Annotated in this window: 438 protein-coding genes, 8 tRNA genes and 7 pseudogenes (2 of these 453 running past the window's edge); 205 read left to right on the forward strand and 248 right to left on the reverse strand. The window is 66.5% G+C overall.

From position 1 onward, the window contains the following. Positions 1-1,937: the 5' portion of a restriction endonuclease PLD domain-containing protein gene (locus ACYQ07_RS12095; protein WP_459881943.1), read on the reverse strand. Its footprint begins 208 nt before the window's first position; 1,937 of the gene's 2,145 nt are visible here — the first part of the coding sequence; the start codon lies at positions 1,935-1,937; its stop codon lies off the left edge, out of view. 145 nt (positions 1,938-2,082) lie between these two features. Here ACYQ07_RS12095 and ACYQ07_RS12100 point away from each other — a divergent pair, with 145 nt between their 5' ends. The 10 genes from ACYQ07_RS12100 to ACYQ07_RS12145 all read left to right on the forward strand — a co-directional run bounded on the left by ACYQ07_RS12100 (position 2,083) and on the right by ACYQ07_RS12145 (position 16,094). Beyond that, a complete protein-coding gene (locus ACYQ07_RS12100) occupies positions 2,083-2,628 on the forward strand; it encodes a PD-(D/E)XK nuclease family protein (RefSeq protein ID WP_459881944.1) in 546 nt (181 codons plus the stop codon). 97 nt (positions 2,629-2,725) lie between these two features. Beyond that, a complete protein-coding gene (locus ACYQ07_RS12105; RefSeq protein WP_459881946.1) occupies positions 2,726-3,364 on the forward strand; it encodes a hypothetical protein in 639 nt (212 codons plus the stop codon). 457 nt (positions 3,365-3,821) lie between these two features. Further along, positions 3,822-4,664 carry a BrxA family protein gene (locus ACYQ07_RS12110; protein ID WP_459881948.1) on the forward strand — a complete coding sequence of 281 codons (843 nt, stop codon included), beginning with the start codon at positions 3,822-3,824 and terminating at the stop codon, positions 4,662-4,664. After that, the gene (locus ACYQ07_RS12115) at positions 4,661-8,344 is read left to right on the forward strand and encodes a hypothetical protein (protein WP_459881950.1); all 3,684 of its coding nucleotides are present in this window, start codon (positions 4,661-4,663) and stop codon (positions 8,342-8,344) included. The genes ACYQ07_RS12110 and ACYQ07_RS12115 overlap by 4 nt, the downstream gene beginning before the upstream one ends. Continuing rightward, positions 8,341-8,922 carry a BREX protein BrxB domain-containing protein gene (locus tag ACYQ07_RS12120; RefSeq protein WP_459881951.1) on the forward strand — a complete coding sequence of 194 codons (582 nt, stop codon included), beginning with the start codon at positions 8,341-8,343 and terminating at the stop codon, positions 8,920-8,922. Before ACYQ07_RS12115 ends, ACYQ07_RS12120 begins: the two co-directional genes overlap by 4 nt. Next, positions 8,919-12,761: a hypothetical protein gene (locus ACYQ07_RS12125; protein ID WP_459881953.1), complete on the forward strand. Its 3,843-nt coding sequence runs from the start codon at positions 8,919-8,921 to the stop codon at positions 12,759-12,761. The genes ACYQ07_RS12120 and ACYQ07_RS12125 overlap by 4 nt, the downstream gene beginning before the upstream one ends. A 59-nt stretch (positions 12,762-12,820) precedes the next feature. After that, positions 12,821-13,741: a helix-turn-helix domain-containing protein gene (locus tag ACYQ07_RS12130; protein WP_459881955.1), complete on the forward strand. Its 921-nt coding sequence runs from the start codon at positions 12,821-12,823 to the stop codon at positions 13,739-13,741. After that, on the forward strand, positions 13,738-14,550 hold the full coding sequence (locus ACYQ07_RS12135; RefSeq protein WP_459881957.1) for a DUF6036 family nucleotidyltransferase: 813 nt from the start codon (positions 13,738-13,740) through the stop codon (positions 14,548-14,550). Before ACYQ07_RS12130 ends, ACYQ07_RS12135 begins: the two co-directional genes overlap by 4 nt. Positions 14,551-14,832: 282 nt before the next feature. After that, on the forward strand, positions 14,833-14,955 hold the full coding sequence (locus ACYQ07_RS12140; protein ID WP_459881959.1) for a hypothetical protein: 123 nt from the start codon (positions 14,833-14,835) through the stop codon (positions 14,953-14,955). A 95-nt stretch (positions 14,956-15,050) separates the two neighbouring features. Next, on the forward strand, positions 15,051-16,094 hold the full coding sequence (locus ACYQ07_RS12145) for a hypothetical protein (protein WP_459881961.1): 1,044 nt from the start codon (positions 15,051-15,053) through the stop codon (positions 16,092-16,094). Positions 16,095-16,096: 2 nt separating this feature from the next. On the opposite strand, the gene ACYQ07_RS12150 is transcribed toward ACYQ07_RS12145, so the two are convergent. Both ACYQ07_RS12150 and ACYQ07_RS12155 read right to left on the reverse strand, forming a co-directional pair. After that, positions 16,097-17,107: a Kiwa anti-phage protein KwaB-like domain-containing protein gene (locus tag ACYQ07_RS12150; protein WP_459881963.1), complete on the reverse strand. Its 1,011-nt coding sequence runs from the start codon at positions 17,105-17,107 to the stop codon at positions 16,097-16,099. Next, positions 17,107-17,676, reverse strand: a complete 570-nt coding sequence (locus ACYQ07_RS12155; RefSeq protein WP_459881965.1) for a hypothetical protein — start codon at positions 17,674-17,676, stop codon at positions 17,107-17,109. Before ACYQ07_RS12155 ends, ACYQ07_RS12150 begins: the two co-directional genes overlap by 1 nt. Positions 17,677-17,828: 152 nt before the next feature. Between ACYQ07_RS12155 and pglX the strand changes: the two genes are divergently transcribed. The 6 genes from pglX to ACYQ07_RS12185 all read left to right on the forward strand — a co-directional run bounded on the left by pglX (position 17,829) and on the right by ACYQ07_RS12185 (position 30,504). Then, positions 17,829-22,043, forward strand: coding sequence for a BREX-5 system adenine-specific DNA-methyltransferase PglX (gene pglX, locus ACYQ07_RS12160; RefSeq protein ID WP_459881966.1), 4,215 nt, complete (start codon positions 17,829-17,831; stop codon positions 22,041-22,043). A 102-nt stretch (positions 22,044-22,145) separates the two neighbouring features. Further along, positions 22,146-23,222 carry a hypothetical protein gene (locus ACYQ07_RS12165; protein ID WP_459881968.1) on the forward strand — a complete coding sequence of 359 codons (1,077 nt, stop codon included), beginning with the start codon at positions 22,146-22,148 and terminating at the stop codon, positions 23,220-23,222. Then, positions 23,219-23,791 (forward strand): hypothetical protein, encoded by a 573-nt coding sequence (locus ACYQ07_RS12170; protein WP_459881970.1) that lies wholly within the window; start codon positions 23,219-23,221, stop codon positions 23,789-23,791. Before ACYQ07_RS12165 ends, ACYQ07_RS12170 begins: the two co-directional genes overlap by 4 nt. Before the next feature lie 85 nt (positions 23,792-23,876). Beyond that, positions 23,877-26,069, forward strand: coding sequence for a BREX-5 system phosphatase PglZ (pglZ, locus tag ACYQ07_RS12175; protein WP_459881972.1), 2,193 nt, complete (start codon positions 23,877-23,879; stop codon positions 26,067-26,069). 326 nt (positions 26,070-26,395) lie between these two features. Then, positions 26,396-27,472: an AI-2E family transporter gene (locus tag ACYQ07_RS12180; protein WP_459881974.1), complete on the forward strand. Its 1,077-nt coding sequence runs from the start codon at positions 26,396-26,398 to the stop codon at positions 27,470-27,472. A 113-nt stretch (positions 27,473-27,585) separates the two neighbouring features. Continuing rightward, the gene (locus ACYQ07_RS12185; RefSeq protein ID WP_459881976.1) at positions 27,586-30,504 is read left to right on the forward strand and encodes a helicase-related protein; all 2,919 of its coding nucleotides are present in this window, start codon (positions 27,586-27,588) and stop codon (positions 30,502-30,504) included. Positions 30,505-30,763: 259 nt separating this feature from the next. On the opposite strand, the gene ACYQ07_RS12190 is transcribed toward ACYQ07_RS12185, so the two are convergent. Together ACYQ07_RS12190 and ACYQ07_RS12195 are read right to left on the reverse strand one after the other, a co-directional pair. Further along, positions 30,764-31,495 carry a hypothetical protein gene (locus ACYQ07_RS12190; RefSeq protein WP_459881977.1) on the reverse strand — a complete coding sequence of 244 codons (732 nt, stop codon included), beginning with the start codon at positions 31,493-31,495 and terminating at the stop codon, positions 30,764-30,766. A gap of 87 nt (positions 31,496-31,582) precedes the next feature. Continuing rightward, positions 31,583-32,212, reverse strand: a complete 630-nt coding sequence (locus ACYQ07_RS12195) for a hypothetical protein (RefSeq protein ID WP_459881979.1) — start codon at positions 32,210-32,212, stop codon at positions 31,583-31,585. 76 nt (positions 32,213-32,288) lie between these two features. On the opposite strand from ACYQ07_RS12195, the gene ACYQ07_RS12200 reads away from it, so the two are divergent. Both ACYQ07_RS12200 and ACYQ07_RS12205 read left to right on the forward strand, forming a co-directional pair. Further along, a complete protein-coding gene (locus ACYQ07_RS12200; protein WP_459881981.1) occupies positions 32,289-32,480 on the forward strand; it encodes a hypothetical protein in 192 nt (63 codons plus the stop codon). A gap of 345 nt (positions 32,481-32,825) precedes the next feature. Next, the gene (locus ACYQ07_RS12205) at positions 32,826-34,265 is read left to right on the forward strand and encodes a multicopper oxidase family protein (protein WP_459881983.1); all 1,440 of its coding nucleotides are present in this window, start codon (positions 32,826-32,828) and stop codon (positions 34,263-34,265) included. A gap of 105 nt (positions 34,266-34,370) precedes the next feature. On the opposite strand, the gene ACYQ07_RS12210 is transcribed toward ACYQ07_RS12205, so the two are convergent. From ACYQ07_RS12210 to ACYQ07_RS12220, 3 genes are all read right to left on the reverse strand, one after another. Then, complete coding sequence (locus ACYQ07_RS12210) at positions 34,371-34,859, reverse strand: hypothetical protein (protein WP_459881984.1); 489 nt, start codon at positions 34,857-34,859, stop codon at positions 34,371-34,373. A gap of 161 nt (positions 34,860-35,020) precedes the next feature. Continuing rightward, positions 35,021-37,267, reverse strand: a complete 2,247-nt coding sequence (locus ACYQ07_RS12215; RefSeq protein WP_459881986.1) for a heavy metal translocating P-type ATPase — start codon at positions 37,265-37,267, stop codon at positions 35,021-35,023. Between the two features lie 8 nt (positions 37,268-37,275). Next, positions 37,276-37,626, reverse strand: coding sequence for an SHOCT domain-containing protein (locus ACYQ07_RS12220; RefSeq protein ID WP_459881988.1), 351 nt, complete (start codon positions 37,624-37,626; stop codon positions 37,276-37,278). 121 nt (positions 37,627-37,747) lie between these two features. Between ACYQ07_RS12220 and ACYQ07_RS12225 the strand changes: the two genes are divergently transcribed. Beyond that, entirely contained in the window at positions 37,748-38,200 is a 453-nt protein-coding gene (locus ACYQ07_RS12225) for a universal stress protein (protein WP_459881989.1), read from the forward strand. Positions 38,201-38,226: 26 nt separating this feature from the next. Here the strand turns inward: ACYQ07_RS12225 and ACYQ07_RS12230 are convergent, their stop codons facing one another. From ACYQ07_RS12230 to ACYQ07_RS12240, 3 genes are all read right to left on the reverse strand, one after another. Further along, positions 38,227-39,594 carry a permease gene (locus tag ACYQ07_RS12230; RefSeq protein ID WP_459881991.1) on the reverse strand — a complete coding sequence of 456 codons (1,368 nt, stop codon included), beginning with the start codon at positions 39,592-39,594 and terminating at the stop codon, positions 38,227-38,229. 162 nt (positions 39,595-39,756) lie between these two features. Then, positions 39,757-42,039, reverse strand: a complete 2,283-nt coding sequence (locus ACYQ07_RS12235; protein ID WP_459881992.1) for a heavy metal translocating P-type ATPase — start codon at positions 42,037-42,039, stop codon at positions 39,757-39,759. Positions 42,040-42,143: 104 nt separating this feature from the next. After that, positions 42,144-42,746 (reverse strand): AsnC family transcriptional regulator, encoded by a 603-nt coding sequence (locus ACYQ07_RS12240; protein WP_459881994.1) that lies wholly within the window; start codon positions 42,744-42,746, stop codon positions 42,144-42,146. A gap of 123 nt (positions 42,747-42,869) precedes the next feature. On the opposite strand from ACYQ07_RS12240, the gene ACYQ07_RS12245 reads away from it, so the two are divergent. The 6 genes from ACYQ07_RS12245 to ACYQ07_RS12270 all read left to right on the forward strand — a co-directional run bounded on the left by ACYQ07_RS12245 (position 42,870) and on the right by ACYQ07_RS12270 (position 47,693). Next, a complete protein-coding gene (locus ACYQ07_RS12245; protein ID WP_459881996.1) occupies positions 42,870-43,076 on the forward strand; it encodes a heavy-metal-associated domain-containing protein in 207 nt (68 codons plus the stop codon). An 11-nt stretch (positions 43,077-43,087) separates the two neighbouring features. Beyond that, entirely contained in the window at positions 43,088-43,450 is a 363-nt protein-coding gene (locus ACYQ07_RS12250; protein WP_459881997.1) for an SHOCT domain-containing protein, read from the forward strand. A 216-nt stretch (positions 43,451-43,666) separates the two neighbouring features. Next, positions 43,667-44,053: a hypothetical protein gene (locus ACYQ07_RS12255; protein WP_459881999.1), complete on the forward strand. Its 387-nt coding sequence runs from the start codon at positions 43,667-43,669 to the stop codon at positions 44,051-44,053. A gap of 122 nt (positions 44,054-44,175) precedes the next feature. Then, a complete protein-coding gene (locus ACYQ07_RS12260; protein ID WP_459882001.1) occupies positions 44,176-44,460 on the forward strand; it encodes a DUF7967 family protein in 285 nt (94 codons plus the stop codon). Positions 44,461-44,522: 62 nt separating this feature from the next. Further along, complete coding sequence (locus ACYQ07_RS12265; RefSeq protein WP_459882003.1) at positions 44,523-45,272, forward strand: helix-turn-helix domain-containing protein; 750 nt, start codon at positions 44,523-44,525, stop codon at positions 45,270-45,272. Between the two features lie 81 nt (positions 45,273-45,353). Then, complete coding sequence (locus ACYQ07_RS12270) at positions 45,354-47,693, forward strand: heavy metal translocating P-type ATPase (RefSeq protein WP_459882004.1); 2,340 nt, start codon at positions 45,354-45,356, stop codon at positions 47,691-47,693. Between the two features lie 58 nt (positions 47,694-47,751). Here ACYQ07_RS12270 and ACYQ07_RS12275 read toward each other — a convergent pair whose 3' ends face one another. Together ACYQ07_RS12275 and ACYQ07_RS12280 are read right to left on the reverse strand one after the other, a co-directional pair. Beyond that, on the reverse strand, positions 47,752-48,096 hold the full coding sequence (locus ACYQ07_RS12275; protein ID WP_459882006.1) for a hypothetical protein: 345 nt from the start codon (positions 48,094-48,096) through the stop codon (positions 47,752-47,754). Further along, the gene (locus tag ACYQ07_RS12280; protein ID WP_459882008.1) at positions 48,096-48,446 is read right to left on the reverse strand and encodes a hypothetical protein; all 351 of its coding nucleotides are present in this window, start codon (positions 48,444-48,446) and stop codon (positions 48,096-48,098) included. Before ACYQ07_RS12280 ends, ACYQ07_RS12275 begins: the two co-directional genes overlap by 1 nt. A 506-nt stretch (positions 48,447-48,952) precedes the next feature. On the opposite strand from ACYQ07_RS12280, the gene ACYQ07_RS12285 reads away from it, so the two are divergent. Together ACYQ07_RS12285 and ACYQ07_RS12290 are read left to right on the forward strand one after the other, a co-directional pair. After that, positions 48,953-49,471 (forward strand): DUF7342 family protein, encoded by a 519-nt coding sequence (locus ACYQ07_RS12285; protein WP_459882010.1) that lies wholly within the window; start codon positions 48,953-48,955, stop codon positions 49,469-49,471. A gap of 89 nt (positions 49,472-49,560) precedes the next feature. Next, positions 49,561-49,905, forward strand: a complete 345-nt coding sequence (locus tag ACYQ07_RS12290) for a toxin-antitoxin system TumE family protein (protein ID WP_459883056.1) — start codon at positions 49,561-49,563, stop codon at positions 49,903-49,905. 204 nt (positions 49,906-50,109) lie between these two features. Here the strand turns inward: ACYQ07_RS12290 and ACYQ07_RS12295 are convergent, their stop codons facing one another. Both ACYQ07_RS12295 and ACYQ07_RS12300 read right to left on the reverse strand, forming a co-directional pair. Next, on the reverse strand, positions 50,110-51,225 hold the full coding sequence (locus ACYQ07_RS12295; RefSeq protein WP_459882012.1) for a tyrosine-type recombinase/integrase: 1,116 nt from the start codon (positions 51,223-51,225) through the stop codon (positions 50,110-50,112). A 3-nt stretch (positions 51,226-51,228) separates the two neighbouring features. After that, complete coding sequence (locus ACYQ07_RS12300) at positions 51,229-51,654, reverse strand: hypothetical protein (RefSeq protein ID WP_459882014.1); 426 nt, start codon at positions 51,652-51,654, stop codon at positions 51,229-51,231. 796 nt (positions 51,655-52,450) lie between these two features. Here ACYQ07_RS12300 and ACYQ07_RS12305 point away from each other — a divergent pair. Then, complete coding sequence (locus ACYQ07_RS12305) at positions 52,451-53,062, forward strand: CAP domain-containing protein (RefSeq protein ID WP_459882015.1); 612 nt, start codon at positions 52,451-52,453, stop codon at positions 53,060-53,062. A gap of 176 nt (positions 53,063-53,238) precedes the next feature. After that, entirely contained in the window at positions 53,239-54,147 is a 909-nt protein-coding gene (pdxS, locus tag ACYQ07_RS12310; protein ID WP_459882017.1) for a pyridoxal 5'-phosphate synthase lyase subunit PdxS, read from the forward strand. Positions 54,148-54,275: 128 nt separating this feature from the next. On the opposite strand, the gene ACYQ07_RS12315 is transcribed toward pdxS, so the two are convergent. From ACYQ07_RS12315 to ACYQ07_RS12330, 4 genes are all read right to left on the reverse strand, one after another. Continuing rightward, entirely contained in the window at positions 54,276-55,226 is a 951-nt protein-coding gene (locus tag ACYQ07_RS12315; RefSeq protein WP_459882019.1) for a hypothetical protein, read from the reverse strand. Positions 55,227-55,264: 38 nt separating this feature from the next. After that, positions 55,265-56,146: a homoserine kinase gene (locus ACYQ07_RS12320; RefSeq protein WP_459882021.1), complete on the reverse strand. Its 882-nt coding sequence runs from the start codon at positions 56,144-56,146 to the stop codon at positions 55,265-55,267. 100 nt (positions 56,147-56,246) lie between these two features. After that, positions 56,247-56,498, reverse strand: a complete 252-nt coding sequence (locus ACYQ07_RS12325) for a DUF8006 family protein (protein ID WP_459882023.1) — start codon at positions 56,496-56,498, stop codon at positions 56,247-56,249. A 194-nt stretch (positions 56,499-56,692) separates the two neighbouring features. After that, positions 56,693-56,766 (reverse strand) — tRNA-Ile (locus tag ACYQ07_RS12330). A 222-nt stretch (positions 56,767-56,988) separates the two neighbouring features. Here ACYQ07_RS12330 and ACYQ07_RS12335 point away from each other — a divergent pair. The 3 genes from ACYQ07_RS12335 to ACYQ07_RS12345 all read left to right on the forward strand — a co-directional run bounded on the left by ACYQ07_RS12335 (position 56,989) and on the right by ACYQ07_RS12345 (position 59,551). Beyond that, on the forward strand, positions 56,989-57,672 hold the full coding sequence (locus tag ACYQ07_RS12335) for an FxsA family protein (protein WP_459882025.1): 684 nt from the start codon (positions 56,989-56,991) through the stop codon (positions 57,670-57,672). A 61-nt stretch (positions 57,673-57,733) separates the two neighbouring features. Continuing rightward, positions 57,734-58,429 carry a DUF1405 domain-containing protein gene (locus ACYQ07_RS12340; RefSeq protein WP_459882026.1) on the forward strand — a complete coding sequence of 232 codons (696 nt, stop codon included), beginning with the start codon at positions 57,734-57,736 and terminating at the stop codon, positions 58,427-58,429. A gap of 69 nt (positions 58,430-58,498) precedes the next feature. Then, positions 58,499-59,551 (forward strand): enolase-like domain-containing protein, encoded by a 1,053-nt coding sequence (locus ACYQ07_RS12345; RefSeq protein ID WP_459882028.1) that lies wholly within the window; start codon positions 58,499-58,501, stop codon positions 59,549-59,551. Between the two features lie 639 nt (positions 59,552-60,190). Here ACYQ07_RS12345 and mptA read toward each other — a convergent pair. Then, complete coding sequence (gene mptA / locus ACYQ07_RS12350; RefSeq protein ID WP_459882029.1) at positions 60,191-61,120, reverse strand: GTP cyclohydrolase MptA; 930 nt, start codon at positions 61,118-61,120, stop codon at positions 60,191-60,193. Between the two features lie 213 nt (positions 61,121-61,333). Between mptA and ACYQ07_RS12355 the strand changes: the two genes are divergently transcribed. Then, on the forward strand, positions 61,334-61,621 hold the full coding sequence (locus tag ACYQ07_RS12355; protein WP_459882030.1) for a DUF8072 family protein: 288 nt from the start codon (positions 61,334-61,336) through the stop codon (positions 61,619-61,621). A gap of 1 nt (position 61,622) precedes the next feature. After that, complete coding sequence (locus ACYQ07_RS12360; protein WP_459882032.1) at positions 61,623-62,138, forward strand: cupin; 516 nt, start codon at positions 61,623-61,625, stop codon at positions 62,136-62,138. A 33-nt stretch (positions 62,139-62,171) separates the two neighbouring features. On the opposite strand, the gene ACYQ07_RS12365 is transcribed toward ACYQ07_RS12360, so the two are convergent. Beyond that, a complete protein-coding gene (locus tag ACYQ07_RS12365; RefSeq protein WP_459882034.1) occupies positions 62,172-62,606 on the reverse strand; it encodes a DoxX family protein in 435 nt (144 codons plus the stop codon). A 169-nt stretch (positions 62,607-62,775) separates the two neighbouring features. On the opposite strand from ACYQ07_RS12365, the gene ACYQ07_RS12370 reads away from it, so the two are divergent. Then, on the forward strand, positions 62,776-64,272 hold the full coding sequence (locus ACYQ07_RS12370) for a replication factor C large subunit (RefSeq protein WP_459882036.1): 1,497 nt from the start codon (positions 62,776-62,778) through the stop codon (positions 64,270-64,272). Positions 64,273-64,295: 23 nt separating this feature from the next. On the opposite strand, the gene ACYQ07_RS12375 is transcribed toward ACYQ07_RS12370, so the two are convergent. Then, a complete protein-coding gene (locus ACYQ07_RS12375) occupies positions 64,296-65,348 on the reverse strand; it encodes a sensor histidine kinase (RefSeq protein WP_459882038.1) in 1,053 nt (350 codons plus the stop codon). 152 nt (positions 65,349-65,500) lie between these two features. Here ACYQ07_RS12375 and ACYQ07_RS12380 point away from each other — a divergent pair, with 152 nt between their 5' ends. Next, positions 65,501-66,562 (forward strand): zinc-dependent alcohol dehydrogenase family protein, encoded by a 1,062-nt coding sequence (locus ACYQ07_RS12380; RefSeq protein WP_459882040.1) that lies wholly within the window; start codon positions 65,501-65,503, stop codon positions 66,560-66,562. Between the two features lie 48 nt (positions 66,563-66,610). On the opposite strand, the gene ACYQ07_RS12385 is transcribed toward ACYQ07_RS12380, so the two are convergent. The 5 genes from ACYQ07_RS12385 to ACYQ07_RS12405 form a co-directional block, all read right to left on the reverse strand. Then, a complete protein-coding gene (locus tag ACYQ07_RS12385; RefSeq protein WP_459882042.1) occupies positions 66,611-67,534 on the reverse strand; it encodes an amino acid ABC transporter permease in 924 nt (307 codons plus the stop codon). Then, on the reverse strand, positions 67,534-68,301 hold the full coding sequence (locus ACYQ07_RS12390) for an amino acid ABC transporter ATP-binding protein (protein ID WP_459882044.1): 768 nt from the start codon (positions 68,299-68,301) through the stop codon (positions 67,534-67,536). Before ACYQ07_RS12390 ends, ACYQ07_RS12385 begins: the two co-directional genes overlap by 1 nt. Next, entirely contained in the window at positions 68,298-69,068 is a 771-nt protein-coding gene (locus tag ACYQ07_RS12395; protein ID WP_459882046.1) for an amino acid ABC transporter permease, read from the reverse strand. The genes ACYQ07_RS12390 and ACYQ07_RS12395 overlap by 4 nt, the downstream gene beginning before the upstream one ends. Positions 69,069-69,073: 5 nt before the next feature. Further along, complete coding sequence (locus ACYQ07_RS12400; RefSeq protein WP_459882048.1) at positions 69,074-69,868, reverse strand: basic amino acid ABC transporter substrate-binding protein; 795 nt, start codon at positions 69,866-69,868, stop codon at positions 69,074-69,076. A 90-nt stretch (positions 69,869-69,958) separates the two neighbouring features. Beyond that, complete coding sequence (locus ACYQ07_RS12405; protein WP_459882050.1) at positions 69,959-70,852, reverse strand: COX15/CtaA family protein; 894 nt, start codon at positions 70,850-70,852, stop codon at positions 69,959-69,961. A 447-nt stretch (positions 70,853-71,299) separates the two neighbouring features. Between ACYQ07_RS12405 and ACYQ07_RS12410 the strand changes: the two genes are divergently transcribed. The 3 genes from ACYQ07_RS12410 to ACYQ07_RS12420 all read left to right on the forward strand — a co-directional run bounded on the left by ACYQ07_RS12410 (position 71,300) and on the right by ACYQ07_RS12420 (position 74,188). Continuing rightward, complete coding sequence (locus tag ACYQ07_RS12410) at positions 71,300-71,764, forward strand: hypothetical protein (protein WP_459882052.1); 465 nt, start codon at positions 71,300-71,302, stop codon at positions 71,762-71,764. Positions 71,765-71,972: 208 nt separating this feature from the next. Further along, positions 71,973-72,986, forward strand: coding sequence for a hypothetical protein (locus tag ACYQ07_RS12415; RefSeq protein WP_459882054.1), 1,014 nt, complete (start codon positions 71,973-71,975; stop codon positions 72,984-72,986). A 251-nt stretch (positions 72,987-73,237) separates the two neighbouring features. Beyond that, entirely contained in the window at positions 73,238-74,188 is a 951-nt protein-coding gene (locus ACYQ07_RS12420) for an HFX_2341 family transcriptional regulator (RefSeq protein ID WP_459882055.1), read from the forward strand. 38 nt (positions 74,189-74,226) lie between these two features. On the opposite strand, the gene ACYQ07_RS12425 is transcribed toward ACYQ07_RS12420, so the two are convergent. From ACYQ07_RS12425 to ACYQ07_RS12435, 3 genes are all read right to left on the reverse strand, one after another. Then, the gene (locus tag ACYQ07_RS12425) at positions 74,227-75,033 is read right to left on the reverse strand and encodes a TrmB family transcriptional regulator (RefSeq protein WP_459882057.1); all 807 of its coding nucleotides are present in this window, start codon (positions 75,031-75,033) and stop codon (positions 74,227-74,229) included. 61 nt (positions 75,034-75,094) lie between these two features. Beyond that, positions 75,095-76,759, reverse strand: a complete 1,665-nt coding sequence (locus tag ACYQ07_RS12430; RefSeq protein ID WP_459882059.1) for a DUF255 domain-containing protein — start codon at positions 76,757-76,759, stop codon at positions 75,095-75,097. Positions 76,760-76,890: 131 nt separating this feature from the next. After that, on the reverse strand, positions 76,891-77,118 hold the full coding sequence (locus tag ACYQ07_RS12435) for a DUF8028 family protein (RefSeq protein ID WP_459882061.1): 228 nt from the start codon (positions 77,116-77,118) through the stop codon (positions 76,891-76,893). A 260-nt stretch (positions 77,119-77,378) separates the two neighbouring features. Here ACYQ07_RS12435 and ACYQ07_RS12440 point away from each other — a divergent pair, with 260 nt between their 5' ends. After that, positions 77,379-78,437 carry an asparaginase gene (locus ACYQ07_RS12440; protein ID WP_459882063.1) on the forward strand — a complete coding sequence of 353 codons (1,059 nt, stop codon included), beginning with the start codon at positions 77,379-77,381 and terminating at the stop codon, positions 78,435-78,437. 602 nt (positions 78,438-79,039) lie between these two features. Here ACYQ07_RS12440 and trmB read toward each other — a convergent pair. Beyond that, positions 79,040-80,092 (reverse strand): HTH-type sugar sensing transcriptional regulator TrmB, encoded by a 1,053-nt coding sequence (gene trmB, locus ACYQ07_RS12445; RefSeq protein ID WP_459882065.1) that lies wholly within the window; start codon positions 80,090-80,092, stop codon positions 79,040-79,042. A 94-nt stretch (positions 80,093-80,186) separates the two neighbouring features. Next, complete coding sequence (locus ACYQ07_RS12450) at positions 80,187-80,933, reverse strand: proteasome assembly chaperone family protein (RefSeq protein WP_459882067.1); 747 nt, start codon at positions 80,931-80,933, stop codon at positions 80,187-80,189. 162 nt (positions 80,934-81,095) lie between these two features. Here ACYQ07_RS12450 and ACYQ07_RS12455 point away from each other — a divergent pair, with 162 nt between their 5' ends. Beyond that, positions 81,096-82,178 (forward strand): mechanosensitive ion channel family protein, encoded by a 1,083-nt coding sequence (locus tag ACYQ07_RS12455; RefSeq protein ID WP_459882069.1) that lies wholly within the window; start codon positions 81,096-81,098, stop codon positions 82,176-82,178. Positions 82,179-82,231: 53 nt separating this feature from the next. After that, on the forward strand, positions 82,232-83,851 hold the full coding sequence (locus ACYQ07_RS12460; protein ID WP_459882071.1) for an MATE family efflux transporter: 1,620 nt from the start codon (positions 82,232-82,234) through the stop codon (positions 83,849-83,851). A gap of 33 nt (positions 83,852-83,884) precedes the next feature. On the opposite strand, the gene ACYQ07_RS12465 is transcribed toward ACYQ07_RS12460, so the two are convergent. Together ACYQ07_RS12465 and tbsP are read right to left on the reverse strand one after the other, a co-directional pair. After that, complete coding sequence (locus ACYQ07_RS12465) at positions 83,885-85,579, reverse strand: YcaO-like family protein (RefSeq protein ID WP_459882072.1); 1,695 nt, start codon at positions 85,577-85,579, stop codon at positions 83,885-83,887. Between the two features lie 152 nt (positions 85,580-85,731). Further along, positions 85,732-86,547 (reverse strand): transcriptional regulator TbsP, encoded by an 816-nt coding sequence (tbsP, locus tag ACYQ07_RS12470; RefSeq protein ID WP_459882074.1) that lies wholly within the window; start codon positions 86,545-86,547, stop codon positions 85,732-85,734. Between the two features lie 180 nt (positions 86,548-86,727). Between tbsP and ACYQ07_RS12475 the strand changes: the two genes are divergently transcribed. Then, the gene (locus ACYQ07_RS12475; RefSeq protein WP_459882076.1) at positions 86,728-86,928 is read left to right on the forward strand and encodes a hypothetical protein; all 201 of its coding nucleotides are present in this window, start codon (positions 86,728-86,730) and stop codon (positions 86,926-86,928) included. A gap of 13 nt (positions 86,929-86,941) precedes the next feature. Here ACYQ07_RS12475 and ACYQ07_RS12480 read toward each other — a convergent pair whose 3' ends face one another. Continuing rightward, positions 86,942-89,038, reverse strand: a complete 2,097-nt coding sequence (locus ACYQ07_RS12480) for a hypothetical protein (protein ID WP_459882077.1) — start codon at positions 89,036-89,038, stop codon at positions 86,942-86,944. 173 nt (positions 89,039-89,211) lie between these two features. Between ACYQ07_RS12480 and glyA the strand changes: the two genes are divergently transcribed. Then, entirely contained in the window at positions 89,212-90,459 is a 1,248-nt protein-coding gene (glyA, locus tag ACYQ07_RS12485; RefSeq protein ID WP_459882079.1) for a serine hydroxymethyltransferase, read from the forward strand. Positions 90,460-91,254: 795 nt separating this feature from the next. Here the strand turns inward: glyA and ACYQ07_RS12490 are convergent. Next, positions 91,255-91,623: a SpoIIAA family protein gene (locus tag ACYQ07_RS12490; RefSeq protein ID WP_459882081.1), complete on the reverse strand. Its 369-nt coding sequence runs from the start codon at positions 91,621-91,623 to the stop codon at positions 91,255-91,257. Between the two features lie 143 nt (positions 91,624-91,766). On the opposite strand from ACYQ07_RS12490, the gene ACYQ07_RS12495 reads away from it, so the two are divergent. After that, on the forward strand, positions 91,767-92,660 hold the full coding sequence (locus tag ACYQ07_RS12495) for a bifunctional methylenetetrahydrofolate dehydrogenase/methenyltetrahydrofolate cyclohydrolase (protein ID WP_459882083.1): 894 nt from the start codon (positions 91,767-91,769) through the stop codon (positions 92,658-92,660). A gap of 637 nt (positions 92,661-93,297) precedes the next feature. Here the strand turns inward: ACYQ07_RS12495 and ACYQ07_RS12500 are convergent. The 3 genes from ACYQ07_RS12500 to ACYQ07_RS12510 all read right to left on the reverse strand — a co-directional run bounded on the left by ACYQ07_RS12500 (position 93,298) and on the right by ACYQ07_RS12510 (position 96,688). Beyond that, positions 93,298-94,116 carry a DUF63 family protein gene (locus tag ACYQ07_RS12500; protein WP_459882085.1) on the reverse strand — a complete coding sequence of 273 codons (819 nt, stop codon included), beginning with the start codon at positions 94,114-94,116 and terminating at the stop codon, positions 93,298-93,300. A 72-nt stretch (positions 94,117-94,188) separates the two neighbouring features. Further along, positions 94,189-95,358: an NAD-binding protein gene (locus ACYQ07_RS12505; protein ID WP_459882087.1), complete on the reverse strand. Its 1,170-nt coding sequence runs from the start codon at positions 95,356-95,358 to the stop codon at positions 94,189-94,191. Between the two features lie 37 nt (positions 95,359-95,395). Continuing rightward, the gene (locus tag ACYQ07_RS12510; RefSeq protein ID WP_459882089.1) at positions 95,396-96,688 is read right to left on the reverse strand and encodes an RNA-guided endonuclease InsQ/TnpB family protein; all 1,293 of its coding nucleotides are present in this window, start codon (positions 96,686-96,688) and stop codon (positions 95,396-95,398) included. Between the two features lie 240 nt (positions 96,689-96,928). Between ACYQ07_RS12510 and ACYQ07_RS12515 the strand changes: the two genes are divergently transcribed. The 4 genes from ACYQ07_RS12515 (at position 96,929) to ACYQ07_RS12530 (ending at position 101,104) form a co-directional block, all read left to right on the forward strand. Continuing rightward, the gene (locus ACYQ07_RS12515) at positions 96,929-98,206 is read left to right on the forward strand and encodes a potassium channel family protein (RefSeq protein ID WP_459882091.1); all 1,278 of its coding nucleotides are present in this window, start codon (positions 96,929-96,931) and stop codon (positions 98,204-98,206) included. Then, positions 98,203-99,534 (forward strand): cation:proton antiporter regulatory subunit, encoded by a 1,332-nt coding sequence (locus tag ACYQ07_RS12520; RefSeq protein WP_459882093.1) that lies wholly within the window; start codon positions 98,203-98,205, stop codon positions 99,532-99,534. Before ACYQ07_RS12515 ends, ACYQ07_RS12520 begins: the two co-directional genes overlap by 4 nt. 74 nt (positions 99,535-99,608) lie before the next feature. Next, positions 99,609-99,884, forward strand: coding sequence for a ubiquitin-like small modifier protein 1 (locus ACYQ07_RS12525; RefSeq protein ID WP_459882095.1), 276 nt, complete (start codon positions 99,609-99,611; stop codon positions 99,882-99,884). Positions 99,885-99,979: 95 nt separating this feature from the next. Next, positions 99,980-101,104, forward strand: coding sequence for a deoxyhypusine synthase (locus ACYQ07_RS12530; RefSeq protein WP_459882096.1), 1,125 nt, complete (start codon positions 99,980-99,982; stop codon positions 101,102-101,104). A gap of 50 nt (positions 101,105-101,154) precedes the next feature. Here ACYQ07_RS12530 and ACYQ07_RS12535 read toward each other — a convergent pair whose 3' ends face one another. Beyond that, a complete protein-coding gene (locus tag ACYQ07_RS12535; RefSeq protein WP_459882098.1) occupies positions 101,155-101,760 on the reverse strand; it encodes a hypothetical protein in 606 nt (201 codons plus the stop codon). Positions 101,761-101,826: 66 nt separating this feature from the next. Beyond that, entirely contained in the window at positions 101,827-102,156 is a 330-nt protein-coding gene (locus tag ACYQ07_RS12540) for a 4Fe-4S dicluster domain-containing protein (protein ID WP_459882100.1), read from the reverse strand. A 258-nt stretch (positions 102,157-102,414) separates the two neighbouring features. On the opposite strand from ACYQ07_RS12540, the pseudogene ACYQ07_RS12545 reads away from it, so the two are divergent. Next, positions 102,415-103,413 (forward strand): annotated as a pseudogene (locus ACYQ07_RS12545) (IS630 family transposase). Between the two features lie 681 nt (positions 103,414-104,094). Here the strand turns inward: ACYQ07_RS12545 and ACYQ07_RS12550 are convergent. Then, positions 104,095-105,855, reverse strand: coding sequence for a glutamate--tRNA ligase (locus tag ACYQ07_RS12550; RefSeq protein WP_459882102.1), 1,761 nt, complete (start codon positions 105,853-105,855; stop codon positions 104,095-104,097). Between the two features lie 415 nt (positions 105,856-106,270). On the opposite strand from ACYQ07_RS12550, the gene ACYQ07_RS12555 reads away from it, so the two are divergent. Further along, complete coding sequence (locus tag ACYQ07_RS12555; RefSeq protein WP_459882104.1) at positions 106,271-106,516, forward strand: hypothetical protein; 246 nt, start codon at positions 106,271-106,273, stop codon at positions 106,514-106,516. Between the two features lie 24 nt (positions 106,517-106,540). Here the strand turns inward: ACYQ07_RS12555 and ACYQ07_RS12560 are convergent, their stop codons facing one another. Further along, entirely contained in the window at positions 106,541-106,909 is a 369-nt protein-coding gene (locus ACYQ07_RS12560) for a hypothetical protein (RefSeq protein ID WP_459882106.1), read from the reverse strand. Positions 106,910-107,021: 112 nt separating this feature from the next. On the opposite strand from ACYQ07_RS12560, the gene ACYQ07_RS12565 reads away from it, so the two are divergent. The 3 genes from ACYQ07_RS12565 to ACYQ07_RS12575 all read left to right on the forward strand — a co-directional run bounded on the left by ACYQ07_RS12565 (position 107,022) and on the right by ACYQ07_RS12575 (position 113,412). Beyond that, positions 107,022-109,814, forward strand: a complete 2,793-nt coding sequence (locus tag ACYQ07_RS12565) for an AAA domain-containing protein (protein ID WP_459882108.1) — start codon at positions 107,022-107,024, stop codon at positions 109,812-109,814. Between the two features lie 104 nt (positions 109,815-109,918). Beyond that, positions 109,919-111,673 (forward strand): cation:proton antiporter domain-containing protein, encoded by a 1,755-nt coding sequence (locus tag ACYQ07_RS12570; RefSeq protein WP_459882110.1) that lies wholly within the window; start codon positions 109,919-109,921, stop codon positions 111,671-111,673. Between the two features lie 47 nt (positions 111,674-111,720). Further along, a complete protein-coding gene (locus ACYQ07_RS12575; protein WP_459882112.1) occupies positions 111,721-113,412 on the forward strand; it encodes a cation:proton antiporter domain-containing protein in 1,692 nt (563 codons plus the stop codon). Positions 113,413-113,419: 7 nt separating this feature from the next. Here ACYQ07_RS12575 and ACYQ07_RS12580 read toward each other — a convergent pair whose 3' ends face one another. From ACYQ07_RS12580 to ACYQ07_RS12595, 4 genes are read right to left on the reverse strand one after another with little or no spacing between them, the layout of a single operon-like run. Then, positions 113,420-113,782: a hypothetical protein gene (locus ACYQ07_RS12580; protein ID WP_459882113.1), complete on the reverse strand. Its 363-nt coding sequence runs from the start codon at positions 113,780-113,782 to the stop codon at positions 113,420-113,422. Further along, positions 113,779-114,078 (reverse strand): hypothetical protein, encoded by a 300-nt coding sequence (locus ACYQ07_RS12585; protein ID WP_459882115.1) that lies wholly within the window; start codon positions 114,076-114,078, stop codon positions 113,779-113,781. Before ACYQ07_RS12585 ends, ACYQ07_RS12580 begins: the two co-directional genes overlap by 4 nt. Positions 114,079-114,124: 46 nt before the next feature. Beyond that, a complete protein-coding gene (locus ACYQ07_RS12590) occupies positions 114,125-115,810 on the reverse strand; it encodes a cation:proton antiporter domain-containing protein (RefSeq protein WP_459882117.1) in 1,686 nt (561 codons plus the stop codon). Next, positions 115,803-117,506 (reverse strand): cation:proton antiporter, encoded by a 1,704-nt coding sequence (locus ACYQ07_RS12595; RefSeq protein ID WP_459882118.1) that lies wholly within the window; start codon positions 117,504-117,506, stop codon positions 115,803-115,805. The genes ACYQ07_RS12590 and ACYQ07_RS12595 overlap by 8 nt, the downstream gene beginning before the upstream one ends. A 220-nt stretch (positions 117,507-117,726) precedes the next feature. Here ACYQ07_RS12595 and ACYQ07_RS12600 point away from each other — a divergent pair, with 220 nt between their 5' ends. After that, positions 117,727-118,251: a universal stress protein gene (locus ACYQ07_RS12600; RefSeq protein ID WP_459882120.1), complete on the forward strand. Its 525-nt coding sequence runs from the start codon at positions 117,727-117,729 to the stop codon at positions 118,249-118,251. A 249-nt stretch (positions 118,252-118,500) separates the two neighbouring features. On the opposite strand, the gene thiM is transcribed toward ACYQ07_RS12600, so the two are convergent. From thiM to ACYQ07_RS12635, 7 genes are all read right to left on the reverse strand, one after another. Then, positions 118,501-119,358, reverse strand: coding sequence for a hydroxyethylthiazole kinase (gene thiM / locus ACYQ07_RS12605; protein WP_459882122.1), 858 nt, complete (start codon positions 119,356-119,358; stop codon positions 118,501-118,503). Then, positions 119,348-119,986: a thiamine phosphate synthase gene (thiE, locus tag ACYQ07_RS12610; RefSeq protein WP_459882124.1), complete on the reverse strand. Its 639-nt coding sequence runs from the start codon at positions 119,984-119,986 to the stop codon at positions 119,348-119,350. The genes thiM and thiE overlap by 11 nt, the downstream gene beginning before the upstream one ends. Before the next feature lie 106 nt (positions 119,987-120,092). Then, on the reverse strand, positions 120,093-120,947 hold the full coding sequence (locus ACYQ07_RS12615) for a mechanosensitive ion channel family protein (protein ID WP_459882125.1): 855 nt from the start codon (positions 120,945-120,947) through the stop codon (positions 120,093-120,095). 51 nt (positions 120,948-120,998) lie between these two features. Next, positions 120,999-122,201: a 7,8-didemethyl-8-hydroxy-5-deazariboflavin synthase subunit CofG gene (cofG, locus tag ACYQ07_RS12620; RefSeq protein WP_459882127.1), complete on the reverse strand. Its 1,203-nt coding sequence runs from the start codon at positions 122,199-122,201 to the stop codon at positions 120,999-121,001. Positions 122,202-122,245: 44 nt separating this feature from the next. Continuing rightward, positions 122,246-122,872: a 2-phospho-L-lactate guanylyltransferase gene (cofC, locus tag ACYQ07_RS12625; protein ID WP_459882128.1), complete on the reverse strand. Its 627-nt coding sequence runs from the start codon at positions 122,870-122,872 to the stop codon at positions 122,246-122,248. Between the two features lie 10 nt (positions 122,873-122,882). Then, positions 122,883-124,061, reverse strand: a complete 1,179-nt coding sequence (locus ACYQ07_RS12630; RefSeq protein ID WP_459882130.1) for a tubulin/FtsZ family protein — start codon at positions 124,059-124,061, stop codon at positions 122,883-122,885. A 256-nt stretch (positions 124,062-124,317) separates the two neighbouring features. Next, complete coding sequence (locus tag ACYQ07_RS12635) at positions 124,318-125,214, reverse strand: complex I NDUFA9 subunit family protein (RefSeq protein WP_459882132.1); 897 nt, start codon at positions 125,212-125,214, stop codon at positions 124,318-124,320. A gap of 171 nt (positions 125,215-125,385) precedes the next feature. Here ACYQ07_RS12635 and tmk point away from each other — a divergent pair, with 171 nt between their 5' ends. Beyond that, positions 125,386-125,982 carry a dTMP kinase gene (tmk, locus tag ACYQ07_RS12640; RefSeq protein ID WP_459882134.1) on the forward strand — a complete coding sequence of 199 codons (597 nt, stop codon included), beginning with the start codon at positions 125,386-125,388 and terminating at the stop codon, positions 125,980-125,982. Between the two features lie 37 nt (positions 125,983-126,019). Here tmk and ACYQ07_RS12645 read toward each other — a convergent pair whose 3' ends face one another. Together ACYQ07_RS12645 and ACYQ07_RS12650 are read right to left on the reverse strand one after the other, a co-directional pair. Then, on the reverse strand, positions 126,020-126,370 hold the full coding sequence (locus ACYQ07_RS12645; RefSeq protein ID WP_459882136.1) for a DUF7977 family protein: 351 nt from the start codon (positions 126,368-126,370) through the stop codon (positions 126,020-126,022). Next, a complete protein-coding gene (locus ACYQ07_RS12650) occupies positions 126,360-127,400 on the reverse strand; it encodes a zinc-binding dehydrogenase (protein ID WP_459882138.1) in 1,041 nt (346 codons plus the stop codon). The genes ACYQ07_RS12645 and ACYQ07_RS12650 overlap by 11 nt, the downstream gene beginning before the upstream one ends. A 119-nt stretch (positions 127,401-127,519) precedes the next feature. Between ACYQ07_RS12650 and ACYQ07_RS12655 the strand changes: the two genes are divergently transcribed. Beyond that, the gene (locus ACYQ07_RS12655) at positions 127,520-128,182 is read left to right on the forward strand and encodes a MogA/MoaB family molybdenum cofactor biosynthesis protein (RefSeq protein ID WP_459882140.1); all 663 of its coding nucleotides are present in this window, start codon (positions 127,520-127,522) and stop codon (positions 128,180-128,182) included. A 61-nt stretch (positions 128,183-128,243) separates the two neighbouring features. Continuing rightward, entirely contained in the window at positions 128,244-128,753 is a 510-nt protein-coding gene (locus tag ACYQ07_RS12660) for a hypothetical protein (protein ID WP_459882142.1), read from the forward strand. Between the two features lie 634 nt (positions 128,754-129,387). Here the strand turns inward: ACYQ07_RS12660 and trpG are convergent. The 4 genes from trpG to trpD are packed head-to-tail and all read right to left on the reverse strand — an operon-like array spanning position 129,388 to position 133,323. Next, on the reverse strand, positions 129,388-129,981 hold the full coding sequence (gene trpG, locus ACYQ07_RS12665) for an anthranilate synthase component II (RefSeq protein WP_459882144.1): 594 nt from the start codon (positions 129,979-129,981) through the stop codon (positions 129,388-129,390). Continuing rightward, complete coding sequence (gene trpE / locus ACYQ07_RS12670; RefSeq protein WP_459882146.1) at positions 129,978-131,621, reverse strand: anthranilate synthase component I; 1,644 nt, start codon at positions 131,619-131,621, stop codon at positions 129,978-129,980. The genes trpG and trpE overlap by 4 nt, the downstream gene beginning before the upstream one ends. Continuing rightward, entirely contained in the window at positions 131,618-132,262 is a 645-nt protein-coding gene (locus tag ACYQ07_RS12675) for a phosphoribosylanthranilate isomerase (RefSeq protein WP_459882148.1), read from the reverse strand. The genes trpE and ACYQ07_RS12675 overlap by 4 nt, the downstream gene beginning before the upstream one ends. After that, positions 132,262-133,323, reverse strand: coding sequence for an anthranilate phosphoribosyltransferase (gene trpD, locus ACYQ07_RS12680; RefSeq protein WP_459882150.1), 1,062 nt, complete (start codon positions 133,321-133,323; stop codon positions 132,262-132,264). Before trpD ends, ACYQ07_RS12675 begins: the two co-directional genes overlap by 1 nt. Before the next feature lie 183 nt (positions 133,324-133,506). Between trpD and ACYQ07_RS12685 the strand changes: the two genes are divergently transcribed. The 5 genes from ACYQ07_RS12685 (at position 133,507) to ACYQ07_RS12705 (ending at position 138,178) form a co-directional block, all read left to right on the forward strand. Then, positions 133,507-134,505 (forward strand): beta-ribofuranosylaminobenzene 5'-phosphate synthase family protein, encoded by a 999-nt coding sequence (locus ACYQ07_RS12685; protein WP_459882152.1) that lies wholly within the window; start codon positions 133,507-133,509, stop codon positions 134,503-134,505. Positions 134,506-135,338: 833 nt separating this feature from the next. After that, positions 135,339-136,175: an RAD55 family ATPase gene (locus ACYQ07_RS12690; RefSeq protein ID WP_459882154.1), complete on the forward strand. Its 837-nt coding sequence runs from the start codon at positions 135,339-135,341 to the stop codon at positions 136,173-136,175. Between the two features lie 61 nt (positions 136,176-136,236). Continuing rightward, positions 136,237-137,172, forward strand: a complete 936-nt coding sequence (locus ACYQ07_RS12695; protein WP_459882156.1) for a hypothetical protein — start codon at positions 136,237-136,239, stop codon at positions 137,170-137,172. A gap of 2 nt (positions 137,173-137,174) precedes the next feature. Continuing rightward, on the forward strand, positions 137,175-137,738 hold the full coding sequence (locus ACYQ07_RS12700) for a DUF8135 domain-containing protein (RefSeq protein ID WP_459882158.1): 564 nt from the start codon (positions 137,175-137,177) through the stop codon (positions 137,736-137,738). 110 nt (positions 137,739-137,848) lie between these two features. Next, on the forward strand, positions 137,849-138,178 hold the full coding sequence (locus ACYQ07_RS12705) for a transcription factor S (protein ID WP_459882160.1): 330 nt from the start codon (positions 137,849-137,851) through the stop codon (positions 138,176-138,178). 33 nt (positions 138,179-138,211) lie between these two features. On the opposite strand, the gene ACYQ07_RS12710 is transcribed toward ACYQ07_RS12705, so the two are convergent. From ACYQ07_RS12710 to ACYQ07_RS12730, 5 genes are all read right to left on the reverse strand, one after another. Beyond that, a complete protein-coding gene (locus ACYQ07_RS12710; RefSeq protein ID WP_459882162.1) occupies positions 138,212-138,844 on the reverse strand; it encodes an alpha/beta hydrolase in 633 nt (210 codons plus the stop codon). 61 nt (positions 138,845-138,905) lie between these two features. Then, a complete protein-coding gene (gene mgtE, locus ACYQ07_RS12715; protein ID WP_459882164.1) occupies positions 138,906-139,961 on the reverse strand; it encodes a magnesium transporter in 1,056 nt (351 codons plus the stop codon). Beyond that, positions 139,958-140,113: a hypothetical protein gene (locus ACYQ07_RS12720; protein ID WP_459882166.1), complete on the reverse strand. Its 156-nt coding sequence runs from the start codon at positions 140,111-140,113 to the stop codon at positions 139,958-139,960. The genes mgtE and ACYQ07_RS12720 overlap by 4 nt, the downstream gene beginning before the upstream one ends. A gap of 118 nt (positions 140,114-140,231) precedes the next feature. After that, on the reverse strand, positions 140,232-140,630 hold the full coding sequence (locus ACYQ07_RS12725; protein ID WP_459882168.1) for a DUF5778 family protein: 399 nt from the start codon (positions 140,628-140,630) through the stop codon (positions 140,232-140,234). A gap of 85 nt (positions 140,631-140,715) precedes the next feature. Next, positions 140,716-141,486: an alpha/beta fold hydrolase gene (locus ACYQ07_RS12730; RefSeq protein WP_459882170.1), complete on the reverse strand. Its 771-nt coding sequence runs from the start codon at positions 141,484-141,486 to the stop codon at positions 140,716-140,718. Between the two features lie 202 nt (positions 141,487-141,688). Between ACYQ07_RS12730 and ACYQ07_RS12735 the strand changes: the two genes are divergently transcribed. Both ACYQ07_RS12735 and ACYQ07_RS12740 read left to right on the forward strand, forming a co-directional pair. Beyond that, complete coding sequence (locus ACYQ07_RS12735; protein ID WP_459882172.1) at positions 141,689-141,934, forward strand: DUF7127 family protein; 246 nt, start codon at positions 141,689-141,691, stop codon at positions 141,932-141,934. Further along, complete coding sequence (locus ACYQ07_RS12740; RefSeq protein ID WP_459882174.1) at positions 141,931-144,207, forward strand: CDC48 family AAA ATPase; 2,277 nt, start codon at positions 141,931-141,933, stop codon at positions 144,205-144,207. Before ACYQ07_RS12735 ends, ACYQ07_RS12740 begins: the two co-directional genes overlap by 4 nt. 123 nt (positions 144,208-144,330) lie before the next feature. Here ACYQ07_RS12740 and ACYQ07_RS12745 read toward each other — a convergent pair whose 3' ends face one another. Both ACYQ07_RS12745 and ACYQ07_RS12750 read right to left on the reverse strand, forming a co-directional pair. After that, entirely contained in the window at positions 144,331-145,290 is a 960-nt protein-coding gene (locus tag ACYQ07_RS12745) for a zinc-dependent metalloprotease (RefSeq protein ID WP_459882176.1), read from the reverse strand. A gap of 68 nt (positions 145,291-145,358) precedes the next feature. Further along, entirely contained in the window at positions 145,359-145,721 is a 363-nt protein-coding gene (locus ACYQ07_RS12750; RefSeq protein ID WP_459882178.1) for a hypothetical protein, read from the reverse strand. Positions 145,722-145,854: 133 nt separating this feature from the next. Between ACYQ07_RS12750 and ACYQ07_RS12755 the strand changes: the two genes are divergently transcribed. After that, positions 145,855-146,919, forward strand: a complete 1,065-nt coding sequence (locus tag ACYQ07_RS12755) for a M20/M25/M40 family metallo-hydrolase (protein WP_459882180.1) — start codon at positions 145,855-145,857, stop codon at positions 146,917-146,919. Here ACYQ07_RS12755 and ACYQ07_RS12760 read toward each other — a convergent pair. Next, positions 146,916-147,398, reverse strand: coding sequence for an Lrp/AsnC family transcriptional regulator (locus ACYQ07_RS12760; RefSeq protein ID WP_459882182.1), 483 nt, complete (start codon positions 147,396-147,398; stop codon positions 146,916-146,918). The two genes, ACYQ07_RS12755 and ACYQ07_RS12760, sit on opposite strands and share 4 nt — an antisense overlap. Before the next feature lie 183 nt (positions 147,399-147,581). Here ACYQ07_RS12760 and ACYQ07_RS12765 point away from each other — a divergent pair, with 183 nt between their 5' ends. Then, positions 147,582-148,520: a DMT family transporter gene (locus ACYQ07_RS12765; protein WP_459882184.1), complete on the forward strand. Its 939-nt coding sequence runs from the start codon at positions 147,582-147,584 to the stop codon at positions 148,518-148,520. Between the two features lie 75 nt (positions 148,521-148,595). On the opposite strand, the gene hmgB is transcribed toward ACYQ07_RS12765, so the two are convergent. From hmgB to ACYQ07_RS12780, 3 genes are all read right to left on the reverse strand, one after another. Then, entirely contained in the window at positions 148,596-149,939 is a 1,344-nt protein-coding gene (hmgB, locus tag ACYQ07_RS12770; protein ID WP_459882186.1) for a hydroxymethylglutaryl-CoA synthase, read from the reverse strand. A gap of 69 nt (positions 149,940-150,008) precedes the next feature. Continuing rightward, on the reverse strand, positions 150,009-152,486 hold the full coding sequence (locus tag ACYQ07_RS12775) for a hypothetical protein (RefSeq protein WP_459882188.1): 2,478 nt from the start codon (positions 152,484-152,486) through the stop codon (positions 150,009-150,011). Between the two features lie 373 nt (positions 152,487-152,859). Next, entirely contained in the window at positions 152,860-153,075 is a 216-nt protein-coding gene (locus tag ACYQ07_RS12780) for a hypothetical protein (RefSeq protein ID WP_459882190.1), read from the reverse strand. Positions 153,076-153,216: 141 nt separating this feature from the next. Between ACYQ07_RS12780 and ACYQ07_RS12785 the strand changes: the two genes are divergently transcribed. The 3 genes from ACYQ07_RS12785 (at position 153,217) to ACYQ07_RS12795 (ending at position 156,163) form a co-directional block, all read left to right on the forward strand. Next, positions 153,217-153,942, forward strand: coding sequence for a guanosine phosphorylase (locus ACYQ07_RS12785; RefSeq protein WP_459882192.1), 726 nt, complete (start codon positions 153,217-153,219; stop codon positions 153,940-153,942). A gap of 66 nt (positions 153,943-154,008) precedes the next feature. Further along, positions 154,009-155,280: a type III ribulose-bisphosphate carboxylase gene (rbcL, locus tag ACYQ07_RS12790; RefSeq protein WP_459882193.1), complete on the forward strand. Its 1,272-nt coding sequence runs from the start codon at positions 154,009-154,011 to the stop codon at positions 155,278-155,280. A 79-nt stretch (positions 155,281-155,359) separates the two neighbouring features. Then, a complete protein-coding gene (locus ACYQ07_RS12795; protein WP_459882195.1) occupies positions 155,360-156,163 on the forward strand; it encodes a DUF6517 family protein in 804 nt (267 codons plus the stop codon). 27 nt (positions 156,164-156,190) lie between these two features. On the opposite strand, the gene ACYQ07_RS12800 is transcribed toward ACYQ07_RS12795, so the two are convergent. The 4 genes from ACYQ07_RS12800 to ACYQ07_RS12815 all read right to left on the reverse strand — a co-directional run bounded on the left by ACYQ07_RS12800 (position 156,191) and on the right by ACYQ07_RS12815 (position 159,695). Next, positions 156,191-157,279: an ATP-dependent ribose-1-phosphate kinase gene (locus tag ACYQ07_RS12800; RefSeq protein WP_459882196.1), complete on the reverse strand. Its 1,089-nt coding sequence runs from the start codon at positions 157,277-157,279 to the stop codon at positions 156,191-156,193. Next, on the reverse strand, positions 157,276-158,232 hold the full coding sequence (locus tag ACYQ07_RS12805; RefSeq protein WP_459882197.1) for a ribose 1,5-bisphosphate isomerase: 957 nt from the start codon (positions 158,230-158,232) through the stop codon (positions 157,276-157,278). Before ACYQ07_RS12805 ends, ACYQ07_RS12800 begins: the two co-directional genes overlap by 4 nt. Positions 158,233-158,352: 120 nt before the next feature. Beyond that, positions 158,353-158,997 carry a ribulose-1-phosphate aldolase gene (locus ACYQ07_RS12810; protein WP_459882199.1) on the reverse strand — a complete coding sequence of 215 codons (645 nt, stop codon included), beginning with the start codon at positions 158,995-158,997 and terminating at the stop codon, positions 158,353-158,355. Further along, positions 158,994-159,695 (reverse strand): ribulose-1,5-bisphosphate 5-phosphatase, encoded by a 702-nt coding sequence (locus tag ACYQ07_RS12815; RefSeq protein ID WP_459882201.1) that lies wholly within the window; start codon positions 159,693-159,695, stop codon positions 158,994-158,996. The genes ACYQ07_RS12810 and ACYQ07_RS12815 overlap by 4 nt, the downstream gene beginning before the upstream one ends. A 101-nt stretch (positions 159,696-159,796) precedes the next feature. On the opposite strand from ACYQ07_RS12815, the gene ACYQ07_RS12820 reads away from it, so the two are divergent. Beyond that, positions 159,797-160,198 carry a universal stress protein gene (locus ACYQ07_RS12820; RefSeq protein WP_459882203.1) on the forward strand — a complete coding sequence of 134 codons (402 nt, stop codon included), beginning with the start codon at positions 159,797-159,799 and terminating at the stop codon, positions 160,196-160,198. Positions 160,199-160,274: 76 nt separating this feature from the next. On the opposite strand, the gene ACYQ07_RS12825 is transcribed toward ACYQ07_RS12820, so the two are convergent. Beyond that, positions 160,275-160,748, reverse strand: a complete 474-nt coding sequence (locus ACYQ07_RS12825) for a GNAT family N-acetyltransferase (protein ID WP_459882205.1) — start codon at positions 160,746-160,748, stop codon at positions 160,275-160,277. 142 nt (positions 160,749-160,890) lie between these two features. On the opposite strand from ACYQ07_RS12825, the gene ACYQ07_RS12830 reads away from it, so the two are divergent. From ACYQ07_RS12830 to ACYQ07_RS12850, 5 genes are all read left to right on the forward strand, one after another. Then, on the forward strand, positions 160,891-162,072 hold the full coding sequence (locus ACYQ07_RS12830; protein ID WP_459882207.1) for a DUF502 domain-containing protein: 1,182 nt from the start codon (positions 160,891-160,893) through the stop codon (positions 162,070-162,072). After that, positions 162,069-162,497, forward strand: a complete 429-nt coding sequence (locus ACYQ07_RS12835) for an archease (protein ID WP_459882208.1) — start codon at positions 162,069-162,071, stop codon at positions 162,495-162,497. Before ACYQ07_RS12830 ends, ACYQ07_RS12835 begins: the two co-directional genes overlap by 4 nt. A gap of 102 nt (positions 162,498-162,599) precedes the next feature. Beyond that, positions 162,600-163,718, forward strand: coding sequence for a DoxX family protein (locus ACYQ07_RS12840; RefSeq protein ID WP_459882209.1), 1,119 nt, complete (start codon positions 162,600-162,602; stop codon positions 163,716-163,718). A gap of 32 nt (positions 163,719-163,750) precedes the next feature. Next, entirely contained in the window at positions 163,751-165,259 is a 1,509-nt protein-coding gene (locus ACYQ07_RS12845) for an RtcB family protein (RefSeq protein WP_459882210.1), read from the forward strand. Between the two features lie 69 nt (positions 165,260-165,328). After that, the gene (locus tag ACYQ07_RS12850) at positions 165,329-166,051 is read left to right on the forward strand and encodes a hypothetical protein (RefSeq protein WP_459882211.1); all 723 of its coding nucleotides are present in this window, start codon (positions 165,329-165,331) and stop codon (positions 166,049-166,051) included. Positions 166,052-166,101: 50 nt separating this feature from the next. On the opposite strand, the gene ACYQ07_RS12855 is transcribed toward ACYQ07_RS12850, so the two are convergent. Then, on the reverse strand, positions 166,102-166,524 hold the full coding sequence (locus ACYQ07_RS12855) for a DUF7969 family protein (RefSeq protein ID WP_459882213.1): 423 nt from the start codon (positions 166,522-166,524) through the stop codon (positions 166,102-166,104). Between the two features lie 134 nt (positions 166,525-166,658). Between ACYQ07_RS12855 and ACYQ07_RS12860 the strand changes: the two genes are divergently transcribed. Beyond that, positions 166,659-167,324: a S24/S26 family peptidase gene (locus tag ACYQ07_RS12860; RefSeq protein ID WP_459882215.1), complete on the forward strand. Its 666-nt coding sequence runs from the start codon at positions 166,659-166,661 to the stop codon at positions 167,322-167,324. A gap of 33 nt (positions 167,325-167,357) precedes the next feature. Here ACYQ07_RS12860 and ACYQ07_RS12865 read toward each other — a convergent pair whose 3' ends face one another. Then, the gene (locus ACYQ07_RS12865) at positions 167,358-167,945 is read right to left on the reverse strand and encodes an NYN domain-containing protein (RefSeq protein ID WP_459882216.1); all 588 of its coding nucleotides are present in this window, start codon (positions 167,943-167,945) and stop codon (positions 167,358-167,360) included. A 120-nt stretch (positions 167,946-168,065) separates the two neighbouring features. Between ACYQ07_RS12865 and ACYQ07_RS12870 the strand changes: the two genes are divergently transcribed. The 7 genes from ACYQ07_RS12870 (at position 168,066) to ACYQ07_RS12900 (ending at position 173,942) form a co-directional block, all read left to right on the forward strand. Further along, positions 168,066-168,224: a hypothetical protein gene (locus ACYQ07_RS12870; protein ID WP_459882218.1), complete on the forward strand. Its 159-nt coding sequence runs from the start codon at positions 168,066-168,068 to the stop codon at positions 168,222-168,224. Between the two features lie 111 nt (positions 168,225-168,335). Continuing rightward, the gene (locus ACYQ07_RS12875; protein ID WP_459882220.1) at positions 168,336-168,650 is read left to right on the forward strand and encodes a DUF7999 family protein; all 315 of its coding nucleotides are present in this window, start codon (positions 168,336-168,338) and stop codon (positions 168,648-168,650) included. Between the two features lie 141 nt (positions 168,651-168,791). Beyond that, complete coding sequence (gcvT, locus tag ACYQ07_RS12880) at positions 168,792-169,949, forward strand: glycine cleavage system aminomethyltransferase GcvT (RefSeq protein ID WP_459882222.1); 1,158 nt, start codon at positions 168,792-168,794, stop codon at positions 169,947-169,949. A 204-nt stretch (positions 169,950-170,153) separates the two neighbouring features. Next, positions 170,154-170,537: a glycine cleavage system protein GcvH gene (gene gcvH, locus ACYQ07_RS12885; protein ID WP_459882223.1), complete on the forward strand. Its 384-nt coding sequence runs from the start codon at positions 170,154-170,156 to the stop codon at positions 170,535-170,537. A gap of 25 nt (positions 170,538-170,562) precedes the next feature. Further along, positions 170,563-171,897, forward strand: coding sequence for an aminomethyl-transferring glycine dehydrogenase subunit GcvPA (gene gcvPA / locus ACYQ07_RS12890; protein WP_459882225.1), 1,335 nt, complete (start codon positions 170,563-170,565; stop codon positions 171,895-171,897). Beyond that, entirely contained in the window at positions 171,898-173,331 is a 1,434-nt protein-coding gene (gene gcvPB, locus ACYQ07_RS12895; protein WP_459882227.1) for an aminomethyl-transferring glycine dehydrogenase subunit GcvPB, read from the forward strand. Between the two features lie 71 nt (positions 173,332-173,402). Then, positions 173,403-173,942 (forward strand): DUF1684 domain-containing protein, encoded by a 540-nt coding sequence (locus tag ACYQ07_RS12900; protein WP_459882229.1) that lies wholly within the window; start codon positions 173,403-173,405, stop codon positions 173,940-173,942. A gap of 22 nt (positions 173,943-173,964) precedes the next feature. Here ACYQ07_RS12900 and ACYQ07_RS12905 read toward each other — a convergent pair whose 3' ends face one another. The 10 genes from ACYQ07_RS12905 to cofD all read right to left on the reverse strand — a co-directional run bounded on the left by ACYQ07_RS12905 (position 173,965) and on the right by cofD (position 180,870). Then, positions 173,965-174,804, reverse strand: a complete 840-nt coding sequence (locus tag ACYQ07_RS12905) for an HpcH/HpaI aldolase family protein (protein ID WP_459882231.1) — start codon at positions 174,802-174,804, stop codon at positions 173,965-173,967. 106 nt (positions 174,805-174,910) lie between these two features. Further along, positions 174,911-175,189 carry a hypothetical protein gene (locus ACYQ07_RS12910; RefSeq protein ID WP_459882233.1) on the reverse strand — a complete coding sequence of 93 codons (279 nt, stop codon included), beginning with the start codon at positions 175,187-175,189 and terminating at the stop codon, positions 174,911-174,913. 114 nt (positions 175,190-175,303) lie between these two features. After that, the gene (locus ACYQ07_RS12915; RefSeq protein ID WP_459882235.1) at positions 175,304-175,570 is read right to left on the reverse strand and encodes an elongation factor 1-beta; all 267 of its coding nucleotides are present in this window, start codon (positions 175,568-175,570) and stop codon (positions 175,304-175,306) included. A gap of 2 nt (positions 175,571-175,572) precedes the next feature. After that, the gene (locus ACYQ07_RS12920; RefSeq protein ID WP_459882237.1) at positions 175,573-175,752 is read right to left on the reverse strand and encodes an HVO_2753 family zinc finger protein; all 180 of its coding nucleotides are present in this window, start codon (positions 175,750-175,752) and stop codon (positions 175,573-175,575) included. 97 nt (positions 175,753-175,849) lie between these two features. Continuing rightward, a complete protein-coding gene (locus tag ACYQ07_RS12925) occupies positions 175,850-177,085 on the reverse strand; it encodes a tripartite tricarboxylate transporter permease (RefSeq protein ID WP_459882239.1) in 1,236 nt (411 codons plus the stop codon). A gap of 91 nt (positions 177,086-177,176) precedes the next feature. Further along, the gene (locus tag ACYQ07_RS12930) at positions 177,177-177,371 is read right to left on the reverse strand and encodes a 30S ribosomal protein S17e (protein WP_459882240.1); all 195 of its coding nucleotides are present in this window, start codon (positions 177,369-177,371) and stop codon (positions 177,177-177,179) included. 139 nt (positions 177,372-177,510) lie between these two features. Next, entirely contained in the window at positions 177,511-178,143 is a 633-nt protein-coding gene (locus ACYQ07_RS12935; RefSeq protein ID WP_459882242.1) for a DUF447 domain-containing protein, read from the reverse strand. Next, positions 178,140-179,090, reverse strand: coding sequence for a triphosphoribosyl-dephospho-CoA synthase (locus ACYQ07_RS12940; protein WP_459882243.1), 951 nt, complete (start codon positions 179,088-179,090; stop codon positions 178,140-178,142). Before ACYQ07_RS12940 ends, ACYQ07_RS12935 begins: the two co-directional genes overlap by 4 nt. Continuing rightward, complete coding sequence (locus tag ACYQ07_RS12945) at positions 179,087-179,878, reverse strand: tRNA-dihydrouridine synthase (RefSeq protein ID WP_459882245.1); 792 nt, start codon at positions 179,876-179,878, stop codon at positions 179,087-179,089. The genes ACYQ07_RS12940 and ACYQ07_RS12945 overlap by 4 nt, the downstream gene beginning before the upstream one ends. After that, a complete protein-coding gene (gene cofD / locus ACYQ07_RS12950) occupies positions 179,875-180,870 on the reverse strand; it encodes a 2-phospho-L-lactate transferase (RefSeq protein ID WP_459882247.1) in 996 nt (331 codons plus the stop codon). Before cofD ends, ACYQ07_RS12945 begins: the two co-directional genes overlap by 4 nt. Before the next feature lie 149 nt (positions 180,871-181,019). Here cofD and ACYQ07_RS12955 point away from each other — a divergent pair, with 149 nt between their 5' ends. Then, positions 181,020-181,991 carry a biotin--[acetyl-CoA-carboxylase] ligase gene (locus ACYQ07_RS12955; protein WP_459882248.1) on the forward strand — a complete coding sequence of 324 codons (972 nt, stop codon included), beginning with the start codon at positions 181,020-181,022 and terminating at the stop codon, positions 181,989-181,991. A 659-nt stretch (positions 181,992-182,650) separates the two neighbouring features. Here ACYQ07_RS12955 and ACYQ07_RS12960 read toward each other — a convergent pair. Next, the gene (locus ACYQ07_RS12960; RefSeq protein ID WP_459882250.1) at positions 182,651-183,361 is read right to left on the reverse strand and encodes an SDR family oxidoreductase; all 711 of its coding nucleotides are present in this window, start codon (positions 183,359-183,361) and stop codon (positions 182,651-182,653) included. An 88-nt stretch (positions 183,362-183,449) separates the two neighbouring features. On the opposite strand from ACYQ07_RS12960, the gene ACYQ07_RS12965 reads away from it, so the two are divergent. The 7 genes from ACYQ07_RS12965 to ACYQ07_RS12995 all read left to right on the forward strand — a co-directional run bounded on the left by ACYQ07_RS12965 (position 183,450) and on the right by ACYQ07_RS12995 (position 189,410). Then, positions 183,450-184,976 carry a phytoene desaturase family protein gene (locus ACYQ07_RS12965; RefSeq protein ID WP_459882252.1) on the forward strand — a complete coding sequence of 509 codons (1,527 nt, stop codon included), beginning with the start codon at positions 183,450-183,452 and terminating at the stop codon, positions 184,974-184,976. Between the two features lie 40 nt (positions 184,977-185,016). After that, positions 185,017-185,949: a prenyltransferase gene (locus tag ACYQ07_RS12970; RefSeq protein WP_459883058.1), complete on the forward strand. Its 933-nt coding sequence runs from the start codon at positions 185,017-185,019 to the stop codon at positions 185,947-185,949. Beyond that, entirely contained in the window at positions 185,946-186,830 is an 885-nt protein-coding gene (cruF, locus tag ACYQ07_RS12975) for a bisanhydrobacterioruberin hydratase (protein WP_459882254.1), read from the forward strand. Before ACYQ07_RS12970 ends, cruF begins: the two co-directional genes overlap by 4 nt. 39 nt (positions 186,831-186,869) lie before the next feature. After that, entirely contained in the window at positions 186,870-187,385 is a 516-nt protein-coding gene (locus tag ACYQ07_RS12980) for a hypothetical protein (RefSeq protein ID WP_459882256.1), read from the forward strand. 114 nt (positions 187,386-187,499) lie between these two features. Continuing rightward, positions 187,500-188,063 carry a hypothetical protein gene (locus ACYQ07_RS12985; protein WP_459882258.1) on the forward strand — a complete coding sequence of 188 codons (564 nt, stop codon included), beginning with the start codon at positions 187,500-187,502 and terminating at the stop codon, positions 188,061-188,063. A gap of 23 nt (positions 188,064-188,086) precedes the next feature. Next, a complete protein-coding gene (locus ACYQ07_RS12990; protein WP_459882260.1) occupies positions 188,087-188,242 on the forward strand; it encodes an HVO_2523 family zinc finger protein in 156 nt (51 codons plus the stop codon). A gap of 196 nt (positions 188,243-188,438) precedes the next feature. Continuing rightward, positions 188,439-189,410 carry a phytoene/squalene synthase family protein gene (locus ACYQ07_RS12995; RefSeq protein ID WP_459882262.1) on the forward strand — a complete coding sequence of 324 codons (972 nt, stop codon included), beginning with the start codon at positions 188,439-188,441 and terminating at the stop codon, positions 189,408-189,410. Positions 189,411-189,431: 21 nt separating this feature from the next. Here ACYQ07_RS12995 and ACYQ07_RS13000 read toward each other — a convergent pair whose 3' ends face one another. The 4 genes from ACYQ07_RS13000 to ACYQ07_RS13015 form a co-directional block, all read right to left on the reverse strand. Next, positions 189,432-190,223: a TOBE domain-containing protein gene (locus ACYQ07_RS13000; RefSeq protein WP_459882264.1), complete on the reverse strand. Its 792-nt coding sequence runs from the start codon at positions 190,221-190,223 to the stop codon at positions 189,432-189,434. A 92-nt stretch (positions 190,224-190,315) separates the two neighbouring features. Then, positions 190,316-191,143: an ATP-binding cassette domain-containing protein gene (locus ACYQ07_RS13005; protein ID WP_459882266.1), complete on the reverse strand. Its 828-nt coding sequence runs from the start codon at positions 191,141-191,143 to the stop codon at positions 190,316-190,318. After that, on the reverse strand, positions 191,140-191,886 hold the full coding sequence (locus ACYQ07_RS13010) for an ABC transporter permease (protein ID WP_459882268.1): 747 nt from the start codon (positions 191,884-191,886) through the stop codon (positions 191,140-191,142). The genes ACYQ07_RS13005 and ACYQ07_RS13010 overlap by 4 nt, the downstream gene beginning before the upstream one ends. Before the next feature lie 65 nt (positions 191,887-191,951). After that, positions 191,952-192,863, reverse strand: a complete 912-nt coding sequence (locus ACYQ07_RS13015) for an ABC transporter substrate-binding protein (protein ID WP_459882270.1) — start codon at positions 192,861-192,863, stop codon at positions 191,952-191,954. A gap of 175 nt (positions 192,864-193,038) precedes the next feature. On the opposite strand from ACYQ07_RS13015, the gene ACYQ07_RS13020 reads away from it, so the two are divergent. The 4 genes from ACYQ07_RS13020 (at position 193,039) to speB (ending at position 195,803) form a co-directional block, all read left to right on the forward strand. Further along, positions 193,039-194,190 carry an aminotransferase class I/II-fold pyridoxal phosphate-dependent enzyme gene (locus ACYQ07_RS13020; RefSeq protein WP_459882272.1) on the forward strand — a complete coding sequence of 384 codons (1,152 nt, stop codon included), beginning with the start codon at positions 193,039-193,041 and terminating at the stop codon, positions 194,188-194,190. Beyond that, entirely contained in the window at positions 194,190-194,501 is a 312-nt protein-coding gene (locus tag ACYQ07_RS13025) for a hypothetical protein (protein WP_459882274.1), read from the forward strand. The genes ACYQ07_RS13020 and ACYQ07_RS13025 overlap by 1 nt, the downstream gene beginning before the upstream one ends. A gap of 82 nt (positions 194,502-194,583) precedes the next feature. Next, positions 194,584-194,961: a translation initiation factor IF-5A gene (locus ACYQ07_RS13030; protein ID WP_459882275.1), complete on the forward strand. Its 378-nt coding sequence runs from the start codon at positions 194,584-194,586 to the stop codon at positions 194,959-194,961. 5 nt (positions 194,962-194,966) lie between these two features. Beyond that, on the forward strand, positions 194,967-195,803 hold the full coding sequence (gene speB, locus ACYQ07_RS13035; RefSeq protein ID WP_459882276.1) for an agmatinase: 837 nt from the start codon (positions 194,967-194,969) through the stop codon (positions 195,801-195,803). Between the two features lie 16 nt (positions 195,804-195,819). Here the strand turns inward: speB and ACYQ07_RS13040 are convergent, their stop codons facing one another. From ACYQ07_RS13040 to ilvD, 3 genes are all read right to left on the reverse strand, one after another. Next, the gene (locus tag ACYQ07_RS13040) at positions 195,820-196,071 is read right to left on the reverse strand and encodes a hypothetical protein (RefSeq protein WP_459882278.1); all 252 of its coding nucleotides are present in this window, start codon (positions 196,069-196,071) and stop codon (positions 195,820-195,822) included. An 841-nt stretch (positions 196,072-196,912) separates the two neighbouring features. Continuing rightward, on the reverse strand, positions 196,913-198,508 hold the full coding sequence (locus ACYQ07_RS13045; protein ID WP_459882279.1) for an amidohydrolase: 1,596 nt from the start codon (positions 198,506-198,508) through the stop codon (positions 196,913-196,915). A 51-nt stretch (positions 198,509-198,559) separates the two neighbouring features. Continuing rightward, complete coding sequence (gene ilvD / locus ACYQ07_RS13050) at positions 198,560-200,341, reverse strand: dihydroxy-acid dehydratase (protein WP_459882281.1); 1,782 nt, start codon at positions 200,339-200,341, stop codon at positions 198,560-198,562. A gap of 168 nt (positions 200,342-200,509) precedes the next feature. Between ilvD and ACYQ07_RS13055 the strand changes: the two genes are divergently transcribed. Further along, positions 200,510-200,989 (forward strand): hypothetical protein, encoded by a 480-nt coding sequence (locus ACYQ07_RS13055; protein WP_459882283.1) that lies wholly within the window; start codon positions 200,510-200,512, stop codon positions 200,987-200,989. Continuing rightward, entirely contained in the window at positions 200,986-201,168 is a 183-nt protein-coding gene (locus tag ACYQ07_RS13060) for a hypothetical protein (protein ID WP_459882285.1), read from the forward strand. Before ACYQ07_RS13055 ends, ACYQ07_RS13060 begins: the two co-directional genes overlap by 4 nt. A 600-nt stretch (positions 201,169-201,768) precedes the next feature. Here the strand turns inward: ACYQ07_RS13060 and purQ are convergent. After that, positions 201,769-202,446 carry a phosphoribosylformylglycinamidine synthase I gene (gene purQ / locus ACYQ07_RS13065; RefSeq protein ID WP_459882287.1) on the reverse strand — a complete coding sequence of 226 codons (678 nt, stop codon included), beginning with the start codon at positions 202,444-202,446 and terminating at the stop codon, positions 201,769-201,771. Beyond that, positions 202,443-202,694 carry a phosphoribosylformylglycinamidine synthase subunit PurS gene (gene purS, locus ACYQ07_RS13070; protein ID WP_459882289.1) on the reverse strand — a complete coding sequence of 84 codons (252 nt, stop codon included), beginning with the start codon at positions 202,692-202,694 and terminating at the stop codon, positions 202,443-202,445. The genes purQ and purS overlap by 4 nt, the downstream gene beginning before the upstream one ends. A gap of 182 nt (positions 202,695-202,876) precedes the next feature. Here purS and ACYQ07_RS13075 point away from each other — a divergent pair, with 182 nt between their 5' ends. Continuing rightward, positions 202,877-203,857 carry a formyltetrahydrofolate deformylase gene (locus tag ACYQ07_RS13075; RefSeq protein ID WP_459882291.1) on the forward strand — a complete coding sequence of 327 codons (981 nt, stop codon included), beginning with the start codon at positions 202,877-202,879 and terminating at the stop codon, positions 203,855-203,857. Positions 203,858-203,922: 65 nt separating this feature from the next. Then, positions 203,923-204,159, forward strand: a complete 237-nt coding sequence (locus ACYQ07_RS13080; RefSeq protein ID WP_459882294.1) for a hypothetical protein — start codon at positions 203,923-203,925, stop codon at positions 204,157-204,159. A gap of 46 nt (positions 204,160-204,205) precedes the next feature. Here the strand turns inward: ACYQ07_RS13080 and ACYQ07_RS13085 are convergent, their stop codons facing one another. Then, the gene (locus ACYQ07_RS13085; protein WP_459882297.1) at positions 204,206-205,282 is read right to left on the reverse strand and encodes a phosphoribosylaminoimidazolesuccinocarboxamide synthase; all 1,077 of its coding nucleotides are present in this window, start codon (positions 205,280-205,282) and stop codon (positions 204,206-204,208) included. 804 nt (positions 205,283-206,086) lie between these two features. On the opposite strand from ACYQ07_RS13085, the gene ACYQ07_RS13090 reads away from it, so the two are divergent. The 5 genes from ACYQ07_RS13090 (at position 206,087) to ACYQ07_RS13110 (ending at position 211,835) form a co-directional block, all read left to right on the forward strand. Next, a complete protein-coding gene (locus ACYQ07_RS13090; protein ID WP_459882300.1) occupies positions 206,087-206,290 on the forward strand; it encodes a hypothetical protein in 204 nt (67 codons plus the stop codon). Positions 206,291-206,467: 177 nt separating this feature from the next. Beyond that, positions 206,468-207,613: an ADP-forming succinate--CoA ligase subunit beta gene (gene sucC, locus ACYQ07_RS13095; RefSeq protein WP_459882302.1), complete on the forward strand. Its 1,146-nt coding sequence runs from the start codon at positions 206,468-206,470 to the stop codon at positions 207,611-207,613. Next, the gene (gene sucD / locus ACYQ07_RS13100) at positions 207,610-208,479 is read left to right on the forward strand and encodes a succinate--CoA ligase subunit alpha (RefSeq protein WP_459882304.1); all 870 of its coding nucleotides are present in this window, start codon (positions 207,610-207,612) and stop codon (positions 208,477-208,479) included. Before sucC ends, sucD begins: the two co-directional genes overlap by 4 nt. Positions 208,480-208,596: 117 nt before the next feature. Continuing rightward, positions 208,597-211,404: a receiver/sensor box histidine kinase gene (locus tag ACYQ07_RS13105; RefSeq protein WP_459882307.1), complete on the forward strand. Its 2,808-nt coding sequence runs from the start codon at positions 208,597-208,599 to the stop codon at positions 211,402-211,404. Positions 211,405-211,532: 128 nt separating this feature from the next. Further along, complete coding sequence (locus tag ACYQ07_RS13110; RefSeq protein ID WP_459882310.1) at positions 211,533-211,835, forward strand: ArsR family transcriptional regulator; 303 nt, start codon at positions 211,533-211,535, stop codon at positions 211,833-211,835. On the opposite strand, the gene ACYQ07_RS13115 is transcribed toward ACYQ07_RS13110, so the two are convergent. Genes ACYQ07_RS13115 through ACYQ07_RS13125 form a run of 3 tightly spaced genes read right to left on the reverse strand, consistent with a single transcriptional unit; the run spans position 211,832 to position 214,436 of the window. After that, positions 211,832-212,755, reverse strand: coding sequence for a VOC family protein (locus ACYQ07_RS13115; protein WP_459882313.1), 924 nt, complete (start codon positions 212,753-212,755; stop codon positions 211,832-211,834). The genes ACYQ07_RS13110 and ACYQ07_RS13115 overlap by 4 nt on opposite strands. Next, positions 212,752-213,444: an alpha/beta hydrolase gene (locus ACYQ07_RS13120; RefSeq protein ID WP_459882315.1), complete on the reverse strand. Its 693-nt coding sequence runs from the start codon at positions 213,442-213,444 to the stop codon at positions 212,752-212,754. The genes ACYQ07_RS13115 and ACYQ07_RS13120 overlap by 4 nt, the downstream gene beginning before the upstream one ends. Next, positions 213,441-214,436, reverse strand: coding sequence for a VOC family protein (locus ACYQ07_RS13125; protein ID WP_459882318.1), 996 nt, complete (start codon positions 214,434-214,436; stop codon positions 213,441-213,443). Before ACYQ07_RS13125 ends, ACYQ07_RS13120 begins: the two co-directional genes overlap by 4 nt. Before the next feature lie 238 nt (positions 214,437-214,674). Here ACYQ07_RS13125 and ACYQ07_RS13130 point away from each other — a divergent pair, with 238 nt between their 5' ends. The 3 genes from ACYQ07_RS13130 to ACYQ07_RS13140 all read left to right on the forward strand — a co-directional run bounded on the left by ACYQ07_RS13130 (position 214,675) and on the right by ACYQ07_RS13140 (position 217,122). After that, on the forward strand, positions 214,675-215,631 hold the full coding sequence (locus tag ACYQ07_RS13130) for a DUF7260 family protein (RefSeq protein ID WP_459882320.1): 957 nt from the start codon (positions 214,675-214,677) through the stop codon (positions 215,629-215,631). A 160-nt stretch (positions 215,632-215,791) separates the two neighbouring features. Next, positions 215,792-216,187, forward strand: a complete 396-nt coding sequence (locus ACYQ07_RS13135) for a YccF domain-containing protein (protein WP_459882322.1) — start codon at positions 215,792-215,794, stop codon at positions 216,185-216,187. A 44-nt stretch (positions 216,188-216,231) separates the two neighbouring features. Further along, positions 216,232-217,122, forward strand: a complete 891-nt coding sequence (locus ACYQ07_RS13140) for a CehA/McbA family metallohydrolase (protein WP_459882324.1) — start codon at positions 216,232-216,234, stop codon at positions 217,120-217,122. A 30-nt stretch (positions 217,123-217,152) separates the two neighbouring features. Here the strand turns inward: ACYQ07_RS13140 and ACYQ07_RS13145 are convergent, their stop codons facing one another. Then, positions 217,153-217,602 (reverse strand): UPF0179 family protein, encoded by a 450-nt coding sequence (locus ACYQ07_RS13145; RefSeq protein ID WP_459882326.1) that lies wholly within the window; start codon positions 217,600-217,602, stop codon positions 217,153-217,155. A gap of 108 nt (positions 217,603-217,710) precedes the next feature. Here ACYQ07_RS13145 and tmcA point away from each other — a divergent pair, with 108 nt between their 5' ends. The 3 genes from tmcA (at position 217,711) to ACYQ07_RS13160 (ending at position 221,159) form a co-directional block, all read left to right on the forward strand. Then, complete coding sequence (tmcA, locus tag ACYQ07_RS13150; RefSeq protein WP_459882328.1) at positions 217,711-220,008, forward strand: tRNA(Met) cytidine acetyltransferase TmcA; 2,298 nt, start codon at positions 217,711-217,713, stop codon at positions 220,006-220,008. Between the two features lie 102 nt (positions 220,009-220,110). Next, positions 220,111-220,593 (forward strand): DUF456 domain-containing protein, encoded by a 483-nt coding sequence (locus ACYQ07_RS13155; protein ID WP_459882329.1) that lies wholly within the window; start codon positions 220,111-220,113, stop codon positions 220,591-220,593. Positions 220,594-220,652: 59 nt separating this feature from the next. Then, positions 220,653-221,159: a GNAT family N-acetyltransferase gene (locus ACYQ07_RS13160; RefSeq protein WP_459882331.1), complete on the forward strand. Its 507-nt coding sequence runs from the start codon at positions 220,653-220,655 to the stop codon at positions 221,157-221,159. Between the two features lie 751 nt (positions 221,160-221,910). On the opposite strand, the gene ACYQ07_RS13165 is transcribed toward ACYQ07_RS13160, so the two are convergent. The 5 genes from ACYQ07_RS13165 to ACYQ07_RS13185 all read right to left on the reverse strand — a co-directional run bounded on the left by ACYQ07_RS13165 (position 221,911) and on the right by ACYQ07_RS13185 (position 225,565). Beyond that, positions 221,911-222,483 (reverse strand): DUF7978 family protein, encoded by a 573-nt coding sequence (locus ACYQ07_RS13165; protein WP_459882332.1) that lies wholly within the window; start codon positions 222,481-222,483, stop codon positions 221,911-221,913. Positions 222,484-222,522: 39 nt separating this feature from the next. Next, complete coding sequence (locus ACYQ07_RS13170) at positions 222,523-223,116, reverse strand: GNAT family N-acetyltransferase (protein ID WP_459882333.1); 594 nt, start codon at positions 223,114-223,116, stop codon at positions 222,523-222,525. Between the two features lie 45 nt (positions 223,117-223,161). After that, on the reverse strand, positions 223,162-224,082 hold the full coding sequence (locus tag ACYQ07_RS13175) for a DMT family transporter (protein ID WP_459882335.1): 921 nt from the start codon (positions 224,080-224,082) through the stop codon (positions 223,162-223,164). A 66-nt stretch (positions 224,083-224,148) separates the two neighbouring features. Beyond that, positions 224,149-224,814, reverse strand: a complete 666-nt coding sequence (locus ACYQ07_RS13180) for an ArsR/SmtB family transcription factor (protein WP_459882337.1) — start codon at positions 224,812-224,814, stop codon at positions 224,149-224,151. Positions 224,815-224,851: 37 nt separating this feature from the next. Further along, on the reverse strand, positions 224,852-225,565 hold the full coding sequence (locus ACYQ07_RS13185; RefSeq protein ID WP_459882340.1) for a DUF1405 domain-containing protein: 714 nt from the start codon (positions 225,563-225,565) through the stop codon (positions 224,852-224,854). A 102-nt stretch (positions 225,566-225,667) separates the two neighbouring features. On the opposite strand from ACYQ07_RS13185, the gene gpmI reads away from it, so the two are divergent. Together gpmI and ACYQ07_RS13195 are read left to right on the forward strand one after the other, a co-directional pair. Beyond that, positions 225,668-227,182 (forward strand): 2,3-bisphosphoglycerate-independent phosphoglycerate mutase, encoded by a 1,515-nt coding sequence (gene gpmI, locus ACYQ07_RS13190; RefSeq protein ID WP_459882342.1) that lies wholly within the window; start codon positions 225,668-225,670, stop codon positions 227,180-227,182. A gap of 76 nt (positions 227,183-227,258) precedes the next feature. Beyond that, the gene (locus ACYQ07_RS13195) at positions 227,259-228,620 is read left to right on the forward strand and encodes an NAD(P)/FAD-dependent oxidoreductase (RefSeq protein ID WP_459882345.1); all 1,362 of its coding nucleotides are present in this window, start codon (positions 227,259-227,261) and stop codon (positions 228,618-228,620) included. A 562-nt stretch (positions 228,621-229,182) separates the two neighbouring features. Here ACYQ07_RS13195 and ACYQ07_RS13200 read toward each other — a convergent pair. The 3 genes from ACYQ07_RS13200 to ACYQ07_RS13210 all read right to left on the reverse strand — a co-directional run bounded on the left by ACYQ07_RS13200 (position 229,183) and on the right by ACYQ07_RS13210 (position 231,533). Beyond that, the gene (locus tag ACYQ07_RS13200; protein WP_459882347.1) at positions 229,183-229,791 is read right to left on the reverse strand and encodes a hypothetical protein; all 609 of its coding nucleotides are present in this window, start codon (positions 229,789-229,791) and stop codon (positions 229,183-229,185) included. 25 nt (positions 229,792-229,816) lie between these two features. After that, the gene (locus tag ACYQ07_RS13205) at positions 229,817-230,842 is read right to left on the reverse strand and encodes an AI-2E family transporter (RefSeq protein ID WP_459882349.1); all 1,026 of its coding nucleotides are present in this window, start codon (positions 230,840-230,842) and stop codon (positions 229,817-229,819) included. A 94-nt stretch (positions 230,843-230,936) separates the two neighbouring features. Further along, positions 230,937-231,533 (reverse strand): DUF6149 family protein, encoded by a 597-nt coding sequence (locus tag ACYQ07_RS13210; RefSeq protein WP_459882351.1) that lies wholly within the window; start codon positions 231,531-231,533, stop codon positions 230,937-230,939. 195 nt (positions 231,534-231,728) lie between these two features. Between ACYQ07_RS13210 and ACYQ07_RS13215 the strand changes: the two genes are divergently transcribed. The 3 genes from ACYQ07_RS13215 (at position 231,729) to ACYQ07_RS13225 (ending at position 233,855) form a co-directional block, all read left to right on the forward strand. Next, positions 231,729-232,967: an NAD(P)/FAD-dependent oxidoreductase gene (locus ACYQ07_RS13215; protein WP_459882353.1), complete on the forward strand. Its 1,239-nt coding sequence runs from the start codon at positions 231,729-231,731 to the stop codon at positions 232,965-232,967. A 192-nt stretch (positions 232,968-233,159) separates the two neighbouring features. Continuing rightward, a complete protein-coding gene (locus ACYQ07_RS13220; RefSeq protein WP_459882355.1) occupies positions 233,160-233,369 on the forward strand; it encodes a DUF7979 domain-containing protein in 210 nt (69 codons plus the stop codon). A gap of 69 nt (positions 233,370-233,438) precedes the next feature. Further along, positions 233,439-233,855 (forward strand): DUF7124 domain-containing protein, encoded by a 417-nt coding sequence (locus ACYQ07_RS13225; RefSeq protein ID WP_459882357.1) that lies wholly within the window; start codon positions 233,439-233,441, stop codon positions 233,853-233,855. A 29-nt stretch (positions 233,856-233,884) separates the two neighbouring features. Here the strand turns inward: ACYQ07_RS13225 and ACYQ07_RS13230 are convergent, their stop codons facing one another. The 5 genes and pseudogenes from ACYQ07_RS13230 to ACYQ07_RS13250 form a co-directional block, all read right to left on the reverse strand. Beyond that, positions 233,885-234,463 carry a transcriptional regulator FilR1 domain-containing protein gene (locus ACYQ07_RS13230; RefSeq protein WP_459882359.1) on the reverse strand — a complete coding sequence of 193 codons (579 nt, stop codon included), beginning with the start codon at positions 234,461-234,463 and terminating at the stop codon, positions 233,885-233,887. Then, complete coding sequence (locus ACYQ07_RS13235) at positions 234,460-235,287, reverse strand: BtpA/SgcQ family protein (protein ID WP_459882361.1); 828 nt, start codon at positions 235,285-235,287, stop codon at positions 234,460-234,462. The genes ACYQ07_RS13230 and ACYQ07_RS13235 overlap by 4 nt, the downstream gene beginning before the upstream one ends. A 42-nt stretch (positions 235,288-235,329) precedes the next feature. After that, a complete protein-coding gene (locus ACYQ07_RS13240) occupies positions 235,330-235,617 on the reverse strand; it encodes an MOFRL family protein (RefSeq protein ID WP_459883059.1) in 288 nt (95 codons plus the stop codon). Beyond that, positions 235,524-235,775, reverse strand: a pseudogene (locus ACYQ07_RS13245) (hypothetical protein); the annotation flags it as partial. The gene ACYQ07_RS13240 and the pseudogene ACYQ07_RS13245, both read right to left, overlap by 94 nt. Beyond that, a complete protein-coding gene (locus ACYQ07_RS13250) occupies positions 235,736-235,867 on the reverse strand; it encodes a hypothetical protein (RefSeq protein ID WP_459882363.1) in 132 nt (43 codons plus the stop codon). The pseudogene ACYQ07_RS13245 and the gene ACYQ07_RS13250, both read right to left, overlap by 40 nt. 153 nt (positions 235,868-236,020) lie before the next feature. Between ACYQ07_RS13250 and ACYQ07_RS13255 the strand changes: the two genes are divergently transcribed. Continuing rightward, positions 236,021-236,503 (forward strand): hypothetical protein, encoded by a 483-nt coding sequence (locus tag ACYQ07_RS13255; RefSeq protein ID WP_459882365.1) that lies wholly within the window; start codon positions 236,021-236,023, stop codon positions 236,501-236,503. A 69-nt stretch (positions 236,504-236,572) separates the two neighbouring features. Then, on the forward strand, positions 236,573-237,271 hold the full coding sequence (locus ACYQ07_RS13260) for an amphi-Trp domain-containing protein (protein ID WP_459882367.1): 699 nt from the start codon (positions 236,573-236,575) through the stop codon (positions 237,269-237,271). A 129-nt stretch (positions 237,272-237,400) separates the two neighbouring features. Here ACYQ07_RS13260 and ACYQ07_RS13265 read toward each other — a convergent pair whose 3' ends face one another. Continuing rightward, positions 237,401-237,706, reverse strand: coding sequence for a DUF5827 family protein (locus ACYQ07_RS13265; protein ID WP_459882369.1), 306 nt, complete (start codon positions 237,704-237,706; stop codon positions 237,401-237,403). A gap of 137 nt (positions 237,707-237,843) precedes the next feature. On the opposite strand from ACYQ07_RS13265, the pseudogene ACYQ07_RS13270 reads away from it, so the two are divergent. After that, a pseudogene (locus ACYQ07_RS13270) lies at positions 237,844-238,113 on the forward strand (DUF7522 family protein); the annotation flags it as partial. A 306-nt stretch (positions 238,114-238,419) separates the two neighbouring features. On the opposite strand, the gene sod reads toward ACYQ07_RS13270, so the two are convergent. From sod to ACYQ07_RS13310, 8 genes are all read right to left on the reverse strand, one after another. After that, positions 238,420-239,019 carry a superoxide dismutase [Mn] gene (gene sod / locus ACYQ07_RS13275; protein WP_459882371.1) on the reverse strand — a complete coding sequence of 200 codons (600 nt, stop codon included), beginning with the start codon at positions 239,017-239,019 and terminating at the stop codon, positions 238,420-238,422. 289 nt (positions 239,020-239,308) lie between these two features. After that, positions 239,309-239,392 (reverse strand) — tRNA-Ser (locus ACYQ07_RS13280). A 60-nt stretch (positions 239,393-239,452) separates the two neighbouring features. Then, positions 239,453-240,208, reverse strand: coding sequence for a hypothetical protein (locus tag ACYQ07_RS13285; protein WP_459882373.1), 756 nt, complete (start codon positions 240,206-240,208; stop codon positions 239,453-239,455). A gap of 1,002 nt (positions 240,209-241,210) precedes the next feature. Then, positions 241,211-242,065: a phosphonate ABC transporter, permease protein PhnE gene (gene phnE / locus ACYQ07_RS13290; protein WP_459882375.1), complete on the reverse strand. Its 855-nt coding sequence runs from the start codon at positions 242,063-242,065 to the stop codon at positions 241,211-241,213. Beyond that, complete coding sequence (locus ACYQ07_RS13295) at positions 242,058-242,762, reverse strand: phosphonate ABC transporter ATP-binding protein (RefSeq protein WP_459882377.1); 705 nt, start codon at positions 242,760-242,762, stop codon at positions 242,058-242,060. The genes phnE and ACYQ07_RS13295 overlap by 8 nt, the downstream gene beginning before the upstream one ends. Positions 242,763-242,786: 24 nt before the next feature. After that, the gene (locus ACYQ07_RS13300) at positions 242,787-243,713 is read right to left on the reverse strand and encodes a PhnD/SsuA/transferrin family substrate-binding protein (RefSeq protein WP_459882378.1); all 927 of its coding nucleotides are present in this window, start codon (positions 243,711-243,713) and stop codon (positions 242,787-242,789) included. Positions 243,714-243,853: 140 nt separating this feature from the next. Continuing rightward, positions 243,854-244,138: a translation initiation factor eIF-1A gene (locus tag ACYQ07_RS13305; RefSeq protein ID WP_459882380.1), complete on the reverse strand. Its 285-nt coding sequence runs from the start codon at positions 244,136-244,138 to the stop codon at positions 243,854-243,856. A gap of 182 nt (positions 244,139-244,320) precedes the next feature. Next, positions 244,321-244,878, reverse strand: coding sequence for a P-loop nucleotide/nucleoside kinase family protein (locus tag ACYQ07_RS13310; protein ID WP_459882382.1), 558 nt, complete (start codon positions 244,876-244,878; stop codon positions 244,321-244,323). Positions 244,879-245,153: 275 nt separating this feature from the next. Here ACYQ07_RS13310 and ACYQ07_RS13315 point away from each other — a divergent pair, with 275 nt between their 5' ends. From ACYQ07_RS13315 to ACYQ07_RS13335, 5 genes are all read left to right on the forward strand, one after another. Further along, a complete protein-coding gene (locus tag ACYQ07_RS13315; protein WP_459882384.1) occupies positions 245,154-245,279 on the forward strand; it encodes a hypothetical protein in 126 nt (41 codons plus the stop codon). 105 nt (positions 245,280-245,384) lie between these two features. Continuing rightward, positions 245,385-245,849, forward strand: coding sequence for an Lrp/AsnC family transcriptional regulator (locus ACYQ07_RS13320; RefSeq protein WP_459882386.1), 465 nt, complete (start codon positions 245,385-245,387; stop codon positions 245,847-245,849). Between the two features lie 265 nt (positions 245,850-246,114). Then, the gene (locus ACYQ07_RS13325; protein WP_459882388.1) at positions 246,115-247,611 is read left to right on the forward strand and encodes a proton-conducting transporter transmembrane domain-containing protein; all 1,497 of its coding nucleotides are present in this window, start codon (positions 246,115-246,117) and stop codon (positions 247,609-247,611) included. After that, a complete protein-coding gene (locus ACYQ07_RS13330) occupies positions 247,604-250,102 on the forward strand; it encodes a DUF2309 domain-containing protein (RefSeq protein WP_459882390.1) in 2,499 nt (832 codons plus the stop codon). The genes ACYQ07_RS13325 and ACYQ07_RS13330 overlap by 8 nt, the downstream gene beginning before the upstream one ends. A gap of 92 nt (positions 250,103-250,194) precedes the next feature. Then, positions 250,195-251,442 carry an outer membrane protein assembly factor BamB family protein gene (locus tag ACYQ07_RS13335; RefSeq protein ID WP_459882393.1) on the forward strand — a complete coding sequence of 416 codons (1,248 nt, stop codon included), beginning with the start codon at positions 250,195-250,197 and terminating at the stop codon, positions 251,440-251,442. 205 nt (positions 251,443-251,647) lie between these two features. Here the strand turns inward: ACYQ07_RS13335 and ndk are convergent, their stop codons facing one another. From ndk to rpl7ae, 4 genes are read right to left on the reverse strand one after another with little or no spacing between them, the layout of a single operon-like run. Continuing rightward, the gene (ndk, locus tag ACYQ07_RS13340) at positions 251,648-252,127 is read right to left on the reverse strand and encodes a nucleoside-diphosphate kinase (protein ID WP_459882395.1); all 480 of its coding nucleotides are present in this window, start codon (positions 252,125-252,127) and stop codon (positions 251,648-251,650) included. Next, positions 252,124-252,312 (reverse strand): 50S ribosomal protein L24e, encoded by a 189-nt coding sequence (locus ACYQ07_RS13345; RefSeq protein WP_459882397.1) that lies wholly within the window; start codon positions 252,310-252,312, stop codon positions 252,124-252,126. The genes ndk and ACYQ07_RS13345 overlap by 4 nt, the downstream gene beginning before the upstream one ends. A 2-nt stretch (positions 252,313-252,314) precedes the next feature. Next, positions 252,315-252,539, reverse strand: coding sequence for a 30S ribosomal protein S28e (locus ACYQ07_RS13350; protein ID WP_459882399.1), 225 nt, complete (start codon positions 252,537-252,539; stop codon positions 252,315-252,317). A gap of 6 nt (positions 252,540-252,545) precedes the next feature. Further along, a complete protein-coding gene (gene rpl7ae, locus ACYQ07_RS13355; protein ID WP_459882401.1) occupies positions 252,546-252,908 on the reverse strand; it encodes a 50S ribosomal protein L7Ae in 363 nt (120 codons plus the stop codon). A 251-nt stretch (positions 252,909-253,159) separates the two neighbouring features. Between rpl7ae and ACYQ07_RS13360 the strand changes: the two genes are divergently transcribed. Further along, complete coding sequence (locus ACYQ07_RS13360) at positions 253,160-254,578, forward strand: bifunctional metallophosphatase/5'-nucleotidase (protein ID WP_459882403.1); 1,419 nt, start codon at positions 253,160-253,162, stop codon at positions 254,576-254,578. 562 nt (positions 254,579-255,140) lie between these two features. Here ACYQ07_RS13360 and ACYQ07_RS13365 read toward each other — a convergent pair. The 3 genes from ACYQ07_RS13365 to ACYQ07_RS13375 all read right to left on the reverse strand — a co-directional run bounded on the left by ACYQ07_RS13365 (position 255,141) and on the right by ACYQ07_RS13375 (position 257,381). Further along, positions 255,141-255,800 carry a helix-turn-helix domain-containing protein gene (locus tag ACYQ07_RS13365; protein ID WP_459882405.1) on the reverse strand — a complete coding sequence of 220 codons (660 nt, stop codon included), beginning with the start codon at positions 255,798-255,800 and terminating at the stop codon, positions 255,141-255,143. Positions 255,801-255,920: 120 nt separating this feature from the next. Beyond that, the gene (locus tag ACYQ07_RS13370; protein ID WP_459882407.1) at positions 255,921-256,724 is read right to left on the reverse strand and encodes a M14 family metallopeptidase; all 804 of its coding nucleotides are present in this window, start codon (positions 256,722-256,724) and stop codon (positions 255,921-255,923) included. Between the two features lie 111 nt (positions 256,725-256,835). Continuing rightward, positions 256,836-257,381 (reverse strand): DUF309 domain-containing protein, encoded by a 546-nt coding sequence (locus ACYQ07_RS13375; protein ID WP_459882408.1) that lies wholly within the window; start codon positions 257,379-257,381, stop codon positions 256,836-256,838. 120 nt (positions 257,382-257,501) lie between these two features. Between ACYQ07_RS13375 and ACYQ07_RS13380 the strand changes: the two genes are divergently transcribed. Continuing rightward, positions 257,502-257,585: transfer RNA gene (locus tag ACYQ07_RS13380), tRNA-Leu, on the forward strand. Between the two features lie 242 nt (positions 257,586-257,827). Here ACYQ07_RS13380 and ACYQ07_RS13385 read toward each other — a convergent pair. Continuing rightward, positions 257,828-258,085, reverse strand: a complete 258-nt coding sequence (locus tag ACYQ07_RS13385) for a hypothetical protein (protein ID WP_459882410.1) — start codon at positions 258,083-258,085, stop codon at positions 257,828-257,830. 133 nt (positions 258,086-258,218) lie between these two features. Between ACYQ07_RS13385 and ACYQ07_RS13390 the strand changes: the two genes are divergently transcribed. Then, positions 258,219-259,037 (forward strand): inositol monophosphatase family protein, encoded by an 819-nt coding sequence (locus ACYQ07_RS13390; RefSeq protein ID WP_459882411.1) that lies wholly within the window; start codon positions 258,219-258,221, stop codon positions 259,035-259,037. Positions 259,038-259,049: 12 nt separating this feature from the next. On the opposite strand, the gene ACYQ07_RS13395 is transcribed toward ACYQ07_RS13390, so the two are convergent. From ACYQ07_RS13395 to ACYQ07_RS13405, 3 genes are read right to left on the reverse strand one after another with little or no spacing between them, the layout of a single operon-like run. Then, positions 259,050-259,691, reverse strand: a complete 642-nt coding sequence (locus ACYQ07_RS13395; RefSeq protein WP_459882412.1) for a hypothetical protein — start codon at positions 259,689-259,691, stop codon at positions 259,050-259,052. Positions 259,692-259,742: 51 nt separating this feature from the next. Further along, entirely contained in the window at positions 259,743-260,573 is an 831-nt protein-coding gene (locus tag ACYQ07_RS13400; RefSeq protein WP_459882414.1) for an RNA methyltransferase, read from the reverse strand. Beyond that, positions 260,570-261,157 carry a DUF8114 family protein gene (locus ACYQ07_RS13405; protein ID WP_459882417.1) on the reverse strand — a complete coding sequence of 196 codons (588 nt, stop codon included), beginning with the start codon at positions 261,155-261,157 and terminating at the stop codon, positions 260,570-260,572. The genes ACYQ07_RS13400 and ACYQ07_RS13405 overlap by 4 nt, the downstream gene beginning before the upstream one ends. 178 nt (positions 261,158-261,335) lie before the next feature. Between ACYQ07_RS13405 and folP the strand changes: the two genes are divergently transcribed. The 4 genes from folP (at position 261,336) to ACYQ07_RS13425 (ending at position 265,820) form a co-directional block, all read left to right on the forward strand. Further along, a complete protein-coding gene (folP, locus tag ACYQ07_RS13410) occupies positions 261,336-262,547 on the forward strand; it encodes a dihydropteroate synthase (RefSeq protein ID WP_459882420.1) in 1,212 nt (403 codons plus the stop codon). 162 nt (positions 262,548-262,709) lie between these two features. Beyond that, positions 262,710-263,426 (forward strand): 6-hydroxymethylpterin diphosphokinase MptE-like protein, encoded by a 717-nt coding sequence (locus ACYQ07_RS13415; protein ID WP_459882423.1) that lies wholly within the window; start codon positions 262,710-262,712, stop codon positions 263,424-263,426. Between the two features lie 70 nt (positions 263,427-263,496). After that, positions 263,497-265,032: a cryptochrome/photolyase family protein gene (locus ACYQ07_RS13420; RefSeq protein WP_459882425.1), complete on the forward strand. Its 1,536-nt coding sequence runs from the start codon at positions 263,497-263,499 to the stop codon at positions 265,030-265,032. Positions 265,033-265,124: 92 nt separating this feature from the next. Further along, positions 265,125-265,820: a DJ-1/PfpI family protein gene (locus ACYQ07_RS13425; protein WP_459882428.1), complete on the forward strand. Its 696-nt coding sequence runs from the start codon at positions 265,125-265,127 to the stop codon at positions 265,818-265,820. Between the two features lie 85 nt (positions 265,821-265,905). Here ACYQ07_RS13425 and ACYQ07_RS13430 read toward each other — a convergent pair whose 3' ends face one another. The 3 genes from ACYQ07_RS13430 to ACYQ07_RS13440 all read right to left on the reverse strand — a co-directional run bounded on the left by ACYQ07_RS13430 (position 265,906) and on the right by ACYQ07_RS13440 (position 269,197). After that, positions 265,906-266,382, reverse strand: a complete 477-nt coding sequence (locus tag ACYQ07_RS13430; RefSeq protein ID WP_459882431.1) for a 50S ribosomal protein L11 — start codon at positions 266,380-266,382, stop codon at positions 265,906-265,908. Between the two features lie 160 nt (positions 266,383-266,542). Then, complete coding sequence (locus tag ACYQ07_RS13435) at positions 266,543-267,745, reverse strand: Cdc6/Cdc18 family protein (RefSeq protein ID WP_459882434.1); 1,203 nt, start codon at positions 267,743-267,745, stop codon at positions 266,543-266,545. Between the two features lie 1,377 nt (positions 267,746-269,122). Beyond that, positions 269,123-269,197, reverse strand: a tRNA-Val gene (locus ACYQ07_RS13440). 85 nt (positions 269,198-269,282) lie between these two features. Between ACYQ07_RS13440 and ACYQ07_RS13445 the strand changes: the two genes are divergently transcribed. Beyond that, on the forward strand, positions 269,283-269,819 hold the full coding sequence (locus tag ACYQ07_RS13445) for a hypothetical protein (protein ID WP_459882437.1): 537 nt from the start codon (positions 269,283-269,285) through the stop codon (positions 269,817-269,819). A gap of 138 nt (positions 269,820-269,957) precedes the next feature. Here ACYQ07_RS13445 and ACYQ07_RS13450 read toward each other — a convergent pair whose 3' ends face one another. The 3 genes from ACYQ07_RS13450 to ACYQ07_RS13460 all read right to left on the reverse strand — a co-directional run bounded on the left by ACYQ07_RS13450 (position 269,958) and on the right by ACYQ07_RS13460 (position 271,259). Next, positions 269,958-270,491, reverse strand: a complete 534-nt coding sequence (locus tag ACYQ07_RS13450; protein WP_459882440.1) for a cob(I)yrinic acid a,c-diamide adenosyltransferase — start codon at positions 270,489-270,491, stop codon at positions 269,958-269,960. Between the two features lie 7 nt (positions 270,492-270,498). Next, entirely contained in the window at positions 270,499-270,738 is a 240-nt protein-coding gene (locus ACYQ07_RS13455) for a glutaredoxin family protein (RefSeq protein ID WP_459882443.1), read from the reverse strand. An 83-nt stretch (positions 270,739-270,821) separates the two neighbouring features. Beyond that, on the reverse strand, positions 270,822-271,259 hold the full coding sequence (locus ACYQ07_RS13460) for an acyl-CoA thioesterase (protein ID WP_459882446.1): 438 nt from the start codon (positions 271,257-271,259) through the stop codon (positions 270,822-270,824). A 278-nt stretch (positions 271,260-271,537) separates the two neighbouring features. Here ACYQ07_RS13460 and ACYQ07_RS13465 point away from each other — a divergent pair, with 278 nt between their 5' ends. Beyond that, the gene (locus ACYQ07_RS13465) at positions 271,538-271,702 is read left to right on the forward strand and encodes a DUF7838 family putative zinc beta-ribbon protein (protein WP_459882448.1); all 165 of its coding nucleotides are present in this window, start codon (positions 271,538-271,540) and stop codon (positions 271,700-271,702) included. Between the two features lie 740 nt (positions 271,703-272,442). Here ACYQ07_RS13465 and ACYQ07_RS13470 read toward each other — a convergent pair. The 5 genes from ACYQ07_RS13470 to ACYQ07_RS13490 form a co-directional block, all read right to left on the reverse strand. Further along, a complete protein-coding gene (locus tag ACYQ07_RS13470; protein WP_459882450.1) occupies positions 272,443-273,081 on the reverse strand; it encodes a class I SAM-dependent methyltransferase in 639 nt (212 codons plus the stop codon). Positions 273,082-273,200: 119 nt separating this feature from the next. After that, entirely contained in the window at positions 273,201-274,055 is an 855-nt protein-coding gene (locus tag ACYQ07_RS13475) for a fumarylacetoacetate hydrolase family protein (RefSeq protein WP_459882451.1), read from the reverse strand. After that, the gene (locus ACYQ07_RS13480; protein WP_459882453.1) at positions 274,055-274,402 is read right to left on the reverse strand and encodes a cupin domain-containing protein; all 348 of its coding nucleotides are present in this window, start codon (positions 274,400-274,402) and stop codon (positions 274,055-274,057) included. Before ACYQ07_RS13480 ends, ACYQ07_RS13475 begins: the two co-directional genes overlap by 1 nt. Before the next feature lie 54 nt (positions 274,403-274,456). Beyond that, the gene (locus tag ACYQ07_RS13485) at positions 274,457-275,386 is read right to left on the reverse strand and encodes an AEC family transporter (RefSeq protein ID WP_459882455.1); all 930 of its coding nucleotides are present in this window, start codon (positions 275,384-275,386) and stop codon (positions 274,457-274,459) included. 96 nt (positions 275,387-275,482) lie between these two features. Beyond that, positions 275,483-276,277: an SDR family oxidoreductase gene (locus ACYQ07_RS13490; RefSeq protein ID WP_459882457.1), complete on the reverse strand. Its 795-nt coding sequence runs from the start codon at positions 276,275-276,277 to the stop codon at positions 275,483-275,485. A 137-nt stretch (positions 276,278-276,414) separates the two neighbouring features. Here ACYQ07_RS13490 and ACYQ07_RS13495 point away from each other — a divergent pair, with 137 nt between their 5' ends. The 3 genes from ACYQ07_RS13495 (at position 276,415) to ACYQ07_RS13505 (ending at position 279,421) form a co-directional block, all read left to right on the forward strand. Next, positions 276,415-277,053, forward strand: a complete 639-nt coding sequence (locus tag ACYQ07_RS13495; protein WP_459882459.1) for an IS6 family transposase — start codon at positions 276,415-276,417, stop codon at positions 277,051-277,053. 172 nt (positions 277,054-277,225) lie between these two features. Further along, a complete protein-coding gene (locus ACYQ07_RS13500) occupies positions 277,226-278,515 on the forward strand; it encodes a CaiB/BaiF CoA transferase family protein (RefSeq protein ID WP_459882460.1) in 1,290 nt (429 codons plus the stop codon). 114 nt (positions 278,516-278,629) lie between these two features. Further along, entirely contained in the window at positions 278,630-279,421 is a 792-nt protein-coding gene (locus tag ACYQ07_RS13505) for a DUF8054 domain-containing protein (protein WP_459882462.1), read from the forward strand. Between the two features lie 29 nt (positions 279,422-279,450). On the opposite strand, the gene ACYQ07_RS13510 is transcribed toward ACYQ07_RS13505, so the two are convergent. The 3 genes from ACYQ07_RS13510 to ACYQ07_RS13520 all read right to left on the reverse strand — a co-directional run bounded on the left by ACYQ07_RS13510 (position 279,451) and on the right by ACYQ07_RS13520 (position 283,759). Next, a complete protein-coding gene (locus tag ACYQ07_RS13510; protein ID WP_459882464.1) occupies positions 279,451-280,572 on the reverse strand; it encodes a M24 family metallopeptidase in 1,122 nt (373 codons plus the stop codon). A gap of 89 nt (positions 280,573-280,661) precedes the next feature. Then, positions 280,662-282,143, reverse strand: a complete 1,482-nt coding sequence (gene mmsA, locus ACYQ07_RS13515; RefSeq protein WP_459882466.1) for a CoA-acylating methylmalonate-semialdehyde dehydrogenase — start codon at positions 282,141-282,143, stop codon at positions 280,662-280,664. A 116-nt stretch (positions 282,144-282,259) separates the two neighbouring features. Further along, positions 282,260-283,759: a short-chain fatty acid transporter gene (locus ACYQ07_RS13520; protein ID WP_459882468.1), complete on the reverse strand. Its 1,500-nt coding sequence runs from the start codon at positions 283,757-283,759 to the stop codon at positions 282,260-282,262. A gap of 359 nt (positions 283,760-284,118) precedes the next feature. Here ACYQ07_RS13520 and ACYQ07_RS13525 point away from each other — a divergent pair. Beyond that, positions 284,119-284,193 (forward strand) — tRNA-Val (locus ACYQ07_RS13525). Positions 284,194-284,317: 124 nt separating this feature from the next. Here the strand turns inward: ACYQ07_RS13525 and ACYQ07_RS13530 are convergent. Next, positions 284,318-284,785: a histidine kinase gene (locus tag ACYQ07_RS13530; RefSeq protein WP_459882470.1), complete on the reverse strand. Its 468-nt coding sequence runs from the start codon at positions 284,783-284,785 to the stop codon at positions 284,318-284,320. Positions 284,786-284,904: 119 nt separating this feature from the next. Here ACYQ07_RS13530 and ACYQ07_RS13535 point away from each other — a divergent pair, with 119 nt between their 5' ends. The 3 genes from ACYQ07_RS13535 to ACYQ07_RS13545 all read left to right on the forward strand — a co-directional run bounded on the left by ACYQ07_RS13535 (position 284,905) and on the right by ACYQ07_RS13545 (position 286,130). After that, positions 284,905-285,141: a DUF8001 family protein gene (locus ACYQ07_RS13535; protein ID WP_459882471.1), complete on the forward strand. Its 237-nt coding sequence runs from the start codon at positions 284,905-284,907 to the stop codon at positions 285,139-285,141. A gap of 94 nt (positions 285,142-285,235) precedes the next feature. Next, a complete protein-coding gene (locus ACYQ07_RS13540; protein WP_459882474.1) occupies positions 285,236-285,634 on the forward strand; it encodes a DUF7975 family protein in 399 nt (132 codons plus the stop codon). Between the two features lie 73 nt (positions 285,635-285,707). Then, positions 285,708-286,130, forward strand: a complete 423-nt coding sequence (locus ACYQ07_RS13545; RefSeq protein ID WP_459882475.1) for a universal stress protein — start codon at positions 285,708-285,710, stop codon at positions 286,128-286,130. Between the two features lie 110 nt (positions 286,131-286,240). On the opposite strand, the gene ACYQ07_RS13550 is transcribed toward ACYQ07_RS13545, so the two are convergent. The 3 genes from ACYQ07_RS13550 to gatD form a co-directional block, all read right to left on the reverse strand. Beyond that, positions 286,241-286,525, reverse strand: a complete 285-nt coding sequence (locus ACYQ07_RS13550) for a hypothetical protein (RefSeq protein WP_459882478.1) — start codon at positions 286,523-286,525, stop codon at positions 286,241-286,243. Between the two features lie 76 nt (positions 286,526-286,601). Next, positions 286,602-287,666: a GNAT family N-acetyltransferase gene (locus ACYQ07_RS13555; RefSeq protein ID WP_459882479.1), complete on the reverse strand. Its 1,065-nt coding sequence runs from the start codon at positions 287,664-287,666 to the stop codon at positions 286,602-286,604. After that, entirely contained in the window at positions 287,663-288,967 is a 1,305-nt protein-coding gene (gatD, locus tag ACYQ07_RS13560) for a Glu-tRNA(Gln) amidotransferase subunit GatD (RefSeq protein ID WP_459882482.1), read from the reverse strand. Before gatD ends, ACYQ07_RS13555 begins: the two co-directional genes overlap by 4 nt. Positions 288,968-289,072: 105 nt before the next feature. Between gatD and deoC the strand changes: the two genes are divergently transcribed. Further along, entirely contained in the window at positions 289,073-289,708 is a 636-nt protein-coding gene (gene deoC / locus ACYQ07_RS13565) for a deoxyribose-phosphate aldolase (protein ID WP_459882485.1), read from the forward strand. Positions 289,709-289,749: 41 nt separating this feature from the next. Here deoC and ACYQ07_RS13570 read toward each other — a convergent pair whose 3' ends face one another. The 13 genes from ACYQ07_RS13570 to ACYQ07_RS13630 form a co-directional block, all read right to left on the reverse strand. Next, a complete protein-coding gene (locus tag ACYQ07_RS13570) occupies positions 289,750-290,313 on the reverse strand; it encodes an arsenate-mycothiol transferase ArsC (RefSeq protein ID WP_459883060.1) in 564 nt (187 codons plus the stop codon). Between the two features lie 35 nt (positions 290,314-290,348). Beyond that, positions 290,349-291,398 (reverse strand): PhoU domain-containing protein, encoded by a 1,050-nt coding sequence (locus ACYQ07_RS13575; protein ID WP_459882487.1) that lies wholly within the window; start codon positions 291,396-291,398, stop codon positions 290,349-290,351. 1 nt (position 291,399) lies between these two features. After that, on the reverse strand, positions 291,400-292,080 hold the full coding sequence (phoU, locus tag ACYQ07_RS13580) for a phosphate signaling complex protein PhoU (protein ID WP_459882488.1): 681 nt from the start codon (positions 292,078-292,080) through the stop codon (positions 291,400-291,402). Continuing rightward, positions 292,080-292,934, reverse strand: a complete 855-nt coding sequence (gene pstB, locus ACYQ07_RS13585; RefSeq protein ID WP_459882490.1) for a phosphate ABC transporter ATP-binding protein PstB — start codon at positions 292,932-292,934, stop codon at positions 292,080-292,082. Before pstB (ACYQ07_RS13585) ends, phoU begins: the two co-directional genes overlap by 1 nt. Before the next feature lies 1 nt (position 292,935). After that, a complete protein-coding gene (pstA, locus tag ACYQ07_RS13590; protein WP_459882492.1) occupies positions 292,936-293,883 on the reverse strand; it encodes a phosphate ABC transporter permease PstA in 948 nt (315 codons plus the stop codon). Continuing rightward, positions 293,880-294,878, reverse strand: coding sequence for a phosphate ABC transporter permease subunit PstC (gene pstC / locus ACYQ07_RS13595; RefSeq protein ID WP_459882493.1), 999 nt, complete (start codon positions 294,876-294,878; stop codon positions 293,880-293,882). Before pstC ends, pstA (ACYQ07_RS13590) begins: the two co-directional genes overlap by 4 nt. 70 nt (positions 294,879-294,948) lie before the next feature. Further along, positions 294,949-295,980 (reverse strand): substrate-binding domain-containing protein, encoded by a 1,032-nt coding sequence (locus ACYQ07_RS13600; protein WP_459882496.1) that lies wholly within the window; start codon positions 295,978-295,980, stop codon positions 294,949-294,951. A gap of 258 nt (positions 295,981-296,238) precedes the next feature. Continuing rightward, positions 296,239-297,789 (reverse strand): amidophosphoribosyltransferase, encoded by a 1,551-nt coding sequence (purF, locus tag ACYQ07_RS13605; protein ID WP_459882498.1) that lies wholly within the window; start codon positions 297,787-297,789, stop codon positions 296,239-296,241. Between the two features lie 109 nt (positions 297,790-297,898). After that, positions 297,899-298,276, reverse strand: coding sequence for a DUF5820 family protein (locus ACYQ07_RS13610; protein WP_459882501.1), 378 nt, complete (start codon positions 298,274-298,276; stop codon positions 297,899-297,901). A 715-nt stretch (positions 298,277-298,991) separates the two neighbouring features. Next, the gene (locus ACYQ07_RS13615) at positions 298,992-299,408 is read right to left on the reverse strand and encodes a disulfide bond formation protein B (protein ID WP_459882503.1); all 417 of its coding nucleotides are present in this window, start codon (positions 299,406-299,408) and stop codon (positions 298,992-298,994) included. Between the two features lie 117 nt (positions 299,409-299,525). Beyond that, positions 299,526-299,636, reverse strand: a tRNA-Glu gene (locus ACYQ07_RS13620). Positions 299,637-299,701: 65 nt separating this feature from the next. Further along, the gene (locus ACYQ07_RS13625; protein WP_459882505.1) at positions 299,702-300,385 is read right to left on the reverse strand and encodes an NUMOD3 domain-containing DNA-binding protein; all 684 of its coding nucleotides are present in this window, start codon (positions 300,383-300,385) and stop codon (positions 299,702-299,704) included. Between the two features lie 98 nt (positions 300,386-300,483). Then, positions 300,484-302,451 (reverse strand): 3-hydroxyacyl-CoA dehydrogenase/enoyl-CoA hydratase family protein, encoded by a 1,968-nt coding sequence (locus tag ACYQ07_RS13630; RefSeq protein ID WP_459882508.1) that lies wholly within the window; start codon positions 302,449-302,451, stop codon positions 300,484-300,486. Positions 302,452-302,593: 142 nt separating this feature from the next. Between ACYQ07_RS13630 and ACYQ07_RS13635 the strand changes: the two are divergent. Then, a pseudogene (locus ACYQ07_RS13635) lies at positions 302,594-302,983 on the forward strand (DNA glycosylase family protein); the annotation flags it as partial. A 169-nt stretch (positions 302,984-303,152) separates the two neighbouring features. Here the strand turns inward: ACYQ07_RS13635 and ACYQ07_RS13640 are convergent. Next, complete coding sequence (locus ACYQ07_RS13640; protein ID WP_283401708.1) at positions 303,153-303,347, reverse strand: cold-shock protein; 195 nt, start codon at positions 303,345-303,347, stop codon at positions 303,153-303,155. 247 nt (positions 303,348-303,594) lie between these two features. On the opposite strand from ACYQ07_RS13640, the gene sdhC reads away from it, so the two are divergent. From sdhC to ACYQ07_RS13670, 6 genes are all read left to right on the forward strand, one after another. Then, positions 303,595-304,020: a succinate dehydrogenase, cytochrome b556 subunit gene (gene sdhC / locus ACYQ07_RS13645; RefSeq protein ID WP_459882511.1), complete on the forward strand. Its 426-nt coding sequence runs from the start codon at positions 303,595-303,597 to the stop codon at positions 304,018-304,020. Between the two features lies 1 nt (position 304,021). Beyond that, positions 304,022-304,393, forward strand: a complete 372-nt coding sequence (locus ACYQ07_RS13650; RefSeq protein ID WP_459882513.1) for a succinate dehydrogenase/fumarate reductase transmembrane subunit — start codon at positions 304,022-304,024, stop codon at positions 304,391-304,393. A gap of 1 nt (position 304,394) precedes the next feature. After that, positions 304,395-305,288: a succinate dehydrogenase/fumarate reductase iron-sulfur subunit gene (locus ACYQ07_RS13655; protein WP_459882515.1), complete on the forward strand. Its 894-nt coding sequence runs from the start codon at positions 304,395-304,397 to the stop codon at positions 305,286-305,288. Between the two features lie 42 nt (positions 305,289-305,330). Continuing rightward, positions 305,331-307,160 carry an FAD-binding protein gene (locus tag ACYQ07_RS13660; RefSeq protein ID WP_459882517.1) on the forward strand — a complete coding sequence of 610 codons (1,830 nt, stop codon included), beginning with the start codon at positions 305,331-305,333 and terminating at the stop codon, positions 307,158-307,160. A 289-nt stretch (positions 307,161-307,449) separates the two neighbouring features. Then, positions 307,450-307,680 (forward strand): TrmB family transcriptional regulator, encoded by a 231-nt coding sequence (locus ACYQ07_RS13665; RefSeq protein ID WP_459882520.1) that lies wholly within the window; start codon positions 307,450-307,452, stop codon positions 307,678-307,680. A 354-nt stretch (positions 307,681-308,034) separates the two neighbouring features. Next, a complete protein-coding gene (locus tag ACYQ07_RS13670; protein WP_459882524.1) occupies positions 308,035-308,670 on the forward strand; it encodes a uracil-DNA glycosylase in 636 nt (211 codons plus the stop codon). 30 nt (positions 308,671-308,700) lie between these two features. Here the strand turns inward: ACYQ07_RS13670 and ACYQ07_RS13675 are convergent, their stop codons facing one another. The 4 genes from ACYQ07_RS13675 to ACYQ07_RS13690 all read right to left on the reverse strand — a co-directional run bounded on the left by ACYQ07_RS13675 (position 308,701) and on the right by ACYQ07_RS13690 (position 312,550). Then, positions 308,701-309,678 (reverse strand): HhH-GPD family protein, encoded by a 978-nt coding sequence (locus ACYQ07_RS13675; RefSeq protein ID WP_459882527.1) that lies wholly within the window; start codon positions 309,676-309,678, stop codon positions 308,701-308,703. A gap of 88 nt (positions 309,679-309,766) precedes the next feature. Next, complete coding sequence (locus ACYQ07_RS13680) at positions 309,767-310,006, reverse strand: hypothetical protein (protein WP_459882530.1); 240 nt, start codon at positions 310,004-310,006, stop codon at positions 309,767-309,769. 732 nt (positions 310,007-310,738) lie between these two features. Beyond that, the gene (locus tag ACYQ07_RS13685) at positions 310,739-312,091 is read right to left on the reverse strand and encodes a class-III pyridoxal-phosphate-dependent aminotransferase (protein ID WP_459882533.1); all 1,353 of its coding nucleotides are present in this window, start codon (positions 312,089-312,091) and stop codon (positions 310,739-310,741) included. Between the two features lie 183 nt (positions 312,092-312,274). Further along, on the reverse strand, positions 312,275-312,550 hold the full coding sequence (locus tag ACYQ07_RS13690) for a PadR family transcriptional regulator (protein ID WP_459882536.1): 276 nt from the start codon (positions 312,548-312,550) through the stop codon (positions 312,275-312,277). Between the two features lie 252 nt (positions 312,551-312,802). Here ACYQ07_RS13690 and ACYQ07_RS13695 point away from each other — a divergent pair, with 252 nt between their 5' ends. Beyond that, on the forward strand, positions 312,803-313,078 hold the full coding sequence (locus tag ACYQ07_RS13695; RefSeq protein ID WP_459882538.1) for an amphi-Trp domain-containing protein: 276 nt from the start codon (positions 312,803-312,805) through the stop codon (positions 313,076-313,078). A gap of 363 nt (positions 313,079-313,441) precedes the next feature. Here ACYQ07_RS13695 and ACYQ07_RS13700 read toward each other — a convergent pair whose 3' ends face one another. Further along, positions 313,442-313,588: a hypothetical protein gene (locus ACYQ07_RS13700; protein ID WP_459882539.1), complete on the reverse strand. Its 147-nt coding sequence runs from the start codon at positions 313,586-313,588 to the stop codon at positions 313,442-313,444. Between the two features lie 174 nt (positions 313,589-313,762). On the opposite strand from ACYQ07_RS13700, the gene priS reads away from it, so the two are divergent. The 3 genes from priS to bcp are packed head-to-tail and all read left to right on the forward strand — an operon-like array spanning position 313,763 to position 316,390. Then, positions 313,763-314,926, forward strand: a complete 1,164-nt coding sequence (gene priS, locus ACYQ07_RS13705; protein WP_459882541.1) for a DNA primase small subunit PriS — start codon at positions 313,763-313,765, stop codon at positions 314,924-314,926. Continuing rightward, a complete protein-coding gene (locus ACYQ07_RS13710; protein WP_459882542.1) occupies positions 314,923-315,876 on the forward strand; it encodes a DNA replication complex subunit Gins51 in 954 nt (317 codons plus the stop codon). The genes priS and ACYQ07_RS13710 overlap by 4 nt, the downstream gene beginning before the upstream one ends. A gap of 46 nt (positions 315,877-315,922) precedes the next feature. Further along, positions 315,923-316,390 (forward strand): thioredoxin-dependent thiol peroxidase, encoded by a 468-nt coding sequence (bcp, locus tag ACYQ07_RS13715; protein ID WP_459882543.1) that lies wholly within the window; start codon positions 315,923-315,925, stop codon positions 316,388-316,390. An 83-nt stretch (positions 316,391-316,473) separates the two neighbouring features. On the opposite strand, the gene ACYQ07_RS13720 is transcribed toward bcp, so the two are convergent. From ACYQ07_RS13720 to ACYQ07_RS13730, 3 genes are all read right to left on the reverse strand, one after another. Beyond that, the gene (locus tag ACYQ07_RS13720) at positions 316,474-317,400 is read right to left on the reverse strand and encodes a DMT family transporter (protein ID WP_459882545.1); all 927 of its coding nucleotides are present in this window, start codon (positions 317,398-317,400) and stop codon (positions 316,474-316,476) included. 172 nt (positions 317,401-317,572) lie between these two features. Further along, positions 317,573-318,619, reverse strand: coding sequence for a geranylfarnesyl diphosphate synthase (gene idsA3 / locus ACYQ07_RS13725; RefSeq protein ID WP_459882546.1), 1,047 nt, complete (start codon positions 318,617-318,619; stop codon positions 317,573-317,575). Beyond that, a complete protein-coding gene (locus ACYQ07_RS13730; RefSeq protein ID WP_459882548.1) occupies positions 318,616-319,968 on the reverse strand; it encodes an RNase J family beta-CASP ribonuclease in 1,353 nt (450 codons plus the stop codon). The genes idsA3 and ACYQ07_RS13730 overlap by 4 nt, the downstream gene beginning before the upstream one ends. 292 nt (positions 319,969-320,260) lie before the next feature. Here ACYQ07_RS13730 and ACYQ07_RS13735 point away from each other — a divergent pair, with 292 nt between their 5' ends. Together ACYQ07_RS13735 and ACYQ07_RS13740 are read left to right on the forward strand one after the other, a co-directional pair. Next, entirely contained in the window at positions 320,261-320,503 is a 243-nt protein-coding gene (locus ACYQ07_RS13735; protein ID WP_459882550.1) for an LSM domain-containing protein, read from the forward strand. After that, complete coding sequence (locus ACYQ07_RS13740; RefSeq protein ID WP_459882551.1) at positions 320,500-320,676, forward strand: 50S ribosomal protein L37e; 177 nt, start codon at positions 320,500-320,502, stop codon at positions 320,674-320,676. The genes ACYQ07_RS13735 and ACYQ07_RS13740 overlap by 4 nt, the downstream gene beginning before the upstream one ends. Before the next feature lie 86 nt (positions 320,677-320,762). Here ACYQ07_RS13740 and ACYQ07_RS13745 read toward each other — a convergent pair whose 3' ends face one another. From ACYQ07_RS13745 to ACYQ07_RS13760, 4 genes are all read right to left on the reverse strand, one after another. Beyond that, a complete protein-coding gene (locus ACYQ07_RS13745) occupies positions 320,763-321,464 on the reverse strand; it encodes a DUF2391 family protein (protein WP_459882553.1) in 702 nt (233 codons plus the stop codon). An 84-nt stretch (positions 321,465-321,548) separates the two neighbouring features. Continuing rightward, complete coding sequence (locus ACYQ07_RS13750) at positions 321,549-322,232, reverse strand: DUF2391 domain-containing protein (protein ID WP_459882556.1); 684 nt, start codon at positions 322,230-322,232, stop codon at positions 321,549-321,551. A gap of 76 nt (positions 322,233-322,308) precedes the next feature. After that, positions 322,309-323,631 (reverse strand): YncE family protein, encoded by a 1,323-nt coding sequence (locus ACYQ07_RS13755; RefSeq protein WP_459882558.1) that lies wholly within the window; start codon positions 323,629-323,631, stop codon positions 322,309-322,311. A gap of 496 nt (positions 323,632-324,127) precedes the next feature. Then, the gene (locus ACYQ07_RS13760) at positions 324,128-324,526 is read right to left on the reverse strand and encodes a DUF7964 domain-containing protein (protein WP_459882559.1); all 399 of its coding nucleotides are present in this window, start codon (positions 324,524-324,526) and stop codon (positions 324,128-324,130) included. A 625-nt stretch (positions 324,527-325,151) separates the two neighbouring features. On the opposite strand from ACYQ07_RS13760, the gene ACYQ07_RS13765 reads away from it, so the two are divergent. Then, complete coding sequence (locus ACYQ07_RS13765) at positions 325,152-326,036, forward strand: IS1595 family transposase (protein WP_459882561.1); 885 nt, start codon at positions 325,152-325,154, stop codon at positions 326,034-326,036. Between the two features lie 54 nt (positions 326,037-326,090). On the opposite strand, the gene ACYQ07_RS13770 is transcribed toward ACYQ07_RS13765, so the two are convergent. The 4 genes from ACYQ07_RS13770 to cmk form a co-directional block, all read right to left on the reverse strand. Then, positions 326,091-326,582 carry a type IV pilin domain-containing protein gene (locus ACYQ07_RS13770; protein WP_459882563.1) on the reverse strand — a complete coding sequence of 164 codons (492 nt, stop codon included), beginning with the start codon at positions 326,580-326,582 and terminating at the stop codon, positions 326,091-326,093. An 861-nt stretch (positions 326,583-327,443) separates the two neighbouring features. Beyond that, a tRNA-Pro gene (locus tag ACYQ07_RS13775) sits at positions 327,444-327,514 on the reverse strand. Between the two features lie 269 nt (positions 327,515-327,783). Beyond that, positions 327,784-328,725 carry an RNA-guided pseudouridylation complex pseudouridine synthase subunit Cbf5 gene (locus ACYQ07_RS13780; protein WP_459882565.1) on the reverse strand — a complete coding sequence of 314 codons (942 nt, stop codon included), beginning with the start codon at positions 328,723-328,725 and terminating at the stop codon, positions 327,784-327,786. 27 nt (positions 328,726-328,752) lie between these two features. After that, positions 328,753-329,331 carry a (d)CMP kinase gene (gene cmk / locus ACYQ07_RS13785; RefSeq protein WP_459882567.1) on the reverse strand — a complete coding sequence of 193 codons (579 nt, stop codon included), beginning with the start codon at positions 329,329-329,331 and terminating at the stop codon, positions 328,753-328,755. Positions 329,332-329,489: 158 nt separating this feature from the next. Here cmk and ACYQ07_RS13790 point away from each other — a divergent pair, with 158 nt between their 5' ends. After that, positions 329,490-330,083: a hypothetical protein gene (locus ACYQ07_RS13790; RefSeq protein ID WP_459882569.1), complete on the forward strand. Its 594-nt coding sequence runs from the start codon at positions 329,490-329,492 to the stop codon at positions 330,081-330,083. A 14-nt stretch (positions 330,084-330,097) separates the two neighbouring features. Here the strand turns inward: ACYQ07_RS13790 and ACYQ07_RS13795 are convergent, their stop codons facing one another. The 8 genes from ACYQ07_RS13795 to ACYQ07_RS13830 form a co-directional block, all read right to left on the reverse strand. Then, positions 330,098-330,589, reverse strand: a complete 492-nt coding sequence (locus ACYQ07_RS13795; protein ID WP_459882572.1) for a CBS domain-containing protein — start codon at positions 330,587-330,589, stop codon at positions 330,098-330,100. Positions 330,590-330,695: 106 nt separating this feature from the next. Beyond that, a complete protein-coding gene (locus ACYQ07_RS13800; RefSeq protein WP_459882574.1) occupies positions 330,696-332,036 on the reverse strand; it encodes an ABC transporter ATP-binding protein in 1,341 nt (446 codons plus the stop codon). Then, positions 332,033-333,268, reverse strand: coding sequence for an ABC transporter ATP-binding protein (locus ACYQ07_RS13805; protein ID WP_459882576.1), 1,236 nt, complete (start codon positions 333,266-333,268; stop codon positions 332,033-332,035). The genes ACYQ07_RS13800 and ACYQ07_RS13805 overlap by 4 nt, the downstream gene beginning before the upstream one ends. Beyond that, entirely contained in the window at positions 333,268-334,281 is a 1,014-nt protein-coding gene (locus ACYQ07_RS13810; protein WP_459882578.1) for an ABC transporter permease, read from the reverse strand. The genes ACYQ07_RS13805 and ACYQ07_RS13810 overlap by 1 nt, the downstream gene beginning before the upstream one ends. Continuing rightward, positions 334,278-335,267, reverse strand: a complete 990-nt coding sequence (locus ACYQ07_RS13815; RefSeq protein ID WP_459882579.1) for an ABC transporter permease — start codon at positions 335,265-335,267, stop codon at positions 334,278-334,280. Before ACYQ07_RS13815 ends, ACYQ07_RS13810 begins: the two co-directional genes overlap by 4 nt. Positions 335,268-335,322: 55 nt before the next feature. Then, the gene (locus tag ACYQ07_RS13820) at positions 335,323-336,954 is read right to left on the reverse strand and encodes an ABC transporter substrate-binding protein (protein ID WP_459882581.1); all 1,632 of its coding nucleotides are present in this window, start codon (positions 336,952-336,954) and stop codon (positions 335,323-335,325) included. A gap of 201 nt (positions 336,955-337,155) precedes the next feature. Continuing rightward, the gene (locus ACYQ07_RS13825) at positions 337,156-339,408 is read right to left on the reverse strand and encodes an NADP-dependent malic enzyme (protein ID WP_459882583.1); all 2,253 of its coding nucleotides are present in this window, start codon (positions 339,406-339,408) and stop codon (positions 337,156-337,158) included. 54 nt (positions 339,409-339,462) lie between these two features. Beyond that, complete coding sequence (locus ACYQ07_RS13830) at positions 339,463-340,644, reverse strand: DUF7544 domain-containing protein (RefSeq protein ID WP_459882585.1); 1,182 nt, start codon at positions 340,642-340,644, stop codon at positions 339,463-339,465. 309 nt (positions 340,645-340,953) lie between these two features. Here ACYQ07_RS13830 and ACYQ07_RS13835 point away from each other — a divergent pair, with 309 nt between their 5' ends. After that, entirely contained in the window at positions 340,954-341,745 is a 792-nt protein-coding gene (locus ACYQ07_RS13835; RefSeq protein WP_459882588.1) for a DUF7117 family protein, read from the forward strand. Positions 341,746-341,828: 83 nt separating this feature from the next. Continuing rightward, a complete protein-coding gene (locus tag ACYQ07_RS13840; protein WP_459882590.1) occupies positions 341,829-342,056 on the forward strand; it encodes a DUF7385 family protein in 228 nt (75 codons plus the stop codon). A gap of 1,034 nt (positions 342,057-343,090) precedes the next feature. On the opposite strand, the gene ACYQ07_RS13845 is transcribed toward ACYQ07_RS13840, so the two are convergent. The 7 genes from ACYQ07_RS13845 to ACYQ07_RS13875 form a co-directional block, all read right to left on the reverse strand. Continuing rightward, positions 343,091-344,164, reverse strand: a complete 1,074-nt coding sequence (locus ACYQ07_RS13845; RefSeq protein WP_459882591.1) for a methionine synthase — start codon at positions 344,162-344,164, stop codon at positions 343,091-343,093. After that, positions 344,164-345,165: a 5-methyltetrahydropteroyltriglutamate--homocysteine methyltransferase gene (locus ACYQ07_RS13850; RefSeq protein ID WP_459882593.1), complete on the reverse strand. Its 1,002-nt coding sequence runs from the start codon at positions 345,163-345,165 to the stop codon at positions 344,164-344,166. The genes ACYQ07_RS13845 and ACYQ07_RS13850 overlap by 1 nt, the downstream gene beginning before the upstream one ends. 54 nt (positions 345,166-345,219) lie before the next feature. Then, complete coding sequence (locus ACYQ07_RS13855; RefSeq protein WP_459882596.1) at positions 345,220-345,819, reverse strand: HemK2/MTQ2 family protein methyltransferase; 600 nt, start codon at positions 345,817-345,819, stop codon at positions 345,220-345,222. Then, positions 345,816-346,979 (reverse strand): mechanosensitive ion channel family protein, encoded by a 1,164-nt coding sequence (locus ACYQ07_RS13860; RefSeq protein ID WP_459882598.1) that lies wholly within the window; start codon positions 346,977-346,979, stop codon positions 345,816-345,818. Before ACYQ07_RS13860 ends, ACYQ07_RS13855 begins: the two co-directional genes overlap by 4 nt. Then, the gene (locus tag ACYQ07_RS13865; RefSeq protein WP_459882600.1) at positions 346,976-347,878 is read right to left on the reverse strand and encodes a 16S ribosomal RNA methyltransferase A; all 903 of its coding nucleotides are present in this window, start codon (positions 347,876-347,878) and stop codon (positions 346,976-346,978) included. The genes ACYQ07_RS13860 and ACYQ07_RS13865 overlap by 4 nt, the downstream gene beginning before the upstream one ends. Positions 347,879-347,928: 50 nt before the next feature. After that, the gene (locus ACYQ07_RS13870; protein WP_459882602.1) at positions 347,929-348,900 is read right to left on the reverse strand and encodes a response regulator; all 972 of its coding nucleotides are present in this window, start codon (positions 348,898-348,900) and stop codon (positions 347,929-347,931) included. 104 nt (positions 348,901-349,004) lie between these two features. Next, positions 349,005-349,586 carry a DUF655 domain-containing protein gene (locus ACYQ07_RS13875; protein ID WP_459882605.1) on the reverse strand — a complete coding sequence of 194 codons (582 nt, stop codon included), beginning with the start codon at positions 349,584-349,586 and terminating at the stop codon, positions 349,005-349,007. Between the two features lie 467 nt (positions 349,587-350,053). On the opposite strand from ACYQ07_RS13875, the gene ACYQ07_RS13880 reads away from it, so the two are divergent. Further along, the gene (locus ACYQ07_RS13880) at positions 350,054-351,298 is read left to right on the forward strand and encodes an RNA-guided endonuclease InsQ/TnpB family protein (protein WP_459882607.1); all 1,245 of its coding nucleotides are present in this window, start codon (positions 350,054-350,056) and stop codon (positions 351,296-351,298) included. A gap of 11 nt (positions 351,299-351,309) precedes the next feature. Here the strand turns inward: ACYQ07_RS13880 and ACYQ07_RS13885 are convergent, their stop codons facing one another. Next, positions 351,310-351,666, reverse strand: a complete 357-nt coding sequence (locus ACYQ07_RS13885) for an RNA polymerase Rpb4 family protein (protein ID WP_459882610.1) — start codon at positions 351,664-351,666, stop codon at positions 351,310-351,312. Position 351,667: 1 nt separating this feature from the next. Next, entirely contained in the window at positions 351,668-351,964 is a 297-nt protein-coding gene (locus tag ACYQ07_RS13890) for a 50S ribosomal protein L21e (protein WP_459882612.1), read from the reverse strand. A gap of 807 nt (positions 351,965-352,771) precedes the next feature. On the opposite strand from ACYQ07_RS13890, the gene hmgA reads away from it, so the two are divergent. The 3 genes from hmgA (at position 352,772) to ACYQ07_RS13905 (ending at position 355,626) form a co-directional block, all read left to right on the forward strand. Beyond that, complete coding sequence (hmgA, locus tag ACYQ07_RS13895; RefSeq protein ID WP_459882615.1) at positions 352,772-353,992, forward strand: hydroxymethylglutaryl-CoA reductase (NADPH); 1,221 nt, start codon at positions 352,772-352,774, stop codon at positions 353,990-353,992. Positions 353,993-354,085: 93 nt separating this feature from the next. After that, positions 354,086-354,940, forward strand: coding sequence for a TatD family hydrolase (locus tag ACYQ07_RS13900; RefSeq protein ID WP_459882618.1), 855 nt, complete (start codon positions 354,086-354,088; stop codon positions 354,938-354,940). Positions 354,941-355,044: 104 nt separating this feature from the next. Then, on the forward strand, positions 355,045-355,626 hold the full coding sequence (locus ACYQ07_RS13905) for a DUF2150 family protein (RefSeq protein WP_459882620.1): 582 nt from the start codon (positions 355,045-355,047) through the stop codon (positions 355,624-355,626). Between the two features lie 708 nt (positions 355,627-356,334). On the opposite strand, the gene ACYQ07_RS13910 is transcribed toward ACYQ07_RS13905, so the two are convergent. Together ACYQ07_RS13910 and ACYQ07_RS13915 are read right to left on the reverse strand one after the other, a co-directional pair. Continuing rightward, positions 356,335-356,754 carry a DUF7979 domain-containing protein gene (locus tag ACYQ07_RS13910; RefSeq protein ID WP_459882623.1) on the reverse strand — a complete coding sequence of 140 codons (420 nt, stop codon included), beginning with the start codon at positions 356,752-356,754 and terminating at the stop codon, positions 356,335-356,337. Between the two features lie 568 nt (positions 356,755-357,322). Next, complete coding sequence (locus tag ACYQ07_RS13915) at positions 357,323-360,466, reverse strand: adenosylcobalamin-dependent ribonucleoside-diphosphate reductase (protein WP_459882625.1); 3,144 nt, start codon at positions 360,464-360,466, stop codon at positions 357,323-357,325. 453 nt (positions 360,467-360,919) lie between these two features. On the opposite strand from ACYQ07_RS13915, the gene ACYQ07_RS13920 reads away from it, so the two are divergent. Continuing rightward, positions 360,920-361,147, forward strand: coding sequence for a DUF8029 family protein (locus ACYQ07_RS13920; RefSeq protein ID WP_459882628.1), 228 nt, complete (start codon positions 360,920-360,922; stop codon positions 361,145-361,147). Positions 361,148-361,403: 256 nt separating this feature from the next. Here ACYQ07_RS13920 and ACYQ07_RS13925 read toward each other — a convergent pair whose 3' ends face one another. Next, positions 361,404-362,594 carry an amidohydrolase family protein gene (locus ACYQ07_RS13925; protein WP_459882630.1) on the reverse strand — a complete coding sequence of 397 codons (1,191 nt, stop codon included), beginning with the start codon at positions 362,592-362,594 and terminating at the stop codon, positions 361,404-361,406. A 68-nt stretch (positions 362,595-362,662) separates the two neighbouring features. Further along, complete coding sequence (locus ACYQ07_RS13930) at positions 362,663-363,919, reverse strand: carboxylate--amine ligase (RefSeq protein ID WP_459882632.1); 1,257 nt, start codon at positions 363,917-363,919, stop codon at positions 362,663-362,665. Between the two features lie 373 nt (positions 363,920-364,292). Between ACYQ07_RS13930 and ACYQ07_RS13935 the strand changes: the two genes are divergently transcribed. From ACYQ07_RS13935 to ACYQ07_RS13945, 3 genes are all read left to right on the forward strand, one after another. Continuing rightward, positions 364,293-364,787, forward strand: a complete 495-nt coding sequence (locus tag ACYQ07_RS13935; protein WP_459882634.1) for a DUF5813 family protein — start codon at positions 364,293-364,295, stop codon at positions 364,785-364,787. A gap of 257 nt (positions 364,788-365,044) precedes the next feature. Continuing rightward, entirely contained in the window at positions 365,045-365,368 is a 324-nt protein-coding gene (locus ACYQ07_RS13940; RefSeq protein ID WP_459882636.1) for a DUF7991 family protein, read from the forward strand. A 62-nt stretch (positions 365,369-365,430) separates the two neighbouring features. Next, complete coding sequence (locus ACYQ07_RS13945) at positions 365,431-366,369, forward strand: alpha/beta fold hydrolase (RefSeq protein ID WP_459882638.1); 939 nt, start codon at positions 365,431-365,433, stop codon at positions 366,367-366,369. 16 nt (positions 366,370-366,385) lie between these two features. On the opposite strand, the gene ACYQ07_RS13950 is transcribed toward ACYQ07_RS13945, so the two are convergent. After that, positions 366,386-367,090 (reverse strand): VTT domain-containing protein, encoded by a 705-nt coding sequence (locus ACYQ07_RS13950; protein ID WP_459882640.1) that lies wholly within the window; start codon positions 367,088-367,090, stop codon positions 366,386-366,388. A 133-nt stretch (positions 367,091-367,223) separates the two neighbouring features. Between ACYQ07_RS13950 and ACYQ07_RS13955 the strand changes: the two genes are divergently transcribed. Continuing rightward, complete coding sequence (locus ACYQ07_RS13955; protein ID WP_459882642.1) at positions 367,224-367,598, forward strand: DUF5830 family protein; 375 nt, start codon at positions 367,224-367,226, stop codon at positions 367,596-367,598. Positions 367,599-367,639: 41 nt separating this feature from the next. Here the strand turns inward: ACYQ07_RS13955 and ACYQ07_RS13960 are convergent, their stop codons facing one another. Beyond that, on the reverse strand, positions 367,640-368,767 hold the full coding sequence (locus tag ACYQ07_RS13960; protein ID WP_459882643.1) for a DUF7115 domain-containing protein: 1,128 nt from the start codon (positions 368,765-368,767) through the stop codon (positions 367,640-367,642). A 153-nt stretch (positions 368,768-368,920) separates the two neighbouring features. Between ACYQ07_RS13960 and ACYQ07_RS13965 the strand changes: the two genes are divergently transcribed. Further along, positions 368,921-369,075, forward strand: a tRNA-Met gene (locus tag ACYQ07_RS13965). 137 nt (positions 369,076-369,212) lie between these two features. Here ACYQ07_RS13965 and ACYQ07_RS13970 read toward each other — a convergent pair. Next, positions 369,213-370,613, reverse strand: coding sequence for an NAD(P)/FAD-dependent oxidoreductase (locus ACYQ07_RS13970; protein ID WP_459882645.1), 1,401 nt, complete (start codon positions 370,611-370,613; stop codon positions 369,213-369,215). 232 nt (positions 370,614-370,845) lie between these two features. On the opposite strand from ACYQ07_RS13970, the gene ACYQ07_RS13975 reads away from it, so the two are divergent. Further along, entirely contained in the window at positions 370,846-372,198 is a 1,353-nt protein-coding gene (locus ACYQ07_RS13975) for a sodium-dependent transporter (RefSeq protein ID WP_459882648.1), read from the forward strand. A gap of 132 nt (positions 372,199-372,330) precedes the next feature. Beyond that, a complete protein-coding gene (locus tag ACYQ07_RS13980; protein ID WP_459882651.1) occupies positions 372,331-372,864 on the forward strand; it encodes a hypothetical protein in 534 nt (177 codons plus the stop codon). Between the two features lie 88 nt (positions 372,865-372,952). Here ACYQ07_RS13980 and ACYQ07_RS13985 read toward each other — a convergent pair whose 3' ends face one another. Beyond that, positions 372,953-373,654 (reverse strand): hypothetical protein, encoded by a 702-nt coding sequence (locus ACYQ07_RS13985; protein ID WP_459882654.1) that lies wholly within the window; start codon positions 373,652-373,654, stop codon positions 372,953-372,955. A gap of 226 nt (positions 373,655-373,880) precedes the next feature. Between ACYQ07_RS13985 and ACYQ07_RS13990 the strand changes: the two genes are divergently transcribed. Next, complete coding sequence (locus tag ACYQ07_RS13990) at positions 373,881-375,164, forward strand: ornithine cyclodeaminase, nickel-pincer nucleotide-dependent (RefSeq protein ID WP_459882656.1); 1,284 nt, start codon at positions 373,881-373,883, stop codon at positions 375,162-375,164. Positions 375,165-375,189: 25 nt separating this feature from the next. Here the strand turns inward: ACYQ07_RS13990 and ACYQ07_RS13995 are convergent, their stop codons facing one another. Next, positions 375,190-375,738, reverse strand: a complete 549-nt coding sequence (locus ACYQ07_RS13995) for an HIT family protein (protein ID WP_459882658.1) — start codon at positions 375,736-375,738, stop codon at positions 375,190-375,192. A gap of 216 nt (positions 375,739-375,954) precedes the next feature. Here ACYQ07_RS13995 and ACYQ07_RS14000 point away from each other — a divergent pair, with 216 nt between their 5' ends. Continuing rightward, a complete protein-coding gene (locus ACYQ07_RS14000; protein WP_459882661.1) occupies positions 375,955-376,155 on the forward strand; it encodes a DUF7835 family putative zinc beta-ribbon protein in 201 nt (66 codons plus the stop codon). Between the two features lie 118 nt (positions 376,156-376,273). On the opposite strand, the gene map is transcribed toward ACYQ07_RS14000, so the two are convergent. Further along, positions 376,274-377,179: a type II methionyl aminopeptidase gene (gene map / locus ACYQ07_RS14005; RefSeq protein WP_459882664.1), complete on the reverse strand. Its 906-nt coding sequence runs from the start codon at positions 377,177-377,179 to the stop codon at positions 376,274-376,276. A gap of 103 nt (positions 377,180-377,282) precedes the next feature. Next, positions 377,283-378,212, reverse strand: a complete 930-nt coding sequence (locus ACYQ07_RS14010; protein ID WP_459882666.1) for an isoaspartyl peptidase/L-asparaginase — start codon at positions 378,210-378,212, stop codon at positions 377,283-377,285. 122 nt (positions 378,213-378,334) lie between these two features. On the opposite strand from ACYQ07_RS14010, the gene ACYQ07_RS14015 reads away from it, so the two are divergent. Beyond that, a complete protein-coding gene (locus ACYQ07_RS14015) occupies positions 378,335-379,279 on the forward strand; it encodes a glycosyltransferase (protein ID WP_459882669.1) in 945 nt (314 codons plus the stop codon). A 145-nt stretch (positions 379,280-379,424) separates the two neighbouring features. Further along, positions 379,425-380,687, forward strand: coding sequence for an isocitrate dehydrogenase (NADP(+)) (icd, locus tag ACYQ07_RS14020; protein ID WP_459882671.1), 1,263 nt, complete (start codon positions 379,425-379,427; stop codon positions 380,685-380,687). Positions 380,688-381,679: 992 nt separating this feature from the next. Here icd and ACYQ07_RS14025 read toward each other — a convergent pair. The 7 genes and pseudogenes from ACYQ07_RS14025 to ACYQ07_RS14055 all read right to left on the reverse strand — a co-directional run bounded on the left by ACYQ07_RS14025 (position 381,680) and on the right by ACYQ07_RS14055 (position 389,030). Further along, positions 381,680-381,886: a hypothetical protein gene (locus ACYQ07_RS14025; RefSeq protein ID WP_459882673.1), complete on the reverse strand. Its 207-nt coding sequence runs from the start codon at positions 381,884-381,886 to the stop codon at positions 381,680-381,682. Positions 381,887-382,028: 142 nt separating this feature from the next. After that, positions 382,029-383,378 (reverse strand): OFA family MFS transporter, encoded by a 1,350-nt coding sequence (locus ACYQ07_RS14030; RefSeq protein WP_459882675.1) that lies wholly within the window; start codon positions 383,376-383,378, stop codon positions 382,029-382,031. Positions 383,379-383,525: 147 nt separating this feature from the next. Then, positions 383,526-383,708 (reverse strand): hypothetical protein, encoded by a 183-nt coding sequence (locus tag ACYQ07_RS14035; protein WP_459882677.1) that lies wholly within the window; start codon positions 383,706-383,708, stop codon positions 383,526-383,528. After that, positions 383,709-385,412, reverse strand: coding sequence for an L-lactate permease (locus ACYQ07_RS14040; RefSeq protein ID WP_459882679.1), 1,704 nt, complete (start codon positions 385,410-385,412; stop codon positions 383,709-383,711). A gap of 276 nt (positions 385,413-385,688) precedes the next feature. Continuing rightward, positions 385,689-386,534 carry an eIF2B alpha/beta/delta subunit family protein gene (locus ACYQ07_RS14045; RefSeq protein WP_459882681.1) on the reverse strand — a complete coding sequence of 282 codons (846 nt, stop codon included), beginning with the start codon at positions 386,532-386,534 and terminating at the stop codon, positions 385,689-385,691. Positions 386,535-387,339: 805 nt separating this feature from the next. Beyond that, positions 387,340-387,675 (reverse strand): annotated as a pseudogene (locus ACYQ07_RS14050) (glutaredoxin family protein); the annotation flags it as partial. Between the two features lie 104 nt (positions 387,676-387,779). Further along, positions 387,780-389,030, reverse strand: coding sequence for a tRNA (N(6)-L-threonylcarbamoyladenosine(37)-C(2))-methylthiotransferase (locus ACYQ07_RS14055; protein WP_459882683.1), 1,251 nt, complete (start codon positions 389,028-389,030; stop codon positions 387,780-387,782). Between the two features lie 166 nt (positions 389,031-389,196). On the opposite strand from ACYQ07_RS14055, the gene ACYQ07_RS14060 reads away from it, so the two are divergent. Then, positions 389,197-389,901: a helix-turn-helix domain-containing protein gene (locus tag ACYQ07_RS14060; RefSeq protein ID WP_459882685.1), complete on the forward strand. Its 705-nt coding sequence runs from the start codon at positions 389,197-389,199 to the stop codon at positions 389,899-389,901. Positions 389,902-389,960: 59 nt separating this feature from the next. On the opposite strand, the gene ACYQ07_RS14065 is transcribed toward ACYQ07_RS14060, so the two are convergent. From ACYQ07_RS14065 to ACYQ07_RS14110, 10 genes are all read right to left on the reverse strand, one after another. Then, entirely contained in the window at positions 389,961-390,314 is a 354-nt protein-coding gene (locus ACYQ07_RS14065) for an ArsR/SmtB family transcription factor (RefSeq protein ID WP_459882687.1), read from the reverse strand. Positions 390,315-390,368: 54 nt separating this feature from the next. After that, on the reverse strand, positions 390,369-391,703 hold the full coding sequence (locus tag ACYQ07_RS14070) for an aminotransferase family protein (protein ID WP_459882689.1): 1,335 nt from the start codon (positions 391,701-391,703) through the stop codon (positions 390,369-390,371). A 56-nt stretch (positions 391,704-391,759) separates the two neighbouring features. After that, positions 391,760-392,665 carry a DUF106 domain-containing protein gene (locus ACYQ07_RS14075; RefSeq protein ID WP_459882691.1) on the reverse strand — a complete coding sequence of 302 codons (906 nt, stop codon included), beginning with the start codon at positions 392,663-392,665 and terminating at the stop codon, positions 391,760-391,762. Between the two features lie 97 nt (positions 392,666-392,762). Beyond that, complete coding sequence (locus ACYQ07_RS14080; RefSeq protein ID WP_459882693.1) at positions 392,763-393,386, reverse strand: adenylate kinase; 624 nt, start codon at positions 393,384-393,386, stop codon at positions 392,763-392,765. Positions 393,387-393,490: 104 nt separating this feature from the next. Next, positions 393,491-394,228, reverse strand: coding sequence for a hypothetical protein (locus tag ACYQ07_RS14085; RefSeq protein WP_459882695.1), 738 nt, complete (start codon positions 394,226-394,228; stop codon positions 393,491-393,493). Next, entirely contained in the window at positions 394,225-395,715 is a 1,491-nt protein-coding gene (locus ACYQ07_RS14090) for a DUF7350 domain-containing protein (protein WP_459882697.1), read from the reverse strand. Before ACYQ07_RS14090 ends, ACYQ07_RS14085 begins: the two co-directional genes overlap by 4 nt. Next, on the reverse strand, positions 395,708-397,042 hold the full coding sequence (locus ACYQ07_RS14095; RefSeq protein ID WP_459882699.1) for a DUF7405 family protein: 1,335 nt from the start codon (positions 397,040-397,042) through the stop codon (positions 395,708-395,710). The genes ACYQ07_RS14090 and ACYQ07_RS14095 overlap by 8 nt, the downstream gene beginning before the upstream one ends. 87 nt (positions 397,043-397,129) lie before the next feature. Beyond that, positions 397,130-399,280 (reverse strand): bifunctional metallophosphatase/5'-nucleotidase, encoded by a 2,151-nt coding sequence (locus tag ACYQ07_RS14100; protein WP_459882702.1) that lies wholly within the window; start codon positions 399,278-399,280, stop codon positions 397,130-397,132. Between the two features lie 100 nt (positions 399,281-399,380). Beyond that, positions 399,381-400,145, reverse strand: a complete 765-nt coding sequence (locus tag ACYQ07_RS14105) for an aldo/keto reductase (protein ID WP_459882705.1) — start codon at positions 400,143-400,145, stop codon at positions 399,381-399,383. Between the two features lie 85 nt (positions 400,146-400,230). Continuing rightward, positions 400,231-400,902, reverse strand: coding sequence for an HAD family hydrolase (locus ACYQ07_RS14110; protein ID WP_459882707.1), 672 nt, complete (start codon positions 400,900-400,902; stop codon positions 400,231-400,233). A 120-nt stretch (positions 400,903-401,022) separates the two neighbouring features. On the opposite strand from ACYQ07_RS14110, the pseudogene ACYQ07_RS14115 reads away from it, so the two are divergent. The 3 genes and pseudogenes from ACYQ07_RS14115 to ACYQ07_RS14125 all read left to right on the forward strand — a co-directional run. Next, positions 401,023-401,204: pseudogene (locus ACYQ07_RS14115) on the forward strand (NAD(P)-binding protein); the annotation flags it as partial. Positions 401,205-401,394: 190 nt separating this feature from the next. Continuing rightward, the gene (locus ACYQ07_RS14120) at positions 401,395-401,868 is read left to right on the forward strand and encodes a universal stress protein (protein WP_459882708.1); all 474 of its coding nucleotides are present in this window, start codon (positions 401,395-401,397) and stop codon (positions 401,866-401,868) included. A gap of 150 nt (positions 401,869-402,018) precedes the next feature. After that, positions 402,019-403,161, forward strand: coding sequence for a CBS domain-containing protein (locus ACYQ07_RS14125; RefSeq protein ID WP_459882709.1), 1,143 nt, complete (start codon positions 402,019-402,021; stop codon positions 403,159-403,161). A 113-nt stretch (positions 403,162-403,274) separates the two neighbouring features. Here the strand turns inward: ACYQ07_RS14125 and radB are convergent, their stop codons facing one another. The 3 genes from radB to ACYQ07_RS14140 form a co-directional block, all read right to left on the reverse strand. Beyond that, a complete protein-coding gene (radB, locus tag ACYQ07_RS14130; RefSeq protein WP_459882711.1) occupies positions 403,275-403,970 on the reverse strand; it encodes a DNA repair and recombination protein RadB in 696 nt (231 codons plus the stop codon). 129 nt (positions 403,971-404,099) lie between these two features. Then, entirely contained in the window at positions 404,100-406,442 is a 2,343-nt protein-coding gene (locus tag ACYQ07_RS14135; protein ID WP_459882712.1) for an amino acid permease, read from the reverse strand. 216 nt (positions 406,443-406,658) lie between these two features. After that, complete coding sequence (locus ACYQ07_RS14140) at positions 406,659-407,423, reverse strand: Lrp/AsnC family transcriptional regulator (protein ID WP_459882713.1); 765 nt, start codon at positions 407,421-407,423, stop codon at positions 406,659-406,661. A 216-nt stretch (positions 407,424-407,639) separates the two neighbouring features. Here ACYQ07_RS14140 and ACYQ07_RS14145 point away from each other — a divergent pair, with 216 nt between their 5' ends. Then, positions 407,640-410,012 carry an amino acid permease gene (locus ACYQ07_RS14145; RefSeq protein ID WP_459882714.1) on the forward strand — a complete coding sequence of 791 codons (2,373 nt, stop codon included), beginning with the start codon at positions 407,640-407,642 and terminating at the stop codon, positions 410,010-410,012. Between the two features lie 690 nt (positions 410,013-410,702). Here the strand turns inward: ACYQ07_RS14145 and ACYQ07_RS14150 are convergent. After that, positions 410,703-412,556, reverse strand: a complete 1,854-nt coding sequence (locus tag ACYQ07_RS14150; protein WP_459882715.1) for an acetyl-CoA carboxylase biotin carboxylase subunit — start codon at positions 412,554-412,556, stop codon at positions 410,703-410,705. A gap of 168 nt (positions 412,557-412,724) precedes the next feature. Between ACYQ07_RS14150 and ACYQ07_RS14155 the strand changes: the two genes are divergently transcribed. Next, positions 412,725-413,015, forward strand: coding sequence for a DUF7987 family protein (locus ACYQ07_RS14155; RefSeq protein WP_459882717.1), 291 nt, complete (start codon positions 412,725-412,727; stop codon positions 413,013-413,015). Beyond that, entirely contained in the window at positions 413,015-413,713 is a 699-nt protein-coding gene (locus ACYQ07_RS14160) for a glycerophosphodiester phosphodiesterase (RefSeq protein WP_459882719.1), read from the forward strand. Before ACYQ07_RS14155 ends, ACYQ07_RS14160 begins: the two co-directional genes overlap by 1 nt. Positions 413,714-413,902: 189 nt before the next feature. Here the strand turns inward: ACYQ07_RS14160 and ACYQ07_RS14165 are convergent, their stop codons facing one another. Together ACYQ07_RS14165 and ACYQ07_RS14170 are read right to left on the reverse strand one after the other, a co-directional pair. Next, positions 413,903-414,277: a DUF8022 family protein gene (locus ACYQ07_RS14165; protein ID WP_459882720.1), complete on the reverse strand. Its 375-nt coding sequence runs from the start codon at positions 414,275-414,277 to the stop codon at positions 413,903-413,905. After that, positions 414,277-415,821 carry an acyl-CoA carboxylase subunit beta gene (locus ACYQ07_RS14170; RefSeq protein WP_459883062.1) on the reverse strand — a complete coding sequence of 515 codons (1,545 nt, stop codon included), beginning with the start codon at positions 415,819-415,821 and terminating at the stop codon, positions 414,277-414,279. Before ACYQ07_RS14170 ends, ACYQ07_RS14165 begins: the two co-directional genes overlap by 1 nt. Before the next feature lie 203 nt (positions 415,822-416,024). Here ACYQ07_RS14170 and ACYQ07_RS14175 point away from each other — a divergent pair, with 203 nt between their 5' ends. The 5 genes and pseudogenes from ACYQ07_RS14175 to ACYQ07_RS14195 all read left to right on the forward strand — a co-directional run. Further along, a complete protein-coding gene (locus ACYQ07_RS14175) occupies positions 416,025-416,216 on the forward strand; it encodes a hypothetical protein (RefSeq protein ID WP_459882721.1) in 192 nt (63 codons plus the stop codon). 294 nt (positions 416,217-416,510) lie between these two features. Beyond that, a complete protein-coding gene (locus ACYQ07_RS14180; protein WP_459882722.1) occupies positions 416,511-417,149 on the forward strand; it encodes a 50S ribosomal protein L1 in 639 nt (212 codons plus the stop codon). After that, positions 417,146-418,177 carry a 50S ribosomal protein L10 gene (locus tag ACYQ07_RS14185; protein ID WP_459882724.1) on the forward strand — a complete coding sequence of 344 codons (1,032 nt, stop codon included), beginning with the start codon at positions 417,146-417,148 and terminating at the stop codon, positions 418,175-418,177. Before ACYQ07_RS14180 ends, ACYQ07_RS14185 begins: the two co-directional genes overlap by 4 nt. Before the next feature lie 18 nt (positions 418,178-418,195). Continuing rightward, positions 418,196-418,531 carry a 50S ribosomal protein P1 gene (rpl12p, locus tag ACYQ07_RS14190; RefSeq protein ID WP_459882726.1) on the forward strand — a complete coding sequence of 112 codons (336 nt, stop codon included), beginning with the start codon at positions 418,196-418,198 and terminating at the stop codon, positions 418,529-418,531. 203 nt (positions 418,532-418,734) lie between these two features. Then, positions 418,735-418,917 (forward strand): annotated as a pseudogene (locus ACYQ07_RS14195) (hypothetical protein); the annotation flags it as partial. A gap of 60 nt (positions 418,918-418,977) precedes the next feature. Here the strand turns inward: ACYQ07_RS14195 and panB are convergent. Further along, positions 418,978-419,784 (reverse strand): 3-methyl-2-oxobutanoate hydroxymethyltransferase, encoded by an 807-nt coding sequence (panB, locus tag ACYQ07_RS14200; protein ID WP_459882728.1) that lies wholly within the window; start codon positions 419,782-419,784, stop codon positions 418,978-418,980. Positions 419,785-419,897: 113 nt separating this feature from the next. Between panB and ACYQ07_RS14205 the strand changes: the two genes are divergently transcribed. Beyond that, entirely contained in the window at positions 419,898-420,149 is a 252-nt protein-coding gene (locus tag ACYQ07_RS14205; protein WP_459882729.1) for a DUF5822 domain-containing protein, read from the forward strand. 22 nt (positions 420,150-420,171) lie between these two features. Here ACYQ07_RS14205 and ACYQ07_RS14210 read toward each other — a convergent pair whose 3' ends face one another. Next, complete coding sequence (locus ACYQ07_RS14210) at positions 420,172-420,792, reverse strand: HAD family hydrolase (RefSeq protein ID WP_459882731.1); 621 nt, start codon at positions 420,790-420,792, stop codon at positions 420,172-420,174. Then, positions 420,792-421,949: an acyl-CoA dehydrogenase family protein gene (locus ACYQ07_RS14215; RefSeq protein ID WP_459882732.1), complete on the reverse strand. Its 1,158-nt coding sequence runs from the start codon at positions 421,947-421,949 to the stop codon at positions 420,792-420,794. The genes ACYQ07_RS14210 and ACYQ07_RS14215 overlap by 1 nt, the downstream gene beginning before the upstream one ends. A 119-nt stretch (positions 421,950-422,068) precedes the next feature. Between ACYQ07_RS14215 and gatE the strand changes: the two genes are divergently transcribed. The 13 genes from gatE (at position 422,069) to ACYQ07_RS14280 (ending at position 433,097) form a co-directional block, all read left to right on the forward strand. Then, positions 422,069-423,937, forward strand: coding sequence for a Glu-tRNA(Gln) amidotransferase subunit GatE (gatE, locus tag ACYQ07_RS14220; protein WP_459882733.1), 1,869 nt, complete (start codon positions 422,069-422,071; stop codon positions 423,935-423,937). Positions 423,938-424,009: 72 nt separating this feature from the next. After that, positions 424,010-424,612: an NUDIX hydrolase gene (locus ACYQ07_RS14225; protein ID WP_459882734.1), complete on the forward strand. Its 603-nt coding sequence runs from the start codon at positions 424,010-424,012 to the stop codon at positions 424,610-424,612. Positions 424,613-424,902: 290 nt separating this feature from the next. Next, positions 424,903-425,352 carry an Lrp/AsnC family transcriptional regulator gene (locus ACYQ07_RS14230; protein WP_459882735.1) on the forward strand — a complete coding sequence of 150 codons (450 nt, stop codon included), beginning with the start codon at positions 424,903-424,905 and terminating at the stop codon, positions 425,350-425,352. 59 nt (positions 425,353-425,411) lie between these two features. Beyond that, positions 425,412-426,566, forward strand: coding sequence for a DUF63 family protein (locus ACYQ07_RS14235; RefSeq protein ID WP_459882736.1), 1,155 nt, complete (start codon positions 425,412-425,414; stop codon positions 426,564-426,566). 46 nt (positions 426,567-426,612) lie between these two features. After that, on the forward strand, positions 426,613-426,825 hold the full coding sequence (locus ACYQ07_RS14240; protein ID WP_459882738.1) for a hypothetical protein: 213 nt from the start codon (positions 426,613-426,615) through the stop codon (positions 426,823-426,825). Between the two features lie 59 nt (positions 426,826-426,884). Continuing rightward, positions 426,885-428,174 carry a histidinol dehydrogenase gene (gene hisD / locus ACYQ07_RS14245; RefSeq protein ID WP_459882739.1) on the forward strand — a complete coding sequence of 430 codons (1,290 nt, stop codon included), beginning with the start codon at positions 426,885-426,887 and terminating at the stop codon, positions 428,172-428,174. A gap of 54 nt (positions 428,175-428,228) precedes the next feature. Further along, the gene (locus ACYQ07_RS14250; protein ID WP_459882741.1) at positions 428,229-428,483 is read left to right on the forward strand and encodes a hypothetical protein; all 255 of its coding nucleotides are present in this window, start codon (positions 428,229-428,231) and stop codon (positions 428,481-428,483) included. Positions 428,484-428,603: 120 nt separating this feature from the next. Beyond that, the gene (locus ACYQ07_RS14255) at positions 428,604-428,969 is read left to right on the forward strand and encodes a HesB/IscA family protein (RefSeq protein ID WP_459882742.1); all 366 of its coding nucleotides are present in this window, start codon (positions 428,604-428,606) and stop codon (positions 428,967-428,969) included. 88 nt (positions 428,970-429,057) lie between these two features. Further along, the gene (locus ACYQ07_RS14260) at positions 429,058-429,303 is read left to right on the forward strand and encodes a DUF5816 domain-containing protein (protein ID WP_459882744.1); all 246 of its coding nucleotides are present in this window, start codon (positions 429,058-429,060) and stop codon (positions 429,301-429,303) included. Positions 429,304-429,385: 82 nt separating this feature from the next. After that, positions 429,386-429,727 (forward strand): DUF7116 family protein, encoded by a 342-nt coding sequence (locus tag ACYQ07_RS14265; RefSeq protein WP_459882746.1) that lies wholly within the window; start codon positions 429,386-429,388, stop codon positions 429,725-429,727. 98 nt (positions 429,728-429,825) lie between these two features. Continuing rightward, positions 429,826-430,026 carry a dodecin gene (locus tag ACYQ07_RS14270; RefSeq protein WP_459882748.1) on the forward strand — a complete coding sequence of 67 codons (201 nt, stop codon included), beginning with the start codon at positions 429,826-429,828 and terminating at the stop codon, positions 430,024-430,026. Between the two features lie 819 nt (positions 430,027-430,845). Then, positions 430,846-432,129: an alanyl-tRNA editing protein gene (locus tag ACYQ07_RS14275; RefSeq protein ID WP_459882750.1), complete on the forward strand. Its 1,284-nt coding sequence runs from the start codon at positions 430,846-430,848 to the stop codon at positions 432,127-432,129. Continuing rightward, positions 432,126-433,097 (forward strand): AIR synthase family protein, encoded by a 972-nt coding sequence (locus ACYQ07_RS14280; protein ID WP_459883063.1) that lies wholly within the window; start codon positions 432,126-432,128, stop codon positions 433,095-433,097. Before ACYQ07_RS14275 ends, ACYQ07_RS14280 begins: the two co-directional genes overlap by 4 nt. A 109-nt stretch (positions 433,098-433,206) precedes the next feature. Here ACYQ07_RS14280 and ACYQ07_RS14285 read toward each other — a convergent pair whose 3' ends face one another. Continuing rightward, complete coding sequence (locus ACYQ07_RS14285; protein ID WP_459882752.1) at positions 433,207-434,535, reverse strand: phosphoribosylamine--glycine ligase; 1,329 nt, start codon at positions 434,533-434,535, stop codon at positions 433,207-433,209. Positions 434,536-434,668: 133 nt separating this feature from the next. On the opposite strand from ACYQ07_RS14285, the gene ACYQ07_RS14290 reads away from it, so the two are divergent. Continuing rightward, positions 434,669-435,706, forward strand: coding sequence for a PLP-dependent cysteine synthase family protein (locus ACYQ07_RS14290; protein WP_459882753.1), 1,038 nt, complete (start codon positions 434,669-434,671; stop codon positions 435,704-435,706). A gap of 584 nt (positions 435,707-436,290) precedes the next feature. Here the strand turns inward: ACYQ07_RS14290 and ACYQ07_RS14295 are convergent. The 3 genes from ACYQ07_RS14295 to ACYQ07_RS14305 all read right to left on the reverse strand — a co-directional run bounded on the left by ACYQ07_RS14295 (position 436,291) and on the right by ACYQ07_RS14305 (position 438,694). After that, a complete protein-coding gene (locus ACYQ07_RS14295; protein WP_459882755.1) occupies positions 436,291-437,706 on the reverse strand; it encodes a class II fumarate hydratase in 1,416 nt (471 codons plus the stop codon). 48 nt (positions 437,707-437,754) lie between these two features. After that, complete coding sequence (locus ACYQ07_RS14300) at positions 437,755-438,228, reverse strand: NUDIX domain-containing protein (RefSeq protein WP_459882757.1); 474 nt, start codon at positions 438,226-438,228, stop codon at positions 437,755-437,757. Positions 438,229-438,331: 103 nt separating this feature from the next. Then, a complete protein-coding gene (locus tag ACYQ07_RS14305) occupies positions 438,332-438,694 on the reverse strand; it encodes a BolA family protein (protein ID WP_459882759.1) in 363 nt (120 codons plus the stop codon). A gap of 169 nt (positions 438,695-438,863) precedes the next feature. On the opposite strand from ACYQ07_RS14305, the gene ACYQ07_RS14310 reads away from it, so the two are divergent. Together ACYQ07_RS14310 and ACYQ07_RS14315 are read left to right on the forward strand one after the other, a co-directional pair. After that, positions 438,864-439,373 carry a DedA family protein gene (locus tag ACYQ07_RS14310; RefSeq protein ID WP_459882761.1) on the forward strand — a complete coding sequence of 170 codons (510 nt, stop codon included), beginning with the start codon at positions 438,864-438,866 and terminating at the stop codon, positions 439,371-439,373. 90 nt (positions 439,374-439,463) lie between these two features. Further along, positions 439,464-439,892, forward strand: coding sequence for a DUF7988 family protein (locus tag ACYQ07_RS14315; protein ID WP_459882763.1), 429 nt, complete (start codon positions 439,464-439,466; stop codon positions 439,890-439,892). 29 nt (positions 439,893-439,921) lie between these two features. Here ACYQ07_RS14315 and ACYQ07_RS14320 read toward each other — a convergent pair whose 3' ends face one another. Further along, positions 439,922-440,293, reverse strand: coding sequence for a cupin domain-containing protein (locus tag ACYQ07_RS14320; protein WP_459882765.1), 372 nt, complete (start codon positions 440,291-440,293; stop codon positions 439,922-439,924). Between the two features lie 3 nt (positions 440,294-440,296). Continuing rightward, a complete protein-coding gene (locus ACYQ07_RS14325; RefSeq protein ID WP_459882767.1) occupies positions 440,297-440,509 on the reverse strand; it encodes a hypothetical protein in 213 nt (70 codons plus the stop codon). Positions 440,510-440,518: 9 nt separating this feature from the next. Between ACYQ07_RS14325 and ACYQ07_RS14330 the strand changes: the two genes are divergently transcribed. Together ACYQ07_RS14330 and ACYQ07_RS14335 are read left to right on the forward strand one after the other, a co-directional pair. After that, positions 440,519-441,052, forward strand: a complete 534-nt coding sequence (locus ACYQ07_RS14330; protein ID WP_459882769.1) for a DUF5817 domain-containing protein — start codon at positions 440,519-440,521, stop codon at positions 441,050-441,052. Positions 441,053-441,203: 151 nt separating this feature from the next. Continuing rightward, positions 441,204-441,542, forward strand: coding sequence for a hypothetical protein (locus ACYQ07_RS14335; RefSeq protein ID WP_459882770.1), 339 nt, complete (start codon positions 441,204-441,206; stop codon positions 441,540-441,542). Positions 441,543-441,562: 20 nt separating this feature from the next. Here ACYQ07_RS14335 and ACYQ07_RS14340 read toward each other — a convergent pair whose 3' ends face one another. From ACYQ07_RS14340 to pstA (ACYQ07_RS14355), 4 genes are all read right to left on the reverse strand, one after another. Further along, positions 441,563-441,979, reverse strand: coding sequence for a desampylase (locus ACYQ07_RS14340; protein ID WP_459882771.1), 417 nt, complete (start codon positions 441,977-441,979; stop codon positions 441,563-441,565). Positions 441,980-441,983: 4 nt separating this feature from the next. Beyond that, positions 441,984-442,304 (reverse strand): rhodanese-like domain-containing protein, encoded by a 321-nt coding sequence (locus tag ACYQ07_RS14345; RefSeq protein ID WP_459882772.1) that lies wholly within the window; start codon positions 442,302-442,304, stop codon positions 441,984-441,986. A gap of 125 nt (positions 442,305-442,429) precedes the next feature. Further along, positions 442,430-443,338, reverse strand: a complete 909-nt coding sequence (gene pstB, locus ACYQ07_RS14350; protein WP_459882774.1) for a phosphate ABC transporter ATP-binding protein PstB — start codon at positions 443,336-443,338, stop codon at positions 442,430-442,432. 6 nt (positions 443,339-443,344) lie between these two features. Continuing rightward, positions 443,345-443,908: the 3' portion of a phosphate ABC transporter permease PstA gene (gene pstA, locus ACYQ07_RS14355; RefSeq protein WP_459882775.1), read on the reverse strand. The gene runs 468 nt beyond the window's last position; the window shows 564 of its 1,032 coding nt (coding positions 469-1,032); its start codon lies beyond the right edge, outside the window; the stop codon is at positions 443,345-443,347.

The following is a 443,908-nucleotide window of genomic DNA, read 5'->3' on the forward strand; positions in this document are numbered from 1 at the left end:
TTCTCTCGGCGTTCGAACGTTACGTCCCCGCGATCGTATGCCTGCTTCCACTTGCGCTTCCCGATGTTGTACTGCCGATTCGCCGGCTCCTCAGGGAAGTAACTCGGGTGCGCTCGTCCTGCACGATCGTAGAAGTCGAGGAACACCTGCCGAACATCCTCGACAGTCCCGCCTGCATCGAGATACATTTCGTCTTTCAGGATGCGCCGTGAGACGTACGAGAAGATTGGGTTCCGGGCGTCGAGGATCGCGTTCAGATCCTCCTGCGCTTCGTAGAACCCTTCGTCTTCCGGATTCGAAGGGAAGGCGACGTCGAAATGGAGCATCTTCGCCCGATTCCGGAACCAATCATTCGGTCGGGAATCGTTGCTGGTGAAGATGATCGTCGGATACGCGATCTCGTTCGAAGGGTGCCACGAATCCTGCCAGAAGTTTCTAAGCGTGTCGATGCGCTCGATCGTCTGTTTGGTGATGTCGGAGACGACGTACGGAAACACCGTGTCGACGTTCCGTAGCGCCCGAATCTGGTTTTTCCCGATGTCGTCTCCATCGGCCCCACCTCTGACTAAATCGTCCGAGATGAGCCGCAACACGAACTCCGTGAATTTGTCCTTGCCAGCATCGGATTCGCCGAAGATGTAGAGATACTGTAGCGCGTTATCGAGAGTGACGCTCCCGTAGAACTGCCGGGCGTAGAGGTTCACAAATGGCGCCCATAGCCCGTAGAGAATCCCCTCGTACATGTGCGCCTTCACTGCTCGAGGGTTGTTCGTCTCCCCCCATCGATCGATGGTTTCGACGTAGTTCTCGATGTTTTCGAGGGTTGCGTTGAGGAGTTCTGGGTCGGGATCGTGATCGGCGGTTAGGATCCGGTGGTGCTCTCCGTGCTGGAGGTGAACGCGTTTGTTCTCTTCGTCGATCCACATCTTCGGGACGTCGTAGTGCCTCTGAAGGTAGTTGGTGTATCCTTCGACCGGCGTCGTGATCGCATCCGAACCGACGTCCGCCCCGCGCCGCTTGAGGTCGGTTTTCAACTGATCGAGGTAGCCATCGTTCTCGTATCCCTGCGTCGAGAGCGTAATAGTGTATTCTGGTGTCTTGGCCGCGGTGATGCCCTCGGACTGATCCTCATCCTGTTGCTCTCCAACGCTTCCCTCGTTTGAGGCTGTGTCTCCGTTCTCCGGCTCGATCGTTTCGGGGCTGATGTTGACGACCTCGTCGGCGTCTTCCGGATCGTTGGTGACGCTGACGACACGGTCGACTTCGTCACCCAACACCTGCATTTCCTCCCCGACGTTCGAGTGAACCTCTCCCCGTTCGGACAGCTGTGTGTCCCGGTTATCAATCCACAGCTCGATGCGCCGTTCCTTCTCCTCCTTGTCGTCGATTTGCTCCAATTCCTCGGCCAGATTCTCCATGAAGACGGTGTCCGCGTACTCGTCACGATGGTCGTCGATCCATTGCTGGAACTGTCGGTCGAGCTGGCTGTCGACCTCGGTGTTGAATACGACGACGCTGTTGGTCTGGTTCTTCCAGCTGTTGTACGACAGGTTGGCGCTCCCTGCGATGAGTGTTACTTCGTCATCTTCCTCGACGATCCGGTAGAGCTTGGAGTGGACGACCTTCCGATTCTTGAGGCGAACGATCAGCTTGTCCTCCCGGTAGTACTGTTCGAGCTGTCGGGCGACCGTTGCATCGTCGACGGAGGACTGATACTCCTCGCGATTGCCGACGAGAACGTCCATCGTCTCCAGTTTCGAACCTTGTTGGTTGAACAGCTCGAGAAGTAGTTCGGGCGACTCACAATAGGTGACGGCGTCGATATGTACGGCATCGTCGAAGAATCCGGTAAATGACTTCCAGCTCTTGACCGTCTGCCATTCCATTTCGGCCGAGTTTCCGAATCCACCGAGATTGATTGTTGTCGCCCAGTCCATATGTTAGCACGTTGTAGAGATCGATAATAATGGTTGGTGGAGAATTCGGCCAATCTCTGAGACTTCCCTCATTGGCGAGGATCGCTTGACTGATTACCAAGTTCTCCGCCGTACGTTTATGCTTCCTCGCCAGTATCGTGTGATGATGGCGACTGGAGAGGAGTTAGAGGAACGATTTCGTGAACTCCGCACCTCACTTGAGGCACTGCCGAATATCTCCGAACCACCCAAGTCGACGATTCGGATCCTCGGCTCCGCAAGGTCTGAGGGAACGTGGAATACACTTTTAGCGTACTTTCTCGATCCTGCTCAACCACACGGATTCGGGATCGATCTCCTGAAGAGCTTTCTGGAAACGGTACAACGGGAGGCTGACCACTCTTTCGAGTACCTCCACCGGGATCTTGAGCGCATTAAAGTCGAAACCGAGGTAACGTCACCCGCGAATAACCGGCCCGACATCGTACTTCGCGTGCCCGGTGAGTGGTTCATTTGTGTCGAGTCGAAGGTTGATTCGACTGAAGGTTCTCGACAGACGACTCGATACGTGGAGGACACGCATCTCGGAAACGAAAAAAAAGGAGACATATCCCGAGGATGGACTGCATTACGTATTCCTCTCCAAAGCGTACAGGCCGGATTCGAATGCCGATGCATTCGGAGATCTATACTGGCGACACGTCGTGGATAGCTTCGAAACTGTTCTCGAACGTTCACATGGGCGGTATCCGGAACGGAGCGTGAGTCAACTTCGAGAGTTCATATCGACAATCACACAGGTGGCAAACATGGAAGACGACGATTTTACCGAAATTCAAAAAGAGAAGGTGCGGTTGCTCAGCGAGTATCGGGAAGATATCGACACGCTGCTCGATGCTGCCGAATCCCTTCGAAAGCGTACCATCGAGGACTGGCCGGAGCTGTTCAAAAGCCACGTCGACGATGACTTGTGGACGGACGAGTGGCATACTCGACTCAACCACGGAAAGTATGGCTGCATCTTCAAGCACGGGTGGTACCTCGACGACAACGATCTCGAACCAACTATCGACCGCACGGAAACGCATGGAAAACGTGGTCTTCGTCTCCATTTCGTCCATCTTATCCGCGACGAGGAGTCGTTTAGCCGTGGGAAGCTCACGTTCATCCTTCGCTGTCCAACGCGTGTCGATCTCCGTGATGAGTTCCACCGACTCTACAACTCCGAGAAGTACCAAGACCGTCTCCAGCCCATCCTTGACGACACAGACATCACGAACAAGGGGCAAAAGAAAGATTACACGGAAAAGACGTACGAGGTCGACCAGTCACGTCTCCCGGAGAGTTACTTTGAGACACTCGCTTTGGCGTTCGCCGAACACCAACCACTCGCAAACGTCGTCGACGAGATCGTGGCTGAAGCTCTCGAAAACGTTCGGGAATCGTGATATTGGCCTCGTCCGATTGGTACGACCAGATGTCGTTGTGCTCACTCAGCCCTCCACAGAGCCCCTCGTCAATTGTGCAAACTGAGGCTGGAGATAGAACGGTGGGTCTTCTTTCACTTCGAGAAAATGGTCTCGACGCTTGCCGGAGTACTCCCGTGTCATCCCTTTGCGTTCTTTCATAACCGTCTCAACGGCTTCGGGCTGTTCGAGCAGATCATGCTTTTGAAACCGCTCTTGTAACCCACACTTGGCCGAATTCCTCACTCTTCCATCCTCGTCGATGGAACCGCCTCAGCCAATCGTCTAAGAGGTGGTGATGGCTATCTAATATCTACTTCGTCAAGAACTCAGTTTCTCTTCGAAACTCGGTGACTGTGCGCACCAGTATCCAAATGGCTGATCTCCGTGATTCCTTTTTCCCTATCAACTAAGTGGTATGGATGGTTCGAGATGATATATGACTCTCCGCACCGACGGGAGGGGGACTTCCCTACCGTCGCTCGACTCGACATTTTCTCACGACGAGGTGTCGATGGCGATCACAAGATGCGGGCTTCTCGTCGATAGAGCAGAGACGCTTGCTCGGCTGTACGCCCAATATCGAGACTGGACGGTCGTCGAGGAGAGATGGATCGAAGAACGCTTCGACGAGCGCAGTACACGTGGAAGCTCGAAGGGAATCTACCGCACTCTCAGTTCACGGTTCAAGACCGCTGGTAGCGAGCTTCCGTCTATCGTCCAACTACCCTCTATCCTTGACCAGTGTGAGACGGTGCGTGACAAAGCGCAAATCTTGTACTTCTACTTGCTGGAAGACGACCCTCTCGTGAAGTACGTTGTTCATCGGTACGTCGACCGGCTTCAGGAGTCCGGGGTGGACGGATTGGATTTCGAGCAGGAGACGATCGAGCGTCTCCTAAATGGGTTCCACTACGGCGACGGGAGCGAGTTCGACTATGCGGAATCGACGACGCGTCGATGGGGAGAAGGACTCCGGTCGGTAATGCGGGAAATCGGTGTTCTCGATACACAACAGGCCCTTCAGGGACAAATCCCCAATGTCGGAACAACGCCACTGCTCGTCGCGTCAGGATACTCGTGGGAGACCCACGGCAATGACTGGCTCTCTCAACCGACTGGCTGGCTCTACCTTTTCCAGTCCGAACAGTACTGGGACTCCTTGGCCGAACGTGTGAGCGATGATCCAAATTGGGAAGCAAGCGGAATTCACGGTGAGCTACGACTTCAGCCGGTCGATGACACGTACGACTGGGCTGAACCGTGGGAGGGCGAAGTATGACGCAAGAGGACTGGTTTGCGGCCGATGTCGGAAGCGATTTCGAGGAGTCCGTCCGCATCGACCGCGAAGACAACGGTCGTGATCATCGGCTGGAATCGATTGACACCTACCACGTGACGGAGGAGTCCGAGGACTTCATCTCCGACTTCTTCTCGCGGCTGCTCGGTCGTTCCGAGGATATGCGGTCGGGTGCGAACTACTGGCTCTACGGGTACTACGGGAGCGGAAAGAGTCACCTCCTCAGCGTGCTTCGCGGGCTTCTTGATAGCGAATGGCTTCGACAGCGAGACGATGTCTGGGAACAACTAACTGACGGACGTGAACTGGAGACACTCGAGTCCACGTGGTCATCGATCCACGATGAATACGAGGTCATCCCGATCTCGGTGAACCTCCTGAAGCATCAGGGCCAGAAGAAACTGAGCTTCAGTGAGATCGTCCTCCGAAGCGCTCACACGTCGGAACGCCTCACCGGCGCTGAGGGAGGGCTCTCATCGCAACTCGATGTCGCGTTCTTCGAGGACTGGTACCGGACGACCGACGCGTGGGATGATCGAACTACCAACACCCAAACGGCACTCCGGAATACGGTCGACAGCCCCGAGAAATACGACTGGACGGACGTTCAGCAATACAACGCGCTTGCTGACGCCGTTCTTCCCACACTCTTCGAGCAGGAGACCGGCACAGCGGACGGCTTAGACGACCTGATGCCGTCCGATCTCGACCCCCAAGCGATGGTCGAGCGCCTCGAACAGCTACGAAATGATCGCGAAGAAGAACTCGGCCACCCGGTCAAGCTCGTGCTGTTGCTTGACGAGGTCAGTCTCTTTATCGGGACGGATTTCGACCGACTCACCGAGTTGCAGACGCTCGCAGAAAGCGTCGACGAGACCGGCGACGGCGACATCCAACTGGTGGCAACAGCACAGGCCAAAATTGAGGACGTCCAACCACAGTTCGCCGCTCGTGGGGCCGACTTCAGTATCGTCAAGGATCGATTCCCGCATCGCTTCGGCCTTCCGAGCCGACATGTTGGTGAAATATCGACGCAACGGTTACTCAAAAAGTCCGAAATCGGGAAGGAAGACACGGAACGCGTCCTCGAACGAACCAGCAACGAGCCCGAGACACTGCTCGTGTACTCTGGCATCGAACAGAACACCGAACCACCGCTCGACAACATCGATCGTGAACGGCTCATCGAGTTCTATCCGTTCCTTCCGTATCAGCCACCGCTGTTCCTCGAGATACTCTCGAACCTCCGGCAGGAAGCTCACGACCCGGCGAAATCGATTTTCTCTGGGACTGCACGGGCGATTCTGGCCCTCGTTCACGGGCTCCTCCAAGAGTGGGTAGAGGCCGGCGATGACACTCACGTCATTTCGCTGGTTGACTTCTACGACCTTATCGAGCCGGAGCTGGATGATATTACGCCACAGGACGTGGGAGTCATCGAGGAGATTGCGGAACAACACGAGGCAGGCGAACTGGAGGAGATCGACGTGGATGTTGCAAAGGCCGTGCTGCTTCTCCAACACATCCCGGACACTATTCCGATGTCCGAGCGGAACCTCGCAGTTGCCGTGTTGAGCGACCTCGACGGCCCGACCCAGTTCCAGATGGAGAATCGCGTCGAGGATTCGCTCCAACGGCTTCGAAGATTCATCCGTCCGACGCACGACGAAACCGGGCCGAAGTACGCGTTCACTCATCCCGAAGAGCGCGAGATCATCGAAGCTTCCGAGCAGAACCTTGATAACCCAGACTGGCAGTCCATCGTCGAAGCCGTGGACGGGTATGTTTGGGAGGACATCGTGCGGGATCTCTCACTGCCGACATCAGCCGAGTACAAAGATACCGGCGAGCAGTACCCCGTTCGCTACGAATTCAGTATTGACGGAATTGACCTCGATACAACGGTCGATGCTGAGGACGCGCTCGATGTCGAGATCGCCGTCGAAGGGATTTCTCCCGCTGCAGCAGACATCGACTACGCTGGCGATCCGCTCGAATGGACGATCGGTCAGGACGGACTCGATGATCTCCGAGATAGCCTTGTCGAGTGGTGGTCGCTCAGAGATGCCGTCGGAGACCACACGCTCCCACAGTCCGTGGAGCGTGACCTCTCTGATCGGGCGGCTCGGGTTCAGAGCAAACTTGTCGGAGCTCTCAACAGCGGGACGTTCGACATCAAGGATCGCGGCGATCAGATCGGGGGAATGGTCACGGGAGTCGAGGAATATCTGGATGTCAATTATCCCGACGACTTCCATCCCGTGATGCTGCAGATCGGAGACGAGTACTTACAGGAGCTTCGGGGTCTCTCCGCACAAGATCTGCTCCCCACGTGGGCTCAACAGATCGATGTCGCAACGGAAGACCCGGAAACGCACGGTGGTTCGATCCAGAACAACGTACGCGCCTTCACCGGCCAGCAGTTGAAGCAACGTGGCGGGAACCTCGCGATGGCGACGATCCTCGACGGGATCGTCAAGAAGAAGCCGATATACGAGGATGCTCGCCCCGCGCTGTGTGCGATCATTTGGGGTCTCTGCCGGAAGGGGGATTTCTTGCCCGTCGACGAAACGGGCGACTCCCTCGAACTCGACGCCGTCATCGATCTGAATAAACTGACGACGACGCGTCTCAAGATTGCAGGGAGTGGTGGTGTACGTGAGATTCTCCGTAAGGGAGGATTCATCGATTCGACGGAGACCATTCCGGACGGAATTGTCAGGCTCCAGTCTGCGAACGACACGCTTGCGGGTCGGCTCGGTAGTCTCGTAGAAGACGTCGGGCTGGTCGCCGAGAGTGACATCCAAACGCGAGCCGTTCGCACCCTCCTCGAGTCGTTCGTGGAGACTCTCGAAGCCAAGCAGCAGAGCGCGATCGACCGAAGAGAGGCCGTTAAATCACGCGACACCGACTGGGAGGAAGTTGTCGAAGCAACCAACGACGCGCAAGGGTGGTACGACGATGCCAAGGAAGTGTGGAGCTTGCGTCTTGCCGCCATCACACGAATCGATGCGCAGCTAACTCTCGCCCAGCAGTCGTACGACTGGCTGACCAAAGAGTGCGAAACGGCCAGCCAGACCCTCCGTGAAAGTATCGACGGCTACGAGGGTGAGTGGTGGACACACGATGGGTGGGATCGATTCAACGACGCCCAAACCACCTCGCCGGCGCTCGACGACGCGATAGAGACCGCATGGGACTCGTTCCGAGAGGGAACCGATGTCGATGCGTTCGTCGACGAGTTAGAGGAGCATCCGTGGATCCTGCCCGCAAGCGAGTTTGGTTCGAACGTTCGGCCGGCCTTCGAGAACAAATACATTACACCGCTCCGCCGTGCCGAATCGTGGTACAAGAATGTCTCGAACGCGGTATCGACGGTGACTGGCGGAACGACCAACGCCGAAGCTGACGACTTCATTCGCGCGACGAACACCCTCGTCGACAGCGAACTTCTCGCTGTGGTTGCCGGTAGCGACATCGACGAATTACGTGAGACGTTCGAGGAGCTACAGACACTTGTTGGGGATCAATCTCCCACAGAGACCACGGCAATCGGGGTTCTCCCGTCGGATCGCGAATCGCTGGACTCCGAACTGGAACGGCTCGTTAAACGCCATGACCTCCGTATCGAGCGGACTGGGACGGGGGTGATCATTCGATGACGACCAAGCGTCCCTTCCACGACTTCACGGAGCGACTCGCCCAGTTCGCCGACGGGCGACGCGGCATCCGAAACCCGTTTGTGATCGTTCCCGTCCAGCCGATATACGAGCGACGAGTTGCCGAACGGCTCACCGAGTGGGCATCGAACCCACATCGTACTGAGGACTTCCCGGATGACGGAGCCGCCCAAGTCCTCCGACTGGATGAGCTATTTGTCGAAACCGATGTGTTCAAACTCGCGGTCGATCTCGGGGAGAACAGCCAACCGGCGACCATCACCGAAACGATGCAAGACCGGTTAGCGGAAGAACTTGTCGCGGTTATGGTCGAGAAAATCGAGGCGCCAGCCCAGCAGCGACACGTCGTCCTCCTCACCCATCTCGGAAGCCTCTACCCGTTCACGCGTGCGTCGGAACTTCTCGACGAACTCGACCGTCGAAACGTCCAGTCCACTATCGGCATTCCGTTCCCCGGGGACATCGTCGGTGGGAAACTGAGCTTCTTCGGCGAGGAATCGCGAAACTACTACCCGGCCCACCAGATCGAAGGCCGGGTCGAGGGGGTGCATCTCCAATGAGCGACACACACATTCACGACATCTTCCAGCAGTCACCGACTCGCGAACTCGAGGAAGTTCAAAAAGTCAACTCCAGAGCGCAGGCCGAAAACGACGTCCGCGAGTTTTACGAGACCGATAGCGCTCGCGACGTGCTTACCACGCTCGGAAACCTCGTCGACAAGTATCCACACGAGGAACCGCGCTTCCTCTATATCTCCGCGACGTTCGGGTCGGGGAAGACGCACCTCCTGAAACTCATCGGGTTCGCTGCCGACACCGAATCAGAGTTCGCCGATCTCGGCGAAGAACTAGCGAACAGATGGCCGGGCTTTCAGTCGTTCCGACAGAGCGTTGCTGACTCTCACGTCGACCGTCTGAAACCCGTCTTCCTGAACCTCCTCAATCGAGATGCGTCACAGGAGCCGCCGCTCCCGTATCTCATCTATGAGGCGATCGGCCGCGAACTCGGGTATCCGACCGACCCGAACTGGCTGCTTGAGTGGGCGTGGCAGCTCGATATGAACCACGGTGACTGCTGGGAGCGACTACAGGAAATCGAGCACGACGGACGGACGTTCGACGATGTGTACGACGAGCGGGCGTCGCTGCGGAGCTGGCTCTACGACGCCGTTCCGACACTCAAAGACTCGCCGTTCGCGTCCCGGGAGGAGGTCAAACAGTCCATCGACGACGCCATCGAGGAAGTCGACCCCGACGAGTTCGACCCCGACGAACTCGTCGACCGCGTCGAAGCGGCTCAAGAGTCGTTGAGCACGCCGGAGACCGAGACGGAGTTGCTGATCGGGCTTGACGAGGTGGCGCTGTTCATCGGCGATGGACGCCATCGATACAGAGAGTTCCAAGAGACGATGAAATCGCTGACGGAGCTTGGCGTTGGGCCTAATCCTCCGGTCATCGGGACTGGACAGTATCCGATCGAGCGTATCCACGGTGAGTTCGAAGATACTGAAGTCACGGATCAGCCGTGGTACGGTGCCCAAGAACCGTTGGAGGGTGCCGACACCGAGATCATCGTTCGGAAGCGGTGGCTACAGAAAGATACCGAGGGTGGACAGGCCGTCGAGTCCTCGCTTCGGGGGATGCCCGACCTGACGCTCGATGCGTACTCCGATATTGCCGGCGCCGATCCGGATGCGGTCGAGTCGTATCCGTTCCGCGAGTACGATCTCGGGTTGCTCCGGACGGTGATTCAGCAACTGATGCCGCGGGGACGCGTCACCGAAGAAGAGTACGTGCAGGGCCGGGCATTGCTCATCCTCGTCCGCTCGCTGTTCACGCGGTTCGAGTGGGGGAACAAGCAGGTCGGAGCGCTCGTCACGTGGGACGAGTTGTACGATCTGCTGGTCGAAGAGACGACTTACATCCCGCTATGGGTGCAGGAGATGGTCGAGAACAAACTCGTCCCCTCGGCGGGCGGCGACGAGGATGCGTTCTCCGTCCGCGTTGCGAAGGGACTGTACCTGCTGAATCAGGTTCGTTCCGAGGTGCCGTCGACGCCGGCGAACCTTGCCCGTCTGATGGTCAAGTCGACTGACGAGTCGTTCGAAGCCGTCCGGGACGATGTCGAATCGGCGCTGTCCGACCTCCTCGAGGATCGGAAAGTGCTGACAGAGACGAACGATCGTGGCGACGAGGAGTATCTGCTGGTCTCCGAACAGCAGGAGGATATCCTGACGCGAGCGAAGACTCGCGCACAGCAGATTCCGTCGCATCGACTTTCGGCCAAGTTGGAGAATTCCCTTCGGGAGGGAAGCGACCTCCTGCTCTCAGAGGGCAGTCGACACGAGGTCGATCTCGAGGCTGAGCGGAAAGTCCCGCTCCGCTTCGGCTACTCCGTCCTCGACCCTATCGAGCAAGCGCCAACGCCGGAGTTTGACGCCGTTCGTGTGCGGCTGGTCGCTGGCGGCGGCGATGAGATAAGCGATCAAGTTGATGCATGGCAGTCGACGAATGAGAGTCGAGATGGGGGAGAGCACGTCCTCGTCGCCGTCGATCTACAGGGATCGACGATCGACCGACTGCGGGACGTGATGGGAATGCAGGAAGTCCTCTCAGAGGAGACGGAGACGTATCCGGATTTGGAATCCGACCACCGCGACGAACAGCGGGCCCTCGAGTCAACGATTCGCGAGCAACTCGAGGAAGCGAACGTCTACGTCCGAACGGGTGGGACGAGGGGACGGTACAGAGACGTGTTCGAGCAGGTCGTGGAAAAGCAAGTCAAGTCCGTGTTTACCGGGACGCGTTTCGTCCTGACCAACGGAATAACGGAAGTCAAGGATGCCAAGCAGATGGCGCGGTTCTTCCGCGGCGTCAATGACTGGCCGCTCTCGAGCGAGGACGCTGTCACACTTGGTGTGGATACTGACCGAGCCGAAATCGCCGACGGCTGGTGTCAGGAATTCCTCGACGAGTACGAGAATACCCAATCGCTTCGTGCCGAGGACTTACTCAGCCAGACCGTCCAGCGAGGGGGCACGTATCGCGGGACACCGCAGGAGTCGATCTCGGCACTGCTAATCACGCTCGCAACGGCTAACAAAATCGCGCTACGCCGCGACGACGAGTACATCACCGAACCGGACGCGATCGGGCGAGCGGTCAGAAACAAGACGAATCTGACCGACGTACAGATTCGTTTCGAGTCGATCGGGGACACCGATCCAGAGCAGATTCGGGAAACCGTTGAGACGCTGATCGGCGAGGAGCCGGAGGGAACCGACCCCGACGCGTGGCTCACCGAGTTAGCTGAATGGGTGAATCAGAACAGTGTGCTAGTGAAACGCGTCCTGCGAGGCGTCAGCAGAGAGTTCGGCGAAGGCGCTTCGCTGGATGAACTCGAAACGGCCCTCCAGCCCGCACTCGGCGGCGAGGGTCTCGAAACAGACGATTTCGCGTCCGACGAGATCGAGCGCCAATCCGAGCGCTTTGTGCGGGCGAGAGAGCTGTTCCGGTCGGTCGAGGATGGCGACTCCCTCTGGGGGCAGTTCAGCCAGCGAACGATGGAGATGCAGCGGCTCTACCCCGGTGCGGACATCACGGGAGAGATGCAAGCGATCGTCGGCGGGGACGAAGTGCCTGATGCCGACCGGCTTCGAGCAACGATCGACGAAGCCGACGCTCACAGACGAACCGTCGTCCGTGAGCAGTACGAACGCATCACGGGGGAGTCGCCGCCGGACGAGGAGCCCGAGAGCGTGGTTGCCAGCCTCGCGACGTGGCTCCACGCTCACGACGGGAGCAGCAAGGAAACTGCCGACCGCGTCGCCGTCGAATTTGACGGTGTGACCATCGACGACCTCTACGACCTCTTCGAGACGGCGTGGGATGGTGACTCGTTCTCGGAGGAAGACCTCGTTGACCCAACGGTCGTTCAGCAAGCCAAGCGGTTTGAACGGGCACGGCGACTCCTCGAAGCAACCGGTAGCGAGGCGTCCCTCTGGTCGCAGCTTCGCGACGCGTCGAGACGGCTCAAGGAAGCACACCCGAACCATCCGGTCACGAACGACGTGAGCGAGATGCTCAGTCGATCGCAGCCGCCGGGTGTCGACGATGTAGCGCAACTCCTCGACGAGGCGGAGAACCCCTTCGAGGTCGACGAGCGACTCGAGGAACTCGCCGACAAGCTGCTCTCGGAGTATCCCGACCACGATCTCACCCAAGAGGTCGTCGATGCAGTAGAGGGAACCAGCCCACCGAGTGAGGAACGCGTGGGTGAATTGATCGAAGATGCAGAGCAGTTGCTGGATGGTGTTGACGAGCAGCTGCGGCGGATTCGGGAGACCATGGATGCACTACCGGATGGCTCTGTAATGATGATCGAGCCGCTCGACTGACGGTCTGGTGTTGCAAAACACCGAACTTATTTATATTCGATTCGCAAATACGCAACATAGTGTACACTGAGGCAGAGCTTCGGGCGCTGGAAGCCCTTCAGGGTGAGTCGACGGTTTCGGGACTCGCCGAGGAACTAGACCGGAGTCGGAGTTACGTCTCTGAACTCGTTGATCGGATGGAGTCGAAGGGGTTGGTTCACACCAGCCGCGAGGGGAAGCAGAAGCAGATCAACCGGTCAGATGCCCGCGCAATCGAACTGTTCGACAGTTTCGTCCAACAGTACACCCACATTCCATTTCCCGAATTGCTCGGCGGCGCAACGCTACGTATTCTGTACTACCTGCAGTCGCCGGCGACCGCCACGGAACTCGCGGAGCGAGTCGACGTTCACCGAAGCACGGTACATCGGTCGCTATCCCCGCTCGAGAACCGCGGGATGATCTACAAGTCGGACGGAAAGTACACGCTCAACGACGAATTCGAGGAGCTATCTACGGTGGCCCGTGAGTTTGCGCACTTGCGGCACAGACATCGCGTCGAAGACTACGCGGAGTCGTTCACGCTTCTCTGGGAATCGCTGGACGAGTTTCTCGTCCAGACCCGTGCCGAGATCGAGGCAGACGCGTTCCATCTGACTGGGCCGGAACTGTTCCAAGCGTACGGTCTCCCATTGATGGCTCGCCAGCGCCGATATTACCTGTACTCGGAGTCAGTCGATGACGTGTCGCCGGCGGAGCTGTGTTGCCACATGCTCGCGATCGACGACGGCACGCGCTCGCAGTCCTACTGTCTCCTCTTGCTCAGCGAGACTGCAGTCGACCGCGATGCGTTGCTCGAAGCCGCACAAAAATACGAGGTCGACGAACGGGTGTTGAATCTCCTCGAGTACCTTGATACCGAGGGCGAGAACCGGTCGGGACGCCTCCCGCGATGGGAAGAGTTCCGTGAGCTCGCCGACGAATACGGGGTGGCAGTATGAGGCGGCGGTTCGACAGCGAGTACATCGAGTCCGAGCTGCGGCGTGTCGGCAGGCAGCTCGAAACCGAGCTGACCGTCTATCTGATTGGTGGCGGTGCGATGTCGTTCCGCGGTCTCAAGGAGACGACCAAGGACATCGATCTCATCGTTTCTGACGGCGACGACCTCCGAGTACTACAAGCGGTTTTGCTGGATAACGGATACGACATCGTCAAAGATCCCGGAGAAGAGTATGACGACCTCGGGGCGCAGCGGATTCTCGAAAACGACGATGGATGCCGCATCGACGTCTTCAATCAGCAAGTAATCGACAAGCTCGTTCTCTCAGATGGGATGCGCCGGCGAAGTGAAGCCTATCTCGACGCCGGTGGGCTGTCGGTCGCGCTGGTCAGTGCCGAGGACATCTTCCTGTTCAAGTCTGTTGCCGGGCGGACAGACGACATCGAGGACATGTACTCGCTCGTACAGACCGAACTGGATTTCGACGTTATCGAAGACGAGTTGGAGCAGCAGATCGACCTGCTGGGACAGGAGCTGTTCGTCACGCACGCGAACGAGGCACTACTGGAACTCGAAGCGCAGCACAACATCTCGACGCCGTTGGCCGAGCGGGTCTCCGAAATCACCGAACGCGTGTACCGGGAACTCGAAGTGTTACAGGCCTTCGACGAGTCGATCTCTCGGTCGGAGTTGGAAGCGGCGGTCGATCTCTCTCCCGAGGACGTAGCCGAAGCCATTGAACATCTCGTAGAGAAGGACGTCGTCGCGATTGACGACGACGTTATCGACCGGAAATCGACCAATCTCTAACAGAACCGCGATAGCGACGAACGAGCTGCTGAACGGGTTATCCCAACGATTAATGGCGGCGCCAAGAAAGCTCGAAACAGACGTCCCGCTGATGGAGTTAATCCACTCCAATCGTTGCTGGAGTGTACTTGTTTCAGGCGTACCCGGCGGCAGCCCCGGTTCATTCGGTGGCGGTCTACTGAGGGGTTGAAACAGCTGAAGATCGAGTAGCGGCGCCGTCGCCGCTAGATCCCCAGCTACTCGATCGCCCGATGAGTGACAACGACACCCCAATTCGAACAGATGGATTCGCTCGGACTACCGGACGAGGATCGACTCTGGACACTAATGGAGCGTCTCCGACTGCTCCTTCATATCGCGTGGCTGCTGGTCGTGCTCGCGATGTTCGTGATCGGGCTGTTGTAGGCCCGGTCGCGGCTTTCTAACAGCGAGCAAGTTAGCCGGTTTCGGGTAGATCGTTCCAAAAGACTATCACTCGTCTGTGACTCTATCTCGACATCATGCTTAGAGTCGGGGACGAGGAAGACGTTTCTACGTTAGAAACGGTCTCCCTGAAGAACGAGGGGTTTCGTGAGGACGACCTCCGAGAGTGGATCATCAACAGTCCCGAGAGCATCCTCGGGGAGGACTTTCGGCTCATCGGACGGGAAGTCTCCGTGAAGCAGATCGGCGATGGGATCGACCTTCTTGCTATCGACCGAGACGCCAACGTGGTCGCCATCGAACTCAAACGAGGCGCGTTGAAGCCGAAGGTCGACTTTCAGGGACTCAAGTACGCCGCCTACACCTCGCACTGGGATTACTCCAAGCTCCGCGACCAGTTCGAGAAGTTCAAATCCACGACGTGGGGTCGAACGCTCTACGAAGAGGAAACCACGTTTACCGAAGTACTTGACGAGTTCTGCAACGAGGACTACACACTCAATCAGGATCAGCGGATCGTCTTCGTCGGTGAGTCCGTCCGCGAGCGGCTGGACATCGTACTCCGGTGGCTCAGCGACAGATCGATCGACATCTCCGTCATCGAGTTCCAGCTCCTGAAGGACGGCGACCGGCTGTATCTCGATGCGGAGCAGACGATCCCGACGCCGGAACACACCGTGACGGACGTAAGTCCCGATACCTCTGAGGAACCGTGGAAGGAGGACGGGCAAGGGTGGCATCTCAACGAGCGTTCCAACGAGCAAACGGCTGATCTGCTGGAAGATGTCACAGCTGCGCTGCAGGAACTGGAGTTCCTCAACGGGCCGGAGTGGGGGCAGAAGCACTACGTCGCGTTCAACAAGGGCCGAAAACGCCGCATCGCGATCCGGACGAAGCGGACGCTGTTCCACATCGACTTGTTCGACGTCGATACGGCGTCGCTAGACGCTGCGGATATCGCCGATGAAATCGGGATCGACGCTGAGTCAGTTGCAGTCAATGAGGATATGCGAAGCAGTGGTCGAAGCGGAGTGAGAATCACCTGTAAGCCAGATCAGAAGATCGACTTTGACGCGCTTGAATCACAGGCTCGCGAGATACTTGGCGGGACTACTGAGTGAGTCTATCCAGCATCCTGCTTTGAGAGCGAGATGTACTGCTCATTCGTAAGCGGCGAGTCGAGGTGATCGTCGTTGAAGAAGCGGAGAACGGCCCAAACGTCTCGCTTGTCGTCCATTTTGATGGACATCTCTCCGTCACCGTTTTCCTCGAATTTCACGTCGGTATCGAAGTTGTCGCGGATATACGTTGCGTCGTCTAAATCCATATCTTCGTACACGCCCCGATCGTGTACTTTGTACATCAGTCTCAGCACACGGTTGTTCCCGTACACTGCCTCCTTGAACATCTCAAAGTCGTGGAAGGGAATGTCCGTTTCTTCGATTCGGTCAATGACGTCATCCGCACACCGCTCATACTCCGCGAGATAGTCGAATATTTTCTCGAACCGGGACTGGTCGAAGATGTACATCAGTCCGTCGTAGTAGATGGAATCGACGCGGTCGGGGATCGAGATCAGCGAATCGCCTACTTTCGTATGTTTCTCACTTCCCACCCGCATACGGGCTCGAGACGTTCGACCCATAATCTGGCGCCGACTGTAGTTCAGAAAGGCAATCGCCATCTGACCGTTGTCGGCATCCTGAATACGGATCGCTTGGAACTCGGGTTTCGGCGGCTCCGTATATGTCGTGTGACTAAACCGCTCTCCCTCCAGCAGGCGTTCGAAGTTCTCGAACTGGGGGATGTTCTCCGTGGGTTCGTGCTGAACGAAGGTCTGGTCGCGATCTCGATTTTCGATGCCGTAATCCGAAAATCGGATCTTGTCGTTTTCGAGCGCAGATTGCTTGTGTTTGACCTTCTCGCGAACCAGATTCTCCAAATCCTCGGGGAGCTCTTGATCTAGCGAGATGCGGTCAAAGGTGTAGTCATAGTCTTCGGCGCTCTCCTCGTCCAGACGAGCCAGTAGCAGGTCGATCCCAAGTTCGCTGGTATCGATGTCCTCGATCCGCTGGAGGAATGCGACCAGTTCGTCGAAGTGGTCTCGGGGGTCACCCCGGCTCGCTGAACTCATTATTTTGTAGTGATATAGACATCGCTACTTATTCTTGCGGTATTGAGTGTCATATCATTCTCATCGAGTTGCTGCTTGGTGAGGAGGATCCGTCTGTCGTGCTCAGTTTCGATTTCGTAGACGCGGTAGCGGAAGCCGATCAGAACCGGATTGACGAACAGGCGGTTTGAGCGGATCACGATCGCGGCGACCGTGAGAAATAGCACGAGAAATGCCGCTACATCGTATATGTCCGAGAACTCGAACACGATGAACGGGAAGATGTAGACTAAGAGATATTCCGTGAACATATCTGACCGATTTCGGTAATGCTCGATATCACTCAACTGGCCTTGCCTTGTGCGATTCATCCGTATCATCAGGGCCAAGAAGACGACACTAATCACCGTGAGAATCGAGGAACCGAGCGAAAGGTAGGATAATTCAACAGGCCCGATTCCGACGGGCTCCAGTTGATACCCGAAAACCGAGTGGGTCGAATCGTGGGCGCGGAGGGCGACGATAACGAAGAGCGGGCTATAGGAGCTCAAGAACAGGACGATCTTCGCCCAGCTCGGAATGCGCCCCATTAGGTTCGCTATGTTCTATTCGGAGGTCAAAGTCAGTTTTGTATCCACTTCCCCGAGAACATCACGGATACTGACCCGGCCGCCGTCCGAGAGTACATGGACAATCTTCAAGACATCGTGCTGACTCTGCTTGTAACATCACTGAGTTTCGCATGGACGGACAATCTACCCAACCCCGCAAGGCCCAGCTCGACAAGGAAGAGCGTGAGCATCTCGAGGATGTCGTCATCGAGATGCGCGACCGCGTCGAGGCGAACGTCCGCTACCAGCTCGAGAACGAGTACGAGCTCGACGAGAAACCGGACGACGACGCGTCCCTGAGCGAAGAGCAGGAAGACCTCGTTGAGGCTATCGAACTCGAAGCCGCTGATGGCCACAATTGGGAGGAAGCTCACGAACAGTACATCACGGGTGTCGGCTACACGATCGTCAATCGGCTGGCCGCGCTCCGCTGTATGGAGGTTCGGGACTTCATTGACGACGAGGTCACGGCCTTCCGCGACGCCGGCCTCACGCCGGCGGCCGACCGGCTGGTTACGGAGGAGTTCATGCTTGAGGAGGAGGCCGTTCTCGAAGCCTACCGGAACGCGTGCGACGACCTCGCCGAAGAAATCGAGATTCTCTTCGACCGCTCGACCGTCTACAGTCTAATCGACCCCGACGACGACACGTTCGAAGACCTGTGTGGGATGCTCGACAAAGTTCCCAACGAAGTCTGGCGAGGAGACGACGTACTGGGCTGGGTGTATGAGTACTACAACCGACCCGTCGTCGAAGCGCTCGACGCGAAGAACACGCTCGAACCGGAGGACGTGGGCCCGGCGAACCAGTTCTATACGCCGCACTGGGTCGTCCGAATGCTCACCGACAACTCTCTCGGGAAGCTCTATCTCGAAGCCAAAGGACAGGAGTCGGCAGTACCGGAACCGGAAGCGCTCAGTCCCGAGGAACGCAAGGAGCGGTTAGTCACGCCGGAAGACAGTCCGTCCGTTCCCGAACTCTGTACGTACCTTATCCCGGACGAGGAGGCCGGCGACGCACCGGAGTTCGACCACCCCTCGGAACTGCGCGTCATCGACCCGGCCTGTGGAAGCGGTCACTTCCTGCTGTACGCGTTCGACGTGCTGGAGCGCATCTGGTGGGCCGAGACCGATATCGACCGCGCCGAGATTCCGGCGAAGGTACTCGAACACAACCTCTACGGCGTCGACATCGACCTGCGCTCGTGTCAACTCTCGGCATTCAATCTGTATCTGAAGGCCCGGACGCGTGCCGAGGAGGAAGACGGCCAGTTCGAGATGCCCAACGTCGACATCGTCTGTGCGGACGCCCGCGTAGCTGAGGTCGAAGAAGGCGCAGAAGTGCTGGACGAGATCACCGGCGAAGGGACTGACCTGCGGGAGGCACTCGGCGAGATTATCGATACGTTCCAGCACACGGAGGCACTTGGAAGCCTGCTCGACGTGAGCGGGACGCTTGAGGAGGTGTTCGAGAGCGGGCAGACGGGTCTCTCAGACTGGGGCGACGGGACGCATCAGTCGCTAAACTCGTTCCTGAAGGCTCTCCGTGAGGCAGTCGACGAGCGTTCATCAGATTCGTTCGGCGAACAGAACCTCAGGAGTTTCCTGAATCTATTAGTGGTGTTGACGCAGGAGTATGATGTCTCTTTGATGAACCCACCGTATGGGATGCGAGGCCGAATGCCAGACGATGTGCAGGAATATGTCTCTGAGCACTACAAATACCACCAAGAATATTATGTGAATTTCTTTGAAGTCTGTGAGCGGCTTTCTAAAGGAAACGGTCGCGTTGGAATGCTAATTCCGTGGTCGTTCATGTTCCGGAAAGTCTTCGAAAGCTTCCGAGTTGACTTTGTAGGCGATGATCGGGCATTCGACTTCCTCGCTGAATTCGGATATGACGTTCTGGACAACGCAACGGTTGGAACGGTAGGGACGGTTGTGAGAACCGAACCGGATGAGGCTGATGACGGTCGGTTCGTTCGCCTTCACGATGTGCCCAAAGCAGACAAAGAATCTACTTTCATTTCGTCGGCATTTCTTGACGAGATCGACGGTGGTGTTAAGCGGGTATATACCCGAAGCGCGGAAGAGTTCTCTATTATTCCCGGTGCCCCAATTTCTTATTGGGTTCCGAGAGAACTCCGCGAACTATATGATGCAGACACAGTATTGGACGCGGATAATGCTGGGTTAGATGAAAAAGAAAGTATCGGGCGCGTCAAGGTTGGACTTCAAAGCGGGGATGATGAACGCTTCTTGCCATCCTACTGGGAAGTCCAGAATATGCCTGATGCGTTTCCACCGGTTTCGAATGGGGGATCGAACACTTGGCTTCTCCCGAAGAACACACAAACGATATTGTGGGAGGAGAGTGGCGATGAGGTTCGCCGTTACTCTGGTTCCTACCTTCGTAGTCCCCATCTGTATTTCAAAGAGGGGATCACGTTTAATCGACGTAAGCGAAGTGGCCGACACTTCGGATTTATGCATGCTGATTCGATATTCACAGAGTCGGGAACCGCAATATTCCCGGATGACGCGGATACTTGGGCATTAATTTCATATCTGAATAGTCGATTAGTGACCTATCTTAAGCTAGCTCAGACGTTCGAACGCAAGTGGGAGACTGGGACGGTATCTCGACTTCCTGTGCCGAGGACGTTCTTCGACAATATCGATGAACTCGCTAGTGCTGCTAAGTCACAATTTGGAAAGGTGCTTGGTCAACGGAGTCTTGATTTCACTTCTCCCCACTTCTCTGGGAGTTTGGCCGCACAGATGATTGGGTACGGGAATCCACATCCACCGGATCACCCACACCGAACCTTACTTGAAAAGATAGACTGGGAAGCACCCCCAGAAGCCAGTCCAGATACGAGCATGAAGCAGCTCGTTAAGCAAGGGGAGGAACATCTGAAGCAGCTTGACCAAGGTCTGGAACAGAGTGCCCGCGAGACGGATCAACTACTGTTCGATCGCCTCGAATTAAACGAGAACCTCAAACACGAGATCCTTCAGGAAGTAGAACTGAGAACAATAGATGATCCACTAACAGACCTCAAGCAGCAAGAGAACGATGATGATCAGGGTTCTGATTTATTAGTGAACCCTGCTGATTTTGTGCAGGATCTGCTTCTCCAGTTTAGCATAGATATTGTGAGAGAGGACAGCGATGGCATCGTACCGCTCTCGACAGTTGATGATCACGACGATCTCCTCTCTCGAATCGAAAATCGCTTCGAACGCGTCTGGGGCGACCACGCAACCGCCCGCCTCGCAGAAGTTGATGAAATACTCGGAAATCGGAGCGCGAGCGATGAGGCATACCCAAACCTTCGAGCGTGGCTCGAAGACGACCTGTTTGAGTACCATGTCTCGAAGTTCGACCGAACGCCAATCCTCTGGCGGTTATCGACTGAACGGCTCGTCTCCGACGCCAAGAGCGAGGGCTTCGGCTGCCTCATCGACTACCACCAGTTAGACGCGAGTATCTTCGACCGCCTGCAGAACCAGTACCTCGAACCGCGCCGGACGCACCTCCGCGAACGACGGGCAGCGGCGAACAGCCGCCGTAACGATGAATCGCTCTCCACCTCGGAGCGAGCTGACGCCGCCGAGGAGTACGAACGGTGCGAGAGCGGGCTCGAACAGCTCAGCGTGTTTGAAGAACAGCTGGGCGAACTTGCCGAATCCAACCCCCGCGAGTGGCCCGACGAGAATCAGGAACGCGCCGCCGAGGCAGCCGAACGCGTCGCGGAGTTCCGGGAGCGGACAGCGTCACGGCTGGACACCCTCGAAACGCTCGCCGACCGGGAGGACGTGGATATGGAAGACCTGTTCAGCCCCTCGTTCTATGAGACTGTACGGGAGAACAAGGACGAGTGGATCGACGCGCTCGACGACCTACAGGCTGCCTTCGAGGCCTATGCCGAGGATGGTTCCGAACCCGTCAAAGCACATCTCTACGACCTCTTCGAGTACTACGACGATCTCGTCGGCTCCTCACACTACGCCAGCAACGGGATTCTGTTTATGACGTACTACTTCGACCAGTTCGAGGACGCCGGGCAGGCACAGATCGGGGATGCCGGTGTCTCTGAACGGCAGCGTCTTCTCTCGGAACTCGCCGCCGACGTCGACGAGTACTCGGAACTGGCCGACGAAATCTCTGAAGACTGCGACGAGGTCGCTGCAGACATCCCCAACGATTGGGCAGACCGTGCGCTCTCAGAGGTGACGACTGCGGGCTACCAGCCTGTCCACAAACACGGCGTCGCGATCAACATCACGCCGCTCGCAGAGAAGAAGGTCGTCCCCGAGATCGTCGGCGACAAAGTAATCTAGACACCCACAACGAGAGTTTGATGACACGTTCCTTAGTAAACCAATTCCCGAACCACTTTCACTAGTGTAAGCTTATGAAATCGAACCCCTAACTCTAAGTATATGATCGAGTTGACCGACGCAGACGACTGGTTTGAAATCGACTCTTGGTGGGAGTCGTTCCGAGTTTCACACTCCCTCGGACAACTGGAACAAAGAGAGAGTCGACTCGATAGCAGATGGTGGGACGGTGTCGCCGACGATATCGACCAGTGGGTCGAACAACACCGGAGCGAGTTCGCGTTCAGTCAGCTCGATAGTGACACACTAACAGTAACCCACCGCTGGAACGAGGGGCACTGGGAAACACTCGATCCGTGGTGGGAAAGCTACGACGAGATTCGAACCGAGGTTGCCAGACAGCTCTATGAGGAGCTGGAACGAAGCGACGAGCGCTGGCAGCATTCAAACAGCCGCTTCGATAGCGACCCGCTGTCGGCCGACTGGCGGAGACACCATCCTACCCGTGGCCCGCTTCGACCAAATCAAGAAGAAAACTGGTCACAGTGGCTCGCACACCTACTACGTGGTGCTGATGGGATTCTGCTGGAAGAACTGTTCGGCGAGAGGTGCGATGAATCACCGCAAGCAGTCGAACGGGAGGTATATCTCCCAGCAGAGAACGAATCTGACCGGTATGCGGATATCCTCGTCTTCCTTCGTACTCGGGGCCTTTCGATAGAGGTCAAGAAAGGCGACGAACACTACAAAAAAACTACTCACACAGCGAGTCTCGTAGAGGACGAGTTCCTACACGAGTGGATGCACACGCTGTTACTCCCGAAACATAAGCACGCATCATTACGAGACTCGTTCGAGCGCTCGTTGTGCGAATCAGAATCTGGTCGCCTGACGATCCATTCCGAGGACTCGACCGATGTAAACGTCGTGTTCTGGGAAGAAGTCAGTCACGCTATTCGAGCTATTCTCCTCAACGATGAGACGGTTCCCCCACATTGGGAAGCGAGCGCATATCTCTTTTGTACCCTGATCGAGCAGAAACTGCTCGACTACAATCCGAAACCTGTCGTTTCGAAATTGGTCTCAAGAAGCGACGTAGTACACAGTTCCCAATCGCTCCGGATTGCAACTGGCAGTCCGGAAGAACAAATATCCTACCTTCGGAAAGCAATTCCATGACTGATGAGTTCGTGACACAGGCGCTCCAGCAGGACAGATACCTGAAAGCAATCGAGTTAATCGACAGGTTCGAGACGGAAATCGAGCGTCTGCAAAACCACACGGGAAAACGGATTGTTGAGGAAAATCAGGAGCTGTTTGTTGACGATTTGACTCCGGATTTTAGATCCAGACGTAATCCGAGTACTACATTCGCCTTCGCCCGGACGGATTTCAAGATGTCACGATTCGCTAACGAAGAGCCGGACGCGAATCGACTAAAAATGAGTCTCATGATTCACTGGAACGATGCGACCGTCTTGGGACACGATGAAGGGTATGGAGCACTTGCCGTGGCCAGTCTTAGAATAAAGAACCTGTCCAAAGTAGAGTATCAAGAAATCAAACGCGAGACGTTGGAAGAGGGATGGAACGACATCCAATTCGGAGAGGATCCGTTTAACAACTCTCCGGGGATCATTTATTCTCCGGTTGAGACAATACAGGATATTGACCACGCTCACGAACGATTTGCCGCCCACTTCAGGAAATACGGCCAAGACTATGGAAAATCTCACAGAGGGACGTGAAATGAAATCCTCTGCACACTCTGACCGGTCAAACTCACCAAGCAAACGTTTCACGATGAGTGAGTAACCCAGCCAAATTTACTCTATGCAAGCAACCAAAACCCTCCCCGACGCCGCAAAAGACACCATCCGAAGCCAGTTCGACCGGGCCGAGTCGTCAGATCCGATCGTCCTCTGGTGGGACGACGGGAACTACCTCGAGGACATCATCGAGCAGGCCTGCAACGAACTCGGCGTTCACCTGAAGGTCGCCGAGGAGACGCCGTTGGAACTCCGCGCCGACCCAGTCGACGGCGAACAGGTCTGGTACGTCCCACACGTCAAGGAGCCCGAAGACACCGAGGGCGACTACGACTGGTTCCGCGACGTCGAGCACACGGGCGGCGAGGTGGAGATGAGCATCGAAGACCTCACCGTCCACGCGTTCGAGCGCGGGCAACTCGATGCGTGGGAGCTGAAAAGCGCCACCCAGTCCGACGATCCCACAAAGCGCCGCGAGATCGCTCGGATCCTCCACGACCAGCTCACCGGCGGCCAGCTCCCGACGCTCGAACAGCTCCGCACGCAGATCGTCACCGGCGGCTACACCGACCCGGTCGCGTTCGTACTGGAGAACGGGTGGGGCGACATCGACGACAGCCACGACACCATCGAGCAGATGCAGGACTTGCTGACCAGCGAGGGCGTCGACGCCGTCGCCGCCGAAGACGAGCCCGTAGGCATCGTCGCGGCGACGCGTCGATGGGCCGTCGCCGAGTGGCTGATCCACGCCGGCGCCGACGCCGAACGCTTCCCGAGGGAGTTCCGCGCCGAGACGGCCGGCGATCACGACCTCCCCGAGCTCAAGTCGCTGTTGAACAACACCACCTCGGCCAGCCTTCTCGCCGACCGCTACCTTGGTGAGGCGATCTGGCCCGATGTCGTCGCGGACGTCGACGACCCGTGGGAACTCGCGGACTGTATCGTCGACGGCGCGCTCGAACGCCGCCTCTGGGAGGAGTGGCACGCGTCGTTCGACGCCGGCGACTACGAGGAGTGTCTCGAGCGTGCCGAGGAGCGGTACGACGCCCTGCTCGGGAGCGAGGACTTCCGTGGCACCTACCGCGGCGCCTACGGCCCGGACAGCCCGTGGACGCGGACGTGGGAACAGGCCGCGGAGATCGCTCAGCTCGCCCACCAGCTCGAGACGTGGAACGAGCACGCGACCGACGATGTCGTCTCGCTGTACGCCGACCCGGACGACGGCACGTGGCAGATCGACAATGCGGTGCTCAACCTCGTCGTCGCCGGCGAGCCCGAGTCCGACCTCCCCCGCGATCACCCCGCGACCGCCGCGCTCGACGACCTCCGCACGCAACTCCAGTCCGAGTACGTCGAGTACCTCGAAGATCTCGGCGACCTCGTCACGGAGACCGTCGAGGCGGGCGCTCCCTTCGTCGACGACGATCACGCTTACCAGTTCTTCACCAAGGAGTCGTCGGGGCTGGAGAGCGGACAGACGGTCGCCCTGTTCGTCATCGACGCCCTCCGACTCGATCTCGCCCGGCGACTCGCGGACGAGTTGCGCGACTATGTGGCGCAACTCTCGTCCGATGCTCCCGAGTTCGCCGTCGATGAAGACGTCTGGCTCGGGACGCTCCCCTCGGAGACCGAGTTCGGGAAGGCAGCGCTCACGCCGGGGGAGATCCAGATGTTCGACGTTTCGCTGGTCGATGGCGAGTTACAGCCGCTGCGAAACAACCGTCGAGTGACGACCAACCGGCGCGAGTCGCTGTTGGGCGGCGACGGCTGGACGGTCACTCGCGAGCAGGACGACGGCTGGCAGTCGACGCGTGTCGCCTACTTCAAGAACGACATCGACGACATCGGCGAGAAGGAACTCAGCGACCTCGAGGCGATGCTGGCGCGACGCGTCGACTCGCTCGCGGAGTTCATCGGCACGAAGCTCGAACAGGGCGAGTGGGATCGGGCCTACGTGCTGACTGACCACGGGTTCGTCCTGCTCCCGGATAACGCGTCGCCGGAGAAGATCTCGCGGCCGGCGGAAGCGTCCGACTCCGGGCGCCGGTGGATCGCTGGAGAGAATGTGGACGGGGACTCGCCCGGCGTGCTACTCGACTCCAGTTCACGACTGGGGTATCTCGATGCCAACGTCAGCGTCCTTGCGAGCCCACTCAAGCGGTTCAGAAAGCAGGGGCTCGGTGACGCGCGGTTCTATCACGGCGGACTGCTGCCACAGGAATTCGTGCTTGACTTCATCAGTATCACACAGGGCTAACCCCATTGAAAGCCCTAGATCTGTGGCAGTAGGAATATACGTTCGCTCTTGAGTAGAGGATCGTTGGTGAGGGCCTATCAGTTCAGGCCAGTCCGAAGAAGCCACGGTTTAGCCGGGAGCACGTCAGTTCTCGAAGAGTGGTGCAAGTGAGTTAGACTTTGTAAAACCGCAGGACTGCCCGCCACCAACAATCTACGCCACAAGAGCGAACTGCTAATCTACCGGCTGTTCCACATGGTTTATGTCTTGACAATAGAATTTCAGCAGAGTATATCACCTCTATTTGAACCGGTACAATTGAATATGACTCCGCAGAATTCGCAGACATGGATCTTCGAGTCGGATTTATGGTCGTGCTTGTGGCCCTCCTTGCTGGGGTCGGCGCACTAGTTACCCTTCCGCTTCTGCAGTATCTATTAGCGGCTGCGTTACTTGCATTCGTCTTATTTCCGCTTCACAAAACGCTTGCAAATCGAACAGTAGAGATCAACGGGATCACGTTTACGGTCACACCCCGGATTTCGGGGGTTGTTGTCACTGTGTTTGGAATGACTGCAACAGTGCTTCCATTACTTATCCTCTCACTTGTTGTCTTTCAGACGGTGATCTCGTTCGTAGACCGTCTTAGCGAAATGGGGGTTTCCGAGCTTCTTCACGACGCGCTCCGCGAAATAGGGCTTGATGATACTGCGATCGCTGAGTTAGAAACGTATCTTACGTCTGAAATGGAAAGTCTTCTCGCGCAGAGTGCCGAACGCGTCCTTCAAGAAATACTTGCATTACTGAATACGAGCTTTCAGGTCGGACTTGGTCTACTGGTTCTGGTTTTCTTACTATATTACTTCCTCGTCGACGGGGAACGATTGGTGAATTGGATCGGATCAGTTGCACCGATCGAAGACCACGCTCGAGAAGAGCTGATAGGCCAAATCAAGAACGTTACATGGGCAGTAGTAATGAGCCACGTACTCGTTGCGCTTTTAGAGGGCATCCTTGGAGGGATCGGGCTTTACGTTTTTGGTGTCCCAAATGTTGCGTTCTGGACAATTATGATGATTGTCGTTTCGTTTCTTCCTGCGATCGGAATCTGGCTTATCTGGGCCCCTGCTGTTGGTTACCTCTTCCTAATCGGAGAACCGGTTAGTGCAACGCTACTGTTAGCGTATGGGATTGCTGTTCTGTCCGTCGTAGACAACTATCTCCGTGCCATTCTGGTCGACAGGGGTGCTGGCGTCCATCCGGGAACCGTCCTTGTCGGTGTTATCGGTGGACTCTACCTCTTTGGATTTCTCGGGCTGCTGCTTGGCCCGGTGTTCCTAGCGACGCTGAAAGCTGTTGTAGAAGTGTTTAGTGAAGTGTACGACATCAGTGATGAACCATCCGGGGATGCCCTGCAGAAATAGACCAGACAGCCTTTCGTCAACTAGCCCATGCACGGTAGCATAGTACTTGTCAGGATAATGCATGGACAGGCAATATTGAAGACGGCGCGTGGTCTTGCCATACACATCACTTGATGACGGATTCTACCCAGTTCTCTCCGGGACAGCAGGTAATTCTCAACGGATCTCCGGCTGAAGTTATTAAAACTCAAACTGTCGGCGAGATCGAGTACCTAAGAGCATACATCGACGGCGAGGGCGCCAAGACAGTCTGTCTCGACGATGTTGAGATTCAGCCGCATCGCTCCGGAATCGAGGAACTGTCCAACCAGCGAATCGATGATCTTCACCCGGGCCATGACGCTGTGTCAGCGCAGTGGTTCGACCTCCACACACAGGCGACGAAACTCAAACTCGCCCACGAGCAGGGACAACTCCTGAGCATCTCGAACTCGCTTGTTCGGCTGGAGCCCTACCAACTCGACGCCGTGAACTGGGTGATGCAGAAGCTCCGCCAGCGGGCGCTCATCGGCGACGACGTCGGACTCGGGAAAACGATAGAGGCGGGGCTCATCCTCAAGGAACTTGCTGCCCGGAATCGTGCCGACCGCGTCCTGTTCGTCGTTCCTGCTCACCTCCAGAAGAAGTGGATCCGAGATATGGAGCGCTTCTTCGACATCGATCTCACCGTCGCAGACCGGGCGTGGGTCGAAGGCGAGCGTCGACGGCTCGGTGAGGAGGCCAACATCTGGCATCAAGATCAGCAACAGCTCGTCACCAGCATGGCGTTCCTGCGACAGGACGAGTTCCGGCCCGCACTCCGGGACGCGTTCTGGGACGTCGTCGTGGTCGACGAGGCACACAAGACCGCAAAGCGGGGAGAATCCCCGAGCAAGACGGCAAACATGGTTGATACCGTTACGGGGAACTCCGACTCGCTGCTGCTTCTCAGCGCGACTCCGCACGACGGGAAGGGTGAGGCGTTCCGCTCGCTCGTCGAGTACATCGACCCGTTCCTCGTCGCCGAGAACCGGGAACTCTCACAGGAGACGGTCGACCGCGTAATGATCCGTCGCGGGAAGACCGACATCTACGATGAAGATGGAGAACGAGTTTTCCCAGACCGTGAGGTCAACTCGGTCTCGGTCTCGATGACGCACGACGAGCGGCAGTTCTACCGGGCGGTCACCGACTACGTCAAAAACGTCTACAATCGCTCGGAGAAGCTGAACGAACCTGCGGTCGGGTTCGCGATGGCCCTCATGCAGAAACGGCTGGTGAGCAGCGTCGGTGCCATTCACGCAACGCTCCGTCGACGGCTGGACGACCTCCTCAACGAGGAGGCGGAAACTGACGGCCTGTCCGAGGAAGCGCGAGCCTACCTCGATGGAGAGGATCTAGACGAGGACGATAAGGAACACGCGGAAGACGAGATCGCCGGTCTGACGGTTACCAGCACTGACGAACAGCTCCAAGAGGAGATCGATACGCTCCGCGACCTCGTCTCACTGGCTGAGGACTTACCGGTCGACTCCAAAGCGCAGAAGGTCAGGCGATTCATTTCCCAACTTCTTGAGGAACAACCGGACGAGAAGCTCCTGTTGTTTACGGAGTACCGAGACACGCTTGACTACCTCCTCGAGTACGTACAGGACGAGCCGTGGGCCGACGAGATTCTCGTGATTCACGGCGACGTCGATAAGGACGACCGGGCGCGGATCGAAGACGAGTTCAACCATGGTCAGTCGCGACTCCTGTTCGCGACCGATGCAGCGAGCGAGGGGATCGATCTCCAGCACAGCTGCCACATTATGGCCAATTACGAACTCCCGTGGAACCCGAACCGACTTGAGCAGCGGATTGGACGCATCCATCGCTACGGACAGGAGGAGGAGGTCAAGGTCTGGAACTTCCTCTTCGACGACACCCGCGAGAGCGAAATCTTCGAGATGCTTCAAACCAAGGTCGAAGAGATTCGCTCCGAGCTCGGAAACACGGCGGACGTGCTCGGTATCCTCGACGACATCGACGTGGACTCGCTCATTATGGAGTCTATCGAGAACGACGAACCGCCGAGTGCGACTAAAGGGGAACTCGAGGAGATGATCGAAGAGCGTCAGCGGACGCTCGAGGAGTGGTACGAGCGGAGCCTCGTCGATACGAGCACGTTCGACGCGGAGAGCCGCCGACAGATTCAGGAGGTCGTCGACGAGTCAGAGGACGTCTACGGAAGCGAGGGGGACATTCGCGAGTTCTTCGAGCGAGCAGTCGAAGCCTTCGGAGGCGAATTCGAGAAGCGCGGCACCAACCTCTATCAAGCCGAGTTGCCGGACGGAATCAATTCGTCCGGCCAAGGTGCGACGTTCGGCCCGTTCACGTTCGACCGCAACTTCGCGATGGATCACGAGGATATCACCTACATCGCTCCCGATACGAACGTTCTACAAAGGCTCATGGCACGCGTGTTGGAGGACAAGCGCGGTGAGGTCGGACTCAAATTGCTTCCGTTCGTCGATACGCCGGGAATTACCTACAACTATCGCGTAGCGTTCGAGGACGGTACTGGCGATGTGATTCGCGAGGAAACCATCCCCATCTTCGTGGATGCTGCGCAAGAGGACGCCCAGCAGGCGCTCGGTGAACGTGTCGTAGAGGGCGATTCGGTAGCAGCAAAGCCCGACATCGACGACCTTTGGACGGTTCTCGATGTTCAATCCGACTTACGGACGGCTGCCGATCGATATGTGAGTGTGCGGGTCAGCGAGATCAAGAACCATCTTCAGGAGAAGCGTCACGAGGAGACTGCTAGGGAACTGGAGAATCTTGAGGAATATGCACAGGCAGAACGAGAACGTATTGAGGCCTTCATCGAGGATTACGAACGCAAGGCCGACGCTGGCTCTGATATGGACATCGCGATCCGGGGACAGCAAGAACGTCTCGAACAGCTCGAAGACAGAATCGAGACACGTCGCGAAGAACTGCGGCGTCGGGAGCAAATCATCTCCCTTGCGCCCGAGGTTGAGAACTACTGTCTTACGCTACCCCTCTAGTTCTACAGCAGCCCCCTCGTGTTACTTTTCCCGAGCCGAATCTCGTCGAGAGCACGAGCGGCCTCTTTTTGGTCGCACCGCGAAACTGGATTCTGTCATTCTCCGGCTTGCTCATGTTCGGATTACGCGATCCATCCAAATAGCCGTTAACCAACCGCTCGCAAATACCGTCGCCGAGATCGTTTCTGAGGCTGTCAAAAACGTTTGTGAGTCCTGAATGTTGTCGGAATTGATCCGAATAGAGCGCTCTGTCCGTGTGTCACTCGCTCAGCTCGTCACGGAGCCCCTCGGTCAATTGAGCAAACCGAGGCTGGAGGTGGAAGCGAGCGTCTTCTTTCGCTTCGAGAAGATGGTCACGACGTTTCCCGGAGTATTCCCGAGCTATTTCGTCGAGTTCGTCCATAACTGCCTCGACGGCAGCGGGTTGCTCAAGTGCGTCGTACGTTCGAAACACATCTCGTAACCCACGCTTGGCCGAATTTCTGACTCGCCCGTCCTCGTCAGTCATCGCTTCGAGCATGAAAGCACGGACTGCGTCCGTTTGGTCTGCAACCTGTTCAAGCGCGTCATCTCCTTGTTCGTATAGGTTTACTACCGCCCCGAGTCCGGGTGAGAGGTGTTCGACAACCCGGACGATGGACTGACGAACATATCCGTCGTTGCTGCTCCCGTAGAGATCCCTCAGGTCGTCGAATCTCTCCTCGAACAACTCGATCCGCTCGCGCACGTCTAACGATTTGATCTCCTCGACTGCGGGATTAACCCGATCGGGATCGCCAGAGGTGACCGCATCGACGAACTCCTCCCAATCCGATTCCATGCATATGTATTCGATTGGTGATCTCTTCAATTCACGTGTTTTGACGGAGAGTTCTCGAGGTGCCCGGTCGGTTGCGCCACGCTCTTCCGCTACGACGAGGCCGTCTCTGGCAGTACTGAGCACGTCAATGTCAGTCTCGCCGGGGGTGACGAGTCGTGATCCATCGGGCATGTCACGACCGCAGCGAGACGAACTCCCATGACGTGAGGTAGACGACTTGGAGGACTCTCTAATGAGTTCCGCGAGACGCTCGATAAATCACGAATCTCGCTTGTCGTCGAGAACAGCCTGAATCAACTCCCGCGTGTGCTGGTTGTGTCTCCAGTCGTACGCCACCTCTTTGTCACCCACGTCGTCGGGACTGTCCGCATCGAACTCGTCTCTCCACTCATCGATCTCCGACTCGATACGCTCCAACATTCGTCGCAACTCCTCTTCGGGTTTCTCGGCGAATCGCTTCCGCTGCTGATCCCGCAACACCTCCTCGTCCCATGCCCATACATCGTCACCCGTCGAAACGAGCGCGTCATCCTCGGCGGCGAATTCCTCTACGATGCGCCGTGTTTTGTCTTCTGATAATCCGCACGCCTCAGCGATATCTACGATAGCAACTTCGTCAATTGCCGCCCCGACGTAGCACTCCACCCGTTCTTCGTCGCCCCAATCGGAGGGCCAATTCAACGCTCCTTCGTCGAACTCGAAGTCGGCAGAAAACGACTCCCGCCACTCTTCGTCGGTTATCCTCCGTTCGCGTTGCCCAACCGCAACCGAGATGGAACGGCCAATTCCGTCTACGTCTCCGAATTCTTCCCGGACGCGTTCCGCCGACACCCGCCCCTCCGCCAGAGCATCGAGCGCATCCCGCACGTCGTCGAATTCCTCGGTCATCGAAGGATCCACGCCGAGATGAAAGATAAAAGCCGGCCCAGCTCCGTTCTGCTGGTTCTCGCTATGTGCATCTGGAATGGTCGAGATTGCGCGGCTCGAAGAAGCCGGCGGCGGCACGCGGAACTACTACAAGTCGAACACGCGTGTCTTCTCCTACGACCTTCCGAAAGACAGCGAGGAGATGCTCGCGGCGGTGCAGGCAACCACGACCAACGAACTTTCCGACCTCGTTGAGACGCTGTACGCGGGACATGGCAAGGAGATCTAGACGGTCGCCCGCGAGATGATACCCTGCGAGTCCCGTGAGACGCAACACTACGAGGAGTACCTCCTTAGAGATCTTCTCAATCGTGCCCTTCTCAACCTGAGCGAATCGGAGGAATTGGACGATCTCCGCTGACTGGTGGATTCACCTCTCCGTTTGCTCGGCCATGCGGGCGGCGAGTGAACTGATCATCCTATTCGGGTGACGAACAGCCATCGGAGCGTCTCCTCGGAGAGATCTGAACCGATTGTCGTTCGCTGAGAGCCTCACAGCGAACTCTCGAAGAAGGGTCTTTATTCGCCCACCTTCAATTCAGCAGTACTGTACCGCTCCGTTCGGCAGCCATTCATGACCGACCCATCTGACCCGTCAAATGACGACGACTCCCGCTATACTCGACGAGCAGCACTTGGTGCGGGGATCGTCGCCGCAGCAGGACTCGGAGTTGGCGGTTACGTTGCGACGCAGTCGCTACGAGACGATTCCCCCGTCGAATCGCAGACGTATCCGGAACCGGTCTACGGCGATCCCGATCGAGAGTACCATCTGACTGCCACAGTCGGAGAGATCGACATCGGATCTGGAGAATCCCTCGAAACGTGGCTCTACAACGATCAGTATCCCGGGCCCGAATTACGGGTTGAAGAAGGTGAGCGCGTCCGAATCACCGTCGAAAACGCGCTTCCGGAAGAGACCTCAGTTCACTGGCACGGGATGGCACTGCAGGGAGCAAACGCAATGGATGGTGTTCCGGGGGTGACCCAACCTCCTATCGAACCCGGCGACGAGTTCGTCTACGAATTCGACGCAGCACCAACGGGCACCCACTGGTACCACAGTCACGTTGGGTTGCAGCTCGATCGGGGATTACTCGGGCCGCTCGTTGTCGAAGAGAGCGATCCGCACGTCGAGTACGACCGCGAACACCTGATCGTCCTCGACGAATATCTCACCACCGAACCCGAAGTGGAGACTGACGAGATGGGTATGATGGGCGGCTTTCCGGGTGCGCCAGACTACGCCGGGACGTTGGTCAACGGGAAACTCCCGCGTGAGCCGGACGTACTATCGGTCGAAGCGGGCGAACGCGTTCGTCTGCGATTTCTCAACGCGGGGTCGGCAACGACGTATCGCGTCGCCATCGCGGGGCATTCGATGGAGATAACACACGCGGATGGGCCGGCAGTCGAACCGGTCGAGGTCGATGGGTTCGATATCGGGATGGGGGAACGGTTCGACGCGGTCATCACCGCGAGCGAGCCCGGAACGTGGGAGATTCGATCCGACCCATTAGACGACGGGGCTCCATCCGGACGCGCGCTCATCGAGTACGAGGAATCCGACGACGATGAACCCCGAACCGAATTCACCGGGTCGCGACGTCTCGAGTATAGCGATCTCCATGCGGTGACAGAACTCGACCACCACGACGGATCACCCGATCGCACGGTCGACATTGAGCTGTCACCCGGCGGAATGATGGGTGGAGGGGGTGACGGATGGACGATCAACGGCGAGGCGTATCCGGACGCGGATCCGATTCGAATCGAAGAAGACGAGCATGTTCGCGTTCACGTGAGGAACCGGAGTCCGATGCGGCATCCGATGCATCTTCATGGCCACCACTTCGGAGTTGAGGGCGCACTTCACGACACGGTGACCGTCCCGGGACATATGGGTGAGCAGACGCTGGATTTCGTCGCGGACAATTCCGGAGAGTGGGCCTTCCACTGTCATCACCTCTATCACATGGAGACTGGGATGATGCGTGTATTCGAGTACGACTGAGATTGGCTACCGAATTCACATGGTCGAGTACGAAGAAGCCGTTCGTCTGTCTGAACAGTACCGTGAGAGCGATATAGGTCTCGCACTCTCACCCGTTCCGTGTTGTCAGGCACCTCGTCGATAGAGGGCGGCGAGAAGGACGAGCAACATGCCCTCAGAAAGTTTCGCTGCCCGTGCCCACACGTCCTCCCGCAGATGTGAGATAACGGCTTCGTGCGGCTGAACTCCATGATAATGAGGCGTGCGTCCGGGGAGAAATCCGCCGTGCCCGGAGAGATGCCACGCGAAGTACCCGACGATGTAGGTCACCATCAGAAGCATTCCGAGGACGTAGATGTACCGCCTCACCACGTCGAACACCACTAGATAGATGCCTACGACGATCGCAACTGCCGAGAGGACAAACGCAACCGGGCGTGGATGGGAGAGGAATAATGCAGGGTCTGTTGTGAGCAGGAGCAGAAACCGTTCGAGGCCGTATTGTGGATGGAAGAGATGGAGTCCCGCGACGAGAAGTGCCACCGCTCCAGCAACGTATCGCAACTGCTGATTTGTCGGCTGGTGTGTTCCGAGGTAGCGTTGAATCTTGTTCATTCTCTTTGTCTCTCGTCGAATAGCCGTTCATCGGTTTGCGTGTGCAGAGATATACCGTGATGTGGATCGCTTTCCACATGTGGGTATCGATGTCTCAACGGCCGATTTGCTTCACTAACATCGATGCTGGTCACTGATCGTTTACTGGTGGTCGATTACACTCACTCCGAGAGATCACCTCGTCTGAGTAACTGGGCGTTGATCGCGACGATGACCGTGCTGGCGGACATCAGAACGGCGCCTACCGCCGGCGAGAGCAGGATGCCGATCGGCGCGAGAACGCCTGCCGCTAGCGGGAGCGCGAACACGTTGTACCCGGCCGCCCAGACGAGGTTCTCCTGCATCTTCCGGTAGCTCTTGCGGCTCAATCGGACGAGTTTCACCACGTCCCGAGGATCGTTCTCGACGAGGACGACGTCGGCCGACTCGACGGCGACATCCGTCCCCGAACCGATTGCGATGCCAACGTCAGATCGCGTTAGCGCCGGCGCGTCGTTGACGCCGTCGCCGACCATTGCCACGAGATTCCCCTGTTCCTGTAGTTCGATGATCTTCTTGTCCTTGTCGTCGGGCAACACCTCGGCGAAGTAGGTGTCGATGCCGAGTTCCTCGGAGACGGCGCGAGCGACGTCCTCGCTGTCCCCAGTCAGCATCGCAACCTCGACGCCCATCGCGTGGAGCGCATCGATCGCTTCGTAGCTCTCGTCGCGAACCACGTCCGCGAGAGCGACCGCCCCGATCGCTTCGCCGTCTCGGATCAGGTAGACGACGCCTTGTCCGCGCTCGCCCGCCTCCTCGCTGAATGTCTCGAGGGCACTGCCGGATTCGACATCGAGGTGACGAAGCAGGTTCGGCCCGCCAACGTACACCGTCTCTCCGTCCTGTCCACCGCTCGTCTCAGCGCCGGGCACCGCGGCGGCCTCCAACTCGACGGTCGCGCGAACGCCGCGGCCTTGGAGCGCCTCGAAGCCGTGTGCTTTGGGGACGGCGAGGTCGCGCTCGCGGGCAGCCTCTCGGATCGCTTCGGCGATCATGTGCTCGGAGTCGCTCTCGACGGCCGCCATGAGTGCAAGCACCTCGTCTTCGTTCCAGTCTGGAGTCGTCTCGATGTCCACGACGCCCTGTTCGCCTTTCGTGAGCGTCCCCGTCTTGTCGAAGACGATGGTATCGAGATTGCGTGCCTCTTCCATCGCGATCCGATCCCGAATGAGCATCCCGTTGTTTGCGGCCATCGTCGTGTTGATCGCGACCACCAGCGGCACCGCGAGCCCGAGCGCGTGCGGACAGGCGATGATCAGCACCGTAACCACGCGTTCGACGACGGGCAAGCCGAAGCCGACAGCGATCGTCCACGCGACGGCGGTGAGCGCCGCGACGCCGAGGGCAGCGTAGAACAGCCAGCCGGCAGCTCTATCGGCGAGCACTTGCGTACGCGACTTGCTCTGTTGAGCCTCCTCGACCAGCCGCACAATGCCCGATAAGGTCGTCTCGTCTCCTGTGGCAGTCACGCGAACGCGCAGGCTGCCGTCGCCGTTAGTCGTCCCGCCGATGACCTCGTCGCCCGGATCCTTCTCGACGGGGCGTGATTCGCCCGTGATCATCGCCTCGTTGACGTTGGAATCTCCTTCCTCGACGACGCCATCAGCGGGGACGTTTGCCCCCGGTCGGACGAGTACAAGGTCACCTGCTTCAAGGTTGTCGACGGGCACTTCCTCGGTCTCACCGTCTTCGATGATGCGCTCGGCTTTGTTGGGCATCAGCTCGGCGAGTTCATCCAACGCGCCCGAGGCCCGTCGAACGCTACGCATCTCGATCCAGTGCCCGAGCAGGAAGATGACGATCAGCGTCACCAGTTCCCAGAAGAATGGCTCGCCGATGTCGAACGCGACGGCAGCCGCACTGTAGACGAACGCGACGGTGATCGCCAGCGAGATCAACAGCATCATCCCCGGTTCGCGGTTGCGAGCCTCGACGGCGCCCATCCGAAGGAACGGGATTCCGCCGTAGAGGAACACGATGGTGCCGAGTACCGGCCCGACGAGCACGCTTCCCGGGAGGGTCGGTGCCGCGAACCCGAACCACTCCTGCAACATCGGACTGTACGCCAACACCGGGATCGCGAGAACGAGACAGACGAAGAACCGCTGCTTGAACAGTTCCTCGTGATCGGAATGGTCGACGTGAGCGTCGTGATCGTGGTGATGTTCGTGTGCCTCGTCGTCCGAGGGATCGTCTGAGTGATCGGTGACGTGTTCGTCGTGCTCGAGTTCCGATCGTGCGTCTCCTGTCGTCCCCCTCTCGTCCAGATGGCAGACGCGGCAACAGGGACAATTACGATCGGTTGGTCGCTCACCAGTCGCGGCAGATTCCGCGGGCGGATGCTCGTCGTGGTGGTCGTGTTCAGACATCAGTGGGATCACTCATCTCGCTGTAGCCGTTCTCTCCGCTGTTCATATTCCTCGTCGGAGAGGTCGCCGCGAGCGTATGCAAGGCGGAGTTGTTCGAGCACCTCATCCGAGGCTTCCGTTTCTTGCGAGCGGATCGCGTTCACCACCAGATAGCCACCGCCGAGAACGACTACCAAGAGTACCAACCACATGAGGAGCCACGGCCACCACATCCCTCCGGCACCATTCCATTCCCACATGTGGCCCCAGCCCATCATCCCCATCATCGGCATCGCGAAGAGCATCATCAAGAATGGGATGAGGACGACGAGCGCAACGATGATTAATAGAGTTCGACCGAGCGGATCACTATTGGACATTATACTACTGCTTCACTCCCGGTTGTTATAATACCACTATCGGGCCAGCCGAGACACCCGGCGAGAGCGAAAGCTCTGAAACACAGGTATTAGACCCCACTCGCTGTAATAGGGATACACGATGTACGATCGACTACTGCTGCCGACGGACATGAGTCCCGGCGTTGATCAGGCAATCGAGCACGCAATTGATGCCGCCCAACGGTACGATGCGGAGTTGCACGTCCTCTATGTCGTCGATTCGGAGGCGTACAGTTCATATCCCGGTGACGAATACGTCCACGAATTCGAAGGCTTGGAGAAGGCTCTCGAACAGGCCGGACAGGATGCTGTCGAAGAAATCACTAACCGAGCCGAAAGTGAAGGAGTCGAGACGGAGCCGGTCATCCGTCATGGCGTTCCACACGCGGAAATTCTCCACTATATGAACAAAGCGAATATCGATCTGACCGTCATCGGATCGAAGAACCGATCCGGCGAGTACCGGCGTCTACTCGGAAGCGTCGCCGAGCGGGTCGCCAATATGGCTGAGCGTCCAGTAACTATCGTCAAAACGCCAGTCGACGACGAGTAATTTCTCTCGAAAGTAGAGGAAACTGGTTAGAGATACGACTCTGGGGACTCTCGGAACTGGGCCCGAGAATCTTCACTTTCGAAGTAGTAGATTGACTCGTCGTGTACCGTACAGTAGTCGGCATTCTTGACGGTGATATCGGTTGTAGTGACCGGATCCTCCACGACGCGATCGCCCGGAGCGCCCTTTCGACCCCGCATAAGAAGAGCGATGAATCCGACGCCGATCAGGAGGAACAACACGTTTAGAATCGTCACGGGCTCGAACCCAAGGATCGTCACACCTTCACCCGTTGGTTCTAATGTGGCATCGGGGATGAGACCGACCGCTGTAAAGAGATAGTACACGATGAACCCGGTCGTCGCCATCGACACGAAGAGGATGATCGAGATACGCGTCCCGATCTTTTTCCCCCAGATCTTCCGGTAAATCCGGATCAGCTGTGGGACGATCAGATCAGCATACAGGAACGCGATCACGCCCGCGAAGGCAAATCCAGACCCCCACAGTACCGCAGCAAGCGGGACGTTCCCCATCGAACCGACGAACGTCGCCATCGAGATGAGCGGCCCGAGCACGCTGTTGTAGGCGACCTGCGTCACGCCCGCGCCGCCGCCCTCGAACAGAAGCGTCCAGACAGTTTGGGGAACGGCGGCTGCGATGAGCCCTGCCAACAGGAAGCCGATCGCCAGCTCCTTCCAGAGCATCTTGAGATCCTTTTTCGTCTGATTCGCGGCTCCGACCCATCCGTTCCACGACGTGATCTTCTCCTTCCAAGATGCCGTGTGCGCGTCCGGGTTCTGTTCGAAGAGTCGTTTACACCCCTCCGAACAGAAGTAGACCGTCTCGTTTTTGTGTTCGACTGGAATCCCGTTTTCACGGTTGAGACGCATCTTGCAGACCGGATCCGTAACGACCGGCTGTTCCTCCTTGAGAAGCCGTTCTCTTGCCTGTTGGGTTTCATCGTACGGGATCCAGAGGTGGACGAGAACGATCGCAATCAGAATGAAGATGGGCGCGCCGACCGCCTGTGCAACGGCGAACTCCCAGCCCAGCAGCGCCCAGATGACGAACGTAAGCCCAATAACGAAATTCGTCGATGCGATCTTGAAGGCGACTGCCGGGATGATGTGTGCCCCTTTCTTGAACAGCGTTTTCGTCGCGGCGATGTCGCCAAACGAGCAGGACGTTGAGGCAGTCCCGAAGCCCACCGCATAGAGGACGGATTTCAGATCGGGGTCGCCCATGTAGTTGACCATCCCCTCCTTGGAGACGAATGCCTGAATCGCTCCCGAAATCATAAATCCGAGCAACAGGGCCCACAGCGCCTGCCAGAGGAAATCCCCGGCAAGATAGAGCCCGTCTCCAACTGTTTCCAGTATTGTTCCGATCATCTGTTCGTATTACCGGAATGCAATCTCATCATGGCTATTGGTATCAGTACCGACTCAACGGAACGTGATCTTCCACGAGTTCTTCCTCCGTGCGTATTAACGAGCATATTCCATCGTGTTTGTCGAATATGTGTTCTCACTGTAAGAGATGAGTACGGTCTCCTACAGTTCGATTTTACTGAGTCGTGCAGAGTTCGTGATTACCGAGAGGCTCGACGTGAACATCGCCACGACCGCAATAACTGGGTGCAACAGCCCGAAGAACGCGATCGGAATCGCGAGCGTGTTGTAGATGAACGCCCAGAACAGGTTCTGCTTGATTTTCGAGAAGATGCGCTCCGAGAGGGTGAACGCGTCCACGAGCGCACCGAGCGACCCGCGCACGAGGCTCACGTCACTCGACTGGATGGCGATATCCGTCCCGGTACCGATGGCAACACCGACGTTCGCCTGTTTCAGGGCTGGTGCATCATTGATTCCGTCACCGATCATCGCGACCTCCTTGCCCTCATCTTGCAACTGTCGCACTTTGTCGATCTTGTCCTGTGGAAGCACCCCTGCCATAACCCGATCGGGGTCGATATTTACCTTGTCAGCAATCGCTCGGGCCGTCCGCTCGTTGTCTCCCGTGATCATCCACGTCTCGATACCTCGATCGTGGAGGGCTTCGATCGCCTCGTAGGAATCGTCCTTGATCGTGTCAGCAGTGCTCACAACCCCGACAATCTCGTCTTCGATACCGACCAAAACCGTGGTCTTTCCTTCTCCTTCGAGTTCGTTCACCTTCGACTGGTAGAACTGCGGGATCTCGATCCCGACTTCGTCGAAGAACTTCACGTTCCCCACGTAGACCGTCCGTCCGTCGATGACGGCTTCGATCCCTTTGCCGGGAACGCTATCGAAATCGCTCAACTCTGCGAGTTCGATACCTTGCGTTTCGGCATAGTCGATGATCGCCTGACCGATCGGGTGTTCGCTCCCGCGCTCAGCCGACGCTGCAAGCCGCAGAACCTCACGTTCCGAATCTCGTTGCTCGCCTTCTAACACGCCACCGTCTGCGCGGACGCTGGTATCGTCTCCAACGACGACATCAGTCACCGAGTGATTCCCCTCGGTGATCGTTCCCGTCTTGTCGAGGACGACCGTATCGATGTCTTTCATCGTCTGGATGGCCTCGCCGTCTCGGAACAGGACGCCGTTCTCGGCGGCCTTGCCGGTACCAGCCATCAGTGCCGTCGGCGTCGCGAGTCCGAGCGCACACGGGCAGGCGATAACCAGTACGGCGACCGAGGCGAAAATGGCGAGCGTCAGCGGTTCGAGCGCCAGATCCACCCACGGCAGCCACGCCCCAACGCTCGCCACCGTTTCCATCGCCCCGGGAATCGCGAGCCAGAGAACGAACGACAGCACGGCGATCGTCAGCACCGCCGGCACGAACACGTTGGTAACGCGGTCGGTGAGGGCCTGAATCGGCACTTTCGTTCCCTGTGCTTCCTCGACCAGCTCGACGACCTGTGACAGGAACGTTTCGTCGCCGACTTTCTGTGCTTCGACCTTGAGGAGACCGGCGCCGTTGACCGTCGCACCGATGACCTCATCCCCTTCTTCCTTGCTCACGGGATCGGATTCTCCCGTGACCATCGATTCGTCGACGCTGCTGCGTCCGTCCACGACGACGCCGTCAACCGGGACTTTTTCACCCGGTTTGACAACCATCACGTCGCCGACCTCAACCTCGTCGACGGGCACTTCGACTTCGTCTCCATTACGCTCGACGCGGGCGGTTTCCGCCTGCATCGAAACCAGCCCCTCGATTGCGGCACTTGCGCGACCCTTGGCCTTGTCTTCGAGGTACGTGCCGACGAGGTGGGACGCCATGATCATCGCACCGACGCCCGCGTAGTTCTCGATCGGCGTCACGAACACCATCACGCCAGTTGCCCACGCAACGACGGTGCCCAGCGCGATCAACGAGTCCATGTTGAACGTGCTGTTTCTGATGGCCCTGAGCGCAGACGCGTGGGTCGTCCTGCCGTAGTAGAAGACCACCGGCGTGGCGAAGATGAGCATCAGGATATCGATCTGGAAGCCTGAGAGGAGATCGAGCGGCGTCCACATGAACACCATGAGAAGGACGATCGGTGAGGTGACGATCCACGCCCGGATCGCCATTCGCTTGATCGTCTGGAGTTCCTCTTCGTCCTCCAATTCGTCGTCTAATAGTTCGTCGCGAACGCCGTATCCGACATCCTCGACGGCTTGGATGAGTTGTTCCTGTGAGACACTCGAGTCGTGGCTGACGTCTGCACGTTCGGTTGCGAAATTGACCGAGACATCGTCGACTCCATCGACGCTCTCGAGACTTTCCTCGATTGTTGATGCACAGGTTGCACACGACATCCCCGTTAATGAGAGATCAGTCCGTTCCTGTTGCGTTTCTGGCATTGGGGTTCACCTCATCTGTATATATGGGCTACTTCCCTATGTCTATTTTCAGTAATAAAACAAGGGTTTGATGGGGGGTGAATCTTCGAATCGAAACCGACGAGTCAATCAGAATTGGACTGAAACTCTTCAAACTCTCGTTCGTATGTGCTTTTGCAAGAGGGACAGCAGAATGCGAGGGTTCGTTCGCCGATTGTAGCGGTGATCCCGTCACTTTTCACAGTGTTATCACACACTTGGCACGGTAACGAGAACTCTGCTTTGTCGAGTTGCTGTGTCCACTCGAACTTCTCGATCATTTCGAAGTCGATATCCGCAACGTGTTCTAAGTCTATCTCTTCTCGAAGCCACTCGATTGGATTGCTCTCCGGGGCGTTCCCATAGACGATGATCGTGCCGTCGTATTGTTTGAACGCGTGTTCGACTCCAGCGAGTGAACACAGACGCTGATAGATCTCCTCAGACTCGTCTGGATGTACTTCGAACTCGATCATGATTGGGGTTCGCTGCTGCAGTTTGAGCCGGTCGATGTCGATAGTAAACTGTCGAATGACGCCCTGTTCTTGCAGTCGATCGATTCGATCGGACACGGCAGGTGGAGAGAGATTCACGACCTCCGCAAGCTCGCTATAGGGGCGACGAGCGTCCTCAGCTAGCAATCGAATGAGTTCTAGGTCGGTCTGGTCGAGATCGCGTTTGTCTCTCATATGCTGGTGTAGCTGCTATCGAGTATTCAAATCATAGGCTTATTCTCACAACACTTGGTACCCCTCTCACTGTGGAATTTTAACGAAAATGGAGATAAATAGGCAGCACGTAGAATCACGTGTATGAGCCAACGAATCACGGTGTCCGGGATGAGCTGTGAAGGCTGTGAGGAGAGCGTCGAGGAAGCACTTACCGCCGTTTCCGGTGTGACGACTGTCGACGTTGACCGAACGACGGGGGCGGCGACCGTCGAGGGATCGGCAACTGTCGATGAACTCGTGGCTGCTATTGAAGAGGCTGGCTACGAAGCAGCAGAAGCTGATGCCTGAACTAAATAATCATGACTCAAACGGAACCCCTGACACGGACGATACTGCTGGTACTGATCGGTCTCTTAGCCATTCCGTTGGTGATGATGCTGGTGATGATGCCAGCGATGGGGGCAGTCGGTTGGTCGCACATGGGTAGCTGGATGTGGGACAGTTCTGGCGGATGGTTAGCGATGGTTTTGATGATGGCTATTCCCCTACTCGTCGTGATTGGAATTGGATACCTTATCTATCAGTCACTTGGAACAGAGACTACTGAGCAAACAGACGAGGCGTTAGAGGAGCTTCGGCGAGTATATGCACGGGGTGAAATCTCGGATGAAGAATTCGAGAGGAGGCGTAAGAATCTTCGAAAGGATACCGAGCCAGCGTAGTAGAATCCCATAGTGACATATTTTCTCTCATCGCTTCGAGGGGAAATCACGCCGATCGGCCCCGATCGCGACTTCAAGCCACCACATGATCGCGACAGTTTCCCGACCCAGCAACCGGACGCGCTCACGAAGTGAGAGCGACCTATCCTCGTTGAGTACTCCCATCGGCTAGAAATAGACTGACCAATTAATGCCTCACCGACCGTAGTGGATACTATGATACGTAGATTCGTCGGTGTCCTCGGCGTCCTCACAGCACTGTTTCCGAACAGAATGATAGACATCTTCGAAAGACTTGCCATCGAAAAGCCTGACGAGTGTGCGACGAAATCGTGGATTAGCTCTGGCATACGAGCAGAAGGTGTTGTCGTAGTTGCGGCTAGCCTGATCGGAGGACGGGCGTACGCGTGGATGATGAATCTCACCGGAACGTTCGGTGCCGTGATCCTCCTGTTCCCACAACTGTACCAGAGAGTCGCCACTACTCTCCTCTACGAGCACCCAAATGAGGTTGAGTGGAACGATCAGTTCACGAAGGGGGTGCGGATCATCGGAGTGGTGTATCTCCTCTTGGCGATCAGATCACTCAGACAACGGCTGTAGTTGCGAATACCAACATCTGTGTCTGAGTTTCGCTCGCCCCGCAAGGCAGCCATCGAGGCGAGACCCGCGTACACTGATAGGGCGGGCCCACCTATTTCTCTCCGCATCCGGAACCACGACGTATGACCACCGATTCCGACGACGGAGTTCGCGTGTGGCTCGTTGAGCGGACGTACTCCGACGACGAGCAAAACCTGATCATCCTCACGTACGCCACCACCGACGGCGAGCGGTACTTCCGCAAGGAGCGGGCGCTCACCTCCTTCACCGACGTTCGCGACACGACCGCCGCCGTCGCCGCCGACCCCAACAACCTCGGCACCGTCGACGACACTGACCTGAGAGAGCAGTACGCCGCCGAAGCCCAGCGGATGGCAGATGCCCACGACCCCAACGACATCATCTAGCTAAAACAGAGACGAAGCAGACGAAACGACCTGTTTTATCCCGTTAGTACGTAGCACACAGTATGCGCGAACTCGTCTTCACGCTCGAGTACGAGCCCGGGTGTAATGCGGTGGCGGACACGCTCGCCAGCCACCTAGATGCCCGGATTCACTCGCTCTCGCTACACGCCACCCTAGAGAGCCTCTGGCGCGTCGATCACGCTACTGGCGACGCCGACGCCCTCGACGCTATCGAGGATACCTTTCTCAACAACGACTACTACGCGGATTGCCTCGCCTCAGAAGACTGTGGAGCTACTCAAACCACGGAAGTCCTCGACCATACCGACGACACGCTCATCCTCTACTCCTACTGGGAGCGCACTCCCACCTGCGCGTCCGTCCCGCACATCGCGCTCGACCACCTCGGCGACGGAGCACTTTTCGAAACCCATCACGAGGGCCGCGAATACAAGTGGCGCGTCATCCACTCCGGCGATGGCGATGTCCGCACCTTCTTGAATGCTATCGACGACACAGTCGGCGACTGTGCCGAGATGGAACTCGTGCGGCTAACGGATGCAAAGCCGCCGATCCCCGAGCCGGCGAACGAACACGACGGATTCTCTTCCGAACAGGAGGCTGCGCTCCGAGCAGCAGTCGAACACGGCTACTACGAGACGCCGCGCGAGGTTGACGTCGGAGATCTCGCCGATCGCCTCGACATCCCCCGTTCCACGCTCACCTATCGACTGCGTCGCGCCGAGGAGTTCTTGGCCAAACGCCACGTCGCTCGAAATCCTCCAACGGAAGGCGTCTCCGCGCCGCTCTAATCGGTTAGTTGGAAATTTCCAATACACTATTTGGAATATTCCAATGAAAGTATAACCGAGCCGGGAGGCTACGAAGAACTGATGGAAGACGATGTGACCAACGCCATAACAAGCGGGGATAGTCGACCGGAAGAACTGGCCGTCACCCTCTCCGTCCCGGAGATGGACTGTCCCTCCTGCGCCGGGAAAGTGGATAAGAGCCTCCGACGGGTCGACGGCGTCATCGAGTCCGACCTCCGCCCGACCGAAGGCACGGCCACCGTGACGTATGACCCCGATCACATCGACGAAACTGACGTGATCACGGCCATCGAGGGCGCCGGCTACGAAGTCACGAACCGCCCATCCGACGACGAGACCGATGCCGACGAGATCTCGCCGCCGTCGGAGGTCTGGACGAGCAGCCGCGCCATCAAGACGTGGATTGGCGCCATCTTCTTGACCGGCGGCCTCCTCCTCGAGTTCGTCGTCACGGGGTGGAACCTCACGGTACTCCCGACCCCGATTTTCGACATCACCGCTGCCGACGCGACGTTCATCGTCGCCATCCTGACCAGCGGCGTGCCGGTCGTCCGCAGCGGCTACTACTCCGCTCGCAACCGAAGCCTCGACATCGACCTGTTGATGGGGACGGCCATCGTCGCCGCGACCTCGATCGGGCTGTTCATCGAGGCGGCGACGCTGGCAGTCCTGTTTAGCATCGCCGAGCTGCTCGAACGGTATGCGATGGATCAAACCCGCGACTCGCTGCGGGAATTGATGGAACTCGCGCCGAACGAGGCGACCGTCATCCGGGATGGCGAGGAAGTAACCGTTCCGGTCGACGAGGTGGAAGTCGGGGAGATCGTCGTGGTGCGCCCGGGCGAGAAGATCCCTGTCGACGGCGTCGTCCGCGACGGATCGAGCGCCGTTGACCAGTCGCCGATCACCGGCGAGAGCGTTCCCGTCGACAAGGCCAAAGATGACGAGGTGTACGCGGGCACGCTCAACGAGGAGGGGTACCTCGAAATTGAGGCGACGACAGACGCCGACGAGTCGACGCTGTCGCAGATCATCGATCTCGTCCGCAACGCGCAGGCGAAAAAGACGGAGAAGGAACAGTTCGTCGACCGATTCGCCAGCTACTACACGCCCGCCGTAGTCGTGCTGGCGATCCTGACCGCTGCGCTCCCACCGTTGCTGATCGACGGCTCTGCCACGTTCGGCGTTGCGGGCCTCTCACACACGTTTTCCGGCGATCCGCTGACGTGGTTCGTGAGGGGATTGACGCTGCTCGTCATCGCGTGTCCGTGTGCGTTCGTCATCTCGACGCCGGTCAGCGTCGCGTCGGGCGTCACGTCCGCTGCCCGCAACGGCGTGCTCATCAAGGGCGGCAACTACCTCGAGGCGATGGGCGAGGTCGACGCTATCGCCTTCGACAAGACGGGAACGCTCACCAAGGGCGAACTCACCGTGACCGACATCGTCCCGGTCGGCGATGCCACCGAGTCCGACGTACTCCAGTACGCCGGGGCGCTCGAACGGCGGAGCGAACACCCGATCGCCGACGCCGTCCTCGATCGGGCCGACGAAGGGGACGTGCGACTGCCGGAGGTGGCCGACTTCGAGAGCATCACCGGCAAGGGAGTGAAAGCTCGCATCGACGGCGGGACTCACTACGCGGGCAAGCCGGGCCTGTTCGAGGAGTTGGGATTCAACCTCGACGATCCGGGAGCGGTTCCCGACGGTGGCGTGGTCGATGCCGAGTTTGACGAAGATTCGACCGATCGGAGCGATGCGATCGCGGCATTGCAGCGCGAGGGGAAGACTGTGGTGCTGGTCGGTACCGACGACCAGCTGCTTGGCATTATTGGGATTGCCGACGAGATCCGTCCGGCGGCGAAGCGGGCCGTGGAACACCTCCACGATCTCGGCGTCAGGCCGCTGGTGATGCTCACCGGCGACAACGAGGGCACCGCTCAAGCGGTCGCAGAAGAACTTGGAATGGACGAGTACCGCGCCGAACTGCTGCCCGACGAGAAGGTGGCGGCCATCGAGGAACTGGAGGACGAGCACGGCGACGTGGCGATGGTCGGGGACGGGATTAACGACGCGCCCGCGCTGGCGACCGCCTCTGTCGGCATCGCGATGGGGGCGGCGGGCACGGATACGGCGATCGAGACAGCCGACATCGCGTTGATGGGCGACGACATCGGGAAGTTGCCGTACCTGTACGCGCTGTCTCACAAGGCCAACGGCGTCATTCGGCAGAACATCTGGAGCAGTCTCGGCGTGAAGCTCTTGCTCGCGATCGGCGTGCCGTTCGGCTACGTTAGCGTCGCGATCGCCGTTGTCGTCGGGGACATGGGGATGAGTCTCGGCGTGACGGGCAACGCGATGCGGTTGTCGCGGATGAAACCCGACCGGTTTCTCGACGCCTGAACCATCGGAACAATCTCGTCTTTGTTTTCGCCTTCACCGAGACCATCTCGGACGTCTATCAGTTAAGTTTCACCACTAACGCGACGACGGCTGCCGCGTACAATCCGAGAAGGGGTGTCGCCACTCGGGCGTACGCTTCGTATTCGTCCGGCGTTCCGCCGGGGATCATGAACCCGAGCAGCAGGAATCCGGCGACCAAGCCGCCAACCACGTATGCAACACCGAGTCCGATTTGCGTTGGCCGCCGGCTGGGCTTGAACAAGTGGATTCCGGCCAAGACGGCGACACTCAGCGGCACGACCAGCAGGAGGCTGAGCTCTTGGAGGCCAAGCCAGCTGACCACGAGAACGCCGAACAGAGCGAGCAGCGTTTCGGGCAGTCTGGGAAGCCACGGGTGTGCCATCACTCTACCACCGATCTTGAGGGGGTAGTCCGTCGGTTCTGAAGAAGATAGCCGCCGGCGATGACCGGCAGCGTGTAGCCCAGCAACATGCCGATCATCACGGGATTCAGATCAGTCACGTTCGCGATGATCCCGGCCGGGGTAACGAGTACGACCGCTACTGCCCACGAGAGGATAGACAGGCCGATCCCCATGGCGGCACCCCATACCCCGAATCGCCCCGACCACTTCCCCGAGGTCGCCCACCGCGTCCAACCGAGCACTCCGGCGAGGAGGACGGTGATCGCGAGACACGCAGCAAGGAAAAATAGCAGGACGAACAGCATCCACAAGCCCTCAACGTTCGTCAAACTGTTCTCCCCACATAGATTGCATTGAATAACTAATCCGGTCGTGATAAGCGTTCTTCAGGAGACAATTACTCGGGTGGATGACGAAGTATTGGTCAGGTGTTTCTGAAGATCTACCTCCTAGCGTCGCTTCAGATGGCGACAATAGACACGTAACATGCAGAACGGACTCGGTGCCGATTATGAGAATCTCGCTCTGACGCGAGACGCATCGGGCGGTAATTTGGTTTTACACCCAGACCTTCGAGGAATATCTGCGTGAGAACGGGTGGGAGGGCAGCAAGAACGAACCGGCTCACGTCCCCGGCTGACCAAAGCGATGCAATAGTTGTTGCGACGACCGCACTAGACTGAATACGGGGATTGACATCACGGCGCATCCACGAGGATGTAGACCGATTCTGCCTGCCGTCGTGAAGTCTCCAGAGGAAGATCGGATGATCCGTTATGAACAGTATATTTTGGCTAGAGAAAGAAATATGTGGTCTATCGCCGTTGGTAGATGTATGACAGACGAAGCCCGCCACGACGGCCCACCTCCGTTCGGGAGACCGTTCGAAGACGAGGACACGAAACAACGCGTCTACGGCGCAGTATTGCACGCTCGGGAGCCGATGACGGCCGCCGAGATCGCCGAGCGGGCGGACTGTTCGGCAGAATCGGCGCGGACGCACCTGTCCTTCTACGCCGACCTCGGCATCGTCATCTGCCACGAAGGGCGTCCTGTCAGGTACGAGCGCAACGACGACTACTTCGAGTGGCGGCGGGTGAACGAATTGGCCAGAGAGAACACCCTTGACGAACTGCAGGCCCGCGTCTCGGAGCTAACCGACAGGATCGAACGGTACCGTGACGAATACGGTGCCGACTCGCCCGCGGGCGTCGATGTTCTTGAGTTCGACGCAGAGGTGGTCGACGACGTCTACGTGGATCTCGGGGAGTGGGCTACCGCTATCGAGGAGCGTCGTCTCCACGAGCGCGCCCGGAGGAAGGTTGCGGGTTCGACGGCCTCGTCGCACAGCTAACGATGGTGCCGGTGGACGATGCCGCGAGTCCCGCGCCGATAGACCGGGCGGTGTTGGAGCGGATGCGTTCCCTGTTCGTCGGACGTCGCATGTTCGCGTCGGCGGAGATTGTCGAAGAGGGGAGACTGCACCTGCGCGTCGAGGTGTCCGGCGAGTACTATCCGGGCGAGACCTCGGCTCGACTTGAGATTCGCTGGTACCGCAACGACGATTTCAACATCCACTATCAAGAGGAGCGTCGGGATGGTGTCTGGAAGTGTCGATGGGATCGGCAGCCGAACTCACACAACTCGCGGGATCACTTCCATCCACCGCCGGACGCCAGCCGGCACAATGCAGAGGACGCTCAGTGGCCTAGCGACCATCGAGATGTCTGCCGCCTCGTTCTCGATCGGCTTGAAGAGCGCATCGAGAAGTTGTGGAATCGGCAGTAGCGAGAACTCGTACTGCTTCGTGGGCACTGTGGAGACTCTACTGCTGTCCGGCTCCCTCCGGTCAACACGCTGGTGCTCAGGCGATCACCATTCCAATACAGTTCTCCGTCGTAGTCACTCGTAGCGCGATGAGAACACGAGATCAGAGATCGGTATCAGCGACGGCAGACAGCGCATACGTCTCATAGCAAATCTCGACATCGGTTACTCGACGTTCCACGCTCGCTGGAACGCTCTCTTTCGAGACTGACGATGGTCGTGAACGTACTTCATCGTCGTTTCCAGTTTGCTGTGGCCGAGTTGCTTTTTCAGGAAGTGGATGTCGACGGAGGTCTCGTTTGCGTGCCACGTTGCTGCGGAGTGCCGGAGACAGTGTCCAGTTATTTTCCAGCGTGGATTTCCGTGGACGTCGTATCCAGTCACCTCTTGAATGTCGGCATTGAATCCTGCCTCTTTGACCTGCCGTGAGATGTAACTCGGGCGCATGAACGGCTTCTGATTCGTCACGAATAGCCGATCACTCTCGTAGGCATACGGACTTGCATTACGGTGGCCTTGGTCGAGCCACTGTTGCAGAAGTGGTTCGATGATCTCCTTCGGATAGTACACCCACCGGTAATCCGCTTGGTCGTCGCCTTTTTTCAGGTTCGGAACCTTCAGCCGTCCTTGCTCACGGTTGAGACCGTTGTCAGGATCGTCAGCAGCGATGACTGTCTCGGAGATCGCTCTCGTCCGGCACGTGGTGTACCAGATCAACTTGAAGAGTAGTTCATTGCGAACGCGCGGGGACGGGATGTTCTCGGGTTGCCAGAGTTTGACCGCTTCCTCTCGCTCGATCCACTTGTAGTCGTCAGCCTCGTCGGTCTCACGGCGGCTCTTCTCCAACTCCCCGGGATCGAGATCGTAGTCGTTGATGCTCCGGTTCTTAGTGAGGTTCTCCTCGAGTGGCCCCTCGTCTTTCGCCCAGCGGTAGAACCGTTGGCAGGCTGCGAACCGATTAGATCGCGAGTTCCGTGACCACGGCGTGTTCACGAGCCACTTCAGATAATCGGCGATGTCCGACTCATCGACCTCGACCGGATTTTTGACGTCACGCTCGGTGTCCAGCCACGCCACCAGCGGCTTTACGCCTCGATAGTATCGCTCCGCCGAATCTTCGGACTTCTTCGCCGCGACGTCGACGGCGAACTGACGGAGTGTGTTAGCTGCCGGATGTGGTTCGATCTCCTCCTCACTTTTCGTGGATTCGGCTTCGGTGACGATCTCGTAATCCCGAACTTCGTCTACCGACGGCCCCGGGATGGAAAGGTCAAACTTCATCGGTCACTCCGCTATCCGGTACACCCGCTTGTCCTTCTCTTCTTGCGGGCGTGCATACGTTGCTTCGACCGTCGCCGAGTCGCGGTCGAGTCGCTCGATGGCTTCCTTGATGTTGAGCGGTTTGTAGCCTTCCCCTTGGAGTAATTTCACGAGATGAGACGTACTTCCAGTTTTACGAATTATTTCTTTGAGATCGTCATCCTTGTTCGGTGATGTCGACAGGATTGACTCACGATCGCTTACTTCCGGAATGAGGTCGTGGATCCGCGCCGTGATCTCCGTGTAGTTCGACCCGTCGTCACGCACGAGGAAGTACGTCTCGTCAAGTCTGTCTTCGACGGTATCGAGCTTGTTGGCAAGCGTCTCGAACCGCTCGTGGACGCGGTCGAGTTCGACCTCACCAACGGCTTCGTCGGACTCGTTGTCCATCAGTTGGTGCTCAACACTGGTGACCATCAGGTGGGTCAAGCTCCGCCATTCCGGATCGTCGTCCGCAGCTCGCTTCCACCGTTGCTTCCGTTGTTTGGATACGCGTATCTGGATGTAGCTGCTTTCGGGCATCTCCTCAGCAGGAAGCTGGGCTCCGAGCACTTAGAACTATTGGATATTTGAAACCTCAAGAGTTATATGGGGTTGATAGGGTCAATTAGGGGCTAAATGCCTATTTTTGATATATCAGATAGTATGTGTTTACGGGCGAGTGGGTGCGTGATGGGATGGCTACCGCCCAAGCTGCTACTCAAATTCGGGAGATGGTCGTCGTAGTCCACCGGCTACAACGACGTGCCGTCGCGCTTCTCCAGCAGGAACCATCACGATAACGACACAGGGGTATTAAGTGAAACCGTTCGAGAGTGGATCGCAAGACGGCGTCGGGATGGGTGTGAAAACCGTCCTAATAGTGTCATAACGAGACACCTTGAAGCGCCAGATGTTCGGTAACGAGTAGTCGGCCGCACGGTCGGCGGGACCGTTCCGTCTCCCGCCATCTTCTTTCACACTCCGTAGCCGGTGGCTCGCAGGCGCGCGATGCGCACGCCGGCCACGTGGTGACGCGTAATCGGCGCGAGGCCGGATTCCCCGTCGCAGATACTGTTGTCGTGTCCGCGACGTTTGCCCGCTGGTGCTATCGAGTTCGGTTCCTCGATGGATCACACGCCTAGGCTATTATCGAACAAGATAATTTGAGCCTGGCGTATAACCCCTGTTCTCCGAAACGGCGAGTATGGGAGGTCGACTCGTCCCCGCCGTGCTTGCCTGCTGCTATCTTGTCGCTGTCGCGGTAGCGGCCAGCGTGGGGGCTGTCGGCGGGGGGAACGTCACGGATGCCACGCCCTCCGGACCTGAATCCGTGTCGGCGGCCGATCCCGTCGCATACGAGCGGTTCAACGCTGCCACGGCCGAATCCGAGATCGCCACTCTCGTGAACGACGTGCGAACGAGAGACGGCCTGTCGGCGCTCGACGGCGCGTCGGCACTCGACGGCCTCACTCGATCACACAGCGTGGACATGGCCACACGTGGCTACATGGCCCATGAAACGCCCGATGGACAGGACCTCACCGACCGCGCTCGTAACGCGGGAGTGTCCAGTTCGTGTAACTCCGTCGGCGAAAATGTCGGGCGCGTCTATCTCGACAGGCCGTTCAGGGCGGCGGGCGAGACGTACGACACCGACGACGAGGCCGAGATTGCGGCGGCGCTCGTCGCCGCATGGCTGGAGTCGCCGGACCATCGCGAGAACCTGTTATCCGAAAAGTGGTCGGAGCAGTCTGTCGGCATCTCAGTCGACGCTGAAGGCGCCGTCTACGCCACTCATCATTTCTGTGAACGGTAGCGACGAGAGTGCCCTCGATGGCGTCGGCGGTACGGCCGTGTTCCCCCTCCAACGGCTCGAATCCCGTCGAACGGTCGTCATGCCGGTCCGTGTTTCGCCGGCGTCCGCTTGCTACCGCACCTGTCCGCGGGTCCTGAAAGCAACCCGTTAAGTGGCCGCCGGCCGAACCCGAGCGTATGCCAGAGGCCACGGATCTGGAGGAGCTGAAGCGAGGGACGGAGCTGGTGAAACGCGGCTTCGCCCGGATGCAGAAGGGGGGCGTCATCATGGATGTCGTCACTCGCGAGCAGGCCCGGATCGCCGAGGACGCCGGCGCCGTCGCCGTGATGGCGCTGGAGGCGGTCCCGGCGGACATCCGCAAGCGCGGCGGCGTCGCTCGCATGCCCGACCCCACGAACGTCACGGAGATCATCGACGAGGTCTCCATCCCGGTGATGGGGAAGTCCCGCATCGGCCACACCAAGGAGGCCGAGGTGCTGGAGGCGCTCGGCGTCGACATGATCGACGAGTCGGAGGTGCTGACGCCCGCCGACGACGAGTACCACATCGACAAACGCGGATTCACCTCCCCGTTCGTCTGTGGTGCCCGCAACCTCCCCGAGGCGCTCCGGCGCATCAACGAGGGCGCCGCGATGATCCGCACGAAGGGCGAGGCCGGCACGGGCGACGTGAATCAGGCCGTCGACCACCAGCGGACGATGAAACACCAGATCCGGGAGATCTCCGGGCTCACCCACGAGGAGCGCGAGAAGTGGGCGCGCGAGCACGGCGCCCCCCGCGACCTCGTTCACGAGACCGCGGAGGCCGGCCGCCTTCCGGTGGTAAACTTCGCCGCCGGCGGCATCGCGACGCCGGCGGACGCCGCGCTGATGATGCACCACGGCGTCGACGGCATCTTCGTCGGCTCCGGCATCTTCGGCGCGGAGGACCCCGTCGAGATGGGCGAGGCGATCGTCGAGGCCGTCAACAACTGGGACGACCCCGAGGCGCTCGCCGACATCGCCACGGGCATCGGCAAGGGGATGAAGGGCCAGTCGAAGGACTCGATCCCCGAGGAGGAGCGGCTCGAAGGCCGCGGCGTCTAACGCGGTATCGACCGTTCTCCGCTTGCGACCCCGATTCCTCCGCTCCTGATCTGCGTTTTCTCCGCTCGCCGTGTTCCGGCTTTCATCCTCCGGCTTCCAGCCACCGGCTTTCGTCCTCCGGTCACCACCTACGCGCGAATCGCCGGCGGCTCTCCGCTATTCCCGTCTCCGTCCACGACCGTCTCGACGACTGCACAGTCACCCACGACGGTCGACCCCGACAGCTCACCCTCGCCGCGTGCCACGTGATTCTCGACGGGCGGAAGCGGGACACGCCCCGGCCGGTCGAACGCGTACGCGTGACGGTCGTGGAGCTCCCCATCGGCGAATCGGCGTTCCAGCGCCGCCGCATCCGCCCCGGCGGGACCCTCGCCGTTACCTAGCGGGCGACCGACGACGAACCCTTCCCCGGCTAGCGGTTCGTGGAGGGCAGCGACGGCCTCATCTCCGCCACGTTCACTTTCTGTCGGGGGGTTCTCGGTGCCGCCCTCACCGCCCGTGGCGATGTCGACGGTGTGTCGAATGCCTGATTCCGTGCCGAGCTCGTCGACCGTTACGAGAAGCTCGCCGTCCGTGAACGCGACCGCTCTATCGGCCGCTTCGTCGACGTAGCAGTCGAGGCCGGCGTGCTCACCGACGCCGTCGTAGCTGCCGAACAGCAGTTGGAGCCGGATCGTGACGGCGTCGAACGTTCCCGTCAGCGAGAGGTAGCGGTCGCCGGCGGCGTACGCGAGCACTTCCTCGGCATCGATGCCGAACTCGTCGACCTGCTCGCTGACGGCCGACTCGACCGCCACGAGGATTTCCTCGCGCGCGGCGTCGTTCTCCGGGTCGGCGCCACTGTGGGAATCACCGCTCCCGCGGAGCGCATGGAGGTCGATGAACGCGAACGTCCCGTCGTCGGTCGCCGGGTCGAGCAGGTCCTCGGTCGTGGGGGACTCGGTGGTAGCCGGGCCGGTGGTTGACGCCTCGGTCGTCGCGGGCGACGATCCTGTATCCGCCGCTCCCGTGGTCGCGGACAGCGAGAGAGTAGCGAGTACGGTACCGGTCGTCGTGAGCGCGCGCCGTCGTGTGTGCATGGACGGGCCGGGTTGGCTCCGTCATCCTACTTAAGGAGTCACTCGTCGAGGACGATGGCGCCCTCGCCGATCCGCGTCTGATACGCCCGCGCGTCGATGCCGGCGTCCGCGAAGGCGTCGAGCATCGCACTGGCGACCGGCCGGCGTTCTCCCCCGTGGCAGGCGGCGACCACCGACGGCCCCGCGCCGCTGACGGTGACGCCGGTGGCACCGGCCTCGAACGCGGCGTCGTGGACGGCGTCGTAGCCGGTAATGAGCCGCGCGCGCTCCGGCGTGACGACCGGGTCCGACATCCCCGCTCCCACGAGGTCGGGGTCCGACCGGCACATGCCGACCGACAGCGTGGCGGCGTTGCCGACCGTCGCCACCAGGTCCTCCATCGACGCCGTCTCCGGCACCACCCGCCGGGCGTCCCGCGTCGAGAGCGCCACGTCGGGCAGACAGACGACGAGGGGAATGTCCGCGCTCACTGCGCGCGTCCCGTCCGCAGTCGTCACCGTGAAGCCGCCCAGCAGCGCGGGCGCGACGTTGTCCGAGTGCGCGACCCCCGAGACGACGGCCTCACCCTCCGCCGCGACCGACACTAGCTCCGAGCGAGTGAGCCCCCGGTCGTACAGCCGGTTGAGCGCGACGGCCGCGCCCGCCGCGCTCGCCGCCGAGGAGCCGAGTCCCGAGGAGGGCCGCACTCCCTTGTCGATGTGGATGCGCGCGGGCGCGTCGAGCTCCTCGACGACCGCGCCGACCGTGTTCTTCTCCGGGTCCTCGGGGATGTACTGGGCGCCGGCGCCCGTCACCTCGATCGTCGTCTCCTCGGCCCGCTCGACGGTGATAACGTCAGCCGGGCGGGACAGCGCCACCCCGAACACGTCGAAGCCGCTGCCGAGGTTCGCACTGGTGGCGGGTGCCCGTACCGTGATCATAGCGGTGGGAGGATGCGGGGACGCAAAAAACAGCGGGTTCGGGTGACGACGTCGGCGGCGACCGTGACCGCAGCAGTCGCCGCCGGCGACGACCGCGCGCTTAGCTGTCCGCCGTCGTCCACAGCAGCGGGCCGACGACCGCGAGGCCGACGCCCGCGAGGATGAACGGCGCCGGCATCGTCGTGAACGGCGCCATCAGGAAGATCGCGCCGAAGCCCATGACGACCGTCGCGAGCACCTTTTGGGATTTCAGGGGCAGCACACCGAGTATCGACGCGACGAAGGCGAGCAGCAGGATGTGCCCGAGGTGGTAATCGAGCAGGATGCTGTCGACGAGCTGCAACGGGAGCATTCTTGTTCGGAGTTGGGAGGGATTCGCGCATTAAAGTTCCGTTTCCCGTGACGGAGGCGGACGCCGCGCTCGTCGGGCGCTCGAGGTGCAAAACGACACGAGCCGTCGGCTCGCGAGTTAGAGAATACCGAAATTGGGTGGCTGGGGAGTTCCCGGCCCCAATTTCCCCCGGCCCGGAACGGGCGGGGAGTCAGTGGGCCAACACGGATTTGAACCGTGGACCTCCCGGTTATCAGCCGAGCGCTCAACCTGACTGAGCTATTGGCCCAGGTGAGCGCATTCAGTCGTAGCGTGGGTAAGAGTTTAAGAGTTTCCTTTCGGTCGCGCCGCCGCCGTCGGTCGGTTTTCGATGTGTGAACGTGGGCCTCGGCGTCCACTCGTCGCCGCGCGCGGCGAGCACTGCGGTCGCCTCGGTGTCCGCCGCGCCGCTGTCCCGGTTCCGACGCGCCGCGACGAAAAGGGCTATGGGCGCCCGGCCGGAAAGGCGAGTATGCGCCCGCGAACGCTGCTCGCGTTGCTCCTCGTCGTCCCCTTCCTCGACGCGCTGTTTCTCGTCTACGTCGCGACCCAGCTCGGCGGCCCGGTGACCGTCGCACTCGTCGTGCTCACGGCGATCCTCGGGATGCTGCTGTTGCGCGCCGAGGGCCGGGCGACGCTCGCCCGCGTCCAGCGAAAGCTCGCACGGGGAGAACCGCCGACGGACGAACTGCTCGACGGCGGCTTCCTCATCGCCGCCGGCGCGTTCCTGCTCACGCCCGGGCTGCTCACGGACCTGATCGGGTTCCTGTTCGCGTTCCCGATCACGCGCGTCCCGATCCGGATGGCCGTCAAGAAGTGGATCGTCATCCCCTACATCGAGAAGGAGACGGGCGGCTTCGCGACCGGCAACGTGTACATCGGCGGGTTCCCAAGCGGCGACTTCGAGGACTTCGACGCGGACGACTTCCAGAACGGCGGCTTCGGCCCCGGCGCGAACGCCGGCTTCGGGGACGGCCCGGATCCGGATGACGCCGGCGGTCCCGTCAGCGGGAGCTCGGCGGCGGGCTCGTCGACTACCGCCGGCGGCACGGAGGACGTGGATGACGTGGTCGACGTGGAGTTCTCGGTGGAGGACGACGCCGACGGGGCCGACGCGGACGACGACGGCGGTCGCACGGGAGCCGGCGACCGGTAAGGTCCGCCTCCGACCACCTCCGACCGCCACCGCTTTTTAGCGAGCCGTCTGACAACCGGGTATGAGCCGTCTCACCGCGCTGAGTCGGGAGCCGCCCGAGCGCGAGTCGCTGTCGCGCTGGGTCGCACCGCTCCCGAAGATGCTTGAAGACGTCGCCTACCGGTTCGTCTGGGTGATCGTCGCGGTGAACCTGCTGGGAACCGCGTTCGGCTTCTGGTACTACCGGTTCCAGTTCGGCCGGGTGCCGCCGGAAATGTGGATCTTCGTCCCGGATAGCCCGCTGGCGACGCTGTTTATCGCGCTTGCGCTGGCGTCGTGGGCCGTCGGCCGGTCCAGCGACACCCTCGCCGCGCTCGCCTTCTTCGGCAACATCAAACTCGGGCTGTGGACCCCGTACGTGCTCGTCGCGTTCGCGCCGGGCTTTCTCGAGAACACGGCGACGTGGATGTACGCCTTCCTGTTCGTCAGCCATCTGGGGATGGCGCTGCAGGCGTTCGTGCTCCACCGCATGACCGACTTCCCGCTGAAGGCGGTGGCGATCGCGACCGTCTGGTACACCGTCGACCTGCTGATGGACTACTTCGTCCCGCTCATGGGCGACGTCACCCACACCCCGCTGCCGTACGCCGGCGCGGAGCCGTGGTTCACCACGTCGGTGCTGCAGGTGGCGGCCGCCGGCGCCGTCACGCTCACGATCATCCCGCTGTTTCTCGCGTTAGCGACGCGCGTGGAGACGCTTCGAGCCCGCGCCGAGTGAGGCGGAAAGCCCGCGCCGGAGTGTCCTCTCGTCGTCCGCGTTTAAGACCCCGGAGCACCTCCGGATGGTATGAGCCTCTACGACGCGTTCGCGGACCGGACATTCACCGTCGAGTCGGTGGAGCGGCGTCGCCACCTCGCGGACACGACGAGCGGCTTCGAGCGCGCGACGACGGAGATCCGCCTCGGCGGGGAGGGCGTCGTCGGTCGCGGCGAGGACGTCACCTACGAGACGGACGACCACTACGCGTTCGCGGATCAGGACCTCGACGAGTTCGACCTGGAAGGTGAGTGGACGATCGCGGCGTTCTCCGACCACCTCGACGATCTCGACCTGTTCGCGACCAAGGAGCCCGAGCAGGCCGCCTCGCGCAACTACCGGCAGTGGGCGTTCGAGAGCGCGGCGCTCGACCTCTCGCTGCGACAGGCGGGCGAGTCGCTCGGCGAGGCGCTCGGCGTCGAGCCCTCGCCGCTCCGGTTCGTCGTCTCGACTCGGCTTGGGGACCCGCCGAGCGCCGACCGGGTGAAGTCGCTGTTGGAGACGGAGCCGGACCTGGAGTTCAAACTCGACCCCACACCCGACTGGCCCGACGACCTGTTCGTCACGCTGCGAGAGACGGGTGCGGTGCGTGTGGTCGACCTCAAAGGCTGGTACGAGGGGACGGACGTGGACGTACCGGCCGACGCCGAGCTCTATCGGGACGTGCTCGCGGCGTTCCCGTCGGCGGTCGTCGAGGACGCGGCGTTCACGCCGACCACGCGCCCGCTGCTGGAGCCGCAGGCCGACCGGCTGGCGTTCGACTATCCGATCTCCTCGGTCGAGACCCTCGAAGATCTCCCGGTCGAGCCCGGCTGGTGTAACGTGAAACCCTCGCGGTTCGGCTCGCTGGAGGCGCTGTGTGATACGGTCGACTACTGTCGGGAGCACGGGATCGACATGTACGCCGGCGGCCAGTTCGAGCTCGGCCCGGGTCGACGGCAGGTGCAAGCGCTCGCCGCGCTGTGGTTCCCGGACGCACCCAACGATATCGCGCCCGGCGTGTTCAACGACCCGAAGGAGAGCCCGCCGTATCCGGACAGCCCGCTGCGACCGAGCCGCGAAGTCGTCGGGTTCGACTTCTGATCCGGCGATGCCGCCGATTCCCTCCGAGTAGACAAACCCGAACGCTACTCCGCTCCATACGGAACTCGTGATGAGTGATTTCGGGAGTGGGTATTTCAATCGGCGTCATCGGTGAGTGCTTATAAACGGTGATGGGTGAATTCCGCTGATCCCTTATAAACCCGGACTGCGGTCGGCGCGCGCGAGGAACGCGCGCGAGGGAGGCGGCGGGCCGCCGCGGAGCGGTCCCGCGGCGGCCCGCCCGCCGAGGCTGGGGAGGGCTGAGGTGCGGTTGCGGTGCTGTGCGGGGCGGGGTGGGACTCAAAGGGGCAGCCGGCTCCGGGAAGACGGACGACGCAAGCACCGCAGCGGGCGGTGCCGAGAGCGAGGAGCGCAGCGAGTCCCTCGACCGGAGCCGGCTGGGGCTTTGGAGGTGTCCGTCACCAGCGTAGCACCTGCAACTCACCGACCCTACACTCCTTATAAACCATCCACATCACCACCACCAACCCGCTTATAAACACCACACCCACTCACGTAATAGACGTACTCCCGACATCGCTCAAAAGCAGTCTCCACGGACCGGTTGGTTCGTACCACTTTGTGTCCGCACAAAATCAACTAACGACGGTCCTCCGCTCTTTATAAAAGCTGACCGACTCAGTCGACGTGCAGCTCGTCGCGGAGGTCGCCGAGCGCAACCTCGCGTTCGGCGTGGGCGTTGTGCTGGTGGATCGACTCGTCGTTCGACTGTTTCAGGGTGACGACGGCGTCGTCATCGAGGTGATCGAACTCCTTGACGGCGCCCTCGGCGAGCGCGCGCACGCAGTCCTCGACGAACTTCGCGTCCGCGTGGGCCTGGTAGGTCATGTGGTCCTCGTCGGGCCGTTTCGCCATGTTGTAGATCCGCGCGCTCATCGAGTCGCGCGCAATGTCGATGATGTCGCCGAGGTCGACCGGCGGACGCCCGTCGGTCGTCACGGTGAGCGTGGCGTGGCCGCGCTGGGAGTGGCCGGGCTGGGGGACGGCGTCGAGGAACTCCTCGGTCGTCTCCTCGTCGACGCCGAGCTCGTGGAGCTTGTCGCGGGCGCGGGACTCGGACATCCCCTGCGAGCAGGGGCACACCGTCATGCCCGTCACCTCGGCGCCGATCTCGGCGCGCGTCTTCTCGTCGGTGGCGACCGCGCTCGCGATGATCTCCGCCGTGTTCTGGGTTTCGAGATCGGACGCCGGCGTCCGCTCGCGGGTGACCAGATCGGCGGACATCCGGACCTCGGCGGTGGAGGTGTAGTCGTGTTTCTCCAGCAGGCGCTCGGCGGCGTCGACGCAGACGTCCTCGACGCGGTACGCCTCCTCGCGGGTGATCTCCTCTAAGATCTCGTCGACGGTCGCGAGGTTCCGCGACATGTCGATCCCCTTCCGGCCGCTCGGAAGGTCGACGAACACCTCGAACTCCGCCATCAGGACGATGGGGCGTTTGTCCTCCCGGGCGAGCTTCACGAGTTTCTCCACGCCGGTGACGCCGACCTGCGAGAGCCCGACGGCGACGTCGGGTGCGGACGCCTGCACGTCCGGCAGTTGGTGACTCATTAACCGGTCTAGGGCGACAGCGGGATTAGTGCTTACGATAGGGGGCATGCGACCCGATGGGGACGGGTTATAAACGACGTGCGATGACGGCGTCCCCGGGGGTGCGGTCGAGCACGCCGGCGGGCTCGCCGTTTTTAAACCCCCCGTCACGCCCCAGCCCCACCGCGAACGGGCTCGACGCCTTTTAAATGCCGGCGCGTCTCACGTCCGAACATGGCCGATCTCCATCCCGTCGCCAAGCGGATCCACAACATCCAGCCGCGTCCCGTCCGGCTCGAACTCGACACCGGCGAGACCGGCGTCTACGAGTTCTCCTCGACGGAGTTCTTTCAACAGGAGTTCCAGGGGGAGGGCCGGCGGACCGACGCCGATACGGACGCGGAGTTCCGGCTGATCAGCTCCGAGGATTACGAGCAAATCCTGCTCGGACGCTCCGGCCCCGACGAGTCGGGCTGGACGATGGTCGGTGAGGTCGTCGCCGCCGAGCGCGTGGAGGAGTAGGATGGACCACGCAGCCTTCGACGACGTTCCGAACGACGCGTACGACGACCTGCACGCTGACCGACGGGTGCTGACCGAGACGCTCTCTGCGGACGGCCTCGCGCTGGCGCGCTACGAGCTGGCTCCCGGTGACCGCCTTAGTGGGGCCGTCCACACCCATCTTGAGCAGGAGGAGGTGTTCGTCGTGCTGACGGGCGCGGTGACGTTCGAGGTCGGTCGGGATGCGGACAGTGCGGAGTCGGTGACGGTCACCGCGGACGAAGCCGTCCGATTCGCGCCCGGCGAGTTCCAGTCGGGGTTCGTGTCGGTGGACGCCGACGAGCACGCCGTCGTCCTCGCGCTCGGCGCTCCCCGCGAATCCGGGGAGACGCGCGTCTCACGGATCCCCGTTTTCGACCACGACGTTTCCTGTCCCGACTGCGGGCGCGGGGACCTCCGGTTCGCTCGGGAGGACGACGAGACCGACGACGACCTCGTCTGTCCGGACTGCGGCGGGTCGACGACGCCCGACCAGTAAGCGGGTGTCCGCGGGCCTGTAGGTCCCTCCGCCTCAGTCTCCACCCCACGCCCTCGCGAGAAACGCTACCGCGCCGCCGAGCATCGCGGCGTTGCCGAAGAAGGCGAGCCGCTCGCCGGACCGGTCGTCGGGGTCGGCGTTCCAGAAATCGTGCATCGTCAGCGTCACCACGGTGAGGAAGGTGACGGCAGCGCCGGTGGCGATCCGCGGGAGCTTCCAGAGCGCGATCCCGAGCCCGGAGACGACCATCATCCCGGAAGCGGTCGGCGCCGCGACCTCCGGCGCGGGCACGCCGGCGGATTCGGCGTACTCGACCGTGTCCTCCATGTCGCGGAAGTCCTCGCTGGCCTGCGCGGCGAGGCCGATCCCCAGTAGCACTCGCCCGAGCGTCACACCAAGTGTCATCTCGGAGGGTCCGCCAGTCTCGTCGTCGGCCGATTCCCCATCGTCCGTGAAGATTGTGACCATACAACATGTTCGGCCGGCGGGCACATAATCGTCACCCTGGGAGGAGCCGTGGCTGGGGATGGGGAGGGAACAGGGAGGGAACGGAGAGGGACGGCGGTCACCCCGGAGGCTCGTGACCGCCGGCGTCCCGTCCGCAACCACTAAACGCGACACACGCGAATCCCCGTCAATGGCCGATTGGACGGAGAAGTACCGCCCGAGTACGCTCTCGGAGGTTCGCGGCAACGACAAGGCGCGCGACGCGTTCGAGGAGTGGGCGCGCACCTGGGACCAGCACCACGAGGCGGTGATCCTCCACGGGAGTCCGGGCATCGGGAAGACGAGCGCGGCCCACGCGCTCGCGAGCGACATGGAGTGGGAGACGGTGGAGCTGAACGCCTCCGACCAGCGCACGGCGGACGTGATCGAGCGCTTCGCGGGCCGCGCGGCGAAAAACGCCACGCTCGGCGGCTCCGCGGCGGGCGGCGGCGCGGCCGGCGGCGACACCGCCTCGCGCCAGCTCGTCATCCTCGACGAGGCGGACAACATCCACGGCAACTACGACCGCGGCGGCGCCTCCGCGATCACCAAGCTCGTGAAGGAGTCGGGCCAGCCCATCGTGCTGATCGCCAACCAGTTCTACGACATCTCGCGCGGACTCCGCAAGGCCTGTCAGGACATCGAGTTCCGCGACGTGTCGGCGCGCTCCATCGTCCCCGTCCTCCGGGACATCTGCCGGAAGGAGGACGTGGAGTTCGAGTCCGACGCGCTCCAGGAGATCGCCGAGCGGAATCGCGGCGACCTCCGTGGGGCGATCAACGACCTGCAGGCGGCCGCGGAGGGACGCGACCGGGTCACCGTCGACGACGTGGTCACTGCGGACCGCGACAAGGCGATGGGGATCTTCCCGTTTCTCGACGCCGTGCTCAAAGAGGAGTCCGCCGAGGAGGCGCTCCAGTCGGCGTACGCCGTCGACGAGACGCCGGACGACCTCACGAAGTGGATCGAGGACAACATGCTCGGCGTGCTCGACCCGATGGAGGCCACGCGAGCCTACGACTTCCTCGCGAACGCCGACGTGTGGCTCGGGCGCGTCCGCGCCACACAGAACTACTCCTACTGGCGCTACGCGACGGATAACGCGGCGGCGGGCGTCGCCGCCTCACGCGACGGGACGAAGGGCGGCTGGACCCGATACGGCCGGCCCCAATTCTGGCGCAACACCAGTGACACCGCCGACGAGGTGGTTTTGAAGATCGCGGAACGAAGCGGATGCAGCATGGGGACCGCCCGCCGTGAGGTGTTGCCGTTCCTTCAGGCGATGACCCACCACTGTAAACCGCGGGAGTTGACCGTGGCGATGGCAGCCGCCTACGACCTTGAGGAGGCCGCCGTCTCCTTCGTCACCGGCTCCGGCGAGTCGACGAACAAGGTCGCGTCCATCGTGGAGGACGCCGCCGCGCTCCGCGAGGAGCGGATGGAGGCGCACGCCGAAGGCGCCTTCGCCGGCGGCACCGGGCGGACGCTTGCGGAGGACACTGCGGCAGACAGTACGGCAGACAGCGAGGGCGAGGGAATGACAGCCGCGGCCGCCTCGGCCGATCAGGGCGAGGCCGGCGGCGACCCCGATGACGGGGACTCAGCCGACGAGGATGACGGACAGGCGGGGCTCAGCGATTTCGTCTAACCGGACTCCGCCGGAGGCGCATCTCAATCGCCGCCGTCGGTGGCGCTTCGTTCCGGCGCGGCGTCATCCCCATCGCGGTCGACGGGGACGCTCGGCTCCCGGCCACGGCGGTCGACGCCGGTGAAGTCGAAGCGGGCGCCGCCGTCAGTCTCCGCCAACGTCACCTCCCAGCCATGTGCCTTAGTGATCCGCTCGACGATGGCGAGTCCGAACCCGGTCCCATCGTGGTCAGTTGAGAATCCCGGGTCGAAAACCTCGTCACGGTGCTCCGACGGGACTCCCGGCCCGTCGTCGGCGACGTAGAACCCGTCCGGGAGCGTGCCGATGCTGAGGGTGACATCGTCGCCGGCGTGCTCGATCGCGTTGCGTACCAGATTCTCGAACACCTGCTGGAGTCGGCCGCGGTCACAGTCAACGATCCCGAGATCGCTCTCGACGACGAGATCGGCATTGGCGTCGTCGACGGTTCGCCATGCGCTTTCCGCGACCGACCGGAGCGGCGCCTCGCTGGTCTCCTCGACCGTGCGACCCTCCCGGGCGAGTGCAAGCAGGTCGCTGATCAGCGCGTCCATCCGGTCGAGCGCCCCGCCGACGCGTTCGAGGCGCTCGTCGGCGGCGTCGCCGTCGAGCTCGCGGGCGAGTTCGAGATTCCCGACGGCCACGGAGAGGGGGTTTCGGAGGTCGTGTGAGACGACGCTCGCGAACTCCTCCAGCCGCTCTCGCTGGGTTTCGAGTTCTTCGCGGCGGGCACCGCTGTGAGGGGTGGGCAACAGATAGCCGACGACGTCGCCGTTCTCCCACCGGCCACACTCGTGGACGTACACCGGGTCGGATCGGCTCGGGACAGTGATACGGTAGATCACGTCGACGGCGACGCGATCAGCCCCTGTGTCGTCGTCGAGCGCCTCCACCAAGCGCGGTCTATCATCGGGATGAACTGCGTCGGTGTACGACTCGGAATCGACGGCGGAGGCCGGGATTCTCGTGTCCTTCCCGCCCTCGATCTCGAACCGTTCCGGGGACCCGTTCGGTCTCCGATAGACAACTCCTAGCCGACCGTCGGACACCCCGGTCATTGATCCAACATGGAAAATGCGTGCCAATAAACCTTGCCAAACCAACACTTCCCGACACCAGGTGCCGCAACAGCCACCGTTGGGTGGCAGTTGACGTGCGTGGGCTCGCCGGCATCGACGCGTTGATGTGGCGTCCGGACTCGGAGTTCAGCATGCGAGCCGCCATCCTCCGCGAGTACGGCGAGCCGCTCGTCGTCCGCGAGCTGCCGGATCCGACACCCGACCCGGACGGGGCGGTCGTCCGCGTCGACGCCTGCGGCGTCTGTCGTAGCGACTGGCACGCCTGGAAGGGCCACGGCGAGTGGGCCGACGACCGCGTTCCTCGCGGGCAGGTGCTCGGCCACGAGCCTGCCGGCGAGGTGGTTGCCGTCGGTGACTCCGTCGACCGCTTCGAGCCCGGCGACCCGGTGGTCGTCCCGTTCTCGATGGGTGACGGCGTCTGTCACCACTGCCGAACCGGCCACGGCAACGTCTGTGCCGACGGCCGGGCGCTCGGTTTCCAGCCGGAAGCGCCCGGCGCCTTCGCGGAGGCAGTCGCCGTGCCGGCGGCCGACCACAACCTCGTCGCCCGCCCGGACTGGCTCTCGGCACACGACGCCGCCGCGCTCGGCTGCCGCTACATGACCGCCTATCACGCGCTCGCGGAGCGAGCGGGCCTCGGTGGGGGTGAGACGCTGGCCGTCCACGGCTGTGGCGGCGTCGGCCTCTCGGCGGTCCAGCTCGCGAGCGCGCTCGGCGCGCGGGTCGTCGCCATCGATGTGGACGACGACACGCTCGCCCGCGCGGAGACGCTGGGTGCGGACCGCCTGATAAACGCCCGCGAGGCCGACGACGTCGTCGAGGCGGTTCGGACGTGGAGCGACGGCGGCGTCGACGTCTCGATGGACGCGCTCGGCGTCGCGGAAACCTGCCGCAACTCCGTGCGCTGTGTCCGTCCCCGGGGCAGCCACGTACAGGTCGGGCTCACCACGGATGCCGAGCGCGGCGAGGTGGCGCTACCCACCGACTGGATGACCCGCTGGGAGGTGTCGTTTCTCGGCGCCCGCGGCATGCCGCCGACCTCCTACGACGACCTCTTTGCCGTCGTGGAGGCGACGGGCGTCGACCCCGGCGCGCTCGTCACCCGGGAGCTGTCGCTGGAGGACGTGTCGGAACGACTGGCCGCGATGGACGACTACGACGCCACCGGCGTCGAGGTCGTCACGGAGTTCTGAACGGGGTGGGCGGACGATCCCCGGCCCACCTCACCGCCCCCGTCCACCTCACCGCTCGCGTTCGGCGCCGATTCCGGGAACCGCGACGGCCTCCTCGACGCGCGCCATCAGCTTCGAGGCCGTGAGCACCAACGCGAGGTACGCCAACCCGGTGACGGCGAAGATGACCGTGTAGCGGAAGGTGTTCGAGGCGATCTCGAACGCCCGGTAGTAGAGCTCGGGGACGGTGATGAACGCCGCCAGCGAGGAGTACTTGATCAGGTAGACGAACTCGTTGGTCCACGAGGGGATCGCGTAGCGGAGCCCCTGCGGGAGCACGACGTAGTAGATCGTCTCCACCGTCGAGAGCCCGATTGAGCGACCGGCAAGCAGTTGACCGTCGTCGACGCTCTCGATGGAGCCGCGGATATACTCCGCCTGATAGGCCGCCCCGTTGAGGATGAAGCCGACGATGGCGACCCAGACGACGTTCCGGGGGAACACGCCCGAGAGGAATCCCGGGACGTACTGGCCGAGGTTGAGCCCGAAGTGGAGCACGAACAGCTGTGCGAGCAGCGGCGTGCCTCGAAGTAGCTCCGTATATGCGAGCGAGAGGTAGGCGGTGTAGTGGCCGTACACCCGGGCGACCGCCAGCGGCACGGCGATGAAGAACCCGACGAACAGGCTGACGGCGGTGATCACGACCGTCAGCCACATCCCGCGGGCGATCTCCGGCGAGATCCGCACCGCGAACGCGAGGTCGTTGGCGTGGGCCGCGAGGACGGGGACGCTCGCGAGCGCGGCCTCAACGCCCGCCGGAGAGACGAACGGGTCGCCGACGGGAACGATTGGGCCGCCGAGCCACCGGTTCACCCAGCTGAGCAGGAGCCAGCCCCAGAAGAGCGCGCCGGCGCCGACGACGGCGATCTTCGCTGTTGACGGCAGCTCGGCGTCGAGTCCCGTGCCCGCCGTCGCGTCGGTTCGTCCCACCATCAGTCGTGGGCGATGCGGTCGAGGAAGCGACCCGTTCGCTCGGCGGTCGGGTTCTCGAACAGCTGTTCCGGCGGGCCGACCTCGACGACGCGTCCGTCGTCGAGGAACACGATGCGGTCGGCAACCTCTCGCGCGAAGCTCATCTCGTGGGTGACGACGAGCATCGACATCCCCGCCTCGACCAGATCGAACATCACCTCCAACACCTCGCCGATCAGCTCGGGGTCCAGCGCGCTCGTCGGCTCGTCGAACAGCATCAGCTTCGGCTCCATCGCGAGCGCCCGAGCGATGCCGACACGCTGTTGTTGACCGCCGGAGAGCTCCGCCGGGTAGGAGTCGAGCTGGTCGCCGAGCCCGACGCGCTCCAGTTGGGCTCGTGCGCGCTCGCGAGCTTCCTCCTTCGGAAGTCCGAGCACCCGCTGTGGCCCGAGCGCGACGTTGCCAAGCGCCGGGAGGTGTGCAAACAGGTTGAACCCCTGAAACACCATGCCGACCTCACGGCGGAGCTCGTCGACGTCGACGCCGGGCGCCGTGACCTCCTCGCCGTCGAGGTGAATGGCCCCCTCCTGGATCTCCGCGAGCCGGTTGACACACCGGAGCATCGTCGACTTGCCGGAGCCCGACGGCCCGATGAGGACGGTGACATCGCCGCGCTCCATCTCGAAGGAAACGTCGTGGAGCACCTGCTCGTCACCGTACCACTTCGAGACGTGCTCGACGCTCAGGAAGGGGCGGTCGCCGGCGGTCGCGTCGTTCGGCTCACTCACGCCGACTCACCGCCGGGAATGGCGTAGTAGTCGCCGAGATAGTCGAGCGCGCGGTTCGTCGTGAACGTGAGGACGAAGTAGATGGCACTGATGAACAGGATGACTTCAAGCACCGCGGTCGTTCGCTCCACGAACAGGTTGTGGCTTCGCGTCAGCAGCTCAGCCAGGCCGATCGCGAAGACGATACTCGTGTCCTTCAACACGATGGTGAACTCGTTTTGGAACCCCGGAATCGACCGTCTGAGAGCCTGCGGAACTACCACGTGGCGCACCGAGTCGAACCGGGACATGCCGAGCGCGCGCGCGGCCTCCAGCTGTCCGTCGTCGACGCTGCCGAGCGTCGACCGGAAGATCTGTGACTGGTAGGCGGCGCTGCGCAGCCCCAGTCCGAGGATCCCGGAGGCGACGGCGCCCGAGATGGTGTAAAAGCCCAGGTGTATCGACGGCACGCCGAGGATGAAGTACATGAACACGAGGATCACCACGATGGGCGTCCCGCGGAGCACGACCCCGACGACCTGCACGATCCGCTTGAGCGCCCCGTCGCCGTACACCTCGACGGCGCCCGCCGGGAAGCCGACCGCGAACCCGAGCAGGATGGAGGCGATGGTGAGCGCGATGGTGAGCGCGGCGCCGCCCGCCAGATAGTCGACGTTCCGACAGACGAACAGCCAGTCGGCGGACAGGATCGGCGACGCCGGGTCACAGACTGCGGTCTCGACGAACAGGGGGGCGAGCGAGCCGACGGTCAGCGCGCCGAGGCCCATTCAGCTTACTCCTGGCCGAACCAGCGCTCGGTGATGTCGGCGTAGGTGCCGTCGTCGCGCACGGCGGCGAGCCCGTCGTTGAGCGCGGCCTGCAGCTCCTCGTCCTCCTGACGGATGCCGAAGCCGAACTCCTCGCCGGTTTCCTCGATGAACGCGATCTCCACGTCCCGCTGTGCGGCGAACGTCTCGGCAACGGGGAGGTCGATGACGACGGCGTCGATGTTGTCGTTTTCGAGGTCCTCGACGGCGAAGACGTAGTTCCCGTACGAGGAGTAGTCGTCGTCGTCGATGATGCCGGGGTCGATGAGGTTCTCCTGGACCTGGTCGGAGCCGGTCGTCCCGGACTGTGCGCCCACGCGCCGGCCCTCGAAGTCGTCCCACGAGTCGGGCTGGAAGTCGCCGCCCTCGCGCACGAGCACGGCCTGGTCGGACTCCCAGTAGGGGTCCGAGAAGGAGATCGTCTCCTGACGCTCGGCGGAGATCGTCATCGCCGCCGCGATGGTGTCGATGCGGTCGTTGGTGAGCGCCGGGATGAGCGAGTCGAACTCGAACTCCTCCCACTCGCCGATCTCGTAGTCGGTCTCCGCGACGACGGCCTCCAGCAGGTCGATGTCGAAGCCGACGAGCTCGCCGTCCTCCATCATCTCGAACGGCGGGAAGCCGGGCGCGGTGCCCGGGGTGATAACGTCGTCGTCGCCGCCCAGACAGCCGGCGGTCGCGGCGAGTCCGGCGACGGCGGATCCGCCGGTCATCTGCAGGTAGGTTCTACGGCTCACGTCGGTGTCGAAGCGGCGTGTCATACAGCGTCAGTGGACGACCAGCGGTTTCAAGGTTTCTTCACGCCGCGACGGCGGAGGGCTCCCGAATCGGAAGGTCGACGCCCTGGCCGGTCACCCGCCGCGCGCGGCGGCGACACCCGTGGACTCCGCCGACTCCGCGTCGCGGGCGATCCACGCCGCGGCGCCCGCGAGGACTATGGACCCAACGAGCGCCAGCCGGTTCGCCGTCTCCCAGCCGCTCGTGTACAACACCAGGTCGCGTCCGAGCAACAGCGTGACCACCAGCAGCGCCATCGCGCCGCCGGCGAGCACGCCCGTCGAGCGCGCCTCTCCCGGCGACAGCCCGATCCGGTCTGTCGCCTCCGCGGCGGTGACGACGACGGCGAGGAGTCCCAAGTGGGCGGCAAGCCCCGCAACGTAGAAGCCGGCCTGCGCGCCCGGCGAGTAGTTCACGAACGGGACTGCCCGCGAGAAGACGGCGCTGGCGAGGAGGCCGACGAGCGCGACGGCGAGCCCGATCCGGAGCAGTCGCGGCGATCCCGGTCGGGGGCCGCCCCACATCGTCGCCAGCCCGAGCAGGGTGAAGATGACGAGCGCGACGATGAGGTGGGCGGCGTGGGTCGTCACCGTGTAGCCGCCGGGCACCAGCCCACCGATCGTGACCGTGATCGCGCCGACGGTGATCTGGACGGGGAGCACGACGACCGCAAGCGTCGCGGCGAGCCGCGTCCGACGGTCGAGGCCGCCGAGCCAGCTCCACGCCGCGACGCCGATGATGAGGAAGCCGGTGACCATCGCCCACACGCGGTGGAACCACTCGATGAAGTCCGGGTTGATCGTCAGCGCCGGGATCAGCTGGTCGGAACACAACGGCCACTGTGCCTCACAGGCCAATCCGGAGCCGGTCGCCGCGGTGTAGACGCCGAGGGTGAACAGCGTCAGCGTCATCGCGGTCGTCGCCGCCGCGTACCGCCGGAACGTCAGCCACGCTGGCCGAAGACTCATTGGCGGAACTCGGGCGTCGGCGTACTTAGACCGTTCGCTGCGTCCTGCCGGCTGGGAACGTTGGAGATGCCGGCGCTCGTCCGTCGGCGTTTGCCACTCGGCCGCCGACCGCGCCCGTCGGCTTTTAACCCGCCGGCCGCCACCACTCACCCATGCAGACGCACATCGTGCTGGTCGAGTTTGACTACGACTTTTATTGAAGAGGTAGGTGAACCTCCAAGCTCAAAGTTTGGACTGACACAAGAAAGTTATAGTTTGCTCACAATATAAAAGCAGAACAGCACAAATGGCGGACAAATATTATTCTATCGGGTGGAGTCATACTTGTTTCACTCTTGATTTTTCTTGTTCAAATCTTGCCGATCCTATTGTCCATGTGAATCATTCCCTGTGTGCTAAAACGCCGGTGGGATATCTTGATGCACTTGGCTCAATGTAGCAAATAGCATGAGCAAACCAGAATGGTCAAAAATACTTGATTATTTATATACTAGCCAAGAAACTGTAGACTATCATAGGCATGAGTTGGAAACTATGGGCATATCAAGAGATTTGAGTATTGATGGTAATGATCTTCGAAACGAATTGGATAATATGGTAGAAATGGGAATTATTGACAAGTCAGATCTGTATAAAAATACTGCAAGTTTTGTGTCAGATAACTCAGACATGACTAGGTATACTCTTTCACAGAAAGGATTTGACGTTGCTCATGAGAGACAACAGAAGATTAGAAGTGAGAAAACAAATAAATCAATAAGGAACTTGACAGTTATTCTGGCGATAGCAGCTTTGATTCAAGCCATATCAACCGTGGCTACGGTGGAAATGCCAGAGGTTCTTGTAGTTATTGGTGGTTCAATGGTGTTTCTCATAATAGGTTTGATTGGTTTAGAACGTAGCTGGTTCTAGAATCTGAATATTATAATCCTAGCTAGGGTGCCTCACAGAGTCTAGATGATCTTCTTCAAGAAGAAATTGAGTAAGATCCTCATTCACTATTTGCCGTCGCTAAGCTCTTCACCATTCTATTATTCTCTGAAGCTGCTAATCTACCGTGGTTCTAGGCGATCCACGAAAGCACCCGGTCTTTTAACGTTGTTAGTCTAACCAGTCAACAATGGACCGAAGGGAGTATCTCGCTGTAACAGGAGGTATGATAGCAATAGCTGGTTGTTCAGGATCTTCGGACGAAGAGCAATCATCCAATAATATTTCTGAAAACGAATCATCTAACGATGCAAACGGACTAAGAGGGCCTGAAGAGGCTGTAGAGCATTATAATGATGCTATTGAACTCTTAGAAAAGAATAGTGATGAATTTGAAGAGGTACGTCAGCAACTAATCACAGATCAGGAACCACCCGATTTCAGTGCTACTACGATTGCTTCAAGAACGTCAGAAATCCGTTCGAAACTCGGGAGGGCGAAAGAATATGATGATGGTTCATTGTCTGATGCAATTGAGGCACTACGAAAAATGTCCTCTTATCAGGATAAACTTGCAGAATATAATGAAGAATATTTGAAACTTGTTGGACTAATAAATAATGGGATGAATGAATACCGCGCTGGAGAGCATCAATCTGCGATCGGAGTGTTTGAAAATGCTCAACAACAGATAGAACCCACTAACTCTGTTTTCGATTCTGTTGTTATAGAATTAGAAGCGGTACAAGATACGGCTGAACAAGCCCAAATGAACGATGAATTGATACAAGAAATCACGATGGTAGAAGAAGATCATGATGAGATTCAAACAGAACTCACTATACTTAGTGATTTATTACCTGCACGGATAGATGAGATTCGAGGAGATTCATTATTTATACAGGGAGACGAATCATTTGAGAATGAAAATTATAGCGATGCACGCTCACATTATTCAGATGCTGAAAGTCATTTTATAGCTGCAAAGACTCGCTTAGAAAGCATAAGTGTTGAAGAAGTCACAGTATATATTCAGAGATTAATTAACGATATCGAGGGGTTGATTTGCGACTACGAGTTTAGTGCAGCAGCGAGTGACGATCTGCAAAAAGCTGCAAATGCAATGGAGAACGGCAATTTTGATGAGGCAGAGGAACATTGGGAAAATGCCAATTCCAATCTTTCAAGTATGGATATGTGCTAATGGTAAATAAGTGATAAATATAGAGAATTATAACTAGACGTTCTTACATTACTAGTCTGAGTAGCCTACTTATTCACGATATGGCTTCAGATACTCTTCCTCGACTAGCAACCGAATAAGAGATTCATTCACTATTTGACGGTTGGTAAGGTTCTCTGTGCGTTTTAAATCGTTCAGCAAACAAGTTCGATGTACGGTTGAAGGGTATGGTAACTGGTGCTTTTTATAAGTAGCACCATTACGTACCGCACATGCAGACGCACATCGTGCCGGTCGGCTTCGACTACGACCGGCTGATCGCCCCGCTCATCCGGGACCAGTTCGACGTGGACCGGGTGATCCTACTTGAAGGCGCCGTGGGCAGCGAGGCGAACGTCGAGTACTCCCGGAACATCGCGCGGAAACTGGAGACGGACTTCCAGAACCTGCTCGGCGCCGAGACGGTCCGCGAGCGGCTCCCCGACGTGTACGACTACGACGCCGCCTTCGAGCGCGCGTTCGACCTGATCAACGCCGAGCTCGACGCCGAGGGGGGCGGGGAGGCCGACGCTGAGGACGGCGACGAGCCCCGCGAGGTGTGGGTGAACGTCTGCTCGATGCCCCGGCCCGTCTCCTTCGCGTTCGCCACCGCCGCCCACTCGATCATGGTCGAGCGGCAGGCGGACCGCGACCGCATCCACACCTACTACACCGCCCCCGAGAAGTACCTCGAAACGGAGCTGGCCGAGGAGCTGCGCGAGAGCCGCGACCTCCTGCGGGAGCTTCGCGACTCGGGCGATGTCGACGACGCGCGCGTCGACGAGCGGCTGGAGACGACCACGGACCTGCTCGCGGAGTTCGACGAGCGCGGCACCACCATCGGCGCAAAGCGGATCGGCGACAGCCACATCGTCGAACTCCCGGTCGCCTCCTTCCAGAACGTCAAGCCGTTCGAGGAGCTCGTGCTGTTCACGCTGGGCGAGCACGGCGAGTTCGAGTCCGTCTCCGAGCTGGCCGAGACGCTCGCCGCCGACCTCAACGAGGAGTACACCGACTCGTTCCGATCGAAGGTGATCTACAACGTCGACCGGCTGGGGCCGGGCGGCAAGGGGTACATCGAACAGGAGGAGCACGGGAAGTCCTACCGGACGACCCTCTCGCGGATCGGCGAGCTGTGGGTCCGCGCGCACGCCGGCGGGGAGCGCGACATCGACCGGCGGTAGGCGGTCGTCGGTGGACCCGAGCGGTCACCGAAACCCCCTCACCCGAACGACAGCGGCTCCGCCTCGTTCCACCTCGGCTCGAACTGGTCTTTCACGTCGGCGGTGAACTCCGGATCCTTCAGGTCGATCATCGCGAACGGCTCGCCCGAGGAGAGCGGGTGGGGAACCTCGATACACACCTCGACGCCGTCGAACACGCTGAAGGTGCCGTCGATTCCCTCCGTCGTCCGGACGGAGAACCCCTCGTGGTCGGCGAGCTCGGCGGAGTAGCGTCGGCCGACACTTCGCGGGAGCTCGTCGACCGCGTCCGGCGAGAGCAACACCCGGATCTCGACGCCACGCTCCAGCGCGGCCGCCAGCTCCTCGGTCACCTGCTCGCCGACGGTCGCGAGGTCGAATCCGGTCGTCGGCGCACCTGCCACGACGACCATCCGGTTTTCGGCGGCGGCGACGCGTTCCAGGAGGAGGTCGGTCGACTCCTCGGCACCGACCGCGGCCGTCCAGAAGCCGCCCTCCACGGGCTCGGCGGCGTCGAGCTCCGTCGAGAGGTCGTCGACGACCTCCTCGTACTGCTCGGCCTGTGACTGGAGCTCGCGTTTCCGCTCGTCGAGGAGCCGGTCGAGCGCGGCGTCCGGCTCAACGGCGGCGTACTTCTTCGGCCGGCTGGCCGCCTGGCTCCGCACGAGATTGTGCTGTTCGAGACTGTTGAGCACGTCGTAGATCCGCCCCATCGGCACCTCGCTGGCCCGCGAGAGGTCCTTTGCGGTCGTTGGCCCGGTTCGCAACAGCGCGCGATACGCCCGGGCTTCGTACTCGGAGAGACCGAGGTCACGAAGCGATGACATAGCCGTACAACTACACGGGAGAGCATAAACGCACCGACCGTTTACCCGGCCGCCTCCCTGCTCAGTTCACGGTGTCGGCGACGCGTGCCATCAACTCGTCGGGCGTTGTCGCCGGCTCCGAGACGCGGTCGCCGGCGAGAACGACTGCGGTCCCCTCCGCGACCGTTCGCGGCGCCGGCGCGTCTTCGCGGTGGGCGTTCGGCACGACGACCTTCTCGTGGTCCGCGACGCGCCAGCCCGCCCGGTGAAGGTCGCTTCCCGGCTCGGTTCCGACGACGACCGTGGTGGTGTCACGAAGCAGTCGCCCGACGAGGCTGCCGTAGCCCGCGACCTGCACGCCCAATCGGTCGGTGGCGCCGGCAAACGCCTCGGCGGTCTCGTGGGCCACCTCCCGATACTGGCTCTCGCCGGTGAGCGTCGCCAGGTCGAGTAGCGCGGTCGACAGCTCCACGTTGCCGTCCAGCGGACGGAAGGGGCGGTCGAGCAGCCCGGCGCCCTCGCGCGGACCGTCGACGAACGAACCGTCCACGTGAAGGCGGTCGATCGCGCGGTCGGCGACCGTTCGAGCGATGTCGGCGTATCGGGAGTCCCCAACCACTCCTGCCGCCCGAACGAGCGCACTCACCACGCGCGCGGCGTCCTCCAGCAGGTCCGTCTCTCCCACCTCGTCGCCGGACCGGAATCGGGTGACGGCGCCCGTCTCGGCGTCGATCAGCTCACGTTCGAGATGGTCGAGGATCCGGATCGCGTACTCGCGGGCGCGCTCGTCGTCGGTGTAGGCGTGGACCGCGAGCAGCGCGTCGGCCGCCAGCGCGTTCCCGCCGGCGTAGACGGTGAGGTCACGCCGGGGCGGGTCGAGGTCCTCGCGGTCGTCGGCGGGGGCGGCGTAGTAGGCGCGGCCGAGCCCCGGCCCCAGGCTGCCGCCCACTGCGTAGCCGGTCCAGAGGTCGTCTGTGAGGAAGTCGACCGCCTGCTCGGCCGGCTCCAGATAGGCGGCCTCGCCGGTGTAGAGGTAGGCGTTCGCGAACGCTCGCGTCACGGCGGCGTTGGTGTCGACGGGCTTCTCGTAGGCCACGTCGCTCCAGTCGCGGGTGCCCGCAAAGCGGAAGAAGCCGCCGGCCACGTCGTCCGCGAGGTGGTCGCGCACGGCGTCGAGCGTGCGGAGCGCCTGCTCTCGCTCCCGTTTGAGCGCGAACTCCACGGTGAGCGGCAGGGGGAACTTCGCGTCCGTCCCCCAGCCGGCGTACTCCGTGTCGAACTTGCTGTCGAGCTGTCCGGCGAGGTGGCTCTCGATGGCCGAGGAGAGCTCTCCACTCGGGGGGAGGTCGGCGTCGAGCGCGCGCGGAACGCGTCCCGCCTCACGCCCCTTCTGGGACCACATCGTGCGGACGGACTCCAGCACCTGGCGCATCCCGTCGACGCCGAGGTAGCCGGCGCCGGTGAGCAGCGTTCCGTCCGGCGCGAGAAACGCCGTCGTGGGGAAGCCGCCCATGTTGTAGCGCTCACGCACGCGCGGGTTGCGGTCCACGTCGACCCGGACGGGGACGAACCCCTCGTTGATGTTGGCGGCGATCCGCGGCTCCGCGTAGGTGGTTGCGTCCATCTCGTGACAGCCCTCACACCAGGTGGCGGACAGCGAGAGCAGCACGGGACAGTCCCGCTCGTCGGCCTCGGCGAACGCCTCCGGCCCCCACTCGCGCCACTCGACGTGCGTCCCGTCGGTCATGGACGCAACTCGGCGTGGCCGGCGGGTAAGCGCTTCGAGACGGGACGGAGGGAGGCGTCGAACGGGGGAGAGAAGCGGGCACCGGCAGCGTGCGGCGTGGAGGGGCGCCGGCGCGCGAGCCTCCTCGTTGCTCACCCGTTGTTGTACTCGTGGCCGACGGCGAGCGCCAGCGCGTTACAGAACAGCAGGCTGACGAAGAGGTAGCCGGTGAGGCCGTCGAGTCCGGCGTACAGCAGCGGCGGATACGACATCGGGATCGCGACCGCCGACCAGAAGGCGGCGGCCCGGACGGTCTCGGACATCCGCCCGGCGAAGGGGAGTTCGGAGACGGCGCGATTCAGTGGCGCGGGGGTCGACATGGGACACTCCCTGCTTGGACGCTGTTGCACATATACCCCACCGAGCGTTCGGGGCATTTCACCCCGACTGGTTAGTCGAGCAAGACGTTTTACGAGCGTCACAGAATCGTCGAGACCGTTCATACGGGCCACTCATTCTTTTTCACCGGATCGACGTGTGTCGAATTACTCGCTGCCGACCGGCCCCGATCGAATGCATACCTCGTGCGAGACGTGCCGGTGGGCGAACCGCTTAGGGGCCGCCGGTCCGAGCTCCCTGCATGCCGACTTCCTCATCGTCGTTCGACGACGGAACATCCCCGCACGTGGCGGTCGTCGCGTGCGGCGGCACCATCGCCTCGGAGCCCGACGACGCCGGCGCGGCACCCGAAAAGACCGGTGAGGATCTCGTCGCCGCCGTCCCCGGCGTCTCCGATCACGCACGAGTCACTGCCCACGAGGTGTGTTCCCAGCCGGGATTCGACGTGCGATGGCGCGACGTGTTCGCGACCGCGGCCACCGTGCGCGAGGTCGTCGCTGGCGGTGCGGACGGCGTCGTCGTCACTCACGGCACCGACACCCTCGCGGACACCGCGTTCGCGCTCGACCTGCTCACCGACCTCGACGCGCCGGTCGTCGTCACGGGCGCCCAGCGTCGCCTCGACGAGCCCTCCAGCGACGCGCCGGCGAACCTGACGCTCGCGGTGCGGGCGGCCGCCAATTCGCGGTTCGCTCCCGGCGTGCATGTCGCGTTCGACGACGAGCTCCACGCCGCCCGCGACGTGGTGAAGGGCCACTCGAACGCGCTTTCGACGATGACCGCGCCCGCGAAGGGGCCGGTCGCCTCGTTCACCCGTGCCGCAGTGCAGGTTCACCGCGAACCGCGCCGCGGGACCGAGGTGTCGGCGCTCGCGGACGCGTTCGATCTCGAGAATCGGGCTGCGGCCGCCGAGCGCGTCCCCGAGGTGCCGGTGGTCCACTCCGGGACGGGAGTCGGCGCCGGCCAGCTCGACCGCGCGCTCGGCGCAGAGGCCGTCGGCGGCGTGGTCGTGGAGGGGACCGGCCTCGGCAACGTCACCGCGGCGCTCGGCGACCGGATCGGCGAGGCGCTCGACGGGGACGACTCGCCTCCCGTCGTCGTCGCCGGTCGCCCCTTTTCGGGGCCGACGGAGCCGGTGTACGGCACCCCGGGCGGCGCCGTCACCCTCGCGGACCACGGCGTCCTCTTCGCCGGCGATCTCCCGGCGGCGAAGGCCCGCGTGGCGCTGGCGCTGGGAGTCGCGGCGGGCCTTGAGGGAGACCGACTGGCGGCGCTTTTTGAGGGGCCGGCGCGACGATAGGGGGATCGTCGACGGAAACGGGAAGCGCACTGGCCGGGTTGCGGTTCCGGAGGACAGTACTGAGGACGTCCGCTGTCCCGTGTGGAATTCTCAATGAGCGATATCGGGAGTAGGTGTTGTACGAGGTTGGTGTTGGCGTTTATAAGTAGGGCGTTGGTGGGGTTGGTTGCTCTTTATAAGGCGTGTTTGTTCGGTGAGTTGCTGATGATTCGGTGACGGAGACCGCCTTCAAAAGCCCCAGCCGGCTCCGGTCGAGGGGCTCGCTGCGCGCTCAAAAGGCCTCTCAGCACCGCCCGGCCTTTTGAGTGCTTACGTCGCCCGTCTTCCCGGAGCCGGCTGCCCCTTTGAGTCCCACCCCGCATAGCACCGCAACCGCACCTCACGCCTCCCCAGCCTCGTCGTCGCCGTAGGCGACGACTCCCTCGCGCGCCGACGAGCGCCCGTGGGGCGCTCGTCGGGCGCGCCACCGCACCGCATCCCGTTTATAAGGAGACCACTACTGCCACTCTCGACAGTTTATATACTCTATCGCCGGCAGCGAACTGCAATACTCACTCCCGATATCGCTCAACAAGCATCCTCATCAAAAACCCCGAATCCTCCTACAGCGCCGGCGGCGCGTCCCGGCCGATGACGATCTCTTGGCCCTCCACGTCCTCTAAGGCGGCGACGCGGCCGCCGATCTCGACGCGACCGCCCTCATCGGTCTCGACGACGAGCGACGCCACCTCCTCGCTGTCCTCGAAGGCGACATCGACGACGCGACCGCGGACGGTGACCGGCTCGCCGGTCTCGATGTCGCGTCCCTCGACGGTCGCGTGGAAGGTGCCGTCGAGCTCGCGGAGGTCCTTCACGGCGCGCCGGATCGAGGCGTAGCGCCGGGGAAACGGGCGGTCACCGCGATCATCGGCCAACGTTTCGGCGGTCGTCCAGAGGACGGTGCCGAAGAAGCCGGAGACGAGAAAGCCGAGCGCGGAGCGGTTGAAGATGACGCCGTAGCGCTCCTGGTCGTCCCGCAGCGCGTCCTGGGTGGCGTAGACGGAGTACTCGCCGTCGCCGACCGCGAGCACCGGGGTGGTGATCCCACGTCGTGCGCGAGCGGTGGTGGCCACCTCCAGATAGTCGAACTCGGCCGGACTCGGTGCCCGCGAGGCGGGCGTGACCAGCAGCTCGACGCTGACGCCGGCGGCGACCTTCGCGGCCAGCTCGTCGCGGAACCGGCGGAGCAGGTCGGGCGTGAGCGAGACGGCGAGCTCGTACTCGGCGCCGGCGATCACCTCCTCGATGTACCGGAGGATCGTCGAGCGCGACTTCACCAGCGAGACGGCCTCCGTCTCGCGGGCCGGCGCGGTGTAGCGCGCCTCCAGCTCGTCGACCATCTCGGTGAACGACGAGCGGAGCTCGCCAAACGCCTCGTCGGGGTCGACCGCGACGATCTTCATCGGCCGTGACTCCCGGAGCTCGACGAGTCCGCGGTCCGCGAGGCTCCGCACCGTGTCGTAAACCCGGGGCTGGGGAATGTCCGTTCGGTCGGCGATCTCGCTTGCGGTCAACTCGCCGTGTTCGAGCACCGCGAGATACGCGTCGATCTCGTACTCGCCGAGGTTGAACCGGTCCCCGACGTAATCGAGCGTCGCACGGAGGTCGTCTGCCATATCCGGTCCAACGTGGTCACCCTGTATAGGTGTTTACTATGAGCCGAGTTGCACGTCGTTCCGAAGCCGACTCCCTGCGTTCGGGACGGCCGTGTTACATGTACATCCGGTCGTGCGAGGACTCGACGTCGCGCTCCTCGATGCGCTCGGCGAGGTCGGCGTGGTACTGCTGGACCTCGGCGGCGAACGCCTCCAGCGGCCCCGAGTCGACGCCGAGGTCGTAGAGATCGTTGGCAGTTTCGACCAGCCGGATCGCCGCTTCGATGTCGGTCGCCTGCGCGTGGACCGGCGTGATGAGGACGCCGACGCCGAGCTCGGTGTCCATCCCGCGTTCGAGCAGCGCGGCGTTCGTCCCGTCGAGAAAGCCGGTCTCCATCGGCGGCACTGCGGGGTCGGCGTTGGCGAGCCGGCGCTCGTGGAAGTCTTCGGTCGCCACGTGGAACGTCCGGTGGGCGTCCGGTCCGTGCGGCACCGGAACGCCGGCGAGGACGGCTATCTCCGAACCGTCGTGTTTCCCGGTCCACGACAGCATCTTCGTCGCCAGCGACTCGCCGAGCATCGAGGGGACGAACTGCTCGCCGACCAGCACCGTGATGTCGAGGTCCTCCCGGGAGTAGAGCCGCGTCGGATGGCGGGGCCGACCCTTCTCGAAGGGGGTGATCGAGGGGAGCCCTTCCGCGCGGATGTACCCCGTCTCCTCCAACTCCAGTTGGTCGACGAGGTAGTCGACCGCCGTGAGCCCCGCCAGGCCGTACGCGGAGAACCCGGCGATCAGCACGTCGCTGGGAGGGCGTTCGTGGGTGACGCTGAACGTCGGGTCGCGGCGGAACATGCCGAGCATGTCTCGGGATTCTCCCGACGACGTGTTAGCCGTTGCCCTCGGCTGCTCGCGCCCGGGACGTTCTCGTCGCACGGTCGCCAGCGAGTCCCGCGGTCGAATCCTCGATTCGTCGACTCGCCCGCCGGTGGAAACGCTTTTTCGAGTGGGCGACGCGGGTAGCGCATGGGCGTGTTGCAGAGCGCGGAGCCGCCACTGTACCAGTGGGACGAGTCGCTCGCCAGCGTGCCGGGTGCGCGGCTGCTCGCCGCCGTGCTCATCGTCGTCGCCGGCGTCTACCTCTCGAAGCTCCTCGTCCGTCTGCTCGGGCGACCGATCGCCCGCCGCTTCGCCAGACAGAGCGTCGCACAGACGTTCCTCCGGGGCATTCGTGTGGGAACGGTCATCCTCGCACTCTTCACCGCGCTGTGGATCTCGGGAGTCGACCTCCCTGACGTGCTGCTCGCCGGCGCGGTGTTCTCCGCGGTGGTCGGTGTGATCCTCGCGCCGCTTATCGGGAACTTCATCAACGGCGTGTTCGTGCTCGCCGACCAGCCGTTCGAGATCGGCGACATGATCGAACTGGAGGACGGCACGCAGGGGTTCGTCGACGACATCACGATCCGCTACACCAAGATCTTCACGCTCGACAACACCTTTCTCGTCGTCCCGAACGGCAACATGCGCAACCGCGACGTCACCAACTACTCCGCGGAGGACGAGCGGACCCGCCGGAGCCTGGACCTCCTCGTCACGTACGAGTCGGACATCGACGAGGCTCGCCGGATCATGGAGCGAGCGGCCCGGTCCTCCGACGCGGTCGTCGACGGCGGCCCCGATATCCGGATCGGCGTCGCCCGGTACACCGCCAGTCCGGACTGTCTCGTCCACGAGTTCGCGGACGACGGCGTCCTCCTGCGGCTCCGCTACTGGGTGAAAAAGCCCTACAAGCTCGGCAAGGTGCGGTCGCAGGTGAACGCGCGGGTCCGCGAGCTCGCCGCCGACGCCGACGTGGAGATGGCGTACCCGCACCGCCACATCGTCTTCGACGACACCTCCGGCACCGCGAACGTCGACCTCGGAGAGCGGCGTGAGCCGCGGGGGTCCTCACACGACGCCGACCTGGACGCCGATCCGGACGGCAAGTCGGAGGCCGCGGACGGCGCCGCCGACGGGCCCCACGGTCCGACCGTCGGCGGGTCGACCGCCGATGAGCCGCCCGGAGACGACCCGACTCCCGACGGTCCGGATCCGAACGACTCCTCATAGCCGTTCACACGGGATCGGAAAGCTGATTGGAGAACGCCGTCCCCCTCAAGGCAGTGAGCGATCCCTCCACCGACGCGCCGGACGACGGCGCGCCGCCCTCCCCTGATCCCTCCAGCGATCCGCCCGGTGACCACGGGAGTGACGACCAGCCGGATGGCAGCGACGACGAGGAACACTCCATCACCGAGGGGAGCCTCGTCCGACCGCTGTTTCACCTCGCGTGGCCCATCGTCGTCATCCAGCTGTTGCAGGTTACCTACAACGTCGTCGACACGCTGTACCTCGGTCGTCTCTCCGCCGAGGCGGTCGGCGCCATCAGTCTCGCGTTCCCGCTGATCTTCCTCCTCATCGCGGTCGCCGGCGGGTTCACGACCGCCGGCGCGATCCTCGTTGCACAGTACACGGGGGCTGACGGCGACCGCTCGGCGGGGCTCGTGGCCGGTCAGACCGTGCTCTCGGTCGCCGTCCTCTCCGTGTTCATCGGCGTGGGCGGCTACTTCTACACCCGGCCGGCGCTCGAACTCCTGCCGAGCGACCCCGACACGGCGGCGAGTGTGATTCCGCTCGCGGCCGACTACATGGAGATCATCTTCCTCGGCATCCCGCTGATGTTCGGCTTCTTCGTCTTCTCCGCGCTGATGCGCGGCTACGGCGACACCCGAACGCCCATGGCGGTGATGGCGCTGTCCGTGGTGCTCAACGTGGTGCTCGACCCGTTCCTCATCTTCGGGTTCGCCAACAACCCGCTGTTCGGCTGGCTCGCGGCGGTCCCCGGAATCGCCGCGCTCGACCCGCACGGCGTCGAGGCGACGCTGTTCGCCGCCACCGGCTACACCGGCTGGGGCATCGAGGGCGCCGCCGTCGCCACCATCGCCTCGCGGGGTGTCGCGACCGCCGTCGGCCTCTGGCTCCTGTTCGCGACCGACCTCGGCCCCGCCGTCACGCTCGCGCATCTTCGCCCGGACTTCGGGTTCATCGAGGACATTTTCCGGCTCGGACTCCCCTCCAGCGTCGAGCAGACGACGAGCGCGATGGCGATGATCACCCTGACTGCCATGATCGTCACGTTCTCGCCGCCGGTGGTCGCCGCCTACGGGCTGGGTAACCGGCTCATCTCGCTGGTGTTTCTCCCCGCGATGGGGCTCGGACGCGCCATCGACACGATGGTGGGCCAGAACCTGGGTGCGGACCGCGTCGACCGCGCGTGGCGCTCAGTAAAACTCGCCGCGACGACTGGGGCCGGCGTCATGCTGTGTGTCGCCGTCATCGCGGTCATCTTCACCGAGCCGATCGTCTCGGTGTTCCTCGGTGACGTCCCCGACGCGCCGGCGACGATCGCGCTCGCCGTCGACTACGTCCGGATCCGCTCCGTGGAGTTCGCCTTCATCGGCGTCTCACAGGTCGTTCTGGGCGCGTTCCGCGGTGCCGGCAACACCAAGACCGCGATGGTGATCTCCATTCTCACCCTGTGGGTCGGCCGCGTTGCGAGCGTCGGCATCCTCGTGTTCGTCCTCGACTGGGGCGCCACCGGAATCTGGGTGGGGATGGCACTGGGCAACGTGCTCGGCGCCCTCGTCGGTGTCGTGTGGTTCCTGCGCGGGACGTGGACGCAGGCGTACATCGAAGACGACACGACCGACGTGGGGGCGACGCCGGCGACCGCCGAGGATTGAGAACGACGGGTATGGCGCCGGCGTGTTCGCCGGCTAGGGGAACGGGTGGTACGCCTTCTCCAGTCGCGGCTCGAACCCCATCGACGCCGGCACGTCCCGCGCGCGCTCGCCGAAGAAGGGGTCGCCGGTGAACAGCGGCTGGGCCGCGGGGACGAGCACGCGGGCCGCCTCGAAGCCGAGCGTCTCCAGATCCCGCGTCGTCGTTCGGGCCGCGTACGGCTCCAGTCCGGCCGCACACACCCGGTCGACGACCGTCGCCAGCTCCGTCTCGCCGTCTGCGTCGGGCTTGCCGAGTCCGTCCAGCGGGACCGTGGAGTCCGGATCGAAGAAGGCACGCGTCTCCTCGGGGAACGCCGAATGGTGGCCGATGGCGGCCCCCTGCTCCTCGGCGCCCTCCCGTCCCATCGACCGGAGCTCGGTCCAGTTCTGGAGCGCCTCCGCGAGCGCGGCGCGCGCCGCGCGAGCCGGGTCGAGGTCCGATCCGGAGCCGGCCGCGAAGTTGGGCCACTCGTCGTCGCGATGGACGCCGACGGCGACGACCGGCACGTCCACGTCGGTGGTGACGAGCAGCGGCGTCACGGTCAGCCCTTCCGCGTGAGCGCGCTTGGTCAGCTCCCGAAACGTCCCGTCGTCCACCTCGAGCCCGAGCGGGTCGATCGTGGAGTACCACGTCGTCATCGTCGCATCGCGCTCGACGGTCTCGTAGAGCCCCGACAGCGCGGCCTCAGTGCCGGAGTTCCCCAGCCCGAGTCCGGTCGTGATCGCCGGGCGATACCGCTTGTCCGTCGGCGGCGGGAAGTGGACGAACTCCGCGGGAAGCGACGCCACCTCGCCGGTCGCGAGATTCTCACCTTCCACCCACGGGAGCGGGTCCTCGGAGTCGTACGCCGGCGCATCATCCGGGCGCACGAACCGGTCGGGACCGACAGGGTTCCGGACGTCCGCCGCTGGCGCCTCGACGAACGCGTCGGTGCGGTAGACCCCTGCAGCGTACCGCTCTAACCCCTCGCCGAGTGCCTTCATGAACGCCGCGTCCCAGTCGGCGTCGACGCCGGCGCCGAACTCCGCGGCTCGCGCGTCGGAAAACGCGCGCGTATCCACCGTGGCGGCGACGTAGTACGGCACGGGGAACGACTCCTGTTCGCCGACCTCACGGAGCGCGCCGATCCGGGGGTCGACCGCCTGCTCCGCGCGGTCGATCGACGCCGAGAGCTCACGGTCGACGTGGCCGCGCGGCAGCGTGTGTTCCTGCTCGGGGCTGCACCCACATCCGGGCACGGGCAACAGCGTCCGCTCCGGTCCCGGAATCTCGGAGACGGTGTCGCCGATCTCCTCGCCGGCAAGCAGCTGGATGGTCCGGCGGCCGGCCACCGACCCGGCGAACCGGACCGCTGAGCGGGTTCCGCGGGGGCGGTCGGCCGGCTCGGAGCCGCCGCTCTCGACGCGCGTACGGAGACAGTCGTAACAGGCGTCCTCGAAGATGGTGATCCCCGCGTCAACTTCGAGGAGGGGAACGCCGCCGAGTCCGCCGACCTCCACCGCCACCCAGCGGTCGAGCTCGGCGTCCGCCCGCGCGAACACCTCCGAGCCGGTGGTTGCGACGACGACCGCCAGGTCGAACCCCTCCAACAGCTCCGGCTCGACGGGCAGCACGTTCACGTCCACGTCGCCCAGCGCGGCCGCGACGGCGTCGACCGCCGGTCCGTCCCCTACGAGTCCGATGTCCATGGGAATCAGCACGCGCAGCGGAGAGAAAAACCCCGGGGGAGTGTCACCCCGGGAGCGGGTCGGCGATCACGAACGCACGGCACTCCGTGGGCGAATGCCGTTCGTCCGGGGAGGAAACCACGGCAAACCTCGGGGAGCGGCGAAGTCGTTGCTCAGTTCAGGATGCTGCCGGCGACGCCGGCGAGCTGGTCGGCGTCGGCCTCCTTGAGGCGGTCGTCGCCCAGCTTCAGCCGGAGACGCGGGCGGCCGACGTCGATCGGGACCTTCTCCGTGTCGATGAGCCCGAGGTCCTCGAGTCGGGTCTTCGTCCGGGAGAACGTCGCCTTCGAGGCGATCCCGACGTCCTCGCCCCACTTCGAGATGTCGTAGAGGAGCACGTCGTTTTTGGCGGCGACCAACAGCGAGACGGTGACCTCGTCGAGCCCCTCGCCGTTGCCGCGAGCGGTCTCCATCGACGCGAGCACGCTGTCGAAGTCGGCACGCGGCTCCTCGCCGATCTCCGCTTCCATCGTCTCGCGCACGCGGCTGATCGGGGGCGTGCGGAGTCGGAACTCCTCGGCACCCTCGAACGTCTCGCGGTACGTGTCGAACACTTCCGTGACGAACGCCTCGTCCTCCGAGGAGAGCGCCGCGGCCTTGTCGCCGGCGCTCACCAGCGCCAGCACGCGGTCCTCGGAGACGAACAGCGCGTTGTCCGCGTCCTCGGGGAGCAGCCGCAGCGAGAGCGCGCCGGCGTCGACGAGGTCCGCCGCCTTCGACGCGACGAGGAAGTCGTCCATCACGTCTTTCAGCGTGCGCTCGTCGGCGAGCATCAGCATCTCGGGAAGGTCGTCGCGCTCCGTGCCCGCCTCGACGAGCGAGATGATCGTCTCCGCGGAGGGGTCGATCACGAGCAGTTCGCCGTCGGTCTCCGAGAACGCCGTTTCGAGGATATTCTCGATGTCCGCTTCAAGTAAATTCGACACCATTTCTCGTAACGTATATTGGCTCGAAACCTATTTAATACTAACGGGGTTCGTAGCGGGAGTCAACCACACACAGGGGCTCATGCCCCCGGAGATCGGTGTTTCGAACATTCGCTCGCCAGCCACCGAATATCCGACAGTATCACCGTAAAATATATGTTCCAATCCGATTAATGAAAGTTCATGTCAGGCCGTACACGGTTGCTTGACGACCTGGAGTTCAGCCTCGGAACCGCCGTCGCCACGCACGGCACCCGTCTGCTCGTGGTGGTCGTCGCGCTCGCGCTGTACGCGAGTGGCGCCGCCGCCGAGGGCGCGGAGTTCCTCGTCGAGCCGATGGAAGGTGGTTCGCAGGGCGACGACGGTCCCGTCCCCGACGAGTAGCCGACTCCCGGGACTACAGCCACGCATCGAGTTCGTCGCTCCAGCGGAGGTCGCCATCGAACACGATCGGCGTCGAATCGAGCTTTGCGAATTCGGTCCGCAACCGCTCCTCGGACAGCTCGAACGTTTTTTTCGCCCCGTACAGCTGCAGACCGTCTCGGGTCTGGAACAACGACCGATATGTCCCGCCATGCATCGCCGGCGAGTACGCGTCCTGTACGAGTCGGTACGCGTCGTCGCCGAGCGCCTCCAGCTCGTACACGCTGGCGATCAGCCCGTTGGTCTGGACCACCGAGTGCGTCCCGTCGCCGACGACGGCGTAGTCCTTGCCCGACATGATCTGCCGGCGGGCGACGGTAAGCGCGCGCTCGAAGGTGTAGCCGCGCATGAGGAGGCGGGCGAACGCCGACCCGACGCGGGCGGCGTTGCGGTCGAGCACGCGGTTGAACGTGACGCCGCCGGCGACGCTCCCCGTCTCGATCAGCTCGATCCCCTGCCGGAAGGAGCCGCAGGCGTTGAGGAAGAACGTCTCGACGCCTGCAGCGTCGAGCGCGGCGGCGTCGAAGTGGCCGTCCGAACACACCAGCCCCTCGGGCTCGCAGTGGCCGATGAAGTGGACGAACTCGTGGTCGCCGGCGAACACCTCGGCGAGCGCGTCCACGCCGACCCCCTCGTGGACGGCCACGTCGAGGTCGAGCTCCCCGGCGCGCCGGCGATAGATGGTGGCCGCCTCCGTCCCCTCCGTCGTCATTGCCTCCTCGTTGACGACCGCGACCACGGAGATCCCCTCATCGTCGACGGCGCGGTGCCGACTCCGGTTCTGGTAGGCCGCGAGCCGGGATTTGAACACGTCGATGGGGGTGTCGGGCGCGAGCCAGCCGTGGGTCCGGCTCGGGCCGAGCACGGGGTTGACGAGGTCGACGCTCTCCGACTCGCGGGCGCCCCGGTAGAAGTCGTCGAGCGACCGGGTAAGCCACTCGTCGCCCTCCAGCGGGCGGGCCCGCGGGCTGTACACCTGCGGCACGTTGTAGAGGACGTGCGGCAGCGCGCGAACGCTCCGAAGACCGGGTGCGAGGTACACCGAGAGGTGCCACTCCGGAAACACGTCCGCGACGGCGTCGAAGTCGGCGTCGAGGTACGCGTCCACCCGCTCGGCAACGGGGGCGTCGTACAGCGTCTCGGCGTCGAGAGGGAGCTCGTCGAGCGCCGTGTTCTCGACCAGCTCCGTCCCGTTGGGCCCGGCGTTACGAACGATGCAGTCGAGGTAGAACGTCCGGCGGAGGACGGCGGCGACCCGCGACTCGAAGCCCGGTTCGGCATCGGCGGGGAGATCGCGGACGGCGCTCGACTCGACACAGCAGGGCTCGTCGAGGCGGTGTTCTCGACGCGTGGTGAGCGTGGGACTGGCGCCCTCCACCACCCGGACGCGCGCACCGAGGTAGTACGCCAACGGCGCGACGGTCAACAGCGCGCCGTACGCCGGCGGAACCGTCACCGTCGGCGCGTCCTCGGGGAGGTCGCCGGCGGGGGAGTCACCGGCAGAGGGATCGGCGATGGGGAGGTCGGCCTCCGGCTCAAATCGGACGGTCGGCGGGTGCGTCCGCATCGCGGGAAACGACCGGTCCGGCGTCGTGGTCGAGTGACCGGCGGCGAACCGTGTGAGGAGGGCGGCTACCCCCTCTGGAGTCGGCGTCGTCGTCACCTCCTCACGCGGGCGTTTGATCCGGGAGCGAAATCCGATCGTCACCGCGGTCGGCTCGGCGAACGAGAGCGCGACGGTGTCGTGGTCGGGTGAGGTCACCGTCGCCGGGCCGTCGAATCGGAGGAACGTCGTCACCGGGAGCGCGAGCCGAGCCCGGTGGGATCCGGCTTCCAGCGCGCGCGACACCGTGCCGTGGCCGAACTCGACGCGCTCGCCCGTGTCGAGTCGATCGGCGACCACGTAGGCGTCGTCGAAACGGAGCTCGTCGACGATGAGCGTCACGCGACGGTCCATCGTTCCGTGGAGGGCCGGCCCGTCGTCGGCGCGACGGTACTCGCCGTGAACCGCCGTTGTTTGGTTGGTTACGTCGACGGCCCGGAGCGGATCCCACTCCAGTTCGACCACCATTCAGCGGGAGTACCCAACTCGTCCGTAAATCTCTGTCGGCGCCGTGGTGAAACTGAACGGTTTCGCCGTCGTGATCCACGACCGTGCGCGTTTTGACGTCGGTCGGGTCCCGATACGTCCACGTTTGGCGCCGGACGGACAGGCTTATTGTCCAGTCACACAGCCACACGCGTATGGAGTACGACACCGTTCGGGAGGTCGACCCTGCCGTCGCCGACGCGCTCACGGGCGAGGCGAACCGCCAGGAGGAGACGCTTGCGATGATCGCCAGCGAGAACCACGCCAGCAAAGCCGTGCTGGAGGCGCAGGGCAGCGTGCTCACGAACAAGTACGCCGAGGGCTATCCCGGTGCGCGCTACTACGCCGGGTGCGAGTACGCCGACGAGGTCGAGGAGCTCGCCATCGAGCGCGCACAGGAGCTGTGGGGTGCCGAACACGTCAACGTCCAGCCCCACTCGGGCACGCAGGCGAATCAGGCGGTCTACTACGCGATGTTGGAGCCCGGCGACCGCATCCTCTCGCTGGACCTCAACCACGGCGGCCACCTCTCGCACGGTCACGCGGCCAACTTCACGGGCCAGCTGTACGACGTCGAGCAGTATCAGGTCGACCCCGAGACGGGCTACCTCGACTACGAGGGGCTCCGCGAGATGGCCGAGTCGTTCGATCCCGACATCATCGTCTCCGGCTACTCCGCGTACCCCCGTGACGTTGATTTCGAGCGCATTCAGGAGGCGGCCGACGCCGTCGACGCCTACCACCTCGCGGACATCGCCCACATCACCGGGCTGGTGGCCGCCGGCGTCCACCCGTCGCCGGTCGGCGTCGCGGACTTTGTCACCGGCTCGACGCACAAGACGATCCGCGCCGGGCGCGGCGGCATCGTCATGTGTGACGAGGAGTACGCCGACGATATCGACAAGGCGGTGTTCCCCGGCGGCCAGGGCGGCCCGCTGATGCACAACGTCGCCGGCAAGGCCGTCGGCTTCAAGGAGGCGCTGGAGCCGGCGTTCGAGGCGTACGCCCAGCAAGTGGTCGACAACGCGAAGGCGCTCGGCGAGACGCTGTCGGACCACGGACTCTCGCTCGTCTCGGGCGGCACGGACACCCATCTCGTGCTCGTCGACCTTCGGGAGTCGCACCCGGATCTCACCGGCGGCGAGGCGGAGGACGCGCTCGCGGCCGCGAGCATCGTCCTCAACGCCAACACCGTTCCCGGCGAGACGCGCTCGCCGTTCAACCCCTCGGGGATCCGCGCCGGTACCGCCGGACTCACCACGCGCGGCTTCGACGAGGAGGCCATCCGCGAGGTCGGCGACCTCATCTACCGCGTCGTCGACAACGTCGATAGCGAGGACGTGATCTACGAGGTCGGCGAGCGCGTTCACGAGCTCTGTGCGGAGTACCCGCTGTACGAGTAGTCGGCGACGAAGAGCTTTTTGTGCTCTGTTGGAGTTCTTGGCGAGTGACCTGTTGGCTCCCCCTGCAGTCAGTGCAGACTCCTCGATGAGTGACCTCGGGAGTAGGTGTTGTACGAGGTTGGTGTTGGCGTTTATAAGTAGGGCGTTGGTGGGGGTGGTTTCTCTTTATAAGGAGTGTTTGTTCGGGGAGTTGCTGGTTTTGCGCTGGTGAGGACCGCCTACAAAGCCCCAGCCGGCTCCGGTCGAGGGTTCCGGAAGACGGTCCGGCTCGCGCCCGTTGGGCGCTCGCCGGCTGCGACTTCCGTCGTCCCGCTCGCTGCTCACGGCTTCGCCGTTCGCTATCGAGAGCTCCCTCCGGTCGCTCTCGCCCTGCTCGCGGGACCCTCGCTGCGCGCTCAAAAGGCCTCTCCGCACGGCCCGGCCTTTTGAGTGCTTGCGTCGGCCGTCTTCCCGGAGCCGGCTGCCCCTTTGAGTCCCACCCCGTACCACACAGCACCGCACCTCACGCCTCCCCAGCCTCGTCGTCGCCTGCGGCGACGACTCCCTCGCGCGCCGCCGAGCGCCCAGCGGGCGCTCGCCGGGCGCGCCACCGCACAGCATGACCGTTTATAAGGAAAGCGTCGATGTCACTCTCGTTTGTTTATATACTCTGACGCAACCGACGATCTGCAACACCTACTCCCGTTGTCGATCAACAAGTGGTCTTCACCGACCGAATATCCCACTCAATTTTACACTTGAGGTTTGACATTTCAACAGAGCCTTTTGCTCACCGACCGCGAACGCCCTCCTCAATTATTCCCCGTTCACGACCCAGTTCCAGGCGGCGTCGAGCGACTCCTCGTGGAAGAACTCCACCTCGGTCGACGTCATCGGGTCGCTCACGTCGGTGAGAAACTCCAGCAGCCGGTCGTCGCCGACGACCGCGTACCGTCCCACGTCGTCGCCGTGGCGTAGCCAGAAACCGAGGTCGTCGGTGAATGCCTCCCGCTCCAGGTACGGCGCCGGCGCCTCCGGAACGCTGATAAGGAGATCGACGGTGCCGTGGTCGGCGATGGCGGTCTCCAGGTCGGTGAGGAGCTCGTCGAGCGCGTCCTCGTCGAGCTTCCCCGTGACCTCGTAGGCGATGGCGTCCTCCTCGCTGCGCGGCAGTTTCCGGTACATCCGCTCGACCGTACTCACGAGGACTGAAAAACGGTTGGGGCCGCCCCGGATCGATCCATATTCGCGCGTTCTTCAGGGTTTTCTAGTGTAATGTTGGGCATGGAACCGAATACTTTTGCCCCCTGACGGCCGACACACGGATAATGACCGACGTGATCGACGGCGAGGCCGTCGCGGCCGACGTGCGCGAGGGCGTGGCGGACTGCGTGTCCACGCTCGCGGACGCCGACGTGACGCCCGGGCTGGCGACGGTGCTGATGAGCGACGACCCCGCCAGCGAGACGTACGTCTCGATGAAACAGCGGGACTGCGAGGAGGTCGGCATCGAGAGCATTCACGTGGCGATCGACGCCGACGCGCCGGCGAGCGAGCTGTACGACACCATCGACGAGTTCAACGCCCGCGAGGACGTGCACGGCATTCTCGTCCAGATGCCCGTGCCGGACCACGTCGACACCCGCAAGGTGCTTCGACGGGTGACCCCTGAAAAGGACGTGGACGGCTTCCACCCCGAGAACGTCGGCCGTTTGGTCGCGGGCGACGCCCGGTACAAGCCCTGCACGCCGCACGGCGTCCAGAAGCTGCTCGACGCCTACGACGTGGAGACCGAGGGCGCCGACGCCGTCGTCGTCGGGCGCTCGAACATCGTCGGCAAGCCGATGGCGAACCTCCTGCTTCAAAAGGGGCCGCAGGGCAACGCCACCACCACGGTGTGTCACTCGCGGACCGAGAATCTGGAGGCGAAACTGGGTCGCGCCGACATCGTCGTCGTCGCCACCGGCCTGCCGGAGTTCGTCGACGGCTCGATGCTGAAGGCGGGCGCGACGGTGATCGACGTGGGGATCAACCGCGTCGACGCCGACACCGAAACGGGGTACGAGCTGGTCGGCGACGTGGACTACGAGTCGGCGAAGGCGGTCGCCGGCGCCATCACGCCCGTTCCCGGCGGCGTCGGCCCGATGACCCGCGCGATGCTGCTGTACAACACCGTGAAGGCCGCGAGCCGTCAGCACGACGTGTCGATCGACCTGCCCTGAGCGGCGTTGGTGAACCCCTCTTTTTCCAGAGGCGAAGTCGAACGAAACAGCCGGTCAAGGGGTGCTTATTGTTCGATGTCGGGAGTGAGTATTGCAATTCGCCGCCGGCGATGTGGTATATAAATGGCCGCGAGAGGCTGTGACGTCTACACTTATAAACGGAGTTGTGGTGCGGTGGCGCGCCCGGCGAGCGCCCAGCGGGCGCTCGGCGGCGCGCGAGGGACGCCGCGAGCGGAGCGAGCGGCGAGGCTGGGGAGGTCTGAGGTGCGGTTGCGGCGCTGTGCGGGGCGGGACTCAAAGGGGCAGCTGGCTCCGGGACGACGGAAGTCGCAGCCCGCGAGCGTAGCGAGCCGGAACGTCTTCCGGAACCCTCGACCGGAGCCGGCTGGGGCTTTTGAAGGCGGTCCTCACGTGCGCAGAACGAGCAACTCATCAAACAAACGCTTCTTATAAAGGGAAGACAGAACCATCCACATCCTTCTTATAAATGCCGCATCCGCTCACGTGATACACGTACTCCCGATGTCACTCATCGAGAATTCTGTACTGACCGCAGGGGGAGACAAACATCTCACTCTCTAAGGCTGTCAACGGAGCTGCCTTTTCCGGAACGTCCTCCGTACGGCCACCGCCGCGGTCAGGCGACGGTGAACAACAGCAGGTTGTGCGCCGCGGGCCCGAGCCCGACGGCGGCGACGAAGCCCAAGAGGAGGTACCCCTCCGCCGGCTCCTCGCGGACGTATTCGGCAAACAGGTAGACGACCCCGCTCGCCACGGCGAGTTTGACGAGCAGAAACACCCACCCCTCCCCGAGCAGCGGCACCGGCGGGACGCCGCCGAGCTCCAGGATCCACCGGGAGAGCGGCGTCCGCTCGCCGAACCCGAGCTGCGTGACGCCCACGGCGGTGGAGACGCCGTCGAGCGCGTGGCCGAAGACGGCGAGTACACCGACCCCGCCAGTCACGCCGATTCCCGGGAACAGCCGGATCAGCCCGGTCCAGACGGCGGCGACGAGCGGGAGTGTGGCGACGAGCGAGACCGCCGACCAGAAAGCGCCGTCACCCGAGACGCCGCCGACGAGCGCGACGACAACGACCGGGGCAAGCAGCAGGCCGCCCGCGACCGCGAGCGTTGCCGGCACGCGCTTGCGGGTCGCCTCGGCCTCCGCAGCCACAAGCCACGTCGCGCCCGCGAGGATGGCGACGGTGAGGTAGACGGCCGGGGAGCCGCCGAACGGCGCCAGCGCTGCGGGCACCGCGCCGACGACGTAGAGCACGTGCAGACAGGATCCGAGCGCCATCCAGGGCGCGAGCGCGAGAACGTGTCTCCCGGTGACGCGGGGGGGCCGCCGGCGGAGCGCGTAGCCGACGGCGAGCGCCGATAGAAGCAGCACTGCGAGATGCGGTGCGGGCGGGATGGTCGTTCCCTCCGGAACGAACGGGAGCCGGTCGGGCATTGGCGAATGCCGGCGCGCTCGGCGTAAACCCGTTTCGGGTCGGAGCGGGGAGTGTGGCAGGTGACGAACAGCCTACTCCGCTTCGTCGCCGATGATCTCCTCGGCGACGCCCTCGCTGTCGGCGCCGAACGCGGAGTCGACGAGCAGGTGGCCGCCGAGCGTCGACGGCGAGATGACGTGGTCGGCGCCCGCCCGGCGGAGCTTGTCGACGTTCTCCCGCTGCGTGGCGGCGGCGACGATCCGCACGTCGGGGTTGAGCTGGCGGGCGGTGAGGATCGCCAGCGCGTCGCGCGCGTCGTCGTTGGTGGCGACGAGGACCGCGACGGCGTCCTCCACGTGTGCGCGCTGTAACGGCTCCACGTCCGAGGGGTCGGCACGGAGGACGGGGATCCCCCGTTCGTCGAGTCCGCGGGCGGACGTGTCGTCGTCGACGATGACGGCGTACTGCACGTCGCCGCGTCCGGCGAGTTCTTCGAGTATCGGTTCCGTCAGGTCCCCGTAGCCGAGCACGAGGACGTGGTCGTCGAGGAGGTCGAACTGTTTTTCTGTCATTTTTCCGAGCGCCTTGGAGAGCTGGGCCTCGATGGCGGGCGTGAGCAGCACACCGAGTGCCACCGCGAAGGCGGCGACGTTCATCACGAGCGAGGAGAGCACGAACAGCTGTGCGATGTCCGAATCCGCACCGGTGAGCGGGGTGATGTCGCCGTACCCCACCGTCGAGGCCGTGACGACGGTGAAGTAGAAGGCGTCGACGATCGTCTCGATCCCCGCGAACTCCTCACGGAGCGCGTACGACCCGACGGTCCCGTACGAGAGGGCAGTGACGAGCGCGGCCCCCGCCGCGAGCTGCGTTGGCGACGGGTGGAACTCGCGGCTGAACCGCCCGCGGTTCACGACGAGTGCGGGCACCGAAACGACCGACAGCAGGACGAGGGGGATCGACACGACCGAGGCCTGCATCAGTCCCTGAATCGCCGTCAGCGGCAGCAGGATGGCCGCCGAGTACCAGCCGACGCGATAGCCTTTCTTCAGCAGGAACCCGCTCCCTAACATTGCGAACCCGGTGATGGTGCCGGTGAACCCGACCGTGCGGATCAGGAGGTCGGGGACGTACGGGGTCAGCGGACCGTCGAAGCCGACGCCGCTGATGTGGAGGAGCCCGACGACGATGGACAGCAACGCAACCGCGAACGTCAACGCGATCGACGCCCGAACGGTGACCCACTCGCGACTCCAGTCCATGTCACGGCGGTCGCCGAGCGCGGACTTAAACCTCCCGTCAGCTACCAACCCCTGAAGGGGTTGGTTTGCCGGTGGAATCCCGTTCTGCCGACACAAAGGTGTCGGACGCCACTTCAGTAGCGTTCACAATCAACATCCCCGACTTCAGGGCGTACTGACAGAACGCCCCTCCAGCGGGGGACTTCTGCCCCCGCTGGAGTTGTAACGTCAACTTCCGTGCGACGTTCTTCGCTGCGTTGTAGTCCGCATTTGCTGTGTGCGAACAGTCCTGACAGGCGAAATGCTGCCCTTCACGGTTTTCTTCGAGCGTTGTCCCGCATTTCGAGCACTGCTGGCTCGTGTACGACGGCTCTACCGTCTCAACCACGATGCCAGCCAGCTCCGCTTTGTCTTCCGTCTGTTCCTGTAACATGCGGAACGCCCACTGTTGGAACTTCTTGTCGTCGCTGATTCGATCGCGGATCTGCTCTAAGTCCTCGAACGCGATGTGCGTACAACCCTGCCGTTGCGCTTCTGCGACAAGCGCTTTGGAACACTGGTGAAGGTAGTCTTTGCTCCAGCGACCGAACCGATCACCGATACGCTGAAAGGTCAAGTGAGCACTTCGAGTGCCCGTTTGCTGGAGACTGCCCCGGCGTTTCTCGAACTCACGGCGTTGGTGATTCAGCAAGTCCGCGTTGCCGATGAATCGACCAGTCGAGGTCACAGCGATGTGGTCGTCGACGTTACAATCCACGCCAAGCACTTTCGAATGCTCGGCTTTCTCAGGACGATCAACGTCAAGCTCGCACTCCATCACCGCGTGGAGGTAGAACTCGTCAGTCTCGCTGTCGTAGTGGACCGTGCTCGTTGAGAAGGAGTACGCTTCGTTCAGAAGGTACTCGCCGTGTGGCGTTCCCTCTGGCTGGTCGGGAAGGTCGTATTCACACTCGACACGGCCGTTCACTGTGGCGAGACTCACCTTGTCCCGATAGTAGGTGGCCGCCCGCTTGTCGTAGGCGATACTGAACGTCTCGTACGCGGGCTGACTGGTGTTTTCACCGTCCGCAAGCCGATCTACGCAATTGCTGATGTCGTCTGTCGCGCGTTTGATCGCCTTCTGCACGAGATTGGCATGCAGATAGTTGGTCTCTTCGCGAAGGTCGTCGTAGATGGCGTTTTCAGCTTCGGTTTTGCTGGTGATACAGTCTTCTTCCGGGTATCGCCATGCCCAGTCACTTGTGCGGCTGGCACAATACTGGAACAAGTTATTGGTGTCGTGGAGGTCGTTCTTGCGATCCGCCGGGACGTTAAGGCGAACGCGAACGGTCCGCGTTACCTCCCACGCCATGTTTCATAATACTGTCCATCCTTTATTAATATTATTAAATATGTTTGGGAGTCAATTGTGCTATCGTCGGCGGTTCTTTCACGGGGCGTACGCGCTTTCCCCGCCCCTACAAGGGTAGAATTCCGCGCTGTACAGCAGTGAGGCGGCGGCCACTCCGTCGAACCGGGGTCCGGATGTGTGACCGTTCGGGGCCCGTCCCAGCGTCGGTAACGGTTTAAGCCCTCCGGCGGTTGTGGAGGTATGTCACTACCGCTGGAGATCCTCTTCGGGATCTACCTCGGCATTCTCACGGGGATCATCCCCGCGCTGGTTGCCGGTGTGCTCGGGTTCGTGTTCAAGTACTTCACGGGGGTGACGATACCCGGGCTCGGTGTCGTCGTCCTCGCGCTGGCACTCGCCGGCATCAACGGCGGGCTCCTCGCGCTCAACGACGAGACGATCCGCACCTCCGAGCGGGCACCGGCCGTTATCACGGCGATCATCGTCGTCCTGATGATCTCCCTGTACGCCCACGCACAAGGGGACAAGCTCGGTGCAAACGCGCCCAAGCGGATGTCTCTACGGAAGCTCCGTGAGCGGTCCCTGTCGGCCGACGTCGTCGAGCTCGTCGGCGGTCGCGGACAGGTACGCGTCACCGTCGCGGGCGAAGTGGCCGACATGGAGGGGTATCCGCCCCTCCCGAACGAGACGCGCCGGGCGATCGTCGACGGCGAGTGGACGTTCCCGGCCGACGTACCGCTGGCGGAGCTGGAAACCCGGTTCGCCGACCGGCTCCGAACGGAGCTGGAGCTTGCGGACGTGAGCGTGAGTCTCGACGAGAAGGCGCGCGCGACGGTGTCGGCCGCGCCACCGACCGGCGGGCTCTCCAAGCGCGTTCCGGCCGGCAAGCGTGCGGTCTCCGTGCCGGCGCTCGTCCCCACCGGCCTCGCCAGGGGCGACGTGGTTCGCGTCATCACGCCCGACCTCACCGTCGAGGGGACGCTGCTGGCCGCGAGATCCGGCGGCAAAACGGAGGTGAAAAAGGAGCCGAAACCGGCGGACGGTGCCAGCAAAACGGACGGCGGCACCCGCATCGACGACGACGCCCGCACCGACGGCGGCACGACGGAGACGCCGGCGCCCGCCCCGGCGGCCACGACCCCGACGACGACGGGCGGCGAGGGGCGCATCACCGTCGCCGTGGAGCGCACCGAGGCCGGGCCGCTGCTCCGGGCCGAGCGCGGTCGGGTGCTGGTGCTCTCGCGCGGAACCCGCCGGGAGTTCGAGCTGACCACGCTGCTTCGCCGCGCAGGCAAGCGGTTCCGGAGGGTGGCGGTCGCCGCCGGCGGTCCCCTCGACGGCCACACCATCGGCGAAGCGGAGATCCGCGAGGCGTATGACGTGGCGATCCTCGCGGCCCGTCACGACGGCACGTGGCAGGTCGCTCCGCGGGGGTCCACGTCGCTGGTGGCGGGTGACGAGCTGTACGTGGTCGGCACGCGCGAGGCGCTCGACCGGTTTACGGAGGTGGCGGCGTGACCGCCGTCCCGGCCGCCGTCCCGCTCGCGCTCGATGTGACGTTCGGCCAGCCGCGTGTCGCCGCAGTGACGCTGCTCACGTTCGCGGTGTTGTCGGTGTTCGTTGCCGGCGCAAGCGCGCTCGCGTATCGGTGGTACTTCAAACAGGAGGTTCCGGAGGGCGTCGCGGTTATTCTCGGCGTCGCGGTGGTGGCGCTGTATCTCAACACCACCTCGCTCGGGGAGGTTGTGGGCGGCGACTCCCCGGCGCTACTCACCCCGGAGGGTGTCTTCTTCAACATCGTCGCGCTCGCACTGGCGGCGGTGGTCGCCCCGCTCGGTCGGTACGCCGGCGACCGGCTGGCCGTCGACGTGTTCGCCGTTGCCGGCACGAAGCAGTTCGAGGGGGAGATGAGCAAGTTCGTTCGCACCGTTGGGCGGGTCACGACGGTCACCCTCCCGAAGGCGAGCGACATCGGTGACATGGACACCTACGAGCCGGTGTCCGCCGACAAGAAGGCCGAGATGGCCGAGAAGACGCTGGTCTTCCCCCGCAAGCTCACTGTCGAGGAGCTGCGGGACCGGCTCGTCACCCGGGTGAAGGAGGATTACGGCGTCGGCTACGTCGACGTCGACCTCGGCGACGACGGCACGCTGGAGTTCTTCGCGGTGGGGTCGCGGGCGGCAGGCATCGGCCCGACGCTGGCGCCCGGCGCGGCCGCAATCGCGATCGCCGCCGACCCCCCGAACAACGCCACCGCGGGCGACATGGTCCAGGTGTGGCGCACCGATCCCGAACCGGAGCGGGTCGCGACCGCCGAGCTCCGGGGCGTGTCCGAGGACGTGGCGACCGTCGCGCTCGACGAGTCCGACGCCGCGAAGCTCTCCGGCGAGGGAGGATACCGGCTCGTGACGCTCCCCGCGGAGCCGCAGGCCGACCGGGAGTTCGCCTCCCTTCTGCGGAACGCCGACGAGACGATGGCTGCGGTGACCGTGCGGGAGGGAAGCGATCTCGTCGGCTCCAGCGTCAGCGATGTCGGCGCCGTCGTCGCCGCCGTGCGCCCGCCGGAGGGCTCGGTCCAGCCGATCCCGTCACGAGCCTACACGTTCGGTGCGGGCGACCTGGTGTACCTCGTCGGCCGCCCGGACGCGATCCGACAGTTCGAGGGGCTGGCCGCTGCACCGCCGGCGGCGCCCGACGACACGACGGCCAGCGAACCGCTGGCCGACGAGGAACCGACCGACGAGCCGCCGGCGGATCCGGCGACGGAGGGGACATCCGAGGGCTCCGGGGAACCCGAAACGGACGACTCGGACCCGGACTCGCCGTCCCACCGGGCCACCGAGTAGCCTCGCGGACGCGACGCCGGCAAGTCCCACGCGGGGACGCAACCCTCTTTGTCCCGCCCCGCGGGGATTCGTGTATGCAATGGAAGCTGTTCGCCGACCTCGCGGAGATCGCCGGCGACCGCGTCGTCGAGGTGGACGCCGACTCCGGCGACACCGTGGGTGACGCGTTCGACGCGCTGCTGGCGGCACACCCCGACCTGCGCGAGCGCGTGCTCGACGATGACGGGGAGATCGCCGACCACATCAACGTGCTCCGAAACGGCGAGAGCGTCCACGCCGCCGACGGGCTCGACACCGAGCTGGACGCCGGCGACGAACTCGCGCTGTTCCCGCCCGTCAGCGGCGGATAGGCGGAGACGGGTCGTCTCGCGATCCCGCCCGTCCGCGCCGAACGAAACCGGTCGGAACCGGGCGTTTCAAACGCGCCGGCGGCACAGACACGCGCATGAGCGACGACCACGATCACGGACACGATCACGGACACGATCACGACGACCACGACGGCGGAGACGGCCACGGACACGACCACGAGAAGGGGGACGACGAGACCGAGAACGACCACGGCGGCCACCACCCCTGCCGCGAGGAGTTCTCGGAGGACCCCGTCGGCCACGCGCAGGTCACGGGCGGGATGACCGTCGCGGAGCTCCTTGAGCAGTACGGCGACGCCGGCATCGGCGCGGAGTCCGTCCACGAGGCCGGCGACGTGCTCGCGGAGATGCTCGACAACGACGACTGCACCGTCTTTCTCTCGCTTGCGGGCGCAATGGTGCCCGCCGGCATGCGCCGGATCGTCTCCGACCTGATCCGCGACGGCCACGTCGACGCGCTGGTGACGACGGGCGCGAACCTCACCCACGACGCCATCGAGGCGATCGGCGGCAAACACCACCACGGCCGGGAGGGCGCGCCGGGCAAGACCACTCGCGAGCACGACGAGACGCTCCGCGACGAGGAGGTCGACCGGATCTACAACGTCTACCTCCCACAGGAGCATTTCGCGGAGTTCGAGGGCCACCTCCGCGAGGAGGTGTTTCCGACGCTGGAGGAGCGTGACACCGTCACCATCACCGAGCTGTGTGCCGAACTCGGGCGCGCCAACGCCGAAGTAAACGAGCGCGAGAACGTCGCGGAGGACGCCGGCGTGGCGGCCGCCGCCTACGAGTCGGACGTGCCGATCTACTGCCCCGCGGTGCAGGACTCCGTGCTCGGGCTGCAGGCGTGGATGTACGGCCAGACGGCCGACTTCACGCTCGATGCGCTTGGCGACATGACGCCGCTCACGGATCTCGCGTTCGAGGCCGACGACGCCGGCTGCCTGCTCGTCGGCGGCGGCGTCCCGAAGAACTTCACCCTCCAGACGATGCTCGTCACGCCGCGGGCGTACGACTACGCCGTCCAGATCACGATGGACCCCGAGGCGACCGGCGGGCTCTCGGGCGCCTCACTCGAGGAGGCGCGTTCGTGGGGGAAACTCGAAAAGGACGCGCGCAACGCCTCCGTCCACGGCGATGCCACCGTGATGCTCCCGATGCTGGTCGCCGCCGCGCGCGAGCGGATCGGCGAGTAGCGGAGAGTCCTGGAAAGTAGCGGGAAGTAGCGGGGAGTCGTGGCGGGCGGTCACACCTCGAGGTCGAACGCGACGGCGACCGCCCCGCCGATCAGCCCCCAGAACACGAACCGGTAGCGACCGGAGACGAGGTCGGGACAGACCGTCATCCGGTCGCCGTGGTGGCTCTCCGAGAGGATTCCCGGTTCGGTCAGGGTGAGGTTCCAGGCGAAGCTCCCGCCGACGCCCTCGTCCGTGTAGTCGAGCAGCCTGCGGTCGTCCTCGTCGACGGTTCCGCGCACGTCACGCCAACCGTCGGTCGTGAGCAGTTCGAGGCTCCACTTGTTCCGGTTGCCGGTCATCCCACTGGTCAGCCGGATCTCGGCGGTGTCACCGTAGTCGAACGACGTGTCGTCGACGCGCAGCGCGAACTCCTCCGTGTCTCCCCAGCGAAGCTCCGACTCGTCGTACGGCGCGCCGTGCGGCTCGAAGTCGTCGTCGGGACACTCGAACGTCGGAAGGGGCTCGTCCGGCTCCGATTCGGGTCGAATCTCGCCACGTGCGCCACGAATGCGGTCGAGACAGCCGGCGAGTCCGCCTAACAGGGCGAGCGTGCCGGTAGTGGCCGGCGTCCGGAGGAACGTCCGCCGGTCCGCGTGGAGGGCAGGTCCGTCCATGTCGGGTGGGTCGGGAATGGCGGATATCTGTCTTCTGGCCTCACCAGCGGCGACGGCGCTACCGGCTTAAATCCGGTTCTCGCGTCCGGGGTCGACGTCGATCGCGTCGACCGGACAGACGTCGACACAGAGCATGCAGTCGATGCACTGGTCCTCGTTGGTCGGATTCGCCTTCTCCTCGGATTCGGGGTGACCGGGCGTCTCCACCCACTCGAACACGTCCACCGGGCAGTCCTCCAGACACGCGCCGTCGGCGAGGCAGATGTCGAAGTCGACGGCGACGTGGGTGCCGCGGATCCCCTGTTTCTCGGGCGGGTCGACGGGTCCCCACACCCGGACGCCGTGCTCCTCGCCGACCTCCTCGCGGTTCTTCTCGAAGTTGGGGTCGATGGCCATCTTACCGCAACCTTCGCGGCTCGACGTATAAAGGCGACGACGGGAGGGCGTCGGGCAGTGGCGCGACGCGGCGACGGGAGGGCGTAGTACGGTCGAACGGTGCCGGCGCACTCAAAAGGGCTGAACCTGCGGCTCCGTTAAAACCCCGAGCAGTGAGAAACGCCCACTCGGATGGGAGCAATACGGAATCTCCGATGAGTGAGATCGGGAGTATAGTAGCCGATAGAACTTTTTACTCAGAGATCTGTGTAGTCTGTAATGGATCACCTCAACGAGATCTCCGTCGAAGAACTCCAAGAGGCGCTTGACAACGTTGATAGAAACAAGCCGACTCAACGGTTGTTAGCTGCGATCGCGTACAAAAACGGCGTCACGCAAACCGAACTTGCCGAGTGGTACGATACAGAGCGAAAAACGATCTATAACTGGCTCAACCGACTCGATACAGACGAACCGCTTGAACACGCTGTTACTGATGCTCACCGATCTGGGCGAAAGCGAAAACTCTCAGAAACACAGCAAGAAGAATTTGAGCAAACAGTCCACGAATCACCCCAAGAGATCGGCTTTGACGCGCCGGCGTGGACGCCGGCGCTCGCGCAAGACTATCTTGAAGAAACGTACGACGTCGAGTACTCAATCCAGAGCTGTCGGCGGTTGTTGAAAGAGGCGGGATTGAGTTATCAAAAACCTCGCCGTTCAGCCGCTAGATCCGACGAAGACGAACAGGACGAGTTTTACGACGAGATCAAAAAAAGCGACGGGAGATGGACGCCACAGTAGTGTGTATCGATCAAACCAAGAAATCTGTCCGAGTCGAGCCGCGTGCCGCGTGGTTCCCGCGCGGCACGCGGCCCTCTGTCGAATTATCCGGTCAACGGGAGTGGACGTGTTTGCTGGGCGCGATCACCGAAAACGGTGATCGCTTCTTCTCTCGGTTTACAGAATACATTACCGCCGCTCACGCAAGACATTTCATTTTAGCACTATGTGAAGAATTTGAAGATGATCTGATTATCGTTCTCGATGGAGCACCGTACTTTCAGGCGTCGGCCGTCACGGACCTGGCGGCCCGTGACGACCTCGCCTTCGTGACGCTTCCCTCGTACTCGCCGGAGTTGAACCCAGTCGAAGAATGCTGGAGACAGCTCCAAGCAGCTCTTAGCAACCGCTTCTTCGACTCACTCGACGAACTTACAACAGCGATCGATAGTTCTCTTGATCAACTCTCGATTCCAAAAGTGTAACTATTTCTAACGTCTACTATACGTGTATCAGGTGAGCGGGTTCGGCGTTTATAAGCGGAGCGTGGGTGGTGTTGTGACTCTTTTATAAGAGGTTGCTGCGGTGAGCACGACGGCGAACAGCTCCAACGCCCCAGCCGGCTCCGGTCGAGGGTTCCGGAAGACGGTCCGGCTCGCTGCTCGCGGCTTCGCCGCTCGCGTTTCGAGGTGCTCCCGTCGGTCGCACCTCGCTGCGCTCGCGGGCTGCGACTTCCGTTGTCCCGCTCGCATGCCCCGGGACGCTCGCTGCGCTCCTCGCTCTCAGCAACGCCCGCTGCGGTGCTTGCGTCGCCCGTCTTCCCGGACCACGGGCGAGACGGTCTGAGGGACCGTCTCGCTGTTTCCCGCCTGCGGCGGGAACGGCTGCCCCGTTGAGTCCCACCCACACCGCACAGCACCGCACCTCACCCCTCCCCAGCCTCGGCGGGCAGGCCGCCGCGGGACCGCTCCGCGGCGGCCCGCCGCCTCCCTCGCGCGCGTTTCTCGCACGCGCCGACCGCAGTCTGGTTTTAAAAGAGAGCAGCGGAATCACTCATGGTCGTTTATAAGCGGTCACCGATGATGTCGATTGCAACACCCACTCCCGACATCGATCAACAAGCAGTCTCCCTTAAAAAAGCCGAAACCGCCTCAAAAGGGCGCTGCAACTGCCTGCTCAGGGGTGTGCGTAGTAGGCGACGAGGTCCTCCTCGCCGGTCGGTCCGTACGTCTCGCCGGTGGGGTCGGGGTCGAACGCGTCGAGGCGGGCGAAGCCGTAGCGCTCGAACTGGACGAGCGTGTCGGCGCCGGCGTCGACGACGGCGGGCTCCGCGAAGCCGCGCACGTCGCCCTCGATGGTGCGCACGAGCGTCTTGAGGCTCTCCTCGGCGGGCGCCCAGTGGATCACGTTCACGTCGCCCTCCTTCACCACGGAGAGGTCGGCGTCGAGGTAGGTGAGGTCGGCGCCGTCGTACTCGACGCAGCCGTAGCCCTTCAGCCAGACGCGCCCGCCCTCCTCGGGGAGGTCGGACGACTCGACGAGCACGCGGTCGGCGGGGATGGTGCGGCTGCCGCGCTCCTCGTAGTTGGGGTGCAGCGGCGGGTGGCCGGCCTCGGGACCGCCGGTCACGTCGAGCTCGACGGCGGGGTCGTCCGCGCGGTCGCGCACGAGGAAGTAGCGGTTCGACTCCTCGTCGACGATGTCGCGGTTGTTGGCGTAGACGGACGACATCGCGAGATCCACGTCGGAGGTGGACATGCCGAGTTCGACCATCGACTCGACGATCGCCTCGCCGCGGATGCCGCGCCGGCGGACGGAGCGGATCGTCGGCGCGCGCGGGTCGTCCCAGCCGGTGAGCTCGCCGTCGTCGATCAGCTGCTTGATCGTCGAGGTGGACATCTTCACGTCGTACTCGTCGATCTGGACGTGGCCCCAGTGGAGCACCTCGGGGTACTCCCAGTCGAAGTAGTCGTAGACGAACCGCTGGCGCTTCGCGGAGTCCTGCAGGTCGATGCCGCGGATGATGTGCGTGACGCCCGTGAGGTGGTCGTCGACGCCCGACTGGAAGTCGAGCATGGGCCAGCAGCGGTAGTCGGCGGCCTCCTCGCGCGGGTGGGGCGTGTCGATCATCCGGAAGGCGACCCAGTCGCGCAGCGCGGGATTCTTGTGCTCGATGTCGGTGCGCACCCGGAGAGTCATCTCGCCGGAGTCGTACTCGCCGGCGACCATGTCGTCGAACTCCGCGTGGACCGTCTCCGTGTCTTTGTCGCGGTGGGGGCAGGGCTCGGCGTTGTTCTTCAGCTCGGAGAACGCCTCGCCGGAACACGAGCAGGTGTAGGCGCCGCCGGCGTCGATCAGGTTCCGGGCGTGCTCGTAGTAGGTGTCGAGCCGGTCGGAGGCTTTCAGCACGCGGTCGGCCTCGAAACCGAGGTACTCGATATCCTCCAGGATGGCGTCGTAGGCGTCGAGGTCCGGTCGTTTCGTCTCCGGGTCCGTGTCGTCGAAGCGGCAGATGAACTCGCCGTCGTAGCGCTCCTTGTACGTCCCGATGACGGCGGGCATCCGGGCGTGTCCCATGTGCCACGGGCCGTTGGGGTTCGGCGCCGCGCGCATCACGACCTCGCCCTCCTCGGCGTTCGGGAGGTCGGGGAGCGTGTGCTCGTCGGCCTCCTCCTCGGCTTCGAGCTCCTCAACGAGCTCGGGGGCGAGCTCGGCGAGCCGGTCGCGGCGCGCCTCGGGGTCCATCGTCGCGACCTCGCTGACGACCGGCCCGATCACGCCGGGGATCTCGTCGCCGTGCGGTCGGAAGTCGGGGTTCTCGCCCATCAGTGGGCCCATGATCGCGCCCACGTCGGGGTCGCTACCGTGCTTGAGCGCGTTGTAGAGGGCCGCCTCCTCGGCGGCCGTCTCGACGCGCTGACGGAGTTCGTCGTCCATTATACGCCAGTTTGCGGGGTTTCCTAAAAAAGGGACGCGGAACGCTCCCCGCAGCCGAACGACGGGGAGTGGAACGCTCCCCGCAGTAGGACGAAAAGCTCGCCGGCGGCGGACAGCTTGTTCGCCGGCGACCCGCCGAGCACGGCAAGCGCTCGCCGTGCTCGGGGGAACCGCCCCACGCCGGCGGGGTCCGACGCGGGGCGGGGAGCGGGTAGGGGCACCAGTTTGTGATCTTCTCACACACTTAAACCCTGATGACCGTTCACGCCCGAAACGAGTCGGTTCGGATGGTCTACCGCAGCCTCCTTTTAAGCACTCGCGTGAAACGGCCACCCGACAGACCTATCGAGTGCAGGTCCATCGGGTTCATGTCGTTCCAGCACCTCGTTTCAGGCATGAACGCGGAGGCGACCCGATGGTAGAGCCGATGTCCCGGGAGGAACGCGACTCGGGCAATCGGAAGATCCAGCTCGCGGTGCTCGCGCTCGTGACGATCTCCCCCCCGCTGATCATGCTGCAGGGCGACCCCTCAGCAGAGATGCTCGCCGCGGCGACCGCCGGCGGGTTCCTGTTCGGGCTCGTCGTCGTCTGGTACCTCCGGCGGCTCGGCCAGGAGTTCAATCCGAATGCGGGTCGCGCCGGCGGCCGCCGCGGACGCTAGACGACACGAAAGAGAAGGGGACCGTCAGCGCTCGTAGACCGGTTTCTTCTGCTTTTCGCCGTACTTGTACGCCACTCGCGCAAGCAGCAGCGCACCGCCGATCATCAGCAGGTAGGTGAACGGCGATTCTGAGCCGGCGAGGTAGTCGACGGTTCCCCACAGCATCAAGCCGAGGTACAACAGCGCGCGGAAGCGGTCGGTGTCGAACCCCTCCTTGAAGAAGCCCCAGACGACGAGGCCGGCGATGTAGAGGCTGACGACCGCGTCGCCGGCCGCGACCAGTCCGAACTCGCCTATCCGCAGCGCCGCGGAGAACGCCGACACCAGCGCCAGCGCGAGGATGACGCCGCCGAGCACCTTCCGGAACGTTCCACCCTTTGCAGCTTCGCTCATACGCCACCGTGGGAGGGCCGCCTATAAGGCGGCTACGGGTTCCGTCGGGACCTCGACCGGTCGACCCCCAGCCCACCGACAGCGTTTTTCGCCGCCAACGAGGAGAGAAGGCGTGAACGTTCGGGGGCCGATCCTCTCCGTCGGAGAGACGCGAACGGTGTCGACGTCGTACGGCGAGTCGGAGCTCCGGGAAGTGCGGATCCGCCCGGAGCGCGGCGCCGCCGACGCCGTCGACGTGACGCTGTGGGGCAAGTGGGCGGAGACGGGCGAGCACGCCGAGCCCGGCATGGAGCTGCTCGTCACGGAGGTCGAGGAGGACGACTACGGCGGCGAGACGGGCTACGCCACCACGAAGGAGTCGTGGGTCGTCCTCGAACCCGACTTCCTCGTCGACGTGACCGGGATCCGGTCGTGGGTGCAGTGTCCGCGGATGTACTACCTCAACAAGCTCTCGGGCATCCCGCTGAACTACCCCGTCGTGAAAGGGACGGTCGTCCACGAGGTGTTCGGCGACCTCCTCCGTGGCGTCGACCTTGAGGTCTCCGTCGAGGACCGGGTCGCCGAGGCCGGCCTCGAACTCGGGCTGCTCGGGTACGACGCCGCGGAGGTCGAAGACGAGGTGCGCCGGAACGCGGCCGCCGTCGAGGGGTGGCTCGCGCAGGGCACGCTCACCGACGAGGACTCCTGGCGGTCGGAGTTCACCCTCATCTCGCCCACGTTCGGCTTAAAAGGGCGCGCCGACGCACTCCGCCGCGGGACGCCCGTCGAGCTCAAGACGGGGAAGAACACCAACCGCGAGCCACGGTTTCAGGACAAGATCCAGGCGGCCTGCTACGCGTTGATGCTCGACGAGCGTGGCGTCGACCCCGACATCGGGACCCTCCTCTACACGAAAAACACCGCGCTGGAGCGCAACGAGGAGACCGGCGACCTCGCGCCGGCCAAGGAGTTCCCCGTCGGCGACGGCCTCCTGAAGTTCGTCGTACGGACCCGCAACGAGCTGGCGGCGATGGAGTGGCGCGCGCTCAACGAGGCCGGCGACCGCCCCACCGTCCCCTCGGGCTACGAGGCGGACGCAAACTGCGAGTACTGCTTCGAGCAGGACACCTGCATGGTCGTCTCCGGGCGGCTTGACCAGGAGTCGAAGGCGGGCCAGATCGGCCAGCCGCTTCCGGAGGCCGAACGCGACTACTTCGACCGGTTGTACACCGCCATCGAGCAGGAGCGACGCGAGACCCACGCGGAGTACCGGAAGCTCTGGGAGCAGACGCCCGCCGAGCGCGCCGACGACGACCGCGCGCTGATCGACCTCGACCCGATCTCCCAAGAGGAGATCGCGGACAACCGCTGGGAGCTCCGCGCTCGCAAGCCGGACGACGCCGTCTCCAAGCTCCGCGAGGGCGACGTGGCGCTTGCCAGCGACGGCGACCCCGTGTCGGGTCACGCCGAGCTCGGCCGGATCCGTGTGCTGGGCGAGGAGATCGTCGTCGAGACGGACGAGCCGGTCGAGCTCCGGCGGCTCGACGTTTACCCCTCGGAGATCTCCGTCGATCGGATGCTCACCGCGCTCCACGACGCCGTGTTGAAGGGGAGCGAGGACCGCAAGGACGTGCTGTTCGGCCGGCGGGAGCCCGCGTTCGGCGGCGGAACGGGGGCGGCGATGGAAGCGGCAGGGCAAGCGGAGGGGGAGAGAGAAGGTGACGACGACGCGGACGCCGACCCCGCCGGCGACGACTGGACGACCGACGACCGCCTCGCCACCTACATCGACAACAACGACGCCCAGAACGCCGCGGTGAACCTCGCGGTCGACGCCGAGGACTTCGCGCTCATCCACGGCCCACCCGGCACGGGCAAGACGTACACCATCGCCCGTACCGTCCGGGCGCTCGTCGAGGACGGCAACCGGGTCCTCCTCTCGGCGTTCACCAATCGCGCGGTTGACAACGCGCTCGAAGCGCTCCGCGAGCAGGGACTCGGCGACGACGCGGACGGGACGGTGCTCCGGTACGGCACCGAAAACGGCGTTCGCGTCGACATGACGGACCTCCGGCTCGACACGCGGGGCGACCCGAATGCGACGGCGGCGACCCTCAAAAACGCCGACGTGGTCGCCGCGACGACCGCGGGCTGCGGATCCCGCGTCATGCGCGAGTGCGAGTTCGACGTGGCGCTCGTCGACGAGGCCTCACAGCTCACGGAGCCGGGGACCCACGCCGCGGCGAACCTCGCGGACCGCTTCGTGCTCGTTGGCGACCACGAGCAGCTGCCCCCGGTCGTGCGCGCCGAAAACGACCTCCAAACGTCGCTGTTCCAGCGGCTTATCGAGCGGAATCCCGAGGCGGGCGTGATGCTCGACCGCCAGTACCGGATGAGCCAGCGGATCCAGTCGTTCTCCTCGGCGGAGTTCTACGACGGCGCGCTCCGACCCGCCACCCCCGAGGTCGCGACCCAGACGCTGGCCGACCTCGGCGTGGACACCGACGACCTTCCCGCGGAACTGCGCGCCGGCGTCAGCTTCGTCGACCCGGACGGCACTCGTGACGGCAACCGGAACATCCGGGAAGCCGAACGTGTCGCGGAGATCGTCGACGCCTACGTCGCGGCCGGCGTCGACCTCGACGACATCGGCGTCATTGCCCCGTTCCGCGCACAGGTCGCGGAGATCGGCCGACGGACCGACGCGACCGTCGATACCGTCGACCGCTTCCAGGGCTCCTCGAAGGAGGTGATCGTCGTCTCGTTCGTCGCGACCGGCGACCTCGACTCGCCGATCTTCGAGGACACCCGCCGGGTGAACGTCGCGCTCACGCGAGCGAAGAAGGCGCTGACGCTGGTCGGCGACGCGGACGCGCTCGCCTCCGAGCCGTTCTACGCCCGGCTGCTCGACTGGGCGCGGCGCTGACGAGGGCTGAAGTCGGTGGCGGCCGTCGATACCACGGGTCGGTTCCGCAGTGCGGTCTCATCCCAACCGTTATCAGACGTCTGGGAGAAGATGCACCGGATTAGATGGTTACGGAAGCCGCACTCTCGGCCGACCTCGCGATACTCCTGCTCGGCGCTACGCTCGCCGGGTTCCTCGCGAAGCAGACCGGCCAACCGACGATCATCGCCTACATCCTGGCCGGCGTGGTGCTCGGTCCGGTGGTGCTGGGTGTCGTCGAGGTCACCGAGATCACCGAGACGCTCTCCGAGCTGGGGCTGGCGTTCCTGCTGTTCCTGCTCGGGATCAAGATGCGCATCGACGAGATCAAACACATCCTGTCGCCGATCGTGCTGATATCGCTCCCACAGATGGCCGCCGTGGCGATCGCGGGCACCGGGATCGCGCTGCTGCTCGGGTTCGGGACGATGGAGGCGTTCATCATCGGGCTCGCGGTGATGTACAGCTCCACCGCGGTCGTGATCAAGATGCTCACCGACCTCGACGAGACGACGACGCTCCACGGCAAACTCGACGTGGGGATCCTGCTCATGCAGGACGTGGTCGTCGTGATTCTCCTGGCGGTGCTGGCCGCCGGGCGCCCGGAGAGCGTCACGGAGGTGGCGACCACGCTGGCGGTCGTGCTCGCGCTGGTCGCGGTGGTGACCGTCGCCGCGCTCGCCGCGTCGAAGTACGTGCTTCCGACGGTGTTCCGGCGCGTCGCCGGCAACAGACAGGTGTTCTTCCTGCTGGCGCTCTCGTGGGCGTTCCTGTTCGTCTTCGTCTCCGACGAGATCAACCTCTTTCTGGCACCGCTCGGGATCACGGCGTACCTCTCGATCGAGATGGGCGCGTTCCTCGCCGGCGTCGCCATCGCCCAGCTCCCGTACAGCAAGGAGCTGCAGGACCGGGTGAACCCGCTCACGGACCTGTTCGTGATGGTGTTCTTCGCGTCCGTCGCGTTGAGCCTCGAGGCGTCCGACCTGCTGTTCTACTGGGAGGAAGCAGTGATCGCGGCGCTCCTCCTGATGCCCGCGAAGTTCCTCATCTTCTTCGCGCTCATCAGCTGGCAGCGGTTCGACACGGAGACCTCCTTCCGCGGGAGTCTCTACATGATCCAGGTGAGCGAGTTCGGCATCGTCGTCGCCGTCGCCGCCGAGGCCGGCGGCTTCATCGGCGTCGAGGTGCTCGGCTTCCTCACGCTGCTCGCGATCATCACGATGGCCGTCTCGGTGTACTTCTTCAAGTTCGCCGACCTGCTCCACGAGAAGGTGGCGCCACACCTCGCGCGGTTCGAGGCCAGCGAGACGTTCACGGAGGAGAAACGCGAGTACAAGAACCACGCCGTCGTCGTCGGCTACGACGACGCGACGCGGAACGTGCTCGGCCTCCTCGACGACCACTACGACGACCTCGTCGTGGTCGACCGCCGCGCGGACCACCTCGAGGAGCTGAAGGATGGGGGCTACGACGCCGTCTTCGGCGATATCGGCAGTGCCACGATTCGGAAGGACGTGGCGCTCAAAAAGGCCGATTTCGTTCTTTCCTCGTCGGACCAGCCGGAAATCGGAAAGGCGATTCTCAGGGAGACCGACGACGACACGACCGTCATCGTCGAGGCGACGGATCCGGAGACCGCACACCGGCTGTACGAGCGGGGCGCCGACTACGTGATTCGCTCGGTGAGCCTCTCCTCAAAACGCCTTTCGGACTACGTCGAGGCGTTCCTCGACGACCGTGAGGCGTTCGACGCCGCCCTCGAGCACGACGCCGAACTGCTCAACGATCCGGAGCCGTTTCCGGATGTCCACGACCGAATGGGAGGTGATCTCGATGACTGACCGTCACACGACGTGGTCGGTCGTCGGACGACACGGAGGTGAGCGCCATGTCTGAGCTGCTCACCGCCGTCTCGATCCTGTTTATCGCCGCGGGGCCGTTCCTGCTGTTAGCCAACCGCTACGACCTGCCAGTGGCGCCGCTGTTGATCGTCGCCGGCATCCTTGCCGGGCTGTTCGTCGACCGGAGCGCGGCGATCGAGGTCGCCCAGTTCGGCATCGCGCTGCTGGTATTCACGTTCGGCGTCGGGATCCAGATCTCCGGCGTCGAACCGGTGTTGCGCGACGCGGAGGTCGTCGGGATCCTCCAGATCCTGCTGGTTGGGTCGATCGGGACCGGACTCGGGATCCTCTTCGGACTGGCGCCCGTCGAGGCCGTGTTCCTCGGCGTCGCCGCCGCGCTCTCCTCGACGATGGTGGCGACCGCACTGCTCGACACGGAGATCCGTCGGAACCTCGTCCACGGACGGCTGAGCCGGTCGATCCAGTTCGTCCAGGACCTGTTCGCGGTTGCGTTCATCCTGGTCGTCGGAGCGGGAACCCTCGAACTCGACCCCGTCGTCCTGCAGATCGGCTACGGGCTCCTGTTCGTCGTCGCCGCCGTGCTGGTGAACCGCTACCTCTTCGATGCGGTCGGGACGCTGGCCGGCGACTCCACCGAGCTGCTGATCGTCGGTGTCGTCTCGCTGCTCGTCGTCTTCCTCGGCGCCGCGGCGACCGTCGGCATCCCGATCGTCGTCGGTGCGTTCGCCGCCGGGCTCGCCGTGCGACACGACCCGGCGCAGTATCTCGGGCTGTTCAACGGGCTGGAGTCGATCAAGGACTTCTTCGTGGCGCTGCTGTTCCTCTCGCTGGGGGCGCTCGTCGTGATCCCCTTCTACGAGCTCGGCACCGCGGAGTCGGTCGAGAAACTGCTGCTCGTCGGTGGGCTCGTCCTGCTGACGGTGGTCGTCAAGCCGATCGTGACGACGGCGATCCTCATCTACCGCGGCTACGAGGCCCGCACGTCGACGCTGGTCGGGCTCAGCACGGACCAGACCAGCGAGTTCGCGCTGATCATCGCCATCGAGGCGCTGATCATCGGCATGCTGACCCAGTCGGTGTTCGACGCGATCATTCTGGCGACCGCCGTCACGATGGCCACCTCCGCGGTCACCAGCCGATACGACGAGCGGATCTACCGCGCGGTCGCCGAGCGTGGCCTCGTCTCCGGCCGACACGACAAGATCGACGATCTGAGCACGGTGCCTGAGGACCTCTCGGAGCACGTCGTCGTCGTCGGCTACGGTCGCAAGGGGGCGCGCCTCGTGGAGACGCTGGAGGCCCGCGACCAGCCGTACGTCGTCATCGAGAACGACCCGGCGCTCCGCGACGAGGTTCGCGCCGAGTGTGAGGCGTACGTCTTCGGTGACGCCATGGAGGAGTACACCTGGGAGAAGGCCCGGGCGACGGACGCCCGGCTGATCGTCTCGGTGACCGGCTCCGAATCCGTCTCACGGCGCCTGCTCGACCTCGGGTTCTCCGCGAACGTCGTGCTCCGGGTATCCGACGAGGCGAGCGCCCGCAAGCTGCTCGACGCCGGGGCATCGTACGTCACCGTGCCCAACCTGCTCGCCGGCGAGCAGCTGGTGACGTACGTCCGGGCGATGCTCGACGACGAGCTCACGCCCACGGAGCTCCGCGAGGAGGGACTGGCCGAGCTTCAAAAAGACCTCCCGTCGGAGTTACGGCGGGCGTACTAGCGGTCCCTCACCGGGCCGGCAGTTTCGTTCCACACCGGGGACAGAATCGCGACGATGAGAAGATGGCGTGGAGGTACTTCACCTCGAACGCGCGGTCACAACTCGGACACGTTTGCGGCTTCGGCTCGCGGATCCAGATCGGGGGGCTTCCCTTGATATCCTTCCGATGAACCTCCTCACGCGTCTCCAGTCGGCGCAGATACTCGCGCGCCTTCCGTTTTTGAATCTCCAGATCCGCCGCGAACTGCTCGTCCGTGTACGGCTCGAACGGCACCATCGCCTCGAACGCCACTTCCAGCTCGTCGTCCGGAATCTCCCCGTCAGCGGGTTCGGAACTGTCGCCGACCTCGTCACGGGAGTTGTCGGTCATTTCGCTGAGCCCGTCCTGAGCGGAGAGTTCTCCGGAATGGAGAGCCCCCGATTGTTGGCGACCGCACGCGTCCGGTCGCGCGTCTCCGCCGGCGTCGGCAGGTGGCCGGTCTCGTGGACGCGTTCGACCATCCAGTCGGTTACTTCGTCGATCGCCGGGTCCCCGCCGAGCTCACGGATCGCGGTCAGCACGGCGCGGTACTCCGGCCGGAAGGAGTCGAAGTCCTTCGTTCGGGGCGGAGATTCCTCGCGTCGTGCCTGTCGCACCCGACGGATCGCCTTGGATGGGCTTGCCATAAACTACGGAAGACGGCGGTCGCAAATAGCTGTTTGCCTGCGGTGCCTACACCGGCGCGTCGTCGGTGCGCGAGCGCAGATCGTTCTGCTCGATCTCGGCGATCTCCGCGAGGTGGCGCTCGCGGAGCTCCTCCGGACTGAGGTCGCCGGCGAGCATGTCGGCAACCACCTCATCCAGCCGTTCGGCCGCAAGCAGGTCGGGGACGACGACGAACGCCGCGCCGGCGCCACGCAGGTCGGCCATCTCGTCGGGGTCCTCAGTGCGAACGACGACTTCCGCGTCGGTCTCCGCGGCGAGGACGCGTTCGGAGACCCGAGACTGGCTTACCGTCGAGAGCACGAGACGGGCGTCATCCACGTTCGCTTTCTCCCAGACGTAGTCGTACATCGCGTCGCCGAGGACGTAGTTGTCCACGTCCGATCTGATCGAGGCAAGCAACGCCGGGTCGTTCTCGACGACGACGTAGTCGACGTCCTCCTCCTCACAGACGGTCGCGAGCCGGCGACCGAGCCGACCGTAGCCGACGATCACGACGTGGTCAGTGAGGTCCGGGTCGACCCGGCTCTGGTCGTCGATCTTGCGGGTACTGCGGTCGCCGAGCACCGGGCCGGTGACGTTCGCGAAGATCCACTCGTCGTACCGGCGCGTGAGCGAGGACGTGACCATCGTGACGGCGGCCGCCAGAATGATCGCGTCGAACAGGTCGGGCGTGATCCGGTTGATCAGCAGTGCCTGGATGGCGATGATCAGCGCGAACTCGCTGATCTGGTCGAGACTGGCGCTCGTCAGCGTCGCGGTCCGAACGTCGTACCCCTCCCGGATCAGCGTCAGCATCGTGACGACGGGCTTGACGACAGCGGTGAGCACGGCGAGCACGGCGGCGACGACGAACACCTCCAGCGAGGGGAGGGAAACGAGCGCGCCGAGTGTGACGAAGAAGATCACGACGAAGAAGTCCTTGATCGACCCGATCCCGTTGAGCATTCCGAGGTTCTGCGTGTAGTCCCGTTTGATCGCGAGGCCGGCGGCGAACGCGCCGACGACCGGCGAGATGCCGACCACGTCCGAGAGCGTGAGAAAGACGATCAACAGCGAGATGGCGCCGATCATCATCAGCTCCTGGGACCCCTCAGCGAACTTGGTGAGGTAGTCGAAGAAGTGCCGCTGGATCACGAGCGCCAGCAGGATGACGACGACCCCGTATCCGATCTGTGCGGCGACCGCGTCGGGGGTGAACGTCGCCACACTCAACATCAACACCAGCCCGATGGCGAGGAAGTCGTCGAGCAGGTGGATCGACTTCGCCAGCCGGCCGTGAACCAGATTGTTGCGGATCTCGACTTCGAGGAGTCCGGTGCCGACGAGCGTCGAGCTCAGCGTGGCGGCGACCGAGAAGACGAACGCGCCGAGGAGGTCGAAGCCGAGTAGGAGCCCGACCGCGAAGCTCAGCGGACCGACCACGACGACCTGCGCGCCGGCGACCGATTCGCTGTCGCGGAACACGGTCGCGAGCTTCGGGAGGTCGACGCCGACGCCGAAGACGAAGACGAGGAACGCGATCCCCCACTGTGCCAGGTCGAGCAGGATGTTCACGTCGTCGATGGCGAAGCCGGCGACGAACCCCGCGATGAGGTAGAACGGAATCGTCGGCAGCGAGAACCGGTTGGCGACCAGCAACACTGCGCCGGCGCTGATGAAGATCGCCGACAGCGCCGCGATCAGCTCAGACATCGTCGGTACCCCCGTCAGTTTCCGGGTCGCCATTCGACGGCAGGGTCTCCGGGTCCGCGTCGGCGAACCGACGCTCGCCGCGGAGCACCGCCCGAAGCTGTTCGGCCACGCGGTCGGCGGAGAGGTGCGTGCTCATTATCACGTAGTGGGCGCCGGCGTCGTACAGCTGGCGCGCCATCTCGACGGTGGTTCCCTCGACGACGACGGTGGCGTCGTCGTTCACCTCCTCCAGCAGGCGCTCGTTCACCTCCTGTTGGACGGTGGAGCTCAACACGAAGGCGGCGTCGGAGAGGTTCGACGCCTTCCGTATCTCGGCGTGTCGGAAGTCGCCGTAGATCGTCTCGTAGCGGTCGGCACGGTCGAGCTCCTCGACGTGCTCGACGTTGCGGTCGATCACCACCACGTCGTCGAAGCGATCGGCAAGCAGGGGGAGCGCGCCCTGCGTCACGCCGTCGAAGCCGACAGCGACGGCGTGGCCGTCGAACTCCTTGAGGTCGACGTCCGCTTTCCCCTCGGCCTCCCAGCGGGAGAAGAACGGCTGGACGCGGTTGTAGATGGCGTGATTGTAGTTGATGATGTACGTCGAGAGGCTCATCGTCAACAGCGCCATCAGGCTGAGGTAGCCGAGGATCTCGGTGCCGATGTACCCCTGTGTGACGCCGAGCGCGCCGACGACCAGCGAGAACTCGGACACCTGTATCATGTTGATCGACCCGAGGAAGCTCGTCTCGACGGAGAAGTCCTCCCGGTCGATGAGGTAGAACATGATCCAGAAGTTGCCCACCATCAACACGGCGGAGGCGATGATGGCCTCCGCCCAGTAGGCGGTGAGGTCGTCGGCGGCGATCTGCAGGCCGATGGAGGCGAAGAAGACGAGGATGAAGAAGTCGGTGATCGGAGAGATGCGGTCTTCGAGCTCCTTGCTGTACGGGAGCTGTGCGAGGCTGATCCCCGCGAGGAACGCACCCACCTCCACGGAGAGGTCGAAGTGCTCCGTCACCGCGATAAAGAGGAACGCCCACGCGATGCCGATCACGAAGAACACGTCCTTGTTGTCGGCGATCCGCCGGAACAGCGTCGGGAGGAAGTACCGCGAGGAGAGCAGCGAGAAGATGCCGATGAACGACATCATCACGAGGATCGTCACGAGCGTGGTGCCAACTTCCGAGGCGCTGGTGAGCTCGTCGGCCGAGAACAGTGCGAGGACGATGACGAGGTAGATGTCCTGCACGATCAGCACGCCCACGTCGATCTTCCCCGGGAGGCTGGTGATCTCGTCTTTGTCGGTGAGGATCTTCACGATGATCGGCGTCGCGCCGAACACGGTCGCCAGCGCGATGACGATGGTTTCGGTGAGGTCGAACCCGAGGAACCACGCAACGCCGAACGCCAGCGCCGTCTGCAGGATCGTCTGGAGGACGGCGATGTTGATGATGGGCCGCAGGATATCCTTGATATCCGAAAACCGCATCTTGATCCCGAGCAAAAACAGCAGGAAGCCGAGCCCGAGTTCGGCCATCAGCTCCACGAGTCCCTCCTCCGTTACCACGTCGAGGAACACCGGTCCGAGAATCAGCCCGGTGAGGATGTACGCGATGATCGTCGGCTGACCCGTCTGTTTGGCGAGATAGCCGATGACCGTCGCGGTGACGATGATGATCGCGAAGTCGGTGACGAACGCTTCCTGAAGTACCATCCGGTGTGTAATCGGTAACGGCCGATGGGGTGTTAGGTGTTTGTCTTCGCGCCGATCGTTTCGACTAGTAACCTCCACATCACGGAATCCGACGGCCGGCGATCGCCGTTCGGATCTCGTGTCGTTTCGGGAACTATCCCCGTCACGGAACTGCCGCACCAAGAACCGGCAAAACGTGCAAACGCTTAAGATGCCTCGTTAGCTACTCACATGCAAGTCCATGACACTCTACAACCGACTTCTGGTGCCGACGGACGGGTCACCGGAGGGGGAGCGGGCGGTTGCACACGCTCTCGACTTGGCGGCGGTACACGGTGCCGAGGTCCACGCACTGTACGTGATCAACACCGCGAGCTACGCGGGCATGCCGATGGAGACCTCCTGGGAGGGCGTCGACGACCTGCTCCGTGCGGACGCCGAGACCGCCGTCGATGCGGTTCGAGAGCTCGCCGACGAGCGCGGCGTCGACGTGACGACCGCCGTCGTCGACGGATCTCCGAGCCGCGAGATCATCCGGTACGCCGAGGGCAACGACTGTGATGTCGTCGTAATGGGGACGCACGGGCGTGGCGGTATCGACCGGCTCCTGCTCGGCAGCGTCGCCGAAAAGGTGGTTCGCGGCTCCGCAGTCCCCGTCCTCACCGTCCGCGTCTCGGAGGACGACGAGCCGCCGGCGGAACGAGCCGGCGCCGAGGAGACGGTCGCCGAGCGCGAACTCCCCGGCGAAGCCTCGGGAAGCAGCTAGGAGATCTCCCGACCCGGCCGACGCCGTGTGAGGCTGCTGTCGGCCTCCACGGGATCCGGCACTCCACCCAACGCCTTTTGAACGATACCGCGCCAGTCCCGCCGTGCCTACTCGTCTCGCCGCGCGGGGGAATGCGGATGTGCAGCGTGGTCCCGTGCGGAGCGTCGTCGTTCGCTCCCGACTCGCATCCGGACGGCGGCGACACTCGACGCACGCTGCCTGTTCGCCCCTGCTACCCCGTCGACCGCCCTAGAGGCGGCGTATTCGGTCGGCAACCTCCAACGACGGCCGCTCCGCCGCTATCGCCGCAACCGTGTCCATGAACGCGGTGCGGTAGCTGGCCGGTCCGGCCGGTTCCGTCTCCGCAGCCTGCTCGCCGGCGAGCCCGTATGCCGCCGTGGCGGCCAGTGCCGCTGCGGGTGCGTCCGCCAGCGGTGCATCCGGGCACCGCGTTACGGCCGCGAACGCCGCGAGCGTGCTCCCGAGCATGCAGCCCGAGCCAACAAACGCTCCCATCAGCTCGTGGCCCACCGACAGCTCGTAGGCGGCCACATCGTCAGCGACGACGTCGGTCGGTCCGCTCACGATGACGGTCGCGTCGGTTTCCGCAGCCAGCGCCTGCGCAGCGTCAGCCGCGCCGGTCTCGTCACCGACGGACTCGACGCCACGCACTTCGGCCTCCTCGCCCGCGAGCCCCTTGATCTCCCCGGCGTTTCCCTTGATGAGGTCGAAGGAGACGGCGTCCAGCAGCTTCGCCGTCGATTCGACGCGGTGTGGCGTCGCGCCGTAGCCCACCGGGTCGAGTACCACCGGGACATCCGCATCGTTGGCGGACTCGCCGGCGGCGACCATCGCGTCGACCTCCTCGACGGTCGCCCGCCCGGTGTTGATGAGCACCGCGTCCGCGCCCGCGGCCATGTCGCCGGCCTCCGCCGGCGCGTCCGCCATCACCGGGAGTCCGCCCCAGTGGAGGGTGACGTTCGCCGTCTCGCTCATCGTCACCTCGTTGGTGAGATGCTGGACCAGCGGCGGTGCCTCGGAAAGGGCCGCCAGCGCGGAGCGCACGGTCTCACCGTCGACGGGCGGCTGCTCCGTCTCACTGGGCATCCTCAACCACCTCCGTCAACTCCCGCGCGGCGGCTTCCGGATCGTCGGCCGCCGTGATCGCGGAGATGACGGCGACGCCGCTCGCGCCGGCGGCCACCACGTCGCCGGCGTTGTCCGCGTCGATGCCGCCGATGCCGAACACCGGCAGGTCGACGGCGTCGATGATGGCCCGGATCCGCCCCGGGCCGATCCCGTCCTTCGCCGCGTCCACATTCTTGGAGGATGTCCCGTACACGGCGCCAACGCCGAGATAGTCGGCGCCGGCGGCTGCCGCCACCTCCGCTTCCCGAACCGTCGACACGGAGGCACCGATCACTGCATCCGGCCCGAGCTGGTCGCGAGCGACCTCCACCGGGAGGTCCGACTGACCGAGGTGGACGCCGTCGGCAGCCACCGCCTTCGCGAGGTCGATCCGGTCGTTGACGACCAGCGCCGCGCCCGCCTCGTCGGTGAGCTCGCGCAGACGCACGCCGAGCCGGTAGCGCGTTCGCGCGTCGAGGCCTTTCTCACGAAGCTGCACGGCGTCGACGCCGCCGTCGAGCGCCGACGCGACGACCGACGCGGTATCACGGCCCGCCGATAGCGACTGCTGTGTCACGAGGTACGTTCGCCACTCGTTGGGATTCATCGGTCGTACCACTCGGTCGAGGTGGCTTGTGGCTTCCGCTCTCGGCTCGTCGAATCGCACACGGAGCCGGCTACGGCAAAAAGAATGGCCAAGCCGTAGAACGCTGCTACTCGGCGGCCTTTTCCAGGACCTCGACACTCCCGGTGAGCTCGCGGTGGACGTACGGGATGTCGATGCCAGCCTGGTCGAACGCCTCCTTCACCGACTGGACGTACTCCGAGCGAACCTGCACGAAGTCGCCGCGATCGGGGTCCTCGATCCACCAGCGAGCCTGCAGACCCACGTCGGAGTCGCCGAGCTCGACGAGCCGGACGGACGGCCCGGGGTCGTCGAGGATCGCGTCGTGTTTGGCGGCCTCCTCGAGGATGATGTCGGTCGCGCGGTCGATGTCGTCGTCGTAGCCAATTCCAAAGACGAACTTCTGTCGGAGCGTCTCGTACGCCACCGGGTTCGTGACGGCGTTGTTCGCGAGGTCGCCGTTCGGCACCGTGATCCGCTCGTTGTCGAACGTACGAACCCGCGAAACGCGGAGGTCGATGTCCTCGACGCGGCCCGCATTCCCGTCCCACTCGATCCAGTCGCCCACCTCGAACGGCTTGTCCTTTAGGATGAAGATCCCGGCGACGAAGTTGCCGAGCAGGTCCTGAGCCGCGAAGCCGATGGCGAGCGCGATCGCGCCGCCGAAGACGGCGAACGCCGAGAGGAACGCGCCGTAGCCGGCGACGGTGAACGCGACCGCGATCGCGGCGACCCACACGACCGCTCGCGTGACGCTCGTTGCGAGACTCTTCACCGCCTTCTCGAACTCGCTGGCGGTGAGGGCGCGCTTGACTGCTGGCACGAGCAGAAGTTTTCCCAACAGCAGCACCGCCACGAGGCCGACGACGAACAGCGCCATCGAGACGGCGATCTCGCCGAGATTGACGGCCTCCCGGATCGTGTCGATCTGTAGTGGTACCATCGTCCGTGCCAATGGGGCGGCATTCAAAAAGGGTACTGGCACCGCAGTTTCTTACGACCGGTCAGGGCCGTTCCGGTCGGCCGACGGGGAGGCGGACGGGTCGAGCGACAACGGACCATCACCCCGAGCAACCCCACGAAGCCGACGCCCGTGGGGATCGTCCGCCCGGATCCGGTCGCGGACCGCCTCGGGGAGCCAGCCGCTTCGTTCCCGGGGGTCAGGCGCCGGCGCGATGTCGTCAGGACGAACGTCGTCCGGGAGGTGCCGGCCGTAGGTCGGCAGCCGTTCACGAAGCGGGACGCCGGCGGCGTCCGCGACTTGCTGTAGCTCGTCAAGCGCCGGCCACGCGTAGTCGGGGTTGACGTAGTCGTCGGTGACCGGCGAGACGCCGCCGAGGTCGTCGACGCCGCAGTCGACGAGGTCGGCCGCCGGGGAGAGATTCGGCGGCACCTGCACGGACACCTCGTCGGGGAGCGCCGCGCGGGCCATCGCCACCACCCGGCGCATCGTCGCCGTATCGGGCTGCTCGAAGTCGGAGCGGTTGTTGGGAACGACGTTCTGGACGATCACCTCCTGAACGTGGCCGTGTCGCTCGTGGAGCTCGCGGATCGCCAGCAGGCTCTCGGCACGATCCCGCCAGCCTTCGCCGATGCCGACGAGAATCCCCGTCGTGAAGGGGACGCCCTGCCGACCCGCGGCGCGGATCGTGTTGAGCCGCTGGCCCGGCGTCTTGCGGCGGCCGCCGGCGTGCGCGTCCACGTCGGCGGTCGTCTCCAGCATGACGCCCATCGAGGCGTTCACCTCGCGGAGGTCGGCGAAGTCGCTTTCCGTCAAGTCGCCCGGGTTCGAGTGTGGGAGCAAGCCCTCTTCGAGGGCGATCTCACAGGCACGGTAGAGGTAGTCGAGCACGTCGTCGTACCCCCACTCGTCGAGCTGTGCGTGGATCGCGGTGTAGCGCTCGTCGGGCTCGTCGCCGAAGGTGAACAACGCCTCCGTGCAGCCGGCGTCGGCGCCGATCCGACACTGCTCGCGGATCTCCGCGGGCGACATGAGCGTGGCCTCGCCTGGCACGTCGTAGTAGGTGCAGTAGGTGCAGGTGTAGCGACAGGCGGTCGTCAGCGGGAGAAAAACGTTCCGCGCGAACGTGAGCCGGTCAGGGGCGGCCACGTCGTCCGGGGAGACGGAGAGCAGGCGCTCGACGGCGTCGTCGTCGACGCGCACGTCGACCCCGTACTCCTCGGCAGCGGGAAACACGCCTCGGTGTCGGTGACGGGTGCCGAAAAGCGTCGCGGATCCGGCTACTCGCTCCGGACGGCCGCCACGCGTCCGTCGCTGGTGTCGAGCTCGAAGCCCGCATCGTGGAGCCAGTCTGCGGCCGCGCCGTCGCCGTGGACGAGCAGGTCGGCGAGGTCCGCTGGTTCGTCGATGTCCGTGGCGAGCCGGTGGGAGTCGAACTCCCGGACGCTGGCGCCGACCGCGCCGGCGTTTCGCAGATGGTCGAGAAACGAGGCGCCGTGATAGTCGACGCGGAACTCGGGATGGCGAACGACCAGTGCGTTCGTCCCGCCGCCGCGTCCCGGGGCGACGACGACCTCGCCGTCGGCCGTGAAGAGTCGCGTGAGCGTTCTTGAAGTCGCGAGCGCGAGGTCCGCCATCACCACCGCAACCGGCCGGGGCGCCTCTTCAAGCGCGTCGTTGACGGCCGTTGACAGCCCCCGTTCGTCGACGATGACCGGATGTTCGACCTCGATCTCGTCAGTCACAAGCACGCGAACCTCGCCGTCGGTCGCACCGGCAGCGGTGCTCGCGGCATCGAGTACGTCAGTCAACAGCACCCGTGCGAACGCCGCGCGCTCCCGTCGGTCGAGCACGTCGGAGAGTCGGGACTTCGGGCGGTCGGCCGAAAACGGCACCAAAACGTCCATCCGGTGGACGCTAAAACAGGGACTCCAGCTCGTCCTCGTCGTCGCTGACGAGCTCGTCGAGGTTCTCCTCGCTCTCGTCGCGGATCTCGTCGAGGTTGTCCTGCGCCTCGATGGCGACCTGCTGGAGCTCCTTGATGCGCGGAACGTTCGTCACGCCCGCGAGCAGGATGACCGTGGCGACGAAGCCGGCGCCGCGGTACGGGTAGTCGCCACCGCGGACCTCCATCGACCCGGTCTGCTCTTCGAGCCACTTGCGGCCGCGCTCGATACCCTTCCGGTTGAGGTACTCCGGCGGGCCTGCGAGCACGAGCAGCGCGCGCTCGGCGCCCTCGATCTCACAGGGGAGCGTGAGCCGGCCGAGGGCGGCCTTGCGCACGAGACTGGTGATGCGGTTGGTCGTGTGTGCGCTGTCGAGCTCCTCGCCGTCGTCGTCGTTGCGGAGCCGTGAGAGCAGGCCGCCCGAGGAGCGCTCCTCGACCTCCTCTTCCGCATAGCCGACGGTGGAGACGCCGCCACCCGACAGCGTGTTGATGATCTCCGAGGAGTCGACGACGGACTCGGCGACCTCTTGGCCCTGCTGGATCTCGCCGGCGCCGAAGAGGATGCCGAACCGGCGCACGATCTCCTCGTTGATCTCCTCGTAGCCGCCCTGGACGGACTCGCCCGTCTTCCGCCAGGCGTCGTTGTCGAACACCATCAGGTTGTCCACCTCGCGCACGAACGTCTGGAACGAGCGCGCGGCGTTGAGCGTGTAGATCCCACCCTCGTCGCTGCCCGGAAGGATGCCGAGCCCGTAGACGGGCTCGGTGTAGATCCGCTTGAGGTGTTTCGCGAGCACGGGGGCGCCGCCCGACCCCGTGCCACCGCCGAGCCCGGCGACCACGAGGAACGCGTCGACCTCGTGAACCGGGATCGAGTCGATGGCACCCTGTACTTCGTCGATGTCCTCCTCGGCGATCTCGGCGCCGAGCTCGTTGTCCGCGCCGACGCCGTGGCCCTTCACGCGCGACTGTCCGATGAGCACGCGCTGGCTCTCGGAGATGTGTTCGAGCCCCATGAGGTCCGCCTTGGCCGTGTTCACCGCGGCCGCGGCGCGCACGATCTCGGACCCCGTCCGCTTGTCGTACTCCAGGAACTTGTCGACGACTTTCCCACCCGCCTGTCCGAATCCGATCATTGCAAGTTTCATAGTGTCTCCTGTGTGCCCCGTTGGTCTTTGGAGAAATCACAGTGGGATCTCGGATATAAACCTTCTGATGGGGTTACCAACGTTGAGATTCTCACACGCGCACGGGAGAGCGCGTATTCGGCCGATTTCCGGGCCGTGAGCCGGGTATCGCGGATGTCCGGCTCCTCGAACGAACGGCCACACCACTGTTCACCCACCCGACACGACGCGATCGTCACCGGGCGAGCAGTCGCCCCAGCAGCCGAACACGCCGTCGTCATTCGAGCCCCAGGTACTCCGCGAGCGTCATCAGGTCGGCTTCGTCGACGCCGAACGCCGACACGTCGTTGTCGGCGGTGGTGTTGTCGAACTTCAGCGACCGGTACTGGTCGGGTCCCATCGGGAAGCCCGGCACGACGCCGAGCACGGTCAACCCGATCTTCGCCAGCGGCATCGGGAGCCCGACGATCTTCACGTCGGAGTCCTCGGCCTCGTAGACGAGGTTGGTCACCTCCCGGAGGGTGAGCACCTCCGGGCCGCCGACCTCGTACGTCTCGCCGGCGTGCTCGTCGCCCTCCAGCGCGTCCGCCAGCATCGGGACGAGGTCCTCGACGTGGATCGGCTGGAACCGGGTCTTCCCGCCGCCCGGAAGCGGGTACAGCGGCAGGCCGGGGGCGAACATCCCCTTCAGCCGCTTGGTGAACGAGACGAACTCGCCGCCCTCCCCGAACACCACGGAGGGGCGGAAGATCGTCCAGTCCAGTTCGCTCTCCTTCACGAGCTCCTCGGCCGCCCCCTTCGAGCGGATGTAGGCGGTGTCGCCGTCGGGGTCCGCGCCGAGCGCGCTCATCTGGACGAAGCGCTCGACGCCGCCTGCTTCCGCGGCGTTCACGAGGTTCTCGGTGCCGCCACGGTGGATCCGGTCGTGCATCTCGTTGCCGCCGCTCGGCTCGAACAGCGGCGAGAGCGCGACGAGGTTCACCACCGCGTCCTGGCCCTCGACCGCGGGCGTGATCGAGTCGTACACCGTCACGTCGCCGACGGCTGAGTCGACACCCTCGGGTGTATCCTCCGGTGAGCGCGCCAGCGCGGTCACCTCGTGACCACGGTCGACGAGCTCACGGCAGAGGTACGATCCGATGAAGCCGGTGCCGCCGGCGACCAGGACCTTCATGGAGCCGTCTTCGAGCGGGACGCCCGTAAACCTACCGTGGATGTCAGACGGTGGCATGACGCTCCCGGCGTCATTCCGGGGTCGTCCTATTAGCTGTGAGACACTACCGCCCACTCCGATGACCGCCACCAACACGGGGGCCTTTTAGGCAGTCACGGGCGAACGACGACCATGCTGATCACGCTGGAGGGACTCGACGGAAGCGGTAAAACCACCGTCTGGGAGGCGCTCCACGACGTTTATCCCGACGCGGTGTTCACCCGCGAGCCCACCGATAGCTGGTACGGCGAGGCGGTGTACCGCTCCATCGAGGACGACGACGCCGACCCGCTCGCCGAGCTCTTTCTGTACACCGCCGACCACGCCGACCACCTCTCGCGGACCGTCCGGCCGGCGCTCGACGACGGCAAGCTCGTGGTATCCGACCGCTACTCCGACTCGCGGTTCGCCTACCAGGCGGCCACGCTGGCGGCGAGCGACGCCGACCTCGCCCGACCGCTGGAGTACATTCGAGGGATCCACAGCGCCTTCTCGCGGCCGCCGGACGCCACCATCTACCTCGACGTGGACGCCCGCACCGCCGCCGAGCGCGCCGGCCGAACGAACAAGTTCGAGGAGTCGGGGTATCTCGCGGAGGTCCAGACCAACTACGAGCGGTTGATCGACGCGGAGCCGGAGCGATTCGTGCGAGTTGATGCAACCCGGTCACCCGAGGAGGTCATCGAGCGGGTGGAGACGGTGGTCGCCGACCTGCTCGCCGGAGCGTAGCGGAAAAGCCGTTGCAGAACGGGACGACGGCGTCGGACTACTCGGCGTCGACCGGCTCGTCGGAATCGGGACGCGCGTCCGTCCCGTCGGCCTCCGGCTCGGCGACCGCCTCGGTCATCGACCAGACGGCGATGAGCCCGAGGAGAACGGCCGGGATGAGTGGGAGCACCAGATACGTGGTGAAGAACGGCAACCCGAACGAGCCGGCGGCGTACGGGTACGCGTAGATGATCCCGGGGATCACCAGCGCGCAGACGAAGATGGCCGCGGTGAGCACCCACCCCTTTCGACCGAAGCCGTCGGCCGCCGGCTCGTCGGAGCGGGTCGTCACGCCGTCGTTTCCGGCCGTCCGGGCGTGCCCGCCGTCGGCTTCGGTGTCAGAACTCACTGTCGGGTTTTACCACCACTTTGCCAAAGCCCTCACGGTTCTCCAGGAGCTCGTGGGCGCGTGCCGCCTCGCTCATCGGGAGCGTCTCGCGGACCCGCGGCTCGAAGGTGCCGTCCCAGACGAGTTCGAGCACGTCGTCGACCTCGCCGGGCGTCGCCATCGTGGAGCCGAGGACCGACAGCTGGTTCCAGAAGATGCGGTTGAGCCCGGCGCCCGGGTTCGGCCCGGTCGTGGCCCCGCAGGTGACGAGTCGGCCGCCCTTCGCCATCGACTTCAGCGAATCGGGATAGGTGGCCTCCCCCACGTGGTCGACCACCACGTCGACGCCACGCTTGCCGGTGAGCTCGCCGATCTCCGCGGCGAAGTCGTTCTCCTCGTAGTTGATCGCGTGGTCGGCGCCGCACTCCTCGGCGTACCGGAGCTTCGCCTCCGTGGAGGCAGTGGCAAACACCTCACAGCCGGCATGGTCGGCTATCTGGACGGCAGCGTGGCCGACGCCGCCGGAGGCCCCGAGGACGAGCACCGTCTCGCCGGCCTCGATGTCGGCGCGGGTCTGGAGCATCCGCCACGCGGTCTGGAAGACGAGCGAGGCGGAGCCGGCGACCTCCCAGTCGACGCCGTCCGGGACCGGGACGAGGTTCGCCTCGGGCACCGCAGTCTTCTCGGAGTGAACGCCGGGAACGTGCTCGCCGATGATGTGGTAGGAGGCGCACAGCGAGGCCTCGCCGTCCCGGCAGAACTCGCACTCGCCACAGGAGACGCCCGCCGACACCGCGACCCGGTCGCCGGGCTCGAAGCGCGTGACGTCCTCGCCGACCGCCTCCACGATACCTGCTGCGTCGCTGCCGGGCACGTGTGGCATCTCCAGGTCGATGCCGGGGAGCCCCCGCCGCGTCCACACGTCGAGGTGGTTGAGCGCGCCGGCTTTCACGTCGACGAGCACTTCGTTCCGGTCCGGATCCGGGTCCGGATACTCGCCGTAGTCGATCACGTCTCGGTCGCCGTGCTCGACGAACTGAACGGCCTTCATGTGCGATCCAACCACAGGCTGCAACAAAACTGTACCCCAACCGGATGGATGGACGTGACGAGCGCCACGCCGCGTTCCGGAGCGCCGGGAGTTTTGTGTCCGCCCGGCAATTCGCACGTATGAGCGACCACGACGATCCCGCCGAGCGCGACATGGGTGCGACCGACCACGACCCCACCGAGGATCAGGAGCACGAGGGCGGCTACGGGGAAGCCGACGAACACGGCCACGACCACGGCGAGCACGCCGACCATGACGGAGATCACGGCCACGACCACAGCCACGACCACCACCATCACGACGCGGAGCACGTCGGCTTCGCCGTCGTCACCGTCTCGTCGTCGCGCTCCGTGGACGACGACCCCTCCGGCGACTACCTCGTGGAGACGATCGAGGACGCCGGCCACGAGGTCGTCGTCCGGGAGCTGATCCCCGACGACTTCGACTCCGTCCAGGGAACTGTCGACCGGCTCTCCCGCCGCGAGGACACCGACGCCGTGGTCACGACGGGGGGAACTGGCGTCACTCCGGACGACGTTACGCCCGAGGCAGTCGAGGGTGTTTTGGCCAAACGCCTCCCGGGCTTCGGCGAGCTGTTCCGGCGGCTCTCTTATGAGGAAGTCGGAACGAAAACGGTCGGGTCGCGGGCGACCGCCGGCGTCGCCAGCGAGACGCCCGTCTTCTGTCTCCCCGGCTCCGAGAACGCCGTGCAGCTCGGGATCGAGGAGATCATCCTCCCGGAGATCGGCCACCTCGCTGGGCTTGCGAGTCGCGACGAGTGACCGCCGGTAGATACGCGTCGCGGTCGGACGGTTTAACTCGGGTGCCTGCCAACGGTCGCCAATGCGACGCGTGACGGTCGCCGCGCGGCTCCCGACGACTCGCGAGGCCGTGCTCGATGCGCTGACTCCCGAGCGCCTGCTGGAGCTGGAGGGAACGTTCGAGGTCACCGGCGTCGAGGAGACCGCGGACGGGTGGCGAGTGAGTGGCCGGGCACAGGGCGGCGACAACCGGGGGGTGACGGTTGCGGTCCGCGAGCTCTCGGACGGCTACGCCTACGAGTCGGTCGAGGGCGGGTTCCTCGACGTGTGCCGGACGACCGTGCACGTCGATGTGCCGCCGGCGGACTCCGAGGCGCCGGTGTTCGGGGACCCCGACATCGTTGAGGCCGCCGGCGGTACCGTCCGCGTCCGGTGGGAGTCCGAGTTCACGACCGGCGGCACCTTCGCGTTCATCCTCGACCGGCTGTACGCCTCGAATCGCCGCACGGAACTGGAGCGGGCCGCCCGGCGCCTGGCGGCGGATGTAGGCGTGGTCGGCGGCAACAGCGGCGAGTCGGAGACGGCGGAGTAGCAGCTGACGGTTCTGTTGGAATTCTCAGTCGGTGACACACTCGGATCGGCTGTGGTCGATACAGACTCCTCGATGAGTGACACCGGGAGTACGTGTTTCACGTGGTTGGAGGTGGCGTTTATAAGTAGGTCTTAGATGGTGTCGTAGTTCGTTTATAAGGCTTGAATGATCGGTGGGTCGTCGGGAGTTCGCTGGTGAGGACCGCCTGCAAAGCCCCAGCCGGCTCCGGTCGAGGGCCTCGCTGCGCGCTCAAAAGGCCTCTCGGCACCGCCCGGCCTTTTGAGTGCTTGTGTCGGCCGTCTTCCCGAAGCCGGCTGCCCCTTTGAGTCCCGCCCCGCACCGCTCCGCAACCGCACCTCACACCTCCCCAGCCTCGTCGTCGCCTGCGGCGACGACTCCCTCGCGCGCCGACGAGCGCCCGCTGGGCGCTCGCCGGGCGCGCCACCGCACCGCACCCCGTTTATAAGGATAGCGCAACTACCGCTCTCGACGGTTTATATACTCTATCGCCGGCGACGATCTGCCATACTCACTCCCGATCTCGATCAACAAACAGTTTCGCAGGTTGGCTATTTCAGCCCAAAGTACATCGGAAGAACAAGCCCCCGACGGGTCCCAACCCAGCGGAGGTGACTCAGACGCTCGCGAGGAAGTTCTCGATCACGTCGTGGCCGACCGCCGTGAGCACGCTCTCCGGGTGGAACTGGACCGCCTCGATCGGGTGCTCGTGGTGGCGGATCCCCATCACCAGCTCCTCGCCCTCGTGGTCCGTCGTGGCGGTGACGGCGAACGCGTCGGTCGGCACCTCGGTGGCGACGAGTGAGTGGTAGCGCCCGGCGCGGAACCCCTGGTTGAGCCCCGCAAAGACGCCCTCGCCGTCGTGGTCGACCGGGAACGCCTTACCGTGGATCGGCTCCGGGGCGTGGCCCACCGTGCCGCCGTACTCGTGGACGGCGGCCTCCAGCCCGAGACAGACGCCGAGCGTCGGCACGTCGGGAGAGAGTTCGCGGAGCACGTCCATCGTCACGCCCACGTCGCGCTCGTTTTTCGGGTGGCCCGGACCGGGGCTGAGGATGATGGCGTCGGGGTCCGCGTCGCGTATGTCCGCGAGCGACGCGGTGTTTTTCAGCACGTCGATGGTCACATCGGCGTCCGCGGGCGCCTCGGAGACGTACTCCACGAGGTTGTACGTGAACGAGTCGAAGTTGTCGACGACGACGACCTTCATTCGTCCACCTCCGCGTCGCCGCCGGCGAGTGGCGTCTCCGCAGGAGGGGCGCCATCCTCTTCCGTCCGGATCCGGTCAATGGCGGCGAGCACGCCGTTCATTTTCTGTTCGGTCTCCTCGTACTCCGCCGTCGGGTCGGAGTCCGCGACGAGGCCAGCACCGGCGCGAACCGTCGCCGTCGAACTGCCGTCCGCTTCCCGCTCCAGCGTCGCCGTGCGGATCACGATGGCGAAGTCCGCGTCACCGGTCCACGAGTAGTAGCCGACGCCGCCGCCGTACGCCTCTCGTGGGGTCGCCTCCAGGTCGTTGATGATCTCCATCGCCCGCACTTTCGGCGCGCCCGTCAGGGTGCCGGCAGGGAACGTCGCGCGCGTCGCGTCGAAGGCGTCGGCGTCGGCCGCGAGTCGGCCGGTCACCGTCGACTCGATGTGCTGGACGTGGCTGTATTTGAGCACGTTCATGAACTCCTCGACGCGGACGGAGCCGGCCTCCGACACCCGGCGCACGTCGTTTCGCGCGAGGTCGACGAGCATCGTGTGCTCGGCGCGCTCCTTGTCGTCGGCCAGCATCTCGCCGGCGAGCCGGCGGTCCTCGACCGGGCTCTCGCCGCGCGGGCAGGTGCCCGCAATGGGATTCGAGACGACGCGGTCGCCGGTCACGGACACCAGCGTCTCGGGACTCGCGCCCACGATGGTCCGGTCGCCGTGCCGGAGCACGTACATGTACGGCGAGGGGTTCACCGCCCGAAGCGCGGCGTACAGCCCGAGTGGGTCTAGCTCCCCGCGAAGCTCCCGCGAGCGCGAGATGACGCCCTGGTAGATGTCGCCGTCGAGGACGTGCTGTTTGGCGGTGCGAACTGCCTCCTCGTACTCCCCCTGTGGACCCGCCGACTCCGAATCGACGCGGAAGCCGGCGGGGTCGGGGTCGTCCGCGTCGGCGAGCAGGCTCGCGACGCGCTCGGCCTCCGCGGCGAGGTCGTCGTACACCTCGCCCGGGTTTCGGCCGGTCTCCCCGTCCGCGATGACGGGAGTGAACACGAGGTCGACGGTCCCCTCCGCGTCGTCGAAGACGACGGTGCGGGTCGTCAGCGCAAACTCCGCGTCGGGGAACGTCGTCTCCGGGCGCTCGACACCCACTTCCTCCAGCCAGAGGTCGTAGACGGCCTCGTACGCCAGAAATCCGACAAATCCGCCCGACAGCGTTTGCCGATGGGTCTCGGGGAACCCCCGGAGGCTCACGTCGGGAAACGCGCCCCGAACCCGGTCGATGGCGTCCCCGGCGTTCGGACCCAGCGAGGCAGTGTCGATCAGGTCGCCAGCCGGGCCGAGCCGCCGGACCTCGGTGTGGTCCGGATGGACGGAGACGACCGCCTCGGGATCGTAGCCGACGAACGAGTAGCGCGCGTGGCGGTCAGCGCCGGCGCCCGCTCCCGCGGTGAAGGCGCCGTCCGGGTCGCTGGAGGCCACTTTCTCGCCGGATTCGAGGAGGAACCCGTGCGGGCTATCGCCCACAAGTGCCGCGTACGCCGAGAGCGGTGACGCGTCCGCCTCTATCGGGGCGGCCGTTCGGACGACGACGGGGCCGTCGGCGTCCTCGGCCATCGCGACGAACTCCTCGCGGGAGACGTCCAGTCCGGTCATATGACCTCCACCTCGCGGCCGGCGTTGGCGACGAACCGCGCGACGGCGTTGTGGTCCTTGCGCCCTTCCGAGAGCTCCACGCCGCTTGCCACGTCGACGGCGAACGGGTCGGCGACGCGCACCGCCTCCGCAACGTTCTCCGGCGTGAGCCCGCCGGCGAGCACGACCGGCGACGTGAGTCGCTCCGCGAGCGCGCCGGTGGCGGCCCAGTCGTGGGTCTCGCCCGTGCCCCCCGCGCCCGACTCCGTCGTCGAGTCGACGACGAGCGCGTCGGCGGCCTCATCCAGTTCTTCCGCCCGCCCGAGGTCGTCGGCGTCGACCGCGAGCAGAACCTTCACGCCGGTCTCCGCGCGGATGTACCCCACCTCGTCGGTGGTCCACTCGCCGTGGAGCTGGAGCGCGTCCGGTTCGACGGTGCGGACCAGCTCGACGGCGCGCTCGGCGGACTCCGGCATCGTCACCAGCGTGGCCGCCACGAACGGGGGGACGCTCGCGAGCAGGTCGGCCGCCTCGGCCGGATCCACTTCGCGTGCGGTGTCGACCGGGACCTCCGTGATCACGCCGACGGCGTCTGCACCCGCGTCGACGGCTGCCCGGAGGTCGGCGGGTCGGGTGAGCCCGCACACCTTCGCGCGCGCCATCAGTCGTCGCCCTCCGGGGCGGCGTCGGGTGCGTCCGCGGCTCCGTCCGCAGTCGCCTCTCCCTCCCCGCAGAGCGCCGCGAACTTCGCGGCCGCTCCGCCGTCGTCGATCGCCTGTTCCGCTACCTCGACGCCCTCCGCGAGCGTGTCGGCCAGCCCTGCGACGTACACCGCGGCGCCCGCGTTCGCGAGGATCAGGTCCCGCTTAGGGCCCGTCACCTCACCCTCCACGATCCCGCGGAGGTCGGCGGCGTTCTCCTCGGGAGAGCCGCCGGCGACATCCGCGATGGGGGCGCGTTCGAGGCCGAGGTCCTCGGGGGTGATCGTGTACTCGGTGATCTCGTCGCCGTCGATCTCCGCGACGACCGTCTCATCGTGGAGCGCGATCTCGTCCATGCCGGAGCCGTGAACGACCAGCGCGCGCTCAACGGGCATGTGCGAGAGCGCGTTGGCGATCTGCGGGACCAGATCGGGGTCGTACACGCCGAGCACCTGCGCGTCGGCGCCCGCAGGATTGGTGAGCGGACCGAGAACGTTGAAGATCGTCCGCATCTCCAGCTCCTTGCGCGGGCCGATGACGGCCTTCATCGCCGGGTGGAACACCGGCGCGAGCATGAACCCGATCCCGTCCTCCTCGATGGCGCGCTCGACGGCCGGGGGCTCGGCGTCGATGTCGGCGCCGGCGACCTCCAGCACGTCCGCGCTCCCCGACGAGGAGGAGACGGAGTAGTTGCCGTGCTTGGCGACGGCGACGCCCGCACCCGCCGCGACGATGGCCGCGGTCGTCGAGACGTTGATCGTGTCGTAGTCGTCACCGCCCGTGCCGCAGGTGTCGACGAGCGGCTCGCGGTCGGGGTCGATCGTGCGCGCGGCGTCGCGCATTCCCTGTGCGAAGCCGGCGATCTCCGCTTCCGTCTCGCCTTTCGCCCGCAGCGCCGCGAGCAGGGCCCCGATCTGTGCCTCCGTCGCCTCCTCGAAAACCAGACGGGCCGTCTCGCGGGCCTCGTCGACCGTCAGATCCTCGCCGTCCGTCACGCGCTCGATGGTGTGCTGGATACTCATTGTGGTCACCAATGTATGAAATCGTCTTATAATGTACATGTGTGTACATCGACTTAACGGTGTCGTCGGTCCGTGACCGACTGCCAGAGACAACGGCTCGTTGGGGTGGTCGCCACCAAACCGAGGCAAACCCCGCCACCGCCACGATGCCTTTTTGTCCACGTCCCGAAGCGGGAGTCGAGAATGTCCCGCGTCAGCGCCGGCGCCCGCCTCCACTTCGGGTTCGGCAACCTCAGCCTGTCACACGAGCGCCTCTACGGGGCGCTCGGCGTCGCGCTCGCGGAACCCCGAACGACCGTGTCGGCCACGCCCGCTTCGACGGTGACGGTCGACACCAGCGGTGACCTCCCCGCGGACGATCCCGTGCTTGCGGATGTCCGCCGGTACGCGACGCGCGCGGTCGGCCTCCTCGACGTGACCGGGGCGACGGTCACCCTCTCCGAGCGGCTGCCACGGCACGCCGGACTCGGAAGCGGCACCCAGCTGGCGGCAACCGTGCTCGCCGCGGTCGCCCGAGCGCACGACCGGGCGCCCGCGGTCCGCGAGCGAGCACCCGCGCTCGGTCGGGGTGGGCGGTCCGGCATCGGCGTCGCCGCCTTCGAGCGCGGCGGCTTCGTGCTCGACGCCGGCCACCCGACCGCGCGGTTCACCACGGACCGGCCGGCGGACGGAGAGTGGGAGGTCCCCGCAGTCGCCGCGCGCCACCCGATCCCCGACGAGTGGCGATTCCTGCTGGTCCTGCCGGACGCCGAACCCGGACGGAATGGGGACGCGGAGGACGCGGCAATGCGGACGGCGGTCGAGCGCGCGGACCCCGCGCTCGCCGACCGGATCGCGGGCATCGTCACCCGGCGCGTGCTCCCCGCTATCGCGGAGGGGCGCGCGGAGGCGTTCGGGGCCGCCGTCGCCGAGGTCGGCCGGCTCAACGGCGCCTGGTACGCCGACGAGCAGGGGGGCGTCTACCGCCCGCCCGTGGGCGACGTGGTCGCCGAGCTGGAGGACTCGGCCGCCGTCTTCGGCGCCGGTCAGTCCTCGTGGGGCCCAGCCGTCTACGGCGTCACCGACGCGGCACACGCCGACGCGGCGCAGGCGGCCGGCGAGCGCGCGCTCGACGCGGCGGGCGCCGGCGGAACCGTGCGGGTTGTTCGGGGCGCCAATCGCGGTGCGCGCATCGAGGAGTGAGCTGAAGCGGGTGGGGCTTTCGTCGACTGCTCCGTTGAAACGCTCATTGAGTGACGCTGGGGCATTTCCGAACAGTAGAGCTCTCGATGAGATATCTCGGGAGTGGGTCTATCACGTGAGCTGGTGCGGCGTTTATAAGCGGGGCGTCGGTGGTGTTGTGACTCTTTTATAAGTGGTTGCTGCGGTGAGCACGACGGCGAACAGCTCCAAAGCCCCAGCCGGCTCCGGTCGAGGGTTCCGGAAGACGGTCCGGCTCGCTGCTCGCGGCTTCGCCGCTCGCGTTTCGAGGTGCTCCCGTCGGTCGCACCTCGCTGCGCTCGCGGGCTGCGACTTCCGTTGTCCCGCTCGCATGCTCGCGGGACGCTCGCTGCGCTCCTCGCTCTCAGCACCGTCCGCTGCGGTGCTTGCGTCGCCCGTCGTCCCGGACCACGGGCGAGACGGTCCGAGGGACCGCCTCGCTGTTTCCCGCCTGCGGCGGGAACGGCTGCCCCTTTGAGTTCCACCCCGCACAGCACCGCAACCGCACCTCAGCCCTCCCCAGCCTCGGTCGACGGCGGCCGCGGGACCGCTCCGCGGCCGCCGTCGACCTCCCTCGCGCGCGTTTCTCGCGCGCGCCGACCGCAGTCGGGTTTATAAGCGAGCAGCGGGACCACTCACGGTTATTTATAAGCGATCACCGATGGCGTCGGTTGCAACATCCACTCCCGATATCACTCAACAAGCCTGTTCCATCGACCGGCGGTTCCATCCGAGACCGTCCCTGACTGAGCGCGTTACAACGGAGCCCCACCGACACGACAAACACTAAGCGGCGGGCCCACGGGGTTGGTAGCATGTCGACCATTCCGTTCGGCGTCGCTCGCCTGGACGCCATTTTGGGGGGCGGCGCGCCCGCGGGGAACGTGGTGTTGCTCGCCGGCGAAGCCGGCGCCGGCGCCCGGGAGTTCCTCTACACCAGCGCCGCGATGAACGCGCTCTCGCTGGCCGACGACGACCTCTTCGACCTCTACTACGGCGACGTGGACGCCTCGGCAACGGTGCCGCCGGAGGTCCACTACCTCTCGTTTACCGCCGGCGGCGGGGCGATCACCCGCGAGATGGAGTACACCATGGCCGACGAGATCGTCGACGCCGCCGTCGAGGAGATCACGTTCACCGACTTCTCGCCGGAGTACTTCCAGCTCAGCCCCATTCCGCGCGAGTGGTACGAGGGCGAGACCACCTCGATCACCGACCTCGGAAAGCGCGACCGCCACGAGGACGTGTTGACCGCGCTCGGCGACTACCTCACCGAGCACGCCGCCGGCAACCTCGTCCTCATCGACTCGATCACCGACCTCGTCTCCTCCGTCTCGGAGGACCTGGAGTGGTCGGACATCGCGCTCCTCTTGAAAGGGCTGAAAAAGGCCGCCTATCACTGGGAGGGGCTCATCCTCCTGTTGGTCAACGAGGACTCGCTCACCGACCAGGAGTTCGGCACGCTCATGGACGCCGCCGGCGGCACCTTCCGGTTCACCTGGGAGTCCGGCGGCTCCCAGCGGGCCCGCACGATGGTCGTCCGCGAGTTCCGCGGCGTGCTCTCCCGCCTCGAGGAGGAGAACATCGTCCGCTTCGAGACCGAGATCCACGAGGGCGGCCTCGACATCAGCGACGTTCGCAAGATCCGCTGACCCGTCTCCAGGTTACTTAAGTCTCCCACACCAAGTCAGCATGAATGATGGGTGAGTCGCGGTGACCGACGCCGATTCGGAGAGCGGCGTCCCCGGCGACGCGCCGTCGAACGAGACGTCGCCCGGGAAGAACGGGGGCGAGGACGCCGCCGGCGAGGAGTCGGCTCCACGCGATGACCCCCTCTCGTCGGTCGTGGCAGCAACGGAGGTCCCTGATGAGGCGACGCTCCGACGAGCAGTCGTCGCGCTCGCCGAGGCAGCCGACGTGGACGTGACGGATCGGACGGACGTGGAGGCGGTCGAGCGCGTCGTCAGCGACGTGGGAGCGACCGTCGAAACGCTGGACGCGGACATCGAGGAGCTGGAGGATGACCTCGACACGGTCAACGAAGCCGTCGAGGCGCTGGAGGCCGACCTCGACGAGAAGGTCGGCGACCTCCGCGAGCGCGTGGTCCAGCTCTACCGTGAACTCGAGGCGAAGCCGGACGCCGACCACGACCACCCCGAACTGGCCGCCGCCGCGGCGGATGCCGAGACCGCGGCACGGGAGGCCCACGCACGCGCCGATACGGCTGCGGAGCAGTCCGAATCGGCCATCGAACGGCTTGCGGAACTCGCCGAGCGCGTCGACGACCTGGAGCGCCGGCTCGACGAGGACGTGGACCGGAAGCTGTCCACGGTCGCCGGCGCGCTCGTCCGCGCACAGCGCCGACTCGGGAAACTGGAGAACGCCAGCGCGCGCCGGGAGACGCTGACCACGATCGCGGACGCCGCCAACCGCAACGGCACGGAGAAAGCGACCTGCGGCGACTGTGACCGCCCCGTGCGGATCGCGCTGTTGTGCACGCCAAGCTGTCCCCACTGTGGGGCCGACTTCGGCGGCTTCGAGCCCGCAAGCGGCTTCTTCGGCACCGCGACGCTGACCATCGGGGACCCGCCGGCGCTTGAGGGTGACGTTGCCCCGAAATCGGGTGACGACCTGTTCGAGGACGGCTGACCATGAGCGAGGATGACCGGACCGACGGCGACGAGCCGGACCCGTTCGCGGAGCTCGACGCCGAAGGTGACCAAGTCGACGACGGCGGCGACACGGACCCGTTTGCGGAGCTTGACGCCGGCCGCGAGGGCGACGATGGCGGCGACACGGACGCCGAACCGAGCTCCGCCAAGACGGACTTGGGAACCGCCGAATCCCCGTCGTCCAGCGAGTTTGAGGACCCGTTCGACGAGCTGGACGAGGTCGACGAGGAGCTGGCGGAGGAGGCATTCGAGCGCATGGAGGTCGGAGAGCTGGAGGAGACGGACGTCTGGGAGACGCTCGCCGCGGATGAAGCCGCCGCCGGCGAGCACGCAGTCGGCGCCGGCGCGGGGGAGACGGCGACCGACCACGTCGTCGACAAACGCGAGTACTGCCAGCGGTGCCCCCACTTTACGGAGCCGCCGGAGGTGGCGTGTGAACACGGGGACGGCGAAATCCTCGAAGTGCTCACGGGTGACGAGTTCCGCGTGCGCGGCTGCCCGATGGTGGGCGAGGAGGGCCCTACCGTCGACCACGGGAAGTAGTCGCCGGCGGGCGCGAGGACGGACTCTTTGCAGCCCAAACCGGTGGCGTCCGGCCCGATCGCGGCGCGCAGACACCGAACATAAAAGGGTCCACGACGTAGCCGACGGTCATGCAGTTTTGCGACGAGTGTGGCTCGATGATGGTCTCACGCGACGGCGAGATGGTGTGTCAAAACGACGACTGCGAGGGAACCGCCGAGCGCGACGAGGCGCTCGCCGAGCGCTTCGAGTCCACCGAGGAACAGACCGGCGACGAGGTGATCGAAACCGAGGAGGGCGCGAACTTCGAGGGGAAGCCCACCGCCACTGACGTGGTGTGTGAGGAGTGTGGCCACCAGGAAGCGTGGTACACGATCAAACAGACCGGCGCCGCCGACGAGCCGCCGACGCGCTTCTTCAAGTGCAAGGAGTGCGGTCGGCGGTGGCGAGGGTACAACTGAGCCGCCCGCTTCGCCGCTTCGTCTTCCGTTTCCCTACCCCCCACCTCCGCCCTCCAGCCGCGGTCCCAGAAATCCCACCACCCGAGCCGCGGCGTCGTCCGCACGTCCCACGAAGAAGTGGTCGGCGTCGAGCGCGGCGGTTTCGACGCCGAGCGCCTCGGCGCGCTCGACGACCGGCTTCCACTCCGCCGTCGTGTCGCGAGTCGCGTAGACGACGCAGGCCGGCGGTCCGCGGTCGGCCAATCGGTCGAGCGCGGCGACCGCGTCCGTGTCGGGGTTGAGCCGGGCTGTCGGCGCCAGGGCGCAGACCGCAGCCACCTCCGGCCGGCTCGCGGCCGTGACGAGCGCGACACAGCCGCCGAACGAGAAGCCGAACAGCCCGACGCGGTCGTAGCGTTCCAGCGCCCAGCCGACCGCCGCGTCGGCATCCGTCGTCTCACCGTATCCCTCGTCCCATGCGCCGTAGTCGAACCGGAGACAGTCGACCCCGCGCTCGGCGAGCGCGTCGCTCACGGCGCGGAGGCGCTCGTCCCCGCGGTGGCCCCGCTGCTGGGGGTGCGGCGGACAGGCGACGACGACCGCGTCCGCGCGGGTGCCGTCGCTCGCGGCCGTGTCGAGCGTTGCGCGCACGTCGCGACCGCCGGGCAGGAGGATCGTGTCGCTCACGGGGGCGTGTTCGTCGGACGACTGAAAAAGGGAACCGGTGTGGGTGGTCGGCGGACGGACGCTACAGTAGGTGGGCGAGCAGCACCGTTGCAAGCCCGAAGTAGATGACCAGCGCGGTCACGTCCTTCACCGTCGTGACGAGCGGGTCGGAGACGGCTGCGGGGTCGTAGCCCGCCTTGTTCGCCAGCCACGGGATGACGTAGCCGACGAGACTCGCGATGGTACAGACGGCGACCAGCGAGACGAACAGGACGAACGCGATCGTCCCGGCGTCGCCCGGCTCCCCGCGGAGGAAGACGAGCCAGAGGTAGGCGGCGCCAGCGCCGACCGCACCGATGATCGTCCCGATGGCGAGCCCGACTTTCGTCTCGCGCCAGAAGTGGCTCATCGCGTTCTGGTCGTCGATGTGGCCGAGCGCGAGTCCGCGGACGAAGATCGTCGACGCCTGCGTCCCGACGTTCCCGCCCATGTCCATGATGACGGGGATGAAGAAGCCGAGCACGATGACGGCTTCCAGCGTGTCCTCGAAGCCCTCGATCACCAGCCCGGCCATCAGGCCGCCGGCGAGCGCGACGAGCAGCCACGGCAGCCGGAGCCGGAGGATCTTCGTGATGGAGGATTCGAGGATCGCCTCGGAGCGCGCGGACTCCACGTCGGCAAACGTGAACCCGGCGCTCTTGAAGATGTCCTCGGTGGCCTCCTCCTCGACGATGGAGACCATGTCGTCGGCGCGTGCGATACCCACGAGCGTCCCATCGCTCTTCGTCACGGGAAGCGCTGGGAAGTCGAGCTCGCGGATCTGGCGCGCGGCGGCCTCCACGTCGAGTTCGGCGTTGAGCGCCACCGGGTCTTCGACCATCACGTCGGACACCGGGGTGTCGTTGTCGGCGTTCAGCGCCTCACGGAACGAGAGCACCCCCGTCAGGCGTCCCTGGTCGTCCGTGACGTAGATGTAGTAGATGGTGGTGTCGTCGTCGGTCGGGTCGAACGCCTGGAAGCGGTCGATCGCCGACTCGACGGTCGTCGTCTCCTCGACGGCGACGTACTCCTCGGTCGCGACCTCGCCGACGGTCTGGTGGTGCGCCGCCTCGCCGCCATCCGTGGCGATGTCGCTCATTGTGGTCCTCCGATGGGTTCGCCGGCAACGAGCTCGCCGCCGGCCTCGCCGGCGACGACCCCGTCGACGTCGTGCTCCTCGAACTGTGCGTCAGCGTACGAACGGCCCGACGCCCCGGCATGGCCGGACGTCGGAGCGGACTGATCGTGCATACACTACCGACTGAAGATTAGACACACTTAATAATTTGTTTGACAATCGACTTTGTTACACGGAAACACGATACAGGCACCGGAGCGGCCGCGAGTCTCGAAAGGCGTGGTGGTCCCTTCAGGGAACCTGCGTCACGCCCTCGACGCCGTCGAGCGCGGCGAGCTCGTCGGCGAGCGCTTCTTGGTCGACGCCGGCCTCGTAGTAGAAGACGAGGTCGAACGTCCCCTCCCGGAGGAGCTGCTGGCACTCCCAGACGAACGCCTCGTCGTCGAGCGTGCGCCCCTGAAACTGGTTCGAGGAGAAGTCGGTGTCGTCGTTGCCCGCCTCGATGTACGTCTCGCCGGCGTCGGCGTGTGCCGAGATGGCCTCGTTGATCGCGACGGTGAGCTCGTGCATCTCGAGATCCTCCTGTCCGCTCAGGCTGGTGTGGACGACACAGCCCACCAGCTCGATCTCGCCCGGCTCCAGCAGGGCCTTCGTCCGCTCGTAGAGGTCGGCGTCGAGAACGTCGCTCATGCGACGCGCTTCGCGCTCGCCTGATAAACGGGTGGCGGTTCGCCGGCGACCGCCTCGCCGCGGGGGTGCTGGGCTGAGGTCCCCGTCACAGCCGGTCCAGAAACTCGGTAAGCGCCGCGTTGAACGCGGTCGGCTGTTCCAACATGGCCAGATGGGCGGCGTCCGCGATCATCGCGCGCTCGCAGTCGTCGATCTCCGCGGCGAGGTAGTCGTGGTAGCGTGGTGGCGTGAGCCCGTCGTGTTCGCCCACGACCGCGAGCGCCGGCACGTCGATCTCGTCGAGCCGGTCGCGGACATCGAAGGTGTGACAGCTCCGGAAGTCGCGCTCGACGACCGCGCGCCCACAGTCGTCCATGGCCGCCTTCGAGAGCTCGACGTACTCGTCGGGCGCGTCGTAAAACAGCCGGTCCTCGTCGTGGAGGAACTCGACCGCACGCTCGAAGTCGTCGGCCAGCCAGTCGAGCAGGTCCTGGAGGACGGCGAGCTTCGCGCCCGTGCCCGCGAGAACGAGCCCGTCGAGCTCAAGGTCGCGGTCGAGCGCGACGCGGAGCGCGACGGCACCGCCCAGCGAGTTCCCACACAGCACCGTGGCATCCGTCTCCTCGGCGACCGCCTTGACGTCGGCGGCGTAGGCGGTGAGCGTCTCCGGACCGGGCACGGCGTCCACGTCGTCGCTCTCCCCGTGCCCGGAGAGGTCGAGCGCGACGACCGGGTGTTCGTCGCCGAGGCGTGCCTGGGCCTTCCAGACGTCGCCGGTGCCGCCGCTCCCGTGGACGAAACAGACGGTCGGCGCCGTCCCGCCGCGGTCGAAGCGCCGATACGCGGTCTCGCGCCCGTTGTGGTCGACGCGTTCCATACGCTCTCTCCCGGGCGAGACGACAAAAACCCACGCGCCAGTGGAGGACCGTGACTCCGGGGAGCTCCAGCTTCGAGTCCACCGACCCCGATCACACGACCCGAACCGCAACACAACCGAGATTCGTGACTCCCTACGCCGTCAGCCGATCAGTTGGCGACAGATTCATATACTCACGCACCTAACTTGTAGTTAGCATACGATGAAAATCACCAACGCTACCGGCGGGGAACACCTCCTGCGCCGCTACGACTACGAGGACCGGTGGGTCGTCGCCGCCGACGTGGGCGTCGACGACGAGGCGGTCGCCGTCGACACCGTCGGCGACACCGCGATCGTCGTGATCGACCACGGCGAGGAGGAGGCCGAGGCCGAACTCGATCTCCCGGGGGCGGCCACTAACGTTTCGGTTAACAACGGCGTGTTCACCATCGAGGGATCCAAATGAAGCTCACCGTCAAACCGCTCAAACAGAAGGACGCCGGCCGCCGGCTCGCGGCCGTCGACCGCGTCGCCGCCGAGGAGCTCGGCCTCTCCGGCGGGGACTTCATCCGCGTCGCGGGCAGCGAAGGCGCTGCCATCGCGCGGGTCTGGCCCGGCTACCCCGAGGACGACGGCACGGGCGTGATGCGGATCGACGGCACCCTCCGTCAGGAGGCGAACGTCGGCATCGACGACCGCGTCGAGATCGAGAAGGTCGACGTACAGCCCGCCGAGCGCATCACGATCGCCTTACCACAGCGGCTCGGCATCCGCGGCAACATCGACGCGCTGATCCGCCGCGAGCTCGGCGGCCAGCCCGTCACCGAGGGACAGAACGTGAAGCTCCCGCTCGGCTTCGGCTTCATGGGCGGCCAGTCACAGGCGGTCCCGCTGAAGATCGCCTCGACGGCCCCGTCGGGAACGGTCGTCGTCACCGACTCCACGGAGATCGAGATCTCCGAGAAGCCCGCCGAGGAGATCATGGACGGCGCGGCTGCAGCCGGCGAGGCCGGCGGCGACGGCACGCCGGACGTGGCCTACGAGGACATCGGCGGGCTCGACAACGAGCTCGAACAGGTCCGCGAGATGATCGAGCTGCCGATGCGGCACCCGGAGCTGTTCAAGCGGCTCGGCATCGACCCGCCGAAAGGCGTCCTGCTCCACGGCCCGCCGGGGACGGGGAAGACCCTGATCGCCAAGGCGGTCGCCAACGAGATCGACGCCAGCTTCCACACGATCTCCGGCCCGGAGATCATGTCGAAGTACTACGGCGAGTCCGAAGAGCAGCTCCGTGACGTGTTCGAGGAGGCCTCCGAGGAGGCACCCTCGATCATCTTCATGGACGAGCTCGACTCCATCGCCCCCAAACGCGAGGAGGCCGGCGGCGACGTGGAACGCCGCGTCGTGGCCCAGCTCCTCTCGCTGATGGACGGGCTGGAGGAGCGCGGCGAGGTCGTCGTCATCGGCGCGACCAACCGCGTGGACGCCATCGACCCCGCGCTCCGGCGTGGCGGTCGCTTCGACCGCGAGATCGAGGTCGGCGTCCCCGACCGCGACGGCCGCAAGGAGATCCTGCAGGTCCACACGCGCAACATGCCGCTCGTGGACGGGATCGACCTCGACGAGTACGCCGAGAACACCCACGGCTTCGTCGGTGCCGACCTCGAGAGCCTGGCGAAGGAGTCCGCGATGCACGCGCTTCGGCGGATCCGCCCGCAGCTCGACCTCGAATCGGACGAGATCGACGCGGACGTGCTCAACTCCATCCAGGTGACCGAGAACGACTTCAAGGAGGCGATCAAGGGAATCGAGCCCTCCGCGCTCCGCGAGGTGTTCGTCGAAGTTCCGGACGTTACCTGGGAGGACGTTGGCGGACTCGAAGGGACGAAAGAGCGGCTCCGCGAGACGATCCAGTGGCCGCTGGAGTACCCCGAGGTGTTCGAGGAGCTCGACATGGAGGCCGCCAAGGGCGTCCTCATGTACGGCCCGCCGGGGACGGGGAAGACCCTGCTCGCGAAGGCCGTCGCCAACGAGAGCGACTCGAACTTCATCTCCATCAAGGGGCCCGAGCTGCTCAACAAGTTCGTGGGCGAGTCCGAGAAGGGCGTCCGCGAAGTGTTCAGCAAGGCCCGCGAGAACGCGCCGACGATCGTGTTCTTCGACGAGATCGACTCGATCGCCACCGAGCGCGGCCAGAACTCCGGTGATTCCGGCGTCGGCGAACGCGTCGTCTCCCAGCTGCTGACGGAGCTCGACGGGCTCGAATCGCTGGAGGACGTGGTCGTCATCGCGACGACCAACCGCCCGGACCTCATCGACAGCGCCCTGCTGCGCCCCGGCCGGCTGGACCGGCACGTCCACGTGCCCGTCCCCGACGAGGAGGCGCGCCGCGCCATCCTCGAAGTCCACACGCGGCATAAACCGCTGGCTGACGATGTCGACCTCGACCGGGTCGCCCGGCAGACGGACGGCTACGTCGGCGCCGACCTCGAAGCGGTCGCCCGCGAGGCGTCGATGCAGGCTTCCCGGGAGTTCATCGCCTCCGTCTCGAGAGAGGAGGTTCGCGAGTCGGTGGGCAACGTCCGCGTGACGATGGCCCACTTCGAGGCCGCCCTCGACGAGGTGACGCCGAGCGTCACCGACGAGGTTCGCGAGCGCTACGAGGAGATCGAACAGCAGTTCAAGCGGGCCGACATCGACGACGAGCCCGAGGCGGTCCACGGCGGCGCCTTCCAGTAGGCGTTTTTAACCGGGGGTTCGCGGCTTCGGCTCCGGATTCGGCTCCCACTCCGGCTTCGCCGGACAACACGATTTTTGTGGAAAACTGTCGAGTGAGCATGGCGTCCAGACGGCGAAGTCGAGCTACGGGTCGACCCGGATCAGCCACGTTTCCGGGTGGTCGAGCTCGGCACTCGTCGGGAGGTTTTCGGGTCTCTCCCAGACGACTCCCGCCGCCTCGAGCCCGCGCTCGTCGGCGATCGCCTCGAAGAAGGCGGCGCCGCGCTCGTACTGCTCGCGTTTGAGCCCGAGTCCCAGCATCCGGCGGACGAGCTTCTGAAGGGGATTACCGCCGCTTCGGCGCTCGTCGAGTTTCCGGCGGAGGTCGGCGTACTCGTCGTCGAACGCCCGGTCCATCAGCAGCTCCGCGTATCCCTCGACGGCGGTCATTGCGAGGTGAAGCTCCTCGAATGCGTCGCGGTCGAGCGACCCCGCGGTGAGCGCGCCGACGCCCTCCTCCATCCGGGCTTCGAGATAGTCGGGGAGCCACGGCGCCGCGCCGAACTCCGCGGCGTGGGACACCTCGTGGAAGGCGATCCACCGGCGGAAGCGGGGGTAGTCCACGTCGAGCTCCTCGGCGGCTGCGACGATGTTCGGATGGACGAAGTAGAGGCCGTGGTCGGCGTCGGGCTCGTCGGCGAGCAGGAGCGGGTCGTACTGGCCGAGCACGTTCCGGCCGAGGAAGGCGAGCATGAACGCCATCGACCCGGTGTTGGCGACGCGAGAGAGCTCCGGCAGCGCGGGTGCGGCGGCCCCTTCGATGGGGCGCATCACGTTTCGGAAGGTGTCGAGGTTGGCGTCCATCCAGTGGTGACGGTTCTGGATCTCCACCGTCGCGGGCACGTCGAACTCGACGCCCGCCACGTCACGGAGGCGGTCGCGGGCGTCGCGCACGTCGGCCGCGTACCCCTGGCGCTCGGCGGGCGACAGATCCAGCGAGCCGGGGTCGGTGGACGCCTTGGCGGCCTCCGCCGCCTTCTCCCAGTCGACGACGCCGTCGCCGGACGCCTCGGAGACGGCACGGAGGCTACGAAGCACGTTCATACGGGAGGCACGGACCGGCCACTCAAAGCGTTTGTGTCGGGGACGCCGGGACGAGATCCCGGGTGTCCTCACTCCGCGAGCTCGTCGAGCTCCGCGGCCGCGTCGAGGTCCGTCTCGCCGACGACCTTCCACGCAACCGCCGCCACGCCGGCGAGCACGCCGAGGACGACCACCAGCTTTCCGACCTTGCAGCCGACGCAGTCACAGCCGTCGCCGCAGATCGGACACGGACAGCCGCCGGCGTCCGCGCCGGCGTCGCCGCAGATGCCGCAGTCGCAGGCGGCACAGTCGGGACAGGGGCAGTCGTCGCCGCAGGCGCCACAGCCGCAGCCGGCGGTCGTCTCGTCGGCGCCGCCGATCGCCTTCGGACCGAACTGGATGGGACCGTCGCCCAGGTGAACTTCGAGGAAGGTGAACTGCTTTTCGCTCATGTGAGTCTGTTCCATCGGAGCGGGCTTAACGGTGGTGGCGGGCGCTCGCTTCTGCTAGGCTCGAATTCTCCACGCGACCGAACGATTCGACGTGTAACGCGAGATTCTTCACTCAGGATAGTAAGTCGACACCATGGACCAACCACGACGCACGTTTCTGGACGATTTGCTCGAAACCGCCAGTCCGTCCGGCTTCGAGACGCCCGCCCAGCGAGTGTGGACCGACTACGTCCGCGAGTTCGCCGACGAGGTGTTCACGGACGCGTACGGCAACGCGGTCGCCGTCTACGAGGGCGACCCGGACGCGCCGACGGTCGCGCTAACGGGCCACGCCGACGAGATCGGCTTCATCGTCCGGGACGTGCTCGACGATGGCTTTCTCCGAATCGCCCGCGTCGGCGGCTCCGACCGCACCGTCTCGAAGGGCCAGCACGTCACCGTCCACGCCGACGAGCCGGTGCAGGGCGTGATCGGCCAGACCGCGATCCACCTGCGGGACCCCTCGAAAGACGAGTACGACGACATCAACGGGCAGTTCGTCGACATCGGTGCCGAAACCGCTGAAGAGGCGAGAGAGCACATCGAGATCGGTGATCCAGTCACCTTCTCGACCGAGGTCGAGGAGCTCGTCGGGTCACGGATCGCCGCACGCGGCATCGACAACCGGACCGGCATCTGGGCGGCCGCGGAGGGCCTCCGTCGTGCCGCCGAGAACGGCGTCGACGCCACCGTCTACGCGGTCTCGACGGTTCAGGAGGAGGTTGGCCTTAAGGGTGCACAGATGACCGGCGTTGCGCTGGAGGAGGTCGACGCGTTCGTCGCCGTCGACGTGACCCACGCCACGGACAATCCGGACGTGGACACCGAACACCGCGGTCCCGTCGAGCTCGGCGAGGGACCGGTCGTCACCCGCGGGAGTGCGAACCACCCGGTGCTCGTCGACGCCGCCCGTGAGGCGGCAGACGACGCCGAGATCGACATCCAGCTACAGGCAGCCGGGAGCCGCACCGGGACCGACGCGGACGCGTTCTTCACCTCGCGTGGCGGCGTTCCGTCGCTGAACGTCTCGCTCCCGAACCGCTACATGCACACGCCCGTCGAAGTGGTTGACACGGAGGACTTGGACGCGGTCGCCGACCTGCTCGCCGCGTTCGCCGGCGTGGCCGGCGACTACGACAGCTTCGACGTGACGGTCTAGTCCGTCAGCTCCGCGACCAGCGTGTCGAGGTCGTACGTCGCCGGCGCCCGCGACTCGTCGCGGAGCGTGGCGATGGTGAACGTGGAGTTGGTGCGCTCGACCTCGGGGATCGCCTCGAAGTCGCTGATAAGGCGCTCGACGGTGTCCGACGAGGAGAGTCGCGCGATGACGACGAAATCCGTCTCGCCCATCGTGAAGTACGCCTGCGTGACGCCTTCCACGGCGAGGAGCTCGTCGGCGAACGTCTCGTAGGGGCCGTCGTAGTCGGCCAACACCTCGACGATGACGGTGACGCCGAGTCCCAGCTCCTCGTGGTCGAAGTCGTAGAGGTCGTTGTCGATGACGCCGGCCTCCTTCAGGTTGTTCAGCCGGTAGTGGATGGTCGACACCGGAATATCCGTCTCCTCGTGGAGCGCCTCCGGGCTCCCCGTGCCGAGGTCGGCGATCGCCTTCAACAGTCGCACGTCGCGCTCGTCCATACACCCCCTTCACGTGAGGGATAGTTGTATATTGTGACCGACAGACTTGGAGTGCTCTCTAATTCACGCACTATATTTTGGCGTGTTATCGAATATGGTTCATATGTGTGATTCATCATCCAAGACATCTGGCTAGTTAGAAGAATAGTTTAACTACATCGGGGAAGTTCGAACCAACAGTCAATGAACTCGCAAGATCTCCTCTCTACTCCCGGACTGGTGGCCGGGGCGTTCCTCCTGCTCGCGACGCTGTGGGGCACGTCGTTCGTCGCCATCGAGGCCGGGCTGGATTACTTTCCGCCGCTGTTGTTCGCCGGCGTGCGCTACGCGCTCGCCGGCGCGGTCGTGCTCGGCTACGCCGTGCTCGTGTCCGACCGCTGGGTGCCGAGCGGTCGCGATGAGTGGCTCGGCGTCGGCGTCGCCGGCGCGTTCGTGATCGCCTTATACCACGGACTGTTGTACATCGGCGAGCTCTACATCCCCGGTGCGGTCGCCGCCGTCGTCGTGAGCCTCTCGCCCGTGCTGACGGCGGCGTTCGCCGCCCTACTGCTGCCGAACCAGCGACTCGGTCCCGTCGAGATCGCCGGGTTTGCACTCGGACTCGTCGGTGTCATCGTGATCGCCGACCCCGGCGGCAGCGGCTTCGGTGGCCCGGAGCTGATCGGCGTGACGCTCACGTTCCTCTCGGCGGTCGCGTTCTCGATCGGCGCCGTGCTCCTCCGCCCGATCCGCACCGATTTCCCGATCGCCGCGCTGCAGGGCTGGGCGATGCTGGTCGGTGCAGGGATGCTGTTCGTCGGCGCCGCCGGGCTCGGGGAGTCGCCCGGCGCCATCGTCTGGAACGCCACCTCCATCGTCTCGCTGGCGTACCTCACGGTGCTGTCCGGGGTCGTGGCGTTCCTGATCTACTTCGCGCTGCTCGACGCCGTCGGCCCCACGCAGCTCCACCTCGTCGGCTACGTCGAGCCGGTCGTCGCCGCCGCCGGAAGCTGGGTCCTGCTCGGCCACCTGATCGAGGCCGAGGCGATCGTCGGCTTCCTCGCGATCCTCGCCGGCTTCGCGGCACTGGAACGCCGGGAGATCGCCCACTTCGTGACGACGCGGTACGGGTACGGGGTGTAGCCGGCGGGCTCGGCAGGGGAAAACGAGCCAAAAAGTGGCAACCGTCGGGGAAACGCCGAGCGTCCGACGACCGCGCTACTCGACGTACTCGTACTTCCGCTCGTTCATGCGGCCCCAGCCGGTGAAGACGAACTCCGATTCGGGAGCCGTGAACTCCTCTATCTCCCGGTCGAGGTCCTTGTCGTACTCGTGGACGTCGTGGACGTCCTCGTACTCCTCCCACGAGAGGTCGTAGCGGTTCTCGAGCTGCTCGTCGATATCGAGGCCCTCGATCTCCTCGCGCCAGCCCTCCTGCACCGTCTCGGCGTGGATCTCCGCCTGCGCACCGGAGCCGTACGACCCGACGAGCAGGCTCTCGCCGACGAAGTCGCGATCCTTCTCGAGGGCGTCACGCAGCGCGCTCACGCGGGCGACGTGAACGGAGCCGGTGTACCAGTTGCCGACTTCGCGTGCGAGCCCGAGCGTGGGCTCGACGGTCTCCGCGTACCAGTCGCGGTACGCCTCGGTGTCCTTCAGCTCGTCCATGTGCTCGCGGATCGCCTCCTCGAACGCCTCGCGGTCCTCGTACTCGTCCTCGCGGGGTTGGCGGCCGATCTCGTCGGCGAGCGCGTCCTCGTGTTCCGTGTCGCGGATCACGTGCCGGTACGCCAACAGCGCCGCCTTCCGCACCATCCCCGGGAACGGCGTGTGGAACGGCGCGTACTCGAAGTCCTCCAAGTGGACCTTCCCCGCGACCGACTGGTAGTCCTCCAGGGCCTCGCGCATCCGTGCCAGGTACACCTGCATCGAGCGCTTGCCGTCGACGCTGGGGAACTGCTGGTTCGGCTTCAGGAAGTCCGTCTCGTCCATCGAGCCGTACCCCTGGTGGGTCGAGAGCTCGACGAGCGAGGGGTCCTCCGTCACGAGCATCGCGACGGCGCCGGCGCCCTGCGTCGCCTCGCCGGGATCCCCGCGGGCGTACAGCGCCGTGTCGGTCGCGACGACGAGCGCCGCACGCCCGCGATTCCGCCCCGCGCGGATCCAGTTGTAGGCGTCGTCGACGGCCTGCGTCCCGGCGACGCACGCGAACTTGCGCTCGCCCTTATTCGCGTGCCGGAAATCGCCGTCGTACACCTGTTCGAGACAGCCCGCGATGTACGTCGAGACGGGCTTGGAGTGGTCGAACGCCGACTCCGTCGCCACGTCGATGCGGCCGATGTCGCTGGGCGCGAGCCCCTTGCGGTCCATCAGCGACTTCGCCGCGTTGGCGCCCATCGTGACGATATCCTCGTACACGTCCGGGAACGAGGAGTTGTTGAGGCCCAGCCCCTTCGTGTACTTCTCCGGGTCGTCTCCCTTCTGCGGCGCGAACGTGTTCGGCAGGTCGAGTTTGAGCTTCCCTGACCGGATCTCGATGGCGTCTATCCCCACTGCGGTCATGGGCGGTCGTTCATGAGGGAGGCATATGGACCTGTCGATGAGGGGTTACGACGATTGTGGAATGTCGGATTAGTAGTTCTCGTCGACGTAGTCTTCACAGGACTGTCCATCGATCGTGGAACCCTGTCCACAGACGATATTGCTCGCGCTCGAGACGAACACACCACCCTCGATGACACCCTGATATCCGAGTTCAACGGATCCCTCACTAGTGACGTCTCCGCCGACCCGACCATTCTGTGGCACTGAGACATCGCCTCCAGCCGTTACGTCGCCCTCAACAGTTCCACCGAAGTCATCCTGATATCCGAGTTCAACGGACTCACTAGCAACTACCTCACCTTCGACGGTAGCATCCTGTGCGATCAATACAGTACCACCGGATACAATACTCTCTACAGTCGATCGCGGTTCCATCGTGACAGAACCCTCCCCGTCGATCGCCCCTTCTACTGTAGAGTCCTCATCAAGGGTGATCGTATCTTGACTTGTAACGGATCCTTCGACTGTCGACCGGGGTCCAACTGTGATATCCCTGTCCGCGGAAACTCCTTCGCCGACTGTTGATTCTTGTCCAATTGAGACCGTATCTCGACTTGTTATGCTACCCTCAACTGCTGAATCGTACTCCATCGTAACGGAACCGTCCGCAGAAATCCCCTCTCCGACTGTTGATTCTTGTCCAATTGAGACCGTATCTCGGCTTGTTATGCTACCCTCAACTGCTGAATCATACTCCATCGTAACGGAACCGTCAGCGTCGGCTTTTCCCTCTATTGAATTGCCCTGCTCGACGGTGATCGAGCCGGTCGAGAAGAGATTTCCATCTTGTGTACCACTTACAAAAATGTCCCCAGCAGTCTCCGCAATGCCGAAGGTCGTTGTCTCGTCAAATTCACCACTTGGCCCCTCAAATACGACATCGTATTCTTGTCCGGCAATGTCACCGACCTCGATTCCGTTAACAGTGAGCTCGATTTCAGTACCAGCACTGTCTCCGGACTCGTCAGCGGTGTACGTGAGAGTCGCGTCTTGATCGCGGCCCGGAGACTGTCCTCCATCTAGATCCGCGCTCCCACTACCTCCGAGAATTTCTATTGTGCCATCGTCGCTACTACCTGACGGGTAATCAACGATTAATGGTTGTCCTCCTCCTGCTCCTGAATCTTGCGCGTCCTCGAGATCAATCTCAACTTCGTCGCCGTCAACCAACTCACCGTCGAGAGCGAAAGTGAAGGTTTGGCTCTCATCGTCACTATTTGCAACCATATTCGAGGCGGAGACGGACTCGAACTCGGTGGGCTCCTCCTCATCCTCCTCCTCGTCGTCATCGACGACCTCAACAGTGGTGCTCGACGCATCCTCGGTCGGCGTCCACCGACCACTCGCGTCCTGCCCCCGAACCGTGATCTCGTGTATTCCCTCTTCCCAGTCGTCGGTCGACAGTGGCTCGTCCGGTTCGCCCTCCAGCACACGGGCAGTCGTCTCGTCGTCGTCGGGGTCGTAATCGTCGTAGATCGTCGACTCGGTCGAGCCGTCCGGCGCCTCGCGGACCACCTCGACACGCTGTATCGGCGTGCCGCTCCGGAGTCTCTCGGCGGTCCCGACGGAGTCGATCGTCGCCGAGACGTCCACGTCGGTACCTGCCTCCAGTTCGGAGGGACTGGCGTCCACGTTCCGAACATCCGGTCCAAACATGGGGTCGTCAGGATCCGTCTCCTCGTCCCGAGCCGTGTCGAGCCGCTCCCATCGCTCCCAGTCGTCGGCGTCGGTTCTGGACTCATCCTCGACGTTGATGCGCAGCTCCTCAATGGTGGCGTTCGAGACGGAAATCCGACCGTCTGAATCCGTCGTCTCGGTTAACGATGGTGAGACCACACCCGAATCGTCGTACAGGCCGACCGTGGCTCCCTCCACGGGATTGTTGTACTCGTCCCGAACTTCGGCCACGAACTCGTCATCGCCGCCAACACGGGTGATGTACCCTGCCGACTCGTCTGTCGGGGACGTGCCGTCACCGAGTCCAACCTGTGAGAGTCCGAGCGTGATTGACCTGTCCGTCTCAATCTCCACGTGAATCGCCTCATCCTCGACGCTCGTCTCCACGTCGCCGTCGATCGTGGACTCCCATTCGCCGGCGAGTTCCCCGCGTTTCTCTTCCTCGACCGTCGTAGGGAGCACGAGCGTGACGGTATCCTCGTCCGGTTGAAGGGTGACGGTTCGGCGCTGTTGAGAGAGCGTTTCAGGGTCGAAACTCCGGCGCTCGACGCTCGATTGGGAGAGGTCGCCGTCGATCATCGTCAGCGAAAGCCGCGTGGCGTTCCCGCGAACCGCGGTCTGACCGGTCCTCGCGAGCACGGCGCCGTCGAACTCGGCGGCGACGAGCGAGTGCTCGTACACGAGGTCCGGCCCGTTTCGGAACTCGTTGTAGTTCGGGGAGTAACGGACGGACCGAGTGTCGAACCGGATGTCGCCGTTCTCGGCCCGGTTCGACCAGAACGCCTCGACGTTCCGGGAACCCTCGACGCTCGCTCCCTCGATCCGCACCTCGCCGGGATCGCTCGTCGAGAGCTCGCCGGTCGCCGGCGGCGGGTTGATGAAGAACGTGCGCTGGGGGTAGCGCGTGCCGAGCTGGACCGACGTCGAGCGCCCGTCGCCCGCCGTGCCGGCGCCGGTGATCGCGTTCCGAAGGTCGACGAAGTCGCCCTCGACCGACTGGCTGTGCTCGAACTCCACGTCGGCGTTGTCCTGTGGCACGATCTGTGCCTGATACACCGCCATCGCGAGGATCAGGAACCCGAACAGAATGACGGTCCCGATCACGACCGACTGGCCGCGGCGGTCGCCGACGAATCGCATTGCACGATGTGCGTGTCGCAGGCTTATAAAGTTCTCACGATGGGCCGCCGGGTGAGCGGCGTTACGCGTCGTCGGTGTCCGTCTCCGTCATCCGCCGGCCGCTGATGACGGCGGAGAACGCCGAGATGAGGGCGGCGAACCCGCCGACGAGGACGGCTTGCGTCCAGTTGAGGTCGAGGAGGTAGACGGCGATCGGCGTGATCAGCAGGAACGAGAGCACGGCGGAGGCCACCATGATGCCGGTTCCCGGGCCGGATGGTTGCTCGTCGTCGGTCATTGTGAGGTGGCGGGCGCGCGGACGCTTAAAAGGGGCGGGAGCGGACCGGGAGCGCGCCGGCGGGAGAGTGGCACTGCCAGCGGCGCCGCCGAGCGCGGCGGACCGGTCCGTTTTTGCGCGCGGCCGGTGCAGTGGACGTATATGGCGAAACAGCCGCATCTGCTGGTCGAGGAGGGCGACGTTCACGAAACCGCGATCATCCCGGGGGACCCGGGTCGCGTTGACCGCATCGCGGACCTCTGTGACGACTCGGAGGTCGTCGCCGAGAACCGCGAGTACAAGGTCGTCAACGCCAGCTACGAGGGCGAGGAGCTGACCATCTGCTCGACGGGGATCGGCTGCCCGTCGGCGGCCATCGCCGTCGAGGAGCTTTCGCGCGTCGGCGTCGAGACGTTCATCCGCTGTGGCACCTGTGGCGCACTTCAGGAGGGGATGGAGGTCGGTGACATGGTCGTCGCGACGGGCGCAGCCAAGGAGGAGGGGACGAGCAAGCGCTACGAGGACGCCGTCTACCCGGCCGTGCCGGACTTCGACGTGCTCACGTCGCTGGTGAACGGTGCCGAGGCGAACGGCGAGGAGGTCCACGTCGGCCCTATCGTCTCCGACGACGCCTTCTACAACGAGAGCGACGCGTTCGTGGAGGACTGGGAGGACGCCAACCTGCTCGCCATCGAGATGGAGGCCGCGACGGTCTTCGCGCTCGCGCGCCGGAAGGGCCTCTCGGCGGGCGCCATCTGCACCGTCGACGGCAACCTCGTCGAGGGGAACCAGAAGGGCGAAACCGACGACGAGGAGCTGCCCGAGAAGGCGAAGAACAACGTCGAGCGCGCCATCCGCATCACGCTCGACGCCGTCGTCTCCCTGTAGTGGGCCGACGTTTCCGCATCGTCGCCCGCCGTCCCTTATAAGGCCGAGGCGGGAGAACGCGGGCATATGACCGGCATTGCCTACGAGGACTTTCTCGACCTCGGGTACGACCCGGCCGACGACGAGCTCGTCTGCCGGTTTTACGTTGAACCGGCCGACGGCATCGACGCGGAGGGCGCCGCCGCGCGCGTCGCCAGCGAGTCGTCGAACGGCACCTGGGCGGAGCTTCAGGCGGACGCGTCGATCCGCGACCTCTCGGCGATGGCCTTCGACATCGAGCCGGCGACCGCTGGCTCCCGGAAGGGGTACGAGGTCGCCGTCGCCTACCCGGCCGCGCTGTTCGACCCCGGCAACATGCCGCAGATCCTCTCGTGTATCGCGGGCAACATCCTCGGCATGAAGGCGGTCGACCGGATCCGGCTGCGCGACTGCGACTGGCCGGCGTCGCTGACGGAGGGGTTCGTCGGGCCGCGGTTCGGCAGTTCGGTGCGCGAGGAGTTCTTCGACGCCGGCGACCGCCCGATCACCGCGACGGTGCCCAAGCCGAAGGTGGGGCTCTCGACGGACGACCACGCCGAGATCGGCTACGAGGCGTGGACCGGCGGCATCGACCTGTTAAAAGACGACGAGAATCTCACCGACCAGGCGTTCAACCCGTTTCAGGACCGGCTCGCGGCGAGTTTCGACGCGCGCGACCGCGCGGAGTCCGAGACGGGCGAGCCCAAGTCCTACCTCATCAACGTCACCGCGGACGCGAACACGATGCTCGACCGGGTGGACGCCGTCGCCGCGGCCGGCGGCGAGTACGTGATGGTCGACGTGGTGACCTGCGGCTGGGCGGCCGTCGAGGCGGTCCGCGAGCGCGCGGCCCACCACGACATGGCGATCCACGCCCACCGCGCGATGCACGCCGCCTTCGACCGCCATCCGGACCACGGCGTCTCGATGCGGGTGATCGCGCAGGTCGCGCGCCTCTGCGGGGTCGACCAGATCCACACGGGGACTGCGGGGCTCGGGAAGATGGCCAACGAGGACACGCTCGGGATCAACGACTGGCTCCGGTCCGACCTTCACGGACTGACCGACGTGCTCCCGGTCGCGTCCGGCGGGCTCCACCCCGGGTTGATGCCCGACCTGATCGACGCGCTGGGGACGAACGTCTGCGTGCAGGCGGGCGGCGGCATCCACGGGCATCCCGACGGCACTCACGCCGGCGCGAAGGCGCTCCGTGCGGCGATCGACGCCGCGGTCGCCGGCGAGGACCTCACGGACCGGGCCGAGAATGTGCCCGAACTCCGCACCGCCATCGACGAGTGGGGAACGGAGACGCCGCGGTAGACGCCGGTCACGAGACAACCTCGCACACCTAACCGTTTTGGCGGCATTCCTTTCCGGAACCCGACGCAAGAACGACTCGATGAACCGACGCACCCTGTTGGCCGGTGCGGGCGCCGCCACGCTCGGCGGGCTCGCCGGCTGTCTCGACGACGTGACGGAGCACTCGGCGTCGGCGTACGGCGTCGCGGACGAGCCCCGCCAGGAGGCAGACTACGACCGCGACGCCATCGACGAGGTGGTGATCGAGGAGGACGTGGGCCTCGGTCCGTTGGAAGAGACGGTCGTCGCCACCAACTACGTCGTCGAGTACGAGAAGACGATCGACACGGGGATTCTCGGCGAGCACCGGGGAGCGGTGTTCGTCACCTTCGCCACGCCGCAGGTGTCGGTGGCCGGCCAGGAGTTCAACCCGGTCGCCGACATGGAGAACGACGAGCTCGTCGAGCTGGTCCAGGACAACTACGAGGGGATGAGCGACCTGACCCACGACGAGGACTTCGAGACCGACGTGCTCGGCTCGACGGTGACGCACTCGCGATTCGAGGGTGAAGCCGAGTTCGACGGGACGACCGTCGACGTCGACGTTCACGTGACGAGCGCCGTCGAGGCCGGCGACGATCTCGTGGTGACGATCGGTGTTCACCCCACCGAACTCCGCGACAGCGAGGAGGATGGCGTGACGACGATGCAGGCCGGCGTCGACCCCGACCAGTCGGTCGACGGAGCAGCAGACGGGAGTGACGACGGCGGCGATGATGGGAGTGACGGCGACGACGGCAGCGACGGCGACGACGGCAGCGACGGCGGCGACGGCGGCGATGATGGCGAGGAAGACGGTGACGAGGACGACGAAGACGACGGTGGGATCGGTATCGGCGACTAAGTCGTCGCCCTCGTCACCCGATTCCGATCAGACGCGAACCTCGATCAGCAGGTCCGCCTCCGGCTCCTCGCCCATCGTCTCGCGGACCGCGTCCCACGAGAGGTCGACCCGGGCGGTCACTTCCTGTGCGGCGAGCGCCCCACAGGCGTTGCCGACGAGCAGCGGCACCTGATAGTCGCGCGGATCGTGTGAGAAGCCGACGCCCTCGCCGCCGGTCGCCTCATCGTCGCGGAGCGCGGCGCCGAGAAACCCGGCGGCGAAGGCGTCGCCGGCGCCCGTAGTGTCGACGGGGTCGATCGGGAATCCCGGATGCGACACGTCGCCGTTTGGCGTTCGGACGGTGGCGCCCTCCGAGCCGAGCTTGATCACGACGACGCGGTCCGTCGGCTCCCACGGGTCGAGGTCGGTCGTCTCCGCGACCGCTTCGGCCTCCTGCTCGTTCAGAAAGAGCAGGTCGGTCGCCGCGAGCGCCGCGGCGTAGTCGCGCTCGCCGACCATCCGCCCCGGATCGAAGCTCCGGGTTGCGCCCGTCTCGCCCGCGCCGTCCGCGAGTGCGGCCGCGGTGGCAGGCTCCTGGCTCGTCAGGTGGAGGTGGTCGGCCGCCGACAGCGTGTCGGCGTCGAGCTCCGCCGCCGTGAACGCCTCGTTTGCACCCTCGTTGGCGAGCATCATCAGCTCTCCCTCAGCGTCGACGATGACGTACTTCACGGAGGTGGCCGCGTCCGCATCGATGAGGACGTGGCCCGGGTCGACGCCGGCGTTCGCCAGCTCGCGGAGCGCGAGCGCACCGGATTCGTCGCCGCCGACGGAGCCGTAGACGGCGGCGTTCGCGCCGAGGTCGACGAGCCCGACCGCGACGTTGGCCGCGCTGCCGCCCCCCGATTGTTCGAGCCGTTCGATCCGGGTTTCGCCGTCGGGGTCGGGGAGCGCGCCGACGTGCATCGTCACGTCCCAGTTGATGTGGCCCGCGGAGATCACCCGCGGCGCGCGGCGCCCGGTGTCTCCATTCCCGTCTCCGTCCGTATCCGGCCCCAGATCGGGGTCGGCGTCGACGGTCGGGTCGACCTCGTGAGTGTCCGCGGTCGCGCCCGGCCGCTCCTCTTCTTCCCCACTCATGGCTCCGCCCACGGCTGGTCGGCTCCCTCGCCGAACAGCTCGCGCATCAGGGTGACGATGCTCTCGGGCGGGAACTGCCCGTGTTCGGTGACGATGGCGTCCATGTAGCGCGGCGGGGTCACGTCGAAGGCGGGATTCTCCACTTCGATGCCGCCGATTTCCTCGCGTTTCTCCGGGGAGATCACCTCGTCCTCGGAGCGCATCTCGATCTCGACCGTGTGGCCCGTCAGCGTCTCGGGGTGGAGCTTGATCGTCTGGGCGGCGGTCATGATCGGGACGCCGCGTTCGCGGGCGTTGACCGCCAGCCCGGAGGTTCCCACCTTGTTGATCACGGAGCCGTCCGCGGCGATGGAGTCGGCGCCGACGACCACGTGGTCGACATCGTCGAGGTAGCGTCGGGCGGCGGAGTCGACGATCAGCGTCACCGGCACGCCGGCGTCACGCAGCTGCTCGGCGGTGATGTGGCCCTGATTGCGCGGCCGGGTCTCCTTGACGATCGCCTCGATCTCCTTTCCCTGCTCGACGGCGGCCTCCACGCACGCGAGGGCGTCCGTGGAGTGACAGTGGGTCATCACCGTGTCGCCGTCCGCGAGCCGGTTGGCGCCGATCCGCCCGAGGTCGTCCTGTGCGCGGTCAAGCTGTCGGGTGAACTCGCCTGCGGCGCGCTGGACGCTCTCGCGGAGTGCCGCCACGTCGTGGCCCTCCATCCGCTGCAGGACGTATCGGAGGGCGTTGGGCAGCGACACCGCCGTCGGTCGGGTCTCGTGGAGCCGGCGGGCGCCGGCGCGCATCGAGGCGCGGAACGCGTCCGGAGAGTCGGCGTCGGCCTCGCGGGCCTGTGCGGCAAGCGCCTCGGCGGCGCCCGCCGCGATCGTCGCCGCCCCGCGGATCTCCATCGTCGCGATCGCCTCCGCGGTCTCCTCCAGTGCGGGGGCGTGCTCGTGGTCGCTCATGTCCCGAGAGTTGCCCGCCCCGACGGCATAAAGGCGTCCCCCGAGGGCGCCGGCGTGGTTCGTCCGGGCGGTCCGGTCGCCGGCGTGGGTCGTCCGGGCGGTCCGGGTCGTCGGCGCGGCCTACACGTCGTCGGGCTGCTGGCCGTAGCTCTCGAATTTGGCCTCGACGGCCGCCAACTGGTCGTCCGAGAGCACGTTCGGCTCGCCAACTGCCGACGACTGGAGGTAGAGCCGGCAGATCTCCTCGACGTGGTGCGTGTTCTCGATCGCGGTCTCCAGGTCGGGACCGGTCACGACGAGTCCGTGGTTCGCGAGGATCACCGCGTCGGAGTCGGCCTCGGCCATGGCCCCGACCGCGTTCGCGGCCAGCTCCTCGGTGCCGTAGGGGGCGTAGTCGGCGAGGGGAACCTCGCGCCCGACGGCGACGATCATGTAGTGGATCGGCGGGAGCGGCCGACCGAGCGTCGCCATCGTGGTCGCCCAGGGCGAGTGGGTGTGGACGATGGCACCGGGCTCGTCGTGGCGGTAGATCCCGGTGTGCATCGGCACCTCGCTGGACGGGGCCATCCTGCCGGCGACGCGGTTCCCCTCGAAGTCGACGACCGGCACGTCCGCGGGCGAAAAGGAGTCGTAGGGGACGCCCGTCGGCGTGACGGCGAAGACGTCGCCGTTGCGCACGCTGAGGTTGCCGGTGCGACCGGGGGTGAGGTCCGCGAGCGCCGGCGCGTGCTCCACGACGGCTTCGCGTTCGGATTCGAGCGTCACAGTACCACCTCCGTTAGCTCCCGGAACGCGTCAATCCTGTGGTCCGGTCGCTCGTACCCCTCCAGCTGGCGGTCGGGGTCGGCGTTGAACAGCACCGTCTCCAGCCCGGCGGCGTTGCCGCCCTCCACGTCGGCGACGACGCTGTCGCCGACCATGACGGCCTCGCTCGGCCGGAGATCGAAGGCGGACAGCGGCGTCGTGAACATGATGGCGCTGGGCTTCTCCCGTCCCGTTTCCTCGGAGGTGAGCACGTAGTCGACGTGCTCGTCGACGCCGAGCGCGGCGAGCTTCTCCAGCTGGATCCGGGTGGTGAGGTTGGTGACGATGGCGACCGTGAGCCCGGCGTCGCGAAGCGCCCGGAGCGTCTCCTCGACCCCCTCGAACGGGCTCATCGCCCGGATGTAGCTGTGCCAGTAGGCGTCGCCGAGCGCCAGCGCCTCGTTCGCGTCATGGGTGCCGGCGTGGAGCCGGAGCGCCCGCTTGAAGTAGAGGAACCGCTCGTGGGCCGACGCGGTGCCCCGGAGCTCGCGTTTCGTCTCGCGACGCGCGGCCATGTACAGGTCGTCAAACGCCTCCCGGGAGAGGTCGTAGCCGAGGTCGCCGAACGTCTCGAACGCCGCCCGCTTGCCCGCGGCGTTACAGGGGTCGTAGGGGTACAGCGTGTCGTCGAGGTCGAGAAAGACCGCCTCAGTGGTCATGCGTGGACTGTGACGGCGACCGCTAAATTCCTTGTGTGGAGACACCGGGTCCGCCGGCCGCATCGACAGCGTATTTAGGTCGTGCGCGTGAGGGGGTTGGTATGACGCTGGTTGTGGTCCCCGTCCGCTATCCGCCGTCGGCACACTCGGAGTCGACGCTCCGGGAGGCCGTTCGCATCGCCGAGGAGCGCGACGCCGAGCTCACCGTGCTTCACGTCGACCTCTATCAGGACAGCCACAACGTCACTCGCTCGGAGCTGAAACGTGCGGTCGAGCGCCGGATCGGGTCGATCGACCGGGCACGCTACGTCGTACGCAAGGGGTTCCTCGTCGAGGAGACCATTCTGGAGGAGGTCGCCGCCGAGGGCGCCGACGTGGTCGTGATCGGCACCAAACAGGCCGGCCGCTGGCGTCGGATGTTTCAGAAGCTGCTGGCCGACCCGGACATCGACTCGTTTCTCCGTGAGAAGCTGGACTGCACCGTCATTACGGTCGACGGGTAGCGGGACGGTGGTTGGTGGGGCGGTGGCGGGGTGACGGCGGGGCGGTGGCGGAGGACCGCCGGCAGTGGACGAACCCCTACCGCCGGACGAACTCCGAAAGCCGTTCCCGGAGCGACTCGCCGCCGAGCTTGAGGTAGTAGGCGTCGCCGCCGTCCTCGTAGTAGTTGTCGATGCGCCGGACGATCTCGAAGCCGAGATGCTCGTAGAAGCCGAGCGCGTTCTCGTTGGTCGTCCGCGCGTGACAGGAGACCGACCGGTGGTCCTCGGCGACCTCCGCGACGAGCCGCTCGGCGTAGCCTCGTCCGCGGCACTCGGGGTCGACGGCGAGAAAGAGGATGTAGCCGTCGCGTCGGACGGAGGCGAACGCGACGAGCTCGCCGTCCTCGAACAGCAGGTGCGTCGTCGAGCGACGATAGGCGTCGGTGAAGAACCCGCGGCGCTGGCGGAGCACGCCGTCCTCCCGGCGGATGTGCTCTTTGAGCTCCCACGCGGCGGCGACGTGGTCCGAGCTGCCCGGCGGATCCGTCCGTTTCTCGACGTTGACGCTCACTGGGACGATATAACACTCCTGTGGAATATAACTCCACCGCCATCCGGCGCCGTCGTCCGGAGACGCCGGCGGACGTGCGAAACGCCGGCGAGCGCGGCGTGTGGGCCGAAACGTTTTGTCACCGACGGGCGTCGATACGCCAATGGCAGACGACTCGATGGGGATCGGCGGCCGGCTCCGGCAGGTGTTCTTCACCGGAGTCGCGGTCATCGTTCCGCTGCTCATCTCGCTCATCGTCCTCGCGTTCGCGTTCAACTTCATCTACGACTATCTCGACCTGTTTTCGGACCAGATCCTCCCCTTCTCGCCGGAGGTTACCGCCCCGGTCATCGGCACGATCGAACAGGAGGTTCTGGTGGAGCTCGCCACGCCGCTGGTGCTGCTGACGCTCATCCTCCTCGTCGGGCTCGTCGCCACCTCCTCGCGGTACGGGGAGCTCGCCGTCGACTACTTCGACTACGTCATCGAGCAGATCCCCGGCTTCGGCTCCGTCTACGAGGGGTTCCGACAGATGAGCGACGTGATGCTCGAATCGGACAGCCAGAACTTCCAGGAAGTCGTTCTCGTGGAGTTTCCCACGGAGGGCGTCTACGCCGTGGCGTTCGTGACGAGCGAGACGCCCGACTCCGTCGCCGACCCGGTCGGCAAGGGCGACATGCGGACGCTGTTCATGCCGATGGCCCCGAATCCGGTGATGGGCGGCCACGTCGTGTTCGTCCCCGAAGAGCGGATCGTCGAGGTCGACATGACCGTCGAGGAGGGGATCCGCGCGCTGGTGACCAGCGGGGTCGCCATCGGCAACGCCGACGGTGGCCACGGCGGCCTCACCGCCAGCGACTTGCAGGAGCTCTCGATGGTCGAGCGGATCGAACAACGGTTCGACCCGGCGTCGGCGTCCGGAGACGTCCACCGCGAGGAGCAGGGGGCCAGCGACCGGGCCGAGAAGTACGACGCCCGTGTCGACCCCGAGAAGGCGCGGACGCCGGGCTCCATCGTCAACCGCGAGCGCGATGCGGCCGACGCGTCCGACGCCGACGTGACGAGCGACCCCGACCATCCCGATTCCGGCGTGGATGCGGCGGCGAGAACGACGCCCGCCGAGCGCGCCGGCCGGTACGCGGCCGAACGCGAACACACGGCGGCGCGCCCCTCCGAGCAGGCGGGCGCTGGTCACTCCGAACAGACGGACCGTGACGACCACGACGACACCACCATCCCGCCGGCCGAACGGGCGGGACGTGGAAACCGCGAGGATGCCGACGACCGGGGCGACCGCAACGACCGCAACGACCAAGCCGACGACGACCGGACCGACGAGTCGTGACCTTCCACCTGCGTGACCACACCGCCGATGTGGCGGTCGAGGCGACGGCACCGACGATTTCGGGCGTCTTCGAGGAAGTCGCCGCCGGCCTCACCGCCGCGAGCTGCGAGACGGTTCCCGAAACGGGCGGCGAGCGCTTCGCCGTCGAGGAGGCGGCCGAGAGCCGGGAGGCGCTGCTGTTCGACTACCTCGACCGGCTGGTGTACGAGCGCGACGTGCGGCTCGTCCTGCCGACCGACCACACGTGTGCGGTCGACCACGACCCGTCCGCCCCCGACGACGAGACGTGGCGGGTCACGGCCAGCGCGCGCGGCGTTCCGCTCGCGGACGTGGCCGCCCGGGAGATCAAGGCCGTGACCTACTCGGAGATGGAGCTGTCCGAGCGGGAGGACGGCTGGTACGCCTACGTCGTCTTCGACGTGTGAGCCGGCCGGGCGTCGGCGACCTGCCGTCGACGACTCCGGTACCGGATTCCGCACCCTTGTGCAGTCGGACGGTTTTAAGTGAGGAGCGTCCCCGTGTGAGGTATGAGACGCCACCACACTGCACGGCTCCTCTCGTTCGCGATGACGACGGTCGCCGGCGTCGTCCTCGCGGCCGGCGTCGCCGCCGGCCACGTCAGGTACGTCGCCGACACCGACGATGTCGGTGAGGCGCTCACGTGGATGGCCGGGGCGCTTTCCGACCCCGTCAACCTGATCGTGCTCGGTGGGGGAGGCGTCGCAACGGTGGCCGCGGCGTTCCTGTACCTCCGGATCGACGCCTTCGACGCCGACGTGGCGACGTTTCGCCGCGTGATGGGCGAGTACACCGACCTGCTTCCCTGGCTGCTTCGTCTCGGATTCGGCCTGCCGCTCATCGGCGCCGGGTTCGCGGGCTACTTCTTCAATCCCGTCGTCGACCCCCTGATCGGCGGGGGCATCGACCGGCTGCTGCAGATCCTGCTCGGCTTCATGATCATCTTCGGGCTCGGGACGCGCGTCGCCGCGCTCGTCGGGCTCGCGGTCTTTCTCGTTTCCCTGCCGGCTGCACCCTTGCTGGCGTTCTCGCTGGAGTGGATCCCCGGGTTCATCGCGCTTGCACTGTTGGGTAGCGGGCGACCGAGCGCCGACCACGTGTTCCAGCGGGTCGCCGCCGCGCCGGCGACGACGTACGGGCGGATCGACCCGATACACGGACCTGCCGAGTGGCTCAACCGCCGACTGACGCCGTACGAGCGGTACGTCCCGACCGTGATCCGCGTGGGGATGGGCGTCGCCTTCGTCTTCCTCGGGCTGTTCGAGAAGCTGCTCGCCCCGGAGATGGCGCTCGCGGTCGTCGACCAGTACGGACTCTCCGAGGCGACGCCGATCCCGCCCGACCTGTGGGTGCTCGGCGCCGGCTTCGGCGAAGTTGCGCTCGGCATCGCCATCGCCGTCGGCCTCTTCACGCGGGCGTCGGCGGGGGCGGCGCTGTTCGTGTTCACGCTGACGCTGTTCGGCATCCCCGACGACCCGGTGTTGGCCCACATCGGCCTGTTCAGCCTCGCCTCGGCGCTGCTGATCACGGGCGCCGGCCCCTACGCGCTCGACAACCGGCTGGAGAACGCCGATCGCGAGCCGAGTGCGGCGCCGGAGGCCCCCGCCGGCGAGAGCGACGCGTCGTAACGCCCTTGCCCTTCCCCGGCGACCCCTCACACATGACCAGCCGCGAGTTCGACGGGATCCGACTGGAGAAGGTGCGCGAGCACGTCTGGGAGATCCCGCAGGAGGGCGGGATGAACGTCCCTGCGCGCGTCCTTGCCAGCGAGGCGCTGTTGGAGGCGATCGGCAACGACGACACCCTCCAGCAGTTGAAAAACGCCACCCACCTGCCGGGGATGATGGCGCCGGCGATCTGCATGCCAGACGGCCACCAGGGGTACGGCTTCCCCGTCGGCGGCGTCGGCGCGATCGACGCCCGAAACGGCTGTATTTCGCCCGGAGCGGTCGGCTATGATCTGAATTGTGGCGTCAGATTGGTGAAGACTAACCTGGAATACGACGACGTGCGCGGTCGCGAGGGCGAGCTCGTCGACGCACTGTTCGATCGGGTCCCCTCCGGGCTCGGCGGCGGCGGGGTCGTCGACGGCTCCAAGCACGTCGTCGAGGAGGCGCTGGAGCGCGGCGTCGAGTGGGCCGTCGAGGCCGGCTACGGCATCGAGAGTGACCTCGCCCACTGTGAGGACGAGGGCCGGCGTCCGGACGCTCGTCCGGAGTACGTCTCCAAGAAGGCGAAAGATCGCGGGATGAACCAGCTCGGCTCGCTGGGGTCGGGGAACCACTTCCTGGAGGTCCAGCGCGTGACGGACACCTTCGACGCGGACGCCGCCGAGGCATACGGGCTCTCCGAGGACCAGATCGTGGTGATGATCCACTGCGGGAGCCGCGGACTCGGCCACCAGACGTGCAACGACTATCTTCGGCGGATCGAGAAGGAGCACGGCGACTTACTGGAGACGCTTCCCGACCGCGAGCTGGCGGCGGCGCCCGCGGGCTCCGAGCTGGCCGAGGAGTACTACGGCGCGATGGGGGCGTGCATCAACTACGCGTGGGTGAATCGCCAGCTGATCACCCACCGCACTCGCGAGGTGTTCGGCGACGTGTTCGACGCCGACCCGATCGCGGACCTCGGGATGGAGCTGCTGTACGACGTGGCCCACAACATCGCCAAAAAGGAGACGCACACGATGGGGCTCGACGCCGACGGCAACCCGGTCGTCCCCGAGGAAGCGGTCCGTCAGGAGGAACGCGAGCTGTACGTCCACCGGAAGGGCGCGACGCGTGCGTTCCCCGCCGGGCATCCGGAGATCCCGCCGGCGCACGCCGACGTGGGCCAGCCCGTGATCATCCCCGGAAGCATGGGTGCGGGCTCGTACGTGCTCCGCGGCGGCGAGCGCTCGATGGAGCTCTCGTTCGGCTCGACCGCTCACGGCGCCGGTCGGTTGATGAGCCGCACGCAGGCCAAACAGGAGTTCTGGGGCGGCGACGTACAGCAGGACTTAGAAGAGGGCCAGCAGATCTTCGTGAAAGCGCAATCGGGGGCGACGATCGCCGAGGAGGCGCCCGGCGTGTACAAGGACGTGGACGAGGTCGTCGGCGTCAGCGACGCGCTCGATATTGGCGACAAGGTGGCCCGGACGTTCCCCGTCTGCAACATCAAGGGGTAACCGCCAGTAGTCCCCGCTCGCCGTGGTGTCGCCTGAAGACACTTACCGGGCGAGCGACGATCCGCAGCCATGCACCGCAGACGATTCCTCGCGCGAAGCGCCCTCCCAGCCGCCGCGCTCGCCGTCGGCGTCGCCGGCTGTATCGGGGACGAACCGAACGGGGACGGTGACGCCGACTCCGACCTCGGCCAGCCGGCGGCGGACCCCGTCGAGGAGGATCCGCGAGTGGACGAACCGCCACACGAGATCACGGTCCCGGAGATGGACGACGACGTTGAGCCGGACGAGTACGAGGAGGAGTGGAACGAGTCCTACCTCGGGGACCACATGGAGACGGAGCCCTCGCTCGCGTTCGAGTCGGTCCCGTACTGGCTCAACGACCCGCTCCGTCTCGACACCGAGTACGGCGATCAGGTGTTTCGCGTCGTGCTCGTCGAGGACGGCGAGACGCTCGAAGCGGCCTTCCAGTTTGGGGAGCTCGACGCCGTGGAGCGCGACCGGCTCGACGACATCGACTTCGACGAACGCGTCGTCGTGATCGTCCAGTCCGGGTTCGGCTCCGGGAGCATCTCGCAGGTCTTCGCCCGCGCTGACGCCGTCGACGACGGGCTACACCTTCACGGCTACTTCGAGAAGCCCTACATTCAGACGGACGATCTGACCGCGCGGGCCTCCGTCCTCGTCGTCGACCGACCCGAGGGCGGCCTCGACCTTGCGCGTGTGAGCCTCACCGTCGATGAGGCGACGCGGGTCCACTTCAACTCCACTGAGGGCGTCGTCGAAGTAGAGTGAGTCGAGTGAGTCGAGTGAGTCGTGTGGGTCGTGTGAGCGCGTCGTCGCGCTCACCAAAATCCGCCCGAGCCGCCTGACCGACCAGGTCCGTCCGGTCCTCGTGGTCCGGAGGCTCGGGGGTCCGGGTTGATGGCCACCTGCTCCGCCTCGGGACGCGGCTCCACCTCACGACCGTTCTCGTGGCGCACGAACGAGAGGTAGAAGGGCTCGCCACAGCCGGGATCGGCTTCCGTGGTGTCGCCATCGCCCTCCCTGTCGTCCGCCCGTGGGTCCCACTCGACGCCCTCGCTTTCCCCGCAGACGAAGCGCACGCCGTCGACGTCCGGGTCGTCCTCGAACGGCTCCGTCGGATCGACGTACGTCCAGCCTTCGAGGGGGTACGGCGTCACCGTCTTGTCCGCGAGATAGCCGTCGCGGTCGAGCGCGACCAGCGTCTCACACTGCGGGCAGTAGTACGTGACCGGGTAGGACATAACGAGCCGTTGGGGCCGAACCACTAAACCAGCATCGGGTGGGGAGGGCTGCGTGTGCGCCGAGCCGACATTTCGGAGCGCTGCGAAACCGTCCGGGGCGGTAGCCTCAAGCCGTCGGCTGCCCAAACGCGTCCGTGAATCGCCGACTGGCCGTCGACGTCGCGGTGCCACTGCTCGCGGTCTGTCTGCTCGTGGGGGTGGCGTTCGGTCTCTCCGGCGTGTGGCCCCCGCTCGTCGCCGTCGAGAGCGACAGCATGGCGCCGGGCGTCGAGCGCGGCGACCTCGTCGTCGTCACCGACACCGAGCGGTATCCCGCCGGGGGACTCGTGGGGAGCTACGACTCGGCTGCTGAGAGCGCTCCCGAGCGGCTCGGCGGCCCCGGCGACGTGATCGTCTTCTCGCCGCCCGACAGCGACGACCCCCCGATCCTCCATCGCGTGGCGTTCGCCGTCGAGGCCGGCGAGGACTGGACGGTTCGGGCGGACGACGAGCGACTCTCCGGCGACTGCGGCGACCTTCGCCACTGTCCGGCGCCACACGGCGGCTACGTCACCTACGGCGACGCCAACGGCGAGTACGACCAGAGCGCGGGGATCGCCCCGGTCGTCGCCGATGACTGGGTCCACGCGAAAGCGCAGTTCCACGTTCCGTCGCTTGGCTGGGCGCGGATCGCCGTCGACGCCGTCGTCGCACGCATCGGCACGGCCGGCGTGCTGGTCGCGGGACTCGGCCTCGGTGCGGTCGTCGGCGGGGGATTCGCCGTGTTCGCCGGGCGGGTCGCGGATCGACGGAGGCGGTAGGCCGGCGACGCGAAGCCGGCGTGGACGCCCGGCTCAGCGACCGAGGTCGCGGTGTAGCGCCGGCGGGTCGTCGGGATCGTCACCGCCATCGGCGTCGGATCCCTCCCCACCATCCGTGTCGTCCCCGTCGCCTCCGTCACCGTCGTCGTCCGCGAACGTGAGGTCGCCGTCGAGCGTCAGCGAGTCGGTGGCGGCGTTGCGGAGGGCGTCGGACCGGCCGAACTCGCCGGGCGCGATGGCGATCGTGCGGACGCCGTGCCGATTAGCAGCCTCCACGACCGGCTTGAAATCGGTGTCCCGCGAGGCGATCGCCAGCGCTGTCATCCGGTTTTCCACCACGAACCGGGTGGCGTCGACGGCGAGTTTCACGTCCACGTCGCCGCTCGTGACGACGACCTCGAAGCCGCGAGCCTCCGCCGCCTGTATCAGCCCCGGCGTCGCGTGTTCGTCGAGGTAGAGCCGCACCGTGATCAGCTGCCCGTCGCGCTCGGCGGCCTTCGCCTCGGCGGCGCGACGCACGTCGTCGAGATCGACGTCGAACTCGTCGCGTAACACGTTTGGACCGTCGACAAAGAGGGCGACTCCCTCGGGCGCGTCGGCGTCCGAGCCTGCGTTCTCCATACCCGTCATAACGGGCCGCGGGAAATAGGCGTGCTGGTCGGCGTCGAGCCGGGGTGAGAGCGTGTGGTTCGGCGGGCGTCCGTCGTCCACCCGCGACCGTGTTTCCCTACGTGGATCGAGTTGCATCAGTTCCCACTCGACGTGACGACCGAGGAGCCGATCGGGATCGACCATCCCGCCGACGCCGGCGATCCGGAGCCCCTCGTCGGTTCGTGGGACGGCAGCGGCGAGGACACGCTCCCCGTCTCGGAGGACGCTTGCGCGTCGACGGGCTCGTGACCGGCGTGCGTGCCGCGTCCGCATGACCTTAAATGTGTTTTAGGAACATGGAGGGGAACGAGGTGTCTATACGAAGTCTTGAAATAGGATGTCCAGTTTCATACGAGTAAGATGGCTGCTTCAGACACCTACACGGTCGTAACCGAGTCAAACGATCATGATGCGGTAACTGTACGGGCACATCCACGCAACGCCACGTACCACGTGGTCGACTACGCCGACGAGGATGCCCGGGAGCGCGTCGCCGACCTGTCGCCGGGCGCGGTGGTCCGGATGGAGCTCTCGCGTGCGGGCCGCCGGAGCAACGTCTGGCGCGCCGAGCACGTCTCCGAGGGTCTCAAAACGAGCGAGTCGCTCGGCGCCGGCGACGCTCCCGGCGCCCGCGATACGTCCGCCGGGTTCGGGAATGCCGAACGGCACGACTGACCCCTCGGTGATCGACCCTTTTTACGTGGACGCCCTGTGCGTGTGGCTCGACGCGGGAGACGGCGCGGCGGTCCTCGAAGCGATCGGACTCGGGATTCCGCCATGGTAACACCTTAGGGATCCCCCGGAGACGTGACAGCCATGACCGACCGGACGCCACCCCTCCACGGGGGCCACGAGGAGCGCGGCGCGACCTTCACGGACTTCGGCGGCTGGGCGATGCCCGTCGACTTCGACGGGATTCGCGAGGAGCACGCCGCCGTGCGCGAGGCCGTGGGGATCTTCGACGTCTCACACATGGGCGAGATCGAGGTCGCCGGCCCGGACGCGACGACGCTTTTGAACCGGCTGACGACCAACGACGTGACCGCGCTCGACCCCGGCGACTCCCAGTACGCCGCGGTCACGACCGAGGACGGCGTCATGCTCGACGACACCGTCGTCTACCGGCTCCCCGACGGCACCGAGGCGGGCACCGCTGTGGAGGGCGTTGCCGAGGTCGGTGAGGACCTCGACGCCGCCGAGGGTGAGCCGGCGTACCTCTTCATCCCGAACGCGGGCCACGACGAGGGGATGTACGAGCGGTGGGTCGACTACCGTGACGAACACGGGCTCGACGCCGACGTGGTGAACACGACGACCGACTGGGCGATGTTCGCCGTGCAGGGGCCCGAGTCGCCCGACACGCTCGACGACGCGACGGCGACGGGCGGAGTCGTCGACCTCTCGAAGTTCGAGGCCACCGTCGCGGACGTGGACGGCGTCACGAGCTGGGTCGCCCGCACGGGCTACACCGGCGAGGACGGCTTCGAGGTGCTGTGCCCGGCTGACGAGGCGGAGGCGGCGTGGGCGGCGTTCGACGGCGTCCAGCCCTGCGGGCTCGGCGCGCGCGACACCCTCCGAACGGAGATGGGGTTCCTGCTGTCGGGCCAGGACTTCCACCCCGAAGAGGAGCCGCGCACGCCCTACGAGGCGGGGATCGGGTTCGTCGTCAAACTCGATACGGAGTTCGTCGGGCGTGACGCGCTGGAAGCACAGAAGGAGGAGGGCGTCGACGAGAAGTTCACTGGCGTCAAACTGCTTGAGCGCGGCGTTCCCCGGAACGGGTACGCCGTGACCGACGGCGACCTCACGCGGATCGGCCACCTCACCAGCGGCACGATGAGCCCGACCCTCGACGAGCCGATCGGCCTCGGCTACCTGCGGACCGAGTACATCGAGGACGGCGAGCGCGTCAGCGTCGTCGTGCGTGGCGAGGAGAAGCGCGCCGAGGTCGTCACGCCGCCGTTCCTCGACTGAGCGGGGCTGGAACCGCTCCGCTCGACCCGCCCCAACCCCGCTCCCGTCAGGCGGGCCGTCTCCGGGAACACACCTTTTATCTTCCCGTCCGCGGAAGCTACGCGTACACGTGTCGTGGACCGTCGTCACGCGGACATCCGCCCGGCGCGCGCGGTCGACCGGCCGCCGAGCGCCGCGGCGCGCGACACTCGCTTTCTCCCAACCATGAGCTTCGAAGTACCCGACGAGTTACGGTATCTGGAATCGCACGAGTGGACCACCGTCGACGAGGAGACCGTCCGGTTCGGCATCTCCGATTTCGCCCAGGACGAGCTGGGCGACGTGGTGTTCGTCGAGCTGCCCGAGGCAGGTGACGAGCTGGCCGCCGGCGAGGCGTTCGGCGTCGTCGAGTCGATCAAGGCCGTCTCGGACGTGTACGCACCTGTCGCCGGCGAGGTCGTTGACGTCAACGAGGACCTCTTCGAGCGGCCCGAACTGCTCAACGAGGACCCGTACGGCGACGGCTGGCTCGTCGAGGTGGCGCCCGCCGGCGACGCCGACTTCGACGACCTGCTCGACGCCGGCGCCTACGAGGACCAGATCGCATGAGAACGGACGGAGACGGAGGACGAAAATGAGCGGAAGCGACGGCCGCGGAAGCCCGTACGCGCCGCACACGGACGCCGAGACCGCCGCGATGCTGGACGCGATCGGCGTCGACGACGAGGAGGCGCTGTTCGACATTCCGGACGCCGTGGCGTTCGACGGCGAGTTCGACATTCCGGCCCGCTCGGAGCGGGAGGTCCGCGAGCTGTGTTCCCGCACGCTTGCGAACAACGACGACCTGACGGAGTTCCTCGGTCGGGGCCACTACTCCCACTACGTGCCGAGCGTCGTCGACCACCTCGCCGACCGCGCGGAGTTTCTCACCAGCTACACCCAGTACCAGCCGGAGATCGCCCAGGGATTCCTGCAGGCGCTGTTCGAGTACCAGTCGATGCTGGTCGAGCTCACCGGCCTGCCGGTCGCCAACTGCTCGATGTACGACGCCGCGACGGCGCTCGCGGAGTCCGCGATGCTCGCGGACCGCGTGCGCTCGACCTCGGGCACCGTCGTGCTCGTTCCCGAACAGCTCCGGGAGGGGAAACGCTCCGTCCTGGAGAACTACTGTGATGGCGCGGACCTGACCGTCGAGGCGTACCCGATGGCGGACGGCAACGTCGACCGCGACGCGCTCGCCGACCGCGCCGGCGAGGACACCGTGATGGTGTACGCCGAGAACCCCACCGTCCGGGGCTGCATCGAGGAGGAACTCGCTGAGATCGGCGAGATCGCCGAGGCGAACGACGCGCTGTTCACCCTCGGCTCCGACGTTGTCGCGCTCTCCGTGCTGCAGGAGCCCGCCGCCGTCGGCGCCGACGTGGTCGTCGGCGAAGCCGGCGCGCTCGGCCTGCCGGCCGCCTACGGCATGGGCCTCGGCCTGTTCGCCTGTTCGGAGGAGTACCTCCGGCAGGTTCCCGGCCGACTCGTCGGCGCCAGCGAGGACACGACGGGGACCCGCGCGTACACGCTGACGCTCCAGACGCGCGAACAGCACATCCGCAAGGAGCGGGCGACCTCGAACATCTGCACCAATCAGGCGTGGGTCGCGCTCCGTGCGGCGATGCACGCCGCCACGCTCGGCCCGGACGGGCTCGTCGACCTCGCGAACGACTGCGTGCGCGAGGCGACCACCCTCGCCGAGCGACTCGACGCCCTCTCGGGCGTGCAGGCGCCCGTTCACGACCGCCACCATCTGCGGGAGTTCGTCGTCCGCGTCGACCAGCCCGCCGCCGCGATCGCCGGCGACCTCGAAACGGAGGGGTTCGCCGTCCACGTGGTTGGCGAACATCTGCTGCAGGTGTGTGTGACCGACCTCAACGCCGGGCGAGCCGACGAGCTCGTCGCGGCTTTCGAGGAGGTGGCGTAGATGATCCACGACCAAGCCAGCTACACCCGACCCGACGACGAGGTACACGAGCCGCTGTTGAGCGAGAAGGGCGAGGAGACCGTCGACGTGCGCGACGACTCCCCGCTGCCCGACGAGCTGACCCGCGAGGAGCTGACGCTGCCGAACCCTTCGGAGCCCGAGGTCGCTCGCCACTACACTCGGCTCTCACAGATGAACTGGGCGATCGACTCGGGGCCGTACCCGCTCGGCTCCTGTACGATGAAGTACAACCCCAAGTTCACCGAGGACGTGGCGGCCGACCCCAACGGCGCCGTCCACCCGGACCGCTCGGCGCGCTCCACGCAGGGCACGCTGGAGATCCTCCACGGGCTCCAGGAGTACCTCGCGGAGATCGGCGGCATGGACGCCGTCACGCTCCAGCCGCCGGCGGGCGCCGCCGGCGAGTTCACGGGGATCCTCGTGGCGAAGGCGTACCACGAGCAGCAGGGGAACGACCGCTCGGAGGTCGTGATCCCCGCCTCGGCCCACGGCACCAACTTCGCGACCGCCGCGCTCGCCGGCTACGACGTGGTCGAGCTCCCCTCCGGGGAGGACGGCCGGGTCGACGTGGAGGCGCTGGAAGCCGCAGTTGGCGAGGACACCGCCGCGCTGATGCTCACCAACCCGAACACGGTCGGGCTGTTCGAGCGCGATATCGAGGAGATCGCGGAAATCGTCCACGACGCCGGCGGCCTGCTCTACTACGACGGTGCGAACCTCAACGCCCTGCTCGGCCGCGGCCGACCCGGCGACATGGGGTTCGACATCATGCACTACAACGTCCACAAGACGTTCGCGACGCCCCACGGCGGCGGCGGGCCGGGTGCCGGCCCGGTCGGCGTCGTGGACGAGCTCGCGGAGTTCCTCCCGAGCCCCCGCGTCCGTGAAGTCAACGACGGAAAGGTGGGCTACGAGCCGTTCGAGCCCGAGGAGTCGATCGGGAAGGTCCACGGCTTCACCGGCAACTGGCTCGTCCTCATCAAGGCGTACGCCTACATCGCCCGGCTCGGCAACGAGGGGCTCTCGGACGCCGCCGCGAAGGCGGTGCTCAACGCCAACTACCTCGGGAGCCAGATCGACCTCGACATTCCGTACGGCCCGTACCACCACGAGTTCGCGGCCACCTCCGGCGAGCGCGACGCCGCCGACGTGGCAAAGCGCATGCTGGACTTCGGCGTCCACCCGCCGACGACCAAGTGGCCCGAGATGGTGCCGGAGGCGATGCTGACCGAGCCGACGGAGATCGAGAACCAGTCGTCGCTCGACGACCTCTCGGAGGCGTTCAACATGGCGTACGCCGACACCGACGAGGCGCTCGCCGACGCCCCCAACCGGACGACCGCCGGCCGGATCGACCAGGTGGCCGCCGCCCGCAACCCGCGGCTCTCCTGGCAGGCGCTCGGCGACGACTGAGCCGGCGCCCTCGCGCCCTCCCGCCGCCGCGTGTGAACAGCCTCAAAGCCGTGGCGCCGCTACCTTCGGGTATGACCGACTACGTCGACCGGCTCCGCACCAACCGTCAGGAGAAAGACGAGTTCTTCGCCGACCATCCACAGTCGCCCATTCCCCCCGAGAAGCGCGAGTCGTTCGACGGACTCGACTACTTCCCGCCCGACGAGACGTACCGCGTCGAGGCGAGCGTTCGGGTCCACGACGACCCCGAACCCGTCGAGATGGAGACGACCGCGAGCAACCCGGTGCGCTACCTCCGCGTCGTCACCTTCGAGTTCGAGCTCCGCGACCAGGAGTGTGAGCTGCACGGCTACCAGCAGGAGGGCGACGACGGCGCCATCTTCGTCCCCTTCCGCGACAAGACGACGGGACAGCAGAGCTACCGGCAGGGTCGCTACATGGAGCTGGAGCCCGAGGGCGGCCTGACCGACGGCGACACGGTGACCGTCGACTTCAACCTCGCGTACAGTCCGTTCTGTGCGTACAGCGACACCTTCTCGTGTCCGCTCCCGCCCGAGGAGAACTGGCTGGAGATCGTCGTGCCCGCCGGCGAAAAGGCGCCGGAGCTGTAGTCGGGCTCGTTCGCTCCCCGGCTCAGGACTGCGGTTCCTCGTTTTTCCCGATTTCCCGCTCGTACCGCTCGATGGACGCCGTCGCACCCGCGCGCAGATAGCCGGCGTCGGTGCCGACGATCAGAAAGTCGAAGCCGTCCGCGAGCCACGCGTCGATCCGCTCGTCGCTCGTCGCCAGCGTCCCGACCGGGACGCCGGCCTCGTCCGCGGCCGCGACGGTGCGCTCGATGCAGTCGCGGAACGCCGGGTCCGTGTAGTCGCGGAAACAGCCGAGCGCCGCCGAGAGGTCAGCCGGCCCCACGAACAGCGCGTCGATTCCCGGGACGCCGCCGATCTCCGCGGCCGCGTCAACGGCGCGCGGTGTCTCGACCTGCGCGATGACGGCCATCTCGTCGTTGGCGGACGCCACGTACTCGTCGATGCGGGCGCCGTAATCCGTCGCACGCGATCCGGCCACGCCGCGGCGTCCGCGCACGCCGTCGGCGTCGACGCCTGCACCCGGATCGCCGTCAGCCGCCGCTCCCTGTGGCGGATAGCGAGCGGCCCGCACCAGTTCGCGGGCGTCGTCGACGTCGTTCACCTGCGGCGCCATCACGCCGGCGGCACCCGCATCCAGCGCGTGTTTGACCCGCGTCGCGTCGTTCGCCGCGACGCGAACGAGCGCGTCGGTGTCGCCGGGTGCAGCCTCGACCGCACGAATCAGATTCTCGACGGACTCCGTCGTGGTCGGGGCGTGTTCCGTGTCGATCGTCAGAAAGTCGAACGATTCGCCCGCAAGGGCCTCAGCAACGCCCGGCGACGGGTACGAGCACCAGCCGCCGACCGGTCGGTCGCCGGCGGCGAGTTTGCGTTTCAGCTCCATGCCGTCCTTTCACGGAGTCCGCTTAAAAGAGTCGCCGGGTCGTCGTGCTCCGGGAATCTCCGTCGAAAGTCGTGCGTGTGTGTGTCTTGGCAGGCGCCCTCCCCATTCACTGACGCTTCGGCGGGTCGGGTGCGTTCGTACCCAGCCGCGGCAACACCTCGACTATCACGAGCAAAAAGGTTCCACCGAGTACGACGACGGCGATCAGGTAGTACCGTGTCGCCGACGCCGAAAGCTCGAAGAGCACGCCGTCGAGAAACGCCGGCAGCCACGTCGCATGCGTGAGCAGTCGCTCGTGAAGCGCGTGCCGACTCGGCCACTGCACGTACGCAAGCACGGTGACGGCGGTGATGAGCGCGTAGTCGAGCGCGTCCGGCTGTCGCATCGTTCGGACGGACCCCGTCACCGTATGTAAGCGTTTGCCGCGAGTTCTCAACCGGGAGAATCGAGGCGTGGCTATGGGATGAGAAAAATCGGAACCGCGAAAACGGAGGTGGCCTTACAGGCGGCCGACGTTCTCGACGGTGACGGACTCGACGCCTTCGACGTCCGCGAACGCCTCCTCGACGGCCTCGGTGCCGCCGGCGCTGTCGGGCACGACGACCGCCGTCAGGAGGGCGACGAGGCCGAACGCCACGTCGTCACGCTCGAAGCCGCGGATCTCCGCGCCCTGCGGGAGCGCCTCCTCCAGCAGGTCCTCGAGGTCGTCGAGGTCGACTTCGGGGCTGTTCGGCATGACCTTGATCTTGGCTGCGACGTCTCCCATTGTTAGGGTCCTCGGAAGCCGCACTCGCCACACTCGTAGAGGTTGCTCTGCTTGCGGCACTTGGAACAGCGGTGAATGGTTTCGCCGCAGTCCGGGCACGCGAACTTGGCGGCGTTCATGCCGGCCACCTGGATTCCACAGGAGATGCACTTGCGTGCGCCCTGCGTATCGCTCTTGCTCATACACCAACCCACCGGCGCGCGACTTTTAACCGTTGTTCTTCCGCCGCGACCGTGCGAGTCGGACGCACGGAAGCAGAGGAGTCCGTCGAAAACCCCGTCAGCCGAGCATCAACGGCCCGATGAGCACCCCCATCAGGTGTACCCGGCGCGCGCCGAGTCGCGGCGGGACCAGTCCGAGCACGCCGGCGACGAGGAACGTCACCACGCCGACGACGCCGGCGAACGCCCCGGAGAGGGCGACGAGCAGCAGGAGCACGCAGACACAAACCGTCGTGTAGTCCGCGTTGCCGACGACTCGCAGATAGGCGTCACCGAGGAGGCAGACGACGGCGAACCCGATCGCAGCCGCCATCGCGGCGGCGGTCAGCAGGATCGGGAGCGCCAGCGGCACCTCGCCGCGGTCGAGCGCGACGGTGACGCCGGTTCGCGGCGTACCGAGCGCGGCGAGCGCGAACAGCGCGAAGATGGTGTTGCTCGTATTCGCCCCGCTGGTGGCGACCACGAACCCCCGATCGCTCTCCTCGGGCGGCACGGCGGGCATCGCCGCGACGGCTGCGATGGCCGCGGAGACGCCGGGAATGTAGCCGACGATGGCTCCCGACAGCGAGCCGGCGCTCGCGGTAACACCGAGGTCCCGCACGCTCATCGTGATCCGCGCGTCCGCCTGTGGCGGGACCCCGTCGCCGCCGAGCGCGTCGACGAGCACCGGTGCGCCGAACAGTCCCGCGAACAGCGGCGCGAGCATCCCGCCCGTGGACAGCGGCGCACTGGGGTCCACATCGAGCGTCAGCGCGCCGAGCAGCGCGCTGGCAAGAAACGCCAGTAGACCGCCGATCGCGGCCCGTCGCGAGGACTCCGTGAGGACGAGAAACGCCGCGACGGCGCCGAGAAACAGCGGCAGGTGCGTCCGGAGCGTCGGATAGCCGCGCACCATCAGCCACGTGATCGGCAGCGCGAGCGGGACCGCAAGCCCGACCGCGAGCGCCGACCCGACGGCCGACAGCCGGAGCGTCTCTCGGCCGCGGCCGGCGACGACGAGCCGGTGGCCGGGCAGCGCGGCGACCGCCGTGGCGGCATCGGGCACGCCGAGCGCGAGCGCGGGGACGATATCGAGAAACGAGTGGACGACGCCGGCCGACAGCATCGCGATCCCCACCAGGAGCGGGTCCGCGGGGATCGCCGGCGCGAACCCGGCGAGCAGCAGCGCGAAGTTGTTGGCGTGAAGGCCGGGGACCAACCCGCTACACGCGCCGAGCCCGGCGCCGCCGAGCAGGAAGGCGACGGCGGCGACGGCGAACGCGGGGTCGACAACCGGTCGAACGACGGCGTCCATCCCGCGAGGATGGCCGCGGTTTCGGCCTTAAGGCTACGGGGACGAGAAGGATGCAAAACTGAATCGCGAGAACGATGTCGAAATCCGACGATTACGCGGCCTGGGCCGCCTGCGACTTCTTACGGGTGATGTAGCCGGCGATCCGGTTGCGGACGCCCTTCGACTCAACGGTGGTGAGCGTGGACACGCTGTCTTTGTTCGTCTCGAAGTCCTGATTGAACGCGTTCGGGTAGCGCTCCAGCAGGACGTTCCCGAGCTGTTTGATGTACTTGGGTTTGATAGCCATACGGGTCGATACCGCCGGCCCGAACTAAAAGGGTTCGTTCCGCCCCGGCGGCGTCGTGTCGGCCGCACACGCCCGAGTGTGGCTACTTCTGGACGGCGCCATCCAGGTCCATCACGCTGGGCCAATCACGCCGGGTCCATCACTCCGGCTCCCCGTCGCCGCCGTCCCGCCGGTGGTCGCGCCACCCCGTCGCGTCGTCGATGCGGGCGAACGCCTCGCGCTCGGCGGGGCCGCCGCACTTCGCGACGGTCTCGGCGAAGTAGTCGAGCCGGTCGAGCAGCGCCTCGTCGTCGAATTTGGGGACGCCGAGCCGCGAGGCCGCCACCGTCGCGTCGACGACCGCGCCGAACCCCCGGTTGATCGTCGGCACTCGCTCCTCGCGGACCGCACTCTCGACCGGGTGGAGTTCCCACGTGCGGATCGTCGTGTCGCCCTCGTCGCGCTCGGCGACCTGTCGGACCGCCACTTCCACCCACGCGTCCGCGTTCGGGAGCACCGGCTCGTCCTCCTCGCGGATCGTGAGCGCGGCGTCGACGAACTCCCGCGGGTCCGACGTGAACTGCACGACGCCGTCGCTGCGCTCCGTGAAGTTGCGCCACGTCCGCGTTCGTCCGTATGTCCGGGCGGTGACCGGGCCGACTTCATCCTCGGGTGCGTGCAGGCCGAGTGCGGCCATATTCCACCGATCGTTCGGCCCGAGCGTGGCGACCACCGTCTCGGTGACGCCACGGAGCTCGACCGGCCAGTCGGCGGTATCGGAGTGCCCGCTCATCGACCTACCTCCGCGCCGCGCCGGAGGGCGACGAACAGCGCCGCACACGTCAGGTCGGCGGTCGTACCGGGGTTGATCCCCTCGGCGACGAACGCCTCGGCGAGCTCCTCGGCACCGTCGAGGTCGACCGACGGGGGAGCACCGCCGGCGTCATTGGTGTGGTTGACCTCGCTCGTCTGCCCCACCAACTCGGCAGCCCGCCTGCTCGCGTCGCGAGCGACGGCGGGGCCGTGATTCGTGGCGACGAGCGTGTCCGGCTCGGCGGCGAGCTGCCGGACGAACGTGCGGGCGGCGCGGTCCGTCAACGGTCCCGAATCGCGGCGGATCCGGTCCGCCTCGCGGAACGTCCGCGGGAACCCCTCGACCCACTCCTGGGCGTTCCGGTCGGGGATATCCCCCTCTGAACCTCCATCGTCCGGCGTCGCCGACAGCGCCAGCACGTCACGAAGCGAGAGCCCGCGCTCCCGAAGGGCCGGCTCTGCGTCCCCACCCCGGCGCACGTCGAGGTCCGCGGCCTCCGCCGGCGGGTCACCCACCGCCACGTCGACGTGCTCGAACGCCCGATAGAAGGCGACCGCGTCGTCGACCGTCGAGCTTCGGGTTACTCGGTCGAGACTCTCGGGAGAGAGGTCGTCCTTGCTGGCGGCAGCGATCAGGGGAACGAGCAGAAGCAGACAGCCGAACTGCGTGTTCGTTCCTGCCCGGTCGGCCATTCCGGCCACGGCGCGCTCGAAAGCGGTGCCAAGGGAGTTCCCGGTAGCCGCCATCTCCAGCCCCTTCCGGGCGCCGACGGCGCCGCCGAGGAACGCCTCGAAGTGGAGGTCGTCGAGGTCGCGTGTGCGGTCGACGTTGCCGGGTTTGGGGGTTCCCGACACCTCCAGTAGGAGCGCGAGGACGGCGTCGTCGGTGGGGTCTCGCGCCGGCGGTTGCAATGTGGGGTCCGTCACGGAGACTCACCCACCACGCGCTGATCCGTCTCGCTCCACTCCCGGAGCGCGGCCGCCACACACGAGAGCACCCGCGGGTCGTCGCTGGGGCGTCCGACGCTCACCGCGTCGGCGCCGTACGCGAGATACTCCCGGGCGGTTGCCGCGTCCCGGACGCCGTTGTTGGCGACCACGAGCCCCTCTCCGTCGGCACCCGCGACTGCTTCGGCGACCGCGGCAACCACCGCCTCGCTGTCCATCGCGTCCACGTGCACCCAGTCGGCGCCGGCGTCGACCACTCTTCGGGCGGTTTCGGGCAGGTCCACGCCCGGCACCTCCGTCCGAACTTTGACGCTCGTGGTCGCCCCCGTTTCGCTGGCGGCGGCGACGTACTCGACGAGCCGATCGGGGTCGGCGAGCAGCGATTCCCCGCAGCCGACCGCCCGGAGTTCGGGCTGCCGGCAGTGAGCGTTCACCTCACAGACGGCGTCGTGGTCGGCACACACGGCGGCCGCCTCTCGGACCGGCTCGACCGTCGCGCTCCGGACGTTGAACCCGGGCTGAAGGGGAACATCCGCGAGCCGGGTGAGCTGTTCGTCGAGGAAGACGAGGGGATCGTCCGGGAGGAACTCCGACCGCCCGCGCTCGACGAGGTCGCGGGCGGCGGCGCGGCTGGCCGGATCGAGCGCGAGCCCGCCGAGTATCGTGCAGTCGACGTGCTCGGCGGCCGTCCTCGCCCATTCCGCGTCGGACTCGCCGCTGAGGCTGGCCGCGACGAGGAAGGGTGTGGGTCGGTGTGTTGGGATCACGACACCGCCTCCAGCGCCCGGTCACAGGCCGCCATCACGCGCTCGGCGTCGTCCGCGTCGTCGATCCGGGTGTCGACACGCTCGACGTGCCGGTCCAGGTCGGTGCCGTCGTCGGTGTCGAGGACGAAGGCGTCCGCGAACGGGTAGGCCGCGGCGACGCCCGCGGTGGAGGGCTCGCGGTCGGTGCCGCGCATGAGGTCGGCGACCGGCCCGGAAAAGGCCTGGTCCTCCACGAACGGCGAGACGGCCACGACGGGGGTCTTCTTGAGTGCGGCCTCGAAGCCGGGGAGCGCCAGCATCGGGCCGATGCTGGTGACCGGATTCGAGGGGCCGATCACGACCGGGTCCGTCAGTGCCTCGCGCACCGGGTCGGTGAGCGTGGCCGACTCGGCGCCGCGGAACTCCACGTCGGCCACCCTGGGGGCCGCGCGTCGGTCCACCCAATACTCCTGGAAGTGGAGCGTCTCGCCCTCTTCCGTGTGGACGAGCGTCGCGACGGGGTCGTCGGACATCGGAACGAGGTCGCCGTCGAGCCCGAACGCGTCCGCGAGGATGCGAGTGACTTCGGTGAGGGTGTGGCCCTCGTCGAGCAGACTCGTCCGGGTGACGTGGACTGCGCGGTCGCAGTCGCCGATCTCCATGAACTCCGCGACGCCCGAGAAGCGCCGCCACCGGGCGATCTCCCGGCCCGATGTTTGGGCGTCGTCGTCGAGGTACCGCGGGTCGGATTCGAGGCCGGCGGCGTCCGCGAGTCGCGCGAGTTCGTCGTGGGTGGTGGTGGTGTCGTCGGCGATCCCCCACCATCTGTCGCGGTCGAGCACGCCGCCGCCGGCGAAGAGGACGGTGTCGACATCCGGACAGACGAGGTGGCCGCCGAGCTCCACGTCGTCGCCGGTGTTGCCGACGACCGTCACGTCGGCGGGGTCGTGGCGGCGGGTGGCGCCGTCGAGCAGCTTCGGCGTCCCCGTGCCGCCGGCGAGGAACGTAACCATGGGGGGAAAACGACGCCGGCGGGTTTGTATCCTCGGCATCCGGCCGGGGTCGCCGGGCGCCGGGTCAGCGGGCACTGGGCGCCGGGTCGTCGGTCGCTGGATCGCGACCCACCGGAACGCTTTTCGTCCGCGCTCGACGCTCACGGCGTATGGACACCCGTCGTGCCCTCCTCGATGCGCTCGCCGACGGTCCAGTCTCCGGGCCGGACCTCGCCGGCGATATCGGCGTCTCCCGCGCCGCCGTCTGGAAGGCGGTGGAGTCGCTACGCGACGACGGCTTCGCCGTCGAGTCGACGCCCGAGGGGTACGCTCCCCCCGACGACCCGAGCTACTCCGGACCAGGAATCGCCTTCGGGCTGGACGCGCCCTACACCGTCGAGTATCACGACGCTCTCGAGTCGACCAACGCCCGCGCCCGCGAACTCGCCGGCGAGGGGGAGTCGGACCTCGCAGTCGTCGCCGACGAGCAGACCGGCGGTCGTGGACGGCTCGACCGCGAGTGGGTGGCGCCCTCCGGGGGCATCTGGGCCTCCGTGCTCACGCGTCCCGACGTCCCGCCGGCGCACGCGCCCGTCCACACGCTCGCGGCCGCCGTCGCCACCACCGACGCCTGCCGGGAGGCCGGCGTCGACGCCCACATCAAGTGGCCGAACGACGTGCTCGTCGGCGAGGACGACGGTGCAAATGCGGATGGACAGGGGTCCCGAGGCGGCCGCAAGCTCGCCGGCATCCTCACCGAGATGGAGGGTGAGGCGGACCGGGTTTCGTGGCTGGTCGTCGGCGTCGGGCTCAACGCGAACCTCGACGCCGACGCCCTTCCCGACGGGGCGACCTCCCTGCGCGATGAGCGCGGCGCGGAGGTGGACCGCCGACGGCTCATCCAGCGCCTGCTGGAGCGCTATCACGAGCTGACCGCGGACCTCGACCGCGTGCTCCCGGCGTGGCGCGAACGAACCAGCACGCTCGGCCGGCGCGTCCGGGTCGACACCCCCGGCGGCGTCGTGGAGGGCGAGGCCGTGGACGTGCGCTTCCCGGGCGCGCTCGTGGTCGAGACCGACGACGGCGAGGAACGCGTCATTCACGCCGGCGACTGCGACCACCTCCGGCCCGCGAGGGAGTGAGGACGGTCGGTGGCTGCTGGTTGCTGTCCGATATCGGGAGTAGGTGTTGCAATCGGCGTCATCGGTGAGCCCTTATAAATGGCCGTGAGGTGTTCCGCTGCTCCCTTTTAAACCCCACACTGCGGTTGGCGCGCGCGAGAAACGCGCGCGAGGGAGTTGTCGCCGGAGGCGACGACGAGGCTGGGGAGGCGTGAGGTGCGGTCGCGGTGCTGTGCGGGGTGGGACTCAAAGGGGCAGCCGTTCCCGCCGCAGGCGGGAAACAGCGAGACAGTCCCTCGGACTGTCTCGCCCGTGGTCCGGGAAGACGGGCGACGCAAGCACCGCAGCGGGCGGTGCCGAGAGCGAGGAGCGCAGCGAGCCCCTCGACCGGAGCCGGCTGGGGCTTTGGAGGAGTTCGCCGTCGTGCTCACCTCACAAACCACTTATAAAGGATCCACAACCCAATCCACGTCCCGCTTATAAACGCAAAAACAACTCACGTGAGAGACGTACTCCCGATGTCAGTCATCGAAGATTCCGCAAATCCCGCCACCCGTTGTTAAACCGTGTCGAGCTGCCCTTTTGAGTGCCCGAGTTCGATCGCAATCCTCGGTGGGTTGTCGCATCCACCCCCGCGGCCGCCGGCGGGTTGCCACACCGCCCTCTCCCCACTCGCGCCCTCACCGCGTCGCCGCCTTCCACTCACGAAGCCCGAGGCGCTCGCCGTCGAGCGCCTCGGCGTCGGCCTCCGTAGCGGCCCAGACGAAGAGCGGCGCGACGCTCTCGGGGTCGCGGGCCTTCTCCTTGCCCGTCAGGTCGGTGCTGACGATCCCGGGATCGACGACGCCGACGGTCGCGTCGATATCGGCGGCGAAGCCGCGGGCGACGGCCTCCGCGGCCGCCTTCGAGACGGCGTACGCGCCCATGCCGGAACGCGACTCGTGGGCGACGGCGCCGGAGGGGACGATGACCCGCGCGTCCTCGGCGAGGTGGGGGAGTGCCTCGCTGATGGTCCCGAAGACGCCGCGCGCGTTGGTGCGCATCGTGTCGTCGAACGCGCTGTAGGCCGTCTCGTCGATCGGGTTCTCGCCGGGGGTACCGTGGAACACCGCGGCGTTGGCGAGGACGGCGTCGATGGAGCCGAACTCCCGGGCGGCGTTCTCGAAGAAGCGTTCGAGGTCGAACTCGTCGCGCACGTCGGCACGGGCGCCCCACGCAGCCCCACCTTCGTCGGCGTCGTCCGCGATCTCGGTGAGCGCCTCGACCGTCGCCTCAACGGCGTCGCCGTCCCGGCCGGAAACGGCGACCGACGCGCCCGCCTCGACGAACGCCTCGGCGACCGCCCGTCCGATCCCGCTCGTCGCCCCGGTGATCGCGACCGTCGTGTGCATGTGAAATCCGGTGGACCGCTCGGGACTTAGTCGTACCCACCTCGGTCGACTGGCCGGCCTTTATGGTTCGGCCGCCCTAGGTGGCTGTATGGACGCGGCCCCCGACATCGACGCGGTGGCCGGCGAATCCGTCATCGTGATCGGCGGCGGATTCGGCGGCCTCTCGACGGCCTGTTACCTCGCCGACGCCGGCGCGGACGTCACCCTCCTCGAAAAGAACGAGCAGCTCGGCGGACGGGCCAGTCGGCTGGAGGCGGACGGCTTCCGGTTCGACATGGGCCCGTCGTGGTACCTGATGCCCGACGTGTTCGAGCGCTTCTTCGGCCACTTCGACCGGGAGGTGTCCGACTACTACACCCTCTCGCGGCTCGACCCCCACTACCGGGTGTTCTGGAAGGACGGCGACCAGGTCGACGTAGTGCCGGACTTAGAGCAGAACAAGGAGCTGTTCGAATCGTACGAACCCGGCGCGGGCGACGCGCTCGACGACTACCTCGAAGAATCGAAGCGTACCTACGAGATCGGCATGGAGCACTTCGTCTACGAGGACCGCCCGAATCTCCGCGACTACGTCGACCGCGACGTGATGCGCTACTCGTGGGGACTCTCGCTGTTGGGCAAGATGCAGGGCCACGTCGAGGGCTACTTCGACCATCCGAAGCTCCAGCAGCTGATGCAGTACTCGCTGGTGTTCCTGGGCGGCTCACCCACCAACACGCCGGCGCTGTACAACCTGATGAGCCACGTCGATTTCAACATGGGCGTCTACTACCCCGACGGCGGCATCGGGGCCGTGGTCGACGGCATCGTCGAGCTCGCCGAGGAGCTCGGCGTCGAGTTCGTGACGGACGCCGAGGTCACCGCCATCGAGGGGCGCCGCGGGGCGTTCGCGGTCGACACGGTAGCCTCCGACGACGGGACCGGAGACTCCACCGGCGACCGCTACCTCGCCGACCTCGTCGTCTCGAACGCGGACTATGCCCACACCGAACAGGAGCTCCTCCCCCCACAGAAGCGCCAGTACACCGAGGAGTACTGGGAGTCGCGCACCTTCGCCCCCTCGGCGTTCCTCCTGTATCTCGGCGTCGAGGGCGACCTGCCCGAACTCGCCCACCACACGCTCGTGTTGCCGACGGGGTGGCAACAGCACTTCGACGCCATCTTCGAGGACCCGGAGTGGCCCGAGGACCCCGCCTACTACCTCTGTGTCCCCTCCGAGACGGACGAGACCGTGGCGCCCGAGGGACACAGCAACCTGTTCGCGCTCGTCCCCATCGCCCCCGGACTGGAGGATACGCCGGCGCTGCGTGAGCAGTACCGCGAGCAGGTGCTCGACGACATCGCCGAGAACACGGGCACCGAGCTCCGCGACCGGATCGTGTTCGAGGAGACGTTCTGCGTGGACGACTTCGCGGACCGGTACAACAGCTACGAGGGGTCCGCGCTCGGACTCGCACACACGCTTCGACAGACCTCGCTGTTCCGGCCGCCGCACGCCTCCGAGACGGTCGAGGGGCTCTACTTCACCGGCGCGACGACGACGCCCGGCATCGGCGTCCCGATGTGCCTGATAAGTGGCGGCATCACGGCCGAGCGCATCGGCGAGACGCTCTGAGGTGACTGGTGTGACGGCGACCGATGGTGGGACTGGCGGCATCCCCACGAACGACGATGGGACCCCGGACAATGGCGCGGAGACGAGCGCTGCGTCCGGATCGCAACGGGGTGACCCGCTCGCTGACCGGCTCCGGTACCTCATCACCCTCTCCCGACCACGATTCTGGCTCTACCTCGCCGGCCCAGTCGCGGTGGGCGTCACCTACGCGATTTCGGAGCCGTCGGGACTGTTCACTGCCACGACGCTGACGCTCGCCGCCTACTTTCTGCTGCCGGCGAACGTGCTGTTGTACGGCGTTAACGACGCCTTCGACCGGGAGATCGACGCCCAGAACCCGAAGAAGTCCGGCGAGCGCGAGACGCGGTGGCGCGACGACCGGCTCGTCGCCGGCGCGGTAGTCGGCTCCGGTCTCTTGGGAGTCGTCACCTTCGCCGTCACGCCACCGGTCGCGTGGCCGTACCTCGCCGGGTTCTTCGTCCTTGGCGTGGGGTACAGCGCCCCGCCGCTTCGGTTCAAGACGACGCCGATCGCCGACTCCATCTCGAACGGGCTCTACATCCTCCCCGGAGCTGCCGCGTACGCGGCGGTGGCCGGAGCGCACCCGCCGGCGGCCGCGCTCGTCGGCGCATGGCTGTGGACGATGGCGATGCACACGTTCTCGGCGGTCCCCGACATCGAGCCGGACCGCGCCGCCGGCATCGAGACGACGGCAACCTGGCTCGGGGCATCCCGGACGTACGCCTACTGTTTCGCCTGCTGGACCGCAGCCGCGCTGGCGTTCGCGCTCCTCGACTATCGCCTCGGGCTGCTGCTCGGGGTTTACCCGGTCTTCGTCGCGTGGGTCGCGGCGTCGTCGGTCGCCGTCGACCGCGCCTACTGGTGGTTCCCGGCGCTCAACACCGTCGTCGGCACCCTGTTCGCGATGGGCGGGCTCTGGCGGGTCGTCCCGATTTGGGAGGTGCTCGGATGAGCGAACGTGGAGAGGCGGCTTCGAGGGATGCCGGCGGCTTCGCCGGACTCCGCGAACGGCTCCCCTCCACCCGCGCGGAGACGGAGACGTTCCTCGACCGGATAGTGCGCGAGAACCGCTTTACGATCGCCGTGCTGTTTCCGACGATCGGGGCGATCACCCTGCTCGGGAGCGCGGAGGGATGGGTGCCCGACCCGCTCGCGTTCAATCCCTGGTTCGTGCTGTTCGGCGTGCTCGTGATGCGGTCGCCGCTCGTGGTCGGCGTGTTGCCCCTGCTCGACCGGAAGGCCGTCGGGTGGGTGGGGCTGCTGATCGCGTACACCTACGCCATCGAGCATCTCGGCGTCAGAACCGGCTGGCCGTACGGTACGTTCGAGTACACGATCAGCCTCGGGCCGATGCTCGGCGGCGTGCCGCTGGCGCTCCCCGTCTTCTTCATCCCGCTGGTGCTGAACGCCTACCTGCTCTGTCTGCTGTTGCTCGGCGACCGCGCCGCGAACGGCTGGATCCGCCTGTTGGTGGTGGCGACCGCCGTCGTCACGATGGACGTGGTGTTGGACCCCGGCGCCGTCGCGCTCGGCTTCTGGGACTTCGGCGGCGGCGCCTTCTACGGCGTCCCGCTCTCGAACTACGCCGGCTGGGTGCTGTCGGCGACGGTCGCCGTCGTCGCGCTCGACCGCGCGTTCGACCGCGAGGCGCTCGCCGCGCGCCTGCGCAGCTGCGAGTTCATGCTCGACGACATGGTGAGTTTCGTCATCCTCTGGGGGTCGATAAACGCCTTCTACGGCAACTGGGTGCCGGCGCTCGTTGCGGTCGGCTTCGGCGTCGGGCTCGTCCGCGCCGACCGGTTCGATGCCCGGCTGCTCGACCCGCGCCGGTAGGGAGAAAGGCTTTATTTCCACATCCGGAACACACGGCTGATGCCCTCCAGACGAACCGTATTGGCCGCAGGCACGGCGCTCGTGTCGACCGCGATCACGGGCTGTACCGACGCCGTCGAGTCGACCGTCGGTGACGATCACGATAGTGAAGCGGACGGCTCCGACGCCTCGGATGGTGCCGTCCCGGACGATGCCTCCTTCCACGTCGACCTCGTGGTCGAGGAGACCCGGGAGTTCTTCGGTGCGTCCGAGGTGCGAAGAGCAGGGACGGTGAGCGAAGACCAGCAGGGCCTGGTGTACGTCCCCATCGAGCTGACGGAGCGGGGGAGCGAACTGGCGACGGAGGTCGCCGTCGCCGTCGACCTCCAGCAACGACACGAGCGGGCCGAGTTCGCCGTGGTCGTGGAAGACGAGACGGTGAACCGGCTCGGGATCAACGAGCCATTCGCGGCCAGCATCGTCGACGGATCGTGGGACGGGAGGTTCCGATTCACTTTCGAGGACCGGTCCGAGGCCGAACGCGTTCGTCGGGCACTGGTCGGCGACGCCGAGTGACCCGTTCCGGAGGTACCCACCTCACTGGTCGGGTCGGTCGGTCAGCCATCCGCAATTATCAGCTGCGTCAATCGGCGAGTCACCCTTTTGAACGGGGACGACAACCCCCCGAACATGAACCTGACGCGACGCCGTCTGCTCGGCGCGCTCACGGCGGGGGGCGCCGTCTCCGCCGCCGGCTGCACGGACCTGGCGAACGTTCCCGGTGTCGGCGCCGGCGACGACGGGGATGGCGAATCGGCGGACTCCGAGGTTGTGGGGCCCGAACACCGCTACGTGGAGGCCGATCCGGATGCGCCCTTTTCGGCGACGCTGGAGGGGCCCGACGGAGAGTCGGCGCTGTTCGACGCTGCAGACATCGACCACGTCGAGGGCGTCTACGAGGACGACGAGGAGTTCCTCGTGGTCCTCGAACTCGGCGCCGATGGTCTGACCCGTTTCCGGGACGGGTTCGATGACGCCGGCGTGTCCGACGACCCGGCTGCGTTCGCCATCGTGATGACCCACGACGACGAGGAGGTCCGCCGAGTCGACCTCGACGCGGGAACCGTCGAGGCGCTGACGGACGAGACCTGGGGGGGCGTGCTCACGCTCCCGTTCGACGAGGAGGGGCTCGCCCGTGACGTGTACGAGGGACTCGCCGGCGACGACCCCGAGCCGGTGGACGAAGACGCTTAGCCGCTCCGGGCTCACGATCGCGCATGGGCAACGATGAGGCCGGCGGCAACGACGGCACCACGACGCCACGGGGACGCCCCTGCCCCCTCTGTGGCGCCTCGATGGATCACCGCCACTGCAAGTACGTCTGTCCGGAACACGGCGTGGTGTACGACTGCAGCGACACGTTCTACAGGTGAGCAAGGCGAGTGCCTCGGGGCTTGACCCCGAGGTAGTTCACTGAGCGGTCGCCGGTGCGACACGTTTCTCCCGATCGAAACGGCGGATCGAACGACGCCGGCGCGCCGGCGTGCGAACTGTTATGTTATCGGAAACCAAAGCGTCACTCATGATTGGCGAGCCGTTCGCGATGCTTCCCGTCGAGCCGGCACCGTCATGGTGAACGACGATCAGATCGCCCACGGAAAGCGGATTCAGCGACGGACAGGCAAGACGTTCCACGTCGCGACGCGGCTGCTTCCCGAGCGGATTCGCCATCCCACCTACGTCCTCTACGGCTTCTTCCGCGTCGCCGATGAGGTGGTCGACGCCGCCGAGACGGCGCCGCCCGACGAGCAGCGTGCGGAGCTCGAACGGCTCCGTCGGCGGGCGCTCGGCGAGGAGCCGGCCGACGACCCCGTCCTCGACGCCTTCGCCGACGTGTGTGAGGAGTACGGCATCCCGGACTCGGACGTGAACGAGTTCGTCGACGCGATGGCAAGCGACATCGACACCGACCGATACGAGACGTACGCGGAATTAGAAGCGTACATGAACGGCTCCGCGGCCGCCGTCGGGCGAATGATGACGGCGATCATGGACCTCGATCAGGAGGCGGAGGCCGCCGCGCTCCCGCACGCGACCAAGCTGGGCGAAGCGTTCCAGATGACCAACTTCCTCCGGGACGTGGGCGAGGACGTTCGCGAGCGCAATCGGGTGTACCTCCCGCAGGAGACGCTGGCGCGTCACGGCGTCGACAACGACCATATCCTCTCGCTCCAGTTCGACGACACCGTCGCCGCCGCGATGCACGAGGAGCTGGCGCGCACGGAGGCGCTCTACGAGGAGGGTGTCCGTGGCATCAAGTACCTGCCCGAGGACTGCCAGCTGGCCGTTCTACTCGCGGCCGTGTTGTACGCCGACCATCACCGGCTGATCCGGAATCGTGGCTACGACACGCTCTCGACCACCCCCCAGCTGTCGCTCCCACGGAAGCTCTATCTGCTGGCGAAAACCCGCTGGAAGTGGCAGTGGAATCGTGACCCGGAAACGGTCTTTTATGCCGTGAGCCACGGGTTCGACGCCGGCGACAGTGGACACCACGGACACGGCCCCCACGACTCGTCGTCAGCTGCACGCACGGACTAACCAGTCGGTCGCGTTTCGGCGCTACTCGACGGCGACGAGCCGCGTCGCCGTCGCCTTCCAGGTGACGACGACGGGCTCGTCGGGTGCAAGGTCGAGCCGTCCCGCGCTGTCCGCGGTGACGAGCGCTCGGAAGGTGACATCGGCAGACGCACCGTCGTCGGACGCCAATTCGTCGGTCAGTACGCGGATCTCGATCGTCAGGACCGTCTCGCCGGCGTCGATGGCGTCAACGGTGCCCCGCACGCGATTGCGCGCGCTGGTCGCGCCCGGCTGTGGGGCGTCCGCGGGCGCGTGCAGCGTGGCGGTGTCCGCTCCGACCCGAACCTGCACGCGGCCGCCGACCGCGACGCCGCCGTGGATCGAGCGGACCGTCCCGACCGCGGTATCGACGGTCGCCAGCTCTCCGTCCACGGCCGTCACCGTTCCATCGAGAACCGTCTCGGGAACGCGTGCCGCGGCATCGACTGCGGCCGCGAGCCGGTCGTGCCGGGTCAAAAGCGCCGTGGCCGCCGCAGTGAGTCGGCTGCCGCCGCCGCCACTTCCCCCGCGGGTGCGCTCGACGAGCGGGCCGAACCCGTCCTCCAGCGTCTCTATCCGTCGGAGAGCGCGGGCACGGGAACGACCCTGGTCGTTCGCGGCGGACGCCACGGACCCCGTCCGCTCGACCGCCCGCAGGAGCGCGGCGTCGCGACCGTCGAACTCCACCTCCTCCTCCGACCCCACGAGCGTCGCTCGCGCCCGGCCGGTGCCGGTGTCCGCTCCGCTTTCGGTGATCCCCTCGCTGCCGGCCGCCGTCTCGCTCCCGTCGCTCATGGGTGACGTTCGACGGGAGGGCTGAAAAATCGACAGGTGGCGCCGATAGGCGGTGGCCGGTGACGTCAGCGGAGAGGACGGGTGCCGTCCGTTCAGTACACCAGTTCGCCGTCGATGAACTTCCGGGCGCGCGGGTCCCCCGGGTTCGTGAACACGCGGTCGGCTGGCCCGGACTCGATCACCGTCCCGTCGAGGAGCACGGCGACGCGGTCGGCGATCCGCTCCGCCTGGTGCATGTCGTGGGTGGCGATCATCACGCCGAGCCCGTCCGCGCGAGCGGCGGCGACGGCGTCCTCGATAGCGGCCGTGTTCCGCGGGTCCAGATCGGAGGTGGGCTCGTCCAGCAGCAGGAAGTCGGGATCGTACGAGAGCGCGCGGGCGAACGCGACACGTTGGGCCTCGCCGCCCGAGAGTCCGGCTACGTCGCGATGGATGGCGTCCGCGAGCCCCACCCGTTCGAGCACGCGACGGACGCGCTCCGGGTAGCGGCGCTCGCCGAACGGAACGAGGTCGCGAACGGACGTCTGGATGCGGGTCGACCAGTTTCGTCGGACCCGCAACCCGTACTCGACGTTGCTGCCGACCGTCCCATCGAACAGGTTCGCCTCCTGAAACACCATGCCGAGCCGGCGCCGGGCGGCGAGCCGTTCCTCGCGTGGAAGGGTGCTCGTGTCGCGTCCGTCGAGACGCACGGCTCCGACATCCGGGGTCTCGAAGCCCGCACACAGACGAAGCATGGTCGTCTTGCCGGTGCCCGAGGGGCCGATGAGTGCGAGCGTCTCGCCGCGCTCGACGCCGAGGGTCACGTCGTCGAGGACGGACGTTCCGTCGTAGCCGTGGGAGACGCCCGCCAATGCGAGCCCGGAGGCCGCCGTCTCGGAGGGGTTCGCGGCCGCGAATCGCCCGTCGGTGCCGCTCATGGGCCGCGCCCTCCCTCGCCCAGCCGTAAGACGAGTCCGTTCACTAACAGGACGAGCACGACGAGGATGGTGCCGAGAACCATCGCCGTCTCGAAGCGTCCCTGTCGGGCCTCAAGCTGGATCGCCGTGGTGAGCGTCCGGGTGACGGAGGTGCCATCGGCGCTGGCGATGTTGCCGCCGACGATGAGCACCGATCCCACCTCGCTGATGGCGCGGCCGAGCCCCGCGAGGACGCCGGTGACGATGCCGTAGCGTGCCTGCTTGATCGTGACGAGCGCCACGTCGAGGCGCGTCCCGCCGATGGCGCGCGCGGCGTCGCGGACGCCGTCCTCCACGCTTGTGACCGCGGCGAGGCTCACGCCGGTGATCACGGGTGCCGCGAGCACGATCTGTGAGAGGATCATCGCCTCCGTCGTGAACATCAGGTCGAACGTGCCGAGCGGGCCGCTGTTCGACACCGTAAAGAGGACGACGAGCCCGACGACGACGCTGGGAAAGCCCATTCCCGTGTTGATCAGCGCGACCACGAATCCCTTGCCGGGGAAGTCGCTGAACCCGACCAAAAGCGCGACCGGCAGGCTGATCAGCGTGCTGATCGCGACGGCGGTGAGGCTCACGTACAGCGAGACGCGGATGATGCTCTCGACGTAGTTCCGCTCGAACGGGAACTCCACTAGCAGTGGGAGCGTGTCGGCTGCGTGTGCCGGGGCCGCGGCGAGCGATGCCAGCAGCGTCAGGTCCATCGTGCGTGTCGTGTGTGCATCGGCGGTTTACCGTTTCGCTTCGACCGGGTCGGCGTCGAGTGCACTCACTCGCCGGGCTCCCAGTCGGCCGGCACGTACTGCTCGAAGTTCGGGTTCTCCGCGACCGCTTCGGGGAAGAACAGCTGCTCGCCCTCGACGGTGTACTCCCCGATTAGCTCCTGGCCCTCTTGGGAGGTGATGAAGCCGACGTACGCCATCGCCAGGTCGTAGTTGGTGTCCTCGTGAACGCCGGGGTTGACGGGGATGACGCCGTAGGGGTTCTCCAGCAGCGCCGGCCCGCCCTCGATCGGTCCCTCGACGCGGATGCTGATGTCGAGCTCGCCCATCATCGAGAGGTAGGTGCCGCGGTCGGCGAGCGTGTACGCCGGCGTCCCGTTGGCCTGGTTGAGCACCTCCCCCATTCCGGAGCCGGCCTCGCGGTACCACTCGCCGCCGGGTTCGACGCCGGCGGCCTCCCAGATCTCCCGCTCCTTCGTGTGAGTGCCGGAGTTGTCGCCGCGCGAGACGAAGACGGATTCCGTCTCGGCGATCGTCGCGAACGCCTCAGTGACCTCGTCCATGCCGTCGATGCCGGCCGGGTCGTCCTCGGGACCGACGACGACGAAGTCGTTGAACATCAGGTCTCGGCGGTTGACCCCGTAGCCCTCGCGCATGAACGCGTCCTCCTGCGAGCGCGCGTGGACCATAATCACGTCGGCGTCGCCGCCACGTCCGGTTTCGAGCGCGGCGCCAGTTCCCTGTGCGACGGCGTCGACCGTGACGCCGAACCGCTCCTCGAACGCCAGGTTCACCTCGTCGAGTAGCCCGGTGTCGTACGTGCTCGTCGTGGTCGTGAGCGTGAGCGTCTCGCCGCTGATTCCCGCCGCTTCCCCCTCGTCATCCTCGCCGAGACAGCCCGCGGCGAGCGCCGTCGCGCCGCCGGCGACCGCGCCGAGAAACTCGCGTCGTTGTACCATGTACGATACAACGCTTTGTGGCTACACACTTAGGACTTTCCGAGGTAGTGTAACCTTATGTCGTTTCATGTTGTGGATTCGGTGCTGGATCCGGCCCCGCCACTCCTCGTCGGCGCGGCCGGCACGCTCGTCCCGTACCGTAGCATTAACCGTCGCCGCCCACCCACTACCGGGCATGCACATCGACCCGTTCGGCCTCGAACGCTGGTTCGCGGAGTACGAACACGAGGCCGACATCATGCTGGCGGAAAGCGGCATCCGGTCGCTCGACGCCTCGCGGTTCGACCTCGACCCCGGGAAACTGGGATACGTCATCCCGACGAACGGCGACCCCGAGTTCCGCGCGGACGTCGGCGAGCGCTACGGGCGGAGCGCCGACGAGGTGCTGTTCACCTGCGGCACCCAGGAGGCGAACTTCCTCACGTTCTGTGCGCTGCTCGGCGACGACGACCCGGTCGGGCCGGCGGGCTCCGGCTCACACGCCGTCGTCGTCACCCCCACGTACCAGGCGCTCCACGCCGTCCCCGACGCGTTCGGCGAGGTAACCCGCGTCGAACTGGAGTCGCCGGACTGGAAGCTCGATGCGGAGGCCGTGGCCGACGCCATGCGTGAGGACACCGCGGTCGTCGTCGTCAACAACCCAAACAACCCGACCGGCCAGTATCACAGCGAGGAGGCGATGCGGGCGGTGTACGACGCCGCCGTCGAGCACGACGCCTACCTGCTGTGTGACGAGGTGTACCGGCTGCTCGCGGAGGACCCCCAGCCGCCGGTCGCGAGCTTCGGCGCACACGGCATCTCGACGACGAGCCTCACGAAGGCGTACGGGCTCGCCGGCCTGCGCTTCGGCTGGCTCGCCGGGCCGGAGCCCGTCGTCGACCGCGCCTGGCAGTGGAAGGACTACACCACCATCTCGCCCGGCATCTTCGGCCAGCACGTCGCCAAACAGGCGCTCGGCCGGCGCGAAAAGCGGATCTTGGAGGAGAACCGCGACCTCGCCCGCGATCACCGCAAGCGGGTGGCCGACTGGGTCGACGACCTCGGGCTCGACTGGCACCATCCGGTCGGCGTCAACGGCTTCGTAACGGTGCCGGACGGGTTCGCGGACGCCGAGGAGTTCTGCCGGACCGTCGTCGAGGAGGAGAGCGTCGTGCTCGCGCCCGGCCACCTGTTCGGGTTCCCGGACCGGTTCCGGATCGGGTTCGGGCTCCCCACCGAGGAGCTGCAGGAGGGGCTCGTTCGCGTCCGGAAGGTCGTCCGCGAGCACGGGGCGACCGACGGCGGCACGGCCGACGGAAACGCGATCGACGGCGGAGGTGACGCCTAATGGGAGCCGACCGGACGGAATCGGACGAGGCGAACTCCGACGGGGGGTTCTTCGCCGATCTGAAGGGTGACGTGAAGCAGTTCCTCACGAACCCGACCGACGAGCAGAAGGCGATCGCCGTCGCCGTCGTCGTGATCGCGATCGTCGACCGCTACGCCTGGTGGCACGACATCCCGTTCGTCGTGCGCTCGACGGCGGCGGTCGGCGCCGGCTTCATCGCGCTGTTCGTCGTCAGCTACCTCCTCACCGGCCACCTCGTTCCCCCGGACGAGGAGGAGCCCGAGGAGTACATCGACGAGATGGACCCGTAAGCGGGCGCGCGGAACCGGCGGAGAAGCGACGGTTCGACGGCGTTCCAAACGGTTTATACCCGCGCCCCGGAAATCGTATCGTATGCCGCGAGAGCAGAAGCAGGTTCGCGAACTGCAGGAAGGGAGCTACGTCATGATGGACGACGCGCCCTGCAAGATCAACCACTACAGCACCGCCAAGCCCGGCAAACACGGCAGCGCGAAGGCCCGAATCGAGGGGAAGGGCGTCTTCGACGACAGAAAGCGCTCGCTTTCCCAGCCCGTCGACGCGAAGGTCTGGGTGCCGATCATCCAGCGAAAGCAGGGGCAGGTCGTCTCCACGTCCGGCAACGACGCGCAGATCATGGACCTGGACACCTACGAAACCTTCACCATGCGCATCCCCGAGGACGAGGAATTCGAGTCCGACGACACCATCGAGTACCTCGAATACGAGGGACAGCGCAAGGTCGTCAAGTAATCGGCATGTTCCCGGGCGCGACCGTCGACCGCGAAACTGCTTCGTACGTGGTCGTCGGCGCCCCACTTGACGCCACGACCACGTTTCAGCCGGGTACCCGGTTCGGACCGGACCGGATCCGGCGTTTCTCACGCACCTACGACGACTACGACCACCGCACGGACAGCCACTTCTCCGACCTCGGCGTCCACGACGCCGGCGATGTCCAGCCGTGGGACGACGTGAACGCGTACCTCGACCATCTCGCCGCCGAGCTCCGCAGCGTCGCCCTCGACGGTGCGGTCCCCATCACGCTCGGAGGAGAGCACACCGTCACCTACGCCGGCGTCGAGGCGGTCGACCCCGACACGCTCGTGCTGGCGGACGCGCATCTCGACCTCCGAGACGAGTACGACGGGAACCCCTGGAACCACGCCTGCGTCACTCGTCGGGCACTCTCGGTCGCCGACCGTGCCATCATCGTCGGCGCCCGTACCGGATCGCCGGCGGAGTGGGAGCGTGCCGCCGAGGCCGACGTGGAGGTCGTCGCCCCCGAGGACGCCGGCGACTGGCTCGACGAGGTCGCGACCGACCCCGACGCCTTCGCCGGCGAGTCCGTCTACTGCTCGATCGACATTGACGGTGCGGACCCCGGTTACGCGCCCGGAACCGGGACGATGGAGCCGTTCGGCCTCGACCCCCGTGAGATGCGGGATCTCGTCCGGACGGTCGCCCCTCATGCCGACGGCTTCGACGTCGTCGAGGTGAACGACCGCGACGACGGGCAGGCCGCCGCGCTCGCCGGCAAGCTCGTACGGGAGTTCGTGTACGCGCACGCCGACGCCGGGACCGGCGACGAGTAAGCGCACGCGTCCACTTTTAGGAGAGTCCGGCGAGTTGCCGGCGAACCGCGCTCACGGCGGCCATCGCGTCGATCCAGCCGTCCGTGTCGGCACACCAGATGCGGTCGCCCTCGACGCTGACACAGAAGGCGTCGTCCGACGCAGCCGCCGTCGTCACCCGGTCGACATCGGACCGGTCCCCGAGATGTGCGTCGATCAAGCGCCGTGCGGTCTCCGCCTCCGCGCGGAGTCGCGGCTTGTTTGCGTGTTCGATCGCGATTTCGGCCATGTTCGTGCATCGTGTTTTACATGGTTAATAAACCACGTTTGCGGCAACGATTCTGCCGCGCCCCGACGAGCCCCGGGATCAAACGCGGCGAGTCCCGTCGCTACCGTGGGTGAATATCGAAGTCCGCCGCCGGTACAGAATTCAAATTTGGCCCTATTGTAGATTGATTCTTCAGACACTATGTCGAGTGGAACACACAGTCAACCAAGATGGCCTGGTGATCGATATCGGGAGTGAGTGTTGCAGATCGGCGCCGGCGACGTGGTATATAAACAGTCGAGAGTGACAGTGACGCCTTGCTTATAAACAGTGGCGCGGTGCGGTGGCGCGCCCGGCGAGCGCCCAGCGGGCGCTCGTCGGCGCGCGAGGGAGTCGTCGCCGCAGGCGACGACGAGGTTGGGGAGGTGTGAGGTGCGGTCGCTGTGCGGTGCGGGGCGGGACTCAAAGGGGCAGCCGGATCCGGGAAGACGGGCGACGTAAGCACTCAAAAGGCCGGGCGGTGCGGAGAGGTCTTTTGAGCGCGTGGTTCGAGAGAGCGAAGCTCTCTCGTCATCCCGAAAATCTCCGATTTTCGGACGACAGCGAGCCCCTCGACCGGAGCCGGCTGGGGCTTTTGAAGGCGGTCACCGCAGTGTCGTCGGTCACTTATAAACAGCTGTCAGCAACACCACTTGCTCACTGATAAACAACCCCCCAACCAACCTGAAACACGCACTCCCGGTATCACTCATCGGGGTTCTGACACAGACCGAAGCCGCGTCAAAACCGGGTCCCTGATGAGCGTTTCAACACCGCCACAAATTCCAAAATTTCCAGACTGTTTTACTACTTGATAGAGCCCTCAGCGGTCGTCGTACACCACGTCGCCGTCGACGACCGTCATCGCCACGTCGAGGTCGCGGATCGCGTCGTCGTGCGCCCACGGCGAGTCGTCGAGCACGACGAAATCCGCCTTCTTCCCGAGTTCGACCGTCCCGAGGCGGTCCTCGTCGAAGCCGGCGTAGGCGGCGCCGCAGGTGTACGCCCGAAGCGCCTCGGTGACGGTGAGGCGCTGGGCGTCCGCCGGCGCGGTGACCGCGTGGTGGACGCCGAGGAGGGGGTCCATCGGCATTCCGTCGGAGCCGAACGCGAGGGTGGCGCCGGCGTCGAGCAGGTCGCGGTAGCGGTTCGTCGCCGCCGTTCGCTCGGAGCCGAGCCGGGACTCGTAGAGGCCGCCCTCCCGGGCCCACTTGAGGAAGTTGGGCTGGACGCTGGCGACGACGCCCGTCTCCGCGAACCGCTCGATCGCCTCGTCGTCCGCGAGCTCGACGTGCTCAACCCGGTGGCGAGCGGGACCGGGGTCGCCGGCGGCCGCCGTCTCGTAGGCGCCGAGGACGGCGTCGACCGCCTCGTCGCCGATGGCGTGGGCGGTGAACTGGTAGCCCGCGGCGGTCGCCTCGGCGACGTACTCGCGTAGTTCGTCGGGGTCGACGACCCACTGGCCGGTGGCGGGGTCGCCGCCGTCGTCCTCCCCGCCGCTTTCGGGGGCGTCCGCGTACGGCTCCGAGAGCTTCGCGGTGCGCCCGCCGAAGCTCCCGTCCGTGTACGACTTGATGGCGCCCATCTCGACGAACTCGGAACCGGCGTTCGTCCGGAGCCCCGTTTCCTGAAGCGCGTCGAGGTGGTCGGTCCAGTAGTTGAGCCGGACGCGCGCCGTCAGGGCGTCCTCGGCGTCGAGGTCGCGGTACACCGCCGGCGCGTGGGAGTTCCGGACCATGTCGTGAAAGCCCGTGATCCCCTTGGAGGCACAGTCCGCGAGCGCGGCCTCGACGATGTCGCGCGTCTCGCCCGGACCGGGTTCGACGGCCGCGTACACCGGGTCGATGGCGGCTTCGAGGAGGACGCCGGTGGGCTCGTTGTCGTCCTCAGGTATCGTCCCGTCGGGCGCGTCGGCGAGTTCCTCGGCGAACGCGTCGAGGACGTGGGAGTTGACGCTCGCGACGTGCATGTCCTCACGGAAGGCCGCCACGGGCCGGTCGTCGGCCACCCGGCCGAGATCCTCGCGGGTGAGGTAGCGCTCCTCGGTCCACGACGATTCGTCGTAGCCGTAGCCGAGCACCCAGGCGTCAACGTCGCCCTGCTCGTCAAGGGCGTCGGCGCGTTCTTCGAGGAGGGCGACCGCGTCCGCCGGCGAGTCGGCCGTCGAGAGGTCGGCGTGGACGAGGTAGCGTCCGACGGTCGTCAGGTGGGTGTGGGCGTCGATGAAGCCGGGGAGGAGCACGCGACCGTCGAGGTCGACGACCGCCGTCTCCGCGCCCGCGAGGAACTCCACGTCGTAGCTGGAGCCGAGACGGACAATCTCGCCGTCTCGGACCGCGACTGCCTCGTGCGTCTCGTCCGGCTCCGTTAGGGTGTGGATCTCCCCGTTCAGGAAGACCCGATCCGCGGCGTCGCTCATGGCGGAACGGCCGGCGGGAAGGGGGTTAACGGTTCGGGAAGCGGTGGACGCCTACTTCCGGGTGAGCCGCGGGTTCGTCACGGCGCCGTCAGCCGCGCTCGCGAAGTCGCGCCCGTACTTGGCGAGCACGCCGCCCTCGTACGGCGGCTCCGGCTCCTCGAAGTCGGCCTGTCGCTCCTCAATCTCCTCGTCGGAGAGGTCGACGGAGAGGTCACGAGCCGGGATGTCCACGGTGACGTGGTCGCCGTCCTCAAGAATGCCGATGGGGCCGCCGACGGCGGCCTCGGGCGCGACGTGTCCCACCATCGGGCCACGGGTGCCGCCCGAGAAGCGGCCGTCCGTCAGGAGCGCCACGTCATCCTCGTGGCCCGCGCCGACGACGGCGGCGGTGACGCCGAGCATCTCGCGCATGCCGGGGCCGCCGCGGGGCCCCTCGTTGCGGATGACGATGGTGTCGCCCGAGGAGATCTCCCCGGACTGGACGTACTCCATTGCGTCCTCCTCGTTCTCGAACACGCGGGCGGGACCCTCGTGGTGGAACTCGTCGTCGCCGGTCACCTTGAGCACCGCGCCGTCCGGCGCGAGGTTCCCCTTCAGGATCTTGATCGCGCCCTCCGCCTCCTTCGGGTCGTCGAGCGTGTAGAGGAAGTCGGCCTCGATCCCGTCATCGTCCGGGAGCGCGCCGGCGGCCTCCAGCTCGGCCAGCTCCTCCGCGAGCGTGTTTCCGGTGACGGTCATGGCGTCTCCGTGCAGCAGGTCCGCCTCAAGCAGGCGGCGCATCACGACGGGGACGCCGCCGATCTCGTGGAGGTCGTTCATCACGCGGCTCCCGCCGGGCTGGAGGTTCGCGATCTTCGGCGTGCGCCGGGAGATCTCGTCGAAGTCGTCGATCGTGAGCTCGACGTCCGCCTCGCCCGCGAGCGCGAGCAGGTGGAGCACGGCGTTCGTCGACCCGCCCATCGCGGTCTGGACGGCGATCGCGTTCTCGAACGACTCGCGGGTGAGGATGTTGGAGGGCCGGCGGTCGTTCTCGATGCAGTCTAACACGAGTTCGCCGGCACGCTCGGCCACGTCGTAGCGCTCGGTGCTCTCGGCCGGCGGCGACGCCGAGCCGAGCGGCGCGAGCCCCAGCGCCTCGGAGATGGACGCCATCGTGTTCGCGGTGAACATCCCGCCACACGAACCCGCGCCCGGGCAGGCGTGGCGTTCGAGGTCGTCGAGCTCCTCGCCGCTCATCTCGCCTTGGGCGTACGCGCCCACGCCCTCGAACACCTGGACGATGGTCACGTCACGCCCCTCGTGTTGCCCGGGCATGATCGAGCCGCCGTAGAGGAACACCGAGGGGAGGTCCGTCCGGATGGCCGCCATCATCATTCCGGGAAGGTTCTTGTCACAGCCCGCGACCGTCACGAGCGCGTCCATGCGCTCGCCGAACGAGACGAGTTCGACGGAGTCCGCGATCACCTCACGGGAGATGAGACTCGCCTTCATCCCCTCCGTCCCCATCGAGATGGCGTCCGAGATGGTTACCGTCCCGAACTCGATCGGCATCCCGCCGGCGTCCTCCACGCCGTCGATGGCGGCCGCGGCCACGTCGTCGAGGTGAACGTTACACGGCGTGATGTCCGCCGCCGGATTCGGCACGCCGATGATGGGCGAGGAGAGATCCTCGTCGTCGAACCCCATCGCGCGGAACATCGCGCGGTGCGGGGCCTTATCAGGGCCCTCGGTCACGTCGCGGCTGGGGAGGGAGTCGTCCTTGTCGCCGGCGAACCGGTCTGCGTCGCTGCCGTCGTCCGCGCCCTCGTCGGGTCGCGGGTCCTGCTGGCTCATACGCAGGAGTAGCGCTCGGCGGGCTTAAAAGGCGGCCACGGCACGAGGTTTGCCGGGTGGTGGTGAGTGAGGGGGTGTTGACGAATTGAGCCACCCACTAGTAAACCAGTGTCGGGTGGCCTCTGTCCCGGGCTGAACGTTTTCAACCATCACGCAGAACGTCGGATCGTGGCGGAGATACTACTCGGAACGATCGAAATAACGGCGATTCTCGTGCCGCTTCTCGGGCTCGTCGCCGGAATGCTGCTTCGGAGTGATGAACTCCGGGAAGCAACGCCGAATTGGCTGCTCAAGGGTGCTACCGAGGCACTGTTATTCGGGGGTCTCCTTCTCACAGGGACGGTTTTTCTACTTGCTCGCGCGGTAAGCGGTGCCGAACGGATCTCGGGCGTCGAACAGCTGGCTCTCGCGACGGTGCTGTCCGCACTCGCACTGTTTTCCGTCGCCCTGTCGACGATTCCGTTGTCAATGAGATTCACCATGTTCTCGTTCGACGAGCGGGTGGACGCTTCCGAGTCGGTTGGTGACCCGCCGACGTATCGAGAGCGTATCAGGGCAAGTTTGAAGGCGTGGAGAGACCCATCTTCAATCAAGACGGCGGTCGAAACGGACGACACAACCGAGCACGACGGAGGAACGAACGAATGAATCGACACGAACTCCAACACGCAGTCGGCGTCATCAAGATCGCCGCGATACTGGTCGTCGTCGGGACCTTCGCGGCCGCGATCAACCTCCCCTACGTTGGCACCCCATTGGTCTCGGGGACGCTCGTGGCGCTCGGCGTCGTGCTCGTGCTGTATCTGTGGGTCACGACGAACGCGTAGTGTCGTCACGTACACCACGAGTGTACGCGTCGAGCCCACCCAGTCGATCAAGCAACGCACGATTTGGACACCGCCCGGGATGCTGCCCGACCGTGAGGACACAGGAAGCGAATTCGACTTGAGAGCGACTTTTTCACGTGGCGCGCCCGGCGAGCGCCCAACGGGCGCGAGCCGGCACGCGAGGGAGGTCGACGGCGGCCGCGGCCGTGCGGTCCCGCGGCCGCCGTCGACCGAGGCTGGGGAGGCGTGAGGTGCTGTGCAGTTGCGGTGCGGGTGGGACTCAAAGGGGCAGCCGGCGAGGACGAAGCACGGCGCAGCAAGCACCGCAACGAGCGAAGCGAGTGAGGAGCGCAGCAAGCCGCGCGAGTCGTCGTCGGCTGGGGCTTTGGAGGCCGTGTTCTCCGCGTCTGTCGCTGTCCCCACTCATTCAACCACTTATCTGGAGCCGGCTGGGGCTTTGGAGGTGTTCGCCGGCGGGCTCACCGCATCAACCGCTTAAAAGTCCCCCACCGTCGGCCGTCGTCGTATCGTCGACGCCACCCGATGCCGGCGGATGCCGACAACGACCGGACCTGCGCGCTGCTCGCCGGCGCGCGCCGTTCAGGCGAACGCCTGCAGAATCCCGACGCCGTCCGTGCTGTCGGCCACGTCGGGGAGCGTCGCGCGCTCCGGGTGCGGCATCAGCACGGCCACGCTCTCGCGCTCGCCGAGGATGCCGGCGACGTTGTCGGTGGAGCCGTTGGGGTTCGCGGCGTCCGTCACGTTCCCCTCCGAATCGCAGTACCTGAAGAGGACGCGGTCGTCGGCCTCCAGCTCGTCGAACGCGGCATCGTCGATCTCGAAGCGCCCCTCGCCGTGCGCGATGGGGACCTCGATGGTGTCGCCCTCGTCGTAGGCGGCGGTCCAGGGGGTGTCCGCGCGCTCGACGCGGAGGTGGACGGGCTCACACTGGAAGCGCGCGGAGGCGTTGGTCGTGAACGCGCCGGCGACCATGCCGGACTCCGCGCCGATCTGCGCGCCGTTACAGACGCCGAGGACGGGCGTCCCCTCCTCGGCCGCCGCGCGCACCTCGTCCATCACCGGAGCGCGGGCGGCCATCGCCCCCGCGCGCAGGTAGTCGCCGTAGGAGAACCCGCCGGGGAGGACGATCCCGTCGGTATCCGCCGGGAGGCCGTCCTCGTGCCAGACGCGCTCGGCGTCGACGCCGAGATGTCGGAGGGCGCGGACCGCGTCGCGGTCGCAGTTGGAGCCGCCGAACTGGACGACTGAGACCGTCATCGCTCCGCGACCGACACGTCGTAGTCGTGGATCGTCGGGTTCGCAAGGAGGCGCTCGGCCATCTCGCCGGCGCGTTCGGCGGCAGCGTCGGCGTCGGCGGCCTCCAGGTCGACCTCGAAGCGGTCGGCCGAGCGGAGCCCCTCCAGCTCGAAGCCGAGCCGTTCGAGCGCGCTCTTAGTCGTCTCGGCCTCCGGGTCGAGGACGCCCCGCTTCAGCCGGACCGTCACGGTCGCGGTGTATGCCGTCATTGACGGATAGTGCGGAGTCGTGGGTAAAAACCGTTTTGGAATCACTTTGTTGTACACGTCTGTGGATAAAACACGGACGATCGTGGCGGTCGTCGGGCGCCTGCGGAGCGAAAGGGGCAAAGGCTTTCGACGCTTTTCGGAGCGTACATGCACCCGTTCGACAGCTCGGAGGTGATCCGCGCATGACCCGCGAACTAACCGAGATCACGGTGATCGGCGGAGACGACACGGGAATCATCGCGCGCGTCACCTCGCTGCTGTTCGAGCGGGGGATCAACATCGAGGACCTCGACCAGGCGGTCCGCGACGGCGTCTTCCGGATGACCACCCGCGTGGATGCCGGCGAGATGGACACCTCGCGCGGCGAGCTCCGCCGGGCGCTCGCCGAGCTTGGCCGCGAACTCGACGTGGACATCCAAGTTCGCTTCCCGAGCGACCGCGAGGCCCGACGGGTTGCGCTGCTCGTCACGAAGGAGACCCACGCGCCCGAGGCGATGCTGGAGGCGGAAGCGAACGGCGAGCTGGCCGAGGACGGCGAAGCGGAGATCCCCGTCGTGATCGGCAACCGTGGCGACCTCCGTGACCTCGCCGAGCGCTACGACAAGCCGTTCTACGACGTGGGCGACGGCAAGGGGAACACCGACGAGGACCGGCTGCTCGACCTGCTGGCGGAGTACGACGTGGACGTAATCGTCCTCGCGCGGTACATGCGGATCCTCTCGCCGGAGGTCGTCTTCCGCTACGAGGGCCGGATCATCAACGTTCACCCGTCGCTGCTTCCCGCCTTCCCCGGTGCGGAGGCGTACCGGCAGGCGAAGGACGCCGGCGTGCGCGTCGCGGGCGTCACCGCCCACTACGTGACGACGGACCTCGACCAGGGGCCGATCATCGCCCAGCGGGCGTTCGACGTGCCCGACGGCGCCGAGGTCGCGGAGATCAAGCGTCGAGGGCAGCCGCTCGAAGCCGACGTGCTCTTGGAGGCCGTCCGGCTCCACCTTGCGGACGCGATCGCCGTCCACCGCGGCACCGTCCACGTTCGCGAGAACGCCAACATCGACGCCCAACTCGGCCTCACCGAAACGGCCACCGAGGCGAACCCGAATACACCCGTCGATGGCGAACCGCTCACGCGAGCCGACCCGCCTGCGGCGAACACGGACTGAGCGCGCCGCACACGCCGCCGTCCCTTCTCCGCCCCTTTTAAGCACCGAACCCCTGTATCCCCGGTATGACCGACGACGGCCGAGTTGTGCGGCTCGCCCGACGCCTTCGACGGTCCCGATTCACGCCCCTCGTCCGACTCGCGAGCGATCGGCGGGCGGTGGTCCGGAGCGACGAGCGGGCGTTCCTCCTGTTTCTGCTGTTGTTGTCCATCGTCGCGCTCGTCGTCTTCCTCTACTACACCTTCCTCGTGCTTGGGGGGCTTCCACAGGTCATTCCGGACGACTCTCCGACGCCGCCGTAATCCGGCTCCATCCCCCAAGTCGGTACCGCGATCCGCTTCGTCCCGTTCAGAGGTCGCGAACCGCGTCGACCGCCTCGCCGACGGGCGGAGCGTCGAACCACGATTCGCCCGTGTAGGCGTTCGCGCCGGCGGCGTACATGTCGGCGACGGCGCCGAGCACGTCCGGCGGGAGCGTCGTTGGCTCGTGGTCACACAGCTCGCGCCAATCGGCGAGGTCCGGCTCGTCGGCGACCGCCGTCTTCGCGTCGCTCACAGCCTCGACCCACGCGGGGTCGTTGCGCTTGTACCACTGGCGGACGACCTCCTTGGACACCTGCTGGCCGGCGTACGCAAAGCGGTTCTCGTCGAAGGTCCCCACCACGTCCGCGACCCGAACCTCGCCGTCGTAATAGAGGCACTCGATCTTCCCGTCCTCGTGGACGAACCCAGCCTCCGCGGCCCGCTCCGTGACGACGCGGTTCACCCCGCGTGCGAGCTCGGCGAGCGCATCGATGTCGGCGATACCGGCTATGCGGTCCGCTTCCTCGCGGGTGAGATAGCGGTCCTGCTCCTCGTACTTGGTGGAGAACTCCACCACGGGCTCGGGGAGATCGACTGGGTCAGCGGGCCACTCGTCGAAGTCGAGGTCGAAGTCGGCTGGCTTCCGGCGCGAGCGGAGGCTGGATCCCACGGGCACCGTGTTCCGGAACACCACTTCCAGCGGAACGAGGTAGTTCTCGCCGGCGGCGGCGTGATAGGCGTCGTAGTCGTATCCCTCGCCGGCGCCGTCGTCGTCGGCGCCCTCACCACCCTCGTACGGGAGGTCCGGCACCTGCGTCAGCTCGATCGCCATCTCCGTCGGCGGCGCGCCGGCCTCCGCGAGCGGGACGACGGCGTCCTCCGGCTCCGTGGCGTCACTCGTCGGGTCGACGACGCCCCGGTAGTGCGTGGGGACGCCGGCGGCCTCCAGCAGCTCGAAGTTGTACGCTCCCATCGTACAGAGGCTCGCGCCCTTGTTCGGGATCGGGTCGGGCATCCGCCCCCAGTCGAAGACGGAGTAGGCATCCGTGAACACGAACCGCCCCCGGCCGAGGGCGTCGGCGGTCGCCGGCTCCACGACGCGGAACTCCTTGACGCTCGTCATACCCGAATCGGTGACGGCCTCCCACATCAATGTTTCACTTCTGTGCGTATGGGCGGCGACTATTGGTGCAGATAATGCACGTTCGTGAGGTATCGGTATCCGACGAGCCGCTGTCGGTCGCCGGCGAGCGCCTCCGGTCACGGTGATGTTCCGAGTCCCGTGGAAGATGTCGGGCGCGAGTGTTGCACGGAGAGTTTGCGGAAAATCGTCCGTTCGGATCGACCGATACAGGACCTCGACGAGAAACTCCGGGAGTGGGTATTGCAGCTGACGGCATCGGTAATCACTTATAAAAGGTCGTGAGCGGTTTCGCTGCTATCTTATAAACCAGGTTGCGGTCGGCGCGCGCGAGAAACGCGCGCGAGGGAGGTCGAGGGCGGCCGCGGAGCGGTCCCGCGGCCGCCCTCGACCGAGGCTGGGGAGGGCTGAGGCTGCTGTGCGGTTGCGGTGCGGGGCGGGACTCAAAGGGGCAGCCGGCTCCGGGAAGACGGGCGACGTAAGCACTCAAAAGGCCGGGCCGTGCGGAGAGGCCTTTTGAGCGCGCAGCGAGCCCCTCGACCGGAGCCGGCTGGGGCTTTGGAGCTGTTCATCGCTGGCGTGCTCACTACACAAACCGTTTATAAACCATCCGCAACCCCACCCACGGCCCACTTATAAACGCCGCACCCGTCCACGTACCACACGTACTCCCGAAGTCACGCATCGAGGATTCAGAACGGAGTGCAACCGGACCAAATGTGGCTCCTGCAGCGGGTCTTAATCGTGCTCCCCGACCTTTTTGAGGGCGCGCGACGCGCACCACCCATGCAGCGACGCTGTCCCGACTGCGGGGTGACGATGGAAACGGTGCAACTCCAGTCGAACGGCGGGTACCACGTCGACCGGGCGGCGACCGGCGAGAAGCGCGAGGGGTTGCTTGGTCGGTTTGGCGTCGAGGAAACCGCGGACGTAGCCCATGTCGCCTGTCCCGAGTGTGGCCTGCTCCGTGCGTACCTCGACGTGGAGTGACGCTGCCGGCGTCCGCCGCCGTCCGCCGGCATCCGCCGGCGCACGTTGGCGCCAGCCGGCGCCCGCTGGCGCCTGCCGGCAGCCTCCCCGACAGCCCATGTCCCACGTTGCCGTGTGAACACGTCTCCGACGCGAATGTTCAGGATTTAAGCCGCTCACCGTTCGCGTTCAACGTGGATGAAACTCCACGAACATCAGGCGAAAGGGATCTTCGCCGACGCAGGGATTCCGGTGCCGGACTCCCGTCTCGCGAGCAGCGTCGACGAGGTGCTCGACGCGGTCGACGAGATCGGCTTCCCGGCCGCCATCAAGGCGCAAGTCCACGTGGGTGGGCGCGGGAAGGCTGGCGGGATCAAGATCGCCGGCGACCGCAGGGAGGCCGAGCAGTACGCCGAGGAGATCCTCGGGATGGACCTCAAGGGGTACACCGTCGAGGACGTGCTCGTCGAGGCCGGCGTCGACTTCGTCGACGAACTGTACGTCGGCGTCACCATGGACCGTGGCGAGGGACGGCCCGTGCTCATGGTATCGACCGAGGGCGGCGTCGACATCGAACAGGTCGCCGAGGAGAACCCCGACGCGATCGCCCGCGAGCACGTCGACCCCGCCTTCGGGCTTCACCCGTACCAGGCCCGTAAGGTCGTCTACGAGGCCGGCGTCGACGCCGACGTGGCCGGCGACGTCTCGAAGATCCTCACCACGCTGTACGACCTCTACGAGGACAGCGACGCCTCGGAGATCGAGGTCAACCCGGTGATGATCACGAGCGACCGCGACGTGGTCGCGGCCGACGCCGTGATGAACATCGACGAGGACGCGCTGTTCCGTCAGCCCGAGCTCGCCGAGATGGAGGACAGCGCCTACGAGGACGACCTCGAACGCAAAGCCGGCGAGTACGGCTTCGACTACGTCCGCCTGTCGGGCAACGTCGGCATCATCGGCAACGGCGCCGGCCTCGTGATGACGACGCTCGACCTGGTGGACCACTACGGCGGCAAGCCCGCCAACTTCCTCGACATCGGCGGCGGCGCGAAGGCCGAGCGCGTGACGCAGGCGCTCGACATGGTGTTTTCGGACCCCAACGTCGACAGCGTCGTTTTCAACATCTTCGGCGGGATCACCCGCGGCGACGAGGTCGCCAAGGGGATCAACGAGGCGCTGAAGGACTTCGACGAGATTCCGAAGCCGGTCGTCGTGCGTCTCGCCGGCACCAACGCCGAGGAGGGAATGGAGATCCTGAACACCGACCTGCTGCAGGTCGAGAAGACGCTGGAGGCCGCCGTCCAGCGTGCGGTGAAGAACGCTGAGGAGGTGTCCCAATGAGCATTTTCGTCGACGACGACACGCGCGTCGTGGTACAGGGAATCACCGGTGGGGAAGGCAAGTTCCACGCCGGCCAGATGATCGAGTACGGCACGAACGTCGTCGCCGGCGCCGTGCCCGGCAAGGGCGGTCAGGAGGTCGCCGGCGTCCCCGTCTACGACACCGTCGACCAGGCCGTCGAGGCGGAGAACGCCGACGCGTCCGTCATCTTCGTGCCGCCGGCGTTCGCCGGCGACGCCATCTTCGAGGCGCTCGACACCGACCTCGACCTCGCGGTCGCCATCACCGAGGGGATCCCGACTCAGGACATGGCGAAGGTGAACAAGCGCCTTGACGAGGTCGACACGCGGCTGCTCGGCCCCAACTGTCCCGGGATCATCACGCCCGGCGAGGCGAAACTCGGCATTCTGCCCGGGAACATCTTCTCGGACGGGAACGTCGGGCTCGTCTCCCGCTCGGGGACGCTCACCTACCAGGTCGTCGACAACCTCACCGAGCGCGGCATCGGCCAGACGACCGCCATCGGCATCGGCGGCGACCCGATCATCGGCACGTCGTTCGTCGACGCGCTCGAAGCGTTCGAGGCGGACGACGAGACCGACGCCGTCGTGATGTGCGGTGAGATCGGCGGCGAGGACGAAGAGCAGGCCGCGAAGTTCATCGGCGAGCACATGGACACGCCGGTCGCCGGCTTCATCGCCGGCCGCACGGCGCCGCCGGGCAAGCGGATGGGCCACGCGGGCGCCATCGTCTCCGGCTCCGGCACGGGGACGGCGGAGTCGAAGATCAACGCCCTCAACGAGGCGGGCGTTCCCGTCGGTGACACTCCCGAGGAGGTCGCCGACCACATCGAGGAGTTCCTCTAGCCGCCGTACACGGCGACCGACGGCCACGACCGGCGCCGGTCGCCGTGTGCGCCAACCGTTATCGCGACTGAGTTTTCGGGCGGTAGCTTCACGTACGTCCGTTCGCTGTGAAAGGACATGAGCCCCCGCTCCGGGCCGAACACGCCGTCACGGTCCTCCACAAGCGGCCAGCCCGTGCGGATGGCCGACGGCGACGGCTCCGACCGCGTGCTCCTCGTCGACGACGAGCCGGACGTTGCCGAATTAGCGGCCACGTACCTCGACCGGCTGCTTGACGACGTCGAGACGGTCGTCGAGAGTGACACGTGTGACGCCCTCGACCGCGTGCGCTCGGGGGAGGTCGACTGCGTCGTCAGCGACTACGACATGCCGGGACACAACGGGTTGGAACTGCTCGTCGACGTTCGGGAAGCGGGCCCCGAGGTGCCCTTCATCCTCTTCACCGGCAAGGGAAGCGAGGAGATCGCCAGCGAGGCGATCTCCGCCGGCGTCACCGACTACCTCCAGAAGGGCGTCGGCACCGAGCAGTACGAGATGCTCGCAAAGCGGGTCGACAACGCCCTCCAGCGCCGGCGTGCGGAGGAACGCTCCCGCGTCCGCGGGGAGGCGATCGGCCGGTACGAGACGATCCTCGCCACGCTTCAGGACCCCGTGTTCACGCTCGACGACGAGGGGGAGATCGCGTACAGCAACGGTGCGCTCGCGGAGCTCACCGGTCGTTCGCCCGACGAGCTCCGCGGGTCGGCTCCGGCGAGGCTGTTCGCCGAGGCCCCGCCGGCCACCGTGCGACGATCACCCGACAGCGTCGCGGATCTTGCGACCGACGGCACGACCGAGGTGCTGGTTTCGGGTAGGGACGGCCCCGTTCGGTGTGAGATGCGCGCGAGTCGGGTGCGGGGCGAGGCCGACGCGCTCGCGTTCGTCCTCCGGGACGTGAGCGACCGCACCCGCGCCGAGGCGGAGCTACAGGCGGTAAACCGGAAGGTGACGGCGATCCACGCGTTCGCGACGGACGTGTCGGGCGCAGGCACGGAGGCCGAGGTGTTCGAGCGGGTCATCGAGGCCGCCGAGCGGATCCTCGAGTTCGATCGGTGTATCACCGCACGCCGCGAGGGCGACCGGATCTACCCCGCCGCGCTCTCCGACAACGTGGGCGACGACGAGGTTCGCACGTTCGAGGTGGGGGAGGCGATCGCCGGACGGACCGTCGCGGAGGGGCGGACGTTCGTGATCGACGACCCAATAAATGACGAGAACGCCGACCCGGTGGGCGACGACATCGGCTCCGCCATCAGCGTCCCGATCGGGCAGTACGGGCTGTTTCAGGCGCTTTCCGGAGTGTACGGCGAGTTCGACGATGAGGACGTGGAGTTCGCCGAGCTGATCGCCTCCCACGCCGGCGAGGCGATAGAGCAGCTCCGCACGGAAACCGCGCTCCGTGAGGAGCGCGACCGCCTCGCCGCGCTGTTCGACAACCTCCCGCTGCCGGCGGCGCGGATCCTCGTGGATCCGGACGGGTCACAGACGCTCGATGCGGTCAACGACGCCTTCGAGGCGACGTTCGGATTCGACGCGAGCGACGACTACGAGACGGTGGTTTCCGGGATCGTCCCCGACGATCAGCAGTTCGTTTCGCCGGATGAAGCGTTCGACGACGACGAACCGATACAGGTCGAGGTACAGCGACGGACTACGGACGGTGTCGTCGACTTCGTGCTCCACGGCATTCCGATCGACAACGACGGTGAGCGGCTCGTCTACAGCGTCTTCGCCGACATCGGCGACCACAAACGGGTCGAGCGGACGCTCCGCGGGCTCCACGAGGCGACCCGGGAGATGTTCCACGCGGAGGGACGCGAGGCGGTCGCACAGGTTGCTGCCCGAGCCGCCATCGACACGTTGGGCTTTCCCAACAGCGGGGTGCGGCTGTACGATCCCGACGAGAACGTGCTGTCGCCCAGCGTTCTCACGGCGGAAGCACGGGACGCGATCGGCGACCGCCCGGCATTCGGTCCGGGCGACGGCGAGGTGTGGACCGCGTTCGAGACCGGCGAGCCGGTGCATATCGGCGACCTCGATGCCGTCGAGACGGTGGGTGACTACGGCGAGCTCCGCAGTCTGCTCGCCGTCCCTCTCGGCGAGCACGGCGTGATGCCACTGGGAGCGCTCGAACCCGAGTTCTTCCAGGAGTCGGACGTGCAGTTAGCCCGCGTGTTGGCGGCCAACGTCACCGCCGCGCTCGACCGCGCGGAGCGCGCCGAGCAGCTCCGAAAGCGTGACGCCGCCCTGGAGCGTGAACTCGACCGGCTGGAGAAGTTCGCCGGCGTCGTCTCTCACGACCTCCGGAATCCGCTGAACGTCGCCACGGGCCGGCTCGCGCTGGTGGCCGACGCCGTCGACGACGAGGCGGTGCTCGACGACGTCGAGCGCGTCGAGGCGGCCCACGACCGAATGGAGCGGCTCATCGACGACCTGCTCGCGCTCGCCAGGCAGGGCCGCACGGTCGATGATCCCGAGCCGGTCGCCCTCGCTGCGGTAACGCGCCGAGCCTGGCGAACCGTCGACACCGATGAGGCGGTCCTCGAACCGCCAGCGAACGACGTGCGCGTCGACGCCGACCCGGAGCGACTGCGGACCCTGCTGGAGAACCTGATCCGGAACGCAGTCGAGCACGGCGCCGCAGCGGATCGGGAGCGGCCACTCACCCTCTCGGTGACGGGACTCCCCGAGGACGGGGGATTCGCGGTTGCCGACGACGGTACGGGTCTCGAACTGGACCCCGAGGAGGCGTTCCAGTACGGCGTGAGCACCCGGACGGGTGGGACCGGCTTCGGGCTCGCCATCGTCCGCGAGATCGCGGCGGCTCACGGCTGGGAGCTCGACGTGGAGACCGACGACGGGACGCGGTTCGTCTTCCGGATCTGAGACTCGTCTTGCGGGTGCATCCGACGCGACCTCCTGCTCGTGTCCCCCCTTATTGCAGGCGGAAATGGACGTGCGCGAGCCGCGCACGGCCGGGTCACGATTAACCCCGATTCGCCCTAACCACTCGTATGGACGACGCCGCCCGTGACCGACTCGAGTCGCTGCCCCCGAGCGCCAAGTTGGTGTACTACGTTCTCGATGAAGAAGGTCGGCTTGACCAAACCGGACTGGCGTCGGAGACCCGGCTCTCGACGCGAACCGTTCGATTTGCCGTCGAGAAGCTCACGGACGCCGACCTCGTCGACGAGGGGCTCTGCCCGACGGACGCCCGCCGGTCGGTGTACGCGGCGTCGCCGCCGACGCCGGAGGGAGCCGCGGAGAGCGACGATCCCGCCGACGCCGCCTCCACGACGGTTGCCGCCGAGGACTAGCCGCGTGGTCGGTGGTCGCCGCCAGTCGAATCACCGATAGCCGACGCCACCCGGAAGCGGACCGTGATGCCGTCCGGATCGGTGACGGCGAGGGACTCGCCGGCGTCCGCCTGACCGCCCTCCCGCTCCGCATTTCGAACATCCACGTTCGCGTCCGTCAGTCGCCCTCGTAGCGCGTCGAGCGCCGCCGTCTCCGGAACCACGAACTCGTACCACGCCAGCCCGAGACGCTCGTCGTCGGCCGGCGAGCGCCGCTTGCCCCACGCGTTGACGCCGACGTGGTGGTGGTAGTCGCCCGCGGCGAGGAAGACGGCGTCCCCGCCGATCCGCTGGCGTACCCGGAGCCCGACGACGGACTCGTAAAACGCCACGGCGCGGTCCACGTCCGTCGTCTCGAGGTGGACGTGGCCCACGTCCGTTTCCGGGGGAAGGGTGACGGCATCGACCCCCTCCCGTGCCGCCTCGCGGAGCCCCTCCCGATCCAGCGGAAGCGTGTCCATCGCCACGTGCCCGTCATCCGTCTCCGGCCACTCCTCCCGGGGCCGGTCCACGTACACCTCCAGGCCGTTCCCCGCCGGATCGCGGGTGTACAGCGCCTCGCTGACGTGGTGGTCGGAGGCGCCCGTCAGCCGCCAGTCGCTCTCCAGCCGGTCGAGGGCGGCGCCGAGCGCTGCGCGAGTGGGGACGCGGAGCGCAAGGTGGAACAGCCCCGCGGCGTCGTCGGCGCGCTCGGGCGCCTCGGGTGCGGACAGGAGGACGAGTAGCGGCGTCTCTTCGACGCCGAGTGTCGTCCGATCGGGGGTTCGGTCGAGCACGTCGAGCCCGACGACCGTGGTGTAGAACTCGGCCACTGGTTCGGGGTCGGCGACGCGGAGCGCCACCCGCCCGACACGCGCTTCGGCAGGAAGGTTCTCGGTCATTCGGATCCCCCCTCGCTGGCCACTCCGACCATCGTCGCCAGCGCGTCACCCATTCGCTCGCCCGTCTCGTCCGAGAGTCCGTGGGCGTCCCCCGGCTCGATCCGGCAGTCGACGGCGGCGCCCCCGGCCGCCAGCACCGTGGCGGTCCCACGAACCCGTTCGGGCGAGACGTACGGGTCGGCCTCGGTCGCGTCGAGCGCGACCGGGGTTCCGGCGAGGTCACCCTCGACTGACCGTTCACTCGGGGTCGCCCCCGGGAGCGCGGCGCTGACGAGAAACGCGCCGCCGAACCGCCTGGGGCGCCGGCGGAGGAACTCCGCAAGGACGCAGCCACCTTGGGAGACCCCGAGGAGCATCGTCCGATCAGCCGGAATGCCGGCATCCCCGACCGCCGCGGCGGCGTCGAGGGTGCTCGCGACACAGTCGACCGCGGAGGACAGCGCCGGCTCCAGATCGGCGACCGGCGCGTCGTGTCCGGCCGGGAGCCAGCTCGACCGCCGCGCGCCCGGCGCGAGCAGCGTCACCCCGGCGGGCGTCCACTCCTCGAGCAGCCGGAGGAGTCCCTCAGGCGTGCCGCCGCGACCGTGGAGCGCGACGAGCGCGGCCTCCGAGGCGGCCGCCGGCGCACCGGCGACGGCGAGTGGTGCCTCCCCGTGTGGACCGTCCACGTCCGTGAGCGTTCGCGTCATCGGTCGGGAGCCCCTGCATCAGCGTTCGGAGACGGAAGCTCGAACGGCTCCAGCTGCTGCTCGACCAGCTCGCGCTCGACGCCGAACCGCTCCGGCACGTAGAGCTCGCTGGCGTGGCCCGTCGTCTCGGGGGCCGCGAGCCCCTCGCCCGGCGGCCCGTCCGCGGGGCGCTCGTCGGTCGCCAGCTCCACGAGCAGCCCGCCCGGCCCGCGGACGTACAGCGAGTGGAAGAAGTGACGATCCTTTACGCGCGACACCTCGTGTTCACGCTCCCGAAACAGGTCGTGCCACGCCAGCAGCGTCTCGCGGTCGGGAACGCGCACCGCCAGATGGTGGAGCGTTCCGGGTCCTTCCCGGACGAACTCCCCGTCGCCGGCCAGCAGGTCGACGACGGACGGACGAGCGTCCTCGCCACCCGCCAGCCGGTAGCGGACGCGGTCGCCGGCCTCCGCGACGTACTCGAACCCCAGCGTTTCGAGCACGCTTGCCGCGCCGTACGGGTCCGTCGGCAGTCCGGTCACGCCGTGAACGCCCCGTATCGCGTGTCCGTCCGGGACCGGTCCCGCCGTCCACGGGTCGTCCGCCGGATGCGACTCGGTGGGGACGAGCTCGATGGCGGTTCCCGCTGGGTCCGCAGTGCGGAGTACCGGCTCGTCGAACCGCGTGAGGCGCTCGGCGGGCGCGTCCGCGTGACTGTCGAGCCGGTCCGCCCAGAAGTCGAGCGAGTTCGGGGGCACCGCAAGCGAGACGGCTTCATAGCCGGGGCGACCGACCCGTCCCGGGTCGCCGGTCGGATCGGGGAAGACGGTGAGCACGGAGCCGGGTGCGCCGGTTGCGTCCCCGAAGTAGAGGTGATACTGGAGCACGTCCTCGTAGTTCACCGTGCGCCGCAGCAGGCGCATGCCGAGCGTGTCCCCGTAGAAACGGGCGGCCTCGCCCGGGTCGCCGACGATGCCGGTGACGTGGTGGAGGCCGTGGACATCCGAGAGCATGGCTGTGGTTCGTGGCCCGCGAGTAAAGCGGTGGCGGCGGTCCCCCGGGATCCGGCTCCGTTCCGGGATTTTTCGTCTCCCGTGTCACAGGGGCGAACGGCGGCGTCGTCCGACCACCGTGCCCACCGTGCCCCGCCGTGACCTCCCCGAACGCGACCGCGTGGCCGGCGGTCCACCTGGTTCTCGAACGGTTGCAACGGTCACAACAGCTATGTTCGTGTGTTGTGTTCTCGCATACATGAGCGTACAGCAGGGTTCGGGCGCAACCTTTCGGGTCCCGAGCCGGGACCCGTCGGCCGCGTCGGAGTGCGGGAGTCTCGCCTGCGAGGCGTGGGGGGTGGTGAGCACGCCGGCGGCCGTCGTCGGCCTCGCGGCCATCGGGCTCGCGGTCTTCCTGGGATTCGCCTATCTGCGGGACGCCCGGGAGAGCTGTCGCGAGGAGCGCCGACGGGTGGGAGACGAGCGCGACGCGTTCGTGCGATTCTCGGAGCGGGTCGCCGGGCTGGAGGCCACGCAAACGGACGTGAGCTCGTCCGCGCTGGACGGCCCCATGGTCGGCGTTCGCCGCGGCGGCGGAGTGGACGGTCCGTCCGACGTGGGGATCACGCGAGCGGTCGACGCCTACCGAAACACCGTCATGTCGTTGCCCCACTACACGGAGGAGTACGACGAAAGCGTCGCCGAGAGTCTCGCCGCCGAGCTCGGCGCTGACGCCGCGCGCCGGCTCGTCGGCGGCGGAACGCTCTCGCCGGAGCTCAAGTCGGCGCTCGTCACGCGGAGTCGTCACGCCGCACAGCAGCGGGCGACGCTGGTCGACGCCATCGACGACGAGCTCGACGCGCTGGCGGCGGCCGACGAGGAGCTGACGACGCTCGACCGTCGCCGCGAGCGGCTGAACGCGCACCTTGACGGCGTCCGCAACGATGCTCGAACCGGCGCGGAGATCGACGTGTTCCAGCGACTGGAGACGCTCGAACAGCAGTGTGACGAGGCGGTCGCCAACCGACAGGAGTGGCTCCGCAACCCGCCGATGCCGACCGGATTCGAGGCGGATGATTCGCCGACGTTCCACGGCTACCTGTTCGGCCCCCTTCCGGAGACGGACTACCCCGTGCTCGCGGCGTTCTCGGAGCTCGCCGAGCGTGTCCGCGCCGACCGCGACCGGCTGGTGAGCCGCATCGCCCGCGGACCGTAGCGTTGGCGAGGGTCGCGAGGGCCGCGCGAGTTGCGAGAGCGACCGGGACGACGCCGGCCGCCGGTTCGGATCCGGCTCGCCAGCCGGCGACACGCCAGTGGGCGCCGGGTCGCTCACCAGGGGGCGCAACCGTTAGGCCCCTCGGCCGCCTTCGTCCGGTATGACCGACTCCCCGTCGCTTCTCGTGCGGGCGCTGTGGTTCCTCTTCGTCGGCTGGTGGCTCACCGGACTCTGGCTGACCGTTTCGTGGCTGCTGGCGGTGACGGTGATCGGGCTCCCGTTCGCCATCATGCTGATCAACCGTGTGCCGAAGGTGTTGACGCTCAAGGAGCGTCCGGTTCGGGCGTCCGCCGGCGAGGACGGCACCGTGGCGACCGGCGCCGCCGACCAGCACGGGCTCGTGCTCCGTGGCGTCTACTTCCTGCTGGTTGGCTGGTGGGCGAGCGGCATCTGGATGTCCGTCGCCTACGGCTTCGCGCTCACCGTCGTCGGGCACCCCGTCGCCGTGTGGATGTTCAACCAGCTCCCGTACGTCGTCTCGCTGTACCGGTACTGACCGCCCGACGGTGTTTATATAGCGTCGGGCGCCTATGGTTCGACGTGTCTTCCGTCTCCGTTCGTATCGACCCGCACGTCCACTCCGATGACAGCTACGACGGCCACGAGCCCGTCGAGCTGATCCTGGAGCACGCTGCCGACATCGGGCTCGACGCCGTCGTCATCACCGACCACGACGTGATGGGCGAGTCGCTCCGCGCGGCGGAGCTGGCGCCGGAGTACGGGCTGATCGGCATCCCGGGTGTGGAGGTGTCGACCGCCCACGGCCACCTGCTGGCGGTCGGCGTCGACTCGATGCCACCCCGCAGGGAGCCGTTCGACGAGACCGTCTCGTGGATCCACGAGCACGGCGGCGTCGCCATCGTCCCGCACCCGTTCCAGCGGTCACGCCACGGCGTCCGCAAAAAGCACATTCCCGTCCCGACGCGGGAGGGAACACCCGGAGAGAGTAGTGCCTCCTGCTCTGACTCGGCAGCGCCGTCCGAGGAGGTCGACGAGGTCGACGCCATCGAGGTGTTCAACGCCTGGCTGTTCACGGGCTACCGCAACCGCCGCGCGCGACGGTTCGCCGCCGAGTACGGCTACCCAGGCATCGCCGCCAGCGACGCGCACACGCTGGAGTACGTCGGCCGCGCGTTCACCGAGCTGGATATCGAGAGTCGGGAGTCGCCCAGCGAGGTCACTGCAACCGACGTGCTCGACGCGCTCCGCGAGGGAACGACCACCGTCAGCGGCAAACGCGCGCCGGTCCCCATGGCGGCGAAACACTACGCCATCGCCGCCGCTCGCAAGTCCGGCTACTACGCGAAAACCGGCGCCGTCCGGAGCGCGGCGACCGCGAAGTGGGCGGGCCTCCAAACCGCCTCCACCGCCCGGGTCGGCGCGATTCAGGGCGCCCACCGGCTCGGCCGGATCGCCTCCTGGCTGCGGTAGCTACCGACGCTTCGCCAACGCTCCCGCCCGCTACTCCTCCTCGGCAGCGAACTGCACGAGCGTGAGGTCGCGGTCGAGCGCGCAGTGGTCGTGTGGCGGGTCGCCGAGCACCTGCTGGACGAGCCGCTCCTCGTCGAAGTCCGCGCCGGCCGGGACGCAGTACTGGTGGCTCGGACACTCGGTGTGTGGACACGGCCCCTCCAGGGCCGTCTTGCTGCCGGCGTACGCGGCCTTCGAGGGGACGTTCGCGGGGACGGGAGCGGGCTCCACCTCGACGGCGCGGACGCCGGCGTCGTGGACCGCGCAGTCGAGCGTCTGGGCGTTCTCGCGGACGCCGGTCACCCGGTAGCGGGTGCCCTCGGAGAGGTTGAGACACTGTCCACGGTACGGACAGCCCTCGCAGGCGGCCGACTCGCCGTCGTAGACGAACTCGCGGCCCACGTCCGCGAGACGGCTGCCGATGAGCGTGACGGTGGTCATAGCCGAAAACACGTCCCCCGTCGCCGTAAGCCTCCCGCTACCGCCGCCGGCGACGGCCCCCACGACGGAGGGCAAGACCCATTGCCGGTCCCCGAAAAGTGTCGCCGAATGATCGCGGAGCTGGCGGCGGACCTACGCGCGGAGGCAAAACGGGCGAACGAGCGGCGCCTCCTCGTGCTGGCCGGCGACCGCGACCGCGGCATCGACGCCGCCTTCGACACCGTCGAGGGTGCCGACGTGGACGAGGATGCCGTCTCGATCGTCTCCACCCGTGAGGGGTTCCGCTTCGAGGAGCATCGCCCCCGGAGAGCCGGCGAGCTGCTCGGCCGGACGCGCCAGGTCGTCGTGCTCGACGCTCACGAGCGGTTCGTGCCGAACGCGCTTGGACAGGTGTCGGGCGCAGTGGACGGCGGCGGACTGCTCGTGCTGCTGACGCCCCCGCTGGCGGCGTGGCCCGACCGGCGTGACAAGTTCGACGAGTCGCTGGCGGTTCCCCCTTACGAGCTCGACGACGTGACAGGACGATTCCGCGAGCGACTGGTGCGGACGATCCGGCGCCATCCGGGGGTGGCAGTTGTCGACCTTGACGACGAATCCCCGGAAGTCGTCCGCGACGGCCGCACCGACCCGCCGGAGTGGCGACCCCGCTCGCCGCCGGATCCGCCCGCGGACGCCGCATTCCCCGACGCTGCGTACGTGGCGTGTCTCACCGGCGACCAGACCCGCGCGCTCCGGGCGTTGGAGTCGCTCGCGGATCCCGCCCCGGACGGCTCGGCGGTGGTCGTGGAGGCGGACCGCGGGCGAGGAAAGTCCAGCGCGGCCGGGCTCGCCGCCGGATCGCTCGTGCTTGATGGGCGGGACGTGCTGGTGACCGCTCCCGCGTTCCGCAACGCCGCCGAGGGGTTCGACCGCGCCCGCGAACTGCTGGAGGCCGCGGACGCCCTTGAGACGGAAGCGGACGACGGCACGCGACTGGAAGCGCCCGGGGGCGGCCGCATGCGGTTCCGGACGCCGGCCGAGGCCGCCGAACTCCCCGGCGAGCCGGACGCCGTGATCGTCGACGAGGCGGCCGCGATTCCGGTTCGGCTGCTGGAGGAGTTTCTCGATGCCGACGCCGTCGCGTTCTGCACCACCGTCCACGGCTACGAGGGCGCCGGCCGCGGGTTCTCCGTGCGGTTCCGCGAACGACTTTCGGAGAGCGACCACCAGCTGCGGGACGTGTCGTTGACGGACCCGATCCGGTACGCCCGCGGCGACCCCGTCGAAGGGTGGACGTTCCGCGCACTCCTGCTGGATGCGCGTCCGCCCGTCGACGCCGCGGTCGAGGGAACCACGCCCGACGACTGCGAGTACCGGCGGCTCGACCCCGACGAGCTGCTCGCCGACGAGCACTTGCTTTCGGAGACGTTCGGACTGTTAGTGTCCGCCCACTACCGGACGGAGCCGAACGACCTCGCCCGGCTGCTCGACGCGCCGAACCTCTCCGTTCGCGCGCTGGTCGCCGACGGCCACGTGGTCGCCGTCGACCTGCTCGCGCGGGAGGGGAACCTGCCCGCGGACACCCGCGCGGCGGTGTACGAGGGAGCCCGACTCCGCGGGAACATGGTCCCCGACGTGCTCACCAGCCAGCTCCGCGACGAGAAGGCTGCCGCGCCGCTCGGGCTTCGCACCGTGCGGATCGCCACCCACCACGCCGTCCGCGATCAGGGGCTCGGTAGCCGACTCCTGACGCGCGTTCACGAGGAACACCGCAAGGAGGTCGACTACTTCTCGGTGGGCTTCGGCGCCACCCCGCGCCTGCTCCGGTTCTGGCGACGGGCGGGCTACCGGACCGCCCACCTCGCGAGCACGCGGAACGACGCCTCGGGGGAGTACTCCGCCGTGCTGCTCCGCCCGCCCGCGGACGCGGCGCCGGACGACGCCGGAGCGGCGCTCCTCGACCGCCACGCCGCCGCCTTCCGCGAGCGCGAGCGCGCCGGCCTCACGGACACGCACCGGGGGGCTGACCCGGACGTGATTCGAGGCGCGCTTCGGGCGTGTCCCGCGGGGGATCCGCCGGCGCTCTCCGACTACGGCTGGCGCGCCGTGGTGGGCGCCGCCTACGGCCCCACGCTGTACGACGCTGCCCCCGGCGCGTTCCGCGACCTGGCATTCCACGCGCTCGTCGGTGGCGAAGACGGCGGCGAGGGTCACGCCGACGCCAGCGAGTCGCCGCTGTCCCCCCGCGAGGAGCGCCTGCTCGTGACGCGCGTCCTCCAGGCGCGGGACACGGCGACCGTCGCCGACCTGCTCGACTTCCACGGCACCAGGGGCGTGATGCGCGCGCTCGGCGAGGCGTTCGTCCCGCTGGTCGACGCACACGACGACGTGCCAGTCGTTCGCCGGGAAATCGAGCGGTTCCGGTGAGATCCGGTGTGGTCCGGAGTCGTCGCTGCCCTCGTGGGCCGCAGTCCGTCGGATCCCGTCAAGAGGCGGGCGTCTTTGTCGACGGCGGACGCACACCCACGCATGACCGAGTTCGTCGTCTTCCTCGCGACCCTGCTGCTGGTCGCGGGCGTCATCGGGAGCTTCCTGCCGATGGTCCCCTCGGGGCTCCTCTCGCTGGCCGGCGTGTTCGTCTACGCCCGCTACGGCCCGGGCGACCTCGGCCTCCTGCTGCTCGCGAGCATGACGGTCGCCGGCGTGCTCGCCGCGCTACTCGAGCACTTCGCCGGCGCGCTCACCGCCCGGGCGGCTGGTGCCTCCCGTGGGGCCGTGCTGTTCGGACTCGGCATTGGGGTGCTGCTGTTCTTCGTCGCCGGTCCGGTTGGGCTGATCGTGGGCCTCCTCGGGGGAATCTTCTACCTCGAGATCCGGGCGGGCGTCGGCGTCGACGAGGCGACCCGTCGGACGTGCTACGGCGCTGCCGGCGTGCTCGGCTCGTCGCTGGCGCAGGCGGCGCTCACGCTGTCGATCCTCGTCGCCTTCCTGCTGTTCGTCCGGGTGTTGTGACGGAGTCGATCGTTGGCCGGGACCACAACGGCTACGGCCGTCCTCGGCCGAACTCGAGTATGGACGCGAGCGACGACGTGACGATCCGCGCGTACGACCGGGCGACCGACGAGGGCGGCCTCTACGACTGCAAGCTCGCCTTCGAGCGCGGGCTGGGGACGGAGACCGGCGGCGCGGAGAAGGCCGCGAAATACGAGGGGAAGCTAACCGACGACTACCGCGCCGACTGGCTCGACTGGGTCGACCGGTGTACCGCCGACGACGACCGCTGTGTGACCGTGGCCGTCGACGACGGCGAGGTGGTCGGCTACGTCTTCTGTCTGCCCGCTTCGATGGCGTTCGTCTGGGACGCCGCCGTGCTCAACGAGCTCTACGTCGCCCCCGACTACCGGGGCGCCGGCGTCGCGGACGACCTGATGGCCGCCGCGCTCGACCTGGCGCGTGACCAGGACCTCCCGCTGGACCGGATCGTGCTCGACGTCGACCGGAAAAACGAGCGGGCGCAGGCGTTCTACGACCGCCACGGCTTCGACCACTGGGGGGAGCTGGTGGCGCGGGAGCTCTGATTGAGGGCTCGGGATTTTGGAGGTGTGCTTGCGGAATGGGTGCTCGCGCGATCTACACGGCACCCACGATGAGTGATACCGGGAGTAGGTGTTGCAGATCGTCGGTTGCGTCAGAGTATATAAACAAACGAGAGCGACATCGACGCTTTCCTTATAAACGGTCATGCTGTGCGGTGGCGCGCCCGGCGAGCGCCCCGCGGGCGCTCGTCGGCGCGCGAGGGAGTCGTCGCCGCAGGCGACGACGAGGCTGGGGAGGCGTGAGGTGCGGTGCTGTGTGGTACGGGGTGGGACTCAAAGGGGCAGCCGGCTCCGGGAAGACGGCCGACGCAAGCACTCAAAAGGCCGGGCCGTGCGGAGAGGCCTTTTGAGCGCGCAGCGAGGCCCTCGACCGGAGCCGGCTGGGGCTTTGCAGGCGGTCCTCACCAGCGCAAAACCAGCAACTCACCGGTCAACCTCTGCTTATAAACGAACCACAACTCCACCAACGCCTCACTCATAAACGCCGCACCCTCTCACCTGAAACACCGACTCCCGGTCTCGATCAACAAAACGTTACGCTCTTCCGTAGGAGATCGTTGACACAACCGCCCGTTGCAAACACTACTCAGTAGCTGGCCGTCAGAACCGCTGCGGCGCACGTTCTTGACCCGTCCAGCCCACAACAGAATCGCAGGAGGGCTCTCTAGCAACGATGTACTACACGAGCGCGAACGTCATTTAAAAGGAACAACCACAGCCACCCACCGACACGTCAGTCGTCGCCGAGCGCGCTCGCGACGGCGCCGCCGGCCGCCCCGAGGACCGCCGGGAAGACGATGCCGGCGAGCAGGACGCCCGTGACCGGGTCCGGCGCGACGGCGCCGTCGCCGACCTCGTACGCGAAGACCAAGAGGCCGGCGAGCGCCAGCGGGAGGTACCCCGCGACCGTGAGCGCGCCGGCGGCCGCGCCATCGGTCGGCGTGGGCGTGTCGACGGCGTACGCCGCCGCGAAGCCCGCCGCGAGCAGGAACAGCGGCGGGACGACGTACATGAACGTCAGACCGCCGTCCGAACTCGCGATGAAGTTCCGCATCTGGGTGCCGCCGAACGACGGAACCTCCGTGTCGACGAAATGGGCATTGTAAAACACCCAGCCGACCCCCTGCCACGCGGGGATCGGGTCGCCACCGAACAGGTCCGCGAGGAAGCTGAATCCGGAAAGCGTTTCTTGCACATCGTCACGGATCGTGACGTACGCGACCAGATAGCCGGCTACGTATGCGACGGCGCCGGCGGCGGCGCCGATTCCAACGTTGCGTCCGCTCAGTCGATCGGGGACACTCATGGTCACCACACGTTGCCGGCGTGGTAAGTGTCTACCGGCTCACTCGGTCGCTGCGCGCCACTCGTCCTCTGTGATCGAGTAGCGGACGGCGTCGTGGACCTCGCCGTCGAGGTCGACGACGTGGTTCCGGAGGAGCCCCTCGCGGCGACCGCCGAGCCGGTCGACGTACTTCTCGATGGCGCGCTTAGACTTCTCGTTGCCGTCGATGTGGCTCACCGCGACCAGGTCGAGGTCGAGCTCCTCGAAGGCGACCTCGCAGAGCGCGCCGGCGCGCTCGCCGGAGTAGCCGCGACCCCAGAACCGCTTGCGGAACCAGCAGCCGAGAACGGCGGTGTGCTTCTCCCAGTCGAGGTGGAGGCCGGCACCGCCGGCGATCTCGCCGGCGCCGTCCTCGCCGTCGCGGGGATAGACGAGGTAGCCGGCGTTCTCGTGGTCCTCCCACTTTTCACGACCCTTTTCGAGAAACTCCAGCGTCTCCTTTTTGGTCTCGTGGGGGTCCCAGGTGACGTACTCGGTGACCTCCTCGATGTCGGGATCCGACGAGCAGATCCGGTAGAACTCGTCGAGGTCGACGCGCTCGAGCCACGCCGGCTCCAAGCGGAGGCGCTCCGTCTCGATCGTCTCGGGGAACATGGACGGACCAATTACGGCCCGATTAAAAAGGACACCTCCGGCGTGTCACACACCCACACCGCGCCGGCGAAGCTCCGACCGGATCGCCTCCCGCTTGACCAGCGCGAAGCCGACGCAGATCAGCAGGAAGCCGGCGACCGTCGTCACCGTGATCCCCTCCGAGAGGAAGATCCACCCGGAGACCGCCGCGAAGACGGGTGCCACGTAGGAGACCAGGTTGATCTCGATGGGGCCGAGCCGTTCGAGCAGGTCGAAGTACACGAGGAAGCCGATCGCGCTCGCGCCGATCGCGAGGTAGCCGAGCGCCAGCAGCGCCTCCGTCGTCCACGTCACGTCGGCCATCGACTCGCCCATTCCGAACGAGACGGCGTGCATGATGACGGCGCCGAGCACCATCGCCCACGCCTCCATCGTCTCGATCTCCATCTTGGCGTCGACCGCGCGGGTGAGCACGGAGCCGAGCGCGAACGCCGCCGCCGCGAGGAACACGAGGAACTTCGCGAACGTCCCGTCGCCGGTGAGGTTGCCCGGGTCGGGTGCCGCCAGCACGACGGCGCCGACGAGCCCGACGAGCAGCCCGATCACGCCGATGGCGGTGAGTCGCTCGGAGGGGAGAAACGCCCGCGCGAACACGGTCGTGAGGACGGGCGAGAGGCTGACGATCACGGCGGCGATGGCGCTCGTCACCGCGGGGTCGGCCTCGCCGATGAAGAGGAACACGTGGTAGGCGGCGATCAGGAGGACGGCCCCCACCGCGACGAGCGTCCACTCGCCGCGGCCGCGCGGGATCGGGTCGTCGGCGACGTGCCAGGCGTACGCCAGCATCACGACGCCCGCCACGTCGTAGCGGAGCGCGGCGAACAACACGGGCGGGAAGTAGGCCAGGCCGGCGTTGATCGCCATGAACGCCGACCCCCAGAGGGCGGCAAGCAGCAGGAACAGCGAGAGGTTTCGATACCGGGACACGGCGACTATCGACCGGCGGTCGGCCAAAAGCTTCCGGAAGCGGCGGGGGAAGTGGGGGCGAGAGCCCTACCGGATCCGGTAGCGGTCCTCGGCGGCGTCGCGGGTGACGACGCCGACATCCGCAAGCCGCCGGAGCGCGTCCTCGACGGCGTCCGCGGGAGCCCCCACCTCGTCGGCAACGTCCGGGACGCTGCCGTCGGTCTCGACGAGCGCCGCGAGCACGGAGGCGAAAAAGCGGCTGTCGGTTTCCGTGCCGAGCCGTTCGTCGATCTCCGCGAGCGTGTCCTCCACGCGACCGTGGACCCACCGCTGAGCCAGCGAGAGCTCGCGGTCGAGCTCCTGTAGCCGGTCGTACTCGGCGGCGAGCTCGCTCACGTCGGCTCGCTCGCCGTCGTTCGAGGGGATCTCGATCGAGACGTGGGGACACCGGCCGGACATGTCGAGACTCGACTTCGCGGGGTAGGCGCTTTTGGCGCCGAAGCCGTACGGCGAGACGGACACCTCCAGCCGGAGGCTGCGGGTGATGTGGAAGTACTTGCGACGCTTTTCGTCGGTCGTCGACTCGATGAGGCCGGCCTCCTCCAGCTTTCGCAGGTGGTCGATGACGGCCTTCGGGCTGACGCCGAGATACTCGGAGATCTCCGTGACGTAGCACGGTTTGTGTGCGAGAAGCCGGAGGATGCGCCGCCGGTTCTCGTTGCCGAGGAGATCGAGGAGTACCGCGGAGTCCATTAACGTTGAGTTAGTCGCGGACAGCTAAAAGCCTGACTCACCGACTCGGGGGCGGACTCCCCTCGGATCCCGCCGCCTGCAGGCGGTCGAACCGGCTCGCGGCGAACGCGACGGCGCCGACGGTGATTCCGAGAGTGGCCCCCGCGAGCCGGAAGCCGGGCTCGTACAGCAGCGGCGGGTGATAGCCGAAGCCGTAGTCGACGACGACGTTCGCGACGCCGAGCGCGAGCGCGAGCGCGAGCGCACCCGGGGTGGTGGCGCCGTACGCGGGGATCAGCAGTGCGAGCCCCACGAACAGCAGGTGGGTGACGATGATCCCCCAAAAGGACCAGAGCGCGTCGTCGGCCGCGAGGTACGTCCCCGCCTCGAAGCCGAGCGCGACGGCCGGCCAGACGCCGAACGTGACCAGCCAGACGAACGACAGCGTGTGGAGATACGCCAGCGGGCGGCTTCGGGGTACCTCCGTGACGGGCCGGCGCTCCGGCCCGGCGACGAACGGCAACAGCGTACACAGCGAGGCGACCGCGAGCAGCGTGGCGACGGGCGAGTCGGCGTACAGCGGCCACAGGAGGGTCGGCACCTCGGGGAGCGTCTCGGCGTAAAATCGGACGCCGACCAGCGTCGCGAGCAGACAGACGGCGACCACCCACGCGAGGCTCCACGGGTCGCCGAGCAGCTCGCGGGCCGCGCGGTCGCGGAGGTGGTCGCGTGAGGGCTCGGGAGAGCCGTCGGTTGGTGGGTCGTCGCTCACGCGAGAGCCTCCGAGCGCGCCGGCGAAAAGCCTCCCGGCGTCGGCCGGCGCGGAATCCGTCCGAAACGAAGCCTAGTTACCCCGCCGGCCGGAGGATCAGGTATGCAGACGGCGCTCGTCATTCTCGACGGCTGGGGGCTCGGCGACCACGACCATCTCGATGCAGTGAACGCCGCCGACACCCCCGTCTTCGACGCCGCCACGGAGCGCGGCGCCGCCGGCGAACTGGAAGTCCACGGGCGACGCGTCGGCCTCCCCGACGCCCAGATGGGCAACTCCGAGGTCGGTCATCTCAACATCGGCGCCGGGCGCGTGGTGAAGCAGGCGTACACCCGGATCACCGACACGCTACAGGACGGCTCCTTTCTCGACAACGACGCGGTCCGCGGCGCGTTCGAGCACGCCGTCGACAACGACGGGCGGGTCCACTTCATGGGACTGGTCTCCGACGGCGGCGTCCACTCGGACATCGCCCATCTCCAGGCACTGATCGACGCAGCCGCCGAGTTCGGGGTTCCTGCCACCACCCACGCGTTCACCGACGGGCGCGACACGGCTCCCGAGATAGGCGACGAGTTCCTCGCCGATCTGGAGACGCACGCCGACGCGCAGGGAACCGGACACGTCGCGACCGTGACGGGACGGTACTTCGCGATGGACCGCGACGAGAACTGGGAGCGGACGAAGCGAGCGTACGACGCCATCGTCAACCGTGAGGCACCTCACGAAGCGGAATCGGGGGCGGCCGCCGTTCGCGAGGCCCACGCTCGCGGCGAGACCGACGAGTTCGTCGAGCCGACGCTGGTGAACGGCGGGCCTGCCCTCGCGGACGGGGACGCCGTCCTCTGTTTCAACTTCCGCTCGGACCGGATGCGACAGATCGTGCGGATGCTCACCGACACCCGCCCCGAATGGTCCTTCGATCTCGACCAGCCGGACATCGAGCTCGTGACGATGACGGAGTACGACGAGACGTTCGAGTTCCCGGTCGCGTTCCCGCCGGAGATCCCCACGAACACGCTCGGCGAGGTCGTCTCGGACGCCGGACGCACCCAGCTCCGGATCGCGGAGTCGGAGAAGTACGCCCACGTCACCTACTTCCTCAACGGCGGCCGCGAGGTGGAGTTCCCCGGCGAGCGCCGGCGGATCGTGAAGAGCCCGGACGTGCCGACCTACGAGCTCCAGCCGGAGATGTCCGCCCCCGAGCTCACCGACGAAGCCCTCGCGATCATCGAGTCGGACGACCCCGACCTATTGGTGCTGAACTACGCGAACCCGGACATGGTGGGCCACACCGGCGAGTTCGAGGCCGCCGTCGAGGCCGTCGAAGCCGTCGACGAGCAGCTCGGCCGGCTGCTTGAGGGCGTCCGCGAGGCGGGTGGCCACGCCGTCGTCACCGCCGACCACGGCAACGCCGACGACATGGGGACGCCCGACGCCCCCCACACTGCCCACACGTTCAACCCGGTCCCGTTCGTCTACCTCTCGCCCGCGGACGACGACGGCGGGCGCCGCGTCCGCGAGGGCGGGTCGCTGTGCGACGTGGCGCCGACGGTGCTTGAGCTGATGGACCTCGACAAACCCGGCGTGATGACCGGGGAGAGTTTGCTGGAGTAGCGGCTCCCGGCACGGGAGAGCGCGGGCGCGTCGCGACACCCAAACGCACTTACGCCACAGGCGCGCCCTTTCGACCATGTACACTGTCGTCGGCGGCGGCGTCGCCGGGCTCGCGGCGGCCCGCCGGCTCCGGGAGCGCGGCCACGACGTCCGCGTGTTCGAGGCGTCCGACGAGGTCGGCGGCCTCGCCGGGCTCTACGAGACAGCGGGTGACCCGATCGAGAAGTTCTACCACCACCTCTCGAAATCCGAGGAGACGATCGTCGAACTCGCCGAGGATCTCGGCGTCGGCGACCGCGTCGAGTGGCGGATCGGCGAGAACGCCTACTACGTCGACGGCGTCGTCCACCCGCTCGACAAACCGTGGGAGATCCTCGCGTACCCCCACATGAGCCTCACCGACAAGTTCCGGCTAACGATGCTCACGCAGGAAGTAGACGTGCGCGGCGGGCTCCCGTCGTTCGACACGTACGACGACCTCGACGACTTCGAGGACGTCCCCGTCGAGGAGTTCATCGTCGAACACACCACCCGCGGCGTCTACGACAACTTCTTCGCCCCCCTGCTGGAGGCGAAGTTCGGCGACCGCGTCGACGACGTGTCCGCCGCGTGGCTGCTCGGCCGCGTGAAGTTCCGCGGGGAGCGCGACCTCCTCCGCGGCGAGGTGCTCGGCTACCTCGACGGTTCGTTCGGCGTCCTGCTTGACGCGCTCGTCGACGACCTCGGCCCGGAGACGGTGACGACGAACGCCCGCGTGACGGGCGTGGAGTTCGCGGATGAAGCGGGCGACGGCGATGGCGAAGCGGGCGGGGCCGGGGACGACGCCGACCGCGGGCCCGTCGAGACGGTCACCGTGGAGACGCCCGACGGCACGACCACCCACGAGACGGAGGGCGTGGTGTTCGCCACGATGCCGAACGTGCTTGAGGAGCTCACCGGCCACGCCTGCGACATCGACTTCCAGGGCGCGGTGTGTGCGGTCGTCACGATGGACGAGCCGCTGACGGACACCTACTGGCTCAACATCGCTGACGACGCCCCCTTCGGCGCGCTCATCGAGCACACCAACTTCGTCCCGGCGGAGCGCTACGGCGGCGACCACCTGCTGTATCTCGCCAGCTACGTCCAGTCACCCGAGGAGGCCAACTGGCAGGCGAGCGACGCGGAGTTGGAGGAGCGCTGGCTCGACGGCGTCGCCGACCTCTTTCCCGAGTTCTCGCGGGAGGCCGTCTCCGAGTTCCGCGTCGCGCGCAACCCGCGAGCGGCGCCCGTCTACGAGCGCGGCTACCTCGAAAAGGTCGTCCCCTACGACCTCGCGAGTGAGGGGCTGCCGGGCGTCTACTACGCCGGCATGGCGAGCCGCGCGCAGTACCCCGAGCGGTCGCTGGACGGCGGCATCGAGGCGGGATTCGCGGCCGCCGAGCGCATTGACGAATGAGGGCCGGTCGTCGATGAACGGGCACTTCGTGATTGACCCAGGGAGTGGGTGTTGCAATTCGTCGCCGGCGATAGAGTATATAAACTGTCGTGAGTGGCAGTGGCGATCTCCTTATAAACAGGTGCGCGATGCGGTGGCGCGCCCGGCGAGCGCCCGTTGGGCGCTCGTCGGCGCGCGAGGGAGTCGGCGGCCGAGTGGCACGAGGCCGCCGACGAGGCTGGGGAGGCGTGAGGTGCTGTCGCGGAGCGGTTTGGGGTGGGACTCAAAGGGGCAGCCGGCTCCGGGACGACGGGCGACGTAAGCACTTCTCAGGGCGTCGGGCTGTGCGGAGAGACGCCCTGCAAAGCGCGCAGCGAGCCCCTCGACCGGAGCCGGCTGGGGCTTTGCAGACGATCCTCACCGGCGCAGCACTCGCAACTCACCGACCAAACTCTGCTTATAAACGAGAGACAACCACAACCACGTTCCACTTATAAACGCCACACCCGCTCACGTACTACACCTACTCCCAACATCGCTCATTCGGAGACGGTCACCGCCTGGGCTCGACGTCTCGCTCGCTCTACTCGTCGGGAGCGTCGTCCGTATCCTTCAGCCCCGCCGCCGGCTCGTCGATCCAGTTGTAGCAGCGGAACGACTCGGGCGGGCGCTCCTCAGTGAGCATCGCGCGCTGGATGAACCCCGTGCCGCCGCGCGCGCCGACGAAGTCGGCGTCGGCGGGGGCGTAGTCGAGTACCTTCGCCGGCATCGTGAGCGTCACCTCGATCTCGCCGCGGCCGTCCTCGTCGGGCGTGAAGTCGGCCTCGACGCGGTCGACGCCGACGCCGAACGTGGCGCGGGTGTCGGGGCCCTCAACGACGAGGTCGTGGCTGGCGAGCGCGCCGGCGAGGTCGTCGAGCAGCTTGCGGGCTGACTCGCGGTCGAGGTCGGCGGCGAGGTCGAACCCGTCCTCGGGGTCGACGGCCCCCTCCTCGAACGTCAGGGTGGGGTAGCGGAGCTTCTCGTCGGGCAGGACGTGATCGTCCGTCTCTGGGTCCGGCGGGGCGTCGGGGACGCCGAGAGCGTCGCTGACGGCGGAGCGCTCGGGGGTGTCGTCCTCGCCCCCTGCCACGCCGTCACCCTCGCCACCTTCGCCGGCCCTGCCGTCGTGATCGTCGTTCACGCCCGCCATTGGCGCGTCCCAGACGGTCGACCTACTAGATCGTGTCGTAGTCCTCGCGGAACGTCTCCAGCGTCGCCGCGAGCACGCCGATGACGATGGGGCCGACGAACAGCCCGGTGAAGCCGATGGAGTAGATGCCGCCGAACACGCCGATGAGGATGATCCCGGGATTGAGATGAGCCTGCTTGTCGATGACGATGGGACGCGCGTAGTTGTCCACCATCGAGACGACGGCGACGCCGTACAGCGCGAGCAGGATGCCGGCGGTCGTCTGGTCGAGCAGCACGAGGTAGGCGGCCGCCGGTCCCCACACCAGAAAGGCGCCGATCAGCGGTAAGAGGGCCAACACGGCCATCACGAAGGTCCAGAAGACGACGTTGGGAATCCCGACGAGCCAGAGGCCCACGCCGGCGATGAGCGCCTGGAGGAGCGCGACGGAAATGTGGCCGACGACGACGCCCCACGTCGTTGCGTCGACCTTCTCGAAGAGGTCGTCGGTCACCTCCTCCGGCAGCGGCACCATCCTGCGGAGCCAGGCGACGAACTCCGGGCCCTCCCGGAGCGTGTAGTACACCAAGAAGAGCACGAGCGCGAGCCCCAGCGACGCCTGGAGCGCGCTGGTGAAGATGCCGCTGAACCCGCCGAAAAGCGCCTGAACGAGCGTCTCGCCGGCGGTCGTCAGCCAGACGGCGATGTCGACCTCCTCGCCGGTGAGCTCCGCGATCCGGGCCTCGATGGCCGCCACGTCCATATCGCTTTCGCCCTCCGCGATGGCCGTGAGGTCCTCGACGAACACCAGCGTGATGTACACTAACGGGAGCACGACGGCGACCATCGAGGCGCCGATGAGGGTGACCGCCGACACCATCGACGCGAGTCCGGCGTCGATCCGGGTGTGTAGCCGGTCGATCCGCCGGGTGAGCCGAACGTGGACCGGATGGAGCACGTACGCGAGGATGACGGCGGCGATGACGTACTCGACGAACGGGAGGACGATGAACAGGGTGAGCAGGGAGACCGCACCGATGAGCAGGAGGAGAAACGACTGGCCGCGGTTCATACGTCACCCACCTCGTGAGCCCTGATAAACGTGGGCGTCACGGGACGGACACACGAACGGTGCGAGATGGAGCTGGGCCGTTCCCGCGAACCGGTCAGGCGCTCGCCTCGTCCTCGTCGAGCCCGGGGGCTGCGGCGGGGTCGACCTCGTCGGGCTCCTCGGTGTCGCCGCCCTGCACCGTCTCGCCGTCGTCGCGCTCGACGTACACGTCGTCGGCGAAGCCGGCGAGCGCGTTCTCGTACTCCGGCTCCTCCAGCTTCTCGGGGGTTTCGGGTGCCTCGGCGATCCCGCCGTCGGGCCGGAATTCGCCGAGCGGGTCGTCGATGGTGATCCCGTGGTCGGTGAAGAACTCCTCGTAGCGGCGATAGTGGGCCTCCAGCTCGTCGCCGGGGATCTCCATCATCTCCGTCCAACCGTGGTTGAAGAAGTCGAAGTTGGCCTGGACGTGGGTGATCTCGCGGGCCTCGGCTTCGGGAAAGCCCGCTTCGAGCGCGGCGACGTACGCGTCCATCGTCGCGTCGAAGAACTCGTCGAGGTGCTCGCGGCGCTCCTCCCGGCGGTCCTCGTCCGCCTTGTTGAGAAAGATGCTCGTGTGGAGGTCGACCAGTTTGTCGTTGGCGACATCACCGAGGACGGGCGTGGTGAGCGCCTTCTTGGCCGCCCAGTGGCGGATGTTCTGGCGGATCTTCATGCCCGTGGTTGGGTGTGGACGGTCTTGAATGTGTGGCGACGCGCCGTGGATGGCCGATCGACCGAGGATTTCACGTTCACGCCGCAGCGCGTCAAAGATCCTTAAGGGGTTTGTGCCCACTCCGTATGAGGTTTACCCTCATGATCGTCCGGACGGATGGTAATCCACATTAACCCTCGCTGCAAACGCCCGGATATGAGTGACTCGTACGTGATCATCGGTGACGGTGTCGCGGGGTCGTCGGCCGCCGAAACGCTTCGTGAGGAGGCGCCGGACGCCGAGGTCACGGTACTCACCGACGAGGGTGAAGCCCTCTACAACCGGATCCTGATAAAGGAGTTCGCGAAGGGAAAACTGCCCGAAGCACCCATCTCGATCCACGACGAGGAGTGGTACGCCGAGCGCGACATCGACCTCCGGCTCAACACGGTCGTCGTCGACATCGACGTGGAGAACGACCGCGTTTGCACCCACGAGGACGAGGTGTTCGACTACGACAAACTGCTGCTCGCCATCGGCGGCACCCCCCAGCAGCTCCCCGTCGAGAACTCCGATGCGGAGGGCGTCCACCACTTCTGGACGTTCCAGGACGCACGGGCGATCAAAGAGAGCGTCGAGGACGCCGAGCACGGCGTCATCGTCGGCGCCGGCCTCCTCGGCATCGACTTCGCGGCCATCTGTGGTGCCCAGGACGTCGAGGCGAAGTACCTGATGCGGGGCGACTCCTGGTGGCGCTACGCCCTCTCGAACGAGGGCGCCGAGCTCATGCACGACGCGATGCGCGAGCGCGGCGTCGAGCCGGTCTTCGACTCGGGCGTCGACCGCTTCGAGACCGACGACGACGGCGTCGTCACCAGCGCGGTCGACCCCAACGGCGAGTCGTACGACTGCGACTTCGCCGGCGTCGCCATCGGCCTCGACTTCAACACCGAGCTCGTCGAGGACACGCCGGTCGAGACGGACAACGGGATCATCGTCGACGAGTACATGCGCACCAACGTCGACAACGTGTTCGCCGCCGGCGACATCACGGAGTTCCACGACGTGATCCTCGGCGAGCGCGCCCAGAACGGAGCGTGGGGCTCGGCAAAGGAGCAGGGCACCATCGCGGCAAAGAACATGCTGGAGTACGAAAGTGACGTGTTCGAGTGGGTCTCCTCGTACTCGATCACCCACTTCGACTTCCCGTTCCTCTCGTTCGGCCACCCGACGCTCGGCGACGACGAGGTCGAGGCGACCACCGGCGACGGCGAGTGGCGCCGCGTCGCGCTGAAGGACGGCCGGATCGTCGGCGGCGTGCTCATCGGCGACCTCTCCCCGCAGTCGGCGTTCAAGCAGCTGATGCGCGAGCGCCGTGACGTCGCCGACCAGAAGGACGTGCTGATGGAGCCCGGGTTCTCCGTCGACGACCTCGCGCCGAAAAGCGAACAGTAGCGTTCCCCGCGTTTCCGGCTTTTCCCGTTTCTGGCGCTTTCCCACGGCACGTCGGCGAGCCGCCGGCTCGCCGCGTAACGCCGGCGTCTATCGAGAGACGGACCGGCGAATCTGCGATTTTCAGCTGCTACTCGGCGAAAACAGGGGGTGGCTGCCACAACAGTTATTAATAATCGTGCCACATGGTAACGTATGAGGGTACAGGAGCGCAAGATACGACTGCGGCGGACCGGCACCGTTCCCCCGGATTCCCGGGTGAAACACGTCGACGAGCTGTCAGACGACGCCCGCGAGGCCGTCTACGAGCTCGCCGGCCGCCCGCGGACGGTCCCCAAGCAGGGAGATCTCGACGACGGCGACGTGGTGAAGTTCACCGACTACTACGTGGTCCGCGCCCGCTAGGACCGGTCGACCCTCGGTCGCCGCGCGGGAAGCGAAGTTGTTTTCGGCGGGGACGCGAAACGCTGACGCATGGACAGCGGCGGATCCACCGACATGACGCTGGCGTTCGAACTGGAGGCGCTGAAGACGCTGGCGAACCCCAACGCGGTGTTCAACGGCGCTCGACAGTGGACCGAATACGTCGGCGTCGTCAGCGACAAGCCGACCTACGTGGTGACCAACTTCACCCGGAAACACCGCGTTCGTCAGGACTTCTTTTCGGGGCCGCGCGGCGTCGCGGAGAGTCTCGAGAACATCCGAACCCAGTTCGACACCGACCGGCACGTCTTCGTCGGCGTCGACGAGGACGACGAGGCGGTCGCCGAGGACGCCGACTGGGAGTTCCTCCATGTCGAGGACGCCGCCGAGGCCGCCGGCTGGGAGCTGGCGACCGACGAGCCCGACGAGGAGCCCGTCGAGGAGTCGACCCGCGACGACTGGCCGTAGCGGCGCGCACTCCTTTCGGCGGCCGCGTCTCAGTCGAACAGCGGGGAGGACGCCTCCCGATAGCGCTCGAAGCACTCGACGACCCACCCGCACACCGACGAGTCCGTCGTCGACAACACGGCAGTAAGCCCCGCGGCGTCGAACAACCCGATCAGCGCCCGGTCGTCGATCAGCAGCAGTGCGAGCGCGGCGTCACCGCCGGCCTCCCGACCAACCTGGGTGGACGGGTCTCCGCTCCGCCCGTCGTGTGCGAACAGGGCGACAGCCCGGTCAGCGACCGCGGCCCGAAGCCCGAGGGCGCCGACCCCTGTGGCCACCTCGTTCGCACGGCCAGTCATCACCAGCCGCGCCTCGGTCCCCGCATCGACCGCGGTGAGCAACCTGCGGGCGAGATCCGCATCCGCACGGGGAACCACACCGATCACCGACGAGGCGTCTTCCAGCACGAGGGCGGCGTGTGACACTGGTGCCGACGCACCGTCCTCGTCGGGGCGCTTGCCCACCAGCCGCGTGTCACCCGCGAGCTCGTCGAACTCCGTTCCGGTCGCCGCCGTGACGATCCGTGCGAGTGCATCCGCGGCCGGAGACTCGCCGTCGTTCCGGCTCACCGCGCTTCGTCCGCGCGTTCGACGAGCCGTGCGACGCGGTCCGCGTCGACGGGGGCCGTCGTCTCGCTCCCCTTTTTCAGCGCCGTGCCGACGATGACGCCGTCGCCGATCCGAAGCAGGTTGGCGACCGTCTCCGGACGAACGCCGCTGCCGACGAGGACGGGTACGTCGAGCCCGTACGTCCCGCGCTCGTCGACGACCTCCCGGAGCGCCCCCTCCTCAAGCGACTCGCCGGTGCCGCGCCCGGAGACGACCACGCCGTCAGCCAGTCCGCGCTCGGCCGTGTCAGCGAGCGACTCCGCGCCGCCGGTGGCCGCCAACGGGGCCGAGTGTTTCACGTCGGCGTCCGCGAGGATGCCGACATCGGCTCCCAGTCGGTCACGGAGCCGGAGCGTCTCGTGGGCGCGCCCCTGAACGACCCCCTGGTCGGTGACGCGAGCGCCGGTGTGGACGTTGACGCGGACGAACGACGCGCCGGTCGCGGCGGCGACGGCGACCGCCGCTGGCGCGTCGTTGCGCAGCACGTTCACGCCCACAGGAAGTGCGGTTTTCTCCCGAACGGCGGTGACGGCCCGGGTGATTGACGCGACGACGTGTTTCGGCACATCGTCCGGATAGAACGGCGCGTCCCCGAAGTTCTCGACCATCACGCCGTCGACGCCGCCGCGCTCCAGCGCCGCGGCGTCCGCACGGGCGCGGTCGATCACCGCCTCCATGGTGTCCGCGGCGCGTTCCGCGTCCGCCCGCGGCGTCCCCGGAAGCGGCGGCAAGTGTACCATGCCGATCACGGGCATCGCCGTTCCGAACGTGGCTTCGAAGTCCATCGGTGTTGTCGGTGTGGTAGGACCGCCGGGCGATAAAACGTCTCACTCGGTCGGTGGGGCGATAACGGTCACTCGGAGGTCGTTGACGTTCGTGCCGGTTGGGCCGGGCCGGAGGAGTGCACCCCGGTCATCGAGGAACGTGTACGCGTCGTCGTCGGCGAGCGCGGCGCGCGCTTCCTGAAGCCCTTCCCGATCGCGGCGGGCACCGTGTCGGCCGTGACCAGCGCACCCGCTGCATCCGTCGGGCCGTCGATGCCGTCCGTGTCGCCGGCGCGAGCGCGCGAGCGGGACCGCCGCGACGCGGCCGGCCGCGTTGTCGCCGCCGAGCACGACGATCTCGTCGTACTCGCGCAGGTCGTAGCGTGTCTCCGCCACGACGAGGTCGTCCCCGTCACCTCGACTGCTGCTGGGACGACCGTGCGGGGACGAGAAGCGTCGATCCCGGTAGTTAGCGCGTCGAGCGCGCGGCTTGGAGACCGGTCGGAAATTTCCCTACCTGACCGTCCGCTCGCACGTCGTCCGCCCCATCGCCGTCCACCTCGGCGGCGGTTGCCGGCGTTCCCGGGGATCGCTCGAACATGCACGGGGATGTGGCGGTGTCGTATTTAAACGTCGGCACGGACGGTGTACCGGCGGCGTTCGAGCGGGTGCGCGTTTGGAGACGTGAGTGTGGCCCAGCGAACCCGACCACGCAACGAACGGATTTAAACCGTCGCCCCGGGAATGAGGGACAATGAGTGCGAACGTCTTCCTGGTTCCGGTCACGCCGGAGAACTTCGACCGAACCGTCGCGTCGCCCGTCGACCTGACTGACTACGACGACCGACCCGAGCCGCTCGCGGACCTCGACGAGGCTCGACTGTGGGCCCTCGAAGACGAGAGCGGCAGCGACTCCACCTTCGAGCGAATGGGCGAGGGCGACCTCCTCCTCTTCTACCACGACGACGAGTACGTCGGCACGGGCCGCGTGGGAACGACGTTCGAGGACGCCGACCGGTGGGTCAGCGGCACGTTCTGGACCGCGTTCCCCGCGACGCGCATCTACACCGTCGAGTCGTTCACCCCCGTCTCGGTGCCCAAGCGCGCCGTCAACCGGATCTTTGACTACTCGGAGACGTACACGCCCGGCTTCATGCGCGTCGCCGACAGCCGCGTCACCTCCCAGCTGGCCGCGATCGAGCGCGCGCTCGAACGGTACAGCCAGCGGAACGCCTAGCGAGTCCCGGAACGCTGGCGAGTCCCCCGCCGTCGCTGCCCTTTACCCCCGTGCCGGCGAGTGGGTAGCATGGACCACGAACTGGAACTCGAACGGGTAGCGAGCCGACGGGACGTTGCGGCGATTCTCGGCGCCGTCGCCGGCGGCGTCGCATCCGGACGGCTCCGAGTCGCCGATCCGGCGGACCCGGACGACCGGTTCGACCTCGACATCCCGGAGACGCTCGGGGTCGGCATCGAGCTCGAAGCCGAAGCGGACGGGGTGGAGATCGAACTGGAACTCGACTGGGAACCTGCGGACGGCGAGCGTCCGGTGACCCCCGCCGAGCGCGATCGCGGCACGGTACCAGCGGACGCTGCCGACGAGCCGGGTGCAAAGGCCGCGGAAGTGGAGTCGGCGGAGAGCGCTGATGCGGCGCCGGAAGCGGACGACGCCGACGGAGCGAGCGGCGGCGTCGAAGCCAAGCCCGCCCTCACGGGGCTGTTCGCGCCGGCGCCAACCGTGGCACACGACGACGAGACGGACACCGTCGAGGAGGGCGGAACTGGCGCGAACGTGCCGGAGTCGGGTGATAGCGAGGCTGCCACGAGCCGCGCTCGCTTCGAGCTGTTCACTGATACGGCCGGTGAGTGGCGCTGGCGCCTGCGGCACCACAACGGGAACGTGGTCGCCACGAGCGGCGAGGGGTACACGCGGAAAGCAAACGCACGAAAGGGACTCGCGAGCGTCGTCGCCAACGCACCGGGTGCGGTCGTCGTCGAGACGTAGCGCCCCGATACTGGCGGTCGGATTTTGTGGCGAACTCAAGCAACATCGGGAGTTCTGGCCGAGTTGATGCGACCGTCTCGAATGCCACCGATCCGAGGAGCGAACGGTCGTCGCGCAGCCGAACTGGAGCTACGCCGACGACTCGCCCGCCTCGTCGTCCGAGACGGCGTGTGGCGCGACGCCGTAGTATCCGGGACCCTCCTCTTCCAGTGGTTCGGCAATGACGAGATCCTCGCCGTTGACCATGATCCAGGGAATCGCCCAGTCTATCAGAACGTTCTCAGTTCCCTCATCTATCTCAGCAGTCGGCGATAACCCCTGTAACAATCGGGCGATCTCGGGAACGGTGTACATCATCTCCGGATCGAGCAGTTCGTCGGGGTCATAGAAGTCACACGGGAACGTCTCGTCGAACGTCGATTTCGGTTCGGGCATACACGACGATACGGATCCCAGTCCGTAAACGCTGCCGATGGACGCCGATTCGAGTTCCCCTCCACGCACTCCACATGTCGGATAACGCCTCGTACGGTGACGAAAACGATCATGTCCAGCAGACAAGTGGGACCACTATGAGCGACGCAACGGAGCGGCTCGTGGACGCCTGTCGGGAGTTCGGCGGCGAGTCGCTCCGTGACGTCCGGCTGTTCGACCAGTGGACCTACGAGCGGCTCTACGTGCACGAGGACGTCGCCGCGCGCACCGGGGATCTCGACCCCGAGGGGTTCATCGACAACGAGCGGTACGGCTACGTCACCCGCGACACCGACGAGACGCTCTACCACGCGGGGTTCACCTACACCGTCCACGGCTTCACGGCGTTCGAGCGGTTCCGAACGTTCCTCGAAGACGCCGACCACCGTATCGGCCTGTACGCCGGGGGGTTTGCGGAACCGGCTTTGCCGGTTCCGCTCAATCCCCGGTCAAAAATCTCCACGAAAAAGGGCCGCGAGCGCCGGCAGACGCCGGCGCTCGCGGCCCTCGACGGAGACGGCCTACCGCACAGCGACCGCAACCACACAGCGACCGCAACTGTACAGCCACGGGTGATCTCCCTCATTAGCATCGTGCGGGCGACGAAGCTGGGTCTCACCGGAACGCAGATCAAAGAAAAATCGGGATTCGACGCGCCCGGGTGGGCGTGTCGCTTACTCGAACAGCTCGACGGCCTGCTCGTAGCGGGCGGACGGCTCCTCCCAGTCGACGACCTCGAAGAAGTTCTCGACGAACTCGCCGCGGGCCGGACCGTAGTCGTGGTAGTAGGAGTGCTCCCAGACGTCGAGCGCGAGGATGGCGTGGCTGCCCCACAGCGCACCCTGGTCGTGCTTGTCGACGACGACGTTCCGAAGCTGGTTCGAGAAGCTGTCGTACACCAAAAGCGCCCAGCCGCCGGCCGCGGAGGCCGCCGCCTCGAACTCGCCCTTCCAGGCCTCGTACGAGCCGAAGTCCTCCTCGATGCGGTCGGCGAGCGCCCCGGTGGGCTCGTCGCCGCCCTCGGGCGACATGTTCTGCCAGAACAGGTCGTGCAGGACGTGCCCCGAACCGTTGTGGGTCACGTTGCGGAGCGCGCCGCCGGACGACGAGAAGTCACCCTCCTCGCGGTTCTCGGCAAGCGTCTCCTCGGCCGAATTCCAGCCGTTGACGTAGCCCTGATGATGCGTGTCGTGATGCCACGTGAGCACCTGCTCGGAGATGTGGGGTTCAAGCGCGTCGTAGTCGTACGGAAGCGGATCGAGTTCGTAGCTCATCGTAAATTCACCAACTAACTATTCCATCGGATTCAAGTTAAAGATAATGAGACGTGTGGTAACAAGCACCACTAGACAGAGGGTCGTCTGACGCCGGCACGTTCCGGACGGTTGGGTAGCGGTCCCGGGGTCGTCTCCGACGGATCCGCCGGCGATTACGCCAGGGCACTACCACGGATTCGGTCCGAGTTCGCCGGCGTGCGCATCGTCAACACTCGGGAGGACTACTCGCAGCCATCGCGATTCGTGGCCGGATGGCTCACGAATCACCGTGTACGGCACAAAAACGCGGTGGGACTGGGATTTGAACCCAGGAGGCCGTAAGGCCACCTGTTTTCAAGACAGGCGCAATGGGCCGCTCTGCCATCCCACCACAACTGCCCGTGTGGTCCGGCCCGACTAATGAATGTCGGTACGGGACAGCGTTCGCTCGCTACTCGCGGACCAGTCGTCGGTCGCCGTCTTCGACGACCACGTCGAGCCCGTGCTCGTGCACGAAGGTGGCAACGTGTTCGGGGACGATGCGCTCGGCCGCGATCCGTGCCCGGAGCAGGGGAACCACGTCGAGCAGGTCGTCGCCGGTCTCGAGGGAGGGAGTGGTCTCCACGAACTCCACGTCGAGGCCGGCGTCGCGCGCGGCCTCCGTCAGCGACCGGAGGCTCGGCTCGGCGAACGCTCCCTCGAAGTCGACGGCCTCCGTGAACCCGGCGTAGTACGTTCGCCCGCGGGTGGAGACGCCGAGCACCGCGCCGTTGGTGCGGAGCTTCATCGCGGCCGCGTCGATGATGGTGCGCGAGAGGAACGGCGCCGTCGGGCGGACGACGGCGACGGAGTCGGCGTCCTCCTCACGGAGGAGGTGCGTCGCGGTGTTCGCCGCGCGCGCCTCGAAGCTGGAGCCCACCTGCGGCTCGAAGCGAACGTCCCCAGTGCCGCCCAGCGTATCGGCGACGATGGTGCGGAGCTCCGCCTCGGGGGAGCCGTCCGTGCGGTGTTCCTCGGGAAGCTGGTCGCTCTCGGGGTAGTTGACGAGCAGGTCGCCGCCCGAGCGCGCGACGGCGGCGACGGCGTCGCGGAACACCGCCTCGTAGAGCTCGGCGGCCTCCGCGGGTGACAGCGGCGTCGACTCGGCGATCTCCGTTCCGACGAGCCCCTCGCGGGGCGGGTTCGCTAACACGGCCACGACGGTCATATAAGAGGGTCAACCCGCGAGCGCCTTCAACGCGCCGCTTGCGATACGACCGACTCCTCGAATCGGGACGGGTCCCCACGGACGCCGGCGGGCGCAACGTTTGTATCCAACATGAACAATTATGTAGGACTGGGTTGTAGCAGGTGGTGTGCCACCCGTAGTACACGACTGAACCCCCGACCGGATCCGCGTACGCGACCTCGACGGAGGACAGCTCGCCCGCCGAGCTCCCGCAGGCGCCGGACTTTCCGGACGGTACGGCACGAGCCGACGAACAGCTCCCGACCGCCGCCGAGGCGGTCGCCAACGCGCCCGCGCCGTTCGACGCCGGCGACACCCGCCGAATCCCGAACGGCGCCGACTGGCACAACCGCTACGCGGGGTCGCTCCACACGGAGTGACCGCCGCCCGCGCCCACGGCGCCGGCACCGACGTGCCGCGTCGTCGGGCGCCACCCTCTCGTTAACCGCCCGGCGAGCGTCGTGGTTGAGGGGTTGACCCGCCCGCAACCGCCCGCAACCGCCCGCAACCGCCCGCAACCGCCGGCGTTTAAACGTCACCGTCCCCTACGGCCGCGTGGCCGATGACGATCAACCGCTCCGAGCCGACTCGGCACCGGTGACGACGAGCCCTATGAGTGCCGAGGCCTTTTCAAACGGAGTGAGCGACGGCCATCTACGCCCTAATTTCCCGTCCTCCGCTCCGCCGACCCCTTTTAATCCCGCTCCACGCCAACCACCTCGGATGACCCCCTCGCTGCGCACATTGTGGTGGCTCGACCGCAACCTTGCCGGCCGAGCGTGGCGCTGCTCCCACCTCGCCGTCTACCGGTCGCGGTCCCGCCTCTGGCGCCGGATCCCGTGCCGATCACGCTCGTCGGGTCGACGACCTCGGAAGCGTTCCGGACCCGTGAGCCGTCGCGTTCGGCGCCGCGCGCGGCTACGTGCTGTACGCGCCGGCGGAGTGACCCGTTCGGGACGTGGCGAACGGGAACGAGGCCGATCAGGCGTCCCGACCGCGCTCCAGCCCGTACCGGTCACGGAGCCGGTTGGCGACCAGCTCGACCCCGACCACGAGCACGAGGATGATGACGACCGCGGCCATCACCCGCGTGTAGTTGCGCGCGCGGAACGCCGTGATCAGCGGGTAGCCGATCCCGCCGGCGCCCACGATGCCGAGGACGGTGCTCTTTCTGGCGTTGATCTCGAGGTAGAACAGCGTCCACGCCAGAAACGCGGTCGACGCCTGCGGGAGCCGGGCTGCCGCCGTGGTGGCGACGACCGAGGCGCCCGCCGAGCGCACCGCCTCGGCGGGTCGCGGGTCGACCTCCTCCAGCTCGTCAGCGAACAGCCGGCCGAGGTCGCCGACCGTCCCCGCCGCGATGGCGAGCGCGCCGGCGACCGGCCCGAGTCCGGCGAGTACCACAAAGAGGAGGGCATACACCATGCTCGGAACGGCGCGGATCCCACCAAGGAGCGTCCGCACGCTGGTCGACACCGGCCGGGGACTCACGTTGCTCGCGGCGGCCACGCCGAGCAGGAACGCCAGCGGAAGCCCGATCGCGGTGCCGACCGCGGCGATCGCCAGGGTCTCGCCGGCCGCCGGCACCAACCGCGGGGCATCCGCACTGAGCTGTTCGAGCAGCGGCCCAGGCGCGAGCATCTCCTCGAACAGCACGCGCCGGAAGTTCTCCCGGTGGGCGTAGAGGTAGCCGGGGTCGAGGCCGATCCACCGCGCGGTCACCGCGACGCCCGTCACCAGCGCGAGCAGCCCCACGATCCGGGCGGCGGTCCGGCGCCGCCATCGCCGGCGAACGTGCTCGACCTCTTCCTCGACGGAGGGCGCGTCCTCAGCCATCGCCGTACACCTCTCGGCGGGTGGTCTCGTCGAACTCCTCGGCCGACACGTCGACGACCAGCTCGCCCGCGCGCATGCCGAGGAACCGGTCCGCGACCTCGTCCGCAAGCCTCGGCTGATGAAGGCTCACGACGCCGACGAGACCGTGTTCACCGACAACCTCACCAAAGAGGGCGAGCACCGACCGAGCGGTTTCCGGGTCCAGCGACGCCACGGGTTCGTCGGCCAGCAGAACGGACGGCTCCTGTTGGAGCGCACGGGCGACGCCAACGCGCTGTTGTTCACCACCGGAGAGCGACCCCACTCGACGGTCGGCATGCCCCGCCAAGCCGACTGCGTGGAGTCGTTCGACGGCGGCGCGCTTCTCCCGAGTGGAGTGGACGCCGAGCAGCTCGCGCCATTCCGGCTCCCGACCGAGCGACCCGTCGAGCACGTTTTCAAGGGCGGACTTTCGGTCGACGAGCGCCCCCGACTGAAAGACGAGCGCGGCGTCCGCCGGGGCGAGCGGAGCCCCGTCGAGCCGGACTCGCCCCTCGTCGGGTCGTTCGAGTCCGTCGAGACACCGCAGTAGCGTCGTCTTTCCGGCGCCGGACCGACCGACGAGCACGGTCACCTCGCCGGGTTGAAGCCGAGCGGAGACCGAACTGACGACCGTCTCGTCACCGTAGCGCTTCGTCAGGGTCTCGACCGTGAGCATGGCTGTGGACGGCTCGGTTCCGAGTTACTCCTCGCCCTCGTCGGCCGCCTCGTCGAGTGTGTCGACGTCGACGCCCATCTCGCTGGCGACGTCGCGGACCTGCTCGTAGAGGTCGCGGTCGAAGGGACCGTACTCGTCGACGCGGTGTTCCGCGAGCGCGTCCTCGGGGGTCGCCTGCAGGCGCTCGGCGAGCGCGTCGACGACCTCCGCGGGCGTGTCCGGGGTTGCACACACCACGTCGAACGGAATCGGGTCGCTCTCGGCCACCTTTACGATCTCGTCGTCGTTGGGGTGCTGGAAGTCGCCGTAGGCGGCGGCGTCGACGTGGCCCTCCTCTAACGCGCGGAGCGCGGCGTCATGACCGCCGGCCCATTCGATCTCGAAGTCGCCCGGCGGCGTCTCAACGTCGCCGGCGTCGAGACCCGCCTCCGAGAGCGTGTAGCGCGGGAAGATCCCGCCGCTTGCCGACATGGGGTCGACCATCGCGATCCTGCGCCCGTCGAGGTCCGCGAGCTCCTCGATGTCCGTCTCCTCGCGCGTCGCGATGTAGGTGTAGTAGGAGTCGGCGCCGTGTGACCAGTTGATCGCCAGCGGGTGGACGCCGTCGTCCATCGCCAGCGAGAAGATGATCGGGGAGAGGTTCGCGAGCTCCGTGTGGCCCTGCAGGACGCTCTCGACGACGCCGGCGTAGTCGGTCGTCGGCACGCCCTCGACGCTCACGGCCTCGAAGCCGTCGGCGAGCCACTCGAAGGTACCCTCGTACTGCTGTTCGAGCTCCTCGGCATCCTGAAACGGCGGGAGGCCGAACTCGACCTCGCCGTTCGCCCACGCCGCCACCGGCTGCTCGTCGGGGTCGTACGTCTCCTCGTCGCCGAGACAGCCGGCGAGCCCGGTTGCGCCCGCCGTCGTCGCGCCGGCGGCGACCGTCCGCAGGTAGGTTCGTCGTTGCATGTCCTGCCGTCCGTATCACTCGGGGATAACACCCGCGAATCGGAGGGCTGCGTGGTGGTCGATCACACGAGCGAGAGCGCCGGCGCGCGCAGGACGGCGGCGCCGCTCACTGGTCGACGCTCGCGGGAAAACACTGCGCGCTATTCGATGTGACCTTCGCGGCGCAGTTGGTCGGCGTCCTCGTCGGAGTAGCGCCACTCGACGTTCGCCTTCTCGTCCTGCCAGCTCCACGGTTCGGCGACCACGACGTCGCCCTCGTTGATCCACGTCCGGTACTTCATGCGGCCGGGGATACGGCCCATCCGCTCTTCACCGTCAGCACACCGAAGCGTCACGTGGTTTCCGCCGTTGTGTTCGGTCACGATGGCGAACACTTCGTCGTCGTTGGGCATTCGGAGGTTCCGTCGCCCGGATTCTTCGCTCACATCAGATATAGTGTGTTGAGGTTCTTAAGTCATGGGAGACGCGTGTTAGCGATACCCGCATGCGGAGTCGCCGTGGAAGTGGCGCACAGCGGCGCCACGCGCGGCGGTCACGGCGAATCCGTGGTTACGGTCGGGAGTGTGGCGACCGCGGGCGGGAGTCGATCGGGACGGCGCTCACCCCCTCAGAACTCGGCGTCGACCTGCGCGAACGTCGCCGCTTCCCCGCCGGAGTTGTCGACGACGTGGTGGTCGGCGTCGATCTCGTCGAACAGCTCCTTGAAGTGGAGGTGAATGTCGAAGTCGGCGTCGCTGATCCCGTCGCGCGCGGCGATCCGCCGCTCGACGACGGCCTCCTCGCACTCGACTTTCACCAGCTCGAAGTCGTCGGCCGCCTCGTCGGCCATGGCCCGGACGTTCTCGCGGAACTCGCGCTCGGCGAAGGTCGCATCGAGGATGATGTTCTCGCCGTCTTCGATGCGGTCCCGGGCCCGGGAGAGGAGCTCGGCGTACACGGCTGCGGTCTCCTCGTCGGTGTACTCGGGGTCGGGAAACAGCTCCTTGCGGATCACGTCGGTGCGGAGCACGCGCCCGTCGAGGTGGGTCGCGATCCGCTCGGCGACGGTCGTCTTGCCGACGCCGGGGAGCCCGCAGACGACGACGAGCTCGCCGGCGTCGACGGCGGGCTCGGCGCTCGCTTCGGCGTCGGAATCGGCCGCCGCGGCCGCGTTACGGTTCGACATCGGCCCTCCGTCGGCGTACGGCGGTCGGTCGCCCAGCGTCAGTCATCCGTCCGAATCCACAGGGGAGACGCAAATGAATGTTCCCCTCGGGAGGCGCCGAGACACGCGGTGACACTCCCGCCGGCCGACCGTGCCGACGGGCGACGGCCGTCAGTGGCGCTGACCGCCGGCCGCCGACTGTTGACTTCCCACCGCCGGCCCTCGACCGCCAACCGCCGGCCGCCGGTGCTCCTGCGAGCGAAGCCTTGAAATCGCCCGGTGACCTTCGGGCGAACATGGAGCACATCATCCTCGACGAGGACGACGAGAAGCTCGCGCCCGCCGTCGTCGTCGCCACGATCGCCCTACTCGGCGTGTTCGTCGTGGGCTTTCTGGTCCAGATCGTCGGCCTCGTCATCTAACGCCCAGTCGCCGGCGTTCAGACCGACGATCGCTGTACCCCGAACTTCCGAGCCCTCCGCTGCCGGACGGCGTCTCTTATATCGGAAGCGGTCGATCGGGCACGTATGGCGGACTACGAGCTCGACGAGACCGACAGGGAGATCCTGTTTGCACTGCAAGAAGACGCGCGAACGCTCTCGTCGGGGGAGATCGCGGAACGCACCGACGCCTCATCGAGTACGGTACGCAAGCGCATCCAGCGGCTCGAATCCGAGGGGATCATCAAGGGCTACACCGCCGAGGTTGACTACCGGAAGGCGGGCTACCCGATCCGAATGCTGCTGTTCTGTACCGCGCCGATTCCCGAACGGCAGGAGTACATCGACGACATTCTCGAGATCCCGCGCGTCGTCTCCGTCCAGGAACTGGTCACCGGCGAGCAGAATCTGCTCGTAACGGCCGTCGGCGAGGACGACAGCGACATCACCCCCGTTGCGGAGGCCCTCCTGGAACTCGGACTCACCGTCGCCGACGAGGTGTTGGTCCGCGCCCACGAGTCGACGCCATTCGACGACTTTTCTCACGAGTGAGCGCCGGATCGTCGGAGCGACTGAACGCCGGCGACCGCCTTCCACCGACCGTAGCGAGCGCCGGCGCCCGTTGAGACGACGCGCGAGACTCACATGAACAACCATTATGTTCCTTAGTGGCACATATTGCGAACAGATTGGTAATCTCGAAGGTTATAATAACCAGTATGTTCTATCAAGAGTCAGAAGATGACCAGTTGCTGTCGGTTTCAGTGGAGAGATCTGCTGGTGACGCGCTGTGCTGGTCGGGGCGAATAACCGAATAATGGACGGAGAACCGCAATCAACGGAGGGAAGGGGGGCACAGGACGCCGAGACGACCGCCAGCGCGACCTCGTGGGTCCCGCGAACGGCAACCCGAGTGGTGTGGACGCTGTTCCTCCTCAGCGTGGCGACGCTCGTGCTCGCGGTGTTTGGCCGGGGCGCGTGGAGCGTTCCGGGCGTCATCGCCGTCGACGGCCTGACCGTCGTCATGTGGGTCGTGGTGACGTTTTTCAGCGGCATCGTCCACAGCTACTCCCGGCGGTACATGGCCGGCGACCGCCACCTCGACGGCTTCTTCGCCCGGATCCTCGCGTTCACGCTCGTCGTGATGGCGATGACCGCCGCCGACCACGTCGCGCTCTTCGTGGCGACGTGGCTCGGCATGGGCCTCCTGATGGCGTCGCTCATCGGTCACGAGCGCGACTGGGTCCAGGCGCAGGCGGCCGCCGGGCTCGCCCGACGGTACTTCCTCGCAAGCACGGCGCTGCTGGCGGTCGGCCTCGCCACCCTCGCACTGGCGACCGAGACGACCTCCATCGCCGGCATCGTCGGCGCGGTCGAGACGATCCCCCGCGCGCTCGTCGTCGTCGCCATCGGCACCATCCTGCTCGCCGCGGTCATCCAGTCCGCGCTGTTCCCCTTCCACGGCTGGATCATGTCGTCGATGACGGCGCCGACGCCGGCGTCCGCGCTGATGCACGCCGGGTTCGTCAACGCCGGCGGGATCCTGTTGACCCGGTTCGCCCCGGTGTTCACCGCCGAGCTCGCGGCGATGGCCGCGATCGCCGTGGTCGGCGCGGTCAGCGCGCTGCTCGGGCAGGCACTCGCGCTCGTCCAGACGGACGTGAAGCGCAAACTCGGCTCCTCGACGGTGGCCCAGATGGGCTTTATGATACTCCAGTGTGGGCTCGGCTTCTTTTCGGCCGCCATCGCCCACCTCATCCTCCACGGCTGTTACAAGGCGTATCTGTTCCTCTCGTCGGGCGCGGGCGTCGAACGGACGACGCCGAAACACGCCAAAACCGCGTCGCTGGGGCTCCCGAGTGCCGTTGTCAGTCTGGCGACGGCGGCCGGGGGCGGCCTGCTGTTCCTCACTCTCACTGGAAAGGGGGGTGAGGTCGCCCTCGACAGCGGGCTCATCCTGACGCTCGTCGTCGTGTTGACGACGCTGCACGCCGGACGTGACATCCTCCGGCGCACGACGCTCTCGCCGACGGTCCGACTCGTCTGCATCCCTGCCATCGTGCTGACGGCCATCAGCGCGTACGCCCTGCTGTTCAACGCCGTCTCCACAATGCTCGCCGGCGTCCCCATGACGAGCACGCCGACCGATCTCACCCCGCTGCACGCGCTCGTCGCCGGCCTGTTCGTCGCCGCTTACGTGGTGATGGAGCTCGGCTGGCACCGGTCCAGCGAGCGGCTGTACGTGACGCTGTTGAACCTCTCGCAGCCGGCACCGTCGACGGTGCTGACACGGACGGAGGAATACAATGACTGAGACATCCACCATCACGGAACGCATCGAGCGCGCCGCCGAGACCGTCGGGTCCGCGTGGCCGATCCACTCGTTCGTCACCGCGAACCCCCTCTCGGGGTTCGAGGACCGCCCCTTCCACCGCGCCGTGGCGGACGCCGAATCGGTGTTCGGCGGGCGAGGATACCCGAAGCCCGCCGTCTTCCGTCGCGCCTGGGAGGAGGGGCGGATCGACTCGGACGTGCTGGCCGCGGAGCTCGACGCCCTCGGCGTCGAGCGCGACCCGGAGGACACGCTCGAGGAGATGGCCGCGGCGACGAACGAGGAGTCGGACGAGGTCGACGAGCCGTCATCGGCGATGGAGCCAGTCGACCGGCTGACCGCGAAGTGGCTCGCCGCGTTTCTGGACGAGGGACGGGCCGGGTGGCCGATGCCCAACCGCGAGGAGGGGTTCTACGCCGCCTGGCGCACGCTGGCGCCGTACGACGACGAGGTTCCGGGCGTGCGGCAGCCGTCGGACCTCCCCGAGAACGCGACTGAGGCGCTAGAGAGGGCACTTCATGATCACCCCGAACCACAGTGGGAGGCGATCTTCGAGCACCATCTCGCGGCCCTTCCCGGCTGGACCGGGTTCGTCAAACGGCGCGCGACCGACGGCCACGGGCCGTGGAAGGAGGCCGCCCCGATCTCGCTTGCCGACCTGCTGGCTGTGCGCCTCACGCTTTCCGACCAGCTTGGGGTTCCCGTCGCGCCCGCTGAGGTGACCGCCGAGCGCGAGGCGGACGACGACTCCGACGACCTGACCGACGAAAACGACGAGAACGACGACGTTCCACTGGCCGAAGCGTGGCTGAGCGCGTGGGAAAAGAGCTACCGCAGTCGTCTACTCGACGACGTGAGCGAGAACCCGGCGGCCGCGGACGGCGGCGAGTCGCGCCCGGCCGCACAGCTCGTGTTCTGTATCGACACCCGCTCGGAGATCATCCGCCGCCATCTGGAGAACGCCGGCCCGTACGAAACGCACGGCTACGCGGGCTTTTTCGGCGTCCCCATGCGCTACCAGTCGTACGGGAGCGATCTGGGTGTCGATGCCTGCCCGCCCATCGTCGACGCCCGGCATCACGTCAGCGACCGTCCGGACCCCGCTTGCAGGGACGACACCTCGACGCACGACCGCTGGACCGACCTCGTGACGGCGACGCGGAAGCACTTCAAATCACTCAAGAGCAACGTCGTCGCCGCGTTCCCGTTCGTGGAGGGCGGCGGCAGCGCCTACGGCGCGGCACTCGCGGGTCGGACGCTGTTCCCGGGCGCCGTCCACCGCGCCAAGCGGGTCGTCGACGAGCACGTCCCCTCCCCAAGCGAGTTCAGTTCGCCGGCGATCGACGCGACGGAGGATGGACACGGGCACGCCGCCGACGGCGGTCTCCCCCACGGGATGACCCACGAGGAGAAGGTCGAGTACGCTGCGACCGCCTTCAAGCTGATGGGGTGGGAGGAGTTCGGCCGGCTGGTCGTGTTCACCGGGCACGCGAGCGAGACGACGAACAACCCGTTCGACTCCAGTCTCGACTGCGGCGCCTGCGCCGGGAACCCGGGCGGCCCCAGCGCCCGCGTGCTCGCGACCATCTGCAACGACGAGGACGTACAGGAGAGTCTCCGTGAGCGGGGCCACGACATTCCGACGGACACGGTGTACCTCGCCGCTGAGCACAACACGACCACCGACGAGGTGACGCTGTACGACGACGCGGTTCCCGAAAGCCACCACGAGGAGCTCGCCCGGCTCCGTGAGAACCTCGAAGACGCCCGCGCCGCGGCCGCCGCCGAGCGCGCCGCGTCAATGGGGGCCGCTGACGGCACCAACGCCGGCACCGGGGACGACGCCGGCACCCCCGACGACGGCGTCCGCGAGGTGGAGCGTCGCGCGTCCGACTGGGCGGAGACCCGCCCCGAGTGGGGACTGGCCGGCAACGCCGCGTTCGTCATCGGGCCGCGGGAGCTGACGGCCGGCCGGGATCTCGACGGCCGGGCGTTCCTCCACTCGTACGACCCGTCGACCGACCCCGACGGCGACGCGCTGGAGGCGATCATGACGGGGCCGCTCGTCGTGACTCAGTGGATCAACAGCCAGTACTACTTCGCGACGGTGGACAACGCCACCTACGGCAGCGGCTCCAAGACGACGCAGAACCCGGTCGGCAACGTCGGCGTCGTACAGGGCAACGCCGGCGACCTGATGACGGGCCTCCCAAAGCAGTCGCTCATGGCGGCCGACGACCGGCTGCAACACCAGCCCCTTCGGCTGACCGCCGTGGTCCACGCGCCCGTCGAGCGCGTGACGGAGATCCTCCGGGAGCACGAATCGGTGCGCCGGCTGTTCGACAACGGGTGGCTGCATCTCACCGTCGTGAGCCCGGAACAGGACGGCGGCACGTACCACTACCAAGGTGGTCTGGAGTGGGAGTCGCCCGTGTCGGCCACTCCAACTCCCGAACCGGCTCCCGCCGACTAGCCGATCTCTCGACAGCCACCCGCTTTTCAGTCCGACATCGTGAGACGACCGCTTCCGACAGCGGTATGCCCGCCCCTCCCTAAGCGCGCGTAATGGACCGACGCGTCCTCATCGTCTTGCTCATTCTGTTCGCCGGCGGCGCGACCGGCGTCGGCGTCGCCCTCTTTGCGTTCGTCGGCCTCGACGACGCGACCGCAGACACCGAAGTCGTCTGGGACGCCGACCCCGCACACGGCGACGACGGCTCCGGCGCGGTCGTGGCGACCGTCGACGGCGACCCCCTGATCGTCCAGCCCGCGGGCGCCGAGGCGCTTGCTGTTGATGACACCAATGAAGCCGACCGCGACGGCCTCCGCGCGCTCGACGCCGATGGCGACGTGGCGTGGACGCACTCCCTCCCTGACGGCGTGAGTGCCGCCGAGACGAGCGGACTCGTCGCCGGCGACTTTAACGGTGAGTCGGTCGTGGCGTTCACGACCGACGCGGGGGAGCTGGTGGTCGTGAACGCCGCAAACGGCGAGGAGCGGTTCGTGGTCGAGCTCGACGATGCGGCGGGACTCGAGCCCGCGTTCGTCGACCTCACCGACGACGGCGAGACGGAACTGGTCGCGGTGACTGCGGACGGTACCCTGCTCGCCGTCGACACCGACGGAGACGAGGTCCTCGAAACCGCGCTCGACGGCAGTCCGGCGCTCGAACCGCTCGCGGTGACGGGCGATCCCGAAGCCGACGCGGTCTCCGGAACTTTGACGAGCGCGGGTGTCGCGGTGCTGACCGACGACGCCGACGGACAGCGCGTCAGCGTGGTTGACGGCGACGGCGACGTCGTCTGGAGCGAGCCGACGGAGACGACCGCGCTCAGCTGGAACGCCGCCGACACCCGCCGTGGCGGCATCGTAGCGCTGGGCGGCGTCGACGGGACGCTGACGACGCTGGAAGTCGCCGACGGCGCGTCCCGCTACTCGGTCGGGTTACAGGACGCTCCCGTGGACGTGGGCGGCGCCGACGCCGGGCGGATCCACGTCGGCGGCACCGGCGACCTCTGGGCCGTCGACCTCCTCGACGGCGAAGTGGTCTGGAAACAGCAGTATGGTGGCGAAAACCGCGTCAACGCCCCCGCCGTGGGTGACGTGACGGGCGACGGTGACGAGGAGATCGTCGTGGTCAACCGGGGCGGCGGCGTGCTCGGCACGAACAGCGGCGGCGAGGCGGTCCTTCGTGGGGGCCTCGACGACACGATCGTCTACGCCACGCCATTGTTGGCGGACGTGACCGGCGACGGCGGTAACGAGGTCGTCATCGTCACGGAGGATGGACGGGTCGTCGTGTTGGGTGTTTAAGAGGGAACCGACGGGAGAACCGCACGACTCCACGCCAGCGCCAGTTATTTTCACCGGAAACGTGGTGTGTCGTGGAGCTGCAGCTGTCGAGCCGTAAAAACGGGCCGGCGGTCGCCGGCCGACGGCCGCAGATGCGGCCAATTGGGTGGTCACGTGGGTGACCGATCGAGTAGATGACCGGCCGAAAGACCGGTCAGGGTTTGCGTTAGTGGTCGCCGGCGTCCTCGTACACCCACGCCGAGGCGTCGAGGTCGTAGTCGACGAGCTCCGACTCGTCGAAGAACAGGTCGATCTCGCGTTCGTTGGCGCCCTCGTCCTCGTGGTCCGACGCGTGGATCACGTTGTGGCCGAGGTCGAGACCGAAGTCGCCGCGGATCGTGCCCGGGGCGGATTCGGCGGGGTCCGTCTCGCCAACCATGCTGCGGACCTGCCGCGTGGCGTCCGCGCCCTCCCACACCATCGCGAAGACGGGGCCGGAGGTGATGAACTCGACGAGGCCGTCGAAGAACGGCTTGTCCTCGTGTTCACCGTAGTGTTCGTGGGCGAGCGCCTCGTCGATCCGCATGAACTTGCCCGCGACGAGCTTGAGTCCGCGGTCCTCGAACCGCGAGACGATCTCGCCGATGAGTCCGCGCTGGACGCCATCGGGCTTGACCATCACGAAGGTGCGCTCGTCCTGGCTCATTCGCCGCCCTCGGCACGACCGTCCTCGGTCCACTCGAGGTCACGCGCCTCGCGTCCGAGGAAGTAGTTCTTCTCCGCCTTCGAGTCGACGAAGTGGAGAATGCTACCATCCTTCTTGACGAACATCGTGCCCGTGCCGGGCTCGATATCCTCGCCGCTGAAATCACAGGTGCGTCTCTCAACCATTGTTAGCGACCTCCGATGGAGTCTGCGTCACGCTGGGTCTCGCGGAGCTGGAGCACGTCGCCCAGCCGAACGGGGCCCAGGACGTTCCGGGTGATAATTCGACCCTGGTTCGATCCTTCCTGGATGCGGCATTTGACCTGCATGGCCTCGCCGTGCATCCCGGTCTTGCCGACGACCTCGATAACCTCCGCGGAGGTGGAGTCGCCGGTTCCCTCTTCTGCGCTCATGGTGGATTACCGGAGTTCCTCGACCTTCTCCGCGATGTCCTCGACGTCGTCGGCGGCGTCGCCGGCGTCGACGACTGCGGCGGCGGCCGAGCCGACCTCGAGGCCTGCGGCCTGGCCGACCTCGTCCTGCGTGTCGACGAAGACGACGGGGATGCCCTTCTCCTCGGAAAGCTCGGGAAGGTGCATGACGATCTCCTCGGGGGAGACGTCCTCGGCGACGAAGACGAGCTTGGCGTTGCCGCGCTCGACGGACTTCGTGGTCTCGTTCGTTCCTTTCTTTACTGTACCGGTGTCTCGTGCGACCTCGAGAGCCTCGAGGGCTCGCTCGGCGAGGTCGGCTGGGGTCTCGTAGTCTACGTAAACTGCCATATGTTGTTCACCTGTCCTCCGTGCGGGCTCGCGTGTCCGTCCCGTGGTCGGTCCCTATCGGAACGGCACATCATCAACCCCACAGAGGCTGTAGCCCTGAGTTCGCCGCGGCATCATAAAAGCGCTTTCAATGCGATCCGGCCATGCGAGCCGGGCACACGCCGGACGCCGGCCATCGGTCGCCGTCACCTCCGGTGCCGAACACGCCGATTTCGAGCCCTTTTACCCGGTCGGGGAACTCCGGTCGGTAGATGGTACGGCTGGTCCACTACTCCGACATCGAGAACGTCTTCGACGCCCCGGACCGGGCCGCACGGCTCGCCGGCCGGATCCGCGCGCTCGACGGCCCCGACGCCGCCGTCGTCGGCACGGGCGACACGACCGCGCCCGGCGTCCTCTCGCTGGTCGCACAGGGGCGACAGACGCTCGACTTCTACGCCGCCACCGACACGGTCCTCGACACGTTCGGCAACCACGAGTTCGACTACGGCCCGGACGCTCTCCGCGGACTGGTCGCGGACGCCCCCGTCGAGTTCGTCTCCGCGAACGTCCGCGACGAGGACGGCAACCCGTTCGGCCGCGAGGAGGGCGTCGTTCCGTGGACCGTCCGGCAGGTGGGCGGCGCGCGCGTCGGCTTCCTCGGGCTCACGGACCCCGCCACGGATTCGCTGAACCCGATGGCCGAGCCCCTCGACTTCGACGACCCCCTCCCCGCCGCCCGCGAGGCGCTCGACGCGCTCCGTGCGGAGGGTGTCGACTACGCCGTCGCGCTCTCGCATCTCGGCTCCGGTGACGACGAGCTCGCGCGCGAACTCGACCTCGACGCGGTCCTCGGCGGTCACGTCCACAGCCTCCGCAACGAGCACGTCGACGACACGCTCCTGGTCCGTCCCGGCGTCAACGGCGAGGCAGTCGTCGAGGTCGACTTCTCCGGCGACCGCGCGACTGCGACGCTCCACGAGACGAACCTTCGCGGAGAATCCGCGGATTCCGTCGAATCTGCTGCAGACGGCGGCTCCGAAATCGCCACCCACGGCGGCCTCCAGGAAGCCCTCACGCAGCGGATGGCGGAGGCCGACCTCGACGAGGTCGTCGGCCACGCCCCGACCCCCATCGAACGCACCGGCGACGTGGTCCACGGCGGCGAGTGTCGGATCGGGAACTTCGTCGCGGACGCGTTCCGGTGGGCACACGACGCCGACGTTGGCCTCTCGAACGCCGGCGGGCTCCGGCAGGGTGACCCGTGGGACGGCGACGTGACGAAAGCCGACCTGATCAGCCTCATCCCGTTCGAGGAGCCCGTCACGCTGACGGCGGTGACCGGCACGGAACTGCTCGCCATCTTCCGCGAGATGGCCGCGCCCGACGTGGACTTCGGCGAGGACGACTGGTGGCACGGCCACGTCTCCAACGCGCGCGTCGTCTGGGACGAGGCCGCCGAGGAGGTCGTCGAGGCGACCGTCGGCGGCGAGCCCGTCGCTCCGAACGCGACGTACACCGTCGCCGTCTCCGAGTACCTGCTCCACTCCGACCACGAGTTTCCGACGCTCGAACAGCGCCACCGGGTCGGTGAGGCTGGCATCCAGTACGAGGTGCTCGCCGACTACGCCCGCGAGTTCGGCGTCGACCCCGCGATCGAGGGCCGGATCGAGCGACGGAACCGGGACTAACAAGCCGACTTCCGAATCGGGTCGACCGGCCGTCTTTCCACGAGCGCGTTATAAGAGGCACTCCGAGTGCCGAGTAGCAGCGTCTTTGTGAGGCTGTGGCGTCGCCGGCGTCTCGCGCCGAAAACTGCGTTTTTGAGCCCTCTCGAGCGACGCGAACGAGGACGCCGGCGGGCTGCGGCGGCGAAGCCGACACGAGGCGCCCGACGGGCGCCTTAAAAGACGCTAACCGGTTTAAATCGTCGTGTCGACTACAGCGGGAGAAGTTAGCACTGCTGTCCTCGTCACTCTTCGTTCGATTCCACTCGAACGATCTCCGAGACGAATCCTCCGTTCTCGAATTCACGCAGACAGCGGTCACACAGCTCGAGTTCCTCCGTTGAGCCAGTCGTGTACGTTACTTGGACACCACGGCTCGTATCAGCCGCACACTCTTCACACCCGGTCATAGCCCCCAACCCGTTGAGATCGGCGAGTATTCCTTCCTCATTTGAGTTGCACGTCTATGTCGTGCAATCGGGAGTGTGAGACTTACCTTTGTTAGTACAATCTGTTTTTAAGTGGTCTACTGATTGGGCGGCGTCGTCCCGGAAAGAGAGCCCCCGAGAACGTGTTTGATACCGCGCCGAAGGCGAGCGGCGACGGCCTGTTGGGTGATGCCGAGCTGCTCGCCGAGTTCATCCATGGTCACTTCGCGTGGGGATTCGAAATAGCCACACTCGTAGGCGAGTGCTAACGCTTCCTGTTGCTTATCGGTGAGCGCCGCTTCGGTGTCCGTTTCGAGGGGCGTGAGCGCGTGCAGTTTCGTCAGCGTGATCGGAATATCGACCTCCCGGCAGCGTCGCTGGAAGTCGGCGAGGGAACTACGGGCGTCGCCACGTACCTCAAGCGTCCACTGTCGCTTCGTGCCGGTGGCGGCGATCAGTGTCACGTTCGTCTCCGACAACACGGTCAGCACGTCATCGTAGTCCAGCATCCACTCGACGCGTAGCAGATGCTCGTCCTCGACGGAATCGACGAGCCGAATGTTCTCGACGCTTGGATGGTCGTTGAACGCGCTCTCGAGATCGTCCGCTTCGGTTCCCCGCACCCAAAAATACGGAATCACCATCTCCTTCGAGGGGATGATCCGTTCCAGTTCGACCGTCACGGTCGGTCGTTGGGTGAACACCGACCCTAAGGGGAACTGATCGGACGGAACTGTGAAGGTCGCTTCCGTAGCCATTGTTCGTGATGAAACGTCCCAGCCATAAAGAGCCACACCCGGAGCAGGCGCTGAAGACGTTCTCTTCAGCACGCAGTCCCTGACAGTGGAGACGGGCCCTCACGGAGCGGCGTCGCGCAGTCAGGCGAGCGCGCCGACCTTCCGGGCCACGTATCCGAACTGGTCGCGGTAGCCGTACGCCGACAGCAGCACGGGGTAGAACGCCTCCTCGGCGACGAGCTCCTCGCCGTCGGCGGCCGCGAACCGCTCGCCAGCCTCAACGCGCCGGAAATTGTCGGCGAACACCTCGTATCGCTCGGCCTCGGGCTTCGGAATCCGCTCGATCAGTCGGAACACGTCCACGTCCTCGCGGCCGCCGGCGTCGACCACGTCATCGGCGCCGGGCGCGGGGAGGGCGCTCGTCGCGGCGAGGAAGGCGCGCGTGAGCCAGTAGGCGTTGTCCGCGGCCTCGTCGGAGCCCTGCAGGCCGGCCTCCACTTCGAGGGTGTGGGGGTGCTCGATCAGCCGCCCCTCGGTGAACTCGTCCGTCTGGATGACGACGTCGACCGGGAGGTGGGGGGTGACGCCGCGGGTGACCTCGTCCATCGAGTCGACGACGGCGAAGGGGTCGGCGTACGACTGCGTCGAGTGGATCGCAAGGGTGGTACAGCCCGTCACCTCCGCCTGGAGGCGGTGGGCGAGCCGGCGCTCGTGGGTGTCGGCGTCCGGGTCGCCGGGAAACGCCCGGTTGAGGTCCTCGTCCAGGTAGCGCCTGCCGGCCGCGAGCGCCTCCTCGTTGGCGATGATCAGCTTCACCGGGCGCTCGAACGCCGCCTCGTCGGCCAGCAGCCGCTCGATCGCGCGGGCGCCACACGGCTCGTCGCCGTGGATGGCGCCGACGACCGCGATCTCCGGCGTCCCCTCGCCCAGCTCGAACACGTCCATGCAACCCGTAAGGAGCCACCGGCGTAAGTGGCGTTCGGATCCGGCCGATTCCCGGCGGATGCCGCTCGGCTCCGGAAGGCCGGGCCGAACTCGCCTCCCGCGAACCGACACCTACGGCCCGTGTTCGAGCGCCTCGGCGTACTCGTAATCGGCGGGATACGCCTCCGGACGGGCGTCATCGAGGCGGATCTGCCACCCGTCGACGGCGCTCGGGTCGTCGAGCGCGGCCCGGAGCGTCCCGCGCACCTCCGCCACGTCCACGCCGTAGAAGTCGTCCGGAATGCCGTGGAGGTACCGGAGCGCGGTCTCGAACAGCGACCGCATCCCGTCGTCGTTCTCGAAGTCGACGTGCTTGTACGCGCCCGCGGCGACCTGGACCATCCCGTGGAGGAACGCGGACTCCGTCGAGCCGCGGCCGTAGTTGTACCACTCGTCCTCGAAACAGTCGTGTGACTCGTGGTACTCGCCGGCGTTGAACAGCCGGACGCCGTGTTCGGTCGCCCGCCGAAGCGTCGCGTGCTCCCAGTAGCCGCCCGCGACCGCCGCGCCCTCCGGCACGTCTGCGTCGGGGCGCTCGGCGAGCTCCGCCGCCGACACCCACCCGGCGGGGTCCCCCAGCGGCGGAGCGACGCCCGGGTCGCGGGTGTGGTCGTCCATGGTCGGGCGTACGACGGCGAGCGTTCTAACGGTTTTCCCTTCGAGGCCCGGCGCCGGCGTCCGCGCCTCGGGGGCGAACCGACGCGTTAAACAAGCGCCCCGAAGTAGTGCTCATCGCGTGCGAGGGTAGCCAAGCCCGGAAACGGCGGCGGACTCAAGATCCGCTCCTGTAGAGGTCCGTGGGTTCAAATCCCTCCCCTCGCATCGCCGGGGTCCACGCCCCGTGATGCGGAAGACCGCTCTCGGAGCGCTCTTCCCTCGCAAAAAACGTTCAGAACAGCGATCCTGCCAGTGACGACACCCTCGTGCATCGTCACGCTCGTCGTCGGTCACCGTGTCGCCGGCGTGTGGACGAGCGCGGACCTGCCTCTTTCAACGAGTCTCACGGAGTGCGCGGTGGCCGTCGAAAACGGGCGTGTCGACCGGATCGAACGCGGCTTGACGGACTACTCCCCGCCGTCGGTGTACGTGCGGTCGTTGAGGACGCGGTTGGCGGCGGCGTTCGCCTCGGCCGGGGACGGGCGGTCGCCGTCGACGACGGACGCGGAGAGGTCGCTCGCGAGCGTGTAGACGGCCGACCCGTCGGCCCGCTCCGCGACGCGCTCGAACGTCGGCCGGTAGCCGGCCGCGCTCCGACGACCCTCCTCGTCGAGCGCGGCGTCGATGGCGTACTCCAGCTGACGGACGGCTTCCTCTGGTTTCATGGGCAGACAGACGGACCCGAAGGCCTTAAGAGTACTCTAATTCGGAATCGAGTACATCATTCGGCGTGGCGCAACCATCACCGTGATCGCCGGAGATCGACGTTTATAGGGGCGGGCGCTGACGAGTGCGCGCATGACCGAGAACCCCGGGCCCGCCGACGCCCCGTCGCGTGCCGTCGTCGCGGAGCGCGCCGCGCGGGCCGGCGCCCGCGTCGCCTACGAGCACTTCCGCACCGACATTCCCGTCGAGACGAAGGGTGACGACACTGACGTCGTCACCGAAGCCGACCGCGTTGCCCAGCGCGAGACGATCGACGTGATCCGCGAGGACTACCCCCGCGACGCGATCGTCGGCGAGGAGGAGGATGAGCTGAAAGCCGTCCCCGACCAAGGCGCCGCCTGGGTCATCGACCCCATCGATGGCACCAACAACTTCGTGCGCGACATCCGCGTGTGGGCGACGGCGGTCGCGGCCGTCGTCGACGGCGAGCCCGTCGCCGCCGCCAACGTCCTCCCCGCGCTCGGCGACACCTACACCGCCGACGCCGACGGGACGTACCTTGATGGCGAGCCCGTTACCGTCAGCGACGTGTCGCACCCGCGACAGGCCGCCGTCGACCCCACCATCTGGTGGGACTTCGACCACCGCGAGGAGTACGCCCGCGCCTGCAAGGCGGTCGTCACCCGCTTCGGCGACATGCGACGCTTCGGCGCCGCGCAGGCCGTCCTCCCGATGGTCGCCTCCGGCGCGCTGGAGGGGACGATCACCAACGTCGACCCCAACCCGTGGGACACCGTCGCCGGCGTCTTCATGGTGCGGCAGGCCGGCGGCAAAGTGACCGACCTGGAGGGCGACCGCTGGCGGCACGACTCGAACGGGCTCGTCGCCTCCAACGGCCACCTTCACGACGAGCTGCTGGAAGCGGCCCGCGAGATAGAGCGGTTGGACTGAAAAACTCGTTTCTTACCCCGTCACGTCGAACGCGACGGCCACATCGCCGTCCATCGGCGCGTGCGTGGCGAACCGGTAGCGGCCGGGCTGCAGATCCGGGCAGACGAGAGGATCGCCGTTCATGTGCTCGCCGAACTCCTCGATCCCCGCCGCGGTCAGTTCGAGTGACCACTCGACCGTCTCGCCGGGGTCGAGCAGCGTGACGCTGTCCGGTAGGATGCCGGCGTCGTCACGCCAGACGCGGACATCCTGCCATCCTTCGGTCGTGAGAACGTCGAGGTTCGCCTTGTTCGGGTTCTCCACGTTGAACGACTCCTCGGTGACGTTCTCCAGGGTGATCTCGACGGTGTCTCCCAGTTCGTAGTCGAGCTCCGCGACCCGAAGTTCGAGAACGGTGTCACCGTCCTCGTCGGTCGCGTCGCCCCACTCGATCGCGTCCTCGTCGACCCACCGCGTGTAGCGCTCGCCGAGTTCTGCGTCACAGCGGAGCGGGTCGACGCGATCATCGGGATCGGGCGTGGAGTCGGGGCTGACGTGGCCGTCCTCGCCGGCGTCGTCTCGGAGATCGTCGAGACAGCCGGCGGTCGCACTGGAGAGGGCGACGGCTGGTGCCGAGAGGGCTCGGAGGAATCGGCGACGGGTGCGGTCGGACATCGTGCGTCGTTGTCCACGCTCCGCAGTGGAAAAAAGCCCCGGTGGGACCGGCTACTCCGTCGGATACACCGGCTCGTCGTGTTTCGCCGCGAGGTAGTCGCCGTGCTCCAGTTTCTGGTTGGCCTTCCGAAGTGTGCCCAGAAGCGAGTGGATCTCGTTTTCGGTCGGGTGCGCCCGGCCGAGCAGCCGGCGCATCAACAGCTCGTTTTTCTCGCGACGATGCTCCTTCTGGCCGGTCGCCTCCAGGAACTCCCCGAAGTAGTCGTAGAAGCGCTCGATGTCGGCCTCGTTGGCACGCTCGACCTCCACGTCCGGAAGCTGGGAGTCCTCGACGGTGAGCTCACGGAGCTCGTACAGTAGGACGGTCGCGGCCTGCCCGAGATTGAGCACGGGGTACTCGCCGTCGGCCGGGATGGAGCAGACCTCGTCGAGCTGCACCAGCTCCTCGTTGCTCAGGCCGGTGCCCTCGCGACCGAACACGATGGCGGTGTCCGCGTCGACCGTCTTCAGCGACTCGCGGAGCTCGACGGGCGTTTTAAAGGGGAACCGCTGGTGGCTCCGGGCGTCCTCGCCGGTGATCGCCGTCGTGCCGACGGTGTGGTAGTTCTCGACGACCTCCTCGAAGGTGATCTCGTCGGCGTTCGGGAGCACGTCCTCGCGGGCGTGGCCCGCGAAGCCGTACGCCTCGCTCTCACGGGTGATCTCCGGCGGGTTGACGAGCTTGAGGTCGTACAGCCCGAAGTTCTTCATCGCCCGCGCGATGGTGCCGACGTTGCCCGGCGTTTCCGGCTCGACGATCACGACGACCGGGTTCGAGCGGCTGTCGTCCGTGGACTCGGTTTCGGTGCCGGTTTCGGACCCGGACTCGGACTCCTCGCTCATCGGTCCGAGGGGTACTCCACGCCGAGATCAACGTCGTCCAGCGAGTCCTCATCGAGCTCGTCGCCCTCCGCTGGGCCCTCCGCGCCGGCGAGCTCGCGGATGTCGATCCGGTCGCCCTCGAACCCCTCCTCGACCCGGCTCTGGATCTCCTGTTGGTCCGGAAGGTCGGGCAGGCTCTCGGGGGATTCGTCGACGTGCTCCACCGAGGCGTACCCCTCCGGGGCCTCGTTGCCGGCGGCGACCCACTCGTGGAACCGGTCGCCGAACTCCATCGTCCCCTTATACTCGGAGCCACCTTCCTCGCGGAACCAGTAGATGAAGTCGGGCTCGTGCTGCGGGCAGAGCAGCACCTCGCCGCGGGGCTCGCCGTAGACGATCTCGGCCTGCCGGCAGCGGTGGACCTCCTCCTCGCCGTGTTCGAGATAGCAGACGTCACACGGCTCCTCGACGAGCGACACCAGTCGCATGAGCCGCTCGCGGGGCTCCTCCGGGATCTCCGCAAGCGGCTTGAGCTCGCCGTCCGCGGAGATGATCTCGTCCTCGTCGAACCGCCAGCCGCGGAGTCCGACGCTGAGTTTCGCCATACCCGTTCTCGGGAGTCGGCGGATAAAAGGTCGTCCTTCCGGGTTGTTCCGGGCGCTGCCGGTTGTCCTCGCCGGCGCTCGCAGGCGACGGTCGGCACGCCGGCCCCACCACTCGTCGAGCAGTCACACGGGCCACCGGTTTCGGACCGCCTTTATCGCTCGCGCACCTCCCTCGGGTATGCGAAACGTGGACGCGGCCGGGCTCGGGATCGGCGACGACCACCCACCCCGGATCATGGGCGTGTTGAACGTCTCGAAGGAGTCACCCTACGACCCCAGCGTGTACGACGATCCCGGCGAGGCTGCCGCCTACGTCGACGAGGAGCTGATCGGCGAGGGCGCCGACATCGTCGACGTCGGCCTCGAATCCGCCAACAAGAAGTTCGAGGTGCTCTCCGCGGAGGAGGAGCTGGAACGGCTCGACACAGCTATTGAGACCCTCGAATCCAGCTCCGGCGACGCCGTCTGGTCTATCGAGACCCGGTATCACGAGGTGGCCGAGGCCGCCCTCAACCGCGGATTCGACATGGTCAACGACATCTGTGGCTTCGCCGACCCGGAGATGCCCCGCGTCTGTTCGGAGCACGACGCCGCCGTCGCCAAGATGGCGTCGCCGCCCGACCTCGAACGTCCCGGCGCGGTCGAGGAGGTCGACGACATCTACGAGGCGCTCTCGCTCAACGGGTTCACCGACAAGACGATCCTCGACCCCGCCTTCGGCGGCTGGTCGGAGGCGAAAACGCTCGAACACGACCGCGAGACGTTCCACCGACTCCGGGAATTCCGCGGGTACGGTCGCCCGCTGCTCGTCTCCATCAACCGGAAGAACTTCCTCCGGAGTATCGCCGACCGTGACACCGAGGAGTCGCTCCCCGTCTCGCTGGCGGCGACCGCGATGGTCGTCGAGCGCGGCGCCCACGTGATCCGCACGCACGACGTGGCGGAGACGCGTGACGCCGCGCTCATCGGCGCGGAGTTCGCCCGCTCCCGTGCCCGCGAGACGGCGGGCGAGGCCCGCGTCGAGGAGCTCGACGTGACGACGACTCGCGAGGCCGAACGCCACCTCGACCGGATCGGTGCCGGCGATCGCGACCGTGCCAGTGGCCCGTCCCGACCGGCCGACGCCGCGACCGTCCGCGTGCTCGAACTCGACGGACTCACGCCCGAGGAGGTCGGCGCGGTTCGCGTCGCGACCGTGGGCACCGATGCGGCGTTCGAGGCAGCGGTCGAGGGGGTGGAGACGGGAGACGATGGCGAGCCCGCCGGCGATGAGGGGTCGGGCCTGCTGATCGGCAGTCCCGAAGCTCTGAGAGCCACGGAACGGTCGATTTCGGGCGTTTCAGAACCACTCGACGGAACACTCCGAACGATCACCGACACCCTGCGGTAAGAGAAAGTTTATGCCGAAGCCTCGACAACCGTTCGACCGGACGCCGGAAGGGCACGTGGGTAGGGGTACTCTGTGCCACTCCGGCCCATACCGCACTATTTCCGAGCGACGGCTCCACGCCGGACCCGGTGAGACAGCCATCCCACCAGCGGAGGCGCCGGCGTGAACTTCGGCGAGTTCGAGCCGGTGTACGAGGCGATCCTCGCCGATTTCGGGTTCGACCGGAAGGCCGACGAGCATGCCCGCGACGTAGCCGCCGAGCTCGCAACGCCCTTCGATCTCGACCGGCTCTCCGATTGGGAGGGGGCAACCGTCGCGGTCGCCGGCGCCGCGCCGTGTCTCGCCGCCGACATCGAGATAGCCCGCGACGCGGAGGTCGTCGTGGCCGCCTCCACGGCCGCGGACGTGCTCCGTGATTCGGGAGTCGCGGTGGACTGCATGGTCACCGACCTCGACAAGAACCCCGAGACTGCCCGGCAGCTGACGGAGTCCGGGGTCCCGGTGGCGGCACACGCCCACGGGGATAACGTCCCCGCCGTCCGCGAGTGGCTGCCGCGGTTCGCCGCCGACGCCACACTGGTGACGACGCAAGCCGCGCCGGTCAATCCCGTCCGGAACCTCGGCGGATTCACCGACGGCGACCGGGCGGCGTTCCTCGCGGACGCCGTCGGCGCCGGCCGACTCGTGTTTCCGGGCTGGGAGTTTGACGATCCTACCGTGGGGCCGATGAAGGCGAGGAAGCTCCACTGGGCCGAACGCCTGCTCCGGTGGCTCGAACGCCGGCGTGACGAGCGGTTCGCCGTGCTCGACCGCCGGCGCGAAGCGCTCGCGGGCGACGACTCGCCGGTCGCCGCCGGACGGTGGGCCGACTCACGCTGACGGAGCGGTTCCGAGTTGCGAGCACGCGATCTTCCAGTAGTTTCAGGAAGATCCCGACCGAACGAGTGGCATGGACCTGTTCTGGCACCGGCGTGACCTCCGTGTCGCCGACAACGTCGGTCTGGCGGCGGCCGCCGAGCGCGGCTCGGTCGCATCCGTGTTCGTGCTCGACGACGACGTGCTGGCACACGCCAGCGACGTGCGCGTGCGCCGGCTGCTCGACGGGCTCGCGGCGCTGCGAGCCGACTACCGTGATCGGGGAAGCGACCTGCTCGTCGTCCATGGGGATCCCGCAGACGCCATCCCCCGACTCGCAGCAGCGCTGGACGCCGACCAAGTCGTGTGGAACCGCGACTATTCCGGACTCGCACGGAAGCGTGACGCCGGCGTCAGGCAAGCGCTCCACGACGCCGGCGTTGACCGTGAAGCGCACCACGACGCCGTGCTCCAGCCGCCTGACTCCATCCGGACCAACGCCGGCGACCCCTACTCCGTCTACACCTACTACTGGAAGAAGTGGCGCGACCGCGACGTGGACCGCCCCGCGCCGGCGCCGACCGAGGAGGCTCTCGTGGAGCGCGACGCCCTCGCTTCGCGACTTGAGAGCGTCCCGGACGTCGACTTCGACCGGGACCCACTCGGGTCGCTTCCCGCCTCCACCGACCTCGGATTCGCGGAGCCCGACGCCGACGTCGGGCCCGCCGGCACCGCGGCCGCCCGCGAGCGACTCGACGCGTTTCTCGACGACGACGTGTTCACTTACGAGACGGATCGCGACTATCCCGCGCGGGAGGGGACTTCTCGACTCTCGGCGTTCCTGAAGTGCGGGGAGATCGGCGTTCGAGAGGTGTATGCGGCTACTGAACGCGCGATGGCCGAGGCGAAATCGGGGTCGACGGGTGCGAACGCCGGCGAGAACGGAGACGACGGCGAGGACGGCGAGGACGGCGAGGACGGCGAATCCGCCGCCGCGGACAGCGTCGAGGAGTTTCAGGGCCAGCTCGCGTGGCGGGAGTTCTACACGCAGGTGCTCTACCACAACCCCGAGGTGGTGACGGACAACTACAAGACGTACGAGGAGGGGATCGAGTGGCGCGACGATCCCGAGGAGATCGCCGCTTGGAAGGCGGGGGAGACGGGATACCCGATCGTTGACGCCGGCATGCGCCAGCTCCGGGCGGAGGGGTACATGCACAACCGCGTTCGGATGATCGTCGCCTCCTTTCTCACGAAGGACCTGCTCGCGGACTGGCGCCACGGCTACGCCCACTTCAAGCGGTTCCTCGCGGACCACGACACCGCCAACGACAACGGCGGGTGGCAGTGGGCCGCCTCGACCGGCACCGACGCCCAGCCCTACTTCCGGATCTTCAACCCGATGACGCAGGGCGAGCGCTACGACCCGGAGGCCGCCTACATTTCCGAGTACGTGCCCGAGTTGGCAGCTGTCGAGTCGAACCTGATCCACGAGTGGCACGAGCTCTCTCCGACGCAGCGGCGCAAGGCGGCGCCCGACTATCCTGCGCCGATCGTCGACCACGGCGACCGCCGCGAGCAGGCGCTCGCGATCTACAAGCGCGCCCGTGGCGAGGATCCCGACGAGTAGTACTCGGCGGGAAATCCGGGGAGACTCAAAAGGGGGACGGAGCGCCTGCCGCGGGAGCAACGCACATGCCGGCGGCCACCGTTGAAGCGACCATGGACATCGACGTGTTGCTGTACGAGGGGTTCGACGAGCTCGACGGGATCGGCCCGTACGAGGTGTTCGACTACGCGCTGGACTACGCCGGCGCCGACGGCACCGACGGCACCGACGGCACCGACGGCACCGACGGCTCCGAAGGCGCCGACACCGCCGATGGGGAACGAGCCGGTCGCCTCCGATACGTGGCGCTCGACGACCGCGAGAGGGTGACGGCCAGCCACGGCAGCCGAATCGGGGTCGACGCCGTCCTCCCTAGCCCCGACGACGAGGACGCTCCCGACTTGCTGGTCGTTCCCGGCGGGGGGTGGACCGCCCGCGACGAGGACGCCAGCGCCTGGGCGGAGGCGAAAAAGGGCGACGTGCCGGCCGCACTCGCGGAGTATCATGCGGAGGGAACTCGGATCGCCAGCGTCTGCACCGGTTCAATGCTACTTGCGGAAGCCGGCGTCACCGACGGCCGCCGGGCAGTGACGCACGCGTCCGCGGTCGACGAGCTCCGCGACTCCGGCGCCGAGGTCGTGGATGCCCGCGTCGTCGACGACGGCGACCTGCTCACCGCGGGTGGGGTGACCTCCGGGCTCGACCTCGCGCTGTACGTCGTCGAACGGGAGTTCGGCGCCGACGTGGCCGACCGCGTCGCCACCGTCATCGAGTACGAGCGCCGCTACGAAGTCGCTCGTGCGGAGTGAGACGTGAGTGTCACGCCGGATGCGACGCTATCCGGTGAAGTACGTCGGAGAAAAACCCGTTCGCGGGTATCGTGGAACTACGCGTTCAGGCGTCGAGAATGTCGTCGTAGTCGCCGGCGTCGACGCGGTCGTCGAACGTCCGGGCGTCCTCGCCGTCGATGGTGACACCGAGGGAGGCGCAGGTGCCACCGACCTCCTTGGCGGCCTGCTTCGTGTCGTACGAAAGCAGGTCGGTCGACTTCTGCTCGGCGACCTTCTTCACCTGTTCGACGGTCATGTCCGCCACGAAGTTCTTCTGGGGTTCACCGGAGCCGGTCTCGAAACCGGCCTCGTCTTTGATCAGCTCAGCCGTCGGCGGAACGCCGACTTCGATCGTGAACGAGCCGTCGTCGTCGTACTCGACGGTGACCGGGACCTCCATGCCGTCGAAGGCCGCGGTTTCCTCGTTGATCGTGTTGACGACGTCCTGCACATCCACCGGCGTCGGGCCAAGCTCCGGGCCAAGCGGCGGACCGGGATTGGCCTGCCCGCCGGGGACGAGCACTTCGATAGTTCCAGCCATATCCGTAACCACCCGGTCGCGACTTTTAACGGTTGTTCTTTGACGCGCACGGCGGTACCGGTTCCCACGCAAGAGGCGGATGCCGGCGGGGATGACACCGGGAATGCCGGCGGAGATGGCGCCGGGGGTCTCGAAGGGGACGAGTCGGAGATTCCCGAAGTTAGGCGGACTTGCAGGCTTCAACGACGATCTCCGGATCGTCGACGAGCTGATTGACGGTGTGGGCGCCTTTCCCCTTTCCGCGCCCCTTCCGCTCCTGTTCGATGAGCGAGAGGAACGCGAGCTCGGAGAGGAGGTCCCGGACGCGGCGCATCTTCAGCGGGTCCGTTCCCTCGCGCTCGCAGATCACCTGGTAGGCGGAGTGGATCTCCTTCGAGGGGATCGGCGTCTCGTGGTCGTCGCCGTCGGCCTCCTGAATGCGGAGCGCAAGCGCCTGCATCAGGTACTTCGAGTGGGTCGGCTGCTTGGAGATCAGCTCGGAAAGGCGAGCCTGCTCCTCGCGTTCGTGTGCCTCGTCCACGTAGGCGATGCGGACGCCGTCGTCGCCGTGCTCGTCGGCAATCTCGCCGGCGTACCGCAGGATGTCGATCGCCTTGCGGGCGTCGCCGTGCTCGCGTGCGGCGAGCGCGGCGACTTTCGGGATCACGTCGTCGTCGAGCACGTCCTCGCGGAACGCGTCCGCGCGTGACTGGAGGATCTCCCGGAGCTGATTGGCGTCGTACGGCGGGAAGACGAAGTCGCGCTCGGAGAGGCTCGACTTCACGCGCTCGTTGAGCGTGTCCTTGTAGCGGATCTTGTTGCTGATCCCGATGATCCCGAGCGTGGAGTCGTCGACTTTCCCGGCCTCGGCGGCCCGCGAGAGCTGCATCAGGACGTTATCGTCCTCGAGTTTATCGATCTCGTCGAGAATGATGATCCCCACGTCGAGTCGGGCGTCGAGGATGTCCCACAGCCGGCGGTAGTAGTCCGACGTGCTCACGCCCGAATGTGGCACGGTGGTGCCCGTCTCCTCGGGATCGTTGAGCGACTCCGCGATGGCGCGGATCGTCTGTGTCTCCGTCGACTCCTGAAAACAGTCGACGTAGGCGACACCGACCTTCACCCCGTTGTCCGCGGCCGTGTCCGCGAGGTCGCGCGTGATGTACTTCGAACAGAGGCTCTTGCCCGTGCCCGTCTTCCCGTAGATGAGGACGTTGTTCGGTGTCCCACCGTGCTGGGCGTCCTTGATCGCCCGCGCGAGATTGCGCAGCTCCTCGTCGCGGCCGATGATCCGGTCACCATCGGGGAGGTGACTGACGCGGAGAAGCTCTTTGTCCGCGAAGATGGGGTCGGGGTTTCCAAAGAAGGATTCCGATTCGCTCATGCTGGATTCTCCTGCCGGTGGCTTATAAAGGTCGAGGAGAATATCTGCGGCTGAAGTCGCAGGATGAATCCGACAACGGGGAACCAAACAACGCTTCAGTAGCACGTTCTGAGTTTCCAATCCATACGTTCAAGTGACAAGAACCACTACACGGTGGTAAGGTCAGGTCGGAACGGAGCGGATTCCGAACGACCTTCGGAGGCGGCCAGCCCGCCCGCTTAACGAGGCAGTATCCGAAACGCCGACGCGGTGAACACGAATCCTCGAAGGGTTTGTCTCGTGCCCGTTGGTTGAGCAAGCTCGAAGATAACTCCGAATCCGCTGACGCATCAGTGACTCCCTGCTGGCAAAAACAACAGATGGGAGTCAACGATACCGAGGATAGGAGTACCGGCGGTTTGGCACCACCAGTCAGCCACCGACCACGACGACTGGGTTAGACGAGTTCCCGCAAAGTGGCGGCGTCCGTGGTTGCAGACCTGAAACTCCCACCGCTCGGGATTCCTCCGCCTTCAGGCGGAGGAGGATGTCAAGAAGGTTCCCACACCGTATTGCCGCTGTAAGGCGGGTGGGGAGATGGAGGTCGTGCGCATGGAGTGTGTGATAGCGAGTGACTCGGTGGGGGTGCGGTTTCGTGAGTGGGTGTGTGACCCCGGAGTGCCGCTGTAAAGCGGGAGGGGGTGTGACTCCGGGTTGCCGCTGTAAACGGCGGGCGTGTGGACCATGGGTCGCCGGCGGCCTCAGCCTCGGCGGTCGCTGGCGGTCCTAACGGGTGCTGGCAGTCTTCAGCAGACACTGCTCTCATCGTCTCATCGTCCCGTGCTGCCGACGGACACGAACCAAGTCGTCGTTGCCGACGCCGAAAACACCACGGCGTCATCGCACCCCGAAAATGCAGTACGGTATCATACAACACACATAGTCAAAAGGACACCGGTTCGAAGTGACACCCACGGCGCGACCGGCTCGTTCCGAAGGGGTCGAAGTTCACACGCTTCCTCCCACTTTACAGCGGCAACCCGGAGTCACACCGCAGGAACCACCAGCCCCACAGACCCCCACGCTTACAGCGGCAATCCGGGGTGTGGCGCACGACGGCAACCAGATATCCAGAGAGACCAGATCTTCACCTTCCGGTTTTACAGCGGCACTCCGGGGTGAGAGAAGTGAACAACACCTCGTCACCTCCGTTGGCGACACGTACAGCGGCATCTCGGGGTCACCGGCACAGGATTCGGGAAAACGCCCAAGGTGAGACGCCCCAGCAACCTCTGGTCGAACGCCCCAGCAACCCCTCGATCGACGGTGAAAACACGCCTCCAAAACGCACACCCTCCGACAGATGATACTCAGCAAGTAGCGTTTCGAGAACGGAAATGGGCTGGCCAAGATTTGAACTTGGGGCCTGCTCCGTGTGAAGGAGCCGTCATAACCGGACTAGACCACCAGCCCTCTTCGGTCTCTCGTATCCGGTCTCGAAACTTAAGGGTTGCTTTGTCCGAACGGTTCCAAGTAAACCCGCGTTGATTGCAAGCACATGACACACGAACTTCGGTTCCTCGAACGGGCTCGCCAGCGATTCGCCAGCCTGCTACACCTCCCGTTGTCGCTCGTCGGGCTCTACGCCGAGCGTGAGACGCCGAGAGAGCAGTACGCCTGCACCGTGGAGGAACCCTACAAACATCTCGAGGCGCATCTCCACCGAGAGGGGTTCGTTCGCAACCTCGTTTCGTCGATGAAGTACCGGTCCTACGCGACTCCTCCCGAGGCCACCGTCGCGAGCTGGGCACGGTATCCCGACGGCGCGCTCCGGAGCACCCACCAACTCCACCTCGGACTGTTCGTCGGTCCCGATCGCGAGACCACGGACGTGTACGCCCACTGGGAACCGTCGTGGATCCGCCACCCGATCAGACACTACCGCGCACGGGAGGTTGACGCTGCCGAAGGCGTCGAGCGCATGCGCGAGGCGTTCGAGGCCGCCGGCCTGGAGTGCACCGCCGTTCCGAAAAGCGAGCGATTCGACCCGACTCCGCACGGCTCCGCTCCCGAAGAACCGTCACCTGAGGCGTAAACCGTCACCTGAGGCGTAAACCGTCACCTGAGGCGTGAACCGTCATCCGAGGCGTGATCAGTGGACGCAGCGCCGTCCAGCCACCGTCAGCTGCCACGTTGGTGTCCAGCCACCCGTCGGCCGCCAGTCAGCCGCCAGTCAGTAGCTTGGACTCTCCTCGAGTTCGCCGTCGCGCGCGTTGGCAACGCGTGCAAGCGTGAACAACAGGTCTGAAAGCCTGTTAAGATAGGTGACGGTCGTCTCGTTGATGGCCTCCGCGTGTGCAAGTCCGACCGCACGTCGCTCGGCCCGTCGCACGACGGTCCGTGCGTGGTGGAGCGCGGCGCCCGCGTCTCCGCCGCCGGGAAGCACGAACGAGCGAAGCGGTTCGAGCTCCTCGTCGAAGGCGTCGATGTGGTCCTCCAGCGTCTCGACCTGCTCCGTGGACACCTGCGGGTCGTCCTCGTCGGGATCCGGATTCGCGAGGTCGGCCTGCACCACGTGCAGGTGGTTCTGGACCGCCTCCAACACCGCATCGAGGTCGTCATGTCCCGTGGGGCGGATCGTGCCGATCAGGGCGTTCGCCTCGTCGACCGTGCCGTACGCTTCGATCCGCGGGTTCGTCTTCGACACGCGCGTCATGTCGCGGAGGTCCGTCTCGCCGGCGTCCCCCCGCCCAGTGTAGATGGTCATACGCAACTCACGCCAGCGTCTTCTCGACGTAGTCGAGGATCTTCGCACTCTCCGGCATCGTGACGCCGCGCTCCTCGTCGACCAACACGGGCACTCCGCGCTGCCCGCTCACACGTTTGACCTGGTTGCGGTCGGAGTGGAGCGCGTCGACCCACACCGTCTCGTACTCGACGCCCGCCTCCGTCAGCGCGTCGTGCACTTTCTCACACCACGGACAGCCGTCCAGCGCGTACAGCGTCATGCTCATACACGAACGTGGGAGTGGACGCTCAATGAAGGTATGGTCTGACTCCACGCGACGGCGCAATACCAAACGAACACCTCGTCCGCTCAGAGGTCGTGATACGAAACGATCGCCTCGCGGATCTCGTCGGGGATTGGCCGCGACTGCCCGGTTTCGGGATCGACGGTGACCTGCGTGGACTCTGCGACGGCGACGACTTCGCCACTGCTAGTTGACTCCTCCGCTCCGCCGTCGCGTTCGGCGGGTACCCGGAGCGTGTACTCCATCGGAAGGCTGGACGTGCCAATTTCCGGAACGTCGATCTCGACGACGGCCGAGCCCGCCGACAGCTCGACCGGGCGACGATAGTCGATCGAGATGTTGGCGAGCACTGTCGGCATCGTCGAGAGGTCGACGCCGAGCACCTCCCTGCAGTACCGAGTACGTGCCTGTTCGAGGTACGTGGCGTAGACGGCGTTGTTCACGTGCCCCATCGCGTCGATGTCGCGGAACCGAATCTCGATCTCCGCGCTGAAACTGCCCATACCCGCATCACAGCCACCGTCCTCATGTAGCCACCGCCTCCGGAAGTCGCCGCCGTTCGCCACCGACCACTGGCTGGGTCCGATCGCCCAAATTGGGTATCGTCATATGCAGTTTACTTGGGCAGGATCTTCCAAAATCCGATCTCAAACGAGTACCGAGACGACACACACGGGGTTCGGCGGAGCGCACGCCGTCGCGAAACGCTTCGGAGGACCAACCAAGCCGTCGGATGGCAGGAACCAACATCTTGAAAGCGTCGCCGAACGCACTCACAGCTATGGCGCTCGAAAAGGACGTGGACTGTCCCGAGTGTGAGAAGACTCACTCGTTTTACCGTACCGCGTCGATGAACCTGCACCTCGGCGAGAAGACGAAATGGCGGTGCCCGGAGTGTAACTTCGGATACGTCGAAGTCAACGGGATCAGCACCCTCACTGCGTAAGCCCGCGTCGATCCTCACGAACACCCTTTTCCACAGGTTAACCCCCCGGAGTAGCGTCGCCAATCTGCCGCTTGATCGAGACGCCGACAACCACTCTCTCGTCCAAAGTACAAGCTGGCGTCGTCGTAGCCACGACTCGTTGCGCCGGCGATCCTCCACCCACCTTCCGGATTGAGGTACTGTAACCCTGTACAACGACGAACTGCCACCTCGCCGGAAGTTCACAAATTCTACAAATTGTAAAAATTCTAATTTGTTTGGAATTCCCGTCTCACCGTCGCAAGCTGTCTACTCCGTACTAAGTCCCCGCGATCACACCGCAGCTCACCGTGACTCAAGTTCCACGTAGATCCACTTTGCTCGTGACCAATGGCTGCTGAATCAGTATGACCAATATAAAATCGCGAGGGCGGCGTACAAGCACGTCGCTACCGGCCTCAACAAGACGACGTCGAAACGGAACTGACGGGCATGTGACGGGTATAAATCCTATGGTACGATATGAAATTCGACATCGACCACCCACTGCTCGATACTGTCGCTACGGGTTTTGTCCAATGTGCTGACGAAGAAACCCAGAGTTACGAGGCGTTCGGACCGCGGCGCACGGCGACCGAGAATCCGGAAGCCCGTCGTGCTCGACAGTACTGCGAGCAGGACTCACTCCCGCCGCAAACGAGCGGCTGCATCGGTACGATCCACCGTTCGATCTGACGGGTATCTGAGGAGGGGTCTCCCGGCTATTCGGGACGCCGTGGGTACGACTGACGGGTGCCGTGCGTCCGCCGAGCCAGCAGCCGCACGGTTGCACGGTCGTCGGCCTCGTTCTCGCCGCCGTCTTCGTCCTCGTCTCCGTCCTCGTCGCCCGCCTCCCGCCCCTCGTCGTAGTGGACGACGGTAAGTCCGAGGCCGGCGTGGAGCAGCTCGTTAGCGGCGTACCGGTAGCGGTCAGTGCTCGGACCGCTCACGTCGTCGGTCGTTCGGAGGTGGTGTTCGACGAACAGGAACCCGCCGTCGACAAGCGCCTCCACGACATCGGGAAGCCGGTCGACCACGCGGTAGAAGCTCACCGTGATCAGGTCGTATCTTGCGGTCGGGAACTCGTAGTCCGTGAGATCCGCCTGTTCGGTACGAAGACGGTCGGCCGAACCGCGCTCGGCAGCGCGTTCACGGGTGATCCGCAGCCCCTCGGCGGAGCCGTCGACCGCGTCCACCTCGTAGCCGGCGTCCGCGAGGAACACGGCGTTGCGTCCGGAGCCGGCCGCCACGTCGAGCGCGCGGCCGTCGGGTATCTCCGGCAAGTACCGGCGGAGAAGCGGTGACGGGTCGGGAGCACGCGGGTACGCGCCTTCGGCGAAGCGGTCGTCCCAGTCGGTCATGAACGGAACACGAACTCGAAGACGCTTGAATCCGGGCGGTCGGGGCGTGCGACCGACGGCCCGCCGGCGATTCCTCCGCCCTCACCGCCTCAGCCCTCACCGCCTCAGTCCTCGCCGCCTCAGTCCTCGCGGACCACGTCGGCTTCGAGCGTGCCGACGCCGTCGACCTCCGCGCGAACCGTGTCGCCGTGCTCGATGACGCCGGCGCCGGGCGTCCCCGTCGAGATCACGTCGCCGGGCTCCAGCGTCATCACACGGGAGTGGAACGCGACGAGCTCCGGCGGGGAGAACAGCATGTGGTCGAGGGTGTTCTCGGCGATCGTCTCGTCGTTCACCACGGTTCGGACCTCGATCTCCTCCAGCCGGTCCGTCGTCGCCGGCGCGGAGACCCACGGGCCGACGACGAGGAACGAGTCGTAGCTTTTCGCGCGCGTGAGGAACCGCGGGTTGCGCTGGAGCACGTCCTCGGCAGTCATGTCGATGATGGGGACGAAGCCGGCGACCACGTCGGCGAAGTCGGCTTCGCTCACGTCCTTACACGTCTCGCCGATCACGATGCCGAGTTCGGCCTCCGCGGTGACCCGAGCTGACTCCTCCGTCGGCGGGAGGCGGATCGGCCCGCCAGGAGCGGTGACCGTCGTCGCCGGCTTCATGAAGCTCGCCGGCTCGTCGGGGCGCTCCTCGTCGAGGTCGCCGGCGTGGTCGGCGTAGTTGAGCCCGATTCCCCACAGCTTTCCGGGGTCGAACGGCGTCGAGAACGTCAGGTGGTCGGCGGGCGTCCGGGTCGCGGGGAGGTCGTCGATCGCGGGGAGGTCGTCGCCCGCAGGAAGGTCGCTGCCGAGCGCCGCGTTCGTCGAGTCGTGGCCGGCGGCGCCGAGCGGGACGAACCCCCCCTCGTCGCCGACGAGGGGACGCCCCTCTGCGGTGCGCGCGAGCCGGTACGTCTCGCCGGCGTGTGGTTGGTCGTCGGACATCACTCCTCGCGGTCCGTCCAGAAGTCGAAGCCGCGGCCGGGCGCAAACACGTCGAGGCCGACGGCGCGCTCGTCGCTCGCGTTCTCGACGCGGTGCGCCTCCCACTCGTCGAGGTGGACGGAGTCGTACTCCTCGAGAACGACCGTCTCCTCCTCGGTGTGGACGGTGAGCTCGCCCTCCAGGCAGACGCACACTTGCTCGTTCTCGTGGTCGTGCATCGGCGAGGAGTGGCCCGGCGGCTTCTCGAACCACTCGAACGTGAACTTCTCGCTACCCGCCAGCGAGGCGCGCATCCAGCCCTCGTCGGGCTCGTAGGTCTCGGCGTCGTCGAATGGAACGTGGTCCATGTCGGAGAAACACCGTCCCCGAGCAAAGCGGTTTGGGTAGCGGGAACTTCTCGGTCAGGCGGCTGGCCCCAGAAGTGCCAAAAGCTCGATCAGCACGGCCAGCGAGGCGACCGCGAAGACGGTCGTGGCGAACACGTTGAGCGACGCGAACTCCGCATCGCCGCCGAGCTCGGCGGCGAACACGTACGTCGAGACGGCGGTCGGCATCCCCAACATCACCACGCCGGCCGTGAACGTCGCGGCGTTCACGTCGAGCAGCGAAAAGGCCAGCCACGCGACCGCCGGCATGCACGCGAGTTTTAACCCGACGACGGACGCCGTCGTCCCGAGATTCGTCACGGGACGGTCGACGTCGAGACTGGCGCCCACACAGAGCAGGGCCAACGGAAGCGCGAGCGACCCGAGCCCGTCGAGCGCCAGGGTGGCCGTCTGATGAACCGGGAGCTGGAACCACCCGATCGTCAACCCGGCCAGCAGCGCCGCAAGGACGGGATTTCGCACCAACGACCGGAGCTGTGGGGCGAGCGACGTCCCCGACGGGCCGTTCATCGAGACGAGCAGGAACACGGTAAGCGGCACCTGCAGCAGCGACCCGATGCCGAGGATCACGCTCGCGACCGCGGTCACCTCGGACGAGAACGTCGCCGCAATGAGGGGCACTCCGAGGTAGCCGAGGTTGGAGTGGTACGACTGGATGATCGCCACGCTCCGCCGGCCGTCAGTGCCACGATTGTAATTGACGGCGAAAGCCAGCGTGGCCGTCGCGAGGAGCACGACGACGACTCCGACGAACAGCTCCCACGAGACGATCTCCCCGATCGCCTGGTCGTAGGTGGCGACGAACACGAGGGCCGGGAGCGCGCCGTAGTAGGCGACGGCGTTGAGCCGCTTCGTTCGGCGAGCGTCGAGCACCTCCCGGGACCGGAGCGCCGTCCCGGCGAGCAGCAGCGCGAGCATCGCGAGCAGCCGGAGCAGAACCTCCATTCAGTTTGGCACAGCCGCTCGTGGGTGATGACCGTTCGGGTTCGCATGAATGCAACAAAAAAACCGCGCGGGCGAGTCGCGAGCGGTGACGAGCGCTTACAGGTTCGCGTTGCCGGCGCCGCCGTCGAGCACGATCGACTGGCCGTTGATGAAGCCGCCCTTGGGCGAGGAGATGAACGCGACGGTGTTGCCGAGCTCCTCGGGGTCACCGATGCGGTCGAGCGGGTTGTTCGCCCAGTCGGCGAGCCCCTCCTCGTAGGAGTCGTACTCGCCGCGCTCGACGGCAGCGTCCACGAGGTTCTCGATCCGGCTGGTCTCGTGGGGGCCGGGGAGGACGGCGTTCGCGCGCACGTCGGGCGCCAGCTCCTTCGAGAGCGTCTTCTCCAGCCCGATGACGCTCATCCGAACGGCGTTCGAGAGGACGAGCCCGTCGATCGCCTCCTTCACCGACCGGGAGGTGATGTTGACGATGGTGCCGCCGTCACCCTCCTGGAGCGGCTCCGCGCACTTGCGGGTGAGGCGGACGACGCTCATCACGAGGAGCTCGTAGGCGTGTTCCCAGTCCTCGTCGTCCGTCTCCATGAACGGGCCCGAGGGCGGGCCGCCGGCGGAGGTAACGAGGTGGTCGAGGCGGCCGAACTCGTCGAGCGTGGTCTCGACGAGCTCGTCGATGTCCTCCTCCACGGTGAGGTCGCCCTGGACGGCGACGACGCGCGCGTCGCCGGCGGCCTCCGCCTCCAGGTCGGCTTTCGCCTCGGCGAGTCGGTCCTCGTCGCGGCCGTTGATCACGACGTTGACCCCCTCACGCACCAATGCCTGGGCGGACGCGAAGCCGAGCCCGCTGCTGGACGCCGTCGTCAGCGCCACGTTGCCGTCAATGTTCAGGTCCATGGACACACCTGTCCCGCGCGGGGCTTAATCGTTGCCGACCCGGCGGGGCGGGCCGTCGGCGGCGGGTTTAAAAGGCCTCGCGAGATTCGCCGGGTCGCGTTAAGTTAGAGAATGAGGCGGACGATGTCTGAGTGTCTATGGCAGAAATCGACCGCCTCAGCGAACGTATCGCGTGGATTGACTTGTCGTTTGTGGAGCGAGATCGAACTCCACGATGGGCGATTGAAGTAGGGATCCGCTGTCACTTAGCCGGTATGTCGCTTCGGGAGGTAAGTAATCACCTCGAAAGATTTGGGATCAATCGCAGTCATGTCGCCATTCACAACTGGGTTCATAAAGCTAATCTACAGCCGATCTCGACAGTCTCTGCGGATCAGCTTGCGGTTGACGAAAAGATGATCCGCCTCCACGGTCAGAAGTTCTGGCTGTACGGGGCGGTTGATCCGTATACCAACGAAATCCTCCATCTAAGCCTCTATCCGACAGCAACGAAACAGACGACACGATGGTTTCTCACCGAGCTTCACCGACGCTATCAGCTCGATAATGTCGAATTTCTCGTCGATGACGCCGATTATCTCGGCCCAGTTCTTGCTGAGGACGGCTATCGATTTCGGGTGATACGCCATGGAAATCGGAACGCTATCGAACGTGTCTTTTGGGAAATAGAACGGCGAACATCTTCATTTGCAAACAGTTTCAGCAATGTCGCGTTAGAGACAGCTCAAAATTGGCTCGAATCCTTCGCCGTCTACCACAATTCACGCCAAACTTAACGCGACCATTCGCCGGCGGGGAGTGGACCCGTCTCGGGAATCATCCGTCCGAGGCAGGCCGCCGTCGGGAGGCTCTTTACCCGCCGGGTGTTCCGCGCAGGTATGGACGACAGGTTCGACGCCGGCGACACGACGACGGCACCGCTGGTGTCGCGATCGGAGGTGACCGGCGGTGGTCGGTGAGGCTGAAGACCCCACGGGCGAGAGGGGACCGCTCGACGGGATAACGGTACTCGACGCCTCGCGCGTGCTGGTGGGGCCGTTCTGCACGATGCAGCTCGGCGACCTCGGCGCCGAGGTGATCAAGGTCGAACGGCCCGGCGACGGCGACCAAACCCGGACGTGGACCCCGCCGGCGTTCGGCGAGGGCGAGGGGTCCTTGAGCGCCTACTACACCAGCGTCAACCGGAACAAGCGCTCCGTGGAGCTGAACCTCCAAAGCGAAACCGGCCGCGAGGTGTTCCGCGATCTCGCCAGCGAGGCGGACGTGGTCGTGGAGAACTTCCGCGTCGGGAAGATGGCGGAGTGGGACCTCGACTATCCCGACCTGGCCGAGGAGAACCCCGGGCTGGTGTACTGCGGCATCTCGGGCTACGGCGAGTGGGGACCGGACAAGGACAAACCCGCCTACGACATCATGATGCAGGCGCGCGGCGGCTTCATGTCCTTTACCGGCGTCGAGGACGGCCCGCCCGTGCGGATCGGCGTCGCGCTCGCGGACATTGGCGCGGGGATGTACGCGACGCAGGCGATCCTCGCCGCCCTGCTGGAGCGCGAGCTCGGCGACGGGACGGGACAGAAGGTGGACGTGAGCCTGCTTGACGGGCAGGCCGCCTGGACCAGCTACATGGCGACCAACTACTTCGCCACCGGCGACCCGCCGGGGCGGATGGGGAGCAAACACCCCAACATCGCCCCGTATCAGGCGTTCGAGACGGCCGACGGCTACATCGTCGTCGCCTGCTCGGCCGACTCTTTCTGGCCGCGGCTATGTGAGGCGCTCGACCGGCCGGACCTGCTCGCCGACGAGCGGTTCGAGACGAACGAAAAGCGGGTGCGGAACCGCGAGGCGCTCGACGCCGCGCTCGAAGCGGAGTTCGCGACGCACACCACCGAGGAGGCCGCCGAGCTGCTGGAGGCCGGGGACGTGCCCGCGAGTCGCGTGCGGAACGTCCAGGAGGTGTTCGACGATCCCCAGATCGAGGCCCGCGGGATGCGCGAACGGATGGACCATCCGACCGCCGGCGAGATCGAGTTCCCCGGCTCACCGATGCACCTCTCACGAACGCCGACCTCCACCCGCCGGCACCCGCCGAATCTCGGTGAGCACACGGAGGCCGTGTTGCGCGAGTACGGCTACGCGGATGCGGACCTCGCCGCGCTCCGTGACGCAGGGGCGATTCCGGAGTCGGGTCCGACTGGGCATGCGGGTCAGCGTGTCGATCCCGATGACGACTCGTAACCCCACCGACGATTCCCGACCGGGACCGTCCAGGATCGGGGCGCGGCCATCGTCGCTGCGATCTCCCCGAGCGCTCCCGCAACTGCCTTGCCGCGGGCCCACTGACAGGAGCGCGTGAACGTGTTCGACGCGTTGCGGGACCCGTCACACACCGGCGAGAACCGGTGTCGCCCCTGCACGGTCGTCAACCTCGCTTTCGTTGCGATCGGGACGATCCTCGTCGGGATCGCCGTCCTCCCCGCGGCGCCCGTCGTCCTCAGTGTCGGCCTCCTCGCGGTGTACTTCCGAGGCTACGTGGTTCCCGGCACGCCGCGATTCGCGCCGCGGCTGGTCGCCGCGCTCCCCGTCGACCTCGGCTTCGCGGCGGCGAAACAGGGCCCACAGCCCGAGCGCAGCGACTCGCTGGGTGGGGGCGTGGATCCGGAACGGCTGATCGCGGACCTCTCGACGGCCGGCGTGCTCGTCGAAGCGAGCGGCGACCTGCGGCTCGCCGACGACTTCCGCGAGGCGTTCGAGCGCCGCTGTGAGGCGCTCCGGGGGCTCGACGAGGACGCGCTGGCGGCGCGTGCGGCGGCCGCGGCGCCCGGCGACCCGGAATCGGACGCGGCAAACGACCGGATCCTGATCGCCGGCGACCGCGACGTGTGGCTGTCGCCGGCGGTCGCCATCGCGGAGACGGCCGCGGTCGAGACGCTCACGGACTGGGACCTCGACCCCGACATCCGGCGGGCTGCGGCACGCCCCCTCCGGACGTTCGTGCGGATCTGTCCGACGTGCGGAGGCAACGTCCGCGAGACGACCCTGCGGAACTGCTGTGGCGGCCCGGGATCAGTGACCCAAAATCCCGAGCGCGCCGTCCTCGCCTGCGAGGCGTGTGACGCCGTCGTCTTCGAGTTCGAGGAGTGACAAACCGCGGTGAACGGGCGCGCAGTATGCTACTTCACGACCGGGGCGTGTAGCTCAAGCTCGCAGGCGGGTACGCCGTCGACGGCGACCGACTCGACCGTGTGGGTGGGCCACCGGCCCGTTTTGGTGAGCAGCTCGATCCGGTCGTCTGCGATGACGTGGGTGTCCTCGCTTTTCGCACCCTGTACGGTCGGGTTCCAGGCGTACCCCATCGGGGCGAACACCTCGTCGTCGGCGTCCGGCGTCGCGATCCACTCGCGACCGGCGTAGCCCGCGGCGCCACCCTGATGGTGGTTCTTCCACTCGCCTTCCCAGCCGACCGCGTCGTAGGCCGAGCGGACCCGGTCAAACACGTCGCCAGCGGTGTCGGGGCCGTCGCCGTCGGTAAGGTCGCCCGCGGCCGCGGCCTGCGTGGCGGCGAGCGCGGTCGCCTCGATGCGCGCGGCGGCGCGGTGGCGCTCCTCCAGCCAGTCGGGCGCGTCGAAGGCGACGGTACGCGTCAGGGAGGCGTACAGCCCGCCGCGCTCGGCGGTGACCGACACCAGCGCGTAGTCGCCGAGCCGGTCGTCGGTGGGCGTGTAATGTCGGTAGGACGTAGCCCGCTCTGCGCCTCCCACCAAGACGACGGGCGTCCGCACGTCACGGGAGGCCAGCGAGATGTCGACGCCGGCGGCCACCTCGTACTCCGGATCGTCCGGGTCGAGGTTGCGCCCGACCGTCTCCAGCGCCGCGGCGACCTCGTTGCCGAGTTCGCGATAGCGCTCCACGTCCTCCGGCGTGAGGGGTTGCCGAAGCCGAGTGGCGTCGACCGACTCGAAGCCGTCGACGGGGAAATCCGCGGCCGCCGGTGCGGGCGAGGCGTCGGCGACCGCCGCCGAAAGCGAGGAGGCGTACCACGGGAACTCCTCGACGGCGACTCGTGCAGGGAGCTCCTCGTCGGCCAGCCGGGCCGCCTCGATGTTGTCGGTGACGACGCGGAACTCGCCGTCGTAGCCGGCGGCCGCCACGCCGAGGTCGGCGTCGGCGTCCACGACGTTTGAGCCGCCGGTGAGCCACGCGAAGCCGTTCGGGCGGGCGAACCACACCGCCTCCAGCCCGCGGGCCGCGAGGTAGTCGTCGAGTCGCTCGGCGCGGGCGTCAAGGTCGACCATATCGGGTCCTGTCGGGCCGGGGAGTAAAAACGAGCGGAAGCGTCGGCGTTCGCCACCGCCGACGGTTCCGACGGCGGGCCGGAGCGGGTCTACTCGTCGGGCCAGCGCTCGATGTACACCGTCTCGTCGGTGTAAAAGCGCACCACGTCCTCCGCCTGCGCGTGGAGGTCGCCGAAGAAGGAGTCCTTCCGGCCGCCGAAGTGGAAAAAGGCCATCGGCGCCGCCGTCCCCACGTTGACGCCGACGTTGCCGACCTCCGCCTCGTTGCGGAACTGGCTCGCCTCGGCGCCGCGCGCGGTGAACAGGCTCGCGGCGTTGCCGAAGTCGGTGGCGTTGAGCTTCGCCACGGCCTCGTCGAAGTCGTCCGCCCGAGCGATGCCGAGGACGGGACCGAAGATCTCCTCCTGGGCGATCCGCGAGTCAGTGTCGACCTCGCCGAAGACGGTCGGACCGAGGAACGTGCCGTCGGCGTACGCCTCTCCCGGGACATCGACGTCGCGGCCGTCACGGAGCAGCTCGTTGCCGTCCTCGATCCCGGCTTCGATGTGGCCGACGACGCGGTCGCGGTGTTCCGGGGTGATCAGCGCGCCGATGTCCGTCTCGGGGTCGAGTCCGTCGCCGACCACCTGGTCGTCGACGGCGTCGAGCACCGCCTCGACGAACGGCTCGTAGGCGTCGCCGACGACGACCGCGATGTCGTTGGCGAGACAGCGCTCGCCGCCGCAGGCGAACGAGGAGGAGACGGTTTTCTCGGCGGCGTATTCGAGGTCCGCGGAGTCGCTGACGACAACGTAGTTCTTCGCGCCGCCCTGCGCCTGCACGCGCATGCCGGTCGCCGCGGCCGACTCGTAGACGTGGCGCGCGACGGGCGTGCTTCCGACGAAGGAGACGCCGGCGAGGGCCTCGTTGTCCAGCAGGGCGTTGACAGTGTCCGGGCCGCCGTGGACGAGATTGAGCACGCCGTCGGGGAACCCCGCCTCGTCGATCAGGTGGAAGAGGTACTGTGCCGTCAGCGGGTCCTGCTCGCTGGGCTTCAGGATGAAGCTGTTGCCGGTCGCGACGGCGTACGGGAGGAACCACAGAGGGATCATCCCGGGGAAGTTGAACGGCGTGACGGCGGCGAACGTGCCGAGCGGGCGGCGGACTGCCGTCTCGTCGATGCCCGGAGCCGCGTTCTCGACGAACCCGTCCTGCATGAGCCGCGGGGCGCCGCAGGCGACCTCGACGTTCTCGATGCCCCGCCGGAGCTCGCCGCGCGCCTCGTCCAGGTTCTTGCCGTGTTCGCGGACGAGCACGCGGGCCATCGCCTCCTGGTGCTCCTCCAACAGCTCCTTCAGCCGGAAGACGGGTTGGATGCGCTCCTCGATCGCCACGTTGCGCCACTCCTCGAACGCGGCGTCGCCGACGGCGACGACATCGTCGACCGCGTGTGGGTCAGTGAACGGGACGTGGGCGAGCTGCTCGCCGGTCGCCGGGTTGACGACGGCCTCGCCGTCGTCGCCGTCGACGGGAACCCACTCGCCGTTCACGTAGTTGTGCAGCGTTCCGTCGGTCAGGTCGTCTATTTGCATGGTCGTGTGATTCGGGTGAGTCGTGTTAGCTGGTTGGGTCGGGGCGAGACGTTCGGAAATCGGCGGGCCCCGCGGAACGCGGCGGCACCAGCCGGCCCGGTCGGGATCCGCGAACCTCAGAACATCTCGTACGGCAGCACGTAGAGGATGACCGCGAGGTACGGCGTGAGCAGGATCATCATCGTGATCGCGTAGCCGAACATGTCACGGGCACGCATCCCCGTGATCGCGAGCAGCGGAATGGCCCAGAACGGCTGGATCAGGTTGGTGTGAGCGTCACCCACCGCGTACGCCATGATCGTCTGGCCGTTCTCGACGCCGAGCTCCTGACCGGCCTCCATCATCGGGCCGCCGATGATCGTCCACTCGCCGCCGGCGGACGGCACGAAGACGTTGAGCACGCCGGCCGTGATCCACGCGATGACCGGGTACGTCGCCGGCGTCGCGATGGACAACAGGAACTCCGTGATCGTGTCGACGAGTCCCGTGCCCGTCATGATCCCGATGATCCCCGCGTAGAAGGGAAACTGCAGGATGATGCCGGCGCTCGACTCGACGGCGTCGTAGAACTCCTCGAGGTAGTCGATCGGACTGGTGTACAGCGCGAGCCCGACGGCGATAAACCCGAAGTTGAGCACGTTGAGGTCCAGCGCGTCCAGCCCCTGCGTCATGAACGCGTTGATCGTGAGTCCGATACCCGTCAGGGCGATGATACCCCCGAGAACCTTGCTGTTGTTGATCTTGTCGGCGGGGTCGGATCCGTCGTCGTCCCGCGGGTTGTCGCCGCCGTCGGCGGCCACGTCGTCCGGGTGACCGCCGTCGGCCACCACGTCGGGCTCCTCGTCGACCGCCTTGCCGGTGTCGAGGTCCTGCTTCTCGACGAGCTCCTCGTCGCCGCCGTCGATGTCGACGTAGCGGCTGATGCCGAAGCGGTTCTCCTCCGGCGGGTTGAGCAGGTACAGGAGGATCAGCGCGTACACGAGACTGACCACGGTAAGCGTTAGCGCGTACGGGTGGAAGATCGTCTGCGTGGCGCCGATGACGCCGTCGACGACTCCCTGCTCCATGAAGATGTTCCCCTCGGTCGCTTGCAGCAGCGCCGCCGAGCTCGACATCCCCCACCCCCACGTGAGGCTCATGCCGAGATAGCCGGCGACACACAGCAGAGGATAGTGGACCGCCATCCCCTTCCGGTCGGCGAGCTCGCCCATCTCCCGGGCGAAGATCGCGCCGACGATCAGGCCGAGTCCCCACGAGATCCAGCCGGTGACCATGGCGACTCCGCCGACGAGCAGCACCGCCTGCGTCCCGTTGTTGGGAACCCGGATCAGCCGGTCGATGCCGGATTTGACCCACGGATGATACGCGACGACGAACGCCGTCACGAGGATCAGGACCATCTGCATCGCGAACTCGAGCAGGTCCCAGAAGCCGCCGTACCACGAGGTCGCGATCTCGACCGCGCCGGCGCCCTCGGAGAGGAACGCCGCCACGGCGGCGACGTACGTCAGGATGATCGCGAACAGGAACGGACTCGGCATCCACCGCTCGACACGCTGCGACATTCCCTGACCGAATCGCTGAATGGCCGTGGGATCCGGATCTGTGTTAGACATACACACCCGATCATCTATCATGATAATTTATAATCAAGTCAACCGGCAATCGCAGCCGGGTTTACGCTCCCCGTGGCATTATTTTAACATGGATCGACGAGTCCGAATCCGGCGGTCGTGGCCGAACCACCGTGGACCCGGATGGTACGCGGTTTCGAACGGGAGTTTCGGCGGATGGCCGCTCGCGCGCAGCGCCGTCGCCGACGTTGGAACGGCGGCGTCCGGACCGTCCAGCGAACCGACCGCCGGCAGTACGTCGGTCGTACTTGTCGCTGACGGAATCGCCCCGCCGGAGGGCGAAACGAAAGCTTCAATTGTATCCCCGGGATACGATGAAATGCGTCAAGGAAGCCCCACTCGGGTTGGTAGTCTAGTTCGGTTATGACACCTCCTTGACATGGAGGAGGCCGGCGGTTCAAATCCGCCCCAACCCACTTTCTGCTGCACTCTCGACCGGATAGCGAGGCACTCCTCCATTTTCACTCGTAAGGAGGCCAGCATCCGCGCCGAGCACGGCGAGATGTCCTCAAAAAACCGGAGCCGCACCGAACGCGCCGCTTAGCGGTCGGCGACCGCGGCGAACACGCCGGCGAGGAGCGCGCCGTACACCACGTGACCGACGAGGCTCATCGGGTTCACGTCGGGGACGGGCGGCGCCATCGGGGTCATCGCGCCGACCCACGCGGGCATCACGAACGTCGCGAGCACGACCCAGAGCACGACGCCGTAGGCGACGCCGACGCCGACAAGCTTCCCCGTCGAGTCGGCAAGGTCCGGCTTCGCGGCGACGATGCCGGCGAAGACGGCGCCGAGCACCGCCGAGTGGAACAGGTGGATCGCCCACCCGACCCCGAGCCCGCCGGCGAGCCCGTACATCCCGGGGATCGCCCCCTCCATGATCATCGGCATCATCATCGTCATCATCGCGCCGAAGGCGACGCCGCCGACGAGCCCGCCGCCGATGCCCGCCACGATCGTGTTCGTCGCTCCCTCCTCCGTCGTTTGGGTCACGTTGTCAGTGGCCATAACAAGAGACCGATCGATGACCACCCCATTATCCGTGCGGGAGTCGTGTGCGTGTCATGCCCATACCCCAAATCTTTATATGCCATTTCGGTCAATGTTCTCGAATAGTCCCCCTCCCCATGAGCCAACAGCCAATCCGTGTGTCACGCAAGGAATTTCGGTCGGAGGAAGTGCTCGACAGACTCGATGAGGGCCGGCGAGTCATCGTCACCGTCGGCGTGCTCGGAGTCGAGATGGACGTCGCGCTCCGCAAAACCGACGGCCAGTACGTCTGTGACACCGGAATGAAGTTGATGAGCTACGACGACCGCGAGGGAATGCAGCGCTGTATCGAACGCCTGCAGCTAACCACTTAAACAGCCGGACCGCCGCCGCCCGCCGACATCGACTTCCCCTTCACGACGCCTCGTTCACGACCCGTTTAAGAAGCGGCGCGTACAACCACCGAGTATGACCCGTTTCGACGCCGCCGAGGAGACGGAGCGGCTGAAGCTGTACGCGGACGCGGCGACCGCCCATCGCGAACGGTCGAGTGCGGTGATGACCGTCGACGTCGACCCCGACAGTGACCGCACCGACGGCGGCGACGTGCCGCCGTGGATCCAGCTCGCGGGGACGGAGGTCGTGCTGGACTGTACGGACGAGGAACTGGACCGGCTGAAAGCGCTCTTAAACGAGTTTCCGGAGTTCCGCATCGACGAGCTGGTGAGCCCCGAGGAGGCGGAGGGGACGAACGCCGTCGTCACCGCACGGTCGGATGCCAACCGCGTCGGCGGCTTCATCGAGCGTGCCTTCCGCGAGGTGTACGAGCTCGACGACGACTATCGCGCGTGGGTCACGCAGGTCTGAGCGGCTGCCCGGCACACGGTCGTCGCCGCGCGCGGCGGAAACCAATAAACCCCCGGACGGCAAAGGGCGGTGTATGACCGACCTCATGGCACGCCCGCTCGTGCCGATCGCAAGCAAGGAGGACGCCAAGGACACCTACGAGGCGATTGCCGAGTATCTCGACGCAGACGCGAATCCGGTGCTCATCTACGTCGTCGAGAAGGCCGGCGGCGGCATCGACAAGGCTGGCGTCGAGCAGCGTGAAGAAGCGGTCACGGAGGCGTTCAACCTGTTCCAGCGGCTCGCGGCCGATGACGGCGTCGCCGTCGAGACGGCCATCCACTACGACACCGATGTCGTGGAGGGGATCCGAGCGGCAGCCCGCGAACACGACGCCACCTCGATCGCGTTCCAGCCACGCGGCGGGAGCCGGATTACGGAGTTCCTCTCCGGAAACGTTCGCTCGAAGCTCACCAAGGGTGGGCCGTTCCCCGTCGTCGTGCTCCCGGACGAGTAAGCGCACCGCTGCTGTCGCGGCGACGATCGGTGCGTCGGACGCCGTCGCCCCGGACGCCGTCGCCCCGGACGCCGTCGCCCCGGACGCCGTCGTCCCGGACGCCGTCGCAGTCAGCCGTTCCGCCCGTCGGGCTCCTCGCCAGCCTCGTTCTCACCATCGGCCTCTCCCGTAGCGGGGCCGACGGCTGGTCCCACATCTCGGTGGAGGAACATGTACAACAGCACGGGGAGAATGGTGAACACGAGCGTGGCGAGGAACCAGAGGAGCGCGCGGTCGCTGCCGCGGCGCTTGGCGTCCCGGTAGATCCACGCCGCGACGGCGACGACGATCCCGTATACCGCTCCGTAGTAGAGCACGGAACGGAGCGTGTCGAGCTGGAGGAACACCGGGTCCATGGCGGACACACGCCGGCGACTGAAAAAGGGATGGCGGTTCGCCCTAGGGCCGCAACGGCCAGCTACCGGCGACCAGCTACCGGCTGCTGCCGACCGCGGGGTCCGTGAGGTCCGCACACAACACGAAGTCCGGCTCGCCGGAGACCTCAACGCGGTTCGCGGCCACGTCGCTCACGTGAGCGGCCGTCTCCGGGATCAGCACGCGAACCACGTCGGCGCCTTCTTTGGCGGCGTCTCGCGACACCGCCGCAAGCAGCTCGCCCGCGGCTTCGGCATCGCGCCAGGCGGCGGCGCCGTAGACGGCATGGTGTTCGACGCCGTCCTCGCCGTCCCGCTCGGAGACGCGAGTGCGCAGCGCAAAGCCGGCGAAGCCGTCGGCGTCGCGGACGCCCACCAGCCGGCCCTCGTCCGCCGCGTCGGCGATCCGGTCGGCGGTCAGCTCCGAGCAGGCCCACCCCTCGCCGGGGTCGAGTGCGAGTCCCCCAAGATGGTCGCGGGCGTCGCTGGTGGCCCAGAACGATCGGGCTGCGTTCGGGTTGGGGGCGGCGATCTCGATGGCGTCACCGCGGGCGACCGCCTCCGGGTCGGGAGTGGGCCGGGCGAACCGGAACTCCGTCGCCGGGTCGAAGCCGACCGCGCGCGACTGGCCGAGCCCGGCGACGTTCCACGAGAACACCATGTTCCGGCAGACGGTCGCGCCGGCGTCGCGCGCCCACTCAAGCACCGCGTTCGTCAGCACGGTGCCGGCGCTGGCACCGCGGGCGGTCGGATCCACGCGGATACCCTGTGCCCACGACTCCCACTCGGTGAGCAGGACGCCCTGCACGCAGCCGACGACGACCTCCTCATCGCCGGCCGCGGCGGCACCCTCGCCGTTGCCGGTCACCACGGCATCTGGATGCGGGTCGTCGAGCGCCGCGGGCGGGAGCGTTGCCACGAACGTTCGCTGGCTCTCGTCGTCGGAGGCGATCCAGTCGTCGAACACGCGCGGGATGTAGTCGTCGTGCCGCTCTCCCCACGTGTCCTGGGTGAAGGTGGCGACCGCCACGGCGTCGCCCGGTTTGGCCTGCCGTACCGTCGCGACGGAGGGGTCGTCCGTCCGGTCGGGGTCGTCTATCCGGTCAGGGCTGTCTCCCGTCATCGCCAGGGCTGGGACTCCTCGGTGAGCTCGCCGGCGAGATTCCGCCGCATCGCGTCGGCGGCGTTGTCGGCGTTCGCCAGCGCCCACATCAGCTTCACCTTCGCGGTACCGGGGAGGGTGTCGCCGGCCTCCACGACGCCGGCGTCGAGCAGGTCCCGCCCGGTGTCGTACACCCGGTCACAGACGCGCCCTTCCAGGCACTGGCTGGTCATGACGACGGTCGTCCCGTTCTCGACAAGCTCCTCGATCCGGGGGATCAAGTCGGTGTGGACGTGTCCGAGCCCGGTGCCCTCGATCACGACGCCGTCCTTCCCGTCGAGGTAGTCCCACGCGGCCGGGTCCATCCCGGGGGTGAACTTCACCAGCTCCACGTCACCTGCGAGGTCGGGGTGGGCAGTCACGCCCTCGTCGGCGTCCCCGCGCGGGGCGGGCTCGCGGTTCCACGTGATCGCCGTCTCGGCGGCCTCGCCGTCCGCGCCGTCCTCGCTGGCGGTTTCGTAGTCGACGAGTCCCAGCGGTTTCGCGCCGACCGTCTCGAAGGCGTCACGGCGGGAGGTGTGGTTCTTGCGCACGCGCGTGCCGCGGTGGAGCGCGCAGGCGTCGTCGGAGGGGGTCGCGTGCATGCAGACGAGCGTCTCCGCGTGGTCGGCCTTCGCGGCCTCCACGGCACAGACGGCGTTCATCACGTTGTCCGAGGAGGGGCGGTCAGCCGAGCGCTGGCTCCCCGTGAACACGATCGGGACGGGCGAGTCCAACATAAAGGAGAGCGCGGAGGCGGAGTACTGCATCGTGTCCGTCCCGTGCATCACGACGACGCCGTCGGCGCCCGCGGCGACCTCCTCGCGGACGGCCTCGGCAAGGTCCTGCCAGATCGGCGGCTCCATGTTCTCCGAGAGGATGTTGGCGACGACCCGCCCGCGGTAGTTCGCCCGGCCGGCGAGGTCGGGGACGGCCCGGAGCACGTCCTCGGCGTCGAACTGCGCCGTGACGGCGCCGGTCCGGTAGTCGACCGTCGAGGCGATGGTGCCGCCCGTCGAGATGAGCGAGATCGTCGGTAGCTCCGGGTCGAAGGTGATCTCGGAGGCCTCGCCGGCGACCTCCTCGTCCCCACCGTCGCCCTCCTCGCCCACGTCACGGACGCCCGACTCCAGCACCTCGACGTCGGCGTCCTCGCGGTCGATCCCGACGTTGTACCCGCCCTCGAGCTTGACCACGAGGTGGTCGCTCGTCGTCGAGGGGAGCAGCACGCCCTCGTTCGTGACGTCCCCGTCGTCGACGCGGACGCGGTCTCCGGCTTGCATGGTCTCGAATATCCCGGCGGCGGACTTGAATCCAACCGTTCGCGGTCGACGGCTGCCGACCCGCGAGTCAGTACGCCTTTGAGTCCTCCCGTCGACCTCCCGGTCATGAACCGCGACGAGTTCGCCGCCAGCATCGACCACACCGTGCTCGGCCCGGAGACCACCTGGAGCGACGTCCGCGCCGTGCTCGACGACGCGGACGAATACGGGATGAACGTCTGTATCCCGCCCTGCTACGTCCAGGAGGCGACCGACTACACGAACGCCACGGTCGCGACGGTCGTCGGCTTCCCCCACGGCCAGCACTCCACGGAGTCGAAACACGACGAGGCCGTCAACGCCTGGAACGACGGCGCCGACGAGATCGACTTCGTGGTCAACGTCGGGCGCCTGAAGGCGGGCGAGGACGACGCCGTCGCCGCCGACATCGCGGAGGTCGTCGCCGCCGTCCCGATTCCGGTGAAGGTGATCATCGAGACGGCGCTGCTCACCGACGAGGAGAAACACCGCGCCTGTGAGGCCGCCGTCGCCGCGGACGCGGACATGGTGAAAACGTCGACCGGGTTCGCGGACGGCGGCGCCACGATCCCGGATGTGGAGCTAATGAGCGAGTATCTCCCCGTGAAAGCCTCCGGCGGCGTCGGCTCCTACGAGGAGGCGATGGCGATGTTCGAGGCGGGCGCCGTGCGCATCGGCGCCTCCTCGGGCGTCGAGATCGTGGAGGGGTTCCCGGAGGAGTAGCCTGAAAAGGGACGACGACGCCACGCCCGTCGGAGACGCTGCTACTTGGCGCCCGGCTCGTCCGCCTCCGCACCGACGGCCGCCTCGCCTTTCCGTGCGCCGGCTTCCTCCCGCGTTCCGAAGCGCTCGTCGAACAGCGCGATAACCCGGCGTTCGACCTCGTCGCGGATCTCGCGGACCTCCTCGATGGGGCGCTCGCCGGGGTCCTCAAGCGCCCAGTCGACGGCCTCCACGCGATCCGGCAGCGCCAGCGTCGAACAGCCCATCGTCGCCACGACATCACACTCGGCGAGCACCTCATCGGAGATGGACTGCGGCGTCCGGCCGTTCACGTCGAGGTCGACCTCCGCAAGCGCCTCCACGACGACCTGGTGAACCTCGTCGGCGGGCGCGATGCCGCCAGTGAGAATCTCGACGGTCTTTTCCAGTCCGCGCGCGGCGCGCTCGCGCTCGGCGAACGCGGTCGCCATCTGCGAGCGCCCAGCGTTGCGCACGCAGACGAACGCGAAGGTGGTCCGACGGCTCTCGTCGGTCGTGCCCTCCGTCGTGTCGGTGTTCGTCCCCTCGGTGCTCCCGTCAGCCGGTGTGGTGTTGGTGTCGGACATGTCGTCGTTTGGGTCGTTTTGGTTCCCGCTCGGCATTATTCGCTCGGTCCGGACGGTGCGGATATCGCCGGCGACCCCGACTCACGGAGCGCCGCCTGCAGTCCGCCTTCGGCCACGTTAACGCCATACTCGGCGGTACGCACTACGCTGTCGAGCACGGTTGCGAGCGCGTAGCCGTCGTCCAAGTCGCGCTCGTACAGCTCACGGTCGGTCTCCTGTGCTTCGTCGACGACCCTCTCGCCGTCCGCGACGATTGCCGTCAGCGCCGGCGGGTCCCGATCACCGAGCGTCTCGGAAAGCGCCCGCCGAACGATCGTCCGTGCGTCGTTCGCCGTCGACGAGAGCGTCTCCGCAACATCCGCCGGCGGCTCGTCGTCAAGGAGGCCGGCGACGCCGCCGATCCGCTCGGCGTGGTCCGCGACGCGCTCGATCTGCCGGGCGGCAGCGTAGTGGTCGAACGTGGTGAGCCCGTCGCCGGCGCCGTCAACCCGCACGTCCACGAGCGACCGCTGGAACTCGCGGGCGACGAGGCCGAACAGCCGGTCGACCGTGTCGTCTCGCGCGGCGACCCGCTCTCCTGCCTCGGCGTCGGCCGCAAGGACGGCGTCGACGGCGTCCGCGTGCATCGAGAGCGCGAGCGACTCCATCTGCGCGAGCGTCTGTCGCGCCGAGAGGTCCGTCGCGTCGAGCATGGTCCGAACCACGGTCTCGCGCTCCGATTCGGCGTCGACCGCGACGCCGATCAACCCGTTTGCAGCCTCCCGCACCGCGGCGGCAGTTTCCGTATCGGTCACGCCGTCGATCCGGACGGCATCCGCGCCGGCGACGTACGACGCGGCGACGAGCTGTGCGAGCTCGTCGGGCGCGTATCGCCCGGCCGAGACGGACGTGGTTCGGCGGCCGTCGTCGTCAGCTTCGGACTGGGTGAGCAGCAGGCGGTCCCCGCGGGGGTGGAGCTGGAGACGACTGCCGGCCGAGAGCGACTGGTCGCGAGCCCACGATTTGGGCAGCGAGACCGTGTAGGTCGTCCCGCCAGTCAGCTGGATCTTGCGTTCAACCGAGTCGTCGGAGGGGTTCGGCGCCATCTCAGTAGATCAGCTCGTCGTCGTTCTCAACCATGTAGAGGGTGCGGGCGGCGACGTTCACCGCGTGGTCGCCCACGCGTTCGATGTCGCGAACCGCCAGCAGGGACCGGGAGACCTCGTCGAGCGTTGCTTCGAGCTCCGCGTCGCCGGCGGTCCAGTTGGCCTCGTCAGCCAGCAGGTCCCGGACGACGGCCTCGGTAGCGGCCGAACAGCGCTCGTCGAGCTCGTCGTCGCGGGCGGCGACCTCGCGGCACACCTCGGGATCGGCGCTCTCGTAGGCGGCCACCGCGTCGGTGACCATCTCGCCGGCCGCCGTTCCGAGTGCTCGGAGGTCGACGGCGTCGTGGACGCCTCCGTGCTCGGGGTGGCCGTAGCCGGCGACGTTGGTCGCGAGGTCGGCGACCCGTTCGAGGTCGGTTATCACCTTGAACGACGCCGCGATGAAGCGGAGGTCGCCGGCGACCGGCTGCTGTAGGGCGATCAGGTCCGTACACTCGTCTTCGAGCGCCAGATAGCGTTCGTTCACCTCGTGGTCGCCCGTCACGACCGCCTCGGCCAACGCGGCGTCGCCGGTTTCGGCCGCCGTCAGCGCATCGTCGTAGCGGTCGAGGACGAGATCGCCCATCTCGACAACGTCGTCGCGCAAGGCGTCGAGCCGCTTCTGGTAGTTCTCGCGGGGCATTATCCGAACTTCCCCGTGATGTAGTCCTCGACCCGGTCGTCGTCCGGGTTCTCGAAGATCTCCGCCGTGTCGTCGAACTCCACGAGCTTGCCGCCAGTGAGGAAGACGGCCGTCTTATCGGAAATACGGGCCGCCTGCTGCATGTTGTGGGTGACGATGACCACCGTGTACTGATCGACGAGCGTGTCGATCAGGTCCTCGATCTTCGAGGCCGCCACGGGGTCGAGCGCACTCGTCGGCTCGTCCATCAGGATCACCTCCGGATCCGGCGCGATGGCGCGGGCGATACAGAGCCGCTGCTGTTGCCCGCCCGAGAGATCGAGTCCCGACGAGTCCAGTTGATCCTTCACCTCGTCCCAGAGGGCGGCCCCTTTGAGTGCCTCCTCGACGCGAGCGTCGATATCGCCGTCGTACCCCTGGATCTTCAGCCCGTACGCCACGTTGTCGTAGATGGACTTTGGGAACGGGTTCGGTTTCTGGAACACCATGCCGACCTTCCGGCGGAGCGCCACCGGGTCCACGTCGCCATCGTACACGTTCTTCCCGTGGAAGTGGAGGTCGCCGTCGACCCGGCAGACGTCGATCTGGTCGTTCATCCGGTTGATACACCGGAGGAACGTCGACTTCCCGCAGCCCGAGGGACCGATGATCGCCGTCACCTTGTGCTCGGGTATCTCGATCGACACGTCCTGTAACGCACGTTCCTCGCCGTAGAACACGTCCAGGCCCGTCGACGAGACGACCGTCTCATCCGGGCGGCTTCCCCGCCCCGTTCCGTCGCTCGATACCTCCGTCGTGACCAGCGAGTCCGTCTCCTGTGTGTCGGGTGAATCCGGTGATTCCTGTGTTGCCATCTTAGACCTCCGTCTCGTACTTGTTCCGCACGTAGATCGCGACCGCGTTCATCGAGAGCAGGACCACGAGCAGCACGACGATCCCGACCGCCGCGAGGTGGATGAAGTGTTGGCTCGGCTCGGCCGCCCAGCCGTAGATCTGGGTGGGCATTCCGCTGAACCGGTCGAACGGGCCGCGCGGCATCCGGTTGACGAACAGCGCGCCCACCATCAACAGCGGGGCCGTCTCGCCGACCGCCCTCGCGAGCGCGAGGATGGTGCCGGTCATGATCCCCGGTATCGCCGCCGGCAGGACGACCTCCCGTATCGTCTGCCACTTCGTCGCTCCCGTCGCGTAGGAGCCGTTTCGGACGCCGTCCGGCACCGCTCGCAGCGCCTCCTGCGTGGAGACGATGATGATCGGCATCACGAGCAGTCCGAGCGCGACCGCGCCGGCGATCAGGATCGGGCCGATCCCGATCCCGTTGACGACCGCCGCGAGCGCCAGCAGCCCGTAGACGATCGAGGGGACGCCGGCGAGGTTCGAGAGGTTCGCCTCGATGAGCCGCGTGACCCGATTGTCCGGCGCATACTCCTCCAGGTAGATCGCCGACCCGACGCCGACGAAGAAGGCGAGCGCCGCAGTCAACACCATCAGCATGGCGGACGCGACGATCGCGCCACGGAAGCCCGCGCGCTCGGCCCGCCGCGAGCCGTCGTTCGTCAGGAAGTCGACGAGCCCGATGTTGAACTCCGTGACACCGACGTAGAAGTCGGTCGCCACGTCGAGCAACAGCAGACCGAGCACGACGACGCCGAACATCGACGCCGCGAAGATGACGGCGAGGAACAGCCGGTTTTTCAGGTGCTCCCAGCGGAGGTCGACGTCCGCAAAGAGGTCATCGCCGTACCCGTCGTTTCCACCGCGGTCAGTGACGGTGCCGCCGTCGGAGCGCGTGTCTCGGCTCATCGGTACTCCTCCTGGAAGCGGCGTTTAAACCAGTCGTTGAGCAGGTTCATCGCAAGCGTCATCGAAAACAGCAGGAAGCCGACCGCGAACAGGCTGTTGTACTCGACGGTGCCGACGGCGCTCGTCCCGCGAGCCATCGACACCATGTACGCGGTCATCGTCATGATCTCGTCGAACGGGTTGGCGGTGATGTTGGCGTTGTAGCCGGCCGCCAGCGAGACGGCCATCGTCTCGCCGATCGCCCGTGAGACCGCGAGGATGTACGACGCGAGGATACCCGACAGTGCCGCGGGAACGACGACGTTTACCGACACGTCGAACTTCGTCGCACCGAGCGCGTAGGCGCCGTTCCGAAGGTCGTCGGGAACCGCCTGCATCGCGTCCTCGCTTATCGACGACACCATCGGGATCGTCATGAACCCGACGACCAACATCCCCGATATCAGACTGTAGCGGCCGACGTTGATGCCGAACAGCGCCTCGGCAAACGGACCGACGACGACCGGGTTGATGAAGGCGATCGCGAAGTAGCCGTACACGATCGTTGGAATGCCGGCGAGCACCTCCAGCGTCGGCTTGAGCTTGCCTCGAACGCCCGTGGACGCGTACTCGGAGAGGTACGTCGCCGTCGCCGTCCCAACCGGGATCGAGACGAACGCCGCACCGATCGTGACCGCGAGCGTCCCGAACACGATGGGGAGGACGCCGTGGGCCGGCGTCGCGTGGTCGGGCGCCCAGCGCGTTCCGGTGAAGAACTCGGTGAACGTGACGGTCCGCTCGGTGGCGGCGCCGGTGAGGATCTCGGAGAGTCGCGCGCCGAAAAAGTAGCTCGCGGTGTTGTCGACGAGCACGAAGAAGATCGCGAGCGTGGTGGCGACCGTCAGCGCGGCGCAGCCGAACAGCACACGCCGCGCTCGGGCGTTCGCCGCGTTGTCGGCGCTCGCGGTGCCGCCGCCGCCCGTGATGTCCAGTTCCGTGTCGGTGTCCGTGCTCATCGGAATGGGTCAGTGCTCATTGCGTCTGTCAGTGTTCATCGGTGTGGGTCGTGTGCATCGCGCTGTCGGCTCAGGCGCGGTCGACGGTGATCTCGTCGAGGGAGACGCCGAGGTCGTCGAGGACGGCCTCGAACTCGTCGTGGTTCTCTTCGGCCTGCTCTTCGGGCGTCGCATAGAACCCCTCGTCGCGGGCGTAGTCGCGCTGGTCGTTGAAGTAGAACCGCATGAACGAGCCGATGAGGTCCGTCTTCTCGTCGGCCAGCGTCGCGTGGTTGACGTAGACGAACAGCGGACGCGCCAGCGGGGAGTAGAGCCCGCTCTCGATGTTCTCCTGTCGTGGAAGATAGAAGTCGCCGTCGACGTCGCTCTCGACCGGGACGGCCTCGATGTCCTGTTCGTCCTCGATGGCGCGTAGGTAGCCGACGCCGCCGAAGCCGAACCCGTCGACGTTGTCGGCGACCGCACCCATGATCTCGTTTGTCTGGCTGGTCGCGGAGTAGTCGTCGCGGACGTTGCCGATCTCCTCGCCGCCGCCGGTGATCTCGCGGGTGAAGTAGTCGAACGTCCCGGACGCGGAGTCGCGGCCGTGTAGCGCGATGTCGCGGTCGGGCCACTCCGAGCGGACGTCGCTCCATTGTTCCACGTCGGACTCGAACTGCCAGATCCGGTCGAGCTCCTCCAGCGTGATGTTGTCCACAAATTCGTTCTCGGAGTTCTTCACGACCGCGAGCCCGTCGAGACCGACGGTGTAGTGGCTGTACTCGACGTCGTTCTCCTCAGCGATCGCGATCTCCTCTTCGGTGATGAGGCGGCTTGCGCTCTGGATGTCCGAGTTCGCACGGGAGAACTCCTGGAACCCGGCACCGGTCCCCTGCGGGTCGACGTCGACGGTCACGCCCGGATACGCGTCCTGGAAGTTCTCGCCGGCCCACGAGGTGATCGGCGCGACGGTGTTCGACCCCGACGCGTCGATGGTGCCGGAGAGCTCGCCGTCCGCGCCGCCGCCCATACAGCCCGCAACGCCGACCGCCCCAACGCCGGCGATCGTCGCCAGCGCGTTTCGTCGCGTGATCCCCGTCGTCGTGTTCTGGCTGGGTGCCATCACCCGAGTGTGGTCGAACGACGGATAAGTAGTATGCTATGAGATATATTTCGGACACCGGATTGCTATATCACCCTCTACAGCCACAATTCACCACAGCATAGAACAATAGAACTATATAGAAAATGTCTGACTTCTGTTCATTATGCGTGATTGTTCATTCGGATGGTTCCAAGCTCCCCTCCAATCAGTTTGCGAAATCGTCGACGTGGCGTGCGCTATCCCAAAGAACGTTAAAAAAAAAGAGCGCCGGCGGACTCAGTCGTCCGCGGGCGCCGCGATATCCGGGCGCTCGACCGTCCGGTCGGTCGCTTCACCCTCCACCTCGAAGGGGTACTCGCCGGTGACACAGCCGAGACAGAGGTCGGCTCGGCTCGCGGAGAGCGCCTCGCTCACGGCGTCGATCGAGAGGTACGACAGGGAGTCGGCGCCGACTTCCTGGCGGATCTCCTCGGTCGAGCGGTCGCTGGCGATCAGCTCCTCGCGGGTCGCCATGTCGATGCCGAAGTAGCAGGGTGCGAGGATGGGCGGCGCGCCGATTCGGAGGTGGACCGCCTCGGCGCCGGCGTCCTTCACCAGCTCCACGAGCTGCGTGGAGGTGGTGCCGCGGACGATGGAGTCGTCGATGATGGTGACGGTTTTCCCCTCGACGGTGGACTTGATCGGGTTGAGCTTCAGCCGGACGGCGCGCTCGCGCTCGTCCTGCGTCGGCATGATGAACGTCCGCCCGACGTAGCGGTTCTTCATCAGCCCCTCGGCGAACTCGACGCCGTTCTCGTCGTCGGGGCGGGCGTCGCCGTCCGCGGTCGTCTCGGCGCTTGCCTCGGCGTAGCCGGTGGCGAAGGCGCGGCCGGAGTCGGGAACGGGCATCACCACGTCGCTTTCGACGCCGGACTCCGCCCAGAGCTGCCGGCCGAGCTCGCGGCGCACCTCGTAAACGAGGTTCTCGTCGATTACGGAGTCGGGACGGGCGAAGTAGACGTGCTCGAAAAAGCAGTGGGCGGAGTTGTCGGTCTCGACCAGCTGATAGGAGTCGTAGCCGGAGCCGTCGGGCTCCAACACCACCAGCTCGCCGGGTTTCACGTCCCGGACGAGCTCGCCGTCGAGCGTGTCGATGGCCGCCGACTCGCTGGCGAGCACGTAGCCGTCCTCCAGCTCGCCGATACACAGCGGGCGGTTGCCGAGGGGGTCGCGCACGCCGAGCACGGTGTCGTCGTGCATGATCGTCAGCGAGTAGGAGCCGTGGATCCGGTTCATCGTGTGTTTGACCGCTCGGACGAGGTCCTCCTCTAACAGGTTGCGCGCGAGGTCGTGGGCGATCACCTCGGTGTCGCCGTCGGAGGTGAACGCGTGGCCGGACGACTCCAGATCAGCGCGCACCTCGTCGGCGTTGACGAGGTTACCGTTGTGTGAGAGCCCGAGCGACCCGGACTTGAACGACACTGAAAAGGGCTGGGCACAGCTCTTGTCGAGACTCCCCGCCGTCGGGTAGCGGACGTGACCGATGCCGGTCGAGCCCGAAAGCGCCTCCAGGTCGCTCTCGGTGAACGCGTCACCCACCAGTCCGCGCTCGACGTGGCCGTGCTGCTGGAAGCCGTCGTGCGTGACGATGCCCGCGGACTCCTGACCGCGATGTTGGAGGGCGTACAGCGCGTAGTACAGCGGCCGCGCGGCCGCACGGTCCGACAGCGAAACGCCGACGACCCCGCACTTCTCGCGGGGTTCGTCGCCGAGCCCGCCGTCGTCGAACGGGCGCGTGTCGGTCGTTCCGTGGCCGCCGTCTACCCTGTGGTCCCCACCGGGTTGCATGAGCGGAGTTCCGGTCGGATCCGATAAAAACCCTCGTGTTCGTGCGTGATGGGTCCCCTCAAAAGGCTAGTGTATGCACGAATGTGCAATACTTCTCGCGAGGGGCAGCTCAGCTGGTTGTCTCGTCGAGCGCCTCGAAGTACTCCTCTCGGGGGACCTGATACGCGGCTCGGTAGTCGATCTCGCCGCGAGCGAAGCGTTCGGCGGCCGCCACGGCTCCGTCGATGCCGGCGTCCCGGGAGTCGTACGTCTCGGCGAGCGCCTCGATCTCGGGTTCCAAAAAGAGGACGACGTGCCACTCGTCGGTGGCGTACTGGCCCGCACCGGGGCGCTGGTTGCGCGCCCCGTTCGTGAGGTAGATGGTCGGCATACACGCGGCCGGGAGCGCGTCGCCGTCGAACACGTCGGGCCGGAACACGAGGATCGTCCGGCCCTCGGGCTCCTCGTTCCACACGCGCCAGCCGTCCGGCAGGGCCTCGAAGCTCATGGTCGCGAGTCGGACCCGGAGCTACGAAAGGGTCGCGCTCCAGGGCGGTGGCCACGATTCCAAATTCCCGGCTCTGTTGAAATCCTCACAGACTGATGTGTTTATCTCCCCCTGTGGACAGTACAGAATCCTCGATGAGTGATATTGGGAGTGAGTATTGCAGTTCGCTGCCGGCGATAGAGTATATAAACACTCGAGAGAGGTGGCGACGCTTCTCTTATAAACGAGATGCGGTACGGTGGCGCGCCCGGCGAGCGCCCAGCGGGTGCTCGCCGGCGCGCGAGGGACGCCGCGAGCGAAGCGAGCGGCGAGGCTGGGGAGGTGTGAGGTGCAGTTGCGGTGCTGTGCGGGGTGGGGCTCAAAGGGGCAGCCGGCTCCGGGACGACGGGCGACGTAAGCACTTTTCAGGGCGTCGGGCTGTGCGGAGAGACGCCCTGAAAAGCGCGCAGCGAGCCCCTCGACCGGAGCCGGCTGGGGCTTTGCAGGCGGTCCTCACCGGCGCAGCACTCGCAACTCACCGAACAAACACACCTTATAAAACAGAAACCAACCACACCAACGCTCCACTTATAAACGACGCACCTGCCCACGTGATAGACCTACTCCCCACATCGATCAACAAGCAGTCGCTATCGACTGGCTGTTTCAGTTGGAAATACGTCTGAAGAACCGGATTTCAACAGAGGCAAATTCCCAACCTTCCACTTGTCCACCATCACACGCCGCGATCGACGAGCGCCAGTCCCACGAGGCCGACGCTTATCAGGGTGAACGCGACGAGCGCCAGCCGGGGGATGGTAAACACGCCAAAGCCCTGCCAGAGGATCGCCGTGCAGGCGCCGTCGACCGTGCAGGTCGCCGCCGGCGTCAGCTGGATGTAGGTGTGATACGCCGACACCGCGACGCCCCCGAGCGACAGCGGAAGCGCCGTCCGGTAGACCCTCGTACGCCCGTCGATCGCTGCGACGCCGAGCACGACCACGAGCGGGTACATGAAGATCCGCTGGTACCAGCAGAGATCACACGGCACCAGCCCCAGCACCTCGCTGAAGTAGAGGCTCCCGGCCGTCGCCACGCCGGCGACGACGGTAAGCGCCGCGAGCAGCGGCCGTACCCGGTCTGACGCGTCCATGTCGGGCCGGAGGGTCGGGACTCTTAAGAACGGTTCGGCGGGTGACGGCGGATGGCGCGGGGTATCCGCCGTCGACGGTGACGAGTGCCGTCGCTCGCCGAGTGAGCGTGAGAGAAATGCTCGGTCAGGGATTTGAACCCTGGTCGTCGGCTGTCTTCCCGTACAGGCGCGAAAACGCCTGAAACGGTCGAAAGGCCAACATGATTGGCCGGACTACACCAACCGAGCGCATTCAGTCGTATCGCCGCCTTCGATTTAACTCTTCTCACATACGACTTCATTGCTAACGGTTCTCATTCAGGGTTCGGAAATTCACCACGCGTCGTTACGGTGATTTTCTCGTGGTCTGCTTTTATATGGCACAGGCGACAGAGAACGCGCAGGTTGTTCGGGTGATGTGCATCCGAGAGCTCGAACGCTTCGCTCTCGCGAAATCTTCGAACCGGCACCACGTGATGAACTTCAAGCCGACGGTCTGACCCGTCGTGGCCGCAGTGCTCGCATTCCTCTTGGCTCTCGTGTGCGGCGTCCCTCGCCGGGCTCCACCCGGACCCGTATCGACGACCGTATCCACCCTTCCAGTTTGCATTGTTTGCCCCTGCACTCGCCTCACTCATGGCTCGACGCGTTGAAGAGGGCCGTTCCATTCCAGTCAGTGCTTTCGCTATCTTCGAACGAGTCGCCTCCGAGAGCGTTCGTCCCTGCTGGGCTTCCGACATACGGCGGCGTGTCTCATCGGATACCTCGCGCCCAGAGAGCGATTCTGCTATCGAGTGACGGACATCTTCGGACCGACTACTCCCGTAGAGTGGATGGTTCTCGCCGGCGATCTCCCGTGTTTCGACGCCGCGGCGTTCCATCCAGTCACGGACCGTGCGCGGAGATACTCCACACTCGTCCGCAATCTCTGCTTGTGTCCATTCCTCACAATGGTACTTTTCGAACAGCCACCAGCCGTTTCGATACCGCTTCGGCATTCATCAGGTAGTCTCTCAACAACAATTAAAAATTTGAGGGTGAGATAATTCGGCGCCGTTCCGTCAGCGTACCACCAGCGACCGCGACGGCCGCCCCCTTACTTGCCCTCGAACTCCGGTTCGGTGTCCCCCATGAACGCGGTGACGCCTTCCATCATGTCGTCGGTGTTCATCACGTGGCCGAACGCCTGTGCTTCGATCTCCAGGCCGGCCTCGCCGTCGGTGCGGCCGGCGTGCATCGCGCGCTTGGTGAACCGCTGGGCGACCGGCGGCCCGGCCGCGAGGTCCTCGGCGAGCTCCCAGGCGGAATCGAGGAGGGCCTCGTTGCCCACCACGTCGTTGAGGAAGCCGTACTCTTCCATCGTCTCCGCCTCGTAGCGGTCGGCGGTGAAGATGATCTCCTTGGCGCGCCCCTCGCCGACGATCCGGGAGAGTCGCTGGGTGCCGCCCCAGCCGGGGAGCAGTCCGAGGTTGTGCTCCGGCTGGCCGAACTCCGAGCGCGTGGACGCGACTCGGAAGTCCACGGCGGTCGCGAGCTCCATCCCGCCGCCGAGACAGTAGCCGTCGATACCGGCGACGACGGGTTTGCCCGTCTCCTCCAGTTTGCCGAACGTCTCCTGGCCCTTCCGCGAGAGGTCGACGGCGTTGAGCGGGTCGGCCCCGCCGGCGGCCATGCTCTGTACGTCGGCGCCCGCGGAGAACGCGCGGTCGCCGGCGCCGGTGAGCAGGATCGACCGGACCTCCTCGTCGGCGTCGAGCTGGTCGATGGCGGTCGACAGCTCGTCGAGCAGCTCCTCGCTGATCGTGTTCATCCGGTGTGGGCGGTCGATCTCGATATGGCCGACGTTGCCGTCGACGCTCACGTTGAGCGTGTCGTAGGCGGCGGCCACGTCGTCGGGCGCCGAGCCGTAGAACCCGCCAGTGCTGGCTGCGTCACGCAGGTAGTCGACGACCTCGTAGCGCTCCTCTCCGGTCTCCTCGTGGAGCTCGTCGAGCGTCTCGATGAGCGTGTCGAGTCCCTCGCCGTCCGCCAGCTTGGCGGGGCCGTCAGGGAAGCCGGCGCCGAGCATCACGGCGCGGTCGATCGCGTCGACGTCGGCGACGCCGTTCTCGATGAGCCCGGCGACTTCGTTGGCCATGATTGCAAGCAGCCGGCGCCGAACGTCGGGGTCGATGTCGTCGGACGGCACGTCCACGCCGCCGTTCTCATAGTCGTAAAAGCCCTTGCCGGACTTTTTGCCGAGCTCGTCCTTCTCGACTTTCTCGACGAGGATCGGGCAGGGCCGGTAGGCGGGGCCGAGCTCGTTGTGCATGTAGTCGAGTACGTGGTATCCCACGTCGATGCCGACCTGGTCGGCCAGCTCGAACGACCCCATCGGGAGGCCCATGTCGTATTTCGTGGTGGAGTCGACGGTCGCGATCGTCGCGTCGGTGCTCTCGACGATCCACGCCGCCTCGTTCATCAGCGGGACGAGGATGCGGTTGACGATGAACCCGGGGCTGTCCTTGTGGACGCGAACCGGCGTCTTCCCCATCTCCTCGGCGAGATTCTCGATCAGGTCGAGCGTCTCGTCGCTGGAGTGGGCCCCCGAAATGACCTCGACGAGCTGCATCCGCACCGGCGGGTTGAAAAAGTGCATCCCGCAGAACTGCTCGGGGCGATCGGTTACCTCCGATAGCTCCGTTATCGAGAGGCTGGAGGTGTTCGTGGCGAACACGGTATGGTCGGGCGCGTGCTCCTCCACCTCGCCGTACACGTCCTTTTTAACCTCCATCTTCTCGGGGACCGCCTCGATCACCACGTCGGCGTCGCCGACGGCCTCCTCGACGTCGACGATGGGGTCGACGCGGTCGAGGGCGGCCTCGGCGTCGGCCTCCGAGATCTGGTCCTTCTCGGCCAGTTTGTCGAGCGACCACTCGATCTGGTCGTAGCCGTTCCGGACGAACTCCTCGTTGATGTCACGCATCGCCACGTCGTAGCCGGCGAGTGCGGCGACCTCCGCGATGCCGTGGCCCATGTTGCCGGCGCCGAGAACCGCGAGACGCTGGACGTCTTCGAGCTTCATGTGCGGATGGTCGCAAGCGTTCCCGTTCAACGTTTCCCTTTTTGAAACGAGAAACGGAGTGGGAGTTTCAAGCGGTCTGACCGAGGCCGCCCGATCCCCCCGGCGCGAAACGCACTTGCCCGCCGAGCGCGCATCCTAGCAGATGAACGAGGATGTCGAACGAACCCTACGGACAGACCCGACGATGGCGGCGCTCGTCGACCGCCACGGCCCCCTCGACGTGGCCCCGGTCGAGCCGGGCGAGGAGTTTCGGCGGCTCTGCACGTCGATCCTCAATCAGCAGCTCTCGACGGCGTCCGCCCGCGCGATTCGCGAGCGCGCGTACACCGTGCTCGACGACGCGGTGACCCCCGAGCGCGTGCTGGCGGCCGACGAGGACGCACTCGGGGAGGCGGGCGTGAGCGCGACGACGGTGCGGTATCTCCGCTCGGCGGCCGAGGCGTTCGCCGAGCGCGACCTCACCGTGGACGGACTCGCGGACCACACCGACGACGAAGCGGTCGCCGCCCTGACGGAGATTACGGGACGCGGTACGTCTGGGCGGCGTACGAGTCGGAGTGAAAGGCCCCGAGCAGCTTACTCCTCTTCTTCGAGACACACTGAAAAAGCGTCGCGACAGTAGTTGTCGTCCCATAGACGACGCCGCCGCTCACGAGTGTAGAGTAGTCAAAAAGCCGATACAACCTGAAGTTCGCGACGAGTTACAGACGGGTGACGTTCGTCGCGCGGGGGCCCTTGTCGGCCTCCTCGATATCGAACTCGACCTCCTGCCCCTCCTCGAGGTCAGGACCGCCGACGTCTTCCATGTGGAAGAACACGTCCTCGTCCGCATCGTCCGTCGAGATGAAACCGTAGCCGCCAGTGTCGTTGAAGAAGTCAACTTCGCCTTTCGCCATTGCGTATGAGAGAGAGTGCTGCCCGCTTAAAAGCCTTCCGTGACTCGACGCAGCGGGACAGCCGTTCACATGGTCCGGGAGTCGCCGACAGTCGTTCGGCGAGCGCGTATCGCCGATTTCCGCCCGGCGCGCCAACACGGTGTCCGTGACGGGGGGTCCGTATGTGGGTGCGTGTACGGGAGCTGCTGCCGGTCGCGTCCGCGGGGTTAGAAACTACTATACAACCCCGGGACACAGGGACACACGTATGAGTCAGTCGTACAATCGGGGCCTCATCGAGGACTTCGGTCGGTGGCGGGAGTTCTCGGCGGGGATGTGGGCGTGGATCTTCCACAAGTTCACAGGATGGGTGCTCATCGGGTACCTGTTCACCCACATTGCCGTGTTGAGCACCGCGATCCCGGCGGCGGGTGCCGAGCAAGCCGTCCTCGATGCGGGCGATGACGTCTACACGCAGACGATCGTCACGCTGGAGGAGCTGCTTCTCGTCCGCATCCTCGAAGTCGGGCTGCTCGCGGTGGCCGTGTTCCACATTCTGAACGGGACGCGCCTCCTGCTGGTCGACCTCGGCGTCGGGCTGGATTCACAGGACAAGAGCTTCTACGCGTCGCTGATCCTGACGGGAGCGATCACCGTCGCGTCAGTACCGACCTTCATCGCGGGGGCGTTCTAAGATGGCCGAACGCTACTCCTCGTTCACGCCGGGCGGCACGATGTGGCTGCTCCAGCGCGTGACCGCGGCGTTCCTCATCGGCGTCCTCGCGTTCCACTTCTTCCTGCTCCACTTCGTCCACCACGCGGACGAGGTGTCGTTCCTGATGAGCGCGGGCCGGATGGAAGTGTGGAGCTACTACTCGCTGATGGTGTTGTTCCTGCTGACGGCGACGTTCCACGGCGTCAACGGAGTGTACAACGCGCTGATCAACCAGGGACTCGCCGGCCGCAAGCGCACCGCCGTCAAGTGGACGCTGATCGCCGCGAGCGTCCTGCTGATCGTTCAGGGGATCCGCACGGCAAACGCTTGGGCCGGCATCGGTCTGTACTAACATGAGCACGCAAGTTCCGAAACAACAGGAGGAGACGGAGACGGAGGCCGAACTCGCCGAACAGGAGCCCTCGAAGGGCGAACGCCGGCGCGAGGAGAAGCGCCAGCGCGCCGCCGAGCGCCGCGAACAGCGGCAGGCCGAGGAGGCCGAGAAGGCGGCTGCCGACGAGAACACGATCGAGCTGAAGGTGTTCCGCTACGACCCCGAAGTGGAGGGGAAACAGGAGCCGCGGTTCGACACCTTCCACGTTCCCTTCGAGAAGGGGATGACCGTTCTCGACGCGCTGATGTACGCGCGGGACACGTACGACTCCTCGCTCACCTTCCGGCACTCCTGCCGGCAGGCGATCTGTGGGTCCGACGCGATGTTCGTCAACGGCACCCAGCATCTGGCCTGCAAGACGCAGATCTCCGAGCTGAACCAGCCGATCCGCGTGGAGCCGCTCCCGCACGCCGACGTGACGAAGGACCTCGTCGTCGACATGGAGCACTTCTACGACCAGATGGAGGCCGTCGAGCCCTACTTCCAGACGAACGACCTGCCCGACGGCGAGCTCGAAGAGCAGCGCCAGACGCGGGAGAACCGCGAGAAGGTGAAGATGTCGACGCGCTGTATCTGGTGTAGCGCGTGTATGTCGTCGTGTAACGTTGCCGCCGGCGACAACGAGTACCTCGGTCCGGCCGCGATCAACAAGGCGTACCGGTTCGCCATGGACGAGCGCGAGGGCGAGGATATCAAGCAGAAACGCCTGGAGATCCTCGAACAGGAACACGGCGTCTGGCGGTGCCAGACCCAGTTCTCCTGTACCGAGGTGTGTCCCAAGGACATCCCGCTCACCGAGCACATCCAGGAGCTGAAACGCGAGGCAGTGAAGAACAACCTGAAGTTCTGGTAGACACCCTCAAGGGATCCCAGACCTAACACACACTCAACAACAATGCACGAACACGACGTTATCGTGGTCGGCGCGGGCGGCGCCGGGCTCCGAGCGGCCATCGCGGCTCAGGAGGCCGGCGCGGACGTGGCCATGGTCACGAAGCTCCACCCCGTTCGCTCCCACACCGGCGCGGCGGAGGGCGGCATCAACGCCGCGCTCCGTGAGGGCGACGACTGGAAAGACCACGCGTACGACACGATGAAAGGGTCCGACTACCTCGGGGACGCCCCCGCGGTGGAGGCCCTCTGTAAGGAGAGTCCGGAAGAAGTGATCACGCTGGAACACTGGGGGATGCCGTTCTCCCGGGAGGAGGACGGCACCGTCTCACAGCGGCCGTTCGGCGGCCTTTCGTTCCCGCGCACGACGTACGCCGGCGCCGAGACCGGCCACCAGATGCTCCACACGATGTACGAGCAGGTGGTCAAGCGGGGCATCACGGTGTACGACGAGTGGCACGTGATGGACCTGGCCGTCACCGAGGCGGACGACCCCGCCGACCGCGAGTGTCACGGCGTCGTCGCCTACGACATTCAGAGCGGCGAGATCAGCGGCTTCCGTGCGTCCGGCGGCGTCATCCTCGCCACCGGCGGCATGGGCCAGGTGTACGACCACACGACGAACGCGGTCGCCAACACCGGCGACGGCGTGGCGATGGCGTACCGCGCCGGCGTGCCGATGGAGGACATGGAGTTCATCCAGTTCCACCCGACCACGCTCCCGTCCACGGGCGTCCTCATCTCCGAGGGTGTCCGCGGCGAGGGCGGGATCCTCTACAACAGCGAGGGTGAACGCTTCATGTTCGAGCACGGCTACGCGAACAACGACGGCGAGCTCGCCTCCCGCGACGTGGTGTCGCGCGCCGAGCTCACCGAGGTGAACGAGGGGCGCGGCATCGAGGACGAGTACGTCCACCTCGACATGCGCCACCTCGGCGAGGAGCGGATCCTCGATCGGCTGGAGAACATTCTCCACCTCGCGGAGGACTTCGAGGGCGCCGACGGCCTGACGGAGCCGATGCCCGTCAAGCCCGGCCAGCACTACGCGATGGGCGGCATCGAGACCGACGAGCACGGCCAGACGTGCATCGACGGGCTCTACGCCGCCGGCGAGTGTGCCTGCGTCTCCGTCCACGGCGGCAACCGCCTCGGCGGGAACGCGCTGCCGGAGCTGATCGTCTTCGGCAAGCGTGCGGGACGCCACGCCGCGGGCGACGACCTCGGCGAACCGGAGATTCCCACGGGGAGGACCGGCGAGTTCGAGGAGTCCGACTTCGAGTTCGACGTCGAGATCGGCGAGGTCGGCGGCGACTCGCCGGCCGCGGCCGACGGCGGCGCCGTCGCGGCGGACGCGGAGTCCGTCCTCGAGGCGGAGGTCGAGAGCGCCAAGGAGCGCGTGGAGACGCTGCTCGAACGCGAGGGCCGCAACCACGCCGAGATCCGGTCGGAGGTACAGCAGACGATGACCGACCACGTCAACGTGTTCCGCGAGGAGCCCGGCCTCCAGCAGGCGCTGGAGGACCTCCGTGAGGCCCGGGAGGCGTACCAGGACGTCGCCGTCTCGGACCCCTCGCGCACGTTCAACACGGACCTGATCCACACGATGGAGACCCGGAACATCCTCGACATCGCGGAGGCGCTCACGATGGGCGCGCTCGCGCGCAAGGAGTTCCGCGGCGCCCACTGGCGCAAGGAGCGCCAGGAGCGCGACGACGAGAACTGGCTGAAACACACCATGGTGTCGTGGAACGACGGCGAGCCCGAACTCTGGTACAAGCCCGCGATCCTCGAAGGCGAGGACAAGACGTACGAGCCGAAGGTCCGCTCGTACTGAGCGACGACACCCGTCTCGTTCAGGGCGGCCCGCGCGCGCCGTCGCCGCGGCGCCGATCGCGGATCGCGCGACCGAATCACACGATTTTCGGGGGATTCCTCACGATTCTGTATCCGTCGTCGGTCGAACTCTCGACCGTCTTCGGGCGTCGTTCGCGTCCGCTTTGTCGTACCTGCTGTTCGACGATCGGCTAATTCCCGCGGGAGAGGGACTCAGAATCACAAATGTGGTGTTTCGACGATTGTTGAAATGGGGGTTTATTATCGTCGAACCACTGTGTCCGGACAAGATGCTCGAAACCGAAACGGCAACCGCGACGGCGGCGCCGGCACTCCCGCCGGAGCTGCAGTCGCCCCGGGCAAAGCTCGTCTACCTCTATCTGACGACCAACGATGGCGCCACCGTGAGCGAGATGGGCGACTCGCTGGGCATGAAGAAGATGTCGCTGTACAGCATTCTGAAGACCCTCCGTAAACAGGAGATGGTCGTTCGCAACGACGAGTCGTACACGCTGGCGTAGCGCCTCCACGACGACGTGCTGCGGATTTTCGGTGACTTGCCTGCTCCGAGCGGCAGCACTCGCCGGCGAGCGCACGGGCGACACGAGCAACCAGTGCGTGTGAACGGGGAATGCGCGAACGAACCGCACAACACCCACACTGGTGGGGAGGAAAGCGCCCGGAGAAGAGGGACGCTACCGGCCATCGTCGGCCGAAGTATCGGAATGCACGATCCACACCCTGGTGGACTCTGGAGATGATGTGAACCGCATCCGCAGTTAGGTCGACGATGACCGAAAAAATAACGGCCTCCATCGACCACCGCCTTCCCGCCAAGCGAGAGCTTTACGGCGGCGTAGCACCCATCGGCGGGCGTGGACGCGCATCAACAGGAGTTCGAGAACCCGTTCGGCATGGACGCCGACTGCCGGAACTGCGACGCGCTGTGTGACGCCCGCGAGCGCGTCGTCCACGGCTACGGCGACGTGGGTGGGGAGTTCCTCGTCGTCGGTGCGTCGCCGACGGCGGCCGCCGAGCGAAACGGCATCCCGTTTACGGGGCCGGGTGGCGGCGAGCGCGTGCAGTCGATGTTTGCCGAGTTCGGGTTCGTCCGGTCGGAGCCGTCGGCGTCGACGCCGGACGTACAGAACGTCTTCTTCACGAACCTCACGCGCTGTCACCACCCCGAGCGCGACCCGACCGACACGGAGGTCGACACCTGCGAGCCGTTCCTCAACGCGGAGATCCGGATGATCAACCCGCAGATCATCGTCCCCGTCGGCGAGCGCGTGCTGGAGGCGCTCGCCGTCGAGTACACCACGCGCCGGCCCGCCTCCTTCGACATCGAGGCCGAACACGCAACGACGATTCGCGGACGCGGGTTCGAGCTAGTGCCGATGGTCGACCCGGCCGAGATGACCGACGCGCAGGCTGACGCGTTCGTGAGCCACATGCGCGAGAACGTGCTTGCCCGGGATTATCGGCAGACCAAGGGGCGTCAGGAGCGGTGAGTGAGGTTGTAGACGCTGGGAACAGCCGCCTTACGCCCGCAGCGACGCGACCGTCTCGCCGTCGCGCTCGGTGAGCTCGACGAGCCCGTCGTCAGCGAGGTCGTCGACGAGTCCCTGCAGCCACTCACGTCCGTACTCCCCATCGGGCGCGTAGTCGACACGGATTCGCGGTCCGAGATCGTCGAGCGTCAGCTCGTCGAACTCGCCGAGGGTCCGTACAACGCGACCCCGGAACTGTCGGCGGCTCCCCTCGAAGCTCGGTTGGGTCGGCACGTCGGGCGCGGTAAAATCGCCCGTCTCGTAGGCGTGACAGTACGGTCGCCACGGGCAGCCGGCCTCGTCACAGCGGGGCTTGGTTCCGCAAGCGACGCCGCCGAGCTCCATGATCGCGTTGTTCCAGACGCGTGATTCGCCGTCGGGCATGACCGCAGACGCGACGCGCTCGAAGGCGTCATCGTCGTCCGGGACGCCAAATGCGCGATGGAGCACCCGCTTGACGTTGGTGTCGACGACGGCGTCGCCGTTGTTGAACGCGAAGGAGGCGACGGCGTTGGCGGTGTACGGGCCGACGCCCATCAGCTCCTGAAGCTCTTCCGGGGTTTCCGGGAAGTCGCCGTCGTACTCCGTCTCGACCTGCGTGGCGGCCTCGTGGAGGTACTTCGCGCGGTTGTTGTAGCCGAGCGAGTGGCTCGACCAGAAGGCGACCACGTCGCCGCGCTCGGCGGCCGCGAGGTCCGCAGTCGTGGGCCACTTCTCACAAAACGCCTCCCAGGCGGGCACCACGCGGTCGAGCTGTGTCTGCTGGCTCATCACCTCGCTGACGAGGATCTCGTAGGGGTCCTCGGTGCGCCGCCAGGGGAAGTCCCGGTGGTCGACCTCGTACCACTCGACTAGCGCCTCGCGGACGGCGTCGAGGTCCGCGGGGAGTGCGGGCGCGTCGCCGTCCTCGAGCGACGCGCGCGGCTCGGCAGGGTGTGTAGTTTCGTCTCCACCCTCGTCGTCGGTCATATCGGAGCGTCGGCGTGGTCGCGCAAAGGAGTGCTGGTCCGCGCCGGCGGCGAACGACCGTCGCAACCTCGGAGGGGTACCCGCGCCGCTACTCCTCGTCGTCTTCTTCCTCGTCCTCGTCGGGATCGTCGGGGTCCTCGCCGTCGGTGGCGTCCACCACGTCGTCGCCCAGCTCGTCGTCGCCGGTGGGCTCCACGCAGACGACGTTCGACATCGGTGCGTAGCCGTGCCGCTCGCCGTTCTCGTTGAGCAGGACGAGGCCGTGTTCGCCCTCCTCGTACTTGTCACAGTTCAGCGTCCGGTCGCCGTCGTTGATCACGACTCTCATATCCGGCAAGACGGGTCAAACGGAAGAGAAACCGGGCAATCCGTGAACGACCGTCGGCCGTAGGCAACGTCCACCCGTCCAGCTGGACCCCGGTCTTATGGTCAGTTTGATCCGCTGAAACCCCCATCCGGAGACACGATTACGGGCGGTTCTGGACGGCACAGGTGCCTTGATGGGAGACTTCGGGAGTGGGTGTTACAGATCGCCGCCGGCGACATGGTATATAAACGCTCGAGAACGGTTACGACGGCCACTTATAAACGGATGTGCGGTGGCGCGCCCGGCGAGCGCCCAACGGGCGCGAGCCGGAGCGCGAGGGAGGTAGCGGGTGCCGGCGGAGCGGTTTCCCGCCGGCACCCGTCTACCGAGGTTGGGGAGGTGTGAGGTGCGGTCGCTGTGCGGTGCGGGGTGGGACTCAAAGGGGCAGCCGGCTCCGGGACGATGGGCGACGTAAGCACTCAAAAGGCCGGGTGGTGCCGAGAGGCCTTTTGAGCGCGCAGCGAGGCCCTCGACCGGAGCTGGCTGGGGCTTTTGAAGGCGGTCCTCACGTGCGCAGAACCTGCGACTCACCTATCAAACGTACCTTATAAACGAACCACAACTCTACCAACGCCCCACTGATAAACCCCGCACCCGCTCCCGTGATACACCCACTCCCGGCATCCAGCAATACGCAGTCTTCTCAACCAAGGGAACATCTGAAACGCTCTCTAAAAAGGGGCTGTACCGCGCTCAGTTGGCGTCCGTGATGGCGGCGGTCAACAGCTCACAGCCCAGCTCGATCTCGCGTTCGGTGACGTCCATCGGCGGGAGAATGCGAAGCACGTCGTAGCCGCACGAGAGGGTGAGCAGGCCGCGGGCGAACGCGGCGTCGAGCACGTCCTCGCGGAGCGCCTTGCTCTCGAATTGGAGGGCGAGCATCAGCCCCTTGCCGCGCACGTCGATGACGCCGTCGAGGTCGGCGTCGCGCATCGTCTCCTTGAACTGCCGGCCACGGGTCGTCGCGTTCGCCATCAGGTTCTCCTCCTCAATGGCGTCGAGCGTGAGCGCGCCCTGCAGCGAGGCGATGATGTCGCCGGCGCCCCACGTCGAGGAGAGGCGACTCTTCTCGTCCGGGAAGATGTCGTCGTTCGCGACGGTCGCGCCGACGCGAAGCCCCTTCGCGCTCGTGATCACGTCGGGCTCGATGGCGTAGTGGTCGGATCCCCACATCTCGCCCGTGCGGCCGAGCCCCGACTGTATCTCGTCAGCGATCAGCGTGATGTCGTGTTCGTCGACGAGCGCGGCGACCTCGTCCATGAACGCGTCGGAGGGGAAGCGGTAGCCGCCCTCGCCCTGAATCGGCTCCATGATCAGGTAGGCCACCTCCTCGGGGTTGACGTGGCCACGGTCGGGGTCGAGCTTCCGGCGGAGCTCGGAGACCGGGTCCTCGTCGGGGCCACGGAAGAACCCGCACGAGCACGTCGAGGGGTCACAGCTTCGGTCGTCACAGAACGGTACGTCGTGGACGGAGCTCACTTCCGGGAACTTGCGGCGGTACACCTCCTTCGAGCGGTTGAGCGAGAGCGCGCCGAGCGTCCGCCCGTGGAACGCGCCCTCGAACGTGAGCGCGTACTTGGCGCCGTCGGCGTGGTCGTAGCTGATCTTGATCGCGTTCTCGACCGCCTCCGCCCCGGAGTTCGACAGGAAGACCGTGTCCATGTCGTAGTGGCTCGTCGCCTCCGTCAGGCGCTCCATGAGGTCCGCCGGCCCCGGAAGCGGGTCGCCGGGCGAGCCGCCGCCGGAGACGTAGAAGTCCTGCCCGGCGATCTTCAGCGGGTCGACCAGGTCGAACTCCCGCAGCTCGTCCATGATGAGCGGATTGTTGTAGCCGAGCGGCGCGGCGGCGACGTGGCTGGTGAAGTCCATGAGGACGTTCCCGTCCACGTCCGTACAGAAGGGGCCCTCGGCGGGCGCGTTGCGGTCCCAGACGAAGTCGTACACGTAGGTGCTGGGAGCGGCCGACTGGTGGTGGTGCTCGACCCACTCGCGGGCGCGCTCGCCGGGGAAGTCGCCCACTTCGGGGACGACGGTGTCTCGGTCCATGTCCCCGAGTACCAATCGCCGCGAGTTAAATCCGGGTGCCGATCGAGTACGTTGGAGAAAACTCCAATCGAGCGACGGGGATGGGGGAGGGAGTTCGATGGCGTCGGGCCGGTCGGTGTCGACGGCGTCGGCCGCACTAACGAGCGGGACGACCGAAAGGGGAGGGCGGCGACCGAGGCGACGTTAGTGGTCGACGTACTCCGCTTCCCAGTCGGTGCGGGCGTCTATCTCGCGACGGCCGCGACGGGTGAGCGTGTAGTAGTTCGTGCGGCGGTCTTGCTGCCCCTTCTCGACGAGCCCCTTCTCGACGAGCGTGTCCAGATTGGGATAGAGCCGACCGTGGTGGATCTCCTTTTCGTAGTACTCCTCGAGTTCCTCCTTGATCGCCAGCCCGTGGGGATCATCGAGCCCGGCGATCACGTAGAGGAGGTCGCGCTGAAATCCGGTGAGATCGTACATGCTACTGCGTCGGTTTTCTTGTCGAAAATTAATAAATATATCGTTCGCGAACAGTTCCCTCGGGCGCACGCCGGCGGTTACCCGCACACAGCCCGATGTTCCGTTCTGTCAACTGGAGAACGTCCGGTGGATCACCGCTGCTGCCCTGTGGTGTCGCCGGCGTTCGCATGCGGCCACGAGAGGGTCCGCGGTGCGGCGCCGCGGGACGCGCGGCGTGCGGTGTTTATTACGAGCGGGCACCTCTGTCCACATATGCCCGAAGAGCTCATCTTCAAAACCGAGAGCACGGAGTCGAAAGCCAGCATTGCGGCCTCGCTTCGCGCGGTCGCGGACAAACTGGAGGCCGACGAGCCGGTGACGCTGTCGGCCGGCGGCGAGTCGGTGACGCTGGACGTGCCCGACGCGCCGACCTTCGAGGTGAAAGCGGAACGCGAGACCGGCAGCGGCGCCGACGAGCTCAGCGTGGAGTTCGAGTTGGAGTGGACCGTCGGCGAGGACGGCGGCGACGCGTCGCTCTCCGTCGAGTAGCGCGTGGAACGTCCTCCACGTCCTCCGTATTCCGACCTCCCGAACCCCGAACGACGGCGCCGTCGCTCGCCGGATAGCGTCGGTCCGCAGAACGAAGCTCACGCCCGACGCCGAAAAAAGCGGCGTCGAGCGTGTCTTCGAATTGGTCCCCGCTGACGCTTCGGCCCTCCAGACGAAGCGTCACCAAATCGTACCGCCCCACGAGGGATAAACCTAACGGAGACGGGAGTCTCGGGGCCGCTCCCGTCGGTTTTGTTCGTCATCCAATGAGTTGGGGAAACGGGACCACGAGGTCGTCGACGGCAGATGCGTCCACCATCCCGCACCGCCGAAGTCGATCGTCACCGGTCGTCGTGCTCCAGCCTAGATGTGCTCCTCCTCTAACACCCATCCGAGCGCGCGTTTATAATGGGTGAACAGTTCCTCGACGCCCCGGTGGTTCATTTCCTCCTCGTCGAGCTGGTCTTTCAGAAACTCGTACTGCTCGCGAACTTCCGCTTCCGAGCGCATGCGTCGACGTACGGTCGGGGGACGGTTAGTGCTGTGGTCGACGCGCGGGGCGGTGTGCCGTCGCGGTCGCCGGCGCGCACGCCGGCGCTCCACAGGCGATTGACAGGTCCCCGGCCCACGGGTGCCCCCCGAACGAAAACGCCTATACGTCGACCGCGGATACTACCTGAGAGCATGGACGACCGGACCCGCAACTACCTCTCGGGACGCTTCGGCGACTACTACCGAAGCGCCTCGGTGACCCCGCCACCCGACGCCAACCTCCGCGAGTGGGGTCACATCCCGTGGACGCCCGGCACGGGAACCACGATGGTCCGCCACCAGTCGTCGTTCGACCTCGGCGACCTCGACACGTTCTTCGCGGACAATGCGCCGCGACACGCCTACTTCTCGGCGGCGCGCTACGACGACCCCGGCGCCTCGACGATGGGCCGAAAGGGGTGGCGCTCGGCCGACCTCGTGTTCGACCTCGACGCCGACCACCTCCCCGGCGTGGACCCGGCTACCGCCTCCTACGCGGAGATGCTGGCGGAGTGTAAGGCGGCGCTGCTCCGCCTCCTCGACTTCCTGGAGAACGACTTCGCGTTCGAGGACCTCACCGTCGTCTTCTCCGGCGGCCGCGGCTACCACGTCCACGTCCGTGACGAGGACGTACGCGAGCTCGACAGCGAGGCCCGCCGCGAGGTGGTCGACTACGTGCGCGCCATCGACCTCAACACGGAGAACCTGATCCACACCGTCCAGGAGCGCGGCACGAACCAGCGTGTCCTCCGGACGGAAGGTGGGTGGGGCGCTCGCGTCCACGAGGCGCTCGTCGAGTACGCCGACGACCTCCGCGAGATGGACGAGGAAGCCGCCTTGGAGCGGCTCATGGAGCTCGACGGCATCGGCGAGGGACGCGCACAGACGATCCTCGGCGCCTTCCAGCGCAATCCGGACGCGGTCCGCGAGGGGAACGTGGAGGCCGGCGGCCCCGGCGTGCGCCGGCTGGTCGCCGCCCTGACCGCTCAGGTGACGGCCACGCAGACGGCACCCATCGACGAGCCCGTCACCACGGACACGCGTCGGCTGATCAGACTCCCCGGCACGCTGCACGGCGGGTCGGGGCTGAAGGTGACTCCCATCGACCGCGACGAACTCGACGGATTCGACCCGCTGGTCGACGCGGTCCCCGAGCGGTTCGTCGGCCGCGACATCCGGATCGAGACCGAGGTGGACCGGACGGTAGAACTAAACGGTCGGGAACTGAACGTGGAACCCGGAACGAACGTGGTCCCCGAACCGACGGGCATCCTCCTGATGGCCCGCGGTGAGGCACGGAAGGCACCCGAACCATGAACCTCGACGAGCTCCGATCCGTCCAATCGAAGGAACGCCGCAAGGATAGCCTCCAGCATCTCCGCGACGCGTTCTACGACGACGTGGCCGCCTACATCGCCGACCTTCGCGCCGCACGCGACCGCCGCGCCGAGGAGGTGGACAAGCCCTTCTCGGACGACGACGTGCGCCGCATGTCCGACGAGATCGAGACCGCCGAGGAGGTCGCCGAGGCGATCTACGAACGCCGGGTCGGGAAGGTCGTCAAACTCGCCTCCTTCGCCGCGGCGGACATGCCCGTCGAGACGGAGGGGATGACGAGCCCGGAACGGGACCTCTTCGACGACCTCGTCGCACGGATCGGCGAGAACAAGTCGGCCGTCCTCGACGTGCTCTCCGGCGAGACCGATCCCGCGCCCGCGGACGCCGGCGACATCGACGTCGAACCCGCCGGCGAGTCGGACACCGATTCGGTGACGGAGGCCGCCCCCACCCCGACCGCAAGCGACGAGCCGGTTCCGCCCGAGGAGCCGATTCCGCCGGCTGACGGCGCGAATCAGGCAGCCGACGCCGGCTCAGCCAACTCGGCCGACCCGACGGGTGGCTCCGAGTCACCCGACGCGTCGAGCGGCGCGCTCGCGGACGCGATGGCCGGCGGGTCGACGGACGACTCCCCGGACGCGTCGCCGGATGAGACTGAAACGGAGTCGAACGACGGTCCCACACCCGTCGCCCCGGAGCCGGCCCCCCCGGGCGCGCCGGGAATGAGCGAGGACGACGACACGTCCGCCTCGACCGCGCCAAGCACACCCGAGACGGACCGAACGACGGTGCGGGTGACCCGTGACGTGGGCGAGATCCTCGGCGTCGACGACCGCGAGTACGACCTCGAACGAGAGGACGTGGTGACGCTGCCGGCGGCCAACGCCGACCCGCTGCTCCAGCGGGACGCCGCCGAGAAAGTGGAGTAGTTCCCGGACCGGAGCGGCTTTCCGGGTCCCCGCCCAGCGATCCGACATGCTCGACGTTGGATCCAAGGCGCCGGCGTTTACGCTCACCAACCAGAACGGCGAGACGGTGTCTCTCGACGCGCTCGACGGCAAGTACGCCGTCGTCTACTTCTACCCCCGTGCGGACACGCCCGGCTGCACGACGGAGGCGTGCGGCTTCCGCGACGAGTGGGACGCGTTCGCCGACGCGAACGTCGCCGTCGTCGGGATCAGCGACGACCCCGTCGACGATCTGGCCGACTTCGCCGAGAAGTTCGACCTGCCGTTCGACCTCCTTTCGGACCCCGACGGCGAGGTCGCCGCCGCCTACGACTCGTACGGCGAGAAGAACATGTTCGGAAACACCTTCGACGGCGTGTTCCGGAACACGTACGTCGTCGACGCCGACGGCGAGGTCGTGCTCGCGTACGAGGGCGTCTCGCCGGAGGACCACGCGGCGGAGATCCTCGCCGACATCGCGGCGCTCGACGGGTAGCCCGCATCCGCACCCGTTCACACGTGATACCGCGGGTGCCGCGGGCGCCGAACGCCGGAGCCGCACGCCGACCGGACGACCCCTCAGAACAGCCCGCCCATCCTCGCGGCCAGCTTCGGCACTTCCTCCGCGATCGCGTGCCGCTTCACCAGTCCGAAGCCCGCAACGATGACGACGAACCCGGCGACCGTGAGCCACGTGACGGTCTCGCCAAGCAGGAGCACGCCGGCGACCGTGGCGACGACGGGCACGACGTAGGAGACGAGGTTGATCTCGAAGGCGCCCAGCCGGTCGAGTAGGGTGAAGTAGATGGAGTAGGCGACCGCCGACGAGCAGACCGAGAGGAACAACAGCGCCACCAGCGGCTCCGCGAGAAACACCGGCGGTCCCTGTGGCTCGCCGAGGCCGACGCTGAACCCGTGCATCAACAGCCCGCCGAACAGCATCGCCCAGCCGGTGAGCGCGATGCTCGAAAACGTCGTCTCCACCGTGCGGAGCCCGACGCTCCCCACGGAGACGGCGATGACGCCGACCGCGATCAGCGCGACGCCGACCGTGACGCCGCCGGCCAGGTTCGCGGGGTCCGGCTGGGCGACGAGCGCGACGCCGAGGAAGGCGAGCACCACGCCGATCATGCCGCGCGCGTCGAGGTCGGAGCCGCCCACCCACGCCGCGGCCACCGCGGCGGTGACGATGGGGACCAGACTGTACGTGATGGAGGCGATGCCGCTCGTCGTGTACTGCTGGCCGACGAACAGGAGGGAGTTGTTCGCGGCCACCGAGAGCCCGCCGCTGAACCCGATCGCGGCGAGGTCGCCGCGCGTTCGGGGAATGGCGTCCGACTCGGTAAGCAGGACGTAGCTCACCAACAGCAGCGCCGCGATGTCGAACCGGTAGGCGGCGTACAACACGGGCGGATAGTAGTCGAGCCCGACCTCGATCGCGACGAACGAGCCACCCCACAGCAGTGCCAGCGTGAAAAACAACAGCACGTCTCGATACCGGGACACGCACGAAGCAAGGGTCTCGCCTGATAAAGCGGTGTCCGTTCGCCGGCGTGCGCCATGCGGCGAGGGAGGGGGGAGAGACGACCCCGCCGAACACACCACGCTTCCGGTGAATATCGCTCGTGAGAACGCGTCGAAAACGCCGGCGAAAATCGGCGCCCGAACGGGCTCCGGCTCAGTAGCCGCGCGCGATGAGGTAGTCCGCGATGTCCTCCAACAGCCGACGAGCCTCGTTGTCGGGGAGCACCTGCAGATGCCCTTTCGAGCGCGCGGTGAGGTCCTCGGCCTTCTCGCGGGCGTACGCGATGGAGCCGGACTCCTCCAAGGCGGCGACGGCGTCGTCGACCGCCGCCTCGGTCATCTCGGCGGGCGTGTCGGCGTCGACGAGCGCGTCGACGTCGACGCCCTGCTGGCGCGCGTGGAGGGTGATCAGCGTCTCCTTGTCCTCGACGAGGTCCGAGCCCCGCTGTTTGCCAAGTTCCTCCGACGGCACCGTCAGGTCGAGCACGTCGTCCTGGATCTGGAACGCGCGCCCGGAGTCGATGCCGTACTGGTAGAGCGCGTCGACGACCTCGTCGTCGCTGCCGAGCAGCACTGCGGGCGTGGCGGCGGCGGCGCCGTACAGCACGGCGGTTTTCAGCTCGACCATCTCCAGGTACTCCTCGGGGAGGATGTCGTCGCGCGTCTCGAAGGCGACGTCGAGCGCCTGCCCCTCACAGATCTCCGTGCAGGTGGACGCGAGCAGCCGCATCGCCTCCAGCCCGCGGGCGGGGTCGGCACCCGTCTCGGTCATGATCTCGAACGCCTTCGAATACAGGGTGTCGCCGGCGAGGATCGCCGTCGACGTGTCGTACTGTTCGTGGACCGCCGGCACGCCGCGCCGGAGGTCGTCCTCGTCCATGATGTCGTCGTGAATGAGGGTGAACGACTGGATGATCTCGATCGACACCGCCGCCCGCATGACGTCGACCTCGCCGCCGTCGAGCGCCTCGAACGACCGGTAGTCGCCGGTCATCGGCGGCACGTCGGTGATCGCCTCCGCGGCCAACATCGTGACGGTCGGGCGAAGCCGCTTCCCGCCGGCTTCGAGGATGTAGCGGGAGGCCTCGTACAGTCGTTCCGGCCGCTGGATCGGCAGCTCCTCGTCGATAGCGGCGTTTATCAGCTCGCGCCGCTCGCGGATGGCGTCGAGCACCCGCGCCTCCGTGGATTCGGTCGTCATTCGACGAGCTGGATCGTGTTGCCGTTCTCCGTGACGTGGAGGTCACGCCCGAGGCTGTACCCCTGCGAGGACGCGAGGCTCACGTACGGCGAGAAGCCCTTCAGGTTCTGGTGGCCCGGAATGACGTGCTGGGGCTGGAGCGCGTCGAGCATCTCGTAGTGGCCCTCCTCGCGGAGGTGCCCGGAGACGTGGATGTCGTCGTAGATGCGGGCCCCCTGCATCCGGAGCAGCTGTTCGGACTGGTAGCGCTGGCCCTCGTTGGTCGGCTCCGGAATGACCCGCGCGGAGAAGATCACCTTGTCGCCGTCCTCGATTTCGTAGGGAGTCTCGCCGCGGCCCATCCGGGTGAGCATCGCGCGGGGCTCGCCCTGGTGGCCGGTGACGATGGGGAGGAAGTTACCCTTCCCCTCCTTCATGATCCGCTTGAACGTGCGGTCGACGGACTTCCGGTGGCCGTACATGCCGAGGTCGCCGGGGAAGTCGACGAAGTCGAGTCGCTCGGCGGTGCCGGAGTACTTCTCCATCGAGCGCCCGAGCAGGACCGGCTGGCGGCCGATCTCGCGGGCGAACTCGACGAGCGACTTCACGCGGGCGATGTGTGAGGAGAACGTCGTGGCGACGATGCCGCCGTCGTAGTCCTCCATCGACAGCATCGTGTCACGCAGGTGTTCGCGCGCGACGGACTCCGACGGCGTGCGCCCCTTGCGCCCGGCGTTCGTACAGTCCTCGATGTACGCGAGCACGCCCTCGCCCTCGCGGCCGATCTCGCGGAAGCGCTCCATGTCGATCGGGTCGCCGATGACCGGGTCGTGGTCCATGCGCTTGTCGAGCCCGTAGACGACGGCGCCCTCCGGCGTGTGGAGCACCGGGTTGATCGCGTCGATGATCGAGTGGGTGACGTTGACGAACTCCATCTCGATCTCGCCGGAGTCGCCGATGGACATCGTGCCGCCCGCCTTCATCTTCACCAGGTCGTTGTCGACGGTGAACTTGCTCTCGCCCTGGATCTGCTGTTTGACCAGCTCGATCGTGTACGGCGACGCCACGACGGGGGCGTCGTATCGGTGTGCGAGCTTCGGGATCGCCGCGATGTGGTCGAGGTGGCCGTGCGTGGGCACGATGGCCTGCACGTCGCCCTCGAGGTCGGACATCACGCGGTCGTCCGGAATGGCGCCCATGTCGATCAGGTCGAGACTGTGCATCTTCTCGGTCTCCACGTTGTCGTGGATCAGGACCTTACTCAGATTCAGGCCCATGTCGAAGATGACGATGTCCTCGCCCGCACGGACGGCCGTCATCTGTCGACCGACTTCCTCGTATCCGCCAATGGTTGCGATTTCGATTTCCATGGTTTGTGTGCCGACGCCGCGAACGGCGTCGCTTATAAACCCCGCATGGGGGCCGCCAGCCCCGGCATCTTCCAGCACGTCGGTGAAGGCCCCGCTACGGCCGAGCCGTCTTCGGCTCACCGTGTCCCGCGGGAGTTTGGTATCGCACAGTACAGAGGCCCATCTTAAAAACTACCGGGTTCGACCCCCGAGGGAACGATCCGCGACGAACGATCCCCCAGTTGACATGGAGCGCCCCGTCGTCGGGCGGGTCCCGGTATTTTTAATAGTGCGACGGGCGGCGATGTAGGTAATGAGTGGTCGACCCCTCGACGTGCTCGAAGCGTCGCTCGAGGAGCCAGTGACTGTACATCTGAAGGACGGAACGACCTACTACGGAGTGCTCTCCGGTTACGACCAGCACATGAACGTGGTGATCGAGCCGGAAACCGACGTGGAAACGCGTGTCGACGCCGAGCTCGACGAGGAGTTCGCGGTCGCCATCGAAGACACAACGATTATACGCGGCGATAACGTCGTCACGATCAAAGCATGACCGGCTCTGGTACGCCCTCTCAGGGTAAAAAGAACAAGACCGTACACGTGAAATGCCGTCGCTGTGGCGAGGCTTCCTACCACCTCACCAAGGAGCGCTGTGCCTCGTGTGGGTTCGGCAAGTCCGCGAAGCGCCGCGACTACGCCTGGCAGTCGAAGACGGGCGACAACTAACGTCGCGGTTTTCCTTCGATCAGTTGCACTGTGAGCGGCCGCACTGTCCGCCGTGAGCGGGTGCGCGCGTCGGCGAGCGCGCGGAGTCAGTCGTCGCGGATCGCGTCGCCGATGTCGTCCAGCCGGTCGCTGACGTTCCGTCCCTCGGACTCGCCGGGGAGGATGTCGCCGAGCGCGGCGCCGAACGCCGCCGCCGCCCAGACCACCGTTATCCGGCCCAGCGCCTCCAGCGCCGTCGGCCCCTCCTCGTGGAGCCGTCCCCACAGCAGCATCATGCCGGCGGCGACGACGAACGAGATGGTCAACACCGCCACTAGTCGCCGCGGGACAACGCCCAAAAGCGGGTTCCGAACCTCTACGTCACGGAAGTCGGCGTAGTAGATGAGCCCGGCCGTCATCGCGACGATGAACGCCACGTTGGCGAGGAGAAACACCGGGATGCCGCCGAGCGTCACCGCCACGAACCACTCGGCGATCTCGAAGACGCCGTCCTCGACGAGCAGGGGCAAGGAGAGCAGGATCCCGCCCACGAACGACTCGGCCACGTCGCGGGAGGTGTACTTGCTAATTCGTGTGGTGAACGCCCGGCTCCCCGGCATGCGCTCGACGAGCGAGATCGTCTGTCGAACCTTCTCGCGCTCGTGCGGTTCGTCGACGGTCGCCTCCAGCGCGTCGAGTTTGGCGAGCAGGTCGTCGATGTCCGGGTCGTCGGTTGCCGGATCGGCGTCCGTGCGCGCCGACCGCCCGCGTTCCGAACCGCCGGCGCCGCCCGCATTTCGGCTGGTCATGACGAGCGGTTGCACCGCCGTGTGGTAAAAGGGAGGGTGGGAAGCGGAGAGAACCCGGGGTGGAGACGGAACCGTACGGCCCCGTCAGTCGAACATGTCGCCGACGTCCTCACCCTGCGACTCGCCCGGGAGGATGTCGCCGAGCGCGGCGCCGAACGCCGCCGCCGCCCAGATCACCGTGATTCGTGCGAGCTGTTCGAGCGCCGTCGGATCCTCCTCCGCGAGACGGCCCCACATCAGCATCATGCCGAACGCCGTCACGAACGAAACGCCGAGGACGCCGACGTATCGCCGTGGGATAAACCCGAGGAAGGGGTTCGTGATCTGCACCTCACGGAAGTCCGCGTAGTAGAGGAGTCCGCCGGTCATCGCCAGCACGAACACGGCGTTAGCGATGAAGAACACCGGAACGCCGCCGAGCGTGAACTCCACGAACCACTCGGCGATCTCGAAGACGCCGTCCTCCACGAGCAGGGGGAGCGCGAAGATCACGCTGCCGACGAACGACTCCGCCATGTCGCGGGAGGTGTACTTGCTGATCCGCGTGGTGAACGCCTTGCTGCCCGGCATGCGCTCGACCATGGCGATCGTCTGGCGCACCTTCCTGCGCTCGGCGGCGTCGTCGACGGTCGCCTCCAGCGCGTCGAGTTTGGCGAGCAGGTCCTCGATGTCGGGGTCCTCGGGCCCGCCGTTCGCGTTGGTCCCGTTCTCGCCCGGCTCCGGCGGCGGATCGGTGTCGCCGGGATACTCCCCGTCGTCGTTGCTCATGTCTGCCTGCTCGGGGGCCGGATATAAAAAAGGAGCCGGCAGCGGTCGGGGTCGCCGGCGCAAACGGGCGGTCGGCCTACAGCTCGCGGCCGCCGACGCCGTGGAAGTCGCTCTCGGGGTCGTCGCCGTCGGGCTCGATCACGTCGACGACCTCGCGGCTCTCCACGTCGAAGACGGAGAAGCCGGGCGTCTCACCCTCCGACGCGTGGGGGTCGCCGGAGACCGGGTTCGGGCCGCGTAGCGACGCGAACAGGAAGCTGTCCTCGGGCGTGCCCCAGAAGATGTCGGGGGCGGTGCCGTAGTCGTCGACCGTCTCGGTGACCTCGTTGGTCTCGGGGTCGATGACGATGCCGTCGTGCGTCTCGCGGTTGAGCACGAACAGCTCGTCGTCGGCGAACCAGAAGCCGTGGGTGTCGTACCCCTCGGCGTCGCGGGCGACGTCCTCGAAGGCGTAGTCGTCCTCGTCGACCGGCTCGTTGGTGTCGGGGTGGATCGGCTCCTTGGCGTCCGTGTCGAGCACGTACCACTCGCCGACGCCGCCGGTCTCCTCGTCGTTGGACGGAGCGCCGGCGGTGAGGTAGAGCTGGTCGCGGTTGGGGTCCTTGATCGTCCCACAGTTCGCGCGGATCTCGTCGGGCGCGAACACCGTCTCGATGCTGAAGGAGTCGACCTCGACGACGACCACGCCGGAGTTGTGGACGGACGGCCCGAGCGTGTGGTACGAGTAGCCGTCGTCGTCGTAGTCGTGACAGATGGGCGCGGAGCCGTCGAACTCGTCGTCGCGCTCCGCGAACGTCGAGTCCTCCGCGATGACGAGCTCGTCGCCGTACTCGAACGTCTCCTCGTCGAGGTCCACGTCGATCTGGACGAGTTTCTCGTCGTCGATCACGTCGACCTGGATGTACTCGTCGTCCGGCGTGAAGCCCGCGAAGTGCGAGCCGGGGCCGGTTTCGACCTGGCCGACGAGCTCGCGGTCCTCGGCGCGGAACACGAGCACGCGCCGGCCGGCGGTACACGCGACCGCGGCGTACTCGCCGGTGCTGTTGAAGTCGACCATGTGCGGCACCACGTCGCCGTTCGTGTCCGCGAGTTCGCCAACGTCGAGCTCCGCGTCGAGTTCGAGGTTGCCGTCCTCGTCGCCGAGGTAGACGTAGCCGCGGTCGGTGCCCTGGTCGAACGCCCAGAACTCGTAGGTGGGGTCCGTGACGCCCTCGTCGTCGGGCTCCTCCGTCTCCTCCTCGGTCGGTTCGTCAGTCGACTCGGGCTCCTCGGTGGGCGCCTCCGTCTCCTCGGGGTCCTCGTCCGGCTCCTCGTCGTCCGCACAGCCGGCGAGCGCGAGCGTGCCGACGACGGCCCCGCTCTGGAGGATCCGCCGACGCGTCGTGTACTGCTTGCTCATTCACTCTCCGATACGGGATCCCCACCTATACCCCACACCGTACCGGGAAAACGTGGCGGTTCACCCCGCTACCGGCAACGCTTGCGCGCGCCGGCGTGTGCCAGGGCCCGAGGCCGGCGGGCGCCGGCTGACGCACGGCCCGGGTCCGCCGTGAGGTTTATATACTGGTCCGTGTTACCAGTGCCCAAGAGGTGAGTCACGCACCATCGAGAACGAGCCACCACGGGATCGGCACCTGCCGCACTGCGACGGGAGCGTGAGCTCCCCGTAACGTCTGCCACACGCAAATACGGGATCGGGCGGATTCGAACGGGCTGGAATCACCCCGGCGACCGCGGGGCCGCCCGCGGTCGCCAGCAGCACTGTACGTGAACGGGTTTTTTGGCGTCATCGCCACCACCTCTCGGAGGCGCACCTCCGTCGGCCGCCGGCGTCGGCTGTTGCCGGGGTCGACGCCCGGGCTCGCGCACGACCACGCTCCACGCCCGAGCTAGTGCTAGTGCTCGTGGCCGTGCGCGCCGGCGTGCGGCCCCTCGTGGTCCTCCGGGGGCGCCACCTCCTCCAGCATGATCGCCGCCGTCTCGCGGATCGCGGTCTCGTGGTCCGCGGCGTCGACCAGCTCGTGGCGCACCTCCAGCGCCCAGCCCACGTCCCCCACCAGCCGCAGGCAGAGCAGGTCGCCGTCGAGCTCGACGAGCAGCTGCTCGGTGGCGATCTCCCCGCGCGGATGCTGCTCACAGGGGTGGAACTCCAGCCCCGCCACCCCGTCGAACTGCGCCTGCTCGTTGAGCGCGGCGACCTCCTTCCGGCTCAACGCCTGCGTCGGCAGCGAGGTGAGAAACCGCGACTCGTGGGTGTCGTCACAGAAGTCGCACTCGTACTCCAGCGTCTCCATGTGTGAGGGTGGGTGACGCGAGGGAAAAAGGGCGTCGTTGGGGGTGGTGGCGTGGACGGCGCTCGTGCCGTATCGTCGACCGCGACCCACACCACACGCTCGGGGAGGGTCGGGTACGAGGCGGGGACGGCTTGGCGTCGGTGGCGTAAAAGCGCCGACCGCGGCCGGACCGTCCTCGCCGGCGCGCTCGACGCCGCGGCCGACGTTCGTCGCCGTCACCCTCGCCCCACCACGCGTCCCGCCGGGACGGCGAGTCGGTGGGGCTGGCGCTGTGGGACTGGGACGGAAGTGCGGTATCAGCGTATCGAGGCTATGCGCCGCCGTGGCGTCCGGTCACTGGTCAGCCCTGTGAGGCCAGCGATTACGGGACGACCCGCAGCGGGTGCCGCGCGCGCCTATACCGGATCTGAGCAGTTCGAAGGGGAACCCCCACACGGCAGGTTTCGTTAGTGCTGGTGGGAGTTACATTACTCTTTCTTCTGTTCTCTCCGGCTTACTACAGTAGCAACTCAAGACGTTCGGTGATTTGTGGAACGCTCTTGGGTAGAGGATTGTTGGTCAGTTCTCAGCAGTAGCTGGAAGTCACAGCAGGCAAGGGTGACGCGTCCGCGTCACCCGACGAACGATGTTCCCAATCAAGACGTTCGTCTCGGAGCGTCGCGCCGCGAACCTGCTGGAACAGGTTCGCTGGCGCGACGGCGTCTATTGCCCACGCTGCCGTGGCGAATCTGTGATTCGGTACGGCAGCTATCGCGTGTTTCAGCGGTATCTGTGTAAGGATTGCGACCGCACGTTCAACGATCAGACCGGCACGATCTTCGAACATTCTACGGTGGCGCTCAGGAAATGGTTTCTCGCGGTCTACACGTACATCCGCTTCAACACGAGTTTCAGGCAGTTAGACGTAGAAATTGACGTTTCGTACAAGACGATCTACCGGCGCGTCCAGCGCTTCCTGCGAGCGCTGGACGCGCCTCGGATCCATCTCAAAGGCCCCGTTGAGATCGACGAATTCTACGTGAAAGCGGGGCTCAAGGGCCGCGAGCGCGACGGGTGGTCGCGCTCGCGTGGCCTGTCCACGCGCGGACGTGGAACGTACGCCGAGGACAAACTCCCTGTATTTGTTCTCGCAGATCGTGGCACAGGTGAACAGCACGTGATCCCGGCGAAAGCGGCGACCGAACCGAAGATTCGACTCCTGCTGGCCGACCGCCAGCAGGAGTCGTTAACCGTCTACACAGACGGCTTTCGGGCGTACGATCCACTTGACGAGGACGACGCATTCACTCGTGAATACGTCGTCCACGGTGACGGCGAGTACGTCGATGGAGATGTTCACGTGAACACGTGTGAGAGCCACGCGTCGCTGGCGCGACGGTGGCTCTCGCCGCATCGAGGTGTGTCTAAAGACAGACTCACGCCGTATTTCCGAGCGTTTCAGCTTCGCCGTGAAGTGTACAGAAAACCGGGGAAAGAAGCGCTCAAAACCATCCTTGAAACGGCGCTATGACTCACCAACAATCTGCGCCACAAGAGCGTTGTGGAAAAAGTGGTGAGCGCCTTTCTACGAGTCGTCCTCAGGGACCGTCACCGTCGTGGAGTACACGGAGTCACCAGACGGGTTGTGGATGATGCGAATGGTGATTCGGTCATCTTCCTCGAAGCCACCATCGAAATCAGCGGGTTCACCGTCATCCCAAACTGCTTCTTGTCCTGTCCGCCAGGTTTCACCCTCATCTAATGCATCATCTACTGAATCCCCAGTATCACTCCCATCGACAGTGACTCGAAGGTCATCGACTGAAATGTCTTGACCCCCAGTCTTCTCGATGGTAAACTCTAAGCCTCCGCCAGATGTATCATTGTCGAACCCGTCAACATCAGTGGAGAACGTCGCCTGCGGTGCGTTTTCACCGATCTGGTCACCGAGCCCGAGCACGAACGTCCCGATTACGGCGGCCAAAATTACAGTGATTGCGACCATGAGTATAACCCCGATCACGGGCGATACTGCCCGGTCGTCGCCGTCATTGTTGAATATCGCTTTGATGTTCATTGTGTTTGTCCCACGTCAACGCCCGAAAGAGTCAGGTGGGTTGGGCTATGAACACTACGTGTCCTACCGGACACTGGGGTCAGCCCTTCTTTCCTGGCCTCCATTTCGGAACGCCTACCGTGGCTACGCTGAGTTACACCCCCTTCGCTTATATAATGTCCGGCCCAGATATCAACGGATATAATTCGACTTCTTTGACATAATAGCCCAACACCGTTTAGGTGCTGGTCCGATCCGTGCGTCTATGGAGCCGACGGTGCAGTCGCTTGCGCGAACGTACATCTGATCGAGAGCATCTCGATCCGTAGGAGAAGGTGATGGATTAGCGACATGTCCAGCAATCCGGCGAGCGCGCCGGACTTCGTGTGCTCGCCCGTCCTCCCCGACAACTGCTGTAGCCGGCGCTCGCGGGCATCGAGCTCGTCGGCGGAGCGGTCACCGCTGTGATGAACGCAGTTGGGATCGTGGCGTGGAAACCCTAGACAGAGTGTGCCAAACTGTCTCGAAGTGTTTGCAAATAATCGTGATTTCATGGGTGGTCCGAGCAGAAGCTGGGCACAAACCCGATCGCAAACTTCGTGTGAGTGAATACCGCCAACGCTCTTCCGTAGGAGATTGTTGATACAGTCACCCGTTACAGATCTCATTCAGTAGCCGGCCGTCAGAACCGCTGAGTCGTACGTTCTCGATCCGATCGACCGACCACGGAATCGCAAGACGGCTCTCCATCAACAATGTGCTACACAAGAGCGTACCGCCAAAAAGTCACGCCGAGGCGGGTCATCGGCTACCTCCGAACGCCGAAATCAGCCGTTTCGAGTGGCTGAGGCTCTTGGTTATGTCAGTCTGCTTAGAATGGTATGGGACCGCTGAGAGTCGAACTCAGGTCCTACGGACCCCATCCGCAGAGGATACCACTACCCCACGGTCCCGTGTTGCGTTTACACCGATGGGAGTCCACTTCTTAAGGACTTCGTTTCACGACTCCGTCGGGGCGGGCGGGGTGCCCTTTTTGAAGGGTCGGCGGCCCGGCGGACTCGGGTCCGCGTCGGGGAATGGCGGTTCGGGTCCTCGCCGTCGGTGTGCCGGGCGTGCCGGAGCAGTCCCGCGTGCGAGCTCGTCGGCCGCGGCGGTGGGGTTCCGCGTGCCATGCGCCGCCTGCGCCCGGCGGGCGGGTGCGGAGGCGGAGGCGGCTGGCGACCTAGAGGAGCACGCGCTCCAGCGCGACGACGACGCCCGACTCCGCGCCGGGGTCGCCGACGAACCGGCCGAGACAGACGGCCGACCCGTTCGGCGCGAAACAGGCGACCAGCGGCGCCGCGTCGCCGTGGCTCGCGTCCGCGGCGTCGAGATCGGACTCGATCACGCCGGGCGCGTAGACGGGCGCGCCGTCGGCCACGTTGCGCGCCGCGGAGGGGGCGATGGTCAGCGCGGGAATGTGGGTTAGCGCCTCCTCCGCGGGGCGGACGACCTCCCGGAGGTAGTCGTCGTCGCCCTCGCGGGCCCACGCCAGCGCGTCGGCGAGGTCCCGCTGGGTGTGAAGGTCGCGGTCGTCGAACGGGTCGGTCGCCGTCCGCCGGAGGTGGCCCATGTGGGCGCCGACGCCGGCCGCGAGCCCGATGTCGTGACAGAGCTTCCGGACGTAGGTGCCCGACTCACAGCCGATCCGGAGCAGGGCCTGCCGCTCGTCGACTTCGAGCACGTCGAGCTCGTGGATCGTCCGGGTGCGGAGCCGGCGGGTGACCGCGCTCTTTCGGGGCGGCTTCTGGTACACCTCGGCCTCGAACTCCTCGGCCACGTCCCGAAGGGTGGCGGGCGCCGGCCCGTGGAGCTCCAGCACGGAGACGTACTCCTTGCGCCCCTCCAGAAACACCTGCGCGGCGCGGGTGGCGGTCCCCAAGAGGGTGGGAAGACAGCCGGTCACCTTCGGGTCGAGCGTCCCGCCGTGCGCGACGCCGTCGATGCGCTCGCCGTCGGGGTCGAGCGCCGCCAGCGTCTCGTTCACGGAATCGCGGGTCCACGCGGAGAGCTGGTGGGAGGAGGGGCCGGCGGGCTTGTCGAGGTTGACGACGCCGAACCGGAGCAGGTCGGGGACGGCACGCTCCGCGGGAGCGACACGAAGGGGATCGGCGTCGTCGGTCATTCGTGTAGACCGGGTCGCCGGCGACGCTTAAAAGTCGTGTTCGACGCCCTCGACGGGGTACTTCCCCTCGTCGTCGGCGGGGTCATACGCCTCGACGGTGGCGACGAGCGCGTCGAGGAACGGCTCGGGCCCCCAGCGGGCGGTGTTGTACGTCGCGTCGTAGATGGTGAGGTCGTCGATGTCGATGTTGTAGTACGCCAGATAGCGCTTCTTTTCCGAGGCCTCACGTCGCTTCGTCTCGGTGCGAGCGGTTTCGACCGACTTCTCTTCGCGCTCGGCGATCCGGTCGGCGCGCACGTCGAGCGGCGCGTCGAACCAGAGCCGGAGGTCGGCGGCGTCGCCGGCCAGCCACCCCGCCAGCCGGGATTCGAGCACCACGTTGTCGCAGGTGTGGGCGATCTCGTGGAGCCGCTCGTCGAGCGCCTCGTCGACGTCCTCGTCGTCCTCGGCGTGCTCGTTGAACTCGACGGGCGTCATGTCGTTGTCGGCGGCCATCTCGCGGAAGATGTCGCCGCCGCTGATATGCTCGTAGCCGAGCGCGTCGGCGAGTCCCGCGGCGTTCGTGCTCTTCCCGCTGCCGGGCGGGCCGGAGACGGTGATCAACATACGTCATCTGTGCGTGTCCGATTCAAAACGGTTGCCGTTCGACGGCCGGCGTGTGACCGTCTCGCGCGCCGGAATGCGGTACGACTGAACGCGGGTGCGCCGACGAAGAGTCACCGCCGCGACACAAGAGCCAAGGTCTCGGAGCCGAATCTCCGAACATGCAACCCTCCAAGGAGCGGGAGGCTGACGACGGCGACCCGCTCGACGACCTCGACGACCTCCTCGACGACGACCTCCGCGAGGAGGGCGGGGCGGACGGGGCGGGCGCGAACGCGGCCTCGGGAGCCGACGTGGCGGGCGCCGAAGACGCTACGAGCGGCACGGACGCGCCAGCGCGAGGCGACACCGGCGGCGGGCGGATCGGGATGGACGGCCGCTGGTTCTCGGCGAAGGCGCTGCTGTTCGCGGTCCTCATCCTCGGCGTCGCGGTCGTCGCCGGCGGGATGGTGCCGGTCGTCGGCGGCACGCTCGGCTCCGCGACGGGCGTGTTCGTGGGCGCGTTCCTCCTCGGCCTCGTCGCGTCGACCCGTCGCTACGTCGAGACCGGGATCGCGGGCGCCGGCTTCGGCGCGCTCAGCGCGGTGAGCGGCGTGCTCGGCGTCGGCTTTCTCCCCATCGGCGTCAGCTACCTCCAGCAGTGGGGGCTCACCCTGCTGGCGGTCGGCGGCGGCGCCGGACTCCTGCTCGCGCTGCTCGGCCACTACTTCGGCCGGGACCTCCGCGACGGGCTCACCGGCGGGGTCCCGGAGTAGGCCCCGAAAACGGCCTACAACCGCTCGTCGCGGAACGCCCGGATCACGTCCTGGCGGGCGACGAGGCCGACGAGACGGCCCGTGTCGTCCACGACGGGCAGCCGGTTGATGTCGGGGTCGTCACCCGCCAGCAGGTCGAGGATCTCGTCGATGTCGGTGTCGGCCGTCACCGTCTCCACGTCGGTCTCCATCACGTCGGAGACGGGGTCGTCGGCGAGTCGCGCGAAGTCGATGCCGAGGTCCAGATCCTGCCACGGCGGCGTCACCTGATAGGTGAGCGTGTCGACGAACGGCGGGAGGCCGACGGGGACCCACCACGTCTCGTCGTCGGGCTCGAACAGGTCCACCAGGTCGGATTCGGAGACGACGCCGACCACGAACCGGTCGTCGTCGACCACGGGAAACCCGCTGAACGAGTGCCGGGCGAACTGCTTGAGCACCGTCTTCACGTCGTCATCGGGCGATGCCGTGACGACGTCCGTCTGCATCAGGTCACGCGCTTGCATGACCGGCGATTCGCCGGCCGGCGTGGTAGGCGTTTCGGGAGGGGAGGGGGAACGCGACCCCGCGGGAAGCGCGCCGGCGCGCTCCAGGACAGGCCTCGGCTGCGAGTCAGTCGTCGGCGTCGGCTCTCGCGCCCTCGCCGCTGGTGACGCCCGCGTGCCAGTCGTCGACCGCGTCGGTGATTGCGGCAGGCTGGTCGTCGCGCAGACAGGCGGACGGGTGACCCGTCTCGGGTAACTCGGGATTGACCGCCTCACAGACGGAGGCGTACCGGTCCCGGAGCAGGTCGATCGCCGTCTCGACATCCCCGGCGGCGAGCGTCTCCATCGACTCCGTGATCACGGCGTGGTCCCTCCCCTCGAACTCGTGCGTGAACAGGTCCGCGTACAGGTGGTCGACGAACGCCGCGGCGTCGGTCTCGTCCGGGTCCCCGATCTTCTCCCAGCGAGTGTCGGGTTCGAGCCGCCCGTTCTCCAGCAGCGTCCGGTACTCGACGACCTCGCGGTAGGCGGACTGCTGCATGTCGAGTCCCTCCGGCTGGATGACGACCGGACAGCGAGTGCGGAACGAGCAGCCGGACGGCGGGTCCCGTGGGGATGGAACGTCACCGGAGATCGTCTCCCGCTCGCGGCTCTGTTCGTCGGTCGACGCCCGCGGCACGCTGGCGAGCAGCGCCTCCGTGTACGGGTGTTTCGGCGCGGCGAAGATCCGGTCGACCGGTCCAACCTCGACCAGCTCGCCGAGGTACATCACGGCGACGCGGTCACAGACGTGGCGGATCACCGAGAGGTCGTGGCTTATCAGCAGGTAGGTGAGGTCGAACTCCGCTTGAAGGTCCTCAAGCAGATTCAACACCTGCGCCTGCACGCTCACGTCGAGCGCGGACGTGGGCTCGTCGAGCACGAAGAACTCGGGTTCGAGCGCGAGGGCCCGCGCGATCCCGATCCGCTGCCGTTGGCCGCCCGAGAACTCGTGGGGATAGCGGTCGAGCTGGTCAGGCGAGAGCCCGACGTGTTCAAGCAGCTCCGCGGCGCGCTCCGCGCGCTCCTCGCTGGTCCCCACGTCGTGTATCTCCAGCGGCTGGCGGACGATCTCGCCGACCGTCATTCGCGGGTCCAAACTGGAGAAGGGGTCCTGAAAGACCACCTGTGCCTCCCGGCGGAACTCCTGGAGCGCGTCGCCCGAGAGGTCGTACACGTCCTCGCCATCGAACTCGACCGTGCCGCCGGTAGCCTCCTGAAGCCTGAGGAGCGTCTCGCCGGTCGTTGACTTCCCGCAGCCGGACTCGCCGACGAGTCCCAGCGTCTCGCCCCGGTTGATGTCGAAGCTGACGCCGTCAACGGCTTTGATCGCCGTCCGACCGTCGCCGAACACGCGGTCGATGACCGTGTCGTCCTCGTAGAAGTACTTTTCGAGGTCGCGGACGCTGAGCAGCGGCTCGCCGCTCATCGCGAGACACCTCCGTCGGCGGCCGCCTCCGGCTCGGACTCCGGCGTCTCGCCCTCGAAGTAGTCGTCCGGCAGCGCAGCCCCCTCGTCGTACGGCTCCCTCGCGAGGAAACAGCGCGCCCGGTGTTGCTCCGAGCCCGCGTCGATGTCGAACTCCGGCGGGTCCTCCAGACAGGTCGTCATTGCCTTGGGACACCTGTCAGCGAACGTACACCGGTCCGGTAGCTCGTGGTCGAGCAGGCTCGGAACGTTGCCGGCGATCGGTTGGAGACGGCCGCCGGCACCCTCGCCGTCACCGTCGAGGTCCGGAATGCTTCCCAGCAGCCCCCGCGTGTACGGGTGGACCGGGTGGTCGAACACGTCCGAGAGCGTGCCGCGCTCGACGACCTCGCCGGCGTACATCACGCCGACGCGGTCACACATCCGCGCAACGACGCCGAGGTTATGCGTGATGAGCAGGATCGTCATTCCCGTCTCCTCCTGGAGATCGGTGAGCAGGTCGAGCACCTGCGCCTGGATCGTCACGTCGAGTGCCGTCGTCGGCTCGTCGGCGATCAGCACCTCCGGCTCGCCGGCGAGCGCCTGCGCGACCATCGCGCGCTGGAGCATGCCGCCCGAGTACTCGTGCGGGTGCTCGTCGGCGCGGAGCACGGGGTCGGGGATGCCGACCATGTCGAGCAGCTCGACGGCACGGTCCCGGCTCTCCTCGGAGACGTAGTTGCGGGAGTCGGAGACGAAGCTCAGCAGGTAGCTTCCGAGCCCGTATCCCTGGGTTCGGGCCTCGACGGACCGGGGATTCGACCGCGCCCGCTGTTGGGCCTCGACCGCCTCCGCGATCTGCTCGCCGACGGTGAGACTCGGGTTGAAGCTGCTCATCGGATCCTGAAAGATCGTGGCGAAGTGCGTTCCCCGGAGCGACCGCCGTATCGGGTCGGGGAGCTGCAGCAGGTCGACGAACTCCCCGTCGACCGCCTCCGGATGGTCGTCGGCCACCCGTTCGACCAGCTCCTCGCTGCGGTACCAGATCTCGCCGTCGGTGACGCGGCCGGGCGACTCCAACAGCCCGACGATCGACAGCGCGGTGACGCTCTTTCCGGACCCGGACTCGCCGACGACGCCGAACACCTCACCGTCCGCGACCTCGAGGTCGAGACCGTCGACGGCGTTCACCTGTCCCTCCTCGGTGAAGAACCGGGTCTTCAGCCCTTCGACGCGGAGCAGGGGGTCGGACATCACACCCCACCTCCGTGTTCGCCGTCCAGCCCCGGGTCGAGCGCGTCCCGGAGCCAGTCGCCGAGTAAGTTGATCCCGATCACGGTGACCACGATGGCGATCCCAGGCATGCTGGAGATCCACCACGATGTCCCGAGATAGTCACGTCCCTGTGCGATGTCGAAGCCCCACGAGAGCGTCGTTCCGGAGAAGCCGAGGAACGACAGCGAGCTCTCGAGAAGGATTATCGCCGCCACCTGTATTGTCGCTAACACGATTATCGGAGTGAGACTGTTTGGAAGCACATGCTGTCGAAGGATGGTCCAGTCGCTGGCGCCGAGGCTCCGCGCCGCCTTCACGTACTCCTGCTGACGGATCGACAGCGCCTCGCCGCGCGCAATGCGGGCGAACCACACCCAGTTGACGATGCCGACCACGAGCGTCAGCGTCACCGGGAAGACGAACGTTTCCGGCATCCCCTCCGCCAGCCCCGCGGCGACGAAGGGGTCCGGTATGCGTATTGTCAGCGGCCCCAGCAAGCCCACGAGCGCGATCGCGAGGACGAGCGCCGGGAACGCCAACATCACGTCGGCGAACCGCATCAGCGAGTCGTCGACGCGGCCGCCGAAGTACCCGGCCGTCAGTCCGACGGAGACGCCGGTGCCGACGGCAAAGAGGGTGCCCAACACCCCGACCATCAGCGACGTTCGCGCGCCGAACAGTATCCGTGAAAACAGGTCACGTCCGAGCGAGTCCGTCCCCATCGGATGGTCGAGCGTTCCCTCGATGACGACCGTCTCCGTCTGTCGCTCGCCGTCGACCATCCGGAACTCCTCGCTGGTCTGTGTGACGCCCGCCGGCGGGAGGTTCCCTTCCTCCAGCTCCTGTGCAGTCGGGTCGTGAGGGGCGATGATCGGGGCGAACGTCGCCACGATCAGCATCACTGCGATGAGGAACAGCCCGATCTTTGCCATCATGCTGCGGCGGAGCTCCTTGCGGAGGCTGCGTTTGACTCGGTCCGAGAGGAAGCTCATTCGAGACTCACCCGCGGGTTGAGCCGCGCGTACAGCGCGTCCACGGCGATGTTGATAACGACGAAGCCAATGCCAATGACGATGAGTGCACCCTGGATGATCGGCCAGTCACGCACGTTGATCGCGTCGATGATCAGCGTGCCGAGCCCCGGCCAGTTGAAGACGTACTCCGTGATGACGGCCCCGCCGATGAGCGTCCCGAGCTGAAGGCCGAGCACGGTGATGATGGGGATCATCGTGTTCCGAAGCGCGTGTTTGTACGTGACGAGCGTCTCCGGCAGCCCCTTCGCACGGGCTGCCTGCACGTAGGGTCGTCCGAGCTCGTCGAGCATGCCGCTTCGGGTGAGTCTGACGATCATCGCGGTGAAGTAGGTCCCCAGCGTCACCGCCGGGAGGATCATGTGAGTTACCCAGATGCGCACGCCGGCGGGCTCGAAGTGGAACACCAGTAGCTCGAGTGCCGGGAGCAGTCCGATCGGGCGCTGGCTCGTCGGCAACAGCCCGAGCCCGACCGAGACGAACATGATGAGCATGATCCCGAGCCAGAAGTTCGGCGTGCTGATGCCGACCAGCGAGAAGGTGGTCGCCGCGTAGTCCGCCGGTTCGTGCCTGCGCGTCGCGCTAAGCACGCCGAGCGGAATGGAGAACGCAATGGCGACGACCGTGGCCGCGACCGCCAGCTCGATCGTGGCCGGGAGTCGCATGAAAATTATCTCTGCCGCGGGGCGTCCTCTGATGTACGAGTAGCCCATGTCGCCCTGCAACAGCCCGGTGAGATACTGACCGTACTGAATGTACATCGGCTGGTCCAACCCCAGGTTGGCGGCGATCTGTGCTCTGAGCTCCGGACCCGCGTCGATCGGGGCGACGAAGTCGACCGGACTGCCGGGCGTCATGAACCGCAGCAGAAACACCACGGTGATGACGCCCCAGACGACGAGAAGCCCCTGGAGACCACGGCGAATGAGGAACTGAAACTGTGACATGATAGAGTTGTGTGTGAACGGGAAGGTCGAACGGGACGGTGCGGTGAGGGGGGGCCTACTGGATCGACATCTCGTAGGCGCGGGTGTACTCATCCGGCGTCGGTTCCCACTCGACGCGCTGGTTCAGCCCGTAGATGAGGTACTCGCGGTTGAGGAAGACGAACACGGCGAGTTCGTGAGCGAGCTCGCAGGCGTCCTTGAGAAGCTGTTCGCGGGCGTCGTCGTCGGTCTCCGTCTCCGCCTGTGCGATGAGGTCCTCGAGCTCGTCGTCGACGAACGTGTACTGGGAGGTTCCCTCGGTGAGCCACGGCAGGAGGTTGGCCTGCGCGTCGAACGTGGTGTTCCCCCAGCCGATGAGGAAGAACTCCGGCGACGTTTCGAGGTCGCCGTCGAGGATGACCCCGGTCAGCTCCCCGAAGTCGGTCATGTTGATCTCACAGTCGACGTTGTCGAGTTCGTCGATGTATCCCACACACGCCTGCGCGATCTCGTCGCTCAGCAGGTACCGTCCCGACGGAACGGTCAACTCGATCTCGACGCCCGCGTGGCCGCTCTCGTCGACCAGCTCCTCGGCGTGCTCCGGGTCGTACGGGTACGGATCGATATCCTCGTTATGACCGAAGTATCCCTCCAGCGTCGGCTGTCCCGTGGCGTCGCCGAAGCCGGAGAGCACGTTTTCGACGATCGAGTCGAGGTCGATGGCGTAGTTCATCGCCTGCCGGAACTCCTGGCTGTCGAACGGCTCCACGTCGTTCCGCATCGGGAGCATGAGGATCCGCGTGCTCGGTCCGTCGGCGATGTACGTGTCCTCGTCGCTCTCGATCTCTCCCGCGTCCGTCGGGGGGACCGCCGTCGCGACGTCGATCTCGCCGGCGCGAAGGCTGTTGATCCGGGTGCTCGACTCCTCGGCGGCGTCGATCCGGAGGCTGCCGATCTCCGCCTCGCCGTCCCAGTAGTCCTCGAACGCCACGAAGTCGGTGTACTCGCCGTCGACGAACTCGTCGAGCTCGTACGGTCCGGTCCCGTTGATGTCCTGGGCGACCTCCTCGGGCTCCCGGTCCATGATCCAGTCCTCGCTGACGACGGGACAGTAGGAGCCGAGGTCGGCGAACGCCGTGGGGTATGCGCCGTCGGAGTTGACGATCACGGCCTCGCCGTCGTCCGATACCTCGGCCGACTCCACGCCGGGAATCTGGTCCCGCTGCGGGCTCTCGAGGTTCCCCACGTCGGGGTCGACGACGCGGTTCATGCTGAACGCGCAGTCGCTCGGTTCGAGTTCGGTGCCGTCGTGGAACTGGACGCCGTCGCGGATCTCCAGCCGGTAGGTCTCGTCGTCGATGACCTCCCAGTCGGTGGCGATGGCGTCGACGAGGTTCCCCTCGAGGTCGCGCGCGAGGTGAAGCTCGTACGCCTGAAACAGCACGTTGTCCGTCGTCGTCTCCCGGTGGTTGTGCGGGTCCAGCGTCGTCGGGTTCTGCGTCTGGGAGATGTGGAGGTGATCCTCGTCCTCCTCGACGGAGAGCTCGTCGTCGTCATCCTCGTCCTCGCCGTTCTCGTCCCCGTTCTCGATGTCGTCGAGGTCATCCGGGTCGCCGTCGAGACAGCCGGCTAGCGCGATACCGGATGTCGCGCCGGCGAACTGGAGGTAGTTACGTCTGCTCAACCGTCTCTTGGTATCGTCTGGCATAGAAGATTCGTAGAGAGGGATCCATATATACTCTGTGCTCCATTCATTGATCGTGCGGTATTGGGGGTCACAACGGTCCCTGCTCGTAGTTATCGTCCTCCTCTCTCCTGACACTCACTTTATAAAAGACTGCCACACTCGAGATCAAACGTTCGGAAAACTCCCCTTCGGCGGGGAGCGAGAATCGGTACGGCGTATACCCTACTCCTGTGCGTCGACGACGGCGACGCCGGCGAGGTTGACGATGTCCTTCACTTCGTCGCCCCGCTGGAGAACGTGGACCGGCTCGTCCATGCCGACGAGCATCGGGCCGATGGCCTCCGCGCCGCCGAGCCGCTGGAGCAGCTTGTAGCCGATGTTCCCGGACTCCAGGTTCGGGAACACGAGCACGTTGGCGGCCTCGTCGAGCTGCGAGAACTCGTAGGTGCCGTTGAGGATGTCCTCGACGACGGCGGTGTCGGCCTGCATCTCGCCGTCGACCGGGAAGTCGACTTCCGGGTCCTCGTGGAGGAGCTCGACGGCCTCACGCGACTGTCGCGTGCTCTCGTTGTCGACGCTGCCGAAGTTGGAGTACGACAGCATCGCCGCACGGGGTTCGACGTTGAACCGCCGGGCGAGCTCCGCGGTGTGGCGGGTGATCTCGGCGAGCGTCTCCTCGTCGGGGTCCTGGTTCACCGTGGTGTCCGCACAGAACACGACGCGGTTCTTGAACGTCAGCATGTAGACGCCGGCGACGTGGTCGGCATCCTCCGCGGAGCCGATGATCTGCAGCGGCGGACGAAGCGCGGAGGGGTAGTGGTGGGTAAGCCCCGTCAGGAGGGCGTCGGCGTCACCCGTCTTCACCATCGCGCTGCCGAGGTAGTTGGTGTCACGTCGGACCAGTTCGCCCGCCTCTCGGCGGGTGATCCCCTTGCGCTTGCGCGTCTCGTAGAGCTGGTCGGCGTAGACGGAGATGTCGCGGTGGTCGGGGTCGACGATCTCCGGCTCGAACGAGAGTCCGAGGTCCGCGGCGGTGCGGTGGATCTCGTCGGCGTCGCCCAACAGCACCGGCTCCGCGATCCCCTGTTCGGTGAGCTGGTAGGCCGCACGGATCATCTTCTCGTCGGTCCCCTCCGCGAGCGCGATGCGTTTGGGGTCGCTTTTCGCCTTGTTGAGCACGACCCGCATCATCTCGCGGGACTTGCCGAGGCGCGCCTCCAGCCGCTCGCGGTAGGCGTCGAGGTCGACGGAGGTGCGCGCGGCGCCGGACTCCATCGCGGCGTCGGCCACCTTCGGGGCGACCTCGAACAGCACGCGGGGGTCGAGCGGCTTCGGAATGACGTAGTCGGGGCCGAACTGGAGCGGGTCGTCGCCGTACGCCTTCACGACGGCGTCGGGCACGTCCTTGCGGGCGAGCTCGGCGAGCGCCTCGGAGGCGGCCGCCTTCATCTCCTCGTTGATCTCCGTCGCGCGCACGTCGAGCGCGCCGCGGAAGAGGAACGGGAAGCCGAGCACGTTGTTCACCATGTTCGGGTAGTCCGAGCGCCCCGTCGCCATGATCACGGTGTCGTCGCGCGCGTCCTTGGCGTCCTCGTAGGTGATCTCCGGATCGGGGTTCGCCATCGCGAAGATGATCGGGTTGTCGGCCATCGACCGGACCATCTCCTGGGAGACGATCCCGCCGATCGAGAGCCCGACGAACACGTCGGCGCCCTCCATCGCGTCCGCGAGGTCGCCGCCCTCCACGTCGCGGGCGAACTCGCGTTTGTACTCGTTGACCCCGCCCGCCTCGGCGCGGGCCTCCGTGATGATTCCCGAGGAGTCACACATCGTGATGTTCTCCTTTTTGGCGCCGAGCGAAACGTAGAACTTCGCCGTCGCGATCGCGGACGCGCCTGCGCCCGAAAAGACGATGTCGAGTTCCGAGAGGTCCTTGTCCCCGATGTCGGCGGCGTTGATCAGCGCGGCGCCGGAGATGATCGCGGTGCCGTGCTGGTCGTCGTGGAACACGGGAATGTCCATCTCCTCGCGGAGGCGCTCCTCGATCTCGAAACACTCGGGCGCCTTGATGTCCTCCAGGTTGATCCCGCCGAAGGTGGGCTCCATCGCGGCGACGGCCTCACAGAACGGGTCCACGTCGTCGATGTCGAGCTCGACGTCGAACACGTCGATGTCGGCGAACCGCTTGAAGAGGACGCCCTTCCCCTCCATAACGGGTTTGGAGGCCTGTGCACCGATGTCGCCGAGCCCGAGCACGGCCGAGCCGTTCGAGACGACGCCGACGAGGTTCCCCTTCGCGGTGTACTCGAACGCCTGGTCGTCATCCTCGGCGATGTCGAGACACGGCGCCGCCACGCCGGGCGAGTACGCCAGCGAGAGGTCACGCTGGGTGTTCGTCGGTTTCGTCGTCGCGATCTCGATCTTCCCCGGCGGGTCCTCCCGGTGATATTCCCGCGCGTCGTCATCCAGTCCCATGTGGTACCCCTTTCACGAACAGGGTAAAAAGGTGATCGAAAGCGTCGATCCTCTCTATCGACGGTCGTCGAACTCCCCGTCCGACGACTCGTCGTCGCGCGCGGCGTGGGCGCCGGCGTCAGCCGAGCGGTCAGCGGGATCGTCGCCGCGGTCGCCATCGTCAGCGTCGGTGACGCCAGCATCGCCATCTCCGTCTCCACTCTCGCCGTCTCCACGCTCGCCGTCTCCACCCTCGTCGTCCGCGTTCGGGTCGAGGTTGTCGGAGAGCAGCATCAGATCGGGATCCGTCCGGCCCAGCATCGACACCTCGTATGCGATGAGGTACGTCCGCGTCACCACCCGTACCGGCATCAGGACGACGAACAGCGTTACGAGCGCGACGAGCACCACGACGGCGATCAGCGCGCTCCCAGCAGTGGTCGCCGTCAGCGCGCCGAACCCGCCGAGCAGACCGGCGCCGACCAAAAGGACCACGCCGGCGAGCACGGCGACCGTGCCGCCGACCAGCAGGAAGATGATCCCCTCCACCACGGAGATCCCGATCCCCAACACGAAGTGGACCACGAGGTACGCGAGGAAGCCGAGCCACGACTCGCGGATCGTCGGCCACAGTCGGCGCCACGCGGCAACCGGCCCGTCGTCCCTGAGGACCATCACCGGGACAACGAACTCCACCGTGAACCGGAGCACCAGCAGTCCGGCGACCACCCAGACCAAGGCCGCGAGCACCGCGGCGGCGATCGCGGGCGTCGAGGTTCCGGCGAAGGTGAGATAGCCGTACTCGACGGCGAGCGCGACGAGAACGAAGGGGGCCGCTAACAGAACCCCCACACCCAGCACGAACAGGAACAGGGCTGCAGCCGGCTTAAGACGCCGTTTGAACGGGTCCCAGATGCGGACGACGTTCGTTCGGAGCGCGTCGTAGAAGGCGAGCCGCAGCGCCGTCGAGAGCACGATGAGGACCGACGAGAGGAGGAACAGGCCGGCGCCGATGGCGACGACCACCTCCGTGCTGACGCCGAGCTCGGCGGCGAGCGCGGCGAAGTCGCTCCACCCCGCCGTCTCCGACTCGACGTTCGGGAACGGCGGGACGGAGACGGAAGTGTTGAACGATATTCCACCCATCAGGAGGACGAGGAGGGCGAGCTTTGCCCAGCGAACCAGGCTGAACGGGAACAGGAACCGTCGGGTCGTGTCGACGGCGTCGTCGACCGCCCCGACTGCATGCCAGCTCATACCAGCCCGTTTCCCGGGGATACCTTAAATAGCCACACGTCGCCTCGGTACGGTGACATACAACCCAGCCGGTCGCACACGTCCCACAGTCCCAACACGGACCCACAGTCCCAACACGGACCCACAGTCCCAACACGGACCCACAATCCCAACACGGACCACAGTCCTAACACGGACCCACAATCCCAACACGGACCACAGTCCTAACACGGACCCACAATCCCAACACGGACCCACAGTCCTAACACGGACCCACAATCCCAACACGGACCCACAGCCCTTTACCCGGACGGCGTCGAAATTCCGCCAATGAAAGTCCGTGGCGAGCGCGAGTGTCGCGACTGCGGCACGCGCTGGTCCTACTACGAGACGGGAAGCGTCGAGTGCCCCGCCTGCGGGAGCCTCAAAAGCGTCGGCGTGGCCGACCGCGCGCTTCACACCGACTCGCCCGCCGAGCTCGACCTCACCCCGCATCGGGAGGCGTTCGGCGAGGCCCGCGGGACGCTTCCGGCTGCCGGCGTCGACGACTTAAAAGACGACCTTCGCGAGTACGTCCGCAAGCGCGGGTTCGTCTCCGGCGGCGAGCTGCTGGCGCTCGACGACACCTACCTCGCGGCCCGCGAGCTGCTGGAGGCGGTCGACGCCTACGACCGCCAGCTCGACCCGGGTGACGCCGACCGCGAGTACCTGCTCGCGCTGCTCGCGACCGCCGACGAGGGCGAGCGCCCGCCGGCCGACGCCATCCCCGAGTCGATGCGCGAGGCCCGCGGCATGGCCGCCGCTCGCGCGGTCGAGGAGTACCGCGAGGACGTGGAGACGTTCCTCGACGACGCGACCGCGGTCGCCGAGGAGGCCGATCCCGAGGCCGACGATCCTGCCGTTGCGAAGCCCGACGTGGCCGCCCGCGCGGACGCCGCCCGCGACCGCCTCGAACGTCTCCGGGATCGGACCAAGCGAGTGGAGGCGCTTCAGGGGGACGTGACCCCGGACGTGGCAGACGCGCTCGTCGAAGCCGCGCGCGCCGTCGGCAGCTACGTCCGGGAGGGTGACGACGAGGCGCTGGCGCGCGCCGACGAGCGGCTGGCGGACGCGGAGCTGTAGGAGAGTCCCACCACCATCCGACCTGGAATCACGCCTGATACGTGCAACCGCACTTTTAAGCGCCGGAGCGGCGATCGCTCCCCATGACCGGGTTCGACGTTCACGAGCACCGTCACGCGCTCAAACAGCTTCGCGACGGCGGCGACACGCGACTCTGGGAGAACCGGGGAGCGGTGGCGTGTCCCGCCTGCGGGGCGCCGTTCGACCGGCTCTTCACGACGCGGAAGGTCACCACCCGGTTCCCCGACAACGACGGCGTGCCGTTCTGTCTCGTACGCGACGGCGACGCCGTCCACCTGTTCCGGCACTGAAGAGGGCCACACCGGCCGCGGACGGCACGCGGACGCTGCTACTACGCCGCCCGCTCTCGCACGCAGGGTGCTCTCGTTCACCGATTGCGGGCGAAACTCGCCGAAGCCCTCGTGGGACTCCGCACTCGGCGGCGCCGTCGCCGCACAGCCCGCGATGGCGGGGAGCGCGGCGGCGCCGCCGAGCGCAAGAAGGTGCGCCGCGTCGATAGACGGTCCCCGATGAGTAAGACCGGGAGTGGGTATTGCAACCGGCGTGATCGGTGAGCGCTTATAAACGACCGTGGGGGTTTTGCTGCCCACTTTTAAATCTAGGCTGCGGTCGGCGCGCGCGAGAAACGCGCGCGAGGGAGGCGGGAGCGCGCCGGCGAGGCGGTGCGGTCCGCCGGCGCGCTCTCCGCCGAGGCTGGGGAGGGCTGAGGCTGCGGTGCTGAGCGGTGCGGGTGGGACTCGAAGGGGCAGCCGGCTCCGGGACAACGGGTGACGTAAGCACTCAACAGACCGAGCCGTGCGGAGAGACCTTTTGAGCGCGTGGTTCGAGAGAGCTGCGCTCTCTCGTCATCACGAAAATCTCCGATTTTCGGACGACAGCGAGCGTCCCGCGAGTACGCGAGCGGGACGACGGACGTCGCAGCCCGCGAGCGTCGTGAGGTGTGACCGGAGGGAGCACCGCAATTCGCGAGCGGCGAAGCCGCGAGCAGCGAGCCGGACCGTCTTCCGGACCCCTCGACCGGAGCCGGCTGGGGCTTTGCAGGCGGTCTCCGTCAACGAACCATCAGCAACTCACCGACCCTACACTCCTTATAAACCATCCACAACACCACCCACGCCCCACTTATAAACGCCGCACCCGCTCACGTGATACACCCACCCCCGATATCGATCGACAAGCAGTCTCTATCGACCAACTGTTTCATCCGATATTGGCTGTGAAGAATAAGACCTCAACGGACCCTGAAAAGCGGAGCCGCGGAACCGGGAGCCCGAGTCGACCGGCTCCGGAGGCCGCAGTCGCAAACGGTCGAACCGCGGTCGGCTCAGTAGTCGGCCAGCGGGTCGTCGAGGTCGATCTCGCCGGCGTCGATCTCGGCTTCGACCTGTCGGGTCGCCTCGACCATGTTCTCCATCTTGCCGTAGGCGATCTCGCGGGGAAGCAGCTTCAGCCCGCAGTCCGGTGAGATCGTGAGCTTCTCCGGCGGGACGACGCGCAGACCCTGGAGGATGTTCTCCTTGATCTCCTCGACGGGCTCCACCTCGGCGGTGTGCGCGTCGACGACGCCGAGCGCGAGGTCCGGCTCGAACTCGGGATCCTCGAAGACCGGGATCTGCTCGTAGTCGCCGTTACAGAGCTCGACGTCGAACTCGTCGATCGGGTAGTCGTTGATCTCTGGGTAGATCCGCGAGTAGTCGCCGTAACAGACGTGGAGGCCGATCCGGACCTCCTCGGGGATGCCGGAGACGATGCGCTCTAAGGCCTCGCCAACGATGGCGTGGTCCTCGGGCGTCGTTGCGAGCGCGGGCTCGTCGATCTGGATGTAGCGCGCGCCGGCCTCCACGAGCTTCTCGACCTCCTCGTTGACGAGGTCCGCGAGGTCGTAGACGAGCTCCTCGGTGGAGGGGTACGCCTCGTTGAACGCCCAGTAGCCGAGCGTGTACGGTCCCGTGATGGGGACCTTCACCGGCTTTTCGGCCGCGCTCTCGGTGAACTCGAACTCGTCGACGAGCCACGGCTCGTCGTAGGCGACCTCCTCGAAGACGGAGGGTTTGTCGAAGTAGTTGTGGCCCCACACCTTCACGGGGCCGTTGAACTCGTAGCCGTCGATGCGCTCGGCGAAGAACTCCACCATCTCGTTGCGGCGCATCTCGCCGTCGACGACGGTGTCGAGACCCGCGCGCTCGTGTTCACACGTGATGAGCCGGCAAGCGTCGTCGTGCGCCTCCTCGAGGTCGTCGTCGTCGAACTTCGAGTCGGGGTCGTCGACGAGCTCGTCGGCGCGGTTCAGCCACTTCGGCTTGGGGTACGAGCCGACGACGGTCGTCAACAGGAACGCGTCGGTGTCGAGACTCTCGGGGCGGAACTGTTCGCGGTTGGCTTCGGGATTGCGGACCATTATTCGAGCACCTCCGCGGCCTCGGCGAGGGCCGCAAGCTTGGCTTTGTACTTGTTCTCCGGCAGGTGGAACAGCTCCGTGTTCGAGGTGAGGTAGGTGGTGTCGAACGCCTCGACCGGAATCTGTCCCTCGAACCACTCGACGCGCTCGGCGATCGTCTCCGGCTCCTCGACGAGCGTGTTCTGCCCGTCGACGAGCCCGAGCGCGAGCGAGTCGGGTGCACCGTACTCCTGGACGTTGTAGACGGAGTCCTCACGGTCGCCCGCGACGAGGTCGAGGCCGAGCGCGTCGGCCCCCGCCTCGTCGACGAGGTGGGCGTACAGCTTCTCCTCCAGTGCGCCCCAGTAGGTGTGGACGACCACGTCGGCGTCGGTCGCCTCCGAGACGGTGCGGATCGCGTCGGTGACGCGCTCTTCTGTGCCGTCCTCGGGGGCGTCCTCGATCAGCGACGGCTCCAGCAGGAACAGCGTCTCGTGGTCCGGGAACGCCTCGACCTCGCCGGCGAGGTAGTCGCCGACGGCGGCGAGGAACTCGGCGTCGTCGCCGTAGTGCTCGTCGGTCGCGAGCTCCGACAGCGAATACGGGCCCGGGAGGACCGCCTGCAGCGGCGCGTCGCCGGCGAGCACGTCGGCGGCCGACTCCAGCTCGGCGGCAACGTCGCCGGAGAACGTCAGGTCGCCGGTCACGCGAGGATCGCGGTAGAAGTTGTTGTTGTCGTAGTAGCGCACGATGCCGCCGGTCTCCACGTTGTCGTGGAGCGTCAGCGGGTGTGCGATCATGTCGTCCCAGCGGGCCTGTCCCTCGACGACGCGGTCGAGGCCGGCCTCGAGCTGGTCGTCGACGAACTCGGCGCGGACCTCGTCGTACGTCTCGACGATCTCCGCACCCTCGTCGCCGGAAAGCAGGTCACCCTTCTGGTGGCCTTTCAGGTCCGAGAGCGTCTCCTTCGCCCAGTCCGGGAGCGGATACAGCCCCGGCGTGGTCGCGACTCGTTCAGTCATCACCGGACGTTGGATATGCCGTGATATAATATTTGCTAATGCAGATTATGCTCTTTAGTTATTCTCCATGCCGGAATCGGCATCCCGGAGCGCGAGCACGGTGAGCGTCTCGAACGGGAACGACTCCTCGACGGCGACCTCGTGGGTGAAGCCGGCGTCGTCGATCAGCTCCAACACGGCCTCGTAGCCGGTGAGCGAGGAGACCAAGAGGAGCACGACGCCGCCGGGACGGAGCACGCGGTCGACGTCCGCGAGGAACGGCTCGATAAGCTCACGGCCGGACTCGCCGCCGGAGAGCGCGTGTTCCATCCAGTCGTTCCACTCGTTGTCCGGATCCGTCGGAAGATACGGTGGGTTGAAACAGACGGTGTCGAAGGTGTCCGCAGCAAACGGGTCGAGCAGGCTCCCCACGACCGCTTCGACGCCGCGCTCGCGAGCCTGACGGGCCGCATGCGGGTTGAGGTCGCTGGCGATCACCCGCAGGCCGGTCTCTTCGGCCACCTGCTGGGCAACCCAGCCGGAGCCGGTGCCGACCTCCAGCACGCGCCCGCGGGCGTGTTCGACGGCGGCCTCCGCGAGCAGTCCGGAGTCCTCCGCCGGCTGATACACCGTCACGTCCATCCCGCGACTGGCCGCGAGGGCGTCGCCCGTCATCGCGACCCCTCACTGCCCGGCCCACCATCCGCGGGCCCGTCGTTGTTCGCAGCAGCATCACGGCCGATGTCGGAGTCCAGCTCGACGCCGAACTCCCCCTCGCGAGCCGACAGCGTCTGCTGTGGGAAGGGGATGGTGATCCCCTCCTCCGTCAGCCGACTTTTGATCGCGGTCATCGCCGCGGTCTGTGTGCGCCACCGTTTGCGCATGCTCGGGTCCTTGATCCAGTAGCGGAGCCCGAGCACGACCGCGGAGTCCCCGAACCGCTTGCCAACCACGTCCGGCTCGGGCATCCGCTCGATGCCCTCGATCTCCGAGACGGCATCGAGGATGGTGTCGCGTGCCCGGTTGAGGTCCGCGTCGTAGTCGACGCCGACCTCGATCTCGACGCGCAGACGATTTCGACGCGACCGGTCGACGACGACCGCCGAGCGCACCTCGTCGTTCGGGAGCGTCACGACCTCGCCGTCGAAGCTCCGGAGCCGGGTGTTGATCACCGTGATCTCCGTCACCGTTCCCTCGTAGTCGTTGATGGCGACCCAGTCACCCACCTCGAACGGTCGTGAGAACATCAACACGAAGCCGGCGAGCACCGCGCCGAGCGTCTGTCGCGCCGCCATCCCCACGACGATCCCGGCGAACCCGGCACCAACGAGGAGGCTGCCGACGTTGTCCGTGAACAGGCCGATGATCACCAGCACCACGAGCAGGTAGACGGTCATCTGGAGCACGCGGCGCAACACCTCCTCCTGATGGTCGGAGATCGCCGTGCTCTCCGCCGACACCTCGCGGATCACGCCGCCGATGAAGTCCGTGATCGCGTACGCGCTCGCGATCAGCACGACGGCGAGCACCATGTCCGCGAAGTGGTCGGTTATGGCGTCGTCGTACGCCCCGACCAGCGCGTCGCCGAATCCCCAGACGGCAAGCACTGAGAGCACGCCGACCGCCGTGGCCATCGCGACCACTGTCGAGAGGAGGAGCCGCTGCCGGGAGCTTCGCTCGGGGTTCCGGGACCGCCAGTACCCGGTCGCGATCCGCACGAGGAGCACCCCACCGATCACCAGCGCGGTGAACGCCAGTCGCCGAACGTTGCTCGACGCCAACTGCTGGATGTCGGCGAAGAAGTCCGTCAGGACGAGCGCGGCGGTCGCCGTCATTGCCCGCCAGTCGGTGCCCCGTGTTCACGGGCCAGCTCGGCCAGCTCGGCGAACGTCGCCGGGGCGAGCTTGCCCGGTCGCTTCCGAAGCAGGTCTTCGTCCGCTGCCTCCACGACGGCCTCGGGGTCGTCCAGCCCGGAGATGTGACCCGTGTTGCGGATCGCGTTCCGCACCGTCTTTCGGCGCTGGGTGAACAGCGCCTTCACGAACCGGAGGAAGAACGCCTCGTCACCCACCTCATAGTCGGGGTCCCGCGGCGTACACCGCACGACGGCGCTCTGGACCGCCGGCTGGGGGTCGAACGCCTCCTTCGGCACGTGTTCGACCAGCTCGACGGCGGCGTAGTGCTGGGCCGACACGGAGAGCCGGCCGTACTCCGAGGTGCCAGCTTCGGCGACCATTCGCTCGGCGAACTCCCGCTGGAACATCAACACCAGCGGCTTCCCCTCGGGCAGCAGCCGGAAGGCGATCTCCGAGGAGACGCCGTACGGCAGGTTGGCGACGCAGGCGGTGAACTCGGGGAGCTCGACATCGAGCGCATCGCCCTCAACCACGTCGAGGAGGCCGTCCGCCACGGCGTCCGCGAACTCCTCGCGGAGGAACGCGGCGAACCCGGGGTCGCGCTCGACGACGGTGACGCGTCCCGCGGGCTCGGCGTCGTTGCCGCCGACGGCCGCGAGCAGGCGGTCGGTGAGCGCGCCCGCGCCGCCGCCGATCTCCAGTACGTGGCTCAGGTCGGCGTCCTCGGGGAGGTAGCCGGGTATTCGGTCGAGCACGCGGTCGTCGACGAGAAAGTGCTGGTCGTCGTCGGGGTCCGCGCGGGTGCCGGCGCGGCGTGCCAGCGCGTCGGGGTCCCGGCTCCCGTACGCGTCGGCGTGTCCCGTCGAGTGGTCGGTCATTGGCGTCGATACTCCGTGATTCCGGGTAAAAGTCCCGTTTCGGACCGTCCTCACCGCAGGGTGCTGGTGTGGTCGGGCGTCGACGGGGTTTCGCCGTCGCCCACGCCGTTGCTCACACTCTCGCCCGCTCGTTCGCCCGCGAGCCGCCGAAGCGCACCCTCGCGGGCGTTCGACAGCAGCTCGACGGTTCGACGGTCGTCCTCGGAGAAGGCGCCGACGCGTTCGTCGGGGATCCGGAGGACGCCGTGGTCGCCGAGCGGCGCGTGGATCGCCGAGCGCACCCACGTCTCCGCATCGAGCGCGGCGTCCGGTCCCGACACGTCGGCGTACACGAACACGCCGCCGTCCGCCGTCGCCCCCCTGACGGCACTCGCTCCCGGTGGAAACGCCGGCGGTGGTCCATCGAACGCCGCTTCGGCGCCGTCGGTCCACGCAACCGGGTCGAGCCGGTGCGGTTCTCGTTGCTCATCGGGCCGGAGGTGGACCGTCACAACCTCGTGGCCGAGCGTCTCCTCGGCCGTGCCGACGATGATCTCGGCCACGTCCTCGCGTGTCGCCGCCGTCTGGAGCGCGACGCTCGCCCCGTGGAGGTCGATCAGCCGGCGCTCGCGCTCGCGTAGCGCAGCCTCGGCCCGATTGGCGGCGACCGCGTTGCGGATCCGGGTGGCGAGCATCGTGAACCGGTCGGTGCCGCCACCCTTCCGGAGATAGTCGGTGACGCCGGCGGAGATCGCCTCGCTGGCGATCGCCTCGCTTCCCTTGCCGGTGAACAGCAGGAACGGAAGATCCGGCCGGCGGTCGCGCACCTCCGCTAACAGGTCGAGTCCGGTCGCCGACGGCATGTCGTAGTCGGAGACCACACAGTCGACGCGCGACACCAACTCGAGTGCCCGGTCCGGGGTGTCGGCGTCGTGAACCGTAATGTCCGGCTCGCGTTCGAGGTAGCGCTCGACGAGATCCCTGAACGGGTCGTGGTCGTCGACGTGGAGCACGTCGATCCCGTCGGGGGAGTCGCTGGTCATGATTCCGATTGTCCGACACGGTATATAAAACACCTCCGCCAGTTCTTCGGCATGATAACGGGCGGAGCGGCGGGGACAGTCCAGCAGGCGAACTGCTCTCGCCGCTACTTGCTCCGCTCGACGAACGCCTGATATTTGAGATCGTCCTCGCGGAGCTCCGCCATGATCCGATCGGTGATCACGTCCCGCGGGCTGTGGAGACCGTCTACCCGCTCGGAAAGGTCCTCGAAGCTCTCGAAGGGGCCGTGTCGCTTCCGCTGGTCCAACACGTTGTCACGGAGCGTGTCGCCGATCCCGGGCAGCAGGTTCAGCATGTGCAGCCGGAGGCTGATCGGCTGTGCGTCGTTGAAGAAGTCGACGAAGCGGCGCTCGTCGGCGTCGACGATCGCCTCGACGGCGTACTCCAGCTCGGCGTCCGCGTTCCGCGTGACGTCCGCGAGGTCGACCTCCCGGTACCGCCCGACCAGCTCGCCGTCGAGGTCGATGCGATCGCCGACCGAGGGGTCTGCCGACTCCGCGAGCGTCAGCTCGTAGATCCGGAACTCGTCGACCCCGAGCCCGTACGCGATGGGCTGTTTCCGGTGTTGTGGCCGGTCGTCGTCCGGCCGTCCCGTGGGGAGCACGTCGAGTAGCACCGCCTCTCGCGTCTCCATGTCGGCGTCGGCCTCGGTGTCGGCTTCGCTCATAAAGTATGATACGCACGCGACACGTAAAAAGTCGCCCGCCGGCGTGGCTGATCCGGCGGATCCGTCCAGCTGCGGGTGCACCCGCGAGCGCCGTCGTCGCGCGCCGATTAGCTGAATGCAGGCGCTAAGCCCCCGTCCTCAAGGAGCAACGCAGGGCGGAGCCCGAGTAGCGCAGTAGGGCGGGGATACAGCGTCCCCAGAAATCAAAGATTTCTGGTGTGCGAACGAATCGCTTTGCGATTCGTCCACGCCGTCATCATCTGCCCGTACACTGTTCTGTTGCAGGCTCACAGGCCTACGCCACCGAAACTATTATGTGCATACTATGCATAGCGTGCATTACAGTGAAACGGAAGACAATCACCATTCGGGAAGACCAAGACGAGTGGATTGAGGACCAACACCTCAACCTCTCGTCGTTCGTCCGAGAACAGTTGGACGAACTCATCGAGGAACGAGAGTAACGGATGTATTACGCCTACAAGTACCGTCTCAAGCCGTCCGACGACCACCGCGAGGAGTTGGACCGCCACCGAGACATTTGTAGGCAACTATACAATCACGCTCTCTACCGCCTCAACGAGTACCAAGACGAACACGGCGAACTGCCGTCCATGACCACGCTCCGGTCGGAACTGCCCGATCTCAAGAAGTGGTGGGACGGCCTCTCCAACGTGTACTCGAAGGTTCTCCAAACCGTCGTGGAACGGTTGTTCGACAACCTCAAAGGACTCTCCAAACTCAAGGAGAACGGCTACGGCGTCGGCCAACTCAAGTGGAAGCCACCACGCGAGTTCCGCAGTTTCACGTACAGTCAATCTGGCTTCAAGCTCGACAAGAAGGGCGGTCAGACTGTGCTGTCACTCTCGAAACTCGCGGACATCCCGATCCGACTCCACCGCGCCATCCCCGAGGACGCCACCCTCAAACAGGTCACGCTCAAGAAGGAGCCAACGGGTGAGTGGTTCGCCACCTTCGGCGTCGAAATGGACCGTAAACCTCCCGAAGCGCCAGAAAACCCCGAGAAGTGCGTCGGTATCGACGTTGGGATTCTCAAGTACGCCCACGACACCGACGGCACGGCGGTCGGGTCGCTTGATCTCTCCGACGAACGTGACCGCTTGGAGCGCGAGCAACGGAAGCTCTCGCGCAAACAGCACGGGTCGAACAACTACGAGAAGCAACGGCAGCGGGTCGCGGAGTGTCACGCCGCCCTCCGACGGAAGCGCCGCGATTTCTTGCACAAGCTCTCGGCGTACTACGCTCGGGAGTACGACCTCGTGGCAGTCGAAGACCTGAACGTGAAGAGGATGATGGAAAGTCCGTCGAATAGCCGCAACACGGCGTCTGCCGCGTGGCGAACGTTCCTCTCGTTGCTCGAATACAAGTGCAAGCGAGAGGGGGCGCATTTTATCGCGGTCAACCCGAGAGGGACGACCAAGGAGTGCGCGTCGTGCGGCGTTTCGACCGACAAGCCGTTGTGGGTCCGTGAACACTCCTGTCCCGCCTGCGGGTTTGAGGCGGACAGGGACGCGAACGCGGCGTGGAACATTCTTTCTCGCGGTCTACAAGATATAGGAGTGGGATACTCCGAATCAACGCCTGTGGAGACTGCGCTCCCTACGGACACCCATTCAGTGTCTGCAAAGCGCGTCGTTGAAGCAGGAAGCCCTACCCTCAAGGAGCGAACGGCGTCAGCCGTGAGCGAGTAGGGTAGGGTAGTTCACGCGTACTTCGCGACGATGTCGAGAATCTCGTCGAGTTCCTCGCCGTCGAGCGAGTAGCGCTCCTGGGCGAAGACGGACCGAAGCTCCGTGCGGTCCTCCGGAAGGAGGTCCGTGATCTTGATCGCGGTCGGCACGTCGATCCGCTCCAGCTCGGCGAGCTCCTCGACGAGCTCGCGGGACTCCTCGGCGTCGAGGTGGGCGAACCGGTTGACGTGCTCGATCGCACGCGCGAGCTCGTAGCGGAGCTCGCGCTCCTCGTCGGCCGCACGCTCGTCCTCGATCTGCACGAGGATCTCCTTCGCCTCGGAGGTGGTGACGTACTCCTCGTCGACCTTCTCCTTGAAGATCGTCATCTCAGTTGTTCTGCTGGGCCTTCATGTGCGCCGCGCTGACGATAAGCGTCTTCTCGACGCTCCCGTCCACGATCTCGACCTTGAAGGCGGAGCCCTGCTTGCCGATGACCGTACCCGTACGTCCGTCGAAGCGGGGGTGGAAACGACCATCGTTCACGCTGGGGTCGATCTTGAGGTGGACCTGCGTGCCCTCCTCGAACTCCTGGATCGCGCGCTGGGGCGGCGAGGTGCCGCGGTCGCGCGGCTTGTTCGACAGTTTGTCGCGGGTTGCCTTCTGGGGTCCGTTGGAACTCGGCATATGGGATGTGATTCCGTTGCCGCGGGTATAAATGGTGCGTTCCGCGACGCGAACGCGTCGGCGTACCACACCCGTCCGAGCGGTTCCGTCGAACGCTCACTTTTCAGAGCGACTGTGAAACGTTCCGGCAGATCGCTGGAAACAGCCTGTTGATCGACATCGGGAGTGGGTATTGCAACCGGCGTCATCGCTGCTCGCTTATAAACGACGGTGGGTGGTCCCGTCGACCGCTTATAAACCCGACTGCGGTCGGCGCGCGCGAGGTCGCCGTGAGCGCCCGCCGGGCGCGAACGGCTGCCAGAGAATCTCCGATTCTCGCTGGAGGCAGCGGTCGCCGGCGGAGCGGTTTCCCGCCGGCGGCCGTCTGCCGAGGCTGGGGAGGGCTGAGGCTGCGGTTGCGGTGCGGGACTCAACGGGGCGGCCGGCGGGGCCGGCTGGAAGGAGGCCCCGAAAGCGAGCGTCCCGCGAGCCGTGCGAGCGGGACGACGGAAGTCGCAGCCCGCGAGCAATGCGAGAGCGACCGGAGGGAGCTCTCGATAGCGAACGGCGAAGCCGTGAGCAGCGAGCCGGACCGTCTTCCGGAACCCCCGACCGGAGCCGCCCGGGGCTTTGGAGGTGTCGACCGTCGTCCTCACCTCGTCGACCGCTTATAAACGCTTCACGACACCACCCACGCCCCGCTCATAAACGCCCCATCCGCTCATGTACTACACCCACTTCCGGAGTCGCTCGTCAAGAACGACCCACGAACGTTGGGGCGTCGTGAAAACCGACAGCCATTAGCGGTCGCCGTGAGGAGTCGCGGACATGAGCACGCCCACGCCCGAGGAGCTCGCCGCGCGCGTTACCGCCGGCGAGGTGCGCTTTCACGAGCTCGAGGAGCACGCGGACGCCGACACGGCGACGGCCGCCCGTCGGCTGCTCGTCGCCGAGGAGTCCGATATCGACCTCGACGCGGTCGGGAACTACGGCTTCGACGCCGCCGACGCCGACCCCAACATCGAGAACATGGTCGGCGCGGTTCAGGTGCCGCTCGGCGTCGCCGGCCCCGTCGCGGTCGACGGCGGCGCCTTTGAGGGCGACCGCTACCTCCCGATGGCGACGACGGAGGGGGCGCTCGTCGCCTCCATCAACCGCGGCTGTTCGGTGATCAACGCTGCCGAGGGCGCGACCGCCCGCGTCACGAAGAGCGGGATGACCCGCGCGCCCGTCTTCCGCGTGGGCGACGTGGCCGAGGCCCAGGCGCTGGTCGAGTGGGTGCGCGACAACGAGGCGACGCTCGCGGGCGCCGCCGAGGCGACGACGAGCCACGGCGAGCTGCTCGACGTGACGCCGTACGCGGTCGGCAACAACGTCTACCTCCGATTCCGATACGACACGAAGGACGCGATGGGGATGAACATGGTCACCATCGCCACCGGCGAGGCCTGTGAGGTGATCGAGGAGGCGACCGACGCCACCCTCATCGCGCTCTCGGGGAACCTCTGTTCGGACAAGAAGCCGGCCGCCGTCAACGCCGTCGAGGGGCGGGGACGCTCCGTCTCCGCCGACGTGGAGATCCCCCGTGAGGTCGTCGAGGATCAGCTCCACACCACGCCGGAGGCGATCGCGGAGATCAACACTCGGAAGAACCTCGTCGGCTCGGCGAAGGCCGGTGCGCTCGGCTTCAACGCCCACGTTGCCAACGCCGTCGCCGCGATGTTCCTCGCCACCGGGCAGGACGAGGCGCAGGTCGTCGAGGGTGCCAACGCGATCACGACCGCCGAAACCACGCCGGACGGCGACCTCTACGTCTCCGTCTCGCTGGCGAGCCTGGAGGTCGGCACGGTCGGCGGCGGCACCAAGCTCCCCACGCAGGCGGAGGGGCTCGACGTGCTCGGCGTCCGCGGGGGCGGCGACCCCGCCGGCAGCAACGCCGACGCGCTCGCGGAGGCGATTGCCGTCGCCGCGCTCGCCGGCGAGCTCTCGCTTTTGGCCGCGCTCGGATCGCGACACCTCTCGTCGGCACACGCCGACCTCGGGCGGTAGTCGCGATCGCGTGGGGGCGTATCGCGCCGTCGCCCTGTCGCCCCGTCACGCCATCACGTAACCCCTTTCTCGCCGCCGCTCGCACGCTTTTCCATGAGCGAGGAGCTTCCCACGCCGGTGCTCGACAACCACCTCCACCTGGATCCGCGGCACGGACGCGGCATCGACGCCGTCGAGGACTTCGTCCACCTCGGCGGCACCCACCTGCTCGTGGTGAACAAACCCTCCTGGCACCTCGGCGTCGAGGCTGACGAGCCGGACGACTTCCGGCCCGTCTTCGAGGAGACGATCGAGGCGGTCGCGGACGCAAACGAGGTGCTTCCCGGTCGCGCGTGGCCGGTTCTCGGCGCGCACCCCGGACTCCTCACGCGACTGACGGGCGATCGCGACTTTTCACCCGAGGAGGCTCGCGACCTGATGCAGGGCGCGCTCTCGGTGGCCGCCGAGTTCGTCGCCGACGGGCGCGCGCTGGCGCTGAAATCCGGCCGTCCCCACTACGACGTGAGTGACGACGAGTGGGACGCCTCGAACGCCGTCATGGCCCACGCTTTCGAGCTCGGCGCCGAGCTCGACTGTGCGGTCCAGCTCCACACCGAGGCCAGCGAGGACCTGACGGACATCGCGGAGATGTCGAGGGATGCGGGCATGGACCCGGACCACGTCGTGAAACACTACGCCGCCGGCGAGCTCGCTGGCCCGGTTCCCAGCGTGATGAGCGAGAAGGACCGGCTGGAGCGCGCGGCGGAATCGGACGAGCCGTTCCTGATGGAGACCGACTTCGTTGACGATCCGGACCATCCCGGCGCGGTGATGGGGCCGAAGACGGTTCCTCGACGGGTCTGCTGGATGCTGGAGAACGGCCACGACGAAGCCGTCCGGCGGGCGCACGTCGAGACGCCTGCGTCGGTGTACGGGATCGACACCGAGGCGACGCTGTCGGACCGGTAGCGACGAACACGAACGCGCCACACGGGTGCTCGCCCGGGTGTGACGGCCTCGCGCGCGCCGGCGGATAGGAAAGGCATTTGAGTGGGCCGGGTGACGTGTGAGACATGACTGAGGATGACGCCGTAGAGACGTTCTACTCCGAGGAACGCTGGCAGAACTGGCTCTCCCGTGTCGAGGAGGAGGAGCTGGACCCCGAAAACGAGGACTCCGCACGGCTCCTGTTGAACCTGCAGGACGACGCCGCCATCGCGGTGGCGAAGATCCTCGCCGCCTACAACGACGGCCGCATCGACGAGGACCGCGCCGTCGAGGAGATCGGCGACGTGCGCGACGTGGTGCTCGCGGAGGTCGACTTCGACGACGAGGACAAGCTGATGCTGATCGACGGCGTCCAGACCTCGCTCGTCCCCGTCTTCTACGCGGCCGAGGAGTACGTCGTCGGCGGCGTCGTCGAGGGGAACGTCGAGGAGTTCGTCCGCGCCGCGGCCGACGCCGAGGCCGACGAGGACCTCGACGCCGCGCTCGGCTACGTGGTGCAGGCCGGCACGCGCGTCATCGACGGCGAGGAGCTCTCCATCGACCTCGTCGAGGAGCTGGAGTACGGTCTCGTCTCCGAGTGGGTCAACGGCCTCGACTCCCTCCAGTCCGCGCTGGAGGACCCCGAGGTCGTCGAGGAGGACGACTGAGCGGTCAGTAGCCGGCCGTTGGTGGTCGGCAGTTGGCAGTCAGCGGTCCGCTTCCTGCTTTTGGCTCTGTGAAATCCCATTCTCCGGACACGATGTGGTGTGAAACAGCCGGCAGATGGTGGCTGTTCGGTGAGCGATGTCGGGAGTACGTGTATCGCCTGAGCGAGTACGTCGTTTATAAGCGGGGCGTCGGTGAGGTTGTGGATCTTTTATAAGTAGTTGCGTGAGTGAGCACGGCGACGAATAGCTCCAAAGCCCCAGCCGGCTCCGGTCGAGGGTTCCGGAAGACGGTCCGGCTCGCGCTTTTTAAGCGCTCGCCGGCTGCGACTTCCGTCGTCCCGGACCACGGGCGAGACGGTCCGAGGGACCGTCTCGCTGTTTCCCGCCTGCGGCGGGAACGGCTGCCCCGTTGAGTCCCACCCCACCCCGCACAGCCCCGCAGCCTCAGCCCTCCCCAGCCTCGGCGGAGAGCGCGCCGGCGGACCGCACCGCAACGCCAGCGCGCTCCCGCCTCCCTCGCGCGCGTTTCTCGCGCGCGCCGACCGCAGTCTGGATTTAAGGGGGAGCAGCGGAACTATTTATGCTCGTTTATAAGAGATCATCGATAACGCTGGTTGCAACACCCATTCCCGATATCACTCACCGAGGATTCTGTATAGACCGGATCCGGATCAGAAATTATCACTTGCTAGGTCTTTAACAAAGCCATCAGGCCCTATAGTAGTCCATGCGGTAATACTCACCGTCATATCTCACCACTCTAGGTGCGTCACTCGGTCCCCCGGGGTCAAATTCACCATCCAGCGTGGTTGAGCCACTATTATGGGCTTCTCGAAAAGCATCTTGCTGTTCTTGGGTCAACTCTTCAAACTCCCGGATTTCTTCATCAGAATATTGGGACAGATCTTCTTCATCACCCTGAGTGACTTTGAGTGTAACAGGAGACTCTGTTGCAGGCTCAGTAGTTTGTGTTCCTTCAGGAGAAGCGGTCATCGTCGTGGGTGTCTCATTACCGTTCTCTCCATCATCTAAATCACTACTAGTCTGATCTACACATCCGGCGATAACGACAAGACCAGCGAGGCTGAGGCTTTTTTTAACTATCGAACGCCGATTGTTCATTCCCATATTCCACTTCTATCCGTCTCTATGAAATGCCTATCGGCGGGGGTATGGCCGATGTTGCGTTTGGATCATCGATTCCCGTTACGCTCTTGTGTAGTACATTGTTGATGGAGAGCCCTCTTGTGATTCTGTTGTGAGCTGGACGGATCAAGAACTGGCGCTGCAGCGGCTCTGACGGCCAGCTACTGAGTGGCGTCTGCAACGAGAGGTTGTATCAACAATTTCCTACGGAAGAGCGTTCCCGTTAAGCACATTGTTGATCCCGGAGGGCGTGTAGAACAGCTGGTTCCGTAGATCGAGAACGAAGTCACGGTGCTGCATACATCCGTTATCTTGCCCGGACATCTTCCCAGCGGGTGGACTGTTCGGAGTGTCCCGCGTTAGATCGCTTGCCTGCACAGACCGCTGCCGAGTGAGCAGTTGTCACTTGGAAAGAATTATCATCGGAGCTGCGTTTCACGGTCGTCGAACGTGCCCGTTGCTCGGGGTACTCGTGCCGCGCCGGCGATACGCTCAGCGCAGAAACTGCGGCGCCGGTCAAAAACGGGCGGTGAAACGGCCTATCCGCAGCTCAACACTCCGACCAGCCGCAGGACTCGCACGTCTTGCAGCCCTCGGAGTAGTAGAGGCTCATGCCGCCACACTCGGGACACTCGGGCGACTCGCCGGCCGCGATGAGGTCCTGCATGGCGTCGTCGTCGGCTGCGGTCTCGGCGGCCGCGCCGCCGGCGGAACCGGCAGCGTGACCGCCGGCCGAGACGCTCGTGGATGCGCCCGCGGCGTCATCCTCGGCGTCCTCACCCTCGACATCGGCGAGACTCTGCTGTTGGGGAATCCCCTTGTCGATCTCGTCGTCGAGGTAGCGGCGGAGCGCCGTGCCGATGGCGTCCGGGATCGACTGGATCTGCTCGCCTTTGTCCCAGGCGACCTTCGGGCTCCGGGTGCCCTGGAGCTCGTCGACGACCTCCTCGGGGTCGACGCCAGAGCGGAGTGCCGTCGAGATCACCTTCGCGAGCGCCTCCGTGAAGGAGTTGGTGTAGCCGCCGGAGTGGCCGATGTTCGCGAACAGCTCGAACGGTCGGCCGTTCTCGTCCTCGTTGATGGTGACGTACAGCTTGCCGTAGCCCGTCTCCACGCGCTGGGTGACACCGTTCAGCGAGTCGGGGCGTGGGCGCGTCTCGCTGTAGTCGATGCGGGGCTGGTCGGTCGCTTCCAGCAGGTCGGAGATCTCGGCGTCGATCGCGGCCTGCACGTCCTCGTTGTCGAGGAACGCCTCGACGCCGCCGAACACCTCGTCGATCTGCTGGACGATCGTCTCGGCCGCCTCGGTCTCGTCGGCGAACTCCGTGTTCTTCGCGCGGGTGGTGAGCACCTGCTTCGAGCGGGTGCCGTCGCGGTAGACGGTGACCCCCTTGCCGCCGTTGTCGTAGATGTACTCGTACACCTCCCGCATGTCCTCCTTGCTCGCGGAGTTCGGGAAGTTGCAGGTCTTCGAGATGGCGGAGTCGACGCCCTCCTGACACGCACACTGCACGGCCGCGTGCTGTTTGCCGGAGAGGTCGCCGGTGACGACGAACAGCTCGCCGATGGCGTCCGGGACGGTGGTGAGTCCCTCGACGCCGTCGAACTCGTTTTCGGCCATCTGCTCTTGGGCCTCCTTCTTGACGGCCTGCACGTCGACGTCGTTCGCCTCCAGCGTCCGGAGGAAGTAGTCGTCGAACTCGACGAGCATCTCGTCGCCCTGCACGTCGTCGGAGACGTTCTTGTAGAACGCGACGTTGTAGATCGGCTCACAGCCGCCCGTTGTGTTGCCGATCATCGAGGTCGTCCCCGTCGGCGCGATGGTCGTCGTGTTGTGGTTGCGGATCGGGAAGCCGTCCGCCCACTCCTCGGGGTCGCGACCCGTGTGGTGCTCGAACCAGTCGGGGTACTCCGTCGGGTTCGCGTACTTGGAGTCCTCCCAGTCGTTGAAGGTACCGCGCTCCGTCGCGAGCTCGTGGGAGGTGTCCTTCGACCCGTGGTTGATGTGGGTCATCAGCTGACGGGCGACCTCGTTGCCCTCCTCGGAGCCGTAGCGGACGCCGAGCTGGATGTACAGCTGGGCGAGGCCCATGATACCGAGCCCGATCTTCCGCATGTCGCGGACCTTCTGCTCGATCTCGTCGACCGGGAAGTCCGACATGGTGACGACGTTCTCGAGGAAGCGCGTACCGTACTCGATGCGCTCGTTGAACTCCTCGAAGTCGATCGCCTCCTCGAGGAAGGCGTCGACGGCCGCCTCGTGGGAGTCGTACTCGTCGGCGTGCTCCTTGCTCCAGACCCGCCAGTCGGGCGCGTCCTGGGCCGCGAGCGTCGAGAGGTTGATGTGGCCGAGGTTGCAGGCCTCGTACTCCTCAAGCGGCTGCTCGCCGCAGGGGTTCGTCGCGAGGATGCGGTGGTCGGGGTGCTCCTCGACGTCGAAGGAGTGCTTCTTGTTGACGCGCTCGAGGTAGATGACGCCGGGCTCGCCGTTCTCGTGGGCGCCGTCGACCATCTGGTCCCAGAGTTCCTCCGCGGGGACCGAGAGGACCTCGCCGACCTCGACGTGGTCGCCGAGACCGAACATGTCGTAGAGCTCCTTCGTCTCGGGGGTGGCGACGTGGGGCTCCTCCGTGCGCGGGTTGGTGAAGGTGAACTCCTCGTCGTTGTACAGCGCCTCCATGAAGTCGTCCGTGACGCCGACGCTGATGTTGAAGTTCGAGAGGTGACCCTCGACTGCGTTCCGGAGGTGCTCGGGGACGCGTCCCTCGTCGTCGATGAGCTCGCGGGCCTCCTCTAACGCGTCCTTGAAGGAGTTGTGCGTGAAGTCGTCGGGGTCGTTCAGGCGCAGCGAGTGAGCCAGCGAGACGTCCTTGTTCTTGGCGTGGATGAACTGGATGACGTCCGGGTGCGAGACGCGCATCACGCCCATCTGGGCGCCGCGCCGGGCGCCGCCCTGCGCGATCGTCTCACACATCTGGTCGTAGGTCCGCATGAACGTGATCGGCCCGGAGGCGATCCCGCCCGTCGAGCCGACGGCGTCGCCGTACGGCCGGAGCTTCCAGAAGGCGTACCCCATGCCGCCACCGGATTGGAAGACCTCGGCGGCCTCCTTTGCGGTCTGGTGGATGTCCGTGATGTCGTCGCCCGGAGAGTCGACGAAACAGGCGGAGAGCTGCTGGAGCTCGTCGCCGGCGTTCATCAGGGTCGGCGAGTTCGGCATGAAGGAGAGCGACTCCATCCCGTCCCGGAACGTCTCGGTGGTCTCCTCGACGTGCTCGCGGACCTCTCCGGGGAGCTCGTCGACGACCGTTTCGTACGCGAACTTGTTGACGTTGTACACCGACAGCGTCGTCTCGACGTCCGTGTCGTCGGCGGTGACGCCCTTGCCGAAGACCTCCTCGGCGAGCTCGTCGCGGCGCGGATGGTCCGGCTTCAGCTGGTCGGGGGTGACGGTGACTTCGACGCCGCGCTTTTCGGCCTCGAAGACGGCCTCGGCAAGCGCGACGTTGCGCGCGACGCGAACGAAGAGCTCCTCAGGCTGCTCGGTGGGCTCGCCGTCGGCGTTCTTCCGGAGGTATCTCGCGGGGAGGATGTTGTTGTACGCGTTGCCCGTGAGACGGTCCTCCAGGGTCTCGCCGGTGGTTCGTTTGATCGGCAGTTCGAGTTCGTCGGCGGAGAAGTCGGCGTCGCTCATTCGGCGAAAACCTCTCTCGTTTGGTGTGTCGTGTGGCTCATCTATCGTGGTGTTATACTGGTGAACTTGACCCCCTTCAGCGTTTCCTTCCCGGGGCCATTTGGGTGCGTATCTGTTCGATCGGTTATGTAACTGTCGGACGGACGGACTGCTCCGAATTCGTGGTCACCTGATCGAAAGGGTTCCAGCACACATAAGCGTGGGTGGACCGGAGCGAAAGTGAATAATTCATCAAGCAATCGCCCGACTGCAGCGCTCTCCCACTGGAACGAAAGGGGGGTTTGATCCGGCGACCACCACCGTGGCTCGGATTCACACTGGCTTTTATATCTTCGCTCGACTGCACTGAACATCTACTATAACCGTGGGAATTATCAGAACTCATACCTTGCTCACGTCGTGCGATTCGCGAGCGCCCACAGACTTAACCGGGCCTACCGCCACCATGCGACCATGACTACGCTCGCGTCGCTCGTTGCCGCGTCGCTCGCCACAGGCACTCCCGCGTTACAAGCGGGGCTCGGCGGCGACCCCGTCGGACAACTGCTGATCGCGCTGGTTGCCATCGCCCTCCTCGTCGTGGTCGGCAAGTTCGTGCTCGCGCTAGCCTGGCGGCTGATCACGATCGGGATCGTCGTCGTCGCCGTGCTCTACCTGCTGTCGGTTGTCGGGATCTTTTAAATAGCCGCGCTGCTCGCGGTTGCACCGCTCGCTTACCGGGCCTCCCTTCGGTCGGCCGCACCCGCCAGCGGGCGCGGCGTTCCGTCGCTGGCGTTCGCACTAACCGCTTAGCGGAGTCCGGAGGCGCTCGGCGCCGCCGACCCGCTTATAAAGTGACCACACCCGCTTATCGGAGTCTCGCCGCGCGCTTATCGGGGTCTCCCTGCTCGCGGCTACGTCGCTCGCCCTTCGAGGGCTCCCTACGGTCGCCCTCGCACTACCACTCGTACTCCTCACGCGGGTCCACGGCGTCGCGCTCCCGGTCGAAGACGTGCTTCCCATCCACGAACACGTGCTGGGTCCGCGTCCCGTTCTCGTGGAACGTCCCGTCCCACACGGCCACGTCAGCGTCCGTCCCCGGCTCCAACGTCCCGACCCGGTCGTCGATCCCGAGGATCTCCGCCGGATAGCGTGTGACAGCCTCCAGCGCCTCGTCCGCTGGGAACCCCTCGCGCACGGCGAGCCCCACACACACGTCGAGGTGTTGCTGCGGGAGCACGGGAGCGTCCGTCTGGATCGCGACTTTCACGCCGGCTTCCCGAAGAATGCCTGGCGTCTCGAAGGTGATGTTTCGCAGCTCGTACTTTGAGGCCGACGAGATGGAGGGGCCGACGATGGCCGGCACGTCGCGCTCAGCGAACTCCTCGGCAATCACGTGGCCCTCCGTCGCGTGCTCGATCGAGAGGTTCTCGACACCGAACTCCTTCGCAATCCGGAACACCGTCATGATGTCGTCCGCACGGTGGGCGTGGACTCGGAGGGGGAGCCCCTCAGTGAGCACGCGGGCGAGGTTCTCCATGCCGAGGTCGCGCTCGAACGGCTCGTTCTCGTTGCGGGCGTGCTCGCGTCGGTCGACGTAGTCCTCCGCTTCCATCAGCGACTGGCGGAGCGTGGCGGCGACGCCCGGCCGGGTCGACGGCTGGCGCCCCTCACGCTCGCCGTGGAACCGCTTGGGGTTCTCGCCCATCGCGGCTTTCATCCCGTCCTCGCGGATGAACATCTCGTCGGCCGTCAGCCCGTACGTCTTCATCGAGCAGATGATCCCACCGATCACGTTGCCGGATCCCATCCGAGCCGACACCGAGGTGACCCCGTTGCGGAACGCGTGTTTCAGCTCCTCGTCGCGCGGGTGGAACCCGTCGAGGGCGGAGACGTGCGGAGTGACCGCGTCCGTCCCCTCGTTGAAGTCGCCGTCCTCCGGCTCACCCCACTCGGCCATGCCGGCGTGGCTGTGAGCGTCCACCAGCCCCGGGGTAATGTGGTCGCCATCCACGTCTATCACGGTCGCTTTTGCAGGAATCTCCACGTCACCGATACCGACGATCTCGCTGCCGTCGATCAGCACGGCGCCGTCCACCGTCCCCTCGTCGGTCGCGGTGTGGATGACGCCGTTCGTGAGCGCGTACATACCCGGGGCTCACGCCGCCCGGGGCAAAGCGTTGTGGGTCGCGGAACGGGGCGAACACGAGCGTCCGCCTAGCAGGAGCAGTAGTAGTCGAGGTCCCGGAACTCCGTTTCGAACAGCTTGGCGGCCGGTGCGGGATCGGATGGACGGTAGACTCCCGTCGTCAAGTTCCCCTCCGTCTCGAAGGCGCCGGAGACGAGACGCTGCCAGTCGTCGCCCGACAGGAGGTCCCAGAACGCGTCGTCCGTCGCCAGCAGCGAGAGGTAGTCGCGGAGGTACACCCACCGCGTCGGATCGACGCCGTCCGATGCGTAACTCGCATCGGTCACGGCGGCGTACGCCGCCATCGGGAGGTTTGCGCCGGCGGCGACCGGCATGCCGATCCACTTCCAGGGCCGGGTGTTCACGTCGAGCAGGAGGTACTCCTCGCGCTCGGCGTCGTAGACGAACTCCGCCTCGCTGATGCCGTAGTAGCCGGCGTCGTCCAGCACGGCGAGCGCGCGCGCCTCGATCTCCGGCTCGTCGGCCGTCTCGACCAGACAGGAGGTGCCGAACTGCTGCGGGTAGCGCACGGCGGCGTTCCCGACGACGGCGAGCGCGTCCTCTACGCCCGACGGTGGCACATACGACGCCAGCGAGTGGTCCTCGCCCGTCGCGATGTCGACGCGCTTCTGGGCCATCACCTCGATCCCCTCGGCGTCGGCGGCGTCGACCACGTCGTCGAACTCCTCGCGGTCGGCGACCTCGATGACGTTCGTGCCGAACGCCTCCTCGAACTCGCGTTTGAGCGCCGGCTTCACCACGAGCGGGAAGCCGAGCTCCGCCGCCGCCGTCTCCCGGCTCACCTCGGAGAGGCGGTACGTCTCGGGGTAGGGGACGCCGAGCTCCGCACACGACGCGTACAGCTTCGACTTGTTCAACACCTCGTCGAGCACGTCGAGCTCGGCGAAGGGGAGCCGGACGCCTTCGGGGTCGCCCTCCGCGTAGCTCAGCGCCCACTCGTCCATGCAGCCGAACGCGACTGCCTCGGTGCCGGCGGCCTCGACGATCCGCTCGACGTCCTCGCGGAACCCGTCGAGGTCGTCGAGCGGGTAGGTCACGGCGCCGGCGAAGTCGATGGCGTCCGACGGCGGCGCCAGCCCGGTGTGGGGGGCGCCGTCCTCGCCGGCACGATCGAGCGCGATGACGGGCACGTCGTGAGCGTCGAGCGCGCGGGCGACGCCAAGTCCGGTGATGTGTGCGTTGCTAACGAGTGCAGGTGGGCGGTCGAACGACGCCGCCGACAGCGCGTCGACGAGCGCCTCCGTTGACAGGAACTCCTCGGCCATACTCGGGATTTTCCGCCCGCACGTAAAGGGTCACCACTACCGGCTTCGCGTGCCACTATCCGAGACGATGGGGAGTTTGGAACCGGCGTGACCGGCCTCACCGCGCCGGCACGTCACCGGCGGCGAACCGGAGTTCGCGTTTGGCCCGGGTCAACCCCCATACGTCGAAGGTCCCGTCGCTCCTTCGGCCGCGGACAGGTTCCCGGAGTTGCGCGACTCCCCATCGTCGGCGCCCATCTCGTGGGACGGTTCCCTCATGACCCGGTTGAACACGAGCGATCCGACGGAACGGGGCGGGACCCGTCGGCTTCAGCAGGGTGCGACGCTCCACCGACGCAACGCCCTTATGAGGTCGAGACGCCTTCGTTCAGACATGAGCGAGCTTCCGAATCGTGTCCGGCGCGCGTTCGCCGACCACGGCTCCTTCGAGCCGGCGGACGACGGCGTCTGGACGCACGAGTCGACGGCGTTCGACGGCGAGGTCGCCGCCGAACCGGCGGACGATGGGCGGACCCGATTTCGGGTGACTGCGCGAGTGCCGCTGCTCTCGGCGGTCGTCGAGGGCGATGTGGACGAGGTGGTCGAGGACGGCTGGTACGAGACGTTCGCGCTCCGAGTCGCGGACGTTGGCGGGGTCACCCGCGGCGACCACGAGTTCGACCCCACCGTCGAGCGCGCCGGCGAGGATATCGTCGTCCGGCTGTCGCTGTCCGACATCAACGAGCGGCGTGGCGTCGACGACGCCGCCGCACTCGTGAACTTCGTTGAGGGCACGTACGTCCAGGGGACCATCCCCGGCTACGAGTACACGTCGCCGGTGACTGACGTGCTGTCGTCGGCCCGTCAGCAGGGGGGAAGCTCCTTTTAGGCGTTCGCGAACACGCTGCTTTCGGGCGGTATGGCGAGCAGGCGGCGTCGTCGAACTCCGGACGGCGCGCCGCGCGACCGCCTCGACCGTGCCGGAGCGTCGTTCGGGTGGACGGGGTGAGATGGTGCGGGTTCGCTTATAAGGTGTCGGACGGTGATGCTCGGAGCGCCGGCGTTCGACGCGCGCCGTGTCCCGGCGACGGATGGCCCGTCGCTCCGCTCCGATAGGTCGAAAAGCGCCCATCCCCTATTCGGGGTATGCTCTCACTCATCGGGTTCGCGCTCGTGGTCGGCCTGCTTGCCGTCCACACGCTGCTCGCCGGTGTGTTGACTCGGTTCTTCCGGCTGCGCCTCAACACCTCCTGGGGGTGGATCCTCTACACTGCCCTGTTGACGCCGGCGGCACTGCTCGGGTCGACGCTGTTTTTCACCGGGGCGCTCGGCGTGGGTGCCGGCGTCGACCTCGGTAGTCCGACGGCGGTGATCGGGATTCTCGTGTTCCTCCCGACGGTGCTCGGGGCCGCCATCGACTACCTCTACGTTCCGCCGCCGGAGGAGTACGAACTGCCGGACACTCGATGACGGAACGCGCCCCTCCCTCCGCGCCGGCGTAGCTATTTGTCGTCGCCCGCCCATCGTTCCGTATGAGCGATGGCCCGGCAACGGCGCCCGGCGGCGCGATCCCCGACGACGAAATTCCGGCGGAAGTCCCTGGAACCTCACGGGTGGTCGAGACGAACGGCGTGCGGCTCCACGTCGTCGAGGCGGGGCCGGAAGACGGCAAGCTGCTGATTCTGCTCCACGGCTTCCCCGAGTTCTGGTACGGCTGGCACGAGGTCGTGGCACCGCTGGCGAACGCCGGCTTCCGCGTGGTGGTCCCCGACCAGCGGGGGTACAATCTCTCGGAGAAGCCCGCGGGTGTCCAGGAGTACCGCATCGACGAACTCGCGCGTGACGTGGTCGGGATCATCGACGCCTACAACCGGGAGACGGCGGCGGTCGCCGGACACGACTGGGGCGCGGCCGTCGGGTGGTGGCTCGCGCTGCATCACCCCGATCGCCTCTCCGAGTTCGTCGCCGTCAACGTCCCGCACCCGTCCGTCTTCGAGGAGGCGCTCAGGAACTCCTGGGACCAACGCCGGCGGAGCTGGTACGTCCTCGCGTTTCAGATCCCGCGGCTTCCCGAGTTGGTTGCGCGGGCAGGTAACTGGCGGATGCTGGTTCGGGGGCTCCGCGAGTCGAGCCTTCCCGACACGTTCGACGAGGAGGACATCCGGCGATATCGGCGCGCCTGGGACCGCGACGGGGCGTTCGGCTCGATGGTGAACTGGTATCGCGCCGTCGTCCGCGAGCGTCCGACGCCCGTAACCCAGCGGGTCACGGTCCCCACGCTGGTGATCTGGGGGGCGAACGACGAGTTCCTCCGCAAGCCGATGGCGACGCGGAGCGTCGAGTGCTGCGAAAACGGCCGGCTGATCACGCTCGATGGGGCGACCCACTGGGTGGTTCACGAGGAGCCGGTGCGGGTCGCCGACGCTATCGCCGAGCACGCCGACCCGTTCCCGCCCGGCGCGCGCGAGTGAGTCTCCCCGTCTCTTTTTAAGCGGCGTTCCATCCCGCGCGGTCTCGATAGGCGCGGTACGCAGGCCCCGCGAGCAGCAGGATCCCGACGCCGGCCATCCCCGCCAACAGCGTCGGGTCGAGCCCGGAGAGGTCGCCGGCGACGATCCGGTCGGCCGAGACGCCCACGGCGACGCCGGCGACGACCCACGGAAGCTCCCCCAGGGCCGTCCCGGCGAGAAACGGGCGAAGCCGAACGTTTGCCACGCCTGCCCCGAGCGAGATCGCATCTGAGGGAAGCGGGAGCAGCCGGGTTGCCGCCACCGTCCGCGTGCCGCCGGCGACGCCGACGAGTCGCTCGGCGCTTGCGGAGGCGCGTGCGCCTCGTCCCGTGCCGGCGGGCGCCTCTTCGTCGTCGGCATCCCGTTCTCCATCGGCGTCGAGGACCGACGCCCGTCCGGCCCGCGCGAGGTAGTACGGCGGGAGCGCGGTGAGCGTCAACAGGAGGACGCCGAAGGGGACGCCGGGCCACCCGTAGCCGAAGCCGACGGCGACGGCGACCAACGTCGTCGGCCACGCCAGAAACGGCCGGACGACGGCGACGGCCAGCAGCACGACGGCGAACCGCACGGGGTCGGCGGCCAGCCAGGTCAGCGTCGCCAGCGCGGCGTCCGGCGAGACGAGCAGCGCCGCCAGCGCGACGGCCGCACACAGCCCGACGAGCGCCACGTATCGCCGATTCACGCCCTGCACTGCGCGCCCGGCGGATAAACGCCTTGTGGAGAGGCGTATGGTGTGACAGCTTGCTTGGGGCCGATGCCCGTCCGCCGACGCCCGGTCCCGTCGGCTTAAGAGGGGCGCCGTCGTTGTGTCGCGCGTGACGGAGACGCGTTCCCGCGAGGAGAAACTGGAGCTGGGCGTCGAGCTGCTCGCACACCTCGAACACGAGGAGCTGCCGCTGTCGGCCGCCGTCGACCGGATCGAGACGATCACGTCCAGCCCGTCGCTCACCCGGGAGATCCTCGACGCCGCGGAGAAACGCGGGGTCATCGAACGGGAGAACGCCCGACTCCGCGTCACCCGGAGCCGCACCTACGTCAACTTCGACGAGCAGGTCGTGACCCGCGAGGGGGAGTTCGAGTGTCAGCGCTGTGGGGCGGGGATCACCACCGGCCACTTCGTCCGGCTCGACGCCGGCGAGCTCGGGCCGTTCGGCTCCTCGTGCATCCGAAAGGTGACCGGTCGGGAGTAGGAGAAAAACGCGACCGCTCCGTGACGCGGAGACGCTGCTACTCAGCGCCCGCGCCGAAGCTCCTCGATCAGCGTCTCGATCAGCTCGGACTGTCGTTCGAGCTGTTCGCCTTGGGCTTCGACCGTCTCGCGGAGCGCGGCGACCTCCGCGGCGAGGTCCTCGTCGTCGGCCACGCCGGCGCTCTCGAAGGGTGAGCCCTCAAACGCGTCCTCGCCGGTGTCGGGGCCCGACGCCCCGTTCACGTCGTCGGGCGCGACGGCATCCGAGCCGCTAGCGACCTCCGCCGGCTCGGCCGCCGGGTCTCCCGTGAGAGGGTCCGCAGGCTCCGTCTCGCCGGTTGCGGCCTCCGCAACGGTCATCCCGTCGGACGAGTTGCCGGACGCAGTCGCTCCCTCGGCGCCGGGTTCTGCGGAGTCGGCGGCGTTCTCGGCGTCCGCCACGGGTGACGCCGAGAGCGGGTCCGGCCCGTCGCCGAAGTCGGTCGTGCTCGACGACTCCTCACCGTCCGCCTCCGCCTCGGACTCCTCCCGTTCCTGGACGGTAAGCCGGAACTCCTCCAGACTCCCGACCTCGTAGAACTCGCAGACTGCGTCGGCAAGCGTCTCCCGCACCGCGCGGGCCGCGTCGTTCGGCGCCTTAAACCGCTCCGAGCGCCCGCCGTGCGCGAGCACGACGCTCGTGGCGACGGTCCCCTCCTCGAAGTCCAGATCGGTGAGCTCCGAGTAGGGGAACTCCTCGAAATCCTCGTCCCAGACGGCCGACCCGACGTGTTTCACGACGCGGTGGCTGGTGATGATCAGCGTCAGCTCCGAGAATCGGAACGTGCGGAGCACCGACTCGCCGGGGTCGGTCACGTTCGATGCCGAGAGCACGCCGGCGAGAATCGGGTGGAGCACGTCGTCCAGTCGCTTTCCGGGCACCGCGATCGTCTCCTCGCCGTCGAGGCCGTAGTGAAGCGTGATCTTCGCCTTACGGCGCCCCTCGGAGACGTCGAGCTGCTCGACGCCGTGGGGATACTCCTCGACCGATTCGTCGGAAAGCAGCCCCTCAGCACGGTAGACGAGCGTTCGCGTCTGGGTGACGGCGAGGACGTCGTCGCCGCCCAGGGGGACGCTCGCGACGACCTCCTCGTCGCCGACCGCCCCCGCAAGTAGTTCGGGAAGGCTCATACGCCGAAAATTCGACCCACCCGCCATAAATCCGCGGGTGTCGGCCGGCGGCCTCCGGCGGTCGCCGGCGGACGCCCACCGAGTGTGCACCCCCGTCGCAAACCCGCCACGGATGAGAAGCTTAAAGAGTGTCATCGCGGTACGTGATGGTGAGGCCGGGTGGCTTAGCTGGACATAGCGCCGCACTCATAGGGTATCGAGATTCGGTGCGGCACGCTGCCTTGGAAGCGTCCGCGTCCTTCCGTGGCTCCGCCGAGCCTCGGACCTGGGACATGCGGAGATCGCGGGTTCGGAGCCCGCCCCGGCCACTTTGTTTCCGACGACCAACGGCCGAGCGACGCGCTCGTTCCTTTCACACCGAGGGTTGGCGCTGACCCGTACTCGGACCACTCTCAGTGACGACGTGGCTCAGTGACGACGTGGCACCGCCCGCCGTGACGGCGTCTTAGTCGTCGCCCGCGCCGCCGTACTCGTACTCGTCAGCCTCGATGCCGACGTAGTTCCGCTTCGTCGTTCGCTTGTTCCACTTGTAGCCGAGCAGCAGCTTCGCGGACTCCCAGCCGGAGCGGTACGGGTGGTTGAGCAGCCCGTCGTCGTCCTTGCGAGTGAGCATGGCGTCGGCGGCGCCGATGATCCGGTTCCAGTCGTCCGGGTCGTAGTCGCCGACCATGTCGGCCATCGTCACGTTTCGGACGACCTCGTCGCCGATCGCCTCCTTCCAGCGCCGGTTGTAGGCGCCGAGGTCGCCGGCGGCCGCGAGCTCGCCCGCAATGGCGCCGGTGCGCACGGCGACGTGGTCGCCGCCCTCGTGGAAGGCGGAGGTGGTGCCCATCGCCCCGCCGACGACGGCGATTCCGGCCTCGGTTGGTGAGTCAATCGGGCGTGTCGAGGAGATGCTGTACGTCTCCGTGCCGCCGCGCTTGCCGGCGTCCTCGACCAGCGGGAAGTCCTCCTCGATATCGTACTCGTCGCCGTACTGCCACTCCAGCAGGCGGCGGATGTACGCCGAGCCCGTGGGGATCGAGTCGTCGTCGGCCTCCAGCAGCTCGTAGGCGTCCCGGTCGAACTCCTCGATGTCGAGCCCGATCGGCATCGTGAGCCCGATCCGGCAGACGCGGTCCTGATTCGGGAAGATCCACGGGTAGGCGGTCTCGCCCGGAATCACCCCCCACCAGAAGACGATGGCGTCGTTCACCTCCTCGAACACCTCCTCGGGGACCCGTCGGTACTCCTGATAGGCGATGTGGTTGGCGTCCCGCGAGGCGAGACGTTCGGAGGCTTTCGCGCCGTCCGGGAGGTAGCGGTCGAGGACGCGGTTGGTCACCGTTCGCTGGGGACCGTCCGCCAGCACGAGGAAGTCGGCGCCGACCTCGTCGCCCGAAGCGAGCTCGACGACGTGTTGTGGGTCCTCGCCGGCGGCATCGAGGTCGGTCCGCACGTCGCGGACGGAGGCGTTCACCCGATACTCGGCGCCGGCGTCCTCCGCACGTTCGCGCATCCAGTCGTCGAATCGGGCGCGGTGGAAGGTGTACCCGAAATTGTCGTACGAGGAGTCGATGCCGGTGTGGTACAGCGTTGTCGCCTCGTCCGGTCCGCGGAATTCCGCGCGGTTCAGCTCGCGCTGAACGACGCCCTCGTCGAACTCGTCGGGGTGAATCCCCATGATGTCGACCCAGTAGTCGAGTATCCCTGCGGCATCCGTCGAGTCCGGTCCGAGAAACTCCCGGTCCGCGCGCGGTACGCCTTTCTCGAGGACGAGCGCGTCGGCGCCGGCGCTCGCGGCCGCGTGCGCCGCTGCGGTGCCGCCCGGGCCCCCGCCGACGATCGCAACGTCTACGCGTTCCATGTTCGGAGAGGTTGCCGTCTCGCTATTAAATTCACGGTCCGGGATTCGTGATTCAGTTGCTCTCCCGCCGACGGATCGCCACCGGTCACCGACACACGGTGCAGAACACGTCAGATTCGGATACCGAGATACCCGGCGCGTGTCACTCCGTTCGTCCGAAAAACTCAGATGAGACACACATCCGAATGCAAGAGACACTTTTAAGTTATCCGTCAGTCGTCACCAAATGACTATGGTACGAGAGACTTGGGCAACGCGCGTCGGATTCATCCTCGCCGCGGTCGGTAGTGCGGTGGGGCTGGGGAACATCTGGCGGTTCCCGTTTATTACCGGGCAGGAAGGTGGGTCGGCCTTCCTGCTTGTGTACCTCCTGTTCATTGCGCTGATCGGCTTCCCGGCGCTGCTGGTTGAGTTCGTCATCGGACGCCGGACGAAGCTCAATCCCGTCGGGGCCATACGGGAGCTTGGAAGTGGGGCGTGGAAGTACATTGGCTGGCTGTTCGTCGCGACCGGATTCATCATCCTGTCGTACTACAGCGTCGTCGCCGGCTGGTTCGTCCGCTACATGCTCATCGGGATCACCGACGGCTACGCGCTCGCGGACCCCGCAGAAGCCGAAGCGCTATTCGGTGCCGTCTCGACCGGCCTCGACTCGCTGCTGTTCCACGCGCTGTTCATGGCGGTCGTCATCGGCATCATCGCCGCCGGCGTGCGCAGCGGCATCGAGATCGCCGTGAAGGTGATGGTCCCCGTGATCATCATTCTGCTCGTCGGACTCGCGGCGTACGGGTTTACCCTCGATGCCGCCACGCAGGCGTACACGTACTACCTCTCGCCGGACTTCGGCGTGATCGCCGACAACTGGACGAGTATCCTGCCGGCCGCCGCCGGACAGGCGTTCTTCACGCTCTCACTCGGGATGGGCGTGATGATCACCTACGCCTCCTATCTCGGGGAGGACCGGAACCTGGCTGAGGACGCCAGCGTTATCGTCGGACTCGACACCCTCATCGCCGTGCTCGTCGGGTTCGTCGTCTTCCCGTTCCTGTTCGCCGCCGGCCTTGAGCCCGGCGCGGGCGGCGCCGGCGAGATCTTCGTGAGCCTCACGGCTGCGTTCGCGGCGATCCCCGGCGGTCGAGCGATCGGCATCATCTTCTTCGGAATGGTGGGAATCGCCGCACTCTCGTCCGCGATCAGCATCCTCGAAGTCGTCGTCTCGTACCTGATCGACGAGACTGGCGTGGACCGCGTGCCGGCTTCCGCGGGTATCGGCGTCGCCATCTTCCTGCTCGGCGTGCCGGTGACGATGGACCTCGTCTTCCTCGACCTGCTCGACCTGTTCGCGGACAGCATCCTGCTCGTGCTGGGCGCCCTGCTGCTGGCCATCTTCGTCGGCTGGGTGGTTCCCGACCTGGCTCGCGAGGAGCTTGAGAAGGGCATCGGTGACCTTGGCGGGCTCGGTACCGCGTGGATCTGGGTTATCCGGGTCCCCATCGTCATCGTCGTTGCCGTCTCGCTGTACCTCGGCATCGTCGACTACTACGGGTTCCTCACCGAGGACTTCGCCGCCTGGCTCGAGTCCTAGCCCGACGGCGTCTGCTCGGCTTCCCGTTCGACTTTTTAGCACAGTTGTCTCGACCGACCCGGAAGTGCCATCTACGCAACGTAGCGGTCGTCCCCTACAAAGTCTCTTAGGCGTCGGTTGCAAACGTCGGCCATGCGCCGTCCCCTGCTGGTCGCGCTTCTCGTCTGCGTCGGGCTCGCGCTGATGGCGAACCCGCTGTACCTCCCGTTGGATGTCGACGAGGGCGACCGCGAGTACGCCCACACCGTACAGCCGACGGAGAACGCCGCGGAGCCGGTTGATCGCGAGGCGTATCCCGACGATGCCGTGCTCGACCGCTCGGAACTCGACGAGGAGGCCCGTGACGCCTTCGACCGCGCGCTCGACGCAGCGAACGCCGGGCAAGCCGGATTCGCCGTCTCCGATCCGGACGAGCGCGTCGCCTCGCTGGCGTATCCGGAGCAGCCGGAACCGGGTAACGGCATTATGCTCGTCAGCCACGAGGGCGGCGAACACCAGTTCGTCACGCGGACTGTCATCACCGACCCGTCGGCCGTCGCGGTCCAGCGTATCGTCGTTCAGCCCGTCGCGTTCCTCGTCGGCTTTCTCGCGCTCGTCGGCGCCGTCGCCGTCGGATTCCGTGCGGAGCTCGCCGGCGTCCTCGACCCGGGCGAGACCGGTGATTGAAAGCGAAGAACAACAGCAGGAGTGAGCGCGGACGACTAAACGGGACGACTGAGAAGGGCACTGGACGACGACTGATCCGGGGACTCGGCTACGACAACTCGTCCCGGTCCGTCTCGTCGACCTTCTTCTCGACGGTTTCCTCGACTTTCTCCTCAACCGTCTCGTCCACCTTCTCGTCCACAGTTTCGTCGACTTTCTCCTCAACCGTCTCGTCGACTTTCTCCTCGACCGTCTCGTCCACCTTCTCCTCGACCGTCTCGTCTACCTTCTCCTCAACCGTCTCGTCCACCTTCTCGTCCACGGTTTCGTCGACTTTCTCATCGACCGTTTTGTCGACCGTTTCCTCCACGGTCTTCTCGACGGTCTCCTCGACTTCCTCAGTCACCTGTCCGACCGTCTCCTCGACGGTGCGCTCGACGTCTTCGGACACCTTCTCGACGGTCTGTTCGACCTCCTCCGAGACCTGCCCGACCTGCTCGCCGACCTTCTGTTCGACCTCCTCCGTGCTGGGACGGCGGTCGACGCGCTCGTTGACCTCTTCGAGCCGGGTGATCACCTCGTCGACCTCCGTTTTGAGGGTTTCTTCGACGTTTTCGGTCACCTCCTGGGTCATCCAGTCGGGGTCGAATCGCGCCATCTTCCAGACGACGTGGATGATGTAGGAGGCGAGCACGCCGAGCCCGAACGCGATCCCGACGAGCGTCTGGCCGTACCCGATGAGCACGACGGCGGCGAAGATCAACAGCCCGTACGCCAAGTCGATCGCGAAGTCGACGCGGCTCGGATTCACTGTGCGGTGCCCCCTCTCGATAGGTGCTCGTCGCTCACGGTCATACCGTCTCAAACACCCGGCGACAGTAATACCTCCCGCATCGACCGTCTGCCTCGTGGACGAGTCCGGGTGGTCGTCGTGCTCGTCAAATCCCGGCTTGGCGCGCATCGTGCTCGGCGGGCGCCAGCCCGGCAACGTCCGACGGAGGGGAAACGGGTTTCCCCCCGGGCGAAAACGGTGACGTATGAGCAGTTCGCGAACCGTCGAGATCGAGGGTCACATCATCGACAGCGGGACGATGCAGCGGTGTTTCACCGCCGTGATGGACCTCGGCGGCTCCTTCGAGGTGGAGCAGTTCGACGTGGGCAAACACGAGGACGCGGTGTCGTACTGCCGGATGACGGTGTCCGCTGACGACGAAGGGACTCTTCAGCGGATCCTCCACGAACTCCACCAGAACGGGGCAATGCTGGAGGATCCCGAGGATGTCACGCTCGTGGCCGCACCCGAGGACAAGGTCGTCCCGCCGGGGTTCTACTCCACCACCAACCATCCGACCGAGGTGCTGTACGACGGCGAGTGGCTGGAAGTCGAGCGGATCGAGATGGACTGTGCGCTGATCGTCGAGCCCGAGGGCGGCGAGGACGGCGGCCCGCGGGCGTACACCAAGGTGCTCAACGCGGTCGAGGAGGGCGACCTCGTCGCCACCGACGAGTCCGGAATCCGCGTCAAACCGCCCGAGCGCCCTCGCGGGGGCGGCGGCGCATTCGGCTTCATGCAGGGCGGCGTCTCCTCGGAGCGCCCCTCGGAGTCGACGATCCGCGAGGTCGCCGCCGAGCTCCGCGAGGTGACGGAGAACGGCGGGAACGTGATGGTGGTCGCCGGTCCCGCCGTCATCCACTCCGGCGCGGGCGACGCGCTCGCCGACCTCGTCGAGGCGGGCTACGTCGACGCCCTCTCGGCGGGCAACGGCTTCGCCACTCACGACCTCGAACGGTCGCTGTACGGCACCTCCCTCGGCATGGACGTGGAGACGCTCGAACACCCGCGGAAGGGGCACAAACACCACATCTGGAGCATCTCGGAGATCATCCGTGCGGGCGGCATCGAGGCCGCCGTCGAGCAGGGGAAGGTGACGGAGGGCGTCATGTACCAGTGTGTGGAAAACGACGTGCCGTACGTGCTCGCCGGTTCCATCCGCGACGACGGCCCCCTGCCGGACACGATCACGGACGCCGTCGAGGCGCAGAACGCGATCCGCGAGCAGGCCCATGAGGCCGACATCGTGTTGATGCTCGCGACGCTGCTTCACTCAGTCGCGGTCGGGAACTGTCTCCCGTCGACGACGAAAACCGTCTGTGTCGACATCAACCCCGCAACCGTCACCCAGCTGCTCGACCGTGGCTCCGCGCAGGCGGTCGGGATGGTGACGGACATCGGGACGTTCGTCCCCACGCTCGCCGAGTTCGTGCTGGAGGACGCGGAAGGCGAGTACGAGGAGGCGGCGCCCGGCGCCGACGAGGAGTAGGGGAACCGGACGGTCGGCTAGTCGGTTAGTCGAACGAGAGCCGAACCGCGTCTCCGGCCTCAGCGTCGCCCGCATCGACGACGTGCTCCCCGCCGGCGAACCCCGCGTGGAGGTCGCGGTAGGTGGCGTCGACGCCCTCGACGATCACCTTCGTGTCGCTCACGACCGGCATGAAGTTGGTGTCACCCTCCCAGCGCGGGACGACGTGTGTGTGGAGGTGGTCGACGGAGCCGCCGGCGGCGTCCCCGCCGAGGTTGAGCCCGGTGTTGAACCCCGCCGGCGACCGGTCCCGCGAGAGCGCGTCGATGGTCGCCGCCTTCAGCCGACCGTGGTCGAGCATGGTCGTATCGTCGAGGTCGCCCCAGCCGTCGACGTGGTCGTCCGGGATCACCATCGTGTGGCCCGGGTTGTACGGCGCGTTGTTGCACAGCACGTAGTTGTGGTCGCTGCGCGCGACGACCCGAGCCTCGCGGGCGTCCTCGTGCTCGGGGAGCACGCAGAACGGACAGCCCTCGATCGGGTCCGCCTCCCGCTCCACCCAGTCGATGCGCCACGGCGCGTAGATCTGGTCCATGGATGGCCGTCGGCTCGGTGCCGCTTGAATCCCGGCGGTCGCCGGCGGGAGTAACTGGTGCGGCTGCGACTCGTTTTGGTCGTCAATGTGAATCTGCTGGCCGCAGGAGCATCCGGAAAACCACCCGACTGGGGCGGGTTTTATCGGATATCCATTCATAATGATTTCAGAACTTGTACACAAGTCTTTATCGCCGTTTCCGGCGTTAGTGGAGGCATGGCGACTCAACCCTCCGACCCCGACGCGGTCACGGAGAGGTGTTCCGGCTGCAAACGGGACACCGTTCACGATGTCCGCGTCGAGATTCGGACGGAAAGCGACAAAGCGGAGAACGCCCAGTTCTCCCGTGAACCCTACCGCGTAGCGGTGTGTTCCGACTGTGGGACGGAGACGGCAACGCGGATGAACAACGTCTGACCGGCCAACCACGTCGAAAGGAACCGGGTCGGTGGACGAACGCGGCGGCGACGGCGGCCACTCGCGGCTCGGCCGAGGACAAATGCGCTTTTCCCGCGTTTCGAACGGCGAGCCCGGCTCAGTCGAACGAGTGAATCCCCGCCGTCGTCACCTCGATGCCGTCCTCGGTGACGATCAGCGTGTGTTCGGCCTGGCTCACGAGCGCGTCGTCGGCCTCCTTCAGAACGGGGTAGCCCTTGACGATGTTCTGGCGTTTGAGCCGCTGGAGCGCCATCTCGGCGCCGTCGCCCTCCAGCCAGCGGGCCGCGAACGGGAGGTCGTCGAACTCGCTGATCTCCTCGAGCGCCTGTCGCGCTCGGCGGTCGCGGACGCTTTTCTCCCGCTGGAGCTCGAAGATCTCCTCGGACGTCCCCTCACCCACCTTGCCGCGGCCGTCGGTCGCGAACGGCTCGATGGCGACGACCTGGCCCGGCTCCAGCTCGACCGACCGGTCCACGCCCCGGTTCGGCACGTTCGGCCCGGTGTGGGCGTCGTACCGCTGGACGCCGTGCCCGGAGAGGTTGAGTACGGGCGTGAACCCGTAGCCGCGGATCACGTCCTCGATGGCGGCGCCGACGGTGCCGACCTCCACGCCGGGGCCGGCCTCGTCGACGGCGGCCTCAAGCGCCATCTCCGCGGCCTCCGCCAGCTCCGTGTTGCCGGTGTGATCGACCGTCACCGCGGCGTCGGCGATGTAGCCGTCGACGTGGACGCCGATGTCGAGACACACCATCTCCTCGCCGAACTCGGTGTCGTCGTCCCGCCCGGGCGTCGCGTGGCTCGCCTCCTCGTCGATGCTGAGATTCACCGGGAAGGCGATGCCGGCGTCGTGCTCGCGGATGTAGTCCTCCGCCCACTCGGCCACCTCGAGATGGGTGCGGCCGGGGTCGACCATCTCGCGCGCCTCGTTCATCGCGTCGACCAGGATGTCACCGGCCTCCCGGTAGCTTGCGACCGCGTCGTCGTCGAGGGATCCGTAGCTCATGAACGGCGGTTCGGCGAGGGGGCGCAAAGAGGTTGCGGGAGCGCGCCGAGCGCGACGGTCGCAGCGTAACGCCGCCGACAACCGAGCGACGGTCGGTCCGCGCCTACAGCTCGTCGACGACGCTCGTCTGCATCCCGTCGGTGTTGAACGCCGATCCCGCGCCGCCCTCGCCGAGGACGATGACGCCGGCACCGGAGCCCGTCAGCTCCTCGAACTCCGCGATGGCCGTGTCCGCAGCCTCCTGAGCACTCAGGCCGTCCTCCAGATGGCCGACCGCGCGCTCGGTGAGCGTGACGCGAGCGATGTCCTCGCCGGCGCCCGTCGAGGAGGCGCCGCCGGCCTCCGTACAGAAGAACCCGGATCCCACCTGCGGTACGTCACCCACGCGCCCGGCGAGCGCGAACGAGCGGCCGCCGGTGGAGGTGGCGCTCGCGAACGTCTCGCCGTCGAAGGCGACGGCGCCGACGGTGTCGTGGTCCGGCGCCTCCCGTTCCGAGCGGTCGTCCGCCTCGGCCTCCGCCTCGTCGGATCGCTCGCCGGCCTGATCGTCCCCGGATCCGAACCGCGTCTCCAGCCACTCCAGGTGCTCGCGCGGACCACCCTGCGGCGGGTTCTCCTCCTCGAACCGCTCCCGTTTCTCGTCGGTGAGGAGGTCGGCGTCCGTCTCGATCCCGAAGTCGTCGGCAAGTTCCACGGCGTGCTCTCCGGAGACGAAGATGTGCGGCGTCTCCTCTTGGACCACGCGCGCGACACTCACCGCGTGCTCGACGCCCGGCATCGAGCAGGCGGCGCCGACCGCGCGGTCGGAGGTCATCACGCCCGCGTCGGTGCGGACGACGCCGTCGGACTGCACCGCGCCGCCGTAGCCGGCGTTGAAGCGGGGGCTCGACTCCAGCACGTGGACCGCGGCCTCCACCGCGTCGAGGGGCGTGTCGGCGTCGCCGCCGGCCGCGGCCGCCTCGTCGAGAACCGCCTGTCTGGGCTCCGGTTCGTCGGGCAGTCCGCCCGCGCCGCCGTGGACGATTACGCGCATACCCGAGGGTCCGACGGCGCCCTCTTAAGGCTCCGGAAAGCGGACGGCGAGGGCGGCGGCCTCACCACGGTTACGTCCCGTCGGGCGGCACCTTTTCGGTCCCGCTTCCCGTCGGGACGCCCATGGACCGCCCACCCGTCTCCGTGCTGTTGCCCACGATCCGGTGGACGGACGCCTGCGACGAAGTCGCCGGCCAGCTGCGTGAGGACGACGAGCTGCTGGTCGTCTGCGATGACGCGAACGATCCGGTTGCTGAACGCCGTGGTGACCACCAAGACGGCAGCCGCGGCGTCCTCCCGTCGGGCGTCCGGATCGTGCTCGCCGGCGAGCCCGCCGGCTGCTCGGGGAAGGCGAACGCCATCGCCGCCGGCATGGAGGCGGCCGCCCACGAGCGGGTCGTCTGGACGGACGACGACTTTCATCACCCGCCCGACTGGCTCGACACGCTCGCCGCCGACTACGACCGCCAGGGGCCGACGACGGAGATCCCCGTCTTCGTCGGCGAGGACCCGCTGGCGACGCTGCTCGAACCCCCGTACCTGATCGGCGGGTCGCTCGCGGTCGCACACGCCGGGGTCGCGTGGGGCGGCGCGGTCGTCTTCGAGCGTGGCGATCTCGACGAGGCGGCGTTCCTCCGTGACCTCCGGCGGTCGCTGAGCGACGACGGCGAGCTCACGGAACACCTCGACGAGGTGACTGCGGCGAGACGCACGCGGACCGTCCCGTGTGGCGGCTCGATCCGGGAGTCGCTGGAGCGGTTCGTCAGGTTCGTCGCCATCACGCGCCAGTACGCCCCGCTGGCGACCGCCGGCAACGTCGTGCTCGCGGTCGTGCTCGCGGCGGTCTGTCTGGTCGCGCCCGTGGTCGGCGGCGCGCTCGTCATGGGGATCGCGGCGGCCGCCTACGCCAGCCTCGGCGTCCGCCGTCCGTCGTTCCTCCTCGCGGTGCCCGCGGTGCTCGCCGGACCGCCGCTGCTGGCGTACGCGTTCGCCCGCCGGTCGTTCGTCTGGGCGGGTCGGCGCTATCGCTGGCGCGGACGCCACGACGTGACGGTGCTGTCGGAGTGAGGCGGCCGTCGAACCCCGAGCCGACAGTCGTCGTAACCGGATGCAGTCGGCCGATTTTGGCCGTCTTGACGCCCGCTCCGTGAAATTCCCGACCGGCGGGAAAACGGCAGGCACTTTAGGCCGGTCGTGGAACTCCCGAACGTTCATGAGCTACGACAAGGTCGAAGTCCCCGAGGACGGCGAGGCGATCACGCTCGCCGACGAGGAGACCGGCGAGCTGAACGTCCCGTCGAACCCGATTATCCCGATCATTCACGGCGACGGCATCGGCACGGACGTCGGTCCGGCCGCACAGCAGGTGCTCGACGCCGCCGCCGAGGCGACGGGCCGCTCCATCGCCTGGATGCGCGTGTACGCGGGCTCGTCCGCCCGCGAGAAGTACGACGAGAACCTCCCCGAGGACACCGTCTCGGCCATCCGCAACCACCGCGTCGCGATCAAGGGCCCGCTGACGACGCCCGTCGGCGCCGGCTTCCGCTCGCTCAACGTCGCGCTCCGACAGACGCTGGACATGTACGCCAACGTTCGGCCCACCTACCACCTCGACGGCGTTCCGTCGCCCGTCAAGAACCCCGAGGCGATGGACATGATCACCTTCCGTGAGAACACGGAGGACGTGTACGCCGGCATCGAGTGGGAGGCCGGCACCGACGACGCTGAGCAGGTCCGAGACTTCCTCGAAGAGGAGATGGAGGTCGCCGACGTCATCCACGACGGCCCCGTCGGCATCGGCGTCAAGCCGATCTCCGAGTTCGGCTCCAAGCGCCTCATCCGCGAGGCCTACGACTACGCGCTCGAAAACGACCGCGACTCCGTCACGCTCGTTCACAAGGGGAACATCATGAAGTTCACCGAGGCCGCCTTCCGCGACTGGGGCTACGAGCTGGCCGAGGAGGAGTACGGCGACGAGCTGATCACCGAAGATGAGCTGTGGGACGAGTACGACGGCGAGCAGCCCGAGGGCACAGTCGTCGTCAAGGACCGCATCGCCGACAACATGCTCCAGCAGCTCCTGACGCGGACCGAGGACTACTCCGTCATCGCGACGATGAACCTCAACGGCGACTACATGTCCGACGCCGCCGGCGCGCAGATCGGCGGGCTGGGAATTGCGCCCGGCGCCAACTTCGGCCACGGTCGCTGTCTCGCCGAGCCCGTCCACGGCTCCGCGCCCAAGTACGCCGGCGAGGACAAGGTGAACCCCACCGCGATGATCCTCTCGGGCCGCGAGATGCTCGACTACCTCGGCTGGTCCGACGCCGCCGACCTCGTGCGTGACGCCGTCGAGGAGACGATCTCCTCCGGCAAGGTCACCTACGACCTCCACCGCCAGATCGAGGGCGGCGAGAAGCTCGCGACGAGCGAGTTCGCCGACGCCGTCGTCGAGAACATCGAAAAACTGTCGTAGACAGTTTTTCTACCCTCCGGTCATAGGCCGGAGACATCGAAATACACTCTTAGAGCGTTTCTTTCTTTGTAACCGGAGGATGGCACCGTCCACAACTCCCTTATAAACACCTCGCGCAATCACGACGTACCCCCGACAGCAGCTATTACGTCTTTTCAGTGGCTCTCCGCTGTCACAAGTTCTGACCCAGCTTTGGTCTATACAGATTCCCCGATGAGCGATTTCGGGAGTGAGTGTTGTACGTGGTTGGATGAGTCGTTTATAAGCGGGGCGTTGGTGGTGTTGTGGTTCGTTTATAAGCAGAGATTGTCCGGTGAGTTGCTGGTTTTGCGCTGGTGAGGGCCGCCTGCAAAGCCCCAGCCGGCTCCGGTCGAGGGTTCCGGAAGACGGTCCGGCTCGCGCTTTTTAAGCGCTCGCCGGCTGCGACTTCCGTCGTCCCGCTCGCTGCTCACGGCTTCGCCGTTCGCTATCGAGGGCTCCCTGTGGTCGCCCTCGCACGGCTCGCGGGACCCTCGCTGCTCACGGCTTCGCCGTTCGCTATCGAGGGCTCCCTGTGGTCGCCCTCGCACGGCTCGCGGGACCCTCGCTGCGCGCTCAAAAGGCCTCTCGGCACCGCTCGGCCTTTTGAGTGCTTACGTCGGCCGTCTTCCCGGAGCCGGCTGCCCCTTTGAGTCCCACCCCGCCCCGCGACAGCACCGCGCCTCGCGCCTCCCCAGCCTCGGCAGACGGGCGCCGGCGGGAAACCGCTCCGCCGGCGCCCGCTGCCTCCCTCGCGCTCCGGCTCGCGCCCTTAAGAGGGCGCTCGCCGGGCGCGCCACCGCACCGCCCCGTTTATAAGGTGATTGCCACTAAGTTTCTTGACCGTTATACGCCTCCTCGCCGACGGCGACGAACTGCAACACTCACTCCCTATATCGCTCAACAAGCTGTCTCTGTCGACCCGCTGTTTCAGAGAATGTTGTATCTGAAGACCAGGATCTCAACGGAGCCACTCAAAAGGGCTTGTCGCCGCGGCCGGCGTGCTCCTCGGTACGGCTCTCCTGTTCGTCCTGTTCCGCGCGTTGCGTCCGGTTTCGGGCAGCTTCCTCGGGAGCCGCTTCGTTCCCTTCGAGCCGGCCGAGGAGGGACGCGAGCGCCGCGCCGCCGGCGAGAAGCACCAGCAGGGCCGGGATCGCGTACGAGGTGCCGCCGGCGGTCAAGGAGTGCGGCGACCGCCCCGAGTATCGCGATGATGCCGACGCCGGCGATCAGCCGTCGGTGGAGGGCGGTGACCATGGCACCCGTCTCTCACGGGGAGTGAAAAGCGTTGGCCGAAAGCGAAAACGCAGTCGCCCGCCGCGCTCAGTGCCGTTCGCCCTCGGGCGGCCGCAGAATCAGCGCGAGGAGTCCGGAGGCGACCGCCAGCCCGCCGGCGAGGAGGAAGCTCGCGTCCCAGCCGAGCACGCCGACGAGCCACGCGCCGACACCGCCGCCGAAGACGCCACCCCACATCTTGCTGGAGTAGAGCAGCGCGTAATTGGACGAGGAGTGGGTCGGGCCGTAGTAGTCGGCGACCGTGCTCGGGAACAGCGAGAACTGCGCGCTCCAGAAGAACACGGCGACGGCGACGGTGAGGATGTAGCCGATCCCCGTCTCGAAGATGCCGGAGGCGACGATGCCGAACGTCGCCAGCCCGGTCGTGACGAACGACACCGCCATCACCTGTTCGCGCGGGAAGCGGTCGGAGAGCCCGCCGACGACCAGCCGCCCGCCGCCGGACGCCAGTGGAAGCAGCGTCGCGGCCGCCGTCGCGGCGATGGCGGTGAGCTGCAGATGCTCGGCGTACAGCACGACGCGGGCGGTGATCATCAACCCGGTCGTGGCGACCAGCGTGAACATCAGGTACATCGTCCAGAACTGCCAGGTCCGAATCGTCTCCCGCCAGGTGTACTCCTTGATCGACCCGAGGTCGTCGACGGCCGACTCGTCGGTCACACCGGTTTCGTCGTCTTCACCGTTCTCGTCGTCGGCGCCGTCGTCATCCTCGTCACCCTCCCCATCAAGCGTCGCCGCTTCGGGGTCGAACTCGACGTCCTCGTAGCCGCTCGGCGGGTCCCGCATGAAGTAGGAGCCGGCGAGGATGCCGACCGCGATGATCGCCGCCATCACCGTCAGCGCGCCGGGGAGCGCCTCCGGAGTCGCGTTCGCCCGAATGTACGGGACGAAGATCGCGCTCCCGGCACCGAACGCCATCGTCCCCACGCCGGTGGTGAGCCCGCGTTTGTCCGGGAACCACTTGATCGCCGTGTTGACGGCGATGGTGTAGACGATGCCGACGCCGACCGCGCCGATGCCGTAGGCCACGAACAGCTGCCACGTCGTCGCCGCGTAGGCCGTGCCGAGGTAGCCGCCCCCGGCGAGCACGCCGGCGAGCGCCGTCAGCAGGCGTGGACCGTGCCGGTCGCGGTACCAGCCGGCGGGGAACTGCGTCAGCGACATCACGATCACGTAGAGGGTGAACACGAACCCGACGACCGCCAGCGAGGCGTCGAGACGGGTCGCGAGCGGCCCCTCCAGCGCCGACCAGACGTACTGGTAGGGGCTCACGAGCGCCATCATCACGACGGCGGACGCGAGCTGCCACCAGCGCGAGTAGCCCAGCACGGACTTCGCACGGGCGTCGTAGTCCACCTCCTCGTGCGTCTCGTTCATGCGGCGGTTCCTCGGAGCCGGCCGTCGGTGCTCTCGGGGTCGTGCAAGCGTATGGGAACGGCACTTCCGGACGTACTTAGCTTCATCCACTGCGGCGGATTCGACCGGGTGAAGACATCGCAGCGGACGCCTTAGTGGGACGTTCCCTTAGGCGGGTGTCACGTCAGTTCGACGGAGGCGGAGCCCGACGGGGATCGCCGCGCCGACCGCGATGGCGACGAGGCCGACCACAGCCAGCGTCTCGTTCCCGGCCATCGAGCCGTAGCTGATGAGCGGCATCGCCAGCGTCAACAGCAGGAACGCGACGGTCTGGAGTCTGATGGCGTCCATTCAGGCCACCCCCAGGAAGCCGACGGTCGTGAACACGACGATGGCGACCCCGATGGCGGTCGCGACGGCGGCGACCCACGGAATCGTCCGCCGGAGCACGTCGCCCTCCTTTCCGACGATTCCGACGGCGGTGGTGCCGAGGATCACGTTCGCGGGCGAGATGGCGTTCCCGATGGCGCCGCCGGCGGTCTGGCCGGCGAGGATCCACGACTCGTCGGTGCCGAGCGCGCCGGCGGTCTCCTGTTGGAGCCCGCCGAACAGGATGTTCGAGGCGGTGTTACTCGAGGTCATGAACGAGCCGAGCGCCCCGATGAGCGGCGAGAGCAGCCCGTACGTCGCCGGCGTGGACACCTCGGCTATCCCGCGGGCCAACACGGCGGTCTGCCCGGTGTAGTCCATCACGAGCGCCATCACGAGAAAGCCCATCACCGCGACGGTCGCGGGAATGGCGGTCGCGAGCACGACCCGCCCGAGGCCAAGCGCCGGCTCCTCGCGCCGCGCGGCGGCCGCCTCGTAGTGGCCGGTGACCCGGTAGGCGACGTACGCGACGAGCGCGGACAACAACAGGAACGAGCCGGGATGGGACAGCGGAGCCAGCCCGTCGCCGGCCCCGACTGCGGCGGTTTCGACGCCGTATCCCGTCTCGACTGCGGGGAACGGTACGACGAACTCGGCGGTCGCGAGCAGGTCGCCGAGCGGTTCGACGGCGGCCGTCACGAACGCGACGACCGCCAGCACGATGAACGGAAGCGCCGCGAGCGGGAGGCTCATCAGCCCCTGGTCGTTCTCGTCGGCGGCGACCGCCTCGGCGTCCACGATGCCGCCGTCGGTGACCGCGGACCGCTCTCCGGGCGTGCCGGCGGGCGCGATCCGCTCGGCCATCGCCGGCGTCACGTCGACGCTCCCGCTCTCGCTGGCGTACGGCTTCAGCAGCGCGAGCGGTGCGAGCACGAGCAGCGCCAGCGAGGCGGCGAGGAAGTTCGCGAAGGCGGGCTCCCAGAACTGGATGCCGACCAGCTGACCGCCACCGTGGACCAGCGAGACGACGGCGATCATCGGGAGCGCGTACAGGACGGCCTGCGTCCGGCCGTACATGTACGCGATGGTGACGCCGGCGACGACGTTCACCATCCACAGGAGGACGCCGGCAGCGAGCGCGGTCGCGAGCACGCTCTGCATCTCGACGAGTCCTTCGAGCGTCACCCACGCGACGCCGAGGGTGCCGAAGGTGTTCGCCCACGCGTGCCCGACCAGCGGGATCGCGACCGCGTAGACGGGTTTGACGCCGAGTGCGAGCAGCAGCGGCGCGACGACGACGATGGGCGTGCCGAACCCGGAGATCGACTGCATGAACGAGACGAACACCCAGCCGAAGCCGAGCACGAGAAACAGCTCGTTGTCGGTGAACGTGCTGATCTCCTCACGGAGCGCATCGAACCCGTCGGCCCGGTCGATGACGTGGTAGAAGACCAGCGCCGGAATGATGATGTAGAGGATGAACACCGACTCCCAGATTCCGACGGCGCTCGCCACCGCAACGTCGGTGACGCCGGCGCGATACGCGCCGAACGCCACGAGAATCGCCGAGAACATCCCGACGGCGGCCGCCTCGTGGGCCTGCCACCGGAACACCACGAGCGTGACGAGCAGCAGTACGAGCGGGATCGCGGCGAGCCCCCAGTGGAGGAGATCAACGGGTGGCAAGATCTCTCTCCGTTTCGACAGGATCAACTGAACGTTTGTTTGTAAATACTGCTTTTGAGATACAATCAGGTGCGTTCATAGATTTTAGGTGGTGTTTCGACACCATATATCGTGACGATCAAAACGTTCGGTCATCCCTACTAAACGGTTGATTAATACGTCATCCCCAAACGGTAAACACTACCCAGTGATCAGGTTCTCGGAAAGGGATAGATACGTCTCACAGGTGTGCAAAGACGTTTAAGGTAACACCCGCCGCCCCGGTTAAGTCACGGACTACCGCTCCTCGACGCCCTCGTCGGTGATGATCGTGTCGATCATCCCGATCGGGGTGGCGTCGTAGGAGGGGTTCTCGACGGTGACGTTCTCGATCGGCTCGCGCATGACTTCCACGTCGTCGCGGAACTCGTTCTCGAAGCGGAACTCCTCGATGCGCTTGGCGCCGGACCCGACGACGCTGACGGGGACGCCGAGCTCGCGGGCGGTGACCACGACGGGGAACGTCCCGATCCGGTTGTAGTGCGTGCCGCCGGTGATGCAGGTGATCCCGAGGAGGACGCGGTCACAGTCGCGGAGCGCGTACCCCATCGCGCCGTCGACGACGATCCGCACGTCGACGCGATCCATGCCGGCGAGCGCCCGCGCCGTCCGGCGGCCGAGTTTGCGCGGACGCGCCTCGGTGACGTAGACGGTGAGGTGGTTGCCCTCCATCGCGGCAGTTTCGATCGCCTCCAACACCGTCGTCGAGTAGTCGTGGACGAGCAAGGTGTCGCCGTCGTCGATCCGCTCGGCGGCGTTGTCGGCGGCGGCCGCCTTCGCCGTCTCCACGTCGTCGACCACGCGCTCGATGGTGTCCTCGAGCAGCTGTTTGGCGCCCTCCACGGTGGTCGCCTCGCCGACGACGGAGCGTTCGACCTCCCGCATCGCGTTGTGGAGCGCGGCGTGGGAGGGGTTCGACCGGCGGAGCACGCCGGCATTGTGTTCGAGGTCGCGCTCGAACTCGTCGACCGTCATATACTCGCGTTCCAACAGGTCAGCGAGCGACCGGGTCGCCTTCACGGCGACCACCGACGTGCTGTGGGTCCGCATCGCCCGGATCTCGGCGACCGTCTCGTCGATCATAGTCGAGAGTTGGCGCCGCACCTCAAAGGGGTTCCGGGGTTGGCGACGATAGCGATGAAAGCGGCTCCGTTGAAATCCGATTCTTCAGTCACATGATTCCAAAACAGCAGTCGATAAAGAGTGCTTCCTGATCGACATCGGGAGTAGGTATTGCAACCGACGGCATCGGTGAGAGCTTATAAATGGCCGTGAGAGGTTCCGCTGCTCCCTTATAAATCTAGACTGCGGTCGGCGCGCGCGAGGAACGCGCGCGAGGGAGGTCGCCGGCGGCCGCGGGACCGCTCCGCGGCCGCCGGCGACCGAGGCTGGGGAGGTGTGAGGTGCTGTGCGGTTGCGGTCGGGTGGGACTCAAAGGGGCAGCCGTTCCCGCCGCAGGCGGGAAACAGCGAGACGGTCTCCCGACCGTCTCGCCCGTGGTCCGGGAAGACGGGCGACGTAAGCACTCAAAAGGCCGGGCGGTGCCGAGAGGCCTTTTGAGCGCGCAACAAGCCCCTCGACCGGAGCCGGCTGGGGCTTTGGAGCTGTTCGCCGTCGTGCTCACCTCAGCAGCCACTTATAAACGATCCACAACCCCACCCACATCCTACTTAGAAACGTCGAACCCGCTCACGTGATACACGTACTCCCGGAGCCGGTCACTGGCGTATCTGTTCTAATCGGGGTGTGAATGCCACTCTCTACAATTTCAACACAGCAAAAATCGGCTTCACACGCGTCGAGTGGTCGCTTAGAACGGTGCCTCGGGACCCGCGCTCCCGGCATCACCGGCGCCGGTGTCGTCGTCGACGGTATCGGGGTCCACGCCGAGTTCGGCGGCAAGCTCGCCGCGCTCATCGAGCTCCTCGAGCACGTCGCTCCCGCCGACGAACTCGCCGTCGACGAACGTCTGCGGGATCGTCTCCCACCCGCTGCGCTCGGCGAGCGCCTCGCGGAAGGCGTCGGTGTTCTGGAGCACGTCGACGGTCTCGAACTCGTCGCGGTACTGGCCGAGCAGCCCGAGCGCCTTCTTCGAGTAGCCGCACTGGGGCATCCGCGCGGTGCCCTTCATGAACAGCACGACATCGTTGGTCTCGATGGCGTCCGCCACGCGCGATTCGACCTCGTCGGCGTCGAGTCCCTGCTGAGTCGGGTCGAAGGTCATGGGCGTCCGTTGCCGACGAACGAGGATAGGGGTTGCGCTCGGGGAACGCGCCGGCGGATGGCGGGGTCGCCGGCGGACGGCGGGGCCGCCTCCCCGGCCACCTCTTAAACCGGTTCGCCGAAGGCGTACACCGTGTTCTGCCCGGTAATCTCGACTTCGAGGAAGTCGCCGACCGCGACGCCCTTTTCAGGGGCGTTCTGGACGATCACCTGCCGGTAGGCGGGGTCACGACATTTCACGGAGTCGGCGGTCCCCTCCTCGACGACGAGCACCTCGTACGTCTCGCCGACCATCGCCTCGTACGCCTCCCTGACCACGTCCATCTTCAGAGCGGACATTGCCTTCGAGCGCTCCTTTTTGAGGGTCCCGCCAAGCCCCTTCATGTCGGCGGCGTCCGTGCCGGGCCGCTTCGAGAACCGGGTGACGTTGATCTTCTCGGGACGGACTTCCCGGAGGAGTTCCATGGACCGCTCGTGGTCGGCGTCCGTCTCGGTGGGGAAGCCGACGATGAAGTCGGTCGAGAGCGTCCAGTGGTCGAGCCGGTCGTCGAACGCCGCGACCACCTCGCGGAACTTGTCGACGCGGTGTTGCCGGCGCATCTCCGCGAGGACCTCGTCCGACCCCGACTGGACGGGCGCGTGGATGAAGTCGTACAGCTTCTCGTTGCGGGCGAACACGTCCGCCAGCTCCTCGTGAATGCCGTGGATGCCCCCGGGGTTCGCCATCCCGAGCCGAACCCGGAACTCGCCGTCGATGTCGCAGATCCGGTCGAGCAGCTCGGGGAGCTTGCGGTCGCCGTTGTCCCAGCCGTAGACGCCGGTGTCCTGGCCGGTGATCCGGAGCTCCTTGGCGCCGGCGTGGACCAGCGCGCGGGCCTTCTCGACGTTCTCCTCGATGGAGGGGGAGTCGACGCGCCCGGTGGCGAACTTGGTGATACAGTACGAGCAGTTGCTCATGCAGCCGCGCGCGATGGGGAGGATGCCGACGACGCCGTCGAGGATCGGCTCCGAGTCGGGCGTCGTCGTGGGGCACTCGCCGTTGAGCACGTGGCCCGGCACCTCGTCCCAGTGGAGCACCTCGGCGTCGATGCCGGCCTCGTCGAACTCCTCGCCCTGCGCGAGCGCCATACAGCCCGTCACGACGAGTTCGGCGGTTTCCTCTTCCAGCTCCTCGGCGCGTCGGAGCATGTTCCGTTCCGTCTTCTCGACGACGGTACAGGAGTTCAGAATGGCGACGTCCGCGTCCGCGGGTCCCTCCGCCGGATGGTGGCCGCCGTCGCGCAGCGCCTGCTCTATCTGCCGGCTCTCACCCCGGTTGGAGGTACACCCGTACGTCTCGATGTGGTACGTCGCCATCGCTTGGACGAGTTACCCGGTCCGCGGGCAAAAGGGCGACGGATCGGGGGCGGATGTTCCCAAACCCGCCACCGTACGTCCCGAATCGCCGGCGTCCGCCAGCTATCGACGCCTGACGAACCCCGCTTTCGGCAGCCTTTTGAGTCGCTCGCTCGTGGGTCCGTCGATGAGCGAGACCGCACGCGATGAGCTCGCCCGGCGGATCGCGGGCGAGATCACGTTATCCGACGATCCCGGGGCGACTCTCCGGAAGTGGCGCACCGACTTCGACGTTTCACAGACGGAGATCGCTGACCAGCTCGACGTCTCCTCGTCGGTCGTCTCCGACTACGAGAGCGGGCGCCGTGAGAGCCCGGGGATCGGCGTCGTCCGCCGGATGGTCGAGGCGCTGCTCGACATCGACGAGCGCCGCGGCGGCGGCCGGCTTCGCCAGTACGCCCGCGTGCTCTCGGCCGGCTTCGAGAGCGACATCGTCCACGACCTCCGGGAGTACTCCACCGCCGTTCCCCTGGAGGAGTTCTACGAGGCGATGGGCGCGACCGAGATCGTGCGCGGCGACCGCGACCACGTCAACGGCCACACCGTGATCAACTCGATCCAGGCGATCACTCGGCTCTCCAGCGAGGAGTTCTACCGGCTGTACGGGCAATCGACCAACCGCGCGCTCGTGTTCAGCGGCGTCACCCGCGGGGAATCGCCGCTCGTGGCGATGCGCGTCGTCTCGCCCACGCCGAACGCCGTCGTCCTCCACGGCATCGAGTCCGAGGACCTCTGGGAGCACGCCGGCGACCTCGCGCGCGTCGACGGCTTCTCGCTCGCGACCTCCACTCGCGACCTCGACGAGTGTCTGGCCGACCTGCGGGAGCTGTAGTCGACACCGTCAAACGTCGGAGGTCCGGCGACCCGCCACCGCTTCCCGCCCGTTTTCGCCTACGGCGAGCGCGTCGTCGGCGAGTCGTGGTCCAGACCGTCCGACGAATCATCCTCGACCGCCTCGGGCTCGACCGCGTCCACGACGGCGTCGAATCCTTCCGGCGTGAGCTCGACGGCGATAGTCGCTAATTCCGCTTCGTACGTGCGGTAGTGGGTGCCGTCAGCGTATCCGCGTCGCTCATGTAACAACCCGAGCTCCTGAAGGGCCTCCACTTGGCGGTACACCGTCGGTTGGGAGGCGTCCGTCAGTTCCGTGAGTTCGTCCACGGAACAGGGACGGTCGGCGGTGGCCACGAGAAGCTCACGCGCGTGCTCGTTGCCCAGCACGTCGAGCAACCCGTCAGCGTCCATACCCGTTAGTAGGCAATATAGGCCTTTAATCTCCCGGCCCAAAAATCTCGACCGTCAACACGGCGAGCTGGTTACCTCGTCGGTCGCCGCCGCCAGCGTCTCGGCGATCCGGTCGATGTCATCCGGCGAGGTGGTGAACGGCGGCCCGAGCAGGACGTGGTCACCCGCCTCCCCGTCGACGCAGCCGGTACCGGGATACACGTACACGCCGCGGTCGAGACAGGCGTCGTACAGCCGCTCGGCGACCTTCTCGTCGGGGCCGAACGGGGCTTTCGTCTCCCGGTCGGCGACGAACTCGACGCCGACCATCAATCCGCGCCCGCGAACCTCGCCGAAGTGTGGGTGGTCGCCCAGTGTCTCGCGGAGCCGCTCCCGGAGCCGCTCGCCGAGGCGTCGCACGTCCGCGATCAGCTCGTCGTCGTAGCGCTCGACGACCGTCTCCGCGACCCGTGCGGAGAGCGGGTTCGCGCTGAACGTGTGGCCGTGCGGAAAGGTGGCGTCGCCGCCGGCGGGGAACTCCGCAGCGATCCGGTCGTGAACGATCGCCGCAGCGATCGGCGCGTAGCCGCCCGAGAGCCCCTTTCCAACCGTGAGAATGTCGGGCGTAACGCCGAACCCGGTCGTCGCAAAGCGGTCACCGGTTCGTCCGAATCCGGTCATCACCTCGTCGGCGACGAACAGGACGTCGTGGTCGTCACAGATCCGCCGCACCTCCTCGTAGTAGGCGGGATGGGGGTGTGCGGCGCCGAGCGTCGACCCGGAGACGGGTTCCGCGATGAATGCCGCGACCGTCTCCGCCCCCTCCCGCCGGATGACGCGGTCGAGTTCGCGGGCCGCGGCGCGTGCCTGCTCCGCGGGCGTCCCGTCGTGCTCCCAGCGGTAGGGGTACGCGGGCGCGATCCGTGGCGTGTCAGCAAGCAGCGGCGCCCAGTCGGCCTTCCGGCTCGGATTTCCCCCGACCGAGAGCGTCCCGAGGGTGGCGCCGTGGTAGCTCCCGTACCGGCTCACGACGCGGTGTTTCTCGGGGTTTCCCCGTGCGAGGTGGTACGAGCGCGCGAGCTTGATCGCCGTCTCGTTCGCCTCGCTTCCGGAGTTGACGAGGAACGTCGTCGAGAGGTCGCCGGGCGCGAACTCGGCGACGAGGTCGGCGAGCCGTTCGGCGGGCTCGACGCGGAAATGTGACGTGGAGACGTACCCGACGCGGTCGGCCTGTTCGGCCATCGCGTCGGCGACGCCGGGAACCGAGTGGCCGAGGTTGGCGACGAGTGCGCCCGACGCCGCGTCGAGGAGTTCCTCACCGTTCTCGGTGACGAGATACTCGTCGTACGCGCGGTCGACCGTCGGATGGTCGGGGTCGATCCCCGCACCCCACTTATAAAACACGCTCATGAACCGTCGTCACGCAGCGGGGGGCAATAAAACGGGTGACCGCGAAACTCGAACGCCTACGACGAGGTCGGCGACATCTGGATGTTGAGGCTCTTCTGGACGATCTGCGTGAACGCCATCGAGCAGAAGAAGTACCAAACGATCCACACCTGGATCGGCCCGATGACGCCCGTCGTCCACTCGACGGTGCCCGCGAAGGGGATCACGATCGTCTCAAGGGTGTACTGAGCCTCCGCACCGCGGTAGCCGACGACCCAGAACATCCAGAGGAACGCCGGAATGGTGAGGAACATGATCCACACCATCGGACGGAACTGCTCTTTGAACATGCCGAGCTGGTCGCCCATCGCCTCCATCTGCTCCTCCTGAATGGCGTCGAGCGCCTCCTGATCGTCGTTCTCCTTCGCCTCCTTCCGGCGCTGTTGGATGTCCTTCATCCGGTCCTGATAGACGCTCATCTTGTCCATGTCCATCAGCCCGGCGCGCAACAGCGTCGAGTAGAGGCCGGTCGCGAGCGCGACGACCATGATGACGACGTAAAACGGCACGACGTTCATCAGCGGCCCGAACACGAGGTCGATCGCGCCGGCGATCACGTTTCGCACGGGAGCGAACGCGTAGCCGACGAAGAACCCGACCGTCGACAGCGCGGCGAGTTTGTCCCACTTGGACCATGAGGTGGTCTCTGGGGTCTCGAAGTCCCCGCCGCTGGTGTAGTCCGCGTCGTCGGTTTCCAAACCGGCTTCTATCCCCTCGCGGTCGGCGAGCGCGAAGCCCGACTCGCCATCCACAAGGATCTCCTTTTCGATCAGCCGCCCCCACTGGCCGCTGCTGATCTCGTCACGGACGTCGACCCACTGGACCTCGCCGTCGCCGGCGTGGTCGAGGACGACTTCGAGGGCGTCCCGCATCTCGCCGTCCTCCTGGACTAGCGAGCGCACCCTCCGTTCGACCTTGCTCATTGACGGGGGGTTAGCAACCGACGGTTAAGAACCTTGTAGGTTGCCGCCGCGAGAAAGGTCCCCCACCGCCGCGACGACTGTTTTCCTCCCTGGTGGTCTACGACTCGATGACGTCCTGAATCCGCTCGAAGACCTCGTCCGGCGTCGCCTCGCCGTCGACCTCGACGAGGTCGCCCTCCTCGCGGAAGTGTTCGATGACGGGCTCGGTGTTCTCGCGGAACACCTCGAGCCGCTCGCGGACCGTTTCCTCGGTGTCGTCGTCGCGCTGAACCAGCTCGCCGCCGCACTCGTCACAGACGCCCTCCTCCTCGGGCGGCTGGAACTCGACGTGGAAGTTGGTGCCACAGTCGTCACACACCCGACGACCCGTCAGCCGGTCGACGAGCACCTCCTCGTCGACGTCGAGGAAGATGACGGCGTCGAGGTCGGTGATCTCGGAGAGGTACTCCGCCTGCGAGAGGTTTCGCGGGTAGCCGTCGAGCACGAAGCCGTCGGCCTCCTCCAGTGCGGCCTTGACGATCTCGTTGACCACCGGGTCCGGCACGAGCTCGCCGGCCTCCATGAACGAGCGCGGCGTGCCGTACTCCGTCTCCATGTCCTTGTTCGCGCGGAGCGCGTCCCCGGTCGTGACGTGCTCGATGTCGTACGCCTCGGCGAGCTTCTTGCTCTGTGTCCCCTTTCCGGCACCGGGTGCGCCCAGCAGAAGAATGCGATGGCTCATACACTGTGGGTCGCCCGCCGTCCATAAAACCTTGAAGATACGCGACGGATTTCGCCGAGAGGGCCTTCGCTCGCGTGTGGCTCAACGCGGCGCTGTCTGCCGAACTACCGCCGGCTGCACAGCCACATTGCGGTCAGCACGCCGATGATGGCCGCGCCGATCGGTGCGGGAGCGTCGTCGTCGGTCTCCTCCGTCGCCCCGTCCGCCGGTTCCGCGAAGGCCTCGTCGCTCCACGCCGGCGATACGTCCTCGCCGCCGCCAGCGATGACGAGCTCGCCGGGCGCCGTCGAGAGCGGCTGTGGCCAGTCCGTCGAGAGAACCACTTCCGTCGGGTCGCCGTCCGTGCCGACGAGGCTCAGCTGTGCGACTCCCGGGTCGGCGTCCTCATGCACCTCGACGGTGACGGTGGCGAAGACCGCCTCCCCGACGACGCCGGACCGGTCGGTCACCGACTGTTCGATCCTGGCGGCACCGTGGTCGTCGTCGATCGCGGTCTCCTCGTTCGGGTCGAGATCCTGTTCCTCCGCGGCCAACTCGTGGAACCAGTCGTTCCCCTCAACCCGGGTGACTGTCAGGGATTCCGTGGGATAGTCCACCCGGAGCACGACCTCCCGGACCCCCACGTCGCCGTGGGCGCCGTCCGTGCTGATCACCACGTCGATCTCGACCTCTTCGCCCGGTTCGACCTCGACCTCGTCCGGATCGAAGTCGATGATGGCGACGTTGTCGCCGGCGGTCGCCGTCCCAGCCAGCCCCACACCGACGCCGAGCGCGAGGGTGGAGAGGACGACAAGCACGAGCATCGTTCGGGGGATCTCCCCACTTCCTGGTCGGTCGATCACGGCAGTTCAACCTCCAGTTCCACGCTTCCGTCATCCAGAAATGCCGTCTCGTAGCCGGCGTGGCGGGAGACGTTCGGCACCGTCTCGACCGTGACGACGAGCTCGTCCCCGTCCCTGAGGTCGTCGCGCGCCGCGCCGTAGTGGTAGCCGACATCCGGGTCGAGCGTGTCACGGAGCGACCCCGAGGCGACCGTCTCACCGTCGCGACGGAGCTCGTAGCCGAGCGCCATCATCGGGAGCATCGACCGGTTGTACGGCGTTCGCGGCGACACAAGGAGGTAGTAGGCGTCGTCGTCGTCGACGAACCGCGAGTCGCGGTCCACGACGGTCGTCGCCAGGAGCGCGTCGGCGACGACGGGCTCGCCGAGCAGGTGGCCCGGAAGGTGGTCCGCCGGCGGAAGCTCGCCCTCGTCGGCGTCCCGCAGATACGTGCCGAATCGGTGGTGACCCTCACCCTCGGACCACCGTTCATCTCCGTGATGGTCGTGGTCGTGGCCGTGCTCGCCGTCGTGGTGTTCGTGACCATCTTCCTCGCCGTCGTGGTGCTCATGACCGTCCTCGTCTTCGTCCTCGTGGTGCTCATGACCGTCGTCATCCCCGTCACCGTCGTGATGATCGTGGTCGTGGTCACCGTGCCCGGCCATGTGGTTCGCGAGCGACCCGTGTTCGCCCCAGTGCTCCTCGTCGAGATAGTGGATCCCGCTCACGACCTCCCGGCGGAAGTCCTCGTCGTACTCGAAGGTGAACGACGCGGTGGCCGCCTCCTCGAAGCGTCCGTCGAACGACCCGGTTTTGTCCACGTCGATGGGCGCGACCCGGATATCGACCTCGTAGGTGCCGTCCTCGCCGAGCGGCACGTTGTCGCCGATGTGAAAGCCCATCTCCTGGGAGATCATCGGCCACGGCGCGTGCGGCGACTTCGACTCACCTTCGAGCCCAACCTCGATCTCGGTCCCCGTTTCGGCGGGTAGCACCTCGCCGGTTTCGGCGTCGCGAACCGCCGCCATCAGGTGAACGTCGTCCGACCCGCTCGGCTCGGCGATCTCCGCTTCGTCGCCGGTGACGTTCCAGAAGGCGTGCGGATAGGTGATCATCGGCTCCACCTCGAACTCGCCGGCCTCGACCGGTTCGAGGTGGCGCATCGCCTCGAAGTGGGTGGGGATGTACGTCGCCGCCGGCGGGTCCTCGACCTGCGGAAGGTCCGGGGCGGCCGACTCCGGTTCGTCGTCCCCGTTCTCGTCGGGGTCGTCCGTCTCGGGAGGCGTCTCCTCGTCCGGAGTGGGGGTGTCGTCCGACTCGTCGTCCGCGCAGCCGGCGAGCGCGGCGGCTCCCAACGCCGCGCCGCTCGCGACGACCCGTCGGCGGGTGAGTCGTGGAGACGATCGGTCGCCGTCCGTCGAGGGCTGGTCGGTCATTGGTGCTTCCGTGTCGGCGCCAGTGTCGCTCTCGGCGCCAGTGTCGGTGGTGAGGTCAGTGTCGTCAGTCATCGGTGGAAGGGTTGGGGGTTGGAAGGCTGCGGTGCGCACGCGGCGGCACGAGGTAGTTCCCGCGTCGGCGCACGAACACGTACTGGAGGATGCCGTTGTTCACGCGGGTTCCCACGCCGGTTTCGTCTGTAATGTCCTCGCCGGTCATCGCCTCGCGGACGCGCACGAAGTCCGCGACGGACTCCTGCAGCGAGACGAAGTGGAGGCCGGTGTGGTCGTCGTCGGTCGTCGGGAAGTCCCGACGGAGGAGGACCGGATCGCCGTCATCTCGGGCGCGAGCCGCCTTCTGCGCGTGGCCGACGACCCCCTCCTCGCGGGCGAACTCGACGGCGTCCTCGGGAAGGTCGGCGACCGCGGGGTCGGCACCGAGCCGCTCGCCCCACTCGCCGACGCGCTCCTCGTCGGCGTGTGTCGGGCTGAACAGCTTCGCGACGCGCTGCCGGTGGTTCTCCTGGTTCCACCAGGCGTTGAGCTGGGTCCGGAGCTTCGAGACGTGCTGGGTGGTTCCATCGGCGAACGGCCCGTCCGCGATGCTCACGCGGTCCTCCGTCGCCTGCGAGGCGGCGAAGCCGTTGCGGAACCCCATGAACAGCGGTGCGCCCTCCGGAATTGGGGCGTCGTCCGGAACGCCGGCGGCCTCCGCACGCTTCTCACGCGGGAGCCCCGCACTAAGAAACCCGGTCCGGCGGTCGACCCGCTCGAACAGGTCGCTCGCGTCCGTCACGTCGACGCCGTTCGCGGTCGTTTCGTCGCCGAACAGCGCCTCCTCGGCCGCGAGCACGGCTTCGGGCGCATCGCTCGCGAGGTGGACCAGCACGTCGGCCTCGTCGAACGCGGGGTCCTCCAGCGAGGTGAGCGCCGTCGGCTCCGGGAGGTCGACCGCGTCGGGGAGGTCGCCGTCGAACCGGTCGAAGTACGCCGGCGCGTAGCCGACGGTGAACAGCAGCCCCTCGTTGGACCACTCAAAGGCGGCTTCGAGGTCGCGGAGGGCTGCGGACAGCGTCTCTCGCGCCTCGGACAGCGCCTCCGTGTCCGATACGTCGACCGTGAGGTCGGCGTACCGGAGCACGTGGTGGACCGGCGCGACGACGTTGCCGTCGTCGTCCGTGGGGAGAGACTCGTTCCAGGCGTGCTGACGAGCCGGCACTCCCTCGGGGTCACCCGTCGGAACGCCGGGGAGTCCGTCATCCGCCGCTCCATTCGTCTCGGACCCGTTTGGGTCGTCCCCATATCCGAGACACGCCGAGAGCCCGGCGGTGCCGCCGAGCGCGACGGCGGCTTTCGTGAACTCGCGACGGGAAACGGAGTCGGGGTCTGGGAGGGTCATTCAGTGGCGTACGAACTCGTTAGCAGCGAGTTCTAAAGAGGTCGTCGGCGTCGCGCGGGTTTCGCCGGTATCCCTGACGCAGGGGTGTTACTCCGCGAAGTCGTCCGTGTCGCCGCCGGAGAGCTTGCCGTAGAGGTAGGCGCCGCCGGTCACGCCGGCGGCACCGGCGACGGGGCCGAAGCCGGGCGCCTCGTCGTCGGACGCGTCATCCCCGTCGGGCGTGTCCGGCGCATCCGTCCCCTCGCCGGCGGCCGACGAGGGGTCCTCCACGTCCGCGGCCGTGAGGCTCAGGCGGACCTTCGCGTGGTCGTAGGAGGGGTTGACCGGGAGGCTCATCGTCTCGCCGTCGTCCTCGTAGCCGTAGTGCTCGTCGTTCGGCTCGACCTCGCCGAGCACGGAGAGCGTCTCGACGCCGGCGTCGGCGAACAGGTCGGCGACCGCCGACGTGTCGAACGTCACGGAGATTCCGCCGTTGGTCTCGACCGCCTCGGCCTCGACCTCGCCGTGGGTCGGCGCCACCAGCCGGTAGGTCCCGTCGACGGGGTCCTCGAACGCGTCGTGGCCGTCGATGGAGACGGTGAACGTCTCATCGTCGCCCTCGACGGTCGTCTCGTCGAACGCCTCGTCCACGCGAATGATCCGGTTCTCGGGCTCGGGGGCGATCGTATCGACGTGCTCGTCGAGGTAGTCCATCATGAACGGTCCCTGGAACTGGCCGGACTGGAGCACGAGCGAGTCCTCGTCGAACGCCGACGAGTTGCCCGCAACGTAGTCGTTCGTGGCGACGAGGTACGTCTCCTCCTCGTCGACCGGCTCGTCGCCGACCCACACGTTGTACACCTCGCTCTCGTCGTGGTGACCGCGCCACTCGTAGGAGACGCCGGACACCTGGATCGCGGGCTGGGCGCCGAAGCCGTCCGGCATCGGGCGCACTTCGCTTTCGAGGTACGAGACGATCTCCGCGCCGGTGAGCTCGTACACCTCGACCTCGTTCGGGAACGGAAGGACGTCCATCACGTCGCTGCCGGTGATCTCTCCCGGGCCGTAGGTGGCGTCCGAGCGGATCCCGCCGGCGTTCTGGAACGCCGCGGCGATCTCCTCGTCGAGGTCGCCGACCTCACGCATGATGTCGGTCATCAGGTTGCCCCAGCCGGTCTCGGTCTCGTAGTTCTCGAAGGTGGCGTTGAGTTCCACCTCGCTCTCGACGACCGGCTCGCCGAGCCGCTCCTCGAGGTCGGCGAGGTACTCGTCGGCGATCGCCGCGATCCCGTCGTCGCGCTCCACGTCCTGTACGTCGACGGGGGTGTGGTGGTCCGTCCCCTCCGGCGGCTCGACGCCGGCCTCCTCGACCGCTTCGGAGTCGTAGAGGTCGAGGCGCTCCCAGTCGGTGAGCGCCTGATTGTCGACCTCGAAGGTGAGCCGGCCGATGTGGTCGAACTCGTCGCCGAACTCGGCAATGACTCCGTTCTCGCTCTCGTCGGGTTCGTCGAAAACGACGCCCGAGTGGGAGCCGACGACGGCGTGGACGCCGTCGACGCCCGCGATCGCGTCGTGCGCGCTGCTGGGTGCGTGCGAGGCGCAGACGATGAAGTCACAGTCCTCTTCGAGGGCTTCGACGGCGTCCTGGGCGGCCTCCTCGTAGCCGAGCACCTGCCAGTCGTCGGGGTAATCGGTGATCGAGTGGAAGCCGGTCGTCCCCATCCCGAAGACGCCGACGGTGTGGTCTTCCGTCTCGACCGTCGTCCAGCGCTCGGCGCCCGGAACCGGCTCGCCGTCGGGCGTGAGCAGGTTGGCGATCACCCACGGGAACGACGACTCCTCGAACCGCTCCTCGGCGACTTCGACGCCGAAGTCGAACTCGTGGTTGCCGGCGCCGACGGCGTCGACATCCATCTCGTTCATCGCCTCGATCATGTGTGCGCCCTCGAACTCCAGCCCGAGCACGGAGGGAGCGAGGTCGTCACCGTTGCCGAGGTAGATGGCGTTGGGATACTCCTCGCGGATCTCGTCGACGAGCGTCTGATACCGGGCGATCTCCTTTTCAGGGTCGTCGGCGTCCTCGAACCGCCCGTGGAAGTGGGTGTCGTGGATGATCGTCAGCGTGTCCTCGTCGATGGCGGCGGCGTTTCCGGCGGCGCCAACGCCGAGCGCACCCATCGACAGCCCGCCCGCGGCGGCCGCGAGCAGCCGACGACGGCGGTCGTCGACGGTCCCGCTCGTACGCGTGGTATCTACCATACGTGCTCATTCGAAAACACACACTTAAGGATTCATATGCCCTGAACTCCCGACAATATGCCCACGATCGTGTATGTTCGTCGGCGTATCGCCCGTGTCTTCACTCCGGATACAGCTCCACCTCGCGGTCGACGGCGTCGATGGCGGCGACGTCCGTCGGAGAGAGCGCGATCTCCGTCGTGGCGAGGTTCGCCTCCAGATGGGTTCGACTCGACGCCTTCGGAATCGCCACGACCGGGTCCTTCGCGAGCACCCACGCGAGTGCGACCGCCTCGGGGGTGGTCCCGTGGCGCTCGGCGACCTCGACGACGGCGTCCACCTCGCTCACCCGTCCGCCGGCGAGCGGGGAGTACGCGACGACGGCGTAGCCGTGCTCCCGCGCGTGTGCCAGCAGTTCGGGACGGAAAAACAGCGGATGGAGCTCGGTCTGGTGGACGGCCGGCGGCCTCCCGAGCGTTTCGCGGGCACGTTTCAGGTCGTCCAGCTCGAAGTTGGACACCCCGAGCTCGCCGACCAGCCCGTTCTCGCGGAGGGCGTCGACCGCCGGCAGGGTCGTTTCCGGGTCGTAATCGCCGCGTGGACGGTGGACGTAGAGGAGGTCGAGTCGGTCGACACCGAGCCGCTCGGCGCTCTCGCGCGCGGCGGGCTCGACCGCGGGACCGGCGAGGTCGTCGACCCAGAGTTTGGTGGCGACGGTGACGTCGTCGCGGTCGACGTCGCTCGCCGCCAGTCCCGCTCCGACCACGCGCTCGTTCCCGTAGATGCGGGCGGTGTCGAGGTGGCGATAGCCGACATCGAGGGCGGTCGCGACGGTGTCGGGGTCGTCGACCCCCATCGTGCCGAGACCGACCGGCGGAAGGTCCATGCGAGGAGAGACGTACGAGACCACTTAGTCGCCGCGGACACGCGTCGAACGACCTGTGAGAGGGTGTTCTCCCGTCGTCACCGCCTCATTTGAAGCGCTGACGGCGGCCACAGATGCTCACGAGGTCGTGGAGGTCGTCTATCTCATATGTCGGGTGACACGAGAGCTCGAACTCCCGGCGGTGGGGCCGACGGATGAACGCGGAGTCGATGCCGGCGTTGTCGGCGGCTCGCACGTCGGACTCGTTGTCGCCGACGAACAGCGCGGTTTCGGCGTCGAGGTCCTCCAGCGCCCGCTCGATGTAGTACGGGGAGGGCTTCTTGCGCGAGAGGCTGGCGACCGAGGGCTCCCGGCCGTACGCCGTCTCGAAGCGCCCGGCGAGCCCGAAGTGGTCGAGCAGGAAGTCGACGGTCGCCTGCTGGTTCGAGGAGACGACGCCGAGGGAGGCGTCGATGCGGTCGAGCACGTCGACGTCGTCGTACGGCGTCTTCCGGCCGCTGCGCGCGTCGGCGACCTGTGCCTCGCTCGCGGTCGCGTCGCGGACCCGCCAGAACTCCGTCGGGTCCATCCCGTAGCGCTCACAGATCGACGCGAGCGTGCCGGCGTCGACGCCGACCGCCACGTCCTCGACGTGGGCGAGGTCGGGATCGGCCACGCCGGCGCGCTCGAAGGCGTCCCAGGCGGCCTCCCGAAGGGTGTCGAACGGCGTGCGGCCGACCAACACCCCGTCGTTGTCGAAGACGACGGCGTCGTACATGGCTGATAGTGGGCGAACGAGGGGCAAAAGTCTTTCACCGACGCGTACACGTCGTCACGGGCCCAACCGGCCACCCTGCCCCGACGACATCCCCTTATTAGCGCCGACCCCAACGGTCGCATGGCACCCCTGTGTATCGTCGGCGCCGGCGCGGCCGGCGCGGGCGCCGCCGACGCGCTCCGGGGGAGAACCACCACGTGACGTTGTTGGAGAAGAGCCGGGGCGTGGGTGGTCGCGCGGCGACCCGCCGGCGAAACGGCTGCCGGTACGACCACGGCGCGAACTACGTCAACCCGGACGACGGCGGGCGCACTGCCGACCTCCACGTTGCGGGCGACTGGGTCGCCGGCGAGGCTCGCGCCCACGCCGCGCTGTGGAACGGCATCGAGCCCGGCGAGCAGCTTGGCACGTTCATCGAAGACTGAGCGGATTCCCGTCGAGCCACGGGCACCCACGGGGGCGTTTTAACCCGATCACCGCCGTACTGTCGCTGTGACCTACTTCGTCCCCTTCGACGGCAGTCAGCTCTCGCAAGCGGCACTCGGCAGGGCCACCGATCTCGCGGCGACCGACGAGGCGGTGGAGGCGGAAACGGACGACGCTCCCGCCGTCCGAGCGTTCGCGGTGATCCCCCGCGGTAACGTGGATTGGGCTCGTCAGCGCGACCTGATTCCCGACTATCCCGACGCGGAGTACGGCGCCGAGCGCGTCGCCGACCAACTCCGGTCGCGGGCCGCGAACGTGGCACCGGAGGCGTCGTTCGAGACCCGTTTCGTCGGCAAACGAGAGGTGAGCGGACGTGTCGTCAGCGCGATCCGGCGGCGAGCGCGCGCGGTCGACGCGGACGTGGTCGTGCTCGGTAGCGAGAACGCGGGCCACGTTGTCACCTCCATCACGAACGTCGCCCCGACGGTTGCGGCCGATGACGCCTTCGACGTGTTCATCGTCCGGCGCGCCGGCGACTAATGGCGAATCGAACGACCACCCGTCGTGACGGTCGTACGGCGGCCGACCAGCTGTCAATCGCCGGACGAAAGCCGTGTGGACTGTCCACGTGACGCGTGAAAATCTGCCCCCACTTTCAATACCCGTCCCGCTGTACTCTCCAATTGGACCATGAACATCGCTGATATCGCAGTGCCGGAGTACGTCGAGGTAGACGTCGACGAGCGTCTCGCCAAGGTCCGATCCCTCTTCGAGCGGGAGAACCCGAAGGGGATCGTGGTGACGGAGGACGGCGAGTACGCGGGCGTTGTCGGAGAGAAGCAGGTTCTGCGCTCGCGCCGCGAGGACGACACGAAGGTCTCGGGCGTGATGAAGCCCGCCCCGCAGATCGACCGCCACGAGGACGTGCGGGAGTCCGCCCGCCTCCTCGTCGAGGGCGACGTGAAGATCGCCCCCGTCTACGAGGGCGAGAAGCTCTACGGGATCGTCACGGTCGACGCGATTCTGGAGGCCGTCCTCGACAGCCTGGACGCGATCACCGTCGACCAGATCGCGACCGACGACGTGGTCACGATCGGCGAGAAGGACCGGGTCGGACAGGTGATCAACCGACTCCGCGAGAACGACGTGTCACGCCTCCCCGTTCTCGACGAGGACGGCAAGCTCGCCGGGATCATCACGACGAACGATATCGTCGACTTCATCGTTCGTGACCAGGACCGGCAGGGGCACGGCGACCGCGCCGGCGACATCGACCGAATGCTCGACCTTCCCGTCTACGACATGATGTCGACCCCGGTTGTGGCGGCCTCCCCCGGAGAAACCGCCAAGGCGGCCGTCGAGCGCATGTTCGACAACGACATCTCGGGGCTCGTCGTCACGCCCTCGGAGTCCGACGCGGCGGTGTCGGGCATCATCACCAAGACCGACGTGTTGCGCGCGCTCACGTTCACCGAGAAGGAGTCGATGGACGTGCAGATCACCAACATCGAGCTGCTCGACACGACGACGCGCGAGCACATCGTCGAGTCGATCGAGCAGGTCGCCGACAAGTACGCCGACATGCAGGTGTTCCACGCACACGTGCGGCTCCACCAGCACAAGGAGAAGCTCCGTGGCACGCCGCTCATCCGGTGTGAGATCCGGCTGCGAACCAGCAAGGGGCAGGTGGCCGGCACCGGCGAGGGGTACGGCGCCGAGCACGCCTTCCACGTCGGGCTCGACAGGCTGGAGCGGAACGTCCTCGAGATCAAGGGCGTCAACGCCGACGAGGAGTACCGCGGCCAGCTCCTCCGCAAGCTGGGCGAGCTGTAGGACCGAAACCGACGACCGTCTCCGGCACGCTGCCCGTCGAATGACCGCTCGACGGGCGGACGCGTTCGTTCTATTTCCGATGACGACGACTCGTCAGCAGCGCCGTCCCGCTCCTACACGTCCGGGCCGTCCGCGAGCCCGCCGTCAACGATCCGGAAGGTGGCGCTGTCGCCGGCGGCCTTCGACCGGTGTTTCTCCAGCGTCGCGCGGCGGTTCCCGCCGCGGAACCGGTCGACACGGAGGATCGCGCCCGTCCAGTGTTCGAGGGTGTTTCCCCCGAGCCCCCGGGTGCGGTCGGCGTCGGGGTCCGTGAACACCTGATTGGTGATCACGACCGCGAGATCGTGGCGTCGCGCCAGCGAGAGCAGGTGTGTCACCTGCTTTGCTACCTTCCGCAGGGACTGTCCACTCTCCGTGTCGTCGGCGCGCTCCAGCCGGTAGAAGCCCGTCGCGGAGTCGAGCACGATCAGCTCGACCTCCTCGGCGATCTCCTCGGCGTCGCGCACCGCCTCCCGCTGGTCCGCGAAGTCGTACGCCTCCGAGATGATCAGTCGCGAGGCCACCTCCTCGACGGCGTCCTCGCCGGCGCGCGCGGCGACGATCTGCCGGAAGCGGTCGACGGAGAGCCCCTCCGTGTCGATGTAGAGGACGCGGCCGCCCTCGGCGGCCACCTCCACCGCCGCCGCGAGCGCGAGGTTCGTCTTGCCGGCCGCCGGCGGGCCGTACACCTGCGTGACGACGCCGCGCTCGAAGCCGCCGCCCAACAGGTCGTCGACCGGGTCACAGCCGGTCGGGATCGAGTCGCTCACTGGGGGCACGTTGTGCAGGTCCGTAGTTAAGGAGTCGGATCGGGAGGGTCGGCGACCGAAGGGTCTCCCGGTCGCCCGACGGGACATCGTGCGGTCGAGGGATTCCCGGCGCGCCGGGGACTGGGAGCGCTACTCGTCGTCCTCGACCGGCTTTTCGCTCCGGCCGAACAGCCGCTCCCACAGCGATCGGGTGTCGGGGCGTTCACACAACAGGACGGTGGAGTCGACCTCGTTGACGATGTCGTACACCAGCGAGCCGCTGAACAGCCGCGAGAGGAGCCCACGGTCGGTGGCGCCGACGATCACCATCGTGGAGTCCCGCGAGTGGCGGTCGATCGCGTCCTCCACGTCGCCGCCGGTGTCGACGGTGAGCGTCGCGTCGCCGAGCTCGTGCTCCTGTGCCCAGCCGCCGAGGAACTCGGTGCCGGCCGCACGCTTCTCGTCGTCGTCCACGACGTACAGCAGCTCGACCTCGGAGCCGCGGCCGTCTCGGAGCACGCGGGCGACCTCCGCCGAGAGGTCCGAGTCGGACCCGCCGGCGGTCGGCACTAGCACGTGCTGAGGGTCGAAGCCGCGGTCCTTGAGCACGAGGAAGTCACACGGCAACTCCCGCGTGAGCTCGTCGAGTCCGCGCGAGACGGTGCCGGACGACCAGAACGGCTGGTTCGCCCACCCCATCACGACGAGGTCGGCCTCGCCGGTCTCGGCGGCGTCGAAGATCTCCTCGAACGACTGGTGGGAGACGACGGTGCGCGTCTCCACGTCGACGCCGAGCGTCTCGGCGTTCGAGCGCGCGGAGTCGAGCAGCCGCTGGGACTCGGCGTCGATCTGCTCGACGTGGTCGGCGCCGGCGTACAGCGGCGTCTGGTCGGGCACCGTGACGATGTGGACCGCCTCGACGATGCCGTCGTTCGCCTTCGCCATGACTGACGCGAGCTCGATCAGCTCCTTTTCGGTACGGGGGTTCGCCAGCGGTACCATCACGCGGTAGTCCGTTTTGTCCGGCTGGACGGATTCGGCGGCGGAGACGGCGGGCTCCGGCATCTCCTCGGCACGGTCGAGGATGTACTGCCCGAGGTAGCCCTGGTGGGTCGTCTCGCTTCGGGCGTACAGGAAGTACCAGAGAATGGCCCCGACCACGAAGGCGATCGAGAGCCCGATCTCGACCGGGCTCATGAACGCGATGAGCCCGAGCGACAACACCATGCCGAGGATCGGCGTGAGCGGATACAGCGGCACCGTGAAATCGGGGTCGTACTCGGGCACGTCGGCCTCACGGAACACGATGAGGGCGGCGTTCATCAGCGCGTACACGATCAGGTGGAGCACGGAGGCCGCCTGTGCGAGCACCTCGACGCTCCGACCGAGCAGGATGATGAAGAAGACGATCATGCCACCGGTGACCAGGATCGAGCGGTACGGCGTCGCGAACGTGGGGTGGATGTCGTTGAGCCAGTTGGTGACGATCTTGTCACGCCCCATCGCGAAGTTGATCCGGGCCGATGAGAGGATCGAGGCGTTCGCCGAGGAGGCCGTCGCCAGCAGGGCGCCGAGCGTCATCACGGTGGCGGCGGCGGCGGAGAAGCCGCTGACACCCAACAGCTGGTCGGGGAAGGCGATCTCTGCCGCCTGGGCGACGGGCGCGTCGAGGTCGAGCTGGTCCCACGGGACGATCCCGAGCATCAAGGTGACGAGGATCCCGTAGATCACGGTCACGATCGCGACCGATCCGATGATGGCGATCGGGAGGTTTCGTCCGGGGTTCTTCATCTCCTCGGCGACGGTCGCGATCTTCGCGTAGCCGAGGAACGAGACGAACACCAGGGCGGTCGCCGGCAGGATGGCGCCGTACCCCTCGGGCGTGGGCGCCCAGCCGTCGGCGGTGAGCGTGCCGTAGTCGAACGAGAACCAGCCGGCGAGCGCGAACGCGCCGAGGATCGCCAGCAGGATCGTGACGATGACGGTCTGGATGCCGCCGGTCTCCTTGGCGCCGACGTAGTTGACGCCGACGAAGATGACGCCGGCGACGAGCGCGCCCATCTGGATCTGGTTCAGCGGGCCGATCGACGGAAGCAGCGAGATGGCGCCGAGAACCGGGAGCGTGAACGTCGTATCGCCGATCATCGTCACGAGGTACTGTCCGAAGCCGATGGAGTAGAACGCGGAGGCGAAGGCGAGTCCGAGCCAGTCGCCGAGCCCGGCGATCGAGCCGAACATCGGACCGAGCGCCCGGTTGACGTAGTAGTAGCCGCCGCCCGCCTTCGGCATCGCGGTCCCGAGCTCGGAGACGGAGAGCGCGTTCACCATCGCCACTGCCCCGCCGATGAGGAAGGAGAGCACGACGACCGGCCCCGCCTCGTTTGCGGCGACGCCGGGGAGCACGAAGATGCCGGCCCCGATCATCGTCCCGATCCCGATCGTCATCGCGGAGACGAGTCCGAGGTCCTTGGCGAGCTCCTCGTCGCCACTCACGCGAGCTCACCTCCGGTTGTGGGAGCCCGGGGGAGCCGGCTGGGCCGACTCCGTCCCGTGCCGACGGTCAGTGAAACGCCGCTGGCGGAATGCATGCTCGACGGTTTGGCCGACTCATATAAAACTCTCCTGACAGTAGAATTCGAAAATCGCAGCTCCTTAAATACCGGGTTATTGAAATCCCAATCATCATGGATAATTATACGGCTATGGAGGTCACCCGTCGTCAGCCGAGGAGCTCCGTCCCGGCCGAAACGCGCGGAGCGTCTCGTCGCTCACGCCGCCGCGCGAGAACACCGTGACGAGGTCGCCGGCGCGGAGTTCAGCGTCACCGTGGGCCGTTCTGACGGTGTCGTCGCGCTCGACGGCGATGACGAGCACTTCCTCATCGAGGAGCCCTCTGTCGACCGCTTCACCGACGGTTGCGCCGGCGAGCGGCGCCCCCTCGCGCACCGTCACTTCCGCGATCTCCGAGCCGCCGGCGAGCGTGACGAAGTCGGAGACTGCTTCGCGGGTCTCCCCTTCCGGGCCATACGGTGTGTGCGGGTGGAACGTCTCGTTCTGGACGAGGTTCTCGTCTTCAATGTCGATGCCGAGACGGGAGATATCCCGTGCGATCCGCCGGAGTGTGGCGGTGTCCTCGCCAACCGCCACGACGTGGAGGTTACGACGCCCGGTCATCAGCTCCCGGACGTTCACTACGTTGGGGAGCGTCCGCACTTTTCCGGCAAGCGATTCCCGTTCCGAGACGGGAGCGTTACACACGTAGAGGTTGACGAGTGCACCGGTCGCCGCCTCGAAGTCCACCTGCGTGTGATATCCCTCGATCACTCCGTCATTCTCCATCCGGTCGATCCGGTTTCGGACGGTCCCCGAGGAGACCCCGGCCGCCTCCGCGATGCTCGCCACCGTCCGATTTCGCGGATCCTCCATCAGTGCGTGGAGAACCCGCCGATCTACCTCGTCGATTCGGTCGGCCATACCGCCGACATACGGGGTGAACGCTTACTGGTGTTCCGGTCGGCGACACGACGGGATCCGACGCGGTGGATCTGCGTCCGGCTCCCACCGACGAGACACGTTGATTAAGGGAGATGCCAGCAAACGTCCTCTCATGCGAACGATGTCCGTCGACGCGGCGAGTGAACCTCGCGGACCGCCGCCGCTCGATGAACAACCGGACGGAGGTGCTGTCACGTGAGCGGCGACGAGGAGCTCGCCAAGGACCTTGGCCCGCTCGCCGCGCTCACCATCGGGATCGGGACGATGATCGGGGCGGGGATCTTCGTGTTACCCGGCACCGCCGTCGCGCGCGCCGGCCCGCTCGCCGCGGTCACGTTCGTGCTCGGCGGCGTCATCGCGCTGTTCACGGCGCTGTCAGCCTCCGAACTCGGCACGGCGATGCCGAAGTCGGGTGGTGCGTATTTCTACGTCAACCGCGCGCTCGGCCCGCTGTTCGGGTCGATCGCGGGATGGGCCAACTGGATGGGACTCGCGTTCGCCTCCGCGTTCTACGTCTACGGGCTCGGGGAGTACGTCAACGCCTTCTTCGGGATGGGCGCGGTCGCGCTCGGTCCCGTGTCGCTGGAGGCCGCCCAGATCATCGGGTTGTTCGCCGCCCTGCTGTTCATCGCCGTCAACTACTTCGGCGCGAAGGAGACCGGCGGGCTGCAGATCGTCATCGTGATGCTGTTGATGGCGATCCTCGTGGTGTTCACCGTCGTCGGACTGTTCAACGCCGACTTCAGTGACCTCGCCGCCGACACGTCGCCGGGGATGACCGCGGAGATCCTCCCCGTCACCGCGATCATCTTCGTGTCGTATCTCGGCTTCGTCCAGATCACCTCCGTTGCCGAGGAGATCAAGGATCCCGGCAAGAACCTGCCACGTGCGGTGATCGGCTCCGTCGTCATCGTCACCGTCGTCTACGCGCTGTTCCTCGCCGTGCTCCTCGCGGCGGTGCCGAACGAGGTCGTTTCCGGCAACGACACCGCCGTCGTCGACGCCGCACAGATGCTGTTCGGCCAGTACTCCGTGCTCGGCTACGGGCTCGGCTCCTTCGGCTGGGCACTGCTCCTGTTCGGCGGTCTGCTGGCGACGGCCTCCTCGGCGAACGCCTCGATCCTCTCGTCGTCCCGCATCAACTTCGCGATGGGTCGCGAGAAGATCATCACGCCGGACCTGAACGCGATCCACCCGCGATTCGGCACCCCCTACCGGTCGATCGCGATCACCGGCGGGCTCATCATCCTGTTCTTGATCGTCGGGAATCTGGAGCTCCTGGCGACGGCCGGCTCCGTGCTCCACCTCATCGTCTACGGGCTGCTCAACATCGCGCTGATCGTGATGCGCGAGGCGGAGCCCGCCGGCTACGATCCGGACTTCGAGGTGCCGTTCTACCCGTTCGTGCCGATCATCGGCGCGATCGTCTCCTTCGCGCTGATCGCGTACATCGAGCCGCTCGTCATCGGGCTGTCGGTGGCGTTCGTCGCGTTCGCCGCGCTCTGGTACCTCCTGTACGCCCGCTCGCGCGTGGAGGCGACCGGCGTGCTCGCCAACTGGGTGCTCGACCGCTCCGAGGAGCTGCCCGAGACGGCCGTGTCCGTGGCGACGAGCGTGCAGCCCGAGGGTGGCGACTACCGCGTGTTCGTCCCGCTCTCGAATCCGAAGACGCAGGAGCATCTGATCACGCTGGCGTCGGCCATCGCGAAACAGCGCGACGGGACGGTCGTCGCGGTGAACATCGCCAACGTCCCCGACCAGACCTCGCTGGAGGCCGCCCGCGACCGCGGCGCACACGACGCCGCCCACGGGCTGCTCGACTCGGCGCGGAATAACGCGGAGACGTTCGGCGTCGACGTGGAGACACACGTCGTGCTCTCTCACCGGACGTTCGAGGAGATCTTTGACGCCACGCGCACCTACGGCGCCGACATCACGGTGATGGGGTGGAGCGACGACCCCCACGGCTCGCCCGGCCGTGCGGAGTCCGCCATCGACGAGCTCGCCCACTCGCTGCCGTGTGACTTCCTCGTGTTCAAGGACCGCGGCTTCGACCCCTCGCAGATCCTCCTGCCGACCGCCGGCGGTCCGGACTCGGACCTCTCCGCGGCGGTCGCGCAGATGCTGCAGGCGGAGTTCGACTCCGAGGTCACCCTCCTGCACATCACCGAGGATGCTGACGAGGGCGAGGCGTTCCTGAAGTCGTGGGCCGACGAGCACGACCTCAGCGACGCCCGCCGGCGCGTCGAGAGTGGCGACGTGGAGACGCGGATCGCGGAGGCGGCGACCGAGGCGACGATGATCATCATCGGCGCGACCGAGACGGGGCTGCTCTCCCGGCTCGTTCGCGGCTCGCTCGTGCTCGACGTGCTGTACGACGTGGAGTGTTCCGTGCTGCTCGCGGAGAAGCAGAACGAACGCGGCCTCCTCGCCCGACTGTTCGGCCAGCGAGACGAGCGGGAGTACGCCGACACCGGCGTCGACACGGAGGGCGGCACGCCGGGCGTCGAGGACGGCGACGACGAGCCGGCGCTTGCGGACGACGACGAGCCGGCGCGCGCGAACTGACGCCGGCGCGCTGGCGTCCCGTTTGTCGACGGACGGATTTCCGAGGCGGATCTTTGGCGCTGCTGACGCTACTCGAGAGTAACCCGTTTATGATCGCTGCCCACCAGTTCAGCACCCGTCAATGAGTGGCAGCGGGAGTAGGTGTTGCACGTGGGTGGAGGTGGCGTTTATAAGCGGGGCGTTGGTGGGGTTATGGTTCGTTTATAAGGAGCGTTTGTCCGGTGAGTTGCTGGTGCGACACTGGTGAGGACCGCCTGCAAAGCCCCAGCCGGCTCCGGTCGAGGGGCTCGCTGCGCGCTCAAAAGGCCTCTCCGCACCGCCCGGCCTTTTGAGTGCTTACGTCGCCCATCGTCCCGGAGCCGGCTGCCCCTTTGAGCCCCGCCCCGCACCGCAACCGCACCTCACACCTCCCCAGCCTCGCCGCTCGCTGCGCTCGCGGCGTCCCTCGCGCGCCGCCGAGCGCCCGCGGGGCGCTCGCCGGGCGCGCCACCGCACCGCAACACCGTTTATAAGGGAGGCGTCACCGCTACTCCCGACGGTTTATATACTCTACCGCCGGCGACGGATTGCAATACTCACTCCCGACATCGATCAACAAGCAGACGCTATCGACCGACTCGTCCACTACCTCTTTTTTAAACGGAGTCGGTCGCCGTCGCGCAGACGCCCCGCCCAACCAGGTACTTGCTCCTACTCCAGCACGACGAGCACGTCGCCCATGTCGACGCTGTCGCCCTCGGCGACGTGGACGCTCGCGACGGTGCCGCCGCGCTCGGCGACCACGTCGTTCTCCATCTTCATCGCCTCCAGCACGCAGACCACGTCGCCGGCGGCGACCTCGTCGCCCTCCGCCACGTCGACGGAGAGGATGGTCCCCTGCATCTCCGCCTCGACGGCCTCGCCACCCTCGGCGACCTCGACCGCGGCGGAGCCGCCGTCATCGCCGTCGTCTTTCGCCTGCGGGGGCCGGCTCGCGCCGCCGGCGCCGCCGGAGCCACCTGCGGGGGTTGGGATGGCGGGCGCGCCGCGCTCCTCCAGTTCGACCTCGAAGCGCTTGCCGTTCACCTCGACGGTGAACTCGCGTTCGGTGACCTCCTCGTCGTCGGCCTCGCGCGGCTCACCCTCGGTGCCCCACTGCTCTTGGGCCGCAGCCACGCGGTCGCGGTCGAGCTCCTCGTCGAGGTACTTCGTCGTGTGGGTGCCGTCGACGAAGCGCGTATCGTCCATCATCAGCCGGTGGAACGGGATGATCGTCACGACGCCTTCGAGGTCGTACTCGGCAAGCGCGCGCTTCGAGCGCGCGAGACACTCCTCGCGGTCGCTCCCCCAGACGATCAGCTTCGCGATCATCGAGTCGTAGTCGGTGACCAGCTCGTCACCCTGTCGGAGCGCGTCGTCGACGCGGACGCCGATTCCGCCGGGCGTGTCGTACGTGTCGAGCGAGCCCTCGTTGGCGGGCTGGAACTCCTTGGCCGCGTTCTCGGCGTTGATCCGGAACTCGATGGCGTGGCCGTCGAGTTCGACCTCGCCCTGCGAGATGGAGAGCTCCTCGCCGGCGGCGATCCGCAGCTGCTCTTTGACGATATCGAGGCCGGTCAGCTCCTCGGTGACCGTGTGCTCGACCTGGATCCGGGTGTTGACCTCGAGGAAGTAGAAGTTCGTGTCCGGCCCGAGCGGTTCGGCGGGATCGCGGTCGGGGTCCTCCTCGACGAGGAACTCCACGGTGCCGGCGTTGGTGTAGCTCGCCGCGGCGACGCCCCGACGGGCGGCGGCGCCGATCTGCTCGCGGAGCTCGTCCGAGAGCGCCGGCGACGGCCCCTCCTCGATCACCTTCTGATGGCGGCGCTGGAGCGAGCAGTCGCGCTCGCCGAGGTGGACGACGTTGCCCGCCTCGTCGGCGACGATCTGCACTTCGACGTGGCGCGGCGTCTCGAGGTAGCGCTCGAGGTAGACCGAGTCGTTCGAGAAGTACGCCTCTCCCTCACGTTTGGCGGATTCCAGCTGGTCCGCCGCCTCGTCGGCACTCTCGACGACCTTCATCCCGCGGCCGCCGCCGCCGCCCTCGGCTTTGATCGCCACCGGGTAGCCGTGTTCGTCGCCGAACTCGGTGACGGCCTCGGGCTCGGTGACGGGCTCGGTGGTTCCGGGGACGATGGGCACGTCGGCCTCCTGCATCACGCGGCGCGCGTGGGTCTTCTCGCCGAGCTGCTCCATCGCCTCGCTCGCGGGACCCACCCACGTGATTCCCTCGGTGTCCTCGACGCGCTCGGCGAAGTCGGCGTTCTCCGCGAGGAAGCCGTATCCGGGGTGGATCGCGTCGGCGCCCGCCTTCTCGGCGGCGCCGATGATCGCCTCCTGATCGAGGTAGGAGTCGGCCGCGCGCGCAGGCCCGACGTTGTACGCCTCGTCCGCCGCGCGGACGTGCCCGCCGTGTTTGTCCGCGTCGCTGTACACGGCGACCGTCTCGATGCCGAGCTCCGCGCAGGCACGCATCACTCGCACCGCGATCTCGCCTCGGTTCGCGACCAGAACCTTATCGAACATTCTTGCGGGTTCCTTCCACCAAGGGCTACCTCATTCTGTCGGTCCTCGCCGACTCGCGACAACACTTGCCGACCAGAGTCAACCATTTATCGGCCCTCGCCGACGAGAGCCTCGATGACTGCGCGCGCCGTCGGGGAGATTAAGGCCACCCGTGTGATACCCCCACCTATGCTCTCGGCAGGAAACCCGTACGTGCTGCCGGCGGTGGTCGCCGGCGCCGTCGCCTACCTCGGGTTGAGCGTGTTCACCGGCTACTCGCTGCCAATCCGACTCGGCGTGCTCGTCGTCATCGTCGGCGTCCTTCCGATGGTCCTCAACACCGTCCGCCCCGGAGACGACTACGACGACGTCGGGCGCGGGATCATTGCGGAGGCCGGCGGGTCAGAGGATGCCGACCCGGCCGACGATGCCGACGGCGACGGCGACGACAACGACAACACGGAGACCCGGTCGGCGTGATGCCGGAGGACGGGCCGTACGTCGTCGGCCACCGCGGCACCCTCGCCACGCACGCGGAGAACACGGTCGAGGGAGTCGTCGCGGCCGCTCCCCACGTGGACGCCGTCGAGATCGACGTTCGCCGCTGTGGCTCCGGAGAAGTCGTCGTGTTCCACGACGAGACGCTGGAGCGCGTTTGTGGGGTCGACGAGCGGCTTGCGGACCTCACGCTCGACGAGCTCCGCGAGTATCCCGTCGGTGACTCCGACGAGCGCGTGCCGACGCTGCGCGAGCTACTCGCTGCGCTCCCGAATGACGTGGACGTGAACGTCGAGCTGAAGGAAACCGGGCTTGCGGCCGACGTGGCAGCCGCGATCGACGACGTAGAGAACGACGGCTTCGTCTCCTCGTTTTTTGCGCAGGCACTCGTCGAAAGCCGGCGGGCGGACCCGACCCTCTCCCGCGCGCTGTTGTACACTCACCGGACGGAGTGGGACCGCGCGGTCGCCGCCGCCGAGCGGCTCGGCTGTCGCTACCTCCACCCGTACGTCGACGCCGTCACCCCCGAACGGGTTGCGTCGGCGCGTGCACAGGGGTTCACCGTCAACGTCTGGGAGATCGAGACGGAGTCGGAGCTTTCGCGGGTGGTCGACGCCGGCGTCGACGGCGTGATCGTCGACGACTACCGGCTCGCGACGGCAGCGTTCCCGGCTGACTGATCACGGCCCGCGTTCGGAGACCGGACGATGCCGGATTCGCCGATGATCGAATTGATATTTTCAGGGATAGAAATATATGTACGGAGCGGAGAGATAGTACCATCCCCCTGTGAAGGGGAGTCACGGTGGGCATCCGTCGTCCACCGGGGGAATGCACGACGCGGGCGTGGGGACGCTCGCGGAGACGTCTCAGAGGCGGTCGGTTCGACCGGCCGCCGTCCAGGGATCGGTGGGCGTGCCGTCGGGGACGCGCACGCTACGATCCCCCAGTTGTTCCATCCGACCAGCGAACGCCCAGCGACGACCGTCCCACGATGGCTCCGCGTCCCGCGCGGCGGCCGCGGCGGCGACCTCCCCGTCGCGCAGATGCGCAGCGACGGCCGCCGCGATGGCGGCCGCTTCGGCGTCGTCGGCGTCGTCCGGCACCGAGAGCCGTGCGAGCGTCTCCGCGACCGCAACCGCGTCGGCGTCGGGGTCAGCGTCCGTCGCGGACGCACGGTCGGGTGACGAGCCGTCCTCCGAGGTCGCGGACGACTCCGGGTCGCCGGTCGAGTCGGTCGCCATCAGATCGGGATGTTACCGTGTTTCTTCTCGGGCTTTCGCGAGCGTTTCCCCTTCAGCATCTTCAGGTCCTGCACCAGCCGAGCGCGGGTCTCCGTCGGCTCGATCACGTCGTCGACGAAACCGCGGTCGGCGGCGGTGTAGGGGTTCGCGAACTCCTCGCGATACTCGTCGATCAGCTCCTGTCTGCGAGCGTCCGGATCGTCGGCTTCCGCCAGCTCCTCGCGGTAGAGGATGTTGACGGCACCTTTCGGCCCCATCACGGCGATCTCCGCGGTGGGCCACGCGTAGTTCACGTCGCCGCCGATGTGCTTCGAGGACATCACACAGTAGGCGCCGCCGTACGCTTTTCGGGTGATGACGGTGAGCAGGGGAACCGTCGCCTCCGAAAAGGCGTACAGCAGCTTCGCGCCATGGCGGATGATCCCGCCGTGCTCTTGGTCGGTGCCGGGCATGAACCCGGGCACGTCCTCGAAGGTGACGATCGGGATGTTGAACGCGTCACAGAAGCGGACGAACCGGGCGCCCTTCTGGCTCGACTCGATGTCGAGCGTGCCCGCGTTCACGCGCGGGTTGTTGGCCACGACGCCGACGGAGTGGCCGTCAAGCCGGGCGAAGCCGACGACGATGTTCTTCGCGAAGTTCTCGTGGACCTCGAAGAAGGAGCCCTCGTCGAAGACGCTCCCGATGACGTTCTTCATGTCGTACGGCTTCCGCGGCGCGTTCGGCACGATCTCCTCCAGCTCCTCATCCGCACGCTCGGGGTCGTCCCACGGCTCGACGCGCGGCGGGTCCTCCACGTTGTTCGCGGGGAGATACGACAGCAGGCGCGCGATGTTGTCGAGCGCCTCCTCCTCGCTCTCCTCCGCGAAGTGGGCGACGCCGGAGGTCGACGAGTGGGTGACCGCGCCGCCGAGCTCCTCGAAGCTCACCTCCTCGCCCGTCACCGTCTTGATGACGTCCGGGCCGGTGATGAACATGTGTGAGGTGTCTTTCACCATGAAGGTGAAGTCCGTGATCGCCGGCGAGTAGACGGCCCCGCCGGCACACGGCCCCATGATCGCCGAGATCTGGGGGACGACGCCCGACGCCTCCGTGTTGCGCCGGAAGATCTCCGCGAAGCCGCCGAGCGCCTCGACGCCCTCCTGAATGCGCGCGCCGGCGGAGTCGTTGAGCCCGACGACGGGCGCGCCCACGTCCATCGCCTTGTCCATCACCTTACACACCTTCTCGGCGAACACTTCGCCGAGCGAGCCCCCGAACACGGTGAAGTCGTGCGCGAAGACGAACGTCTTGCGGCCGTTCACCTCGCCGTAGCCCGTGATGACGCCGTCGCCCGGAATCTGCTGTTCTTCCATCCCGAACTTGTGGTTGCGGTGGGTCCGGAACTGGTCGAACTCGTGGAACGTCCCGTCGTCGAGGAAGTAGTCGATCCGCTCGCGTGCGGTCATCTTCCCCTTCTCGTGTTGGGAGGCGATCTTCTCCTCGCCGCCGCCCTTTCGCGCTTCCTCGCGTCGTTCTCGAAGGTCCTCGATGCGATCCTCCATCGTCACGACGGACCACCCTGAGTCATTGTCTCGTCGGTCGGCTAGCGTCGGCAAAAGGGTTCCCCTCCGCGACGAACGCCCTTTCGACGGGCGTCGAACACCGGCGGGGATCCGGCTGCTGTCGCGTTCGAATGTCGCCGTTCCGGGAAACGAGGACCGATCCGACCGAAATCTTCATTGGGTGTAACCCGATATCACACTGTATGGCTTCGATCACTGCCGACTGTCCGTACTGCGGCGTGGAGACGGCACTGGAGATCCCGGACGATTCGAATATCAAAAAGGTCGTCCAGAACTACCGGACCGGTATCTGGGGCGACGCGAACAAGACCGAAGCGGAGTGTGCTGACGGCCACCACTTCGCAGTCAAGTACAAAAACAAGAACAAAGCGTAGACGCGCCGTCGTATCGACGCCCGTTTTCCCGCCGTCGAGCCGCCGCCGAACTCCGCATCGGTCAACACGGGCGGCGCGGCGACCGGCGGCTCGTTTTGCGCCCGTCGAGCGCCCTGTTGTTCCGCGCGCGCCGAGCGCCCTGTTTATCAGCGCCCGTCGGGCGCCCTGTCGGCATCTCACACGCACGTCGGGGCTTCGACGGTTTTAAACCTCTCTTGAGCCTCTCTCCGATGAGACAGGCTTCGCCTGTTTCACTGACCCGTAGGAGCTACCTGCGTACTACGGAGGTGAAAAATGGCAGACACAATACAAGAGGCCGTCACTCTCGCACTCGACGAGGCCCCCGAGCGGAACTTCCGCGAAACGGTGGACCTCGCCGTCAACCTGCGAGACCTCGACCTCAACGATCCGTCGAACCGTATCGACGAGTCCGTCGTGCTGCCGGCTGGAACGGGGCAGGATACACAGATCGTTGTCTTCGCGGAGGGCGAAACCGCCGTCCGTGCAGAGGAAGTTGCTGACGAAGTGCTCGACAGCGACGATCTCGAAGACCTCGGAGACGACGACGACCGCGCCAAGGAGCTTGCCGATGAAACCGACTTCTTCATCGCGGAAGCCAACCTGATGCAGGACATCGGTCGGTACCTCGGTACCGTCCTCGGTCCGCGCGGGAAGATGCCTACCCCACTGCAGCCGGACGACGACATCGTCGAGACCGTCAACCGGATGAAGAACACGGTGCAGCTCCGGTCTCGTGACCGCCGGACGTTCCACACGCGCGTCGGCGCGGAGGACATGTCCGCGGAGGAGATCGCGGACAACATCGACGTCATCATCCGCCGTCTCGAGGCCGACCTCGAGAAGGGCCCGCTCAACATCGACGGGATCTACGTCAAAACGACGATGGGTCCCTCGGAGGAGGTTCCCGTATGAGCGTTCGGAAGACTGAGACCATCCCCCAGTGGAAGCGCGAGGAGGTCGACGAGCTCGTCGACTTCATCGAGTCGTTTGAGTCCGTCGGGGTCGTCGGCGTCGCCGGCATCCCGTCGCGCCAGCTCCAGGCCATGCGCCGCGAGCTGCACGGCTCGGCCGACCTGCGGATGAGCCGCAACACGCTCACCGTCCGCGCGCTGGAGGAGGTCGACGAGGGCGTCGAGCAGCTGACCCAGTACGTTGCGGGTCAGGTCGCGCTCATCGGCACGAACGACAACCCCTTCGGGCTCTTCCAGGAGCTGGAAGCCTCGAAGACGCCGGCGCCGATCAACGCCGGCGAGGTCGCCCCGAACGATGTCGTCATCCCCGAGGGTGACACGGGGGTCGACCCCGGACCGTTCGTCGGCGAGCTCCAGACCGTCGGCGCGAACGCGCGCATCATGGAGGGGTCGATCAAGGTCACCGAGGACTCGAAGGTCCTCGAAGAAGGTGAGGTCGTCTCCGACGATCTCGCCAACGTCCTGACTGAGCTCGGCATCGAGCCGAAGGAAGTCGGACTCGACCTCAAGGGCGTCTTCTCCGAAGGCGTGCTGTTCGAGCCCGACGAGCTCGCCATCGACGTCGACGAGTACGCGGCCGACATCCAGTCGGCCGCGGCCGCCGCGCGCAACCTCTCGGTCAACGCCGAGTACCCGACGGACCGCACCGCCGGCACCCTTCTCGCGAAGGCCGCCGGCAACGCGAAGTCCGTCGGCCTGTTCGCGGAGATCGAGAGCCCGGACGTCGTGCCCGACCTCGTCGGGAAGGCCGACGCCCAGCTCCGCGCGCTCGCCGCGCAGATCGACGACGACGAGGCGCTCCCCGAGGAGCTGCAGGGCGTCGACGCCGCCCCGGCTCCGGAGACGGAGACGGCGGAGACCACGGAAGAGGAACAGGCTGACGAAGAGGAAGACGCCGAGGAGGCCGACGACGACGCCGACGACGACGGCGACGACGGCGGCGAGGGTCTCGGCGAGATGTTCGGATAATACACGAGGATTACAACAATGGAATACGTTTACGCTGCGCTCATCCTGAACGAGACGGGCGAAGAGATCAACGAGGACAACATCACCGGCGTGCTGGAAGCCGCCGGCGTCGACGTCGAGGAATCCCGCGTCAAGGCGCTCGTCGCCGCGCTGGAGGACGTCGACATCGAGGAGGCCATCGAGACGGCCGCCGCGGCTCCCGCCGCTGGCGCCGCCGCGGGCGGCGCGGCCGAGGAGTCCACCGAGGAAGAGTCCGAGGAGGCTGCCGAGGAGGAGGAAGCCGCCGAGGAAGCAGAGGACGAGGAGGAAGACGAGGAAGACGGCGGCGAAGGCCTCGGCGAACTCTTCGGCTAACGCGGCTTCGACCGCGTCCATCCGGACGCGTCGGCCGTTCCTCACACGAATCCCGCTTTTTATCGGCCCCGACCGGCGAGCGGCAGCGACATCGTTCTCACTAGCACGGCTACGCACGCCGGCGCCCACGAATGCAGGCTCCAATTCTCGCCAGGCGTAACGGGGGGCGTAGGTTTTTGTTCGGTGGAGACCCACCCGCACCCATGCGAATCGACGGCGACACGGCGACGTGTGATCGGTGTGACGGAGGGTTCTCGATCGCGGATGTCTCTCTGCTTGAAAAGGCGGGGAACGGGCAGTACGAGAAGGTGCTCTGTGAGTCGTGTCTCGGCACCGTCGGCGTTCCGAACGGGTACACGCTCCGGCGGGATATCACTCATCTCGCCGGCGGGATATCACTCATCTCGCCGGCGATGACTAACTGCTCTCAGACCGCTTCGTGAACGCTAGTACAGGTCGTCCAGCTCCGCTTCGACGTGTGAGTGCTCTGACGCCGGAAACTCTCCGCCCTCCACAGCGGCCTGATACTCGGCAAGCGCGGACTGCATCTCACTCCGCACGTCGCCGAACTGCTTGGCGAACGGCGGGCTCCAGTCACCGAGCCCCACTGCGTCGTTGAACACGAGCACCTGTCCGTCACAGTCGGGGCCGGCGCCGATGCCGATCGTCGGCATGTCGAGTGCCTCCGTCACCGCGCCCGCGAGGTTGGCCGGCACGTGTTCGAGGACGAGCGCGAAGGCGCCGGCGCGCTCGTGGGCGCCCGCAAGCTCGACGATCTCCTCGGCCGCATCCCGGTCGGTTCCCTGTCGGGCGTAGCCGCCGAGGCGGTTAACGTGCTGGGGCGTGAGCCCGAGGTGTGCCATCACCGGAATGCCGATGTCGGTCATGCGCTCCGTCATCTCGACGGTGTGCCGGCCGCTCTCGATCTTGACCGCGTCGGCACCGGCCTCTTTCAAGAGTCGTCCGGCGTTCCGCACGGATTCGGCCTCGTCGACGCCGAAGGAGAGAAACGGCATGTCCGCGACGACGAGCGCGTCGTCGACGGCCCGCGAGACGGCGGCGGTTCGACTCGCGACTTCGTCCATCGTGACGGGGAGCGTGGAGTCGTAGCCGAGCACCGCGTTGCCCATGCTGTCGCCGACGAGGATGACGTCGATGCCCGCCTCGTCGACGAGCGCGGCGGTCGGGGCATCGTAGGCAGTCAGCATCGTGAACGGCTCCTCGCGGTTGCGGAGGTCCCGCGTCGTGGTCATGGTTCGGAGTCGCACGTCGGGGCGGTTAAACGCGACGGGACGGTCGCCGAACCGACCGGTTCACCGACCGCCGAACCGGCACCGATTTGCCGTTCGCCGCGTGAACGGGAGGTGTGCAACCCGTCGAGCGTACCGAGGTGGAGGGAGTCGACTACGGCTGGGTGATGCAGATGACGTTCGTGGTGACCATTCTGGTCGGCGCGCCGGTCGTCGCGGTCCTCTCGACGCTGGTGACGCTCGACACCTGGGGTGCCCGCGCGAGCTTCGCGATACGCGTGGGTGCGCCAATCTGGTTTCTGACGGCCGTCGTGCTCGCGCTCTACGCGCGGCGGACGGAGGCGGGCGACGGGGCGGTCGAGGAGTAAAACCGCGCTCCCGGCCCCACAGTCACTCGTCGACGAGTTCGTGCACCCACACGAACGGGACACCGGCGCGCTCGGCGGTCACCGCGTCGCGCTCGGAATCGCCGACGAATATCGCGTCCGCGGGCGAGACGCCGAGATCCTCGATGGCCGCCAGCAGCGGCTCGGGGTCCGGCTTGTACGTCGCGACGCTGTCGCGACCGACGACCGGCCCGATGCGGTCGGCGACGCCGTGCGTCTCCAAGGCGATCCGGCAGGCTTCCTCACAGTTGAGCGAGCACACTGCGGTGCGGTCGGGGTCCGCCTCAGCCAGTCCGTCAGCAAGCGGGAGCCATCGGGAGTCCCGAGCACCGGCGTGCTCGTGGCGCGCGATGGCCGCTTCGACCGCGTCACCAATGCCGTACTCCGGGGCCGCACCGAGCAGCTCCCAGAGTCCGTCGCCGGGCGGCTTCACGGCGTGGTCGGCGTATACGCCGAGCACGTCCTCGGCGACCGCGTTCCAGTCGACGGCCAGGTCCACGAGCGTCCCGTCGAGGTCGTAGACGACGGCCTTCGCGTCCGCGAGCGCCGGGTGGTCGAAGTTGGCAGGGGCGACGCCGGCGGACGGCGTCGACGAATCGTCCGAGTTCGGGGTTCCGGGCGTCATTAGCTGTCCAGTACGCCCCGGGCGATGATCTTCTTTTGGATCTCCGTGGTCCCCTCGTAGATCTCCGTGATCTTGGCGTCGCGGTAGAAGCGTTCAACGTCGAAGTCGGTGGTGTAGCCGTAGCCGCCGTGGATCTGCACCGCCTCGTTGGTGACGCTCATCGCCGTCTCGCTGGCTTTGTACTTGGCCTGTGCGGCGGCGACGCGGTTGTCCTCGCCGGCCTCCGCCTGCCGACACGCCTCGCGGACGAGCAGGCGGGACGCCGAGATGTCCGTCGCCATCTCCGCGAACTTGTGGCGGATCGTCTGGATGTCGTCGATGGGACCGCCGAACTGCTCGCGCTCGGCGGCGTACGCCTTCGCCTCGTCGAAGGCGGCCTGCGCGAGGCCGACCGCCTGCGCGGCGATGCCGATCCGGCCGCCGGTGAGGATGGTGAACGCCGCCGAGAGGCCCTTGCCCTCCTCGGTGAGGCGATTCTCGGCGGGGACCCGGCAGTCGTCGAAGGTGATCCCCGTCGTGTCGGATGCGCGCAGGCCGAGCTTCTCCTCCTTCCGGCCGACCTCGAACCCCTCCGTGTTCGCGGGCACGAGGAACTGGGTGATCGAGCCCGGGTCGTCGGCGTCCGTCTTCGCGAAGACGATGGCGACGCCGCCGCGCTCGCCGTTCGTGATCCACTGTTTCTGTCCGTCGAGCACGTACTCGTCGGTCTCCGGGTCGTAGGTGGCGGTCGTCGACATCTCCGCGGGATTCGAGCCCGCGTGCGGCTCGGAGAGACAGAACATGCCGACTGGGCGACCGTCGACCATTTCCGGAAGCCAGCGTTCGCGCTGGTCCTCCGTGCCGAACTCGGCGATACAGGAGGTGGCGAGACAGTGGACCGAGAGGGCGGTGGCGACGGCGAGCTGGCCGTACGCCACTTCCTCGTTGACGACCGCGTAGGTGGTCTCGTCGGCGTCGTAGCCGCCGTACTCCTCGGGGACCGTGAGGCCGGTGAGGTCGAGCTCGGCGAGCCCGTCCCACACCTCCTCGGGGAACGACTCCTCGGCGTCCGCCTCCCGAGCCGTCGGGCGGATCTCCTCGACGGCGAACTCGTGGACGACCTCCGTGATCGCCTGCTGTTCGGGAGTCAACGCGGAGCCGACGCGTGCGCCAGTCATACGCGCGAGTTCGCTCTCCCATTGAAAAAGGTGAACGATCCGGGCGTATGAGCGTCCGGCGTTCGGGGGCGCCAGCGAACTGCCACACTTTTAGTTGGGGCGCATCGGAGTAACAGGCAATGAGCGACTACGACCACGAGGAGTTGGGCCTCGTCGCCGGGCTGGAGATCCACCAGCAGCTCGACACGGCGACGAAGCTGTTCTGTGACTCCCCCACCGTGGAACGTGACCCGGAGGCGGCCGACCGCGAGCTGGTCCGGCACCTCCACCCGACGAAAAGCGAGCTCGGCGAGCTCGACCAGGCCGCCCTCGAGGAGAGCCGGGTCGACCGCGAGTTCACCTACCTCGCGTACGACACCACCTGTCTGGTCGAGGAGGACGACGAGCCGCCCCGGCGCGTCGACGACGAGGCGCTCGCCGTCGCGCTCCAGATCGGCGACCTGCTCGACGTGAACGTCGTCGACCAGGCGCACGTGATGCGCAAGCTCGTCATCGACGGCTCGAACACCTCCGGCTTCCAGCGCTCCATGCTGCTCGGCCAAGAGGGGGAGATCGAGACCAGCGAGGGGCCGGTCTCGATCGTCGACCTCCTGTTGGAGGAGGAGTCCGCAAAGCGCATCGAGGAAACGGACGAGGGCGTCGTTTACTCGCTCGACCGACTCGGCGTCCCCCTAGTCGAGATCGGCACGGGCCCGGACATCCGGAGCCCCGAGCAGGCGAAGGAGGCCGCCGAGCGCATCGGGATGCTGCTGCGCTCGACCGGGAAGGTGAAACGCGGACTCGGCACCATCCGCCAGGACGTGAACGTCTCCATCGCGGAGGGCGCCCGCGTCGAGGTGAAAGGCGTCCAGGACCTCCAGGGGATCGAGGACATCGTCCGCGGCGAGGTCGGCCGGCAGGCCGAACTCCTGGAGATTCGTGACGAACTCCGTGAGCGCGACGCCGACGTGGGCGAACCCGTCGACGCGACGACGGTGTTCGAGGACACCGAATCGGGCGTCATCGCCGGCGCGCTGGAATCCGGCGGCGCGGTCACCGCCGTTCCCCTGTTCGGCTTCGACGGGATCGTCGGCCGGGAGATCCAGCCGGACCGTCGGCTCGGCACGGAGCTGTCCGACCACGCCAAGCGCCACGGCGCGGGCGGGATCTTCCACACCGACGAGCTCCCCGCCTACGGCGTCACCGAGGAGGAGGTGGCTGCCCTCCGCGAACACGTCGATGCCGGCAAGGAGGATGCCGTCGCCATCGTCGCCGCCGACCCCGAGACGGCGGAGCTCGCCATCGAGGCCGCCGCCGAGCGCGCCGAAACCGCCATCGAGGGCGTCCCCGAGGAGACGCGGGGCGCCAACGACGACGGCACGACGCGCTACCTCCGTCCCCTGCCGGGCGCGGCGCGGATGTACCCGGAGACGGACGTGCCCCCCGTCGAACCGGACCCCTCCGAGGTTGAGCAGCCGGAGCTGCTCGACGAGAAGGCGGAACGCTACGTCGAGGAGTTCGGTCTCGACGCCGGGCTCGCCGAGCAGGTCGCGTTCGGTCAGCGCTTCCCGCTGTTCGAGACGGCCGTCGACCGCGGCGTCGACCCGACCTTCGCGGCCTCCACGCTGGAGTCGACGACGACGGAGATCCGCCGCGACGGTGCGCCCGTCGAGAATCTCACGGATGAGCACTTCCTCGAACTGTTCGAGCTCGTCGAGGACGGCGACCTCGCGAAGGAAGGCGTCCCGACGGTGCTGACGACGCTCGCGGAGCAGCCCGATCTCTCGGCGGCCGAGGCCGTCGAGGAAGCGGGGCTCTCGGGCGTGAGCGAGGCGGAAGTGCGTGAGGCGGTCGTCGAGGTCGTCGAGCGCAACGCCGACCAGATCGCCGAGGAGGGGATGGGCGCCTTCTCCGGACTGATGGGTGAGGCGATGGGCGCGCTCCGCGGCAAGGCCGACGGCGAGGTCGTCTCGGACGTGCTCCGCGAGGAGATCGGGAAACGAATCTAAACCGAGGGTGGTGCCGACCACCTCTCGGCGCGTATCGAACACTTATTAGTCCCGGTCGCCGTCCCACCGGACATGAGCACTCACGACGCCGACGCGCCCGACACCGATCCGTCGGGTAGCGCCGACGACGCGGACGCCGACCACGAAAACGCCTTACAGGACGTGATCGCGGTCGATCCCGACGACAACGAGGAGGGGACCGTCAACCGTCTCGACGCCCACACCGGCGACGGGATCCGCCACCGCGCGTTCACCTGTCTCGTCTTCGACGGCGACGGCCACATTCTCCTCGCACAGCGCGCGCCGAACAAGCGCCTGTGGGACGCCCACTGGGACGGCACCGTTGCCTCCCATCCGGTCGAGGGGCAGTCCCAGAAGGAGGCCACGGAGCAGCGGCTCGAAGAGGAGCTCGGCGTCACCCCCGACCAGTACAACGACCTTCGTGTGACGGACAAGTTCGAGTACAAGCGCTACTACCCCAACGAGGGCGTCGAATGGGAGGTCTGTGCCGTGCTGAAGGTGACCCTCGACGACGCCAGCCTCGACCCCGACGACGAGGAGATCGGCGGCCTGCTGTGGGCCGACTACGAGCACCTCCACGAGAACCCCGCGCTCTACCGCCAGCTCCGACTCTGTCCCTGGTTCGAGATCGCGATGCGCCGCGACTTCTCCTAACGCCGGCGGTCCCCTTTTAAGTGGCTTTGACGAGGGCGGCGAGCGTCTGCGCCGGCGTGCGCGGCTCCACCTTCCGCAGGCTCGCGGCTACACCGCTCGCCTTTCGAGGGCTCCCTTCGGTCGGCCCCGCCTGCCGCAGGCTCGCGGCTACACCGCTCGCCTTTCGAGGGCTCCCTGCGGTCGGCCCCGCCTGCCGCAGGCTCGCGGCTACACCGCTCGCCTTTCGAGGGCTCCCTTCGGTCGCCCTCGCTATCCGCAACTTCAAAGACCGCCCCCGGCGAACCGTTCCCATGGAACTGGACGACACTGACCGGGCCATTCTCCGTATTCTTCAGGAGGACGCACGCACTCCCTTCTCCGAGATCGCCCGGCGGATCGACATGTCGAGCGCGACGGTCCACGACCGCGTCGGGCGCATGGAGGACGCCGGCGTCATCGAGGGGTACCACGCGAAAGTGAACGCGAAGGAGGTCGGCTACGGGGTGAGCGCGCTCGTCGGACTCCGCGTCGAGCAGGGCCGCGAGGAGGACGCCCTCGACCGCCTCCGCGACATCGAGGAGGTTCGGGAGATCCACCTCACCACCGGCGAGTGGGACGTGATCCTCCGGGTCGTCGCCGAGGACACCGACCGGCTCCGGGAGCTGATGTTCGACCGGATCGCCGACATGGACGGCTTCTCGCGCTCGCAGACGATGATCATTCTCGGCACCGACTACGAGGGTGACGGGCTGCCGATCTGAGCGGAATCGGGCGGTTTCAACCGGAACGCTAAACTCCCGTCTCCGCTGAACGTTCGACCATGAGCCAATCCGACGAGGAGTGGTTCGGCATGTCGCCGGAGCGAGCGTGGGTGCTCGTCGTCGGCGGCGTGACGGCCGTCCTCGCGCTCGGGTCGCTGATCTCCCAGCGACTCGTCTACGACCGGTTTCTCTGGCGCTACTTCTGGGGTCCCGTCGCCGCCGACGGGCAGGGTGCCTCCTGTGCCGTTCGTTACCCCGGCGAGACCGAGCTGTTGACCAGTGCCGCCGCGTGTGCGGAGGCCGAGGCCGCCGGCGAGGTCGTCGCCTACTCCGGGTACACCACCGTCTCGACGCTGAGCTACGTCTTCATCCTGCTCGCCATGCTGGCGGGCGTCGTGCTCCTGCTCCGCCGGCTGGAGATCGGCACCGAGCTCCGGTTCTTCTACGCGCTGTTCCCGTTCATGCTGTTCGGCGGCGCGCTCCGCACGGTGGAGGACGCCGGCATCGCCGCGATGCGCGCGGGCGTCGACCCGCTGATCCCGTTCCCGTACAGCGCGCTGATCATCAGCCCGTTCATCTACATCACCGTCTTCGCGCTCACGCTCGGCTGCGTCCTGCTCGCCTACTGGCTCGCCGCGCGCGACTACGCCGAGGACTACGCCCGGCCGCTGTTCGGGATGGGGTCGGCCCTGCTGGCCGCCAGCCTCGGCTACCTCGGCTACCTCGCGGCGACCACCGACTACGTCACGTTCTACCCCATCATCATCGTGCTCACGGTCGGGCTCGCCACCCTCTCGACGTGGCTGACCTGGAAGCTGATCGAGGGCTGGAAGCCGTCGATCAACGCGGGCACCGGCTTCGCCGGCTTCCTCATCATCTGGGGTCACGCCATCGACGGCGTGGCGAACGTCATCGGCCTCAACTGGATGCCGGAGCTCACGGGAACGAGCAACCTCGTCCCCAAACACGTCGTCAACGACCTGATCGTCACCTGGACCGGACGGCTGCTCCCCGAGAGCATCGTCGCCGTCACCGGCGACGCCTGGCCGTTCCTGTTCGTGAAACTCGCCGCCGCAACCTTCGTCGTCTGGGTGTTCGAGGCGGAGATGTTCGAGGAGTCACCCCGGTACACCATCCTGCTGCTCATCACCGTCATCGCGGTCGGGCTCGGCCCCGGGACGCGCGACATGCTCCGCGCGGCGTTCGGGATCTGAGCCCGCTGACCACAATCGCCTTGTGGGTCGCTGCGTGAGAATCCGCATGAACCGCTCCCGATTCGTCCAGTTGGCCGTCGTCGCCTTCGGGCTCGTGTTCGCCTCGTTTTTCGTTCGCGGCACGGTACGGCTGTTCTTCCCGTACGACATCGCCGTGCTCGCCTCGGCACCGCTGCTGCTCGCGGCCGCCGCGCTCGTCGTCGCGCTGTTCGTGCTCGGCGTGCTCGACGTGGCGGGGATCTACGAGCTGGAGGCGTAGGGAATCACGCCGGCCCCCAGTCCGAACCGCCTTTCACCCCTCGCTGCGGAGTGTGGTCCATGAACGTACGAGCCGTCGCGGACCTCTCGCCCGACGAGCGCGCCGCCTTCTTCGAGCGCGACGCCGGCGTCGAGGCCGTCCGCGAGGACGTCCGCGAGATCGTCGACCGGGTGCGAACCGAGGGTGACGTGGCCGTCCGGGAGTTCTCCGAGGAGTTCGACGGCGTCACCGTCGGCAACATCGACATCACCGACGAGGCGGAGCGCGCCCACGAGGCGCTCGCGGAGGAGGACGACCCGATTCTCGACGCCATTCGTGACGCGGCCGAGAACATCCGAGCATTCCACGAGCGGCAGGTCCCCGAGGATTGGCGGGACGACTTCGGCGGCAGGGAGCTGGGCCGGCGATTCCGCCCGCTCTCGCGAGTCGGCGTCTACGTCCCCGGCGGCGCCGCGGCGTACCCGTCCAGCGCGCTGATGGGGGTCATTCCCGCGAAGGTGGCCGGCGTCGAACACGTCGCCGTCGCGACGCCGCCCGCCGACGAGATCAACCCGGCGACGCTCGCGGCGATCCACGAGGCGGGCGCCGACGCCGTCTATCAGGTCGGCGGCGCGCAGGCGATCTCCGCGCTCGCGTACGGGACGGAGACCGTGACGAGCGCCGAGAAGGTGGTCGGCCCCGGAAACAAGTGGGTGACCGCCGCCAAAGCCGAGGTGCGAGGCGACGTGGAGATCGACTTCCTTGCGGGGCCGAGCGAGGTGCTCGTGCTTGCGGACGAGACGGCCGAGCCCGAGTTCGTCGCCGCCGAGCTGCTCGCGCAGGCCGAACACGACCCGAACGCCTCCGTCGTCGCGGTGACGGCCGATGCGGATCTCGCGGACGCCGTCGCGGAAGCGGTCGAGACCGGCGCCGACGAGCGCGAGCGGTCGGAGACGATCCGTGCGGCGCTCGACAACGACGCCAGCGGCGTGCTCCACGCGCGCTCGATGTCCGAAGCCGTCCTGTTTGCCGAGGAGTACGCCGCCGAGCACCTCTCGATCCTGGCCGACGACGACGAGGCGTTGCTCGACCGGATCACGAACGCGGGCAGCGTGTTCCTCGGCCCCTACTCGCCGGTCGCGGCGGGGGACTACGCCGCCGGGACGAACCACGTGCTCCCAACCAACGGCGGGGCCAAACGCTACGGCGGGCTCTCCGTCGACACGTTCCTCCGCTCGTCGACGGTCCAGCGGCTCGACCGCGAGGCGCTCGCCGACGTGAGCGACACGATCACGACGCTCGCGGAGGCGGAGGGGCTGGAGGCGCACGCCGAGAGCGTTCGGACGCGGCTGGAGCAGGACGACGAGTAGCGCCGTTTGCCTGGTTCGCTCGGTTTACCATCCGGAACGCCGAAACGTTCTCGTATGCTCTCCTCGCAGGTCGCGCCGTCGGGAACGTTCGCGATCCTCGTGTGGTCGCTGCTCGCGCTCGTCGCGTTCGCCGTCGCCGGGGGTGCCGTCGCGCGCGACGCCCGCAAGCGGGGGATGACGCGCCCCACGGCGTGGGGATTCGCCGTGTTTCTCGGCCTGATCGCCGGACTGCTGGTGATCCCGGGAACGTTCGCCCGGCTGTTTCCCGCAGCACTGGTGGTCGGCCTCTATCTCGCGGTTCGTGAGTGACCGGCTTCGGGGGTCGAGTCTCGGCCGCGAACGCGGGCCCGGTGACGCGAAACCGGCGACGGCCACACGAGCGTGCGAGTTGGCGTCAGGGTTTTCACCTTGCACGGGGTACCCTTCTGTATGAGCACCGAATCGGCCCAGACGAGCGGCGACCCGACCATCGAGGTCACGCCGGACGCCGCCGAGGAAGCGATCGCGCTTCTCGAGGGCGAGGGACTCGACACCGACGTAGCGGGACTCCGACTGTTCGTCCAGCAGGGAGGCTGTGCCGGCCTCTCGTACGGCATGCGCTTCGACGACGAGCCGGAGGAGGACGACGCCATCGTCGAGCATCACGGACTTCGGGTGTTCGTCGACCCCGCGAGCCGCAACTACATCGGCGGCAGCCGGCTCGATTACGAGCACGGGCTCCAGGCCGCCGGTTTCCACGTCGAGAACCCGAACGTCGTCTCCGAGTGCGGCTGCGGCGAGTCCTTCCGTACGTAATCGCGGCGTGGTTGCCGTCGCCGGCGCCTTTCCGTCGCCGACACGTCGTCGTCGCCCTTTTTAGGTGATCGACCCGCTAGAGTGGGATATGGAACTCGAGGCGCGGACGACGAGCGACGACGAGCTGGTGTACGTCGATCGGACGATGGGCGACCGAGGCGCGGAGGGCCCATTTTATGTGGTGTTCGCCGACGAGCGCGGCCGCGAGCGGTGGGGCTACTTCTGTGGGAACTGCGAGTCGCTCGACACCGCGATGGACACGATGGGCCGGATCCAGTGTAACGTCTGCGGCAACACGCGCAAACCCGAGGAGTGGGACGCCGCTCACGAGTGAGCTCCCATCGTCGGGAGTGGACTCCGCCGGCAACCCATGCCGTGATAACACTTATCACACCTGCCGCCCAACGTACACCTAGATGGCCCCTGCGAGCATGCCACCGACGACGGAGGCCAGAGACGTTTTTCAGGAGTTAGGATACACCGTGCGCGACGGCGGACGCGAGTTCGTCGCCGAGCGCAAGTGGCGACGCGTCCTCGTCACAGCGGTGTGTGAGGACGGCGCCGCGGACCCGGAACCCTATCTTGCGGACGGCGGCGAGACCCCACGGCTCCGCTGTTTCGTCACGTGGGACGGCCACGCCGACGACCTCACGGAGAAGCTCGCGGAGTTCAAACCCCCCTACGACTGGGCGGTGATCGGCGTCGACCGCAACTCGGGCGAGTTCTCGGTCACCGAGGGCGTTCCCGGGAGTCCGTAGCGGACGGCGGCGCACGCTACCCGCGACCGCGGGCGGGTGTTCGCGTACCTCCTTCGGCGAGTGCTTTTAAGGGACATTGCGCCCAACGAGCAGGTGACATGGTGTTCAAGAAAATCACGCTGATCGGCACGAGCGAGGAGAGCTTCGACGACGCGGCCGACGACGCCATCGACCGCGCGGAGGACACGCTGGAGAACGTCTACTGGGCGGAGGTAGAGGAGTTCGGCGTCGAAGTGAAGAACGCGCCCGAACGACAGTATCAGGCGGAAGTCGAGGTCGCGTTCGAGCTGGAGGACTGAGCGGACGCCGAGCGCCCTTTTCGGCGAATCCGTCTCTGTCGAAATCCCATTTTCCAAACGGATTTCGATCTGAAATAGACGGTCGATAGTGACTGCTTGCTGAGTGATATCGGGAGTGGGTGTATTACGTGAGTGGGTGTGGGGTTTATCAGTGAGGCGTCGGTGAGGTTGTGGGTCATTTATAAGGAGTGCTTGAAACACGAGTCGTTGGAGTGAGCACGACGACAAACACCTCCAAAGCCCCAGCCGGCTCCGGTCGAGGGTTCCGGAAGACGGTCCGGCTCGCTGCTCACGGCTTCGCCGTTCGCTATCGAGAGCTCCCTCCGGTCGCTCTCGCATTGCTCGCGGGCTGCGACTTCCGTCGTCCCGCTCGTAGACTCGCGGGACGCTCGTTGCGCTCCTCGCTCTCGGCACCACCCGCTGCGGTGCTTACATCGCCCGTCTTCCCGGAGCCGGCTGCCCCTTTGAGTCCCACCCGACCGCTCCGCACCCGCACCTCACGCCTCTCCAGCCTCGTCGTCGCCTTCGGCGACGACTCCCTCGCGCGCGTTTCTCGCGCGCGCCGACCGCAGTCGGGTTTATAAGCGAGCAGCGGGACCACTCACGGTTATTTATAAGCGATCACCGATGGCGCCGGTTACAATACCCACTCCCGTAATCACTCATCGAGGATGCTGTATTGACTACAACCGGGGCAGAATCTGTTACTTGCAGGAATTTCAACAGCTCCGCGAAACCATTTCCGAACGTGGCGCGGTTCGGCCGGAGCCGTCTGCCGCGTCGGCCACCTATTTACCCGGCGGCGACGACCGCCCGGACATGACCGCATCACGCGCCCCGGCGGAGCCCGAGGTTCGCGAGTTCGAGGCGACCGTCGAGCGAGTCGAGGACGGCGGCCGCGAGGTCGTGTTGGACCACACCTACTTCTACGCCGAGTCGGGCGGCCAACCCGCCGACCGCGGGACCCTCGGCGGCTGCGCCGTCGAACACGTCCACGAGACGGACGGTGAGGTCGTCCATGTCCTCGCCGAGCCGCTGGACCGTGAGCCTGGCGAGACGGTCGCCGGCGTGATCGACGACGCGTTCCGCACCTACTGCACCCGCGCGCACACCGCCTCGCACGTCCTCTACGGTGCCGCACGGCAGATATGTGAGGATCTCGGCTACGCCGGCTTCGACATCGGGACGGAGAAGGTGCGCGTCGACCTCACCGCCAGCGAGCCGCTCGACGACGCCGACCTCGTGGAGCTGGAGCGGCTCGCGAACCGCGTCGTCTGGGACTCGCTGCCGGTAACGTGGGAGACGATGCACGCGGCGGAGGCCCGCGCGCTCGACGACATCGCGTTCAACGACAAGACGGAGGCGGGTGCGATGGCTGGTGGAGGTGAGGGCGGTGCGACCGGGAGGGGCGCCGGCGGCGACACTGCCAGCGACGACGCCGTCCGCGTCGTGACGGTGGAGGGGTGGGACGTAGCGGCCTGTGGCGGCACGCACGTCTCGAACACCCACGAGATCGGCCTCATTTCGGTGCTCGACCGGTCGAATCCGGGCGAGGGCGTCACGCGCGTCGAGTTCGCCGTCGGCCCCTCGGCGGTCGACCGGAACGCGGCAGTCCACGCCGCCGCGCTGGAGGCGGCGAGCGCGGCCGACGCCAACGTCGAGTCCCTCCCGGATGCAGTCAAGCGGCTTCGCGAGACGAACGAGGCGCTGGAGGGCGATGTCGCCGAGCTCCGGACGGACCTCCTCCAGTTCCGCCTGCGGGAGTTCCCCAAAACAACCGTGACGGAGGAGGACGGCACGGAGACAGCGTGGACTATCGGCCAACTCGCCGATGCCGACCCGAACGACCTCCGGGAGCCGGCGAGCGAGCTGGTGGACGCGGACGATCCTGACGCCCCCGACGCGCTGGCGGCGGTCGGCGACGGCCCCGCGCCCTTCCTCGTGGTGGCCGCGGCCCCCGACTCGGGCGTCGACGCCGGCGAGGTCGTCGCGGCCGCCACCGACGCGTTCGGCGGCGGGGGCGGTGGCGGACCGACGTTCGCGCAGGGCGGCGGGCTCGACGCCGATTCCGAGGAGGTCGCCTCTTGGCTCCGCGAGCGATGACGGGCAAGCTCGACCCCGAAGCCCTAGCGGAGGTGCTCGCGGCCACCGGTGTGGAGGACCCGACCGTCCTCCAGGGGGCGGCCTACGGCGAGGACGCGGCCGCCATCGACCTCGGGGACCGGACGCTCGTGGTCAGCGCCGACCCCATCTCGCTGGCGGCGGAAGCGGTCGGCCGACTCGCGGTCCACGTCGCCTGTAACGACGTGGCCGCCAGCGGCGCGGACCCGCGCTGGCTGACGAACACCGTGTTCCTGCCGACTGACGACGCCGATATCCGGCAAACGGTGGTCGAACAGGTGGACGCGACGGCCGAGCGCGTCGGCGTCTCCGTCGTCGGCGGGCACACCGAGGTGTTGCCCGCGCTGGACCGCCCACTGTTGTCGATGACGGCGATGGGGACGACCGACCGCTTCATCGCGAGCGGGGGCGCGGCCCCCGGTGACCGGCTCGTGCTCACGAAAGGCGCCGGCATCGAGGCAACCGCCATCCTCGCGACCGACTTCCGCGAGGCGTGTGCCGATGCCGGCGTCTCCGAGGCAACGCTCGACGCCGCGGCGGCGTTCCTCGACGAGGTGAGCGTGACCCCCGACGCGGCCGCGCTCCGTCGGTGGGCGACGGCGATGCACGACCCGACCGAGGGCGGCCTCCTCACCGCGCTCCACGAGCTGGCGGGCGCGGGGGACATCGAGGTCGCCGTCGAGCGCGCGGACGTGCCGATTCGGCCCGAGACGCGCGCCTGCTGTGCCGCGCTGGACGTGGACCCGCTGGCGACGTTCGGATCCGGCGCGCTGCTCGCGGCGGTGCCCCCGGAACACGTCGAGGACGCGCTCGACGCGCTGGAGACCGCCGGCATCGAGGGAGGGGAGATCGGCAAGGTCGTCGGCGAGGCCGACGGCGGCGCCGTCACGCTGGACGGCGACCCGATGGGAGGACCGCCGCGCGACGGGTTCTACCCGCTCTGGGAGTAGGAGTTGGGGGATACGGGGGACGGTGATGGAGACGCTCGGAGGGTTCGACGGATGTTGGGCGCAAAGTCGCAATAAGGGAATGTAGTCCAAGCACTCCTTCCGGTGGACGCTAACTATCGGCCGGACCGAGGTATCCCCACGCCTGTAGGCGGTCGCCGTCACCCTCGATCCAGCGCTCGCCGATGTCGTCACGGTAGTACATGTTCGGCATCACGATATCGTCGATCCGGTCGTACGCCTGCTCCCGCGCGGCATGCATCGTGTCGCCCTTCCCGGTCACGACGATCGGCATGCCGTTGCCGCCGGCGACGCGCCACTGTCCCTCGACGTTTTTCGCGTCCTCGATGTGGACGCCCGGCGGCGGGCCGCCGTCGTCGGTCTCGAAGACGACCGCGGCGTTGCGGGTGTTCTCGTCGTACGTCTTGTCGTCATCGAACGGGAATGGGGGGAGCACGACTCGCATCGCGATCTGGTACCCCTCGTGGACCTGCAGATTCGGGTCGTTACCGTGTGCGAGATCGTCAAAGAACTGGCCGGTCGACGACTCGAACGACTCCTCCTGGAGGGTGATCGTCGGATAGCCGAATCTGGGGGTAAACTCCAGCGGATAGATGCCGCGCTCGTTGACGATGCAGTTCACGTCGATGCTCCCGACGTACCCCTCCTCGGCCAGCCACGACTCGAGTTTGCCGAGCGTCTCACAGAACAGGTGGTTCCGACCGGACCAGAACATGGAGGTCCCCATCTCGCCGGTCTGAGGGCCGATGTTCCCCGGGAACAGCTTCTTGTGCTCGAAGTTGAAGTTGATCGGCTCCACGAACCGGTCGCCGTTGAAGAAGCCGCAGACGGCGACCTCAACGCCCTCCACGCGGCGCTGGAGCTGGAACCCCTTCATCCGGTGGCCCCACGCCTTCTCGTAGGCGCGAAGCACGTCGATCACGTCGCCGCCGTCGGATTCGCGACCGACGTACAGCAGGCGCTTGACGTTCTGGACCTCGCCGAGCGGTTTGATCACGTAGGGGTTCGGGTTCTCCTGAACGTGTTCGATGGCGGCGTCGAAGTCGGTGAACTCGTGGTGTTCGACCGTGTTCACCTCGTTCTGTTCGAGGATCTCCATCGCGTAGCCGCGGTCCTCCTCCAGCCGGTCGGTGTTGGGCGTGCCGCCGACGACGGCGTGGCCCTCCTCGCGGAGCTCGCGGGCGATCTTCCCGGTGCCAACGTCCGAGCCGACCCAGATGTCGTCGAAGATGATCACGTCGGCCCAGTCGACCTCGGCCTCCCAGTCGTCGGTCTTCGGCACGAACCCGTCGGCGATCTCCTGGTCGCCCTCGGACTCGATGTAGTAGCGCACGTCGTGGCCTTCCTTGTGTACCTGCCACGCGATGTCGCCGATGAGGGCGGCGTCGAGCGAACAGAACAGGAAGTTCTTCTGGTCCATGCGCTGGAGTCGCCCGGTCGCGGCAAAAGGGTGCCGACGGGGTGGACGATAGCGGACCGAATGCGACCACTGGCTTCTGTGAAGTCCGGCGCCGGCGGAACCACTTAAGGGGCTCCCCTGCGCCGATCCGACCATGAGGGAGTCCGCCGACGCGGCGCCCGCGGTCGACGAGTCGACGCTGTTCGAGACGCCCCTCGTCGAGCTCGATCTGGGCGTGGCGCCGACGATGTACGCGAAAGTCGAGTGGTTCAACCTGCTCGATGCCGGCCCCAGCGGGGGATCGGTGAAGTCGCGAATCGCCCGGTCGATGGTCGACGCGGCGGAGGTCGCCGGCGGGCTCGACGACGGAGCGACGATCCTCGAACCCTCCAGCGGGAACACGGGTGCGGCGGTCGCGCGGATCGGCCGCGCCCGGGGGTACGACGTGGAGATCGTGACGACGGCGGACGCCGGCGTCGGCAAACGGCGGGCCATTCGAGAGGCCGGGGCGCAGATCCGCACGGTCCCGGCCGACGCCACCTACGACGCGATCATCGACCGGGTCGAGTCGCTCGTCTCGTCGGGCGACTACTGCTGGCTCAACCAGTACGACAACCCGAACAACCCGGGCATTCACGAGTCGACGACCGGCGCCGAGATCCGCGAGCAGTCCCCCGAGGTGGACGCGTTCGTGACGGGCGTGGGAACCGGCGGGACGATTTCAGGCGTTGCGCGGGCGCTCGACGCGGATGGCGGTCGGGGAGGAGCGGGAGACGACGGCGTGCGCGTCGTCGGCTACGAGCCCGCCGCCGATTCCACCGACATCGAGGGGCTCCGCTACCTCCGCACTGGCGACCACCCGTACCAGTCCACCTACGAGCGGGCGCGGCTCGACGACCGCCGCTACCTCACCACGGACGACGCGTATAAGGGCGCGCGCTGGCTGCGGGAGCAGTACGCCGACCGTGAGGTACGGGTCCACGACGGCGGACAGTGGGACACGGCAACCGTGCGGGAGGAGTTGCGTGTCGACGGAGAGTTTCTCGTCGGTCCCTCCTCCGGTGGCAACGTCGCCCTTATCAGGGAGCTCGCCGGCGAGGGCGCGCTCGGCGCCGACGACACGGTCGTCACCATGCTGTGTGACCGCGGCGACCGCTATCGCGAGGGGCTCTGGAGTGACGTGGTCGGGTGAGAAGAGTCTGTTGAGCGATACCGGGAGTAGGTGTATCAAGTGGTTGTGTGAGGAGTTTATAAGCGGGGCGTTGGTGGCGGTATGGTTCGTTTATAAAGAAAGATTGTTCGATGAGTTGTTGGTGGTACGCTGATGGGGACCGCCTTCAAAAGCCCCAGCCGGCTCCGGTCGAGGGGCTTGCTGCGCGCTTTTCAGGGCGTCTCTCCGCACCGCCCGACGCCCTGAAAAGTGCTTACGTCACCCGTCTTCCCGGAGCCGGCTGCCCCTTTGAGCCCCACCCCGCACAGCACGACACCGCAGCCTCAGTCCTCCCCAGCCTCGGTCGACGGCGGCCGCGGGGCCGCTCCGCGGCCGCCGTCGACCTCCCTCGCGCGCGTTTCTCGCGCGCGCCGACCGCGACCTGGGTTTATAATATAGCAGCGAAACCGCTCACGACCTTTATAAGCGATTCCCGATGCCGTCAGTTGCAACATTCACTCCCGTCATCTCTCAGTGAAAATCCTGGACGAATTGGAGCCGAGCAGAACCGGTTACTCCTCAGGGATTTCGACGCAAGCAAAAAACGCGTCCCAACGAGTATCGCGCTACTCGTCGTCGTCGCCGCCGAGAATGACGCGGTGGGTCATCGCCTCGGGGTCGAGCACCTCGTCGGCCTCCGCCTCGGTGAGGTACCCCTCGCTCACGGCGACCTCGCGGACGGTCTTGTCCTCGGCGAGCGCCAGTTTGGCGACCTTCGAGGCCTTGTCGTAGCCGATCGCGGGGTTGAGCGCGGTGGCGAGCGCCATCGAGCGGTCCACCTGCTCGGAACAGTGCTCCTCGTTGGCCTCCAGTTTGGCGACGAACTTCTCGCCGAACGTCTCGCTGGCGTTCGCGAGCATCGTGGCCGACTGCAGGAAGTTGTGTGCCAGCACGGGCTTGTAGAGGTTCAAGTCGAGTTCGCCGCGCGCGGCGCCGGCGGAGACGGCGGCGTCGTTGCCCACGACCTGTTTGTGAACCTGGTTAACCGCCTCCGCGACGACCGGGTTGATCTTGCCGGGCATGATCGAGGAGCCGGGCTGGTTCTCCGGCTGCTCGATCTCGCCGAGCCCGTTTCGGGGGCCGGACGCGAGCAGACGGAGGTCGTTGGCGATCTTGTTGAGGCTGCCCGCGACCGTGCGGAGCGCGCCGTGCGCCTCGCCCATCGCGTCGTGGGCCGCCTGCGCCTCGAAGTGGTCGTCGGCCTCGCGGAACTCCGTGTTCGTCTCGTCGGAGATGTACTCCGCCGCGAGCGCGGGGAACTCGGGGTGGGTGTTGAGGCCCGTTCCCACGGCGGTCCCCCCGAGCGCGAGCTCGCGAAGGTGGTCCTGCACGTCGTTGACGCGCTTGATTCCCTTCTCGACCTGTGTGCGGTAGCCGCCGAACTCCTGGCCGAGGCGGACGGGCGTGGCGTCCTGTAAGTGCGTGCGGCCGGTCTTGACGACGCCGTCGAACTCCGCCTCCTTCGCCTCCAGTTCGGCGTGGAGCGTCTCCAGTGCGGGGACGAGGTCCTTCTCGACGGCCTCCAGTGCGGCGACGTGCATCGCCGTGGGGATCACGTCGTTGCTGGACTGCCCGTAGTTGACGTGGTCGTTGGGGTGGACGACGCGGTCGCCGACCTCCGCGCCCGCGATCTCCGCGGCGCGGTTGGCGATCACCTCGTTGGCGTTCATGTTCGAGGAGGTGCCCGAGCCGGTCTGGAACACGTCCACGGGGAACTGGTCGTCGTGCTCGCCGGCGATCACCTCGTCGGCGGCGGCGACGATCACCTCCGCGGTGTCGTCGTCGATCAGCCCGAGGTCGCGGTTGGCCTGCGCGGCCGACTTCTTGACGACGCCGAGCGCGCGGACGAACCGGCGGCCGAACGTGATCCCGGAGATGGGGAAGTTCTCGACGGCGCGCTGGGTCTGTGCGCCCCAGTAGGCGTCCGCGGGAACCTGCATCTCACCGAGACTGTCCTCCTCCGTGCGGTAGTCCTCACCCATGGTCGAGGGTTCCGCGGAGAGTTGCTAAAAGCTACTGAAAGCGGCCGACTATCGCTCGTTCTCCGCGGCGGAAGGTGCTCCCGCTCCCGTGTCGGTCGACGCGGCGACCCTGTCCGGACTGTCACGCCGATATGCCGTCGCTGCACGCTCGACCGCGCGCCCCTGCGGCGTGGAGAGGCGCTCGGCGGCCGCCCCGGGCCGTTCCCACGCCGCCTCGACGTGCTCGTCGCTCAACGACACCGCACGCGACTCGCCGGTGCCGTAGAAGTAGACGGCGAGACGCCCCTCGTCGGCGTCGTTGCGCCAGGATACCGTGTGGACCGGCTCCTCGACCGTCGGCGCGAGTCCGGTCTCCTCGCGTATTTCGCGGCGGACGCCGTCACGGACGTCCTCCCTCGGCGCGAGTCGTCCGCCCGGCAGCTCCCACCCGCCGTCGCTCGCGCGGCGAACGACGAGCACGGCGCCGTCCACGAACACGACGCCGCGAAGGCTCACCGTCGCCCGGAGGTGTTCGTCCGTCATCGTTGCTCACCCATGCGCGTAGCAACCATGACGGAAAATACCACATGAACGATATTGAAGGTAGTGACTGGGTCAGCCGCTCAGGGAGCCGGCACCAAGTCGCTCACCGCTCCAACTCGTCGGACTCGTCGGACTCGTCGGCGTCCCCGCCGTCGGCCGGCAGGAGTCCCGCATCGCGGAGCTCGGCGTCGAGGCTTCCGTCGCCGTGTTCGGCATACGCCTCAGGGGTGTACGTCTTGATCTCCAGCGCGTGGACCGCCTCCGTCATCTCCTCGCCGACCGCGTCGTACACCAGTTGGTGTTGGTCGACGAGCGACTCGCCCTCGAAGGCGGGCGAGACGACGAGCGCCGCGAAGTGGGCGTCCTCGTGTTCCGGATCCGGCGCACGCGGCGTCGACACGCGGGCGACGGCGTCCTCGATCCCGTCCTCGATGAGCGCCGCCACTTGTTCGGGACTAATGGTCATACTCGCCTCACGGGCCCGCGCGGGCAAAAGCGAACCGCAACCGGACGGCGACTGCCACCGATCGGCGCCGGAACCCCACCTGGGGAACACCGGCCACTCGGACTCGTCCACAACGGGCTTTTGTCGGCGGCCGGTCTAGCACCACTATCCGCTAGCGGTTCCCACCACGATGTTCGACGCTCTCGCTGACGCCGCGCTCGCCACCCTCCTGCGGTACGGGCTGCCGGCGCTGTTCGGGCTGTTCGTCGTGAAGGGCGCGATCGTCGGGAAGCCGGTTCCGACGACCGTCGCCCTTCCGGGCTTCCTCCTCGCGACGGGAGCGGACCGGGCGGCGACGCTCGTCGCCGTGCTCGTCGCGAGCGTCGGCTACACCGTCGGCCAGCTGGTCGTCTTTCGGCTCTCCGCGCGATACGGGCTGGACGCCGTCGAGTCGCTCCCGTACGTCACGGTCTCGGACGCGGAGCTGGCGCGGGCGGACCGGCTGTTCACCCGGTACGCCGGCGGCGCTATCGTCGTCACCAACTTCGTCCCCTACGTCGGCAGCTTCGTGATGATCCCGGCGGGGATCTCGGCGTACCCGTTCTCGCGGGCGGCGGTCTACGCGTTCGTCTCGACCGTGGCGAACTACGTCCTCATCGTCGCCGTCGTCGTGTGGTCCGTCGACTTCTTTTTCGTGTGATCCCGGCGCCCGCCGGACGACCATCGGGTGTCGTCGCCGACGACGACGCCGACCACAACCGCTTTCGGCCGGCACCGCGCACCCCCAGCCGTGACGGACCTGGACGCCGACGCCGCCCGCGACCGCCTCCTCACGGCCCACCGGGAGACGGTCGACGCTACGCTCGACTGTGCGGATGCCGTGAGCGCCGCGTTCGAGACGACGGTCGACGGCGACCCCGCGACGGAAAACTCCCGGGAGATGCGCGCGAACCTCCGAGCCGCGATGGAGCGCGCGGGACTGCTGAACGCGCTCGCCGAGCTGCTTCCCGATGTCGTCGATGCCGCGGGCGCGACGATGGGAGCGCCGCCGGTCGCAGCACCCCCCTACGTCACGGTCACGTCGACGGGACCGGTGCTTCGCGCGACGGTCGGCGAGGAGCGGCTCGTGGTCCGGATCGAGGCGTTCGCCGTCGAGGACGGGCTGTTCATCCGGCGAACACCGTCGCTGGCGAGTGTGGTGTCGGTCGCGGTGAAGTAGCAGCGTGGTGCGGAAACGCGGATTCGCCCTTAGAGGGGACCGTCCTCGCCGCTCGGTTTCGCCTCCTCACCCCAGTCCGGGTCCGGACGTGCCGGGGCGAACACGTCGAAGCCCTCCACCGGCACGTCGCCCTCGTTCACCGCCGAGTGCGGCTCCCCGCCCGGGATGACGAACGTGTCGCCGGCGTGGACGTGCAGCTCCTCGTCACCCACGTAGAAGGTGAGCGTGCCGCTCGTCACCGTCCCCACCTGCTCGTGGTGGTGGTCGTGTTCCGGCACCTCCGCGCCGGGCTCGATGTAGAAGCGCTGGATGCTCGCCTCCTCGCCCGCGGCTCCCTGCTTTAGGTGGACACCCGACACCGCCTCGACGCCGTCGCCCTCGTCGCTGGATACTACGTCCATGTTTCAATCGGCGACGGGAACCCCTATAAAAGTCGTGGCGCGAATGACGGCTGCGGGCGGCCGCGGGCGGCCGCGGGCGCTGGCGTCGCCATGGTCGGTCGCGTGGTCGTCGCCGTGGTCGGTCGTCTCGTTGTCGACGACCGCTTCGGTCGCCGCCGTCCGCTCGCCTTGCCGATGCTGCAGGCTTCCCGAATGTTCAAACCGGATGCCGGCCAAGCGAGGGGCATGTACGCCGTCGTCGGCTGTAACGAGTGTGCGAACATGTGGCTCCTGACGGACCCGCGGACGAGCGAGACCGCCCAGTGTTCACGGTGCGGCAAGACGCACCGGACCAAACGGCTCAAGCGGTTCTTCGAGTCCGAGGACCGTGCGGCCGCCAGGGAGGCACGGTCCGCGCTGCTCGCGAAGAAGCACGGCGACAGCGAGGCGTTCGCCGCGGTCGACCACGTCGCCGACCTCGAACAAGCCGTCGAGGACGCCGGCATCGACGACCGCGAATACCTGGAGGAGTCGGGGCTCGACGCCGACGCCGTTTTCGAGGCCGGCGCGCGCGTCGAGAGTGGCGGCGGGGGAAGCTCGCGCTCACGCGAGGCGGTCGTCCGAGCCGGAATCCGCGAAGCGGACGAGGCGACCGAGGCGTCCGTCGTCGACTACGCGACCGACCACGGCGTGCCCGCCGATGCCGCACGCGACCTCCTGGAGAAGCTGACGCGCCGCGGTGAGGTCTCCGAGTCACGCGGCGTCTACCGCCTGCTCTGACTCCCGGCACCCGCGTGACGCTCGTCGCGTCTGACGCCAGGCCGCCGATCTCGCTCCGCCCCGACGCCCGCCCCGACACACGGCCCGTCACACGCGCGTATTCCGCTCGTCTGACACACGTTTTTACCCGCTCGTGTGGTACCGTATGACAATGTCGTTTCGGAAGGGGGTCGTCGCGGGCTTGCTCGCGGTCGCGGCCGCGGCAGCCGGCGCGCTCGGTGTCGCCGTCGCCGCGAGCGGAGCCGGCACGCTCCGGGTCGTGCTGGCGATCTCGGCGCTCCTTCTGTGTGCGATCGGCGTCGTGTACGCCCTCGAGGGCTACGCCGTACAGGCGGTCGCACACGTCGTCGCCGGGGGCGGGCTGGCCATCGCCGCTGCCGCCGGGGAGGGAGCCGGCGTCTGGGTCGGTGCCCTGCTTGCGGCCGCCGGCGGCGCGCTGCTCGTCCGCGACGCGCTGCGCCGGCGGGAGCATCGACGCTCCGTAGTGTAAGGCGAACGCGGTGCCGGCGGCTACGCAACGATCCGAACCGTCTCGATCGCGAACCCCTCCTCGTCGCCCCGCCAGCGCCAGGAGCCGACGAACGGGTAGCCGTCGAGCGAGCAGATGACGTACGAGTGGTCGGGCCACGCCGCGTGGTCCGCGTCCGTCTCGCTCGGACGGGAATCGCCGGTCGGGTGCGAGTGGTAGAAGCCGACCACGTCGTGTCCGCTGTCCTCGATCGACTCGATCAGCTCGAACTGCTCGACGGGGTCGATCAGGTAGCGTCTCCGCGGCGTCTCCGCGGCGTTCTCGGCGCGAATCGCCTCGGTGACGGTACTCTCCGTTTCGGCGCGCTCGCCGGCGAGGATTCCACACACCTCCTCGTCGCCGCCCTCGTACGCGTGAGAGATGATGTCGTCGTACGCCGACCGGGTGAAGCCGATCATCCGCCTACTCGGACTCCAGGTCGAACTCCCACTCCCGGTAGCCACCCTCCATGCTGGCGACGGTGACGTCGTCGTCAACGCCCTCGTACGAGGCGATCAGCTTGGCGGCCTGGATCGACGACTGGCCGATCGGACACGCACACACCACGTCGGTGTCACCCCAGTCGATCTCCGGGGCGCGTGTTGGCAGCTCCTGGAGCGGGATATTGATCGCCCCCGGAATGTGGCCCCGCTCGTACTGCGCCGGCGGGCGCGTGTCGACCACGCGCACGTCGTCGCGCTCCACACGCTCGTGGACTTCCTCCGGCGTGAGCTCCTCGACCATGGTCAGTTGGCGACCTCGTTCCGTCGGTCGATAGCTGTCGGGGTCGTCTTCGGTCCCATGCAGAACAGTTCTCGAAGGAGCCGTATAAGCGCCGTGCCGGCGGCAACGCCGCGTTCGTGGGGCCGCTACCCGAACTTCCCGGTGATGTAGTCCTCGACCCGCTGGTTCTCCGGATTCTCGAAGATGCGGTTGGTGTCGCCGAACTCGACGAGCTGGCCGCCGGTGAGGAACACCGCCGTTCTATCCGAGATGCGGGCGGCCTGCTGCATGTTGTGGGTGACGATGACGACCGTGTACTGCTCGGCCAGCTCGTCGATCAGGTCCTCCACCTTCGCGGTGGCGACCGGGTCGAGCGCGGAGGCGGGCTCGTCCATGAGGATTACCTCCGGGTCGGGCGCGATGGCGCGGGCGATACAGAGGCGCTGCTGTTGCCCGCCGGAGAGGTCCAGTCCGGACTCGTCGAGCTGGTCTTTCACCTCATCCCACAGCGCCGCCCCCTTGAGTGCCTCCTCGACGCGTGCGTCGATGTCGCCGTCGTACCCCTGGATCTTCAGCCCGTACGCCACGTTGTCGTAGATGGACTTCGGGAACGGGTTCGGCTTCTGGAACACCATCCCGATCTTGCGTCGGAGTGCGACCGGGTCCACGTCGTCGTCGTACACGTTCTTGCCGCGGAAGTGGAGCTCGCCGTCGATCCGGCAGGAGTCGACCATGTCGTTCATCCGGTTGAGACAGCGGAGGAACGTGGACTTCCCACAGCCGGACGGGCCGATGATCGCGGTTACCTGCTGTTCGGGAATCTGCACGTCGACCGGCTTGAGCGCCTGCACGTCGCCGTAGTGGACGGTGAGCCCCTTCGACTCGATGAGGGTGTCGGCGGCCGAAATCCGCTGGATCGAGGGGGTCGTTTCGCCGGCGGTCTCGCCGGGTGCAGTGTCGGTGCCGGTGCCGCCGTCAGTTCGGGGTGTCACATCGTTCGCATCCGGTTCGACGGGCGGCGCGTCGGTCGTAGTGTCCGTTGTGTTGTCGGTCATGGCGGATTATCGGGTCTCGTACTTGTTGCGAATGAGGATCGCGGTGGCGTTCATGCACAGCAGGATCGCGAGGAGCACGATGATGCCGGCGGCGGCAACGTGTTGGAAGTCGCCCTCCGGCAGTCGGGCCCAGTCGAAGATCTGCATCGGCATCGCGGCGAACGGCCCCGTGAGGTCCGGGTACGGGAGCCCGCCGGCGCCGTCACGGATCGGTGCCGTGAACATCGACGTGGCGGCGCCGACCATGATGAGCGGCGCCGTCTCGCCGATGGCGCGGGACAGCGAGAGGATCGTCCCCGTCATGATCCCCGGAAGCGCGGCCGGGAGCACCACGTCGCGAACGACCTCCCAGTCGGTCGCGCCGACGCCGTAGGCGGCCTGTCGCTGCGACTCCGGCACCGCCCGAAGCGCCTCCTGAGAGGAGACGATGACGATGGGGAGAATGAGCAGCGTGAGCGTGAGCGCGCCGGCGAGGAGGCTCTCCCCGAAGCCGACCGCGCGCACGAACACCGCGAGTCCCAGCAGGCCGTAGACGATGGAGGGGACGCCGGCGAGGTTGGAGATGTTCGC

The sequence above is a fragment of the Halorubrum gandharaense genome (genome assembly GCF_054654575.1).

Excerpts from the sequence above, each read along its gene's own strand:
- ACYQ07_RS13205 (WP_459882349.1), bottom strand. The coding sequence starts at position 230,842 with ATGAACCGCGGCCAGTCGTTTCTCCTCCTGCTCATCGGTGCGGTCTCC.
- ACYQ07_RS12180 (WP_459881974.1), top strand. The coding sequence starts at position 26,396 with ATGGATCTTCGAGTCGGATTTATGGTCGTGCTTGTGGCCCTCCTTGCT.
- tbsP (WP_459882074.1), bottom strand. The coding sequence starts at position 86,547 with ATGGTGTCGAATTTACTTGAAGCGGACATCGAGAATATCCTCGAAACG.
- ACYQ07_RS14075 (WP_459882691.1), bottom strand. The coding sequence starts at position 392,665 with ATGAGCAAGGTCGAACGGAGGGTGCGCTCGCTAGTCCAGGAGGACGGC.
- ACYQ07_RS12415 (WP_459882054.1), top strand. The coding sequence starts at position 71,973 with ATGGACCGAAGGGAGTATCTCGCTGTAACAGGAGGTATGATAGCAATA.
- ACYQ07_RS14175 (WP_459882721.1), top strand. The coding sequence starts at position 416,025 with ATGGCTTCGATCACTGCCGACTGTCCGTACTGCGGCGTGGAGACGGCA.
- ACYQ07_RS13850 (WP_459882593.1), bottom strand. The coding sequence starts at position 345,165 with ATGACTGAACGAGTCGCGACCACGCCGGGGCTGTATCCGCTCCCGGAC.
- ACYQ07_RS12720 (WP_459882166.1), bottom strand. The coding sequence starts at position 140,113 with ATGCACGATCAGTCCGCTCCGACGTCCGGCCATGCCGGGGCGTCGGGC.
- ACYQ07_RS13010 (WP_459882268.1), bottom strand. The coding sequence starts at position 191,886 with ATGGACCTGACGCTGCTGGCATCGCTCGCCGCGGCCCCGGCACACGCA.
- ACYQ07_RS12515 (WP_459882091.1), top strand. The coding sequence starts at position 96,929 with ATGTCACTACCGCTGGAGATCCTCTTCGGGATCTACCTCGGCATTCTC.
- ACYQ07_RS13940 (WP_459882636.1), top strand. The coding sequence starts at position 365,045 with ATGCTCTCACTCATCGGGTTCGCGCTCGTGGTCGGCCTGCTTGCCGTC.
- ACYQ07_RS14235 (WP_459882736.1), top strand. The coding sequence starts at position 425,412 with ATGAGCCAATCCGACGAGGAGTGGTTCGGCATGTCGCCGGAGCGAGCG.
- ACYQ07_RS12195 (WP_459881979.1), bottom strand. The coding sequence starts at position 32,212 with ATGACCGAGGAATTCGACGACGTGCGGGATGCGCTCGATGCTCTGGCG.
- ACYQ07_RS14240 (WP_459882738.1), top strand. The coding sequence starts at position 426,613 with ATGAACCGCTCCCGATTCGTCCAGTTGGCCGTCGTCGCCTTCGGGCTC.
- ACYQ07_RS12805 (WP_459882197.1), bottom strand. The coding sequence starts at position 158,232 with ATGAGCGACCACGAGCACGCCCCCGCACTGGAGGAGACCGCGGAGGCG.
- pstB (WP_459882774.1), bottom strand. The coding sequence starts at position 443,338 with ATGACCGACAACACAACGGACACTACGACCGACGCGCCGCCCGTCGAA.
- ACYQ07_RS14310 (WP_459882761.1), top strand. The coding sequence starts at position 438,864 with ATGTTCGACGCTCTCGCTGACGCCGCGCTCGCCACCCTCCTGCGGTAC.
- ACYQ07_RS12850 (WP_459882211.1), top strand. The coding sequence starts at position 165,329 with ATGCACCGCAGACGATTCCTCGCGCGAAGCGCCCTCCCAGCCGCCGCG.
- ACYQ07_RS12580 (WP_459882113.1), bottom strand. The coding sequence starts at position 113,782 with ATGACCGACAACTCCCGTGACGAGGTCGGCGACAGTTCCGAACCCGCT.
- trpD (WP_459882150.1), bottom strand. The coding sequence starts at position 133,323 with ATGAGTATCCAGCACACCATCGAGCGCGTGACGGACGGCGAGGATCTG.
- ACYQ07_RS12955 (WP_459882248.1), top strand. The coding sequence starts at position 181,020 with ATGGACACCCGTCGTGCCCTCCTCGATGCGCTCGCCGACGGTCCAGTC.
- ACYQ07_RS13880 (WP_459882607.1), top strand. The coding sequence starts at position 350,054 with ATGTATTACGCCTACAAGTACCGTCTCAAGCCGTCCGACGACCACCGC.
- ACYQ07_RS13210 (WP_459882351.1), bottom strand. The coding sequence starts at position 231,533 with ATGAAGATCCGCCAGAACATCCGCCACTGGGCGGCCAAGAAGGCGCTC.
- ACYQ07_RS12140 (WP_459881959.1), top strand. The coding sequence starts at position 14,833 with ATGGATTCGCTCGGACTACCGGACGAGGATCGACTCTGGACACTAATG.
- ACYQ07_RS14300 (WP_459882757.1), bottom strand. The coding sequence starts at position 438,228 with ATGACGGACGAACACCTCCGGGCGACGGTGAGCCTTCGCGGCGTCGTG.
- ACYQ07_RS12265 (WP_459882003.1), top strand. The coding sequence starts at position 44,523 with ATGCGCGAACTCGTCTTCACGCTCGAGTACGAGCCCGGGTGTAATGCG.
- speB (WP_459882276.1), top strand. The coding sequence starts at position 194,967 with ATGTTCCCGGGCGCGACCGTCGACCGCGAAACTGCTTCGTACGTGGTC.
- ACYQ07_RS14015 (WP_459882669.1), top strand. The coding sequence starts at position 378,335 with ATGGACCGCCCACCCGTCTCCGTGCTGTTGCCCACGATCCGGTGGACG.
- cofD (WP_459882247.1), bottom strand. The coding sequence starts at position 180,870 with ATGGTTACGTTCCTCGCCGGCGGCACGGGGACGCCGAAGCTGCTCGAC.
- ACYQ07_RS13655 (WP_459882515.1), top strand. The coding sequence starts at position 304,395 with ATGAGCACGCAAGTTCCGAAACAACAGGAGGAGACGGAGACGGAGGCC.
- ACYQ07_RS13520 (WP_459882468.1), bottom strand. The coding sequence starts at position 283,759 with ATGTCTAACACAGATCCGGATCCCACGGCCATTCAGCGATTCGGTCAG.
- bcp (WP_459882543.1), top strand. The coding sequence starts at position 315,923 with ATGCTCGACGTTGGATCCAAGGCGCCGGCGTTTACGCTCACCAACCAG.
- ACYQ07_RS12700 (WP_459882158.1), top strand. The coding sequence starts at position 137,175 with ATGAGCGAGGATGACCGGACCGACGGCGACGAGCCGGACCCGTTCGCG.
- ACYQ07_RS13535 (WP_459882471.1), top strand. The coding sequence starts at position 284,905 with ATGAGCCAACAGCCAATCCGTGTGTCACGCAAGGAATTTCGGTCGGAG.
- gcvPA (WP_459882225.1), top strand. The coding sequence starts at position 170,563 with ATGAGCGGAAGCGACGGCCGCGGAAGCCCGTACGCGCCGCACACGGAC.
- ACYQ07_RS13330 (WP_459882390.1), top strand. The coding sequence starts at position 247,604 with ATGACTGAGACATCCACCATCACGGAACGCATCGAGCGCGCCGCCGAG.
- ACYQ07_RS12500 (WP_459882085.1), bottom strand. The coding sequence starts at position 94,116 with ATGCCCGACCGGCTCCCGTTCGTTCCGGAGGGAACGACCATCCCGCCC.
- ACYQ07_RS12240 (WP_459881994.1), bottom strand. The coding sequence starts at position 42,746 with ATGAGAGACAAACGCGATCTCGACCAGACCGACCTAGAACTCATTCGA.
- ACYQ07_RS14210 (WP_459882731.1), bottom strand. The coding sequence starts at position 420,792 with ATGACGCCCGGAACCCCGAACTCGGACGATTCGTCGACGCCGTCCGCC.
- ACYQ07_RS14095 (WP_459882699.1), bottom strand. The coding sequence starts at position 397,042 with ATGACCCTCCCAGACCCCGACTCCGTTTCCCGTCGCGAGTTCACGAAA.
- ACYQ07_RS13740 (WP_459882551.1), top strand. The coding sequence starts at position 320,500 with ATGACCGGCTCTGGTACGCCCTCTCAGGGTAAAAAGAACAAGACCGTA.
- ACYQ07_RS14280 (WP_459883063.1), top strand. The coding sequence starts at position 432,126 with ATGACGGGCAAGCTCGACCCCGAAGCCCTAGCGGAGGTGCTCGCGGCC.
- ACYQ07_RS12210 (WP_459881984.1), bottom strand. The coding sequence starts at position 34,859 with ATGAACAAGATTCAACGCTACCTCGGAACACACCAGCCGACAAATCAG.
- purF (WP_459882498.1), bottom strand. The coding sequence starts at position 297,789 with ATGCAACCCGGTGGGGACCACAGGGTAGACGGCGGCCACGGAACGACC.
- ACYQ07_RS12990 (WP_459882260.1), top strand. The coding sequence starts at position 188,087 with ATGGGCAACGATGAGGCCGGCGGCAACGACGGCACCACGACGCCACGG.
- ACYQ07_RS13045 (WP_459882279.1), bottom strand. The coding sequence starts at position 198,508 with ATGAGCGACGCCGCGGATCGGGTCTTCCTGAACGGGGAGATCCACACC.
- ACYQ07_RS12170 (WP_459881970.1), top strand. The coding sequence starts at position 23,219 with ATGACTGATGAGTTCGTGACACAGGCGCTCCAGCAGGACAGATACCTG.
- ACYQ07_RS13450 (WP_459882440.1), bottom strand. The coding sequence starts at position 270,491 with ATGACCATCTACACTGGGCGGGGGGACGCCGGCGAGACGGACCTCCGC.
- ACYQ07_RS13005 (WP_459882266.1), bottom strand. The coding sequence starts at position 191,143 with ATGAGCGGCACCGACGGGCGATTCGCGGCCGCGAACCCCTCCGAGACG.
- ACYQ07_RS12260 (WP_459882001.1), top strand. The coding sequence starts at position 44,176 with ATGACCACCGATTCCGACGACGGAGTTCGCGTGTGGCTCGTTGAGCGG.
- ACYQ07_RS12765 (WP_459882184.1), top strand. The coding sequence starts at position 147,582 with ATGAACTCGCAAGATCTCCTCTCTACTCCCGGACTGGTGGCCGGGGCG.
- ACYQ07_RS13455 (WP_459882443.1), bottom strand. The coding sequence starts at position 270,738 with ATGAGCATGACGCTGTACGCGCTGGACGGCTGTCCGTGGTGTGAGAAA.
- ACYQ07_RS13615 (WP_459882503.1), bottom strand. The coding sequence starts at position 299,408 with ATGGACGCGTCAGACCGGGTACGGCCGCTGCTCGCGGCGCTTACCGTC.
- ACYQ07_RS13630 (WP_459882508.1), bottom strand. The coding sequence starts at position 302,451 with ATGAAGCTCGAAGACGTCCAGCGTCTCGCGGTTCTCGGCGCCGGCAAC.
- ACYQ07_RS13215 (WP_459882353.1), top strand. The coding sequence starts at position 231,729 with ATGAGTGACTCGTACGTGATCATCGGTGACGGTGTCGCGGGGTCGTCG.
- ACYQ07_RS13555 (WP_459882479.1), bottom strand. The coding sequence starts at position 287,666 with ATGACGGGAGACAGCCCTGACCGGATAGACGACCCCGACCGGACGGAC.
- ACYQ07_RS13370 (WP_459882407.1), bottom strand. The coding sequence starts at position 256,724 with ATGGACGTGTTCGAGCTGGGCGAGGGGACGCCGGAGATCGCGGTCGTC.
- ACYQ07_RS13310 (WP_459882382.1), bottom strand. The coding sequence starts at position 244,878 with ATGTCGAACCGTAACGCGGCCGCGGCGGCCGATTCCGACGCCGAAGCG.
- ACYQ07_RS12320 (WP_459882021.1), bottom strand. The coding sequence starts at position 56,146 with ATGATCACGGTACGGGCACCCGCCACCAGTGCGAACCTCGGCAGCGGC.
- ACYQ07_RS12220 (WP_459881988.1), bottom strand. The coding sequence starts at position 37,626 with ATGTCCAATAGTGATCCGCTCGGTCGAACTCTATTAATCATCGTTGCG.
- ACYQ07_RS12540 (WP_459882100.1), bottom strand. The coding sequence starts at position 102,156 with ATGGCCATCGACCCCAACTTCGAGAAGAACCGCGAGGAGGTCGGCGAG.
- ACYQ07_RS13445 (WP_459882437.1), top strand. The coding sequence starts at position 269,283 with ATGACACACGAACTTCGGTTCCTCGAACGGGCTCGCCAGCGATTCGCC.
- ACYQ07_RS12815 (WP_459882201.1), bottom strand. The coding sequence starts at position 159,695 with ATGACCACTGAGGCGGTCTTTCTCGACCTCGACGACACGCTGTACCCC.
- ACYQ07_RS12550 (WP_459882102.1), bottom strand. The coding sequence starts at position 105,855 with ATGGACGACGAACTCCGTCAGCGCGTCGAGACGGCCGCCGAGGAGGCG.
- ACYQ07_RS12245 (WP_459881996.1), top strand. The coding sequence starts at position 42,870 with ATGAGCCAACGAATCACGGTGTCCGGGATGAGCTGTGAAGGCTGTGAG.
- ACYQ07_RS12455 (WP_459882069.1), top strand. The coding sequence starts at position 81,096 with ATGGGCGTGTTGCAGAGCGCGGAGCCGCCACTGTACCAGTGGGACGAG.
- ACYQ07_RS13225 (WP_459882357.1), top strand. The coding sequence starts at position 233,439 with ATGGACAGCGGCGGATCCACCGACATGACGCTGGCGTTCGAACTGGAG.
- ACYQ07_RS13235 (WP_459882361.1), bottom strand. The coding sequence starts at position 235,287 with ATGGACTTCGAAGCCACGTTCGGAACGGCGATGCCCGTGATCGGCATG.
- ACYQ07_RS13285 (WP_459882373.1), bottom strand. The coding sequence starts at position 240,208 with ATGACCGTCGTGGCCGTGTTAGCGAACCCGCCCCGCGAGGGGCTCGTC.
- ACYQ07_RS12285 (WP_459882010.1), top strand. The coding sequence starts at position 48,953 with ATGACAGACGAAGCCCGCCACGACGGCCCACCTCCGTTCGGGAGACCG.
- ACYQ07_RS12225 (WP_459881989.1), top strand. The coding sequence starts at position 37,748 with ATGTACGATCGACTACTGCTGCCGACGGACATGAGTCCCGGCGTTGAT.
- sucC (WP_459882302.1), top strand. The coding sequence starts at position 206,468 with ATGAAACTCCACGAACATCAGGCGAAAGGGATCTTCGCCGACGCAGGG.
- ACYQ07_RS13350 (WP_459882399.1), bottom strand. The coding sequence starts at position 252,539 with ATGAGCGCAGAAGAGGGAACCGGCGACTCCACCTCCGCGGAGGTTATC.
- purS (WP_459882289.1), bottom strand. The coding sequence starts at position 202,694 with ATGACGGCATACACCGCGACCGTGACGGTCCGGCTGAAGCGGGGCGTC.
- ACYQ07_RS13295 (WP_459882377.1), bottom strand. The coding sequence starts at position 242,762 with ATGCTCACGGTCGAGACCCTGACGAAGCGCTACGGTGACGAGACGGTC.
- ndk (WP_459882395.1), bottom strand. The coding sequence starts at position 252,127 with ATGAGCCAGGACGAGCGCACCTTCGTGATGGTCAAGCCCGATGGCGTC.
- ACYQ07_RS13545 (WP_459882475.1), top strand. The coding sequence starts at position 285,708 with ATGACCGACCTCATGGCACGCCCGCTCGTGCCGATCGCAAGCAAGGAG.
- ACYQ07_RS13890 (WP_459882612.1), bottom strand. The coding sequence starts at position 351,964 with ATGCCGAGTTCCAACGGACCCCAGAAGGCAACCCGCGACAAACTGTCG.
- ACYQ07_RS13060 (WP_459882285.1), top strand. The coding sequence starts at position 200,986 with ATGAATCGACACGAACTCCAACACGCAGTCGGCGTCATCAAGATCGCC.
- ACYQ07_RS14295 (WP_459882755.1), bottom strand. The coding sequence starts at position 437,706 with ATGGGTGAGGACTACCGCACGGAGGAGGACAGTCTCGGTGAGATGCAG.
- hmgB (WP_459882186.1), bottom strand. The coding sequence starts at position 149,939 with ATGACCGCAGTGGGGATAGACGCCATCGAGATCCGGTCAGGGAAGCTC.
- ACYQ07_RS14090 (WP_459882697.1), bottom strand. The coding sequence starts at position 395,715 with ATGACTGACGACACTGACCTCACCACCGACACTGGCGCCGAGAGCGAC.
- ACYQ07_RS12845 (WP_459882210.1), top strand. The coding sequence starts at position 163,751 with ATGACCAGCCGCGAGTTCGACGGGATCCGACTGGAGAAGGTGCGCGAG.
- ACYQ07_RS13665 (WP_459882520.1), top strand. The coding sequence starts at position 307,450 with ATGCTCGAAACCGAAACGGCAACCGCGACGGCGGCGCCGGCACTCCCG.
- ACYQ07_RS12755 (WP_459882180.1), top strand. The coding sequence starts at position 145,855 with ATGGACCAACCACGACGCACGTTTCTGGACGATTTGCTCGAAACCGCC.
- ACYQ07_RS13990 (WP_459882656.1), top strand. The coding sequence starts at position 373,881 with ATGAGCAGTTCGCGAACCGTCGAGATCGAGGGTCACATCATCGACAGC.
- ACYQ07_RS13180 (WP_459882337.1), bottom strand. The coding sequence starts at position 224,814 with ATGGACTCCGCGGTACTCCTCGATCTCCTCGGCAACGAGAACCGGCGG.
- ACYQ07_RS14125 (WP_459882709.1), top strand. The coding sequence starts at position 402,019 with ATGAACATCGCTGATATCGCAGTGCCGGAGTACGTCGAGGTAGACGTC.
- ACYQ07_RS13430 (WP_459882431.1), bottom strand. The coding sequence starts at position 266,382 with ATGGCTGGAACTATCGAAGTGCTCGTCCCCGGCGGGCAGGCCAATCCC.
- ACYQ07_RS12570 (WP_459882110.1), top strand. The coding sequence starts at position 109,919 with ATGGTTACGGAAGCCGCACTCTCGGCCGACCTCGCGATACTCCTGCTC.
- ACYQ07_RS12820 (WP_459882203.1), top strand. The coding sequence starts at position 159,797 with ATGACGCTGGTTGTGGTCCCCGTCCGCTATCCGCCGTCGGCACACTCG.
- ACYQ07_RS13840 (WP_459882590.1), top strand. The coding sequence starts at position 341,829 with ATGACCGGGTTCGACGTTCACGAGCACCGTCACGCGCTCAAACAGCTT.
- pdxS (WP_459882017.1), top strand. The coding sequence starts at position 53,239 with ATGCCAGAGGCCACGGATCTGGAGGAGCTGAAGCGAGGGACGGAGCTG.
- ACYQ07_RS14170 (WP_459883062.1), bottom strand. The coding sequence starts at position 415,821 with ATGGAGGATCGCATCGAGGACCTTCGAGAACGACGCGAGGAAGCGCGA.
- ACYQ07_RS13085 (WP_459882297.1), bottom strand. The coding sequence starts at position 205,282 with ATGACGAGCGTCAAGGAGTTCCGCGTCGTGGAGCCGGCGACCGCCGAC.
- ACYQ07_RS12100 (WP_459881944.1), top strand. The coding sequence starts at position 2,083 with ATGGCGACTGGAGAGGAGTTAGAGGAACGATTTCGTGAACTCCGCACC.
- ACYQ07_RS13145 (WP_459882326.1), bottom strand. The coding sequence starts at position 217,602 with ATGACCACCGTCACGCTCATCGGCAGCCGTCTCGCGGACGTGGGCCGC.
- ACYQ07_RS12135 (WP_459881957.1), top strand. The coding sequence starts at position 13,738 with ATGAGGCGGCGGTTCGACAGCGAGTACATCGAGTCCGAGCTGCGGCGT.
- ACYQ07_RS12925 (WP_459882239.1), bottom strand. The coding sequence starts at position 177,085 with ATGGACGCCGTCGTTCGACCGGTTGTCGACCCCGCGTTCGCCGTCGCC.
- ACYQ07_RS12830 (WP_459882207.1), top strand. The coding sequence starts at position 160,891 with ATGGCAGACGACTCGATGGGGATCGGCGGCCGGCTCCGGCAGGTGTTC.
- ACYQ07_RS13780 (WP_459882565.1), bottom strand. The coding sequence starts at position 328,725 with ATGACCGACGACGCCGATCCCCTTCGTGTCGCTCCCGCGGAGCGTGCC.
- rpl7ae (WP_459882401.1), bottom strand. The coding sequence starts at position 252,908 with ATGGCAGTTTACGTAGACTACGAGACCCCAGCCGACCTCGCCGAGCGA.
- ACYQ07_RS12760 (WP_459882182.1), bottom strand. The coding sequence starts at position 147,398 with ATGGACGAGCGCGACGTGCGACTGTTGAAGGCGATCGCCGACCTCGGC.
- ACYQ07_RS13860 (WP_459882598.1), bottom strand. The coding sequence starts at position 346,979 with ATGACGGCGACCGCCGCGCTCGTCCTGACGGACTTCTTCGCCGACATC.
- ACYQ07_RS12475 (WP_459882076.1), top strand. The coding sequence starts at position 86,728 with ATGTCAGGCCGTACACGGTTGCTTGACGACCTGGAGTTCAGCCTCGGA.
- ACYQ07_RS14105 (WP_459882705.1), bottom strand. The coding sequence starts at position 400,145 with ATGGACCTTCCGCCGGTCGGTCTCGGCACGATGGGGGTCGACGACCCC.
- ACYQ07_RS14265 (WP_459882746.1), top strand. The coding sequence starts at position 429,386 with ATGGCCCCTGCGAGCATGCCACCGACGACGGAGGCCAGAGACGTTTTT.
- ACYQ07_RS13490 (WP_459882457.1), bottom strand. The coding sequence starts at position 276,277 with ATGGACCTGAACATTGACGGCAACGTGGCGCTGACGACGGCGTCCAGC.
- ACYQ07_RS13790 (WP_459882569.1), top strand. The coding sequence starts at position 329,490 with ATGCAACCCTCCAAGGAGCGGGAGGCTGACGACGGCGACCCGCTCGAC.
- ACYQ07_RS13735 (WP_459882550.1), top strand. The coding sequence starts at position 320,261 with ATGAGTGGTCGACCCCTCGACGTGCTCGAAGCGTCGCTCGAGGAGCCA.
- ACYQ07_RS12205 (WP_459881983.1), top strand. The coding sequence starts at position 32,826 with ATGACCGACCCATCTGACCCGTCAAATGACGACGACTCCCGCTATACT.
- ACYQ07_RS12525 (WP_459882095.1), top strand. The coding sequence starts at position 99,609 with ATGCAATGGAAGCTGTTCGCCGACCTCGCGGAGATCGCCGGCGACCGC.
- ACYQ07_RS12165 (WP_459881968.1), top strand. The coding sequence starts at position 22,146 with ATGATCGAGTTGACCGACGCAGACGACTGGTTTGAAATCGACTCTTGG.
- ACYQ07_RS13040 (WP_459882278.1), bottom strand. The coding sequence starts at position 196,071 with ATGGCCGAAATCGCGATCGAACACGCAAACAAGCCGCGACTCCGCGCG.
- ACYQ07_RS12750 (WP_459882178.1), bottom strand. The coding sequence starts at position 145,721 with ATGAGCGAAAAGCAGTTCACCTTCCTCGAAGTTCACCTGGGCGACGGT.
- ACYQ07_RS13075 (WP_459882291.1), top strand. The coding sequence starts at position 202,877 with ATGACCCGCGAACTAACCGAGATCACGGTGATCGGCGGAGACGACACG.
- ACYQ07_RS12395 (WP_459882046.1), bottom strand. The coding sequence starts at position 69,068 with ATGGGCCTCGGCGCGCTGACCGTCGGCTCGCTCGCCCCCCTGTTCGTC.
- ACYQ07_RS13875 (WP_459882605.1), bottom strand. The coding sequence starts at position 349,586 with ATGAGCGAAGCCGACACCGAGGCCGACGCCGACATGGAGACGCGAGAG.
- ACYQ07_RS13020 (WP_459882272.1), top strand. The coding sequence starts at position 193,039 with ATGCACATCGACCCGTTCGGCCTCGAACGCTGGTTCGCGGAGTACGAA.
- ACYQ07_RS12440 (WP_459882063.1), top strand. The coding sequence starts at position 77,379 with ATGCCGACTTCCTCATCGTCGTTCGACGACGGAACATCCCCGCACGTG.
- ACYQ07_RS12335 (WP_459882025.1), top strand. The coding sequence starts at position 56,989 with ATGCGCCCGCGAACGCTGCTCGCGTTGCTCCTCGTCGTCCCCTTCCTC.
- ACYQ07_RS12345 (WP_459882028.1), top strand. The coding sequence starts at position 58,499 with ATGAGCCTCTACGACGCGTTCGCGGACCGGACATTCACCGTCGAGTCG.
- ACYQ07_RS12385 (WP_459882042.1), bottom strand. The coding sequence starts at position 67,534 with ATGGTGGGACGAACCGACGCGACGGCGGGCACGGGACTCGACGCCGAG.
- ACYQ07_RS13820 (WP_459882581.1), bottom strand. The coding sequence starts at position 336,954 with ATGCCAGACGATACCAAGAGACGGTTGAGCAGACGTAACTACCTCCAG.
- ACYQ07_RS12615 (WP_459882125.1), bottom strand. The coding sequence starts at position 120,947 with ATGGTACCACTACAGATCGACACGATCCGGGAGGCCGTCAATCTCGGC.
- ACYQ07_RS14320 (WP_459882765.1), bottom strand. The coding sequence starts at position 440,293 with ATGGACGTAGTATCCAGCGACGAGGGCGACGGCGTCGAGGCGGTGTCG.
- ACYQ07_RS13945 (WP_459882638.1), top strand. The coding sequence starts at position 365,431 with ATGAGCGATGGCCCGGCAACGGCGCCCGGCGGCGCGATCCCCGACGAC.
- ACYQ07_RS13700 (WP_459882539.1), bottom strand. The coding sequence starts at position 313,588 with ATGCGCTCGGAAGCGGAAGTTCGCGAGCAGTACGAGTTTCTGAAAGAC.
- gatE (WP_459882733.1), top strand. The coding sequence starts at position 422,069 with ATGAGCGACTACGACCACGAGGAGTTGGGCCTCGTCGCCGGGCTGGAG.
- ACYQ07_RS13760 (WP_459882559.1), bottom strand. The coding sequence starts at position 324,526 with ATGGAGACGCTGGAGTACGAGTGCGACTTCTGTGACGACACCCACGAG.
- ACYQ07_RS13460 (WP_459882446.1), bottom strand. The coding sequence starts at position 271,259 with ATGGGCAGTTTCAGCGCGGAGATCGAGATTCGGTTCCGCGACATCGAC.
- ACYQ07_RS12125 (WP_459881953.1), top strand. The coding sequence starts at position 8,919 with ATGAGCGACACACACATTCACGACATCTTCCAGCAGTCACCGACTCGC.
- ACYQ07_RS13690 (WP_459882536.1), bottom strand. The coding sequence starts at position 312,550 with ATGTACGATCTCACCGGATTTCAGCGCGACCTCCTCTACGTGATCGCC.
- ACYQ07_RS12655 (WP_459882140.1), top strand. The coding sequence starts at position 127,520 with ATGAGCGACCACGACGATCCCGCCGAGCGCGACATGGGTGCGACCGAC.
- sdhC (WP_459882511.1), top strand. The coding sequence starts at position 303,595 with ATGAGTCAGTCGTACAATCGGGGCCTCATCGAGGACTTCGGTCGGTGG.
- ACYQ07_RS13120 (WP_459882315.1), bottom strand. The coding sequence starts at position 213,444 with ATGACGCGAACGCTCACGGACGTGGACGGTCCACACGGGGAGGCACCA.
- ACYQ07_RS12985 (WP_459882258.1), top strand. The coding sequence starts at position 187,500 with ATGAACCTGACGCGACGCCGTCTGCTCGGCGCGCTCACGGCGGGGGGC.
- ACYQ07_RS12865 (WP_459882216.1), bottom strand. The coding sequence starts at position 167,945 with ATGGAGAACGCAGGCTCGGACGCCGACGCGCCCGAGGGAGTCGCCCTC.
- sucD (WP_459882304.1), top strand. The coding sequence starts at position 207,610 with ATGAGCATTTTCGTCGACGACGACACGCGCGTCGTGGTACAGGGAATC.
- ACYQ07_RS14110 (WP_459882707.1), bottom strand. The coding sequence starts at position 400,902 with ATGTACGACGCCGTCGTCTTCGACAACGACGGGGTGTTGGTCGGCCGC.
- thiE (WP_459882124.1), bottom strand. The coding sequence starts at position 119,986 with ATGAATCCCAACGAGTGGCGAACGTACCTCGTGACACAGCAGTCGCTA.
- ACYQ07_RS12120 (WP_459881951.1), top strand. The coding sequence starts at position 8,341 with ATGACGACCAAGCGTCCCTTCCACGACTTCACGGAGCGACTCGCCCAG.
- ACYQ07_RS12340 (WP_459882026.1), top strand. The coding sequence starts at position 57,734 with ATGAGCCGTCTCACCGCGCTGAGTCGGGAGCCGCCCGAGCGCGAGTCG.
- ACYQ07_RS13975 (WP_459882648.1), top strand. The coding sequence starts at position 370,846 with ATGGTACGAGAGACTTGGGCAACGCGCGTCGGATTCATCCTCGCCGCG.
- ACYQ07_RS14060 (WP_459882685.1), top strand. The coding sequence starts at position 389,197 with ATGAGCGAGACCGCACGCGATGAGCTCGCCCGGCGGATCGCGGGCGAG.
- ACYQ07_RS12780 (WP_459882190.1), bottom strand. The coding sequence starts at position 153,075 with ATGACCGACGACGAGCAACCATCCGGCCCGGGAACCGGCATCATGGTG.
- ACYQ07_RS14250 (WP_459882741.1), top strand. The coding sequence starts at position 428,229 with ATGCTCTCCTCGCAGGTCGCGCCGTCGGGAACGTTCGCGATCCTCGTG.
- ACYQ07_RS13425 (WP_459882428.1), top strand. The coding sequence starts at position 265,125 with ATGGACATCGACGTGTTGCTGTACGAGGGGTTCGACGAGCTCGACGGG.
- ACYQ07_RS14000 (WP_459882661.1), top strand. The coding sequence starts at position 375,955 with ATGGCGACTCAACCCTCCGACCCCGACGCGGTCACGGAGAGGTGTTCC.
- ACYQ07_RS14335 (WP_459882770.1), top strand. The coding sequence starts at position 441,204 with ATGTCGTTTCGGAAGGGGGTCGTCGCGGGCTTGCTCGCGGTCGCGGCC.
- ACYQ07_RS13155 (WP_459882329.1), top strand. The coding sequence starts at position 220,111 with ATGACCGAGTTCGTCGTCTTCCTCGCGACCCTGCTGCTGGTCGCGGGC.
- ACYQ07_RS12255 (WP_459881999.1), top strand. The coding sequence starts at position 43,667 with ATGATACGTAGATTCGTCGGTGTCCTCGGCGTCCTCACAGCACTGTTT.
- ACYQ07_RS13900 (WP_459882618.1), top strand. The coding sequence starts at position 354,086 with ATGAGCGAGGAGCTTCCCACGCCGGTGCTCGACAACCACCTCCACCTG.
- ACYQ07_RS13910 (WP_459882623.1), bottom strand. The coding sequence starts at position 356,754 with ATGGGAATGAACAATCGGCGTTCGATAGTTAAAAAAAGCCTCAGCCTC.
- phoU (WP_459882488.1), bottom strand. The coding sequence starts at position 292,080 with ATGCCCCGCGAGAACTACCAGAAGCGGCTCGACGCCTTGCGCGACGAC.
- ACYQ07_RS13265 (WP_459882369.1), bottom strand. The coding sequence starts at position 237,706 with ATGCCCGAACCGAAATCGACGTTCGACGAGACGTTCCCGTGTGACTTC.
- pstC (WP_459882493.1), bottom strand. The coding sequence starts at position 294,878 with ATGAGCACGGACACCGACACGGAACTGGACATCACGGGCGGCGGCGGC.
- ACYQ07_RS13745 (WP_459882553.1), bottom strand. The coding sequence starts at position 321,464 with ATGACCAGCCGAAATGCGGGCGGCGCCGGCGGTTCGGAACGCGGGCGG.
- ACYQ07_RS12215 (WP_459881986.1), bottom strand. The coding sequence starts at position 37,267 with ATGTCTGAACACGACCACCACGACGAGCATCCGCCCGCGGAATCTGCC.
- ACYQ07_RS14055 (WP_459882683.1), bottom strand. The coding sequence starts at position 389,030 with ATGGCGACGTACCACATCGAGACGTACGGGTGTACCTCCAACCGGGGT.
- ACYQ07_RS14165 (WP_459882720.1), bottom strand. The coding sequence starts at position 414,277 with ATGGCGACCGACTCGACCGGCGACCCGGAGTCGTCCGCGACCTCGGAG.
- ACYQ07_RS12590 (WP_459882117.1), bottom strand. The coding sequence starts at position 115,810 with ATGTCTGAGCTGATCGCGGCGCTGTCGGCGATCTTCATCAGCGCCGGC.
- ACYQ07_RS13995 (WP_459882658.1), bottom strand. The coding sequence starts at position 375,738 with ATGGACCAGATCTACGCGCCGTGGCGCATCGACTGGGTGGAGCGGGAG.
- ACYQ07_RS14275 (WP_459882750.1), top strand. The coding sequence starts at position 430,846 with ATGACCGCATCACGCGCCCCGGCGGAGCCCGAGGTTCGCGAGTTCGAG.
- ACYQ07_RS14070 (WP_459882689.1), bottom strand. The coding sequence starts at position 391,703 with ATGAGCGTGTTTTATAAGTGGGGTGCGGGGATCGACCCCGACCATCCG.
- ACYQ07_RS14230 (WP_459882735.1), top strand. The coding sequence starts at position 424,903 with ATGGAACTGGACGACACTGACCGGGCCATTCTCCGTATTCTTCAGGAG.
- hisD (WP_459882739.1), top strand. The coding sequence starts at position 426,885 with ATGAACGTACGAGCCGTCGCGGACCTCTCGCCCGACGAGCGCGCCGCC.
- ACYQ07_RS14010 (WP_459882666.1), bottom strand. The coding sequence starts at position 378,212 with ATGCGCGTAATCGTCCACGGCGGCGCGGGCGGACTGCCCGACGAACCG.
- ACYQ07_RS13125 (WP_459882318.1), bottom strand. The coding sequence starts at position 214,436 with ATGCTCTCGGATGTCCACGGCCTCCACCACGTCACCGGCATCGTCGGC.
- ACYQ07_RS13575 (WP_459882487.1), bottom strand. The coding sequence starts at position 291,398 with ATGGCGCCGAACCCCTCCGACGACTCGGTTGAACGCAAGATCCAGCTG.
- ACYQ07_RS14345 (WP_459882772.1), bottom strand. The coding sequence starts at position 442,304 with ATGGTCGAGGAGCTCACGCCGGAGGAAGTCCACGAGCGTGTGGAGCGC.
- ACYQ07_RS13570 (WP_459883060.1), bottom strand. The coding sequence starts at position 290,313 with ATGTCCGACACCAACACCACACCGGCTGACGGGAGCACCGAGGGGACG.
- ACYQ07_RS13885 (WP_459882610.1), bottom strand. The coding sequence starts at position 351,666 with ATGACGATCTTCAAGGAGAAGGTCGACGAGGAGTACGTCACCACCTCC.
- ACYQ07_RS12740 (WP_459882174.1), top strand. The coding sequence starts at position 141,931 with ATGAAGCTCACCGTCAAACCGCTCAAACAGAAGGACGCCGGCCGCCGG.
- ACYQ07_RS14080 (WP_459882693.1), bottom strand. The coding sequence starts at position 393,386 with ATGAGCCATCGCATTCTTCTGCTGGGCGCACCCGGTGCCGGAAAGGGG.
- ACYQ07_RS12920 (WP_459882237.1), bottom strand. The coding sequence starts at position 175,752 with ATGAGCAAGAGCGATACGCAGGGCGCACGCAAGTGCATCTCCTGTGGA.
- ACYQ07_RS12930 (WP_459882240.1), bottom strand. The coding sequence starts at position 177,371 with ATGGCTATCAAACCCAAGTACATCAAACAGCTCGGGAACGTCCTGCTG.
- ACYQ07_RS13540 (WP_459882474.1), top strand. The coding sequence starts at position 285,236 with ATGACCCGTTTCGACGCCGCCGAGGAGACGGAGCGGCTGAAGCTGTAC.
- ACYQ07_RS12115 (WP_459881950.1), top strand. The coding sequence starts at position 4,661 with ATGACGCAAGAGGACTGGTTTGCGGCCGATGTCGGAAGCGATTTCGAG.
- ACYQ07_RS13360 (WP_459882403.1), top strand. The coding sequence starts at position 253,160 with ATGGTACGGCTGGTCCACTACTCCGACATCGAGAACGTCTTCGACGCC.
- pstB (WP_459882490.1), bottom strand. The coding sequence starts at position 292,934 with ATGGCAACACAGGAATCACCGGATTCACCCGACACACAGGAGACGGAC.
- ACYQ07_RS12380 (WP_459882040.1), top strand. The coding sequence starts at position 65,501 with ATGCGAGCCGCCATCCTCCGCGAGTACGGCGAGCCGCTCGTCGTCCGC.
- ACYQ07_RS12400 (WP_459882048.1), bottom strand. The coding sequence starts at position 69,868 with ATGACACGCCGCTTCGACACCGACGTGAGCCGTAGAACCTACCTGCAG.
- ACYQ07_RS13435 (WP_459882434.1), bottom strand. The coding sequence starts at position 267,745 with ATGAGCGAATCGGAATCCTTCTTTGGAAACCCCGACCCCATCTTCGCG.
- ACYQ07_RS13755 (WP_459882558.1), bottom strand. The coding sequence starts at position 323,631 with ATGAGCAAGCAGTACACGACGCGTCGGCGGATCCTCCAGAGCGGGGCC.
- ACYQ07_RS12230 (WP_459881991.1), bottom strand. The coding sequence starts at position 39,594 with ATGATCGGAACAATACTGGAAACAGTTGGAGACGGGCTCTATCTTGCC.
- folP (WP_459882420.1), top strand. The coding sequence starts at position 261,336 with ATGCGAAACGTGGACGCGGCCGGGCTCGGGATCGGCGACGACCACCCA.
- ACYQ07_RS13195 (WP_459882345.1), top strand. The coding sequence starts at position 227,259 with ATGTACACTGTCGTCGGCGGCGGCGTCGCCGGGCTCGCGGCGGCCCGC.
- ACYQ07_RS12800 (WP_459882196.1), bottom strand. The coding sequence starts at position 157,279 with ATGAGTGGGGAAGAAGAGGAGCGGCCGGGCGCGACCGCGGACACTCAC.
- ACYQ07_RS14045 (WP_459882681.1), bottom strand. The coding sequence starts at position 386,534 with ATGATCGACGAGACGGTCGCCGAGATCCGGGCGATGCGGACCCACAGC.
- rpl12p (WP_459882726.1), top strand. The coding sequence starts at position 418,196 with ATGGAATACGTTTACGCTGCGCTCATCCTGAACGAGACGGGCGAAGAG.
- ACYQ07_RS12795 (WP_459882195.1), top strand. The coding sequence starts at position 155,360 with ATGAACCGACGCACCCTGTTGGCCGGTGCGGGCGCCGCCACGCTCGGC.
- ACYQ07_RS13550 (WP_459882478.1), bottom strand. The coding sequence starts at position 286,525 with ATGGACCCGGTGTTCCTCCAGCTCGACACGCTCCGTTCCGTGCTCTAC.
- ACYQ07_RS13315 (WP_459882384.1), top strand. The coding sequence starts at position 245,154 with ATGGAGCACATCATCCTCGACGAGGACGACGAGAAGCTCGCGCCCGCC.
- ACYQ07_RS13920 (WP_459882628.1), top strand. The coding sequence starts at position 360,920 with ATGACTACGCTCGCGTCGCTCGTTGCCGCGTCGCTCGCCACAGGCACT.
- ACYQ07_RS13830 (WP_459882585.1), bottom strand. The coding sequence starts at position 340,644 with ATGAGCTGGCATGCAGTCGGGGCGGTCGACGACGCCGTCGACACGACC.
- ACYQ07_RS13015 (WP_459882270.1), bottom strand. The coding sequence starts at position 192,863 with ATGGTACAACGACGCGAGTTTCTCGGCGCGGTCGCCGGCGGCGCGACG.
- ACYQ07_RS13810 (WP_459882578.1), bottom strand. The coding sequence starts at position 334,281 with ATGAGCTTCCTCTCGGACCGAGTCAAACGCAGCCTCCGCAAGGAGCTC.
- ACYQ07_RS12450 (WP_459882067.1), bottom strand. The coding sequence starts at position 80,933 with ATGCTCGGCATGTTCCGCCGCGACCCGACGTTCAGCGTCACCCACGAA.
- deoC (WP_459882485.1), top strand. The coding sequence starts at position 289,073 with ATGAACCGCGACGAGTTCGCCGCCAGCATCGACCACACCGTGCTCGGC.
- ACYQ07_RS13465 (WP_459882448.1), top strand. The coding sequence starts at position 271,538 with ATGGCGCTCGAAAAGGACGTGGACTGTCCCGAGTGTGAGAAGACTCAC.
- ACYQ07_RS12730 (WP_459882170.1), bottom strand. The coding sequence starts at position 141,486 with ATGGAACGCGTCGACCACAACGGGCGCGAGACCGCGTATCGGCGCTTC.
- ACYQ07_RS14340 (WP_459882771.1), bottom strand. The coding sequence starts at position 441,979 with ATGATCGGCTTCACCCGGTCGGCGTACGACGACATCATCTCTCACGCG.
- ACYQ07_RS13260 (WP_459882367.1), top strand. The coding sequence starts at position 236,573 with ATGGACCACGAACTGGAACTCGAACGGGTAGCGAGCCGACGGGACGTT.
- ACYQ07_RS13080 (WP_459882294.1), top strand. The coding sequence starts at position 203,923 with ATGACCGACGACGGCCGAGTTGTGCGGCTCGCCCGACGCCTTCGACGG.
- ACYQ07_RS14255 (WP_459882742.1), top strand. The coding sequence starts at position 428,604 with ATGAGCACCGAATCGGCCCAGACGAGCGGCGACCCGACCATCGAGGTC.
- ACYQ07_RS13470 (WP_459882450.1), bottom strand. The coding sequence starts at position 273,081 with ATGACCGACTGGGACGACCGCTTCGCCGAAGGCGCGTACCCGCGTGCT.
- ACYQ07_RS13090 (WP_459882300.1), top strand. The coding sequence starts at position 206,087 with ATGCAGCGACGCTGTCCCGACTGCGGGGTGACGATGGAAACGGTGCAA.
- ACYQ07_RS14100 (WP_459882702.1), bottom strand. The coding sequence starts at position 399,280 with ATGGTAGATACCACGCGTACGAGCGGGACCGTCGACGACCGCCGTCGT.
- gcvT (WP_459882222.1), top strand. The coding sequence starts at position 168,792 with ATGACCGACCGGACGCCACCCCTCCACGGGGGCCACGAGGAGCGCGGC.
- ACYQ07_RS12355 (WP_459882030.1), top strand. The coding sequence starts at position 61,334 with ATGGCCGATCTCCATCCCGTCGCCAAGCGGATCCACAACATCCAGCCG.
- gpmI (WP_459882342.1), top strand. The coding sequence starts at position 225,668 with ATGCAGACGGCGCTCGTCATTCTCGACGGCTGGGGGCTCGGCGACCAC.
- ACYQ07_RS13200 (WP_459882347.1), bottom strand. The coding sequence starts at position 229,791 with ATGGCGGGCGTGAACGACGATCACGACGGCAGGGCCGGCGAAGGTGGC.
- ACYQ07_RS13220 (WP_459882355.1), top strand. The coding sequence starts at position 233,160 with ATGAGGGTACAGGAGCGCAAGATACGACTGCGGCGGACCGGCACCGTT.
- ACYQ07_RS13800 (WP_459882574.1), bottom strand. The coding sequence starts at position 332,036 with ATGAGCGGCGAGCCGCTGCTCAGCGTCCGCGACCTCGAAAAGTACTTC.
- ACYQ07_RS13255 (WP_459882365.1), top strand. The coding sequence starts at position 236,021 with ATGAGTGCGAACGTCTTCCTGGTTCCGGTCACGCCGGAGAACTTCGAC.
- ACYQ07_RS13400 (WP_459882414.1), bottom strand. The coding sequence starts at position 260,573 with ATGAGCGAGGAGTCCGAGTCCGGGTCCGAAACCGGCACCGAAACCGAG.
- ACYQ07_RS12535 (WP_459882098.1), bottom strand. The coding sequence starts at position 101,760 with ATGGACGGACCTGCCCTCCACGCGGACCGGCGGACGTTCCTCCGGACG.
- ACYQ07_RS12855 (WP_459882213.1), bottom strand. The coding sequence starts at position 166,524 with ATGTCCTACCCGGTCACGTACTACTGCCCGCAGTGTGAGACGCTGGTC.
- ACYQ07_RS13915 (WP_459882625.1), bottom strand. The coding sequence starts at position 360,466 with ATGAGCGACGCCGACTTCTCCGCCGACGAACTCGAACTGCCGATCAAA.
- ACYQ07_RS12595 (WP_459882118.1), bottom strand. The coding sequence starts at position 117,506 with ATGGTACTTCAGGAAGCGTTCGTCACCGACTTCGCGATCATCATCGTC.
- ACYQ07_RS13165 (WP_459882332.1), bottom strand. The coding sequence starts at position 222,483 with ATGAGTGTCCCCGATCGACTGAGCGGACGCAACGTTGGAATCGGCGCC.
- ACYQ07_RS13390 (WP_459882411.1), top strand. The coding sequence starts at position 258,219 with ATGACCGAGAACCCCGGGCCCGCCGACGCCCCGTCGCGTGCCGTCGTC.
- ACYQ07_RS12370 (WP_459882036.1), top strand. The coding sequence starts at position 62,776 with ATGGCCGATTGGACGGAGAAGTACCGCCCGAGTACGCTCTCGGAGGTT.
- ACYQ07_RS12110 (WP_459881948.1), top strand. The coding sequence starts at position 3,822 with ATGACTCTCCGCACCGACGGGAGGGGGACTTCCCTACCGTCGCTCGAC.
- ACYQ07_RS13110 (WP_459882310.1), top strand. The coding sequence starts at position 211,533 with ATGGACGACGCCGCCCGTGACCGACTCGAGTCGCTGCCCCCGAGCGCC.
- ACYQ07_RS12290 (WP_459883056.1), top strand. The coding sequence starts at position 49,561 with ATGTTCGCGTCGGCGGAGATTGTCGAAGAGGGGAGACTGCACCTGCGC.
- ACYQ07_RS12425 (WP_459882057.1), bottom strand. The coding sequence starts at position 75,033 with ATGTCATCGCTTCGTGACCTCGGTCTCTCCGAGTACGAAGCCCGGGCG.
- ACYQ07_RS12325 (WP_459882023.1), bottom strand. The coding sequence starts at position 56,498 with ATGCTCCCGTTGCAGCTCGTCGACAGCATCCTGCTCGATTACCACCTC.
- ACYQ07_RS13250 (WP_459882363.1), bottom strand. The coding sequence starts at position 235,867 with ATGTTCGAGCGATCCCCGGGAACGCCGGCAACCGCCGCCGAGGTGGAC.
- ACYQ07_RS12235 (WP_459881992.1), bottom strand. The coding sequence starts at position 42,039 with ATGCCAGAAACGCAACAGGAACGGACTGATCTCTCATTAACGGGGATG.
- ACYQ07_RS12510 (WP_459882089.1), bottom strand. The coding sequence starts at position 96,688 with ATGGCGTGGGAGGTAACGCGGACCGTTCGCGTTCGCCTTAACGTCCCG.
- ACYQ07_RS12295 (WP_459882012.1), bottom strand. The coding sequence starts at position 51,225 with ATGAAGTTTGACCTTTCCATCCCGGGGCCGTCGGTAGACGAAGTTCGG.
- ACYQ07_RS12600 (WP_459882120.1), top strand. The coding sequence starts at position 117,727 with ATGACACTCTACAACCGACTTCTGGTGCCGACGGACGGGTCACCGGAG.
- ACYQ07_RS12145 (WP_459881961.1), top strand. The coding sequence starts at position 15,051 with ATGCTTAGAGTCGGGGACGAGGAAGACGTTTCTACGTTAGAAACGGTC.
- ACYQ07_RS13795 (WP_459882572.1), bottom strand. The coding sequence starts at position 330,589 with ATGCAAGCGCGTGACCTGATGCAGACGGACGTCGTCACGGCATCGCCC.
- ACYQ07_RS14290 (WP_459882753.1), top strand. The coding sequence starts at position 434,669 with ATGAGGGAGTCCGCCGACGCGGCGCCCGCGGTCGACGAGTCGACGCTG.
- ACYQ07_RS13170 (WP_459882333.1), bottom strand. The coding sequence starts at position 223,116 with ATGTTCCCCGAGACGATCGAGACGGAGCGCCTCCGCTTGGAGCCGGCG.
- ACYQ07_RS13765 (WP_459882561.1), top strand. The coding sequence starts at position 325,152 with ATGTTCCCAATCAAGACGTTCGTCTCGGAGCGTCGCGCCGCGAACCTG.
- pglZ (WP_459881972.1), top strand. The coding sequence starts at position 23,877 with ATGCAAGCAACCAAAACCCTCCCCGACGCCGCAAAAGACACCATCCGA.
- ACYQ07_RS13980 (WP_459882651.1), top strand. The coding sequence starts at position 372,331 with ATGCGCCGTCCCCTGCTGGTCGCGCTTCTCGTCTGCGTCGGGCTCGCG.
- ACYQ07_RS12465 (WP_459882072.1), bottom strand. The coding sequence starts at position 85,579 with ATGGACATCGGACTCGTAGGGGACGGACCGGCGGTCGACGCCGTCGCG.
- ACYQ07_RS12250 (WP_459881997.1), top strand. The coding sequence starts at position 43,088 with ATGACTCAAACGGAACCCCTGACACGGACGATACTGCTGGTACTGATC.
- ACYQ07_RS13865 (WP_459882600.1), bottom strand. The coding sequence starts at position 347,878 with ATGACCGACCACTCGACGGGACACGCCGACGCGTACGGGAGCCGGGAC.
- ACYQ07_RS13135 (WP_459882322.1), top strand. The coding sequence starts at position 215,792 with ATGACCGACTCCCCGTCGCTTCTCGTGCGGGCGCTGTGGTTCCTCTTC.
- cruF (WP_459882254.1), top strand. The coding sequence starts at position 185,946 with ATGAGCGAACGTGGAGAGGCGGCTTCGAGGGATGCCGGCGGCTTCGCC.
- ACYQ07_RS13030 (WP_459882275.1), top strand. The coding sequence starts at position 194,584 with ATGCCGCGAGAGCAGAAGCAGGTTCGCGAACTGCAGGAAGGGAGCTAC.
- ACYQ07_RS13115 (WP_459882313.1), bottom strand. The coding sequence starts at position 212,755 with ATGACCGAGAACCTTCCTGCCGAAGCGCGTGTCGGGCGGGTGGCGCTC.
- trpE (WP_459882146.1), bottom strand. The coding sequence starts at position 131,621 with ATGACCGGACTGGACGTCTCCCGCGAGGAGTTCGTCGCGATGGCCGAG.
- panB (WP_459882728.1), bottom strand. The coding sequence starts at position 419,784 with ATGACCACGACGCGGGACCTCCGCAACCGCGAGGAGCCGTTCACGATG.
- ACYQ07_RS13510 (WP_459882464.1), bottom strand. The coding sequence starts at position 280,572 with ATGGTCGACCTTGACGCCCGCGCCGAGCGACTCGACGACTACCTCGCG.
- ACYQ07_RS12200 (WP_459881981.1), top strand. The coding sequence starts at position 32,289 with ATGGTCGAGATTGCGCGGCTCGAAGAAGCCGGCGGCGGCACGCGGAAC.
- cmk (WP_459882567.1), bottom strand. The coding sequence starts at position 329,331 with ATGTTGATCACCGTCTCCGGCCCGCCCGGCAGCGGGAAGAGCACGAAC.
- ACYQ07_RS12725 (WP_459882168.1), bottom strand. The coding sequence starts at position 140,630 with ATGAGCGACGTTCTCGACGCCGACCTCTACGAGCGGACGAAGGCCCTG.
- pglX (WP_459881966.1), top strand. The coding sequence starts at position 17,829 with ATGGACGGACAATCTACCCAACCCCGCAAGGCCCAGCTCGACAAGGAA.
- ACYQ07_RS14065 (WP_459882687.1), bottom strand. The coding sequence starts at position 390,314 with ATGGACGCTGACGGGTTGCTCGACGTGCTGGGCAACGAGCACGCGCGT.
- ACYQ07_RS13495 (WP_459882459.1), top strand. The coding sequence starts at position 276,415 with ATGGCAGAAATCGACCGCCTCAGCGAACGTATCGCGTGGATTGACTTG.
- ACYQ07_RS13385 (WP_459882410.1), bottom strand. The coding sequence starts at position 258,085 with ATGAAACCAGAGGAAGCCGTCCGTCAGCTGGAGTACGCCATCGACGCC.
- ACYQ07_RS13475 (WP_459882451.1), bottom strand. The coding sequence starts at position 274,055 with ATGTCCGACGACCAACCACACGCCGGCGAGACGTACCGGCTCGCGCGC.
- tmcA (WP_459882328.1), top strand. The coding sequence starts at position 217,711 with ATGATCGCGGAGCTGGCGGCGGACCTACGCGCGGAGGCAAAACGGGCG.
- ACYQ07_RS14185 (WP_459882724.1), top strand. The coding sequence starts at position 417,146 with ATGAGCGTTCGGAAGACTGAGACCATCCCCCAGTGGAAGCGCGAGGAG.
- ACYQ07_RS13600 (WP_459882496.1), bottom strand. The coding sequence starts at position 295,980 with ATGGCACCCAGCCAGAACACGACGACGGGGATCACGCGACGAAACGCG.
- ACYQ07_RS14140 (WP_459882713.1), bottom strand. The coding sequence starts at position 407,423 with ATGGCCGACCGAATCGACGAGGTAGATCGGCGGGTTCTCCACGCACTG.
- ACYQ07_RS12190 (WP_459881977.1), bottom strand. The coding sequence starts at position 31,495 with ATGCCCGATGGATCACGACTCGTCACCCCCGGCGAGACTGACATTGAC.
- ACYQ07_RS14030 (WP_459882675.1), bottom strand. The coding sequence starts at position 383,378 with ATGAACGAGACGCACGAGGAGGTGGACTACGACGCCCGTGCGAAGTCC.
- ACYQ07_RS14155 (WP_459882717.1), top strand. The coding sequence starts at position 412,725 with ATGCTCTCGGCAGGAAACCCGTACGTGCTGCCGGCGGTGGTCGCCGGC.
- ACYQ07_RS12430 (WP_459882059.1), bottom strand. The coding sequence starts at position 76,759 with ATGACCGACGGGACGCACGTCGAGTGGCGCGAGTGGGGGCCGGAGGCG.
- ACYQ07_RS12505 (WP_459882087.1), bottom strand. The coding sequence starts at position 95,358 with ATGGACTGGAGTCGCGAGTGGGTCACCGTTCGGGCGTCGATCGCGTTG.
- ACYQ07_RS14330 (WP_459882769.1), top strand. The coding sequence starts at position 440,519 with ATGTACGCCGTCGTCGGCTGTAACGAGTGTGCGAACATGTGGCTCCTG.
- ACYQ07_RS12315 (WP_459882019.1), bottom strand. The coding sequence starts at position 55,226 with ATGCACACACGACGGCGCGCGCTCACGACGACCGGTACCGTACTCGCT.
- ACYQ07_RS12875 (WP_459882220.1), top strand. The coding sequence starts at position 168,336 with ATGGCTGCTTCAGACACCTACACGGTCGTAACCGAGTCAAACGATCAT.
- ACYQ07_RS12900 (WP_459882229.1), top strand. The coding sequence starts at position 173,403 with ATGACCGACTACGTCGACCGGCTCCGCACCAACCGTCAGGAGAAAGAC.
- ACYQ07_RS12980 (WP_459882256.1), top strand. The coding sequence starts at position 186,870 with ATGCCCTCCAGACGAACCGTATTGGCCGCAGGCACGGCGCTCGTGTCG.
- ACYQ07_RS12150 (WP_459881963.1), bottom strand. The coding sequence starts at position 17,107 with ATGAGTTCAGCGAGCCGGGGTGACCCCCGAGACCACTTCGACGAACTG.
- ACYQ07_RS13335 (WP_459882393.1), top strand. The coding sequence starts at position 250,195 with ATGGACCGACGCGTCCTCATCGTCTTGCTCATTCTGTTCGCCGGCGGC.
- ACYQ07_RS14160 (WP_459882719.1), top strand. The coding sequence starts at position 413,015 with ATGCCGGAGGACGGGCCGTACGTCGTCGGCCACCGCGGCACCCTCGCC.
- ACYQ07_RS13530 (WP_459882470.1), bottom strand. The coding sequence starts at position 284,785 with ATGGCCACTGACAACGTGACCCAAACGACGGAGGAGGGAGCGACGAAC.
- ACYQ07_RS13825 (WP_459882583.1), bottom strand. The coding sequence starts at position 339,408 with ATGGGACTGGATGACGACGCGCGGGAATATCACCGGGAGGACCCGCCG.
- ACYQ07_RS13365 (WP_459882405.1), bottom strand. The coding sequence starts at position 255,800 with ATGGCTACGGAAGCGACCTTCACAGTTCCGTCCGATCAGTTCCCCTTA.
- ACYQ07_RS13695 (WP_459882538.1), top strand. The coding sequence starts at position 312,803 with ATGCCCGAAGAGCTCATCTTCAAAACCGAGAGCACGGAGTCGAAAGCC.
- ACYQ07_RS13480 (WP_459882453.1), bottom strand. The coding sequence starts at position 274,402 with ATGGACCACGTTCCATTCGACGACGCCGAGACCTACGAGCCCGACGAG.
- rbcL (WP_459882193.1), top strand. The coding sequence starts at position 154,009 with ATGACCGGCATTGCCTACGAGGACTTTCTCGACCTCGGGTACGACCCG.
- ACYQ07_RS13935 (WP_459882634.1), top strand. The coding sequence starts at position 364,293 with ATGAGCGAGCTTCCGAATCGTGTCCGGCGCGCGTTCGCCGACCACGGC.
- ACYQ07_RS12365 (WP_459882034.1), bottom strand. The coding sequence starts at position 62,606 with ATGGTCACAATCTTCACGGACGATGGGGAATCGGCCGACGACGAGACT.
- gcvH (WP_459882223.1), top strand. The coding sequence starts at position 170,154 with ATGAGCTTCGAAGTACCCGACGAGTTACGGTATCTGGAATCGCACGAG.
- ACYQ07_RS13395 (WP_459882412.1), bottom strand. The coding sequence starts at position 259,691 with ATGTCCGACCGCACCCGTCGCCGATTCCTCCGAGCCCTCTCGGCACCA.
- cofC (WP_459882128.1), bottom strand. The coding sequence starts at position 122,872 with ATGGACGTTTTGGTGCCGTTTTCGGCCGACCGCCCGAAGTCCCGACTC.
- ACYQ07_RS12405 (WP_459882050.1), bottom strand. The coding sequence starts at position 70,852 with ATGAGTCTTCGGCCAGCGTGGCTGACGTTCCGGCGGTACGCGGCGGCG.
- ACYQ07_RS12995 (WP_459882262.1), top strand. The coding sequence starts at position 188,439 with ATGGTGAACGACGATCAGATCGCCCACGGAAAGCGGATTCAGCGACGG.
- trmB (WP_459882065.1), bottom strand. The coding sequence starts at position 80,092 with ATGGCAGACGACCTCCGTGCGACGCTCGATTACGTCGGGGACCGGTTC.
- ACYQ07_RS12555 (WP_459882104.1), top strand. The coding sequence starts at position 106,271 with ATGGTAGAGCCGATGTCCCGGGAGGAACGCGACTCGGGCAATCGGAAG.
- ACYQ07_RS13835 (WP_459882588.1), top strand. The coding sequence starts at position 340,954 with ATGAAAGTCCGTGGCGAGCGCGAGTGTCGCGACTGCGGCACGCGCTGG.
- ACYQ07_RS14150 (WP_459882715.1), bottom strand. The coding sequence starts at position 412,556 with ATGTTCGATAAGGTTCTGGTCGCGAACCGAGGCGAGATCGCGGTGCGA.
- ACYQ07_RS12270 (WP_459882004.1), top strand. The coding sequence starts at position 45,354 with ATGGAAGACGATGTGACCAACGCCATAACAAGCGGGGATAGTCGACCG.
- ACYQ07_RS14035 (WP_459882677.1), bottom strand. The coding sequence starts at position 383,708 with ATGGACGCCATCAGACTCCAGACCGTCGCGTTCCTGCTGTTGACGCTG.
- gcvPB (WP_459882227.1), top strand. The coding sequence starts at position 171,898 with ATGATCCACGACCAAGCCAGCTACACCCGACCCGACGACGAGGTACAC.
- ACYQ07_RS12690 (WP_459882154.1), top strand. The coding sequence starts at position 135,339 with ATGTCGACCATTCCGTTCGGCGTCGCTCGCCTGGACGCCATTTTGGGG.
- ACYQ07_RS13640 (WP_283401708.1), bottom strand. The coding sequence starts at position 303,347 with ATGGCGAAAGGCGAAGTTGACTTCTTCAACGACACTGGCGGCTACGGT.
- ACYQ07_RS13650 (WP_459882513.1), top strand. The coding sequence starts at position 304,022 with ATGGCCGAACGCTACTCCTCGTTCACGCCGGGCGGCACGATGTGGCTG.
- ACYQ07_RS12360 (WP_459882032.1), top strand. The coding sequence starts at position 61,623 with ATGGACCACGCAGCCTTCGACGACGTTCCGAACGACGCGTACGACGAC.
- ACYQ07_RS12375 (WP_459882038.1), bottom strand. The coding sequence starts at position 65,348 with ATGACCGGGGTGTCCGACGGTCGGCTAGGAGTTGTCTATCGGAGACCG.
- ACYQ07_RS12965 (WP_459882252.1), top strand. The coding sequence starts at position 183,450 with ATGGACGCGGCCCCCGACATCGACGCGGTGGCCGGCGAATCCGTCATC.
- ACYQ07_RS12185 (WP_459881976.1), top strand. The coding sequence starts at position 27,586 with ATGACGGATTCTACCCAGTTCTCTCCGGGACAGCAGGTAATTCTCAAC.
- ACYQ07_RS14225 (WP_459882734.1), top strand. The coding sequence starts at position 424,010 with ATGAGCACTCACGACGCCGACGCGCCCGACACCGATCCGTCGGGTAGC.
- ACYQ07_RS12305 (WP_459882015.1), top strand. The coding sequence starts at position 52,451 with ATGGGAGGTCGACTCGTCCCCGCCGTGCTTGCCTGCTGCTATCTTGTC.
- pstA (WP_459882492.1), bottom strand. The coding sequence starts at position 293,883 with ATGAGCCGAGACACGCGCTCCGACGGCGGCACCGTCACTGACCGCGGT.
- priS (WP_459882541.1), top strand. The coding sequence starts at position 313,763 with ATGGACGACCGGACCCGCAACTACCTCTCGGGACGCTTCGGCGACTAC.
- map (WP_459882664.1), bottom strand. The coding sequence starts at position 377,179 with ATGAGCTACGGATCCCTCGACGACGACGCGGTCGCAAGCTACCGGGAG.
- ACYQ07_RS12905 (WP_459882231.1), bottom strand. The coding sequence starts at position 174,804 with ATGGAGCTGAAACGCAAACTCGCCGCCGGCGACCGACCGGTCGGCGGC.
- ACYQ07_RS13815 (WP_459882579.1), bottom strand. The coding sequence starts at position 335,267 with ATGTCACAGTTTCAGTTCCTCATTCGCCGTGGTCTCCAGGGGCTTCTC.
- ACYQ07_RS13485 (WP_459882455.1), bottom strand. The coding sequence starts at position 275,386 with ATGGAGGTTCTGCTCCGGCTGCTCGCGATGCTCGCGCTGCTGCTCGCC.
- ACYQ07_RS13405 (WP_459882417.1), bottom strand. The coding sequence starts at position 261,157 with ATGGCGAAACTCAGCGTCGGACTCCGCGGCTGGCGGTTCGACGAGGAC.
- ACYQ07_RS12560 (WP_459882106.1), bottom strand. The coding sequence starts at position 106,909 with ATGAGCGAAGCTGCAAAGGGTGGAACGTTCCGGAAGGTGCTCGGCGGC.
- ACYQ07_RS14270 (WP_459882748.1), top strand. The coding sequence starts at position 429,826 with ATGGTGTTCAAGAAAATCACGCTGATCGGCACGAGCGAGGAGAGCTTC.
- mmsA (WP_459882466.1), bottom strand. The coding sequence starts at position 282,143 with ATGCAAATAGACGACCTGACCGACGGAACGCTGCACAACTACGTGAAC.
- hmgA (WP_459882615.1), top strand. The coding sequence starts at position 352,772 with ATGAGCACGCCCACGCCCGAGGAGCTCGCCGCGCGCGTTACCGCCGGC.
- ACYQ07_RS12490 (WP_459882081.1), bottom strand. The coding sequence starts at position 91,623 with ATGTACCGGAAACTGCCGCGCAGCGAGGAGGACGCCATCGCCTACGAG.
- ACYQ07_RS12585 (WP_459882115.1), bottom strand. The coding sequence starts at position 114,078 with ATGGCAAGCCCATCCAAGGCGATCCGTCGGGTGCGACAGGCACGACGC.
- ACYQ07_RS12435 (WP_459882061.1), bottom strand. The coding sequence starts at position 77,118 with ATGTCGACCCCCGCGCCACTGAATCGCGCCGTCTCCGAACTCCCCTTC.
- sod (WP_459882371.1), bottom strand. The coding sequence starts at position 239,019 with ATGAGCTACGAACTCGATCCGCTTCCGTACGACTACGACGCGCTTGAA.
- ACYQ07_RS12480 (WP_459882077.1), bottom strand. The coding sequence starts at position 89,038 with ATGGTGGTCGAACTGGAGTGGGATCCGCTCCGGGCCGTCGACGTAACC.
- ACYQ07_RS14260 (WP_459882744.1), top strand. The coding sequence starts at position 429,058 with ATGGAACTCGAGGCGCGGACGACGAGCGACGACGAGCTGGTGTACGTC.
- purQ (WP_459882287.1), bottom strand. The coding sequence starts at position 202,446 with ATGACGGTCTCAGTCGTCCAGTTCGGCGGCTCCAACTGCGACCGCGAC.
- ACYQ07_RS13930 (WP_459882632.1), bottom strand. The coding sequence starts at position 363,919 with ATGGCCGAGGAGTTCCTGTCAACGGAGGCGCTCGTCGACGCGCTGTCG.
- ACYQ07_RS14180 (WP_459882722.1), top strand. The coding sequence starts at position 416,511 with ATGGCAGACACAATACAAGAGGCCGTCACTCTCGCACTCGACGAGGCC.
- ACYQ07_RS13925 (WP_459882630.1), bottom strand. The coding sequence starts at position 362,594 with ATGTACGCGCTCACGAACGGCGTCATCCACACCGCGACCGACGAGGGG.
- ACYQ07_RS13905 (WP_459882620.1), top strand. The coding sequence starts at position 355,045 with ATGACTGAGGATGACGCCGTAGAGACGTTCTACTCCGAGGAACGCTGG.
- ACYQ07_RS13105 (WP_459882307.1), top strand. The coding sequence starts at position 208,597 with ATGAGCCCCCGCTCCGGGCCGAACACGCCGTCACGGTCCTCCACAAGC.
- ACYQ07_RS12935 (WP_459882242.1), bottom strand. The coding sequence starts at position 178,143 with ATGAGCGGGCACTCCGATACCGCCGACTGGCCGGTCGAGCTCCGTGGC.
- ACYQ07_RS13300 (WP_459882378.1), bottom strand. The coding sequence starts at position 243,713 with ATGCAACGACGAACCTACCTGCGGACGGTCGCCGCCGGCGCGACGACG.
- trpG (WP_459882144.1), bottom strand. The coding sequence starts at position 129,981 with ATGAAGGTCGTCGTCGTCGACAACTTCGACTCGTTCACGTACAACCTC.
- ACYQ07_RS14215 (WP_459882732.1), bottom strand. The coding sequence starts at position 421,949 with ATGACTGGCGCACGCGTCGGCTCCGCGTTGACTCCCGAACAGCAGGCG.
- idsA3 (WP_459882546.1), bottom strand. The coding sequence starts at position 318,619 with ATGACGACCGAATCCACGGAGGCGCGGGTGCTCGACGCCATCCGCGAG.
- ACYQ07_RS12420 (WP_459882055.1), top strand. The coding sequence starts at position 73,238 with ATGCAGACGCACATCGTGCCGGTCGGCTTCGACTACGACCGGCTGATC.
- ACYQ07_RS12735 (WP_459882172.1), top strand. The coding sequence starts at position 141,689 with ATGAAAATCACCAACGCTACCGGCGGGGAACACCTCCTGCGCCGCTAC.
- ACYQ07_RS13160 (WP_459882331.1), top strand. The coding sequence starts at position 220,653 with ATGGACGCGAGCGACGACGTGACGATCCGCGCGTACGACCGGGCGACC.
- ACYQ07_RS12840 (WP_459882209.1), top strand. The coding sequence starts at position 162,600 with ATGAGACGCCACCACACTGCACGGCTCCTCTCGTTCGCGATGACGACG.
- ACYQ07_RS13000 (WP_459882264.1), bottom strand. The coding sequence starts at position 190,223 with ATGAGCGACGGGAGCGAGACGGCGGCCGGCAGCGAGGGGATCACCGAA.
- ACYQ07_RS12745 (WP_459882176.1), bottom strand. The coding sequence starts at position 145,290 with ATGAACGTGCTTCGTAGCCTCCGTGCCGTCTCCGAGGCGTCCGGCGAC.
- ACYQ07_RS13770 (WP_459882563.1), bottom strand. The coding sequence starts at position 326,582 with ATGAACATCAAAGCGATATTCAACAATGACGGCGACGACCGGGCAGTA.
- ACYQ07_RS12960 (WP_459882250.1), bottom strand. The coding sequence starts at position 183,361 with ATGCACACGACGGTCGCGATCACCGGGGCGACGAGCGGGATCGGACGG.
- mptA (WP_459882029.1), bottom strand. The coding sequence starts at position 61,120 with ATGAGTCACCAACTGCCGGACGTGCAGGCGTCCGCACCCGACGTCGCC.
- ACYQ07_RS13675 (WP_459882527.1), bottom strand. The coding sequence starts at position 309,678 with ATGACCGACGACGAGGGTGGAGACGAAACTACACACCCTGCCGAGCCG.
- ACYQ07_RS13750 (WP_459882556.1), bottom strand. The coding sequence starts at position 322,232 with ATGAGCAACGACGACGGGGAGTATCCCGGCGACACCGATCCGCCGCCG.
- ACYQ07_RS13870 (WP_459882602.1), bottom strand. The coding sequence starts at position 348,900 with ATGACCAGCGACTCCCCCGACGGGATCGACGTGCTCCACGTCGACGAC.
- ACYQ07_RS12275 (WP_459882006.1), bottom strand. The coding sequence starts at position 48,096 with ATGGCACACCCGTGGCTTCCCAGACTGCCCGAAACGCTGCTCGCTCTG.
- ACYQ07_RS13855 (WP_459882596.1), bottom strand. The coding sequence starts at position 345,819 with ATGACGGGCGACGCCCTCGCGGCCAGTCGCGGGATGGACGTGACGGTG.
- gatD (WP_459882482.1), bottom strand. The coding sequence starts at position 288,967 with ATGCAAGCCGGAGACCGCGTCCGCGTCGACGACGGGGACGTCACGAAC.
- ACYQ07_RS13805 (WP_459882576.1), bottom strand. The coding sequence starts at position 333,268 with ATGTCCGACCCCCTGCTCCGCGTCGAAGGGCTGAAGACCCGGTTCTTC.
- ACYQ07_RS12105 (WP_459881946.1), top strand. The coding sequence starts at position 2,726 with ATGGAAGACGACGATTTTACCGAAATTCAAAAAGAGAAGGTGCGGTTG.
- ACYQ07_RS12650 (WP_459882138.1), bottom strand. The coding sequence starts at position 127,400 with ATGAAGGCCGTTCAGTTCGTCGAGCACGGCGACCGAGACGTGATCGAC.
- ACYQ07_RS12635 (WP_459882132.1), bottom strand. The coding sequence starts at position 125,214 with ATGAAGGTCCTGGTCGCCGGCGGCACCGGCTTCATCGGATCGTACCTC.
- ACYQ07_RS13660 (WP_459882517.1), top strand. The coding sequence starts at position 305,331 with ATGCACGAACACGACGTTATCGTGGTCGGCGCGGGCGGCGCCGGGCTC.
- ACYQ07_RS13420 (WP_459882425.1), top strand. The coding sequence starts at position 263,497 with ATGGACCTGTTCTGGCACCGGCGTGACCTCCGTGTCGCCGACAACGTC.
- ACYQ07_RS13025 (WP_459882274.1), top strand. The coding sequence starts at position 194,190 with ATGGGAGCCGACCGGACGGAATCGGACGAGGCGAACTCCGACGGGGGG.
- mgtE (WP_459882164.1), bottom strand. The coding sequence starts at position 139,961 with ATGAGCGACATCGCCACGGATGGCGGCGAGGCGGCGCACCACCAGACC.
- ACYQ07_RS12575 (WP_459882112.1), top strand. The coding sequence starts at position 111,721 with ATGTCTGAGCTGCTCACCGCCGTCTCGATCCTGTTTATCGCCGCGGGG.
- ACYQ07_RS13730 (WP_459882548.1), bottom strand. The coding sequence starts at position 319,968 with ATGGAAATCGAAATCGCAACCATTGGCGGATACGAGGAAGTCGGTCGA.
- ACYQ07_RS12685 (WP_459882152.1), top strand. The coding sequence starts at position 133,507 with ATGTCCCGCGTCAGCGCCGGCGCCCGCCTCCACTTCGGGTTCGGCAAC.
- ACYQ07_RS12630 (WP_459882130.1), bottom strand. The coding sequence starts at position 124,061 with ATGAAACTTGCAATGATCGGATTCGGACAGGCGGGTGGGAAAGTCGTC.
- ACYQ07_RS13970 (WP_459882645.1), bottom strand. The coding sequence starts at position 370,613 with ATGGAACGCGTAGACGTTGCGATCGTCGGCGGGGGCCCGGGCGGCACC.
- ACYQ07_RS12495 (WP_459882083.1), top strand. The coding sequence starts at position 91,767 with ATGACCGACGTGATCGACGGCGAGGCCGTCGCGGCCGACGTGCGCGAG.
- ACYQ07_RS14285 (WP_459882752.1), bottom strand. The coding sequence starts at position 434,535 with ATGGACCAGAAGAACTTCCTGTTCTGTTCGCTCGACGCCGCCCTCATC.
- ACYQ07_RS13685 (WP_459882533.1), bottom strand. The coding sequence starts at position 312,091 with ATGGACCGAGACACCGTCGTCCCCGAAGTGGGCGACTTCCCCGGCGAG.
- ACYQ07_RS12410 (WP_459882052.1), top strand. The coding sequence starts at position 71,300 with ATGAGCAAACCAGAATGGTCAAAAATACTTGATTATTTATATACTAGC.
- thiM (WP_459882122.1), bottom strand. The coding sequence starts at position 119,358 with ATGCCCAGTGAGACGGAGCAGCCGCCCGTCGACGGTGAGACCGTGCGC.
- ACYQ07_RS12660 (WP_459882142.1), top strand. The coding sequence starts at position 128,244 with ATGCGACGCGTGACGGTCGCCGCGCGGCTCCCGACGACTCGCGAGGCC.
- ACYQ07_RS12155 (WP_459881965.1), bottom strand. The coding sequence starts at position 17,676 with ATGGGGCGCATTCCGAGCTGGGCGAAGATCGTCCTGTTCTTGAGCTCC.
- ACYQ07_RS13320 (WP_459882386.1), top strand. The coding sequence starts at position 245,385 with ATGGCGGACTACGAGCTCGACGAGACCGACAGGGAGATCCTGTTTGCA.
- phnE (WP_459882375.1), bottom strand. The coding sequence starts at position 242,065 with ATGGCTGAGGACGCGCCCTCCGTCGAGGAAGAGGTCGAGCACGTTCGC.
- ACYQ07_RS13710 (WP_459882542.1), top strand. The coding sequence starts at position 314,923 with ATGAACCTCGACGAGCTCCGATCCGTCCAATCGAAGGAACGCCGCAAG.
- ACYQ07_RS12530 (WP_459882096.1), top strand. The coding sequence starts at position 99,980 with ATGAGCGACGACCACGATCACGGACACGATCACGGACACGATCACGAC.
- ACYQ07_RS12915 (WP_459882235.1), bottom strand. The coding sequence starts at position 175,570 with ATGGGAGACGTCGCAGCCAAGATCAAGGTCATGCCGAACAGCCCCGAA.
- ilvD (WP_459882281.1), bottom strand. The coding sequence starts at position 200,341 with ATGAGCCAGCAGGACCCGCGACCCGACGAGGGCGCGGACGACGGCAGC.
- ACYQ07_RS12910 (WP_459882233.1), bottom strand. The coding sequence starts at position 175,189 with ATGCGACAGCCGGACGCGCTCGACTACGCGCTCATCACCGCCGTCACC.
- ACYQ07_RS13325 (WP_459882388.1), top strand. The coding sequence starts at position 246,115 with ATGGACGGAGAACCGCAATCAACGGAGGGAAGGGGGGCACAGGACGCC.
- ACYQ07_RS12675 (WP_459882148.1), bottom strand. The coding sequence starts at position 132,262 with ATGGCGCGCGCGAAGGTGTGCGGGCTCACCCGACCCGCCGACCTCCGG.
- ACYQ07_RS13610 (WP_459882501.1), bottom strand. The coding sequence starts at position 298,276 with ATGAGCTTCGAGGCCCTGCCGGACGGCTGGCGCGTGTGGAACGAGGAG.
- ACYQ07_RS12300 (WP_459882014.1), bottom strand. The coding sequence starts at position 51,654 with ATGGACAACGAGTCCGACGAAGCCGTTGGTGAGGTCGAACTCGACCGC.
- ACYQ07_RS12705 (WP_459882160.1), top strand. The coding sequence starts at position 137,849 with ATGCAGTTTTGCGACGAGTGTGGCTCGATGATGGTCTCACGCGACGGC.
- ACYQ07_RS14305 (WP_459882759.1), bottom strand. The coding sequence starts at position 438,694 with ATGACCATTAGTCCCGAACAAGTGGCGGCGCTCATCGAGGACGGGATC.
- ACYQ07_RS13680 (WP_459882530.1), bottom strand. The coding sequence starts at position 310,006 with ATGAGAGTCGTGATCAACGACGGCGACCGGACGCTGAACTGTGACAAG.
- icd (WP_459882671.1), top strand. The coding sequence starts at position 379,425 with ATGAGCTACGACAAGGTCGAAGTCCCCGAGGACGGCGAGGCGATCACG.
- ACYQ07_RS13960 (WP_459882643.1), bottom strand. The coding sequence starts at position 368,767 with ATGAGCCTTCCCGAACTACTTGCGGGGGCGGTCGGCGACGAGGAGGTC.
- glyA (WP_459882079.1), top strand. The coding sequence starts at position 89,212 with ATGGAGTACGACACCGTTCGGGAGGTCGACCCTGCCGTCGCCGACGCG.
- ACYQ07_RS12785 (WP_459882192.1), top strand. The coding sequence starts at position 153,217 with ATGGCGAAACAGCCGCATCTGCTGGTCGAGGAGGGCGACGTTCACGAA.
- tmk (WP_459882134.1), top strand. The coding sequence starts at position 125,386 with ATGCTGATCACGCTGGAGGGACTCGACGGAAGCGGTAAAACCACCGTC.
- ACYQ07_RS13845 (WP_459882591.1), bottom strand. The coding sequence starts at position 344,164 with ATGGTCCGCAATCCCGAAGCCAACCGCGAACAGTTCCGCCCCGAGAGT.
- ACYQ07_RS13130 (WP_459882320.1), top strand. The coding sequence starts at position 214,675 with ATGAGCGTACAGCAGGGTTCGGGCGCAACCTTTCGGGTCCCGAGCCGG.
- ACYQ07_RS13345 (WP_459882397.1), bottom strand. The coding sequence starts at position 252,312 with ATGGTTGAGAGACGCACCTGTGATTTCAGCGGCGAGGATATCGAGCCC.
- ACYQ07_RS13625 (WP_459882505.1), bottom strand. The coding sequence starts at position 300,385 with ATGCCGAAGCGGTATCGAAACGGCTGGTGGCTGTTCGAAAAGTACCAT.
- ACYQ07_RS13375 (WP_459882408.1), bottom strand. The coding sequence starts at position 257,381 with ATGGACGACCACACCCGCGACCCGGGCGTCGCTCCGCCGCTGGGGGAC.